This window comes from Pseudarthrobacter sp. ATCC 49987 (assembly GCF_009928425.1).
Lineage (GTDB): Bacteria > Actinomycetota > Actinomycetes > Actinomycetales > Micrococcaceae > Arthrobacter.
The window spans coordinates 620527-1081899 of record NZ_JAABNS010000001.1; the positions used below are offsets into that span (position 1 = coordinate 620527).

A 461373-nucleotide genomic window follows, 5' to 3' on the forward strand; every position below is an offset into this window, starting at 1 on the left:
GACGTGCTTGAGGAGTTCAGCGGCCGGGGGATTGGACAGGCCCTGCTGCGCCACGCGGAAGCGCTGGCAACCGCGGCCGGCCGCACCATCCTGCAGAGCTACACGGAGCATCCCGCCGGCTTCGACCCGGAGGACCGGGACGCCACCGTGAGACCGGCCACCGGAACGGGAGCGGTTCCCGTTGACGCGAGGGGGGTCCACTTTGCCCTGCGGGCCGGCTACCGCCTGGAACAGGTCTCGCGCTTCAGCGCCCTGGATGTTCCCGCCCATGCCGCATCGTGGGACGCGCTGGAACGGGAGGCGCTGGCCACAGCGGGGGAGGAGTACGAGCTTGTGTCCTGGACGGGCCGCTGCCCGGAGGAGTACGCCGGCCAGCTCGCCGTGTTGATGTCCCGGATGAGCACAGACGCACCGACCGGAAACCTGAGCTACGACCCGGAGGAGTGGGATGTGGCACGGGTCCGCCATGTCGAGGACACGTGGCGGCGGGCCGGACTGGAGTCCCTCGTGGCGGCCGCCCGGCACCGGGACAGCGGTGAACTGGCCGCATACTCGGTGCTGCAACTCACGCCGTCGAAACCGTGGCTGGCCGATCAGGACGACACCCTTGTCGCAGCCAGCCACCGCGGCCACAGACTGGGCATGCTCGTCAAGATCGGCAACCTTCGACGACTGCTGGCGGAGTATCCGGCCGTGGAACGCGTCATCACGTTTAACGCAGCAGAAAACGATCACATGCTCGCGATCAATAGTGCGCTGGGCTTCCGGGCCGCCGGCTGGGACGGGGAATGGCAGCGGAGCGTCGGCACCGGCGGCTGAACGGCGAAGAGGGCCCGCCGCACGTCGATGATGGAACCAGATGGAACCGTAGTGATGGAACGCTGGCGCAAACCGGCATATGCTGGCGGTGGTAACCCGGTTGTCGCCGGGTTTCCGGCACCCATGGATGGCAGAACAGCTGGGGATGATGCCCGTTATGGCAAACGACGTACGGATTGAACAGCTGTGGATCCCCGATTCCCTTGACGGGACGGACGCCGCCGACTTCATTGCCGCCGTCGAAGTGGGACGCAAGGTGCGAATGCAGACCTGGGGGAGCGACGATCTCGCCTACGCGCCGCAGGAAAAGCTGCTGGAAATGGCGGACCCGTACGAGCGCCAGGTCATTCTCGTGGCCAGGGTGGGCGGGGAAATCGCCGGAACCGTCGACATTGCGCTGCCTCTCGCGGACAACCTCGACCTGGCCGAATTCGCCCTCGACGTCCTGCCGGAGTTTCAGGGACGGGGAGTGGGCCGGCAGCTTCTCGAAGCGGCGGAACACTTCGCCCGCGACGAGGGCCGCCACACCATCCTGATCGACACGAACCACCCGAGTTCCTCACTGGGCGACAGCGAAGCCGGGCAGCTCGTGCCCGGCACGGGCCTCGGTTTCGTCCCGATGGACAGCCGGGAGGTCGAGTTCGCCCGCCGCAGCGGCTACACCCTGCAACACATCGAACAGTTCAGTGCCTGCACGCTGCCCCTCGACAGCAAGCTCGTGGAGGAGCTGGAAACCGAGGCCGAGGAAGCCAACGCAGGCCGCTACCGCCTGCACCACTGGACGGACCGGTGCCCGGACCAGTGGCTCGAGGCCGTCGCAGTGCTGGAAAACAGCGCGGGCGAAGACGGAGTGCCCGGAGCCGACGACACGGACATGGTGTTCGACGGCGGCATCCTCCGCGAGGCGGAAGACGTCGCCATCGCGCAGGGACGCCGGACAGTGGTCACCGCCGTCGAACATATCGGCAGCGGCGAGCTGGTGGGCCTGACCACCATCAGCGTCCTGGCGCTGCGGCCCGACGTCGTGTTCCAGGACGACACCATGGTCCTCAGCGAGCACCGCGGCAACAAGCTGGGCCTGCTGAGCAAGGTCGCGAACATGGAACGTCTCGCCGAGCAGTTCCCGGACGCGCGGGTCCTTTACACCTGGAATGCCCCGGAAAACCGGTACCTGCTGAAGGTCAACCAGCAGCTGGGGTTCACGACCGCAGGCGTGACGGGAATCTGGCAAAAGGAGCTCCCGGACTTCGGACCCAGCGTCAGCTGAACGGCACGTCAGGCGCCCGATTTGGAGCACACGGCCCGGCTCGCGTAAGCTGGGGGAACCAAAGACCGTCGGTTGTTGGAAATCCACTCTCCCAAGCAAGACTCACTTCTGCAGTCGCGCCGGGAGAGCCAGTGGATCTCCAGACGAAGGACCCTGAACATAGGGCGGCCGGCGCAGGTGAACGAAGCAAAGCTCCGCAGTCATGGACTGCGTCGAGACAAGCCCCGTGCATCTGCGCGGGGCGTTTTTTAGTTTCTAGCTCTTTTGAGCGGGGCCCGGGAAACACCGGCACTATCCCCGGAAGGAGGGTTATGGCAACGCCTAGCAAGGTTTCAGCAGTAGCTGAGATCACTAACGATTTCAAGGAATCGAACGCCGCTGTCCTGACCGAATACCGCGGGCTCACCGTTGCACAGCTCAAGCAGCTGCGTGTCTCTCTCGGCCAGGACACCAAGTTCTCGGTCGTCAAGAACACCCTGACCGCCATTGCAGCCAAGGAAGCTGGTGTCGAAGCATTCGACGGCCAGCTCGCCGGCCCCACTGCAATCGCGTTCATCAAGGGTGACGCAGTTGCCGCTGCCAAGAGCCTGACGGATTTTGCCAAGACCAACAAGCAGCTGGTTATCAAGACCGGTTACTTCGAGGGCAAGGCACTGAACGCCAGCGAAGTTGCTGCCCTGGCAGCACTCGAGTCCCGCGAGCTGCAGCTCGCCAAGGTTGCAGGCATCCTCAAGGCTCCTGCTGCCGCCGCTGTACGCATCATCGACGCGCTGCGCCTCAAGCTTGAAGAAGAGAACGGTGCACCGGCTGAAGCCGAAGCGCCCGCCGCTGACGAAGCCCCGGCCGACGCAACTGCCGAAGCCCCGGCCGACGCCGCCGCTGAAGCTTCGGCCGACGCCGCAGCTCCCGAAGAGAACTAACTCTCTAAACCAGACTCCGGTGCAAGGGCACGGCTCCGGCCGCCGAGCACCACTATAGGAAGGACGCCACACCATGGCGAAGCTCACCAACGAAGAGCTCATTGAAGCTTTCAAGGAACTGACCATCATCGAGCTCTCTGAGTTCGTAAAGCTCTTCGAAGAGACCTTCGAAGTTACGGCTGCTGCTGTTGCAGTTGCTGGCCCCGCTGCCGGCGGCGCCGCTGAAGAAGAAGAGCAGACCGCATTCGACGTCATCCTGGAGCACCCGGGCGACAAGAAGATTGCAGTCATCAAGGAAGTTCGCGCCATCACTTCCCTGGGTCTCAAGGAAGCCAAGGACGTTGTTGACAGCGCCCCGAAGGCCATCCTCGAAGGCGTCACCAAGGAAGCTGCCGAGAAGGCTGTTGCACAGCTCGAAGAAGCCGGCGCTCGCGTTACCCTCAAGTAACTCGCCGCTTCAGGAACTGTCCGGGAACCACGTGTTCCCGTTCCGCTCCGGGAAACCCCGTCCACTCCGGTGGGCGGGGTTTCCTGCGTTCCGGCCGGAAGCCAACGGAACGTGAATTCCCAAAAAAGATTGCTGACTCTCTGTTCTCCCGGGCAGGTGCGCCCCTAGACTTTGGCTTTGTGCCAACAGGCCGCCAACTTTGAGGAGCTCACACAATGACCGACCCCAACACTCCGCTCTCCCGCCGCGCCATGCTCACCGCGGCCCTTGTCGGGGGCGGCGCCGCCGCCGCGACCCTGGCCGGAGCCCCGGCCGCCCAGGCTGGGAGCGGTGCCCCGGGCTCCGGCCGGAAGCCGTTCACCCTGACGGTGCTTGGCACCACCGACCTGCACAACAACGTCTTCAACTGGGATTACTTCAAGAACACTCCCTACGCCGACACGGCAGGAAACAAGATCGGCATCGCCCAGGCGGCCACCCTGATCAAGGCGATGCGGGCCGAGCGGGGAGCGGCGAACACGCTCACCATCGACGCCGGCGACACCATTCAGGGGACACCGCTGGCCTACTACTTCGCCAAGATCAACCCCGTGTCCGCGACGGTCAAGCACCCCATGGCGCTGGCCATGAACGCGGTGGGCTACGACGCCGTCGGCCTCGGCAACCACGAGTTCAACTACGGCATCCCGCTGCTGCGCACCTGGGAAAGCCAGCTCGACTTCCCCCTGCTGGGCGCCAACGTCCACGACGCCGTCACCGGACGCCGCGCCTTCAGCCCGTACGTCCTCAAGCGGGTCAAGACGGACAACGGCTGGGTCACCGTGGGCCTGGTCGGCTTTGTCACCCCCGGCTGTGCCCTGTGGGACCGCGACAACGTCCAGGGCAAGCTGGACTTCAACGGCATCGTCGAGGAAGCCAAAGTCGTCATCCCGCAGCTGAAGGCCGCCGGCGCCGACATTGTCATTGTCACGAGCCACTCGGGCGCGACCCCGGGATCCTCCTACGGCGATGCCCTGCCGTTCCCGGAGAACGCCTCCACGCAGTTGGCCGAAGAGGTTCCCGGCATCGATGCCATCCTGGTCGGCCACGCCCACCTGGAGATCCCGGAACGCTTCGTCACCAACAAGGCCACCGGCAAGCCGGTCCTCCTGACCGAACCGCTCAAGTGGGGCATGCGGGTCTCCGTCATGGATCTGGAGCTGGCCAAGGACAAGGGCCAATGGACGGTGACCGCCGCACACTCGCACCTGCTGGACGCCAAGACGGTCGACGCCGATCCCGCCGTCGTGCGGGCCGTCCGGGCCGGGCACGAGGCCACCGTAAAGTACGTCAACGAGGTGATTGGCACGTCCACGGCCCCGCTCAACACGGCCACCGCCTGCTGGGAGGACTCGGCGGCCATCGACGCCATCAATTACGTCCAGGCCAGCACCATCAAGGCCGAACTGGCCAACGGCCCGGCTGCCGGCCTGCCGGTGCTCTCGATCGCTGCGGCCTTCTCCCGCTCGGTGGACGTCAAAGCCGGGCCGCTGACCATCAGGGACGTCGCCGGTCTCTACATCTTCGACAACACGCTGCTCTCCATCAAGGTCACTGGAGCCCAGGTCAAGGATTACCTGGAATGGTCCGCGCAGTACTTCAAGCCGGTCCTCAGCACCACAGCACGTGCCGCCGACGTTACCAACGCTGCCACAGCCATGGCCCCGGGCGGGACGCCGGACTACAACTACGACGTCGTGTACGGCCTTGACGCACCCTTGAACTACGAGATCGACCTCGCCAGGCCGGTGGGGCAGCGCATCACCGGCCTCAGCTACGGCACCGAGGCCCTCCGGATGGACCAGGAATTCGCCCTGGCCATCAACAACTACCGGCAGAGCGGCGGCGGCAACTTCCCCGCCGTGAAGACGGCACCGGTGCTCTCCAACAGCCAGCAGGAAATCCGGCAACGGATCATCGACTACGTCGTGGATCACGCCACCCTGGACGTGGCCGTGTTCAGCCAGGACAACTGGCGGCTCACCGTCAACGGAGAGGCTCTGACCGTCACGGCCTAACGGCAACGCAGTTCGTTGAAGTTAACCCGGCTGGGCTAGTTCGGTTCGGAGATGTCCGCGACCACGGCATCGAGGGCGGCGGTCAGGGCGTCGGCGTCCACGAAGGCGCTGTAGCCATGCTCGCCCGCCCCCAGGGAAACCCGGCGTCCGGTGATGCTCCGGTCCGCGTAGACCGGCCAGGCCACGGTACTGCCGAGCGGTGTGATGGTGCCGCGCTCGTATCCGGTGGCATCCAGGGCGACGTCCGCAGTCGGAAGTGACAGCTTGTTCACCCCGATCAGCGCGCGGAGCTTGGGCCAGGAAATCTGCCGGTCGCCCGGGATGAGCGCGAAGAGGAAACTGCCGTCCTTGTGCTTGACCACGAGGGACTTCACGATATCCCCGGGCTCGATTCCGAGGATCCGGGCCGCCTCCTCGAGGCTTTTCGCGGCAAGGCGCTCCACGAGCTGCACATCGAGGCCGCGGGCGGCGGCGTCCGCCAGGAACCGTTCCCGGCCGGCGGCGCCACCACCGGTGGCCGCCGCGCCGGGTCCAGGCACTGAGTCTTCCGACACTCCGTTGTCGGTCATGGCGCTCAGTCGCGGAACAGCAGGAGCGCTTCGCCCTGGCCGCCGCCGCCGCAGAGGGACACAGCAGCCTTGCCGCTACCGCGCCGCTTCAGCTCGTGCGCCGCATGCAGCGCAAGCCGGGCGCCGGAGGCGCCGATCGGGTGGCCCAGCGCGATTGCGCCGCCGTGGATGTTGCACTTCTCCAACGGGTAGCCGAGGTCCTTGAGTGACTGCACGGCGACGGAACCGAAGGCCTCGTTGATCTCGATGAAGTCCAGGTCGGCGGCGGACCAGCCGGCCTTGTGCAGTGCACTGTTGATCGCGTTGGAGGGCTGGGAGTGCAGCGAGTTGTCCGGGCCGGCCACCTGGCCGGGCTTGCCGACCACCGCAAGGTAGTCAAGGCCGTTATCCTCGGCGAACTTTCGCGAGGACAGCACGAGGGCGGAGGCGCCGTCGGACAGGGGAGAGGAGTTGCCCGCCGTGATGGTGCCGTCCGTGACGAATGCCGCCCGCAGGCCTGCCAGCGAGCCGACAGTCGTGTCGGGCCGGATGCCCTCATCCGCGGCCAGGATGACCGGGTCGCCCTTGCGCTGCTTGACGCTGATCGGGGCGATTTCGCCGTCGAACACGCCGTCCTTGGCGGCCCGGGCGGCGCGCTGGTGCGACGCTGCCGCCACCTCGTCCTGGGAGGCGCGGTCAATCCCCAGCGTGAGGTTCTTGGTCTCGGTGGACAAGCCCATGGACTGCCCGTCGAAGGCGTCGGTCAGGCCGTCATGGGCCGCGACGTCGAGGGCCTGGATGGAACCGTAGGTCCAGCCCTGCCGGGAACCCGGGAGGATGTGCGGCGCCCGGGTCATGGATTCCTGACCGCCGGCGACGACGACGGTGGCGTCGCCGCTGCGGATCATCCGGGCCGCATCGATCACGGCGGTCAGCCCGGAGAGGCAGACCTTGTTGATGGTCACCGTGGGGACGTTCCAGCCGATGCCGGCGCCGATGGCGCTCTGGCGCGCGGGGTTCTGGCCGGCTCCGGCCTGCAGCACCTGGCCCATGATCACCGAGTCCACCTGCTCGGCCTTCACGCCGCTGGCGGCCAGGGCCGCACGGATGGCGTGCGCGCCGAGTTCCACGGCTGTGAAGCTCGCGAGTTGCCCGTTGAGGCGTCCCTGGGGCGTGCGGGCGGCAGCGAGGATGACGACATCATTGTTGTCTGCAGAGTTGCTCATGGTTTTCTCTTCCGATCTTGAACGATGTACAGCAAGGCTATCGTGCCCCCAGTCACGGGGCCATTCGCCCGCCGGGGGAGCCGGACCGGCGCCGCGGCCCCGTGCTTGCAATCCCGCGCGAAGTGGGGTAGACAAGTAGGTTGCTTTGCCGTATCGTAGATATTTGCGTCTTCCCTGTTTACCTTCAGCCTTCATATAGCGGTGGGCTTAGCCTGGCAGCTGCGCCATCAATGTGCCGTCTACAACGTGCACCACCCATGGCCAGCGCGGGTCCCGGGTCATATAGCGGAACCGGACTGGTAGCACTGCGGAGTCACTCCGCAGGGTGCATAACGGGGGAGATCTGAAAACGCCTGAAGGTCTGTGGAAGGATCCCTCTTGGTCGCCTCGAGCACCTCTAATGTAAACAACGCTGCAACCGCTATCAATGCCGACAGCACCGACGGTGCAACCCGCCGGCTCTCATTCGCAAAGATTCACGAACCTCTTGACGTTCCGAATCTGCTTGCCCTGCAAACGGACAGCTTTGACTGGCTGGTCGGAAACGAACGCTGGCAGGCACGCGTAGCCAAGGCCGTCGAAGAAGGCGACCTCAGCGTCGCCACCTCCTCGGGTCTGTCTGACATCTTTGAAGAGATCTCCCCGATCGAGGATTTCCAGGGCACCATGTCCCTGAGCTTCTCGGAGCCGGAGTTCGCTGATCCGAAGTACACCATGGCTGAGTGCAAGGACCGGGACGCAACGTACTCGGCGCCGCTGTACGTCAAGGCCGAATTCATGAACAACAACACGGGCGAAATCAAGCAGCAGACCGTGTTCATGGGTGACTTCCCGCTGATGACCGAGAAGGGCACCTTCGTCGTCAACGGCACCGAACGTGTTGTTGTCTCGCAGCTGGTCCGCTCCCCGGGCGCCTACTTTGAGCGCACCGCCGACAAGACCAGCGACAAGGACATCTTCACCGCGAAGATCATCCCGTCCCGCGGCGCCTGGTTCGAACTCGAAATCGACAAGCGCGACCAGGTCGGCGTTCGCCTCGACCGCAAGCGCAAGCAGTCCGTCACGGTGCTGCTGAAGGCCCTCGGCTGGACCGAAGGCCAGATCCTCGAAGAGTTCGGCCAGTACGACTCTATGCGCGCAACGCTGGAGAAGGACGCCACCGAAACCCGCGAAGATGCCTTGCTGGACATCTACCGGAAGCTGCGACCGGGCGAGCCGCCCACGGTCGAGGCTGCCCAGTCCCTGCTGGACAACCTGTACTTCAACTCCAAGCGCTACGATCTGGCCAAGGTTGGCCGCTACAAGATCAACCGCAAGCTCGGCATCGACCGCTCCCTTGGCGACAAGGAAGCGTCTGTCCTGCACGTTGAAGACATTGTCGCCATGATCAAGTTCCTCGTTGCCCTGCACGCCGGTGAGAAGACCCTCACGGGCAAGCGCGACGGCCAGGACCACGAGCTGCGCGTTGAGATCGATGACATCGACCACTTCGGCAACCGCCGCATCCGCGCCGTCGGCGAGCTCATCGAGAACCAGGTCCGCACCGGCCTGTCCCGTATGGAGCGCGTTGTCCGCGAGCGTATGACGACCCAGGACGTCGAGGCCATCACGCCTCAGACCCTGATCAACATCCGCCCCGTCGTGGCAGCGATCAAGGAGTTCTTCGGAACGTCCCAGCTGTCCCAGTTCATGGACCAGAACAACCCCCTGTCGGGTCTGACCCACAAGCGCCGCCTGTCGGCCCTTGGCCCGGGTGGTCTGTCCCGTGACCGTGCAGGCATGGAAGTCCGGGACGTTCACCCGTCCCACTACGGACGTATGTGCCCCATTGAAACCCCTGAAGGCCCGAACATTGGCCTGATCGGTTCGCTGGCCTCCTACGGACGGATCAACCCGTTCGGGTTCATCGAGACGCCGTACCGCCTCGTGTCCGAGGGTGTTGTCTCCGATGAGGTCGAGTACCTCACGGCCGATGACGAGGCAGAGGTCCTGATCGCACAGGCCAACGCTCCGCTCGACGAGAACAAGAAGTTCGCCGAAGAGACGGTCCTCGTCCGTGCCCGTGGTGGTGGAGGCGAGCCCGTGCTGGTTCCCGCCGCCGAGGTCGAGTTCATGGACGTTTCCCCGCGCCAGATGGTGTCCGTGGCTACCGCCCTGATTCCGTTCCTTGAGCATGACGATGCTAACCGCGCACTCATGGGTGCCAACATGCAGCGCCAGGCCGTGCCGCTGGTCCGTTCCGAGGCACCGTTTGTCGGTACCGGCATGGAACGCGCCGCTGCAGTCGACGCCGGTGACGTCACCATCGCGAAGAAGGCCGGTGTGGTTACCGAGGTCTCCGCTGAGCTCGTGATCGTGCTCAACGACGACGGTACGGAAACCAACTACCGCATCAACAAGTTCGCCCGCTCCAACCAGGGCAACTGCTACAACAACCGCGTTCTGGTGAACGAAGGCCAGCGTCTGGAAGTCGGCGGCATCATCGCCGACGGCCCGGCAACGGACCAGGGCGAACTGGCCCTCGGTAAGAACCTGCTCGTGGCATTCATGTCATGGGAAGGCCACAACTTCGAGGATGCCATCATCCTGTCCCAGCGGATCGTGGCTGAGGACGTTCTTTCCTCCATCCACATCGAGGAGCACGAGATCGATGCCCGCGACACCAAGCTTGGTGCCGAGGAAATCACCCGTGACATCCCGAACGTGTCCGAGGAAGTCCTGGCCGGCCTGGACGAGCGTGGCATCATCCACATCGGTGCCGAGGTCGAAGCCGGCGACATCCTGGTCGGAAAGGTCACGCCCAAGGGCGAGACCGAGCTGACCCCGGAAGAGCGCCTGCTGCGCGCCATCTTCGGTGAGAAGTCCCGCGAAGTGCGCGACACCTCCCTGAAGGTTCCGCACGGCGAGTCCGGCACCGTTATCGGTGTCCGTGTCTTCGACCGCGACAACGACGACGAGCTGCCCCCGGGCGTCAACCAGCTGGTCCGCGTCTACGTCGCTGCCAAGCGCAAGATCACCGACGGCGACAAGCTCGCCGGCCGTCACGGCAACAAGGGCGTTATCTCCAAGATCCTCCCGATCGAGGACATGCCCTTCCTTGCCGACGGTACCCCCGTTGATATCGTCCTGAACCCGCTGGGTGTTCCGGGCCGTATGAACGTCGGCCAGGTGCTCGAAACGCACCTCGGCTGGGTTGCCAAGACCGGCTGGAAGATCGAGGGCGAGCCTGAGTGGCTCAAGCAGCTGCCGAACCTGCCGCGCGAGAGTGGCTCGACCACTGTTGCAACGCCGGTCTTCGACGGTGCTCGTGAAGAGGAAATCACCGGTCTCCTCGACTCCACCAACGTCACCCGCGACGGCGTCCGCCTGATCAACTCCTCAGGCAAGACCCGCTTGTTCGACGGCCGCTCCGGCGAGCCGTTCCCGGATCCGATCTCGGTCGGCTACATGTACATCCTGAAGCTCCACCACTTGGTGGACGACAAGATCCACGCGCGCTCCACCGGCCCGTACTCCATGATCACGCAGCAGCCGCTGGGTGGTAAGGCACAGTTCGGTGGCCAGCGCTTCGGTGAAATGGAAGTGTGGGCGCTCGAAGCTTACGGCGCCGCCTACACGCTCCAGGAGCTCCTCACGATCAAGTCGGATGATATCCACGGTCGTGTGAAGGTCTACGAAGCCATCGTCAAGGGCGAGAACATCCCGGAGCCGGGCGTTCCTGAGTCCTTCAAGGTCTTGATCAAGGAAATGCAGTCGCTGTGCCTGAACGTGGAAGTTCTTTCCACGGACGGAACCACAATTGAAATGCGTGACTCTGATGACGCAGTCTTCACGGCTGCGGAAGAACTGGGCATCGATCTGTCTCGTGCAGAGCCCAGTTCCGTAGAAGAGGTTTAGCAGGGGGTTTACCGGGAGAAGCCAAGCGGCCCCGCCGCCTGACTTTTCCCGGTAACCACCTCCCTCTTCCCGTAACCCAAGACTTCAGAATTTAGAGAACAAGAGAGAACAGGGACCATATGTCCAGCGAATCCTCCTTCGGCCTCATGCAGATCGGCCTCGCCACCGCGGAAGACATCCGTGGCTGGTCTTACGGCGAGGTTAAGAAGCCGGAAACCATCAACTACCGCACGCTCAAGCCTGAGAAGGACGGCCTCTTCTGCGAGAAGATCTTCGGCCCGTCCCGCGACTGGGAGTGCTACTGCGGTAAGTACAAGCGCGTGCGCTTCAAGGGCATCATCTGCGAGCGGTGTGGCGTTGAGGTCACCCGCGCAAAGGTGCGCCGTGAGCGCATGGGCCACATCGAGCTGGCCGCCCCGGTCACGCACATCTGGTACTTCAAGGGTGTTCCGTCCCGCCTGGGCTACCTCCTTGACCTGGCACCGAAGGACCTCGAAAAGGTCATCTACTTCGCCGCCTACATGATCACGAGCGTCGACGCCGACAGCCGCCACGAGGAACTGCCCAACCTGCAGGTTGAGCACGACATCGAGAAGAAGCAGCTGATCGACAACCGCGACTCCGACATCGCCACGATCGCCCGCGACCTCGAGAACGAGCTTGCCCGTCTCGAAGGCGAAGGCGCCAAGGCTGCCGACAAGAAGAAGGCCCGCGACTCCGCTGACCGCCAGATGGCCAACGTCCGCAAGCGCGCGGATGCTGAGATCGAGCGGCTCGAGCAGGTCTGGGACCGCTTCAAGAACCTCAAGGTCGCCGACCTCGAAGGTGACGAGGGCCTGTACCGCGAACTGCGTGACCGCTACGGCATGTATTTCGAAGGCTCCATGGGTGCCGAGGCCATCAAGAAGCGTCTTGAGAACTTCGACATGCAGGCCGAGTCGGACATGCTCCGCGACATCATCGCCAACGGCAAGGGCCAGCGCAAGACCCGCGCCCTGAAGCGGCTCAAGGTGGTCAACGCATTCCTGACGACCAACAACAGCCCGCTCGGCATGGTGCTGGACGCCGTCCCGGTGATCCCGCCGGAACTGCGCCCGATGGTCCAGCTGGACGGTGGCCGCTTTGCGACCTCCGACCTCAACGACCTCTACCGCCGCGTGATCAACCGCAACAACCGCCTCAAGCGCCTGCTTGATCTCGGTGCCCCGGAGATCATCGTCAACAACGAGAAGCGCATGCTTCAGGAAGCTGTTGACAGCCTCTTCGACAACGGCCGCCGCGGCCGTCCGGTCACCGGACCGGGCAACCGTCCGCTGAAGTCCCTGAGCGACATGCTCAAGGGCAAGCAGGGCCGTTTCCGCCAGAACCTCCTCGGCAAGCGCGTCGACTACTCCGGCCGTTCGGTCATCGTCGTCGGCCCGCAGCTGAAGCTGCACCAGTGTGGTCTGCCGAAGCAGATGGCCCTGGAACTCTTCAAGCCGTTCGTGATGAAGCGCCTGGTTGACCTCAACCACGCGCAGAACATCAAGTCGGCCAAGCGGATGGTTGAGCGTTACCGCCCGCAGGTCTGGGATGTCCTCGAAGAGATCATCACCGAGCACCCCGTGCTGCTGAACCGTGCACCCACCCTGCACCGTCTCGGCATCCAGGCGTTCGAACCGCAGCTTGTTGAAGGCAAGGCAATCCAGCTTCACCCGCTGGTTTGTGGCGCCTTCAACGCCGACTTCGACGGCGACCAGATGGCAGTCCACCTGCCGCTGAGCCCCGAAGCCCAGGCGGAAGCCCGCATCCTGATGCTGTCCTCGAACAACATCCTGAAGCCGTCTGACGGCCGCCCGGTGACCCTGCCGTCGCAGGATATGATCATCGGCCTCTACCACCTGACCACCAAGCGTGTCGGTTCAGCTGGCGAAGGCCGGATCTTCTCCTCGGTGTCGGAAGCCATCATGGCGTACGACCTCCACGAGCTGCACCTGAACTCCCAGGTCAAGATCCGGCTGGAGGGCTTCGTCCCTTACGCCGGCTGGGAAGCTCCGGAAGGCTACGAGCCCGGTCAGACCGTGCTCGTCCAGACCTCCCTGGGCCAGGTCCTCTTCAACGAGACCCTGCCCGCGGACTACCCGTGGGTTGAGAACGTTGCGGACAAGGGCGAACTGTCCACGATCGTCAACGATCTCGCCGAGCGCTACCCGAAGGTGATCACGGCGGCAACGCTGGACAACCTGAAGGATGCCGGTTTCTACTGGGCCACCCGGTCCGGCGTCACCGTCGCCATCTCCGACATCGAGGTGCCCAAGGACAAGCCGCGGATCCTCGCCGGCTACGAGACCATGGCCGCCAAGATCCAGGGACAGTACGACAAGGGCCTGATCGACGACGACGAGCGCCGCCAGGAACTGATCGAGATCTGGAACAAGGCTACGAACGAAATCGCCCAGGCGATGCGTGACAGCCTGTCCCCGATGAACACCATCAACCGCATGGTGTCCTCCGGTGCCCGTGGTAACTGGATGCAGGTCCGACAGATTGCGGGTATCCGTGGCCTGGTGGCCAACCCTAAGGGCGAGATCATCCCGCGTCCGATCAAGTCCTCCTACCGCGAGGGCCTTTCGGTGCTGGAATACTTCATCGCCACGCACGGTGCCCGTAAGGGTCTGGCTGACACCGCGCTGCGTACCGCCAACTCGGGTTACCTGACCCGCCGTCTGGTGGACGTGTCGCAGGATGTCATCGTCCGGGAAGAGGACTGCGGCACCGAGCGCGGTCTCATCACCGCCATCGCCGTGGCTGACGCCAACGGCGAACTGGTCCTCGACGAGAACGTCGAGAACAGCGCGTACGCCCGTACCCTGGCCGTGGATGTCGTTGACTCCAAGGGCAAGGTCCTGGCAGCAGGCGGCACCGACTGCGGCGACGTCGTCATTGCCGAACTGTTCGCAGCCGGCATCACCGAGGTCAAGGTCCGCTCCGTACTCACCTGTGAGTCCAGCGTCGGAACCTGCGCCCTGTGCTACGGCCGTTCGCTGGCCACGGGTAAGACCGTCGACATCGGTGAGGCAGTCGGCATCATCGCCGCACAGTCCATCGGTGAGCCGGGTACCCAGCTGACCATGCGTACGTTCCACACTGGTGGTGCTGTCTCCTCCAGTGGTGGCGACGACATCACCCAGGGTCTGCCCCGTATCCAGGAGCTCTTCGAAGCCCGTACTCCGAAGGGTGTCGCACCGATTGCTGAAGCAGCCGGCCGCATCACCATCGAAGAGTCCGAGCGCCAGATGCGCCTGGTCATCACCCCGGATGACGGATCCGAAGAGATCGCTTACCCGGTTCTGCGCCGTTCACGTCTTCTCATTGAAGACGGCGAGCACGTCAGCGTCGGCCAGAAGCTCATCAACGGCCCGGTCGACCCCAAGCAGGTTCTGCGCATCATGGGCCCCCGTGCCGCGCAGAAGTTCCTGGTGGACGAAGTCCAGGGTGTGTACCGCAGCCAGGGCATCGGTATCCACGACAAGCACGTCGAGGTTATCGTCCGCCAGATGCTGCGCCGCGTCACGGTCATCGAGTCCGGCGAATCGGACCTGCTGCCCGGCGAGCTCGCCGAGCGCAGCCGCTTCGAAGATGCCAACCGCCGTGTTGTGTCCGAGGGAAAGACGCCGGCTTCCGGCCGTCCCGAGCTCATGGGCATCACCAAGGCGTCCCTGGCGACCGAGTCCTGGCTGTCCGCAGCTTCCTTCCAGGAGACCACCCGCGTCCTGACGCAGGCGGCCATGGAAGGCAAGAGCGATCCGTTGCTCGGCCTCAAGGAAAACGTCATCATCGGTAAGCTCATCCCGGCCGGCACGGGCCTCCCGCGCTACACCGAGGTCACCGTGGAACCCACTGAAGAAGCAAAGGCCAATCTGTTTACGGGCCCCAGCGCGTTCAGTGACTTCTCCTATGATTCCCTGGGCGGCGACGGAGCTCCTGAGTTCCACGCCATCCCGCTGGATGACTACGACCTGGGCAACGACTTCCGCTAGCCGCTAACACAACGCGGGGTCACCTACAGTCCAATCCGAACCATGGATTGACTCGAAGTGACCCCGCGTTGCTGTTTAACAAGCTGGCTGTAACGGACGGGGTCCGCACCGCAAGGTGGGGGACCACCCTCCTTTAACCCGTCGATTGCTCCGTTGACGCCCTTTTGGGTCATCAAAACGGCGTTAACGGAGCAACCGATGGGGGTGAGGGCGCCGATTAAGGGCTGGGACCTGTCCGTGTTAGACTTGAGACTAATTGTTATTGTGGCAGTGGATGAGTGCGCCGGTTCTAGTTAGAACCAGGACGACGTTTCCGGTTTGCAGGGTTCTTGTGCAACGTATGCCACATTTTCGCATGCCTAGGGGCAATCCGGGACGAGAGTCCGCGGATGCCGGCGTGCGGTCCGACTATTAAGGCTTCGCCTCAGCTGCTCTGGAGAGAACTTCAAAGCTCGAACGGCGGGGCGCAGCGACAAGAGAGCGGCTGCCAACGGCCGCTCCGGATAAAACGGAGAACACGAGAGTGCCTACGATTAACCAGCTGGTCCGCAAGGGCCGCACGCCGAAGGTCAAGAAGACCAAGGCCCCCGCGCTTAACGGCAGCCCGATGCGCCGCGGTGTTTGCACCCGCGTGTACACGACGACCCCGAAGAAGCCGAACTCGGCTCTGCGTAAGGTTGCACGTGTCCGCCTCAACGGTGGCGTTGAAGTGACCGCGTACATCCCCGGTGTAGGCCACAACCTGCAGGAGCACTCCATTGTGCTCGTCCGTGGTGGTCGCGTTAAGGACCTTCCGGGTGTCCGTTACAAGATCGTCCGTGGTGCCCTCGATACCCAGGGTGTCAAGAACCGTAAGCAGGCTCGTAGCCGCTACGGCGCAAAGATGGAGAAGAAGTAATATGCCTCGCAAGGGTCCGGCCCCCAAGCGGCCGCTAGTTCTAGATCCCGTTTACGGCTCCCCGCTGGTCACCCAGCTGATTAACAAGGTGCTCGTTGACGGCAAGAAGTCCACCGCAGAGCGCATCGTTTACGGTGCACTCGAAGGTGCTCGTGCCAAGTCCGGCGGCGACCCCGTTGCAGCCCTCAAGAAGGCCATGGAGAACGTCAAGCCTTCCCTCGAGGTCCGCTCCCGCCGCGTCGGCGGCGCCACCTACCAGGTTCCGGTTGAGGTCAAGCCGGGCCGCTCCACCGCCCTCGCCCTGCGCTGGCTGGTTGGCTACTCCAAGGCCCGCCGCGAGAAGACCATGACCGAGCGCCTCCAGAACGAGATTCTGGATGCCTCCAACGGTCTCGGTGCCGCTGTGAAGCGTCGCGAAGACACCCACAAGATGGCCGAGTCCAACAAGGCCTTCGCACACTACCGCTGGTAATACTTCCCGGACGCCGCCGGCTCAACCGAGCCGGCGGCGGACGTGCAGTCCATCCGAAAGGGAGACACCGTGGCACAGGACGTGCTTACCGACCTTAGCAAGGTCCGCAATATCGGCATTATGGCCCACATCGATGCCGGAAAGACCACTACTACCGAGCGCATCCTGTTCTACACGGGTGTGAACCACAAGATCGGCGAAACGCACGACGGCGCTTCGACGACTGACTGGATGGAACAGGAAAAGGAACGCGGCATCACCATCACGTCTGCCGCCGTGACCTGCTTCTGGGAAAACAACCAGATCAACATCATCGACACCCCCGGTCACGTGGACTTCACGGTTGAGGTTGAGCGCTCCCTGCGCGTCCTCGACGGTGCAGTTGCCGTGTTCGATGGCAAGGAAGGCGTGGAGCCGCAGTCTGAGACTGTCTGGCGCCAGGCTGACAAGTACAACGTCCCGCGTATCTGCTTCGTCAACAAGATGGACAAGCTCGGCGCTGACTTCTACTTCACCGTCGACACCATCATCAGCCGCCTCGGTGCCAAGCCGCTCGTCATGCAGCTGCCGATCGGCGCCGAGAACGACTTCATCGGCGTCGTCGACCTGCTCTACATGCGCGCACTGGTCTGGCCCGGCGACTCCAAGGGTGACGTCACCATGGGTGCCAAGTACGAGATCCAGGAGATCCCGGCTGACCTGAAGGAAAAGGCCGAAGAGTACCGCGCAGCGCTCGTTGAGACCGTTGCAGAGTCCTCCGAAGAGCTCATGGAGAAGTACCTCGAAGGTGAAGAAATCACCGAAGACGAGCTCAAGGCCGGCATCCGCAAGATGACGATCAACTCCGAGCTCTACCCGGTCTTCTGCGGATCCGCATTCAAGAACCGCGGCGTCCAGCCGATGCTTGATGCTGTTGTCGATTACCTGCCGAACCCGCTCGACGTCCCCCCGATGATCGGTCACGATCCTCGCGACGAAGAGAAGGAACTGACGCGCAAGCCGTCCTCCGAGGAGCCTTTCTCGGCTCTGGCGTTCAAGATTGCCACGCACCCGTTCTTCGGACAGCTCACCTTCATCCGCGTGTACTCCGGTCACGTGGAAGCAGGCTCCCAGGTGGTCAACTCCACCAAGGGCAAGAAGGAGCGCATCGGCAAGCTGTTCCAGATGCACGCCAACAAGGAAATGCCGGTTGACGGCGCTACTGCGGGCCACATCTACGCAGCGATCGGCCTGAAGGACACCACCACGGGCGACACCCTGTGCGATCCGGCCAACCAGATCGTCCTGGAGTCCATGAGCTTCCCGGAGCCCGTGATCTCTGTTGCGATCGAGCCGAACACGAAGGGTGACCAGGAGAAGCTCTCCACGGCCATCCAGAAGCTCTCCGCTGAGGACCCGACCTTCCAGGTCTCCCTCAACGAGGACACCGGCCAGACCATCATCGCCGGCATGGGCGAGCTCCACCTGGACATCCTGGTGGACCGCATGCGCCGCGAATTCAAGGTCGAGGCAAACGTTGGCAAGCCGCAGGTTGCTTACCGCGAAACCATCAAGCGTGCTGTAGAGCGTCACGACTACACGCACAAGAAGCAGACCGGTGGTTCCGGCCAGTTCGCAAAGATCCAGATTGCGATCGAGCCGCTGGACACGTCCGAGGGCGAGCTGTACGAGTTCTCGAACAAGGTCACCGGTGGACGTATTCCGCGCGAATACATCCCCTCCGTAGACGCCGGTATCCAGGATGCGCTGAACGACGGCGTCCTCGCCGGATACCCGGTTGTCGGCATCAAGGCCACGCTGATTGACGGCGCGTACCATGATGTTGACTCCTCGGAAATGGCGTTCAAGATCGCCGGGCGTATGGCTTTCAAGGAAGCCGCACGCAAGGCGAACCCCATCCTGCTCGAACCGCTGATGGATGTCGAGGTCCGCACCCCTGAGGAATACATGGGTGAAGTTATCGGTGACCTCAACTCCCGCCGTGGCCAGATGCAGTCCATGGAAGATGCCCAGGGCGTCAAGGTCATCCGCGCGCACGTCCCGCTGTCCGGCATGTTCGGCTACATCGGCGACCTGCGCTCGAAGACCCAGGGCCGCGCTGTGTACTCCATGACGTTCCACAGCTACGCCGAGGTCCCGAAGGCATTTGCCGACGAGATCATCCAGAAGAACCGCGGCGAGTAGTCCCCAGGGCTCTCGCAGCAACAAACTCGGGTGCGTCTCCGCCAACGGAGATTCACCCGGTGCAGGTGGCCGGCTCCGGCCTGCCGGGCCGGCCACCAGCACCGACAGACTCGAGGGACTAGTATTAGTTCCTGAATCTGCAATTTCATCAATCCAAAGCCCCCCAAGTAGACTTATTGAAGTTTCGCCGCGACAAGCGCGGTCGAAGGGTAAGTCATTTGAAAACGTTCTAGGAGGAACCTGTGGCAAAGGCAAAGTTCGAGCGGACTAAGCCGCACGTCAACATCGGCACCATTGGTCACGTTGACCACGGTAAGACGACGCTGACGGCCGCGATTTCCAAGGTGCTGTACGACAAGTACCCGACTCTCAACGAGCAGCGCGACTTCGCGTCTATTGACTCTGCTCCCGAAGAGCGTCAGCGCGGCATTACCATCAACATCTCCCACGTTGAGTACCAGACCGAGAAGCGCCACTACGCACACGTAGACGCCCCGGGTCACGCTGACTACATCAAGAACATGATCACCGGTGCTGCACAGATGGACGGTGCAATCCTCGTGGTTGCCGCCACTGACGGCCCGATGGCTCAGACCCGCGAGCACGTTCTGCTGGCCCGCCAGGTTGGCGTTCCCTACCTGCTGGTCGCACTGAACAAGTCGGACATGGTCGATGACGAAGAGCTCCTCGACCTCGTCGAAATGGAAGTTCGCGAGCTGCTTTCGGCTCAGGGCTTCGATGGCGACAACGCTCCGGTTGTTCGCGTTTCCGGCCTGAAGGCACTCGAAGGCGACCCGGTTTGGGTCAAGTCCGTCGAGGACCTCATGGAAGCTGTCGACGAGTCCGTTCCGGACCCCGTACGTGACCGTGACAAGCCGTTCCTGATGCCGATCGAAGATGTCTTCACGATCACCGGCCGTGGCACCGTTGTTACGGGCCGCGCCGAGCGTGGAACCCTCGCCATCAACTCCGAGGTCGAGATCGTCGGCATCCGCCCGGTCCAGAAGACCACGGTTACCGGTATCGAGATGTTCCACAAGCAGCTCGACGAAGCATGGGCCGGCGAGAACTGTGGCCTCCTGCTCCGCGGTCTGAAGCGCGACGATGTCGAGCGTGGCCAGGTTGTCGTCAAGCCGGGTTCCATCACCCCGCACACCGACTTCGAGGCTAACGTCTACATCCTCTCCAAGGACGAAGGCGGACGTCACAACCCGTTCTACTCCAACTACCGCCCGCAGTTCTACTTCCGCACCACGGACGTAACCGGCGTTATCACCCTGCCGGAAGGCACGGAAATGGTTATGCCGGGCGACAACACTGAGATGACCGTTGCGCTCATCCAGCCCATCGCCATGGAAGAGGGCCTCGGCTTCGCTATCCGCGAAGGCGGCCGCACCGTTGGTTCGGGACGCGTTACCAAGATCCTCAAGTAATACTTGCTGATCTGAATTACCTGCTGACCGGACTGGCCGCCTCACGGCCACCGCGAAGCCAAGAACAGCCCCGCTGCACTCGCAGCGGGGCTGTTCTGTTTCTTGCCCCTGCTGGAGCCGGGTCCAAGGCCACTAACGGGCCAGGTGTGCGTGTCCCACGATGGTGTGATGAACGTTTCCGTGAACACGGCCCAGGGTGAGCTGCGCGGCAGCTTTGCCGGCGGGGTCCATGCCTTCCTCGGGGTTCCCTATGCGGCTCCGCCCTTTGGCGGGAACCGGCTCCGGCCGCCGCAGCCGGCCAGGCGGTGGTCAGGGGTGCGTGATGCCACGGAGTTCGGGCCGGAGCCTCCGCAGGTGGCGCCTCCCCGGGAATGTCACTGTCTTTGGTGAGTCCGCCGGCGCGATGAGCATCGGCATGCTCCTCTCGATGCCCCGCGCCGAGGGGCTGTTCAGGCGGGCGATCCTGCAGAGCGGAGCAGCCACCAGGTGACGCCGGCCAGCGACGCACTGCGCAGCTCCGGATACCTCGCCGGCAAGCTCGGGGTCCCCGCGACACGCGACGCCATCGCGGGCGCCGGGGTCCCGCGGCTCCTGGCCGCCCAGACGGAACTGAAGGACGAGCTTCTTTCCGACCCGGACCCGGACCGGTGGGGTGAGGCCGTGGTGGCGAGTGCGATGCCGTGGCAGCCCGTCATCGACGGCGACATTATCCCGGGACCGCCGATCGAGCGGATTGCGGGCGGCGCCGGGGGACAGGTGGACGTCATCGCCGGCACGAATATTGAGGACTGGCGCCTGTGGCTGGTTGCCAGCGGAGCGATCGCCCGGATCGCCGACGAGATCCTCACCGGGCCGGTCCGTGCCTACGGGTACCAGGCGCTGGCAGCCTATGGCCTGCCGGCCGAACGCGCGCTTTCGGCCTACCGGGAGCACTACCCGACGGCGGCCCCCGGGGAGCTGCTCGCGTCGGTCCAGAGTGACTGGTGGATGCGGGTCCCCGCGATCCGCCTGGCCGAAGCACCCACAGCCGCCGGCGCTGCGGCGGGCACCTACATGTACGAGTTCGCGTGGCCTCACCGGGCATGGGTGCCGTGCACGCCGTTGAGGTGCCCTTTGTCTTCGACACAGCGAGCCCCGACGCGCCACTCTTCGGTCCGCTGCTGGGCAACGACCCGCCGCAGGAACTCGCGCGCACCATACACGCCACCTGGGTGGCCTTCGGAACCACCGGGACCCCGGCTGGCCGAGATACGAGCCCGGGCGGAGGGCCACGATGCGGTTCGACACCACCTCCCGGGTCGTTGAAGATCCCCGGAAGTGGGAGCGGGCCCTATGGGAGGGCCTGCGCTGACCACCCGGCGGTGATACATTTCATCTAGTCATTGGATTTACTGGGGGGGCTGGGCGGATTCGGGCAGCCGGAGTCATGAAGGACCTATATGCCGAGTGCCGTCCAGACCCTGCTGGTTGTCCTTCTGTTGGCCGGTGCCGTTGTGCTGGGCAGCCGCTGGGGGAGGGCGCAGGAACGCCGGCGCGGCAATGAGGCCCGCAGCGGCGCCTTCGCGGCCGGCTTCCGGGCGGGGCACCTTCAAGGCTGGAGGGACAGCCAGTCCGCCCATGGGCAGCTGGTGGCGACCACCCCGGCCGCCCCGACAGCGCCTCAACCGGTGGCCCAACCGGTGGCCCAACCCGTCCCGCCGGCCGGGACCCAGCCGTTCCCGCCACCCCAACCCACGGGGCGCCCGGAGTTCTGGAGTGCTCCGAAGGAACAACTCCCGCCCCTGCCGGTCCAGTGGTCGGGTCCTCAACCGTCCGGTCCGCCACCGGCCGCGCGCCCGGCCGTTCGCCAGGAATCCGCCGCGGAACAGTCCGCCCGCAAGGAGAAACGGGACCGGCAGAACATCAACATCACCCTTTACGTCGCCAGCCTCCTGCTGGTCGCCGCCGGTGCCCTGTTCGTCGGCACCTCCCTGCCGGAAGTTCTCCGCTTCGCCGGAGTCGCCGCCATCACGGCACTGTTCTATGCCGGCGGGTTGTTCCTGCACGCCAAGGCCCCAAGGCTCCGGCCTGCCGCCATCGCCTTCGCAGGCACCGGCCTGGCCCTCATCCCGGTGGCTGGCCTGGCGCTGTACAACTTCACCCTGCACGATGGACCCACTGCCTGGCTGGTTACCTCCGCCATCGGCACTGTGGCCTATGTTGCCGCCGCGGTCCGGATGGACAGCAGGGTCCTCGCCTACTTGTCGCTGACGTTCGTGGTGTCGACAGCGTGGTCCGGGATTTCGGTTCTAGGCGGAGCCTTGGTCTGGTACTTCGTGGCGCTGATCGCCATCGCCATCGTGTTGACGCTGCTGGCACTGATCCGTCCGCGCTGGATGCCGGGCGTCTTCCTCAAGCCGCTCATGGACCTGCACCCCTTCGTGGTCCCGTCCGTGGCAGCGGCCGTGACCTTCGTGCCCCTGTTGCTTGGCAAAGGCGAGTACGCGCTGATCATGTTCCTGTGCGGCACCTACTTTGCGCTGGTGGCAGCCGTTCCGCAGGGCCGATTCCGGGTCGCGCAGTACTACGGCGCGCGGGTGAGCCTCACCGTCGCTGCCACGGCAGCGGCCTGGGACGCGAGCGACAGCGTGCCCTGGACAGTGCTGGCCGCCGTCGTGCTGGCAGCCCTCCAGGCCGTGCTCGTGGGCTCCGGGATGAAGGTCCTTCCTGCCACGTTGCTGGGATCCACCAGCCGCAGGCGTGTGGACGCCCTCACCGCCTTCGGGCTGCAACTGCTCCTGACGCTGGTGTGGAGTGCTTCGACGCTCCTCGATGCAGCCATCGACCCTCCGGTTGACGTTCCGGGCTGGGTGCCGCTCCTGCTGGCGTTGCTCACCGGCATGGCCCTCGCAGTGGGACTGGGTGGATTGGCGGAATGGGCCCCGCTGGCTGCTCTTGTCCTGTCCGCTGCCGCTATTGACAGCACCGGCCGATTGACCCAGGCCGGTCTCCTGCTGCTGGCGGCGCTGTTCTGGGCCGTGCGGGCGCTGCCCTCGGGCGAGGTGCTGCGCCGGCACTTCGTTCTCGCTGCCCGCGTCGCAGCGACGCTGGCCGTTCCCGCCGCTGTCGCGGCTGCGGCGGGGGACGCCCCTGACTTACTCGCCGTGCTCTCCGCTTTCCTTCTTGCCCTCGTGGCGCAGCAACTCGCCACGGCATTTCTCGTGGGGGTGGGCGTTCCCTCGCTGGCACCCGACGCCAGCCTGGCGGCCTTCACCCTCGCGGCACTCCCCACCCTCGCCGGCGTGGCCCTCGCGGACGACACGGCGGGGAGGATGCTCACCGGCACCGCCATCGTGCTGCAGCTGATCGTCACCCTGGCCATCGGCTGGGCCCTGTCGGGGGCGGCCTCGAACGGTTCTTCGTGGCGGCCCGGCGTCCATGAGCTGTTGCCGCTGGGCATGGCGGCTGCGCTGGCCGGCCTGGCATTCGCCGCGGTCTCGCTCCGGGCGGGCAATATCAGCCTGGCCCTGGCGGTGTTGTATCTGGTGTTGGCCGCGCTGCGACGCGCCGTGCTGCAACAGCGTTGGAGCTACTGGTGGATGGCCCGGGGGACCGGTACCGTCCTGGTGCTGACGGGTGTCGAGCAGCTCCGTCGGGACACCGGCCCGCTGCTGCTTGGCGGCGAGGAACTCTCCGTTGCGTCGTTTGCCGTGCTGGCGTTGGCACTGCAGCTGGCCTTCCCACTTCGTGCAGAGGCCAGGGGCCGGGCTCCGCGCGGGGTGCTCGCGGACGTCGCCGGCGTGCTCGTGCTGCAGGCCGGCGCCCTGGCCGTGCTCAGGACCTCAACCCTGAACGACGAAGGATCCGGGAGTTGGCAGCTGACTGCTGCCGTGGCCATGATTGCGTTCAGCGCAGCGGCTGCGGGATTCGTCCTGCGCGCCCGCCGGCCGTCGACGGCGGTTGCCCCGGCGGCGTTGCTGGTGCTGCTGCTGGCCCGGGCGGGCTCGGCGCTCGACGTCGAGTTGGTGCTGGGCATCTTCGCCGTCTTCAGCGCCGTGATGGTGGTGGCGGCCTCCTCGCGCACCGCCAAGGGCGGCTACTTCGCTTCGGCCCGGGTACTCACCCTGGGCTTGGCCCTCGTGCTCAGCTACGACACGACGGTCTCCGTCACCGCCGTCTCGGTGACCTTCGGGCTCGTTCTCGCGGCCCAGCACGTGATCCGCTGGCTCATGCGGCACCGCCTGGTGGAAGTCCCGTTCCAGCAGGCATCGGTCTGGATTACGCTCGCTGCCCAGACCGTGCTTCCCCTGGGCTACCTTGTGGCCGAACCGGACGACGGCGGCCGCTGGGTCGTCCTGTTGCACGTGGCGCTGCTGCTGGTCTCAGCGGCGGTGGCCAGCCGCGTCTTCGCGGCACGTGGGGCGGCCTACCTGACGGTCTATGCCGCCGTGTTCGGCACGGTGGCGCTGGGTCCGCTGGCACAGTTCGACGGCGGCCCGGCCTCCGGCGGCTTCCTGGACCGGCCCCTGCTCAGCCGGGACGGGGTCGTGCTGGTCCTGCTTGGGCTGTCGCTGGCCGCCACCGGCGCAGGTCTGCTGTTCCGGCGGAACGCAAGGGCCGACGTCGAACGGTGGCTCTGGCTGGCCGCCTCCGGGGCTTTTGTTGTGTCCGCCCTGCTGCTGGCACCGCCGGCAGCCGACGGGTTGACGGCGGCGTCGGTCCTGGTTCTTGCGGTGGTATTTTTTACGGCCTCGCACCTCGAGCGGTGGCCGGCGTTCTACGTGCCGGCTGTTGTTGCGGTGCTGGCCGGTGCCAGGCTGGGAGCCGTCGAATTGCTGGAAGACGTGCCGGGCGCCTGGGGCAGCTACCTGCCGTGGCTGGCCGGCTGCGCCCCGGCTGCGGCGGCGCTGTATGCCCTCCGGTGGCTGCGCCGTGTCCCGCTGGCCGCCGATCCGGTCCGGCGCTGGTCGCTGGCAGCTGCCGGGGTCGTGGGTGTTGGACTCGCCGCGGCGGCCGGACTGTGCCGGGACGCGACGTCCTGGGCCGGTGCCGCGCTCGTGGTGTGCACCGCCGCAGTGTGCTGCGCCGAAGTGCCGGTGAGAGCCCGCAGGCTGGGCGCGGAACTGGGACTTTTCGCCACGACGGCGGCCGTGCAGCGCGCGGTGCTCTTCACCGGACTCGAAGCCGGCTCCGACTGGCCCAATTGGTTCTGGACGCTGCAGTGGTACGTGGTTCTTGCCGCGGTGCTGGGCGCCCTGCGCCTGGCGTCCGGGAACCGCAGGGCGGTCCGGCTGCTGTGGTCCGGCGGTGCCGGGCTGTTGACCCTGTCCGGGCTGGGGATCATCTTGGGCGGTGATCCGGGCCAGCAGCTCTGGGTCCTGGCGCTGATGGCCGTCCTGCTGATGGCGGGGCTGGTGGTTGGCGAACGGCTGTTTGTCTGGTGGGGCGCGGCGGGGGTAGCCGGGTGCATCCTGTGGGCAATGCGCCAGTACACGTTCGCGCTGCTGGCCCTCATTGCCGCGGCCCTGATCGCGATCGCGGTCTGGCGGCTGACCCGCACTAGGCCTGCCGCAGCCGAGCCGGCGTCGCAACCTGAGCCGGCGGAGCGTGGTTGACGGGGCCTGGCGCGGTGACCCAGGACCTGAATGGCAAGTTGTCAGGCCGTGACCTGCGGGAGTGCGGCGAGAGGCTCGGGTATCGTGCACCCTATGGTCGAAGGACGAAGTGCCGAAGCAGTGAGGGACAGGCCGGCGGGCCCTGCCGTCGGGCGCCTGGCGCCCACAAAATATTGGCTCCTCGCCTGGCTGGCCTTCCTGCCAATTGCGTTGGCCCGTGCAGAGAACTTCAGTGAATCAGACACGTTCTGGCAAATACGCACCGGCATCCTAACCCTCGAGGCGGGGAAGATCCCTACAGTTGATCCCTTTTCCTGGACGGCTGCCGGCGAACCTTGGACCTTGAACTCGTGGGGGTTCAATGTCCTCCTTGCGGGGGTGTACAACTTTGGCGGCCTGCCCGGTGTGGCACTCATTTGCGCCGTGATTGTGCTGGCCATTTTCGGCCTCGTCCTGCTTCTGGCCAGGAATCTCGGGGCTTCAGCGGCCGTGGCAGGCTGGTTGCTGTTCCCCGCGTCCCTTGTGCTGATCATCTGGTTTTCAGCGCGCCCCCACCTGGTGGATTATCTGGCCGTGCTGGTCCTCATCACTATCCTCAGGCGGATGCTTGACGCGCCGTCGCTGCGGCAGCTGTGCGCCCTGGCCTTGCTCATCACCGTCTGGGTCAATGTGCACGCGGCGTCCCTGCTGGGGGTAGCAATCGTCGGGGGGACACTGGTGCTCGCCGGCCTGCAGAGAAATACGCGACGTCGAGTCGGATGGTTGTCGGGTGCCCTGGTGCTCGCGCTGCTGTGCAGCTTGGCAAACCCCTACGGCATCGGTATCTTCTCCCAAACAACGCAGGTGAAGGCGGCGTCAACAGTTATCACCGAGTGGCAGCCCTTGAATCTGGCGGACCCGCGGCAGCTGGTCCCGTTTGCCTTGGGGCTGGTCGCGCTCGTCATCGCGGCGCGTCGGCGCGAAATTGTGTTCTCCGCGGCCCTCGTGGTCTCCCTTGCAGGGTCCGTGGCTGCCATGCGGATCATCCCCATCCTCCTTTTGGTGTCCCTGCCGATTCTGATGTCAGCAGCCTCTCACCCTGTTGTATTGCGCTACTTTGAGAGCCGTCGCAGGATGCTGGCCCAATGCGGCAGCTTGGCTGTGGCCGCCGTGATCGTGCTGGTGGCAATCAACCTCCCAGGAGTCGGACGACCTGATCCGGCGATTTATCCAACCGAAGCGATCAGGGCCATTCCGGACGGCTGCACATTGTTCAACGATTATCTGGTGGGAGGCCTTGTCATCCTGCAGCGCCCCGACGTGCGTGTCTCGCTTGATTCCCGCAACGACCTGTACGGCGCGGATCGCGTCAACAACTTCATGCGATTCATCGAAAAGGGGGACGGCGATCTGTCCGAACGCCTGTCCGGAGCGGACTGCGTTTTGGTTCCACCCTCAAGCGGCCTGGCACGGAGCCTGCGAGCAGACCCCCACTGGAAACTGGAAACGGACGAATCCGCAGCAGCGCTGTTCGTCCGCGTGCCGGGGACGTGAGCGTGCCGGGACTGCCGTCCACAGTGCGCACGATCAGCGCCCAGCCGGCGGGCAATGGCTGGCGGCGACCCGGCGCTGATATCGTTGCTGCCAACGAAGGGAGCTCACAATGGGCTGGTTTATTTTCCTGTTGGTGGTAGTCGCCGTCGTCGCCGGTGTCTTTTGGGCCAAGAAGCACTTCCGCCACGAGATTGAGCGGGCCAAGCGGATCAACCGGGCCAACCGGCAGAAATAGCCGGCCACATGCGGCGGGTTGGCCCCTGCCGGGTCAGGCCCTGCGTGCCCGGCTGAGTGCCTGGTACCAGTAGTACGAATCCTTGGGCGTGCGCTCCTGGGTGTCGAAATCCACGTGGACCAGCCCGAAGCGCTGCGAGTAGCCGGCCGCCCATTCAAAGTTATCCATCAGGGTCCACACGTAATAGCCCAGCAACTCAACGTCCTCGGCGATGCCGCCGGGCGCCGTAGCGTCCAGGGCATGACCCAGGTGGGATGCGATGTAGCTGATCCGGTCCGCATCCGCGATGGGGCCGGACACATGGTCGGGCTCGGGGAAACTGGCGCCGCTTTCGGTGATGTACAGCGGGGGCAGCGCCCCGGCGTACCTGTCCTTCAGCTCCCGTAGCAGCGGACCCAGGTGGTCCGGTGCCACCGGCCAGCCGAAGCCGGTGGTCGCGTATTCCGGGAACGCCGCCAGGTGGAACGGCATCTTCAGCATGGCATCCACGTTGCCGACGGGGCTTTCGCCCTGGCCGCGCCCGGTCGCAACCTTTACGGGGTAGTAGTAGTTAAGGCCGTAGAAATCGAGGGGCTGGTGGATGGTGCGCAGGTCGGCATCGGAGATCTTCCCCAGCGAGCGGAACCAGGGCTTGGCGATCAGCGGCACTTTCGGGTACCGGCCCAGGAGGATCGGATCCGCGTAGACCCGGTTCAGCACGAGATCGAACATCTCGGCCAGTATCCGGTCCGTCACCGAGCGTGTCGCGGGCCGGACCGGGGAATGCAGGTTGGTGACGCCCACGGCGCCGGTGACTCCCTCCGCACGCAGCGCCTGCACGGCGAGGCCATGGCCCAGCAGCTGGTGGTGGACGGCGGGCAGCGCGTCGAAGAGCAGGTCATGGCCGGGGGCGTGGACCCCCAGGGCATAGCCGTTGAGCGTGACGGACACCGGTTCGTTAAGCGTCACCCACTGCGCGACGCGGTCGCCGAAGCGGTGGCCGGCGGCCGCACTGTACTCGGCGAACCGTTCCGCGGTCGCACGGTTCAACCAGCCGCCGCGGTGTTCCAGCGGCAGCGGGGTGTCCCAGTGGTACAGGGTTGCCATCGGTGAGATGCCGGCCTCGAGAAGCTGGTCGATCAGCCGGTCGTAGAAGTCGAGCCCCTCGGTGTTGAACGGTCCTGTGCCGTCAGGCTGAATGCGCGGCCAGGAGATGGAGAAGCGGTAGGAGTCGATGCCGAGCGCGCGCATCAGTTCGACATCTTCCGGGGACCGGTTGTAGTGGTCGCAGGCGACGGCGGGGGAGTGGCCGTCCTGGATACTCCCGGGTTTCTGGACAAAGGCGTCCCAGCCGGAGGGCCCGCGGCCGCCGGCCGCGAGGGAGCCCTCGATCTGGAAAGCAGCCGAGGCGACCCCCAACTGGAAATCCGGGCCCAAGCGCGCGGCGAGGGCCTGAACTGCCACGGAATCCTGCACAGTCATGCCCCCATCATCCCCACGGTGCCTGCCGAAGGCAATGAGCAGGAGTCCGCTCCCGCCGTCGCCCCTGCCCGCGCCCCGTGATCCGGCCGGTGACCGGCCCACCCCGGCCCGCGGTCGATTCGCTTCTGCCCGGTAATTCCGGCATACTAGATGAGTTGTTCAAGCGCTCCTTCGCGTCCCGATCCGGATAATGCCGGGTGTCAGGGTCCAGGTAGGAGACCAAACATAACCCACGCCCCATGGAACTGCGGACGAGTACGCGTGAAAAGCGCGACACGCCCGACCGCGGGGGTCGGTTACGCCGGCAGGTTGAGGAACCCGGATTCTTCCGGATTCAGCTTGTGCGGCGGGTGGTAGTTACGACTTCAATTGCCTCGGCAGCCACATGCAACACGCAAGTAAACAGGGTAGTACTAACTGAAAGAGAGTCAGGCGACATGGCGGGACAAAAAATCCGCATCCGGCTGAAGTCATACGACCACGAGGTCATTGACTCTTCAGCACGGAAGATCGTTGAGACGGTCACGCGCGCAGGCGCCACGGTAGTTGGCCCTGTGCCGCTGCCGACGGAGAAGAATATCTACTGCGTCATCCGCTCTCCGCACAAGTACAAAGACAGCCGCGAGCACTTTGAAATGCGCACGCACAAGCGTCTTATCGACATCATCGATCCCACGCCCAAGGCTGTTGATTCGCTCATGCGTCTCGACCTGCCGGCCGACGTGAACATCGAAATCAAGCTGTAGGGAGGTGCTGAGAGACTATGACCGCAACCCGTAACGTAAAGGGCCTGCTGGGCACGAAGCTCGGCATGACCCAGGTCTGGGACGAGAACAACAAGCTCATCCCCGTCACTGTGGTCCAGGCTGACTCAAACGTCATCACGCAGCTGCGCAATGCAGACACTGATGGCTATGTCGCCGTTCAGATCGGCTACGGCCAGATCGATCCCCGCAAGGTCACCAAGCCGCTGGCTGGTCACTTTGAAAAGGCAGGCGTCACGCCTCGCCGCCACGTCGTAGAACTGCGCACTGCAGATGCTGACTCTTACGAGCTGGGCCAGGAGCTCTCCGTTGAGCTCTTCGAAGCCGGCCAGAAGATCGACGTCGTTGGCACCACCAAGGGTAAGGGCTTCGCCGGTGTTATGAAGCGTCACGGCTTCCACGGCGTTGGAGCTTCCCACGGTGCCCACAAGAACCACCGTAAGCCCGGTTCAATCGGTGGCGCATCCACCCCGAGCCGCGTCTTCAAGGGCATGAAAATGGCCGGCCGCATGGGCGCCGTTCGTCACACCACGCTGAACCTCACGGTCCACGCGGTTGACGTCGAGAAGTCGCTGCTCCTGATCAAGGGCGCCGTCCCCGGCGCCCGCGGCCAGGTCGTACTCGTACGCACCGCCGTGAAGGGAGCCTAGTTCAATGACTAGCACTGTCAAGGTTGACCTGCCTGCAGAGATCTTCGACGTACAGACCAACGTGCCGCTGCTGCACCAGGTCGTCGTCGCCCAGCTCGCTGCTGCTCGCCAGGGTACCCACAAGACCAAGACCCGCGCCGAGGTTTCCGGTGCAGGTCGCAAGCCGTTCAAGCAGAAGGGCACCGGCCGCGCCCGTCAGGGTTCAATCCGTGCTCCTCACATGACCGGTGGTGGTGTTGTCCACGGCCCCACGCCGCGTGACTACAGCCAGCGCACCCCCAAGAAGATGATTGCTGCTGCACTGCGCGGCGCTCTCTCTGACCGCGCCCGTAACGGCCGCATCCACGTTGTCGCTGAACTGGTACCCGGCACCAAGCCGTCCTCCAGCGCCGCACTGGCAACACTGCGGGGTGTCTCCGAGCGCAAGAACCTGCTCGTCGTCATCGAGCGCGCCAACGATGTTGCTGCACTCTCCGTGCGCAACCTCACGGATGTTCACGTTCTGTACGCAGACCAGCTGAACACCTACGACGTTCTCGTTTCCGATGACGTTGTCTTCACCAAGGCTGCCTACGAAGCATTCGTTGCTTCCCGGGCAGTGGCAAAGAACGAGGAGGATGCCAAGTGAGTGCAGCCACCATCAAAGACCCGCGCGACGTCGTGCTTGCACCCGTCGTTTCGGAAAAGAGCTACGGCCTGATCGATGAGGGCAAGTACACCTTCCTGGTGGACCCCCGCTCGAACAAGACCGAGATCAAGCTGGCCGTGGAGAAAATCTTCTCCGTCAAGGTCGACTCGATCAACACCATCAACCGTGCCGGTAAGCGCAAGCGGACCAAATTCGGATGGGGTACCCGCAAGAACACCAAGCGTGCAATTGTGAGCCTCAAAGAAGGCACGATCGACATCTTCGGCGGTCCGCTCTCGTAGCGGAGACCACTTTAACGAGGAAATTAAATTATGGGAATCCGTAAATATAAGCCGACTACCCCGGGCCGTCGCGGCTCGAGCGTAGCGGACTTCACTGAAATCACGCGGTCGACGCCGGAAAAGTCGTTGGTTCGTCCCCTCCCGAAAAAGGGTGGCCGTAACAACACCGGTAAGATCACGACCCGTCACAAGGGTGGTGGCCACAAGCGCCAGTACCGTCTGATCGACTTCCGTCGCCACGACAAAGACGGCGTCAACGCCCGCGTTGCCGAAATCGAGTACGATCCGAACCGCACGGCTCGCATCGCGCTCCTCCACTACGTTGATGGCACCAAGCGTTACATCATCGCCCCGAACAAGCTGGCCCAGGGTGACACGGTGGAGGCAGGTGCCGACGCTGATATCAAGCCCGGCAACAACCTTCCGCTGCGCAACATCCCGGTCGGTACCGTAATCCACGCAGTTGAACTGCGTCCGGGTGGCGGCGCCAAGATGGGCCGTTCCGCCGGCGCATCGATCCAGCTCGTTGCTAAGGAAGGCCGTTTCGCCCAGCTGCGTCTGCCTTCCGGTGAAATCCGCAACGTTGACGTGCGCTGCCGCGCAACCGTCGGCGAGGTCGGCAACGCCGAGCAGTCGAACATCAACTGGGGTAAGGCCGGCCGTATGCGCTGGAAGGGCGTTCGCCCGACCGTCCGTGGCGTCGCCATGAACCCGGTCGATCACCCCCACGGTGGTGGCGAGGGTAAGACGTCCGGTGGACGTCACCCCGTCAACCCGAACGGTAAGCGCGAAGGCCGCACCCGCCGTCCCAACAAAGAGAGCGACAAGCTTATTGTTCGTCGCCGTCGTACTGGCAAGAACAAGCGATAGGAGCCTGGACACATGCCACGCAGCCTGAAAAAAGGTCCTTTCGTTGACCAGCACCTCTTTGTAAAGGTAGCCAGGGAAAACGAAAAGGGCACCAAGAACGTCATCAAGACCTGGTCCCGCCGTTCGATGATCGTCCCCGACATGCTCGGCCACACGATCGCCGTACACGACGGACGCAAGCACATCCCCGTGTTTGTCACTGAGTCGATGGTCGGGCACAAGCTCGGCGAATTCGCTCCCACGCGGACATTCCGCGGCCATGTCAAGGACGACCGTAAGGGCAAGCGCCGCTAGGCGCCTGCACTTACGTCAAAGACGAGAGAAGGAAAGCAATGGAAGCCAAGGCAATTGCGCGTCACATCCGCGTAACGCCTATGAAGGCCCGGCGCGTCGTCAACCTTGTTCGTGGTAAGCAAGCGAATGAGGCTCTGGCAATTCTGAAGTTTGCCCCGCAGGCAGCTTCAGAGCCGGTATTCAAGGTAGTTCAGTCGGCAATCTCCAACGCCCGGGTCCTCGCGGACCGCGACGGCGTGGCGTTTGACGAAGGTGACCTCATCATCAGCGAAGCGTTTGTTGATGAAGGCCCGACCATGAAGCGGTTCCAGCCGCGAGCCCAGGGTCGTGCATTTCAGATCAAGAAGCGCACGAGCCACATCACCGTGGTAGTCGCTACCCCGGAGAAAGAGGAGGCTCGCTAAGTGGGACAGAAAGTTAACCCGCACGGGTTCCGACTCGGCATCACCACCGATCACGTATCGCACTGGTTTGCTGACAGCACCAAGCCCGGCCAGCGGTACAAGGACTTCGTTCGCGAAGACATCCGGATCCGCCAGCTCATGTCCACGGGCATGGAGCGCGCCGGTATCGCCAAGGTTGAAATCGAGCGCACCCGCGACCGTGTCCGTGTGGATATCCACACGGCACGTCCGGGCATCGTCATCGGCCGCCGCGGCGCAGAAGCAGACCGCATCCGCGGCGAGCTCGAAAAGCTCACCGGTAAGCAGGTTCAGCTGAACATCCTCGAGGTCAAGAACCCCGAGATGGAAGCACAGCTTGTTGCCCAGGGCGTTGCTGAGCAGCTGACTTCCCGCGTGGCTTTCCGCCGTGCGATGAAGAAGGCCATGCAGTCCGCACAGCGTGCAGGTGCCAAGGGCATCCGTATCGCTTGCTCGGGTCGACTGGGCGGCGCAGAAATGTCCCGCTCGGAGTTCTACCGCGAAGGCCGTGTGCCCCTGCACACCCTCCGCGCGAACATCGACTACGGCTTCTACGAGGCCAAGACCACCTTCGGCCGCATCGGCGTGAAGGTCTGGATCTACAAGGGTGACGTCACCGCCAAGGAACTGGCTCAGCAGGCAGCTGCTGCACCGTCCCGCGGCCGTGGTCCCAGCGACCGCCCGGGCCGCCCGAGCGGCGCTGACCGTGGTGACCGCCGTCGTCGCAACGACCGCCCGGCCGAGGCTGCACCCGCTGCTGCCGAAGCTCCGGCTGTTGAAGCAGCTACCGCAGCCGCACCGGCAGTAGAAGGAGGACAGGCTTAAATGCTTATCCCACGTCGAGTCAAGCACCGTAAGCAGCACCACCCGGGTCGTTCCGGCGCTGCTACGGGCGGCACCAAGGTCTCCTTCGGTGAGTGGGGTATCCAGGCTCTGAGCCCGGCATACGTCACCAACCGTCAGATCGAGTCTGCCCGTATTGCGATGACCCGCCACATCAAGCGTGGCGGCAAGGTCTGGATCAACATCTATCCGGACCGTCCGCTGACGAAGAAGCCGGCCGAAACCCGCATGGGTTCCGGTAAGGGTTCTCCGGAATGGTGGGTCTCAAACGTCAAGCCGGGCCGGGTTCTCTTTGAGATCTCCGGTGTCGATGAAGAAACTGCCCGTGAGGCACTGCGCTTGGCGATCCACAAGCTCCCGTTGAAGGCACGCATTCTGCGTCGCGAAGGTGGTGAATAGAAATGTCAGTAGGATCCAAGGAACTTGCATCCGCACAGCTGGACGGTTTCGACAACGAGCGACTCGTTGAAGAACTCCGTAAGGCCAAGGAAGAGCTGTTCAACCTGCGTTTCCAGTCCGCCACCGGTCAGCTGGAGAACCACGGTCGTCTGCGCGCGGTAAAGAAGGACATCGCCCGCATCTACACCGTTCTCCGTGAGCGCGAGCTGGGCATTCGTGCCGAGGTTGCCGCACCGGTTGTGGAAGCCAAGGAAGAAAAGAAGTCCAAGAAGTCCGCAGCCAAGGCTGAGAAGGCTGAAAAGCCGGCCGAGGCTGAGACCGAGGAGGACGCCAAGTGAGTGAAAAGGACGAGAACGTGACGGAAACTGTTTCCGGCGCAGCTACGGCTGACGAGCGCGGTTACCGTAAGACGAAGCGCGGCTATGTGGTCTCGGACAAGATGGAAAAGACCATCGTTGTCCAGGTCGAGGACCGTGTGAAGCACGCCCTCTATGGCAAGGTCCTTCGCCGCAACACGAAGATCAAGGCTCACGACGAAGAGAACAGCGCCGGCATCGGCGACCTCGTTCTCCTCGCCGAGACCCGCCCGCTCTCCGCTACCAAGCGGTGGCGTCTGGTGGAGATCCTCGAGAAGGCCAAGTAACACCTGCACTACCGCCCAGGCGGTTGCAGTAGAGAAACCCCCGTTCCCTTCTGGGAGCGGGGGTTTCTCCGTTCCCTCCCTGCAGCCTTGCTGTGATATGGGGATAGGCGCGAAACGTGCTAAGATTTTGAGTTTGTATGGCGCCTTCTGTGCGCCGTCATTAAACCTCGTAAACAAGCGTGCCACGGCATAGTGCCCCCTCGTGCCCGACCCGTCGGGATCCACCTGGGAAGCAAATGTTTTTGGCACGGGAGTTTAGGCCTGGTCTGGCAAAATCCAGGCAGGTCAAGAGACACCCCGATCAACCGTTCCGCAAGGCTCATTCCGTAGGAAGATTTTCGGTCTGAGAACCCGCGCGACGCAAGGAGTAAATAGTGATTCAGCAGGAGTCGCGACTCAAGGTCGCCGACAACACGGGTGCTAAGGAAATCCTTACCATTCGCGTTCTCGGTGGATCTGGCCGTCGCTACGCAGGCATTGGCGACGTAATCGTCGCTACCGTCAAGGACGCAATTCCGGGCGGCAACGTAAAGAAGGGCGACGTCGTCAAGGCTGTCATCGTCCGTACCAAGAAGGAACGCCGCCGTGCGGATGGTTCCTATATCAAGTTTGACGAGAACGCAGCTGTGATCCTGAAGGCTGACGGTGACCCCCGCGGTACCCGCATCTTCGGACCGGTTGGTCGTGAACTTCGCGATAAGAAGTTCATGAAGATCGTTTCTCTGGCTCCGGAGGTGCTTTAGTCCATGGCTAAGATCAAAAAGGGCGACCTGGTTCAGGTCATCACTGGCGCCAAGGCTGAGCGCGGCGGCGACAAGGGCAAGCAGGGCAAGGTTCTGCGCGTCTTCCCCGAGACCAACCGCGTGTTGGTCGAAGGCATTAACCGCGTAACCAAGCACACCAAGGTCGGTCAGTCGCAGCGCGGCACCAAGACCGGTGGCATCGAAGTCGTCGAGGCTTCGATCCACATCTCCAACGTGGCTCTGGTTGACCCGTCCACCAAGAAGCCCACCCGCGTCGGTTTCCGCACCGAGACCGTTGAGCGCGATGGCGTGAAGCGCGACGTGCGTGTCCGCGTGGCCAAGAGCTCAGGGAAGGACATCTAATGACTGAGACTCTCGAGACTCCGGCAAGCAAGATCGTTCCTCGTCTGAAGACCAAGTACGCGGATTCCATCAAGAGCACGCTCGTTGAGGAATTCAAGTACGAGAACGTCAACCAGGTTCCCCGCCTGGTAAAGGTCGTTGTGAACATGGGTGTTGGAGATGCCGCCAAGGACTCCAAGCTGATCGACGGCGCTGTCCGCGATCTGACCCTGATCACCGGCCAGAAGCCGCAGGTAACCAAGGCCCGCAAGTCGATCGCACAGTTCAAGCTGCGCGAAGGCATGCCGATCGGTGCACACGCAACTCTGCGTGGGGACCGCATGTGGGAATTCCTGGACCGTCTGGTCACGCTGGCTCTGCCGCGTATCCGTGACTTCCGGGGCCTCAGCGGCAAGCAGTTCGACGGCAACGGCAACTACACCTTCGGTCTGACCGAGCAGGTTATGTTCCACGAGATCGACCAGGATTCCATCGACCGCGTTCGCGGCATGGACATCACCGTCGTGACCACTGCCAAGACCGACGACGAAGGCCGCGCGCTGCTCAAGGCGCTTGGCTTCCCGTTCAAGACCGAAGATTAATCTAGCTACGTAAAAGGTCCGTCCGCGCTGGTTCCGAATTTACTTTCGGTACGACCTGCACGGCGGAAACCGTTATGAGGAAGGGCAAGAGCCCACCATGACAATGACAGATCCCGTCGCAGACATGCTTACGCGTCTGCGCAACGCAAACTCGGCATACCACGAATCCGTGTCTATGCCGTACAGCAAGCTCAAGGCACGCGTTGCCGACATCCTGAAGGCCGAAGGTTACATCGCCTCCTGGAAAGAAGAAGACGCTGAGGTTGGCAAGAAGCTGACCCTCGAGCTCAAGTTCGGTCCGAACCGCGAGCGTTCAATCGCTGGCGTTCGTCGTATTTCCAAGCCGGGACTGCGCGTATACGCAAAGTCCACCAACCTGCCGCACGTGCTCGGTGGCCTGGGTGTCGCAATCCTGTCCACCTCTTCCGGCCTCTTGACTGACAAGCAGGCCGGCAAGAAGGGCGTGGGCGGCGAAGTCCTCGCTTACGTCTGGTAACGGGAAAGGAAGAGAATAATGTCACGTATTGGACGTCTCCCCATCACCGTTCCTGCCGGCGTTGAGGTCAAGGTTGACGGCTCTGTCGTCAGCGTCAAGGGTTCCAAAGGCGAGCTGAGCCACACTGTGCCCAGCCCGATCGAGGTTTCCCTGGAAGATGGCACCCTGACTGTCGCCCGCCCGAACGACGAGCGCGCCTCACGTTCGCTGCACGGCCTGACCCGCACCCTGATCGCCAACATGATCCAGGGTGTCACCGCAGGCTACGAGAAGAAGCTTGAAATCGTTGGTACTGGTTACCGCGTTCAGGCAAAGGGATCTGACCTGGAGTTCGCTCTGGGCTTCAGCCACCCGGTTAACATCACGGCACCGAACGGCATCACCTTTGCAGTAGAGACCCCGACCAAGCTCTCTGTTTCAGGTATCTCCAAGCAGCAGGTCGGCGAGGTTGCTGCCAACATTCGCAAGCTGCGGAAGCCGGACCCCTACAAGGGCAAGGGCATCCGTTACGCAGGCGAAGTCATCCGCCGCAAGGTCGGAAAGGCTGGTAAGTAACCATGGCGATCGCAATTAACAAGAAGCGTACGAACAAGAGCAAGTCTGCCCAGCGCAGCCGCCGCCAGCTTCGTATCCGCAAGCGCATCTCCGGAACGGCTGTACGTCCTCGTCTGGTCGTCAACCGTTCCGCACGCCACGTATTCGTCCAGGTTGTCGATGACAGCAAGGGCCTGACCGTAGCGAGCGCCTCCACTCTGGAAGCCGACCTTCGTGCATTCGACGGTGACAAGACTGCCAAGGCCAAGCGCGTTGGCGAGCTCGTCGCCGAGCGTGCCAAGGCTGCCGGTATCGAAGCTGTTGTCTTCGACCGCGGTGGTAACAAGTACCACGGCCGGATCGCCGCCGTCGCTGACGGCGCACGTGAAGGTGGGCTGGCACTGTGACCGAAAATAACGAAAAGGACATTCAGGTGACTGAAGCTGTAGCTGCTCCGGCAACTGAGACCGCTGCGCCTGCTACCACCGACGGCGCCCGTGGTGGCGCCCGTCGTGGCGAGCGTGGCGACCGCGGCCAGGGCCAGGGTCGTGGAGACCGTGGTGGCCGTGGTGGCCGCGACGGTGGCCGCGAAGCCGAAAAGAGCCAGTTCGTAGAGCGCGTCGTAACCATCAACCGTGTTTCCAAGGTCGTCAAGGGTGGTCGTCGCTTCAGCTTCACCGCCCTCGTCGTCGTCGGTGACGGCAACGGTATGGTCGGCGTCGGCTACGGCAAGGCCAAGGAAGTTCCCGCCGCCATCGCGAAGGGCGTGGAAGAAGCCAAGAAGTCCTTCTTCCGCGTTCCCCGCATCGGCAGCACCATCCCGCACCGTGTCCAGGGTGAGGCCGCCGCAGGCGTCGTCATGCTGCGTCCGGCTTCCGCGGGTACCGGTGTTATCGCCGGCGGTCCGGTCCGTGCAGTACTGGAGTGCGTGGGCATCCACGACATCCTCTCCAAGTCGCTCGGATCTTCCAACGCCATCAACATCGTTCACGCGACCGTTGACGCGCTGAAGCGCCTCGAAGAGCCGGCAGCAGTGGCAGCACGCCGCGGCCTCCCGCTCGACGAGATCGCCCCGCCGGCAATGGTGAAGGCGCTCCTGAACCAGAAGGCAGGTGTCTGAGTCATGGCTAAGAACGTGCTTGTCTCCGACGCACAGTTGGAGATCACTCAGATCAAGTCCGCCATTGGCGGCAAGCAGAACCAGCGCGACACCCTGCGGTCCCTCGGCCTGAAGCGGATCGGACACACCGTTGTCCGCACCGCCGACGCCGTGACCGTCGGAATGCTCAACACGGTTCCGCACCTGGTAAAGGTAGAGGAGGCGAAGTAATGGCAGAGAAGAACACCGCCGAAAAGGCACAGGTCGCCGCTGCTGAGAAGCAGAACGCACTGAAGGTTCACCACCTGCGTCCCGCCCCGGGTGCCAAAACCGCCAAGACCCGAGTTGGTCGTGGTGAAGGTTCCAAGGGTAAGACCGCAGGTCGCGGTACCAAGGGTACGAAGGCCCGCTACCAGATCAAGGCTGGCTTTGCCGGCGGCCAGCTGCCGCTGCACATGCGCCTGCCGAAGCTGCGCGGCTTCAAGAACCCGTTCCGGGTTGAGTACCAGGTTGTAAACCTGGACAAGCTCAACGAGCTGTTCCCGGAAGGTGGCGCAGTCACCGTGGAGAACCTGGTCGAAAAGGGTGCCGTTCGCAAGAACCAGCCCGTCAAGGTGCTGGGTACCGGCGACATCACCGTCAAGGTCGATGTCACCGTCCACGCATTCTCGGCCAGCGCCGCAGAAAAGATTGCAGCAGCAGGCGGAAGCACCACCGCCCTCTAAGGAGGCGGCGGGGCAGTTGCCCGTTGTGAAAACTCCCGGTACCCGGGGCCCAGGCCCCAGGTACCGGGAGTTTTTCTTTTTTCCCGGCCCTGCGATTGTTCGCAGGACGCGTCCACCCGTTAGACTCGGTTGTTGGGTTTATTTGACCTGTCTCACACCACTTTACTTATTACTCAGGAGGACGCTTGCTTAGCGCATTTGGCCGGGCCTTTCGCACGCCTGATCTGCGACGCAAGTTGTTGTTCACGCTGGGAATCATCACAATCTTCCGCTTGGGTGCCTTCATCCCCTCGCCTGGTGTGAGCTACCAGAATGTCCAGCAATGCTTGCAGAACGGTCAGACCTCGGGCGGTATCTACCAGCTCGTCAACCTGTTTAGCGGCGGTGCATTGCTGCAGGTGTCCGTCTTCGCCCTGGGCATCATGCCGTACATCACGGCCAGCATCATCGTCCAGCTGCTCCGGGTGGTCATTCCCCGGTTCCAGATGCTGTACGAGGAAGGCGCCTCCGGCCAGTCGAAGCTGACGCAGTACACGCGTTACCTCACGATCGCCCTGGGCCTGCTGAACGCCACGACGCTCGTGTCGCTCGCGCGTTCGGGCCAGCTGCTGCCGAACTGCCAGTTGCCGATCATCCCGGACACCAGCCTCGTCACCACGATCCTCATCATCATCACGCTGACGGCCGGCACCGGCCTCATTATGTGGATGGGTGAGCTCGTGACCGAAAAGGGTGTCGGCAACGGCATGTCGCTGCTGATCTTCACCTCGATCGTTTCCAGCTTCCCCGGCTCGCTCGGCGCCATCTGGACCTCCAAGGGCCCCGGGACGTTCTTCCTGGTCCTGGTGATCGGCCTGCTCACCGTAGCCGCCGTGGTCTTCGTGGAGCAGTCCCAGCGCCGCATCCCGGTGCAGTACGCGAAGCGCATGATTGGCCGCCGCACCGTGGGCGGCACCAGCACGTACATCCCGATCAAGGTGAACATGGCCGGCGTCGTGCCCGTCATCTTCGCTTCCTCGATGCTGTACCTGCCGGGCCTGATCTCGCAGTTCAACCAACCGAAGCCCGGCGAGCCGCTGGCCCCCTGGGTGGAGTGGATCAACAACAACCTGGTCCGCGGTGACCACCCGATCTACATGGCGCTCTACTTCGCCATGATTGTGTTCTTCACTTACTTCTATGTTGCGATCACTTTCAACCCTGAAGAAGTTTCTGACAACATGAAGAAGTACGGCGGCTTCATTCCGGGTATCCGTGCCGGCAAGCCGACCGCAGACTACCTGCAGTATGTGCTTTCCAGGATTACGCTCCCCGGTGCCATTTACCTGGCTTTTGTGGCACTTATCCCGCTGGTCGCCCTGGTCTTGATCAATGCCAACCAGAACTTCCCGTTCGGTGGCACGTCGATCCTGATCATGGTCGGCGTAGGTTTGGAGACCGTCAAGCAGATTGATGCGCAGCTACAGCAGCGTCACTACGAAGGGCTTTTGCGATGACGAGAATGTTGATTATCGGACCTCCCGGATCCGGCAAGGGAACGCAGGCGGAACGCATTTCGGAGCGCCTCGGCGTTATTGCGATCTCCACGGGAGATATCTTCCGCGCCAACGTCAAGGGTGAGACGCCGCTTGGCATCGAAGCCAAGAAGTACATGGACGCCGGCGACTTCGTCCCGGACAGCGTGACCAACAAGATGGTCCGCGACCGCCTCAGCGAGGACGACGTCGACAACGGCTTCCTCCTGGACGGCTACCCGCGCACCACCGCGCAGGTGGACTACCTCGACGGGATCCTGGCCGATGGCGACCGGAAGCTCGACGTCGTCCTGCAGCTCACGGCCGATGACGAGGAACTTGTCACCCGCCTGCTGGGCCGCGCCAAGGAAACCGGACGCACCGACGACAACGAGGCAGTCATCCGGCACCGCCTGGACCTGTACCACGGCCAGACGGAGGCTGTCGTCGCGAAGTATGCCGACCGCGGCATCCTGACCCGTGTCGATGGCATCGGCGGCATCGATGAGGTCACCGACCGCGTCATGCAGGCCATCAAAGAGGCCCAGTCGGCCTGATCGGCCCACAAACCTTGAGGCCCCTCCCGGACGACCGGGAGGGGCCTCAGCCATTTGGCCGTGCGCCCCAGGGCGGCACGGTCCCACTGAAAGGAAGTTGCGGATGGCATTCGGCCAGCCACGCATCGAATACAAGACCAGCGCCCAGATGCGCTCCATGCACGAGGCCGGACTCGTCCTCAGCCGGGCCCTCGACGCCGCCGTTGCGGCCGCCGCCCCTGGTAAGACAACGAAAGACCTCGACGCCGTGTTCGCCGCCGTGCTCAAAGACGCCGGAGCCACCTCCAATTTCCTCGGTTACCACGGTTTCCCGGCCACGATCTGCACCTCCGTCAACGAGGAGGTGGTGCACGGCATCCCCGGTGACCGCGTCCTCCAGGACGGGGATATCCTCTCGATCGACGGAGGCGCGATCCTTGATGGCTGGCACTCGGACTCCGCCCGCACCGTGATCGTGGGCACCGCCGACCCGGAGGACCAGAGGCTCTCCGACGTCACCGAGGCCGCGATGTGGCATGGGATTGCCGCACTGGCGACCGGCAAGTTCGTCGGCGACATCGGAGTCGCCGTCGACGACTATGTGTCCGCGGTGCCCGGCAAGGCTTTGGGCATCCTCGAGGACTACGTGGGCCACGGCATCGGCTCCGAGATGCATATGGCCCCGGATGTGCCGAACTACCGCACCAACCACCGCGGGCCGAAGATCCGCCCCGGGCTGTGCCTGGCCATTGAACCGATGCTGGTGCGTGGCAGCATCGAAACCGCCGTGCTGGAGGACGACTGGACGGTGGTGACCACCGACGGCAAGCGGTCCTGCCAGTGGGAGCATTCCGTGGCGGTCCACGAAAAGGGCATCTGGGTCCTCTCGGCACCCGACGGGGGAGCCGCCAAGCTGGCCCCGCTCGGCGTCGTGCCCGTCCCGATTCCCTGACCGGTCCGAAACCGAACCTTGGCTCGGCCATCCTGACCGAAGACGCCTGCGACGCGCTCCGGCGCTGACGACGCGCATCGTGGCCCGTGATACGAGGAATCCCTGACGACGCGCATCGTGGCCCGTGATACGAGGAATCCCTGGCGATGCTGGTAAACCAGCGTCGCCAGGGATTCGTCGTGTCGGCAGAGGTCCGGCGCCGCGTCAGCTCTTGAGCTTGGGCTTCACGTCCTTGGTGTAGATGCCTTCCAGCGTTGCCTTGAGCGCCGTCATGGTGGCCTTGACGTCCCCCTGCTGGGTGAGGATAGCGGCGGCGGACTTGGCCATCTCCTGGTCCGCGCCGGGCAGGAACACGCGCGCGTTGTCCTGGACCCGGGTCACGGCCAGCTGGTCCATCGCCGTCTTGATCTGCGGGGTGGCGGCCAGCACGGAGGTCATGTCAGCCGAGGTGCGGGTCGGCATGTAGCCGGTTGCCGCGGAGAACTGCGCCGTGTTTTCCGGTGCCGTCATGAACTTCAGGAAGGTGGCGGCTGCGAGCTGCACCTCCTTGCTGACACCGCTGGGGATTCCCAGGCCAGCGCCGCCGGTGGGGCAGACCGGGCTTTCGTTCTTCGGACCGCCCGGCAGGTAGCCGACGCCCACGTTGAACTTCGCGGACTTCAGGACCCCCAGCAGGGAACCCGTGGAGGAGATGGTGGACGAGGTGATGCCCGCGGCGAAGTCGTCGGCGGCTTCCTTGGACGAGACGCCGGCCCACTTGTCCTTGAAGATCGAGTCCTGGGCCCACTGCAGGGCGGCGACCGACTCGGCGGAATCACAATTGAAGGTCCAACCGTTGGACCAGCTGCCGCCCCAGCCCCACAGGTTGTTCTGCAGCGTCCAGCCTGCGTAGCCGGCCAGCGCCGGGTAGATGTAGGCGTACTGGGCGCCGGAGCTGGCCTTCAGCTTGGGTGCCCACTCGGCAAATTCCTGCCACGTCTTCGGAGCGCGGTCCGGCAGCCCGGCGGCCTTGAAGTGGTCCTTGTTGTAGTAGAACAGCGGGGTGGAGCGGCCGTAGGGGAGCGCCCACTGCTTGTCCTCGTACTGGTAATCGGCGATGAGGGACTTCTGGAAGTCATCCACCTTGATGTCCAGCTGCTTCACCAGGCTGTTCAGGGCGATGATGTTGCCGTTGGAGAAGTAGCGGAACCACCACACGTCGGAGAGCACCACAAGGCCCGGGAGGCCGGACTTCGCAGCCTGCGAGGTCTGGAACTTCTGCGCGATTTCCTCATAGTTCGCCCCGGCGGTGACCAGGTTGACCTTGATGTCCGGGAACTTGGCGTGGAACTTCTCGATGATGGCCTTCTCCACGTCCTGGGACTTGCCCGGGTGGTTGGACCAAAAGTCGATCGAGGCTGCGGGCTTGACGCCGGAGAAATCGATGTCGGCGGCAGCGGTCGCAGCCCCGGTGCTTGCAGTGGACGGGCCTCCGCAGGCAGCCAGCGCGGCGGCACCGGCTCCGGCGCCTGCCAGTCCCAGGAAATTCCGGCGGTCAAGATTCAAAGCCATGGTGGATCCTCTCGATGATGCTGACTGTGGTGACTGTGGTGACGGTGGTGACTGTGATTGAAGGGGAAAGTTCGAACGCAGCGTCACCCGGTGACGCTGCCCTGGGTCAGGCCGGCCACGATGTAGCGCTGCAGCGCGGCGAAGACCAGCAGGATGGGGACGATCACCAGGACGGCACCGGCCATCAGGATGCCCCAGCCGGAGCCGTTGCCCTCGGAGTTCTGCAGCAGGGTCAGGCCCACCGGCAGGGTCATCGTTTCGGGGCGGTCGGTGATGATGAGCGGCCAGATGTAGTCATTCCATTCGCTCACGACGACGACGAGCGCGACCGTGGCGATCGACGGGCCGGAGACTGGTGCCACGATCTGCCACAGGCGGCGCCAGTGGCCGGCGCCGTCGATCTCTGCCGATTCCAGGATGGAGGCGGGCAGCGTCATGAAGTGCTGGCGCAGCAGGAAGGTGCCAAACGCCGTGCCCAGGCCCGGGAGGATGATGCCCCACAGGGTGTTCTTGCCGCCCATCCCGGCAATCAGGATGTAGTTGGGCAGGATGGACACCTGCGGGGGGACCATCAGGGCCACGAGGATCAGCACGAAGATGACGTTCTTGTACGGGAACCGGACGAACACCAGCGCATAGGCGGTCAGGATGGCCAGGAGGACCTTGATGGTGGCGCCCACGCTGGTGACAATCAGGCTGTTCATGAAGAACTGGGCGAACGGCACCGTCGTCATGGCGATGTTGTAGTTCTCGAGATTTACGCCCTCCGGCAGGATCTTCAAGTCCATGGTGATGATTTCGCCGGGCTGCTTGAAGGAGCTCAGCACCATCCACAGCAGGGGCAGGAACACCACCAGGGTGGTGAGGATCAGCGGAAGGTAGCCGCCGGCAATGGTCTTCGTCAGGTTGGCCCGCGAGAACGGCCGGTGGCGGTGCAGCGGAATGTCGGGACCGGAATCCGGAGCGGAGGCGGGGCCGGCCTGGGCGGCGGGATCGGGGCTGACGGGGGAGAGCAGGCTCACGAGTAGTGCACCTTCCGTTCGACGAACCGCAGTTGAAGCACGGTGATGATGAGCAGGATGGCGAACAGAATCACCGAGATTGCGGCCGAGTAGCCGGCCCGGTTGAACGCACCGAAGGCCTGGAGATAGGCCTCGTAGATCAGCGTGCTGGTGCCGTTGCCCAGCGGGGTCATAATCCGGATCAGGTCGAAGGCCTGCAACGAGCTCAGCATGGTGGTGATGAGCAGGAAGAACGTGGTGGGGGAGAGCAGCGGCAGGGCCATGCTGACAAAGCGCCGGAAACCGTTGGCTCCGTCCAGTGACGCGGCCTCCATGACGTCCTGCGGGAGCGACTGCAACCCGGCCAGGTAGACGACGGCGCAGTAGCCGAGGTTTTTCCAGACGTAGACGATGATGACCATGACCAGGGACAGTTGCGGATCATTGATCCACTGGGGGCTCTGCTGGCCGAGGCCGCGCAGGAGCCAGGCGAGCACCCCGTAGCCGGGATCGAAAATGAACAGCCAGACGAGGCCGACGCCGACCCCGCTGAGCACGTACGGGGCGAAGACGGCTGAGCGCGCGAACGTCGTCCCGCGGATCCTGGAGTTCAGGGCAAGGGCCACCAGGAGGCCCAGGACCATGGAACCGCCGACCGTGATAACGGTGAAAACGGTGGTGGTGCCCAAGACCTTGGTGGCGTCCGAACTCGTGAAGAACGTGACGTAGTTGTCGAAGCCCACCACGGTGGCCGACGCCGAGCCGAGGGTCCAGTCCAGGGTGGAGTAGTAGATGTTGTTGAAGAGCGGGAGGTAGGTAAACACCGCAATCAGGAGGAGGTTAGGGAGGGCCAGGGCCAGGAAAACGAAGAAGTCCCGGCGGGTTCTGGCGGACCAGCGGGCGCGCGGCGCAGCGGCCGGCCTGGCCTCCACGACAGCGCGGGGGCGGTAGGTCAATTGTCGAGTCATTCAGGTCTCTAACGGGTCCGTGCCTGCCGGTGGCAGGCGGGTGGGCGGGGATACCTTGCTATCACTTCACCACATGGTTGGTGGCCAAAATCCCGCCCAAGGCCCCAGCAAAGCTTTGTTGTCCAAGGCTTCGTCGCCTGTTCACATCGTGTTGCATGGAGGATTACATAACGCTTGTTTGGGCCACAGCCACGCGGCCGCGATTCGTCCAGGCGATGGAGTGGCGCCTGTGGGCAGTCGCCGCCGCGGGGGCGCACAATAGAGCCATGACTGCGATTACGGATGTGCCGGGCGTGAGGGTGGGCCATGCCGGCAGGGTGGGTGAAGGCTGGCTGAGCGGGGTGACGGTGGTGCTGCCGCCGGCCGGGACGGTGGGCTCCGTCGATGTCCGGGGCGGCGGTCCCGGGACGCATGAAACCGATGCCTTGGACCCAACAACACTGACCCGTACCGTCGATGCGATCGTCCTCAGCGGGGGAAGCGCCTACGGCCTTGCCGCGGCCCACGGCGCCCAGCGCTGGTGCGAGGAGAACGGCAGGGGGTTCGCCGTGCCCGGCGGCCTGGTCCCGATCGTGCCGGCCGCGGCCATCTTTGACCTTGGCCGCGGCGGGGACTTCGCCGCGCGCCCGGACGCCGCCATGGGCTACGCGGCCACCGCGGACGCCGCCGCCCGGCAGGAAGGGCACGACGTCGAACGAGGCAACGTAGGAGCCGGCACCGGAGCCCTCATCGGCCGGGGCAAGTACAAAGGAGGCGTGGGCACAGCCTCCATCACCTTGGACAACGGCGTCGTGGTCGGAGTCCTGGCCGTAGTTAACGCGCTGGGACTGCCCTTTGAAACATCAGTGGCTAACGCCGCAAAGAGCGCGAATCCGGACGGGGCGGCGGATCCGGAACCCGGCAGCGTGCGTCTATGCGGGGGCCACGACGGCGGGGTTCCCTGGCCGAGCTTGCGAGGCGAGGGTGCCGGTGGGGAGGAACGAGCGAGCACGCAGAGGGTTTCGAATTTGCCGCCCCTCAACACGACACTCGTCGTCGTCGCAACCAACGCGATGCTGGACAAGGCCGAATGCAAGCGCACAGCCTCTGCCGCCCACGCCGGACTGGCCCGTGCACTGAATCCCAGCCACACCCTGGCCGACGGCGACACGGTCTTTTGCCTCGCCACCGGCGCGCTCGCACTGGACCGCAGCAGCGAGTCCGCGCGGCAGGTGAGCCTCATCACCCTGCAGAGCGCGGCAGCCGACGTCGTGCGCCTGGCCATCCTGGACGGGATTGCCCGCGCGGAAGCCGTGAGCACGCCGGCGGGCGATTTTGGTGCATACGGACGCTGAGTGCGCTACGATTGCTGGATTTAACATTCGGGCGGTAATGCCGTAATGTTGTCTGTTGGTTGTCTGCCCTGTTGTGCCCTTTTGTGGCCGGGAGGCATCAGCCAATCAATCAAAAACGTCCGCGGTCATTTCCGGTGCAAGCCGGAGGGCTGCGGCAAACAACAGTTAGCGGAGGGTATGGCCAAGAAGGACGGGGTCATTGAGATCGAGGGCGTTGTGACTGAGGCGCTGCCTAACGCGATGTTTCGCGTTGAGCTCACCAACAAGCACATCGTTCTGGCACACATCTCTGGAAAGATGCGCCAGCACTACATCAGGATTCTCCCTGAGGACCGGGTAGTGGTGGAGCTGAGCCCGTACGACCTGACACGTGGTCGTATCGTCTACCGCTACAAGTAAACACTGGCCGGCCAAAGCAACAGCTCAAAGCCGGTCCAGCTGACCAACTGCAACACGCAAAGGAACGCCATGAAGGTCAAGCCGAGCGTTAAGCAGATCTGCGAAAAGTGCAAAGTGATCCGCCGTAATGGCCGGGTCATGGTGATCTGCGAGAACCCGCGCCACAAGCAGCGCCAGGGCTAATTTCCCTCTTCGGGAAATCCTGGGTTGCTAACCCACGCAAGTAAATAAAAGGCAGCACAAGCTGATCTGGGACATATGGGCCCGTACAGCTAACCCCCGGTCGGAGGCTGGGGCCGCACGGTTTGTGCGGGTGTACTGCCTACGACCTCCGGTTTATTCAAGGAGCACTGCCTCTATGGCTCGTCTCGCTGGCGTAGACATTCCCCGCGAAAAGCGGTTGGAAATTGCGCTTACTTACATCTACGGCGTGGGCAAGACCCGTGCACACGAAACCCTGGCTGCCACCGGCATCAGCGCGGACGTTCGGGTCAAGGACCTGTCCGACGCCGAGCTCGTCCAGCTGCGTGATTACATTGAAGGCAACTACAAGGTTGAGGGTGACCTTCGCCGCGAAGTAGCAGCAGATATCCGCCGCAAGGTTGAAATCGGCAGCTACGAAGGTATTCGCCACCGTAAGGGCCTGCCAGTGCGCGGACAGCGTACAAAGACGAACGCGCGTACCCGCAAGGGCCCGAAGCGCACCGTCGCAGGCAAGAAGAAGACGCGCTAAACCGCTCGTCTTCCACCCGATAACTTTCTGTAGGAGAAAAAATGCCCCCGAAGACTCGTGGCGCGGTTCGCAAGCCGCGTAAGAAGGACAAGAAGAATATCGCGCTGGGCCAGGCGCACATCAAGAGCACCTTTAACAACACCATCGTTTCCATCACGGACCCGAACGGTGCTGTCATCTCCTGGGCTTCCTCCGGTGAGGTTGGCTTCAAGGGCTCACGTAAGTCCACCCCGTTCGCAGCCCAGATGGCCGCCGAAGCCGCCGCAAAGCGTGCGCAGGAGCACGGTATGCGCAAGGTTGACGTATTCGTCAAGGGCCCGGGTTCGGGACGCGAAACGGCTATCCGTTCACTGCAGGCTGCTGGCCTTGAGGTTGGATCCATCCAGGATGTAACCCCCAGCGCCCACAACGGCTGCCGTCCGCCGAAGCGCCGCCGCGTCTAAGGCTTTCCAACGCACCGGTGCTTGCCCGGACCTTCAATGGTCCGGGCAAGCCCGGCGGCGTTAAGTCTTCAGACCGATCTTTCCACCACCTGTGTTGCGTCATATAGCGGATGCTCGCCGAAAGGAAACCTAAGTGCTCATTGCACAGCGCCCCACCCTCTCCGAAGAGGTCGTCTCCGATAACCGCTCCCGTTTCATCATTGAACCGCTGGAGCCCGGTTTCGGTTACACCCTCGGAAACTCCCTCCGCCGTACCCTGCTCTCCTCCATCCCCGGTGCCTCTGTCACGAGCATCCGGATCGATGGCGTGCTGCACGAGTTCACCACGGTTCCGGGTGTCAAGGAAGATGTCACTGAGATCATCCTGAACATCAAGAACCTGTCGGTTTCCTCCGAGCACGACGAGCCGGTTGTTGCCTACCTGCGCAAGCAGGGCCCGGGAGTCGTCACCGCCGCGGACATCGCTCCGCCGGCCGGCGTCGAATTCCACAACCCGGATCTGCACATTGCCACGCTGAACTCGAAGGGCAAGTTCGAACTCGAACTGACCATCGAGCGCGGCCGCGGCTACGTTTCGGCAGCTCAGAACAAGTCTGGCGACTCCGAGATCGGCCGCATTCCGGTCGACTCGATCTACTCGCCGGTCCTGAAGGTTACTTTCCGCGTGGAAGCTACCCGTGTTGAGCAGCGCACTGACTTCGACAAGCTCATTGTCGACGTCGAGACCAAGCAGGCCATCGCCCCGCGCGATGCCGTTGCTTCGGCAGGTACCACCCTGGTGGAACTGTTCGGGCTGGCCCGCGAGCTGAACACCGCAGCTGAAGGTATCGAGATTGGCCCGTCGCCGACGGATGCTGCCCTGGCAGCAGACATGGCCCTGCCGATCGAGGATCTGGACCTCACCGTCCGTTCCTACAACTGCCTCAAGCGTGAGGGCATCCACACCGTGGGTGAACTCGTGGCCCGCTCCGAGGCCGACCTCATGGACATCCGTAACTTCGGTGCGAAGTCCATCGATGAGGTCAAGGCAAAGCTGGTTGAACTGGGCCTGTCCCTCAAGGACTCGCCTCCCGGTTTTGACCTCGCAGCACGCGCCGCAGCAATTGAAGAGGACGACGCCGCTTTCAGCGACGACGAGCTCTAACAAACAGATCTTGGCCTGCCGGCTGTCTGCACCATGGTGTGCGCAGCCCAACGGCTTCCATATGAGGAGAAACTATTATGCCTACCCCCGCTAAGGGTCCGCGCCTCGGAGGCGGAGCAAGTCACGAGCGTCTGATGCTCGCGAACCTGTCCGCAGCACTGTTCGAGCACAAGCGGATCACCACCACGGTGACCAAGGCCAAGCGACTGAAGCCCTACGCCGAGCGCCTGGTGACTTTCGCCAAGCGTGGCGACCTGGCTTCCCGCCGTCGTGTACTCGGCTTGATCAGCGACAAGGGCATCGTCCACGAGCTGTTCACCGACATTGCACAGGCAGTGGAGAACCGCAATGGCGGCTACACCCGCATCACCAAGATCGGCAACCGCAAGGGCGACAACGCTCCCATGGCTGTCATCGAACTGGTTCTCGAGCCGGTTTCCGCCAAGCAGGCAGTCGTAGCCGAGGCTACCCAGGCTGCCGCCAAGGCTGCCCCGGCAGCTGAGGAAGCCCCCGCCGAGGCCGAGGTTGTCGAGACCGAAGCCGCTGCGGCCGAAGAGGCCCCGGCCGCTGAAGCTGCCGGGACTGAAGCAGCAACCGAAGAGGCTCCGGCCGCTGAGGAAGCCGCCGCTGACTCCAAGAAGGACGCGAAGTAATTCGCTGATTTCTTCGCATAGACTTAAGTCTATGAACGACCAGGAACCCGCTGCCCCCGTTAGAGGGGGCGGCGGGTTTTTGCGTATCCGGCTTGATCTCGCGTACGACGGCGGACCCTTCAGCGGGTGGGCCGTCCAGCCCGGCAGGCGGACCGTCCAGGGCGCGCTCGAAGAGGCCATCGCGATGCTGATCCGCAGGCCCGTCCGGGTGACCGTCGCCGGGCGGACCGACGCCGGTGTGCACGCCCGCGGCCAGGTGGTCCACATGGACCTCAGCGAAACGGAGTGGCTGGGCCTCAACCGCGGCGTGGAACTGGATCCGGCCGTGGCGCTGCTCCGCCGCCTCCGCGGGTCCCTCAGCCGGGTGCTGGGGGAGCTGACCGGGTCCATCGAGGTCCATCAGGTCCGCATCGCTCCCGAAGGATTCGACGCACGGTTTTCCGCGCTGTGGCGCCGCTACAGCTACCGGATCGCAGACGGACCCGCCCTCTGGGACCCGCTGGGCCGTACCTCCACGCTGTGGCATCAGGAAGAGCAGGATGTCGGACTGCTCAACGAGGGCGCCTCGGAGCTGCTGGGGCTTCAGGATTTCCGGTCCTACTGCAAGCCGCGGGAAGGTGCCACCACCATCCGGGAACTGCAGCGCTTCGAGTTTGCCCGCGGTGCGGACGGGGTTCTGGTGGCCACCGTCCAGGCCGATGCGTTCTGCCACAACATGGTCCGGTCGCTGGTGGGCTCGGCACTGTATGTGGGGGCCGGCATCGAGAAGCCGGGCTGGCTGTACGAACGGCTGCTGGCCCGCCAGCGGGACGCCAAGTCCGTGCTGGCCGCCCCGCATCCGCTGGTGCTGGAGGAAGTGGCCTATCCCTCGGCCAGCGGGCTGCTGGCGAGGGCCGAGCTGACGCGCGCGTTGCGCCAGTAGGACGGCCCCGGGCCCGGACTAGAAGGCCGGCGGGGCGGCCTCGGCGGGAAGCTCGAGGGTGAAGGTGCTTCCGCGGCCGGGACGCGTGCTGCAGGAAATCGAGCCGCCGTGCCGCTCCACGATTGCCTTGGTGATGGACAGGCCCAGTCCGGCGCCGGGAATCGAGCCCTCCCGGACCGCGGGGCTGCGGAAGAACCGGGTGAAGACCCGCTTGGCGTCGGCGGCTGTCATCCCCATCCCGGCATCCTCCACACGAAGCAGCACGCGGTCGCCCTCGGTGCTGGCGGAGATGTGGACGCTGCCGCCGTCGGGGGAATACTTGATGGCGTTGGACACGAGGTTGTCCAGGGCCTGGCTGATCCGCAGCGGATCCACATGGGCCCAGAGCGGGTCAGGGAGGTCCATGGAGAGCGAGACCCGGGACGCCTGGGCGTGGGCCTGGGCCGAACCGAGACTGGCTTCGACCAGGCTGGCCAGATCGGTCCGGCGCGGGTGGACGTGCACCGTCGAATTGGCGGACATCAACAGGTCGGAGACGAGGGCCAGCAGGCGCTCGGCGTTGCGTTGTGCCACTTCGATCCGTCGCACGGTGGTGGTGGAGAGCGCCGCCGAATCACCAAGGGCCAGGTCCAGGTTGCCGATGATCGAGGTTAACGGCGTGCGGAATTCATGCGAAACGGTGGATAAGACATCGTCCTTGACGGCCAGGGCATCGACCAGGCCGGTAACCTCGTTGAACACGACGACAGCGCCGCGGAAGCCGCCGTCGTCGCCCGTCAGCGGACGCGCCCCCGTGGAAACTACCCGGCTGCCCGGGGCCTCGCCAAAGCGCACCAGGTAGTCCGCGAAGGACTCCCCGGACGAGGCCCGACGAATGGGGCGCCGTTCCAGGGGGAGGGGTGTCTCCTGGTCCTGCCCGGTCAGCAGCAGTTGTGACTCCTCCGCCCCCTGGGCGGAGCCAGCGGGCGCCGCGGACTCCTCCAGGGCGGACTGCCAGCTGTTGGTCAGCAGGCGGCGGCCTGCCGCGTCGACCGCAACGATGCCGACGTCGACAGTGTCCAGGATGGTGTTGAGAAGCCGTTCCCGTTCCCGGCTGTCCGCGAGCAGTGCCTGCAGTTCCGCTTCCTTGGCCTCGGTCCGCTGCTGCTCCTGGTGCACGCGCAGCCGGGTAAAGCGCAGGGCAACGGACACGGCAAGAGTCATGCCGGACAGGAGCAGGAGGGCGGCGACCCGGTCCGGGGCGGAGGCGGATCCCGTGGCCAGTAGCCAGGGCAGGCCTGCCAGGAGCGGCCCGAAGGAGCTGATGGACAGGCACGCCGCGGAGGACAACGCGGAGGTGGAGATCCAGGCCACCGGCAGGATGGACAGCACGCCAACGTCTGGCAGGCCGTCGACGCTGCCGCCTCGGCTGAGTCCGATCGCCAGCAGATCGAGGACCGGGATCACCAGCGGGGCGAGCGGTCCAAGCCGTTCCCACGGCACCAGGAAACAAGCCAGCACGAGCGCGGCGTGCAGGGCCAAAGCCGAAGCGAACCAAGGCTCGTCGAAGGGCCCGGACCAGCTGGCAGGGGAGGCCAGCACAACAGCGGCCATGGCGAAGGTCAGCGGCAGTTGAAACACCAACACCCTCGCCCGTGGTCCCAGGGCCCTGAAGTAGCCGTCCATCCTTCGGACCAGTCGCTGTTCACTCACTAAAGCCGCGCTCCTTCCGTGCTGCTCCAGTTTTACACCCGCTGTCACACAAACTTGACACAAAGCTTAGTAATGTGGCTTCTGTTACTGCGCCGGAACCGGTTTTTCCCGGCCATCGTGGGTATTCTGACAATGCCGGTGGGGGGCCGCGCGATAGGCACTGCCGGCGCGTCCGCGTCGGGGCAGGGAGCAGGACCGGATGTGAGGGGGGCCATGACTGACCTTGGAGTCGCTGTCGTCGTAGAGGATGACGAAGACGTTCGAAACCTGGTCGAAGCCGTGCTGAGCCAGGCGGGCTTCGAGGTCCATTCGGCCGCCCGCGGGCGCGAAGGGGTGGACGTTGTCCGGCGCCTGGAGGCCGACGTCGTCACCTTGGATGTGGGCCTGCCCGACATCGACGGCTTCGAAGTCCTCCGCCGGATCCGGCAATTCAGTGATGCCTACGTCGTGATGTTGACAGCCCGTACGGACGAACTGGACACCCTGACGGCGCTGCATACCGGGGCCGACGATTTTATGACGAAGCCGTTCCGCCCCCGCGAGCTCCGCGCCCGGGTGGCGGCCATGATGCGGCGGCCCCGCCAGGACGCGATCAGCGGGGCACCCGCTCCGGAAGGTGCTGCCGCGGCTGTCCCGGCCCCGCAGGACTCCGTGCTCCGCCACAATGGGCTGGCCCTTGACCCGGATGGCCGCACGGTAACGGTCGACGATGTGCCCGCAAGCCTGACCCGCAGCGAGTTCGACTTGTTGCATGCCCTGCTCAAGGGAGCCGGTGCGGTCCGGTCCAAAACAGACCTGGTCCGGGTGGTGCGGGGCGAGTACTACCGGGCTGACGCATACATCGGCGAATCCGACGAACGGGCTGTCGAAGTCCACATCGGAAACCTCCGGCGGAAGCTTCGCGAGGATCCGCTCCAGCCGCGCTGGCTCCAGACGATCCGCGGCGTGGGGTACCGGCTCGCTCCCCGCCGGGACTAGCTGTCCCAGAGGATGTAGCTGTACTGCAGTTCATCCACGGTGTCGCTGCCGCTCTCGGCAACATTCCCCAGGAGCGAGCTGGCCCGGTCCATGTCGCCGCCGCGGATGGCAGCCTCAAGTTCTCCGGCGAGCCTGGCGAGTTGTACTCCGCCCACCATGGCCGAGGACGTTTTCAGGCTCAGCACAGCCTCCAATGACTCCGCCTGGTCCCGGCGTCCCAGCGCCGAGGCAAGGCAGCGGTAGCGCTGCTCCCACATCCTGGCGTAGTCCCTGGCGAAACCTTTGGCGACGGACGGGCTGTCCAGCTGGGTACCGAGATCCTGGAGCGCCGCCGGGTCAACCAGGGGTGGAGTTGGAGGGTCCTGGGCGGGGAAAGTGCTCGCTGTGTCGTCGTCGGGCAGGGCTGCTGGAAAGGACATGTGCCTACGGTACTTTGTGTCGCTGCCATTGTTCCGCGCTCCCGGCATTCCTGCGGAAACCTTGCGGCATTCCGGGGGGCCGCCTGGGTGCGGCTGTCGCCGTCAATGCCCGCTGAAGGTGTTGATCGCGTTGATGACGGCAGGGCCCAGGATGGCAATGAAGAGCACCGGGAAGATAAAGAAGAGCAGCGGGAACAAGATGGTGACGGGCAGCTTCATGGCTTTTTCCTCGGCCCGCTGCCGGCGCTTGACCCGCATGACTTTCGCCTGGATCCGGAGCACCCGGCTGATCGCAATGCCGTACGTGTCCGCCTGGACCACCGCCTGGACGAAGCTGCGCAGCTCCGGGATGTTCGTCCGTTCGGAGAGCGCCAGGTACGACTCGCGGCGGCTCCGGCCCACCTGCATGTCCTGGAGCGTCCGGACGAGTTCCTCGGCGAGGGGGCCCTTGCCGTTCTCGCCGGCGCGTGCCATGGCTCCTTCGAAACCCAGGCCTGCTTCCACGGAGATCAGCATCTGGTCCAGGGTGTTGGCGAGCTCCAGCTGCATGATCTTCTGCCGTTCCTGTCCCTTGCTGTAGAGCAGGAGGTCCGGCATGAAGTAGCCCAGCAGTACTACAAAGACTCCCACCAGCTTGATGACCGGCGTCGGGCCGCTGGAACTGATGTAGTAGCCGAGCAGCGCCCCCAACAGTCCCAGCAGGGGTTTGGCCGCCAGGACCCGTCCGAGGGGCAGGGAAGCGGGACGTCCTGCGAGGGACAGCAGCTTGTCGAGTTTGCGGACATACCCGGCCGGTGTCAGCCGGTAGCCGATCCGCTCCAGCAGCTTGCTCTGAATCTGTTCCGGTTGCCCGGCGGTGTCCGTCCCGAGCGCCAGCATCGTCCGGACGGCCCGCTGGGACGAGCGGTCGACCGAGAGCAGTGACCACACCAGGTAGCCCAGCGGAACGGAGACCAGCAGCAGGGATATCAGCACTACGGAGTTCACGGGCGCCTCAGAACTTCAGGTCGATGATCTTGCGCATCCACAAGCCGCCGATCGTCATCAGGATGATGGACGCCGCGATCATGCCCCAGCCCAGCGGGTGGGTGAACATCACGTTCATGTAGCCGGGGTTGACCAGCATCAGCATGACAACAATCCCGATCGGCATGGCCATGAGGATGTAGGCGGAGAACTTGCCCTCCGCGGCGAGGGACTTGATGTGGCCCTTGATTTCACTGCGCTCGCGGATGGTTTCGTTGACCTGGTCCAGGACCTCGGCGAGGTTTCCGCCGACTTCCCGGTTGATCTGGATGGCCTGGGCGATCCAGACGAAGTCCTCGTTCCGCATCCGCTCGGCCGTGTCGTTGAGGGATGACTGCAGGTCACGTCCCAGGCTGGTTTCGGTGACCACCCGGCGCATCTCTTCCGCCGTCGGGCTCAGCGATTCGGTGGCCGCGGCGTCGATGGCACGCAGGATGCTGTGCCCGGCACGGAGGCCGCCGGCCAGCAGCTGGAGTGTGTCGCCGAGTTGTAAGTCAAACGAATTCCGGCGCTTGCCGGCCAGAAAGCCGAGCACGAGGTGACCCACCAGCGGGGATACCAGGACGAAGAGAACCGCGAGCAGCGGACCGGCCACGACCAGCCCGGCCACAGCTCCCACCAGCGCGCCGGCCAGCACGAGGATGAAAAAGTCGGCCTGGCTCATCCGGAGGCCGGCGTTCTCCAGCGCTTCCCGGTTGAAGAGCCGGACCTTGCGTTGCGAGAAGAAACCGTCGACCAGGTGCACTGCCGAACCGGCGAACCGGGTCAGTTGGGAGTCGGGTTGGTTCTGGACGGGTCTCCGCCGGTCCAGCGGCACGCTGGCGCTGCCTGTGGCCAGCAGCGCGTAGCCGAGCAGCAGCACCGCCGTGAAGAGCAGCCCGACTCCGAGGGGCAACAGCGTCATCCTCGGCTCACACCCTTCCGGCCGCGGTCAGCGGGGCGGCAAATACGCTGGGGGAGACGTAGATGCCCAGATCCTCGAAGCGGTCAATGAAGCGGGGGCGGATTCCGGTGGGGACCGGTTTGCCGAGGAAGCGGCCGTGGGCGTCGACGCCGGCCGAGTAGTCGAAGACGAACGCGTCCTGCAGCGTGACGATGTCCCCTTCCATGCCCTGGACCTCGGTGACGTGGGTGATCCGGCGGGTGCCGTCGCGGAGGCGGGAAATCTGGACGATCAGGTTGACGGCGGAGGCGATCTGTTCCCGGATCGCCCGCAGCGGCAAGTCCATGCCGGCCATCAGCACGAGGGTTTCGAGGCGTGCGACGGCGTCGCGCGGCGAGTTCGAGTGGACCGTGGAGAGGGAACCATCGTGGCCGGTGTTCATGGCCTGGAGCATGTCCAGCGATTCGCCGCCGCGGACCTCACCCACCACGATCCGGTCCGGGCGCATACGCAGCGAGTTGCGCAGCAGTTCACGGATGGTCACTTCGCCCTTGCCTTCGGTGTTGGGCGGACGGCTTTCGAGCCGGACCACGTGACGCTGCTGGATCTGGAGTTCCACGGCGTCCTCGATGGTGACGATCCGCTCGTCGTCGGGCAGGAAGGAGGAGAGCACATTAAGCAGCGTCGTCTTGCCGGTGCCGGTGCCGCCGGAGACGATGATGTTCAGCTTCGCCTTGACGCAGGCGTTGAGAAGTTCGGCCATTTCCGGGGTCAGGGTGCCGAACTCGATGAGGTTCCGGACCGTCAGCGGCACCTTGCTGAACTTTCTGATGGTCAGCGAGGAGCCGCCCACGGCAAGCGGGGGGATCACGGCGTTGACGCGGGAACCGTCCTCGAGGCGCGCGTCCACGAGCGGCGAGGACTCGTCGATGCGGCGGCCCACCTTGGAGACGATCCGCTCGATCACTTTGCGCAGGTGGTCTTCGGAGCTGAACCGGGATTCGGTCAGGGTCAGCTTGCCGTGCCGTTCGACATAAATCTGGTCCATGCAGTTGACCATGATTTCCGTGACGGCGGGGTCGTCCAGTAGCCGCTGCAGGGGGCCGTAACCGAGAACATCATCGGCTACGTCCTGGACGAGGCGGGAGCGTTCCTCGACAGAGAGGGGGACCTGCTCGGCGTCGATGATCCGGATCAGCTCCTCCCTCGCCGAGGTGCGGAGGTCGTCCTCCTTGACGGCGGAGTCGTTGAACCGGCTCCCCATCCGCTCGAAGAGGGCGGTCGCGGCGCGTTGCTTGAGGGCCGCGAAGACATCGACCGGCTGCTGGGCCTTCGACCGGTACGTCTCCGCCGGTTCGGCGAAAACCGGCGGAACCGCGACGGCGGCCTTCCGGAGTTCGACGGCGGCGGCACGTGCCGCCGCCGGCTCGGGCCGGGCCGCCGGCTGCGGCGGCGCGGGGTGCGCGGCAGGTGCGGGGGCCGGGGGCAGTGTGCCCTCGGCGGTGCGGAGCCGTTCGGAGAGCTTCATCTAAACCACCACCCGGCGGTGCAGCTTCTTTTGCGCCGTGGCCCGCCACGCAGGATCGAACCTCGCCACAAGTTGCTTGAGCCCTTTGACGGCAGGGTCCTTGCGGCCATCCTGCAGGACCGGAATGCCGCGGTTCGTGGAGAACGCCACGGCTTTGGAGCGGGGGATGCTGACATCCACGGGTGCACCGATGGTGGCCTCCACGTCCTGAACGCTAAGCCCGGACTTGGAATCGGCCATGTTCAGGACAACATGGCGGGTTTCCGGCAACAGGTCCAGCCGGCGCAGGATTCCGAGGCCCGAGCGGAGCCCCCGGATACTCGGAACGTCCATGGCCGTGACCCAGACGACGTCCGTGCACTGCTCCATGGCGGCCAGGCCTACCTCGGGCAGGCCGGGAGCGGTGTCCACCACGACGTACTGGAACTGTTCCGCGAGTTGCTCGAGGAGCCGGGAGACCTGTTGTGGGGTGATGTCGTCGGCTTCCTCCGGGCTCCGCGGTGCGCAGAGGGCATAGATGTTGCTGGGGTGGACGGTCAGGAACGCCTTGAGCACCAGGGAGTCGTGGCTGGCGGCGGTCGAGACCGCATCCATGACGGTGTGCTCCGGGTTCAGATAGAGTCCGGAAGCCACGTCCCCGAACTGCAGGTCCAGGTCGACAATAACGACGCCCATCGGGGCGACCTTGCCCAGGCCGATGGCGATGTTGGTGGCGATGGTGGTCTTGCCGACGCCGCCCTTGGGGGAGAAGACACCGATGACCAGGCCTTTGGGTCCCTCGGCCTGTTGGACGGTTGAGGTCCGGCTCCGGCTTGTGTAGGACTGGCAGGCCCGCTCCAGCAGCATGCGGATCTGGGCCGGATCCGCGTCCGGGCTGAGGATGTCCCGAATGCCGGCGCGCATGGCGAGCAGGATGAAAGCGGGGTCCGGCTCGCCGACAAGGATTACGCTGAGCTCCGGCAGCTGCACATCGAACACAGTGGCGAGTCGCAGGGCGTCCTCGACCGGCATGTCCGGCCCCAGGATAAGCACCTCGGGACGCTCCTGGTTGAGGTTTGCGAACAGCTCGCCGGGGTCCGACGGGTTGACGAACGCGAAGGTCTGCAGCCCGCCTTGGAGCCCGCCGGCCAGGGCTTGGCGGACGCGGGAGTCGAAGTCGGTGTTGGGGGTGATCAGGACAAAGCGGCTCATTTGTAAACCTCGCTCTTCTGCATGATTCCGGGGCCGCTCTCCTTGGCATTGAGCGGTTCCTTGCTCAACCACAGGGTGGCGAATTCGGAGGCGAAAACAATCTTTGCGGCATTGACGTCGTTGACGGCCACGGTCAAAAGCAACATGCCGGTGGGCAGCGAGGTGTCCTCCACCGGGCCGGCGGCCGGGCCGCTGGCCGAGGGCTGCGGGGTGGGGGCGGCCACCGGGGCCCGCTGCACTCCGGTCACCAGAACCTTGTGGATGGACAGCTGGGTGGTTTCCTTGTCCGGCTTGGCTTCAATGCCGCCGCTCTTCATGGAGATGAACACGCCGACGTAGTCTCCGGGGGTGACCTTGCCGCCGACGACGCGCTGGGGATCAACCTGGAAGGAGATCTCCTGCAGTCCCTCCGGCACTGCCACGCTGCCGCTGGACTTGAGTGCTTCCGGTGCGACCAGCCGTTCCGCAACGAGCTGCTCGCCGGGCAACAGCTCCACCGCGGTTACCTTCCCGGCCTGGCCGTCCAGGTTTTTCAGCGCTGACTTGGTGACAGCCTTGCCGGGCAGTTCCTCGCTCGCCACGAAGGCCGCCAGGGCTGCAACCGTGGTGCCTGCGGGCACGGCCTTCTTGACGACGAGGACGGAGACCGGGTCCAGCCCCTGAACCGCCCTGGAGTCGGCGCCCTGGGCATAGCTGACCACCAGCAGCGCCCCGAGTATCGCCAGGACAAGGGCGGCGACGCCGGCCAACAAGCGTGACTTCAAAGACTGCTCCTGAATGTAAAGGGTTCGGGTGTGCTGAAAACTATTGGGTGAGGCGGACTATGTCGGTCCCGGAGTCCTCGGTGGTCACTCCGTAGGTGTAACCGTCGGCCAGCGAGACATACTGGATAAAGCTGCCGATGATGCCGCGGCAGTTGTTGGTGCAGGCGACGGAACTGGGCACTGTGGGACTCGTGTGGTGAAAGGACTTCGGCAGCTCGTTATCAGTGCCGCTGAATTTCCATCCCTTGACGTTGAACGCAGCAAAGGACGTGAGCTGGTACTTGGCGTTGGCCCCTGTCCCTGTCACTCTGTTGAAGACCGGCAGAAGGGCAATGACGTCTTTGCCGGCGGTGATGTCCTTCGCCCACTTCTGCAGCACGCTGTCGCACACGGTGCCCGGGTAGCTGTTGCCGGAACTGCTGCTGGCGTCGCCCGCCTCAATGTCGATGAGGCCGCCGCACACGCCCGGGCTGCCCACCAGCCAACCGAAGCCGCCGGGAACGGGGGCTCCGGAGGGTCCGTACAGACAGTCGGGATTCGCGTTGTCGCCGTGGCTCTGCAGCTGCTGCAGGCTGCCGTCCACGTGATACCTCACCTGGCAGACAGAGAAAGCGAGCGGAAACGGCAAGGGCCCTGCCACCGGTTGGCCCCACCGTACAGTGGCCCGGGCTATGACCTCGGCATTATTGAACCCCAGTGCGCGGGCAAAAAAGAGCGAGACCCTGTTGGGTTCCTTTCCGGGTTCCTGGGCGCCCGCGGTGACGGTGACCGTGCCGGCGGTCTTGTCCAGGACGACGGCTTGGACGTTGCTCGCCCCGTCGCCGGCGTTGCCGTTCGCGAGGCGGACGGCGAGCGCGGATGTCGTTGAGCAGTCGACGTCGTTGACGTTGCGGGCGCATTTTTGCGCGATGGCAAGGGCTGCCGCGTCGGCCCCGTTGCGGAGCTGGGTCCGCTCGGCGTACAGCATTCCGACGTCGACTGCCAGGGCTGTGAAACCGAGCAGTGACACCATGAGAATGGCGATGAGGACGCTGACGGCACCGCGCTCGCGGTCCTCGGGCTTGGGGAGCCTGCTTAGCCGCCGCACAGCATCACCCCCCGGCCTTCCATGGGAAAAGGTCCTGCGATGCCTGTCATGGTGGACAGGTTGTAGGTGATCTTGAACGTCAGCTGGGCGCCCGGGGTACACGTCGCCGGGCTGATGGTGATGTTGGTGTCGCTGAGCGCGGGTTGCAGGGCAACGGCTGCGTTTATGGCCGCAGTCTTGGCGGCGGTTGGGTTGTTCCCGATCGTCATAACCCGGACCCCTTCACGCGCGGCGCTGGAAAGGGAGATCTGCACGTTGTAGGCCCGGCCGAACTCCATGATGCCGAGCAGCAGCATGACCAGCACCGGTGCCAGGAGGGCGAACTCCACCGCGACGGCGCCCCGTTCCTTTGTCTTGGACATGGGGCACCGCCTTCCTGGGTCGCTGGTGTCACGCCTGAACTAAACAGGGTTGGGAAGGCCTGAGCCCTACCCAACCCTGTCCAGTCGCAATGGGTTCCTACTTCGAGCAGGTACCGGGAGTCGTCACTGTGCCGACGGTGGTGGCTGCGCCCATGGTTCCGCCCTTCATCGAGCAGCTAACGGACTCAAAGGTGGAGTTCAGCTGGCCCCCGAGGAGGCCTACGGCGACGATGATCACGACGGCGATGAGGGAGACCATGATGCCGTATTCGACGGCGGTGGCGCCGCGCTGGTCGCGGCGAAGGCGGGTGGCGAGGTTGGAGAAAAAGGAACGCATGGGTGACTCCTGAGCGAGTTGGGCGGCTGGCCCTGCACCAGCACTGAGAGGAACTTAGCAAGCAGCGACACGCCGACGATTCGACCTTGATGCATCCTGTGCCAAGGCTTGCCAAACTGCATGTTCCCTGTACGTTCCCTGCGCAGATTCTGCGCTGGGATTGCGCCTCAGCGCAGACACAGGAGGACCCCCTTGGCTCTGGGGTCCAAGGGGGTCCGGTTTCTGGGGCGCAATTGCGCCGGTGCGGGAGCGTTTCAACCCGCATTGCCAGGAGGCGAGGTGGCTAGGGGAGGCCCAGTGCGGCCCTGACCCCGTCGCTGAGCCCGTTGAAGTAGATGTTCAGCGCGGTGCCGAAGGCGCCCACCCCGGCCACGATGACGATGGCGATGAACCCGACGAGGATGCTGTACTCGGTGGCCGTGGCGCCGTCTTCGTCTGATAGGAACCTGGCGACTACTTTGTCGAAGTGGCCTCGGACCCGTGCTGCGATGCTGGACATGCGGACTCCTAGGAGAATGCGGCGATGATATTCATAACAGCGGGACCCAACAAGATGATGAAGAGCGTGGGAAAAATGCAGAAAATCAAGGGGAAGAGAATCTTCACCGGGATCTTCATGGCGTGTTCCTCGGCGCGTTGCCGCCGCTTGGTGCGCATCTCCTGCGCCTGGCTCTTGAGGACCTTGGCAATGGCGATGCCGTAGGCGTCCGCTTGGACAATCGAGCGGATGAAGCTTCGGAGGTCCGCAACATCAACGCGATCAGCCATCGCCAAGTAGGCTTCCTTCCGCGAGCGTCCTACCTGGATGTCCTGCAGAGTACGGACAAACTCATCGGCCAGGGGGCCCGTGCCGTTCTTACCGGTGCGGCCCATTGCTGCTTCAAAACCCAGCCCGGCCTGAACCGAGATGAGCATCTGGTCCAAAGCATTTGGCAGTTCCTGCTGAATGGCGGCGCGCCTCTTCTGTGCATGGCTCCTGATGAGCAAGTCCGGGGCGAAATAGCCGAACGCAAGCGCGCCAACGAGGATGGCAAGCTTCACTGGAGACGGACCGGCAGCGAAATTGAGGATACCGACCACCCCTGCACCGAAGGCCAACAAGGGCTTGGTGACCAGTAGGCGCTCCAGCGGCCATTTCTTGGGCCGCCCGGCCCCAGCCAGCTGTTTGTCCAGCCACGCTTCGTAGCTGCCGGGTGTCAGGCGCAGAATGAAGCCCGTGTACCGCTGGGACAGCGAGGCTACTCCGTCGGACGCCTTGGCGCTCAGGCCGAGATTTACCTGGACGTTGCGGGCGCCGGCATGGTCGGTGCTGAACGCCAGCCAGACCAGGAGGCTGGCGGGAATAACGATGGCGAGCATGGCGCCGAGCGCTATGGGTGACATGTGCGGCCTCCTAGTACTTTGCCTTGATGAGCCGGCTCAACCAGAAACCGCCGGCGGTAAGCATTAAGGCGGACACTCCCAACATCAGGTATCCGGGAACCGTGCTTGTGAACGTCTTGGAATATTGCGGATTAACTATGATCAGGGCAACGAAGAGGACGATTGGCAGACCCATCAGTACTGCGGCCGACATGCGGCCCTCGGCGCTGAGGGCCTGGACTTGACGCCTGATCTGGTTCCGGTCGCGGATCGTCTCACCGACGTGGTCCAGGACCTCGGCAAGATCGCCGCCCACTTCACGGTGGATTTCGATGGCCTGGGTAATCCAGCCGAAGTCCTCGCTACCTGTTCTCTGCGCGACGTCGTTCATCGATTCCCCGAGTTCGCGGCCGATCCGGGTCTCATTGACGATCCGGCTCAACTCTTCGGACATCGGCGCGTCGCTCTCCTTGGCCGAAGCATCGATGGCACGTAGAAGGCTGTGGCCGGCGCGCATGCTCCCGGTCAGCATCTGCAAAGTGTCCGGCAGCTGTTCATCAAACTTGGCCCGCCGGCGTGAAGTGCGCAGGTGCAAGTAGGCGAGCATTCCTGCCGGGATAGCCACGAGCAACAAGACGGCAGGGAACGGCCCGCCCAGGAAGAAGCCAACGACGGCGCCGACGACGGCGCCCGCCCCCATCATGAGCAGAAAGTCGGCGGGCTGGATTTTGAGCCCGGCACTTTCAAGCTTGTCCCGATCGACCAGGGCGCCGTTGCGCTTCCGGAGCCCTTTGCTGATCACGCCTACGGCAACGTCGGTCAGTTTGGTAAGACCCGACGTTGTGTCGACGACGTCCGGCCGCCGCCTTGAGACCGGAATGACACTTCCGGATTTGAAGACGACGCCGAAGGCGAGGATGACCGCCGCATAGACCAGCAGGACCCCAACGAAAAACAGGCCCGATGGTGCCTCGGTGGCGCCCATTACTTTCCCCTCACAGGATGCGCGCCGAAGACGGTCGGCGAGATCTGAATCCCGAGTTCGATGAACCTGTCCGTGAACCGTGGACGGACACCAGTGGGGACGGGCTTGCCAAGGAAACGCCCCTGGGAGTCGACGCCGGCCGAATAGTCGAAGACGAAAGCATCCTGGAGCGTGACGATGTCGCCTTCCATGCCTTGGACTTCGGTGATATGTGTGACACGGCGGGTACCGTCGCGAAGACGGGATATGTGGACGATCAAGTTGACCGCCGAGGCGATCTGCTCTCGAATGGCCCGGAGCGGCAGATCCAGTCCGGCCATGAGGACCAGGGTCTCCAACCGGGCCACTGCATCCCGGGGGGAGTTGGCGTGGACTGTTGAGATTGAACCGTCATGGCCGGTGTTCATTGCCTGCAGCATGTCGAGTGACTCGCCGCCCCGGACCTCACCCACGACGATCCTGTCCGGCCTCATGCGCAGGGAGTTTCGGACCAGCTCCCGAATCGATACTTCACCCTGGCCCTCGATGTTTGCCGGCCGGCTCTCCAGCCTGACCACGTGGTCCTGTTGCAGCTGGAGTTCCACCGCATCTTCGATCGTGACAATCCGGTCCGTGGCCGGTATGAAGGAAGAGAGCACGTTGAGCATGGTGGTTTTGCCCGTGCCGGTGCCGCCGGAAACGATGATGTTCATCCGGGCCAGCACGCAGGCTTCGAGCAGCTCAGCCATTTCAGGGGAGAGGCTTCCAAACTGGATGAGCTTTTCCACCGTCAGGGCCTCGCGGCCGAATTTGCGAATCGTCAGCGACGCTCCGTTGACCGCCAGGGGCGGAATGATGGCATTGACGCGCGAGCCGTCAGCCAAACGCGCATCCACCAGGGGCGACGACTCGTCGATGCGCCGGCCCACTCGGGAAACTATGCGCTCGATGACCCGGCGGAGGGCATCCTCGCCGCTGAATTTCGCGTCCGTAAGGAACAGTTGCCCGTTTCGTTCCACATAGATCTGGTCCGCCCGGTTCACCATTATTTCCGTCACCGTGGGGTCTTCCAGGTACCGCTCCAGCGGACCGTGGCCTAAGACGTCATCGATGATTTCCTTTGTGAGCCGCTGGCGTTCCCCGGACGAAAGAGGCACCTGTTCCTCGTCAACCACGATTTTCAATTCGTCTTTGACGTATTTGTGGAGCTCGGCATCATCGAGGGAGGAATCAGTCAGCCGGGAACCGAGGCGCTCATACAGCGCTTGGCTGGCCCGTTCCTTGAGCCCGGCCAGGGCTTCGCTGGCTATGCCGGCAGTCGGGCGGTGCTCAACGACGGACGCCGTTGACTGTTCCGCGACGTGGGCTTCATGGATGAATCCCAGGGTGGCCGGTGCGGCGAAAGGAGCCGTCGGCACCACGGTGGTGGGCAAATCGTCGATGTCGGAATGGAGCCTCTCAAACCTCTTGGAGAGTGTCACTGTACAACCGCCCTTCGGTGGAGCTTCTTATGCGGCCGGGCTTCCCAGTTGGGTTTGAACCGGTCGACCAGTTGGCGAAGGCCTTTGAGCGCCGCATCCCGGCTGCCGTCCTGCAACAGGGGGATCCCTTTGTTGGTCGAGAACGGAAGTGTCCTGGAACGAGGCAGGACAATGTCGACGGGAGCGCCGATCGTGGCCTCAATATCCTGCAGCGTGAGTCCGGTTTTCTTGTCAGCCATGTTCAGGACGATGTGCCGGTTGGCGGGCATCAGCTCGAGCTCGGACAGGATCTGGAACCCGGTCCGGATTCCCCGGATGCTGGGAATATCCATTCCGCAGACCCATACCGCGTCTGTGGCTCGTTCGAGCACAGCCAGAACGTGCTCGCCCAGGCCCGGGGCGGTATCAACAACCACGTACTGGAATTCGGCCTTGAGCTGTGTCAGAAGATGAGAAATATGCTCCCCCGTGATTTTGTCCATTTCGATCGGGTTCTTTGGGGCACACAGCGCGTAGATGTTCGCCGGGTGCATCGTGAGGTAGGTCTTGAGCACCATCGCGTCCTGGGTTGCGGCGCCGGCAACGGCATCCGTAATAGTGAACTCAGGTTGCAGCAGGAGCCCGCTGGCGACGTCCCCGAACTGGAGGTCGAGGTCAACAATGACAACGCTCATCGGCGCAGCCTGGCCCAAACCGACGGCCAGGTTCGTGGCGAGGGTGGTCTTTCCGACCCCGCCCTTGGGCGACATCACCGCAATGATGCGGCCACCATCGGCCATGGGGCCTTCCCCCGCCGTCGGACCGAGCCCGCGCCGCCGTCCGGCAGCGGCCAACCCGGCCCGCTCCACCGCCGCGCGGATAGTGTCGGTGTCCGCGTCCGGGGACAGCAGATCCCGGACGCCGGATCGCATTGACTGCAACGTGGTGGCGGGGTCTTCCTCGGCTACCAGCAGGATACTGATCTCCGGAAATTGCAGATCAACTATGCTGGCGAACTTGAGCGCATCGACGATCGGCAGTTCCGGGCCCAGGATCAGGACCTCCGGCGGTTCTCCGCTCAGTTGGCTCAACACTTCGTCGGGCCCGGAGGGAAGATAGGCTGCCTGGAAATAGTGCAGCGTTCCCCGCATGGGGGCGGTCGCCAGCCGCACCCGGCGCTCGTACTCGGCATTCGGAGTGATCAGAATGAAACGGCTCATCGGAACAACCTCGTCTTGTCCAGGACTCCGGGGGAGTTTTCTATGGCGTCAGCCGGCTCACGGGAGAGATATATTTTTCCGAATTCCGCGGCATAGACCAGCTTTTCGGCGTCGGCCGCATTTCGGGCAAGGGTAACCAGGTACGTATCGCTGGAATTCTGTTTCTGGTTATCGGCGGTCAGGGCGCCCTGGCTTGTGCCCTGCTGGGCCTGCGCCTCTGTCTGGGCGGCAGCGCCGGAGCTGAACTGGACACCTGTGACCAGGACCTTGTGGAAGACCAGTTGCGTCGCGTTTCCGACCGTAGCCTGCCCGCCTGTGGTGGCTGACGTGTCGCTGCTCGCCGAGATGAAGATGCCCACTGTGTCGCCGGCCTCCACCCGGCCGCCGACAACGCGGTCGATGCCGAGCCGGAACGTGATTTCCTGGAGACCAGCGGGGACCTTTACCCGTGCCGGGCCCAGATAGGCGTTGGCTTCAACAAGCCGGCTGTTGAGCAGCTGCTCGCCAGGGACCAAGGCCACCGAAGTGACTTTGTTACCCAAGGACGCTAGGTCCGCCACTCCGTCCGCTGCCGCGGCGCCAACCGGGACTGACTTGGTGACGACGTAGTCACTGAGCTTGTCCGCGGGTGTCCCTGCGGCCACATCCTGTTTGACGACCAGGACGTTGGTTGTTTCGGTGTTTGCGAGGGCCCGTTTATCGGCGCCCTGGACGTAGTTGAAAAGAATGATGGTTCCTATGACGGCCACAACGAGTGCGGCGATGCCCCCCAGCAGGCGAGTTTTCAATTTTTTCCCCTTAGAACTGCGTTACTTGATGAGATGAGGAGGTAGGTCAACCCCGCCGCCGGTGTAGCCGCCGCCCCCGTACAACGTGGGGTCGGCCACCCATGAGACGAACCTGCCGCGGATGCCGCGGTCTGATCCGCCAAGACCCGTCAGGTCACCTCCGGTCATGCCTGGAAAGCTGTAGCCGACCAGCATGAATGCTGCATAACCCTTGATGTAGTACTTGGCGTTGGATCCTGTCCCCGACGCAGTGGAAAAGACCGGAAACAGCACCACCGTGTTCAGGTAGCTCTCGATGAGCGGCTTGCAGTCCGATGGCATGCTGAGGCCGGTTTTTGTCATCGCATATGGATCCGTGATGCCTGGCGTGGCCGGATCGTCGGCGAAGACCGTCGTGGCACACTCGCCTGGATTCGTCAGCAACCACTCAAAGCCACCGGGGATGACACCCCCCGAAGGGCTGTCACTGGTGCAGGTCTCGCTGCCATGCGTGAGGATCGTGTGCAGCGACCCGTCGACGTCAAACTGGCAGGGAGCGAACGTGAGCGGAAGGGCAGCAGGTCCAGACCCGGGCGATCCCCACGTTGCGGTTGCCTGTGCTCCGACCGTTACCGGGCCGGAGTTCAGTGCGTTCGCAAACATCTTTGTCAGGAAACCGGAGCCGCCGTTCTTGGTGGACGTCGTCACCGTAACCTGGCCGGCAACGCTGAGATCGACGCTGGCGGCGCTTTCGTTGTCATTGGAGTTGGCGTTGGCCAGCGGAACGGCGAGAGCGGACGTGCAGGGGCCGGTCTCGCAACTTCGTGCGACCGCGAGTGCTCCAGCGTCCGCACCGTTCTGCAGCTGGGCACGTTCGGCATAGATCTGTCCAACATCGACCGCTACCGCTCCGACCCCGATGAGGGCCATCATCATCAGGCCGACGATCACTCCCGCTGCCCCGCGTTCAGAGTCATGGGGATTCGCACTTCCGATTAGCCGCCGCATTGCATGGCTCCTTTGCCGGTGAGGATCAAAGAGGATCCGAAGAATCCGGTGAGTGACGTGCCCGTGTACTTGACGTTCACCACCGACGTCGGAGTCGGGGTTGTGGACGGGCAGGCCGCGGCCGAATAGTCGAAGGTCAGCAGCCCGGTATTGATCGACGGCGCGCCGGCTTTGCCGGCGGCGGTCGCCTTCACGGTGTCCTTCGTAATGGCCATGGTCCTGGCGGCTTCACGGGACGCCTGCGTCACTGAGACCTGGACGTTGTAGGCGTTGGCAAACTCGACCACGCCGATGATCAGGGCGATGAGCACGGGAGCGACTAGCGCGAATTCGACGGCCACTGCACCGCGCTCACGGTTGCTGGCTGGTTTTCTGCTGCGTTTCAACGGGTCCCCCTGGACAGTTGCAGCGTGAATTAAGTGTGGGTGTGCCGCGCATTCGCGCGGCACACCCGTTGGGCCTGAACTACCATCCGCCGACAGTGCCGGCGAGACCACTGAAGAACAGGTTGAGGTTGGTGCCGAACGCGGTCACGCCAATGACGATGACCAGTGCGATGAGACCGACAAGCAGCGAGTACTCGGTTGCCGTTGCACCCTTTTCGGCGGAGGCTCGATCAGTGGCCGAGACCAGAAAAGCCTGAACGGCGAGCATGAACTTCAACATGGCGGTGAGACCTTCCCGTATCGCGTTCCCGGTTACCAGGCGCCGACCTTGGCGGCGAGGCCGCTGAAGAAGAGGTTGAGGTTGGTGCCGAACGCGGTCACGCCGATGACGATGACCAGGGCGATGAGACCGACAAGCAGGGAGTACTCGGTTGCCGTGGCTCCCTTTTCAGATTCGAGCTTTTCCTTGACGCCGGCGACAAATGCGAGCATTGAGATCATGAGACCAGTCATTGTGAATTCCTTTTCCAGAGTTTTTGAATGTAAAACGGAATTCCAGCAAATCCCCTTTTGCTAACCCCCTGGAGCTCCGTTGGGTCAACAATTGCATGGCGATTAACGGCACAGCAATGCATCGGAATACTCGAATTTTCTGGGTGGAAATGGAGGCACCACCTGTGCCTGTTTGCCGGAGTACTCAGTTCGGGGCGGAGACCGCGGATCAACTACGTGGTTTGATACGCCCGCTTACTAATGAGGTCAGAGATACAGCAGTTACAGGAGTTACGGAATAAGCAGGATGATGGCGAGCCCTGCTGCCAGCATCGAGGGCCCGTAGGCCACCTCTTGTGGCTTGTTTTCGCGGTTTTTCAGCACCAGAACGATGGAGGCGAGACCGCCGGCAATGAACGCCAGGGCCCCGCCGTAGAAAAGCTGCGCCCAGCCTAGGTAGCCCAAGTACAGTCCAAGTGGTGCGGCGAGCTTCACGTCACCCATTCCGAGGCCGTTTCCGCTGGTCAAGGCCAAAATTAAGTAAAAAAAGAACAAGATTGCGGCCCCGGCGGCTCCGCGAAGCAGGTCTCCGGCAGCTCCCGAGGCCAGTGCAGCGAAGCCCAGTAGCGCGAGGCCGGCCCCAAACAGGGGCCCCACGAGCCGGTTTGGCAGCAATTGATGCACGATATCGATGCGCGCCAAAGGAATAGCGAAAATGCCAAGTAATACGTAAGCGGGAAGTTCGGCCGCACTGCCGAACCGCCAGGCCAGCAGAGCCGAGAGGACAAAGGTGACCGCCGCCGTCGTGATTCTCAGGCGTATGGTGGGTTCGCCGGCCAGTTGGGGGAGGGCCCGCCGGACAAGGGCGTCCGCCAGCAGTCCCAGGCACATTCCGGCCAGCCCGATCCCGGCAATAAACAGCGGCGATGCGGAGCCTGCGGCGGCGGTGTCGAACACTGTTCCTCCAGGGATGCGGCGGGCCGGCGGCGGGCTGGATGCATCCGGACACCCCATTTTGACCCAGACGCACGTCTTCCGCTATTCTTGGTAGTCGTTGTGCGTGTCCTTCTCGATGATGCGTGCCCGCTTGGGAATCCGGTTGCAGGATGACTACCCGACGTGCACATTCGAGACTTCAGGATGACTGGTTACATAGAGCCCTCACCTCTGTTCCGGTAACGCATAGATAGTAGGTGCACCTTTGTGTGACGCCTAAAACAAGAACGCCAGAACAAGAACGAGGCAAACACCGTGCGTACGTACACCCCGAAGCCCGGCGATATCAACCGCCAGTGGCACGTCATTGACGCCACCGACGTTGTCCTTGGTCGTCTTGCCAGCCAGACCGCAATCCTGCTGCGCGGCAAGCACAAGGCCACCTTTGCGTCCCACATGGACATGGGCGACTTCGTCATCATCATCAACGCTGAAAAGGTTGCCCTCACCGGCGCCAAGCTGGAGCAGAAGCGCGCATACCGCCACTCCGGTTACCCGGGCGGCCTGACCTCGGTCACCTACGCGGAGCTGCTGGAATCCAACCCGGTCCGCGCCGTGGAGAAGGCCATCAAGGGCATGCTCCCGAAGAACTCCCTCGCTGCACAGCAGCTGGGCAAGCTGAAGGTCTACAAGGGTGCCGAGCACCCCCACGCCGCCCAGCAGCCCAAGACTTACGAAATCACCCAGGTCGCCCAGTAGTCCTGGCCACCAACCAACTTTTAATCAAGGAGAATCGTGGCTCAGAACGAAGAACTGACCACCGAGGCCGTTGTGGCTGAGGAAAACCTGACCAGCTACACCTCGGAAAGCGGTCCTGCGGAAGCAGAAGCGCCCAAGAAGGAACGCCCGGCCCTCACGGTTGCCGGCGCAGCAGTTGGCCGTCGCAAGGAAGCCGTCGCACGCGTTCGTATCGTGCCCGGCACCGGCAAGTGGACCATCAACGGCCGCGAGCTGGCGAACTACTTCCCGAACAAACTGCACCAGCAGGACGTCAACGAGCCCTTCAAGATCCTTGATCTTGACGGCGCCTACGACGTCATTGCCCGCATCCACGGTGGCGGCATCTCCGGCCAGGCCGGTGCCCTGCGCCTCGGCATCGCCCGTTCACTGAACGAGATCGACACCGAGAACAACCGCGCCACCCTGAAGAAGGCCGGTTACCTGCGCCGTGACGCCCGCGTCATCGAGCGCAAGAAGGCCGGCCTCAAGAAGGCCCGTAAGGCTCAGCAGTACTCGAAGCGTTAATCCCGCTTGCCGAAAGCCCGTTCCGCCATTGTGGCGGGGCGGGCTTTCGCCGTTTCCGGAAGGCTGTAGCCGCCGAGAGTGCTGCCGCACAGGGGCCCCAGGCGCGCGGCAGGGCACATCAGGGCGCGAGCCGGTAGACAGTGCTGCCGTCCATGTTCTGGGGCGTGTAGTTCGCGCGCACCCAAGCCTGAATTGCCATAAGGTCGGAGCTGTTACCCGGGACCTCAAGCTGCGCAGGTTGTTCCACCAGGTAGCACACCCTGCCCGACGCCACCCATTGCTGGAACCGCTCAAGGCTGGGACTTGGATCGAGCGCGGCAAAACCGCCCAATGGCAGGATTGCCCGGCCGGTCTCCAACTGGAAGCGCGCCGCGGTCTGGCCCGGGTAAGTCGCAGCGGCCCACGTGCACGCCGGATCTGCCGCCATAAGGGTTTCGGCCACCGTGGAATTCGGAGCGTGGCCTATGCCCAGCCCCGTGACCCAAGCAGGGTTACCCGACTTGGCGTCCCGTAAGAACCGGCTCAGCGTGTTCTCGCTTCTGGTGACGCTTCCCGATAACGGATTCGACCCGGCCTGGGGCGTACCTGCCGTGACGATGGCAGTCGCGACAGGACCGATCAGAAGCCCGCCGATTGCGGCGGCTGCTGCAACCCGCTCCAAATGCGGCCACGGCGCAGGGGACGCCAATAGCGCGGCCGATAGCAGCACACCGACGAGGATTACTGTCCCGGGCTCCAGTGGCAGCGCGACTCCCAGCTGCCACATGGCATAGGAGCAAATCGCGCTGAGCACCAGCCCGACCACCACGAGGAGTCGCGCGGGCGCTGTCCTCCGCACCTCAAACATCATGAAGGCCCCGATGGCGCAGGTGAGTGCCAGCGGCGGGGCGAGCGAGGCCGTGTAGTACGAGTGGAAGCTGTTCCCCATGAAGCTGAGCGTTCCGTACGTGGTGATCAACCAAACGGCAGAGACGCCGGCCAAGACCGACTGGGGCCTGTTGAATCGGCGCCGGAAGAGCCGCCAGAAAATAGCCACAGCGCTGAGGATACCGGGAGCAAGTAACCAGCCAATTTCCTGGCCGTAGTTCATGTTTAGTAGCCGGAGGAAGCCCGCGTCGGAGCTGGCTTCCCGCAGGGCTGCGGGAAGCAGCGCCGCGCTGGGGTCATCTTCGTGCTGGAGCACACGATCAATTCCGTTGTAGCCCAGTGTTAGCTCGAGGACGCTGTTGGTCGTGGACCCGCCCACGAACGGACGCTGATCGGCCGGCGTTAGATCTACGGCCAGGGGCCAGGCCAATGAAACGCAGATGAGGATCGCTCCAGAACCGGCGATAGCTAATAGCCGTTTCTTCCAGGATGTCCGAACTGAGGCGAGAAAAACTACTACGAGGGCCGGGAGGACCAGGAATGCCTGAAGCTGTTTTGTCAGAAAGCCCAAACCCAGCAGAAGGGCGGCCAGGAAGAGCAGCCGCGGCCTCGCTTCCTCCGTGGCGCGGACGCCGGCATAAACCGCAGTCAGCATCAGGAAGATCATCAAGGGATCGGGATTGTTGTAACGTGCCAGCAGAACGGTGATGGGCGTTAAGGCGAAGATCGCGCCGGCCAGAAGAGCGCAATATGAGGGGAAGTATCTGCGCACCAACGCGTAGACGATGAAGGTGCTGCTGAGGGTCAGGATCGCCTGCGGGAGCAGGATTGACCAAGAGTTGAAGCCGAACAGCCAGACAGAGATCCCCATGACCCAGAGGCTCAGTGGTGGCTTATCCACCGAGATTGAATTTCCCCAGTCGGAGGACCCAAAAAAGAAGGCGGAGGGATTATGCTGGCCGGCCTGCACTGCAGCTGAATAGTAGGCATTCGCCCAGCCGTTCTGATCCAATTTCCACACGTAAAGCAAAGACGTGACTAACAGGAGCCCTATGAGTGCCGGACGTTCCCACGGCTGGTGGTCGGCTGGGCCCCGCCAGAAGGTTCTCAGTGAAAACCGGCAACGGGCCGAGAACGATGAGGTACTGGACACGGACCCACCGGATGATGGAGCGATTGCGTCAGTTTCGGAGGTCATAGAGTCGGACGCCGTCAATTGTTTGCTCCTTGAAGTTTTCCTTCACCCATTGCGAGATCTCTACAGTTTCCGGACTCAGTTCGTTGCGCTCCAACAGATCCTGCTGCCAGATGAAGTATCCGATTCGTCCGTCCGCCACCAGCTTTTTGAACTGGTCGGGGGTGGGTGAAGGATCAGTGCCGAGCCAGCCGCCCAGTGGTATCACCGGCCGCCCTGACTCCAGCTGGTAGAGGGCCGCATTCTGAGCGGAGTAGGTTGCGGCGGCCCAGTCGTGCTCACCCGCCGTTTGGCGCAGCATTTCCAGGACCAAAACGGCGGGTTTTGCCCCGAACGCGGTCTGGGTGGCCCAAGCAGGGGTGCCGGCCTTCACCCCGACGAGGTGCCTTGAGATGGCCCGCGGGTCGTTGGCAACGGGGCCGGACTGGGGATTTGTGCCCTTTTGCGGGACTGACACGGTGTAAACATCGGCCCCGATCGGCCCCACCAAGAGACCCACGGCAACGACAGCCAACGTCGCCCGCCTCCACTGCAGTGACCTGCTGAAGAGCCAGCCAACCACGGCGGCCACACCTGTGAGCACAACCAACGCCCTGAACCACATAGGCCACTCATCGCTGTAGTTGAGCACCCTCACCGCCATATACGTCGAGGCGCCGACAACGACAGCCCCAATGAGCCGGGTCACCCATCTGTCTCTCCGTTGCCACAGGACCGAAAGGCCAATGGGAACAACAAGTGCAATTGGGGCGGCGAGAGAAAACGTATAGTACGTGTGGATCATCGTTCCCATATAGCAGAGGAGAACGAGCGCCGTGGCAAACCAGACGACGGCGAGAGCGGCTACTTCCTGTTGCACAGCGTTGAAGTTCAGAGTCCGGCCCAGCACGACCAGGAGGATAGCGAGAGCTATGGCCGGGAATAACAGCCATGCGATTTCGGGCGCAAAGTTTCCATCGAACATCCGGGAGAACCCGCCGTTGTAAGGCGCCAACTCGTCATTGCCGGGACGGGGGCGGTCACCCGAGGCCGTTATCGGGATCTGGATGAACCGGGCAAGCCCGTTGTAATCGAGCGTCAATTCGAGGGCGCTGTTTGTCATCGACCCTCCGATGTAAGGCCGCTGTGAAGCCGGCGTGAATTCCACCGCTACCAGCCAAGTTGCTGATGTCACCAGCAACGCCCCCGCCGCGACGAACAGCTGCCTGACGCGCGACCCCAAGCGGCCGCGGCTGAACATGAGCACCGCAACGCACAGGGCCGGAACTATCACGAACGCCTGGACCTGCTTGGCCATAAAGGCCAATCCCAGCAGCAGTCCCGCGGCAGCAAAAGTCCTCAGCCTCCCGCTGTCCATGGCTTTCAGCGCGAGGTAGGCAGTGCCAACTGTCAATAGCCCCATCAGCGGTTCCGGATTGTTAAACCTGGACATCAGGAAGACCACCGGAGTGGCTGCGTAGATTGCACCGGCCAACAACGACGGGGCGGCACCGAAACCGCGGCGGACGATCTTGTAGATCAGATACGTAGTGGCGACCCCCATCAGCGCCTGAGGCACCAGGATGCTCCAACTGTTCAAACCAAACAGCCTGACGGACAGCGACATCACCCAAATGCTCAGCGGCGTCTTGTCGACGGTGATGAGATTGCCCCACTCAAAAGACCCGAAGAAGAATGCCGTCCAGTCCTTGGAACCTGCCTGCGCGGCCGCCGAATAGTAGGGATTGGCCCAGCCATTGCTGTCGAGCCCCCACAGAAAGAATATTGCAGTGGCTGCAAGGAGCGACGCCAGCCCCACCCGCTCCCACCGTGACGATCCTTGCTCCGGGTACTCGGTCGCTTGTTTCGCGGCCCCGGAGGCCGTGACCAGCGTCAACGGACTGGTTCCTGGGCCGGATTCAAGGGAAGGCCGTAAGACAGTTCGTCGCTGCGGCGGACACGGAACACCCAGGCCCGCAGCAGGACGAACCTGAGAAGCGTCGCGAGAACATTCGCCCCGGTCAGGACGAGGAGCTCGTGGCTCGGAGCAGCGTCGACATTGACAGCATGAAGAATGGTCAGTGCGGACGAGGTAATAGTCCATGCGAGCAGGAAGACCACAAGTCCCTGGAACTGTTGGGTGAAGAGCCTTGCCGGGCCACTAATGCCGAATGTGAACCTGCGGTTGGCTGCGGTATTACCAACGGCGGTCAGAAGCAGCGCCAGGAAGTTCGCCTGCTGTGCGCCAAAGGGTGCTTGCAGGACCAGGTAGAGCAAGGCAAAAGCTATGGTCGAAGCCGCTCCCACCAATCCGAAACGGAGTACTTGGCCGAAGAAACTAGGCCGGCCGGGCGGCACTATGGGCCGGCGGCCCAGTTCCGCGTAAATGGCCTGGACCGGAATCGTTCCCCGCACCAGCGATCCTGCAACGCGGACCAGGCCCCGCAGGTCATCCAACGCAGTTTGCTTGATGTCGACCCTGCTGTCCGGGTCGTCAACCCAGTCCACGGGAATTTCGTGAATCCGCAGGCCGGAGCGCTCCGCGATAATCAGCAGTTCAGTGTCGAAGAACCAGCCGTTGTCCTCGACATGCGGCAGCAGCTTCCGTGCTACGTCGGCGCGGATAGCTTTGAACCCGCATTGCGCGTCAGAGAACCTCACCTGCATGGTCCTTTTGAGGAGATAGTTGTAGGACCGGGAAATAAACTCACGCTTGGGGCCGCGGCTGACCCTGGAACTCTGGCCGAGCCTGGTCCCAATGGAGATATCCGAATGTCCGGACAACAGGGGAGCCACCAGTGGCGGCAACGCCGCGAGGTCGGTTGAGAGGTCCACATCCAAATAGGCAAGGACTTTGGCTGAGGAGGCCCCCCAGGCATCGCGCAGGGCGAAACCGCGGCCCTTAACGTCAAGCCTGCGATAGGCAACGTTAGGTAATTGCGCGGCCAGCCGCGTGGCAATAGCAGCGGTATTATCCGTGCTGGCATTGTCCGCGATGGTAATTTGCCACGTCGATGGCATTTCCTGCGATAAATACGTCGCGAGCTTTGTGATGCTGTTTTCGAGTACCAATTGTTCATTAAAGACCGGTACCACGATTTCGAGCGCCAAGCCCCCAGAGCTAGGTGTCATGCGTCGAAGCCTAAACGGCTACTGATTGCCTGGCGAGTGTTTTGGAAAAATAGAGTACACGGGAATGGAAAACCAAGTAGTCGGCGCCCCATTTGTACCGAAACGGCTCTTCACTGCCCACACAGGGTTCCCGCTGAAGCCTGGACATCGGTCCCTTGAAACCTCGTCGCGTCGGGCCGCGGCCCGCGCTCAGCCCCCGCATCGTCTAAACTTGACACGATGTCTAGATTATTTGGAACAGATGGTGTCCGGGGTTTGGCTAACGGCCTGCTGACGGCCGAGTTGGCGTTGCAGCTGGCCCAGGCCGCCGCCGTCGTGCTCGGCCATGGCCGCAATACCAGCGGAACACGGCCGCGCGCCGTAGTTGCGCGCGACCCACGCGCCAGCGGTGAGTTCATCGCGGCCGCCGTGGAAGCAGGGCTGTCCAGCTCCGGGATCGACGTTTATGACGCCGGGGTACTTCCGACCCCGGCCGCGGCCTATCTGGTGGCGGACCTGGACGCGGATTTTGGCGTGATGATTTCCGCCTCGCACAACCCCGCCCCGGACAACGGCATCAAGTTCTTCGCCCGCGGCGGCCAGAAACTCCCTGACGCCGTGGAAGACGCCATCGAGGAACAGCTCAGCAAAGAGCCTTTCCGCCCGATTGGGGGAGAGGTCGGCCGGATCCAGCGCTTCTCCGACGCTGAAGACCGCTACATCGTGCACCTGCTGGGCACGCTCCCGCACCGCCTGGACGGGCTAAAAGTGGTGCTGGACTGTGCCCATGGTGCGGCGAGCGGCTGTTCCCCCCAGGTCTTCAAGGATGCCGGCGCCGACGTAATTGTCATCGGTGCCGAACCGGATGGCCTCAACATCAACGACGGCGTCGGTTCCACCCACCTGGGGCCGCTCAAGCAAGCGGTCCTGGAACACGGCGCAGACCTGGGCATTGCCCACGACGGCGACGCCGACCGCTGCCTGGCAGTGGACCACGAAGGCGGCGAAGTCGACGGCGATGAGATCATGGCCATCCTCGCCGTGGCCCTGAAGGCTTCGGGCAAGCTCAAGGACGACGTCCTGGTGGCGACCGTGATGAGCAACCTCGGACTCAAGATCGCACTGCGCGAGGCCGGCATCACCCTGCTCGAAACCGGCGTGGGCGACCGCTACGTCCTGGAAGGGATGCGCGAAGGTGGCTTCAACCTCGGCGGCGAGCAGTCCGGCCACGTCATCTTTGCCGACCACGCCACCACAGGCGACGGCGTACTCACCGGCCTGCAGATTGCCGCCCAGGTCGCCCTCACGGGCCGCCCGCTGAAGGAACTGGCCGCGGTGATGACCAAACTTCCACAGGTCCTGATCAACGTCAGGGGCGTGGACCGCACCCGGGTCAAGGGCGACGACGCCGTGGCGGAGGCCGTGGCCCTCGCTGAGGCCGAGCTCGGCGACACCGGCCGCGTGCTCCTGCGCCCCTCCGGGACCGAACCGGTGGTGCGCGTCATGGTTGAAGCAGCGTCGCAGGAAACCGCCCAGGACGTCGCGGAACGCCTGGCGCAGGTGGTTCGGACCGAGCTGGCTTTGGAGCTCGTCGCGGACTGAACCGGGCCCACAACTGACATAACAATGGCGCGTCCCCTCGGACGCGCCATTGTTATGTGCCGGGGTTGTTACCGGGCGCGCTCTGTCCGGAGGGCGTCGCGGATTTCGGTGAGCAGGGCGATTTGCGGATCCTCGGCCGCTTCTTCCTTGACGTCCGCGTTGATGCCGAGGCGGCGGTTGCGCCGTTCGATCATGTGGTTCATGGGCACCACAACAACGAAGTAGATGGCAGCCGCGACCAGGAGGAAGTTGACGATCGCCGTCAGCAACACCCCAAACTTAATGTCGTTGCCGTTCAGGGTGACGACGGCGAAGCTGTCGAAATTGGGCGAACCGACCAGGCCTGCGATGAACGGCATGAGGACGCTCTGGACCAATGCCGTTACCACGGCGCCAAATGCGGCACCGATGACGACTGCGACGGCAAGGTCGACGACGTTGCCCTTGAGAATGAAGTTCTTGAATCCGGTTAGCATGCCCCCACGCTAGCCCAGCCGCGTGAACGCCCTGTGTCGCGGAGGTAAGTATTGCGGTCCGTGTCGTGCCGTTACAGGGCCGTCACAGGTAGGCCGGGGCCGCCTCGAGTCCGAAGTACTCCTCGAGGGTCGCGACGCCCCGGGTGTTCATGTCGGTTGCCGCCTCCACGCCCACGAAGCGAAGGTGCCAGGGCTCGTAGTAGTAGCCGGTGATCTCATGGAACATCCAGGGGTAGCGGACCACGAAGCCGAACAGGTGGGCATTGGCTTTCGCCCAAACCGCGGCCGGCTGGTTGGCGAACGCCGGAGTGAAGCTGTCCCGGCCGCTGCCGTCGCCGATGTCGAAGGACCAGCCCGTCTGGTGTTCCGAATAGCCTGGCCGCGCGGAGGCGGTGTCCGCCGCGGCTTGGCCCTCCGTGTTCACCCACCTGTTATAGGTCGCGATCTGGGTGGTGAAGGAACGGTAGCCGCTCGCGAGGGTCAGGACGACGCCGCCGCCCGCTGCCGCCGCGAACATCTCTTCCGCCGCTCCCGCCGTCGTGCTGTTGAGCAGTGCCGCTTCACCCGAGGTGGCCAAACGCACGCGGGGCTGGACGAGGTCGGCCGGGACGAAAGCGGCGGGGGCGAGCGGACGGTGCTTGTTCACCACCACCCAGGGGCTCGCCGGGTCGGTGAGGGAGTGGCGGGCCGCGGGAGCGGCAGTGGGAGGCGCCGGGGCCGGCGGGGCCGTCGCGGTGGGACTGCCCGGCATGGGCCCAGCGGACGGCGTGGCGGACGCCGTCGTGGTGTTGCCCGCCGACGTCAGTGACGTGGAGGCCGGGGCCGACGGCGTCAGCCCGGACCCCTCCGGGGTGCAGGCGCTCAGGGCTGCGAGTCCGGTTCCTGCCAGCAGCAGGCGGTTGAAGGCCCGCCTGCCGGGCGTGCCGGGGGTGGTCTCCGCCGCCACCGGCCGTTTCCCGGAACCGTCGTGGCACACGTGTGCTAGACCTTGCGCAGCAGCATACGACGAATGGAGTGGTCGGAGTCCTTGGTGAGGACCAGCTGCGCCCGCCCGCGGGTGGGCAGCACGTTCTCCTCAAGGTTCGGCTCGTTGATGCGCTTCCAGATCTCGCGGGCTGTCTGTTCCGCTTCGGCGTCCGAGAGCGTGGCGTAGCGGTGGAAGTAGGAGTCCGGCTGCGCGAACGCCGTGGTCCGAAGTTTGCGGAAGCGGTCCACGTACCACTCCTCAATGTAGGACGTTTTGGCATCAACATAGATGGAAAAATCGAAGAAGTCACTCAGGGCCAGGCCCTGCCGGCCGTCATGCCGCGGCCGGGCCGGCGCCAGGACGTTCAGCCCCTCGACGATCAGCACGTCGGGGCGGCGCACCACCACTTCCTTGCCGGGAACGATGTCATAGGTCACATGGGAGTACCAGGGCGCCCGGACCTCCTCCGCGCCGCCTTTGATTTCGCTCACAAAGCGCAGCAGGGCCCGGCGGTCATAGGACTCGGGGAATCCTTTGCGTTCGAGCAGTTGGCGCCGCTTGAGTTCCGCCAGCGGGTAGAGGAAACCGTCCGTGGTGATGAGCTCAACATTGGGGGTGCCGGGCCAGCGGCGGAGCATCTCGCGGAGCACACGGGCGATGGTCGACTTGCCCACAGCCACCGAGCCGGCGACGCCGATCACAAACGGGGTGCGCTGGGTCTGCTCGCCCAGGAAGGTGGTGGTGGCCGCATGAAGCTGGCCTGCCGCCTCGACATACAGGTGCAGCAGCCGTGACAAGGGGAGATAGACCTCGCGGACTTCCTTCATATCCAAGGGATCGCCGAGGCCGCGGAGACGAAGCACGTCCTCCTCGTTGAGGGGTTGCTCCATCTGGGCAGCGAGCCGGGACCAGGTCTGCCGGTCCAGCTCCACGAACGGGGAGACGCCGTCGCCGTTCGCTTCATTGCGTTGCAAAGTCACCCTAGAGATTCTGCCCTCCGCCGGGCCGAGAGCGAAATGCGCGGTCCTGTCTGGGCGCCAGGTGGGCCCCGTGCGGGCGGCGGGCGGCACGTTGTGGCCGTTCATCCTACGTCCGCTGTCCTGGAAACCCGCTAGGCTTGAGTCCATGTGTGGAATCGTTGGATATGTGGGCCACTCCGCTGGCCGGGTAAATACTGGACACAATGCCCTGGACGTTGTCCTTGAGGGACTGCGGCGCCTGGAATACCGGGGCTACGACTCTGCAGGCATCGCCGTCGTGGCGGACGGCACAATTTCGTCCCGCAAGAAGTCGGGCAAACTGAGCAACCTGATTGCCGAACTCGAGGCCAACCCGCTGCCGGAATCGCTGACCGGCATCGGTCACACGCGCTGGGCGACCCACGGCGGACCGACGGACCGGAACGCCCACCCACATCTCGCCGATGAGGGCAAGCTGGCTGTCATCCACAACGGAATCATCGAAAACTTCGCCGAGCTCAAGCTGGAGCTCGTGCGCAAGGGAGTGACATTCCTCTCCGAGACTGACACCGAAGTTGCCGCCGCGCTCCTGGGCGACATCTACCGGAACCAGCTCCAGGGCGACCCCTCGAAGGGCGGCCTCACCAAGGCCATGCAGCTTGCCTGCCAGCGCCTCGAAGGCGCCTTCACCCTCCTCGCCGTGCACGCGGACCAGCCCGACGTCGTCGTGGCGGCCCGCCGCAACTCCCCGCTCGTCGTCGGCCTCGGCGACGGCGAGAACTTCCTCGGCTCCGACGTCTCCGGCTTCATCGACTACACACGCCGCGCCGTTGAACTCGGCCAGGACCAGATCGTCACCATCACCGCCGACACCGTGGAAATCACCGACTTCTACGGCGCCCCGGCCGAAGGCAAGGAATACCACGTCAACTGGGATCCGGCCTCGGCGGAAAAGGGGGGCTTCCCGTCCTTCATGGAAAAGGAAATCCACGACCAGCCGGACGCCGTCCTGCAGACCCTGCTGGGCCGCTCGGACATCAACGGCAAGCTGACCCTCGACGAGCTCCGGGTTGACCCTGAACTGCTCAAGAACGTCGACAAGATCATCGTCCTGGCCTGCGGAACCTCCGCCTACGCCGGCCAGGTCGCCAAGTACGCGATCGAGCACTGGTGCCGGATCCCCACGGAAGTGGAGCTCTCCCACGAATTCCGCTACCGCGACCCGATCGTGGACGAGAACACCCTGATCGTCTCAATCTCCCAGTCCGGCGAGACCATGGACACCCTGATGGCCGTCCGCTACGCCAAGGAACAGGGCGCCAAGACGGTCTCGATCTGCAACACCAACGGCTCCACGATCCCGCGCGAATCCGACGCCGTGCTCTACACCCACGCCGGCCCGGAAATCGCCGTCGCCTCCACAAAGGCCTTCCTGGCGCAGATCACGGCCGCCTACCTCCTGGGCCTCTACCTGGCCCAGTTGCGCGGCAACAAGTTCCAGGGTGAGATCAAGGACATCCTCGCGGACCTCAACAAGATCCCGGCCAAGATCCAGCAGATCCTCGACAACGAGGCGCAGATCAAGGAGCTCGGCCAGTCCATGGCCGACGCCAAGTCAGTGCTGTTCCTGGGCCGCCACGTCGGCTTCCCGGTGGCGATGGAGGGCGCGCTCAAGCTCAAGGAGCTCGCCTACATCCACGCCGAGGGCTTTGCTGCCGGTGAACTCAAGCACGGCCCGATTGCGCTGATCGAGGAAGGCCAGCCCGTGTTCGTGGTGGTTCCCTCGCCCCGCGGCCGCGACTCACTGCACGCCAAGGTGGTCTCCAACATCCAGGAAGTCCGGGCACGCGGCGCCAAGACGATCGTGATTGCGGAGGAAGGCGACGAGGCCGTCAAGGCCTACGCCGAGCACGTCTTCTACATCCCGGAGACCCCGACGCTGCTGGCCCCGCTGCTCAGCACGGTCCCGCTGCAGATCTTTGCCCTTGCCCTGGCCTCCGCCAAGGGCTACGACGTCGACCAGCCTCGCAACCTGGCCAAGAGCGTGACCGTAGAATAACGCCATGATTGTTGGCATTGGCGTAGACGTCGTAGACATTGAACGGTTCGGCCGGCAGCTGGAGCGCACCCCCGGGCTGCGCGACCGGCTGTTCGTCCCCGCGGAGCGCGAACTGAACACCCGCTCCCTGGCTGCCCGGTTCGCCGCCAAGGAGGCAGTGGCCAAGGTCCTCGGCGCTCCGGCCGGCATGAACTGGCAGGACTGCTGGATCGGGCTGGACCAGAACGGGCCCACCGTCCAGGTCAAGGGCACGGTGCTGGCCGTCGCGGAGTCGAAGGGTGTCAAACGCTGGCATCTGTCGATGAGCCACGACGGCGGCATTGCCACGGCGACGGTCATCGCCGAAGGCTGAGCTGTACACGCCTGACAAGAGCCGGACTTCCCCAGCGACAGCACCGCGAATGGACTGAAACCATGATCAGCGCCTACACCGGAACCCAGGTACGAACAGCTGAAGAGCCGTTCCTCCTGGAGGACGGTGTGGGCGCTGTTCTTATGCAGCGGGCCGCGTACGGGCTGGCCAACGCCGTCGTCCGCGAAGTCCGGGCCCGCGGCGGCCGCCTCTACGGCGCCAGTGTCACGGTGCTCGCCGGCAAGGGCAACAACGGCGGGGACGGGCTGTTCGCGGCCGCCATGCTGGCCCGCCGCGGCATGAGGACGACGGCGGTACTCACCGCGGGGGAGGCCCACCCGGACGGACTCGCAGCCTTCCAAGCCGCCGGCGGCCGGGTGCTCCGCCTGACGCCGGAGAACGTCGCCGTTGCGGCGGCGGCAGCCGCCGGAGCCGGGGTCGTCATCGACGCGGTCCTCGGCACCGGCGCGCAGGGCGGACTCCGCGGCCCCGCCGCGGCGCTGATCGATGCCCTGACAGGGGCGCCAGGACACTCGCACTCCGGCCTCGTGGTGGCCTGCGACATCCCCAGCGGCGTGGACGCCGATACCGGCGTTGCCCACGCCCCCGTGCTCGGCGCGGACATCACCGTGACGTTCGGGGCGGCAAAAGCCGGTCTGCTGGCCGACCCGGGTGCGGACTTCGCCGGCCGCGTCCAGGTCATTCCGATCGGGATCGAGGCTGCCCTTGCGGAACCGGCCCTGCGCCGCTTCGAGGCCGAGGACCTGTCCGCGCTCCTGCCCCATCCCGCACGGCGCTCCCACAAGTACTCCCGCGGCGTCCTGGGCGTCGTGGCCGGCTCGCAGCAGTATCCCGGGGCCGCCGTGCTGGCGTGCCGCGGCGCGCTGGCCTCCGGGGTGGGCATGGTGCGTTACCTCGGCCCGCCGGACGTCGCCGACCTGGTCCGCCGGTCCTGCCCGGAGGTCGTGTGCGGCTCCGGCAGTGCCGCGGATACCCACGTCCAGGCCTGGCTCCTGGGGCCGGGCCTCGATGAGCAGGCCCACGAGCAGCTGGCGCGCGTCCGTGACGCCGCGGCCACCGGGCTTCCCGTCGTGGCCGATGCCGGGGCCCTGCCGGCCCTGCCCCTCGCTCTCGCCCCGCAGTTCGTGCTGACGCCGCACGCCGGAGAACTTGCCGCCCTGCTGGCCCGCTACGGCGCAGAACCCGGCCGACCCGAGGTGGAGGACGCGACCCTCGCGGCCGTCCGGCGTGCCGGTGAGCTGACCGGCGCCACCGTGCTGCTCAAGGGCGCCACGACTCTGGTGGCCGCGCCGTCGGGTACCGTCTTCAGCCAGGCCGAGGCGACTCCCTGGCTGGCGACGGCCGGCAGCGGCGATGTCCTGGCGGGTGTGCTCGGGTCCCTGCTGGCGCAGCTGGCCGGAAACTCCGGGGCGTTCGCCGCCTATGGCATCCCTGCCGCCGACCGCTGGGCCGCCATCGCGGCGCTGGCCGCCAGCGTCCACGGCCGGGCCGGAAGCCGCGCCTCGCGCGGCGGTCCGGTGACGGCGTCGGACGTGGCGAAATCCGTCCGGGAGGTCATGACAAAGGTGTAACAAAGGCGCGCGCCAGTGCGCCGAGTCAATTAGTAACCCTACTTACAAGTAGTCTGTCTAGAGAATTTTCGCGACGCACGAGGAGTACACATGGAAGTCTGGCCCGGAACGGCTTACCCGCTGGGAGCCACCTTTGACGGCACCGGCACCAATTTTGCCCTGTTCAGCGAACGCGCCGAGCGGGTGGAGCTGTGCATCCTTGCTGATGATTTGAGCGAGACGCGGATCGAGCTGACCGAGGTGGACGGCTACGTGTGGCACTGCTACCTGCCGCACATCCAGCCGGGACAGAAGTACGGCTACCGGGTCCACGGCCCGTACGAACCCGAGCACGGCAACCGCTTCAACCCCAACAAATTGCTGATGGACCCCTACGCCAAAGCCGTCCAGGGCCAGATCGACTGGGACCCGGCGCTCTTCACCTACGAATTCGGCGACCCCGACTCCCGCAACGACGCCGACTCGGCGCCGCACACCATGCACGGCGTGGTCATCAACCCGTTCTTCGAGTGGGACGGCGACCGCCAGCTGCGGATCCCCTACCACCAGTCGGTCATCTACGAGGCCCACGTCAAGGGCCTGACCGAGCTGCATCCGGAGGTCCCCGAAGAGCAGCGCGGCACCTATGCCGGCGTCTCGCACCCGGCGGTGATCGACCACCTGAAGAAGCTGGGCGTCACCGCGATCGAACTGATGCCCGTGCACCAGTTCGTCAACGACGGCACGCTCGAGGAGAAGGGCCTCACCAACTACTGGGGCTACAACACGATCGGCTTCTTCGCCCCGCAGAACACCTACAGCTCCTCCGGTGATGTCGGGCACCAGGTCCAGGAATTCAAGGCCATGGTCCGCGATCTGCACAAGGCCGGCATCGAGGTGATCCTGGACGTCGTCTACAACCACACCGCGGAAGGCAACCACCTCGGCCCCACACTGTCCTTCAAGGGCATCGACAACCAGGCCTACTACCGGCTGGTCGACGACGACCTGAAGCACTACATGGACTACACCGGCACCGGAAACTCCCTCAACGTCCGGCACCCGCACTCCCTCCAGCTGCTGATGGACTCCCTGCGCTACTGGGTGACGGAAATGCACGTCGACGGCTTCCGCTTCGACCTCGCCTCCACCCTGGCCCGCGAGTTCTACGACGTCGACAAGCTGTCCACCTTCTTCGAACTCATCCAGCAGGACCCGATTGTCTCCCAGGTCAAGCTGATCGCCGAGCCGTGGGACATCGGCCCGGGCGGCTACCAGGTGGGCAACTTCCCGCCGCAGTGGACTGAATGGAACGGCAAATACCGCGACACGGTCCGCGACTTCTGGCGCGGCGAGCCCTCGACCCTGGGCGAGTTCGCTTCCCGCCTGACCGGCTCGGCCGACCTCTACGAAAGCTCGGCCCGGCGCCCGGTGGCCTCGATCAACTTCGTCACGGCCCACGACGGCTTCACCATGCGCGACCTCGTGTCCTACAACGAGAAGCACAACGACGCCAACGGCGAAGGCAACAACGACGGCGAATCGCACAACCGCTCCTGGAACTGCGGCGAGGAAGGGGACACGGACAACGACCACGTCCTGACCCTCCGCGCCCGCCAGCAGCGCAACTTCATCGCGACCCTGCTGCTCTCACAGGGTGTCCCGATGCTCCTGCACGGCGACGAACTCGGCCGCACCCAGCAGGGCAACAACAACACCTACTGCCAGGACTCCGAACTGAGCTGGATCCACTGGGACGCGATGGACCAGCCGCTGGTGGAGTTCACCGCCGTCGTCAACAAGATCCGCCACGACCACCCGACCTTCCGGCGCAGCCGCTTCTTCGACGGCCGCCCCGTGCGCCGTGGCGAGGGCGAGAAGCTGCCGGACATCGTCTGGCTGAAGACGGACGGCACCGAAATGCTCCCGGAGGACTGGGACAGCGGCTTCGGCCGGACCATCGGTGTGTTCTACAACGGCCACGGCATCCAGGAGCAGGACTCCCGCGGGCGCCGGATCACGGACGACAGTTTCGTGCTGTGCTTCAACGCCCACGACGACGACGTGGACTTTGGGCTGCCGACCGAGGAGTACTCACGGTTCTGGGACGTGCTGGTGGACACCGCGGACCAGGCCGACACTGAGGAACCGCTCAAGGCCGGCTCTGTGGTGAAGCTGGCGGCGAAGTCGATGGTGGTGCTCCGGGCACACTCCGGCCCCGAGGTGGAAGTTGACTACTCCGCGGCCGCTTCGCTGGCTTCCATGGCCGAGCACGAGGAAGCCCACGAGGAGATGGCGGAGGCCCAGGAGGAGGCCGCCGCAACCAGCGCCGCGAAAGCTACCGCTAAATGAGGACCCCCGTTTCCACCTACCGGCTGCAGATCCGGCCCGGCTTCACCCTGCAGGATGCTGCCGGGACCGTGCCCTACCTGAAGTCGCTCGGCGTGGACTGGATCTACCTCTCGCCGATCCTGACCGCGGAAAAGGGCTCGGACCACGGCTATGACGTCACCGACCCCTCCGCGATCGACCCGGACCGCGGTGGCGCCGAGGGCCTCGCCGCCGCGTCACGGGCGGCGCGGGAGGCCGGCATGGGCGTGCTGGTCGACATCGTGCCCAACCACGTCGGCGTCGCCACCCCCGCGCAGAACCCGTGGTGGTGGTCCCTGCTCAAGGAGGGACAGGAGTCCCGCTACGCCGCGGCGTTCGACGTTGACTGGGACTTCGGCGGCGGCAGAGTCCGGATCCCCGTGCTGGGGGAGGACTCCGACGTCGACGCCCTGGAAATCACGGACGGGGAGCTGCGGTACTACGACCACCGCTTCCCGCTCGCCGAGGGCAGCTTCACCGCAGGTGACTCCACTGCCGATGACCCACGCGAGGTCCACGACCGGCAGCACTACGAGCTGATCGGCTGGCGCCGGGCAGACACCGACCTGAACTACCGCCGGTTCTTCGCCGTCAACAGCCTCGCCGGCATCCGGGTGGAGCTCCCCGAGGTCTTCGACGAGGCCCACGCCGAGATCGTCCGCTGGTTCGACGAGGGCCTGGTCGACGGGCTCCGGATCGACCACCCGGACGGACTGGCCGACCCGGAAGGTTACCTGCGCCGGCTCCGCGAGGTCACCGGAGGCAGCTACCTGCTGATCGAGAAGATCCTCGAACCGGGGGAGGAACTCCCGGCCGGCTTCGACTGCGACGGGACCACCGGTTACGACGCCCTCGCGGACGTGGACCGGCTCTTCGTCGACCCCGCCGGGCAGGCAACCCTCGACGCCCTCGACACCGAGCTGCGCGGCGGCCAGGCCGCGGACTACGAGGACATGATCCGGGGCACCAAGCGCCGGATCACGGACGGGATCCTGCACTCCGAGATGCTCCGGCTGGCCCGGCTGGTGCCGTCCGGCACGGGACTCAGCATCGGCCAGGCCGCGGACACCCTGTCGGAGATCATCGCCGCCTTCCCGGTCTACCGCAGCTACCTGCCCGAGGGCGCTGACGTCCTGAAGGAGGCGTGCGAACTCGCCGTCCGCCGTCGTCCTGAGCTGGCAGGCGCCGTCGGGCTGCTGCTGCCGTTGCTGCTCGACGCCGGTCCGGCGGACGGTGCCGAACTCGGCCGCCGCTTCCAGCAGACCTCCGGCATGGTCATGGCCAAGGGTGTGGAGGACACCGCCTTCTTCCGCTACACCCGGCTGGGCACCCTGACGGAGGTCGGGGCCGACCCGACCGAGTTCTCGGTCACGCCGGACGAGTTCCATCGCCGGATGACGCGCCGCCAGGCCGAAACCCCGCTGTCCATGACCACGCTGAGCACCCATGACACCAAACGCAGCGAGGACACCCGTGCCCGGATCTCCGTGCTCGCGGAGCTGGCCCCGGAATGGCGGGCCGCCCTGGCCCGGCTGCAGGAACTGGCGCCGCTGCCCGACGGACCGCTGGCCAACCTGCTGTGGCAGGCCATTGCCGGTGCCTGGCCCGCGGACCGTGAGCGGCTGCAGTCGTATGCGCAGAAGGCGGCCCGCGAGGCCGGCAACTCGACCGACTGGCTGGACCCGGACGCCGCCTTCGAGGAGAAGCTGGCCGCCGCCGTCGACGCGGCCTTTGACAACCCTGACGTCCGGGCGGAACTGGAATCCCTCGTGGAGCTCCTGGCACCGTACGGTGCCGTCAATTCGCTCGGCGCCAAGCTGGTGCAGCTGACCATGCCGGGAGTCCCCGACGTCTACCAGGGCACCGAGTTCTGGGACCGCTCGCTGACCGATCCGGACAACCGGCGGCCGTTTGACTACGGTGCGCGGTGCGCCGCCCTGGCCGCGCTCGACGCCGGCGAACGTCCGGCGTCGTACACCGACGAGTCGGTGAAACTCCTGGTCACCTCGCGGGCTTTGCGCCTGCGCCGCGACCGGCCCGAACTTTTCACCGGCTACACGCCGGTTGCGGCCACCGGGGCAGCGGCCGGGCACCTGATCGGCTTTGACCGCGGCAGCGCAGGGGCCGCCGGCGCCGTGACTCTCGCTACCCGGCTGCCCCGCGGACTGGAGCAGCAGGGCGGCTGGCGGGACACCGCCGTCGTCCTTGCCTCTGCGATGACGGATGAACTGACCGGTGCCACGTTTGGCCCCGGCGCCGTGGAGCTGGCCGCGATTCTGGCCAGCTACCCGGTGGCCCTGCTGGTTCCTGCCCAGCACTGATTGAACCACCGAACGCGAACGGAAAGCTGTGATCACTGTGCCTGCCGATGGAAATGACCGCTTTGACCTCTGGGCGCCGGAAGCGGGCACCGTGACGCTGCTGGCCGGCGGCCGGCAGTATCCGATGACCCGCCGGCCCGACGGCGGGGCTGGTGGTGGCGCAGGCGGTGGTGGCGCAGGCGGTGACGGCTGGTGGACCGCGCCGGGCGCCCCTGCCCCGGTCTCCGGGGACGTCGACTACGGCTACCTCCTCGACGGGGACACCACACCCCTTCCTGATCCGCGGTCCCGCCGGCAGCCAGCCGGCGTCCACGCCCTCTCGCGGACGTTCGATGCCGGGAGCCACCAGTGGGCCGACAGCCAGTGGAAGGGCCGCGGGCTGCAGGGCGCCGTGATCTACGAGCTGCACCTGGGCACCTTCACCCCCGAGGGGACCCTCGATGCGGCCATCGGGAAGCTGGACTACCTCGTGGAGCTCGGCATTGACTTCGTGGAGCTGCTGCCCGTGAACGGCTTCAACGGGACGCACAACTGGGGCTACGACGGCGTCCTCTGGTACGCCGTGCACGAAGGCTACGGCGGACCCGCCGCGTACCAGCGCTTCGTCGACGCCGCCCATGCCGCCGGGTTGGGCGTCATCCAGGACGTGGTCTACAACCACCTCGGCCCCAGCGGGAACTATCTTCCGCGGTTCGGGCCCTACCTGAAGTCGGGGGAGGGCAACACCTGGGGCGACTCGGTGAACCTCGACGGCCCCGGGTCCGACGTCGTGCGCCGCTACATCCTGGACAACGCCGCCATGTGGCTGCGGGACTACCATGTGGACGGGCTGCGGCTCGACGCCGTGCATGCCTTCAAGGACGAGCGGGCTGTCCACCTGCTTGAGGAATTCGGTGCGCTCGCGGATGAAGTCTCCGCCGAAACCGGACGTCCTGCGACGATGATCGCCGAGTCGGACCTCAACGATCCGCGGCTGCTCTACCCGCGCGGCGTCAACGGCTACGGCCTGGCCGGGCAGTGGAGCGACGACTTCCACCACGCGGTGCACGTCAATGTCAGCGGCGAGGCCACGGGCTATTATGCGGACTTCGAATCCCTTGAGGCGCTGGCCAAGGTCCTGGTTGACGGGTTCTTCCACGACGGCAGCTACTCCAGCTTCCGCGGCCGGCACCACGGCCGGCCCATCAACACCGGCGTCGTCCACCCGGCAGCGCTGGTGGTCTGCAGCCAGAACCACGACCAGATCGGCAACCGGGCCACCGGGGACCGGCTGTCCCAGACCCTGGGGTACGGGCAGCTGGCGCTTGCCGCCGTCGCAACCCTGACCTCGCCGTTCACCCCCATGCTGTTCATGGGCGAGGAATACGGCGCCACCACCCCGTGGCAATTCTTCACCTCGCACCCGGAGCCGGAACTCGGGAAGGCCACTGCGGAGGGCCGGATCCGGGAGTTCGAGCGGATGGGCTGGGACCCCGCCGTCGTGCCCGACCCGCAGGACCCGGAGACCTTCACGCGCTCCCGGCTCAACTGGGCCGAAGCGGCCGAGGGCGGCCACGCCCGCCTGCTGGAGCTGTACCGGCAGCTGATCGCGCTGCGGCGCTCGACGCCGGAACTCGCCGGACTCGGCTTCGAGGACACCGCCGTTGCCTTCAGCGAGGCGGACCGCTGGCTCCGCCTGCGCCGCGGCAGCGTGGAAGTGGCCATGAACTTCTCCGCCGGGCCGCGCCGGCTCGCCGTTACCGGAGCGTCGATGGCGCTGGCGACCGACGACGCCGTGCGGCTCACCGCCGGCCAGCTCGACCTGCCCGGCCACAGTGCCGCCATCATTTCGAAATAGGACAGGATAGTAGGACAGGATAGTACGTATGACTTATGTTGCAGCAGAAACCCGTTACGACTCCATGCCGTACCGCCGAGTGGGCCGCAGCGGGCTGAAGCTCCCCGCCATTTCGCTCGGCCTCTGGCACAACTTCGGGGACGACTTGCCTTTCGAAATCCAGCGCGCCATCCTGCGCCGGGCCTTCGACCTCGGCGTCAACCACTTTGACCTGGCCAACAACTACGGGCCGCTGGCCGGTTCGGCCGAGACCAACTTCGGCCGCCACCTCAAGGACGATTTCGCGCCCTACCGGGACGAGCTCATCATCTCCACCAAGGCCGGCTACAACATGTGGCCGGGACCGTTCGGCGAATGGGGTTCCCGCAAATACCTGCTCGCCAGCCTGGACCAGTCGCTGACCCGCATGGGCCTGGACTACGTGGACATCTTCTACAGCCACCGGCCCGACCCGGAAACGCCGGTGGAAGAGACCATGGGCGCCCTGGACCACGCCGTCCGCTCTGGCAAGGCCCTCTACGCGGGCATCTCCTCCTACACCCCGGAGCAGACCCTCGAGGCCGCCCGGATCCTCAAGGAGCTCGGCACCCCGTTGCTGATCCACCAGCCCAGCTACTCCATGCTGAACCGCTGGACCGAAAACGGCAGCCCCAACCTGTACGAGGCACTGGAACAGGTGGGTGCCGGCTCGATCGCGTTCTCGCCGCTGGCGCAGGGCATGCTGACCGACCGCTACCTGAACGGGATCCCGGCCGATTCACGCGCCGCCCAGGAGAAATCCCTGGCCGAAGACAGCATCACGGAGGACAAGCTGGACCGGGTGCGTGGCCTGCACCGGATTGCCGAAAGCCGCGGGCAGTCGCTCGCGCAGATGGCCATCGCCTGGATCCTGCGGGAGCAGGGCAAGGGCTCCGCAGTGACGTCGGCGCTGGTCGGGGCGTCCAGCGTCCGGCAGTTGGAGGACACCCTGTCCGCCATCAACAATCTCGGCTTCACGGCCGCGGAGCTGACGGCGATCGACGAGTTCGCCGTCGAGTCCGACATCAACCTGTGGGCCCAGAAGTAGCCGGCTCCGCCCGGAAGTAACACAACGGTGCGGCGGCCGGGAACAACCTAGGTCGCTGCACCGTTGACTAGAATGCTAAGGGCGCCGTACGGCGCCGTGCCCGCTGCCGCCGTCGTGCATCAGAGTACTTCCGCGCCGGGCACATGAAGTTGTCCCCAAAGGAGTTCCGTGTCTTCACATCCGATTCGTGTTGCAATCGTCGGCGTAGGTAACTGTGCCACTTCGCTGGTCCAGGGCGTCGAGTACTACCGGAATGCCGACCCCACAGCCACGATTCCGGGGCTGATGCACGTGGAGTTCGGCAAATACCACGTCAACGACGTCGAGTTCGTTGCCGCGTTCGACGTCGACGGCAAGAAGGTGGGCCTGGACCTGTCCGACGCCATCCTGGCCAGCGAAAACAACACCATCAAGATCGCCGACGTGCCGCCGACCGGTGTCACCGTCCAGCGCGGCCCGACCCTCGACGGTCTCGGCAAGTACTACCTCGAGACCATCGAGCAGTCCACGGAGGAGCCGGTCGACGTCGTCCAGGCACTCAAGGACGCCAAGGTCGACGTGATGGTCTGCTACCTGCCCGTCGGGTCGCAGGAAGCCGCCGAGTTCTACGCCCAGGCCGCGATCGACGCCGGCGTGGGCTTCGTCAACGCCCTGCCGGTCTTCATCGCCGGCACCAAGGCCTGGGCGGACAAGTTCACCGCCGCGGGTGTCCCGATCGTGGGCGATGACATCAAGAGCCAGATCGGTGCCACCATCACGCACCGCGTCATGGCCAAGCTGTTCGAGGACCGCGGCGTCACCCTGGACCGCACCTACCAGCTGAACGTCGGCGGCAACATGGACTTCAAGAACATGCTGGAGCGCGACCGCCTCGAATCCAAGAAGATCTCCAAGACGCAGGCCGTCACGTCCAACGTGGAAGCCGACCTCGCGCCGCGCGACGTCCACATCGGCCCGTCGGACTACGTCCAGTGGCTCGACGACCGCAAGTGGGCCTTCGTCCGCCTCGAGGGCCGCAACTTCGGCGATGCCCCGGTGTCGCTCGAATACAAGCTGGAGGTCTGGGACTCGCCCAACTCCGCCGGCGTGATCATCGACGCCATCCGCGCCGCCAAGATCGGCCTGGACCGCGGCATCGGCGGCCCGCTGCTCTCCGCGTCGAGCTACTTCATGAAGTCCCCGCCGGAGCAGTTCAACGACGACCTCGCCCGTGACAAGGTCGAGGCCTTCATCCGTGGGGACCTGGAGCGCTAACCCCTCCCGCCTCGCCCCGGTTGCCCTATCACTTACGGTCCCCAAATCCCTGGTTTGGCCGCCACAAGTGATAGGGCAACCGGCGTTTAACGGGTGCGGAGCGCGAGCCGGACCCGTCGGACGGCACCGCGGAAATCATCCGCCAGATCGTCGGCATTGAACTTGAAGTAGCGCCAGCCGGCCGCGTTGAACGATTCGTCGCGGCGGATGTCGCGGGACTGCTGTTCGCGTGTGCGGTGGTGGCCGCCGTCGTACTGTATGGCGACCCTTTGCCTCCGGTAGCCGAGGTCCGCCGCGGGGGAGTAGGGGTCGCCCGGCGCGATCCGGAGCTGCAGCTCGGGCTCCGGCAGCCCGGCGGCGGTCAGCGCCAGGCGCAGGAACGTTTCCGGGGCGGAGTCGGAGCCGGGCCGGATGAGCTCCAGTGCCTGGCGCGCTTTCACGATTCCTTTGAGTTTCGGGTGCCGTGTGAGCATCGCCCTGAGCTGGGGAAGTGTCGCCCACGGCTCCGTGCGGCCCTCCAGACCAACGCGGGGCCGCCGCACTAATTGGTCGCCAACCGCCACGAGATCCTCCAGCGGCAGGATGCGGGCAAGGTCCAGCCAGGTCCGGGCGGGCGTTGACATCCGGATTCCGTCCCAGACCATGAGCTCGTCGTCGAACACCAGGACGGTATGCCCGACCACACCCTCACGCCGGACCGGCGGCAGCGCCTTGGGCTTGCTGAGATGCAGTTCCCGGACCCCGCGATACCACGAGGGAAGCCACAGCCCCAGCAGCACAGCGGCCGTAAGGTGCGAAATCCACGCGCCCGGCGTCGCAGCTGACAGGGCGCGGGCCAGCCCGCGGAGTTCGAACTCCCAGCCGGTGGGCAGATAGAGCAAACGTCCGGCCGTTGTGAGATCGGAAGCACGGAGCCGGGCGTCGCCCAGGCTCGCAGCCCGCGCCTCATAGACGGTGAACGGGGCTGAGGCGAGGTGCGCAGGCAACGCTGCTGGTGGTCGCATGCGGACCATTCTTATCCGAACGCTGGATCCCCGCTCGCGTTATCCACAGGCGTCCGTTGCGCTATCACTTTTGGTCCCCATCCGCCGGAAATGGCAGCCAGAAGTGATAGGGCAACGGGTCTAGAAGAGGCCGACGGGGTTGCCGCCGGCGTCGACGTCCATGCGCATTGCGGCCGGGACCCTGGGCAGTCCCGGCATAGTCATGACCGCGCCGGTGAGGGCCACGATGAAGCCCGCACCGGTCTTGGGGATGAGGTCGCGGACGTGCACAGTGAAACCCTTCGGGGCGCCCAGCTTGGCCGCGTCGTCACTGAAGGAATACTGGGTCTTCGCCATGCATACCGGGAAGCCGGACCAGCCGTTCTTCTCGATCTCCGAGAGCCGCTTGAGGGCCGGGACGGAGAAATCCACCCCGTCGGCGCCGTAGATTTCCTGCACGATCGTCCGGATCTTGTCCTCCACCGACATCTCCAGCGGGTACAGGTGCCGGAAGGTGTGCGGCGCGTCAATGGCCGCGGCAACCTTGGCCGCGAGCTCGTCACCGCCGTCGCCGCCCCCGCCGCGGCCCCAGACGTCGGCCACGGCCGCCTGGACGCCCTCCGCGGCGCACCATTCCAGCAGCCAGTCCAGCTCCTCGCGGGTGTCTGTGGCGAACTTGTTGATCGCCACCACCGGGGTGATGCCGAACTTTTCCACGTTGCGGACATGACGCTGAAGATTGACGACGCCGGCAGCCAGCGCGTCCAGGTTGGGCTCCTTAAGCTGGTCCTTGGCGACGCCGCCGTGCATCTTCAGGGCTCGGACGGTCGCCACGATCACGACGGCGGACGGAGCCACATCGGCGACGCGTGACTTGATGTCCATGTATTTTTCCGCGCCCAGATCCGCGCCGAAACCGGCCTCGGTGACGACGATGTCCGCGAGGCTGCGGGCGGTCTGGGTGGCGATCAGGGAATTGCAGCCGTGGGCGATGTTGGCGAACGGTCCGCCGTGGACCAGGGCAGGGGTCCCGGCGATGGTCTGCACCAGGTTCGGTTTGATGGCGTCCTTGAGCAGCATGGTCAGGGCGCCCTGGACCCCCAGCTGGGCCACTGTGACCGGCTGCCGGTCGTAGGTGTAGCCAAACGTGATGCGGCCCAGCCGATCCCGGAGGTCGGCGAGGTCCGTGGCGAGGCAGAAGACCGCCATGATCTCCGAGGCGACGGTGATGTCGAAGCCGTCCTGCCGCGGGATGCCCTGCGTGGGACCGCCCAGGCCAATCACGACTTCGCGCAGGGAACGGTCGTTCATGTCCAGCACCCGCTTGAACGTCATCCGGCGCGGGTCGATATTCAGCTCGTTACCCTGGTAGATGTGGTTGTCCACGAGGGCCATGAGGGCGTTGTTCGCCGAGGTGACGGCGTGGAAATCGCCGGTGAAGTGCAGGTTGATCTCATCCATCGGCAGCACCTGGGAGTAGCCGCCGCCCGTGGCGCCGCCCTTCATGCCCAGGATTGGGCCGAGCGAGGGTTCGCGCAGCGCGATCATCACCTTGTGGCCGGCACGGGCCAAGGAGTCCGCCAGCCCCACCGTCGTGGTGGACTTGCCCTCGCCGGCGGGCGTGGGCGACATCGCGGAGACGAGCACCACCTTGCCCGGGGCGCGGACCGGGCCGCCGGCCGTCGAACCCGCGAGCTTGGCCGGATCGATCTTCGCCTTGAACCGGCCGTAGAGCTCGATGGCCTCGGCGCTGATACCGGCCGCGGCAGCTATCTCCTCGATCGGCTTCATCGTGGCCTTCTGCGCGATCTCCAGGTCACTCAGCGCTGCGGCACCGCCGGACGGTGCGGCGGTGGCAGCGGTTCCGGGAGTCGTGGTTTCAGACATCCTTGTCCTTTGGCTCGTGGCGTCGGTGGGTGTACCGGCCAGTGGTTTCAGGCCGCTTGTCAGCGGCCCGCGGTTCCGGTGGAGGGCGTGTGGCCCACCGGAATGGTCAGGTTTCCAAAATACTGGCTCAGCGCGGTGTGGTAGCTCTCCAGCGTGATCGCTGCCGTGCGTTGCCAGCCGAATTCCTGTGCGTGGAGTGACGCCGCGCGGCCCATGTCCTCGCGGGTCGCCGGGTCGTCGAACAGGGCTTCCAGGGCATCGGCCCAGTCCGCGGCCTTGTGGCCCTCGACGAGCAACCCGGTCCGGCCGTCGAAGATGGCCCGGGACAGACCGCCGACTTTGGTGGCCACCACCGGTGTCCCGCACGCCTGGGCTTCGAGCGCCACGAGACCAAAGGATTCGCTGTAGGAGGGCATCACCACGACGTCGGCGGACCGGTACCAGCCAGCCAGTTTCGGAGCGCTGACCGGCGGATGGTGGGTGACGACGTCGTCCATCCCGGCGGCGCTGATCAGCGACTTCAGATCGAAGTCCCGGGACCCGCTGACCGCCCCGACGATAGTCAGCTGAAGGTCGATGTCAGGGCGGCGTGCCCGCAGCAGGGCGGCGGCCTTGACCAGGACCTGCGGGCCTTTCAGTCGCTGGATCCGCCCCGCGAACAGCAGATGGAAGCGGCCCGGCGGCACTCCGTGGGCGGCCCGGGCCCGGCTGCGGAACGCCGGCGTGAAGATCTCCAGGTCAACGCCCGGCGGGGCCACATCGATGTTGTCGTTGTCCGCGTTGTAGTGCGAAACCAGTTCCGCCGCTTCGGTGCCCGTATTGGCGATCAGCCGGGTGGCGCCGTCGACAATGCGCTGCTCGCCGTCCTCGCGCCGGCGCGGTTCCGGCTGCTCACCGGCAACCAGCAGCAGGTTCTTCACTTTGGCCATGGTGTGCATGGTGTGGACGAGGGGAAGTCCCCACAGGCTGGCGAGCTCGAGCCCGGCCACCCCGGAAACCCAGTAGTGCGAATGGATCACGTCATAGCGGCCGTGCGGCTGGAGCTGCCGGATCCGGTCGATTTCAGCAACCATGCTGTGCAGCAGCTCGGGCAGTTCCTCCTTGGGCAGCTTCCGGGCCGGGCCGGCCAGGACGTTGTGGACGCAAACTCCGGGGGAGGGGTGTTCGACGGCGGCCTGCCCGGCGGACGTGGAACGGGTGAAGATCTCCACCTCGACGCCGGTATCGGCCAGGGCCGCGGCGAGGGCGCGGATATAGACGTTCATGCCCCCGGCGTCACCGGAACCGGGCTGCTCCATCGGCGAGGTGTGCAGCGAGAGGAAGGCGACGCGGCGGATCAGCGACATTCTGCTCCCTCCCTCCCGTGGACAGGTCCTGATGGCGCCCTGTTGGACACTGCCGGATCTGCGTTTCGATAAAACACTACTCCTGAAGTTCCCGCGGGTTCACAGGGCGGCGGGCGGCGCCGGTCACAGGGCCGGGCGTGCTGCTAACGTGACGGCTGTGAGCACAGAAGATCAGACAGCATCCACCGCCCCCGGCTGGGTCATCCGTCCGGCCGCCGGCACGGACTGGCCTGCGGTCTGGGAGATCCTTGAGCCCGTCATCAGGGCAGGGGAAACCTTCACCTGGGACCGGGACACCACCGAGCACCAGGCCCGCGAACGCTGGTTCAAGCAGGCCCCGGGCCAGACCTTCGTCGCGGCGGGGCGGGGTGAGCTCGCAGGGGTCATCCTGGGCACCGGCGAGCTGCACGCGAACCAGGGCGGCGGCGGAAGCCACGTCGCCAATGCCGGGTACATGGTCCATCCGGCGCACGGGGGCAAGGGGGTGGCCCGCGCGCTGTGCGCCTACTCGCTGGACGCGGCACGGGCCGCCGGGTTCCGCGCCATGCAGTTCAACGCCGTCGTGGAAGCAATGTCCGGGCCGTTGCGGCCTGGCGGTCCATGGGCTTCGAGGTGCTGGCCACCATCCCGGACGCGTTCCTGCACCCGCGCCTGGGCTATGTGGGCCTGCTCGTGATGTACCGCAGGCTGTAGGTCCGGGACCTACTGCCTCCCGCGCCAGAGCTCCTGCAGTTCCGGAAATGCGTCCTCGTACCCGGCCAGCAGTTTTCCCGCGAGGTCCCCGGAGCCGACCAGCGGGTGCCCGGCGAAGGCCGCCAGGGCCGCGTCCCGCCGCCCGGCCCCCGTTGACCCGGCATCCCGGCTGGTGGCCGTCACGACGAGCCGTTCGACGTCCTTGACCTGCCGCAGCAGCGCAAGTTGCGCCAGTGCCGGGCGTTCCTGCCGCAGGGGGGTAACTCCGTCGGGCGTCACCTGGCAGGGGACCTCGACGACGGCGTCCGCCGGCAGCCCCGGAATGGCCGGGTCGCCCGCGCCGGATTGGCCGGTGCTGTTGGGGGTGTTCAGGATCAGCTCCGCCGGGCCGCCGCCGGAGAGGGCGCGCATGACGGCGAGGGCGACCCGTTCGTAGCCGCCGCCGGCCAGATCCGTTTCATCCCGGCGCTCGCCGGCGGCCCGGGCTTCGGCGAGATAGCCCTCCTCGCGGGACCGGCGGGCGGCATCCCACAGGGGGTAGGCCTCCGGACCGGCGGCCGCGAGCTGGGGATAGAGCTCGGACTGCTGCCGGTCGATGGACTCGCCGCGTGTCGTGGCGGCGGACCGGATGCCGGCCAGGGCACGTTCGGTCTCGTAGTAGTAATAGAGGTATTCATTCGGCAGGCACCCCAGGTCAGCGAGGAAGGGCTGCGGAAACAGCCGGCCTTCCTCGAAGCCGGCCAGGGCGCCGGCGTCGGCCAGCAGCCCGGGCAGCCTGTCCCTGCCCCCGGACTCCAGCCGGTACAGCCAGCCGAGATGGTTCAGGCCGTAGTACCCGACGCCGTCGAGCGTTCCCTCGGGCAGCACGACGCCGGCGGCGAGTGCCGCCCGGTGCACCAGCCCGCTGGCCGAATCGCAGATGCCGACCACGTTGCGGCCGAGCACCGGAACCAGGGCCTCGGTGACCATGCCCGCCGGGTTCGTGAAGTTCAGCAGCCACGCATCGGGGCAGTAGCGGCGCATGTGGGCAGCGAGGTCCAGCATGCGGGGGATGGAGCGCAGCGCGTAGGAGATGCCGCTGGCCCCCGTGGTCTCCTGGCCCAGGAGGCCCAGGTCCAGGGCCACCCGTTCGTCCGCGATGCGGCCAGCTGTCCCGCCGGGGCGGATCGCGGCGAAGACGAGGTCCGTGCCGCGCAGCGCCTCGGCCAGGGATGTGGTGGCCCGGACGGCGGGAAGGGCGGCGGCGCGGGGCGCGTCCTGTTCTGCGAACGAGGCCAGCACCGCGTTAATGGCGGCGAGGCGGCCGGGGTCGACGTCGTACAGCACCAGCTCCCGGACCAGTCCGGCGAAGGGTCCCGCGCAGAGCGCCCGGTAGACCAGCGGTACCCGGAATCCGCCGCCCCCGGCAATCATCAGCCGCATGCCGACAGTCTATGCACACCGGCCCCGTCCGGGCCCGGCGCACGCCTTTCCAGCGGTTCCGGGACGGCGTAGGGTGCATACATGGACGCGATACCGACGCGGCGTTTCGATCCGCTTTCCGCCGTCCGTACCCCGGCGGGGGAGGGCTTCGATCTGCTGCTGACCGGGACCGTCTTCCAGGACATCATCTTCACCGGACTGCCGCACGCCCCTGTCGCCGGAACCGAGATCTGGAGCGACGGGATGGGCAGCTGCCCCGGAGGCGTGGCCAACCAGGCCATCGCTGCGGCCCGGCTGGGGCTGCGGACCGGGCTGGCGGCCGCATTCGGCGACGACGGCTATGGCGACTACAACTGGAAGATCCTGGCCGGACAGGAGCACGTGGACCTGTCCCTGTCCCGGCGGGTCGCCGGCTGGCACTCCCCGGTTACGGTGTCCCTCAGCGTGGAGCACGACCGGTCCATGGTGACGCACGGCCACCCGGCCCCGGTGAGCTCCAGTGAACTGGTCGGCTGTCCTCCGCCGGCGCTCGCGGCCGTTGCTGAGCTTGGTGAGGAGCTGGAGCCGTGGGCGCTCGACGCCTACAAGGCCGGGGTGCGGCTGTTCGGCGACGTCGGCTGGGATCCCACCGGCGCCTGGTCCTCCTCCCGGCTGGACAACCTCCAGTACTTCCACGCTTTTATGCCGAACCAGCACGAGGCGATGGCCTTCACTGGGCACGACAATCCGTGGGCGGCCCTCTACACTCTGGCAGACAAGGTGCCGGTCGCCGTCGTGACCCTCGGGCCGCAGGGGGCCATGGCCGTGGACTCCCTGACCGGCGAAGAGGAGTGGGTGCCGTCGTTGCCCGTGTCCGCGTACGATCCGACCGGCGCGGGGGACTGCTTCGGCGCTGCCTTCATCGTCGGCTGCCTGGCCGGCTGGCCGCTCGGTGACCGGCTGCGGTTCGCCAATCTCTGCGCAGCCCTGGCCGTTCAGGAGGTCGGCGGCTCGCTGGCCGCACCCGGTTGGGGCGACATCGCCGACTGGTGGCAGCGGGCCAACGCCCGGAAGGAACGGCAGAGCAGCCAGTGGCTTCGGCGGTACCGCTTCCTCGAGGACATCATCCGTGATGTTCCGCAGGAAGCGCAAAGGCGGGCGACGGCGACCATCGCGCACCTTTCAGACGCGTAGACGGAGTCCGTGCGCGGCGCCCCTCCCGCTGGACATGCCCTCCGCTCAGGTCCGGGAATGGACATGATGCCGTTGTGCCCAGTCGTGGGCGCGGGCACTGAGCATGTCCCTCGCTCGGGTGGCTCGGGTGGGCGGGGATGTGCATCACTCCTGGACCTGTTGGCCGCTGGACATGCCCTCCGCTCAGGTCAGGGATTGGACATAGTGCCGTTGTGCCCAGTCGTGGGCGCGGGCACTGAGCATGTCCCTCGCTCGGGCGGCTCGGGTGGGCGGGGAGTGCATCACTCCTGGACCTGTGGCCGCTGGACATGCCCTCCGCTCAGGTCAGGGATTGGACAGAATGCCGTTGTGCCCAGTCGTGGGCGCGGGCACTGAGCATGTCCCTCGGGGAGGGAGTGCCAGGCGGCCGCGGCGCCCGAATTAAGCCGCATGCCCAGCCGCCCCTAGAATCGTTAAGTGACTTACCCAGCAGCAACAGGTGACTTCCGGCCCGACCCGGCGGTTCAGCCGGCCTACGCCGAGGAACGATCAGCAGTTATCGACCTTGAAGCCATCCGGCACAACGTCCGACGCCTGGCGGCTGTGGCATCACCGGCGCAGGTCATGGCGGTGGTCAAGGCCGATGCCTACGGCCACGGCGCTGTTCCCGTGGCTCGCGCGGCCCTCGGCGCCGGCGCGAACTGGCTGGGGACCGCGCACATTTCCGAGGCGCTGGCCCTGCGCGCCGCCGGTATTGACGCCCCTCTGCTGGCCTGGCTGCACACCCCGGAGAGCAACTTCGCGGCTGCCGTGGCTGCCGGGATCGACATCGGTTGCTCGGGCTGGGAACTGGAACGCATCGTGGCGGCCGCCCGGGAGCAGGAACGGCCGGCCCGTGTGCACCTCAAAGTGGATACCGGGCTGGGCCGCAACGGGGCGACCCTGGCTGCCTGGGACGGCCTCGTCGGCGAAGCCATGGAATATCAGGACCAGGGCCTGCTGCGGGTGGTGGGCATCTTCTCCCACCTGGCCGTCGCCGACGAACCCGAGCGCCCGGAAACTGACGAACAGCTCGCAGCCTTCCGCGAAGCCCTGGCCATCGCCCGGGACGCCGGCGTGGATCCCGAGGTGCGGCACCTCGCCAACACCCCGGCCACACTGTCCCGCCCCGACACGCACTTTGACCTGGTCCGCGTCGGGCTCGGCCTCTACGGACTGTCGCCGTTCGACGGGCAGAGCTCGGGGGAGCTGGGCCTGCGCCCCGCCATGACCGTCCGCACGGTCGTTGCGCACTGCAAGGATGTGCCTGCCGGCCAGGGCGTCTCCTACGGGCTGAACTACCGCACCGGCGGTGTCAGCACGCTGGGGCTGATCCCGCTGGGCTACGCCGACGGCGTCCCGCGGATCGCCACCGGCGGACCGGTCCGGGTCGACGGCGTGAACTACCCCGTGGTGGGACGCATCGCGATGGACCAGATGGTCATCGACCTGGGTCCGCTCAGTGTGGCGGCCGGCGGGCGCAGCGTCCTCGGCGCCGAGGCGGTGCTGTTCGGCAACGGTGACGACGGCGGCCCCACCGCAGAGGACTGGGCCCGTGCGGCCGGGACCAACAACTATGAGATCGTCACGCGGATCAGTCCCAGGGTGCCGCGCCGCTACATCAATGAAGAACCCGCACGCGACGGGTCGCGGCCGTGAGCGCGCCAGCCTGGGAACGGACCCTGGACGTCCGGACCGCCGACGAAACCCACGCCCTTGCGGCCGTCCTCGGCGCCCAGCTCAGGGCCGGCGACCTGCTGGTCCTCACCGGCGAGCTCGGAGCGGGAAAGACCACCTTCACCCAGGGCCTCGGGGAGGGCCTGGGGGTCCGCGCCGGGATCATCTCGCCGACCTTCGTGCTGGTCCGCATCCACCCCAACCTGCCCGACGGCCCCCGGCCGGGCGGCCCGGACCTGGTGCACGTTGACGCCTACCGGCTGGGTTCGGCCTCGGAAATCGACGACATCGACCTGGAAAACACCATGGACAGCGCGGTGACGGTCGTGGAATGGGGCCGCGGCCGGGTGGAGCACCTGAGCGAGAGCCGGCTCGAGGTGGACCTGGTCCGCAGCCTGGGCGGCACCCCCGGCACCCCCGGCGCAGCTGCCGCAACCGGCGACGGCGATGGCGACGGCGATGGCGACGGCGCCGCTGCCGCCTCCGCCGCACCCGAAACCGCCACCCTCTCGCCGGGAACCCTCGATTTCGACACCGGGGACGACGACGAACCCCGCACGATCGTGATCCGCGGTTTCGGTCCCCGCTGGCTGGATCCCCCCGTCCTGCCCGCGAGGACCGCAACCACGCCCGCGCCCCTTACCCCGGAAGGGAACTGATGCTGATCCTTGCCATCGACACCTCGGCCGTGGCCAGCGCCGCGCTCGTTTCCGATGACACCCCGGAATCCGTCGTGGCGAGCTTTGCCACCGAGGACACCCGGAGCCACGCCGAAGTACTGGCGCCGGGAATCGCGGCGCTCCTGGCCGAGGCCGGCCTCACCGGCGCGGACGTCGACGCCGTCGTCACCGGGGTGGGGCCCGGCCCCTTCACCGGCCTGCGCTCGGGGATCGTCACGGCCCGCACCCTCTCGTTCGTCTGGGGCAAACCTCTCTACGGCCTCATGAGCCTGGACGCCATCGCCTTGGAGGTGGCGGAGTCCACGGACGCGGCGCCCGAGTTCATCGTCGCCACCGATGCCCGGCGCAAAGAGGTCTACTGGGCCCGGTATGCCCTCAGCACTGGCCAGCTGCCCCAGCTGCTGGACGGCCCGCACGTCGGCTTCGCCGCGGAACTTCCCGAGCTTCCGGTCTACGGCGCCGGCGCCGGCCTGTATGCCGACGTCGTCAAGGCCGTCCCGGAATTCAGCTCCCGCCAGCCGGAGGCCCTCTCGCTGGGCCAGTTCGCCCTCGCACGGCTCGCGGCAGGGGAACAGCTGCTCGATTCCACCCCGCTCTACCTGCGCGAGTCCGACGCCCAGGTCCCCGGCCCGCGGAAGCGGGCGCTGTGAACACGGGGTCCGCAGGACCGAACACAGGACAGAATGCAGGACCGGCGGGGCTTCCCGGCGGTGTGACACTCCGGGACATGACCGCTGCGGACATCCCCGCGGTGCATGAGCTGGAGTGCCGGCTGTTCCCGGTGGACGCCTGGCCCATGCAGATGTTCGTCGCCGAGCTGGCGCAGGCCGACACCCGGCGCTACCTCGTGGCCGAGCGTGCCGGTCAGATCGTCGGCTACGCCGGGCTGATGTGCATCGAGCCGATCGCGGATGTCCAGACCATCGCCGTCGTGCCGGAGCAGGAAGGCAAGGGGATAGGGTCGGCGCTCCTCACCGAACTCATCCGGGAAAGCCGGCAGCGGCGTGCCGAGGACGTGCTCCTGGAGGTCCGGGCCGACAACCCCCGCGCCCAGCAGCTCTACCGCCGCTACGGATTCGAACAGATCCACGTCCGGCCCCGCTACTACCGCGACGGCGTCGACGCGCTGATCATGCGGCTCCGGCTCGGCACCACCCACCCCCACACCGCGCCCAGGGAAGCAGACCACCCATGAACAGCACCCAGCACGCCCGGCCGCTGGTCCTGGGCATCGAATCCTCCTGCGACGAGACCGGCGTCGGGATTGTCCGCGGGACGCAGCTGCTGACAAATACTGTGTCCTCCTCCATGGACGAACACGTCCGCTTCGGCGGCGTCATTCCCGAGATCGCCTCCCGCGCCCACCTGGACGCCTTCGTCCCCACCCTCCGCGAGGCGCTGGCCGAGGCCGGGGTGACGCTGGAGGACATCGACGCGATCTCCGTCACGTCCGGTCCAGGGCTGGCGGGAGCACTGATGGTGGGTGTCTGCGCGGCCAAGGCGCTCGCCGTTGCCACCGGCAAACCGCTCTACGCCATCAACCACCTCGTGGCGCACGTGGGCGTCGGGTTGCTCCAGACGGACGACGGCGGCCCGGCCTTCGCCGGCACCCCGCGGGCGAACGCCCTGCCGGAAAACTTGGGCGCCCTGCTGGTCTCCGGCGGCCACACCGAAATCCTGCGGATCCGGAACATCACCGGAGACGTTGAGCTGCTCGGGTCCACCATCGACGATGCCGCCGGAGAGGCCTACGACAAGGTGGCGCGGCTCCTGGGCCTGGGCTATCCGGGCGGCCCGGCCATCGACAAGCTGGCACGCACCGGCAACGCCAAGGCGATCCGCTTCCCGCGCGGCCTGAGCCAGCCCAAATACATGGGGACCGCGGACGAACCCGGCCCGCACCGCTACGACTGGTCATTCAGCGGACTCAAGACCGCCGTCGCGCGCTGCGTGGAGCAATTCGAGGCCCGCGGCGAGACGGTGCCGGTGGCGGACATCGCCGCAGCCTTCCAGGAGGCTGTAGTGGACATCATTACGTCCAAAGCGGTGCTCGCCTGCCGGGAGAACGGCATCACCGAACTGCTGCTGGGCGGCGGCGTGGCAGCGAATTCACGGCTGCGCCAGCTCACAGAACAGCGCTGCAGCGCCGCCGGGATCCGGCTGACCGTCCCGCCGCTGGCCCTGTGCACGGACAACGGCGCCATGGTCGCTGCCCTCGGCGCCCAGCTCGTGATGGCCGGGATCGCGCCAAGCGGCATCGGCTTCGCACCGGATTCCTCGATGCCGGTCACTACCGTCTCGGCCTGAGGCGGTCCGCGTCGCTGGCCCAAGTAGCTGGCAGTTGCGGCCGTTTTGGGGGCTGAAAACGGCCTTTGCTGCCAGTCAGATGGGCGCGCCTCGCGGAAGCAGAGGCGTGTCCTAGGCTTCGGGGCCCTTGCGCATCTGCTGGACCAGATCCAGTACGACGGCGCGCAGGTCGCCGCCGTGCTCTGCCGCCACGCGCCGCTGCCGCTGGTACCCGGCGCCGCGCTCGATGATCTTCAGGACGTCAGCCAACTCTGCAACGCAGTCCAGTTTGACGGCGACGGGTCCAAGCCGCGCGACCGTCTCGCGGATGTGGTCCGTGACGAGCTGTTCGTTGCCCTCGGCGTCGAGGATGATGATGGCGTCCAGCCCGTAGCGGGCGGCACGCCACTTGTTCTCCTGCACATGCCAGGGCGGCATGGTGGGGATGGTGCCGCCGTTGTCCAGCGTCGTGGAGAACTCGTCGACGAGGCACTGGGTCAGGGCGGCGATGGCGCCGACTTCCTCGAGCGTGGCCAGACCGTCGCAGATGCGCATCTCGATGGTGCCGAAATGCGGGACGGGCCGGATGTCCCAGCGGATTTCGGAGAGTGAATCGATCACGCCGGTGGTGAACATGTCCTGGGCGTAGGACTCGAAGTCCTCCCAGGTGGCGAACTGGAACGGGAGGCCGGCGGTGGGCAGTTGCTGGAACATCAGGGCCCGCTGGGAGGCGTAACCGGTGTCCTCGCCGCCCCAGAACGGGCTGGAGGCGGAGAGCGCCTGGAAGTGCGGGAAATAGTCCACCAGGCCGTCCAGCACGGGAAGGACCTTGTCCCGGCTGTCCAGGCCGACATGCACGTGGACGCCGTAGATCACCATCTGGCGGCCCCACCACTGGGTGCGGTCAATGAGCTTGGCGTAACGCTCCTTGTCCGTCACTGGCTGCAGCTGCGGGGGGCTGAAGGGGTGGCTGCCGGCGCAGAAGATTTCGACGCCCATCGGATCGGTGACGTCACGGACGGCGGCGAGGGAGCTGCTCAGGTCCGCTTTCGCTTCCGCCACGGTGTTGCAGATCCCGGTGACCAGCTCCACCGTGTTCAACAGCAACTCCTGCTTGATGTGCGGGTGCTCGTCGTCCTCGTTCAGCTCGGGATGCCTCGCAGCGACACCGCGGAGGACCTCTTTGGCCACGGAGGCCAGTTCCCCGGTTTCCGCATCCACGAGGGCGAGTTCCCATTCCACACCAAGAGTTGATTGCCTGGATGAAGCGAAATCAATCTTCATGTGGTCCCTTCATTGTTTGGCTGTCCGTTTCCTGCCGGCGGCCAGCGTCATGGGCGGATTTGCCGGACAGTTGGCGGGGCAACGGTGGCTCAAGTCTAGTGCAGGAGCGGCATCGGCCCGGCGGAAGGATTGCTGCAAGAACGTGAAAGTGTTCACAAAAGTACCCGGGATCGCGGCGCTGCGCGGGGGCGCCCGCCGTCGCGGCCGGCCTGGCGTTTAATGGAGGGGTGCCCATCCTGAATAAAGACATGACCCTGTGCATCTCGCTCTCGGCCCGGCCGAGCAACAACGGGACGCGCTTCCATAACCACCTGTACGAACAACTTGGCCTGAACTGGATCTACAAGGCCTTCGCCCCCACGGACCTTGCCCAGGCTATCGCAGGCGTGCGTGGCCTGGGAATCCGCGGCTGCGCCGTGTCCATGCCCTACAAGGAAGACGTCATTGCGCTTGTGGATGTGATGGACCCGTCCGCGAAAGCCATCGACTCGGTCAACACAATCGTCAACGACGGCGGCACGCTCACCGCGTACAACACCGACTACACGGCGATCGAGCAGTTGCTGCAGCGCAACGCCGTGCCGACTGACTACTCGGTGCTGCTGAAGGGTGCCGGCGGTATGGCCAAGGCCACCGCCGCTGCCCTGCGCGATGCCGGGTTCCGGAACGTCACCGTGGTCGCTCGCAACGAGGAGGCGGGACGGGCGCTCGCCGGGCTCTACGGTTTCGCCTGGCGCGCCGACGTCGATTCATCCGGCGCGGTGGCGGCCGACATGCTCATCAACGTGACGCCTATTGGTATGGCAGGGGGTACGGCAGGCAGCCCCGACGCCGGCTCGCTGTCCTTCCCGCAGCAGGCCATCGACGCCGCAAAGGTGGTCTTCGACGTCGTCGCGTTGCCGGCCGAGACCCCACTCATCAAGGCCGCACGCGCGGCCGGCAAAGCCGTCATCACCGGCGCGGAGGTGGCGACCATCCAGGCGCTGGAGCAGTTTGTGCTCTACACGGGGATCCGGCCCACGGACGAGCAGGTCCGGGCAGCCGAGGAGTTTATGCGCGCCCAGTAGCGCACTGCGGCTCCGGGCCAGGGAAACCAGCCCTAGACCGGCGCCACCGAAATGGCCACCCGCTCGTCCCCGATCCGGGTGAGGACCAGGGTGGCCGTTTCTTTGCCGACGCCTTTCCCTCCGGTCTTCCCGCCCGTTTTCCCTCCGGTCTTCCCTCCCGGGAGGAGCTGTTTGCGCAGCTCCTCCGGGGTGACGGAAGTGCCGCGCTTCTTGATATCCAGCACGCCGATGCCCTGGTCCTTGACCCACGCCTTGAGGGCCTTGACGTTGTAGGGCATCACATCCAGGACCTTGTAGGCCCGGGCGAAGGGGGTGTCCCGCAGTTCCGGGGCGCAGATGTAGGCGATGTGCTCGTCCACGAGGTGCCCGCCCAGCTGCAGGGCGACGTCGGCCACGAGTCCGGCGCGGATGACGGCGCCGTCGGGCTCGTAGAGGTACCCCTCCACCGGGCCCACCGGGGCGGCCGGGCCGCCGTCGAAGTCCTCGGCGCTGGTGAGCTCCGCTGCGCCCGCGGGCCCGAGCAGGAGGGCCGCGCGCCGGATCCCGGGCCGCCGGACAGCGTTGAACCACAGCGCCACTTCGGTGACGTCCCCGCCCACCGACACCCACTGGGCTTCGCAATCCCCGGGCACTGAGTCGTGCGGCATGCCCGGGCCCATCTTGACGCCCACGGCGAGCCCGGCGCCGGCCAGGGACTCGACGAAGGACAGCGGCGGGGAAAAGTCCTCCGGGTCCCAGAGCCGCTTCGTGCCCGAGGTGGAGGTGGTGCGGCGCGCCGGGTCCAGCCAGACGCCGTCGATTCCGTCGAGGGAAACCGTCGTGGCATCGGAATGGACCACCGTGGCGTTCCGGAACGGGATCAGGTTCATCGTGGCGCAGGCCGCCGTCGTCTCGTCCCTTTCCACGGCCGTGACCGTGATGTCCAGCGAGGCGAGTGCCATGGCATCGGCGCCGAGGCCGCAGCCGAGATCCGCCACATGCTGCGCGCCGGCCTCCGCGAAACGCTGCGCGTGCCGGGCCGCCACGGTGAGCCGGGTGGCCTGTTCCAGGCCCGCCTGGGTGAAGATCATCTGCCGGGCGAACTCGCCGAACTTGGCCTCGGCCCTGGTCCGCAGCCGGGACTGGGTGAGTACGGCGGAGACGAGTTCGGGGGAGTGGCCGGCCTTCCGGAGGGAGGCGTTGAGGCGGAGCGCCTCCTCCTCCCGGTACGGGCCGAGCGACGCCAGCAACTCCCAGCCCTCGGGGTTCAGCAGCGGTGCGATCTGGTCCTGCGGTGCGTCAGCCATGGGATCAAGCCTAGTTCAGCGCGTCGTGGGGGCCTTGCGCCCGATAGGCTTGACGGCATGGACGACAGCGGCACAGCAGACAGCGGCACGGATGCAGGATACCCGGAAGGCGACGCCGCCCGGCCGGATGCCGACGGCGGCCGTCCCGCCCGCCACGGACTCGCCCGCTATGCCCGCCCGGCGCTGGTCGCGGGCATTGCCATCGCCGTCGTGTGCGCGGCGCTGCTGGTCATCATCTTCTTCCTGGACTCCTTCAACGCCACCGTGTATTCCGTCGGCGGCAAGGACGTCACCGATGCCACCGACGAGGCCAAGGCCATCCGCGAGAACTACGCTGCGGTCCGCGCCGGCGGCATTGCCTTCCTGGTCACCGGCGCTGCCCTTGCAGCGGCGGGCGGACTCGTGCTGTACCGGCACCGGAACGACCCCGGAGCCCGCGGCGAGGACAACGGCGAGGACGTGGACTTCGAGGACCTCGGCGGACAGTAGCCAGCCGCGGTGCAGCGTTCACCCATGACGAATTTCTGGCACTCGCCTTGACCGAGTGCTAACTCCTTACATAGAGTCGTCATTAGCACTCTCCCTAGGCGGGTGCTAACACCTGAAGCTTTATCAGCCAGGCTGCTGCCGGCACCGCGACGACGGTCTGTATGCCTTGGCCCCACAGCTTTAATGTCCACGAATTTGCTGACGAAAAGGAGAGGTCATTGTCGGTCTCTATTAAGCCTCTTGAGGATCGTATTGTTGTCCGCCCGCTCGAAGCCGAGCAGACCACGGCTTCCGGCCTGGTTATCCCGGACTCCGCGCAGGAAAAGCCGCAGGAAGGCGAAGTTGTTGCAGTAGGCCCCGGCCGCTTTGACGACAACGGCAACCGCGTTCCGATCGACGTCACCGTCGGCGACGTTGTTATCTACTCCAAGTACGGCGGAACTGAAGTCAAGACCGGCGGCACCGAGTACCTCGTGCTCTCCGCCCGCGACGTTCTGGCGATCGTCGTAAAGTAACTCTCTTGGACCCCGCGCCGCAGATCCTTTTCAGACGGGTCAGCTGCGCGGGGTTCTGTCTTTGAAAGGACAAAACCATGGCAAAGCAGCTTGCGTTTAACGACGCTGCCCGCCGGTCGCTTGAAGCCGGCATCGATAAGCTCGCCAACACGGTCAAGGTGACGCTTGGCCCCCGCGGCCGCAACGTCGTGCTGGACAAGAAGTGGGGCGCCCCCACGATCACCAACGATGGTGTCACCATCGCCCGCGAAGTCGAACTCGACGATCCCTACGAAAACCTTGGCGCGCAGCTTGCCAAGGAGGTCGCCACCAAGACCAACGATGTTGCCGGTGACGGCACCACCACGGCTACCGTCCTGGCTCAGGCGCTGGTCAAGGAAGGCCTCCGCAACGTGGCGGCAGGTGCAGCCCCGGGCGAAATCAAGCGCGGCATCGAGGTCTCTGTTGAGGCCGTCGCAGCCCGGCTGCTCGAAAACGCCCGTCCGGTCGCCGGCGACCAGGTCGCCAACGTCGCAGCCATCTCCGCGCAGAGCGACGAGATCGGCGAGCTTCTGGCCGAGGCCTTCGGCAAAGTCGGCAAGGATGGTGTGATCACCATTGAGGAATCCTCCACCACGCAGACCGAACTGGTCCTCACCGAGGGCATGCAGTTCGACAAGGGCTACCTGTCCCCGTACTTCGTCACCGACGCGGAACGCCAGGAAGCAGTGCTCGAAGACGCACTGATCCTGATCAACCAGGGCAAGATTTCCTCGGTCCAGGACTTCCTGCCGCTGCTGGAAAAGGCGCTGCAGAGCTCCAAGCCGCTCTTCATCATCGCCGAGGACGTCGAGGGCGAGGCACTGTCCACGCTCATCGTCAACCGCATCCGTGGCACCCTGAACGTTGTCGCCGTCAAGGCACCGGGCTTCGGCGACCGCCGCAAGGCCATGCTGCAGGACATCGCCACCCTCACGGGCGCACAGGTTGTCTCGCCGGAACTGGGCCTCAGCCTGGACACGGTCGGCCTTGAGGTGCTCGGTACCGCCCGGCGCATCACGGTCACCAAGGACAACACCACCATCGTTGACGGCGCCGGTTCGGCAGAGGACGTTGCAGCCCGGGTTTCCCAGCTGCGCGCCGAGCTGACCCGCACCGATTCCGACTGGGACAAGGAAAAGCTGCAGGAACGCCTGGCCAAGCTGGCCGGCGGCATCGGCGTGATCAAGGTCGGCGCAGCCACCGAGGTCGAGCTCAAGGAAAAGAAGCACCGCATCGAGGACGCCGTGTCCTCGACCCGCGCTGCCCTTGAAGAAGGCATCGTCGCCGGCGGTGGCGCCGCCCTCATCCACGCCCTCAAGGCGCTCGACGAGGACCCCGCCGTCAAGGCCCTCGAAGGTGACGCGGCTGCTGCTGTCGGCATCGTCCGCCGGGCACTGACCCAGCCGCTGCGCTGGATCGCCCAGAACGCAGGCTTCGACGGCTACGTCGTCGTCGCCAAGGTGGCCGAATCCGCCAACAACCAGGGCTTCAACGCCAAGACCGGCGAATACGAAGACCTGATCGCTGCCGGCGTCATCGACCCCGTAAAGGTGACGCGCGCGGCCCTCCGCAACGCGGCTTCCATCGCGGCGCTGGTGCTCACCACGGAAACCCTCGTGGTCGAAAAGCCTGTCGACGAAGACCAGCACGCAGGCCACCAGCACTAAGGTTCACGGCGGCGCCTACGCGGGTGCCGAAGCTACACCAGGACCAGCACAATAAAAGACCGGACCAGCACCAGCTGGTCCGGTCTTTTATTGTTCGCCCCCCGCTGGCCCCTTCGGCGTGGATCAGCCCCCGGACCGTGTGGCCTTCCGCCGCAGCCGCAGTGCGGCGCCCCGCGGAGGGCGCTTGGTGACGAGCCGGTAGAAGATCAGCACGGCAACCGCGGCGGCCACGATTCCCACGAGGTTCAGCCCCAGCTGAAGGGCCGAACCGGCCGCCTTCTGGTATTCGCCCAGGACCAGCGCCACAGCTACGAACCCCGCGGCCGGGACCGTCGTCACGGAGATGAACACCCCGATCAGCGCAGCAGACCGCCGGCTGATCACGGACAGCATCCCCGCGGTCCCGGCCAGCACGGCAACGATGAGCGAATAGGGGCCGGGGTGGTAAATGAAATCCACGGCGGATCCGCGGTCGAGCACGTCGGCCGGAAAGAGGCCCAGCGGCACGGAGAGCCACGCGGTGAGGGCAGCCGCCAGCATGGCCACCGGGAAACCGATGCCAAGCGCCAGCGCCGCGCTGCGTCCCAGCGGCCATTGCCGCCGCACAAGTGCCACCGCCAATGCCGCCAGGGGACCGAATTCCGGGCCTACCGCCATCGCCCCGACAATGGCGATGGTTGAATCCGTGACGATCCCGATGGCCGCCAGCTGGGTCGCAAGGATCAGGAACGCCAGATAGCTCCATGTGAGCCGCGAGTCTTCGCCTGTCTGCCGGGACACCTCGTCCCAGATCACGGTGTCCGCGCCTTCGCCGGGGGCGTCGGCAGTGGCCTTGTCCGCCCGGTCCGAGAGCACCAACTCGGGCGTGGTGACCGAGATCGACCCCAGCTCCTGGACATTCAGGGCGTGGAGTTTCTCCACGAGCCGCTCCACCGACTCCCGCGCCAGCAGGACGTGGAGGATGTCCCCGGGAGGAAGGACGGAAGCACCACGCTGGCGGGAAACTTCCGCGACGCCCAGCTCGCCCGTGCAGCAGTCCATGACGGCGGCGGACAGCTCGTCCGGGACACAAATGCGCAACTGTGCGATCACGACGGGGGCCTCCTCTGCTCGTTACAGGGTAGCCTCCGGGACGGCAGAAGACCCGCGGCCAAGCCTTTGTGTGGGGCGGTGATTGGCCAGAGAAATTACGGCTCGGTAACATTGACGTTTTGGAATCCGCCTGAAGGGGCTCTTTGTGTCGAACGAGCGAACCATAGCCAGCCCGCAGCCAGCGGACGCGGGTTCTCCAAGGCGCACAAAACAAGGCTACCGGCCCGAAGTCCAGGGCCTGCGCGCCCTCGCGGTCCTGATGGTGGTCACGTACCACGTGTGGCTCGGGCGGGTCTCGGGCGGGGTGGATATCTTCCTGCTGATTTCGGCGTTCCTGATGACCCTCAGCTTCGCCCGCAAGGTCGAGGGCGGGAAGCCCCTGCGTCTGGCAAACCACTGGCTCCACTTGCTCAAGCGGCTGCTGCCCGCCGTCGTCGTGGTCGTCCTGGGCGTCCTGGTGGGCACCCGGGTGATCCTCCCCGAGAACCGCTGGCCGGACGTGCTGGACCAGTCCTGGGCCTCCCTGCTGTACCGGCAGAACTGGCTCCTGGCGGACTCCGCCGTCGACTACTACGCACAGGACCATTCCGGCGCCAGCCCGCTGCAGCACTTCTGGTCGCTGTCCATCCAAGGCCAGGTGTTCCTGCTCTGGCCGCTCGTGTTTGCCGGCGCCGCCCTGCTGCTGCGCTTCCTGCGGCGCACCCCCTGGGGCAGCCGGGTGAGCTACGCCGCCCTCCTGGCCGCGGCGTTCGGCGCGATCTTCGTTGCGTCGCTCCTTTTTTCCATCGAACAGACGGCCACCAACCAGTCCTACGCCTACTTCGACACCCGCACCCGTCTCTGGGAGTTCGCGCTAGGCTCGCTGCTGGCCCTTGCGCTGCCGCACCTCAAGCCCGGCAAAATGCTGCGGGTAGTCCTCGGCTGGGCCGGCCTCGCCGCGATGCTCTCCTGCGGCCTCCTGCTCACCGTGGACCGCTCCTTCCCGGGCTTCATTGCGCTGTGGCCGACGCTGGCCGCGGCCGCCATCATCGTGGCCGGACAAAGCGGCAGCCGCTTCGGCGTGGACCGTTTCCTGAGCTGGAAGCCGCTGGTGGCCCTCGGGGACAACTCGTACGCCCTGTACCTCTGGCACTGGCCGCTGCTGGTGCTGGCGCTCGCCGGGACGGGCATCGCCGCGCCGAACCTCGTCCAGGGCCTGGCGATCGTGGCCGCCTCGATCGTGCTGGCCGTGCTGACCACAAGGTTCGTGGAGAAGCCGTTGCGCGAGTGGCACTGGCCGCAGCGCCGCGGCTGGCGCACCGCCGTCGTGATTGCAGCGTGCGGCGCGCTGCTGGCGGGTCCGGTGGCCGTGTGGCAGAGCAGGATCATGGCAGACGAGGCCGTCGCCGCGGCGCAGCCGAAGGAATTGACCCCAGGCGCGGCCGCCCTGGCGCCCGAGAATGCGGGCAAGCCGACGCCTGAGGCGAAGATCATCCCGGCTCCGGTCGCCATGAAGAACGAGTGGGCTGACATCGACGGCCTGTGCACGGAGGACAACGTCCCCAGCGACCCGCTGCTCGCCGGTTGCCTGCAGAACAGCCGCCCGGACACCGTCACCAAGCGCATTGTGGTGCTCGGTGATTCCCACGCCCAGCAGTACATGGCGGCGCTCGGCCCGATCGCCCGAAGCCACGGCTGGGAAGTCGTCGCGCTCCTGAAAGGCAACTGCCGTTTCGGCGGCGAGTCCGCGGACCGGGATGCGGAGTGCAACGCCTTCAACGCAGCCAGCGCCCAGTACGTCCTGGACCACAAACCCGACGCGGTCTTCACGGTCGCCTCGCTCACCCACAAAGACGCACCCTTCGAAACCGAGGTGCCCCGCTACCTGGAAGGCATCAAACCCTTCACCGACGCCGGCATGGACGTGGTGGGCATCCGCGACAACCCGCGTTTCAACATGAACATGCCCGAATGTGTCCAGAAGAACGGACCAGACGCCCCGAAGTGCAGGGTGCCGCTGCAGGAGTCCCTGGCCGATTCCTCGCCCCTGGACGCGTACCGGGGGAGGGTGCCGGGACTGCACCTGATGGACCTGAGCGACTTCATCTGCGCCGACGGAATCTGCCCGGCCGTCGTCGGGAATGTGTACGTCTACAAGGACGACAACCACCTGACCAAGACCTATGTCCAGAGCATGATCCCCATGTTCGAAGACCGGCTGCTGGCGGCCACCGGCTGGACGTGACGCGGCGGCGCCGCATGGCCGGTGCCGTTGCTCACATTACTGCCCCGGAATATGGGGATCGCCGCCGAGGTTCTAGTATTTATTCAACACTTCTGCACAGGCCATGCCCGTAATGACGGGCTGGTCATCTGTTGCAACCCCTACCCGTGAAACCCGTAACCAAGGTAAGAGGCGCACTCATGACCCAGCCCGAACACAATCCCTTCGGCTTCATCGGACTGACGTACGACGACGTCCTGCTGCTGCCCGGCCACACGGACGTCATCCCGTCCGAGGCAGACACTTCCTCCCGGATCTCCAAGCGCATCACCGTGAACACGCCGTTGCTCTCCGCCGCGATGGACACCGTGACCGAGTCGCGGATGGCGATCGCCATGGCCCGCCAGGGTGGCCTCGGCGTCGTGCACCGCAACCTCTCCATCGAAGACCAGGCCGACCAGGTGGACCGGGTCAAGCGCAGCGAATCCGGCATGATCACCAACCCGCTGACCATCGGACCGGAAGCGACGCTCGCCGAGCTGGATGAAATCTGCTCGCATTACCGCGTCTCCGGCCTGCCCGTCGTGGACGAGGGCATGAGGCTGCTGGGCATCGTCACGAACCGCGACACCCGTTTTGTGCCGGAAGCAGACTTCCCGATCCGCCTGGTCAGCGATGTTATGACCAAGATGCCCCTCGTCACGGGGCACGTCGGCATCAGCCGCGAGGAAGCCTCGCACAAGCTCGCGACCAACAAGATCGAAAAGCTCCCGCTCGTTGACGAGCAGGGCCGGCTCAAGGGCCTCATCACCACCAAGGACTTCACCAAGGCCGAGCAGTACCCGCTGGCGACCAAGGACGACGAAGGCCGGCTGCGCGTCGGCGCGGCCATCGGGTTCTTCGGTGACGGCTGGGAACGGGCCATGGCCCTGATCGATGCTGGTGTGGACGCGCTCTTCGTGGACACCGCCAACGGCCACTCCCAGGGTGTCCTGGACATGATCCGCCGGCTGAAGTCGGATCCGGTGGCGGCACACGTGGACATCATCGGCGGCCAGGCCGCCACGCGCGAAGGCGCCCAGTCGCTCATCGACGCCGGTGCTGACGGCATCAAGGTCGGCGTCGGCCCGGGCTCCATCTGCACCACCCGCGTGGTCGCCGGCGTCGGCGTCCCGCAGATCACGGCCATCTACGAATCCGCCAAGGCCGCTATTCCGGCCGGCGTCCCGCTGATCGCCGACGGCGGACTGCAGTACTCGGGCGACATCGGCAAGGCCCTGGTCGCCGGAGCGGACACCGTCATGCTCGGCTCCCTGCTGGCCGGTTGCGACGAGTCCCCGGGTGACCTGATCTTCGTCAACGGCAAGCAGTTCAAGCTCTACCGCGGCATGGGTTCGCTCGGGGCCATGCAGACCCGCGGCAAGAACACTTCCTACTCCAAGGACCGCTACTTCCAGGCCGACGTCTCCGGCGATGACAAGCTCATCCCGGAGGGCATCGAGGGCCGGGTAGCCTACCGCGGCCCGCTCGCCTCGGTGGCGTACCAGCTGGTCGGCGGCCTCCGCCAGACCATGTTCTACACGGGAGCCCCGACCGTTCCGGAGCTCAAGGCCCGCGGGAAGTTCGTCCGGATCACGGCGGCCGGGCTCAAGGAATCCCACCCGCATGACATCCAGATGACGGTGGAAGCCCCCAACTACGGGTCGCGCTAAACCTTCGCCGCCTGGTTCACCCAACTAACTGGCAGCAGGGGCCGTTTTGGCGGCTCATAACGGCCCCTGCTGCGAGCCAGTTGGGCGGCGGTGTGTCCTAGGCTGGAGCCATGTCCGAACTCCTGCCTGCACGTGAGCCCAAGCGCAAACTGGCGCTAAGGCCCTACGCCCGGGCCGTGGCGCAGGTGCTGCGCGTCAGCTTCCGGGCCTCTCCCGCCGCCGTCGTGATGAAGGTTGTGGGCTCGCTGATTTCGGCGTTGCTGCCGCTGGTCACCACCTACTTCGCCGCCCTGACCACCACGGCCCTCGCGGCTGCCTATGCGGGCGACGCCGCGGCGGGGCAGCAGGCGATTGTGTATGTCATCATCACCGCGGCCCTGGGACTGTTCTGGGGCGCCTTCAGCAGCGTGGACCGGTACATCCAGCAGCTGATGAGCTTCCGGGTCGGTGCGATCGTGGGTGACCTGATGTACGAGCGCTTCCTGGCCCTCGATTTCTGGCGCTACGACGATAAAGAGACGGTCGACCTGTACGACCGGGCCAAGCGTTTCTCCGATTCCTACGCCCGGGTCCTGGACCGGATCGCGGCCATCTTCACGCAGCTGGTCTCGGTGCTCCTCGCCATCGGGGCGCTGCTGCTGGTCAGCTGGTGGATCGCCGTGATCGTCCTCGTGGCGATCGTGCCCAGCGTCTACCTGCAGTTCAAGCTCTCCCGCGAGCAGATCGCACACTGGAACACCCAGGTGGATTCGCGCCGGCAGCGGCGGATGATCGAGATCAACCTGCTGCGCCCGCAGCACATCGCCGAGATGCGGCTCTACGGGATTGTCGGCTACCTCATGGGGCTGCGCTCCCGGCTGCGGGACGCTGACGAGAAGCGCCGGCTGGATTTCCAGAAGCGCTATATCCCCAAACAGCTGGCCGCCGATGCCCTGCAGTACGGCGCCGAGGTCGTCTCGCTGATCTGGGTGGTGGGGCAGATCATCGCCCGGGCGCAGCCGGTGGGGCAGTTCCTCTACGTCCAGCAAATCGTCAGCCGCGCACTGTCCACCGCCAACAGCCTGGTCTCCTCCCTCAGCTCCATCGACGAGGACCTCGCCAACCTCAAGGACTACGAGCTCTTCATGGCACTCCCGGTGCACTCCGACCACGCACCGCCGCTGTTGCAGGCACCCACGACCGTGGAACTGCGGGACATCCGCTTCACCTATACAGGCAGCGAGCTGGAAGTCATCAAGGGCATCTCGCTGACCATCCGCGAAGGCCAGCACATCGCCATCGTCGGGGAGAACGGCGCCGGCAAGTCCACCCTCATCCGGATCCTCGCCGGGCTCTACCGCCCGGACTCCGGTCAGGTGATGCTCGACGGCGTCGACCTCGCCGCCGTCGACGTCAAGTCCTGGCACCGCCATCTGGCGGTGCTCAGCCAGGAGTTCCTGAAATACGAGTTCGCCACCGCGGCGGAGAACATCTTCTTCGGCGACGTCGATGCACCGCGCGACGACGCCCGGATCCGCCGGGCCGCGGCCGACGCCGAGGCCCTGGAGTTCATCAACAAGCTGCCCAACGGACTGGACAACCACGTCAGCAACTGGATGGAGGATCCGCGCGGACGCAAGGGGAGCGGGCTGTCCGGCGGTCAGTGGCAACGGCTCGCGATGGCCCGGAACTTCTACCGGAACGCCGCGTTCATGGTCATGGACGAGCCGACGTCGGCCATTGACGCCCTCGCGGAGCACCGGATCTTCACCCGGCTTTTCGCCGACCGCAGCAGCACGATCATCGCCATCAGCCACAGGCTGGCCACGATCGAGAAGGCGGACATTGTCTACATGCTCGAGGACGGCCGGATCGTGGAGCAGGGCACCCACAAGGAACTCGTGGCCCTGCGCGGCCGCTACTTCCGGATGTTCGAATCCCAGCTTGCCGTGGACGAGGCCGAAGGGGTCTGACGGGGGAACGTCGGCCCGGGTTTAGCTTCGTTCCCGCCACCGGGCATACAGACTGGCGCTGTTCATCATGAGCCGCCGGGTGTGGGCCAGCCCAGCGGCCAGGCCCAACGGCCAGATCACCAGCATGCCCAGCACCGGAAGTGTTTCCGGCGAGCCGCCCTGGGGTGTGAAGAGCACCAGCGCGGCAACGCCCAACGCGCTGACGATCAGGACGCTCCGGATCATGACCGTAGTGTTTCGGATTCCCTGTTCCACCCGCGGGATATCCCATGCGGGCCTGGGGGGTTTGCGGCCGAACCGCGGCCAGGCCGTGAGGGCCCAGCCCAGGGCCGCGAGGACCGTTCCCAGGATTGCCAGGACAATCCCGGTTTCCGGGCTCTGGCCCAGCGCCAGGGCGAGCCCGGCATAAACGGCCCCGGAGACGGCCAGCCCCGCGGGGTACCACCAGGCGGAGAAGACCCAGGCCCGGCGCTGGGCGAAGCCGAACGCCGTAGCGTCCGGAACCACCCCGGTGGCCGGGCCGGTCATGCCCGTACGGGCACCGATGCCGGTTCCATGGAAATGTGGCTCCACCTTTTCCCCCAAGTTGATTCTCCGTGCAGGATCCCGAAGGACTCGATCCAACCTAGATCATCCCCGTCAGTTTCGCGATGGGGACTCGTCCCCATCGGCTTCCGCTTGAACCACGGTGGTCCGGACCCGCGCCAGGCTGGGCTGCGGGGGAACGCTGCTGAAGCCAAAGGTGACGGCGGGCCGGATCGCGGACAGTTCGCCGGCGTCCCCGCCATTCCAGCCCACGCTTGCCCGGCTGATGTTGTGCAGGTCAGTCACGCCGTAGTACTCCTGCCGTCCGCCCTTTGCGGTGCCCGCGGTGCGGGCTCCGGGGCTGAGCCGGGCCGCGAGCGGGCTGATGGCCCGGAGCCACTGCGGATGCACCGCCACCGGCCGGGGGACCAGCCGTACCATGCTGCCCAGGCGGGTCCTGGCGCCGACGGCGGCACGGATCCGGAGCGGGCCGGCGTCCACCCTGAGCTCGCGGGCACCGTAAGACGCCGCGACGTCCAGCACCCGGGTCTCGTCAAAGTTGTAGACCGCAGCAATGAATTCGCCGATTTCGGTGGTCGGGGCGAGCAGGATCCTGTGGCCGGAGGGCAGTTCCACCATGGCGTCAGCGAAGGATCCGAGGGGGGACTGCTGCCAGAGGCCCACCACAGCGCGCAAACCGGATTCCGTTCCGATGCCTGCAATATGACCGTCGAAGACCCAGCGTTTACCCATGGCGCCAGCGTACCGGCCGGGGCGCAGGTGCTGCGCGCCAGCATCCGGGCCTTGCCTGCCGTCCTCTACAGGGGGCCGTAACCCGCGTTGCCGTGGGGGGTCGCGCCACATGGCCAGATCGCTTACCACCGCTGTGCGGAGCCCCGGGTCCGTCTGGATCCTTCGCCGGAAGGACTGCCGGGCCCGTCCCAGGACTACGGACGGGATGAGGATAAAGGCCGCCAGCAGAGCCACAAGGAGTACATACGCGCCGCACACACCGCGACCAGGGTCGCAGTTCCCCGGGAAGCGATCCCGGGGAAAGCCGTGGCCAGAATACCGCCCGGAACGATGGCCAGCACGGACACCATCATGACGCCGCCGCGCGCCGACCCCGGGCCACGGGCGATGAGGAGCCTCTTGGTGTTCGGCAGTGTGCCACGTACCCGCTTCCAGGAGACCAGGCCCAGCACCGTCAACGCAACGCCCAGCAAGCCGAGGATCAAGATCCAGGCGGGGTTGCCTGACATGGCCGAGACGAAGCCACCGGTCAGGAGCAGGAGGGGCCCGGACCCGATGGCGCTGCTCCAGGCTGCAGCGAGGGTGCCCTGGGCATCAGCCAACTGCCGCAAACGGGAGGGTGCGTTGGGTGGACTGACCCGTGCAAGGTCCGAAGAAGTCCAGTAGTCAAGAGGATGCGCGGGCTGGCCTGCGGGGAAGGGAGTTGGAACGCTCATGTCGGGCTACAGCCCTGGCCCGTTGCGAAGGCTTTGTTCCAGGGCCTGGAAGCGCCCCGCGTCGGCGCCCTTGCATGCGGCGCCAGAGAGGCCAGGGGCCATGGGTGGTTCTCCTGGGAGTAGGGCAAGGGCGCTCGGCGAGGCCCGGTTTCCTCAGGTTATGGGATTCTGTGGGCGGCTGCCATGGGCACCGCTGCCCATGGACGCTCTCCCCGCTGCAGTCCCGGGCACATTCCGGCTCTACGGCCCTGCCGGGTCCGTGGCCGGTGCCGCGGCTGGGATAACCTAGAGCAGTGACTTACGAGATTGAGATTGGCCGTGGCAAGCGTGGGCGTCGTGCCTACTCCCTGGATGACATTGCGATCGTCCCCAACCGACGGACGCGTGACCCCAAGGACGTATCTGTTTCCTGGCAGATCGACGCGTACAAATTCGACATGCCCGTCATCGCGGCGCCGATGGATTCGGCCATGTCGCCGGAGACCGTCATCGCCCTGGGCCGCCTCGGCGGACTCGGCGTTCTCGACCTCGAAGGCCTTTGGACCCGCTATGAGGACCCGCAGGCCGTCCTGGACCAGATCGGCGCGCTCCAGGACGAGACCAACAGCCCCGCCGTCACCCGGCGCATGCAGGAGCTCTACCAGGCCCCGATCCAGCCGGAGCTGATCACCTCACGGCTCGCGGAAATCCGCGCCGCGGGCGTCACCGTTGCCGGCTCCCTCACCCCGCAGCGGACCCAGGAACACTACAAGACCGTTGTGGCCGCCGGCGTCGACATCTTCGTGATCCGCGGCACCACGGTCTCGGCCGAGCATGTCTCGAAGGACCACGAGCCCCTGAACCTCAAGCAGTTCATCTATGAACTCGACGTCCCCGTGATCGTCGGCGGCGCAGCCGGCTACACCCCGGCCCTGCACCTGATGCGCACCGGTGCCGCCGGCGTGCTGGTCGGCTTCGGCGGTGGCGCCACGAGCACCACCCGCCGCGCCCTCGGCATCCACTCGCCCATGGCCTCCGCCATCTCCGACGTCGCCGCTGCCCGCCGTGACTACATGGATGAGTCCGGCGGACGCTACGTCCATGTAATCGCCGACGGCGGCATGGGATCCTCCGGCGACATCGTCAAGGCCATCGCCATGGGCGCCGACGCCGTGATGCTCGGCAGCGCACTTGCCCGCGCCGAAGAAGCCCCGGGCAAGGGCTGGCATTGGGGCCAGGAAGCGCACCACCTTGAGCTTCCCCGCGGCGACAGGGTCAATGTCGGCACCGTTGGACCGCTCGAGGAGGTCCTCTTCGGACCGGGCCACCACACCAACGGAACGTCCAACCTGATCGGTGCGCTGCGCCGCTCGATGGCGACCACCGGCTACTCGGACCTGAAGGAATTCCAGCGCGTCGACGTCGTCGTGTCGCCCTACTCCGGCAACTGAGGGCCCCCTGCCCATCCGGGGAAGTTGGAAGTAGTGTGGTGCACTACGAGCTTTGATCCGGATGGAGGCGTGACATGAACAGTTTGCCGGGCGGTTCTCCCAAGACCGGCGGTGCCCTGGGGCCCGCGGAACGCGAAGCTTCACTCGCGGTACTGAGGGGCACCACGGACCCTGGGAAAGAACTCGACATCCTGATCGTCGGCGGAGGCATCGTCGGCACCGGCGCCGCCCTGGACGCCGTCACGCGCGGCCTGAGCGTCGGCATCGTCGAGGCCAACGACTGGGCTGCAGGCACATCTTCCCGCTCCTCAAAGCTGATCCACGGCGGCCTCCGCTACCTGGAGATGCTCGACTTCGCCCTGGTCAAAGAGGCGTTGCACGAACGCGGGCTGATCCTGTCCGCGCTCGCCCCGCACCTCGCCCGGCCCGTCCCTTTCCTGTACCCGTTGACCAAGCCCTTCCTGGAACGGCCGTACGTGGGCGCCGGCATCGCCTTGTACGACGCGATGTCCATCTCCACCGGCCAGCGCCGCGGCGTCCCGTTCCACAAACACCTGAGCCGCCGGGGGACCCTCCGGGCCGCGCCGAGCCTCAAGGACGATGCGTTCGTCGGTTCCATCCGGTACTACGACGGACAGGTCGACGACGCCAAGTATTGCGCCAACCTGGTCCGCACCGCCGCCTACTATGGCGCCCACGCGGTGAACCAAATGTCCGTAGTCGCCTTCCTCCGGGAAGGCGAACGCGTGGTCGGCGCCAAGGTGGTCAACCACGAGGACGGCTCCACGTTCAACATCAAGGCCAAGCAGGTCATCAATGCCACGGGCGTCTGGACCGACGAGACCCAGGCCATGGTGACCGACCGCGGCCAACTCAAGGTGCGTGCCTCCAAGGGCATCCACCTCGTGGTGCCGCGGGACCGCTTCCAGTCGACCGTGGGACTGATCCTGCGGACCGAAAAGTCCGTCCTTTTTGTCATCCCCTGGGGCCGGCACTGGATTATCGGCACCACGGATACCGACTGGCATCTGGACAAGGCGCACCCGGCCGCATCGAGCAAGGACATTGACTACATCCTTGAACACGTAAACAAGGTCCTGAAACGGCCGCTGACCCGTGAAGACGTCGAGGGCGTCTACGCCGGACTCCGGCCGCTGCTGGCCGGCGAAAACGACTCCACGGCCAAACTTTCCCGCGAACACGTCGTGGCGCATCCGGTGCCCGGGCTCGTTGTGGTGGCCGGCGGCAAATGGACCACCTACCGGGTCATGGCCAAGGACGCCGTCGACGAAGCAACCCGCAGCATGGACGAGCGCGTGCCGCCCAGCTGCACGGAATCCATTCCCCTGCTGGGCGCCAGCGGCTTCAAGGCCGCCTGGAACAAACGGAACCGGATGGCCGAGGAGACCGGCGTCCACGTGGCGCGGATCGAGCACCTGCTCAACCGCTACGGCTCCATGGCCCCCGAAGTGCTGGCTCTCATCACCGAGAACCCGGAACTGGGCGAGCCCCTGCCCGGCGCGGACGACTACCTTGCCGCCGAGGCCGTCTACGCCGCCACCCATGAGGGCGCCCGCCACGTGCAGGACGTGCTGACCCGCCGGACCCGGATTTCGATCGAGTCGTGGGACCGCGGTGTGTCCGCCGCGCCGGTAGTCGCTAAACTGATCGGAGATGTCCTGGGCTGGAGCGATGCGCAGCGCGAGGGCGAGATCAAGCACTACCTGGCCCGGGTCGACGCCGAACGGCTCAGCCAGGAGCAGCCGGACGACGAATCCGCTGACGCAGCACGCATGGGCGTCGAGGACATCGTTCCGCTGCGCTGACCGACAGCGTCCGCCTGCAGCCCCTCCCGGGACTGCAGGCGCACTGACGCCACTTCGAAGGGATATCTCTTGGCGGAACCACTGGACCGGTATGACGCCGAGCTCACCACTCCCGAGATGGTGATCCTCGAAATGGACGCCACCGACAAGCTCGACGCAACCGCCCAGTTGGCGGAACGCATGCACGCCGCCGGACGCATTTCCGATCTTTCCGGCTTCCTTAAGCACGTCAACGCCCGTGAACACCAGCTGGCCACGGGCCTGCCGGGCGGCATCGGCCTGCCCCATGCCCGCAGTGAGTTCGTCTCCCGGACCACCATCGCCGTCGGCATCACGAAATACGGCAAGGCGCTCGACTTCGGGGCCGCCGATGGGCCGGCCACGGTGGTGCTGCTGATCGCGACCCCGGCCAGCTCCTTCTCCGAGCATCTTGAAGTACTGGCCACCCTGGCCCGGTCATTGTCGAAGGAATCCTTCCGCGAATCGCTCCGGCGTGCCTACGACCCCGAAGTGATCGCGGAACTCATCAACTCCAGCCTGGTCTTTTTCGACCACTGAAACCACTCAGCCAGGCAGACCCGTTTCGTTGTTCTACACGCCGACGAAGTACGGTTAAGGGGTGTTGAAAACTGCCCTCAAACCCCGCTGGATCGCAGGACTGGTGTTCGCGATCGTCGTATCAGGGGTGTTTGTGCTGCTCAGCCAGTGGCAGTTCGGCCGCTCAACCCAGCCTGAGGTGACGGTCTCCACCACCACCGAGGAGCCCAAAGCCCTTACCACGTTGCTGCAGCCGGGCAACTTCTTCCCCGGTTCGGTCGCTGACCAGGTGGTCACCGCCACCGGCAGTTATGACCCGCAGAGGCAGGTCCTGGTCCCGGGGCGCCTGCACGACGGCGCCACGGGCTACTGGATCGTTTCCGCCCTGGCCGTGAAGGACGCCCCCGTCCTGACCGGAGCCGGCGCGACGCCGCAGACCTGGATCCCGGTTGCCCGGGGCTGGGTTGCCGACCCCGCGGACGCTTCGGCGCCGCCGTCGGGCACCATTGAATTGACCGGACGGCTGCTGCCGTCCGAAGCCCCGCTGCCGGGGACCGACGCCGGCCCCGGGCGGGCCAGCGCCGTTTCCGTCGCGGAACTCATCAACATCTGGGAAGTCAGCAGCTACCCCGGCTTTGTCGCCGCGAGCTCCGAGACCTCCGGCGGCAGCGATGTCAGTGCCTCCGCGGCCGGTGGGGCCGTCGTGCCGCTGAACATCGGGCCGCAGCCTCCTGCCGGGAAAGTCAACTGGCTCAACCTCTTCTACGCTGCCGAGTGGGTCGTGTTCGCCGGCTTCGCGCTGTTCATCTGGTGGCGCCTGGTCAAGGACGACTACCGCCGGGGGCTCGAGGATGCCCTCGACGAGGAACAGGAAGCCGCCGCGCTGCATCCGCCGGACCCGGACCCCACCGAACCTCAAGCCGCCGAACCCCCCGCCGAACCGAAAGTGCAATCATGATCGAGCCCCAGCCGGCCGTCCAGCCGCAGCAGTCCAGCGCACCGGGAAGCGGGCGCGGCAAGAAGCGCCGATTCGGCGGAACCGAGGCGCAGATCCGCTCGGCGTTGAAGTTCTACAAAGTCCTCGCGTACATGACCGGCGGCATGCTGCTCCTGCTCTGCGCGGAACTGATTGCCCGGTATGTCTTCGGCCAGTACCTCTTCGCGGGCGGCACCAACGCCGTCACCGGCCAGCCGTTCGGCTTCGGATTCGCCGACGCCGAGCCGCCTGGCGTCATCGGCGGCGTGAATCTGTCCGTCGCGGTCCTGATCGTGCACGGCTGGATGTACGTCGTGTACCTCATGTCCAACTTCCGCCTGTGGTCGCTGATGCGCTGGCCGTTCGCGAAAATGATCATCCTGGCCCTCGGCGGGGTTGTGCCGTTCCTCTCTTTCTTCGTCGAGAAGAAGTTCCACGCCGAGGTGGAGGCGGAACTGGCCGCCAACCCGCAGGCCACGCAGCGCTACTGAGTGCGGGGCACCGGGCCCGGTGTGAGTTCCCTTACCCGGCCACCCTTCCCGGGCCCGGACCGGCTTCTCAATGTGCGGGCGGACGGCGCCGCAAAGTAGGCTAGTACGGTGACTACTCCCACTGCATCCCAGACGTCCCACAAGCCCGTGCTGGTTGTTGACTACGGTGCCCAGTACGCGCAGCTGATCGCCCGCCGCGTCCGGGAAGCGAACGTGTATTCGGAAGTGGTTCCGCATACCTACAGCACCGAGCAGCTCCTGGCCAAGAACCCCGCCGCCATCATCCTCTCGGGCGGCCCCGCGAGCGTCTACGCCGACGGCGCCCCCAGCGTCGGCGCCGACCTGTTCGAAGCCGGTATCCCGGTCTTCGGCATCTGCTACGGCTTCCAGGCCATGGCCAACGCCCTCGGCGGCAAGGTGGCCCAGACCGGACTCCGCGAATACGGCGCCACCGAAACCACCACCATCGGCGAAGGCCGCTCCATCCTGGCCGGCATGCCGCAGCACCAGAGCACCTGGATGAGCCACGGCGACTCCGTGCACGAGGCCCCCGAAGGCTTCGAGGTCCTGGCGACGACGGCAGGCGCCGAGGTCGCAGCCTTCGCCAACGAGGAAAAGTGCCTCTACGGCGTGCAATGGCACCCCGAGGTGAAGCACTCGGCGTACGGCCAGCAGGTCCTGGAGAACTTCCTGTTCAAGGGCGCCAAGCTGGAACCGAACTGGACCGCAGGCAACATCCTCGAAGAGCAGGTCGACCGGATCCGCGAACAGGTTGGCGACGCCCGGGTCATCTGTGGCCTGTCCGGCGGCGTTGACTCCGCCGTGGCCGCCGCCCTGGTCCAGCGCGCCGTCGGCGACCAGCTGACCTGTGTGTTCGTTGACCACGGACTGCTGCGCGAAGGGGAAGCCGAACAGGTCGAACGCGACTTCGTGGCCGCGACCGGCGTCAAGCTTTACGTCGCCAACGAGCAGGAGCGCTTCCAGTCGGCCCTCGCCGGGGTCAGCGACCCGGAGACCAAACGCAAGATCATCGGCCGCGAGTTCATCCGCGCCTTCGAGGAAGCCGAGCAGGCAATCATCGCCGAGGCGGCCGCGCACGGCGAGAAGATCAAGTTCCTCGTGCAGGGCACCCTGTACCCCGACGTCGTCGAATCCGGCGGCGGCGAAGGTGCCGCGAACATCAAGAGCCACCACAACGTGGGCGGCCTGCCGGAAGACCTGCAGTTCGAACTCGTGGAACCGCTGCGCGCCCTGTTCAAGGATGAGGTCCGCGCCGTCGGTGCCCAGCTTGGCCTGCCGCAGGAAATCGTCGGACGCCAGCCGTTCCCTGGACCGGGCCTCGGCATCCGGATCGTCGGCGAAGTCACCAAGGAGCGGCTGGACCTGCTCCGCAAGGCAGACGCCATCGCGCGCGCCGAACTGACCGCCGCCGGCCTCGACAACGAGGTCTGGCAGATGCCGGTCGTACTGCTGGCCGATGTCCGCAGCGTCGGCGTCCAGGGCGATGGCCGCACCTACGGCCACCCGATCGTGTTGCGGCCCGTGTCCTCCGAGGACGCCATGACGGCGGACTGGTCGCGGCTGCCCTACGATCTGCTGGCCAGGATCTCCAACCGCATCACCAATGAGGTGGACGGCGTGAACCGCGTCGTGCTCGACGTGACCAGCAAGCCGCCGGGAACCATCGAGTGGGAATAGCCCGGTAGCGGGCTAACGGAATGGCCGGTCTCCGGAAGGAGGCCGGCCATTTCACGTCTGTCCGGGTCTGCCCGGCGGGGACGGGGCGGCCGCGTCTGGCGGGGCAAGGCTCACCGGCGAATTCGCGTTGAATTTGTGTCCCTCCAGTGTTGCGTCGTCTCACCGGCGCAGGATTCGGGCTACCCTCGAAAGCATGCCGGTATGGTCCAGGACGTCCCGCGCGAGCACGGAAACCGTGAGCAGAGTAAACGCGAGCACAGAAAAGAAGGCAGAAGTGTCAGTTGGTCAAGGCCACACCGAGGGCTCGGAGGAGCTCAGGAAATGGCTGTCGGGGCTCAAGCCCGTCACCGGAGCAGACACCATGCTGCGCTTCACCAAGACGCCCGAGGGCTCCATCGACCTGACCCATGCCCATCCCTCCGGACTGGCGCAGCTGATGGCCGGACGGCGCACCCGCCTCTCCACCCTGATCCGTGACCACCAGCAGTACGTCGTCGCCGCGCGGGCTTCCCGCAATCTGCGGTCCAAGATCTTCGAACTCGCCAACGACCGCGGCATCGACGCGGGATACTTCTCTGCGGGCACGGTCGTCTGGACGTCCGCCGTCGGAGGCATACCCCAGCGCGTCTCGGCCCCGGTCATGCTGACCGCCATCTCCCTCACGGTCCGCCCGGGGGAGGACGACTACGAGCTGCAGCTGACGGAACAGGCCAAGATCAACCCTGCCCTGATCAGGCACCTGAAGACCATCCACGGGATCGTGTTCGACGTCAACGCCGTAACCCGCATGGCATACAGCACCGCCCGGTTTGATCCGCAGCCCGTCCTTGACCGCCTCGGCACGCTCATCCAGCCCATCCACGGCGCCGAGGTCGAACACAACCTGCTGGTGTCCACCTTCGCCGACCTGTCCGGAAGCCTCGACGACCCATGGATCAACGACAACCACCCCATCGTCGTGGCGCTGGGCCGCGCGGCCGCCGGCGGGGCGGTGGAGGTTCCCGAGCTCAAGGCCGGTCGGTTCCCGAGCACCGACGAGCGGGATCCCGCCGATGAGCTGCTGCTGCTCGACGCCGACACCGACCAGCAGTACGTCGTCGACGCCGTCCGTGCCGGGGACTCGCTGGTGGTCAGCAGCCCGCCGGGCACCGGCCAGACCCAGACGGCCATCAACACGATCGGCGCCCTGGTCGATCAGGGCAAGACTGTCCTGGTGGTGGGGGACCGGCGTGCCAGCCTGGGCGAAATCTCCGCCCAGCTGGACACCCTGGGGCTGGACTCCACCCTGTTCCAGCTCGCCGGGAACGCCACTCCGCTGCAGCTCAAGGGCCAGCTGGTCCGCGCCATCGTGCGCAACGAGAAATCCCTCGAGCCCCAGCTGAGCAACCTCCACACCACCCTGATCGAGCACCGCCACGCCCTTCGGGACCATGTCGCCTCACTGCACAACGTCCGCCAGCGCTGGGGCTGCTCGCCGTACGAGGCCATGCAGTCGCTGGCCGAGCTGACCTCCATCCAGCCGGCACCCGCCACCACCGTCCGGCTCAAGCGCAGCGTGCTGGACAATATCCGGGACCGCGAGGAGCTTGCCGGCCGCCTTCACCGGGCGGCCGAACTGGGAAGCTTCAGCCGGGCCTCGACAACAAGCCCCTGGCACGGCGCCCGCCTCCTGACCCGCAAGGAAACCCAGGAAGCCCAGCAGGTGGCCCGATCCGTGGCCCGGAAGCTGCCGGAACTGCGCGACCTGATGAACGGCGTCGCCGAACACGCAGAGATCCGCCTGGGCCATTCGTTTGCCGAGTGGGGCGACCAGGTTGAACTGCTGGTCGCGGTCCGCGAAAGCCTCGACAAATTCACCCCGGACATCTTCGACCGTCCGGTCCACGACCTCATCTCCGCCACCGCAGCCTCCTCCTGGCGGCGCGAGCGGAACATCGAGATGCCGTCCATGCAGCGTTCGCGCCTGCGCCGGGTGGCTAAGGAATATGTCCGCCCGGGCGTCCACATCGCCGACCTGCACAGCTCCCTCGTCCTCGTCCAGGAGCAGCGGGCCGCATGGGCCGACTACGCCACGACGCAGCGGCATCCGGCGGTCCCGTCCGGCTTGGGGGAGATCATCGCCCTGTACCGCGAGCTGGAAGCGGAGCTGGCCGAGCTGGGCCAGGCCGTCAGGCACACCGCGGCGGGCGGCGAGTTGCACGGCACGCCCTACGAGGAGCTCATGGAGCGACTGGACCGGCTGGTTGCCGACACCGGAACACTCGAGACCCTGCCCGAGCGGACCCTCCTGGTCGAGAACATGCGCGAGCACGGCCTTGGCGAACTGCTCGCCGACCTTGCCGAGCGCGAGGTTCCCGCCGGATCGGTGGCTGCGGAGCTCGAGCTCGCCTGGTGGCAGTCGGCGCTGGAAGCCATGATCAGCGGGGACGATTACCTGGCCATGTCCGACGGCGACGCCCTGCGCCAGCTCGAAGCGGAATACCGTCTCGCGGACAACGCCCACATCGCCAGTGGCGCGGCCCGGCTGCGCTGGCAACTGGCCGAACGCTGGCGGGTGGCCATCGCGGAGCACCCGCGCCAGGCGGAACTGCTGCGCAGCCTGCTCAAGGACGGCCGGGTAACCCTGTCGGCGCTGACGGGCCAGGCCCCGGAACTGCTGCCCATGCTGGTGCCGGTATGGTCGGTCAGCCCCTATCTCCTGACGGCGGTTTTGCCGGTGGAGCAGAGGTTCGACGCCGTTGTTATCCTCGATGCCGAGGCGACGTCGCTGCAGGCTGTCCTGCCGGCCATCGCCCGCGCCAAACAGGTCATTGCCTTTGGCGACGACCGGATCGCCAGCCCGCGGACCTTCACCGTGGGTGTGGAGCGGCTTGCCGCCGGCGAGAGCTCCCATCAGGGAGTCGAGAGTGCCTACAAGTCATTGTCCGCCGTGTTGCCGGCCTGGAACCTGCGCACCATCTACCGTGCCGTTGACGAAGACCTCGTCCGGCAACTGAGCAAGGGCTTCTACGACGGCGGACTGCGCCGGCTGCCGGAGGGCCAGTCCGCCACCGGGCTGGACCGCGCCCTGACGGTGGAATACCTTCCGGACGGCACGGGTCTGCCCAGCGCGGACCAGGACGGTGTCGAGTCCGTCGTCGCCGAGGTTAACCGGGCGGTGGAGCTTGTCTTCGAACACGCCCGGCTGCGGCCGCGCACGTCGCTGGCCGTCGTCACCGGCAGCCTCCGGCACGCAGCCCGGATCGGGGAGTCCATCCGGCTGCAGCTGCCCAACCACCCGCTGCTGGCCAGTTTCTTCACCGCCGGGGACGAATCCTTCCGCGTGGTGGACCTGGAACGCGCCCAGGGCCTGGTCCGCGATCACGTGATCTTCTCGCCGGGCTACGGACGTACCCCGCACGGGCGTGCGCTCCACAGCCTCGGCCCGCTGTCGGCCGAAGGTGGCCGCGCCAGGTTCGCGCTCGCCATGACACGGGCACGCCGCTCGCTGCACGTGCTCAGCTGCTTCCGTCCCGAGGACCTCGACGTGACCCGGCTCAGTCACGGCGCGGTTGACTTCTACGAGCTGCTGGACCGGGAAATCGCGGGCAACTCCGATCTTGGCAGCCCGGCGTCGCGGGCCGCTGCCAGCGAACAGGCCCTGGGCGCGGACCCGCTCGTGGCGGACCTCGGCGACCGGCTGCGCGCCAGGGGTGCCCGGGTCTGGCACCAGTACGACGGCGCCCTGAACATGGTGGCCGCGGCCGACCCGTTGAGCACCCTCGGCCAGGACGACGCCGAGATTCCCCGGCCCGTGGCAATTGAATCCGACGGCACCGAACAGTACCGCCGGCTGACCGTCCGCGAACGCAGCAGGCTCCGCCCTCAGCTCCTGGAGCGACTCGGGTGGCGGTATATGCCACTATGGACCATAGAGGTCTTCACTGATCCTTCGGCCTGCGCCGACCGTATCGGCGGATACCTGGGCCTGGAAAAGCCGGCCGTGTCGCACCGGAAACAGGCGTCGCCGGGATTCTTCGACGACGACGTCGAGAACCTTGCCGTCAACGAAGCGCAGGCCTCCCAGGGGCGTGCCCCTTCCGAATGGCCGGACAATGCGCAACAGTTGAGAACAGATCAGGGCAGTAAGGAGGCCGGCGGCATGAATGCGGACGGCAAGACCCAGAACAACGGCAACGTCCAGGACGGCGACGTCCGGAACGGCAACGAAGCGCGGGACGGCAGCCGGGAGGACGCACCTCAGCAGTCACCACCGGCTACGGTCCCGGCCGGCGTACTGCCGAACAAGGCCGCGGAAGACGACCCGCGGCGCTGGGGCGACGAACCGGGCGGCTACGACCACGACTCCTGGCTCCAGGAACAGAAGCCACCGCACTGGGGCTAGGTCCTCCGGGCTTGGCGCCGCACCCGGGCCGACACAGGTCCGGCGCAGGCTTCGGGCGAAGCTCCGGCCGGGCGGAGCGGCTAGCCGGGAACGGCCGCGACAAGGACAAAGAACAGCTTTCCCTGCGTTGATGCACCGGCGAGACGTCGCGCCTGATCGGCATCGGCTGCCACCACCAGGAGGCCCTCGGTTTCCCCGGTTGCCAGCCATGGGCCGGACCCGCTGCCATGGCCGGAGGTCCACAGCACTGGAACGGCGGCGGCCAGGACCTGGGAAGCCGCGGGCTGGTCAAAGCTGTTGCCCGTTGTCATGACCACATTGACGAGCTGTCCGGGGGAGAGCAGCTGGATCGAGGCCGGATCCGCCATCCGGAGCGGCACTGCGGCGGATCCCGGAGGGCGCCCCGCCAGCAAGCCGGGCCCCAGGAGCTGGGAATCGGAGAGCAGTTGGCCCTTGCGGAGGGCGACAGCAAGCTGCTTGCCGAGCAGGGATTCGGAGCTGCCGTAGCTGCTTGCCGGAACCAGCGCACGGGGAACGCCCAGGACTACCAGGTCGTCCGCGCTGAGTGTTTCCCCGGCCGGGAGGTCCCTGGCAGCCGCGACGGCGGAGACACTGTAGACCGGGGCCGGAGTCAGTTGTTGCACGGTGAGGCCTGCAGCGATGCACAGCAGCAGTGCCACGGCCAGCCGCCGGTTGCGGCTCAGCCAACGGGCCAGCCGCCGGCGGGGAGGTTGCCGGGCGGGTCTCCGGCCCGCTGGGGAGCGGCTGACCCGGAGAACCCATGAGGGGCGCCACGCGTCACGCCGAAAGAGTCCAAAGGATTCGGCGGGAAGGATCCCTGCGGGCGGGACAGGGCGTGGATGCGTTGCCATAACCTGACCCTACGCATCGGCGTGCCAGCCGGGCCGGTTCAGTGTGGGCTATGTGGATAAAGCGGCCTGACAACGCTGCCGGACAGGCAGCGAACGGCTGTGGAGCCGCAGACCCCGCGGGCCGCTGCTAGCTTGCGGAAGCGGCGGCAGGCGCCGGCGTTGACGCCGGAGCCGGAGCGGGGGAAACAGTGCTGCCCTTGGCGTCGCGGGAGTCGGTCCGGTAGAAGCCGGAACCCTTGAAGACGACGCCGACGCTGTTGAACTTCTTGCGCAGGGTTCCCTGGCACTCCGGGCAGGACGTGAGGGAGTTGTCGGTGAACGACTGCACGATCTCGAAGGCGTGGCTGCAGTCCTTGCAGGCGTATGCATACGTGGGCACTGGAAATCCTCCTCTGGGACAAACGAGCAGGTCCCGTGCCGCCGGGGTCGGGATCCAGGCCGATAAGTCTATCGGCGAAGTCCGTCCCTTAGCAGTCGCAGGGCCTGAGTGCTAATTCTATCACCCCGGCCGCGCGCCCCCGGAAGCCTAACCCTGCAGCTGCACCAGGCCCGTCTGGGTCAGGGCGGCTGCCACTTTCCGGTCGAAGGACTCTGCCGGGATGCTGCCCGCGGGCAGCACCTCGCCGTCATACACGACGGCGGCTGTCGGCAGCGGCGGCATCAATGCGTCGTCGGACGCCGGCGTCCGGGACGGGAGGAGGGCGCTCAACGCCGCCAGGAACGTGTCGTAGTAGCCGCCGCCCTGGCCGATCCGGTTGCCGGTGAAGTCGACGGCGGTGGCCGGCAGGAAGATGCCGTCGGCATGCCGCATGACGGTGGTGTCGTGGCGTTCCCCGACGGGCTCCTGGATCGGCGCGTAACGGCTCCGCGCGGACCTGGAAGCCGGTGTCCAGTACACCCAGCTCAGCGCCAGTCCGGGCTCGCAGACGGGAAGAAGAAGCTGATGCCCTGCCGCATGGAGCGCTGTCAGCAGGGGAAGGGTCGGCGGCTCGGAACCCACGCCGAGGTAGGCGGCGAAGGTGCCGGAACTACCACCGGTCAGACGTGTTGCCCAGGCGAGACCGTGCCGGGCAATGCCCGCCCCGGCGGCCTCCAGCCCGGCCGGCGTCAGTGCCGCGCGCCGGGCCCGGTGGCCTGCCCGGATGTCTTCCTTCGATGCCATGATGCCTCGTTCCTCCGCGCGATCCGGCCCCGGGAAGCGGCGGCTCCTGCCGGCTCGAATGATTACAATGTTGGGTCCCTCCGTTAGATTAGTCGAGTGACTACACCCAACGCTCCCGTCCGCAAGGCCGTCATCCCCGCAGCCGGCCTCGGCACCAGGTTCCTGCCGGCCACCAAAGCCATGCCCAAGGAAATGCTGCCCGTTGTCGACAAGCCGGCCATTCAGTACGTTGTGGAAGAAGCGGTCAAGGTCGGGCTGACCGACATCCTGATGATCACGGGCCGCAACAAGCGCGCCCTGGAGGACCACTTCGACCGCGTCCCCACCCTGGAAGCCACGCTTGAGGCCAAGGGCGACACCGCCAAGCTTGAGTCCATCCAGGCCGCCAGCAACCTGGGCGATATCCATTACGTGCGCCAGGGCGATCCGATGGGCCTCGGCCACGCCGTCCTCCGTGCCAAGCAGCATGTGGGCTATGAGCCGTTTGCGGTCCTACTGGGCGATGACCTGATCGACGCCCGCGACGAACTTCTCAGCACCATGATCGAGGTCCAGGCGAAGACCGGCGGATCGGTCGTTGCCCTGATCGAGGTTGAGCCTTCCGAAATCAGTGCCTACGGTTGTGCCGACATCGACGCGATAGCGGGCAAAGAGTATGTCCGGATCAACCACCTGGTCGAGAAGCCTGACGTCAAAGATGCCCCGTCGAATCTCGCGATCATCGGCCGCTACATCCTCCACCCGGCGGTCTTCGAAGTGCTGGAGCACACCGAGCCGGGACGCGGCGGCGAAATCCAGCTCACCGACGCGCTGCAGGAACTCGCCTCCGGTGACGGCGAAGGCTACGGCGTCTACGGCGTGGTCTTCCGCGGCCGCCGCTACGATACCGGCGACAAGCTCAGCTACCTTAAGGCCTGTGTCCAGCTCGCCTGCGACAGTGACGACCTCGGTCCCGGCCTGCGGGAATGGCTGCCGGGCTTCGCCGCGAGCCTGGCTCCCAGCCTGATCAAGTAGCTCCGGTGGGGGGCAGCTTCCAGTGGCCGGTGACGCTTGAAAGCGGCGACCTTGTGTTGCGCCCGATCCGGTACCGGGACCGCAAGGAGTGGACCGAGGTCCGCTCCCGCAACAGCGAGTGGCTGGCCCCCTGGGAAGCGTCCAACCCCGTTCCCGGGGGCGGCCTTCCCGACTACCGCCAGATGGTGCGGTCCCTCAAGGCCCAGGCCGCCCAGGGGACCGCCCTGCCGTTTCTCATCACCGCATGGACCCCGGGCTTCCGGGAGCCGGTGATCGTCGGACAACTCACGGTGTCCTCGATTTTGTGGGGCTCTGCCATGATGGCGACGCTGGGTTACTGGGTGGACAAGGACCGGGCCGGCCAGGGCATCGCCCCCACCGCTGTGGCGTTGGTGACGGACTATTGCTTCCAGGCGCTTGGGCTGCACCGGATGGAAATCAACATCCGTCCCGAAAACGCGCCCAGCCTGCGGGTTGTCGAGAAGCTGGGCTTCCGCGACGAAGGCTACCGCCCGCGGTTCCTGCACATTAACGGCGAATGGGCGGACCACCGGAGCTTCGCACTGACCTCCGAGGAAGTGCCCGGGGGGCTCCTGGAACGCTGGCAACACGGCGGGCCTGCCTGATCGGCCAGCCCCCACCTGACCAGCCGTTACGTCCTAAATCCAGTCAATTGCGAGTTCCCCCGCGACACACCGGGGACAATGCGGCTCCGTACCTCGCATTGCTCATACGGTTTTGATGTGGACTTCCCTCTTAGCAGCTCTGTGATCCTTGTCATTGCTGTTGCGCTCTGGATTGTGTGGGTTGCCCCCTACATGCTCCGGAACGGACGCCACCAGCTGCAGCCTGCGGGCGAGCTCGTGGCGGACACCATCGATCTAGAAACAGCAGCCCCGCAAGCCGGGAACGTCATGCAGATGGCGTCCCAGCAGGAGAAACCCATGACCAGTATCCAGCGCACCGACTCCTTCCCGGGAACTCCCGGGCTCGACGGCGGCCCCAAGAGCGGCCCCTCCGGTCCGGCTTTCAGAATCCCCTACGGGCGCTTGGCCCTGGCGCTGGCCGGTCTGCTCTCGCTGCTCACCGGCGTTGTGTCCGCGGCCCTGCGGATCTTCGGCCTCGGTTCACCCTGGCTGCCGTTCGTTGCACTGTCCGGCGCCGTCGCCGCGGTCTTTATGCTCCGCTGGCTCGCCGTCCGGGACCGCCGCCGCAAGATGAACGCCGCGTTCCGCGCGGCCATGACTGCCCCGGCACGCCCGGCCCGGTCCGCCCCGGCGCGGACCCCGCTGCAGCAGCCGGCGGGGGAGCCCCGCGAACGGACCGAGAGTCCGCTGTTTGACGCCCAGGCCGACGCCGCAGAACGCAAACCGGCGCCCAAGCCCCTGACCGCCCAGGAACTCCGCCAGGCGGCCCTGGCGGAAGCCGCGGCCTCGGGCGACACGTCCGTCCGCCGTACCGCTGATCCCCAGGCCGCTGAAGGATCCAGTTGGGAACCGGTGGAGGTCCCCAAGCCCACCTATGTGGAGGCGCCAAAGGCCGAGCGGGCCGCCCCTGAGCCGCTCGATCTTCCGGAAGCCCCGAAGGCCGTGGGAAAGCCGTCGCTCAAGCAGGGCCTCCCGCAGGCGCCGGCCGCCAGCCCCGGCGCGGATGCCGAGCCGAAGCCCCTCGGCAAGGCGCAGAGTGCCCTGAGCAACCTGGACGATGTCCTGCAGCGACGCCGGGCCTGAGCTACATCGTTCAAGCCCCGGGCAGCCAGCACTGGCCGCCCGGGGCTTTGCTGTGCCCGGCGGATCAATAACCAGTGGGCCCAAGGCGGCCACGAACCGGACGCGGACCGGTAGCCTCAGGGCATGACACGAATTTGCGTTGCCGGGGGAACCGGCCAGGTGGGCCGTGAAGTGGTTCGACAGGCTCTCGCGGGCGGCCACGGGGTCGCAGTGCTCTGCAGGACTCCGCCTCCCCCCGGGGCAGCGGCCCGGACCGACGGCGCGGAGTACTTCCGTGCCGATGTCACCACCGGCGAGGGGCTGGCAGCGGCGCTGGCCGGCGCCGACGTCGTGATCGACTGCCTGGAGGGGCGCTCCGGGACGGCCCTGAAGAACTTCGCCGACGGCGGCGCCCGGCTGCTTGCCTCCGCCCAGGACGCCGGTGTGGCCAAGGCAGTCGTGCTTTCCATCGTCAATTGCGACCGCAGCAGCTTCCGTTACTACGCCTCGAAAGCAGCCAGAGAACTGGTCTACGAGCGGTCCGGACTGGAGACCGTCGCGCTCAGGGCGACGCAGTTCCACTCGCTCCTCGCGACGACCTTCGCTGCGGGTTCGAAACTGCGGATCATCCCGGTGGTCAAGGGCGCCCGGTTCCAGCCGATCGCCCCCGCCGACGTCGCGGGTGTGCTGCTCGAGGAGGCGCTGGCGCCGGCGCCGGGCCTCCGGCACAGCGTGAAGACCATCGGCGGCCCCGAAGTTCAGGGCATGGGGGAGCTCGCCCGGCAATGGAAGGCGGCCACCGGCTCCCGTGGACGCCTGGTGACCATCCCGCTGCCCGGAGCGATGGGCAAATACCTGCGAGCGGGGCTCAACCTGGTGCCGGAGGAACGCCACGCCGGTGAGACATTCAGCGGCTGGCTGGCAAAGGACGCCGATAGTTTGTAGCCTAGGGACACCGGCAACGCCGTTCCTTCGGGACCGGCGTTGCTTCGGGGCTATAGCTCAGTTGGTAGAGCGCTTCGTTCGCATCGAAGAGGTCAGGAGTTCGAATCTCCTTAGCTCCACAGTTTGCAGGGGTTTTTGAACCCTTGAGTGCGTGGAATAGACAACCGGTTGGCCGGTTCATCGGCCCGAGGGTGCCTGCTGGTTCTTGTGAATCTCGCGATGTATCGTTGACTATCGTTGTATATCGTTCGCGATTCACAGAGGAGTGCATGATGCGTAATTCATACCCGGCAGGTGGATTTCGCGGCAGCAACGTCGACGGCATGTGGCAGGCCGTTGAGGAGCTGCGCTCAAGGTTTGAGAAGCGCTCCGGCACCCGCGCGGGCCGGGGCGAGGTGCGGTCGGCAGTGCTGGCACTGCTCGCGGAGCGGCCCATGCACGGCTACCAGATCATCCGTGAAATCGAGGAGCGCAGCGGTGGCAGCTGGAAGCCCAGCGCCGGCTCTGTCTACCCCACGCTGCAGCTGCTGGCCGATGAAGGGTTCATCAGTGCCGAGGAATCCAACGGCCGCAAGATCTACTCGCTGACGGAAGCAGGCCGGGAAGATGTGGCGGGTGCTGACACGTCAGCGCCCTGGGAGTCACCGGGACCGGCGTCAGGCACCGGGTTCGGGGCGCTGCCCAAGGCCGGCGTCGAGCTCGCGCACGCCGCGTCCCAGGTGGGGCGCACCGGCACGCGGGAGCAGGTGCAGGAGGCCGTGACGGTGCTCGACGTCGCACGCCGCCGGCTATACGCGATCCTCGCCCGGGACTGACGGGGTGACGTCGGTCCGTCGGGACCGGGCAGATCCGGTACCCGGCGCCGGGGACACCCGTGCCCGTTACCGTCGCATCCTGCGCTTCGCCGCGTGGCATCTCGCGGTGACCTGGTGGTTTGAGCTGTTCCTCCCTCGCGTCGGGCTGGCCAGGATTGCCGAGCGCACCAGGGCGAAGAGGATGCGGCGCTTCGCGCAGCGCTTCCATGATCTCGCGGTGGAACTCGGCGGCCTCATGATCAAAGTCGGTCAGTTCCTGTCCTCCAGGCTCGACGTGCTTCCGCCCGAGATCACCAAGGAACTTGAGGGACTGCAGGACGAGGTGCCCCCGGTTTCGTTCTCCGCGATCCGAACCCTTGCCGAGGCGGAGCTGGGTGCGCCGCTGGATGAGTTGTTCGCCTCGGTCGAGGAGGCGCCCATCGCAGCAGCATCCCTCGGGCAGGCCCACCGGGCGAGGCTTCGACCGGGCGACGCCGCGGACACCGGGTTGGACAAAGTGGTGCTGAAGGTACAGCGGCCGGGCATCAACGCCATTGTCGACGTCGACCTGGCGGCCCTGCGCAAAGTGGGCGGCTGGCTCAGCCATGTGCGCCTTGTGTCCGATCGTGCCAACATGCCCGCCCTGGTCGAAGAGTTTGCGCAGACCAGTCTTGAGGAGATCGACTACCTTCATGAGGCGGCGAATTCGGGGCGGTTCGCTGCTGACTTCGCCGACGACGACCGGGTGGCTGTGCCCGATGTCGTCTGGGAGCGGAGCACCCGCCGCGTGCTCACCCTCGAAGATGTCACGGCGATTAAGATCACGGACTCGGAGGCGCTTCTCGCGGCGGGCATCGACCCGGCTCAGGTTGCCCCGGTTTTCGCGTCGGTCATGTTCGACCAGATGATCACGAACGGCTTTTTTCACGCCGATCCGCACCCGGGAAATATCTTCGTCACTCCGGTTACCGATTCATCCACAGAGCGCCCCTGGAAGCTGACGTTTATCGACTTCGGCATGATGGGCGAGATTCCGGCGAGCACGCGCAGCGGCCTGCGGAAGCTGCTCATCGCGGCCGCTTCGCGTGACGGTAAGGGGTTGATGACCGCGATCAGCGACGTGGGGGTGTTGGTGCCCACGGCCGACACGGTCGAGCTTGAACGGGCGATGACGCACCTCTTCGCCCGGTTTGGCGGGATGGGCTTCGCCGAGCTTCGCGAGGTGGACCCGCGGGAGTTCCGTGATTTTGCGGTTGAGTTTGGTGACGTGGTCCGCTCGCTGCCGTTCCAGTTGCCGGAGAACTTCCTGCTCCTCATCCGGGCGATGTCACTGACGTCGGGTGTGTGCAGCTCGCTGGACGCCCGGTTCAATCTGTGGGACTCGGTCGAACCCTACGCGGGACAGTTGCTGCGCGACGAGCGCGGCAACATCGCGCAGGACGTGGCCCAGCAGGCGCTCGATGCCGCCGGACTGGCCCTGGGTCTGCCGAAACGTCTGGATGGGCTTCTCACCCGGCTCGAGGACGGTTCGCTGTCGGTCACCAATCCGCGCCTCGAACGGCAGGTGGGCCGGCTTGACCGCACGGCGCAGCGATCGGCATCGGCACTGGTATTCGGCGCCCTGCTCATCGCAGGGTCTGTGGTCAGGGCGGACGACATGGTGCTCGGCAGCGTGCTGATGATCGCGTCGGTGGTTCCGCTGATGCAGGGGCTGTGGGCAGGGCGCAGCGGCCTCTGAGTGAGCAGGCGACTCCGTTTTCGCGCGTGTTCCGCCGCACCGGCCCGATCCTCAACATCCGGCGAATACGACGAAATGTGCGGCTGCTTCCCGCCCGACCTCCGATTCCTGTGCCATGGTGAGATCCAGCGTCCCGCCTTCGCATTGGCTGGCGGGCGAAACACCCCCCGATACGGAGGACTTGTGAAGACCACCCACCCCGCCGACACCGCCCAGGCCCGCGCGCGCCGCGGAACAAAGCTGGCCGTTGTGGCCGCTGCCGCCCTGGCCGGGTTGCTCGCCGTTTCCGGCTGCGCTGGACCGGCTTCGTTCGCCGCTGAACGCGCGGCGGACACCACGCCGGCCGCGACCGGCTGGCTGCACACGGACGGCGGGGCCATCAAGGATTCCAACAACAACCAGTACACGATCAAGGCCACGTCCTGGTTCGGACTCGAGACTCCGGACTGTGTCCCGCACGGGCTTTGGGGGACACTCACGATCGACGAGGCCCTGGCCAACATCAAGTCGATGGGCTTCAACACCGTGCGCCTGCCTTTCTCCAACGAGTGCCTGGCCGCGACGACCATCAAGGGCAGCGTGAACTACTGGGCGAACCGGGCCTACAACCTCGAGGGCAAGCGCCCGCTGGACGTCATGGACACGGTCATTGCCCGGGCCAAGGCCAACGGCCTGCAGATCATCCTGGATCGCCACCGCCCGAGTTCCGCCGACCAGTCGCCGCTCTGGTACACGTCCGCCGTCCCGGAGACGAAGTGGATCTCCGACTGGAAGATGCTTGCCGACCGGTACAAGGGCGACCCGACGGTCATCGGCGCCGACCTGCACAACGAGCCCGCGGGAGCGGCCACCTGGGGGCGCGGCACCGCAGCCACCGACTGGCAGGCAGCCGCCACGCGCGGCGGCAACGCCGTCCTGGCCTCCAACCCGAACCTGTTGATCATCGTCGAAGGCATCGAAAACCAGGGCGACGGGACCTCCACCTGGTGGGGCGGCGGCCTCGCCGACGTCGGCGCAAAACCCGTTGTCCTCAGCACCCCCGGCAGGGTCGTGTATTCGCCGCACGACTACCCGGCATCGCTCTACGGCCAGAAGTGGTTCAGCGACACGGCCTACCCGGCGAACCTCCCGTCCGTCTGGGACAAGAACTGGGGCTACATCCAGAAGCAGGGCATCGCCCCGATCCTGCTCGGCGAATTCGGCTCTGCCCTGGCCACCGAATCTGACAAGCAGTGGATGACGTCGATCGTCTCGTACCTCGGCACCAACAAGATGAGCTACGCGTACTGGGCGTTCAACCCCAACTCCGGCGTCACCGGCGGACTCGTGAAGACGGACTGGCGGACACCCGAAGCCGGGAAGCTCGCTGCGCTGGCACCCATCCTGACCGGCGTCCCGGTCGTCAACGTGCCGGTTCCGTCTCCGACCGCGTCGCCGACCACTACAGCCACGCCGACAGCGACGGCGGCACCCACCGCGGCACCCACGGCCACGGCCAGTCCTGCCCCCACGGCCACTCCGACTCCGACTCCGTCGCCGACGGCCACGGCCCCGGCCGGTGACCCGGCAATCAGCGCGACGTGGAAAGCCACCAGCGCGTGGACCGGCGGATACGTGGCCAGCATGGAAGCCACGGGCCTGCGCAAGGCGTCCACCTGGTCGGTCTCCTGGCCGGATCCCAATGTCACCAGGGTGGTCAATTCCTGGGGCGTGAAATGCACGATCGTCCCGAAGTATTCGGTTACCTGCACGGGCTCTGACTGGGCCGCGACCATCCTCCCCGGACAGAAGCGGACCGCTGGCGTGCAGCTCGACTCGCTGAAGGCCCCGGTCAACCCGGTCCTCACGCTCAAGTAGTCATCAAACACCCCGAGGGCCCGGTGCTGCCGGGCCCTCGGGGCTCGTGACGACCGGCGGATTACCCCGGCCGCGTAGCCCGATATCCTGTCCAGTGAGACGAGGAGAATCATGACCACCCTGAAAGAACGCCTGCACGCCGACGTCGTCGGCCACATGAAGGACCGCAACAAGGTCGCGCTCACTACGGTGCGCAACGTCCTGGGCGAAATCGAAACCCGCGAGAAGTCCGGCAAAACCCCGATCGTGCTGGACGACGCCCAAGTGACATCCCTGCTGCAGAAGGAAGCCGCGAAGCGGCGCGATACCGCCCGCATCTACACCGAGGCGGGGGAGCCCGAGCGGGCCGCAGCGGAAATCGCTGAAGCCGAAATCATCGAGGCGTACCTGCCGAAGGCACTCACCGCAGCCGAAGTGGAGGCGATCGTCGACGAGGTCATCGGTTCCCTCACCGCCGACGGAACCGAACTGACCATACGCCAGCTGGGCGCGGTGATGAAGCCGGTCACCGCCAAGGTCGCCGGACGCTTTGACGGCAAGGCCGTCAGTGAGATTGTGCGCAGCCGCATTCCGCAGTGACCGTGCGTGCCCGGGTCCTAAATTCGAGGCCCGGGCCCGGTGGCGGAGGGCTGCCGGCACCCGCCTGTATCCTGAGAAGGTACGTCGAATGGCGGTATCTGCCATTTCAAGCGCGTTTCGTGACCGGACGACCGTCCAAACCCTGGACCGAATCCCAGGGTGTCACGGAGTCCCGCCGCACACGTCAGTCTCCGATCCGCCCCTCGGACTCTGGGATTGGAACTCTTATCACTACCGCCGTGCCTGGCCGTCGCCAGGCAACCCCGACGCCGGCCCGCAAACCCCCGCAGGCAGCCGCGGTGGCTGACACGGCCGTCGTAGCGTGGACCGAAGCCGGCCACAGCAAGACGGCGCGATGGCGCTCGGCCAACGGAAGACCCGCGCCCGCGCGCATCGAAGTGGTCACCAATTCCCTGACAGCCGATGAGGCGAACCGGATGGCGTCACAGGGCATCGCGATGCTCTGGCAAGGTGACTTCCACAATGCACGGCAGATCCTCAACGCCCTGGACCGGCGGGTGGGCGCCGGCACAAAGAAGGCCCCTGGCACGCCGGCTGACGAGTTCTACCGCCACCGCCAGTCCCGCTCGCACCGGGCGCGCATCCTCGGCTTGCTGCTGATTCCGGTTGATCCAGGCCCGGTGGTGCCCCTGCGGCGGTCGCCGGACATCCAGGCGGCCGCCGCAGAAGCGTACGGCGAAATCAGCGAACCGTCGGTTGTCTCGCTCCATGAGCTCGTCGGGGCCATCGGCGCCCACGAGTGGCGGCGGAACGGCGTCCACGTCGAGGCCCTGCAGGGCCGCATCCATCCGCACTACGGCACGTTCTTCCCGACCCGCAGCGAGTACGTTGACCTGGTGGCCGCCGCACCGCTGCCATCCGACACGCTTGCGTTCGACGTCGGAACCGGCACCGGCGTCCTCGCTGCCGTTCTCGCCCGCCGGGGCGTCCAACGCGTCGTGGCGACAGACAACGAACCGCGCGCGATTGCCTGCGCCGGTGAGAATTTCCGCAATCTGGGGGTCCAGGACCGTGCGGAGGCTGTCCTGGCCGACATGTTCCCGCCCGGCCGTGCACCGCTCATTGTGTGCAACCCGCCGTGGATTCCGGCCACCCCGCATTCATCCCTGGACAATGCCGTCTACGATCCCGGCAGCCGGATGCTGTTCCGTTTCCTGGACGAACTCTCCGACCACCTGGAGCCCGGCGGTGAGGGGTGGCTGGTCCTCTCCGACCTGGCCGAGCACCTGGGACTGCGGTCCCGTGCCGAGCTCCTGGACGCCATCGGGGCGGCCGGGCTGAAGGTGATGGAACGGTTCGACACCAGGCCGACCCATCCCAAGGCATCCGACCGCAACGATCCTTTGTTCGAGGCCCGCTCGGCTGAAGTCACCTCGCTGTGGCGGCTCGCAGTCCGTTAGTGCCACGCTCCGCCACGCGCGCAGTTGCCGTTCCGAATCCTTCCCTGAAAGAGAAACACCCATGAGCCTGATCCGGCTGCAAGACGTCAGCGTGCGCTTCGACAACACCCAGATTCTCCGGGAGGCGTTCTTCCGCCTCGAGGCCGGCGACCGCGTGGGCCTGATCGGCAAGAACGGCTCCGGCAAGACAACCATCCTCAAACTGGTCCTCGACCAGGTGGCACCGGATACCGGCACGGTCACCCTGGAACTGGGCACCAAGGTGGGCTACTTCTCCCAGTTCTCGGAACTCAACGGGGACGCGACTATTCTCGAAGTGCTCGATGCCCTGTTTGCGGAGATCAAGGCCGTCGAGGCCGAACTCGCCGCCATCGACGCCTCCATCGCAGCCGGTCCCGCCGACGCCGAACTCGACCGTCTCATCAGCCGCCAGGCGGAGCTCTTCGAGGACATGGAACGGCTCGACGGCTGGGACTACCCCCGGCGCATCGACACCGTCCTCACCACCCTGGGCTTCGACGAGGCCCACCGCCGCTGCGCGATCGACGAGCTGTCCGGCGGCTGGCGCAACCGTGCGGCCCTGGCCAAGATCCTGCTCGAAGGCCCGGACGTGCTGCTGCTCGACGAGCCCACCAACTTCCTGGACGTCGCCGGCGTCGAATGGCTCGAAAGCTGGTTCCGGGACTTCAAGGGCGCCGCGATCATCGTCTCGCACGACCGGAAATTCCTCGATGCGGTCGTCACCCGGATCATCGAGGTGGAGAACTTCCACCTGCACGAATACCCGGGCAACTTCGGCGAATACGTGGTGCAGAAACAGTTCCGACTCAAGACCCTTGAACAGCAGTTTGTGCACGAATCCGAGCTCCTGGCCTTCGAAGCCGAAGGCATCGCCGACCGCCGCGAAGCGGCCAAGGCGGCCAGCCGCGGGCTGGGGAACCAGCTGGCCAAGATCAAGAAGTCCCGCACGCCGCGGCCCGTGGACCAGATCGTCACGGAGATCTACGGCGGCCTGCACGTCAAGGACGTCCTCTGCCGGGTGGAGGGGCTGGGGAAGTCCTACGGGGAAAAGCTGCTGTTCGACGATCTGAGCTTCGAGATCCGCCGGGGGAACCGGATTGTGGTCCTGGGCGCCAACGGCAGCGGCAAGTCCACGCTCCTGAAGGTGCTGACCGGCGAAGAGCAGGCCGACTCCGGGGAAGTGGCCTGGGCCAAGGGTCCCGGCTTTGTCTCCTACAACCAGATGCTCGAGGACCTCGACGACGCCGACACGGTGTCCCACGCAGTCAACGCGCTGCCGGACAGCCTGGCGTTCAGCGCCACGAAGAAGTCCGTCAACCGGTTCCTGGCGATGTTCCAGTTCTCCGAGGCGGACCTCAAGCAGAAGATCGGGAACCTTTCCGGCGGCCAGAAGGCGCGCGTCGCCATGGCGCAGTGCCTCCTCTCCGGCGCCTCGGTGCTGCTGCTGGACGAGCCGACCAACCACCTGGACATGTCCAGCACCCAGGTCATGGAACGCGCGCTGGTGCACTTCCCCGGAGCCGTCGTGGTGGTCAGCCACGACCGGTTCTTCAGCGAAAAAATCGCCAACCGCCATCTGGTGTTCGGCGCTGACGGCGCCGAACCCGGTGAAATCGACGTCCGCGTCGCTTAGGCGCTGACCAGCCCGGGCCGGCGACGGCGGGGTGCAGCGGAAGCCCTCCGGCAGATGCCGCTGCCCGGAGTCTGCCCGGGCCGCCCTTGCCGCGGGATAATGGCACTATGGCCGAACAGGATCAGGACCGCGACCCGTGGGATGAGTTCGACAGGCTCACACCGGCCGGACCGGACCGGGTGGAGGGCTACCCCGGGGGTGAACCAGTGGGCTTCGGCTTCCGCACGGGAGTCCGCAGCGCGAAGGTGGCCATCGGCTTCGCCGTTTATGCCCTGACCCTGGGAACCGTCCTGGTGGTGGTCGGCGCCGTCGTCTTCGTCGGCCAAAGCCAGTGGCTGTTGCTCGGGCTCATGGTACTGATCGAGGCGGTGTTCATCCTGGCCTTCAGCCGGCTGGTCGCGCAGGCACGGCGGCGCCGCTGACAGTCCCGACTCTGCCAGCTCCGACGCTGTCGGGCCCCGCTATTTCCGGTGCCGGGAGCTTAGCGCCAGATAGGCCCCCAAGGCGCCGACGCCGCCGATCCCGGCGGTGAAGAGCGTCTTGGACCAGTTCTTCCAGCGGTCCGGCTGGACGGACACCAGCTCCCCGACGGCATTGATCAGGGCGGCGGTGATGAGCCCGGCGACGATCCGGTTCCCGGTCTTCTCCGCCTTGTCCATGAGCCGGTCCAGCTCATCGGCCCGGAAATGGATGTCGATGCCGCCGCGCTCCAGGACCTCCACCACCCGGCGCAGGATGTCCGGCGCGTCCGTCCCGAAGCGCAGGGCTTCCCGGCCGAGCTTCTTGAGCCGCTCCGCGAGGGCCTCGGGGGACAACGAGCCGAGGATGATCTTCTGCGTGAAGGGGCCCAGCTGGGTGGTCAGCTCGAATCCGGGATCCAGCTGTTTGCCCAGGCCGTCCGCCATCACCAGCATCTTCAGCAGAAGCGCTGTTTCCCGGGGCAGACGCAGCCGGTAGTGGCGCAGCAGCGCCGCCAGTTCCGACAGGACCGCCACGATCGGAATCTCCGCCAGCGGCCGTCCGGCGTAGCGGTCCACGAGCCGGCCCACATCTGACTGCAGTCCGCCAAAGCCGCCGTTGGCCTGCGCCCCGCACATGCGGACCAGGGCCGTGGTCAGCCGGGCGGCATCCTGTTCCACGATGGCCAGTAGCATCCGGACCAGCTGATCGCGCGTGGCGTCGCTGATGTGCCCAACCATGCCGAAGTCAATGATGCCAAGACGCCCGTCTTCTTCCACGAAGAAATTCCCGGGATGCGGGTCGGCGTGGAAGAAGCCGTCCTCGAAGACCATCTTCAGCAGGATGCTGCAGGCCTGCCGGGCCAGCTCCCCGGCCTCGATGCCCGCCTCCCGCAGTGCGGCGGCGTCGTTGACCTTGATGCCGCGGATACGCTCCAGCGTGAGGACCCGCGATGTGGTGGTGTCCCAGAAGACCCGGGGGATGTGGACGCGGCCGTCGCCCGCGAAGTTTGCGGCGAAGTGCTCCGCGTTCCTGGCCTCCTGCAGGTAGTCCAGTTCCGCCCGCAGGGTCTGGGAGAACTCGTCCACGAGGGCCTCCAGATGGAGGCCGGCAGCCCTTGTGGAGGCACGCTCGGCCCGTTTGGCCAGCTCGGCCATGATCTCCAGATCCTCATTGATCTGGGCCACGACGCCGGGCCGGCGGACCTTGACCACGACGTCGATGAGTCGGCCGCCGCCGGCTGTGGCGCCGGACGCGCCGGAGCCCTCAGCCTCCGCGTCCAGCGCGATCCGGCCGCAGTGGACCTGGCCGATGGAACCCGTGGCGAGGGGAGTGTCATCCAGCGAATCGAGCAACCGGCCCGCCGCGGTGCCGAGCTCCTCGGCGATGACGGCGCGGACCTCGGCGGCAGCGATGGGAGGGGAGGCGTCCTGGAGTTTCGCGAGCTCCGTGGCGTACTCCGGCGGAAGCACATCCGTGCGCGTCGACACGATCTGGCCGAACTTGATGTAGACGGCGCCGAGGTCCTCCAGGGCGAGCCGGACGCGCACGGGCAGGCTCGCCCCCCGTGGCGGACGACGGGACAGCTCCGGCGTCCCCGTCGCGGGCCGCAGCCTGTCCAGCCCAAGGTTACCCAGCGCAAAGCCCAGTCCGTGCCTCGTCAGGGTCTCCACGATGTCCCGGAACCGGTCCCGCCGCGCGCTCATGACGCCAGACTACACGCGGGTCCGCCGGCCGGTCCCGCCGGCTACAGCCAGCCCTTCCTCTTGAAGATGCCGTACATCAGGGCGGCGGTGCCGGCCATCAGCCCGATTGCCATCGGGTAGCCGAACGTCCACTGCAGTTCGGGCATCCGGTCAAAGTTCATGCCGTAGACGCCTGCGACAAAGGACGGGGCGAAGAAGATGGCCGCCCAGGACGAGATCTTCTTGACCTGCTCGTTCTGCTCGGCGCTGGCCTCGTTCTGCCGGTTGGCCGTCAGCGTGCCGTCGAGGGTGAGGGCGTTCTGCAGGAGGTCCCGGAAGGAATCGGCACGGGAGATCAGCCGCTCCACATGGTCTTCGACGTCGCGGAGGCTGTGCTGGAGCTCGGACGTCACCTCATACTTTTCGAAGCCGCGCCGGAGCCGCTCCATCATGGCCGGGAGCGGATGGATGGCGCGCTGGAACTGGATGACCTCCCGGGCCAGCTCGTAGATCCGCCGGGAGACGGTGGAGTCGCCGCTGAACAGCTGGTCCTCGATCTCGTCGATGTCGTTCTCCAGCCCCGCAACGACCGGGACGTAGTCGTCCACCACCTGGTCCATGAGGGCGTAGAGCACAGCCTCCGGGCCGTGGCACAGCAGGTCGGGGCGCTTCTCCAGTTTCCGCCGCACCTGCGCCACCCCGCCGGTCTCCGCGTGCCGGACGGTGACGACGAAGTTCCTGCCGGTGAACACGTGGAGTTCGCCGAATTCCACGGTTTCTGATGCGTCCAGGTACCGCGCGGGCCGCAGCACGGTGAAGAGGTTGTCGTCATAGCGTTCCAGTTTGGGGCGCTGGTGGGCGGAAATCGCGTCTTCCACGGCGAGCCTGTGCAGCCCGAACTCCGCGGCGACCGCGGCCATTTCGGCTTCCGTCGGCCGGTAAAGGCCGACCCACGCCATCCCGCCGCTCCGGTTCAGGGTCTCAAAGGTCTGCTCGAGGCTCTGCGGCTCGGCGCTGCGGACGCCGTCAACGTAGACGGCGTTATCGATGATAGTCACGGGCCCATTATCCTGTCTTCGGCGCCCGCGGCTGCGCGGGGCCGGCCAGCGAGCCGCTTTGGGCCAGCCGGCTGATCAGCGGCTCGGTGCGGTACTGGATGTGGGTGTGCAGGGCGAGGACGGTCTCGGTCCGGATCACGCCCTTGATCCGGAGGATGGAGCGCAGGGCTGCCTGCAGGTTGTGCGTGTCGGTGGCCACCACCCGGCACCACACATCGCCGCGGCCGGAGATCTCGTGGACTTCCAGGACCTGGGCGATCAGGCGCAGGGCGCCCACCACGCCGTCGAGTTCCCGGTGGTTGACCTCGATCGTGACGAAGGCAACGACGTCGTAGCCCACCGCTTCCAGATCGATCTCACGGCCGCCGTCGTGCAGCAAGCCGGAACGCTGCATGCGCCGGACCCGGGACTGGGCCGTGTTGCGTGCAATGCCCAGCGTTTCGCTGAGCTCCCCGATCTGGACCCGGGGATCCCGGATCAGTTCCAGCAGGATTTTCAGGTCCGTGGGGTCAAGACTGTTCAAATCATCACTCCCGTTCATTCGCGCGGCGTTCGATTGACTGTTTTGATCAATTTTGGCATGAAAATAAGCTGCGAGGATCAGCAATGACGCATTCTTTAAGCACCAAATCATCACGGGCTGGCGGTTCCCCCATCACAGGGAACACGCGGCCCGCTTCCACGCAAGGGCACGGACATGACGGTCTTCAGCGAGCTTCGCATGCGTCCCGCCACAGCAGAACGCTGGGGATGGGACGCCTCCACCACGGCCCGGCTGGTGATGGCCGGCACCGTGATTTTCACGCTGCTGGTCGGCGCGAATCTCGCCACGCCGATTTACCCGCTGCTGCAGGCCAAACTCGGCATCACCGCCCTTGATGTCACGGTGGCCTTTTCCGCTTATGTCCTGGCGCTGGTGGCCACCCTGATCCTGGCCGGCCACTGGTCCGACCACATCGGCCGCCGGGCGGCCCTCGTGCTCGCGGTGCTCGTGGGCCTCGCCGGGGGTTCCGTGTTTGCCACGGCGGACAGCCTGTCCGCGCTGTGTGCGGGACGGGCCCTGCAGGGCGTTGCCGTGGCGCTCGCCACCGGCGCCAGTTCGGCGGCCCTGCGCGAGCTGCTGCCCAGCCGTCCCGAGTGGGCGTCAAGGTTCACACTGCTGGCGTCCGCCGGGGGTGTGGCGGCCGGCCCGGCGATCGGGGGAGTGCTTTCGCTGCTGCCCGGACCCACGTCCACGCCGTACTACCTGCATTCCCTGGTCCTGGCCGCGCTGCTGGTTCCCTTGCACCTGCTCAAGGCCCGGCCGGCCATCACCTCGGTCGCAGGCCAGCAGCCGCTGCGTGTGCTGGCGCCCCGCCGGCCATCGGTGTCCAGCGAGGCACGCGGTGCCTTTTGGCTGGCGTCCTCGGTGGGGTTCCTCAGCTTCACCGTCTTCGGCTTCTGCCTCTCCCTGGCACCCAGCTATTTCGCCCAGATCGTCCACGCCGATTCGCGGCCGCTGATCGGCCTGCTGGCGGGACTGACCCTCGGGTCCTCCGCGCTCAGCCAGCTTCTCGCCGTGCGGGGACGTTTCGTCGTGCCGGTCGGACTGGGCCTGCTGGCCGTGTCGGTGCTGCTGATCGCCGCGGCTGCTTCCTGGAGCAGCCCCTGGCTGCTGATCCTCGCAAGCATCACCGCCGGCATCGGACAGGGTGTGTCCTTCCGGACCGTCTTCAACGACGTCGCCGGAAAGGTCGAGGCCTCACGCCACGCCCAGATCATCAGCACCGTCTATGTCATCACCTACCTCGGCAGTGCCATTCCCGTGATCGGGCTGGGGCTCGCCGCCGGGGTCGTTGGCCTGCAGGCGGCGGTGGCCGGCTTCGTCGTGCTCTGCTCGATCGCGGCCGTCACCCTCGCGGCCATCACCCTTCGCGGGGCGTTGCGCCGCGCCTGAGCGCACGGCGGCCTACTGTGCCGGCCGGTGCAGCCCCTAATCCGGCAGCGGGCCGAGGTTTCCCTGGATGTGGTCGAACACGAGGGTGGTTTCGGTGTGGCCCACCACCGGGTCGGTGGCGAGGTTGTCCAGCACCCAGTCCCGCAGGTCCTCGGTGGTGGCGACGGCGATGTGCAGCAGGTAGTCCACCGAACCCGAAGTGTGGAAGGTGGAGAGCACGGCGGGCAGCTTCGGAACCCGGGCCGTGAAGCGGTCGATCTGCTCGCGGTCGTGGGCACGGAGCCGGACGGCGATGAGGGCCTGCACGGAGCGGCCGATCGCGGACAGGCTCAGCTTCGCCTCGAAGCCCTCGATGATCCCCCGCTCGGAGAGCGCCCTGGTGCGCATCAGGGCCGTGGACGGCGCGATGCCCACCAGCTCGGCCAGCTGCTTGTTGGAGATCCGTGCGTCGGCCACGAGGGCCGCGAGCAGGCGCTCGTCGATAGCGTCCAGCGGCTCGCCGGCACCCGCTCCCGGCCGAAGATTCTTCGCACTGCTACTCACGGGTCCTCCTTGGTGTGTTGTCTGTTCATCATAAACGGCGCATTCCGACACTTCCATTCGCGACCCCTGTAAAACTCCGAATTATTGCCAGATACTTGCGGAATTCAACGGTGAATATTCATAAGGAGCAAGGGTGCTTTCTCAAGACTCGCTGGCTGTCCACGCCGGCCGGAACGGCCTCACTGAACTGGGCGTGCACGCGGTACCGATCGATCTTTCCACCACAGCGCCGCTTCCTTCCGTGCACGACGGCGGCATGGCCTATGAACACATGGCCACAGGTGGCGTCCACGTGGATGGCCAGAGCACTGTCTACCAGCGGCTCTGGAATCCCACCGTTGCACGCTTCGAGGAGGGTGTCGCCGTCCTTGAGGACACCCCGGAGGCCGTGGCGTTCGCCACCGGCATGGCGGCGCTCACCGCGGTGCTGCTCGCCGTCGTCGCCACCGGAAAGAAGCACGTGGTCGCCGTCCGGCCGCTGTACGGCGGAAGCGACTACCTGCTGGCCTCGGGAGTGCTCGGCAACGACGTCACCTTCACAACGCCGGAGGGTGTCCACGCCGCGCTCCGGACCGACACCGGACTCGTGATCCTCGAAACGCCGGCCAACCCGAGCCTTGAGCTCGTCGACATCGCCCGCGTGGCCGCGGCGGCGGACGGCGTCCCGCTCCTGGTCGACAACACTTTCGCCAGCCCGATCCTCCAGCGGCCCTTCCGGCACGGCGCCGCCATGGTCCTGCACAGCGCCACGAAGTTCCTCGGCGGACACGGTGACGCCATGGGCGGCGTGGTGGCCGCAGCCCCCGAGTGGACCACGCGGCTGCGCCAGATCCGGGCCGTGACCGGCGGCATCCTGACACCCTGGCCGGCCTACCTGCTCCACCGCGGCCTCGCGACGCTCCCGGTCCGGGTGCGCGCCCAGCAGGCCAGCGCCCAGAAGGTCGCCCTCGCCCTGGCCGGGCACGGGCTCGTCCGGAGGGTCTTCTACCCGGGGCTGCCCGAGTGCGATCCGCAGCGGCTGATCGGGACCCAGATGGCCGGCCCCGGCTCTCTGCTTGCCTTTGAGCTGAGCAGTGCCGAGCACGCCGAACGGATCCCCGGTGCGGTGGCCATGATCACGCATGCGGTCTCGCTCGGCGGGATCGACACCCTGATCCAGCACCCTGCCGGGCTGACGCACCGGCCGGTCGCCGCCGAGGCCAAGCCGCATGCCAGCCTGCTGCGCGTGTCGGTGGGCCTGGAGGACGCGGCCGATGTCGTGGCGGACCTCGTGCAGGCCATCGAAGCTACCCGCTAGCGCCGGCCGGTGCCTTGGCCGCGGGCCAGCGCCTGACCCGCGGGCCGGCCGGATGCACGACGGCGGTAATCACCGCCGTCGTGCACGCCAGCCCGATCACACTCAGCGCCAGGGCCGTCCAGCCCAGCGATTGGAAGACCAGCCCGCCGGCCCAGCCGATGACGCTGGACCCGAGGTAGTAGGCGAGGTTGTAGAGCGAGGCCGCCTGTGCGCGGCCGGTTGTTGCGATCACCCCGGTCCAGCCTGCGCCGATGCTGTGCGCCGCGAAGAATCCGCCGGTGAACAGCAGCAGGCCTGCCAGGATGAGCGCCAGCAGCTGGGTGAGCGTCAGGGCCAGGCCCGCCACCATCAGCACCGTTCCGGCCAGCAGCACCGTGCGCCGGCCAAACCGTGCAGTCAGCCCGCCGGCCCAGCGGGAGGAGACCGTCCCGGAGAGGTAGGCCAGGAAGATCAGGCTGATGATGGTGGCCGGGAGGCTGAACGGTTCCCCGGAAAGCCGGAAGCCCAGGTAGTTGTAGACGGCCACAAAGCCGCCCATCAGCAGGAACGCCTGAAGGTAGAGGGCCAGCAGCCGCGGGTTCCGGCTGTGGCCCGCCAGCGTCCGGAACGCGCCGCGGAAACCGCTGGCCGCGGCCGCCGTGAAGCCCCGCGCCTGCGGCACCAGGACCAGGAACAGGACGGCGGCCGCGGCGGCCAGGACTGAGACGGCCAGGGCCGCAGCCCGCCACCCCCAGAGTTCGCCGGCAAAGCCGGCCACCAGCCGGCCGGCGAGTCCACCCAGGGTGGTCCCGGCGACGTAGGTGCCGGCCGCCAGTGCGGCGTGGGCCTTGTTGACCTCTTCATTGAGGTAAGCGATGGCGATGGCGGGGATGCCGCCCAGTGCCATGCCTTCGAGCATCCGCAGGCCCAGCAGCATCGGGAAGCTGGAGGCGAGCGGCACCAGCAGGCCCAGGACGGTCGCCGCCGAGATGCCCCACACCATGGCCCGGACGCGTCCGATGCGGTCGGCCAGGAAGGACCACGGAAGCACCGTCACGGCCAGCCCCACAGTGGCCAGCGAGATCGTGAGTGCCGCCTCGGCCGCCGTGACCTGCAGCTCCGCCGCTATCATCGGCAGCACCGCCTGGGTGGAATACAGCTGGGCGAAGGTGGCGACGCCGGCGAACGCCAGCCCGGCGAGAATTTTCTGGTAGGCCGCGGACCCCTTGGCATGCCCCTCCCACGCGGGAACCCCGGCGTCGACCGCAGGGGCGGCACCGGGGGCGGCGGAAGCGCCGGGTGTCCCGGGGGTGGCGGGGAGCTGGCGGAGCGGGTGGCGGGACATCCCTCCAGAGTAGGCTTCCGGAAGACATGCTTCCAATGCATGATTCTCATAGAATCAATAGCAAATACGGAACCATCTGGAGCGTGGGACATGGACGTGGAGCACAAACAGCTGGTCCAGCTGCTGCCGCTGTTGCCCCTGCTGGCCGAGCTCGGGCGCACCCAGCACATCACCGCGACCGCCGACGTGCTGGGTCTGCCCCAGTCGACGGTCAGCCGGGGCATCGCGCGGGCCAGCAGCATCATCGGGACGGACCTGCTGATCCGTGACGGCCGCGGCGTTCGGCTCACTCCCGCGGCCAAGGCGCTCCTCCCGCACATCGAGGCCGCGCTGGGCGGGTTCCAGGCCGGACTGGACCTGGTCCGGCACGAGTCGGAGGTGGTGCGCGGCCGGATCGCGGTGTCTTTCCAGCACACTTTCGGCGAGGCGATGCTGCCGCTGCTGATCAGTGCCTTCCGCAGCCGGCATCCCCAGCCGGCCTTTGACCTCAGCCAGGGTGCGCGGGACGGCTGCCTGGCTGAACTGGCTGCCGGGGACGCGGACCTGGCACTGACCGCCCCCCTCGCGGCGCCGAGCCGGCTGATCTCCTCGGCAGCCCTGTACCGGGAACCGCTGCGGCTCGTCGTCCACCACCGGCACCCGCTCGCCGGGCGCCGTCGTGCCCGCCTCGCGGAGATCCGGCAGGATCCGTTCGTGGCGATGGGCCCCGGCTACGGGATGCGCTCGCTGACCGACGCCCTCTTCCGGGAGGCGGGCTTCCGGCCCCGGATCGCCTTCGAGAGCCAGGACACCCACACGGCGAGGGGGCTCGTCTCGGCAGGTCTGGGCGTGAGCATCCTCCCGCCTGGCGGCCCCGGCCGCCACCTGCCGGCCCAGTCAGGGGACCTCGGGTGGGTGGAGATCGCGCTGGAGTCCGGCCTCGCGTTCCGGGAGATCGGCCTGGCCTGGCGGGAACGGCGTGGGGGAGCGGACGCCGAACCGGACCCGGTGCGGCTGTTCCGGGAGCTGGTGCTCAGCGACGGCCCGGCACTCCTGGCCGGTTTTGTCCGCGGGCGCTCGGGTACCTGAGCCGGCCGATGGTGCCGGTTCGCCGGAGGAGTGCGGACACACAGGGAGCTTCCAGCGGGTCCGCACCGTTCCATCGACTTCGGGGGAGCGGCAGGCAGGCGGTCAGCCCAGCAGCCGGGCCACGACGTCGGCCACGGGACCCGCCTGCGCCTGCCGCCAGCCAGTGCCCGCCCACAGGTTGAGCCGCTCGGCATCCCCGGCTGCGGCTGCTGCCGCCCGCAGCGGAGCCGTGAGGTGGTGCACGGCGGGATAGGCCTCCGGCGCGTCGGGGTGGTCCCGCACGAACTCATTGACCAGCGCCCGGGCCGGCCTCCCGGTGAAGGCCCTCGTCAGCTGGGTCTGGGTGAAATGCGCGCTGGCGAGGGCGTCCTTGTGCAGCTGCCGGGCGCCGCTCTCGTCCGTGCGGAGGAACGCAGTGCCCAGCTGGGCGGCCTGTGCCCCCGCGGCCAGGACCTCCTCCAGCCCCGCCCGGTCCATCACGCCGCCGGCAGCAAGCAGCGCGAGCCCGACGGCGGTCCGCACCTTGGCGACCAGCTCCGCCGTCGGCCCTGGCTGGCCGCCGTCGTGGCTGCCGTCGTGCCCGGTGTCGGACCCGGCGGGGCGCGGCTGGAAGGCCGCGCTGTGGCCGCCGGCGCTCCCGTGCTGCACCACCAGCGCATCCACGCCCTGTCCGGCAGCTTCCAGCGCCTCGGCAACCGTCGTCACGGTGGCGAGCACTGCGGAGCCCGCCCGCTGCAGCGCACGCACAACACCGGTACCGGGGAGCCCGAACGCAAAACTGACGAGTTCCACCGGATCGGCGATCAGCGCTTCGACCTTGCCCTGCCAGTGGTCGTCGTCGTCGAGCCGCAGCGGCGGAACCGTCACGCCGAACCGCAGGGCATCCACACGCAGCCGGCTGCGGTAGTCCTCGAGCTGCGCCCGCACCTCCGCGGACGGCGGCAGCTGGGCGGGGTCGGGAACAAAGACATTCATGCCGAACCGTGCCCCGGAGGCGCGGGCGCTGCGGATCTCCGCCTGCATGGCCTCCATGCTCTTGTATCCGGCGGCCAGGAAGCCCAGGCCGCCGGCGTCATGCACGGCTTTTACGAAGGCCGGAGTGGAGGTCCCGCCGGCCATCGGGGCGGCGATGATGCGGGTACCAAAGATGTCATGCGGCATTGCTCACTCCTGGAAAGGATTCAGTAGGCTGTTCCGGTGACTCATTCTGACATCCCTCCGTCGGCGGACCCCGGTTCCCCGGCCGCTCCCGCCACCGGCGCAGTGATCGGCCTCGACATCGGCGGGACCAAGACGCGCGGCGTCCGCTTCGAAGACGGCAAAGCCGTGGCCGACGAATCTGTGGGCAGCTCCAACGTCCAGAACGTCAGCCGTGAGGAGGCGGCCCGCAACCTCGCCGGGCTCTTTGCCCGGATCGGGGGTGGAGAGGTTTCCCAGGTCTACGCGGGCGCCGGCGGCATCGATACGGACGACGACGCGGCAGCCCTCGCCGCGCTGATCGCGCCGCATGTGCCGAGCGCCCGCATCACCGTAGTCCACGACTCGAGGCTCCTGCTGGCTGCTGGCGGCGCAAGCACCGGCGTCGCCGTCATCGGCGGAACGGGCTCGGCCGCCTGGGGCAGGAACAGCAGCGGCGAGGAGGCCCGCGCCGGCGGCTGGGGCTACCTGCTGGGCGACGAAGGCAGCGGGTACTGGCTGGGCCGCGAGGCAGTGCGCCACAGCCTGCGCCGGATGAACCAGGGGCTGGAACCGGACGAACTCACAACGGCACTGCTGGCCTCCTGCGGCGTGGATGACCCCAACAAGCTGATCGCGCTCTTCCATTCACCGCAGACCGGGCGCCGGTACTGGGCCGAACGGGCCCGGCTCGTGGTCGACGCTGCCGCCGCCGGGCACGCCGCCAGCCAGGAACTCGTGGACCAGGCCGGACGGGACCTGGCAGCCCTCGCAGAGCAGACGGTCCGGCAGCTCGGCATCGACGGCCCGGTGATCCTGGGCAGCGGACTGGGCATGAACGTCCCGCGCCTGCAGGAATCCTTCCGCACAGCCCTGGCCGCCGTGGGGATCACCGACGTCCGGGTCCTGGACCGGGATCCCGTCTTTGGTGTGCTCCAGCTCGTGGCCGAGCAGGGCTGATCAGGCCCGGCGGACTCCGACGCCGGCGGGCTACTACGCTGGAACAATGAGCCTGAACTTCGACACCCGCCCCGCCGCATACGCGGTCATCATCCGCGACGGCGCCATCCTCCTGGCGTACTGGAAGCAGGGCGGCAAGGAGGGCTGGACCCTGCCGGGCGGCGGCCTTGACCTGGCCGAGCACCCTGTCGACGGCTGCCGCCGGGAGATCTACGAGGAAACCGGATACCACGCGGAGGTCGGCGCCATGCTGGGGATCGACGTCGGGCACTGGCCCGCGGAGATCCGGATCGACGGCGGCGAACGGGACTTCCAGTCCCTCCGGCTCGTCTACGAGGCGACCATTACCGGCGGGGACCTGCGGCACGAAGTGGACGGCAGCACTACCCACGCGGCCTGGATCCCGCTGGCGGACGTCGCGGGGCTCAACAAGGTCTCGCTCGTCGACGCCGCGCTCCGGCTCCACCGCGAGCGGCCGCTGAACGGCAAACTATCCTGACCGTTTCCTAGCCAGGCCCCGGGGCATCCGGCTATCCTAAAAACCGGCAGAATCGCCGATCGCGGGAACAGGGAGGTGGAGACGATGACTGCAACAGTCCGGTGCGCGCTGCGCGCCACCATCAGCCACTCCACCATTCCCGCCCCGGCCTTCAGCACCCACTAGCCTTACTGCTGCCCGGTTCAAGAGAACCCGCAGCGCGGCACGTGCACCGGGGCCCATCAAAGGGTTTTCGTTGACTACTCCATCTGCACGTCCCGGCGCCTCGGGCGCCGCCCACCCCATCCCCACCGATCTTCCCGCCGGACCGGCAGGGTTCGGCTTCACGGCCGCCGTCGCCGAACACTTCGCGGCCCACCCCGTGCCAGGCGGCACCGGCGCGGGCCGGGTCATCCGCGTGGACCGGAACCTGGTCCTTGTCGCCACACACGACACGACCCTCCGTTTGCCCTATCCCGGCACCGGGGAACTGCCCGCCACCGGGGACTGGGTCTGGTTGGGATCCAATACCGCCAGGGAGCCTGCCATCGCGAAGATCCTGCCCCGGCACTCGGAACTGAGCCGCAAGCGCGCGTTCGAGGCCTCCTCGGAGGCGCAGGTGCTGGGCGCCAACATGGACATCGTCGGCGTCGTGGTGCCCGTGGACCGGCCGCTCACCCACAACCGGCTCGAACGCACCCTCGTCGCGGCCTGGGACTCCGGCGCCACCCCGCTCGTCATCATCACCAAAGCGGACCTTGCCGACGTCGCGGACGACGTCGTTGGCGAGGTCATGCTCCAGGCCGCCGGCGTCGCAGTGGTCACCACCTCCGCGGAACAGCGCGACGGCCTCGATGAACTGCTGGGCCACCTCCCGCCCGGCGGCACCCTCGTGCTGCTGGGGCCCTCGGGAGCCGGAAAATCCACACTCATCAACGCCCTCGCCGGTGCCGAAGTCCAGGAAACCGGGGCAGTCCGGTCCGGCGACGGCAAGGGCAAGCACACCACCACCGCCCGCGAACTGGTCCCCCTGCCGGGCGGTGCCGTGCTGATGGACACCCCGGGGGTGCGCGGTTTCGGGCTGTTCGACGCCGACGGCGGGATGACGGAGATGTTCGGCGATCTCGAGGAACTCTTCGGGCAATGCCGGTTCTCCGACTGCGCCCACGGCAGCGAGCCCGGCTGCGCCGTGCGGGCCGCCCTCGCGGACGGTTCCCTCGAGGACCGCCGCTGGGCGAGCTACCTGAAGCTCCAACGTGAACTCGCGGCCCTGGCACGGCGGCACGATTCTGCGGCCAGCCGCGCCTACGCCCGGGAGTGGCACCAGCAGGTTTCGGCTGCCGGCAAGAGCCAGCGGTCGGCGGAAAGGGACAGCCACGAGGCGGCCGAAAACCGGGGCGCGAAGCGCGGCCGGAAGGGCCGGGGCGGGCCCGACCGAATGGGCGCGCAGTGACCCCGCGATTGCCTGTGTAGCACCTCAATGGCGGTGGATGGGTGCTGCCGGAAAAACTTCTCCGGCGCGGCACCCATCCTTCGCCGCCTGTCCTACGAACCACTACGTCAGCCCCGGTGCCCTTGTTCAGGTCCCTGACTTTGCCAGCCGCGCTGGCTAGGCTGTGTTCTACCGTCTTTACAGCCAAAAATCAGCATGCATATGATCAGTTGGCTGGACCGCCCGATGTTGCCGCCAACAGAAAAGGTAAGCCCGGAAATGGCTGAAGCCATGATCGAGTTCCAGAACGTCACCAAGCAGTACCAGGGCGGCCAGGCCGCCGTCGACGGCCTGACCATGTCCATCGACCAAGGCGCCATCACGGTCTTCGTCGGGCCCTCGGGGTGCGGCAAGACCACCTCGCTGCGAATGATCAACCGCATGGTCGAGCCGACGTCAGGGACCATCACCGTTGGCGGCCAGGACGTCACCTCAGTGCCCGCGGCGAAGCTGCGCCGCTCCATGGGCTACGTGATGCAGTCCTCCGGGCTGATGCCGCACCGTTCCGTGCTGGACAACATCGCCACCGTGCCCCGGCTCAACGGCGTGTCCAAGGCCGAGGCGCGCAAGCGCGCACAGGAACTGCTCGACGTCGTCGGGCTGGCGTCCGCGCTCGGCAAGCGCTACCCCTCCCAGCTGTCCGGCGGACAGCAGCAGCGCGTCGGGGTGGCGCGGGCGCTCGCCGCCGACCCTCCCGTGCTGCTCATGGATGAACCCTTCAGCGCCGTGGACCCTGTGGTCCGCGACGAACTGCAGCAGGAACTCCTCAGGCTCCAGCGCGACCTCGCCAAGACCATCGTCTTCGTCACCCACGATATTGACGAGGCCACCATGCTGGGGGACAAGGTCGCTGTATTCGGCCTCGGCGGCAAACTGGCGCAATACGCCACTCCGGAGGAAATCCTCCGCGCCCCGGCCAACGACTTCGTGGCATCCTTCGTGGGCCGGGACCGCGGCTTCCGGCACTTGGGCTTCAGCCCGTCCGACGGCGTTACCGTGCACCCTGCCCGGACGGTCACCCCCGGAGAACTCGAGACCGGCGGCAACGCCTCCGGCGACTGGGAACTGGTGGTCGACGACAGCCTGCGTCCCCTCGGCTGGTCCGGTCCGGTCAAGGGTGCCGGCACGGTTCCCGGCGGATCCCTCTTCCGGAAGGGCGACACGCTCCGCCGCGCCCTCGACGCGGCGCTGTCATCGCCGTCCGGACTCGGCGTCGCGGTGGACGCGGACGGCCGGGTGGCCGGCGTCATCACCGCCGAAGAAGTCCTCGCCGTGATCGAATCCGACCGCCACGTCCGCCAGGGCGCGCTCTGATGGACTGGTTCCTGGCCAACAGCGCGCAGGTCTTCAGCCTCGCCGGCCAGCACCTCGTCCTGGCCATCCTGCCGATGGTGTTCGGAGTGCTGATTGCCGTCCCCCTGGCCCAGTTCGCCCGGCAGAACCGCGCGCTCCGGTCCGCGGTCCTGACCGGTTCCTCGCTGCTCTACACCATCCCGTCCCTGGCGCTTTTCATCATCCTGCCGACAGTCCTCGGAACCCGGATCCTGGATCCGGTCAACGTCGTCGTGGCCCTGACCATCTACGCCGTGGCCCTGCTCGTGCGCGCCACCCTGGACGCCTTTGACTCGGTGGACGAGGACCTCCGGCAGGCCGCCGTCGCCATGGGATTCAAACCCTTCGCCCGTTTCCTGCAGATCGACCTGCCGCTGTCCCTGCCGGTGCTGTTCGCCGGACTGCGGGTTGTCTCCGTCAGCAACATCTCGCTGGTCAGCGTCGCGGCCCTGCTCGGCATCGGCAACCTCGGAATGCTCTTCACCTCGGGCCTGCAGCGCGACTTCGTCACCGAGGTGGTGGTAGGCATCATCGCCATCCTCATCCTTGCCCTGCTGATGGACGCGGTCCTCGTCCTGCTCGAACGGCTGCTGACGCCCTGGACCCGCGCCGCGGCCGCCACGGGCGCCAGCGCCGATTCCGGCAGCGTTTCCGACGACGGACGCGGCAAGGCGGGCACCGCTGCCGCAGCGCTGCGGTTCGCGCGGCCCAAGACCGGAGGGGGGAACGCATGAGCAACGTCGTCACCGACACCTTCGCGTGGCTCGGCGATCCGGAGCACTGGTCCGGCAGCGCCGGAATCCCCGCGCGGCTGGCAGAGCACCTGCTCTACACCGGCCTGGTCATGCTGATCGCCACCGCCATTGCCGTGCCCATCGGCCTGTACGTCGGACACACCGGGCGCGGGCGGGTCGCCGCCGTGGCCGTCGCCGGCGCCCTCCGTGCCCTGCCGACCCTTGGCCTGCTGACGCTCTTCGTCCTGCTGGCCGGCATCGGCCTCATGCCGCCGATCTGGGCCCTCGTGATCCTGACGGTACCTCCGCTGCTCGCAGGCACTTACGCCGGCATCTCCAGCGTGGACCGCAACGTCGTCGACGCCGCGCGGGCCATGGGCATGACGGAGATCCAGGTGCTCTTCCGCGCCGAATTCCCCAACGCGCTGCCTGTCATGTACGGCGGGTTCCGGACCGGCGTGCTCCAGGCCATCGCCACCGTCTCGGTGGTGGCGTACATCAACCTGGGCGGCCTCGGCCGGTACCTTTTCGACGGCCTCGTGCTGTCCGACTTCCCCCAGATGCTGGGCGGATCCCTGCTCATCGCCGGGCTGGCCATCGCCGTCGACCTTGTCCTCGCCCTCATCCAGAGGCTCTTCCTGTCCCAGGGGGCCTCTTCACAGCCAAACCGGAGCCAGCAGGCTGCGGTTGATCTCACAGACCCCGTACCCGCGGGGACTGTTGTTCAAGGAGGTACGTCATGAAGGAAACCCGCCAACGAGCACTCGGCAGGCGCGCATTCGGCGGCCTGGCCGCCGGCGTCGGCCTGGCCATGGCATTGTCCGCCTGCGGAGGCTCGTCCAATCCGCTCTCGTCAGCCCCCGCGACGGGCGGGGCCGCGTCCGGTTCGGGCTCGGCCCTCGTGATCGGTTCCGCCGATTTCCCCGAGAGCCAGATCATCGCCGAGGTCTACGCCGGTGCGCTCAACGGCGCCGGCGTCACGGCGAGCACCAAGCCGAACATCGGTTCCCGCGAGGTCTACTTCAAGGCCGTCCAGGACGGATCGGTGGACGTCATCCCCGACTACAGCGGCAACCTGCTGCTGCACGTCAGCAAGGACGCCACAGAGGTCTCGGCCGCAGACATCTACAAGGCACTCCCGGGCAAGCTGCCCGAGGGACTGGCCGTGCTGGAGCCCTCCAAGGCCGAGGACAAGGACGCCATGGTGGTCACGAAAGCCACCGCGGAGAAGTACCAGCTGAAGTCGATCGAAGACCTCGCCAAGGTCTGCAGCGAAATTGTTGTGGGCGCCCCGGCGACCTTCGCCGAACGCGCCTACGGGCTGCCGGGCCTGGCGAAGAACTACAACTGCGTACCCAAGAAGCTGGAGCCGTTCAGCGACGGCGGCGGAGCCGTTACGCTCAAGGCCCTCCTCTCGGACCAGGTCCAGGTGGCCGACATCTACACCACCACCCCGTCCATCGCGGACAACGACCTGGTGGTGCTTGAGGACCCGAAGAACAACTTCATCGCCCAGCAGGTCCTGCCGCTGTACAACAAGGCCAAGATGACGGACAAGGCGAAGGAAGCCCTGAACGCCGTCTCCAAGACCCTCACCACCGAGGATCTGATCAACCTCAACCGGGCAGTCAGTGGCAGCCAGAAGCAGAACCCGAAGGACGCTGCGGCTGCCTGGCTCAAAGACAAGGGCATCGTCAAGTAAGCGTCGCATCCGGGCCTTTCTGACCAACGACGGCGGCTGCCGGCTCCTCCGGTCCACGGGGAGCCCGGCAGCCGCCGTCGTTCGTTTCCTGCCTGTGACGGCCGGACACCCCCTGTGAGTCAGATCTCAGCGGAAGTACATCCTCCATATGGCATATTTGATGGATGGCAGAATTCAAGCAGTCCACCAAGCTTCATAATGTCCTTTACGACATCCGTGGACCGATTCTTCAGGCCGCCCAGCAGATGGAGGCGGAGGGTCATCGCATCCTCAAACTGAACATCGGGAACCCGGCCCCCTTTGGGTTTGAAGCGCCGGACGCGATCCTGGTGGACATGATCCGCCACCTGCCGCATGCCCAGGGCTACAGCGATTCCCGAGGCATCTTCTCGGCCCGGACGGCCGTTTCGCAGTACTACCAGACCCGCGGGATCCAGAACATCCACGTCGATGACATCTATCTGGGCAATGGCGTCAGCGAACTCATCACGATGTCCCTGATGGCGCTGCTCGATGACGGCGACGAGGTCCTGATCCCCACCCCGGACTACCCGTTGTGGACCGCCTCCGTTGCCCTTGCCGGCGGCCGGCCCGTGCACTACCTGTGCGATGAGGACTCGGGCTGGCAGCCGGACCTGGCGGACCTCGAAGCCAAGATCACGCCGCGCACCAAGGGCATTGTGGTGATCAATCCGAACAACCCCACCGGCGCGGTGTACCCGGAAGACACCCTCAAGAAGATCGTCGCCCTGGCCGAGAAGCACGGCATCGTCCTCTTCGCCGACGAGATTTACGAGAAGATCCTCTACGAGGACGCGGTCCACGTGAACATGGCCAGCCTGACCGGCGACGACGTCCTGTGCCTGACGTTCAGCGGCCTGTCCAAGGCCTACCGCGTGTGCGGCTACCGGGCAGGGTGGATGGCCATTTCCGGGCCGAAGAAGGACGCCGCGGACTACCTCGAGGGCATCAACCTGCTCGCGAACATGCGCCTGTGCGCGAACGTCCCGGCGCAGCACGCGATCCAGACGGCGCTCGGCGGGTACCAGAGCATCAACGACCTGATCCTGCCGGGCGGGCGCCTGCTCGAGCAGCGGAACAAGGCCTACGACATGCTCAATGCCATTCCCGGTGTCAGCACCCAGCAGGCCCGGGGTGCGATGTACCTCTTCCCGAAGCTCGATCCCGAGGTCTACCGCATCCGCGACGACGAGAAGTTCGTCCTGGACCTGCTGCGCGAGCAGAAGATCCTCGTTTCCCACGGCAGGGCCTTCAACTGGGTCCGCCCGGACCACTTCCGGATGGTCACGCTGCCGCTGGTCAAGGACCTTGAAGAGGCCATCAACCGCATGGCGGACTTCCTGAGCCGGTACAAGGGGAACTAGCCTGAGCTCAGCAGCGCGGCACGGGCGGTTGTCCGGCGGTCCGAACGGAGGCTGCCCGAACCGGAAAGAGGCTTGCAATGGCAGACGTCGTGAGATTCAAGGAGCACCCCTCTGACACCCTGAAGGTGGGCAAGGGCTTTCACCTGTTGGCCGCGGACCCGGACTCCACTCCGGGCTACCCGGGGGACAAGAACGACGGCGAAGTGCTGCTCGCCGATCTGGATGACAACCTCGCCCTGCTCCAGGAACAGCTGTTCGCCGAATCGCGCTTCGGCGGCACCAAGCGCATCCTGCTGATCCTCCAGGCGATGGACACGGCCGGGAAAGGCGGGATCGTGACGCACGTCATGGGCGCCATGAATCCGCATGGCGTCCAGATGAAGTCGTTCAAGGCACCCACCCCGGAAGAGAAGTCCTACGACTTCCTGTGGCGGATCGAGAAGGAAGTGCCGGCCGCCGGCATGGTGGGCGTCTTTGACCGGTCACACTACGAGGACGTCCTGATCCACCGCGTCCACCGCTGGGCGGATCCGAAAGAACTCGAACGCCGCTACAACGCGATCAACGAATTCGAGGCCCGGCAGGCGGCCGCCGGCACCAAGATCGTCAAGGTCATGCTCCACATCAGCCGGGACGAGCAGAAGCAGCGGCTCCTCGCACGGCTGGATGAGCCCGCAAAGCTCTGGAAATACAGCAGCAATGACCTGAAGGAGCGCGCGTTCTGGAGCGACTACATGGACGCCTACCAGAAGGCATTCGAGAAGACGGGCACCGACGTCGCCCCGTGGCATGTGGTCCCGGCCAACAAGAAGTGGTATGCGCGGATCGCCGTCCAGCAGCTCCTGCTCGACGCGCTGGAAGGGCTCAAACTGGAGTGGCCGGTTCCGGACCTGGACGTCGCGATGGAACGGGAACTGGTCGAGCGCTCCTGACCGGCCGGCGCCGGACGGCTAGCCGTCCTGGGATGCCTGGTCGCGCGCCGCGGCCAGGCGTTTCCGGGCACCCTCGAGCCACAGTTCGCAGCGCTTGGCCAGCGCCTCGCCGCGTTCCCACAGCGCCAGCGACTCCTCAAGGCTCGCCCCGCCAGCTTCGAGCCTGCTGACGACGCCGACGAGCTGCTCGCGGGCGTCCTCGTAGCTCAGACCCTCGATGTCGGCGTTGGGCTTTGTTTCTGCTGCCATGGCGTGTTGCTCCTTGGTGTTTCCGGGTGTTCGGGTGGGATAGGCGGGCCGTGGGGGCCCGGCCGGGACTTGTTCTGCAGGCTCAGTCGTCCGCCGGTTCCTGGCCTCCGGTCGACTCCGCGGTGAACCGGCCTCCGGCCACACGGACGGCCAGCTGGGTGCCGGGCGGGGCCTGGTCGGGGTGGCGCACCACGTCCCGGCGGGTGCCTGGAGCCGAGCCGCCATCGGCCAGCTGCACCACGGCATACCCCCGGTCCAGGGTCTTTTGCGGCGAGAGTGCACGGACCTGGGCCTTGAGGTGGACCAATTGGTCGGCGGCCCGGACGACGGCGGTGGTGACAGCAGCCTGCGAGCGGCCCTTGAGCCGTTCGACGTCGTCGTGCCGGATGCTGACCATGACCTCGGGGGAGGCGAGCACGGGACGGGAGCGCAGCGAGGCCAGGCGGTCCGTTTCACGCTCCACGAGCCGTGTGACGTCCCGCCGGAGCTGGTCACGTGCCTGACGCACGCGCGCGAGCTCCTCGACAACGTCCGGGACGATCCGTTTGGCGGCGTCAGTCGGCGTGGAGGCGCGCAGATCCGCGACATCGTCAAGGATGGGCCGGTCCGCCTCGTGGCCGATCGCGCTCACCACCGGAGTGGAAGCGGCCGACACCGCCCGGATGAGTTCCTCATTGCTGAACGGCAGCAGATCCTCGAGGGCACCGCCGCCGCGGGCGATGACGATCACATCCACCTCCGGGTGCGCGTCCAGCTCGCGCAGCGCGGCAATGACCTGCGCGACGGCGGTGTTGCCCTGGACGGCCACCTCCCGGATTTCGAATTCGACGGCGGGCCAGCGCAGGGCCGCGTTGCGCAGCACATCCTTCTTGGCGTCCGAGTCGCGGCCGGTGATCAGGCCGATCCGGTGGGGGAGCAGGGGCAGCCGCTTCTTCCGGGCGTCGGAAAACAGCCCCTCCGCGGCCAGGGCATGGCGCAGCCGCTCGATCCGGGCGAGCAGGTCTCCCAGGCCCACCGGCCGAATGTCCTTCACGGACATGTTCAGCCGGCCCGTCTTGAGCCAGAATTCGGCCTTGAGCAGGGCCACAACCCGGGAGCCGCGTTCCAGCGGGATGTCCTGCCGGTCCAGCACATTGGTCCAGACGGAGGCGGGAAGGGAGATCTCGGCGTCGACGTCACGCAGCGTCAGGTAGGCGTTGGTCCCGCGCCGGTTCAGCTCGATGACCTGGCCTTCGACCCAGGCGGACGGTGCACGGTCGATGTGCATCTTGAGTTTCTGGGACAGCAGCTGCAGCGGCCAGGGGTTGTCCGGACTGGTGTCCGCCGCCGTGGCCGGAACCGTCGTGGCTGCCACAACGTCCTCAGACATGCCGGTACCCCGGAGCGGAGATGGCCTGGTGCATATGGTTGGTGTCCTTTGCCGGGGCGGTGCTGCCGGCAGGTGCCCACCCCTTGCGATTGCGCGTCAGGAGGGGCGACCGGCAGACAACTCGAACTTGTCGGTTTCAACTCTATCCATAGCTCTATCACCGGGGGCCGACTTTATTGTCCGGCTTCATCGATCGGCGGAGGCCCCCGTAGGATGGCACTACCCATCAACCTGCTAGGAATCCTTGTGCGCACTTTTGTCTCGGCCGTAGCGGTCCTCATCGGCCTCGTCCTGGCGGCAGCCGCTGTTCCGGCCATGTGGGTGGACCGGAACATCGTCCAGGAGGACGGTTTCGTGGCGTTCACCGCGCCGCTGGGCAAGGACCCGGTGTTCCAGCAGCGCCTGGCTGCGGCCGCCGTGGGAAGTCTCGGCGCGGAGCGGATCCCGGAAGCGCTCAGCGGACTGGTCACGCCGATCCTGGAGAGCGCGGCCCGGTCCCTGACGAGCATGCCCGGCTACCCCGATGCCTGGACCGAAACCCTGCGCAAAAGCCACCGGCTGAATTTCGCGGACCCCAAGACCCTGCCTGCCGGGGCCCAGGGTGTTTCCTCGGTGACCCTGGACCTGGCACCCCTCGTCGCCCTGGTGACGAAGCAGGTGGCGGAAGCCACTACCCTCCCGCTTCAAGCCCCGGACCAGCTGCTGATCACCATCGGACAGCCCGAGCACCGGCAGATCCTCGACCGGGTGTCCGCCTTCGCACCGATTGGCTACGCGCTGGCCATCGGCGCGCTCATCGCCTTCGCTTTGGCGTTCGTGGCCGCCCGGCGGCGCGGGACCGTCGTTGCCGGCATCGGACTCGGAACCCTCGTGCTCGCCGGCGTCTGGAAGCTTGCTGCCGACGCCGTCGGGGGTACGGTGACGCGGACGAGCAGCGGCAATGAAGTCGCGGAGATCTTCAAGAGCGAATTCGTGGCTGCCGCAAGCTCAAGTTTCGGGCAGTGGATCCTGGTGGCCGCCGTGGCCGGCGGCGTCCTGCTGGTGGTCGGACTTGTACTGCGCGCGGCCGGCGGCCGCGGCGCGCCTCAACCCCTGCCACAACAGCTGCCCAGTCAACACCGGTAGCATTGGGGCATGACCTCCACCGCTGTTTCCATTCCGATGCCAACCGTTCCGCGCCGGCGGCGCACGCCGGAAGAAGTGCTGGCGGCAGCCCCCGTGGCCGGCCCGAAACGGGTCCTGCTCGCGGCCCCGCGCGGCTACTGCGCCGGCGTCGACCGTGCGGTCATTGCGGTGGAAAAAGCCCTCGAGCACTACGGTCCGCCGGTCTACGTCCGCAAGCAGATTGTCCACAACGTGCATGTCGTCAGCTCCCTGGAGGAAAAGGGCGCCATCTTCGTTGACGAGACCGACGAGGTCCCCGAGGGTTCCCTGGTGATCTTCTCCGCCCACGGTGTCTCACCCGCCGTGGTCCAGTCCGCCGAGGACCGGGGGCTGCGGACCATCGACGCGACCTGCCCGCTCGTGACCAAGGTGCACAAAGAGGCCGTCCGCTTCGCGAAGGACGACTTCGACATCCTGCTCATCGGCCATGACGGCCATGAGGAAGTCGAAGGAACCGCTGGCGAGGCCCCCGAGCACATCCAGATCATTAACGGCCCGCACGAGGTCGACAAGGTTACGGTCCGGGATCCCGAAAAGGTCATCTGGTTGTCCCAGACCACGCTCAGCGTTGACGAAACCATGGAAACGGTCCGGCTGCTGAAGGAACGGTTCCCCACCCTCCAGGATCCGCCCAGCGACGACATCTGCTACGCGACCACCAACCGCCAGGTGGCCATCAAGAAGATCTCACCGCAGGCCGACCTGGTGATTGTGGTCGGATCGGCCAACTCATCAAACTCGGTCCGGCTCGTGGAAGTGGCCCTGGAGTACGGCGCGAAAGCCTCCTACCGCGTGGACTTCGCCAATGAGGTCGACGAATCCTGGTTCGAAGGCGTGGCCACGGTTGGTGTGACCTCGGGTGCGTCGGTCCCGGAAGTCCTGGTCAAGGACGTCCTGCGGCTGCTGGCCGACTACGGCTACGGCTCTGTCGAGGAAGTGGTCACCGCCGAGGAGGATCTGCTCTTCTCGCTGCCGAAGGAACTGCGCGCCACACTGAAGCGGGCCGGCGATGTGACCCGCGCCCTTGGGGGCCGCGGGACACGCGCCGCCCAGACCTCGTAGGCGCACTCCGCAGCGCGGTTCCTAGGCCGCCGACTCCTGGTCCTCTTCGCCCGGGCCGGTGCCGGCCCCGCCCGTCGCCAGCCCGTGCCCAGCCTCCGGCCCGTTCCCGGGCTGGAGTTCCGGGGCCGCCACGGAACGCGGCGTCACTTCCACGGCCGCAGGTGTGGCCAGTCCTGTCGCGTCCAGGGCATTGAGCTTCCGCGCGGTCGGCAGCACCCGCGCCTCCAGGGTGCCTACCATGGAGTTGTAGCGGTCCACGGACGTCTTGAGCGAGGCGCCGAGCTTGGTGACGTTCTCACCGAGCGTTCCCATCCGCTCATAGAGCTGGTGGGCGAGTTCGAAGAGCTCCCTTGCGCTGTCCGTCAGGACGTCCTGGCGCCAGGTGAAGGCGACGGACTTCAGGACCGCCAGCAGGGTGGAGGGCGAGGCCAGCACCACGTTCCTGGACAGGGCGTAGTCCAGCAGCGCCGGGTCCGCCGAGAGCGCGGCCGCCAGGATCGACTCGGCCGGCAGGAAGCAGACCACAAGCTCCGGGGAGTTGCCCGGAATGTCCCAGTACTTCTTGCCGCTCAGCGCGTCCACATGCGCCTTCAGGGCCTTGGCATGGGCCAGCAGGTGGGCCTGCTGCCCGCCCAGGACCTGCGCGTGCTGCTGCCCCGGGGCCGACGCCCCCAGCTCCTGCGCCGCCAGATATGACGCCAGCGGCACCTTGGCGTCGACCACCAGCTGCTTCTGGCCGGGCAGCTGCACGACGAGGTCGGGCCGGACACTGGCCTCCGCTGCGGCGCCGTGTTGCCCGCTGTGCACCTGCTCGTGGAAATCGACATGGCGCAGCATGCCGGCGGCCTCGACGACGCGGCGCAGCTGGACCTCACCCCACTGGCCGCGGGCGCTGTTGGAGCGCAGCGCGGACTCCAAGGCATGCGTCGAGCGCAGCAGTTGCTCGTCGGACAGCCGGGCCTCCTGCAGCTGCTGGGCCAGCTGGCCGTACTGTTCCAGCCGGTCGCGCTCCAGCAGCGCCACCTGCTGCTGCACCGCCGTGAGCTTCTCGGCAACCGGCGCCAGGGCCCGCAGCACGCTGCCGTCCTGGTTCCGGGATTCGCCGAGTTCCCGGTTCTGGGCGGCCAGCAGCCGCCGCTCGGCGTCGGCCGCGGCGAACTGCGCGCTGACCTCCGACAGGCGGCCCGAGACGGCGTCGAAGTCCTGTTCCACCGCGTGGGTGCGGCGCCGGACCAGCAGGTAGACCACGGCGGCGCCGGCAACCGCGCCGACGAGAAGCATAAGAAGGGAAAGTATCAGTGCAAAAGCGTCCATGCCTTCACTCTGGCATGCCCCTCCGACACTTTCCGGCCGACGCCCTGCCGGCGGCGCTCCCGGCCGGGCACGGGGATCCGGTCTGCAGCAGGTAGAATTAGTACTCGTGGCTCTTACTATTGGCATCGTCGGACTGCCCAACGTCGGCAAATCAACTCTTTTCAACGCACTGACCCGCAACCAGGTGCTCGCAGCGAACTACCCGTTCGCGACGATCGAGCCGAACGTCGGTGTGGTCAACCTGCCGGACCCGCGGCTTGCCAAGCTGGCCGCCGTCTTCGGGTCCCAGCGCCTGTTGCCTGCTCCCGTGTCCTTCGTCGACATCGCCGGGATCGTCAAGGGTGCGTCGGAAGGCGAAGGCCTGGGGAACAAGTTCCTCGCCAACATCCGCGAGGCCGAGGCCATCGCCCAGGTTGTCCGCGTGTTCGATGACCCCGACGTCATCCACGTCGACGGCAAGGTGGATCCCCGCTCCGACATGGAGACCATCAACACCGAACTGATCCTGGCCGACCTTCAGACCATCGAAAATGCCATTCCGCGGATCGAAAAAGAAGTCAAGATCAAGAAGCGGGACGCCGCCGAGCTCGCTGCCGTCAAGGCGGCCCAGGCCGTCCTCGAACGCGGCGACACCATCTTCGCCTCGGTCAAGAGCGACAAACTTGAGATGGAGCACCTCAAGGAGCTCAGCCTCCTGACCGCCAAGCCGTTCATCTACGTCTTCAACGCAGACGAAGGCATTCTGGGCAGCCCCGAGAAGCAGGAAGAACTGCGGGCCATGGTTGCCCCGGCGGACGCCATCTTCCTCGACGCCAAGCTCGAATCGGACCTCGTGGAGCTGGACGAGGAAGAAGCCCGCGAGATGCTGGAAATGAACGGCCAGGATGAGTCCGGACTCGACCAGCTGGCCCGCGTCGGCTTCCACACCCTGGGGCTGCAGACCTACCTGACGGCAGGACCCAAGGAAACGAGGGCCTGGACCATCCACCAGGGCGACACGGCCCCGCAGGCGGCCGGTGTGATCCACTCCGATTTCCAGCGCGGTTTCATCAAGGCCGAGGTGGTCTCTTTCGACGATCTCATCGAAGCCGGTTCCATGGCCGAGGCGAAGTCCCGCGGCAAGGTCCGGATCGAAGGCAAGGAATACGTCATGGTCGACGGCGACGTCGTTGAATTTAGATTCAATGTGTAGTCGAGTTCCGGCCTAGCGCGCAGTCCAGGCCGAGTGTCACCCCGAGCCATTCGTCAATGGCTCGAGGGCGAACCGCAGGAGTCTTCGCGTATGCAAAGCCGGACCAGATTATTGGACTGTGAATCTCTCAACTGGTGACGTCCTAGTCTTCGGTGGTGAGAACTGCAGATTCCGGCACGGTCTGCAACGGGCTTCAATTGGCCTGCAAGTCCGGCCCCGTGGCAATCGGTCAGAACCAATAGCTACTTAGCTGAGTTCACAGCGTGGACCCCAGGCCACTAGTTGGCAAAGAACGCTGCCACGGCTAAGACAGCGACGAGCACGGCGCCGGCAATCCGGCCGGGCGGCCAGACGGCCATGGAAAAGCTGTTCAACGAGCACTTGGCGCACTCGGCAAAGAATATGTGCTGCACTCCGGCACAGGACCGCCGTCCTGCCGGCAGAGATCGGGCAGGGACGAAGGGGCTGTCCTGCCATGGCCTTCGGCCGGCATACGCAGCCTCACTCGGGGCCATTGTCGGGGAGAGGGCGAATGGGCGAAGGCCAAGGCGGTTGCGACCGCCGCGGTGCTGTCCGTCCAGCGAGTCCCCGTCCATTAGGGGAGCAGAAATTGTTCTGTCATGCCGTCGTGGGTGCGGCCAACGCGGATCCTGCCGCGCCCTCGTTGGTCGCTACGTCGATTGCGTGCCCCCCGAAGTGCTCGGGCCGGATCCACGGGGGCGTTTGAACTTTTCGGCCAACTGGCGGGCCTTGCCCTTGGCTTCTTGCTCGACCCGGGTTGCCAGTTCGTGCAGCTTGCGCAGCGGGCCAATGCCGCCGGCTTTCCCGCTATAGGACTCTTCGGCCGTTTCGACAAGGGGCACGACCCGCTCCTCGCCTGCGATGTTGACGACGAACGCGGAGTCGTCCGGATTAAGCGCGATGCTCACCGGAACGGCGTCCCCGGTGTCAGGATCGATCGCTACAGCGTCGATCGCCAAGGCGACGTGGTCACCGTCCACGGCCTCGGTGATGGCAACCTCAGTAAGCGGCCCGGACACGACTGCCAGGACGAACTCCTCCTCGGCGGCTGACCGGCTCTTGTCATTGTTCATGATCGGCTCCTAGGTTTTTTCTGACGGACTAAACGCTACGCCCCGGCCATTGGGGACTGCTGAAGGTTTAGTTGACAGCTGGGGTTGATAATTTCTTACGCGGCTGAGGCCGCGTTTTTTATTGTCTCAAACTCGATTGGTGTCAGCCGTCCGAGGGCACGTTGACGGCGTTTGCGGTGGTAGCTGCGCTCGATCCAGGTCGTGATGGCCAGCCGGAGCTCGGCCCGGGTCTCCCATCGTTTCCGGTTCAGGACGTTCTTTTGCAGCAGGGAGAAGAACGATTCCATCGCTGCATTGTCACCGCATGCCCCTACCCGGCCCATCGATCCGTTCAGGCCGTAGGTGTTCAGGGCCAGGACGAACTTTCTGGATCTGAACTGGGACCCTCTGTCCGAGTGGACCACCGTGCCCGCCGGTTTCCTGAGGGCCACGGCGTGGTCCAGGGCGGCGACGGCCAGGGACGCTTTCATCCGCCCGTCCATCGAGTACCCGACGATCCGGTTTGAGTGAAGGTCCTTGATCGCGCACAGGTACAGCTTGCCCTCCCCGGTGTGGTGCTCGGTGATGTCCGTGAGCCATTTCCGGTTCGGTGCCGTGGCGCTGAAGTCCCGTTCGACGAGGTCATCGTGGACCGGCGGGCCGGCCTTGAGCCCTGACCGGCGCCGGCGGTGGATCACCGAGAGGATGCCGTTCTCCGAGCACAGCCGCCAGATCCGGCGTTCACTGGCCCCAGGGCCGGGACCGGCGTTGATCTCATCGGCGATGAACCGGTATCCGAAGGCAGGATCGTCCCGGTGGTGATCGATGGCGGCGTTGATCAGATGCGCTTCTTCCCAGTCCCGGGCCGGGACGGGATTGGCGGCCCACTGGTAGTAGGCCTGTCTGGAGAAATTCAGTACCCGGCAGGACACTGCCACGGGAACCCGGATCGGGGCGTCCCTGGCAGCCAGCTCGCGGACCAGCGGGTACATCATTTTTTTGGGTTGATGTCCCGGGACAAGTAGGCCACGGCACGGCGCATGACTTCGGCTTCCTGTTCCAGGAGCCGGATGCGTTTGTTGGCCTCCCGCAACTTCGCGGCGTCATCGGACACCGCCCCGGACTTCACGCCGTCTTCTCTGTCGGCGATCTTCATCCAGCGGTGCAGGGCAGCGGGCGAGACACCGAAGTCCTTGGCGATCTGGATGATGGGCGCTTCGCCCTTGCGGGCAACCGCGACGACATCGCGGCGGAATTCTTCGGGAAAGGCTTTGGGCATGATGAACATCCTTCCACCCGCAAGGATCAAATCCTCACAGGCAAAGTGTCAATCAAACCTTCAGCAGTCCCTTGGCTTGGCTACGGGCCGATCTTTCATCCCGCACCGGACGCGCCAGCCTCGCCGATCCGGAGCCCGCCGCGGACCGCACTCCGGCCCTGCTGGCCTCGGTCAGCGCCTGGGCGCAGCGGCAGAAAGTGTCTCCGGGACGCGTGTCCGGGCGGGTCTTCTCCGGGCAACGATCGAAGTGCCGACGCATCCGGGAGTCACTGCAGCTAGGGACCAGATAATAGGGAACGACCGGCAGGACCTCTACCGAGACCGACGCGACTCGAATCTTGATGAAGTCCTGGAGGCGTCGAACCAAGTGCTGGCAAGTCTGATTGAAGCCCTACCGGATGCACGGTCACAATTCGACGAACCTCGTGGGGGGCGAACAGAAGGCTAGCCACTCGAAGACCTACCGACGTTAATTCGTGACGGAACGTGGTGGAGTTCCGGTTCAACGTATGACGGCTTGGTAAATTCATCAAGTAATTAAGGATTAACTCGAGAAGCCCCGATTCCAGAATCGGGGCTTTTCCTGTGCCCGGGGACATTACCGCTGAGCATCCGGAACGTCAATACTCGGTGCGGAATTCTGCCGGTGGAAGCGTGTCAAATGTTGCAGCTCGGTAACGAACTTTACAGCTGGTCAACTTTCCGCGCGTGCGGCTGATTTTGGGGTTTACGCTTCATCCCATGTGAGACGGGCCACACTGCCGCTGGGGGAGTGTGGACGTCTGCCCGGTGCCTACGGGCCTCGGTCTCAACCACACCACAGAAACAAGGAGGCGGAATGCGCTTCGGTCGTATTTCCAAAGCAGTGGGCGTGGCAGCAGCAGCTGCCCTGGCCCTCAGCGCCTGCGCAGGCAACAGCGGCGGGACAACCCCGACCACTGCTGCGGCAGCAAGCAAATCAGGCGGATCTGCCACAGTCGTGGAGGTGAACGCCTTCAACACGTTCAACCCCAACACGGCTGACGGCAACACAGACATCAACTCCAAGATCAGCTACGCCACCCACTCGGGCTTCTTCTACATCGACAACAAGCTGAACGTTGTCCGCAACGAGAAGTTCGGCAAGATGGAGAAGAGCTCGGACGATCCGCTGACCGTCAAGTACACCATCAATGACGGAGTGAAGTGGTCAGACGGCACGCCCGTCACGACAGCTGACCTCCTGCTGCAGTGGGCCGCCTTCTCCGGGTACTACAACGACGCCGATTCGGAAGCCAAGACCGGAACGTCCTACTTCTCGTACGCCGGCGATCCCACCGGCATCGCCCTGACGGACTTCCCGGAGCTCAGCGCCGACGGCAAGTCCATGACGATCAAGTACTCCAAGCCCTTTGCCGACTGGGAAATCGCGCTCGGCGGCCCCGGCATCGACATCCCCGCCCACGTCCTGGCCAAGAAGGCAGGCCTGGCGGACGCCAAGGCGTTCGTCGACCTGCTCAAGAACACGCCGCGCGGCGACTCCAAGGCCCCCAAGGCCGCCAACGCGCAACTCCAGGCCATGGCCGAGCTGTGGAACACCGGGTTTGACTCCAAGACCCTGCCGGCGGACCCGAGCCTTTACCTCTCCAACGGCCCCTACATCGTCAAGGGCGTCAACCAGGACCAGTCCCTGACCATGGTCAAGAACAAGGACTACAACTGGGGTCCGGAGGCCAAGCTCGACGAAATCACCGTCCGCTACATTGGCGATTCCGCAGCCCAGGTCCAGGCCCTGAAGAACGGCGAGGCAGACATCATCGCCCCGCAGGCCTCCGCCGACACGGTGGAGCAGCTTAAGACGCTGGCAAGCCAGGGCGTCACGGTCGAGGTCGGCAACCAGCTCTCCTACGACCACATCGACCTGAACTACAGTGGTCCGTTTGCGGAGAAGAACGTCCGCGAGGCGTTCATGAAGTCGGTCCCGCGCAAGGACATCGTCGACAAGATCGTCAAGAAGCTCGATCCGAAGGCTGCACCGCTCGATTCCCAGCTGTTCGTGCCGGACCAGGCCCCCTACGCCGATTCCGTCAAGAACAACGGTTCCTCGGCCTACCAGGACGTGGACATTGAAGGCGCCAAGAAGCTCCTGAACGGTGCCACTCCCGAAGTCCGCATCATGTACAACAAGGACAACCCCAACCGCGTTGACGCCTACTCGCTGATCCGCGAATCCGCCACCAAGGCCGGCTTCAAGATCGTCGACGGCGGCCTCGGCAAGTCTGACTGGGGCAAGGCCCTTGGCGATGGCTCCTACGATGCCACCATCTTCGGCTGGATCAACTCGGGTGTTGGCGTCTCCGGCGTACCGCAGATCTTCAAGTCGGGCAACGATTCCAACTTCAACCTGTTCACCGATCCTGAAGCCGACAAGCTGATGGACGAACTGATTGTCACCACGGACAAGTCCAAGCAGGACGCCCTCCTCACCCAGATCGACAAGAAGATCTGGGCTTCCGCCTACGGCCTTCCGCTGTTCCAGGCAGTCGGTGTCGACGCGTACAGCGACCGCATCACCGGCGTGAAGTACATGCCGAACCAGACCGGTGTCTGGTGGAACTTCTGGGAGTGGGCTCAGAAGTAGCCGACGACCGCACGTAGCATTTGCCAGCAAAGGCGTCGGGACCAAGACACGATCGGTCCCGACGCCTTTCTGGCGACACCCCCTGACGATGCATTGGCCCCCGCCGCACTATCTGCGGGAACAGGCCAGACTCCGCGACCGGTCCGGGCAATCCCTGGGCCCGAATACCGAGGTTCGATTCCAATGGTGACCTACATAGTCCGGCGGCTGATTACCGCCGCACTCATCCTTCTCGGCGCGTCTTTCCTGGTGTATCTCCTGACAGCGGCGTCGGGGGATCCGCTTGAGGAATTCCGCGCCAGCAGCGCGCCGAACAAACAGCAGCTGATCGACGCGCGGACCGAACTCCTGCAGCTGGACACTCCCGCCCCGCTGCGGTACTTCAAATGGCTCGGCGGTGCGGCGCAATGCCTCATCCCCTTCGCGAACTCCTGCGATCTCGGCAAGAACATCGCGGGCCAGCCCATCACTGATGCCCTGGGGCACGCGCTGATCCAGACCCTGACACTCGTCACCGGCGCCACCATCCTGGCCATCCTGATTGGCATCACGCTGGGCATCGTCACAGCCCTGCGCCAGTACAGCACCCTGGATTACGGCGTGACGTTCATGGCGTTCCTGTTCTTTTCCCTTCCGATCTTCTGGGTCGCCGTCCTGCTCAAGGAATTCGGCGCGATCGGCTTCAATGACTTCCTCCGGAATCCCGATGTGCCGATGGCCAGCGCGCTGGCAATCGGCGCCCTGGCCGGAGTGATCACGGCGGTAGCCGCAGGCGGCGCAATGGGGCGCCGGCTGCTCACCGGCGGCGTGGCCTTCCTGTTCGTGAGTGCCGTGCTGATGTACTTCTCCGCCACCGAGTGGTTCAAGAACCCCGGGCTTGGCCCCGTTGTCATCGCCATCGCGGGCGTCGGCATCGCGTTCGCCGTCACGCTGCTCTCGGCCGGCCTGAAAAACCGCAAGGCGCTGCAGTCCGCCCTGATCGCCGTCGGCGTTGGACTGGTTGTCTACTTCGTGATCCAGCCTCTGCTGGACGAGGCCACGTTCCTGATGATCGTGCTGCTCGCCGTGGCGGCGGTGCTGGTCGGCATGGGGATCGGATTCCTGATGGGTGGCTACGACCGCGGCCAGTCGATGCGCGCGGCCGCATTGACCTCGTTCCTGGTGGGATTCCTGATCCTGCTGGACCGCTACATGCAGGCGTGGCCCAGCTACTTCAACAACAGCCGGGTCCGCGGACGCCCCATCGCCACCATCGGCGCCAGCACCCCGAACATCGAAGGTGACTTCTGGATCCTCAGCCTGGACTCCTTCACCCACCTGATCCTCCCCACCCTGGCGCTGATCCTGATTTCGCTGGCCGGCTACACACGCTTCACCCGCGCATCGATGCTGGAAATCATGAACATGGACTACATCCGGACCGCCCGGGCCAAGGGGCTTTCGGAGCGGACCGTCGTCATGCGCCACGCCTTCCGGAACGCGCTGATCCCGATCGCCACCATTGTGGCGTTCGACATCGGCGGCCTGATCGGCGGCGCCGTCATCACCGAGTCGGTCTTCTCCGTCCGGGGGATGGGGTTCCTCTTCCTCGACGGCATCCAGCACATCGACCCCAACCCCGTCATGGGCGTCTTCATCTGCGTGGCCATCACGGCCATGGTTTTCAACCTCATTGCGGACCTTGCGTACTCCGCACTTGATCCACGGGTAAGGGTAAAAGCATGAGCCAGCCAAGTCAGCAGGATGAAATCATGGCCGAAGACGCCGGTGTGGGCCGCGCGGACGCCGCCGGAATCGAACCCATCCTCGAGGCCAAGGGCCTCAGCCAGGGCCAGATTGTCCGCAAGCGGTTCCTCGGCCACTCCGGCGCGATCATCGGGCTCGTGGTCTTCGCCATCATCTTCATCGTGGCCTTCACCTCCGTTGGGTATGCGGGCATCCCCGGCTGGTGGAAGTACAGCCACGAAGACGTGTCTCCGCTGGTCAACGACGGCGCGCCCACCGCGTCCTTCTTCCCGCCGGCATGGGGGGAGCACCCGTTCGGCCAGGACCGGATCGGCCGCGACCTCTTCGCCATGACCATGCGCGGGGCCCAGCAGTCGATCACCATCATGATCGTGATCGGCCTCATCGCCGGCCTGATCGGCGTCATCGTCGGCGCGCTGTCCGGCTATTTCCGCGGCTGGACCGAGGCGATCCTGATGCGCCTCACGGACGTCATCATCATCATTCCGGCCCTGCTGCTTGCGGCCGTGATGGCACAGCTGGCCGGACGGCGGGATGAAGGAAGCTGGTTTGCCTCCTTCGCCAGCAACAACGGCGTCCTTGCGATCGGGATCTTCCTTGGCCTGATCAGCTGGGTGGGGCTGGCACGCCTGATGCGCGGTGAGTTCCTGTCCCTGCGCGAACGTGAGTTCGTCGATGCGGCAAGGATCTCCGGGGCCAGCAACGGACGCATCATTTTCAAACACATCCTGCCCAACGCCATCGGCGTGCTGATCGTTAACGTCACCCTGACCATGTCGGCGGCCATCCTCACCGAGACAGCCCTGAGTTACCTTGGCGTCGGCGTCAAGGCGCCGGACACCTCGCTGGGGCTGCTCATCTCGCAGAACCAGGCCGCCTTCGCGACCCGGCCGTGGCTCTTTTGGTTCCCGGGCCTGTTCATCGTGCTGATCTGCCTGAGCATCAACTTCATCGGCGACGGCCTGCGGGATGCGTTCGATCCGCGGCAGAAAAAGTTCAATGCCAAGAAGGCTGCGGAAACCGAAGCGGATCCGGCTCCGGTCACTGCCTTCAACGAACTCAAGGACACGTAGATGACGGTCCGGTTCCGTGCCGCCCGGCCGGGCCGCCGCCTACTGGACGGCGACGGCCCAGTAGCTGGCCGCCAGAAGCAGTATGTCAACGGTTATTGCCGCCCAGCGGTACGTCACGGTCGCCCGGGTGGAGGCGGCGTCGCCGGCCGAAAGCCGGCCGTTCTCCACCAGCTCATCCCAGCGCTCCCGCACGAGACGGGCGGCCTGGCCGGAGTCCGTGGATTTGAGATCTCCGGGCCGCACGGACCGGCCGGGACCGTAGGTTGTTGCCGGAAGTCCCTGGAGGTCTTCCGGACGGGCATTGCGGCCGCCCCAGATCCCGGGCGCCGGTGCGGCCCAGGACGTGTAGCTCTTCTCGGCGGTGACCAGCGTCAGCGCGAAACGCGTATCGACATGCACCAGGGCCGCCCAGGGAACGGCGATGGACCGGAACGGATTTTCCAGGCTGATCCCGACGTCATGCACCACGACGGCGGGCATCCAGAACAGCTGCCAGCCGAGGAACGCGACCAGCACCAGCGGGGCGATGCCGGTCAGGGCCCCGGGACCTGCGGAGACCGCGGTCACCACGATGCCGAAAGCCGCCACCGCCCAGGACAGCCACGCGAACCACTTGTTCGTGCGGGCTTTGAAGATTTCATCGGTACCGGCATGTGGCGCAGAGCTCATGCCCCCAATAATTCAGTATTCCGAGCCACAGCACTAATTCCCGGTGAACCGGCGGCTCGGGTGGAAGGAAGGCCTCATCATGACTGACTTCATCGCCGTCGACCCGGCCGTCACCCCGGCACCAGGCCAGGGGGCACCCGTACTGGAAGTCCGCGATCTCAGCGTCGACTTCGGCGTGGACAAGAAATGGGTCCCGGCCGCCATCGGGTTGAACTACGAGGTCCGTGCCGGCGAGGTGCTCGCCATCGTGGGGGAGTCCGGCTCGGGCAAGAGCGCCAGCTCGATGGCGTTGCTGGGCCTGCTGCCCAGCAACAGCCGTGTGACTGGAAGTGTCAAGCTCGCCGGACAGGAGCTGCTGGGGACGAACGAGGCCAACATCCGTGCCGTCCGGGGCAAGGACGTCGCTGTGATCTTCCAGGAGCCCATGACTGCCCTGAACCCGGTCTACACCGTCGGCGCCCAGATCGTGGAGACCGTCCGCCTGCACAGCGAAGTCTCGCCCGACGAAGCCCGGCTGCGCGCCCTGCGCATGCTCGAGCTCGTGGAGCTGCCGGATCCGGAGAAGGCGTTCCGGTCCTACCCCCACCAGCTTTCCGGCGGCCAGCGCCAGCGCGCGATGATCGCCCAGTCGCTCTCCTGCGATCCGAAGCTGCTGATCGCCGACGAGCCCACCACCGCCCTGGACGTAACGGTCCAGGCGGAAATCCTGGACCTGATGCGCAACCTGCGGAACAAGCTGGACAGCGCCATCGTCCTGATCACCCACGACATGGGAGTTGTCGCCGACCTGGCCGACCGGATCGCCGTGATGCGCCGGGGCGTGATCGTGGAAACCGGCACGGCCGCGGAAATCTTCCACAACCCCCAGCACGAATACACGAAGGCCCTGCTGGCTGCCGTTCCGCACCTCGGACAGGGCGGCGCGGACTCGGCCGCGGAAGTCGATGTCACCGCCGCCCTCGCCGCCGCCACCAACGCCGAACTCTCCTCCATCCCGGAAGACCAGCTCCTCCGGCGCGAGCGTGAAAATGCAGCGGCGCTGGCCGCCGCGGAGGCCGCCAAGCCCCAAGGGCAGCCGGTCCTGGAGCTGACGGACGTCGCCATCGAGTACCCCAAGCAGGGGCGGGTGCCCGCCTTCCGCGCCGTGGAGGGCGCCAACCTGGTCATCTATCCGGGGCAGGTTGTCGGCCTGGTGGGGGAGTCCGGTTCGGGCAAGACCACAATCGGCCGCGCCGCCGTCGGGCTGCTGCCGGTCGCGGCCGGGACCATGAAGGTCGTTGGACAGGACATTTCCGCCGCCAAGAGGAACGGCCGGCAGCTGCACGAGATGCGCCGCCACGTCGGCATGGTGTTCCAGGACCCGTCGTCGTCGCTGAACCCGCGGCTTCCGATCGGCGAGAGCATCGGCGAGCCGATGTTCCTCGCCGGGGTGGCCAAAGGCGGCGAGCTGCAGAAACGCATCGAGGCGCTGCTGGACCAGGTGGAGCTGCCGCGGAATTACCGCAACCGCTACCCGCACGAGCTCTCCGGCGGTCAGAAGCAGCGTGTGGGCATCGCGCGGGCGCTCTCGCTGAAGCCGAAACTGATGGTCGCCGATGAGCCCACCTCGGCCCTGGACGTGTCCGTGCAGGCCAAGGTGCTTGATCTGTTCCAGAACCTGCAGAAGGAGCTCGGGTTCGCCTGCCTCTTCGTCACCCACGACCTCGCCGTGGTTGACGTGCTGGCGGACCGGATCTGCGTGATGCAGCGCGGACGCATCGTCGAGCAGGGCACCCGGGACCAGATCCTGCGGAACCCGCAGGAACCGTACACCCAGCGGCTTCTGGCCGCGGTGCCGCTTCCGGATCCGGAAAAGCAGCGGGAACGCCGCGAGTTGCGTGCCCAGTTGCTCGCAGCGGGACAGAGTTAACCCGAGTTAACTGGGTCCGCCGGCCGCCGAATATTACCAGCCGGTAGTGTGTGACTTGAAATACATTGCGCTTGACGCTAACGGTCACGCTCTTGTCGGGTCACGGTTTGGCAACAGAGTTCCACCATCTGGACAGTCTCGGGTTAGGCTACTCGTATATGTAGGCCACGTCACAGGGGATACCCCTGTGCCTGCCTGCGGGGAAGCATAAGTCTTTCCCTCACGAACTCCCACAACTCATAGGAGGCGGAATGCGTTTTTCGCGCACTTCCAAAGCACTGGGCATGGTGGCCATCGCCGCTCTCGCCCTGACCGGATGCGGCGCCGGAGGCGGCACCGCAAACGGTGCCAGCCAGGCTGCCGGCGACCCCAACAAGGTCATCACCGCGTACAGCAACGAACCGCAGAACCCCCTGATGCCCGCCAACACCGGCGAAGTCTACGGCGGCCGCGTCGTTGAGCTCCTCTTCGAGGGCCTGACCAGCTACGATCCCAGTGGCAAGTCGGTAAACGCCCTGGCCGAGTCCATCGAATCCCCGGACGGCCAGAACTACACCATCAAGGTCAAAAAGGGCACCAAGTTCACCAATGGCGAGGAAGTCACCGCCAAGAGCTTCGTTGACGCTTGGAACTTTGCCGCGCTGAGCACCAACGCGCAGGGCAACAGCAGCTTCTTTGAGTCCGTCGAAGGCTACGACGCCGTCAGCGCCACCTCGAAGCAGGCGGGAGCGGATGGCAAGGAAACCGAGGTTCCCGCCCCGACTGCGCAGACCCTCTCCGGACTGGTCCTGAAGGACGATTCCACTATTGAGGTCAAGCTGACGCAGCCGGAGGCCGACTGGCCGCTGCGCCTCGGCTACTCGGCATTCATGCCGCTGCCCGCCGACGCCATCAAGGACCCGAAGAAGTTCGGCGAGAACCCGATCGGCAACGGCCCGTACAAGATGGAGAAGGAAGGCGCCTGGCAGCACGACAGCCAGATCGCCCTCGTCAAGAACCCTGACTACAAGGGGGCCCGCGAAGCCAAGAACGGCGGCGTGACCTTCAAGTTCTACACCGATCCGGCCCCGGCCTACACGGACATCCAGGCCAACAACCTGGACGTGACGGATGTTCTCCCCACCAACGCGCTGAAGACCTACACCACGGACTTCCCGGAGAACAACCTGAACAAGCCGTACGCCGGCAACTCCACCCTGAACATCCCGGGCTACCTGCCCGAGTTCCAGGGCGAAGCAGGCAAGCTGCGCCGCCAGGCCCTCTCCATGGCGATCAACCGCGAGGAGATCACCAAGGTCATCTTCTCCGGCACCCGCATCCCGGCCAAGGACTTCACGTCCCCGGCCGTTGACGGCTACAACGACAACGTCGCCGGTTCCGAGGTCCTGAAGTTCGATGCAGCAAAGGCGAAGGACCTCTGGACCAAGGCTGACGCCATCAGCCCGTGGCCGGCAGACAAGACCCTGCAGCTCGCGTACAACACCGACGGTGGCAACAAGGAATGGATCGACGCCGTTGCCAACAACTTCAAGAACAACCTGGGAATCAAGGCCGAAGGCCAGCCGTTCGCCAAGTTCGCTGAAATCCTGAAGCTGCGCGTCGCCAAGGAACTGCCGGGCCTGACCCGCGCCGGCTGGCAGGCCGACTACCCGTCGCTGTACAACTTCCTGGGCCCGCTCCTGAAGACCGGTGCCAGCGCCAACTACGAGGCCTACTCGAACCCCGAGTTCGACAAGCTTCTCACCGAAGGCCTGGGCGCCAAGTCCACGGACGACGCCAACAAGAAGTTCACCCAGGCACAGGAGGTCCTGTTCAAGGACCTCCCCAACCTGCCGCTGTGGTACTCCGCACGCCAGGCTGTCTGGAGCCAGAATGTCAGCAACGTTGACTCCGGCTGGAACGGCGTTCTGCAGTACTGGGCCATCACGGCCAAGTAGTTCCTGAGTTCTGCGGAACTCATTCACACATCACTAAAGCTTGGGGGTCCGGCCTTGCCGGACCCCCATATGCTTGAAACCGGCAGGAAGCTGTCCCCATGATTCCCCTTCGTTCCACCATCACACCGGAGGCGCTGCTGTGATCCAGTTCATCCTCCGGCGCCTGCTGCAGGTCATCCCGGTATTCCTCGGAACCACCCTGCTCGTCTACTTCATGGTCTTTGCCCTTCCGGGCGACCCCATCCGCGCGCTCTTCGGCGACCGCCCGCCGAGCGAGGCGGTCATCGCGCAGCTGCGCCAGCAGTACAACCTGGACCAGCCGTTCTGGGTCCAGTACGGGCTGTTCCTCAAGAACCTCTTCACGTTCAACCTCGGCGTCGACTTCACCGGCCAGCCGATCGCCGCCACCCTGGCCCGCGTCTTCCCGGTCACGGCCATGCTCGCCATCGAAGCCCTCATCATCCAGGGCGTGTTCGGCATCGCCTTCGGCCTCGTCGCCGGCCTGCGCAAGGGCGGCTTCTTCGACAGCACGGTCCTGGTGCTCTCGCTCGTCGTGATCGCCATCCCGACCTTCGTGCTCGGCTTCGCGCTGCAGCTGCTGATCGGTGTCCAGCTGGGGTGGGCCAAACCCACGGTCGGCTCGAATGTCACCTGGGGAAGCCTGATCCTCCCCGCGGTGGTCCTGGGTATGGTGTCCTTCGCCTACGTCCTGCGACTGACACGTGCGTCCGTCATCGAGAACATGAACGCCGACTACGTCCGCACCGCCACCGCCAAGGGCCTCGCCCGCCGCCAGGTGGTGACGACCCACGTCCTGCGCAACTCGCTGATCCCCGTGATCACGTACCTCGGCGCTAGCCTGGGCGGCCTGATGGGCGGCGCGATCGTGACCGAAGCCATCTTCAATGTCCCCGGCGTTGGCCAGAAGCTGTACCAGGCCATTCTCCGAAGCGAAGGCCCCACCGTGGTCGCCATTGTGAGCGTCCTGGTGCTGGTCTTCGTACTCGCCAACCTGTTGGTCGATCTGCTGTACGCCTGGCTTGACCCGAGGATCCGCTATGAAAACTAATCGAAAATTCGAGCACTTTGTTGCCCCGGTCGAGGAAACCCCTCTGCTGGCAACGGATGCCGTCAAAGTCGACGACGCCCCGCTGAGCCTCTGGGCAGACGCCTGGCGCAAGCTCCGCCGTCGGCCGCTCTTCATCATCTCCGCGGTCATGATCGCGCTGATCATCGTGGTGGCGGTGTTCCCCGGGCTCTTCACCCAGGTGGCCCCGGACAACGGCTGCGAGCTGGCGAACTCCAACGGAGCACCCGCTGAAGGCCACCCGCTGGGGTTCACCTTCCAGGGCTGCGACATCTACTCGCGCATCATCCACGGCACCCAGGCATCGCTCATGGTGGGTGTGTTCTCCGTGATCTCCGTGCTGATCATCGGCGTCACCCTCGGCGCCCTGGCCGGCTTCTTCGGCGGCTGGGTTGACACGGTCATCGCCCGGCTCGGCGACATCTTCTTCGCCCTGCCGATCGTCCTCGGCGCCCTGGTCCTCACCCAGCTTCCGCTCATGCGGGAAAACCGCGGTGTCTGGACGGTGGTCCTCGTGCTCGTGGTCCTCGGCTGGCCGCAGATGGCCCGCATTACCCGCGGCGCCGTCATCGAGGTCCGCAACGCCGACTTCGTGACGGCTGCCCGGTCGCTCGGTGTCTCCAGGATCGGATCCCTGGTCAGCCATGTGCTCCCGAACGCCCTGGCGCCCATCATTGTGCTCGCGACCATGGAACTCGGCGTCTTCATCGTCGCCGAAGCCACACTCTCGTTCCTCGGAATCGGCATGCCCGGCTCCGTGATGTCCTGGGGTAACGACATCTCCGCCGCGCAGTCCTCCATCCGCACCAACCCGGCTGTCCTGCTCTACCCGGCAACAGCCCTGTCCATCACCGTGCTGAGCTTCATCATGCTGGGCGACGCCCTCCGTGATGCGCTCGACCCGAAGAGCCGTCAGCGATGAAGGAGGCAACCATGACAACTTCCGACGTCACGATTCATGAGGCCGGAACCACGGCCGACCGGCCGCTGCTGGAAATCCGCGATCTCGCGATCTCGTTCAAGACCGGCAGCGGCGAGGTCCAGGCCGTGCGCAACGCACACCTGACCATCATGCCCGGCGAGACCGTCGCCATTGTGGGCGAGTCCGGATCCGGCAAGTCAACGACGGCGCTGGCCGCCATTGGCCTGCTGCCCGGCAACGGCCGCATCGCCGGCGGGCAGATCCTGCTCGACGGCGAGGACATCTCGCACGCATCCGAGAAGCGCATGATCGAACTGCGCGGCAACACGATCGGCATGGTCCCGCAGGACCCGATGTCCAACCTGAACCCGGTCTGGAAGATCGGCGACCAGGTCAAGGAGACGCTGAAGGCCAACGGCCGCCCCAGCGGGCCCGACGACGTCGCGAAGGTCCTGGCGCAGGCCGGCCTGCCCGACGCCGCCCGTCGGGCGAAGCAGTACCCGCACGAGTTCTCCGGCGGCATGCGCCAGCGCGCGCTGATCGCCATCGGCCTGTCCTGCCAGCCGCGCCTGCTCATCGCCGATGAGCCGACGTCGGCCCTGGACGTCACCGTGCAGCGCCAGATCCTGGACCACCTCGAAAAGATGACCTCGGAGCTGGGCACGTCCGTGCTGCTCATCACCCACGACCTCGGCCTCGCAGCGGAGCGGGCCGACAAGGTCGTGGTCATGTACCGCGGCAACGTCGTCGAGGCGGGTCCGTCCCTGGAGCTGCTGCAGAACCCGCAGCACCCCTACACCCAGCGGCTGGTGGCCTCGGCGCCGTCGCTGGCGTCACGGCGCATCCAGGTGGCCAAGGAGCTCGGCGTCACGACGAACGAGCTGCTGGCCCCCGCGGAGGCTGCAGTGGCTGCCCCGACGCAGACGGACGACGTGCTGCAGATCCAGAACCTGAGCAAGGTCTTCAAGCTGCGCTCCGGGTTCGGCAAGTCGGCCGACTTCACCGCCGTCGACGACGTCTCCTTCAGCGTCAAGCGCGGAACGACGACGGCGATCGTGGGCGAGTCGGGATCCGGCAAGTCCACCGTCGCGCAGATGGTGCTGAACCTGCTGGAGCCGACCTCCGGAAAGATCGTCTTCGACGGCGTGGACACCTCCGCGCTGAACACCAAGGAGATCTTCGCGTTCCGCCGCCGGGTGCAGCCCATCTTCCAGGACCCCTATGGTTCCCTGGACCCGATGTACAACATCTACCGGACCATCGAGGAGCCGCTCCGCGTCCACAAGATCGGGGACAAGGCCAGCCGCGAAAAGAAGGTCCGCGAGCTGCTGGACCAGGTGTCACTGCCGCAGTCCACCATGCAGCGGTACCCGAACGAGCTCTCGGGCGGACAGCGCCAGCGCGTCGCGATCGCCCGTGCCCTGGCCCTGGATCCCGAAGTGATCATCTGCGACGAGGCCGTGTCCGCCCTGGACGTCCTGGTGCAGGCGCAGGTGCTGAACCTGCTCGCCGAACTGCAGTCCCGGCTGGGCCTGACCTACCTGTTCATCACCCACGACCTCGCGGTGGTGCGGCAGATCGCCGACCACGTGTGCGTGATGGAGAAGGGCAAGCTGGTGGAAACCGGCTCGACCGACGACGTTTTCGACGCGCCGCAACGGGACTACACCAAGGCGCTGCTCAACGCCATCCCGGGTGCGCGCCTGATGCTGCCGCCGGAAGTTGCCTGAGCTTGGCTGACGTGAGCTGAACGCGCAGGAGCCGGTGTCCGCCCTCGGGGGACACCGGCTCCTGTCGCTTAAGAAACGTCCGCCGCTTTCAGCGGTCTGCCGGCGCCGCCGGTTCGGACTCTGCTGTCCGGGACTCCGCTGTCCGCAGGCCGAGCCCGTCGAGCCGCTGCGCCAGCAGAATGGCCAGCGCGGCGTGGCCCCCGGGGGCCATGTGGACGCCGTCGGCCATGGAGTCGGTGAGGTTGTAGCGCGTCAGCCAGTCTCCAACGCTGACAAAGGGAACCGACTGCCGGGCCGCCACCGCGCCCAGCAGCGTGTCGACCTCGGTGCGGCGGCCCCCGCCATCCGCAGCCCCGCGGGCGAGTGTTCCGACCATGGCCAGCCGCGCATCGGGGTAGCGCTGCCGGATGCTGGCGATCAGCCGCTCCGCATTGGCTGAAATCTGCTCATCGGTCGCGCCGCGGGAGGCGTCGTTGCCGCCGCCCTCAATCACGACGAGGGGCGGCGATCCGGAGGGGAGCAGCCAGTCGCCGCGCTGCAGGGCGTCTATATAGTTGCCGGTCGTGCCGTTGGAGGAGACAAAGCCGGTGCCGCCGCGGCCGCAGAAGTGCACCTGGTAGCCCAGGCTCGCCAGCGCCGTCCGGGGCCAGGAAGACGCGGGCTCGGACTGGGAATCGCCGATCAGAACGGCCGTCCTGGCGATGTCCGCCACCACCACCTCGTTGCGGCCATTGGCAGGATTTCGGTAGACCGTGCCCGCCGGCATGCTGCCCGGGGCGGTGGACGGGGGAAGCTTCCCGGTGACGTTGGAGCCGGCAGCCATCGGCGCGCCGGGTGCAGGAACGGCCTGGCCGTAGATGCCGGCTGTCGGGTCGGCGGTACGGGCGGGGGGAGTCTGTCCGCAGCCGCCAACAAGGATGCCAATGGCGATCATCGGAGCGACCAAGCGGGACAGAGCCGGGGCGTTGCGCATTAATGTCTCCGAGCTGGCGTTGCTGTCCCAGCAATGATGGGGCATGGAAGCCGGAAAATCCAGTGACTTTACTCACACCCGCGGCGCCATTCTCCCGTCCTGACTGCCCCGCCTGACCTGCGGGAATGACGGATTTTAGGCCAATAAATGCACAAGCGTTTAGAATGGATGAAGGTGCCCTGTGCCAAAGGGGCGTATCCGTCGTGCGTTCCGGTTGGAAATGTCGCGATACAACAGCTGACTTCACCACTGAATCGAGCAATAACGCATGTCTGAAACCACCACCAACACCGCGGTAGCCACTGCATCGCGCAGTGACCTGCGCAACGTCGCGATCGTGGCCCACGTTGACCACGGCAAGACCACTCTGGTCGACGCCATGCTCAAGCAGACCAACTCCTTTGCCGCGCACAACCACCTTGAGGACCGGGTCATGGACTCCGGTGACCTCGAGCGCGAAAAGGGCATCACCATCCTGGCCAAGAACACCACCGTGGCCTACAACGGACCGTCCTCCAAGGGCGAGACCATCACCATCAACGTCATTGACACCCCCGGCCACGCCGACTTCGGTGGCGAGGTCGAGCGCGGCCTGTCGATGGTCGACGGCGTCGTCCTCCTCGTTGACGCCTCTGAGGGCCCGCTGCCCCAGACCCGCTTCGTCCTCCGTAAGGCCCTCGCCGCCCACCTGCCGGTGATCCTCCTGGTCAACAAGACCGACCGTCCTGACGCCCGGATCGAAGAAGTTGTCCACGAGTCCATGGACCTGCTCCTGGGCCTGGCCTCCGACCTCGCCGACGAAGTTCCGGACCTGGACCTGGACAAGATCCTCAACGTCCCGGTCGTCTACGCCGCCGCCAAGGTCGGCCGCGCGTCCCTCGACCAGCCCGCCGACGGTTCGGCTCCCGACAACGAGGACCTCGAGCCGCTCTTCAAGGCCATCATCGAGCACATCCCCGCGCCGACCTACAACCCCAACGGTGTCCTCCAGGCGCACGTCACCAACCTGGATGCCTCGCCGTTCCTCGGCCGCCTCGCACTGCTGCGTATCTACAACGGCACCCTGCGCAAGGGCCAGACCGTTGCGTGGGCACGCGCCAACGGCGAACTGAAGAACGTCAAGATCACCGAACTGCTGGCCACCAAGGCACTGGACCGCGTCCCGACCGAGTCCGCAGGCCCCGGCGAGATCGTCGCCGTCGCCGGTATTGAGGAAATCACCATCGGTGAGACCCTGACCGACGTCGACAACCCGCAGCCGCTGCCGCTGATCACCGTCGACGATCCGGCCATCTCCATGACCATCGGTATCAACACCTCGCCGCTGGCCGGCCGGGTCAAGGGTGCCAAGGTCACGGCCCGCCAGGTCAAGGACCGCCTCGACAAGGAACTGATCGGTAACGTCTCCATCAAGGTGCTCCCGACCGAGCGCCCGGATGCGTGGGAAGTCCAGGGACGTGGCGAGCTCGCGCTGGCCATCCTGGTCGAGCAGATGCGCCGTGAAGGCTTCGAGCTGACCGTCGGCAAGCCGCAGGTTGTCACCAAGCTCGTCGACGGCAAGGTCCACGAGCCGATGGAGCACATGACCATCGACGTGCCGGAAGAGTACCTCGGCGCCGTTACGCAGCTCATGGCCGCCCGCAAGGGCCGCATGACCAACATGGCCAACCACGGCACCGGCTGGTGCCGCATGGAGTTCATCGTCCCGGCCCGTGGCCTGATCGGGTTCCGCACCAAGTTCCTCACGGACACCCGCGGCGCCGGCATCGCAGCTTCCATCTCCGAGGGCTACGAGCCGTGGGCCGGCCCCATCGAATACCGCACCAACGGTTCGATGATCGCCGACCGCGCCGGTGTTGTGACGCCGTTCGCCATGATCAACCTGCAGGAACGCGGTTCCTTCTTCGTCCGGCCCACCTCCGAGGTCTACGAGGGCCAGATCGTCGGCGAGAACTCCCGCGCCGATGACATGGACGTCAACATCACCAAGGAAAAGAAGCTCACCAACATGCGTGCCGCTTCCTCCGACACCTTCGAGAACCTGACGCCCCCGCGCGACCTGACCCTCGAAGAGTCGCTCGAATTCGCCCGCGAAGACGAGTGCGTCGAGGTCACCCCGGAATCCATCCGCATCCGGAAGCTCATCCTGGACGTCAACCAGCGCGCCAAGTCCAACCGGGCCCGCGCGAAGGTCTAGTTCCAGCGTTCTGCGCTGAAACAACGGATCATTTGTGAACAAGAGAGCTGCCGGTATGGCAGGCGGTATAGCCGCCGCCGTGCCGGCAGCTCTTTTTGTTGCCCTCGCGGGTACCGCCCTGCACGGGCAGGACAGCCTGGTCGCCGGAGTCGGGGTGCCGTGGGGTGCCGCCGCCGCCCTGGTGCTGCTGGGCGCCGTCGAACTGTGGCTCGGCGCCACGTTCCGTTCCGTGCTTCCGACGGCGGCCTGCGGCGTCGTCTGCTATGCGCTGGCCGGCTGGTGGTCCACCCTGGAGAACGGCAGGCGCCTGATCATCGGTGACCTGGCCGGCAATCTCTGGATCTACGGCATCGCGGTGGTCACCATCGGCATGCTGGCCTGGTGCCGGCGCTACCGGCCGGCCCAGGCCTAGGCGCAGGTTCTTCGCGCTCCCCGCCCCGCGGGACATGCCCATTCTTCGTCCCCGCCCTCCGCAGGGGACATGCTCATTCTTCGAGGCCGCGGGTGGGCATAGCGGCACTATGTCCCTCCGCTGCCCACTCCGGGGGACATGCGCAGTTCCTGATCTCGGGACCTGCCCGGTCCTGACCGCGGAATATGTCCCCGGCCGGCCCGCAACGAGGGGCATGCCCTTTTGCACATAGCGGTACACGGCCCTGTTTGGACTGCGTCTTCCGGAGCCACGATGTCCACATGGTCAAAATCACCGACGTTCTTTCAAACTACGACGGCGTCGCGCGCGCCAAACACCTCGCTGCCGCCGGCGTATCGGACTTCCAGCTGAAGTCGGCCCTGGCCTCGGGCGCTGTCTCCCGGGTGGCCCGCGGCGTCTACGCTGTCGCCGACGCCGACGCCGGGCTCATCGCCATCCGGTCGCTGCCGGCGGAGCCCGCGTGTGCCACAGCGGCCCACTTCCAGGGTCTCTGGGTTCTTGAGCCGCCTGCACAACCTCACATTGCGGTCACCCACAGCCGTACCTACCGAGGATTCGTCTGCCACCGATCCGCTGCGCCGCCCACCCTGCTGGACACAGTCGTACAGAGCCTGCGATGCCTGCCGGATCTGGATGGCCTGGTGATTGCCGAGTCCGCCGTCGCTCTCAAAGGCCTGCCGCTCCCCTTGCTGCGGCAGCGGCTGGCTGGCCGCAATGATGCGAGGGAACGCAGGCTGGTGGCCAGGATCGTTCCGCAATCGCAGTCAATCATCGAGTGCATGGCCCGGTACTGGTTGCGGAGGGCCGGCTTCCACGTGGAGTCCCAGGTCAACATCCCCGGAATGGGCCACATTGATCTCATGGTCGACGGCAGGCTCGGCATTGAGACGGACGGGGCGGGCTTCCATATGGACCGGACAAGCTTCGAGGAGGACAGGCGCCGGTGGAACGTGACAACCAGGCGCGGCATCCCGGTCCTTGTCGTCAGCTATTCGTTACTTCTGAACCGGCCCGATGAGTTCATTGTCATGGTCCGAGAGGCCCTCAGGAGGCTCTCCCTTGCCGCCTAGGACTGGACATGTCCTTTCGGAACCAGCGTTCCTTCTCCCGGGCATGTGCGGCTTTCGCCGCCCCCCGCTGGACATGCCCAGTGTTCGCCGGCGGGGGCGTCAGGGACATGTCCAACGCAGGCGGCCGGGCTGGGGAGAGCATGTCCACTTTTCGCCGACGGGACCGCTGGGCATGTCCACCAGTCACGGCCGGGATTGGACATAGAGGCTATATGTCCATTGGTCACGGCTAGGGGAGGGCATGTCCCGTGGGCGCGGCTAGGGGAGGGCGTGTCCAGTGGGACCGCGGCGGGGCGGGGGCGGCGGGACCTGCTTGGCGGCGACCACCAGCGGCAGCGGGATCACGACGTCGGAACGGCGGGTGCGGATGGTGCAGGTGTCCGCGGTGCGCGCCACAAGCTCACCCAGGGCGTCCGTGAGGCCGCCCTCAATCCGGTATCTGACCACCACCCGGGTTCCAGGCGCGGCGGCAGCCAGGAACTCTTGGGGCGAAGGCTTCGATGAACTCACCAGTTCATCCTAGGTCCGGGAGACCCAACAGTTCCGCCCCGTGTGACGCCCGGCTAGGTTCGCGGGAATAGGCTGGGAGATAATAGGCTCAGAAGTCAGCAGCCCGGCGCTCAGGCCGGGAGCAGTTATCCGGCCTTCGCCGGAACCAACGTGGAGAGGCCAGGGACGTGACGTACGTAATCGCGCAGCCGTGTGTAGATGTCAAAGACAAGGCATGTATTGAAGAGTGCCCCGTCGACTGCATCTACGAGGGTGAGCGTTCCCTGTACATCCACCCCGACGAGTGTGTGGACTGCGGTGCCTGCGAGCCGGTCTGCCCCGTCGAAGCCATCTACTACGAGGACGACACCCCGGAGGAATGGGCCGACTACTACAAGGCCAACGTGGAGTTCTTCGATGTTCTGGGGTCACCGGGCGGGGCAGCCAAGGTCGGCAATACGCACACGGACCACCCGATGATCGCCGCCCTGCCGCCGCAGAACCAAGAGAGCTAAGGCGGGGCGTCGGTGACATCTGCGCTGCGCAGCTTCGGCCTCAGCCTGCCCGACTACCCGTGGGAAGCCATGGCGCCGTACATCGCCAGGGCAGCCGAACACCCCGGGGGAGTCGCCAACCTGTCCATCGGGACCCCGGTGGATGACACCCCCGACGTGGTCCAGGAAGCCCTGCGCGCGGCGGCGAACGCCCCCGGCTACCCCACGGTCCACGGCACGGCCGGGCTCCGGGAAGCCATCGCGGCCTGGTTTGAACGACGCCGCGGGGTTCCCGGGCTGGATCCGCGGGACATTATGCCCACCGTGGGCTCCAAGGAACTGGTGGCTTGGCTTCCCTTCCTGCTCGGGCTCAAGCCGGGCGACGTCGTCGTCCGCCCCACGGTCGCCTACCCGACCTACGACATCGGCGCCACGTTCGCCGGTGCCGAGCACATCGCCGCGGATGACCTGGATGAGCTTGATGCCGCCACGCGTGCCAGGGTGCGCCTCGTGTGGGTCAATTCCCCGGCGAACCCCACCGGCAGCGTCCGCGACGCCGAATCGCTCCGCCGGATCGTGCGGCAGGCCCGCGGGCTCGGCGCCGCCGTGGCCTCGGACGAGTGCTATGCCGAGCTCGGCTGGGGTGAATGGGACGTCCAGCGCGGCGGGGCGCCGGTGCCCAGCATCCTGGACCCGCAGGTCGCAGAGGGGTCCCATGAGGGCCTCCTGGCCGTGTACTCACTGAGCAAACAGTCCAACCTGGCCGGCTACCGCGCCGCCTTCGTGGCCGGCGACCCCGCCATCATGGCGAACCTGGTCAACAGCCGCAAGCACGCGGGCATGATTGTTCCGTACCCGGTCCAGGAAGCCATGCGCGTCGCGCTCGGCGACGATGCCCACGTGCAGGCGCAGAAGGACCTCTACCGCGGCCGCCGGGAACGGATTGTGCCGGCACTGGAGCGCTTCGGGCTGACCATCCACGAATCCCACGCCGGGCTTTACCTGTGGGCGACTGCGGGCGAGGGCACCTGGGAGACGGTCGGCCGGCTCGCGGACCGCGGGATCGTCGTCGGCCCCGGCGTGTTTTACGGTGACGCCGGCAGCGGATTCATCCGCGTGGCGCTGACGGCAAGCGATGAGCGGATCGACGCTGCAGCCTCCCGTCTGGCCAAGGGGCCGTAACAATGCTGTGACACGTGCCACAACCGGCGTGTTTTAGGCGGCTACGGATGGCCTTGGATTAGTGCCACCCGGAATCTGCCGGTAGTTTTTAACTGACTATCAATGGTGGCTTTCCACAAGAAGGCAGCGCAGCCGTTGGAATTTGTAGCTAAAACAGGTTCCGTGGGCGGCTTCACCAGAAGTTGGACCAGCTTTCTACAGAGGCCCCGATGCCTCAGAGGAGACTCCATGACTGAGACCACCAGCGCAACCCTGCGCCATGCCGGCGGCGAGCTCGAACTCCCGCGCATCAAGGTTGTAGAAGGAAACGAAGGCTACGACGTTTCCAAGCTGCTGAAGCAGACCGGTGCCGTTGCCTTTGACCCCGGATTCATGAACACCGCAGCAACCACCTCCGCCATCACCTACATCGACGGCGACGCCGGTGTCCTGCGGTACCGTGGCTACCCGATCGAGCAGCTCGCGCAGCACTCGAGCTTCCTGGAAGTTTCTTTCCTGCTGATCTACGGCAACCTGCCGACCGCCACTGAGCTGGAAGCCTTCGACCAGCGGATCCGCCACCACACCCTGCTGCACGAAGAGCTGAAGGGCTTCTTCAGCGGCTTCCCGCGCGACGCCCACCCGATGCCGGTGCTGTCCTCGGCCGTGTCCGCGCTGTCCACGTTCTACCAGGACTCGCTGGATCCCTTCAACGCCGAGCAGGTGGAGGTCTCCACCTACCGCCTGCTGGCCAAGATGCCGGTCATCGCCGCGTACGCCTTGAAGAAGAGCATCGGCCAGCCCATGCTCTACCCGGACAACTCGCACAACCTCGTGGAGAACTTCCTCCGCCTGAGCTTCGGCCTGCCGGCCGAGCAGTACGAGGTGGACCCGGTCGTCGCCAAGGCGCTGGACCTGCTCCTCATCCTGCACGCCGACCACGAGCAGAACTGCTCGACCTCCACGGTCCGGCTGGTCGGATCCTCCAACGCGAACCTCTTCGCCTCCGTGTCCGCCGGCATCAACGCCCTCTTCGGCCCCGCCCACGGCGGCGCCAACGAGGCCGTGCTGAAGATGCTGCGCCAGATCCAGGCCGACGGCACCAGGCCCGAGGACTACATGGAGAAGGTCAAGAACAAGGAAGACGGCGTCCGGCTCATGGGCTTCGGGCACCGCGTCTACAAGAACTACGACCCGCGCGCCAAGATCGTCAAGGCCACGGCCCACGAGATTCTCACCAAGCTCGGCGGCAACGACGAGCTCCTGGAGATCGCCCTGCGCCTCGAAGAGAAGGCCCTGAACGATGACTACTTCATCCAGCGCAAGCTCTACCCGAACGTGGACTTCTACACCGGCCTGATTTACAAGGCCATGGGTTTCCCGGAGAAGATGTTCACCGTACTCTTCGCTATCGGCCGGCTTCCGGGCTGGATCGCGCAGTGGCGTGAAATGATCAGCGACCCCAACACCAAGATCGGCCGTCCGCGCCAGCTCTACATCGGCGAGCCGGAGCGCAACTACCCCTCGGTGTAATGCACTCAGGAAGTACGACGCCGGCCGCTCACCCCACAAGGTGAGCGGCCGGCGTCGTTTTTCTCTCTCCAGAGGATTTTTCTCTCCGCAGGATGCGGCCCATGGGGGCGGTGGCGGCCATCGGCCGAGGTGGGAGGCCGATTGCCGGTGTGCCCCGGCGTCGTGCGGGCACATCCGTGCTAAAAAAGACTAATGCCCAAATTTGTCGACGCCGCAATCCGGCGCCAGGAAGTGGTCGAAGCGGTCTTCCGGATCGTCGCAGCCGATGGACTTGAACGGGCGTCGCTGCGCGAAGTCGCAGAGGAAGCGGAACTGGCTGTCGGATCCGTCCGGCACTACTTCGCCAGCAGCGACGAACTCCTGGCCCATTCGTTCGGGGTGGTTGTGGACCGGGTCGTGGGCAGGCTGGCGTCCGCCGACGAGCGCCTCGCCGGGACCCGGCCGGGGACCCCGGAACACCACCAGGGCGTGTTAACCCTGCTGGGCGAGTTCCTGCCGCTGGACGAGGAACGCGCTGTCGACGCCTGTGTCTGGATGGCGTTCAAGAACGCGGCGAGGACCAAGCCGTTCCTCGCCCCGGAAGCCGACCGGAGCCACCGGGCCGTGGCCGCGATCGTAGGCCGGCTCGTCATGGAACTGGCGGGCCAGGCTGACACCGGCAACACAGGCGCGGCCATGGACCAGCAGCGACTGGTCACCGAGGCGGAGCGGCTGCTGGCCACCCTGGACGGTCTCACCATGCACGCCCTGCTGCAGCCCGAATGGATGACTGCCCAGATGTGCAGCGACGTGCTGGAGTCCCATCTCACCGGAATGGGCAGCTACGCCGGCAGCCATTAACGCGCAATTACTTGAGGAATACACTGGAGACGTACGTCTTGCCAAGGAGGCAATTGGATGCACCACACAGGCGGGCCGGGCTGGCGGATCACCATGGACACTTCGGGTCCCATGCTCATTGCACTGTACGTTCGTGACGCCGCCGGCCTGGACAGCGCGGGGCATCCGGCCCTGTCCCACGCGGCCCCGAAGATCCGGCCGGCGGACCATTCGCACCTCATTGCGGAGGTGGGCGGTCTCAGCGCGCTCAGGACGGAGTGGGAAGCCTGGTGGGAGCAGCTCCTGAAGGCGCATCCCGAGATGTCGCCGGAACTGGGGCCGCCCGGCTTCCGTGACTTCGGCAATTCCCCCGCCCTCCGGCGGGTGCTGCAGGCGCATTTCGGTGCTGCGCTGACCTGGGCCCGGGAACGCCGCGGCGAGTACCTGGCGCTGGAGGCTGAGCGCGAAGCCGCCGGCGGGGTGCAACTGCTGCAGGACATGGTGGACGACCGGCTGCTCGAGGTGGGCCGCGCTGCCAATGATTTCACCCTGACCATCATCGAACTGCCCCTCGCCGAGCCGCGGGCCTGGTACCTGGAGCCCGACAAGATCATCATGAGCTCGGATCTGCTGTCCCAGCCGGAACTGTTCCGCAGCTACGTGCAGCCCGTCGTGGACCTGCTGGTCTGAGTCCGGCCGGCCCCGGGCGGGAGCCGGCGGTAGGGGTCCGCTTACTGCGCCGGGGCCTCGGCGACGGTGACCCTGACCTGTCCCGCCGGTGCCCCGGAGGGCTGCCAGCCGTTGCGGTCCTGCCGTGTCCAGCTGCGCCCGTCGACCTGGACTTCCGTGACGGAGAGGGCCTTGGCGTTGGCTACCGCCCACTGGGCGACGGCCCACGCCCGGGTGCCCTCGGCTTCCAGCACGAGGCTGCGTCCCTCCGTGGAGGCAGGAATGCTGCCAAAGTCGGCGGTCAGCCGCTCCTGCACGGCGGCCGTATCGCCCGCGGCGTCGGGGTCGCGCAGCGTGCAGTCGAGGCCCGCGGCGGTGTGGCCCGTCAGTGAGGAGGCGAACGCACGGGCCATCCCCTCGTGCTCGGCGTAGGCGTCCGGGTAGGCCGAGCGCTGGACCCGCTGCGCGGCGACCGTGATATCCAGCGCCTGGTAGTCCGGGATCTTCACGAGGGCATCATAGAAGGCGTTGCTCGCGTGGTACGGGTCCATGACCTGTTCCGCGGTGCCCCAGCCCTGCGAGGGGCGCTGCTGGAAGAGGCCGCGGGAGTCCGGGCCGGCCTGGTCCCCGTGGCCAATATTCCGGATCTTGGACTCCTGCATGGCGGTGGCCAGCGCGATGCTGGCGGCCCGGGCCGGGAGCCCCCGCCGGACGGCGACGGCGGAAATGAGTCCGGCATTGGCGGCCTGGTCCGTGGCAAGTTCGGCGCTGCCGCCGCCCACCGCCGTGCAGCGTTCGGTAATGAGGACTTCCGACCGCTGCACGAACGCCACCGCCGTGTAGACCCCGCCCGCGACCATGGCCAGGGTCAGCAGCAGCACAAGACGACGGCGCAAGCTGCCTCTGCGTGCCACGAAACTACTCCCTCAGGCCCGTGCGGGGCCGGTACATTCTGCTGACGGTTGGCTTTCCGCACTCCACCTTAGTTGGCGTGCAGGGCCTCGTTGAGTTCCACGGTCTGCCCCTTGCGGGGGAGGACTTCAACTTCACCGGTGGAGGAGTTGCGGCGGAAGAGCAGGTTGGGGACGCCGGAGAGCTCAACGGCCTTGACGATCTGGCTGGTGTCCTCGCCGTCGGCGTCCCTGGCCCCGACCACGCGGACTCGGGTTCCGGCCGTGACGTAGAGGCCGGCCTCGACGACGGAGTCGTCGCCGATGCTGATGCCCACTCCGGAGTTGGCGCCGAGCAGCACACGTTCGCCCAGGGAGATCTTTTCCTTGCCGCCGCCGGACAGCGTGCCCATGATCGAGGCGCCGCCGCCGACGTCGGACCCGTCACCGGTGACTACACCGGCCGAGATGCGGCCTTCCACCATGGACGTGCCCAGGGTGCCGGCGTTGAAGTTGACGAAGCCCTCGTGCATGACCGTGGTGCCCTCGGCCAGGTGCGCGCCGAGGCGGACGCGGTCGGCGTCGGCAATGCGTACGCCGGAGGGGATGACGTAGTCGACCATGCGGGGGAACTTGTCCACGCCGTAGACGGTGACTGCGCCGCGTTTGCGCAGCCGGGCACGGGTCAGTTCGAAGCCCTCGACGGCGGCGGGTCCGAAGTTGGTCCACACCACGTTGGGCAGCTTCCCGAAGATACCGTCCAGGTTAATGGTGTTCGGCTGGACCAGGCGGTGGGAGAGCAGGTGCAGGCGCAGGTAGGCGTCGGCGGTGTCGGCGGGCGCCTCGTCGAGGTGGATCTGGGCGAACACGACTTTCTGTTCGGTGCCGCGGTCGGCGTCGGCCCCGGTCGCGGCGATGTCGAGCAGCGACTGGTCCGCGTTGGCCACATCGCGGAGGCTTTCCGTCGCTGTTCCGAGGGCCGGTGCCGGGAACCAGACGTCCAGCACGGTGGCTTCACCGTTGCCGGTGGCGATCGTGGCTACGCCATAACCATAGGCGGAGCGGGCGTCTGCGGGCGCAGCGGAAGAAGCGGTTTCAGTCATGCCCCAAGTCTATAGACGGCGCCCGCCCTCCCCGAAACCCGTGACAGCCCAAGTAACCCGCACCTGTCGGATGGGAGGGGCGCGGGGAGGCCAGCGGATAAAGTGGGACGGTGACTGCCCCGGACTTGAATACGCACCCGAACGCCCGCCCCCCTGCCCGCCTGGACCTGCACCAGGACGTGGCACTGCTGACCGCCCGGCTTATCGACATTTACAGTGTCTCCGGGGAGGAGGGGGAGCTGACCGACGCCGTAGAGCATGCCCTCCGCTCCATCCCGCAGCTGGAACTGGTCCGCGACGGCGATTCCATCATCGCCCGCACCAACCTGGGCCGCGCCGAGCGGGTCATCCTGGCCGGGCACCTGGACACGGTGCCCCTGCCGACCACGGATGGCTCCCTCGGGACCGTCCCGTCGTACTGGCCGTCGGGTGCACCCGGCGAGGGGGTCCTCTACGGCCGCGGCGCCACCGACATGAAGGGCGGCGTCGCGGTTCAGCTGGCGCTGGCTGCAGGACTGTTCGACGGCGGCGCGGAGCCGGACAAGGACGTCACGTTTGTCTTCTACGACCATGAGGAAGTCGAGGCCGTCAAGAGCGGGCTCGGCCGGCTGGTCCGGAACCACGGCCACCTGCTGGGCGGGGACTTCGCGATCCTGCTGGAACCCACGGACGGGACCGTGGAGGGCGGGTGCAACGGCACGATCCGCTTCGAAGCGACAACCCGTGGCGAAACCGCTCATTCCGCCCGGGCCTGGATGGGCAGCAACGCGATCCACGCCGCTGCCCCGATCCTGGCCCGGCTGGCCGCCTACGAGCCCCGGACCGTCAACGTGGATGGCCTGGACTACCGGGAGAGCCTCAACGCCGTGAAGGTCAACGGCGGGACGGCCGGCAATGTCATTCCGGACCGGTGCGTCGTGGAAATCAACTACCGGTTCGCCCCGGACAAATCCCCGGACGAGGCAGAGCAGCATGTCCAGGAGCTGCTGGAGGGATTCGACGTCGTCCGCACGGACGCCGCCGCCGGCGCCCGGCCGGGACTCAACCACCCCGCCGCCGCGTCCTTTGTCGCCGCCGTCGGCGGCACGCCAAAGCCGAAATACGGCTGGACCGACGTCGCGCGCTTCAGCGAGCTCGGTATCCCGGCGGTGAACTTCGGGCCCGGCGACGCGCTGCTGGCGCACAAGGACAACGAACACGTCGAGGCGGATGCGATCCGCGAATGCCTGCGGGCACTGCGGAGCTGGCTCACGGCGTAAGGCCAGGGACCTGCACGGGAAGACGCGCACGAACAGGCACGGGAACAAGCGGCAACACACAAACGGTCCGGAACCCCGCGCGGGGTTCCGGACCGTTCGTGTGCGGGCAGCGCGCCCCTGGAGCAGGCCGCCGGGCCGGGGGACTACTTGGCCGGGATCCCGGCGACGGGCACGTGCGCCACGCCGCCGGCGGCCTTCTTGGAGCCGCGCTTCTCGATCCAGATCGCGAGGCGGGAGACGGAGAAGTTGATGGCGATGTAGATGGCAGCCGCCACGAAGAACACCGGGAACAGGTAAGCCGGGCCCAGGAAGTCGGCCATGATCTGCACTTTGCGCAGCAGTTCCTCGTAGGACACGATGTAGCCCAGCGAGGTGTCCTTCAGCAACACCACGAGCTGCGCCACGAGGGACGGCAGCATGCGCCGGATGGCCTGGGGCAGTTCGATGCTGCGCCGCGAAGCGAAGCTGGTGAGGCCGATTGCGAGACCGGCCTCACGCTGGCCTTTTGGCAGGGACTGGATACCGGCGCGGATGATCTCGGCGAAAATCGCCGAGTTGTACAGCACCAGGCCCGCCACGACGGCGGTGAACGAGCCCGTCGCGAAGACCAGCAGGACAAAGAACATCATCAGGACTACCGGCATGCCGCGCAGGAATTCCAGCACGATCCGGGTGGGGATCCGGATCCAGGCAACATCGGAGATCCGCATCAGGCAGAGCACCAGGCCCAGCGGGAAGGCGATGACGGCAGCGACTGCCGCCGCGGAGAGGGTGGCGAGGATACCGTTGCCGATCAGCACCCAGACGTCGGGGATCTGGAACACGGCCCAGCGTTGCGCCTCGAAGATGCCCTGCTGGGCCAGGACGGTGATGGCCCACCAGAGCAGGCCGGCAATTGCGACACCACCGACGATGGAGCCAATCAGGGACACGCGGCGGGCCTTGGGGCCGGGGACGTCGTACAGGACCGAGCTCATCGGGAGATCGCCACCTTTCGTTCAACCAGAGTGGCCACATAGCCAAGCGGGACGGTTATCAGCAGGTAGAAGAAGGCGACGCCGACGAGGACCCACAGCACGGCGTCGCCGTTGGCGTTCGCGAGCTGGCGGCCGTAGCCGAAGAGTTCCAGCACGTAGAACGCGCCGGCGACCGAGGAGTTCTTGACCAGGGCGATGAGGATGTTGATCATGGGCGGGATCACCGTGCGCAGGGCCTGCGGCAGGATGATCAGGCTGAGGACCTGGCTGAACTTCATGCCGATGCTGCGCGCGGCCTCGGCCTGGCCGACCGGGACGCTGTTGACACCGGAGCGGACCGCTTCGGCGATGAAGGCCGAGGTGTAGGCGCTCAGGGCGATGATGGCGGCGACTTCAAACTGCTGGAACGTCACCCCAAGCCGGGGCAGGACCACGGCAGCGAAGAAGAAGGCAATGGTCAGCGGAGTGTTCCGGACAATCTCCACGTACGTCATGCTGAAGCCGCGCAGGGCGGCGATGGGCGAGACCCGGGCTGCCGCGAGCAGGGTGCCAAAAATCAGTGCGATGATCCCCGAGACCACGGACAGGAAAAGGGTTCTGAGAAAACCGTCCACATACGCGGGAAGGTTTTCAATGATGACGTCCATAGGTTCCTTAGGCTGCCTTGAGGGGGATAGGGCGGGAGGCGGGAGCGGCGGTTGCCGGGTCCGCGGCGGGCGCGTGCCCCGGCAACCGCCACACCTGGCTAGTAGCGGTTGATCGCGGGAAGTTCGGGTGCGGTCTTGATGACCGTGCCGGCGGTGGCTTCCCAGGCCTTCTTGTAGGAACCGTCCTTGGCGAAGGCCTCCAGCTGGTCGTTGATCCACATGCGGAAGGCGGTGTCGTTCTTCTTCAGGCCGATGCCGTAGGGCTCCTTGGTGAACGTCTGGTCGGAGGCCAGCTTGAAGGCTTCCGGCTCCTTGGCGACGAAGCCGGCAAGAATGACGTTGTCGGTGGTGATCGCTTCAACCTGCTTGTTGCGCAGCGGCTCCAGGCAGGCGGAGTAGGTGGCGGCCGGAACCAGGACTGCTCCGTACTTCTCCACGATCGTGGCGGCAGGCGTGGAACCGGTCACGGAGCAGACGTTCTTGCCCTTGACGTCTTCGGGCTTGGTGATGGACGTGTTGTCCTTGTTCACCATGAGTGCCTGGCCTGCTTCGTAGTACGGGCCGGCGAAGTCGACTTCGGTCTTGCGCTTGTCGTTAATCGTGTAGGTGGCGACGATGATGTCGACGTCGCCGTTCTTGATGAACTGCTCACGGTTTGCGGAAACCGTTTCTTTCCACTCGATCTTGTCGGCGGGGATGCCCAGCTTGCCGGCAATCAGTTTGCCCATTTCGACGTCGAAGCCGACCGGCTTCCCGTCGAGGCCCTTCTGGCCGAACAGCGGCTGGTCGAACTTGGTGCCGATGACGATCTTGCCGGCGGATGAAAGCTTGGCCATGGTCGTATCGGCAGCGAAGCTCGGCTTCTCGGCCACGGGCGGGTTGGACGTGGTGCTGGTGCTGCCGCCGCAGGCGCTCAGGCTCAGGGCCAGGGCTGCGGAGGCGGCTACCAGAAGGGATTTCCTTCGGGTCAAAAATTCCATGGTGACATACCTTTCATTGGTCGGCCGCCTTGCGGCGGCCGGGGTGCGAACTCGTCAGGGATCAGTGGGTCAGCAGCTTGGAAAGGAAGTCCTTGGCGCGGCTGCTCTTGGGGTTGGTGAAGAACTCTTCGGGGGTGGCGTCCTCCACGATCTGGCCGTCGGCCATAAAGACGACGCGGTCGGCGGCCTTGCGGGCGAAGCCCATTTCGTGGGTGACCACGATCATGGTCATGCCCTCCTTGGCCAGCTGGATCATGACGTCGAGGACTTCGTTGATCATTTCCGGGTCCAGGGCGGAGGTGGGCTCATCGAAGAGCATGACCTTGGGCTTCATGGCCAGGGCCCGTGCGATCGCGACGCGCTGCTGCTGGCCACCGGAGAGTTGGGCGGGAAGCTTGGGGGCCTGGTGTCCGACCCCGACGCGCTCCAGCAGGGCCATGGCATCTTTGTCGGCTTCGGTCTTGGAGATGCCCTTGACCTTGATGGGCCCGAGCGTGACGTTCTCAAGAATCGTCTTGTGGGCGAACAGGTTGAACGACTGGAAGACCATGCCGACGTCGGCCCGCAGCTTGGCGAGTTCCTTGCCCTCTTCCGGCAGTTCCTTGCCGTCGATCTTGATGGCGCCGTCGTCGATCGTCTCGAGGCGGTTGATGGCACGGCACAGCGTTGACTTGCCGGAACCCGACGGTCCGATGACAACAACGACCTCGCCCTTGCGGACATTCAAGTTGATGTCCTTCAGGACGTGCAACTGGCCGTAATGCTTGTTGACGGCATTCAGGGAGACGAGGGCATCGCCGGGCACTTGAGTAGTCATAAGAAGAATCTAGCGAACATCCGCCCCTTATGACCGCAATCACTCCGACTTCCTACAGATCGTGATTCAAGAGATACCTGCAGGTCAGGCTGGTTGAGGCAACCTCCGGTAACCTGCGGGGCGGCCCGGGGTATCTGCCGCGGGCACCACCGCGTCCGTGGCGCCGGACGGGTGCAGGCGGGCATCCGCGCTAACCTGTGGGCATGAGTACCGATCCGCAGCACCACGGAGAGCCGGCCGCAGCCGGACAGACATCCGGACAGGCCGCCGCTAAGACAGCCGCTAAGACAGCCGCCGAATCCCGCGATACACCGCCGCCGCCGGCGGGGATCCGGCACAAAGGTCCGCTGGAGTTGCGGCGCAAGGCCGCCAAAGTCACGATGTCGGACCGCACCCTCCTGGACACGAAGGGACCCGGCCAGTTCGTCCACACCGACCCGTGGCGCGTCCTGAGGATCCAGAGTGAGTTCGTGGAAGGGTTCGGCGCGCTGGCCGACCTCGGCCCGGCGGTCAGCGTTTTCGGCTCGGCCCGGACGCTGCCCGGCAGCCTGAACTACGAGCTCGCCGTCGAGGTGGGGCGCCAACTGGCCGAAGCCGGGCTGGCAGTGATCACCGGCGGCGGGCCCGGCTCGATGGAGGCAGCCAACAAGGGCGCCGTGCAGGGCAACGGGGTATCCGTGGGACTCGGCATCGAGTTGCCCTTCGAACAGGGGATGAACCAGTGGGTGGACCTGGGCATCAACTTCAGGTATTTCTTCGCCCGCAAGACCATGTTCGTGAAGTACGCCCAGGGGTTCATCGTCCTGCCGGGCGGCCTCGGAACCCTGGACGAACTGTTCGAAGCGATGGTCCTCGTCCAGACCCGGAAGGTGACCTCCTTCCCGATTGTCCTGATCGGGACAGCGTTCTGGAGCCCGATGATCGAATGGATCCAGACCACCCTGGTGTCCGAGGGAATGATGTCGGAGGAAGACCTGGACCTGCTGCAGGTAGTGGACGATCCGGCGCTCGCGGTGGAACTCGTGGTGGAAGGCGCCGCCCGGCACCGGAACCCCAACGGCAGCGGGGCCGGGAACGGGTCCGGCACCTCAAGCACGGGCGGGACGCGCGGCTGACAGGCCACACGTCGGACCCGCCCCCGTCTGGCACGATGGGGGAGTGAGTTTCTTCCTGGTCTTCCTTGCGATCGCGCTGGCCGGCGCCGCTTTCCTCCTCGGCACCGGCAGGGCGTCGAAAATCTTCCACGGCCGACGCGGGGCGGACGACGACGGCGGCCTGCGGGCCCTTGACGACGGCTTCGACCAGCCGGTCGCCAACCTCCCGCCCGTACTGCTGCCGGCCGAGGTGGAACCGTCCGACGTCGACCGCCTCCGTTTCGCTGTGGGCCTGCGGGGGTACCGGATGGACCAGGTGGACCAGGTGCTGGACGAATTGCGGGAACAGCTCGCCGCCAAGGACGGAAAGATCGCGGACCTTGCGGCCGAACTGGAGCGCCTCCGGCAGGAACCGGAGCAGGCTCCGTGAGCAGTGAACCGCCCAAGGCCCCGGCGCCGGAACAGGGGTACAGCCGCGCCGGCACGGAGTTCGGCGCCGGGAGCCGCGGGCCGCTGGGCCCGGGCGGTGCGGCCCGGAGCGGCGTCGCCGCGGCCGTCGCCCTGACGGCGCGCTGGCCATGGTGGGTCCAGGTGGGCGGACTCTACCTCGCCGCCCGGCTCGTCAGCGCTTGCATCTTCATGGCCGCCGCCCTCCATCAGGGCGTCAACCCCTGGTTTCCCGCCAAACCGGACTACTGGTCCTTCGTCAACATCTGGGATGCCCGGTGGTACGGCGAGGCCCTCCAGAACGGCTACCCGGCCGTCCTCCCGACCGACGGCGCCGGAAACGTCCAGGAGAATGCCTGGGCCTTCTACGCACTCTTTCCCATGCTGGGCCGGGTGGTCGCCGGGCTGGCGGGAGTGTCTCCGGCGTCCGCGCTGACAATGATCGCCATGGTGAGCGGTCTGGGCGCGGCCCTGGTCATCTACAAACTCTTCCGGCTCAGGGCATCACACCGCACCGCGGCGCTCTGGGGAACGGTGTTCGTGTCCACCTTTCCGGTCTCGGCGGTGCTCCAGGTCCCCTACGCCGAGTCGCTGAACCTGCTCTTGCTGGCCACGGCCCTGCTGCTGGTGATGGAACGCCGTTACCTGTGGGCCATGCCCGCCGTCGTGCTGATGTGCCTGTCCCGGCCCACCGGCGTGCCGTTCGCAGCAATGATCGGCCTGCTGTTCCTCCACCGGGTATGGCAGCACTACTCGGCGGCGGAAGCCGGGCGGTCCCGGGACGCGCCGCACAGCGTGCCGCAGCTGTGGTCGCTCGCCGGCCTGACGGCGGTCAGCGGCATCGGCGCCCTCCTGTGGCCCGCGATCGCCTGGGCCGTCACCGGCGACATCCAGGCCTACACCAAGACTGAAACTGTCTGGCGCGGCCATGACCTGGTGCCGTTCAAACCCTGGTTCGACACCGGCATCCTGCTCTTCGGCCCGGTCCTGGGGGTGCTGGCGCCTTTCGTTTTCGTTGCGCTGTTCGCCGCGGCCATGATGTGCCGCCCCGTGCGGGCACTGGGCACGGAACTGCGGCTGTGGTGTGCCTGCTACATGGGCTACCTGCTGATTTTCCTGCACCCCCAGACGAGCACGTTCCGGATGCTGCTGCCGCTCTTCCCGCTGGCCCTCAGCGCGGCCCTCGTCTCCCGGTCCCGCGCCTACCGCGGCAGCGTGGTCATCATGTTCCTGCTGCTGCAGATTGTCTGGATAGTGTGGCTCTGGGCCTGGGCCCCGCTGCCCGGCGGAGGGGACTATCCGCCGTGACGTGCGACACCTTTAGCGGCTGCCGGCGCCGCGCGGTGCGGCGCGTCGGAAAGTCCAACGATTAGCTACAGCCGCGTTGTTACGCGATAATAGTTGGTAAGCAAGGACAAGAAGCAAACTGAGTACATGGCCCTGATGGCACCCATCACGGCCGCCGGGCAGCTTGATTGACTAAGCGGACGCAGCCCGGCCGGGCTGGTATGTCACTGGACTAATGGAGGGGATATTCCTTATGGCGGCTATGAAACCACGCACCGGCGACGGCCCGATGGAAGTTACCAAAGAAGGACGAAGCTTGATCATGCGTGTGCCGCTCGAGGGCGGCGGACGGCTCGTGGTCGAACTCAACTCCGCCGAAGCTGCCAACTTGAAGGAATGCCTCGTCGGCGTTACCGAATAGCTTCACTGATTTTTTTACAGCGGGCGGGGTCCGCAGCCGGGTGGCTGCGGACCCCGCCCGCCGTCGTGTGAACGGCGGAATTGCCCGCCACCGGATGGCGGCTACCTGTCGCCTGCTATTTCTTGACTGCTATTTCTTGACTGCTACTTCTTGACGGCGACCAGCAGGCCGTCGCCGGTGGGCAGCATGGCCGACGCGAGGCGGTCGTCTTCCCGGATGGACTTGCCCACCTGGCGGAGGACCACGGTGGTGGCCTCACGCGCGGCCGGGTTGGCGACGCGGTCCTTGTCCAGCGCATCGTTGACGATCAGCAGGCCGCCGGACTTGAGCAGCCGGATGGCCTGTTCCACATAGCCGGGGTAGTTCGGCTTGTCCGCGTCGATGAAGACAAGGTCGTAGGCGCTGTCCGTCAGCCGGGGGAGGACGTCGCGGGCCCGGCCGGAAATGGTCCGCGTCCGGTTGGCCGGGCTCCCGGCCTCCTGGAACGCCTCCCGGGCGGCTTTGAGGTGCTCGACGTCGACGTCGATAGTGGTCAGCACCGCGTGCGGACCCAGTCCGCGCAGGATGCAGACGCCGGAGACGCCCGCGCCGGTGCCGATTTCGACCGCCGTCTGGGCCTTTGACGCGGCGGCCAGGACAGTCAGGACCGCCCCGACGCCGGGGCCGACCGGGGTGACGCCCAGCTCGAAGGACCGTTCGCGCGCGTGCAGCATGACCTCATCCTCGGCAGGCAGATCTTCTGCGTAGGACCAGCTCGTGGACTTATCGGCGCTCATGGAATTCGCTTTCTGGGCGGCAGGGGATTGTTCACTCCAGCGTACTGTGTCAGGTGGGACCCGGCAGGGAGGCGCCCCCGCTGTGGCGGTCACAGTGCTTACCCGCAGCCGCTGGTCCGGCCCGTGACGCGACGGTGCCGGCCGCTGCTTTCAGCCGTGGGCGGAAGGGGCGCCGGCGTCAGGAAATTCCCAGTTTGTTTTGAAATGATGGTTATCCGCTCATCCGCGTGGTGATCGGCGCCGAATCAAGGATGCAGGAGCTTGCAGCCGCAAGCACCGTCCACGGCGTAAGCACCATCCACGAGGGGAGCGGACAATGTCGGTAGTGGCAGCTGTCCCTGCAACTGAAGAGTCCCGGCCCGCGGCGGAAGCCGAATGGGTCCGGCCCACCTGGGAGGAAGTGGTGACCAACCACTCCGCGAAGGTGTACCGCCTCGCGTACCGCCTTACCGGCAACAAGTACGACGCCGAGGACCTCACCCAGGAAGTCTTTGTGCGTGTCTTCCGCTCGCTGGAGAACTTCAAGCCGGGCACCCTGGACGGATGGCTGCACCGGATCACCACGAACCTCTTCCTGGACCAGGCGCGGCGCAAGAGCCGGATCCGCTTCGACGCACTGGCCGATGACGCCGAATCCCGCTTGCCCGGACGCGAGCCGGGGCCGGAACAGAGCTTCGAGTTCAACAACCTTGACATCGATGTGCAGGCCGCCTTGGAGGAACTTCCCCCCGATTTCCGCGCCGCCGTCGTCCTCTGCGACCTTGAAGGGCTGTCCTACGACGAGGTCGCCGTCGCCCTGGGCATCAAGCTCGGGACTGTCCGCTCCAGGATCCACCGCGGCCGGACCATGCTGCGGGACAAACTCGCACACCGTGACCCCCGTCCGCCGCAGTCCGCCAAGGCGTCGCTGAAGCCGCGGCTGAAGATGCCGCGTATCGCCGGTCTCCTCTGAACCAGGCGATGCGTCTGCTGCAACGACTGCTCCGCGGCCCCCACCAGCGGCGTAACCGGCACCTGGATTCGTGTGCGGAATGCCAACTCCAGCAACGCCGGGAGCGCCAGTACCTGGAGCGGCTTCGAGGCGCTGAAGTGCCTGTGGCCAGCAATGACCTGACCGCACGCCTGCTGGCACGCACCGAGGAACTTGCGCGCACGGAACAGCCGGCCACCCCCCAGCCGGCGGCGGCCCGCGGATTCGGTCCGGCGCTGCGGGCAACCATTGTCGTGGCCGGCGGCGCGGCAGCCGCCGTGGCCCTCCTCGGCGGATCGGCCTACCTGATGGGCGGTGACCCCGCCCCGACGGCCGGCGAAGCGCCGGCTTCAGCACTTCTGCAGCGGGACCTCTCGGCCGCCGGGGCTGACCCCGGGGCGGACGCCGTCGAGGCCGGGGCGGGGGCGCCCGCCGGCTGGAGCCTCACCGGCGAACCGGACTTCACCCCGGCGGGAACACTTACCCGGGCGCAGCTCACGGCGCTGCGCTCCGAGGGATGGGCCTGCCCCGAGCTCCGTGAACTCGGCTACCACCTGGTCTGGGCCAGGAGTCGGGTGATGAACGGCGACGACATCCTGGAACTGCGTCTCACCGACGGGCGGCATTTTACCACCATCCTCGAACAGCACGGTGTCCCTGGTCAGCACAGCGGCGCGCCGGGGCAGCCAGGCGTCCCGGGAGGCGGTCCGCTGGCCGGCCCGCCGCTTAATCTCCTTACCGGCCGCCCGGCGGCGTCGGACGGCTTCACCCCCGCAACGGTGCCGGCGGGGAACGCCGCACCGGGCGCCGCGCCGGAGGCCGGGGCCGGCCCCGGGATCCTGTGGGTCAATCACGCCGCGCCCTTCGCTGCCATCTATCAGGCGGGCGAAACCACCTTGACCTACGTGTCGGACCAGCCGGCGGAACAGGCCGACGACGGCGTGGCCGCCCTGGTCCGGTCCCGCACCGCGGCGGCACCGGGGACGGCCGCTGAGCTGGGAACCGCACCGGAGGGGCCCGCCGAGGGCCCAGGGGCGGTCACCGGGGACGGGGCGGGCTCCGGGTCCGGTTTCACCGTCCGGATGGAGCGCGGCCTGGGCAGGATCGTGGAGCTGCTGGCCCCGTGACCGGCCGATGCCGGCCCGAGGTGAGAGCCCGCGCCCATGGGATGCTCCGCAACGGGCGCGAAATCTCACCTCGGCGGTGGCACAGGCCCGGGTGCCCGCGTCGTGTGTCCCGTGTGTCCCGGCCGAATCGTCCCAGCTCCGATTGAGAGGGTAATCTTCCTACAGTGCTTGGAATCAACGGACCAGAGTTCATACTCCTGCTGATCATCGGCCTTCTGGTGATTGGTCCCAGTAGGCTGCCCGAATACACCCAGAAACTTGCCAACATCGTCAAGGAAGTCCGCCGGATGGCGTCGGGGGCCCGGGAACAGATTAAGGAAGAAGTCGGCATCGACATCGATGACGTCGACTGGAAGAAGTACGACCCCCGGCAGTACGATCCGCGCCGGATCATCAAGGAAGCACTGCTGGACGATGACACCAAACCTGTCAGCGCCGGCGCCCCGGCTGCGGTAGCCACCGTGGCGGCTGCTACGGCGGCCGCGGAACGGCGGCCTGCCCGGGCGGTCGAACGCCTCCCGGCCGGCGAGCCTGCGCCCTTCGACTCAGAAGCTACCTAACGGGGCTGCAGGCCCAGGGATTTTCCGCTGAGCCCGCGCGGGACGGCGGTGAGCCTCCCGGCGATCTCCAGCAGCGCTGCGGCCGCCGGGGTGTCGGGACGGCCCAGCACCAGGGGGACCCCGGCGTCGCCGCCCTCCCGGAGCAGGATGTCGAGGGGGATCTGCCCCAGCAGCGGAATGTCGGTGCCCACCGTGGCGGACAACCGTTCGGCCAGCATAGCGCCGCCGCCGCTGCCGAACAGCTCCATCCGGCCGCCGTCGGGCATTTCCAGGTAGGACATGTTCTCCACGACGCCTGCGACGCCCTGGCCGGTCTGGACCGCGATGGCACCCGCCCGCTCAGCCACATCCGCGGCAGCCGCCTGCGGCGTGGTCACGACGAGGATCTGGGCTTTCGGCAGCAGCTGGGCCACGGAGATGGCGATGTCGCCGGTACCGGGCGGAAGGTCAAGGAACAGCGCGTCGAGATCGCCGAAGTAGACATCGGTGAGGAACTGCTCCAGGGCGCGGTGCAGCATGGGCCCGCGCCAGGCGACCGGCTGGTTGCCGGTGACGAACATGCCGATCGAGATGACTTTGACCCCGTAGGCCACTGGCGGCAGGATCATGTCATCCACCCGGGTGGGGGACTGGGTGATACCCATCAGCGCCGGGACGGAGAAGCCGTAGACGTCGGCGTCCACAATCCCCACGCGCAGTCCCTGGGCGGCCAGCGCGCAGGCGAGGTTCACCGTCACGGAGGACTTGCCGACGCCGCCCTTGCCGCTCGCGACGGCGTACACCTTGGTCAGCGAGCCGGGGTCGTTGAACGGGATCCCGCGCTGACCGCCGGCGCCGCGGAGCTGTTCCTTGAGGGCGTCGCGCTGCTCCTGCGTCATAACCTTCAGCTCGACCTCGACGCCGGTCACGCCTGGCACCGCGGACAGGGCAGCCTCGCAGTCGGCGGTGATGGTTCCGCGCAGCGGGCAGCCTGCGATGGTCAGGAGCACGGCGATCCGCACCCGTCCGCCGTCGGAGACCTCCACCGCGTCCACCATCCCCAGCTCGGTGATGGGGCGGCGGAGCTCGGGATCGATCACGGTGGCGAGCGCGGCCTGCACTGCCCCCTCCAGCGGGGAGCCCGGCAAGTCGCCCTGGGTGGTGCTGTCGTGGCTGGGGTTCATGCGGTGACTGCTCAGTTCTCGGGGGAGGCGGGGAGCGCAGGGGTGCCGGCGTTGTCCGTTTCGGCGCCCTGCAGCGTGTCCGGTGCGGCCTTCTTGGCGGGTTTAGGGGTGCTGTCGGACTTGACCCGGGGGATTTGCTGGGTCCGGGGGTTGCGCTGCTTGTCGCGGCGTTCCTTCAGCTTTTCCTTGACCTTCTCCCGCGGCGACTCGTGGACCCCGGCGGAGGGATCGTGGGTGCGCAGTTCCTCCTGCGCCTCCAGCATGTCCTCGAGCAGGCTGCGCAATTCGGCCCGGACGTAGTCGCGGGTGGCGACTTCCCGCAGCGCGATCCGCAGCGAGGCGAGCTCCCGCGTCAGGTATTCGGTGTCCGAGAGGTTGCGTTCGGCGCGCTGGCGGTCCTGCTGGAGGGAGACGCGGTCACGGTCGTCCTGCCGGTTCTGGGCGAGGAGCAGCAGCGGCGCGGCGTAGGAGGCCTGCAGCGAGAGCATCAGGGTCAGCAGGGTGAAGCCGAGGGCCAGGGAATCGAACTGCCAGGCCTCCGGTGCCCAGGTGTTCCAGGCCAGCCAGATGACGACGAAAACCGTCATGTAGACGAGGAACTGCGGCGTGCCCATAAAGCGGGCAAAGCCTTCCGTGGTCTGGCCGAAGGCATCCGGGTTGGGCGAGAACTTCGGCAGGATCCGCTGGCGGCCGCTCAGGGGTGTGTCGAGGCCTCCTTTGTCCGGGTTGCTGCCCGGCCGGACATGGGGGTTGCGTGGTGCGCTGTTATCAGCCAATGCGGCCTCCAAGCTTCCTTATCGGGACATCGTCCTCGTGGGCGCGCCAGTCATCGGGCAGCAGATGATCCAGCACATCGTCAACAGTCACCGCCCCCACAAGCCGACCGTCGCTGTTGACGACGGGGAGCGAGTTGAGGTTGTAGGTGGCCAGCGTCCGGGCCACCTCGCTGATGTGGGCCTGGTCCGACACCGGCTCCAGGGTTTTGTCCACCAGGTTTCCCAGCGGTTCGGGCGGCGGGTAGCGCAGGAGCTGCTGGATGTGGACGACGCCGAGGAACCGGCCCGTGGGCGTCTCCAGCGGCGGCCGGGCAATGAAGATCGACGAGGCCAGGGCGGGGGACAGCTCTTCGCGGCGGACATGGGCGAGGGCCTCGGCGACCGTGGCTTCCGGGGGAAGGATAACCGGGACCGGGGTCATCAGGCCGCCGGCGGTGTCCTCGTCGTATTCGAGCAGCCGGCGGACGTCTTCGGCGCCTTCGGGTTCCATCAGCTGGAGCAGTTCTTCGGCCTGGGCGCTGGGGAGTTCTGCGAGGAGGTCGGCGGCGTCGTCCGGGTCCATTTCCTCCAGAACGTCCGCGGCACGGTTCACGTCGAGGGCGGAGAGGATCTCCACCTGGTCGCCTTCGGGCATCTCCTGCAGGACGTCGGCCAGCCGCTCGTCCTGGAGCTCGCTGGCGACCTCGAAGCGGCGCTTGTCGGACATTTCCTGCAGGGCCTCGGCGAAGTCTGCCGGCTTGAGGTCCTCGTGGGTTGCGACGAACTGGGTGGCGGCCTGGGGTTCGGTGCGGGCGCCCTGCTGCGCGTCTGCCCAGTCGATGATCATGGTCTCGTTGCGGCGCAGCCTGCTCAGCGGGGAGAGGGAATGGCCGCGGCGGACAAAGAGCTTGCTGACAAACCAGTCGCCGGAGCGGTGCCTGTCCATCGCGATGTCCTCGATGGTGGCGTCCCCGCTGCCGTCGGCGAGTGTCACGCGCCGGTCGAACATCTCGGCGACCACGAGGGTTTCGGCGCCGCGCTGTTCGAAGCGGCGCAGGTTCACCAGCCCGGTACAGATGATCTGGGTCTGGTCGATCGATGTGATCCGGGTCATCGGCACGAAAACCCGTTTCTTCCCGGGGACCTCGACGACGATGCCCACCACGTGCGGGGCGCCCCGTGTGCCGCGGGAGAGCACGACGACGTCGCGCAGCCTGCCGAGACGGTCGCCCAGTGGGTCAAAGACGTCGAGTCCGAGGAGGCGCGCAACAAACACCCGCGATAGATTTGTGCTCACCACTACAGGCTACCGAGTCCGCTCTCTTTTAGCTGAATTTACAGCCGGTGCCCAGCCGGATAGGTAAGAATGGTCGTATGTCAAACATTTTTGGTGCTCCCAGGGCTGGCGCCCCCAACGGCCCGGACGAGGCCCGCAGTGTCCCCAAGGGCGACACCGTTGGTTCCTACAACTCCTACCTGGATGCCCAGAAGGCGGTGGACTACCTCGCGGACCAGCAGTTTCCGGTGCAGATGGTCTCGATCGTCGGCAACGACCTGAAGATGGTCGAGCGGGTCACCGGCAGGCTGACCTACCCCCGGGTGGCCCTGTCGGGCGCTCTGAGTGGCATGTGGTTCGGCCTGTTCGTCGGCATCATGCTCTCGTTCTTCTCCACGACCGACGGCGCCTTCTCGATCATGACGTCGGTGCTCATGGGCGCGGCGTTCTTTATGCTGTTCGGCATCGTCACCTATGCCATGCAGCGCGGCAAGCGCGACTTCACCTCCACCAGCCAGGTGGTGGCGACCAACTATGACGTCGTCGTTTCCTTTGAGGCGGCGAACGAAGCGAGGCGGCTGCTGCACCAGCTTCCGATGACACAGCATGACGCCACCGCGTCCGCCGGAACGGCCGGCTTCACCCAGCGCGACTACCAGCACCAGCCGTACCAGCCCGGCCAGCCGGGCCAGGAGGGCCACGCGCCGCAGCGTCCCGCAGGCTGGAGCGACCCGTACGGCCAGAGGAACCCCGAGGCCGGGCAGCAGCCCGGCGGACAGCCCGCCGAAGCGCAGCAGCCCGGCCACCAGCAGCCCGGCCACCAGCCGGCCGCAGGCCAGCACGCAGAGCCCGCCCAGCAGGCAGACCACCGGGGGCCCGCTGAGGGTGAGCCGGCGCCGGAAGAGCCCACGAAGCCTGCCGGGTTCGCCTATCCGGACCTGCCGGACGGCCGCCCACAGTACGGGGTCCGCGTCACCGATGCGCCCAAGCAGGAACCCGGCCAGGACGGACCGCAGCACTAGCAACGCAGAAGGCCTCCGCCCGGAAATGATCCGGGCGGAGGCCTTTTTCGTGTCCGCGTCGCCGTGCCAGCTTCTTCTTGCAGTCGCGCGTCAGCCGGCCGGTGGGGACCTACGCCGTCTGGCCTTCCGCTTCCTGGTAGATGCCCGCCATCCAGGACTCGACGTCGTCGGCCTTGCGGGGCAGGGCCGCGCTGAGGTTGACCGGACCGTCGGCGGTCATGAGGATGTCGTCCTCGATGCGGACGCCGATTCCGCGGTACTCCGCCGGAATGGCGAGGTCCTCGTCTTTGAAGTACAGCCCGGGTTCGATCGTGAAGACCATGCCCGGGGTGAGGACACCATCGAGGTACAGTTCGCGCTTGGCCTGGGCGCAGTCGTGCACGTCGAGGCCGAGGTGGTGGCTGGTGCCGTGCGGCATCCAGCGGCGGTGCTGCTGGCCCTCCGCGCTGATGGCTTCCTCGACGGAGACCGGCAGCAGGCCCCAGTCGGCCAGCCGTTCCGCCAGTACGGTGGTTGCGGCCGTGTGGATGTCGCGGAATTTGGTGCCGGGCTGCGCGGCGGCGAAACCGGCGTCGGCGGCGTCCAGCACGGCCTCGTAGACCTTGCGCTGGATGTCGGAAAACGTGCCGTTGGCCGGCAGGGTGCGCGTGATGTCCGCGGTGTAGAGCGAATCCGCCTCGACCCCGGCGTCGAGGAGCAGCAGTTCCCCGGCGGTGACCTTTCCGGTGTTCCGGGTCCAGTGCAGCACGGTGGCGTTGTTGCCGGAGGCCGCGATGGTGTCGTAGCCGAGCTCGTTGCCTTCCTCCCTGGCCCGGGCGAAGAACGCGCCTTCGACGACGCGCTCGCCGCGCTGGTGGGTCAGTGCCCGCGGCAGTGACTTGACCACCTCGGTGAAGCCCTGCACGGTGGCGGCGACGGCGGTCTTCATCTGCTCGACTTCCCACTCGTCCTTGAGCAGGCGAAGTTCGGAGAGGGCCTCCGTGAGCTTCTCGTCGAGGGCATCGAGGATCCCGAGGTCCAGGTTGTCCGGGTCCTTGGCGGTGTTGTAGCGGGCGGTGTCCACAAGGGCGTCGATGTTCTCGTCCACCTTGCGCACCAGCCGGATGGAGATCCCGCCGATTTCGGGGGCGCCCACGTTCTTGGTGATGCCGAGTTCGAGCTCGCTGATGTCTGCGGTGTCCAGGCCGAGGCGGGCCTTGAACTCAGCCAGGGTGGGGCGGGCGCCGATCCAGAATTCGCCGGAGCGGGAGTCGGCGTAGAACTGCTCGGTGTCGCGGCCGGCCAGCGGACGGAAGTACAGCGTCGCGTGGTGGTGGCCGCCGTCGTCGCCCTTGCCTGCCTCTACGGGTTCCAGGATGAGCACGGCGTCGGGCTCGTGGTCCAGGCCCAGGCCGGTGAGGTGCGCGAAGCCGGAGTGGGGGCGGAAGCGGTAATCGCAGTCGTTCGAGCGGACCTTCAGCGGGCCGGCGGGGATGACCAGGCGTTCGCCTTTGAACTGCTCGGAAATGGCGCGGCGGCGGGCGGCTGCGTGGCCGGCGACGGCGTCGCGTTCCGGGAGCTGCTCGGGGGCCGGGGCCCAGTTGCTGGCCATAAACGCCTTGAAGGCGTCGGAGCTGGGCCGCTGGGAGCGGTTGTTGACGCGCTCGTCGAGGGGCTGGGAAGCGGAGACTTGGGTGTTATCTGCATCTTTCACCGTCCCATAGTCTCACCAGCGGAGCGGCTTAGGCCAACAGGCCGGCGGCGGCTGTCCGGGGCGCCGCGGCAGCGATCTACTAGGCTGGTGGAGTGAGGATTGACCTGCATGCCCACTCGAATGTTTCCGACGGCACCCAAGCGCCCGCTGCGGTGATGGCCTCGGCCGCGGAGGCGGGGCTCGACGTCGTCGCCCTGACCGACCATGACTCCACGGACGGCTGGGCCGAGGCCGGCGCGGCGGCCCGGGAACACGGTGTTGCGCTGGTTCCCGGCATGGAGATTTCCTGCCGGACGACGGAGGGCATCAGCGTCCACCTCCTCTGCTACCTGCACGACCCGGCGCACGCCGGCCTGCTGGAGGAAATCACCAAGGCGAAGGACGCCCGTTTCACCCGGGCCGAGCGGATGGTCAGCCTGCTCGCCGAGGACTACCCGCTGAGCTGGGACGATGTCATCCACCATGTCGCGCCGGGCGCCACCCTGGGCCGCCCCCACATCGCCGACGCCCTCGTCGCCGCGGGTGTGGTCGCGGACCGCACCGAGGCCTTCGAATCAATCCTGACCTCGCATTCACGCTACTTTGTGCAGCACTACGCGCCGGACCCGGCGTACGCCGTCGAACTGGTCCGTGACGCAGGCGGGGTCCCGGTGTTCGCCCACCCGGTGGCATCCGCCCGCGGCCGGATCGTGGGGGAGCGCGTCTACCGGGAAATGATCGACGCCGGGCTGGCCGGGCTGGAAATCTACCACCGGGACAACCCCGAGGAGGGCAGGGCGTTCCTGCGCAAACTCGCGGACCGGCACGGGCTGCTGGTCACCGGGTCCTCCGACTACCACGGGGCCGGGAAACCGAACCGCCTGGGCGAGAACCTCACGGCACCGGAGGTCTTTGCCCGGATCGAGGAACTGGGAACCGGAACGTCCGTGGTGCGCTGACCCCCTTCGACCCAACTGACTGGCAGCAGGGGCCGTTTTGAGCGCTCAGAACGGCCCCTGCTGCGAGTTAGTTGGGAATGTGTGTCAGATGCCCGGGAAAACGCTAAAACTGGCGTGCGGGGCGAGCCGTTTGGCCATGACGTCGATGGCCGGCTCGTTCTGGTCCACGCAGACGAACTTCCGGTCAAGCTTCGCGGCGACGGCGCCCAGGGTCCCCGAACCCGCGAAGAAGTCCAGGCACCAGTCGCCGGGGCGGCTGGACGCGGCCACCACACGACGGATGAGCCCCTCGGGCTTCTGCGTCGGGTAGCCGGTCTTCTCCTTGCCCGTGGGTGAGACGATCGTGTGCCACCAGACGTCGGTGGGCAGCTTGCCAAGCTCGCGTTTGGCCGGCGTCACGAGTCCCGGCGCCATGTACGGTTCCCGGTCCACTTCGGCGCTGTCGAAGTGGTACTTCGTCGGGTTCTTGACGTACACGAGGATGTTGTCGTGTTTGGTGGGCCAGCGGTACTTGGCGCGGGCGCCATAGTCATACGCCCAGATGATCTCGTTCAGGAAGCACTCGCGGCCGAAGATGGCGTCGAGCATGACCTTCGCGTAATGCACCTCACGGTAGTCCAGGTGCAGGTACAGGGTGCCGTCATCGGCAAGCAGCCGCCATGCCTCGACGAGCCGCGGCTCCAGGAAGGTCCAGTAGTCGCTGAACGCGTCGTCGTACTTGTGCAGCGCGCCCTTGATCGTGTCATAGGAGCGTCCTTTGAACCCGACCCGGTCGCCCTCACCGCCGGCATTGAGCACCATCCTGGTTTCCTGGCGCTTCTGGACCCGGCCGGTGTTGAACGGCGGGTCCACGTAAATGAGTGTGAAGGCGCCGTCCGGCAGCGTCGGGAGGTACGCCGCGTTGTCCGCGTGTACCACCAGGTTGCTGCCGTCCGGCGCCCAGACGGTGTCAGTCATGAGGGGGTTTAGGCCTCGGTGTTGCTGGCCGGGGCCCCGGCCTGTGCCTCGCCTGCCACCACTTCGCCGTTGCGGCGGCGGGTGCGGGTGCGGCGGCGTGCGCGGGTGGCGCGGTCGACCTCGGTGGGCGCGCTGGCGGCGGCCTTGGCCGGAGCCTCGGCCGCGGGGCCGGTGGTAGTTTCAGCCTCGGCGGGACGACGACGGCGCTCACCCGAGCGTGCGCTGTCTTTGCCGCCGGTGCCGGCTCCGCCGCTGCGGCGGGAATCGTGGCTGCCGTCGCGGCCGCCGGTGCCGCGGCCCCCGGTGCTGCCACTGTCCCGGCCACCGCTGCGGGCATTGTCGCGGCCGCCTGTGCTGCCGCCGTCCCGTCCGCTGGGGCGGGTGTTCTTCTTGCCGGTCTCGCCCAGGTCCTCAAGGACCTCGGCGTCGACGCCGGCCAGCACACGCTTGTCGCGGGGCAGCCGGCCCTTGGTGCCTTCGGGGATGTCGAGTTCCTCGAAGAGGTGCGGGGAGGAGGAGTAGGTTTCCACGGGCTCGGGGACGCTCAGGCCCAGGGCCTTGTTGATCAGGCCCCAGCGGGGCATGTCGTCCCAGTCGACGAAGGTCACGGCCGTGCCCTTGTTGCCGGCGCGGCCCGTGCGGCCCACCCGGTGCAGGTAGATCTTCTCGTCTTCAACGCACTGGTAGTTGATGACGTGCGTGACGTCGTCAACGTCGATGCCGCGGGCGGCGACGTCGGTGGCGACGAGGACATCCACCTTGTTGTTGCGGAAGGCGCGGAGCGCCTGCTCGCGGGCGCCCTGGCCAAGGTCGCCGTGGATGGCGGCGGCGGCGAAGCCGCGGTCCACGAGTTCCTCGGCCACCTTGGCGGCGGTGCGCTTGGTCTTGGTGAAGATGATGGTGCGGCCGCGGCCGCGGGCCTGCAGGATGCGGGCGACAACCTCGATCTTGTCCATGCTGTGGGCACGGTAGATCAGCTGGCGGATGTCGCGCTTGGTCAGGCCCTCGTCGTCCGGGTCGGCGGCGCGGATGTGGGTCGGCTTGGTCATGTAGCGGCGGGCCATGGCCACGACCGGGCCGGGCATGGTGGCCGAGAACAGCAGCGTCTGGCGGACGGCGGGGGTGCCCGCGATGAGGGTTTCGACGTCCGGGAGGAAGCCGAGGTCCAGCATTTCGTCGGCCTCGTCAAGGATGACCATCTTGACGTTCTTCAGGACGAGGTGCTTCTGCTTGTAGAGGTCGATGAGGCGGCCGGGGGTGCCGACAACAATCTCGACGCCCTTCTGCAGCGACTCAACCTGCGGCTCGTAAGCGCGGCCGCCGTAGATCGTGGTGATGCGGGCGTTGCGCTTGCGGGCGGCGTTCTGCAGGTCGCCGGCAACCTGGACGGCGAGTTCGCGCGTCGGTACGATCACGAGGGCCTGCGGGGCGCCCGGGGCCGGGAGCTGGTCATAGCCCGCGTCGTCCGGTCCGACGACGCGCTGGAGCGCCGGGATGCCGAAGCCGAGGGTTTTGCCGGTGCCGGTCTTGGCCTGGCCGATGATGTCGTGGCCGCTGAGGGCGACCGGCAGGGTCATGGCCTGGATCGGGAAGGGGTGCGTGATACCGGCGTCGGCCAGCGACTCCACGATGTCGGCGCGGACGTTGAAGTCGGCGAAGGTCTTCTCGGCGATCTCGTGCGGCTTCTCGTCCGAGATGATGGTCTCTTCCGGCTCGATCGTTTCCGTTCCGGATTCGTCGGTCAGAAGCTGGTGCGTGTGCAATTCACTCACTAGGGGAGTTTCCTTATTCATTTTGGGCTGCGCTGCTTGCTCAACGGGGCCGGCCGGGTGGCCGTTCCGGAGCACGCTCAGGCGCGCAGGCAATTCCAGTGGAAGCCGATCGCGGGCTATCAAATGCTGGCACTGGGGACCAGCGGGTCTGTCTCAAGATCGCGTAGGGGCGGGCTTGTTGAATTCGAAAATCATGGAAATCAACGACCGGGCATCCATATCTACCCTTCCAGTCTAGCTGTACGCGGCCCGGAACCTCGACGGACCGCGCTGAGTCCGAAAAGATGCGCGCGGAACCACTGCGGCGTGCTCAGCCCACCAGCTCCAGCCGGACCTCGCGGGTGGTGATGTTGGCGGACACAATCCGGACCCGGACCTGGCTGCCGGGTTCCAGTTCGCCGGGGCACCGGGCAGTCACCGCAGGCTCGGCGATCTGCACGATCCCGGAGGGAACGCTTCCGTTGCCCGGTTTGGTGCCGGCGGCTCCGTTCCCGTTCGTTCCGTTGCCGGTCTTGCCATTCGCACTTTTCCCGTTGCCGGTCTTCCCATTGCGGGCCGGCTTGGAACCGGAGATCACGACGGCGTCGAACTCCTGGCCGACGTGGTTGACCAGCAGCGCCGCCTCGACGGTGTCGAGCGAGAGCCGCTCCAGCCTGGCGGCCAGCTGGTCGGAGCCCGCCATGATCGAGGGCAGGGACGGCAGGGCCTCGCGGGCCCAGGCAGGGACAGCCGTGCCGTTGCTGAGGGCCTCGCAGATGACCAGGACAAAACGGTCGACCAGGCGGCGCAGCGGGGCGGTGGAGTGGGCGTAGGCGGCACCGATGGCTGCCTGGATGGCGGCCCCGGGCACAGTTCCGTCGAAGGGCGTGTAGCCTGCGCCGCGGAACAGCATGCCGGCCGAATGCACGATCGCCAGCTGCTGCGGGTCCATGGGATCAAGGGTGCGCAGGTATTCGCCGTAACTCATTTCGCCGTCCCAGGGCTTGCCCAGGGCTCGGGTCTGGCGGTGGAAATGCGACAGCGAGGCTTCATCCGGCGCCGGCATGGTGCGCAGGATGCCGACCTTGCCCTCCAGCATGATCCCCGCGGCGGCCATCCCGGTCATCAGCGAAATCTGGGCGTTCCAGTCCTCCACGGGCAGCGGCGGGGCAGCGACAATCCGGTAGCCGCCGTCGGGCAGCTGCTCGATTTCCTGTTCCGGCATATTCAGGCTCGCGCCGCCGCGGAGCCGTTCCAGCTCCACCCGCTTCATCCCGACTTCCCTGAGCAGCTGCAGCACAGGAGCGGCCGTGCCGGCGTCGAGCTCGGCCTGCACCCCCTGGTAACTGAGCTTCGCCCGGCTCCGGACGGTGGCGCGGCGGACCAGCACCGCGGACACCTCGGCGGCGTCGTCGAGCTCGAATTCCCACACAAACGCGGCACACCGCTGCCCGGCCAGGAGGCTTCCGGCTTCTTCGCTGATGACTTCCGGATGCAGCGGAATCCGGCCGTCCGGGGTGTAGTAGGTCTGGCCGCGGCGGCGGGTTTCGGCGTCGAGCGCCCCGCCGGGGACGACAAAGGACGGGACGTCGGCGATCGCGTAAAAGACCTTATAGCCCGCGCCGGCACGGTCGATGAAGAGGGCCTGGTCCAGGTCGGTGGAGGACGCGGGATCGATGGTCACAAACTCAATGTGGGTGAAATCAAGCTCCGGCAGCTCGTGCCCGGCGACGGCCTCCTTGGCCTCCCGCAGGGCGTCCTCGGGGAACGGGCCCGGCAGTTCCAGCGTGGTGCGCAGCGCGTTGAGGGCCTGGGCAAGTTGGTTCTTCTGCTGGTGGATATTCGGGGTCAAGCGATGATGGGACACGAAAATCAGATTAGCTTCAATTGCGCCATTAGTCTTGGATCATGAGCACATCCCCGGCCGATCCCGCCCGTTACAACACCTTCCTGAGGGATCTGCTCGGCGTGATGGCTTACGGTGAGCTTTCCGCCTTCGAACGGCTCTCCTCCGATGCCCGGTATTCACCCACCCTGCACGACCGTGCGGTGCTGGCCCGGATCGCCGTGACCGAGTTCCAGCACTACGAACTCGTGAGCGCCAAACTCGACGCCATGGGCCTTGACCCGGAAGCTGCCATGGTTCCGTTTCAGCCGTCCGTGGACCACTTCCACGAACGCACGCGTCCGGCGGACTGGTACGAATCCCTCATGAAGGCGTATGTGATCGACACCGTCTCCGCCGATTTCTACCGCGCCATTTCCCGCTACGTCGACGCCTCGACCCGTGCCCTGGTGGAGCAGATCCAGGCCGACGGGGAGGCCACCGCCGTGCTGCGGGACCGGCTCAGGACGGCCCTGGCCGACGACCCGCGGCTGGCATCGCGGCTGGCGCTGTGGGCGAGGCGGCTGCTCGGCGAGGCCCTGACCCAGGCCCGGCGCGTGAGTTTCGAACATGCCTTCGTGGGCGGACTGATCGGCGCGGACGAGGAGCAGTCGAAGGAACTTGTCCGCGAGCTGATGCGGGAACTGGCGGCGAACCACTCACGCCGGATGACGCAGCTCGGCCTGGCCGGCTGAGCGGTCGGTCCGACTCAGCTGTCCGCGGCGTCGAGTGCGGCGAGCAGGGCCCGGGCGGCGTCCGCGGGATCGTCGGCCTCGGTGATGGCGCGGACCACCACGATCCTGTGTGCGCCCGCCGCCACCACCTGCTCCACATTTCCAAGGTCGATGCCGCCGATCGCGAACCAGGGCACCACGCCCGCGACCTTGCCCGCGACCTTGCCCGCGACCTTGCCCGCGACCTTGCCCCCGGCGCTATGTGCCGCCCGGCGGATCGCGTCCGCCGCGTAACGCACCAGTTCGAGTCCGACGGCGGCTCGCCCCGGCTTCGTGGGGGTGGCCCACACCGGCCCGACACAGAAGTAGTCCAGGCCGTTGCGGCCGGGGGCGGCGGCAATGGCTGCGTCCACCTGCTCCGGGCTGTGGGTGGACAAACCGATCACGGTGTCCTTGCCGAGGAAGTCCCGGGCCGCCCCGAGGGGGATGTCCTTTTGCCCGATGTGGAACACCGGAGCCCCGGACAGCGAGGCGAGGTCCGCCCGGTCGTTGACGGCCCACAGCCGGCCGTGGCGGTGGGCTGCCTGATGCAGGACCTCCAGCAGTTCCAGCTCCTCGGCAGCCTCCAGCGTCTTGTCGCGCAGCTGGATGATGTCCACGCCGCCGGCAAATGCAGCGTCCACGAAGTCCGCAAAGTCGCCGCGGTCCCGGCGGGCGTCGGTGCAAAGGTAAAGGCGGGCGGTGGTGTGGACGGCATCCTGGCTCATGCTTCCAGCCTAGTTCCTCTAAACTGGGCCAATACCGCGGGAGCCTGCCGCGCCCGTCCACGCCCCTGGCGTCCGGCACCGGCAGGCTGAGAGGGCGTCAGAGCCGACCGCTTGACCTGATCCGGTTAGTACCGGCGTAGGGAAGGAACCTTTTATGGGCAGCAGACTCGTCCCAGCCACGGCCTCAGTCACCGATGCGGCGGCCGCGGCCGCCGCGGATAACACCAAAACCCCCAAATGTTACGACGTTGCTGTGATTGGCGGCGGCGTTGTCGGCCACGGGATCGCCTGGGCGGCGCGGCGCTCGGGCCGTTCGGTGGCCCTGATTGACGACGCCCCCGGGAGCGGCGCCAGCTGGGCCGCCGCGGGCATGCTTGCCCCGGTGAGTGAACTCCACTACCAGGAGGAAGCCCTCCTGGAACTCATGCTTGAATCCTCCCGGCTCTGGCCGGCCTTCGCCGCCGGACTGGACGGTGCGGCCGCGGAAGACCCGCGAGACGGCGGCTCCGGGACGGGATACCTCACGACGCCGACCCTCGCCGTGGGTGCCGACGCCGCCGACCGCCGGGCGCTCGCGGACCTGCGCACCGTCCAGCAGGCTGCCGGCCTCGCCGTCGAACCGCTGATCGTCCGTGCGGCGCGCATCCGTGAACCCCTGCTGAGCCCGGGCATCTCCTGCGCCTTCGACATTCCCGCCGACCACCAGGTGGACCCCCGCCGTCTGCTCGCCCGGATCGGGGAACTGCTGGCCGCGGACGGCCGCTGCGACACCATCGCCCGGCGCGCTGCCGGGCTGCTCTGGGAGGACGGGCGGGTGGCTGGCGCCAGCCTCGCCGGCGGCGGTTCTGTCCGGGCCACGGAAACCATTGTGGCCAACGGCCTCGGCGCCGCCGCGCTTGAGGGACTGCCGGCGGGGCTCCGGCTGCCGCTGCGGCCGGTCCACGGTGACATCCTCCGGCTCCGGGTGCCGGAGAAACTGCGCCCGCTGCTCACCTCCACGGTGCGCGGACTGGTGCGCGGGGTGCCCGTCTACATCGTCCCCCGGCAGGACGGCACGGTGGTGATCGGTGCCACCCAGCGGGAGGACGCCCTCGGTGAAGACCTCCGGGACGCTGCCCCGCCGGCCGCCCCGACAGCCGGCACGCCGGCCGGTGCCGCTGTGTCCGCCGGCGGCGTCTACCAGCTGCTGCGCGATGCGCAGCAGCTGGTCCCCGCCGTCGCCGAACTGGAATTGCTCGAGGCCACCGCCCGGGCCCGGCCGGGGACCCCGGACAACGCGCCGCTGCTGGGCCGGGTGGCGGAACCGGGAAGTTCGGCAGGCATCGCGGGCCTGATCATCGCCACCGGCTTCTTCCGGCACGGAATCCTGCTCACGCCCGCCGCCGCAGAGATCTGCCGCGGACTGCTGGACGGCGTCGCGGATCCCCGCTGGGCCCACTTCCGGCCCGACAGATTCAGCACCGGCACACAGTCCGCCGGACCTGCTGCCGACGGTCCGCACACCACATTCCCCCGGAACACCAACACCCGGAACACCAACCCTGAGCACAACAAGGAAACGGTATGAACATCACCCTGAACGGAACCGGGCACTGGCTCCCCGACGGCGCCTCGGTCAGCACCCTCGTCAGCCAGGTCACCGGGCGGACCCTGGCCCCCAACGGCCAGTCTGAGGACGGCGGCAAACTCGGCGTCGCCGTGGCCCGCAACGCCGAGGTGGTCCCGCGCAGCCAATGGCACGGCACCGCGCTCGCCGACGGCGACGACATCGAGCTGGTAACGGCGGTACAGGGAGGATGAGCAGCATGGAGGACACCACACTGGCAGCGGCGCCCGGAGCCTCAGTGCCCGGAGCGTCAGCGGCCGCCGCGGATCCGTTCACGGTGGACGGCGTGCAGCTGGGGTCGCGGCTCATCATGGGCACGGGCGGGGCCCCGAGCCTGGACGGACTGGGGGCTGCACTGCTGGCCTCGGGCACCGAACTGACCACCGTCGCGATGCGGCGCTATTCGCCGGCGGAGTCCGGGTCGCTGTTTCAGCTGCTGCTGGAGCACAACATCCGGGTGCTGCCCAACACGGCGGGCTGTTTCACCGCCAGGGACGCCGTGCTGACGGCCGAACTGGCCCGCGAAGCCCTCGAAACGGACTGGGTCAAGCTCGAGGTCATCGCGGACGAGCACACCCTGCTGCCGGACGCTGTGGAACTGGTCGACGCCACCGAACAGCTGGTGGGCCGCGGGTTCAAGGTGTTCGCGTACACCAACGACGACCCGGTGCTGGCGCTGCGGCTGGAAAACCTCGGCGCCGCTGCTGTCATGCCCCTGGGCGCGCCGATCGGCACCGGCCTGGGCATCCTGAATCCGCACAACATCGAACTGATCGTCTCGCGGGCTTCCGTGCCCGTGGTCCTGGACGCCGGGATCGGCACGGCCTCCGACGCGGCCCTGGCCATGGAACTTGGCTGCGACGCCGTGCTGCTGGCCACGGCCGTGACCCGGGCCCAGAACCCGGTGCTGATGGGGGAGGCCTTCAGGCACGCGGTGATCGCCGGTAGGCTGGCAAAAAGGGCCGGCAGGATCCCGCGCCGGGAGCACGCGCTGGCGTCCTCGGCCATGGAGGGCCGGGCCGAATTCCTTTAGGCAAAGGAGCCTGCCATGGCAGCCGCAGATGATGTCCTCACCGAGGCCCAAATTGACGAGGCCCTGGCGGAACTGCCCGGCTGGAGATGCCGGTCCGGTGGACTCGTCACGGTCTGCAAAGCCCCGACAGCCGCCGCAGCGCTGGAACTGATCGCCGCCGTCGGACGCCTGGCGGAAGAGCAGAACCACCACCCGGACCTGGACTGGCGCTACCGGAGGGTCTTCCTGCGGTACAGCTCGCACGACGCCGGGGACAGGGTCACGCGGCGGGACGTCGCGGCCGCTGCAGCCGCCGGTGCGGCAGCCGCCGGGATCGGCGCCACCGCGGAACCTCCGCCTCAGTAGGTCCGAGTCCGGTCACGTGCCGGAGGAAGCGGCGGCGGCGGCGGGGGCCTAAATGACCGGGGCGTTAACGAACCGTGACCACGCACCCGGCTGGGTGGTGGTCACGGATGCAGCGCCCGCCGGGGGAAGCTGTCAGTAGCGCAGGATGGTGGTCAGCCGTGCTGTGTCGCGGCTGGTGCGGTTCCTGCCCAGGTACAGGACGGCCGCGACGGCGGCGGCCGCGCCGAGGACGATGGGCAGCACCCACGGAATCCAGGTCAGTCCGGGCTGGTAGCCCAGCCCTGCGGCGATGAAGATGATCCAGCTCAACATCCCGACCGTGAGCGACACCCCTGCCGGCACCGCGATGCCATATTTGGCGTGCCGCTTGTCATTGGCCCACACCACAAAGCCCGCGGCCACGGTTGCCAGGGCAACAACAATCAGGGAAAGCATGTTCGGACTCCTTGCGGATCTGGGGGACCGGTCAGCAGCGCTGCCGCCAGGGACAGCTGCGGACGGTGATTAGAGCGCGCCGAAACCGACGCGGCGTACTTCCTCGGCGCCGATTTCGACATAGCCCAGGACGTTGGCGGGAATGATGATCTGGCGGCCTTTTTCGTCCGTTAGCCGCAGCTCCGTGCCCTTCGCGATGGCCTCGCCGACCACCTTGGCCACGGCGTCGGCCTCCTGGGACGATTCCAGGACAATTTCGCGGCCGATGTTCTGAATGCCGATCTTTACTTCCACTGCAAGGCCTCCCAGCCAATCAAAGTTCTTTGGGTGTTATCTCTATTTGTAGTCTAGGTTTCCTTGGGGAAGCGGGAGATTCCGCGCCAAGCTAAACGGTAGATCAGATCGCTCGCCACATCGAGGTCAAGATTGCCGTCGGTTTCGAGCCAGTACCGGGCGCTGACCTGCGCCATTCCGGCGAGACCGCGGCCCAGCAACTGGGACTCCAGCTCGGGCAGCTTGGTGTCCTCTGCGATGACACGGGCGACGGCATCGGCGAAGGTCTTGTTGAACGCTTCCAGCCGGGCGCTGACGTCGGCGTCATTGACGAGGTCGGACTCGAAGACGAGGCGGTGGGCCTGGTCGTCGCTGGCGATGAAGCGGAAGTAGGCCCGCATGACAGCCTGGACTCGCTCATCGTTGTCCGTCGTTGAGTTGAGGGCCCCCAGCAGCAGCCCGATCAGTTTGCTCAGCTGGCTGTCCAGCAGGGCCAGGTACAGCTCGCGTTTGGACGGGAAGTGCTGGTACAGCACGGGCTTGCTGACGTGTGCGGTCTCGGCGATTTCGTCCATCGCGGCGCCGTGGTAGCCGTTGGCAACGAAGACTTCCTGGGCGGCCGCCAGCAGCTGCGCCCGGCGTTCATCGCGGGGAAGCCGCGCCGATCGTTGTCCGCTTCGTGCCGGGACGTCCGGTGACTTTCCGGCATGACCCCGCTCAACCGGTGCCTGATGAACCACTGTCGGCCTTCTTTCGCTTGCTGTTACGTCCACTTTACGTGCCGGTAATATGACCTGACGGCATCTTCGGGCATAGATTGAAGTATGGCTTCCAAGTTCACTCCCAATGCAGCGTCCGCAGGCACGGAAAAGGTATCCGGAACGCCAGGTCCGCTGGTGGAACCGGCCGACGGCCTGAGCCCGGACGAGGTGGAACGCTACTCCCGGCACCTGATCATTCCGGAAATCGGCGCAATCGGTCAGCGCCGCCTGAAGAACGCCAGGGTCCTCGTGATCGGCGCCGGCGGCCTGGGCTCGCCCGCGCTGCTCTATCTGGCCGCCGCGGGCGTCGGCACCCTGGGAATCGTCGACGACGACACCGTGGACCTGAGCAACCTTCAGCGCCAGGTGATCCACGGCGTGGCGGATGTGGGCCGGCCCAAGATCGAGTCCGCCCGCGACGCCATTGCCGCCCTGAATCCGCTCGTGGAGGTCCGGCTGCACAATGTCCGGCTTGACGCCTCCAACGCCCTGGAACTCTTTGCCGGCTACGACCTCGTCCTCGACGGCGCCGACAACTTCGCCACCCGCTACCTCGTTAATGACGCCGCGGCGATCCTCGGCAAGCCCTACATCTGGGGTTCGATCTTCCGCTTCGACGGGCAGGTCAGCGTCTTCTGGGAGCAGTTCGGCCCCACGTACCGGGACCTGTATCCCGAGGCGCCGCCCGCGGGTTCCGTGCCGTCCTGCGGCGAGGGCGGCGTGTTCGGCATGCTCTGCGCCGCCGTCGGTTCGCTCATGGTGACGGAGGCCGTCAAGCTCATCACCGGCGTCGGGCGTTCCCTCTTGGGCCGGGTGGCGCTCTTCGACGCACTGGGCGGGTCTTGGCGCGAAATCAAGGTCTCCCGTGATCCCGAGGCGGAGCGGATCACAGAACTGACCGACTACGAGGCTTTTTGCGGCATCACCCCCGCCTCCGACGCGGGCACCGAACATACCGTGACCGCCACGCAGCTGGCGACCATGCTGGCCTCCCGGACGGCCGGGCTCAAGGATTTCCAGCTGGTGGATGTGCGGGAGACAGGGGAATACGAGATCGTCCGGATCGACGGGGCGGTGCTGATCCCGCAGGGCCGGATCCTGGCCGGCGAGGCCTGGCAGGAGCTGCCGCAGGACATGGACATCGTGTTCCACTGCAAGGCCGGGACCCGGTCCGCGGCCGTTCTCGCCGCTGCCCGGGCCGCCGGCTATGAGCGCGTCAGCCACCTCGACGGCGGAATCCTGGCCTGGGTGCGCGACGTAGAGCCCGGAAAACCGGTCTACTGACCGTCGTAGCGTGAAATGAACCCGTCTGGAAGGCCAGTGACATGAGCGTCACCCCGCAGCACAAAATCGGCTCCGGTTTCGGGCGGGACTCAACGGCGGCTGAGGTCGTTGCCGGGATCGACCTGCACGGGAAGACCGCCATCGTCACCGGCGGCTACTCCGGACTGGGCCTGGAAACCGTCCGGGCCCTGGCGTCAGCGGGCGCCGCGGTGGTGGTGCCGGCCCGGCGGCCGGAACATGCCCGCGAGGTACTGGCGGAGGCCGGCGTCCCCTCCGGGACAGGCGCCGGAGAAGTCAGCGTCGCCGCGCTTGACCTGGCCGACCAGTCCAGTGTCAAGGAGTTTGCGGCCGGCTTCCTGGCTTCCGATTTCCTTGGCGGGAGCGGCAGCCTGGACATCCTCATCAACAACGCCGCGATCATGGCCAGCCCCGAACGCCGTGTGGGTCCGGGCTGGGAGTCGCAGTTCGCCACCAACCACCTGGGTCACTTTGCCCTCACCAACCTGCTCTGGCCCTCGCTGGCTGCCGGTTCCGGGGCCCGGGTCGTGTCGCTGTCCTCCACCGGGCACAAGCTCTCGCCGATCCGCTTCGAGGACATCAACTTCGAGACCGGCTATGACAAATGGCGGGCGTACGGGCAGGCCAAGACGGCCAACTCGTTGTTCGCCGTGCAGCTTGACGCGCTCGGCAGGGACTCCGGGGTGCGCGCCTTCGCGGTGCATCCGGGAGGGATCATGACGGAACTGCAGCGCCACCTGCCCAGGGAAGAAATGATCGCCGCCGGCTGGATGGATGAGGCCGGCAACGTCGACGCGCGGTTCAAGACCCCCGCCCAGGGTGCGGCGACTTCCGTGTGGGCGGTGACGTCTCCGGCGCTCACGGGAATGGGCGGCGTCTACTGCGAGGACTGCGACGTCGCTGAGCCCACCGTAGTGGGCTCGCCGGAGGCGCGGATCCGGGGCGTTGACGCCCACGCGGTGGACCGCGCTGATGCCGCCAGGCTGTGGACGCTGTCCGCTGAGCTGACGGGAATCAACGCCTTCGCCGGCTAGCGCCCGTGCACTAATGACGTGGCTGGATGACCGAGTTGAGCGGCATGCCTCGAGTCGTTCAGGTCTGTGGCGGGCCATGGGTGTCCTGCCGTGAAGAGGTGCCAGTCCGGGAAGGGGTCGGGCGGCAGTTTCTCGTCGGGATCAGGGCCGGGATCCGGTGGCGGGCCCAGGTCAAGGAGTGTGTCTGCGTCGGTGGCCGTATCCAGGGCAGGGGTGTCTTGTGGCCAGTGGGGTGGTTCCCAGTCCTGCTGTTCGCTGGGGTAGTGCCTTCCGGATGGTGAGGTCCAGCCGGGCGGTGCGTCTTTGCTGGCTCCGGCCGGTGTCCAGGCTGAGTTGTGTTTCAGGCCGTGGTGTTTGCGGCAGGGCTGGCCGAGGTTGGAGATCCCGGTGGTGCCTCCGTCGGCCCAGGCCAGGAGGTGGTCGGCGTCGTTGTCCAGGGACGTGTTGTTGCAGCCCGGGAAGGGGCACTTCCCGTCGCGGAGCCGCAGCCACTGCCGCACTGCCTTCGGCACCCGGTAGCTGGACCGGCCGATTTCCAGCGGCGCCCCGTCCCGCGGGTCCACCAGGACCCGGTAGAAGGAGCCGGCGCCTTCGGCGATGAGGCGGCGGGCCATCGAGGGCGGGATCGGCCCGTACCCGTCCAGGACCGCCGGTTCCTCACCCGCGCCGAGCAGGGACAGGACGGGGACGGTGATCAGGACCTGCGCCCGCGGCGACGGCACACCCCCGCCTGCCACTTCGCCGTCGGCGAGTCCGCTGCTGAGCAGCCAGGTCGCGGCGATGTCGGCGCGGAGCTGGGTGAGGGTCCGCACCTCGTCCGGGCCCTGGAGGGCCCGGCCGGCGTCGGTGGTCCGGTCCCAGATCCCCGCGGCGGTATCGGCCGGCAGGTACGCGGAGAACCAGGCCATCCCGTCGGAGTCCGGGCGGTACTCGACCCGCCGGTCCGCAGCGCTCTTGGTGTGGCGTGTCTCGATGCTGTCCCGGTGGTGGCGTTCGCGCCAGGTGCGGGCCTTGGCCCGGAACCGGGACGCCACGAGCTCCCCGGCCGGGCAGCCACGGGCCGGGTCCGGTGCGGCCGGGTCCAGGAAGTGCGCTTCCAGCCCGGCCGCCCCGGCCGGGTCCAGGCTGCTGGTTTCGTCGACGATGATCCGGGCGTGCGCCCAGGAAATCCTCCCGGCCGCCAGCGCGGCCAGGGTCAGCGGCAACGCCGTCGTGAGGGCCTGGCAGTCGGACAGGAAGGCCCCTGCGGCCCGTTCGCCCACGGTCAGGACACACGCGACCTCAGCCGTCACCGCCATCTCCTGGCACTTGGCGTCGTGCGGTGCCATCGCCGGTGCCGCCATGGCATCGGTGGCCCGCAGATAGGTCGCGCCCAGCCGCACCTTCAACGCCGCGGCCCGCGCCTCCCACCGGGCGACCTCGGCAAGGCCGTCCAGGCAATCATCGGCAAGATCCCGCAACGGATCGTCCGCCAACGGACCAGCATCCCGGCCGTCGCCGGCCCCGGACGGACCACCGCCGTCAGCGCCGGCCCCGGTGACGGAATCCAGCGCCGCAGTCAACACCGCGACGCCCGCCAGGGCCTCCCTGCCATCCGCACTCCAGTCCGTGCTTTCCATACACCCAAACTAGCGCGCACCTCCGACACTTTTCACGATCCCGGCAGGGCAGCGGGACACCCCTTGCATGACGGTGGGACACCGGCGAGAATCGAAGAACGCCGGGGGCATAAGGTGCCGCAGCATTCCTTGCCGAGGGGCACAACGCGAACCTCGGCAACTTCTGTGATGCAGACGGGCCACCCTGGGGAGTCAACGACCACACCGCGTTCACCGACGACGGGCAGGGGATCGTCGTCCAGCTTGTATTGGACGACCAGAGAAATCGCTCCCGTCGTCCGTCCGTCAAGGATCGCGCCCACGAGTGCGCCTCGCAGGGTGCCCGGAAACCCGTACTCTTCGACCAGTAGACCAGCAATTTCGTCCGGAGATGCCTGGGTCAGTTCCCGGCCGCCGGGCCCTTCAGGACGCTTCCGTCCGGCGGAATGCGCGGCTTAAGCGGTGTCCCGCACGCCGTCCGGCGCCGGACGTTCCTGGTGTCCAACCGGGCATTCGGCGCCGGCCGGAGTCGCGGGCTGTTCGACCGTGATGCCGTACAGCGCCTCGAGGGCGGCGACGTAGTCTTCCTGCTGGCCGTTGGCGGCGAGCTCACGCGCCCGGACCGTGGGGACGTGGAGCAGCTGCTTGACCATCCGGCGGAGCGCGAATTCGACTTCCTCGGCCGCGGCGGTGCAGCCGTGGCGGGCCCGGACCTTTTCCATTTCCGCGTCCAGCACGTTCATGGTGTGCCGGCGCAACGCGACGATGGCCGAGTCCACCGAGCGGGCCTCGCGTTCCTGCTCGAAGGCGCTGGCCGCACCGGCCACAATGCTGCTGGCCTGGGCCAGCGATTCGGCCTGTTCCTGCGGAGCCGCCAGCCGGACGGATTCCAGCGTGAGCAGCTCGACGCCGTCGAGTCCTCCAACGGCGGGATCAAAATCGTGGGTGAGGGCCAGGTCGATGGCGATCAGGGGCTGGGGCGAGGCCGCCCGGACCCTGGCCAGTTCCGCGGCCTCGACGCGGGTGTCAGCGCCGCTGCAGCCGATCATGACGTCGGCGGCGGCGACGGCCACCGGGAGGCTGTCGCCGTCCAGTGCGGTTCCGCCGCGGGTGGCGACAAAGCCGACGGCGCGGCCGGACGAGGAGTAGACGGATACATCCGTGCAGCCGCGCTCACGCAGCAGCGACATGGTGGCGCCGGCGTAGGCGCCGGTGCCGAACACCACGACCTTCTTGGCGGACCAGTCGGGGACCTCGGAGAGCTCGGTGGCGAGGTCCAGGGCGACGGAGACCACGGAGAGGCCGCGGGCGCCCAGGGCTGTCTGGGCTCCGACGTCCTTGGCGGTCTTCGACGCCGCCTGGAACAGCCGGACGAGGCCGGAACTGGCCGTGCCTTCGTGCTGGGCGGTGATGAGCGCCCGGCGCACCTGTCCGGCGATTTCGCGTTCGCCCACGACGGCGGAGTCCAGTCCGGAGCTGACCGAGAAGAGATGCTGCGTGACGTCCGCGCCGGTGCGGGTGCTGAAGGAACGCGCAACGAGCTGTTCATTGAGTCCGGTGGAGCCGCTGAGCTGGGCGATGAGGGCCGCGCGGGCGTTCTCGACATCGTCCGGGCGGGGCGCCTCACCGTAAATTTCGAAGCGGTTGCAGGTGGCAAGGACAATGGCACCCGCCACGGCCGGCGACCCGGCGAGGGCGGATGTGGCGAGCTCTGAAGCACCGGTGCTCAGTTGAGCAACGGTCTCGAGGTCGATGTCGGCGTGGGTCGCCACCAGAGAAAAAAGAACCACAGCAGGTCAATCATAGCTTTTTCGTCCCCGTGTAGAACAACTAGCCGGGGGTGTGACCGCACACGCCGGGCTGTGATTCCCGCCACCGTGCGGCCGCCGCCCGGGTCGGTGCCAGTGTCGTTGACAACCTGTCGTTATCTTTTGGGGCTGATTTTCGGCACAATCGAAGGCATGACTCCTCGCGCTGCGGCAACTCCTGAAATCTCCGGCCTCGACGCCGGGCACCCGCTGATGGACGGCCGCACCGCGGATTCCCCGCTGATTACCGCCTACCGCGGCGGCAAGCCCTCCCGCCGTCCGGTCTGGTTCATGCGCCAGGCCGGCCGCTCGCTGCCCGAGTACCTCAAGGTGCGCGAGGGGGTTGCCATGCTGGATTCCTGCCTGCGCCCCGAGCTGGCCTCCGAAATCACGCTGCAGCCGGTCCGCCGCCACGATGTCGACGCCGCCATTTTCTTCTCCGACATCGTCATCCCGCTCAAGCTGGCGGGAGTCGGCGTGGACATAGTCCCCGGCGTCGGTCCCGTGCTGGACAAGCCGGTCCGGACCGCGGCCGATGTTGCCGCCCTGCCCCAGCTGACCTGGGAGGCCCTTGAGCCCATCCGCGAAGCCGTCCGGCTCACCGTCGCCCAGCTGGGGAAGACCCCGCTTATCGGCTTTGCCGGTGCGCCGTTCACGCTCGCGGCATACATGGTTGAAGGGAAGCCGTCCCGCGACCACCTCGGCCCGCGCACCATGATGCACGCCGACCCGGAGACCTGGACCACCCTGGCTAAGTGGGCCGCTGATGCCTCCGGCATGTTCCTCCGCGCCCAGCTGGAAGCCGGCGCCTCCGCCGGACAGCTCTTCGACTCCTGGGCCGGCTCACTCGGCCTGGCGGACTACAAACGCTTCGTCGCCCCGGCCTCCGCGCGCGCCCTGGACCACGTCCGGGACCTCGGTGCTCCGCTGATCCACTTCGGCACCGGCACCTCGGAACTGCTCGTCGCCATGCGCGACGTCGGTGTCGACGTCGTCGGTGTCGACTACCGCCTGCCGCTCGACGAAGCCAACCGCAGGCTGGGCGGCACGGTCCCGCTGCAGGGCAACATCGACCCGGCGCTGCTGTCCGCGCCGTGGGAAGTGCTCGAAGCCCACGTCCGTGAAGTCATCGCGGCCGGTGCCTCGGCCCCCGGCCACGTGCTGAACCTGGGCCACGGCGTCCCGCCGGACACCGATCCGGCCGTGCTGACGCGCGTTGTCGAACTGATCCACTCGATTTCCCCGGAGTAGGCACATGCAGGCAGCCGGCAGCAGCGCTGCGGGGACCGCTGTGAAGCCCGCAGCGCAGACCGCCGTGGTGGTGGGCGGCGGAATTTCCGGCCTGCTCGCCGCCCGCGAGCTGGCCCGGGCCGGCGTCCGCACCACTGTCCTGGAGGCCTCCAGCGCGTGGGGCGGCTGCGTCGGCAGCCATGTGGTGGCCGGCCTGACCCTGGACAGCGGCGCCGAGTCCTTCGCCACCCGTTCTTCCGCGGTGGCGGACCTCGCCGCCGAACTGGACCTCACCGGGCAGATCGTTGCACCGGAGCCGGGAGGCGCCTGGGTCCAGTTGCCCGACGGACCGCGTGAACTTCCCCGCACCGGAGTCCTTGGTATCCCCGCCAACCCCTGGGACCCGGAAGTCCGCCGCTCTCTCGGCCTCCCCGGCTCGCTCCGGGCCTCGCTCGACAAGCTCCTGCCTGCCACCCTCGGGACCACGGCCGACGCCACGAGCGTCTCAGCCCTGGTCCGTGCGCGAATGGGGCGGCGCGTGCTCGAACGGCTGGTGGCACCTGTCGTCGGCGGGGTGCACTCCGCAGACCCGGACGTCCTCGACATCGACATGGTGGCACCGGGCCTGCGCGCCGGGATCCGGGAGCACGGCTCCCTCGCCGCCGCCGTCGCGGCTCAACGCCGCGGGGGAGGGGCCACCGCGGCACTGTCGCCCGGCGCCCCGCCGCCCGGGCTGCAGAAGGCCGGGTCCGCCGTCGCGGGACTGCGCGGCGGGATGCACACCCTCATCACCGCCCTGCTGGCCGAGCTGCGCCGCGAAGGCGTGACGCTGCTCCGCGGCACCAAGGCCGACACCGTGGAGCGCACAGCCGGCGGCTGGCGGGTCTCCTCCGTCGGCACCGCCCACGACGCCGGGTTGCTGGTGGTCGCCGTGGAAGGCCCGGCCGCCGTCGGACTCCTCGCCGGCGCCCTGCCAGAACTCACCGCCCGCCGCCCCGAGGCAGGACCCGACGTCAGCCTGGTCACCCTCGTGGTGGACCTGCCCCAGCTCGACGCCGCACCGCGCGGCACCGGCGTCCTGGTCGCGCCGCAAAGCCCGGGAATCCAGGCCAAGGCACTCACCCACGCCACCGCCAAATGGGAGTGGCTTGCAGACAAAGCCGGCCCCGGCACCCACGTTGTCCGATTGTCCTACGGGCGGGGCGACGCCCGGCACGGAGCCAGGGACCGGCCCGAGCCCCGCTCCGATGCGGAGCTGTTCGAGGCTGCCCTCAAGGACTCCACCGCGCTGCTTTCCGTCCCGATCACCGCCAGGGATGTGGTGGCTTGGGACGTCGTGCGCTGGGGCGGGGCACTGCCGTTCGCTTCGCTGGGGCATAAACGCCGGGTCGCGGAAGTGCGCAGCATCTGCGCGGCGGACGGCACACTGGCCGTGGTCGGCGGCTGGCTGTCCGGCAACGGCCTCGCGGCGATCGTGGCCGACACGCCGAAACAGGTCCGGCAGCTGCTCTCCTGAGCTGCGCCGGAGCCCCTGTCGTCCGGGCGCCAAAACCGCTGCCGGATACCCGGAAGCGAGGGGAACAGCAAATTTTCCAGGGCGTCCTCCGGCGGCTAGTGTCGATGACCATGGTTACTCACAGGTCCCACGTCCAAAAAACGCAGGCCGGTCACCATGGGGGACTTCGGCGCGGCACGGCAGCTGCAGCGCTCGGAGTGGTACTGGCTCTCTCATCAGGCGCGCCTGCCTCACAAGCAGCCACAGGCGTCGCCGCCTCTGGTTCAGTTTCTGCCGCAGTTCCCACAGCGACAGACTTGCTGTCCCTTGACCTCGGCGGCCTGGTTGACGGCCTGCTCGCACCCGCAAAGCAGGCCACGCCGAGTCCTTCGCCGTCGAGTCCCTCCCCGCAGCCCACCTCCACCTGGGAGCCGGACGATCCGGAGCCGAGCAGCTCCCCGAAGCAATCTCCCACGCAGCCCGGCACTCCCCAGCCCGTGGTACCTCCGGTCACCGCGGTTCCGGCGCCCACCGCTCCGGGAACGACCCCGCCGGCAGCGCCCGCGGTTCCGGTTCCCGGCCAGCCGGCTGCCGAGCCGGCCCCGGCCGGCGCAACGCAGACCGGCGACACCCAGACCGGCGAAGCCCCGGCTGCGAATACCGAGGCAGCGACCACGGCGTCCGCGGCACCGTCTAACCCGGCCACGGCCTCCCCGACAGCAACCGGTGGCCCCGCAACGGCGTCGGCCAAGCCCCGTTCCGGGAGCACCTCGATGGAAGCAACGTCGGTGCGGGAGCCCCTCGGACCGTCGCCGCTGCTCGGCCTGGGCATCGGCCTCGTTGTACTGTCTGTTGCCGCCGGCGTCGTGGTCCTGCGCATGCGCCGCGTCGGATAGTACCCGCGGTCCTGCCGTACACGGCGGCCCCTGCCCCAGCCAAATGTGAAATGAAGCACTTCTACGCACTGTAGAAGTGCTTCATTTCGACTTAGCTGAGGGGAAGGGGCAGACTGGTATCCATGAGCCACACTTCTGCCGAAACTGTCACTAAAACTGAATCAGCAAGCGAGGAATCAGCCGAGCAGTTCTTCACGCTCTGGACGGTTTTCAAGCGCTCCGCCGATGTCCTCCGCAGCGGCGATGCTGCTGAGGAGTACGAGGCCCTGATCGGGCGGCTGGCCGCAGCAGGTGTCGTGCACCGCGGCAGCTACGACGTCTCGGCGATGCGCGCCGACGCGGACATCATGGTCTGGCTGCACGGCCCCCAGCCGGAAGCCCTCCAGCGTGCCGTCCGCGACATCCGCCGCAGCAAACTGTTCGCGGGCACCGAGATTGCCTGGTCCGCCATGGCCGTGCACCGGGAAGCCGAGTTCGCCAAGAACCATACCCCCGCCTTCTCCCGCGGGGTGGAACCGGCAGAGTGGCTCTGTGTCTACCCCTTCGTGCGCTCCTACGAGTGGTACCTGCTTCCCGACGCCGAACGCGGCGCCATGCTCCGGGACCACGGCATGCTGGGCCGCGACTTCCCCCAGGTCATCTCCAACACGGTTTCCTCCTTCGCCCTGGGCGACTGGGAATGGATCCTCGCCCTGGAGGCCCCCGAGCTGGTGGACCTGGTGGACCTGATGCGCCACCTGCGCGCCACCGAAGCCCGCCACCACGTCCGCGAAGAAATCCCGTTCTACACCGGCCGCCGGGTGAGCGCATCCGAGATCGCCGAGGTCCTTTCATGAGCCCGCTGGATCCCCAGAACACTGCCACAGGCGAAACAGTCCTGAACGAGGTCACCGAAGCGGGCCGGATGGCCCCCAAGGACTACGACGCCGTGCTCCTCGCCTCCTTCGGCGGCCCCGAAGGCCAGGACGACGTCCTTCCGTTCCTGCGCAACGTCACCCGCGGCCGCGGTATCCCGGACGAGCGGCTCGAAGAGGTCTCGCACCACTACCGCGCCAACGGCGGCATCAGCCCGATCAACCAGCAGAACCGCGATCTCAAGGCCGGCATCGAAGCCGAACTCGCCGCCCGCGGGATCGAACTGCCGGTGTTCTGGGGCAACCGGAACTGGGCCCCGTACATCCCGAAGACCCTTCAGGACATCTACGACGCCGGGCACCGCAAGGTCCTCATGGTCACCACCAGCGCCTACTCCTGCTACTCCAGCTGCCGCCAGTACCGCGAGGACATCGGCGTCGCGCTGACCGACACCGGACTCGACGGGAAGCTCGAAGTGGACAAGGTCCGCCAGTACTTCGACCACCCCGGCTTCGTCGAGCCCTTCATCGAGGGCACCGCCAAGGGCCTCGCCGACGTCCGCGCCCAGCTGGCCGCGGACGGCACCCCCGACGCGCCGGTCCACATCCTGTTCGCCACCCACTCCATCCCCACCCGCGACGCCGAGGCCGCCGGCCGCTCCGACGCCGAACCGCGCCACTTCGAGGAAGACTCCGCCTACGTCGCGCAGCACCTGGCCTCCGGCACCGAGGTCATCCGCCGGGTGGAGGCCGAGACCGGCGACACCGCACCCTGGTCCCTCGTCTACCAGTCCCGCTCCGGGGCACCGCACGTGCCCTGGCTGGAACCCGACATCAACGACGCCATCGAAGAACTCGCCGGCCAGGGCGTCAAGGGCATCGTGATCGTCCCGCTCGGCTTCGTCAGCGACCACATGGAAGTGGTCTGGGACCTCGACACCGAGGCCCTGCAAACCTGCGCCACACTGGGCCTCGCCGCCACGCGGGTCCCCACGCCCGGGACGCACCGCAAGTTCGTGGGCGGCATTGTGGACCTGATCTGCGAGCGGACCGCCGCCAACAACATCGCCGACCGGCCGCACCTGACCGAGCTCGGGCCCTGGTTCGACATCTGCCGCCCGGGCTGCTGCGCCAACTTCCGCGGCGAAAAGCCCACCATTGCGGGCGCGGACACCACCATCGGCACCGGCCACGACCCCTACCCGGCGGCCGCCGGCACAACCGCTCCGGCGGGGGACCAGGACACGCCGTGACCGTGCGGATCGGAACACGCGCGAGCAAGCTCGCGCTCACGCAGACCCAGCAGACAGCGGACCAGCTGACCGCCGTCGGCGGCTTCCCGGTCGAACTGGTCCACATCCGGACCGACGGCGACGTCCTCACCGGATCGCTGTCCCAGATGGGCGGAACCGGCGTCTTCGTCGCTGCCCTGCGCGATGCCCTGCTGCAGGACAAATGCGATGTCGCGGTGCACTCGCTCAAGGACCTGCCCACCGGCGCAGCCCTCGGGCTGTCGCTTGCGGCCACGCCGAAACGCGTCGACGTCCGCGACGTGCTGTGCGCCCGCGACGGGCTCAAGCTCGCCGACCTGCCCGCCGGCGCCACTGTGGGCACGGGTTCCCCGCGGCGCGCAGCCCAGCTGCGGGCCGCCCGCCCGGACCTGGACATCCGCGACATCCGCGGCAACGTCGACACCCGGCTCGGCCGCGTTCCCGGACTGCCGGGCAACAGCACCGACGCCGTCGTCGACGGCAAGAGCTGCGACCTCGACGCCGTTGTGCTCGCCGCCGCCGGACTGCACCGGATCGGCAGGCTCGACGCCGTCAGCGAGTACCTCGAAACCGAGGTCATGCTGCCTGCCGCCGGGCAGGGTTCCCTCGCGATCGAGTGCCGCTCCGCCGATGCGCCGCGCAAGGCTGGATCCACCGAAGGCTCGCAGGGTGTGCTGGCGCAGGCCCTCGCCGCCCTCGACGACCCGGACACCCGGCTTGCCGTCACGGCCGAGCGGGCGCTCCTGGCCCGCCTGGAAGCCGGCTGCGCCGCGCCGGTGGGCGCCTACGCCTACCGCAAAGGCAGCCTGCTGCACCTTGAAGCCGTGGTCTGCGCCGTCGACGGAACTGCCACTGTCCGGGACAGGAAGGCCACCGACGGACTCACGGAGGTCGGCGCAACCCTGCTGGGGATCGAGCTCGCCGAAGTCCTGCTGGCCCGCGGGGCCGCTGACATCGCGGACCTGGCCGCATCCTGATCCGCAGAATTCTCCAGTTCATGGGACGGCACAGTGCCAGAAACCTCGACGCCCGCACCCCCGGTGCCCGCGACGTCCGGGTCACCGGCGAACAGGACGGCCAGGGCGGGCAGGGCGGCATGAGGGCGCCCGACGGCGCCCGGATCCTTGTCGCCCGCAGTCCTGACCGCGCGGCGGACCTTGTCAGCGCCCTGCGCGCCGTCGGCGCAGAGCCCCTGTTGCTGCCGCTGATTGACTTTGAGGTCGCCAGCGACCAGCACTCCCTGGATGTCGCGTTTGATGCCCTGGGCGCCGGTGCCTACAACTGGCTCGTGATCAGCAGTGTGACCACGGTCCAGGCGCTCGAGGCCAAAGCCGGCGAACGGGGAACCACCCTCAGCCGCTGGCTCCCGGGCAGCCTGCTGGTGGCCACGGTCGGGCCCGCCACACGCCGCTTCCTCGAATCCCGGGATGTCGCCGTCGATCTGGCGCCCAGGGGGCAGCAGTCCGGTGCGGGACTCCTCGACATCTGGCCCGAGCACCAGGGCAGCGTGCTCCTGCCGCAGGCCGACATCGCCGACCCCCGGCTCTGCCGCGGACTTCAGGCACGGGGCGCCTGCGTCCAGGCCGTGACCGCGTACCGCACCGTGGACTACCCGGCCGACCCGGGCCGGAGCCTTGCCGCTTGCCAGCCGGCAGCGCAGCCTGTCCCCGGGGCAGACCGGGACAGCGGAGCCGCCGTCCTGACCCTGGACCAGGCGAAAGCCGAAATCCGTGCCGGCCGGCTCGACGCCGTTGTTGCCGCTTCCCCCAGCGCTGCCCGGCGCATCCACGCGGACCTCGCCCCGCTGGGCGTCTGCCGCTTCGTCGCCATCGGACGGTCGACTGCCGCCGAGGCCGAGTCGCTCGGCCTCACGGTCGCCGCCGTTGCCGGGGAACCCACCGCCTCCGGCCTGGTTGCCGCCGTCGTCCGGTCCCTGGCAAGCCAGCCGTCCCCACCCCACCAGCCAGTCGCAGAGCCCACAGCAAAGGACACCATATGAGCTTCCCGACCCACCGTCCCCGCCGGCTGCGCACCACCCCGGCCATGCGCCGGCTGACGGCCGAGCACCGGCTCTCGGCCTCGGAGCTGATCCTGCCCGCCTTCATCCGTGAAGGCCTGGCCGAGCCGAACCCCATCGCCTCGATGCCCGGTGTGCAGCAGCACACCACTGACACCCTGAAGCGTGCCGCCAGCGAGGCAGTGGAACTCGGCGTCGGCGGCATTATGCTCTTTGGAATCCCCGCCGTCCGCGACGCCACCGGCACCGCCTCGCTGGACCCCGAGGGCGTGCTGAACAAGGCCATCCGGGACGTGAAGGCCGAGGTCGGCGACGAGTTGGTCATCATGAGCGACGTCTGCCTGGACGAATTCACCGACCACGGGCACTGCGGCGTCCTCGACGCCAACGGCTACGTGGACAACGACGCCACGCTGGAGATCTACGGCCGGATGGCCGTGGCCCAGGCCGAGGCCGGCGCCCACGTCCTTGGCCCGTCCGGGATGATGGACGGACAGATCGCCGTGATCCGGCAGGCCCTCGAGGACGCCGGCCACGCCAACACCGCCGTCGTCGCCTACGCCGCGAAATACGCCTCAGCGTTCTACGGGCCGTTCCGCGAAGCCGTCGATTCCCAGCTCACCGGCGACCGCCGCACCTACCAGATGGACGCCGCCAACCGCCGCGAAGCGATCCTCGAAGTGGAACTGGACCTCGAAGAAGGCGCCGACATGGTGATGGTCAAACCGGCCATGAGCTACCTCGACATCCTCGCCGACGTCGCCGCAATGAGCCCGGTGCCGGTCGCCGCCTACCAGATTTCCGGCGAGTACTCCATGATCGAGGCCGCCGCCGCCAACGGCTGGATCGACCGCCGGGCGGCCATCACCGAATCCGTGCTGGGCATCAAACGGGCCGGGGCCAACATGGTCCTGACCTACTGGGCCAGCGAACTCGCCGGCTGGCTGAAGGAGTCCTGATGAACACCGTGACAGCGACGGACCCCGCCTCCGCGTCGAACCCCACGGCCCCCGTGGGCCCGGGGCGCATCCTGCTCGGGCTGAACAGCTTCGGCGACGTCGGGGTCTTCCCTGACGGGCACCCCGTCCCACATGCCCAGGTGCTGCGGCAGCTGCTGGAACAGGCCGAACTCGCGGACGAGGTGGGGCTCCACGCCTTCGGCGTGGGGGAGCACCACCGCCGCGACTTCGCCGTCTCCGCCCCCGAGGTCTTCCTCGCCGCGGCGGCCGCCCGGACCAAACACATCCGGCTCGGCTCCGCTGTCACCGTGCTGAGCTCCGATGACCCCATCCGCGTCTTCCAGCGCTTCTCCACCGTGGACGCCATCTCGAACGGCCGGGCCGAGGTCATGCTGGGACGCGGCTCCTTTGTGGAGTCCTTCCCGCTCTTCGGCCTCGACCTGGCCGACTACGAGGTCCTGTTTGAGGAGAAGCTCGAGCTCTTCGACAAGGTCCGCGCCCAGGAGCCCATCCACTGGGAGGGCCGCACCCGCCCGGCCATCAACGGGCTCAGCGCGTACCCGCCGCTGGAACACCACCTGCTGCCCGCCTGGATCGGAGTCGGCGGAACCCCCGAATCGGTGCTGCGCTGCGCCGAATACGGCTACCCGATCATCTTCGCCATCATCGGCGGACAGCCCCGGTCCTTCGCCCCGCTGGCCAACCTCTACCGCGAGGCGATGGCCAAGTACGGCCACCCGATGCAGCAGATGGCCACGCATTCACCCGGCCACATTGCCGCCACCGACGAGGACGCGCGGGAGGAATTCTTCCCGCACTGGCTCGCCCAGCGCAACCTGATCGGCTCCGAGCGCGGCTGGGGTCCGGGCAACCGCGCCGAGTTTGACGCCATGTGCACCCCCGAGGGCGCCCTCTACGTGGGCTCCCCGGACACCGTCGCCGCGAAGATCGCCCTGCTGAAAAAGAACCTCGGCGTGGACCGCTTCGACCTCAAATACAGCAACGGGACCCTGCCGCACAAGGCGATGATGCGCTCGATCGAGCTGTTCGGCACCGAGGTGGCCCCACGGGTGGCTGCTTTGCTGGCCGGGGCTTCACCGCAGAACTGACCTGAAAGAATAGGAACCATGACTTCCAGCCACCCTCGCAACGAGGAACTCTTCGACCGCGCCCGCCAGCTGATGCCGGGCGGCGTCAACTCGCCGGTCCGCGCGTTCGGCTCCGTCGGCGGGACCCCGCGTTTTATGGTCTCCGCCAAGGGACCGTACCTGACTGACGCCGACGGCGCGGAGTACGTGGACCTGGTCTGCTCCTGGGGCCCGGCACTGCTGGGCCACGCGCACCCGGCCGTCCTCGCCGCCGTGCACGCCGCCGTTGACCGCGGGCTGTCCTTCGGCGCCTCGACACCGGATGAGGCCAACCTCGCGGCGATCGTCCAGGAGCGCGTCCCCGCCGCCGAACGGGTCCGGATGGTCTCCACCGGCACCGAGGCGACCATGACCGCCGTCCGGCTGGCCCGCGGCTTCACCGGCCGGAACCTCATCATCAAGTTTGCAGGCTGCTACCACGGCCACCTCGACGGGCTGCTCGCCGCCGCCGGCTCCGGACTGGCCACCCTGGCGCTGCCGGGCTCCGCCGGCGTCACGGCCGCCACCGCCGCCGAGACCCTCGTACTGCCCTACAACGACCTCGCCGCCGTCGAGGCCGCCTTCGCCAAGCACGGCGGGAACATCGCCGCCGTCATCACCGAGGCGGCCCCCGCCAACATGGGTGTCGTCACCCCGGGCGAGGGCTTCAACGCCGGCCTGTCCCGGATCACCCGCGAACACGGTGCCCTGCTGATCCTCGACGAGGTCCTCACGGGCTTCCGGACCGGCTACTCGGGCTACTGGGGACTCACCGGCGGCGCGGCCGGCGCCGCCCAGCCCTGGACTCCGGACCTGCTGACGTTTGGCAAGGTCATCGGCGGCGGAATGCCGACGGCGGCCCTCGCCGGCCGCGCGGACGTCATGGACTACCTCGCGCCCCTGGGCCCGGTTTACCAGGCCGGCACGCTGTCCGGCAACCCGGTGGCGATGGCCGCCGGCGTCGCGACCCTGACCCACGCCACCGAAGAGGTCTACTCCTTCGTGGACGCCCGCTCACTGGAGCTCTCCGCGGCACTGTCCGCGGCGCTGGAGTCCGCAGGGGTGGACCACTCGATCCAGCGGGCCGGGAACCTGTTCTCGGTGGCGTTCGGCACCTCCGCCCGCGGCGTGCACAACTACGACGACGCCCAGGGCCAGGAAGTGTTCCGCTATGCGCCGTTCTTCCACTCCATGCTGGACTCCGGGGTCTACCTGCCGCCGTCGGTCTTCGAGGCCTGGTTCCTGTCCGCCGCGCATGATGACGCCGCGATGAACCGGATCTTCGACGCCCTGCCCGCCGCTGCGAAGGCCGCGGCTGCCGCGAAGGCCTGACACCTAAGGCAGCAACAACGCGGCGGCCGTTCCGGCGTCGATAGTTAAAACACTTTGGGCACCCGCCGCGGCGGGTGCCCAAAGTTTTTAAGCTGCAGGTCTAGAGGACGTCCGAAAGGAAGCCCTGCAGGCGTCCCGTGCGCGGATCCGTGAAGATCTGTTCCGGCGGACCGGACTCCACGACGACGCCGGCGTCCATGAACGTGACGGTGTCCGAGACGTTGCGGGAGAACCCCATCTCGTGCGTCACCACCACCATGGTCATGCCGCCCTTGGCGAGGTCGGCCATCAGCGCCAGCACACCCTTGACGAGCTCCGGGTCGAGGGCCGAGGTGGCCTCGTCAAAGAACATGACTTCCGGCTTCATGGCCAGCGCCCGTGCGATCGCCACGCGCTGCTGCTGTCCGCCGGACAGGTTGGCCGGACGGGCGTCCGCCTTGTGCTTGAGCCCGACGAGGTCGAGCTGCTCCAGGGCTTCGGCCCGTGCCTGCTCGGCCGGGAGTTTCCGCAGCTTGCGCAACGCGAGGGAAACGTTCTCCACCACGGTCTTGTGCGGGAACAGGTTGAACTGCTGGAACACCATGCCGATGCGCTGGCGCAGTTCATCCGGGTTGTCCTCGAGGACTGACCGGCCGTCCAGCAGGATGTCGCCCTGGTCCGGCTCGATCAGCCGGTTCATGACCCGCAGCAGCGTGGACTTGCCGGAGCCGGAGGGGCCGATCACCGACGCGGTGGCGCCCTTCTCAACGTGGAGGTCGATGCCGCGGAGCACGTGATTGGCTCCGAAGGACAGGTGCAGGTTCTTGCCGGTCAGCGAGCCGGAGGCGAAGTCGCTCATGGCTGGGCTCCCTTCCCGATCAGGGCTGCGGCGTCGTCCGGCTGCTTCTTCTCCGGACGACCGGTGCGCAGTCGGTTGTCGATGTAGTTGACCAGGTGCGTGAGGGGGACCGTCAGCACGAGGTACATTGCAGCGGCAGCGATCAGCGGCGAGAGGTTTCCCGTGTTGGCTGCAGCGTCGTTGCCGATGCGGAAGATCTCCCGCTGGCTGGCGAGAAGGCCCAGCAGATAGATCAGGGACGAGTCCTTGATCAGCGAGATGAACTGGTTCACCAGGGCCGGGAGCACCCGGCGGATACCCTGTGGGATCACCACAAGGCGCATGGAGGAGTTGTAGCTGAACCCCAGCGCCCTGGACGCCTCAAGCTGTCCCTTTTCCACGCTCTGGATGCCTGACCGGAAGATCTCACCGATGTACGCCGACGCCATGAGCGTCAGCGCCAGGATGCCGAGCGGGAACGGGTTCGTGGAACCGGTCAGTTGCCGGATAACGGGCCCGAGCCCGATCCCGATCAGCAGGATGACGACGATCGCGGGCACGCCGCGGAAAATGTCCGTGTAGATCCTGGACAGCAACCGGAGCGCGGTGCTGCGGGACGTGCCCATAACGGCCAGGATCATGCCCAGGATGCACCCGAGCACGCCCGAGGAAACCGCAAGGATCAGCGTATTGGGCAGGCCGACCGTGAGCATGTTCGGGATGACAGCTGCCATCGCCTCCCAGTCAAAGAAGGTCTTTGCGAGTTGATCGAGTGCATCCATGGACTAGGATTTCGGGACGGTGACAGCCTTGGAACCGGGGGACCACTTGGCCGGGGTTTCGCGGTCCGGGTACCACTCCTTGGTCAGCTTGGACCAGGTCCCGTCGGCAATCACGGCGTCGAGGCCGGAGTTCAGCGCGTCGATGAGCGGCTGGTTTTCCTTGTTGACGGCGTAGGCGGTGAAGTTCTGGGTGTTCACGACGGACTCGGCGATGACCGTGCCGTCGCCTTCCTTGACCTGGCCGGTGGCCTGCTGGGACGGAGCGACCCAGGCGTCGACCTGCCCATTCTTCAGGTTCGCGTAGGCCGTGTTGTAGTCCTCAAAGCGGACGGGCTCGATCTGCAGCGTGTTGGTGACGTAGTCGTCCTGCACGGTGCCCTGGACGACCGCGATGCGGGTGTCCTTGGTCAGGTCCTTGAAACCCTTGATCTTGTCGTCCTTCTTGGCGACAACCGCCATGTAGCCGAAGTCGTAGCCGTTGGTGAATCCCACCGTCTTGCGGCGGGCGTCCGTGGTGGAGATCGAGGAAGAGCCCAGGTCGAACTGCTTGTTCTGGACCTGGGAGAGCAGGGAAGCGAAGCCGGTCGCCTTGAACTCGACCTTGAGGCCAAGCTTTTCCGCGATGGCGCGCAGGAGCTCATTGTCGTAGCCGGTGAACTTGCCCGACGGGTCGATGAAAATGTTCGGCGGGGCGTCCGAGAGGGTTCCGACGGTGATGGTTCCCTCGCTCAGGAGGCCGAGCTTGGACTTGTCGATCTTGTCCAGGGGGGTGACGTCCTTGGTCGTGTACTTGTCCAGCGACGTCTGGTCGCTGCCGGCCAGGGCATCGGTCGGTGACGCGGACGATTGCGCTGATCCGCCGCCGCAGGCCGCCAGGGAGACGGCAACGGCGATCGCCACAGGAACAGTAGTCAGCCACTTCATGGCTTTGGATTTCATCACGCAATCACTTTCGTCGGAAGTTAGTGGGTCGCGGGGGGAGGAACATCGTGCCCCGGCTCAGGGCTTGGGCGCCCCAGGGGGCAGGCAAGCCGCAAAATATAATTGTGTCACTTGACCCGGCGGCCGATTCAAATCGAATTAGTGCTCGGTCCGGATTGCTGGCGCCGAATTTGTTTCACGCGCGCAGCGCACAGCCCCGGTATCTGAGCAATGCAGGCCGGGTGCAACGGAACGAATGGCTGGGGCAGGTGTGGCCGCTGGGCAGCCCTTGCGGTGTGAGTTCCGTCGCAATCGCTGGAATTGCGGGTGCCGGAGGGCTAGTTATCGGCGTCGCGCTACCTAAGGTTTCGTTTTAAGAAGTCCTGGCGGCCTAGAAGTCGCCGCGGCTGGCGTCCTCGGGCGGCAGCACCGGCCAGTCGCCCTCAATCACGGCGGCAGGCTTGGTCTTGCGCAGGTAGGTCTGGAAATCCGAGGCCTGGGCGGAGGCCCACTCGATCTGGAGCTGGTGCAGGTGGCTCGCCGGCATCCGAAGCTTGGGGAACTTCCCTGCCATGGCGTCGAGCATGCGCAGGGTGGCGAGGGCATCGGCTGCCGAGGTGTGGGCGTTGTCCAGGTTGACCCCGTATTCCTCGCAAAGGGCGGTGAGGGTGCGCTTGCCCTTTCGGTACCGGTCCACCTGCTTGTTCATGATGTACGGATCCAGCACGGGGAAACGGCTCAGTTGCGGTACGCCGTAGCGGGCCGATTCGGCGGCGAGCACTGTGAAGTCGTAGCTGGCGTTGAAGGCGATGACCGGGACCCCGGTGTCGAAGAGCTCCTGGAGCACTGCGGCGACCTCCCGCGTCACTTCCGCGGCAGGGCGGCCCTCGCTGCGGGCCCGCTCAGTGGTGACGCCATGGATGTCGCTGGCCTCGGTGGGGATCTCGACCCCCGGATCGGCGAGCCATTCGTGCTCCTTGATAACTCCGCCGTCCGAGTCCACCACGGTGATGGACGCCGTGACAATCCGCGCGGCGCGTGAGTTCCGCCCGGTGGTTTCAAGGTCGAAGGCTGCGCGGGGGAGGGTGTTCCAGGTGCTCATGCTTCAACGCTACCTGCTGCCGCCGACAGAACTGCGCCACCCCCGGCCGCTAGGCTTGTGTCATGAGGATGGAGTACGTGGAGGCGGTGCTGGACGTGGTGGCACTGATCCCGGCCGGCTCCGCAGTGGCCTACGGCGACATCGCCGAGCTCCTCGGTTCCGGCGGCGCCCGGCAGATCGGTTCCGTCATGAGCCACCACGGCAGCGCGGTGCCCTGGTGGCGGGTCCTGAAGGCCAGCGGTGACGCACCTCCGGGACATGAACGTGAGGCCCTCACCCGGTACCTCCTGGAAGGCACTCCGTTGCTGGGAAATTACGCCGGGTACCTTCACAGCGGCGGGGGGCGCTGGCGCGTGGACCTGACGGCGGCCCGCTGGGCACCGAGCGACGGTGAGTTCGACCGGATCGACGCGGTGGCAGAGCGGCTGGAACGCACCTTGCGCAAACTGTCGGTCCCTGATGATGAAATGACTGTGTGAGCCTCCCCAGCAAGAACCCCGAGTCCCGCCAGCCCACATCAACACTTCGCCTGCTCCCGCCCCGGACGCTGCACAACGCGGTCCCCGTGCTGACGGCGGACCAGCTCGCCGCCGTCGACGTCCCGCACGGTTCCGGTCCGGTCCTTATCCCCGGAGCCCCGGGGACCGGCAAGTCGACCGTGCTCGTCGAAGCCGCCGTCCGGCGCGCGCAGCGGGACGGACTCGATCCGGAACGGATGCTCATCCTCGCCCCCGGACGGCTCGCCGCCGATTCGCTCCGGGACCGCTTCACCGCGCGGCTGGACCGCAGTTTGAGTACGACGCCGGCCCGCACCTGGGCGTCGTACGCCTTCGACCTGATCCGGCGTGCCAAGGCGGAGGGGATCCTGCCGCTGCCGCGCCCGCCGAAACTGCTGTCCGGCCCGGAACAGGACCTCATCATCAAGGAACTGCTCGAAGGCCACTCGCAGCCCGGACTCGAGCTGCCCTGGCCGGAGGACCTGGGCGCTGCCCTGCAGACCCGCGGCTTCCGGCAGGAAGTCCGCCAGCTCTTTGACCGGATCATCGAATCCGGGCGGACCGCCGGGGACCTTGTGGTCCTCGCCCGGCGCTGCCACCGCCCGGACTGGGTTGCCGCGGCCGCACTGTATGCGGAGTACCGCGACGTGCTGGACCTGCGCATGCCGGAATCCTTCGACCCGGCCGGCATCATCACCGCAGCCCGGCAGATTTTCCAGGACGAGCCGGATTTCCTTGCCGCCGAACGCGACAGGCTCCAGCTGATCCTCGTGGACGACATGCAGGAAGCCAATCCGGCCGTATTCGAACTGCTCGCGGACATCGCGGCGGGCAAGGAGGCGTTTATCACCTCATCGCCGGACACCGTGGTGCAGGGCTTCCGCGGCGCCCGCCCGGACCTCGTGGCCGAGCTTCCCCGGTTGCTGGCCCCCGCCGGAGGCACCGTCCTGGAGCGGCCGCTCCGGACCGCGCACCGCCATGCCCCCGCTCTCGCGGACGCCTGGCTCTCCGTCGCCGGACGGATCTCCAGCCGCGCCGGCGGGCAGGCCGCGCGCCGCCTCGAACAGCCCCAGCCCCACCCCCACGCTCAGGATCCGGCCCGGACTCCTGCCCCGGAATCGTCCGACGGAGCCGTCGAAGCGCACCTTCTGCCCTCGCCGGTGCACGAGCTGCGCTACGTGGCGCAGCGGATCCTCGAAGCCCAGCTCAATGACGGCCGCGAACTCGGTGACATCGCCGTGATCGTGCGCAACGGCGGCCAGCTGAGCCAGCTGCAGCGCTACCTCGCCGGCCAGGGCATTCCGGTCCGGATCCCGGTGGCTGAATCCGCGGTCCGGGACGAGGTCGCCGTCCGGCCCCTGCTGGATGCCTATGCGGTGGCCCTGGATCCGGCTGCGCTGGGCCCCGAGGCAGCGGTGGCACTGCTGACCTCGCGGATCGGCGGATCCACCGCGATCGAGCTGCGGCGCCTGCGCCAGTCCCTGCGCCGGGAGGAGCTCCTGGGCGGCGGGGGCCGCACCAGCGACGTGCTCCTCGTGGAGGCCCTGCTGGAACCGGGCGGGCTGGCGACCCTCGGCATCGAAGGACAGTCCGCACGCCGGATTGCCCGGATGATCCGGGCCGGCCGGGACGCAGCCCAGGCGCCCGGCGGCAACGCCGAAACGGTGCTGTGGGCGCTCTGGAACTCCACCGGCCTGGCCTCGCGCTGGACCGACGCGGCGCTGGCCGGGGGATCGGCCGGGGCCCGGGCGGACCGGGACCTCGATGCCATGATGGCCCTCTTCCACACCGCCGAGCGCTTCGTGGACCAGCTGCCCGGTTCGGGGCCCGAGCAGTTCCTCGAGTACCTGCTCAGCCAGGAACTCCCGATGGACACCCTCGCCGCACGGGCCCAGCTGGAGGACGCCGTCGAACTCATGACGCCGGCCAGCGCAGCCGGCCGCGAATGGCCCGTGGTCATCGTCCCCGGCCTGCAGGAAGGCGTGTGGCCCAACACGAGGCTCCGCGGCGAACTGCTCGGCAGCACGCTGTTCGCGGACGCCGTCGAACACGGCGTGGAATATGCCCTGCAGCTGGATCCCCTGAGCAGGCTGCGCGAGATCCGCTATGACGAGCTCCGCAGCTTCTCCACCGCGGTGTCCCGGGCGAAAGAGATGCTGATCTGCACCGCCGTGTCCTCCGAGGACGAACAGCCGTCGTCGTTCCTGGATTACGTGGCGCCGCTGGGCCCGGACCAGGACCGGCGCGGCTTCACACCGGTGGAGCGCCCGCTCACCCTGCGCGCGCTCGTCGCCGAACTGCGCCAGTACGCCCAGCTCGACGCCGGAATCCCCGAAGCGATGGAAGCCAGCGCCGTCCTTGGCGCACTGGCTGCGGCGGAGCCCCGCGTGCCCGGCGCGCACCCCGCGAGCTGGTGGGGCCTTGCCCCGCTGTCCACGGACGAACCCGTCGTTCCGCCGGGCGGCACCGTTTATGTCTCGCCGTCGAAGGTGGAGACCGTGCAGAAATCGCCGCTGGACTGGTTCGTCCAGGCCGCCGGCGGGGAGGCCGCCACCGACTTTGCGCGCAGCCTGGGCACCCTCGTCCATGCCATCGCGCAGGACCTGCCCGATGCCTCCGGCAGCGAATACGTGGCGGAACTTGTCCGGCGCTGGCCCGCGCTCGGAATGAAGGACAACTGGGAGGGCAAGCTCGACTTCCAGCGCGCCGAAACCATGGTCCGCAAGCTCGCCCAGTACGTGCTGGTGATGCGCAGCGAAGGCCGGTCCCTGGCCGGCGTGGAGGTGGACTTCGAAGTCAAACTCCCGGACGTTGTGGCACCCGCCGGAGGCGCTGGCGAACCCTGGCCGGCCCGGCCGGCCGTGCTGCGCGGCCAGGTCGACCGGCTCGAGATCGACGCCGAGGGCCGGCTGGTCGTTGTGGACCTCAAGACCGGCAAGCGGCAGCCCGGCAAAGCCGACCTCGAGCGGCATCCGCAACTGGGCGCCTACCAGGCGGCAGTCCTGGCCGGAGGCTTCGCCGGTCCCGACGACGGCCCGCCGCCGCTGCCGGGCGGGGCCGTCCTGGCCCAGCTCGGCACCACCACCAAGAGCCCGGGCATCCAGGCCCAGCCGCCGCTGGATCCCGCCGGGAACTGGGCACTGGACATGGTCGGCGATGCCGCCCTGGTCATGTCCGGAAACACCTTTGAGGCCCGGCACGATCCTTCAAAGGGCGGCCACGGCGGCCACGGCTGCCGCCTTCCCGAAGTCTGCCCGCTGTGCCTGCGGGGAAAGCAGGTTACCGAATGAGCACCGAAACAACCCATCCCGTCGTCCTTCCCGCCGCGCGGTTTACCCCCGAGGAGCTCTCCGCCATGCTCGGGGAGAAGAACAGCCCCACCGCCGAACAGTCGCACATCATTTCCTCGCCACTGTCACCCCGGCTCGTCATTGCCGGTGCCGGCTCGGGCAAGACCGCCACCATGGCCGACCGCGTGGTCTGGCTGGTCGCCAACGGCTGGGTCCGGCCGGAGGAAGTCCTCGGTGTGACCTTCACCCGCAAGGCCGCCGGGGAGCTGGCCACCCGCATCCGCGCCAAGCTGTCCGCGCTGCAGCGCATCGCCGCGGCCGACACCCAGAACCAGGTGTTCCCCGCCGGGCTGCTCAGCGCCGACGCGCTCGAACCCAAGGTCTCCACCTACCACTCCTACGCCAGCGGCATCGTGTCCGACTACGGTCTCCGGCTCGGCGTCGAACGCGACGTCGTGCTGCTCGGCGGCGCCCAGTCCTTCCAGCTCGCCAGCGAGGTCGTGGAAGCCTTCGACGGCGACTACGAACACTTCCGGTCCGCCAAATCCACCCTGGTCAAGGCCGTAATCCAGCTCGCCGGCGAGTGCGCTGAGCATCTCCAGGACCCGGCCGGGGTCCGCCGCTGGCTGCTGGACCGGGTGGCCGAGTTCGAGGCGCTGCCCTACCTGGCCACCGCCAAAAAGAATCCCAGCCAGGCCGTGGGCGAACTCAGCGGCCTGCTGCGCACACGGGCCAGCGTCGCCGAGATGGTGGGACGCTACACGGACGCCAAGCGCGCCCGCGGTGCCCTCGACTTCGGCGATCTCGTGGCCCTCGCCGCCCGCGTCGCCAACGAGATCCCGGTCGCCGCGGAAACCGAACGCCAGCGCTACAAAGTGGTGCTGCTCGATGAATTCCAGGACACGTCACATGCCCAGCTGGTCCTCTTCTCCCGGCTGTTCGGCGACGGCCACGCGGTCACGGCGGTAGGGGATCCCAACCAGTCCATCTATGGCTTCCGCGGCGCCTCCGCCGGCCAGCTTTTCCACTTCGTCCGCGAATTTCCGGTGCGGCTCGGGACCGGCGACGTCGCTCCCGACGCCGACGCCGACGCCGAGAGCACTGCGCGCTTCGCCGTCGCGCCGACGTCGTACCTCACCACAGCGTGGCGCAACGGCCGGAACATCCTCTCTGCCGCCAACGTCATTTCGGCGCCGCTCAGCAAGGCCGCGGCGCACACCGGCCCGGCCGGTGAGCGGGACACTGCCGGCGGCGTCGAGGTTCCGCCGCTGCAGCCCAGCCCGGCCGCGGTCCAGGGCCGCGTGGTGATGGGCCGCTTTGGCACCGATGAGGACGAGGCCGCGGCGATCGCAGGCGACGTGTTGAAGTTCCGGGTGACCGACTTTTCCGGGTCGCCAGCGGAGCCTGAGCCGCCCGCCATGGCGGTGCTGTGCCGACGGCGTGCCCAGATGGAATGTATCCGCCGCGAATTCGAGGTGCGCGGAATCCCGTATGAGATTGTCGGCCTCGGCGGTCTGCTGGACACCCCCGAGATCGTCGACCTGGTTGCGACCCTCCGGGTGCTGGCCGATCCGGGCCGGTCCGATTCGCTGATGCGCCTGCTGGCCGGGGCGCGCTGGCGGATCGGGCCCGCGGACCTGATGGCGCTGCGGGATTGGTCCAGCTTCCTCGCCCGGCGCCGCGGCCGCCCCGGCAGCACAGACGACGACGCCGCTGACGCCGGAGATGACGACGTGCCCGCGGCGGTGATCGAGGGCGACCTCACGGACGCCGCCAGCCTCGTCGAAGCCCTCGACTGGCTGCCGCGCGAGGGCTGGACTTCCGCGCACGGCCGCCAGCTCAGCGCTGAAGCCCTGGAGCGGCTCCACCGGCTCTCGGCGGAACTCCGGCAACTGCGCGGCTATATGGGCGATGACCTCACCACCCTGCTCGGCGAGGTGGAGCGGGCGATGCTCCTGGATATCGAAGTCGCGGCCCGGCCCGGGATCAGCATTCATCAGGCCCGCCGCAACCTGGATGCCTTCCAGGACGCTGCTGCCGGGTTCCTGCACACTTCCCAGCGGGTCGACGTGCTCGCTTTCCTGGCTTGGCTGGAGGCCGCGGCCGCCGAGGAGAACGGCCTGGATGCGGCTGCGCCGGAAGTGAACCATGAAGCAGTCCAGCTCCTGACCGTGCATGCCTCCAAGGGCCTGGAATGGGATGTGGTGTTCGTGCCCGGGCTCAACGCCGGGGCTTTCCCGAGCAGCCGGGATTCGCGCTGGAGCAGCGGCAGCGCCGCACTGCCCTGGCCGCTGCGCGGGGACCGCGCGGACCTGCCGCAATGGGACCTCGAACACCCGGACCAAAAAGGGTGGCTCGACGCCGAGAAGGAGTTCAAGTCCGCCGTGCAGGTCCACGGCGAGGCGGAGGAGCGGAGGCTCGCGTATGTGGCCTACACCCGGGCCAAACACGTGCTCTGGGTTTCCAGCGCCGCCTGGGTGGGCTCGCGCGCCGGGCTCGCGGACATGTCGCCCTTCCTGGCCGGACTCGAGGTGCTGGTTGCCGACGGCGCTGCCGGGATCCACCCGCTGTCCGTCAGCGAGGAATCACTGCCGGAGGAGAGCCCGCTGACCTCGGAATTGGAGGTCGCGGGGTGGCCGTATGATCCCCTGGAAGGGCCGGTCGATCCCCGCACGGGAGCGCGGCTGCGGCTGGTGCCCGGCCGGCGGGCGGCCATGCAGTCTGCCGCGGAACGGGTGTTGCAGTCCCTGGACACGGACGTGGTGCTGGAGGCCGCAGGGCCGGCCGCCGCCGATGCCGCAACTGGTGCCGGCGCGGCCGGGCCGGCAAGGCGCATGCCTTTGCGCGGCCCGGCCGGCGGTTGGGCGAACGAGGCAGCAACCTTGCTGGAACGCCGCTCGCGCCGGACCACGGTGCAGGATGTGCACCTGCCGGGCCATATTTCCGCGTCCACGCTGGTGGATCTCGAGGATGACGCCGGCTCCGTCGTCGCCCGGCTGCGGCGTCCGGTCCCGCGGGAACCGGGGATGTCCGCCCGCAAGGGCACCGCCTTCCATGCCTGGGTGGAGGAGTACTTCGGTGCCGCCGGCATGCTGGACCTGGGGGAGGCGGCAGGCTCGGACGACCACATCGACGCGGCCTACGGTCTGGACAGCATGGTGGAAACGTTCCGCCAGTCCGAGTGGGCCAACCGCGCCCCGGCCCACGTTGAAGTTCCGGTGGAGACGCGGATCGGTGACGTCGTGGTCCGCGGCCGGATCGACGCCGTCTTCCGTGATGCCGACGGCGGCTGGGACCTGGTGGACTGGAAGACCGGCCGCCGGCCGTCCGCTGCCCAGCTGAAGACCAAAGCCGTCCAGCTGGCTGTGTACCGGCTGGCCTGGGCCCGGCTCAAGGACGTCCCGCTGGACCAGGTCCGGGCGGCGTTTTACTACGTGGCTGACAACCAGGTGGTGCGGCCGCACGATCTGGGCTCAGCGGAACGGCTCGAACAGATCGTCGCCGCGGCCCTGGGGACCGGCTAGGGGGACTTCGCCTCGACCACCGTGAGCGCGGTCGTCGAGGTGTCTTCTGCCGGGCCGGTCCCGGCCGCCTGGACGACGGCGATCGACTGGGTTGAGGTCTCGGCCGCTGCGCCTTCCTCGGCGGCCGGTTCGTCGGCAGCCCGTTCGCCGTCGGGGATCGCAGTCACGGAGACGCTGGAGACTCTGCTGTTCGCAGGCCCACCGCCCGCGGCGGCACTGTCCCCACCCTGTGAACCGTCAGCGGTCCCCAGGGGGATCGGCGACACGTGGACGGCGGGCATCGCGGTGCTGGAGGGAACCGCTGCAGGCCCGGAGGCCGCGTCGGTGGCCAACAGGGTCACCTTGCTCACGGCCGGCAGAGGCACATCCTCCGGACCCGTGGCCTGCGGAGCCTGGCCAGTTGTAGCGTCCGGAGCCGGCTGGGGGAGCGGCTCAACGCTGATCGGCTGGCCGCCGTGTTCCGCGACGTCTTCGGCGAGTGCGGTGAGCATGGACTCGGCCTCGCCGATCATGTCCGTGTTCCCGGCGGCGATGCCCTTGACGAGGTACTGCGCCAGGGCGAATTCGGCGGAGAGCGCCGCACGCCGCAGCAGGTGCGCGTCGGGCACGTCGCGCCGCGACGAGGTGTAGTGCGCCAGCACGGCGTCCACGAAGTCCTGGTCGTTGGACGCGACCAGCCAGGCCATATCGTCAGCCGGGTCGCCGATCCGCAGATCAGTCCAGCCGGTCACGGCGGTCACACGGTCGCCGTCGACCAGCAGGTTGTCCTCGTGGAGGTCCCCGTGGACCACGCACGGATTGAAGCGCCACAGGGAGACGTCCTCAAGGGCGTGTTCCCAGCGGCGGAGCAGCAGCGGCGGAATCTTGCCGGTGGTCGCGGCCTGGTCCAGTTCGTTGAGGCGGCGCTGGCGGAACTCATTGGGGGTGTAGCTCGGCAGGTCGGCGTTGCTGACCAGCGAGTGGGGCAAGTCGTGGATGGCGGCGAGGGCCGCGCCGATTTCGCGGGCCACGGCAGGTGCTGCGGCGCCGAGTTCCTCGACCGACCGGGTCGAGCCGGCCAGGTGGGAGTAGACGAACGTACTCAGCGGACCCTGCCGTACGGTCCCGGCCACGGTGGGCATCAGGAAGGGAAGCTCGGCGCGGATGCCGGGGACGAAGGCGCGCAGCACCAGGAATTCCGTTTCCAGCCGGGCGCTGGCCTCGGCGTGGCGCGGCGAGCGGACGCGCCAGCGCTTGCCTTCGGAGTCCAGCAGGAGAGCCGAATCGAAGTCAGCCGGATCGTCGGGCGCAGAGCTGACGGCGGTTGGGGTCAGCCCGGGGACCGCCGCGGTTGCCACAGCTGCCAGTTCGATTGGTTTTCTTCTCACTGTTCCACGGTAGATTGAGCGGCGCCCAAGACGGCGATGCACCACGGCGAGTCTGAAAGATCGGGAATAATTTGCGGCAATGCGATGCCCTGCCGGGCTGTGCCGTAACGCCGGCCGCGGGGGCGGGTGTGGATGCCCACACACGCCGGGGAAAAATGTGAATTGTCAGCGGGAGTCAGTACGGTAGGAACATGAGTCTTGCGGAGTCACCGGCACCCAAAAACCCAACACCCAAGAATCAAGCACCCAGGAATCAAGCACCCAGGAATCAAGCACCGGAGAGCCAGCCCCGCGAGGGCACGTCAGTCTCCCCGCACCCAGGCCCGGCTGCGAACCTGCTCAAGGACACTGTCCTCCCGGTGCGTCCGGCGCTGGTTGACCGTGGCTCCGCCGCGCGGCTGAAGCCCGGAATGCTTGAGGAGCTCCGGACCGCCGGGGGCGCACGGGCCATGGTCCTCTCCGGCCGGCAGGCCCTCGTCAACAGCAACAGCCTGGTGCTGCTGGATGCGGCCGAACTTGCCCGGCACCTGCAGGACACTCCCTATGCCCCGGAACAGCTGATCTACCTGGGCTCAGCCCTGCCGGGTTCGGACCTCGAGGCGGGCACCCATCTGGTCCTCTTTGTCCTGCCGCAGCAGTTCGAGGTCCAGGCCGAGGAATTCGAAGCCCACATTGCCGGCATCCCCGAGGGTGCGGAGTGGGCGGGTTTCCGCGACGTGGCCGCCACCCTGGACCCCACGGACACCGCCATCTTCATCGAGGCCAGCGCCATCGCCAACTGGCACGCCACCCACACCCACTGCCCGCGCTGCGGCGCCGCCACCGCGCCGGAGGCGGGAGGCTGGGTCCGCCGTTGCCCTGCGGACGGCTCGGAACACTACCCGCGCACCGACCCCGCCATCATCGTTACCGTCGTAGGTCCCGACGGCCGGCTGCTGCTCGGCGGCGGCGGACCCCTTGACGCCCGGAACTATTCCACCCTTGCCGGCTTCGTCGAACCGGGGGAATCGCTGGAACAAGCAGTGGTCCGCGAGATCGGCGAGGAAGTCGGCGTGCGGGTGAACGCCTGCCAGTACCTGGGGTCCCAGCCCTGGCCCTTCCCGGCCTCGCTGATGCTTGGTTTCACGGCCACAACCGCCGACACCGAAGCCACGCCCGACGGCGTCGAGGTCACCCGGGCGCGCTGGTTCAGCCGGAGCGAGCTGCAGGAGGCGGTACTCAGCGGCGAAATCGTCATCTCCAGCAGGCTGTCCATCGCCCGCGCCCTCATCGAGCACTGGTACGGCGGGGTCATCCAGGACCGTCCGGACAGCGCATGAGGCGCCCGTGACACCACGCGGCAGCACCCCCGCGCCGCGGATCCCACCCCGCGGCACCTCCACCGGACACCCTCGAACGACTGAGCAGCAACAGTGAACACAGATCTCTTCCAGTCCAGCGGCTCCCCGGCCGGCCAGTCCGGCGACGGGGTGCCGGACACTGAACCCCCGGCGCCGGACAACCGCTCCCTCGAGGAGCGCATCCTCGGCGGCCTCGACGCCGAACAGCGCGAGGTTGCCAGCACCCTGCAGGGTCCCATGTGCGTCCTCGCCGGTGCCGGAACCGGCAAGACCCGCGCCATCACGCACCGCATCGCTTACGGGGTGCACTCGGGCGTCTACAGCCCGCAGCGGCTCCTGGCCGTCACGTTTACCTCGCGGGCAGCGGCTGAAATGCGCAGCCGCCTCCGCGACCTCGGCGTCGGCAACGTCCAGGCCCGCACGTTCCACGCGGCCGCGCTGCGCCAGCTCCAGTTCTTCTGGCCCCAGGCCGTTGGCGGCGTCCTGCCCAACCTGCTGGACCACAAGGCCCAGATGATTGCCGAAGCGGCCCGGCGGCTGCGCCTCAGCACCGACCGCGCCTCGATCCGCGATCTGGCCTCCGAGATCGAGTGGGCCAAGGTGTCCATGCTGACCCCCGCCAACTACCTGGAAAAAGCCCAGGGCCGCGGCACCCCGGGCGGCTTTGACCTGACCGCCGTCGCCCGTGTCTTCCAGTCCTACGAGGACGTCAAGACGGACCGGAACGTGATCGACTTCGAGGATGTCCTGCTGATCACAGTGGGCATCCTGCAGGAGGACCCGAAGGTCGCCGCCACCGTCCGCGAGCAGTACCGCCACTTTGTCGTCGACGAGTACCAGGACGTTTCGCCGCTCCAGCAGCGGTTGCTGGAACTCTGGCTCGGCGGCCGCGACGAACTCTGCGTCGTCGGCGACGCCAGCCAGACCATCTACTCCTTCACGGGCGCCTCGCCCAAGCACCTGCTCGGCTTCAAGGCCCAGTACCCCGAGGCCACCGTGGTCAAGCTGATCCGCGACTACCGCTCCACCCCGCAGGTGGTGAGGCTGGCCAATGAACTGCTGGCCGGCCGGCGCAGCGGGGGGCCCGTCGCCGACGCCGCCTGGGCCACGCCGCTGCAGCTCGTGGCGCAGCGCCCGGCCGGGCCGGTGCCGCAATTCACCGAATGCTCCGACGACGAGGCAGAGGCCGCAACCGTGGCCGTCAAGGTGCGCGAGCTCCTCGACGCCGGCACACCGGCCAGCCAGGTCGCGGTGCTGTTCCGCACCAACGGTCAGTCCGAGGCCTACGAGCAGGCCCTGGCCTCCGCGGGGATCGGCTACCAGCTGCGCGGCGGGGAACGGTTTTTTGCCCGCAAGGAAGTCCGCGATGCCATCCTGCAGCTGCGGGCAGCCACGCGGGCCGTCGCCGAAACCGCCAGCCCTGAGCCGCTCGGCCAGCTGGTCCGCGACATTGTCGCCTCGCTGGGCTACACGGACGCAGCCCCGCACAGCGGCGGCGCGCTCCGGGAGCGCTGGGAATCGCTCGCTGCGCTCGTCGCACTGGCCGACGAACTTGTGATCAGCCGCGGCGTACAGTTCACCCTCTCGGACTTCGTGAACGAACTCCAGGAGCGCTCCCTCGCCCAGCACGCTCCGACCGTCCAGGGCGTCACCCTCGCCTCGCTGCACGCCGCCAAGGGCCTCGAATGGGACGCAGTATTCCTGGTCGGGCTCAGCGAGGGGCTCATGCCGATCTCCTTCGCCGACAGCCCGGAACCCGTGGACGAGGAACGCCGCCTGCTGTACGTGGGGATCACCCGGGCCAGGGAACACCTGTTCCTGTCCTGGTCCACCGCACGGACCCCCGGAGGGCGCGCCAACCGGAAGCCCTCACGCTTCCTGGACGGCCTGCGACCCGACTCGGTGGCCAGCTCATCGGTACGCGGCAAGGGAGCGGCGCCGCGCCGCAAGGCTGCCGTGCCGGCCACGTGCCGGGTCTGCGGGACCATGCTCTCGTCCGGCGCCGAACGAAAGGTGGGCCGCTGCAACCAGTGCCCGCCCAGCTACGAGGAGCAGACTTTCGACGCGCTCCGGCAGTGGCGCAAGGAAATAGCGCTCGAAGCCGACGTCCCCGCCTTTGTGGTGTTCACGGACGCCACACTCACCGCCATTGCCGAAGCCCGTCCAGACTCCCTCGAACAGCTCGCCACCCTCCCCGGGGTGGGCCCGTCCAAACTGGAGAAGTACGGCGAAGCAGTGCTGGCAGTGCTGGTCGAAAGCACCACGCTCTGATGGCCGGCGCCAGCACGCGGGCAGGCAGCCCGGCAGCACCCGCCGGCACACCGCTGACCACTGCCGACGGCGCCCCGGTGGAAGTACGCCGCTCCGCCCGGCGCCGCCGCACCGTGGCCGCCTTCTGGGAAAACGGCACCGCCGTGGTCGCCATCCCGGCCTCCTTCAGCCGCGCCCAGGAACGCGAGTGGGTACACCGGATGCTCGAAAAACTGCGGCTCCAGGGGGAGCGCGGGACCCGCGGCGCCGGACGGCGCCGCCCGCGCAGCGACGCCGCCCTGGCGGCGCACGCCGCCGGGCTCTCCGCAAAGTACCTTGGCGGCCGGGCCGTACCGTCCTCGGTCCGCTGGGTGGGCAACCAGAACTCCCGCTGGGGCTCAGCGACGCCGTCGGACGGGACCATCCGGCTGTCGGACAAGCTTCAACCCATGCCGCAATGGGTCATCGATTATGTGCTGCTGCACGAGCTGGCGCACCTGCTGGTCGCCGGCCACAACGCCGCGTTCTGGCGGCTGCTCGAGGCCTACCCGGAAACCGGCCGGGCCAAGGCCTTCCTCGAAGGCGTCTCCTTCGCCACCTCCCGCGGACTCATGCCCGCCGGCGACGGTGATGACATCGATGACATCGATGAAACCGGTTCTGCCGCCTTCTCCGACTAGCGCGGCAGCCACTGTTTATCTAGGACTTGGGGTTGTCGCCCTCTCCGGGGGCGTCGTCAGTTCCGGGCTCGCCGGGCTGTTCGGCCCCACCGGTCTCGGCGGAGCCGTCGCCGGCTGCCCCGGCATCCTCCGGTTCGTCGAATCCGCCGCTCAGCAGCTTCTGCAGGGCATCGTCCACTTCGGAGTCGCTGGCTTCAGCCAGCTTCCGGCGCTCGCTGAAGCCTTTCGGATCTTCCAGGTCCTCGGCGGTGGGCAACAGGTCCGGGTGCTGCCAGATCGCGTCGCGGCCCTCGATTCCGCGTTCGTCCTTGAGCGAGGCCCACAACGCTGCGGCCTCCCGGAGCCGGCGCGGCCGCAGCTCCAGTCCCACGAGGGAGGAAAACGCGTGTTCAGCCGGTCCTCCGGTGGCGCGGCGGCGGCGCACCGTCTCGCGCAGCGCCGCGGCCGAGGGCAGCAGCTTCTCGGTGGCGGCCCAGCTCAGTTCATCCACCCAGCCCTCCACGAGGGCGAGGGCGGTCTCAAGCTTCTCAAGTGCCTGGTCCTGGGCGGGGGTGCGCTGCGGCATAAAGACGCCCTGGGACAAAGCCTCCTGGATGCCCTCCGGGTTGCCCGGATCCAGCTCGCGGGCGAGTTCCTCGATCTTCGAGGTGTCGATGTGGATGCCGCGGGCATACGCTTCGATCGCGCCGAGGAGGTGTCCACGCAACCAGGGGACCTGGACGAACAGCCGGGCGTGGGCAGCTTCGCGGACGGCCAGGAACAGCCGGATGTCGTTCTCCGGCAGGCTGAGGCCTTCGCCGAATTTGGCCACGTTCGAGGGCAGCAGCGCCATTTCGAGGTCCGCCAGCGGCACGCCGATGTCGGTGGAGCTGACGACCTCGGCCGAGAGCGCCCCGATGGCCTGGCCCAGCTGCATGCCGAAGATCGCCCCGCCCATGTTCTGCAGCATGGAGGACGCGCCGCCCATCATGGACTTCATTTCCTCCGGCATCTGCTCCGTCATGGCGGTGGACAGTGCGTTGGCGATGCTGTTGGCGACCGGCTCGGTCAGCTGTTTCCAGGTGCCGAGCGTTTCCTCGACCCACTCGGCCCGGGACCAGGCCCGGCCGATCAGGCCGGTGGCCGGCAGCCCGGTGACCTGGTCAAGCCACAGTTCGGCGAGCCGCAGCGCCTCATCGACCTCGCGGGACTGCTGCGCCGTGACGGACGGGTCGGAGCCGCTTGCGGCCACGCGCCGGGCGTTTTCATGGGCCAGCTGCCAGTTGACGGGGCCCTCCGAGGATGCACTCATCATGGCCTGGACCTGGGAGAACATCTGGGCGAGGAGGTTGGGGTCGTCCGGAAGGCCCGCGGCCTTCGCCAGTTCCGCGGGGTCGATGTTCCCCATGCCTTGGCCGCCCATCAGGTTCTTCAGCATTTCTGCCAGGGGATCCTTGGGTTCCTCATCGCCATTGGACGGATTAAGTGGGTTGGAGGTCATGATCCCGCCGATCGTCGGTGTGGCTGCTTCTCACGTTCACGGTACCCCGCAGCCAGCGGGCTGTCTGCTGAAACCCGGCCACGTTCGCTGTCGGCAAAGAGCCCAGCCGGCAGCCGAGCGCGTAGTGTTGGAAACTGGAATATTGGCAGGCGGAAGCCGCGGCGCAGGCTGCGGACGCGGTGCGCTGATCAGGGGTCCGCAGGGTCCCCCGGGCGCCGGCACGGAGAGGTCCTTCATTGACGATTACGCAGGGTGACCAGCCCGCCAGCGGGCCGGCGGCCGGGCAGCCCCGGGGCCGACGTTCCCTCCTCCCCGGATCCGGGTCGGGCCGGAAGCGGGACAAGCGCTCCTCAGCCATGCTCGTCTCAGGCCTGCTGGCACTGGCGCTCGGGGTCACCGCCGTGAGCCTGCCCGTCCCGTACGTCGTGGAATCACCCGGTCCGACGTTCAACACCCTGGGCAAGGACAACGGCACACCTGTCATCAGCGTGACCGGCCATGAGACGTTTCCCGCGAACGGCAACCTGGACTTGACCACCGTCTACGTCGACGGCGGCCCCAACGGGCCGGTGACTGTCGTCGAGGCGTTTTCCGCCTGGCTCAACGGCGCCAAAGCCGTCTACCCGGAGGAACTCATCTTCCCCACCGGTGTCACGAAGGAACAGTCCCAGCAGGAAAGCGCCGTCGCGATGACCACCTCGCAGGAGAACGCCGTCGCCGCAGCCCTGAAGGAACTGGGCATCGCGTTCGAACAGAAGATGCAGGTCGCGGCAATCCCGGAGGGCTCGGCGTCCGCGGGCAAACTCCAGGAAGACGACGTGATCGTGTCCGTCAACGGCAAGCCGGCGACGGCCCTGAGCGTCGTCCAGACCGAGCTGGCGGCCGGCAACGGCGCGCCGGTGGATGTCGTCGTCGACCGTGACGGCAGCAACCTGACGGCCAGCATCACTCCCTCCAAGACCTCCGCAGGCCGGTTCATCCTCGGGGTCATGCTGCAGTACAAGTTCAAGTTCCCCTTCGACGTCAAGATTTCGCTGGACAAGGTCGGCGGCCCCAGCGCCGGGATGATGTTCGCCCTCGGTATCGTGGACACCGTCACCCCCGGCGACCTGACCGGCGGGAAACACGTCGCAGGCACCGGAACCATCACCCCCGACGGCGCAGTCGGCCCGATTGGCGGGATCAGCCAGAAGATGCACGGCGCCCGGTCCGGCGGCGCCACCCTGTTCCTCGCCCCGGCCGCCAATTGCGACGACGTCGCCGGGCATATTCCTGACGGACTGCAAGTGGTCAGGGTCGAGACCCTGGCCGACGCGCGGAAGGCGGTCGAACTGGCGGCGTCAGGAGCCGACACATCCGGGCTCCCGGTTTGCACCAGCAACTAGACTGGCCCCGGAACTAAGATCCGCCGCCACTCGTGGCACTTGATGACGGCGTCGCCGCCCTGTTGGGGCGGTGCCGGCGGTGGCTACAATTCAGCAACTCCACGTTCCTGGATCGAAGCGCCGCACTGATAACTAAAAACCAGTAACTGACGACCAGCTATGAGGTACCGAGTTTGTCCCGTCCCGCCAGCACTGTCCCGCCCGGACGACCCCCGCAACGACGAGGCGCACTGACGCCGACGTTGATTGTTGTGGCCTTGATCGTCGTGGGCTTCATCTTCTTCGCCAATGTCTGGACGGACGTCCTCTGGTATCAGCAGTTGGGCTTCTTCGAAGTCTTCCTGACCGAGAACCTGGCGCGTATCGCGATCTTCCTGGCCGGCTTCGCACTGATGTTCTCCGCCGTCTTCTTCGCCATCCGGATCGCCTACCACGCACGCCCCGTGTACGCGCCGGACTCGGAAATCCGGGACAACCTGAACCGCTACCAGGTCCAGCTTGAACCGATCCGCCGCGTCGTTATGATCGGCCTGCCCATCCTCTTCGGACTGTTTGCCGGAAGCGCCGCGGCCAGCCAGTGGCAGAAGGTGCTCCTGTTCCTGAACCAGGAACCCTTCGGCCAGAACGATCCGCAGTTCGGGCTCGACATCAGCTTCTACCTGATGACCCTGCCGTTCCTGGGCTTCGTCACCGGATTCCTGATCAGCGTCACCATCGTCGCCGGCATTGCCGGCATCCTGACCCACTACCTCTACGGCAGTATCCGGATCATGGAGCGCGGCATCTTCACGAGCCGTGCGGCGCAGATCCATCTCGCCGTCTCCGGTGCAGCTTTCCTGCTGCTGCTCGGCGTCAACTTCTGGCTGGACCGCTACAGCTCCGTACAGAACAGTGGCGGCCGCTGGGCCGGTGCGCTGTACACGGACGTCAACGCCGTCATCCCCACCAAATCCATCCTGGCCGTGGCCGCGGCCCTCGTCGCAGTGCTGTTCATCGTCGCTGCCGTGATCGGCAAGTGGCGGCTGCCCGTGATTGGTACTGCCATGCTCGTTATCACCTCGATCCTGGCCGGCGGCGTCTACCCCTGGGTGATCCAGCAGTTCCAGGTCCGCCCCTCGGAACAGACGCTCGAGAAGCAGTACATCGAGCGCAACATCAGCCTTACCCGCTCGGCCTATGGCCTGGACAAGATCCAGGAGACCCGGTACAACGCCACCACCAACGCCACCACGGGCGCGCTGGCCCCCGACGCGCAGACCACCGCCAACATCCGGCTGTTGGACCCCAACCTGATCTCGGACGCGTTCTCCCAGCTCGAGCAGTACCGGCCGTACTACCAGTTCCCCAAGGCGCTGAACGTGGACCGATACGAGATCGACGGCAAGATCCAGGACACCGTCATTGCGGTCCGCGAACTCAACCCGGACGGGCTGAGCGCCAACCAGCAGTCGTGGCTGAACCGCCACGTCGTCTACACCCACGGCTACGGCGTCGTCGCCGCGAAGGGCAACAAGTTTACCGTCGACGGCAAGCCCGATTTCCTGCAGTCCGGCATCCCGTCCACCGGCGTGCTCGGCGATGACTCGACCTACCAGCCGCGGGTCTACTTCGGCGAGAACTCGCCCGACTACTCAGTGGTCGGCGCCCCCGAGGGCTCCCAGCACCGCGAGCAGGACCGGCCCGCCGCCAAGGAAGGCGACGGCGAAACGCAGTACACCTTCACTGGCGACGGCGGCCCGAACGTGGGCAGCTTCTTCAACAAGGTCCTCTACGCGATCAAGTTCCAGTCCTCGGACCTGCTGCTTTCCGATGGCGTCAACCCCGAGTCCCAGATCCTTTACGACCGCAATCCCCGGGAACGCGTCGAAAAGGTTGCCCCGTACCTGACCGTGGACGGCAATGCCTACCCCGCGGTCGTCGACGGCCGGGTGAAGTGGATCGTGGACGGCTACACCACCAGCCAGTACTACCCGTACTCCCAGCAGGAACAGCTCTCCGCGGCCACCGCGGACTCCCAGACCACGTCCGGGCGGACAGCCTCCCTGCCGAACACCTCGGTCAACTACATCCGCAACTCGGTCAAGGCCACCGTGGATGCCTACGACGGAAAAGTGACGCTCTATGCCTGGGATGACCAGGACCCGGTTCTGAAAGCGTGGCAGAACATCTTCCCGTCATCGCTGAAGCCGTTCTCGGAAATGTCCGGTGCGCTCATGAGCCACGTCCGCTACCCGGAGGACCTCTTCAAGGTCCAGCGGGAACTCCTGGGCCGGTATCACGTCACCCAGGCGGACAACTTCTACACCAACAACGACGCCTGGAGCGTCCCGAACGATCCGACCGTCCAGGACGACGTCAAGCAGCCGCCGTACTACATGTCCCTGAAGATGCCCGACCAGGACAAACCGGCCTTCCAGCTGACATCGTCCTTCATCCCGCAGGTAGTCAACGGAAACGCCCGCAACGTGCTCTACGGCTTCCTGGCCGCGGACTCCGACGCCGGCAAGGAGAAGGGTGTGAAGGCCGAGAGCTACGGCCAGCTCAGGCTCCTGCAGATTCCGCCGGAAACCAACGTTCCGGGCCCCGGCCAGGCGCAGAACAAGTTCAACTCGGACCCCACGGTGTCGCAGGCGCTGAACCTGCTGCGCCAGGGTGCGTCGGCGGTCCTGAACGGCAACCTGCTGACACTGCCGGTGGGTGGCGGAATGGCGTACGTGCAGCCCGTCTACCTGCGCTCCACGGGCGAAACCTCGTACCCCACACTGCAGCGCGTTCTGGTGGCGTTTGGTGACAAGATCGGTTTCGCACCGACCCTGGATGAGGCGCTGAACCAGTTGTTCGGCGGTGAATCGGGAGCCAGTGCCGGCGACTCAGCCAACAACGGCCAGACACCCGCGACGCCGACGCCGGGCGGCACCACGCCCGCGCCGGGCAGCACGGACGCCAAGGCAGAGCTGAAAGCTGCCCTGGACGAGGCGAACGCCGCCATCAGGGCCGGCCAGGACGCCCTCGCCAAGGGTGACTTTGCCGCCTACGGCGAGCAGCAGAAGAAGCTCTCCGCGGCACTGCAGCGGGCCATCGACGCCGAGGCCAAGATCGCGGCGACGCCGGTTCCCGCACCGACGGCGACTCCGACGCCGGGGGCCACCAGTCCGGCGGCCACCCCTGCGCCGACGCCGAGCAGCTGACCCACGGCCACCTGATGCACGGCTGACGGAAGCACGGCCTGAAGGCCGGGTTCGCGCTCCTCTGGAGCGGGAACCCGGCCTTTTCCGTACCCTCCAGCACACGGGGCGCGACGTGCCGCGGCGCCCGGAGACGCACATCACGCCACCTCGATTTGGCCTCAAGTTCACCGGCAGGTAGAGTTGATCTTGCGACGCGGGGTGGAGCAGTTCGGTAGCTCGCTGGGCTCATAACCCAGAGGTCACAGGTTCAAATCCTGTCCCCGCAACTGAAGAGAAGGTCCGGGACACTGGGAACAGTGTCCCGGACCTTCTGCTTTAAGGGGTTAGCGGCCAAAATGGGGTTAGCGGCCAAAATGTGGGGTTAGCGGCCAAAATGTGTGTATGGCTTGGGCGTGTCACCGGTTTCTTCCGCCCCATCCTTGCTGGATTCCGTTGCCGTCTTCGAAGCTGAAGGCTGTGTCGTAGAGGGCCGGTTGGATGGGCTCCTCCACCTCCTTTGACTCCTTCTTTTGGGGTTGCCAGTGGTGTGGTTTCACGAGGTCCCAAGGGTCCTGGGGTGATTCAGTGTGCTGGTAGAGGTACCAGTCGACGGCGCGTGTGGCGTGGTCTTCGCTGAGGCCGCGGTGGTTCCGCAGAAGGTCTTTGAGGCCTGCGTTGATTCCTCCCTCCAGCGGGCTGGTCGTCCGGGCGATCTGCTGGCCTTCGGTAGCGCTGGTAAGCCAGGTGAAGAGGTGCCCTGCCTTGATGGCAGCGGCCAGGCTTCCCCGTGCCCGGCGCAGGCCCAGATGTGTGTACCACCAGGTCTGTGCCGGTCCGATGTGTGAGGGCCTGGCGCCGGTTTTCTTCGCGTAGGTCCGGTGCTTGAGGAAGCTCTCCCAGCGGGCCTCCCAGGAAGCGAACGCACCGGACCAGGCGGCGGCCTGGTCAAGGTCCGTGACGTGGGTGAGTGCCTTGGCCAGGGCTAGTAGTTCCTTACCGGCATCGAGCTTCGGACGCATCGTCAGATGCGTGCGGATGTTCTGCCGGATATGGAACAGGCACCGTTGAACGTTCGTTTCCGGCCAGTGTTCCCTCAAGGCGCTCTCCAGGCCCTTGTGGCCGTCCACGACGGCCACCGCCGGGGCCGGGATCTGCCGCAGAAGCGCAGCCCACGAGGCGTGCTTTTCCCGGTCACACCACTGCCACGCGATGACGTGCTCGCCGGTGTAAGCGACCAGGACGCACCAGCCGTTGAAGTAGGTGCCATCGAGCATGATCACCGGGTGTATTTCCCCGGTCCGCGCGGCCGCCGGGGCGACATTCCAGCACCAGGCACTCCGGCGCCTGAAGGTCCTCTCCGAGCCGGCGTGGGCGCCTTGCCGCTGCTTCCCCGTGATCCAGGAAATGAAGGCCGTGAACTCTGCCCTCTTCGTGACATCAACCCGGGATTGAGTACTCGAAGCACCACACGACCTACACCGCCATCTCGTCCGCCCGGCACTGGTCGAACCGTTCTTCACAAGCTTCTGAGCACATACACCACACCGGGGCTGATTTGATCGAACCGTCACTCCACATGCTTTCAAAGCATGTGGACACCCCTACAACCCGCGCGAACACTGGCAACCAAGCCAATCTCATACACACATTTTGGCCGCTAACCCAAAATGTGTGTATGGCTTGGGCGTGTCACCGGTTTCTTCCGCCCCATCCTTGCTGGATTCCGTTGCCGTCTTCGAAGCTGAAGGCTGTGTCGTAGAGGGCCGGTTGGATGGGCTCCTCCACCTCCTTTGACTCCTTCTTTTGGGGTTGCCAGTGGTGTGGTTTCACGAGGTCCCAAGGGTCCTGGGGTGATTCAGTGTGCTGGTAGAGGTACCAGTCGACGGCGCGTGTGGCGTGGTCTTCGCTGAGGCCGCGGTGGTTCCGCAGAAGGTCTTTGAGGCCTGCGTTGATTCCTCCCTCCAGCGGGCTGGTCGTCCGGGCGATCTGCTGGCCTTCGGTAGCGCTGGTAAGCCAGGTGAAGAGGTGCCCTGCCTTGATGGCAGCGGCCAGGCTTCCCCGTGCCCGGCGCAGGCCCAGATGTGTGTACCACCAGGTCTGTGCCGGTCCGATGTGTGAGGGCCTGGCGCCGGTTTTCTTCGCGTAGGTCCGGTGCTTGAGGAAGCTCTCCCAGCGGGCCTCCCAGGAAGCGAACTCACCGGACCAGGCGGCGGCCTGGTCAAGGTCCGTGACGTGGGTGAGTGCCTTGGCCAGGGCTAGTAGTTCCTTACCGGCATCGAGCTTCGGACGCATCGTCAGATGCGTGCGGATGTTCTGCCGGATATGGAACAGGCACCGTTGAACGTTCGTTTCCGGCCAGTGTTCCCTCAAGGCGCTCTCCAGGCCCTTGTGGCCATCCACGACGGCCACCGCCGGGGCCGGGATCTGCCGCAGAAGCGCAGCCCACGAGGCGTGCTTTTCCCGGTCACACCACTGCCACGCGATGACGTGCTCGCCGGTGTAAGCGACCAGGACGCACCAGCCGTTGAAGTAGGTGCCATCGAGCATGATCACCGGGTGTATTTCCCCGGTCCGCGCGGCCGCCGGGGCGACATTCCAGCACCAGGCACTCCGGCGCCTGAAGGTCCTCTCCGAGCCGGCGTGGGCGCCTTGCCGCTGCTTCCCCGTGATCCAGGAAATGAAGGCCGTGAACTCTGCCCTCTTCGTGACATCAACCCGGGATTGAGTACTCGAAGCACCACACGACCTACACCGCCATCTCGTCCGCCCGGCACTGGTCGAACCGTTCTTCACAAGCTTCTGAGCACATACACCACACCGGGGCTGATTTGATCGAACCGTCACTCCACATGCTTTCAAAGCATGTGCACACCCCTACAACCCGCGCGAACACTGGCAACCAAGCCAATCTCATACACACATTTTGGCCGCTAACCCGCTTTAAGCCAGCTGCTTGAAACCAGCCGGAGGGTGGTTCGGGCGGCCCCAAAAGTAGGGTAATGTTGATCAAGCAACGCGGGGTGGAGCAGTTCGGTAGCTCGCTGGGCTCATAACCCAGAGGTCACAGGTTCAAATCCTGTCCCCGCAACTGAAGAAGAAAAAGAAAGGCCCGGATCTGTTGATCCGGGCCTTTCTTGTTGCCCCAATGCCGTTGCCCCGTGCCCTTGGCCTCAGGCCCTGACGTCGGCCCAAGGGCCCGGTTGACCGGGACCCGGGGCAGTGCCGGCCTCAGGCGTCCTTGAGCCGCTGGTAGGTCTCCAGCGCCCGGGCACGGGACTCGGGCAGGCCGACGACCGGTTCCGGGTAACCCGTGGCCGAACCGACGGCCTTCCACGGCTCGTGGATCGACTTGTCGTCCAGTCCGGAGAGTTCCGGGAGATATTCGCGCAGGTAGCGGGCACCGGCGTCGAACTTCTTGCTCTGGGTGACCGGGTTGAAGATCCGGAAGTATGGCGAGGCGTCGGCCCCGGATCCGGCCACCCACTGCCAGTTCGCCGGATTGCTGGCGGCGTCGGCGTCCACCAGGGTGTCCCAGAACCAGGCCTCGCCGAGCCTCCAGTCGGCCAGCAGGTTCTTGACCAGGAAACTCGCGGACGCCATCCGGACGCGGTTGTGCATCCAGCCGGTCTGCCAGAGCTGGCGCATCCCGGCGTCGACCAGGGGATAGCCGGTGTTGCCCTGCTGCCAGGCCGCGAGCTCGGCGGCGGAGGGCGTCTGCCAGTCGAAACGGTCAAACTCCGGCCGGTAGTTCCGGGTGGCCAGTTCCGGGTTCTCGTAGAGCAGCTGCCAGCAGAACTCCCGCCAGCCGAGTTCGGAACGGAAGATCCCGACGTCGGCCGGCGCTGCATGGCCAAAGCGTTCCCGCAGTCTGTGCCAGACCCGGAAGGGGCTGATTTCGCCGAACCGCAGATGCGCGGAGAGCCGGCTGGTGCCCTCGACCCCGGGGACGTTCCGGCCGGTGCCGTATTCCTCCACCGGACCGTCCAGGAAGTCCTCCAGCCGTTCCTGGGCCCCGGCTTCCCCTGGCTGCCAGGTGCCGGCGAGCCCGGCGCTCCAGTCCGGACTGCGGGGGAGCAGCCCCCAGCTGTCGAGCCCGTCGCTGTCCGGAAGCTTCCCCTCCGCGCCCACTGCCGGGGCCGGGAGGCGCTCCGGAGCGTCCAGGGGCAGCCGGGGCTCGGGAGCGTCCAGGCAGGCGCGCCAGAAGGGCGTGAAGACCTTGTAGGGCCCGCCCGCCCCGGTCCGCACGGTCCACGGTTCAAACATCAGGTTTGCCTGGAAGCTGGCCGCCTTGAGGCCCTGCTCCGCGGCCCATGCCTTGACTCCGGCGTCCACCTCGCGTTCCGGGCCGCCGTAGCGGCGGTTCCAGAGCAGCGTCGAGGCGCCGGTTTCCCGGGCCAGGTCCCGGATGGTGTCCGCGGCGGGACCGCGGCGCAGCAGGAGCCGGGAGCCTGTGGCCTCAAGACCGGCGGCAAGATCTGCCAGGGAATGGTGCAGCCACCATTTCGTAGCGCCGCCGAGGGGCCGCACACCGGCGGAGGACTCATCGAGGACATACACCACGGTCAGCGGCTGTCCCAGCGAGGCGGCTTCGCTCAGGGCCGGGTTGTCGTCCAGCCGGAGGTCATCGCGGAGCCAGACAAGGGTCGAAGAAGGGGTTCCCGAAGACATGGATCAACGGTACACGCGAGCTGCGCCGCGTCCTCACAGCGGTCGTGCGGCCCTCAGTCCCGCACAGTCCCGCACAGTCCCGCACAGCAAGGGCCCAGCACTGCAAAGGCCGGGCCCGCCGACCGTCCGCAGACGATCCGGGCCCGGCCTCTGCCGAACGGGTGTCAAAGCTGCCGGCGGAAACCGGCGGGGTGCTTACAGCTTGTCGAAGTCAGCTTCGTCGACGGTGGAACCCGCGGGGCGGCCTTCGCCAGCGCCGATCGCGGCGGGGGAGCCGCCGGACTTCAGCGCGGCGAGCCGGGCCTCGATCTCGGTCTGCTCGCCCAGGTCCTCCAGCGAGTTGAACTGGGCGTCGAGGCTCGACGCGGCGAGTTCCTGCTGGCCGCGGACCTTGGCTTCTTCACGACGGATCTTCTCTTCGAAGCGGCCCACCTCGGACGTGGGATCCATGAAGTCGATGCTCTTCAGGGCGTCGTGCACCTGGGTCTGTGCCGCGGCGGTCTTGGAGCGTGCCACCAGTTCGTTGCGCTTGCTGGTGAGCTCGTTGAGCTTGCCCTTCATCTGGTCCAGGCCATGCTTGAGCTTGTCAACAACCTCGGTCTGGGATGCGATGCTCGGCTCGGCGGACTTTGCCTCGTTTTCCGCGGACATCTGGCGCTGCAGCGCCACCTTGGCGAGGTTGTCGAACTTCTCGGCGTCGACGGTGTCGCCCTTGGCACGGTACTCATCAGCCTTGCGGGACGCGGCCAGGGCCTTCTTGCCCCAGTCCTGGGCGTTCTTGATGTCCTCGTTGTAGTCGTCCTGGAGCATCCGCAGGTTGCCGATGGTCTGGGCGACGGCGGACTCGGCCTCGGCGATGTTGTTGGTGTAGTCCCGGACCATCTGGTCCAGCATCTTCTGCGGGTCCTCGGCCTGGTCCAGCAGGGAATTGATGTTGGCCTTCGCCAGCTGCGCCATGCGGCCGAAAATGGACTGCTTCATGGTGTTACCTTTCGTCCTGCTCAGTGGTTCCCACTGAATTTCGGTGAACTGTGAAATGTACCGCTTCTATCCGCCGGCCGGGAGTATTCCCGCCGGCGCCTAGTCTGAGTGGGCTGCGCTACCGCCGGGCCCGTGGCCGGCTAGAAGTCGCCGCCGCCGCCGAAATCGCCGCCCCAGCCGCCGCCCGCATCACCGCCGCCGCCGCCCCAACCTCCGCCGGAATCGCCGCCGCCGCCCCAGCCGCCGCCTCCACCGCCACCGTGCAGGATGGAGTTGATCAGAATGCCGCCCAGGATGGCGCCGCCCAGGCCGCCACCGCCTCCGCCGCCGAACATTCCGCCCCGGCCGTATCCCTGGTTGGCGTACCCGCCGAAGTGGTCGACGTCGGACTGGGCCAGTTGCGCGGCCTGCGCCGCCAGTGCGTGCGCCTGCTGGGCGTACTGCAGGGCCGTGACGGGGTCCGTGCGGGAAATGGACAGCGCGTAGTCCAGGTTCCGCTGCGCCTCAGCCAATCGCGTCCGGGCCTCGGTACCCACGCCGCCGCGGCGGGCCGTGATGTAGTCCGAGGTTGCGCTGATCTGCGCCTGCGCGGACATGATGCTCTGCTGCAGCGACGCCTCCGCACGGCGGGCCTGCTCCTGCTGGTCACGGATGCCGGAAAGCGACGCATCCAGTGACTGGTGCGCCGTCTCGACCCGCTCCAGGGTAGCGATCGGATCGATTTTGCCGCCCTGGATTTCGGCCTTGACCTGCGCCAGCGCGGCTTCCACCGCGGCCACCGGTCCGGCAAGTTCGGGGTGGGCCCCGGACTGGATCATTGCCCTGGCCTGCGCCAGGTCCTGGGAGGTGTCAACGACGGCGGACTCCAGGCCGCTGCGTGCCTCATCGAGGTTTCCGGCAACCTTCGTGATGGCGCCAATCAGCACGTTGGTCTGGTGCAGGCTTTCTTCCGCGGCCCGCACGGCGACGGCGGCCAGGCTCCCCTCACCGGCGCTGAGCTTTTCCCGGGCCGTGACGGAGGCGTTCTGCACGAAGGCAAGCCGTTCCTTGGCCTGGTTGATGTTGTCGCCGACCTGCACGAGGGCACTCTCGGCGTATTTGGCGCGCAGTTCAGCGAGCGACTGCTCGGCGCTGGCGATTTTGGCTTCCGCCTCGCTCGCCCCGGCGCTGACCGCGGCCAGCGCCTGCGGGGCATTTTTCTCCAGCTCGCGCAGCGAATCGAAGTCGGCTTTTTGTTCCTGGAGGGAGGCAAGGGCTGCCTCGGAGCGGCGGATGATCTCACCGAGCCAGCTCCGCTGCTGCTCTTCGGTATCGGGAATGTGGTCATCGAGCTGCTGCTGCAGCTTGAAGGACTCGGACATGTGGCCCTTGGCGTCCTGCAAAGCCTTCGTGAAATTCCCGACGGCGGCGTCGCCATACTGGGCCTGGGCGAAGCCAAGCTCCTGTTCGCTGGACTTGATGGCGTCGTCGGCCTCGATCAGGAGCGAGCCGCTCTTGCGGCGCAATTCCTCGACGGTGAGCCCAGCCAGCGGATCCAGTTCGCCCTGCGGGCCAGTGCCCGCGCTGGCTCCCGCGGCAGCTTTCTTCCGCCGGTTGCGGAGGTACAGGTACGCGCCCGCGCCGCCCGCCGCGACAACACCCACGCCAACCAGCACGGCGTTTCCGGCCCCGCCCTCGGACGGAACGTTACCTTTGCCTCCGCCAGCGGCATCGCCGATGGCCGCGGCGCTATCGATCGCGGCCTGTGCGTAATCCCCGTTGCGCAGGTTCGGGTCAACCGCGCTTGAGACGATGGTGTCGCGCTGGGCGTTCGTGATCTTGCTGTTGGAGGGCTTGCTCAACTGGTACTGGCGGGTGTCCGTGGCAACGGTCAGCATCATGGCATTGGCGCCAAGGCTTGCTTTTTCCGCCACCGCGGTGGCCCAGGCCACACGGTCGGTGGGGTTCTCGAACTTCTTCACGTAGACGACGTGGTACGTCATCGCGTGGTCAGTGCCGAGCTTCTTGATGGCCTGTTCGACTTCACCCCTCCTGTCACCCAGGACGCCGGCGGAGTCAACAACCTTCGTCACGGGGTCGAGCGTCACCGGATCTTCGGCGAGGGCCGGAGCGGCAGGAAACGCCAGCAGTCCGGCGACGCCAAGAACGGCGAGGAGACGTTTATAGGTAGACCGCATGTGCAACCCTTCAGCACTTCTGCGACCAGTTCGGGCCGAACCGGTCGTCACAGAATGCAGCAGCGCCCCCACGCAGATGTAAAGCCGCAGGTCGCTGTGGCAATTCCATTTGATTCTATGGTGCACCAATAAGGCCGTCCACCGAGGGGAATATGCCACCAGCGAAAAGCGCTGAACCGTTGAGAGCAGGCTCTGCCAGGCCCGGCAGGCTGCCCATTCCGGGCGTTCAGCAACCTCCCAGCAAACGTGCGCTCTAGTATCAGTGAGATCGTCCATAGTTAATTGCAGACGAGGATGAAAGGAAGTCTTATGACTGAGAACCCAGCGCAGGGCGCGTCACCAGAGAACCGGGAGCCGGCCACGCCGAACGAGGGCACTTCAGGGCACCCGCAGGCTGCCCCCGCGCCGGACTCAGCGAACGAGTTCCCAACCCTGAGGCTGGACCGGGCCGCGGATAACTCCCCGCAGCCGGTCTACCCGCAGCACCAGCCGTCCTACAGCCGCCCCCCGGCGCCGGAGACTCAGCAGTTCGGCGCACCCCAGGCGCCTGTCCCGCACGGCCACACGCCGGGCCAGCCCAACCCGCAGCACAACCCCGGATTCGGCCAGACAACCGGCAACTCCGCCTACGGCCAGCCCCAGCAAGCGCACAACCCGGCTCCCTACGGCCAGCCGCAACATGGCGGCTATGGCGGCAACCAGCCTGGTTCGCCCTATGCGTCCAACCCCGCCCACGCCCCGAAACGCAAGGCGGCGTTCGGAGTCCCCACTCTCGTGGCCAGCATCCTGGCCGCCGGCCTCGTCGGCGGCGGTGTGGTCGCAGGAACAACGCAGCTGCTGGGAGGCCGGGACCTCGCGTCCGGGGGATCCAGCAGCAGCAGCCAGGCCGGCCCTGTCATCGTGAACAACAGGGAAGACGTGAACGCCATCACCGCGGCCGCAGTGAAGGCCACGCCAAGCGTCGTGACCATCAAGGCAACGAGCGGCAGTGAGGGCGGCACCGGCTCCGGTATCATTCTGGACGCTGAAGGCCATGTCCTCACCAACACGCACGTTGTCACCCTCGACGGCACGGCGGCCAACGCCGCGATCGAAGTCCGCCTGAGTGACGGCAAGGTCTACAGTGCCAAGATCGTCGGCACGGACCCGCTGTCCGACCTCGCCGTCGTGCAGATCCAGAACGCCTCCGGGCTGGTTCCGGCAGTCCTGGGCGACTCCGGAAAGCTGAACGTCGGCGATACCGCCGTCGCGATCGGCTCGCCCCTCGGCCTCACGGGCACCGTGACTGACGGCATCGTGTCGACGCTGAACCGCACCATCAGCGTTGCCTCCTCGGCGGCGCCGAAGGAAGGCGCGGACAACTCCCAGGGCGGCGGCCAGGGCTTCCAGTTTGCCCCGCCGGACGGCGGACAGGGACAGAGCACCGCCAACCAGGGAAGCATCGCGATCAACGTGATCCAGACAGATGCCGCCATTAACCCGGGCAACTCCGGCGGCGCCCTGGTCAACACCAAGGGCGAGATCATCGGCGTGAATGTTGCCATCGCCTCGGCCGGCGGCGACTCCTCGAGCAGCGGCAACATCGGCGTTGGCTTCAGCATCCCGATCAACCACGCCAAGCGCGTCGCGCAGGAGATCATCAGCAGTGGCAAGGCCACGCACGGCCAGTTCGGCGTCAGCGTTAAGCAGAAGACCGCGAGTTCCTCGGCATCCGGTTTCTCCGTCGGGGCAGAGGTCGCCACAGTTGAGGCCGGTTCCGCTGCAGACAAGGCCGGCATCAAGGTCGGTGACGTCGTCACCAGGTTCCAGGACCTCACCATCAGCGATCCGAACCAGCTGACTGCCGCCGTGCGCGAGCAGCCCGCCGGGGCCTCGGTCAAGGTCACCGTCCTCCGCGGCGGCAAGGAACAGCAGCTCGACGTCACCCTCGGGGCGGCCGCCGAGCAGTAAGAGCGGCACAGCAGTAAGAGCAGCAGATAGGGTTCCACCGGCGAAGGCCGGGCAGCACCGCCCAGGTGCCGCCCGGCCTTCGCCGTCCACAGGGAAGCCTGACATGCACGCCGGGGCCCTGACACAGGCCTTAACCCGGCCGCGCCCGCGACCGCCGATATGGTTAGCTAGGAGCAACCCGGCACCCCGGGCGTTCCGTGGCCACGACCCCGCCCGGCTGGCTGTCCACCCGCATGGAAGGCTGCTGTAAACACAGTGGAAGAGACATTGAAGATCATCGTGCTGGTCAAGCACGTCCCTGACGCACAGTTCGACCGGCACCTCACCGGCGAGGGCAACACAACAGACCGCTCCGAGAGCATCCTGTCCGAACTGGATGAGTACGCCCTCGAGGCCGCACTCCAGCTGATCGAGGCCCGCGGCGGGGAAGCGGCGGGCAACAAGGTCATCGCCCTGAGCATGGGTCCTGCCGGCGCCGTCAACGCGGTGAAGAAGTCCCTGCAGATTGGTGCCAGCGAAGGCGTCCACCTCAGCGACGACGCCCTGGCCGGTTCCGACGCCGCCGCCACCTCGCTGGCACTGGCCGCAGCCATCCGCCACCTCGGCGCGGACACCCCGGCGGACCTCATCCTCACCGGCATGGCCTCCACCGACGGCGAGACCTCCCTGGTCCCGGCCCAGCTCGCGGAACGCCTGGACCTGCCGCAGGTCACCTTCGCGTCCTCCCTGGAACTCGACGGCGCCACGCTCACCGCCCGCCGCGACGGCGATGCCCACGCCGACACCGTCGAGGCAACACTGCCTGCCCTCGTCTCGGTCACGGACCAGATCAATGACCCCCGGTACCCGAATTTCAAGGGCATCATGGCCGCCAAAAAGAAGACCATCACGACGCTGAGCCTTGCCGACATCGGCGTCGACCCGGCGCACGTCGGACGGTCCGGCTCCTGGACCGCCGTCGAATCCGCCGAGGCACGCCCGGCGCGCACCGCCGGCACCATCATCACCGACGAGGGCGACGCCGGCATCAAGCTGGTTGAGTTCCTGGCCGCCCAGAAGCTGCTCTAAGGGGATTCCCAGACATGGCAAAAGTACTCGTATTCATTGACAACCCCGGCCAGGCCCTGAAGAAGGCCAGCCTGGAGCTGCTCACCATTGCCCGGTCCCTGGGGGAGCCGGCGGTCGCCCTCAACGGCGATCTCCACGACGACGTCGCAGCAACCCTGGGTGCCTATGGCGCCCAAACGCTGTACCGTCCGTCCGCGGCGGACCTCGACGACTACCTCGTGGGCCCCAAGGCCTCCTACCTGGCCGCCGCGGTGCAGACCGCCGATGCCACCGTCGTCCTGACCGAGAACTCGGCGGAAGCCAAGGAAATCGCTGCGAGGCTCGGCATCAAGCTCGGTGCCGGCGTCATCACCGACGTCGTCGCCGTGGACCCGGACGGAACCGCGCACAAGTCCGTGCTGGCCGGTTCCTACATCACCACGGCGAAGGCCACGACGCCGGTCGCTGTCCTGACCGTCAAGGCCAACAGCATCACGCCCGAGCCCGCCGTCACCGGCACGGCGCCAGCCACCGTCACCGTCGAGGTGCCGGAAACCGCCACCGCGGCGTCGGCCAGGATCACGGCCCGCAACGAGAAAGCCGCCAGCGGCCGTCCGGACCTCGCCGAGGCGCGGATCGTTGTGGCCGGCGGCCGCGGCGTCGACGGCAACTTCGGCCCGGTTGAAGACCTGGCCGATGCCCTCGGAGCGGCCATCGGCGCTTCCCGTGCCGCAACGGATGCGGGCTGGATCGGCCATGACGCGCAGATCGGCCAGACCGGCAAAACCGTTTCACCCCAGCTGTACATCTCCGCCGGCATCTCCGGGGCCATCCAGCAGAAGGCCGGCATGCAGACCGCCACAGTGATCGTGGCCGTGAACAAGGACTCGGAATCGCCGATCTTCGAGATCGCCGACTTCGGCATCGTGGGAGACCTTTTCCAGGTCCTCCCGCAGGCCACCGAGGAAATCAAGAAGCGGCGGGGCTGACGTCGTGAGCACCCCCGCCGTGCAGGCGCACAGCCCGTTTGATCCGGACCAGCACCGGATCGAACGGGTGCTGTGTTTCGCTGCGCACCCGGACGACATCGACTTCGGCGCCGCCGGCACGATCGCCGCCTGGACCGCCGCGGGGGCGCAGGTCAGCTATTGCATCATGACCGACGGCGACGCGGGCGGCTTCGATCCCGGCCAAAGGGACGAGATCGTCCGGCTGCGTAACGAGGAACAACGCCGGGCCGCCGCGCTGGTCGGCGTCACCGACATCCACTACCTCCACGAGCGGGACGGCTACCTTGAACCCTCGCACGGGGTCATCCGCGAGGTGGTGCGGCTGATCCGGCAGCTCCGGCCCGACGTCGTGCTCTCCATGCACCCGGAACGGAACTGGAACCGGATCCAGAAGAGCCATCCGGACCATCTGGCGGTGGGGGAGGCCGTGACCCGGGCGGTCTATCCGGCGCTGGAGAACCCGTTCGCGTATCCGGAGCTGGCCGAGGCGGGGCTGGAGGCCTACAAGCTGCCGTGGCTGTGGCTCTTCGCCGGGCCGGAGGAACGCGAGAACCACGTCGTCGACGTCACGGACCACATCGAGGGCAAACTCGCCGCGATCCATGTCCACGTCAGCCAGCACCCGGACATCGAGGCCATGGACCGCACCGTCCGGGGGCTCATGCTCCGGACAGCCGAACGCGGCGGTCTCCCGGCAGGCCGCAGCGCCGAGGCATTCCACGTCGTCACAGTCAACGGACCCGGGACCATCGCCGGGTTTTAGTGTTGCTCCCTGCGGTCCTCTCCCATATGCTGGCCTCTGTTTAAATCATATTTAATTGAGGAAGGCAGGCTTTAATGGCGAAGACTGCGCAGCACCCCGTACTGGTCATCATGGGCGTCTCGGGATCAGGAAAGTCAACCGTCGCAGGCCTGCTGGCCGGCCGGCTGGGTTGGGATTTCGCCGAAGGCGATGATCTGCACCCGGCGTCCAATGTGGCGAAGATGCATGCCGGCCAGCCGCTGACCGACGAGGACCGCTGGCCGTGGCTGGAAAGTATCGCGGGGTGGATCCGGCGGCACACCGAGTCCGGGACGCCCGGCGTCGTCACCTGCTCGGCGCTCAAGAAGCGATACCGGGATGTCCTGCGGGGGGAGGGCGTCGTGTTCGTCTTCCTCGACGGCAGCAAGGACCGGATCTCCGACCGGCTGGCGTCCCGGCACGGGCACTTCATGCCCCCGGCACTGCTGGAGTCCCAGTTCGAGGCGCTCGAAGCCCCCACCGAGGACGAAAATTTCATCACCCTGAGCGTCAGCCTGGCGCCTCTGGAGGAGGCGCAGGAAATCATCGACCGGCTCCATCTCGGCTCGAGCAGCGCCAGCCGGCCGTAGCCGGCCCCGTTCTTACCCCGCCATACCAGCTAGGAACACCTTGTGAATTCCCTCTTAACCACGCAGCTTCCGGCTGCCGTCGAAGCCTGGACCGGACTCGACACCCGCCTTATGGCGGTCACCGCCATCGGCATCGCACTCATCGTGGTGCTGATCACCAAGTTCAAGCTCCACCCCTTCCTCGCGCTCATTCTCGGCTCTGCCTTCGTGGGCCTTGCCGCCGGCGTGGACCCGGCCCTGGTCATCAAGAACTTCGAGGACGGAGTAGGCGGCGTCCTGAAGGAAGTCGGCCTGCTGATCGCCCTTGGAGCCATGCTCGGCAAGCTGCTGGCGGACTCCGGCGGAGCGAACCGGGTGGTGGACACCCTGCTGGCGAAGGCCACGGGGAACAAACTGGTGTGGTCGATCACGCTCGTCGCGGTCATCATCGGCCTCCCGATGTTCTTCGAAATCGGCCTCGTCCTGCTGCTGCCGGTCATCGTCCTGGTCACCCAGCGCTCCAAAATGCCGCTAATGCGCATCGCCATCCCGGCGCTGGCCGGCCTCTCCGTGCTGCACGGCCTCGTGCCTCCGCACCCGGGCCCGCTGATCGCGATCAGCGCCGTCAAGGCCGAACTCGGCACCACCCTGGCGCTGGGCCTCCTGGTCGCCGTCCCCACGGTCATCATCTGCGGCCCGCTGTTCTCCCGGCTGGCCGCCAAATGGGTGCCCGTCGGGGCCCCCGCCGTCGCGGGCGGCATCGACACGCAGCACGGTGCGGACATGGAAGGTGTCAAACGCCAGCCGAGCTTCCTCGTGACCCTGCTGACCATCATCTTCCCGGTGGTGCTGATGCTCCTCAAAGCCATCGTGGACATCATCTGGTCCGACGCCGCGACCGCCCCGTGGATCCGTTCCTTCTTCGATTTCGTCGGCCAGCCCCTGGTCGCCATGACCCTCGCCGTGCTGCTCGCGATCTTCACTTTCGGCTATGCCGTGGGGTTCACGGGCAACAAGATCACCGCCAAGATCGGCGCAAGCCTGGGCCCGATCGCCGGAATCATGCTGATCGTGGGCGCCGGCGGCGGCTTCAAGCAGACCCTGATCGGCGCCGGCGTCGGCGATTCCGTCAAGAAATGGGCCGAGGGCACCAACATGTCCGTCCTGGTGCTGGGCTTCATCGTGGCTGTCGCGCTGCGCCTGGCCACCGGCTCGGCCACCGTGGCGACGGTAACGGCCGCCGGAATCGTCGCGCCGCTGGCGAGCTCGCTCACCCCGACGCACGCTGCGCTGCTGGCCCTCGCAATCGGCGCCGGTTCGCTGTTCCTCTCGCACGTGAACGACGCCGGATTCTGGCTGGTCAAGGAGCTGTTCGGGCTTACCGTCGGCCAGACCTTCAAGACCTGGTCCGTCATGGAGACGCTGATCTCCGTGGTCAGCTTCGGCTTGATCATGCTGCTGTCGCTCATCATCTAGCCGGCCCGGCCGAGGACGCCACTTCGGTCCCTTAAACCACAAACCGCGCAGGCCCTGACCCTTCAGAAGGAGTCAAGGCCTGCGCGGCTTTTGTTGGTGTGCCCGAGGCTAGGCGCCCAGCGGGGCGGCGGCCACGGTCGGCATGGTCGGCGACGCCGAGCCGCCGGCCGGTTCCACCGTGATGCCGAGTGCGGCGGCGGTGCTGATGCCCTTGACGACGGCCGGCTTGGACAGCGCTTCCGCGTCCATCAGGCCCTGGGACACCGGGGCCGAGCCGTCCTTGGGGATCAGCCACATCTGGTAGACCTTGCCTGCCGGCGGTGCCGGGACGTCGTTCATCTTGACGACGATCGCGTCCTTCGAGCTCGAGACCGACACGGTGGCCGTTCCGCCGCCGATGACGTCAACTGTCGCCTGGCGCACATCGCCGGCCTGCAGCACCTGGTTCAGTGGATCGTTCTGGTTCGCCACATAGGCGCCGACGCCGACGCCGCCCAAAGCGATCACGGCTGCGGCAGCGACGCCGACAATCCAGTTGCGCATTCCCTGCGGCCGGCGCCGTTCGTCACGGCGCCTGCGGGCGGCGCCGAGTTCATCGGTGACCGCGAGCTCGGAGGGCTCCCGGACAGGCCGGGCCACGACCGGCGGGACCGCCGTCGGCCCGCGGTGCAGCTGCCCGTCCGGCGCCGCGGCGGAGTCCTGGGCGGGCAGCGACGCCATGATCCGGTCCAGCAGGCCGGCCGGCGGTTCTTCCTCCGCGGCAAAGCTGGTGGCGAGTGTCTCCCGGGCCTGGCGGAGGCGTTCGTCAAAGACGGCGCGTTCGGAGGGCGGAGCCGAGGCGAGGTAAGCCTCGATGGCGGCGCGCTCGGCGTCGTCCACGGCGTTCAGGGCGTACACCTCGGCGAGGTCAGCCGCCCGCCCCGAGGCAAGGTCGGTGGCGATATCGGCTGCAAAGCCGCCAGGGACGCGGCCGTCGTTCTGTGCATTAATGTCGGTCATCTCAACTCACCCCCAGACAGGTCTTCAGTCGGATTAGTCCGTCGCGGATGCGGGACTTGATGGTGGGCACCGCAGCATTGAGCTTCTCTGCGACTTCCCGGTAGGTGAGGCCGCCGTAGTAGGCCAGCCGCACGGACTCCTGTTGTGTATCGGTCAGCGTCCCCAGGCAACGGACCACGGCCTCGGCCTCAAGCCGGCTGCCGACCTCGTCCGAGACGGAATCGTGATCGATGTCCTGGCGGCTGGCGCCGTATTTCGCTTCCCGGTCGGTGGAGGACTGGGACGACCTGACCTTGTCCACGGCCCGGCGGTGCGAGATGGTCATGAGCCAAGCGAGCGGGCTGCCGGCCTCGGGGTTGAACTTGGAGGCGTTCTGCCAGACCTGGAGGAAGACCTCCTGGGTGGTGTCCTCGCTGAGTTCAACATCGATCAGTACCCGCCGGGCCATGCCGAAGACTCGCCGGGAGGTGAGTTCGTAGAACTCGGCGAAGGCTGCCTGGTCACCGCGGGCAACCTGCTCCAGCAGTGCGGCGAGCCGGCGGTTTACGTCGGCTGGTGTGCCAGGGGGAGCGGCAGCCTCGGGGTTCGGGGCGTTGGGAGTTTCCATCACCTTCAAGCATAAGGTGCCCGCCGCCGATCGCGGGTCAGGATGGGTTCCGGCCGGGACGTGGCCGCCGGCAACACACCGGGCGGGATGCCTGTCCACCTGCACAGTAGTTCTCACCTGCCGTTCCTCGCTCCTTTCCCCGCTCCGTTGGCCCGCTGGTTGAACGGGGCTTCAGAAGTGATTCGGGACTGCCGGCCAGCCGGATGGGCGGCACGCCGGATTAGTTGCGGCCGGCTACAGCCTGGCGCCGGCGAATCCGTTCTGGCGCCAGGCCTCATAGACCGCGATCGAGGCTGCGTTCGCAAGGTTCAGCGAGCGAAGCGCAGGCAGCATCGGCAACCTGACGCGTGAGGTGACATGGGGGTCGTGCTTGAGTTCCTCGGGCAGGCCCACGGATTCGCGGCCGAAGAGCAGCACGTCCCCGGGCCGGTAACTGATGTCCGTGTAGGACACCTCGCCATCGGAGGTGAAGGCGAAGACGCGCTCCGGTGCGAGGGCGGCCCAGGCGGCGTCGATGTCCTGGTGGACGGTCACGACGGCGAGGTCGTGGTAGTCGAGGCCGGCCCGGCGCAGCTTCGCGTCGGAGAAATCGAAGCCCAGGGGCTCCACCAGGTGGAGCTCGGCTCCCGTGATGGCGGCCAGGCGGATGGCGTTGCCCGTATTGCCGGGGATTTCAGGGGCGTGGAAGAGGATGCGGAACACGGTCCCATCCTAGCGAGCCTGCTAGTGCATCCCGCGCAGCAGCCGGGCCAGCACCGGGACGATGACGGTGTTGGGGGCCGGGCCGGAACCCAGGAACTGCTTGAGTCCGCGTGCCAGGCCGGCGGCATTGACCACCTGCACGGTCTCGTGAGCCCCGGAACGGCGGTGCCGGTCGATCACGGGTTCGTGCAGGTTGCCGTCGGTGCTGTGGACCACGGTCCAGCCGGTGACGTTCAGTTCCGGGAAGATGTCCTGCATGCGGCGCACCACGTGGGCCAGCTGGGGCGGTGCGATTGACCGGCCGCCGTGGGTGAGGGCGCTGCCGTTCCAGGCATAGGCGCCGGCCGGCAGCAGCATCGAGCCGATGATCGCCATGCGGTAGCCGGAGAGCACCACGTGGTCGATGTGGGTGTTGTCCGCCGGAGACTGCAGCCCGTTGATCAGCCGTGCGGCCGGGATGGCGGGGAGGATCTGCCTGCTGATGAGCTGTACGGTCCGCATTTCCCGCTGGATCCGGGCCTCCGCCCCGAAGATGCCCCGTTTGCGGGGCAGCCCGTGGACCTGCTGGCGGGCCAGGCTTTCCGGGATCAGCGGTACCTCGCCGGTCCCGGCATACTGCTCGAAGGGCGGGACGAAGACCGGGGCGTCGGATGCCGTGTTCCGGGGCGTGTTGGGGCGCCGGACGTTGGCCGAGGCACGGCTCCCGGCCGCCGGGGCATCAAAGTGTGCCCCCTCGTCAGGGGGAGGTTCCGCGAAGGCGCCACGGCCGCTGCCGTAGGAGCGGTCGTACTCGGCCCGGCTCTTGGCGTCGATCAGTGTTTCGTAGGCGAGTGTGACGCGCCGGAATGCGGCGGGGTCGCCGCCGTGGTCCGGGTGCGCGGTGCGGGCGGCCCGGCGGTAGGCCACCTTGATTTCCTTATCCGTCGCCGTCACGGGGATCCGGAGCACCTGGTAATGCGAGCTGTTGCCCTGCGTCAAGCAAGAATCCTTTGCGTCGATGGTGCCAGCCCATCCTGGACGTCCGGCCTGGCCAGTTTAACCGGCAAGGGGAAGAACGAGCGCAAGGGCACGGAAGGTTCCCGGCGGCTGGCATAATTCAGCGCATGATCATCGCCGTCGCCGTCAACCCGCGGGCATCCTTTGGCCGCGGGCGGCGTGCCGGCAACGAGGCGGCCGAATGCTTCCGGGCGGCCGGGGCCGAAGTCCTGGTCCTTTGCGAGGACAGTTATGACGCGCTTGCACGGGCCGTGGACAAGGCGCTGGCCTCAGGGGTGGACGCCCTCGTCGTCGTGGGAGGCGACGGAATGGTCCACCTCGGCGTCAATGCGCTCGCCGGATCGGGTATGCCCTTGGGTGCGGTCCCGCTGGGGATCGTCCCGACCGGCACCGGAAACGACATGGCGCGGACGCTCGGTATACCGGCGCAAAACATCCCCGGGGCCTGTGCTGCGGCTCTGGCGGCCCTGGCGTCCGGCGGGCGGCTGATCGACGCCGGGCGGGCCTCGTCCGGGGACTCGTCCCGCTGGTTTGCCGGGGTGTTGTCCGCCGGGTTCGACGCGGCCGTCAACGAGCGGGCCAACGCCTGGCGGTGGCCCCGTGGAAAGGCCCGGTACCACCTCGCGATGCTCAGCGAACTCGCCTCGTTCCGGCCGATCAAGTACACCGTGACGGCCGACGGCGAGCGCTGGCAGCAAGGAGCGATGCTGATGTCCGTTGCCAACGGCCAGTCGATCGGCGGCGGCATGAAGATCACGCCTGACGCCGTGCCCGACGACGGCTACCTGGACCTCTTTATCGTCAGCCCGCTGTCCCGGACCGGCCTGCTGAAGGTCTTTCCGAAGGTCTTTTCCGGCGGCCACCTGGGACATCCGGCCGTGCACATCCGGCGGGTGCGCACGGTCGAGCTGTCGGCGGACAAGGTGGTGGCGTACGCGGACGGGGAGCGGATAGGTCCGTTGCCGCTCACCATCGAGGTGGTTCCCGGGGCGGTGCGCGTCCTGGCCTAGCCCGAGGGGGCGTCGACGCCTTCGCCGCGGGAGTTTAAGATCCGAGAGTCTAGACTCGTGCGGGGGCCCGGGCAGGAAGCGGAACGGGCACAGCGACAGTGGGGCGGGGCATGGGAATCAAGCGCGACACCGGGACCGCGGCAACGGCGGGCAGGAGCATCGGTACCCGTTGCGTCCTCCGGGGCCGCCGGGGGAGCCGCGCGTTCCTGGTGCTCGCCGTCACGGCCGTGCTGGCCGGCTGCAGCGTTGGCGTTCCGGACCCCTCCGCGCCCAGGGCGGCACCTGCGACTGCGACCCTCGCCACCCCCACCATCACCCCCGGCCACGACGCCGCTGCTGTTGCGGCGAAGGACATGCCCTTCGCCGCCGGCGACACCCTGGCGGCCGGCGTGCCCGTCCAGCTATCCGACGGGCTGCGGGACGTGCCGCGATGGAAGCCCGGCAGGGAAAACGTGGCCGGTGCCAGTGCGTTCGTCAAGGAGGACGGCTGTGTGGTCTCGGCCAAGGTGCGGACCAACCAGTCAGCCCTCGCCGTATCCGGGGACGACAAGGCGTCCACTGAAGCGCTCTTCCGCTACCTGGACGCCAGTATTCTTCCAGGCTACCTGAAACCGGAGACCCTGCGCTGGGGCGGAGAACCCGGGAAGCCCGCTCCGCGCGTCGACGTCCTTGTGTATACGGGCGGTGACCGGGCCGGTACCCGGGCCACGGCAATCTACGCCCGCCTTTTCAGCAAGTCGGGCTCCTCCGCGTACCTGTCCGCCTCCTGCCCCGATGCCGCGACGCTGGCCGCCGCGCGGATCGAGGCCGAAGCATGGATCGCCGTCGTTCCTCCGTCCGGCTGAGACGTCCGTCCGGCTGGGACGTCAGTCCGGCTGGGACCGCCGGGACGACAGGCCGGATCCGGCCGGCCCGGATCGCCGGGGGAACCGCTCAGGCCCGCCTGGTTGGCGAGATCCGGTTCAGGGCCAGCGCCCCGACCAGCAGGCCAAAATCGCGCAGGGCCACGTCAAAAAAGCTGCCCAGGACGAGGAGGTTGAGGATGATGCCGAAAAGCCAGGCCGCCACGAGCAGCGAGCCGAACCGGGGCTTCAGCGCCACCGTCAGGCCCGCGACGATCTCCACGACGCCGACCACATACATGATGGTCTGCGCCGGCAGCGGGACGACATTCGTGACCGCGGGCGCCAGGTACATGGTCCAGTCGGTGAGCAGGTTGGTGAACTTGTCCAGGCCGAAGATTACCGGCGCGACGGTGAACACCGTCCGCAGGAGCAGGAATGCCTGCCGCACGGGAGCCGGGGCCAGTTGTCCGGCCGGGGTGCTGATGGCTGGTGAAGATTTCATGATGTCTCCTTCTAAAAGTAGATAGCTTGATTTTAGAATGGTGGCAGGTAGTTAAGCAATGAACCTTGTTTTTAGAGTTAGGCTGAATCCATGATCCGAACACCCTGGAACCGCAGGATTGCGGCCGTCGCCTCCCTGGGGGATGCGAACCGCCGGAGGCTGTTCGACTTCGTCGCCTCGGCCGGGTGCGCCGTCAGCCGCGACGCCGCCGCGGGTGCACTCGGCCTGCCGAGGAGCACGGCGTCCTTCCAGCTGGACCGGCTGGTGCAGGACGGGCTGCTGGCTGTGGAGTTCCGAAAGCTTGGCGGCAGGGGAGGGCCCGGCTCGGGCCGTCCGGCCAAGCTGTATCTGGCAGCTGTCCGGGAGGTCGCCGCCTCAGTGCCGGACCGGAACTATGATCTGGCCGCCGAGCTGTTGGTCTCGGCCATTGAGGATTCAACGTCCGACGGCGGAACCGCGCGCGAAGCCCTTTTGCGCGCCGCCTACGCGCGGGGGCAGTCCGCCGCCGGGGCCCAGGGCGGGACAGCGGGGCAGGCGAATGCCGGGACAACTGCCGGGGAAGCCACTTTCGCCGGGTTCCTCGCCGAGGAGGGCTACCGTCCCGAAGCCGACGGCGAGGGCGGACTGGTGCTGCTCAACTGTCCGTTCCACCGGATCGCCGAAGGCCACGCCGACGTCGTCTGCGCCATGAACGGGGCCTTCCTGGCCGGAGCCGCGAAAGGCATCGGCATCGATCCAGGCCGGGTCCAGGCTCTCGCCATCGAAGACCTCCGCGCGCAGGGGGCCGCGCAGCCGGCGCAGTGCTGCGCCCGGATCAAGCCCCAGGAACCCGGCTCTTAGGCGGTCCGGCCCGACGTGGCGGGCGCCGGGCGCTTGGCCTGCCCGGACCTCCCGGTCAACAGCACACCGACGATCACCAGCAGTCCGCCCACGATCTGGACGAGGGTGAGGGGAGTCCCCAGCACCACCGTGATGAGGGCCGTGAAGACCACAATCAGGTTGAGGTAGTTCCCGGCGGTTCCCGGCGGGGTCGTTTTCAGGGCAATGTTCCAGAACAGGTAAGCGCCCAGGGACGGGAAGACCACGATATACGCCAGCGCCCAGGCTTCGGTTTCCGTTTCCGGAAGCCGCACGTTCATAGCGGCAGCGAAGGGTGCGAGCGTCACGGCCGCAATGGCCACCTGAACCGCGGTGGCCGCGATGGCGGGGACAGCCAGTCTGCGGGCGATGATCGTGTAGAGCCCCCAGACCACAATCGCGCCGATCATCATGAGTTCGCCGGTGTTAATCGACAGGCTGAACACGCGCTGCAGCTCGCCCCGGGTCAGTACCAGCAGCACGCCGAGCAGGCCGAGGCAGATGCCGAGCCAGCCCAGGCGTGTGGTCCGCTCGCCGAGCAGGAGGATCGCCAGGGCCACGATCAGTGCCGGGTTGGCCGCCGTGATCAGGGCAGCGTTCACGGCTGAAGTGTGGCCGAGCGCGCCGTACAGCAGGAGCGTGTAGCCGCTCATGCCAAGCACGCTCAACAGCAGGAGCACCGGCCAGCGGCGCAGGACCGCGCGCCAGTCCGGCTTTTCGACGAAGTGGGCCAGGAGCAGCAGCGGCACAACGGCCAGGGTCCAGCGCCAGAATGTCAGGTCCATCGGGGTCATTGAGGCGACGGCGGCCTTGCCGACAATGAAATTCCCCGACCAGAAGAGGGTGGCCAGGACCAGGTACAGGGGCGCTTTCACCGCTCGAATGTACACCAGTGCCGCCGCGGGCCCGCAGGTAGAATTGCCCTGTGCCCGTTTACCTTGATCATGCCGCCACCACCACCCTTGCCCCGAAGGCCCTGGCGGCGCTGACCCGCGAACTGGCCCGGACCGGCAACCCGTCCTCGCTGCACGGATCGGGCCGCCGCGCCCGGCGCGCCGTCGAGGACGCCCGCGAGGGGCTGGCGGCCGCGGCCGGCGCGCACCCCTCGGAAGTCATCTTCACCTCGGGCGGCACCGAAGCCGACAACCTCGCCGTCAAGGGCCTCTACTGGGCCCGGCACGCCGAAAACCCGGCCCGCACCCGGATCCTGTGCTCCGCCGTCGAACACCACGCCGTGCTGGACACCGTCGAATGGCTCGAACGGCACGAGGGCGCCGGGGTGAGCTGGCTGCCTGTGGATGCGGACGGCGTGGTCGACCTGGCCGTTCTGGAGGCAGAGCTCGCCCGGGACCCGGCGTCAATCGCCCTGGTCACGGTCATGTGGGCGAACAACGAAGTCGGCAGCATCCAGCCCATTGCGGAAATCGTCGGGCTGGCGCACCGGGCCGGCGTTCCGGTCCACTCCGATGCCGTCCAGGCGTTCGGCTCCGTGCCGGTGGATTTCCGGGTCAGCGGGCTCGACGCCATGTCGATCTCCGGGCACAAGATCGGCGGCCCGGTCGGCGTCGGGGCGCTGATGCTGGGCCGCGCCGTGAAGCTGACCCCGGTCCAGCACGGCGGGGGACAGGAGCGGGACGTCCGCTCCGGAACGCTCGACACCGCCTCCATTGCTGCCTTCGCAGCGGCAGCCGAATCCGTCACCGCCAATCTCCCGGGTGAAGCGGCGCGCCTCGCGGCGCTCCGGGACCGGCTGATCGACGGCGTCCTGGCAGCAGTGCCCGACGCCGTGCTCCGCGGGGCTACCGGTGCCGGACGGCTCCCGGGCAATGCGCACTTCACCTTCCCCGGCTGCGAAGGCGATTCGCTGCTTTTCCTGCTGGATCTGGCCGGGGTGGAATCCTCCACCGGTTCGGCCTGCACCGCGGGCGTGCCCCGGCCGTCCCATGTGCTGCTGGCGATGGGACTGGACGAGGATACGGCCCGGGGCGCCCAGCGGTTCAGCCTGGGGCACACTTCCACAGAAGCCGACGTCGATGCGCTGCTGGCTGCCCTGCCCGGCGCGTACGCCCGCGCGCGCCAGGCCGGCATGGCCGGGCACGAGTCCAGCATCCAGACCGCCGGGACGCTCGCCCGCCACTCCGCCGGCGGCACCCACTAGGCACTTGCCAGGGCCGGCAAGGGCGCCGGCCGGGCTACGCGGCTGGCAGAAGCCGGTCCAGCGGGATGTCCGGATCGGCGAGTTTCTGGGGGCTCACTGCGGTTCGCTCCGAGATGAGCTGTTTGATGAACTTTTGCGGCCTGCCCGAGCGCGGCCAGTTCACACTCATGCCCGCGACCACCCGGCCGTCGCGCTGCCAGAAAGCCAGGAACTCCTTGCCCTCGAGCGAGCCGCGGATGGTGGGCGCCCCCGCGGCCAGCGCCGGGAAGCCGGAGTACTCCATGCTGACGTCGAACTGGTCGGTGTAGAAGTAGGGGACTGCGTCCATCACGGCATCCTGGCCGAGCATCGACTTGGCCGCGACCTTACCGCCGTTGAGGGCGTTGGCCCAGTGCTCGCTGCGGTGGTGCTCGCCGGTGAAGGGATGCAGGGCATTGGCGGCGTCCCCGGCCGCGAAGACTCCGGGTGCGGAGGTGCGCAGCGAGGCGTCCGTCAGGATGCCGTTCTGCAGTGCGATGCCCGCAGCCCCGGCCAGCGATACCTCGGGGACCACCCCCACGGCGATGATCACGAGGTCCGCGGGCAGGACCTCGCCGGCGTCCGTGACCACACCGGTGACCCGGCCCGACTGCCCGTTGATGCCCGCGGCCGAGGCCGGGAGCCGGAACCCGACGCCGTTCGCCTCATGCAGCGACCGGAAGAAGCCGCCCAGCTCGCGCCCGATCGCCGCGACCAGCGGCACCTGCTCCAGCCCGAGCAGGGTGACGGAGTTTCCGTAGGCGGCCGCCGCCGCGGCCAGCTCCATCCCGATCCAGCCCGAGCCGATCATCACGACGTTCCGGCCGCCCCCGGCCAGGCCGGCACGCAGGCGGCGGCAGTCGTCCACCGTGCGGAATGTGCTGACTCCCTCCAAGTCGCTGCCGGGCAGAGGCAGGCGCCGGGGACGCGCGCCCGTGGCCAGCAGCAGCGCGGCATAGTCCAGCGTCCGCCCGTCCCCGAAGGTCACCGTTCGGGAGGCCGGATCAATCCCCGTCGCGGGGGCGCCCAGCCGGAGTTCGACCCCGTTGTCCGCGTACCAGCCAGCCGGGACGACGGGCAGGGCGTCGTCGCCGGCTTTGGCAAGCAGGTATTCCTTGGACAGGGGCGGGCGTACGTAGGGATGGTGCCGCTCCTCGGCCAGCAGGATCACCGGCCCGCCATACCCTTCCGCGCGGAGGGTCCTGGCTGCGGTGGCGCCGGCGAGGCCGCCGCCCACGATCACGATGATTCCGGGGACCATGATGCGCTCGATTCCTGCGGCCGCCGGCATGACCGGAGGCGAAGGTCAGGGGGACAAATCTAAAACCGTCAGTTCTGACGTTAGAAGTGCGGGACCTGGCGGTCAAGGCCTTTTTGGGCGGGGATTCGTCCGTGGCGATAGACTGGTGCGGCAGGCATTGTGATATTTCCGCGTCCGGTCAGTGCCGGCAACACACCCCCAACCCCAACGAAAGTCAGTATGCGAGTTCTTGCAGCCATGAGCGGCGGCGTCGATTCCGCCGTTGCCGCAGCCCGCGCCGTCGAGGCGGGGCACGACGTCGTCGGCGTCCACCTCGCGCTGTCCCGGATGCCGGGAACCCTGCGCACCGGCAGCCGCGGCTGCTGCACCATCGAGGACTCCCGCGACGCCTGGCGTGCCTGCGACGTGCTCGGAATCCCGTATTACGTCTGGGACTTCTCGGAGCGCTTCAAGGAGGACGTGGTCCAGGACTTCATCGACGAATACGCCGCGGGCCGCACTCCGAACCCCTGCATGCGCTGCAACGAACGGATCAAGTTCGCCGCGCTGCTGGAGAAGGCGATCGCGCTGGGATTCGACGCCGTCTGCACCGGCCACTACGCCAAGGTGATCACCGACGCCGGGGGCAACCCCGAGCTCCACCGCGCCGCGGACTGGGCCAAGGACCAAAGCTACGTCCTCGGCGTGCTCACGCACGAGCAGCTCAAGCACTCCATGTTCCCGCTTGCGGACACGCCGTCCAAGGCCGAGGTCCGCGCCGAAGCCGAACGCCGCGGGCTCTCCGTGGCCAACAAGCCCGACAGCCATGACATCTGCTTCATCCCGGACGGCGACACCGCGGGGTGGCTGGCCGAGAAGATCGAGATGAGCACCGGCGACATCGTGGACGAGTCCGGCGCCAAGGTCGGCGAGCACCCCGGGGCCAACGCGTTCACGGTCGGCCAGCGCCGGGGACTGAAACTGGGCACCCCGGCCGCTGACGGCAAGCCGCGCTTCGTGCTGGAAATCCGGCCCAAGGAGAACAAGGTGGTCGTGGGGCCCGAAGCGCTCCTGGCCATTGACGAGATCCGCGGCATCAAGGTCTCCTGGGCCGGGCTGCCGATCGCCGAAGTGAACACCGGCGAGGACTTCGACTGCTACGCCCAGGTCCGCGCCCACGGCGACCCCGTGCCCGCCACTGCGCGCATGGAGCGCCCCGGCACAGGGGACGGCGCCGCCGTCGGCCACGGGAACCTCGTGGTGACCTTGACGGAGCCGCTGCGCGGCGTGGCCCCCGGCCAGACCGTGGTGCTCTACCAGGGCAGCCGCGTACTGGGTCAGGCCACGATCGACGCGGCCCGTTCGCTGCAGCGGGCGGCCCTCTAGCGGGCAGGGATTCCTGCGGCCGTCCGATCGCCGCCGTAAGAAGCCGCACACCGCTGGTGTGCGGTTTTTTCGTTGGTTCGCCAATGCCGGGCCTGCGCCCCTGCGGTGCGTGGGGCGCCCCGGGCCCTGCCGAATTTCTGGCCGCCTTCCTGAAGATAATGATGAGTTCTGCCGGTTCGTGTAAATTTTGTGTCTCATCTCACAAGATGTAACGATTCACCTGTTGGTCTTCTGGTTGAATCAAGGCATCAGGACAGTGTTCTGCCCCCGAGTCATGACCAACATCAGTTCCGGGCAGCGCACTAGTACTCATCGAACAGAAAGTTCACAGATGGCAATGAACAAAAAGGCCCTGCAGAGCGCCATCGCGCTCGCCGGGGTATCCGCCTTCGCACTGACCGCCTGCACCGGCCCCTCCGGCGGCGGAACGGCGTCCGGCAGCGCGGCCGGCGGAGGCACCATTACGTACGGCACCACCGACAAGGTCGTCACCCTCGACCCGGCCGGCTCCTACGACGCCGGTTCCTTCATGGTGATGAACCAGATCTACCCGTTCCTGCTCAACTCGAAGCCGGGCACTGCGGACTCCACTCCCGACATTGCCGAGTCTGCTTCCTTCACGAGCCCCACGGAGTACACCGTCAAGCTCAAGCCCGGCCTGAAGTTCGCCAACGGCCACGCCCTGACGTCATCCGACGTGAAGTTCTCGATCGACCGCGTTGTCAAGATCGCCGACGACAATGGTCCCGCCTCGCTGCTCGGCAACCTCGCGTCGGTCGCCGTCAAGGACGACTCCACCGTGGTCTTCACGCTCAAGGCCGGCAACGACCAGGTCTTCCCGGGCGTCCTCGCTGCCAACGCGGGCCCGATCATCGACGAAGAGGTCTTCCCGGCCGACAAGCTGATGACCGACGACGAAATCGTCAAGGGCAAGCCGTTTGCCGGTCCCTACACGATCGAGAGCTACAAGAAGAACGAGCTCGTTGGACTCAAGGTCAACCCCGACTACCAGGGCCTGCTCGGCAAGCCGGCCAACGGCGGCGCCACGATCAAGTACTACGCCGATTCCAACAACCTCAAGCTGGACGTCCAGCAGGGCAACATCGACGTCGCCGGGCGCAGCCTGACGGCCACGGACGCCGCGGACCTCGAAAAGGATTCCAAGGTCAAGGTCTACAAGGGCCCGGGTGGCGAGCTTCGCTACATCGTGTTCAACTTTGACACCATGCCGTTCGGCGCCAAGGCCGCCGACGCCGATCCCGCGAAGGCTCTTGCCGTCCGGCAGGCGATGGCAAACGTCGTCGACCGCGACGCGATCGCCAGCCAGGTCTACAAGGGCACGTACCTGCCGGCCTACTCCGTCGTTCCGGACGGCTTCGTCGGCGCCATCCAGCCGCTCAAGGAAATGTACGGCGACGGCAGCGGCAAGCCCAGCCTCGAGAAGGCCAAGAAGGCATTCGCCGACGCCGGCGTCACCGCCCCGGTCACCATCAAGCTCCAGTACAACCCGGACCACTACGGCAAGTCCTCAGGCGACGAGTACGCCATGATCAAGGAGCAGCTGGAGAAGTCGGGCTTGTTCAAGGTTGAACTGCAGTCCACCGAGTGGGTCACCTACTCCAAGGACCGCACGGCCGACGCCTACCCGGTCTACCAGCTCGGCTGGTTCCCGGACTACTCCGACGCCGACAACTACCTCACGCCTTTCTTCGTCCCGGGCAACTTCCTGAAGAACCACTACGAGAACCCCGCCGTCACGGACCTGATCAGCAAGCAGCTGACCACCGTCGACAAGGCAGAGCGCTCAAAGGTGCTCGGCGAGGCCCAGACGGCCGTCGCCAAGGACCTGTCCACACTGCCGCTGTTGCAGGGCGCCCAGCTTATGGTCGCCGGCAAGGACGTCAAGGGTGTCGACAAGACCCTGGATGCTTCCTTCAAGACCCGCCTTGGTGTCATTTCCAAGTAGGTCCAACCCCCATCCGGTTCTGACCAGCCAACGAGGCGGGGCGCCCCACACGGCGTCCCGCCTTGGTGCTGATACTGGACAACCGATTCCGGAGCTCACGAGGCTCCCGGAACACACATTTAGGTACCAATGACAACACTTATCGAGGCGCCGCCGACCGACGGCGAAGGCCTTCTGCCGATAAAGAAGAAGACGTCCGGTGGGGGACTGGGCCGATACATCCTGATCAGGTTTTTCCTGATCTTCCCGACTATCCTCATCCTGGTCACCATGGTGTTCTTCCTGATGCGCACCACGGGGGACCCCATTACCGCTGCCTTGGGCGGCCGGCTTCCACCGGAACAGCTCCAGGAGCGGATCACAGCCGCCGGCTACGACCGGCCCATCTTCGTGCAGTACTTCGAGTACCTGGCCCAGCTCATCACCGGCAACTTCGGCACCACGCTGTCGGACAACCGCCCGGTCTCGGAAATGCTCGCCACCTATGGCGCGGCCACCCTGGAACTGACCATCAACGCCCTCCTGGTCGCCCTTGCCGTGGGGATTCCGCTGGGACTGGTCGCCGCGCACCGGCGCGACAAGGGCCCCGACGCCGGGCTGCGCGTGTTCGCGATCCTCTGTTACGCCACGCCGGTCTTCTTCTCCGGGCTTCTCTTCAAGCTGACATTCTCCGTCTGGCTGGGCTGGCTCCCGGTCGCCGGACGCGCGACGCCTGCCAACGAGCTCGCCCTGACCTCGCTCGCGTCCCCGACGGGCATCTACTGGCTCGACGCCGTCCGCAGCGGCAATATGGCCGCGCTGGCTGACGTTATGGCGCACGCCGTCCTGCCCGCCCTCGCCCTCGGCCTGCTGACCGCCGGCATCTTCCTGCGCCTGGTCCGGACCAACGTGATCGGAACCCTCGGCAAGGACTACGTCGAGGCCGGCCGCTCCCGCGGTGTGAGCGAATACCGCCTGGTCACCAAGCACGCCTACAAGCCGGCCCTCATCCCCATCATCACCGTGATGGGGCTGCAGATCGCCGTGCTGCTGGGCGGCGCCGTACTGACCGAGACCACGTTCGAATGGAAGGGCCTGGGCTTCCAGCTCGCGACCTACCTGACGGCCCGCGACTTCGTGGCCGTCCAGGGCATCGTGGTCCTCCTCGCAGTGATCGTGGCTGTGACCAACTTCTTCGTGGACATTGTCGCCGCGCTGATCGACCCCCGCGTGAGGTACTGATATGAGCACCACTGCCGTTACTGAACCCGTCAAGGATCCCCGTGGACCGTGGTTCCGGCGCCTGCCGGTCATCTCGCACTTCAACAAGAGCGTCGGCCTGCAGCGCGGAATGCTCGTGGCGGGTCTTGTCCTCACTGCGGTCTTCCTGCTGACAGCGATTTTCGCTCCCCTGATCGCGCCCTTCGGCTTCTCCCAGATTTCCGACGCCGACGGCGGCTTCCCGGCGCAGGAAGCGCCCGGCGGCAAGCACCTCATGGGAACCACCGTGGGCGGCTACGACGTCTTCTCCCGCGTTGTCTGGGGGGCGCAGACTGCCGTCCTGGTCATCATCGTGGCTGTGATCATGTCGATCTTCATCGGCGTGATCCTGGGCCTGGTCAGCGGCTACATCGGCGGCTGGCTGGACCGGGCCCTCGTGGTGATCGCCGACGCCATCTACGCCTTCCCGCCACTGCTCGTGGCCATCGTGATGGCGATCGCCATCAGCGGCGGCAGGTCCAGCCTCTGGGGCGGCATCCTCGCGGCGGCGATCTCCATCACCGTCGTCTTCATCCCGCAGTACTTCCGTGTCATCCGGGCCGAGACCATCCGGCTCAAGGCGGAACCGTTCGTGGAATCAGCCAAGGTAGTGGGCGCCTCCAATATCCGCATCATGCGCCTGCACGTCTTCAAGAACGCCACCCGCACGCTGCCGCTGATCTTCACCCTCAACGCCTCCGAGGCCATCCTGACCCTGGCCGGACTGGGCTTCCTGGGCTTCGGCATTGAGCCGACCTCTGCTGCCGAGTGGGGCTTCGACCTCAACAAGGCCCTGGCGGATACCACGTCCGGAATCTGGTGGACAGGCGTTTACCCCGGCCTCGCGATAGTGCTCACCGTCCTTGGACTGACGCTGGTCGGCGAGAGCATCAACGACCTCAACGACCCCCGCCTGCGGGGCCGCAAGAAGGCTGCCTCCGGCAAGGGCGGCCCGGATTCCACCACCGGTGCCAAGGCTGCACTCGACGCAGAAGTGAGAATTTCATGACCACCAACATCGACACACACGGCACGGGCGCCGGCCCGGTCCTCGCCATCGACCACCTCAAGGTCACGTTCGCCACCGATGCCGGAGACGTGTACGCCGTCAAGGACGTCAGCCTCGAGGTAAACCCCGGTGAGGTCGTGGCGATCGTGGGCGAGTCGGGCTCCGGCAAGACCGTCACTGCCAAGACCATCCTGGGCCTGCTGCCCGAGACCGCCATCAGCTCAGGTGCGGTGCTGATCAACGGCAACAATGTGATCAGCGTCAGCCCGGCGAAGCTGCGGGAGATCCGCGGCCGGGACGTCGCCATGGTCTTCCAGGAACCGTCCACCGCGCTTAACCCTGTCTTCACGGTGGGCTGGCAGATTGCCGAAGGAATCCGCTCGCATGCCCGCCACGGGGGAGCAGGACGGGTCAGTGCCAAGGAAGCCAAGACCCGCGCCATTGAGGCACTCCGCAAGGTGGGCATCCCGGACCCTGAAACACGGGTCAACTACTACCCGCACCAGTTCTCCGGCGGGCAGAAGCAGCGTGTGGTCATCGCCGCAGCCCTGGCCCTGAACCCGGGCCTCATCGTGGCGGACGAGCCGACCACCGCGCTGGACGTTACGGTGCAGGCGGAAATCCTCGAACTCCTGCGGGACCTTCGGGACCAGTATGGAACCTCGATCGTGCTGATCACGCACAACATGGGTGTGGTGGCCGACCTCGCCGACCGCGTCGTCGTGATGTACCAGGGCGACGTCGTCGAGGAGGCGCCCTCGCGGGTGCTCTTCGCCGAGCCGAAGCAGGACTACACCAAAAAGCTCCTGGCCGCCGTCCCGCACCTGGGCAGGAACTCCGCCTCCGAAGGCATGACCCAACGGGCGCACCAGGGCGGCAAGGTGCTCGTCGAGGCCAAGAACCTGACCATCGAGTATCCCGGGCGGCTGGGAAGCCCCGCTTTCAAAGCCGTGGACGGGGTCAACTTCACCCTGTCCGAGGGCGAGGTCTTCGGCCTCGTGGGGGAGTCCGGTTCCGGAAAAACGACGATCGGGCGGGCCATCGCCGGCCTGAACCGGACCACCGGCGGCAGCCTGAAGGTGCTGGGCTACGAAATGCTCAACCTGAAGGAGCGCACGTTCAAGCCGCTGCGCAAGGAGATCGGGTTTGTGTTCCAGGACCCGGCGGCGTCCTTCAACCCCCAGCTGACGATCGGGGACTGCATTGCCGAACCCCTGATCATCCACACCAAACCGACCCCGACCCAGGCCCGGCAACGGACCCGGGAGCTGCTCGAAGCCGTGCAGCTGCCGGCCGCCTACGCCGACCGGTTCCCGCATGAGCTCTCCGGCGGACAGCGGCAGCGTGCTTCGCTGGCGCGGGCGCTCATCCTGAACCCGAAGCTGCTCATCGCCGATGAGCCGACGTCCGCCCTGGACGTGTCGGTCCAGGCCGTGGTGCTGGAACTGTTCAAGGACATCCAGGCCGAATTCGGCTTTGCCGCCCTGTTCATCAGCCACGACCTCGCCGTGGTGGACATCCTGTCCCACTGGGTGGGCGTGCTCTACAAGGGCAAAATGGTGGAGCAGGGGCTCGGGAACCAAGTGATGGGTAATCCGCAGCATGCGTACACCAAGAAGTTGATTGCCTCCCTGCCGGTTCCGGATCCGGACGAGCAGGCCAAGCGCCGGGAGGAATTCCGCGCCGTGCTTCACGGCTAAGCCGTTCCGGCAGCTGCACCAAGGTACATGCCCGCCGTTCCCAGCGAGCGGTGGGCATGTCCCTTGACGCACGCACGTGCTGCGCGCACGGAAAACGCACGGAAATGCCCGCGGTTCACCAAGGGCGCCCGGCGCTTAACAGCAGAAGTGATTGGCGCCGGTGCCCCTAGACTGGGTCAATGACCGAGCAGAACCAGACTCATCCCGATGCCGATTCCTATGACCCCGGGGCCAGCTCACTGGCCGGTCAGGTGGATCCCGCGGTGATGGCGGAGCTGTTGTCGATCCGCTCCAGCATCGACAACATCGATGCCACCCTCGTCTACCTCCTCGCCGAGCGGTTCAAGGCCACCCAGAAGGTCGGATTCCTGAAGGCCACCCACAAGCTTCCCGCCGGCGACCCCGGCCGGGAGACGGCGCAGATCGCGCGGCTGCGGCGGCTCGCGGCCGAAGCCCACCTGGACCCGGCGTTCGCCGAAAAGTTCCTCAACTTCATCATCGGTGAGGTCATCCGGCACCACGAAGCCATTGCCGAAGACCACGAGGCCGCAACCCAGGCGGCGAATGCCGACGCCGCCGCTTCCAGGGTCCGCGGTTCCGCGGACCCTGCCGTCTCAGCAGACGCTTAGCATGGCCGTCCCGACACGTTCGCAGCCGGACGAGGTCACCGCCACCGCCTTGGGTACCTGGCCCGGCGAAGACCCGGTCGAAGCCGCACGCATCATCCGCGGTGAACTCGGCAGCCCGCACCTCCCGTTCCTGGCCGAGCTTCCGGACCGGGGCGTCGGTTCCGACGCGCTCGGCCGGACAGCCTCCCTGCTGGTGGACCTTTCCGTGGACGTCCAGCCCCACGGCTGGCGGATCGTGGACCGGCCCGGCAAGGACCTCAAGCGGGCGCGCTCGGCGCTCTCCACCGACATCAACATCCTGGCCGACGTGATCGGCGCCGAGGACACCCCGGCCACGGACCTCAAGGTCCAGCTGCGCGGCCCGCTGAGCCTCGCCGCCGGACTGCACCTGCACAACGGGGAGCGTGCGCTGATCGACTACGGCGCCCGGCGGGACCTCGCGGCGTCCCTGGCCGCGGGGGCCGGCAGCTACCTGAGCCGGGTGGCCGCCGCGGCCCCCGGCGCCCGCATCGTGGTCCAGATCGACGAGCCGGAGATCGCATCCGTGCTGGCCGGCACCATCCCCACCTCAAGCGGCTACCGGACCCTGCGCTCGGTCCCCGGCCAGGAAGCCACCGACTCCTGGCAGCTCGTCATCGACGCGCTGCGGGAGGCCGGCGCCGTCGAGGTCGTTGTCTGCGTCCCGGAAGTCGAGGCGCCCTTCGACCGGATCCTGGCGGCGGGGGCCGACGGGATCGCCGTGCCGCTGCGCGCCCTCACATCCCGCCAGTGGGAACAGCTCGCCGGCGCAGTGGAGTCGGGGAAAAGGCTGTGGGCCGGAGCGCTCGATGTCTCCAGCCCCGCCGCCGCGCTGCCCCGCGTCGCCGACGTCGTGGAAACCGTCTGGCGGCCGTGGCGCCAGCTGGGCCTGACTGCCGCCACCCTCGGCGGGTTGCGCGTCACGCCCTCGGACGGGCTGGCCAGGCATTCGCCGTCGTCCGCGACGGCGGTGTTGACCCGGCTGACACAGGTGGCCGACGGCCTCAACCAGCTCGCACTCGGCTAGCGCCGGCCGTCGCCGCCGTCAGCTGCGTCGTTCCCAGCGGTCCGGCCGGGCGTGGTCCGGCAGGTAGCCCGGCGCCGCCACCCCGCCGGGGTACGGTTCCAGCCGATAGTCGAAGTGCCCGGCATAGACCAGGATCAGCCCGAGCTGCGGCTGGATCACCTTGACCTGGATCCGGTGCCTGCCGGCCGTGCCCTCCCCGGGCGCCCACCACTGTTCCGCGTAGGCTTTGGCATCGAGCGCGGCAGGGAGGGGAATCCGCAGCGGGCCGAGGAACAGCCGTGATGCCTCCGACACGCCGCGCAGCCGGCCCCCGGCGGTGACGCTGAGGTTGAGGTCCGTGACGAGCCGCCGGTACCGCCCGACGTAATCCAGCAGGCCGTGCCGGCTGCCGGAGTCATCGAAGCTTGTGGTGTCGTGGAACAGCCGGGTGGTGCCCGGGAAAAAGATTTCGCGCCGTGCGGTGAGGCTGGAGCGTCCGAACGGGTCCAGGTGGGCGTGGTTCTCGATCCGGAACCGGATGCCCTCACCGTATTCCGGGAAAAACGCCTGCTCGCCGCCGGCGAGGCGCAGCAGGGGACGGAGCCAGCTCTGCCGGCAGCCGACCACGTCAAACACGCCCTCGCCGACGCCGAAGTGCCCGGAGCCGGGACTGAGGGAGAAGTACTCCTGCAGCTCCGGCTGCAGCCGGGCGAAGTCAGCGCCGAGGGCCAGCTGGTAGATCGGGGTGCTCACGGAATCCTCCTGGGGTGCCTGGCTGGGTGATGTGTACCTGTCCACAGCATGCGGGATGGACGGGGGTTTGTCACAGCCGGCCGGATGCCCGGTGGCGGCATCGGTGGGCCGCCCGGTTACCGGCGGCGCCATGCCCGGGCGCCGCGGAATACGACAAAGCCATTGCAATAAGGGAATATATACATATGAAGGCACGCATTCTGGTAGTGGACGATGACGAGGCGCTGGCCGAGATGATCGGTATTGTGCTGCGCAATGACGGGTTCGAGCCCGTCTTCTGCGCTGACGGCGGGCAGGCGCTCGAAGTCTTCCGCTCCGCCAAACCGGACCTCGTGCTGCTGGACCTGATGCTCCCGGGCATCGACGGCATTGAAGTCTGCCGCCAGATCCGTGCCGAGTCCGATGTCCCGATCGTGATGCTCACTGCCAAGGCGGACACCTCCGACGTGGTCCGCGGCCTCGAGTCCGGGGCCGATGACTATGTGCCGAAGCCCTTCAAGCCGGCCGAACTGGTCGCCAGGGTCCGGGCCCGGCTGCGGCCCGGCGACCAGAAGGCGCCCGAGACGCTGCGGATTGCCGACGTCACGATCGACGTGGCCGGACACCTGGTCAGCCGAGGGACCGAGCGGATCTCGCTGACACCGCTGGAGTTCGACCTGCTGGTCGCCCTGGCACGCAAGCCCTGGCAGGTCTTCACCCGGGAACTCCTCCTGGAGCAGGTCTGGGGATACCGGCACGCCGCCGACACCCGCCTGGTGAACGTCCACGTCCAGCGGCTCAGGTCAAAGATCGAACGTGACCCGGAAGCCCCCGAAGTTGTATTGACGGTCCGTGGTGTCGGCTACAAAGCAGGTTCCTGAGCCACCGGACGGCCACCCCGGAACAGGTCCGGTGAGCGCCCCGCCGGAGCGGGTCGCCCCGGAGAACGTTGCCCGTACCTCCGTTGATGTCCACGAACCGGCCCCGACGACCACAACTTCCGGCGCCCCGGCCGCCGGCGCCCCTGACACCAACGCGCCTGCGGACCTCGCCCCGGCCGCCGGCTGGAAAGCCGTGAGTTTCCGCACCAGGCTCTGGGTGAAGCGTGCCCGGATCGTGGGGGTGCGGGTGGCCCGGCTGGTCAGCATTGGCGCGTCCCGCCTGCTTCCGGGCATCCGCTACCTCCTGCGTTCACTGCACCGCAAGTGGCGGCGATCGCTGCAGTTCAGGACCGTGCTGACAACCCTTATGCTCGCGATCGCGTCTTTCGCGGTGGTTGGCGCGTACCTGTCCAACCAGATCGCCAACAACCTCTTCCAGGAACGGCTGGTCCAGGCCGAGTCGGAGACGCGCTACAACGTCAAGCAGGTGCAGGACACGTTCGACGGCGCCCAGGTCACCGACCAGTCCAGCGTCATCACGCTCGTTTATGACATCCTGAACGCCGTCGAGGGCCGCGGCTCCGTGATCCAGCGGCGCTATGTCTTTGAGGCGATGCCGGAACAAACCAAACCCCGCAACCGCTGGGTCGAATCGCGGGCATCGGACCAGCTCACCATCAGCGTCATTCCCACCGAGCTGCGCACGGCCGTGCAGAATTCCGGCAAGGAGCAGTTCTGGGCGTCCACGGAGTTCCCGGTGGGCACCGAAGACCGGCCCGGGATCGCCGTCGGCAACAAGGTCACCTTCAACGGCACGGTCTACGAGCTGTACCTCATCTATGACCTCAACACCGCCCAAAAGACCCTCGACGAGATCCAGAGCGTCTTGCTGGCCGGCGGCGCGGTGCTGGCGCTGCTGATTGGCGCCGTGGCCTGGTACGTGACCCGGAATGTGGTCAGCCCGGTCAGCCACGCCGCGCTCGTCTCCGAGAAACTCGCGGCAGGGCAGCTGCAGGAACGCATGGTGGTCAAGGGCGAGGACGAGGTGGCCCGGCTTGGGGCTTCGTTCAACCACATGGCGGCGAGCCTCCAGGAGCAGATCACCCAGCTCGCGACCCTGTCCCAGATGCAGCAGCGCTTCGTCTCCGATGTCTCCCACGAACTGCGGACCCCGCTCACCACCGTGCGGATGGCCGCCGAAGTTCTGTACGACGCGCGCGATGACTTCGACCCCATCAACAAGCGGTCCGCGGAACTGCTCTACCACCAGGTGGAGCGCTTCCAGTCCCTCCTGGCCGACCTCCTGGAAATCTCCCGCTTCGACGCGGGCGTGGCAACGCTCGACGCCGAACCGGGCGACATCGTGCAGCTCGTGTCGCATGTGATGGAAGGCGTGGCCCCGGTGGCCGCCGAGTACGGCTCCGAGGTCACCCTCAACGCGCCCGCGGGCAGCATCATCGTGGACATGGATGACCGCCGGATCGACCGGATCCTGCGCAACCTCGTGCTGAATGCCCTGGAACACGGCGAGGGCCGCCCGGTGAACATTTCCGTGGCCGCCAACGACAACGCCGTGGCGGTCGCCGTCCGGGACCACGGCATCGGTTTGGCCCCGGCGGAAGCGGCACGCGTGTTCGACCGGTTCTGGCGCGCCGATCCGGCGCGTGCACGCACCACGGGAGGCAGCGGCCTCGGGCTGTCCATCGCGGCGGAGGACGCGAAACTCCACAACGGCTGGCTCCAGGCGTGGGGACGGAAGGGCATCGGCGCCAACTTCCGCCTCACCCTCGCTCTGCGCCAGGGCGAGGCCATTACGAAGTCCCCACTCCAGCTGGAACCGGTCGACGTCGGTTTTCACGGCGACGGCGGCGAACGCACCATGCTGCTCCTGGACCCCGCGCCAGTAACGCGCGCCGACGGCGGGACCCACGACGCCGGCACCGCCGACGCCGGCAATACCGATACCCGGGGAACAAGTACCGCAGGCACCGGAACGAAGGAGGGGGCATGAGCCGCACCCCACGGAAGGCCACCCGCACGGCGGCGCTTCTGGCCGTGCTGCTGTTCCTGCTGACATCGTGCGCCCAGATCCCGCGGTCGGGCCCAGTGGGAAAAAGTACGGACGAGAGCGCAGGGAATCCCAATAACGCTCCTGTGTTCTTCCCGTCCGCGCCGCGTCAGGGGGCCGGGCCGGACGCCGTGATCGAGGACTTCTACCTCGCCGGCAGCGGCTACGAGGACGACTACGCCGTGGCACGCCAGTACCTGACCCAGGCGTCGTCCGTGACCTGGAAGCCGGACCAGCGGGTGCTCGTCTTTCGCTCCGCGCGCGTGGTGCCGACCGGCGTCGAAAACGTCTTCAACTACGAACTGGACGTGTCCTACTCCGTTGACGTGGATGGGGTTGCTACCCAGCTGCCGGAGGGAACCAAGGAGAATATCCCCGCCACGCTGACCAAGGTGGACGGTGAATGGCGGATTGCGGAACTCCCGGACGGCACAGCGATCCCGGAGGAGACCTTCAAGGTCATCTACGGCGCCTATCCGATCTATTTCTATGACCCGACGTTCGCCTATGCGGTGCCCGACGTCCGGTGGTTTATCAAGAAGAAGACCGTCAAGGCCATGACCAGCGCCCTCCTCGGCGGTCCGGCCCCGTATCTCAAGGGAGCCGTGGTCAGCGCTTTCCCCTCGGGCATCAAGCTGGCCCGCGAGTCGGTCCCGGTGGTCTCCGGCGCCGCCCAGGTGGACCTCACGGCAAAGGACCTCGTGGAGGCCTCCAACGAGGACAGGCTGCGGATGCAGACCCAGCTCGCCCTTACCTTCCGCAGCCAGCCCGACGTCATCAACGTCGAACTCCGGGCCAACCAGGACCTGGTGCGCGTACAGGACAATGGCTCCGTCCTTCCGCCGATCCGGGACAAAAACGTCCCCGCCCACCAGATCGCCGTGAGCAACAACGATCTGGTCCGGTATGAGAACAACAGGATCTCGCCGCTTCCCGACATCCAGCCTGTCTCCGCCCTGGCACCCCGGGCCCCGGCGGAATCTCCGGTCTCGCAGTCCGCTGCCTTCCTCAACGCCGGCCGCGGAACGCTGTACTCCATCGTGCCTGGCCAGCCCGCCAGGGCGCTGACCACCCGCGCCACCCTGACCCGTCCGTCCTTCGACCGGTACGACTGGGTCTGGACGGCGGGACCGGGGGCCAACGGTGCCGCGGAAATGATCGCCTACCGGCCGGTCAACGTGGCAGAAGGCTCCGGTGTTCCCACGGTCGCACTGGCGCCGGCCTGGCTCGCCGGGCGGTCCGTCAAGGAGTTCCGGGTCTCACGCGAGGGCACCCGGGCCCTCATCCTCACGGAGCAGAACGGCAAAACCAAGGTCCAGGTAGCGGGCATTGTCCGGGCAGCGGACGGCACGCCCAAGGAACTGACTGTGCCGATGACCCTGTTGGCAACGAACGATCCGGACCAGGGCGTGTGGGTGGACGACACCACGGTCGCAGTGATGAAGGGCTCCGCAAGCGAATCCGTCACCCCCGAGCTTTTGTCCCTCACGTCGTCCCAGCCGCAACAACTCGCGCCGTGGCCGGGACTTACCGCACTCAGTGCCGGCAACGGGTCTGAGGAGATCTACGCGCAGTCCGCGGAAGGGATCTTCCAGCGGCTCGGCAACGGATGGTCCCCGCAACTCAAGGGGCCGATCGATCCGGCCTATCCCGGCTAGGGACTCCAACAGGCGCGGCGGGTATTGTTCCGGCAGCGCAGCGCAGCCCAGCCCGGGCCGTGCCTGTCCCGACCGTGTGGCGCGATTTTCCACATAGCGTCGCCAGGGGCTGCCGCCAGGCGCCGCGGGGGCGGAACCTTGTGGGGTGGCGACATCCAGGCAAGCCAGTGGCAGTGGCAGTGGCAGTGACAGTGACAGGGACAGGGACAGGGACCGGGACCGGGACCGGGACGGCAGTGCCGTAACCCGCGCGGTCCGGCGACCGCCGCGCGCAGCCGACCCTGATCTGGGTCCACCGGCCATTCCTGCTCCGAGACACCGCGGCGGCTACCGCCGGCCGCTGGCGCGGCTGGCAGACGGGGCCGCGGCTGCCGCGGCCGAAGTGCTGGCACTCGTGGCGCCGGTGGACTGCGTCTGTTGTGGGGCTGAAGACCTGGCGCTCTGTGGCGGCTGCGGACGGCAGGTCCGGCTGTTGATGCGGCAACCGTTCCGGGCGGAAGCACAGGCCCCGGCCCTGATGGACGTCGACGGCTCCGTGCTCCTTCCTGTCGTGGCTGCCGGCGCCTACCGCGCGGAGCTGGCGCAGACGGTGCTGTCGTTCAAGCGCTACGGCCAGGGACAACTCGCGGAGGTGTTGTCCCGTGGCCTGGCCCGGGCCATCCGGGCTGCTGCAGGGGAGGTACCGGGACTGCTGCTGGTCCCCGTGCCCACCAGCAGCAGTGCCTACCGGAAGCGGGGCTTCAGCCCGGTCCACGTGCTGCTCGGCAGAATGGGACGGACCCCGGGGGCCGGAGTACACTCGCGCTTCACCACCGTCCATGCCCTCCGGAAGACGGTGCTGCGGGCCCCGGCGACCGGGAAGCCAGCGTCACGGACGGCCCCCGGGGCCGGTTGCCGCCTCCCCGGACTGCCGGGACTTCCGGGACTGCCGCGAGGGCGCGGCGGACAAAAGGGGCTGGGGCGCGGGGACCGGGCACAGCGGGTGCGGGGATCCATGCGGGTCCGGCGCGGCCCGTTCGCTCCCAAGGTCAAGGGACAGCAGTGCATCATCGTTGACGACGTGCTCACCACCGGGGCTACGTTGGCCGAGGCTGCCCGGGCGTTGCGCGCGGCCGGCGCGCTGGTGAGTGGCGCCGTCGTCCTCGCCGCGACACGCCCGCCGGTCACGCTCGACTTCGGTGACGCCGGCCGCGCGTTGGCGGGGACGGCGCCCGTCCAGGAAAAAAATAAACCAAAAAAGGATGAATAAGAGGGGGCTATGAACTAACGTCGAAGATGGGTACCAAGAATAGATGTACCTGTCGATAGCGGCTCGGAAAGGGGCTCGACTGTCAGTCAGATCAGCCCCGGGAAGTGCCGCCGTCGTGTCACCGAAGTCATTTGGAGGGCACCATGGAGTTCATGATCAGCGGACGTAATTTGACGGTCTCCGACCGGTTCCGCGAGTACGCCGACGAGAAGATCTCGAAGATCGCGTCACTGGGCGACAAGGTCCAGAGGGTGGACGCGAAGGTAACCAAGGAGACCAAGGCCCGCCAGACCGACGAGATGCTCACGGTAGAGCTGACCGTCCTCGGCCGGGGCCCCGTGATTCGTGCCGAAGCCAGCGCCGCAGACAAATTCGCCGCGTTCGATCTCGCCTACAACAAGCTTCTTGAACGCCTGCGCCGCGCGAAGGACCGCAAGAAGGTCCACCATGGCCGGCACACCCCGAAATCCGTCACCGAGGCCACGGCAACCCTCGAGCCCGCGAGCACCAGCGAGCCCATTTACGAAGAGGCCAACCACTGGCTGGAGCCCAAGGCAGCTCCCGCCGAGAAGTCGCCGTACGAGGTCGAGAATGACATCCCGGCCGGAGACTCGCCCGTGCTCATCCGCCGGAAGGTCTTTCCCGCCGCGTCCCTCACGCTCGACGACGCTGTCGACAATATGGAGCTCGTGGGTCACGACTTCTACCTCTTCGTGGACAAGGAGACCAAGGCGCCGTCCGTTGTGTACCGCCGCGACGGTTGGACCTACGGGGTTATTTCCCTTGACCAGACGTGCCAGCCGGGCGAGGCCCCGCTGGAAGAGAAAGTCCTCGCCTACCGCTCCGAGGATGAGCCCGCCAGCGCATAAGCTGGTGCAGACCATCCAACGAAGGGACTGATGTGCAGGAAGTGCTGAGCCTCAAGCAGGCCCGGCGGATCGCACTGGCAGCCCAGGGATTGGACAAAGTACGGCCCGCCGGACCCGTGACTGCACGGGCGGTGGGCCGTACTTTTGCCCGGCTCCAACTGGTCCAGATCGACTCCGTCAACGTGCTGGCGCGGAGCCACTACCTGCCCTTCTTCTCCCGGCTGGGCAACTACGACCGCTCCATCCTCCAGCGCATGGCGGGTACCCACCCGCGCCGCATGATGGAGTACTGGGCCCACGAGGCCAGCTTCATCCGCCCCGACCATTTCCAGGACCTGGTCCTGTGGCAAAGCCGGAAATGGGTGGGGGCGCACTCCATGGACCCCGAGCTCAGGAACGGTGTCGCGTCCCGGGTGCTCGAGGCACTGGCCGCCGGCCGGCCAATGACCGCCGCCGAACTCACCGCGCACCTTGGCTATGTGGAGGACCGGCAGCAGGACAACTGGGGCTGGAACTGGAACGCCGTGAAACGGGTGCTGGAGCACCTCTTCGAAGCGGGCCTCATTTCGGCCGCGTCCCGCACGGAGTCCTTTGAACGGCGCTACACCCTCACCGCCAAGGTCCTGTCCGGGCGGCCGGAGGAAAATCCGGAAGTCCCGGACGCCGGGGCGGACCAGGAGGCCGCGCTGGTACGCCTCATCGATGCCGCCGCCCGGGCCCACGGCATCGGCACGCTGCGCTGCTTTGCGGACTACTTCCGGACACCCATGCGTCCGTCCGCCATCGCAGTGGACCACCTCCTCGAAGCGGGACGGCTGCTGCCCGTCACTGTGACCGGCTGGAACAAGCCCGTCTACCGGCACGTCGAGGCGAAACTGCCCCGCACGGCCACCGGTCGCGCGCTGCTGAGCCCCTTCGACTCGCTGGTCTTTGAGCGGCAGCGCCTTGAGGCCTTGTTCGGTTTCCACTACCGCATCGAGATCTACACCCCGGAGCCGAAGCGCCGCTACGGCTACTACGTGCTGCCCTTTCTGCTGCGCGACGGGATCGTGGCCCGAGTCGACCTCAAAGCCGACCGGGCCAACGGCCTCCTGCTGGCGAGGGCTGCCCACGCGGAACCCGGCGCCCCCGCCGACACCGCCGTCGAACTCGCTGCCGAACTGCAGCTCATGGCAGAGTGGTTGGAACTGGACCGGGTTGTGGTTTCCCAGAAAGGGGACCTGGCACCGGCGCTCGCAGACGCCGTGTCCGGGGAGGAAGCGGTGTATCCGCTGAGAGGGAACAGGCGTAACCGGCCCTGCGTCTCTCCCGTAGACTAAACACGCCAGAATTCGGCAGCTTGAGACTGGGAGCAACTTCACGTGGCATCACTTATCGAAAAACTTCTCCGCACGGGTGACAAAAAAACCCTGAGGCAACTGCGGAACTATGCCGATTCCATCAATGCCCTGGAAAGCTCCTTCCAGACCTTCAGCGACGCAGAATTGCGCGAAGAGACGGACCGGCTCCGCGCGCGCCACGTCGACGGCGAAAAGCTCGATGACCTCCTGCCCGAGGCGTTCGCCGCCGTTCGCGAAGCCTCGTCCCGCACCCTCGGGATGCGCCACTTCGACGTCCAGCTGATGGGCGGCGCCGCCCTGCACCTGGGCAACATCGCCGAAATGAAGACTGGTGAAGGCAAAACCCTCGTGGCCACCGCTCCGGCCTACCTGAACGCCCTCGCCGGCAACGGCGTGCACGTCATCACCGTCAACGACTACCTTGCCGAATACCAGTCGGACCTCATGGGCCGTGTCTACCGCTTCCTGGGCCTGACCAGCGGCTGCATCCTGTCCAACCAGGACCCGGCCGTGCGCCGCGAACAGTACGCCGCCGATATCACCTACGGCACCAACAACGAATTTGGCTTCGACTACCTGCGCGACAACATGGCGTGGGACAAGTCCGAGCTCGTCCAGCGCGGCCACCACTTCGCCATCGTCGATGAGGTGGACTCCATCCTCATCGACGAGGCACGGACCCCGCTCATCATTTCCGGCCCCGCCCAGGGCGACACCAACCGCTGGTACAGCGAGTTCGCCAAGGTCGTCACCCGGCTCAAGTCCGAGGAGGACTACGAAGTCGACGAGAAGAAGCGCACCGTCGGTGTGCTCGAGGCCGGCATCGAGAAGGTCGAGGACTACCTCGGCATCCACAACCTCTACGAGTCCGCGAACACCCCGCTGATCGGATTCCTGAACAACGCCATCAAGGCCAAGGAACTGTTCAAGCGGGACAAGGACTACGTCATCCTCGACGGCGAAGTCCTGATCGTGGACGAGCACACCGGCCGCATCCTCGCCGGCCGGCGCTACAACGAAGGCATGCACCAGGCCATCGAGGCCAAAGAAGGCGTCGAGATCAAGGCCGAGAACCAGACCCTCGCCACGGTGACGCTGCAGAACTACTTCCGCATGTACGGCAAGCTCGCGGGCATGACCGGCACCGCCGAAACGGAAGCCGCAGAGTTCATGAGCACGTACAAGCTCGGCGTCGTCGCGATCCCCACCAACCGGGACATGACGCGCATCGACCAGGCGGACCTCGTCTACAAGAACGAGGCCGTCAAGTTCGACGCCGTCGTCAAGGATATTGCCGAACGGCACGAAAAGGGCCAGCCGGTCCTGGTCGGCACCACGAGCGTCGAGAAGAGCGAATACCTCTCCCGGCTCCTGGCCAAGGAGGGCGTCCGCCACGAGGTCCTGAACGCCAAGAACCACGCCCGTGAGGCCGCGATCGTGGCCCAGGCAGGCCGCAAGGGCGCCGTCACGGTGGCGACCAACATGGCCGGCCGCGGTACCGACATCATGCTCGGCGGCAACGCCGAGTTCACCGCTGTCGCCGAACTGGCCAAGCGCGGGCTGGATCCGGAAGAGAACTCTGAAGAATACGAGGCCGCCTGGCCGGCCGCCTTCGAGGCCGCCAAGCAGTCCGTCAAGGACGAGCACGAGGAAGTCCTCAACCTCGGCGGCCTCTACGTGCTGGGCACCGAACGGCACGAATCACGCCGGATCGACAACCAGCTCCGCGGCCGCTCCGGCCGCCAGGGCGACCCGGGCGAGTCCCGGTTCTACCTGTCGCTGACCGATGACCTGATGCGCCTGTTCAACTCCGGCGCGGCGGAACGTCTGATGAACAGCTCGGTGCCGGACGACGTCGCCCTCGAATCCAAGCTCGTCTCGCGCGCCATCGCCTCCGCCCAGGGCCAGGTGGAGGGCCGCAACGCCGAACAGCGCAAGAACGTCCTGAAGTACGACGACGTTCTGAACCGCCAGCGCGAGGCCATCTACGGCGACCGCCGCCGCATCCTCGAAGGCGACGACCTCCACGAAAAGGTCCAGTTCTTCCTGGAAGACACGATCACCGCGTTCATCGAGCAGGCCACCGCAGAGGGCACCGGCGACGACTGGGACTTCAACCTGCTGTGGTCCAACCTCAAGACCCTCTACCCGGTGAGCGTCACCCCGCGCGACCTCATCGACGAGGCCGGCGGCAAGTCGCGGATCACGGTCGACTTCCTCAAGGAAGAGATCCTCTCCGACGCCCGCCTGGTCTACCAGGCCCGCGAAGAAGCCATCGGGCACGAGAGCATGCGCGAACTCGAGCGCCGCGTTGTGCTTTCGGTGATCGGCCGCAAATGGCAGGAACACCTCTATGAGATGGACTACCTGAAGGAAGGCATCGGGCTGCGCGCGATGGCCCAGCGCGATCCCCTGGTGGAATACCAGCGCGAGGGCTTCATCATGTTCCAGGCCATGATGGAGGCCATCCGGGAGGAAAGCGTCGGCTTCCTGTTCAACCTTGAGGTCGAGGTGACGCCCGCCGAGGACGTCGTCGTCGCGGACGCCGCGGGCCAGCACACCGAGCACCACGAACCGCAGATCCATGCTGCCGGGCTGGAGGCCCCCGAAAAGCCGGCGCAGCTGCAGTACACGGCCCCCGGCGAGGACGGTTCGGCCCAGACCCGTGTGGAGGCCAAGGCCTCCGGCCGTTCCGGCAACCCGGCCAAGGCCGGGCAGGATGCCCCGCGCCGCGCCAACAAAAAGAAGAAGCGCTAGCCGATCGGCTGCTGCCGACACGGGCAGCCTGGCCTAACGGCGCAGTAATGACAGAGGACCGGAACATGAGTTCCGGTCCTCTGCCATTACTGCTGCCTCCTCCTTCCGTCGCTTCCCTCAGCCAGCCCCCAGCCCGTTTGAGTGATCTTCCGCGTTGGTTGTCAGCCGATTTCCAGCACAGTGACCCGCCAGGCGAGCCTGCTTCGCTCCAGCCGCAGGGCGACCGCCCGCACCCGCAATTCCTCGACCACGACGGCGCTGGCCTCGTAGATGTCAGCGGATACCCGGCAGGCCCGGACGGAGCGGACAGAGGCGTTGCGGTGCAGTCGTCCCGCCGTCGGTGACGCCCCGCACGGCACACGCCGGGTCAGGGCGGCCCGGTGTTGGAGGGCCGCGAGGCAGCGCTCGTCGAGCCGCCGGGCAAGTTGTTGTGCCGGCCGGGTGCCGGCCAGCACTTCGATGGCGGCCTGAACCGTGCTGCGGGAAATCGCACACACCTCCCGTTCCTCATCGGCCCTGCGCGGCAGCGGCGCTGCCGGAACGCGGGGACTGGCCGGCGGCGCGGCCGGTGCCGCACCGCACGGAACCAGGTGCAGAGGCGGGGGGATCGATGGGACGGCGTCCGCGGTGGCGCGGGGGCTGGTCATGGCGGTCATGGTGCTTCCTTTGCTGTTGGGGTGTGCGGTTGAACGTCTGCCGTTTCGTCACGTCGTGCTGGTGTTCTTGATTCGGATTCAGGGCCCGGGTGGCAGCTTGAGCACCTGGCCCGGCCGCAGAAGGTGTGGGTTGCCGCCGATGATGTCCCTGTTGGCCTGGTAGAGCCGCGGCCAGTCGAGGGCGATGTCGACGTCGGAGGCGAACGGCCCCAGACGGGCTGCCGAGAGGCTCCACAGCGAGTCCCCGGGGCGTACTGTCACCTCGCTTGCCTGCTCCGCGGGTTGCTGGTGCCGCAACGGGCGCCCCGCCAGCGGACCGGGTTCGACGACCGGGCTCAGCGGCCGCCACTGGGGATTCGCGACGGCCGGGGCTTCCGCTGGGGTTCCGGGTTGTGGCGTAGGCCCTGGTGCCGCTGTGTCGGGCGCCGCCGGAGTCGCAGCCGCGGCCGGGACCGCCGTCGGCGTCCATGCCGCGGATGCTGCGGATGCTGTGGATGCCGCGGGCGCGCCGGGGACAGGCGGTGCGGTGGAGGCTGCGGCCAGCGGTGCGGTGAGGAGTTCGAGTCCGACTGCCGCGAGGGCGAGCCGGCGCATAAAGGCCGGGGCGAACTTTCCGGCTGCCGAGGCTGCGCGGACGTTCCCGCTGCGCTCCAGGAAGGCCGCCGCGGCAGCAATGGCCAGGGACATGGCCCACCAGGCGATCACAATCAGGCCGGCCGTGTTCGCTGCGATACCGAGCTGGTCTTCGAACCCGGGGGACTGGTGACGTGCCGGGGAGGACCGCCAGCGCTGGACGAGGCTGCCTCCCGTTCCGGCGAGGAAGAGCCCCAGCAGCAAGACGACGGCGGCCATGGCCGCGTCGGCGGTAAGCACGCGCCGTTGCCTGGATCGCGGAAACTCTGCTGCCCTCATGGTGGTCCGCCTTTCATCGGAATATCGCCTGTTTGATGCTATTTGATATTGTTTGATGTATTTAGATCAATCTTGAACCCTGTTGGTAATTTTTGTCTACAGTTATTTCTCGAGGGTGCGGTTGACCCTTGAGCAGGCCGCGCCTACGCTTTCGCCATGCGCTGGGATGCCCTCTTTGACGACCTGGAGACACAAATGGCTGCCAGCGAGCGGCTGGATCTCGACGCGGAAGTGACGGAGCGGACGCGGGCGGAGGCGGCAGCGGTGGAGCTCGCGGACCGGGTGCGGGGTTCGCTGGGGCTGCTGATTGTGGTCCAGCTGGCGTCGGGATCCACGGTCGAGGGAACCTTGAGCCACGCCGGAAGCCAGGCGCTGGTGCTGGACGAACCACTGCACCAGGTGCTGGTTCCCTATGCCGCGGCGGTGCGCTACCGCGGGCTTTCGCGGCTGGCCGTACCCGAGTCGTCCAGGGTCCGGCAAAGACTTGGCCTGGCCAGCGCCCTGCGCGGGCTGGCACGGGACCGCGCCGCCCTGGCTGTCCTGCTGACCGGTGGCTCAGCGGGGGAAACGGTACTCCACGGGGTGATTGACAGGGTGGGGCGAGACCACCTTGACCTGGCGGTCACCGGAGACGGCGAGGACCGGCGGACGGCCAACGTCCGCCAGGTGGCGACCATACCCTTTGGCGCGCTGGCCGGGATCAGGTCGGCCCGGACGCCAGGTTACGCAGTGCAGGATTAGTAGGCCGAGGTGCCATGCCGCGCACGGCAGGCCCCACTCAGCGGGTCTTGGACTTGGCTTCTGCGATCATCCGGCTTGCTTCGGCGTACCGCTCCTCGATGTACTGCTCGAGCATCTTCTCCTCAACACGCCACTGGCCGCGGCCGCCCACCTGGATCGCCTTGAGCTCACCACTGCGCACGAGCGCGTAGGCAGCCGGGGCGTTGATTTGGAGCTGCTCTGCAACGTCGGCAAGGGTCAGGAATCGGGGCATGCTTTCATTTTGCCACCGATGACTCCATCTGAGGGCGTTATCCACAGTTTGCACTTCTTTGGTCCTGCATCTTCCCGTCAGGGCACGAAGGCGTAACAATGATGATGCCCGGCCAGTGCCAGGCGGCGACGACGGGGGGGAGCATGCGCATGAGTGTGGGCACGGTAACCGGCGGGGCGCGGCTGAAGAAACCATCCTGGAAAGACCCCAGGCTACTCATTGGCATCCTGCTCGTCCTTGCCTCCGTCGTGGGCGTCATCTCCCTGGTCGGAGCGGCCGACCAAACCGCCGAGGCCTACACCGCGCGGGAATCGATCGCCGTGGGTGAAAAGCTGACCATGGACAAACTGAACCTCGTCAAGGTCCGTCTGGGCGACGTCGAGCAGTACTACCTGACTCCCGCGACCGGTGTGCCTGACGGGCTCGTTGCCGTCCAGAGAATCGGCAAGGACCAGTTGGTGCCGCGCGGCAGTTTCGGCCAGCCCGATGGCCTGGACCGGAAGCCCGTGGCAGTCACCGTTGATGAGGCCCTGCCGGCGCAGGCAGCGGCCGGCTCCCGGGTGGATGTATGGGTGGCACTGCCCGATAGCCGGAACGGATTCAGTCAGCCCACCCTGCTGCTGCCGGGCGCAGAAATCGCCCAGGTCACTCCGGGCAGCACAGCGCTGGGGTCTGCCCGGTCCACGGTCGTGATGGTGCTGGTGACGGACGCGCAGATGCCGAACCTGCTGGGCGCGCAGGCCAATAAGTCAAAGATTTCAGTGGTCTGGAACCCGGGGGGTGCTGGCTCGTGAGCATCCCGGTAGTCACCGTCGGGGACTCGCGCGAGGACCTGGTCGGCCGGCTGGAGCGCCTTCACGGCCCGGTGTCGGTCGTCCGGCGGTGCCACGAACTGGCGGAACTGCTGGCGGCGTGCCAAGGCGGCCTGGCCCGTGCCGCGGTCGTAGCCCAGGGCAGCGAGGAGCTGACGGCGTCGCTGGTCGACCGGCTGTCCGCCGTCGGCGTCGCCGTCGTGGCCCTGACCGACAGACCGGAGGAGAAGGACCGGCTGCGGGGGATCGGCGTGGCCACCGAACTCACCGGGGTCGACGCCGCCACCCTTGCCGGCCGCATCACGGGGGCAGTCGCACAACTGGCCGGCGCGGACCCGCGGCTCCGGCCGGAGGGAAACCCCGGCTTTGCCGACGCCGGCCCGGCATCCGGCCCCTCCGGCGGCACTCCCGCGGAGGTGCCCGATCGGGCCGGTGCGGGGCAGATCATTGCGGTTTGGGGGCCCGCGGGTTCGCCGGGCCGGACTATGCTCGCCGCCAACATGGCGGCCGAGCTCGCCGCCGAGGGAAAGTCCGTGCTGTTGGTGGACGCCGACAGCTACGGCGCCAGCGTCGCAGCAATGCTTGGACTGCTGGACGAGGCCGCCGGGATCGCGCAGGCCTGCCGCCTGGCGGACCAGGGCCTCCTCGACCCGGAGGCGCTGCTCAGGATCGCTGCCCCGGTGGTGACAAAGGCCGGTACTTTCCATGTGCTGACCGGAATCACCCGGGCGGACCGCTGGACGGAACTGCGTGCGGCAGCACTGTCCCTGGTGCTGGCCAGGGCCAGGCAGGTGGCTGAAGTCATCGTGATCGATACGGGGTTCTGCCTCGAGTCCGACGAAGAACTGAGTTTTGACACGATGGCTCCGCGCCGGAACGCCGCGACGCTGCGGAGCCTTGAACTGGCGGACACAGTGTTCGCGGTGGGGGCGGCTGACTCGATCGGTGTCCCGAGGCTGGTCCGTGGCCTGGCTGAACTTGACGCGGCTGTTCCCCATGTGACCCCGCGCGTGGTGCTGAACAAGGTCCGTCAGTCCGCCGTGGGACGGTCCCCGGAGCGGCAACTACGCGACGCGTGGGAGCGGTATGGCCCCACAGCACCGCTCTTGGCGTTCCTCCCGGCTGATCCGGTGTCGAGTGACGCGGCGCTGCTCTCGGGATCGCTCCTGCTCGAGGCTGCGCCTGATTCCGCTCTTCGGAAGGGCATTGCCGCACTGGTTTGTGCACCCGTCCAGCGAAACAGCCGATCCTCTGTATTTTCTTCCACAGCGAGGCGTCGGGTAAAGGGCTAGGCTCGCTTTGAGGGCCGCAACGAAGCGGCCATGAACTTTTTTGATGGAGGCGTTTGTCGATGTCGTCTGGGTCCAGCGTGGAGGATCAACCCGTTTCGATCGGTGCCGGAGAAGGCTACCTGAGGGACTACTACGAGCACCTCGCCGAAGAAGACGCCCGGGCGTATCCCGAGGAGTTGCTCGCTGCACGCGCAGCGATGCACCGCCACACGGCGGCGACCCGGTTCCCGGGCAGCGCCAGCATTACCATCTCCGACGAAGCCGACCGCAGTGTCGTCTACATCATCACCGACGACATGCCCTTCCTCGTTGACTCGGTCAACGCGGAACTGGTCCGGCAGAATGCCCCCATCCACCTGGTGATGCACCCGCTGTTCGTCGTGACCCGCAACCGTGAGAGCGGTGACCTCGTCAAGGTCTCGCGGGTTCCCTCGCACCTGGGCATCTCCAGTGGCGACACTGCGGCCATGCCCAACCTGTCGCACCTGATCGCCCAGGGTGACAACGCCTCCCACATGGAATCGTGGATCGCCGTCGAAATCGACCCTGTCGACGACGCGAAGCGCGCGGCGCTGACCGAGGGAATCGGGCGGGTGCTCGCCGATGTCCGGGCCGCCGTCGAGGACTGGCCAAAGATGCGGAACAGGGCTCTCCAGATCGCCGAGGGCCTGGACAAGCTGGCCGATGCCGCGCAGATCGCCGAACTCCGCCAGGCCCAGGAGCTGCTGCGCTGGCTCGATGACGGGAACTTCACGTTCCTCGGATACCGCGAATACGACCTCAAAAACGAATCCGGCGAGGACGTCCTGGAACCCCGCGAAGAAAGCGGCCTCGGGCTGCTGCGCGGCGGCGCCGACACCCCGCACCAGATCCAGCACCTCACCGAGACCGGCCGGAAGAAAGCACGCGAAAAGCGCGCCCTCGTCATCACCAAGGCCAACTCGCGCTCCACCGTCCACCGCTCCGCCTACCTGGACTACATCGGGGTCAAGAGCTTCGACGCGGCCGGCAACGTCAACGGCGAACGCCGCTTCATCGGACTCTTCGCCACCACGGCCTACGCCGGATCCGTGCGGGACATCCCGGTGGTCCGCGAGAAGGTTGCCGCGGTGCTCAACGATGCCGGCTTCCCGCCGGACTCGCACTCGGGCAAGGACCTCCTGGGCATCCTCGAAACCTACCCCCGCGACGAGCTCTTCCAGATCGAAATCCCCGATCTGGCCGCCATCGCCACGGGCATCCAGCGGCTTCAGGAACGGCGCCGGACCCGGCTGTTCCTCCGCCCGGACATTTACGGCCGCTTTATGTCCGCCCTCGTGTACCTTCCGCGTGACCGGTACACCACCAACGTGCGCCTGCGCATCGAGCAGGAACTCCGCGAAACCTTCGACGCCGTGTCCATCGACTACGAGGCGCGGATGACCGAATCCGCACTGGCGCGGCTCTTCTTCCGGATCAGGCTCCCGAAGAACGCCGATGTCAGCAACGTCAACAGCGACGACCTCGAAAAGCGGCTGGTCCGGGCGGCCCGCTCATGGAGTGAAGGCATCGCCGAAGTCCTGCACGCCCGCGCCGACGGAGCCGGCGGCCTCAAGGACGACGGCGCCAAGGAGCTTGCCTCGGTCTGGGCCGAGGCCTTCCCGGCGAGCTACCGCGTGGACTACGAGGTGGAAGATGCCCTGGAGGACATCGCCCGCTTCGAAAAGTACGGCGCCCTGGCCGAACGCGCCGGGGAAGCCGTCAAGGAACAGCCTGGCGTCCATGTCTACCTCCCCGACGGCGCCGGAGCAACGCTGGAAGAGGACGCCCGCGTCAAGCTCTACATGCTCGAGCCCAAAAGCCTGAGCCAGATCCTGCCGTACTTCCACAATCTGGGCCTGGAGGTCCTGGACGAGCGCCCGTTCGAGATCGAAACAGCGGACCACCGCGACTTCTTCCTTTACGACCTGGGCCTGAAGTACCCCGCCGGGGTGGACCCCCTCAAAACGGGGCAACTGCTCGCCGACTCCTTCGGCGCCGCGGTCTCCGGTGCCGTGGAATCCGACAGCTTCGACCGGCTGGTGCTGCGCGAGGGCATGCACTGGCGCCAGGTCGTCGTGCTGCGCGCCTACGCCAAGTACATGCGGCAAATGGGCAACACCAACTCCTACGGATTCCTGGCAGACACCCTGCTGGCCAACCCCGATGTCAACCGCGGGCTCAGTGCCCTGTTCGAAGCCCGCTTCGATCCGGCACTGGGCGAGGACGCGCGCCGCATCAGGCAGGACGAGGTCCTCGCCGGACTGGACGCAGCGATCGAACAGGTCGCAACCCTCGACGCCGACCGAGTGCTGCGGACCTTCAAGAACCTGATCCAGGCGACTCTGCGGACCAACTACTACCAGAACAAGGCGCACCTGAGTTTCAAGCTGAACCCGTCGGCGATTGAGGGCCTGCCGTTCCCGACTCCCATGTTCGAGATCTGGGTCTATTCGCCCCGGGTCGAGGGTGTGCACCTGCGTTTCGGCAAGGTGGCCCGCGGCGGGCTCCGCTGGTCGGACCGCCGCGAGGATTTCCGCACCGAAATCCTTGGCCTGGTCAAGGCCCAGACGGTCAAGAACGCCGTGATCGTGCCCACCGGCGCCAAGGGCGGGTTCTACGCCAAGCAGCTCCCGGACCCGGCCTCGGACCGCACCGCGTGGATGGCGGAGGGCATCGAAAGCTACAAGACGTTCATCCGCGGCCTCCTGGACGTGACCGACAACCTCGTGACGACGCCGGAGGGCGAGCAGCTGGTGCCGCCGGCCGCTGTCGTCCGGCACGACGACGACGACTCCTACCTCGTGGTCGCGGCCGACAAGGGAACGGCGTCGTTCTCCGACATCGCCAACGGCCTTGCCGCGGAATACGGATTCTGGCTCGGCGACGCTTTCGCCTCCGGCGGCTCGGTCGGCTACGACCACAAGGCCATGGGCATCACGGCCCGCGGTGCCTGGGAATCCGTCAAGAGGCACTTCAGCGAGCTTGACCTGGACACCCAGTCCGAGCCGTTCACCGTTGTCGGTGTCGGCGACATGTCAGGCGACGTGTTCGGCAACGGAATGCTGCTGTCGAAGCACATCCGGCTGCTCGCGGCGTTTGACCACCGGCACATCTTCCTCGATCCCACCCCGGACGAAGCGGTCTCCTTCGCCGAGCGCCGGCGGCTCTTCGAGCTGCCCCGTTCCTCCTGGGACGACTACAACAAGGCACTGATCAGCGAAGGCGGCGGTGTATTTGCCCGCCAGTCGAAGTCCATACCGGTCTCGGACCAGGTCAGGTCCGCGCTGGGACTGCCCGACGGGACCACGAAGCTCAGCCCGCCCGAACTGCTGCGCGCGATCCTGCTGGCCCCGGCCGACCTGCTCTACAACGGCGGAATCGGCACCTACGTCAAGGCCAGTACGGAAACCCATTCCGAGGTCGGCGACAAGGCCAACGACTCCATCCGAGTCGACGGCCGCGACCTGCGCGTGAAGGTGGTCGGCGAGGGCGGCAACCTGGGCATGACACAGCGTGGCCGCATCGAAGCTGCCCTCCAGGGCGTCATCCTGAACACTGATGCGATCGACAACTCCGCCGGGGTGGACTGCTCCGACCACGAGGTCAACATCAAGATCTTCGTGGACCGGATGGTGGCCGCGGGGAAGCTCGATCCCGCGGAGCGATCGGAGTTCCTGGCCTCGATGACCGACGAAGTCGGCCGGCTGGTGCTGGAGGACAACATCGACCAGAACATCCTGCTGCTCAATGACCGGATGCGGGTCTCCGAATGGAGCCCCAGCTACGAACGCCTCATGGACTGGCTGGAGAAGTCCGCCGACCTCAAGCGCGACCTGGAAGCGCTGCCGACGACGGCGACGCTGCGGGAGAGGCTGGAGCAGGGCCAGGGTTTGACCTCGCCCGAGCTCTCCGTACTGGCGGCCTACGCCAAAATCGAACTCGCCTCGGCACTCCGGGACAGCGACTTGTCCGAGGACCCGTGGTTCCGGGCGACCCTGCGGAACTACTTCCCGCAGCAGTTGCGGGACAGGTTCGATGCTGACCTCGACACCCATCCGCTGCGCCGCGAAATCATCGCGACGGTGGTGGCGAACGACATGATCAACATGGGCGGCATCACCTTCGCGTTCCGTGCCATGGAGGAAACCTCGGCCTCCGAGGCCGCCGTCGCAAAGGCCTTCGTGGCCCTCCGTGAAGTCTACGAACTGGACATCATGGTCGGGGAACTCAACGAGCTCCCCGCGTCCTTCCCGACGGAGCACTGGAGCACTGTCCACCTGGATATCCGCCGGCTTCTGGACCGGGCCGTGCGGTGGGTCCTGAGCCAAAGCAACGCCTCCCGGCCCATTGCCGAGACCGTTGCCGAGTTCAAGCCGCTGATGGATCCGATGCGGGCACGCCTGCTGGACTACCTGCGCGGCGACGACCGTGCCCGGGTGGCCGAATGGCTTGAGAAGGCGCGCGGCTGGGACCTGCCCGAGGATCTGGCGCACCGTTGGGCAGAACTGTTCGAAAGCTTCGTGCTGCTCGACATCGCCAAGATTGTCCACGTCAGCCCCGAACCCGTCGAGAACATCGCCCACGTGTACTACGTGGTGTTCAACCGGTTCCACGCCGACTCCCTGCTCGAACGCATCACCAAGCTGCCCAGGAAAGACCGCTGGCAGGCCCTGGCCAGGGCGGCCCTCCGTGACGATCTCTACTCGACAGTTTCGGACATGACGACGGCGGTGCTGGAGACAACGCCTCCGGAGATGCCGGCCGAGGAGCGGCTGGCGGCCTGGGAAAGCCAGAATGTTGAGCAGCTGGACCGGGCGAAGAGCATGTTTGAAGAGGTGAACGCCCTCGAGGCCGATGACATGGCCTCGCTGTCGGTAGCATTGAGGCTCTTGAGGTCAATCGTTCGACGCTAGGCAGCTGCCGCTCCCCGCGTCGCAAAATGGAGGTGCTGTGGCAATCTTTACGGACCCTATCAGGGAGCATGCTGATTTCGGGCCGGGGGATGCCGAGTGGCTGCACCTCCTCGTCGGCGACTGGCAGATGGTCGCGGACTTGGCGTTCGCCGACCTGGCGCTGTGGTTTCCGCACCCTGAATTCGGCTACGTGGCGCTTGCCCACGTCCGCCCCTCCACCACGCATACGGTGTTCCACGCCGACTTCGTGGGGGAGGGGATCAGGTCGGACCTGTTGCCGCTCGTCAACAAGGCGTGGGAGAGCCGAACGATCGAGCGCTCCAACGAGACCAACTGGAGTAGCGACATGGCCCTCCGGGTCGAAGCCGTGCCGATGGTCCGGAACGGCCGGACGCTGGCCATCGTCACGACCCACATGGACCTCTCCAGCTCCCGCATGCCGTCGCGGCTGGAGCTGACCTACCGGCAGTGCGCCTACGACCTGCTGCGGATGGGGACGCTGGGGCTGTGGCCGGACTTCGCCTCGCCCACCGGTTCCCGCCGCGGCGCGCCCCGCGTCGGTGACGGCCTGATCAGGCTCGACGCCGAGGGCATCGTCCAGTACGCGAGCCCCAACGGCGTCTCGGCCTTCCGGCGGCTCGGCGACGGCGAGTCGCTCGAGGGCCGGAGCCTGGCCGAATTAACCGCGGGCCTGCTCAAGGACCGCCGCCTGGTGGACGAGACCCTGCCGCTCGTTGTCACGGGACGCATGCCATGGCGCAGTGAAATCGAGTCCCGCGGGGTCAGCCTGTCCCTGCGTGCCATTCCCCTGCGGGATGAACAGCAGCGCTTTGGTGCCCTGGTGCTCTGCCGCGACGTCAGCGAGTTGCGGCGCCGGGAGCTGGAACTCGTCACGAAGGACGCCACGATCCGGGAGATCCACCACCGGGTGAAGAACAACCTGCAGACCGTTGCCGCGCTGCTTCGGATGCAGTCACGGCGCATGGTCAGCGACGAGGCTAAACAGGGACTCGAGCAGGCCATGCGGCGGGTGGCCACGATCGCCCTCGTGCATGAGACGCTGTCGCAGGGCCTGACCCAGAGCGTCGACTTCGATGAGCTCATCGGCCGCCAGTTCCGGCTCTCGGCCGAGGTTGCGTCCCCGTCGCAGCAGGTCAAGACCGCGCGCTCCGGACTCTTCGGCGAACTGCCGAGCGACTTCGCCACCCCGCTGGCCCTGGTGATCAACGAGCTGGTGACGAACGCCGTCGAACATGGCCTGGAGGGCCGCACCGGAACTGTCTGGCTGATCGCGGACCGCTCCGAAAGCGAGGACGGGGAGGAGCTGCTCACGGTGACGGTGGCGGATGACGGGGTCGGCATTCCCGCTAAACCCTATGTGGAGGGACTCGGCCTGCAGATTGTGCGCACCCTGGTGACGAGCGAGTTGGGCGGCAGTATTCAGTGGAAGGCCAGGGAGGGCGGCGGAACGGCTGTCCAGATTGTCTTGAGCCTGGCCAAACCGTAGTTGGCCAGCCGGCCCGTGCCTGTTGCGGCGGTTAACCGGCAGTGGCCGCAGACTGAGGTCTGCGGCCATTGCTGTCCTGCCGGTGAAAGCGGGCCGCCGGTTTCGCCGGCGTCAGGATCCTTGTGTCAGGAGGCGCGGCGGGCGCGGGCTGCGCGGCGCTTCAGGGCGCGGCGCTCGTCTTCGCTCATGCCGCCCCACACGCCGGCGTCCTGCCCGGACTCAAGGGCCCACTGAAGGCAGGTGTCGACGACAGGGCATCGACGGCAAACACTTTTGGCTTCCTCGATCTGCAGGAGGGCAGGACCGGTGTTTCCTACGGGGAAGAAAAGCTCCGGGTCCTTGTCAAGGCACGCTGCGCGGTTACGCCAATCCATGCTGATCAGTCACTCCATTCCTGGGAACTCGTTAAATGCCTTTGTGAAATTATTCACTAGAGGCTTCATAAGAAAGGGGCCCTCTGGGGCCCCCTCGGTCATCTGGATTAAGCGTGTCATGTTAACGCTGTGTAAACAAGGGGTACTTGGCTGCAAAATACCTTGGAATCGTGAGCGATGCATCACATTGGCTGGCGGCGGCCTCACATCTAGACGACTGTGTCCGGTACTGTGCCAGTGTGTCAAGAGCCTCTGAAAACCCCTCCGAACCTCCCCGCGACGGCGATACCGCTGGGTCCCCCGCATGCGGGGCCGGCGCTGGCGCACCCGCCCGGCCCGCGGGAATCATGGTGATTGCGGTCATCGTTGCACTGGAAGCGACGGCGCTGCTGGTGGCAGCCATCTGGTACGGAAGCCAGCTGCTGACCGGGGCCCCCGTGCTCTCGTTCTGGGGCGCGGTGTTCACGCTGGGGCTCCTCCTGGCCTTCTCCGCCTGGCTCTTTGCAGTGTCGACCTTCCTGTTCCGCGGCTACCGGTGGCCGCGTGCCGGCGCGCTGGTGGCGCAGCTCTTCACACTCACTATCGGCTTCCCCACGATGTCGGGCGGATACCCCGTGGCGGGCCTGGCCATGCTGGTGCCCGCGGTTCTCGCCATCATTTTGCTGTTCGACAGGCGTGTCATCGCCTTCGCCTCACGCGCTGGCGGGGCGCCGCCCGCCCTTTAGGCTGCACTCTCGCCGGAGCCTCACGGACTGAGGCTGCCCTCTGCGGCAGGATCGAACGCCAGCTGCACCGTCCGTGCCCGCCCGTCCGAAATCAGCACTGCGCGGCCCGGGGGAGGGCTCTGCTCGAGTTCGAACCTGACCCCGAACAGGTCTCCGTCCATCAGCGTCCTCGGGGCGATCAGGACCCCCCGCCCCTGACCAACCGCAATCTGCGTCAGCGGTACCCGCTGCCGAACAGCCGGGTTGAAGCCGGCAGTCAGGACCACGCGCCATCCGAGGCTGTTTAGCAGGAGCAGCCGGCTGTTCGTTTTGGGCGACTGCAGATCGAGGTCGTCCATCAGGAGAATCGCCTTGGGGTCCAGTGTTCCGGTGAGGGCGGCATCGTGGGTCCCTGACCAGTAACTCTCCGGATCGGTCGCCGCCAGGGGCCGGAGACAGCTGGCGGCCGGATTGAGGCCAGGCAGGGCCGACAGCAGCGAGCTCTTCCCTGAAGCATGGCCACCGAGGACGGCAAGAACGGCGCCGGGAGGCAAATGGAGGCCTGCCGGGAGGAGTTCGTCGCCCCCGACCCCGAGGCACAGATGCCCGGGCAGGGGAGGAGACTTCGAAGCCGGCGGTGTGCCGGCAGGGTCTATGGCGGCGCCGCCGCTGCCTCCAAGGCCTGGCCCCGCCCGGGAGCGGACTTCGGCGACCGTCACCCTTTGAGGCAGGGGTTCGATGCGGAACGGCCGGGTCCGCGCGGCCGGGAGGGCCTCGCCCCGGATGGGCTCGTCCAGGATGGCCGGGGGAACAGGATCGAAGAGCTGTCCCACGTGCCCGGACAGCGAAGGCGCGATGGAGATTGGCCCAAAAGCGACAACCCGGCCGACAGCCGCCTTGGTGGCAGGCAGCCGGGGCCAGGCGAGCCGCCCCTCTTCCGTTGAGCCGGCGGGCAGGAAGATCCGGTTCGGAATGGCCGCGAAGAACCGTGACGTCACGAGCTCGCGTTCACCCGCCACAAGTACCGTGATCCCTGCCCTTGCGCCGTCGCGAACGATGTCCAGGACCAGATCTTCGGCCCAAGCCAGCGGGCCGGATCTGAACGCCGATACCCAGGACCCCCAGCCGCACAGGGCGAGGACGAGGGCAGGCGGGTCTGCCGTACCGATGGCGCTCAGACGCCGGGCCATTTCTTCCGAGACGCGCTCCAGCACCCGCGCGGCCCGGCGGAGTTCGTGCAGCCCGGCAACTGCCCCGACCCTGGAGGCGCTGATTAGTGCACTGAATGCACCGGCAGCGTCCAGGATGTATACGTGCGATTCGTCATCGCAGGTCACGAGCTGATCCACGATGAGCCGCAGGACGGCATCTGCACCTCCGTTGAGCCCCGGGATAAGACCCAGGTGGCCGTCTGTGCCCGGATGCCAGCCGAACTCGGCGACGCGTTGCTCCCCGGGAAGGTCCAGCAGCCCCAGCCTGATCCGGTTGCGGCGGCCGTCCGCGGGAAACGGCACGCTCCCGGGGAGGGGCTCTGCGACGGGGCGGCCCGGTTTCCCCCGGCCGGTCGCCTCCCACACGGCCGCCACTGCTTCCGTCAGCCGTGTCAACGCCGCCTGCGACGGTGGCGGGGTGGTGCCGTCCGCCTGGTCAGGGAACGGACCCGCCGGCGCGCCGTTGAGGAATTCCATCGCCTCCATCACAGTTGGGCTGCCAGGCATCTCTTGCAGGGGCGGCGTGACCGTGGCCGTCTGGAACTCCTCCGGCGCTTCGTTCCCGCGGACCAGGTAGGCGCGGCCCGGACGCGTAATCGGGATCGCTGCCGCCAGCCGGGAATTGATGATGTCGATGGATTCCAGCTCGGACTGGACCCTCAACGCGATGCAGCTGGTCACGTTCGCACGGATGTCCGCGGAAACGGCGCCCTGGGGGCGCTGGGTTGCCATGATGAGGTGTATCCCCAGTGAGCGGCCGATGGCAGCAACCCGCATGAGCTCGGCAAGCGCTTCCGGTGCCTCATCAACCAGCATCCGGAATTCGTCGATGATGATCACCAGATGGGGCAGTGGCTGCCCCACTGGACCAAGTGACTCGTAGCCCGGGAGATCCGCGGCCCCGTACGCGGCGAGGAGTTCCTCCCGGCGGCGGACTTCGGCCCGCAGGGAGACCAGGGTGCGGGCCATTTCATCAAGGTCGAGATCCGTGAGGAGGCCGACGCAATGTGTGAGGCCAGCCAGCGGGCGCAGGCCCGAGCCGCCCTTGAAATCGATGAACAGCAGGTTGACGCGCTCGGGTGGATGGGCCGCCGCCAACCCCGCGGTCAGAGTCCGCAGCAATTCCGATTTTCCGGAGCCGGTGGTGCCCGCCACTAGGAAATGGGGACCGTCCGTCGTGAGATCCAACCGCAGCGGGCCGGAACGTCCGATGCCGATCGTGACTGGAAGGCCCGGCGCGATCGCGGATGCGGTCCAGCGCAAGGTGATGTCCGCCGCCGAGACCGGGATCAGTGCGCCCAGGGAGCAGGCAGCGGGGAGCCCCGCCGGGGGAGTTGCCTCGGGGGCTCGTGCCCCCAGGCGGCGGCAGTTGCGGTCGAAGACGCCGGCGGGAACAAGATCGGGAATGAACTCCAGCGGGGAGTCGGCCGATGAAAGCCGGCCGGTGCGTTCATTGAGCACGATGGCAGTACCGGCTGCCGGAGCCGCCGCCGGATCACCGGAACAATCGAGCACCTGCCAGCCGCCGCTGAGCGCTGCGGCGCATAGTCCGGCGGTTCCCCGGGCCGTGACGATGATCAGCACCCCGCGCTCAGACCCCGGGCCCGGACCGGCGGCAAGGGTTTCCAGAGTGAAACTTTCCTGCGCGGAGAGCACCGCAGCCGGCAGGAAGCGCGCGGCAAGCAGCGGCGGGGTGGGCCCGTGAATGAGGACCCTGGTCTGCCGGGCCGCGGGGTAGCCGGCAAGCTGCAAAACGATGGACCTGACCATTCCGGCGACAGCTGGTTCCGGCCCGCGAAGAGTCGTCACCGATGTTCCGGGATCAAGGGTTACAGGCATGAGTCCAAGCAGCGGAGGCAGCAAACCGAAATCCGGCGGTTCCAGCCTGATATTCGCCCTTTGTTGTGCCTGTCCCAGCCGCAACCACACCGGACCCGTGGGCGTGGCAGACACCTTCGGAGAGCCGGGTTCCGCGAAAGATCCTGTCAGGGACAGTACGCCGGCGGATGGCGCGGCCCGCCGTCGTCGGTCCTGGTCCGCACGCACGGCCGCGGCGACAGCCGCCCTCAGCTCGCGGCGCTGCCTTCGGCCCGCAACGACAGGCACCAACACCGAAACCGCGGACACGGCGGTGAAGGCCAGGAAGATCCACATGCCCGTCAGGACGGCCAGGCCCACACCGATGGCCAGGGGCAGAACCGCAGCGAGCAGGAGGGCCGCCTTGTTGCTGTGCGCCGTGGGATTGCTGACCACTAGCGGTTCCGTGACATCGGACCCGGCATCGCCGGTGATTCCGGGAGTACCGCCGAAAGCAAGTGACATGGACGAGCCGCCGCAGTGAATCATGGAATCCGTGGAGATTGTCGCCGTCACTACTTTCCTTCCGTCGACGCGGATCCCGTTGGCACTCCCAAGATCGAGGAGGGTGACGGCGGCATCAGTAACGTCGAGCAGCGCATGTTCCCGGGACAGCTCGGCATCCGGGATGACAACCTCGGTGCCGCTGCGTCCGATCCGGAACCGCCCACGCCGCAGCGGAAAGATCAAACCGGCACCCGGCCCGCTGTGCACGGCAAGTACCAGCGGTGCTGCGTCGTGGACAGTGGACGGCACGGCGCCATCCACCAGCACGGCGCCATTAACGAGGGGGCGTTCGCCGACTTTCAACGCAGCCACCGGGACCCGGGCCACCGTCAGCTCCCCGGTCCCGTAGCGCGAGGAGACGGCCGCCTGAAGTTCCACGCCGGGGCACCCGGCGGGTACTTCGACGGCCAGCTCCAGAGGTCCGGAGGTGAGTGCGGACCCCGGAGCCGGAACCAGGGTGCAGTGCAGCATCATTAAGGAAGAATCCTTTCCCGCGGCGTTGTTTGAGTCCCACGCTAGGCGTGGATGCGATGGCGGGGTGCAGGGGATTAGGGCTATGTGGAAAGCGGCACTGTCCTCGGAGGATGAACCAACGAGGGGCCGCCGGCGGGCCCGGGCCCTGGCCGCGATTCGCCGGTTCACACCCCGCCTCGGGTAGGCTAAAGCAGCAGCCAATGCGCAAAATTGCGCTGCCCGCATTCGAATCAGGAGAGTTTGTGACCGCTGACCTCGTCATCGTAGGGTCGGGCTTCTTCGGCCTGACCATCGCAGAACGGGCCGCTACAGAGCTGGGCTTGAAGGTCGTTGTCATCGACCGCCGGGAGCACATCGGCGGCAATGCCTACAGCGAAAAGGAAGAGCAGACCGGCATCGAGGTGCACCGTTACGGTGCACACCTTTTCCACACCTCGAACGAGCGCGTTTGGGAGTACGTCAACCGTTTCACGACATTCACCAACTACGTTCACAAGGTGTACGGCGTTCACAAGGGTGAGGTCTACTCCCTGCCGATCAACCTGTCCACCATCAACCAGTTCTTCCGCGCCAACCTGACCCCGGGCCAGGCCCGGGAACTGATCAAGGAACAGGCCGGGGAACTTGCCGGGACCGATCCGCAGAACTTGAACGACAAGGGCATCCAGCTCATTGGCCGTCCGCTGTACGAGGCCTTCATCAAGCACTACACCGGCAAGCAGTGGCAGACGGACCCCAAGGACCTGCCCGCGGGCATCATTTCCCGCCTCCCGGTGCGCTACAACTACGACAACCGCTACTTCAACGACAAGTACGAGGGCCTGCCGACAAACGGCTACACCGCGTGGATCGAGAAGATGGCGGAGCACCCGAACATCGAGGTCCGGCTCAACACGGACTTCTTCGACGAATCGCACGAATACAGCAAAGGCAAGGTTGTCGGTAGCATCCCGGTCATCTACACCGGGCCGGTAGACCGGTACTTCGATTTCGCCGAGGGCGACCTTTCCTGGCGCACTATCGACTTCGAGAAGGAAGTCCTCGACGTCGGCGACTTCCAGGGAACGTCGGTAGTCAACTACAACGACGCCGATGTGCCCTACACCCGCATTATCGAGCCGCGCCATTTCCACCCGGAGCGCGACTACCAGACGGAAAAGACCGTCATCATGCGCGAGTTCTCCCGCGCAGCGGAGAAGGGCGACGAGCCCTACTATCCGATCAACACTGCTACGGACCGCGAACGCCTGCTCAAGTACCGCGATCTGGCGGCCGCTGAGAAGGATGTTTTGTTCGGGGGACGGCTCGGCACGTACAAGTACCTGGACATGCACATGGCCATCGGGTCCGCGCTGACCATGTTTGACAACCAGATCCGCCCGCATTTTGAGGGCGGCGCCAAGATTGAAAGTGGAGGGGTCGACGCATGAGCGCCGCGGACGAAACGAACGATTGGACGCGGATCCAGCGGGTCATCCTGCCCTCCGCCGATCAGACGGACACCATCCCGCTGTACGTGGATGCGGGTCCCGCCAGCGGCATCCGGCTGCGGGAGAACGATGAATTGGCGCGCTCCCCGAAGCTCCCCGAAGACAAACTGCAGATGTTCAGTTCGGGAAGCCGCCAGGCGCACTTCGAGGACTTGCTCTCGCGGGAGTCCATGCGTGTGCGGTCCGGTGAGCAGATCTCCTTCGGCACCTATTTCAATGCGTTCCCTGCAAGTTACTGGCGACGGTGGACCTCGGTCCGTGACATCCGGCTCGTGGTCCGGACCACCGGCACAGGTGCCGTGACGGTTTACAAGTCCAACGCCCGTGGCTCCGTTCAGCGGGTCGATGGCCACCACGTGGACGGCGACTCCACCTCGGTTTTCGAACTCTCCCTCAAGCCGTTCGGCGACGGCGGCTGGTACTGGTTCGATCTTGCGGCGAGCTCCACGGACCTCGTGCTGGAGTCCGGACAGTGGGAAACCCCGGACCATGTGAACCACCGAGGCCAGGTGACACTGGAAATCACCACAATGAACAAACCCGATTTCTGCCTCAACAACGCCCGGATTCTCTCTGACAACCTCGACGTCCTCAACGATGTCAAAGAGATCCTGATCGTGGACCAAGGGACGCAGAAGGTTGAGGACCAGGTCGGTTTCACTGAGGTCCAGGAAGCACTCGGCGGTAAACTCCGGGTCATCAACCAGGCCAACCTGGGCGGTTCCGGCGGCTTTGCCCGCGGCATGTACGAAGCGGTAGAGAATGGCAGCGACTATGTGCTTCTGCTCGACGACGATATCGTCGTCGAGCCCGAAAGCATCGTTCGTCTCCTGACATTCGCCGACTACTGCCGGAAGCCCACTATCGTCGGCGGCCACATGTTCGACCTTTACAGCCGCAGCGTCCTGCACACCTTTGGCGAGGTCGTCGACCCCTACCGAATCGTGCCGGCTCAGCCACATGCCGACATGGAACTCCGCCACGATTTCAGCGTCGCCAACCTCCGGCAGACCGCTTGGCTGCACCGCCGAGTGGACGTTGATTACAACGGCTGGTGGATGTGTCTGATCCCAACGCAGGTGATCAAGGAGATCGGGCTTTCCCTACCGTTGTTCATCAAATGGGACGACGCCGAATATGGTCTGCGTGCCCGGGAGGCGGGTTTCGCGACGGTATCGTTGCCGGGTGCTGCCGTGTGGCACGTATCTTGGGCCGACAAAGATGACATGGTCGGCTGGCAGTCATACTTCCATGAGCGCAACAGGCTGATTACAACGCTTATTCATAGCCCTTACCCCAAGGGTGGCCGTGTCTTGAGGGAGTCGGTTCAGGCCGATGTAAAGCATCTTGTCTCCATGCAGTACTTCACTGAGCACGGCCGGATCGAGGCTTTGAAGGACATCTTCAAGGGACCCGATGATCTTCACCAGGTTCTGGCCACCCGCCTACCGGAAATCAACGCACTGAAGTCCGAGTACCCGGACGCCCAGCTCAAGGACGACGTCGACGACTTCCCTGCGCCGAAATTGGGTCGCGGACCCATGGGGGGCGCCCCCATCGGCATGCCGCGCAAGAAAGACCTGGTTCCCTGGGGAATCAAGACAGTTTCGCGTCAGCTGGTCAAGACTCCTGCGCCGGAAAGCGCCGAGCGTCCGCAGGGATTTTTGGCCCACCGCGACAACCGGTGGTTCCGGCTTGCGCACTACGACAGCGTCATAGTGTCCAATGCAGAGGGAACGGGGGCCTCCTGGTATCGGCGGGACCCCAAGAAGCTGAAGTTGATGCTGACTGAAGCAACACGCCTGCATCTCCGGCTTTACCGCGAGTGGGACAAGCTGGCTGAACAGTACCGCGCCGCCGTTCCCGGGATTACCTCAATGGCAGCCTGGAAAAGGACGTTCGACGCCGACGCCAAGGACCGCAACTAGATGGCCGGACAAGTCGACCAACTAGTAAAACCCGGAAGCGGCCGCGGACTGCTCGACGTCTACGGTGACCGGTTCCTGCTGAAGCTGCTGGTACGCAAGGAAATCAAAATCCGTTATCGCGGATCAGTGCTCGGGCTGATGTGGTCCTATGTGAAACCACTGATGCAGTTCCTGATCTACTTCATCGCGCTGGGCATATTCCTGAATCTTGAGCACGGGACGCCCAACTATGCGATCTACCTCTTTTCGGGCATCGTGCTGGTCAACTTTTTTACGGAGTCATTGTCCAATGCCACCCGATCAATCGTTGACAACCGAGACCTCATCCGAAAGATCTACTTGCCGCGGGAGCTATTCCCGGTGGCAACGGTATGGGTCTCGGCGGCGCACTTCCTGCCACAACTGCTCGTCCTGATCGCTGCCTGCCTGTTTGTGGGCTGGACCCCGTCGATCCTGCAGATAGCCGCTGCGGTCCTGATTTTCGTTATGGTCGCAGTGCTGGCTACGGGCCTCGGTCTGATGTTCGGCGCCGTCAACGTCTACTTCCGCGACTCCGAGAACATTGTGGACATGATCGTTATGGTCGTCACGTGGGCTTCTCCGGTGCTCTACGTATGGACCATGGTCGAGCGTGTCATGGGACAGTGGTTCTGGGTCTACATGCTGAACCCGATGACCACCGCCGTCGGAGTTTTTCACTGGACTTTTTGGGAACCGACACTGAAGGCCGACCAGGTGGTCAGCGATCCAATGCCCCCGGACCTGCTGAGCTTCTGGCTTCCAGTTTCCATGCTCACCTCCGTCGCCATCCTGTTCCTTGGCCAGTTGATGTTCCGCCGGCTTTCCGTCCACTTCGCACAGGAGCTCTAAGATGACGAAGCGCGGCCACGTTGCCATCAGCTGTATCGGCGTCCGCAAGCAGTTCGTTCTGCGCCACACCCGGTCCCTCAAGGAGGCTCTGGTCTGGCTGGTCAAGGGACGTAAGGGGGACCTGTCGAAAAGATTCCTCGCGCTCGACAACGTATCGCTCGAGGTCAAACAGGGCGAAACTGTCGCACTCATGGGGCTCAACGGTTCCGGAAAGTCGACACTACTGAAGCTGATCTCTGGAGTCCTGCAACCTGACGGCGGCACGGTGCGGACCCGGGGGCGCGTGGCCGGCCTGATTGAAGTCGGCGCAGGCTTCCACCATGACCTCAGCGGCCGGGACAACGTCTATCTCAACGGCGCCATCCTTGGCATGTCAGAGAAGCAGATCGATGAGATGTTCGATTCCATCGTCGAGTTCTCCGAGATCGGAGAATTCATTGACACGGAAGTGAAGTTCTACTCCTCGGGAATGTACCTGCGCCTGGCGTTTTCAATTGCGGTACACACAGACCCTGAGGTCTTCCTGATTGATGAAATTCTTGCTGTGGGCGACGAGCCGTTCCAGCGCAAGTGCATCGCCAAGATCAAGGAACTTTCGGAAATGGGGAAGACCCTGTTTGTGGTGAGCCATGACCTGGATCTGGTCGCCACCGTGTGTGAACGGGGCGTCCTGCTCGAACACGGCAAGGTGGTCATGGACGCTGAAGTGCACGAGGTCGTAGACGAGCTCCGGCGAAGGTCTTCGGTGGGTTAGCCCTTCCGCGTGGGAAAACGGCGGTCGATGCCTATTCGGGGAGATTGGCGCCCGAGACCGCAATCGTGCCGTTAGAAACTGATCTGAGCCGCCAGAGCCTCAAGAACCTCTCGTCCCTTCGCCTTATCCCACTGGGAAGACGACGAGGGCAGCGCAACGAGCACGCGCGTGGACCGAACTCCCGCCACCACCGTAAGAACGTACTCAGAGGTTCCGGACAACCGGTTCACTGCAAACCTAGCCCGTTCCCCCAGGCCAGGGACATCCTCCGGTTCTGTCATTAGTTTGAAGGGGTCGTCGGCTGCCAGGGACTCGCGGGACGGGTAGGTTGTCACTTCGGTGATAAGGGCGTTTGTTGTCAGGCCGCTTGCATCCAACGCGTAGATGCAGGAATCCTTCTTGACTCCGGCCGTGTCCTGCACCGCGGAAGGCTGTGCACCCTGGAGGTCGGACGCCAGGGTGCCAAGCGCCTTCCTGATGGCCTCCGGGCTGAGGACCTGGCAGGCGGTCGCTGACGGTGCCGGCAGCACGGTTCGCCCGTCGTGCGCGATGCTTGGCGTCGGAGTCCCGGTTGTCCGGCCTCCCTGAGGAGATTCCGTTGCGGATCCGTGGCCGGTACAGCCTGCCAGGGCGAGCGCGATAGCGAGCGACGTGCAGGCAACTCCCGCCCGGACCGCACTGTGCGTTTTGCTAGCGGAAAACATCGGCAACGACACCCATCACGATGTGGTCGCCGGGGACGGCGCTGTTCATGAAACGCACCACATCAGGTTCGTTCATAGCGATGCACCCCCAACTCGGATACCGGTTTGCATGCAGGAAGATTGCGAATCCGGCATTCATGACAATGCTCGAATCCGGCTCGCGGTTGTAGTTGATGACGACACCCTGCCGGTAGTCGTGGGCAGGTCGAGTGGCATAATACCACATGTTCTCGTCCGGGAAAATGTCCGCGCTGGACTCGAAGTACCTGTTGTAATTGGCGTTGAGCCGGCCGCCCCACCGAGAGTAGGGGTTCAGGGTCAGGTAGTTGAGTGCAGTGCCCGGGTTGCCGAGCCCGAAAGCATCCGTCACTGTGAAAGAACCCGTTGGGGAGAACTTGTTGATGGTGGGTCCCGAGGCGACCCCGGGCCTCGCAAAGCCGGATTCTCCGGCCTGGGCCCAAGTTGACCATTCATAGGCGTAATGGCCTCCGGATTTCGCACATGTGACAGATGTGACTGGCGACGTGGAGTACTGCTCTGCGATGGCGAACGTGACACGCTGCGCGCCGCCGGTTCCGTAGTTAACTGACCCTCGGTTTATGGCCTCGCAATAGCCACTGGGCGAGATGTAAAGTTTCGGTCCTGAAATTGGTGTCCAGCTTAGGGAGCCATTCTCGAACCACTGTTGGCAACCGCCGCTCCAGCACTTCTCGGTCTCAGTGGGGTACCCCAATGAACCGCTGGGTCCTCCGCGACTCGTCCAAGTGGCGCCTACGGCACCCCAGACGGTGTTTGACCCCGTGGTTGGGGACCAAAAGAGTTGGCCGCCTTGGAAGTTCTGCATACAACCGCCTGCCCGCAATCCGCAGATTTCGGATCCAACGGGGTACCTTAGTCCTCCATTCTGCGCGCCCTGGTTGATGTATGCGGCGCGGTTGGCACCCCAGAGTGGACTGGAACCGGTGGCAGGCGACCATAGCAGTTGACCACCCTGGAAAATCTGGGAGCAACCGCCGTCGCGAAGGCCGCAAATCTCGGCTCCTGTCGGATAGTGCAGGCCCCCCGATGCGGCGTTGTGGTTCTTGTAAGCCACAAGGTTGGCACCCCAAACGGGATTGGACCCGGTGGCCGGGGACCAGTAGAGCTGGGCCCCTTGGAAGGCCTGGGAGCAGCCACCATCCGCGAGCCCGCAGATCTCTGGACCTGTGGGGTAGCGGAGTCCACCGTTCTGTGCCCCATAGTTCATATACGCGACGCGGTTTGCGCCCCATACCGGGTTCGACCCTGTGGCCGGCGACCAAAACAGTTCCCCGCCCTGGAACAGTTGAGAGCAACCGCCATCGCGATACCCGCAAATCTCGGCTCTCAGAGGATAGCGGAGACCGCCCCCCTGTGCACCAAAATTCTTGTAGGCGACCAGGTTGGCGCCCCATACTGGCTGGGCGCCGGATATTGCCGACCAGTACACGTTGCCATTCTGGAATGTTCTGTGGCACCCGTCGTCAGCCAGTCCACAGATAATGTCGGCGGTGGCCGCGCCGAGCGCGCCGGAGGCTCCGCCAAGGCCCGACCACACGGCGGTAATTGCCGCCGCGGCCCCCGGCGGCGGCGTCACTGCGGTGGCGGCCGCGCCCTCAACCGCTGGCTGTGTTGGCAGAGTCCCTGTGGTTGGAGAATTGCCCGGGGTTACCGCCGGCCGCGGTGACACTGCGAGAGAGCTGTCAGGCGCTGACGGTTTTGGTGTGGCAGTCTCCGGCCCTGTGGCCGGGGGAGTTGTCGCCGGCGGCGTGGGTTCTGGGGTTGCAGTTGGCGACACCGGAATTTCCATGGTTATTGCCCGATGCATCGGCAATTGGCTCGCCTGTGAAGCACCCGCCGACCCGAGTATAAGGCCGACAATCGTCAAACCGACGAAGACGCTCCCGGTGACTGGTCGCAATAAGCTCAAAGAATCCCCCAAAATCTAATGGCCCGACTGCTCGAATAGTCCGTGCAGTTTTCTCGAACGCCACGTGTCTACAGCAAACTTCTCAAAGTGTACCTGCCGATCAGGTACATGCAGGGCGGTGGGAGGGATACCGTAAAGAAAGTCGCGCCTAGCGGCATCCGACTATTTCATAGAGCCGCGCGTTGCCGCGTTTCTCCACGAGCCGGAAGGAAGGCCGGCTTTCGAGGTTAGAAATTCCCGTATATGGATGGGATCCCCCGTGTACTTCCAATTTGCCGAAGTCGAGAACCCAGTAGCTTTTCAGCGTACGAACCGCATCGCAGACCGTTGGGTCCGAATCCAGCTGATTCAATCTTCGTTCGATCAGCCTGACAGTCTCAGATGGTTCGCCCAGCATGTGCGGTTCCAATGTTTTTCTGTCGCTCAGCGCGTAAACCAGGGATGCGCCGGTCCATGGATTGCCGATGACGATTTCGTCGGAGGGCACGTGCTCGTCGACTGCAGCCAGCAGTGCTCTCTCGTCCTTTGAGAGCAATTTGGAGTCATCGGTCAACCGATAAGAGTTGGCGCCGTTGCTGACTTCCGGTTCGACCGTCTGAAATTGTGTTATGCCTGCGAAAGAAACCCAGACTAAGGCCACACTTCCCGCGTAGGCGAAGCGCCGCCATGAGCTAGGAAGCGCGCGCAAGATTGCGGTGCCATAGGCTTTGTACCGGCTTACCGCAAGCCCGGCGATCCATACGGCGCCTAGGGCCACCACGGGCACTGTAACAACCGGCAAGAGCGCCGCGATCCGGTTGCTGTCGTTGTACCACCCTCCGGTAAGGAAGGAGCGGAAGCGTCCGAACCACATGCCGCTGACCACAACGTACAGGGCGACGGCGGCCGTGAACGACATCAGGAGGGGCCAAAGCCGCCTCGCTGAAGCAGCAACACACACCCCTGTCACCGTGAGGACGGCGAGAACGACGGGCATGGGGCGGCCCATTCCGGAAGCCGTCACAGCCTCCCCGAAGGCTTGCGATAAGGATTGGATAGGCGGCCAGAAAGCGGCCTCCGCTTCGGGCCTCAGTGCCTTCCAGAAAATATAGGCACCAAGAACGAAGCAAAGCATCACTGCAAACGGAAGAACACGGGACAATGGTTTCGCGGTCTTTGGTACAAGTGCGGCGTTCCACGTGATGAGGCGCTTCAAGACCCAAGGCGTCCCGAATGCCAGCAATGCCAGGAGGGCGGAGGGGTGTGCAAGTGCTATCCCCGGGACGGTCATTGCCAATACAAGAGCAGAAGAGCCAATTCCATGCCTTTCGGCGTTGCCCGTATCCAGTACTGAGACGACCAGACTTAAGGCAAACGGCAGGACAGCAGTGGCAAGCATCAGGGGATACAACACGCCAAAGTCCAGCAGCAAATAGGGAAACTGGCTGAAGCCGGCCGCCGCAATTGCCGCAACCCATGTGGCCACGGGGTTTGCCCCCAGAATGCGTCGGGTGAGGTACACGCATCCGGCAGGCCAAATGAGCGCTCCAATGAGCACATTGCAGACATTGACAACGCCGGGAATCGGGAGCGCTGTCAGCTGAACTGTGAGCGAAACGAACGCATGCCATGCGGCCGGATAAATGCCCGGGTGCCCGGTACTATCTACGAGGTTACCGATCGTCAGGGACGAGGCAGAGCCCGTGTCAAGAATGAATCTGATGGCATTGAGGTGGAAAACATTGTCGAATGTTTGCGAAATGTTGTCGGGCGATTCGAAGATCGAAATAATTCGAAAACCCACTATTGAGCCGCTGACGATCAGCGACGCCGGGACCAGCCACGCGCGTCCCGTAGAAGAAGTCAGGGCCGGAGTTCCGCGGGGTGGCCAAATCCATCGCCGCAGGGCAAGCCCAACAAGGCAGGCAAGTACTGATAAGCCGGTGACTGCCAGGATTGACCAGGGAATCCCTGCTGCCGCCGCAAGCACTGCCGATGCACCAATCAGCGAAACGCTCAACGGCCCGGCTCCCGCCCAGAGCATCAAGCCGCGGGCACCAAAGGCATATCCCGCGCCGAGCCCTGGCAGGAGCAGGATGCAGGCCCCCGTCAGGAACGCGGGCACGTAGTCGAACCAACTCATGCTGCTGCCGTCCTCTGCCCAGATTCCACTTTCAGCTCCAGCACGCGGTTATCCTATACAAAGAGGCAGTTCCAACGGCGGTGACCAGGCTGAAACCCTTGGCATGGTCGATATTGAAAAGGCCATCGTATTGGGCATCCTTTGGATAGCCGTGTTGGAACGGCTGTTGAGTTGACTGCAGGACATAGTGAATGTTTAGCGACCGAACGGCGTCACAGACCTCGGGACGCTTGGAAACCCACCGCAGCGAGCGGGCCACGAGGTCCTTCGCCGGAGTCATGGCCGTGAAAATCTGGTTGAACGTCATGTTTGTGCCTGAATAGAGGTAGGCCAGTCCGCTCCCGTTCCACGGGTCGCCGACTACGAATTCGCTCGGGCCTACGAAGTCGCCCAGCTTCTTGTACAGCTCCAGTTCGTCGGAGGACATCATGGCGGAGGTCGGCGTAATGGCGAAGTTTCTCTTCGCCGAATCAATGGCCGGCTGCGTTGAGACGGCGAAGGACACTCCCAGGACCACCACCGTTAGCAACGCGATGATCAAATTGGCGGCGCGTTTTCGCGGAGTTCGTTTGAGGTCGGGGATGCGGCGGTTGATCGTCTCGGCGAGTGCAGTCGCTCCGGCGACAGACATCGGAAGTGCTACCAGTACAAAGCCCGCAGCCAGGCGGTTGTAGTCGTCATACCAGACACCGGTGAGGAAGGACCGCAGCTCCGACGGCGGGAAGCCCGCGACTGCGACAAATAGCAGGCCGAAGAGCAGGTACGAGGCAACGAACCACCGCTGGGTGTTCTTTCGCCACACAGCAACGGCGCCGATGATGACCAGCGGTGCCACGGCAAAGGATGGAAGGTTCCAGGAATGCGTCACCCACAATGCTTCGCCGATCGCCTGCTGTGGGTTCTGGTAGGGCGGATTGAACTGTATCGCGGACAAAGGCTGGGGGCGTAGGGTCAGCCAGGCCAAGAGTATGACGGTCACCGACAGAGGGGAGGCGACCTGCCTCCAACCCAGGCCGCGGAGGCCGCCTTGCAAGGGGAACAGTCGCGACTGCTTCAGCCAAGAGCCGATGATCATGGGAAGAACGAGGCCAAGGACCAGCAGAACGCCGCTGGGGTGGCTGAAGAACATGCCGGGGACGGCGATGAGGAGTAGAGCCGCGACCATTCCTGGGTGGAAGCAGTCCCCGCTTCTCGTCCTCCGGAGGAGAATCACTACCAGGCCGGCTACCGGCAGTACCAGCGCGGTGGACAGCAAGTTCGGATACAGGACGCCCCAGTCCAGCAGGCGGAACGGAAAGGTTCCGAAGCAGGTGATCAGGAGACCCGTTCCGAGGATATAACGCCGGCCGTTTCCGAAGAGCTGGCGGACAAAGAAGACTGCGCCCAAGGGCCAAACCAAGGCACCGATGATCAGGTTCAAAGCAATGACGGATTCCGGAATTGAAGCACCGGAGGCCGTCGCGATCAGTGCAGCGAAGGAATGCCATGCTGCGGGGTAGGCAGACGGAGGGCCGCCGTTGAGCCCCAGCGATGCGGAGAAGATTGACCCATCGCCGCTGTCCACCATGTATCTGACAGAGTTCAGGTGAAACACACCATCGGTGGTCTGTGAAATCCAATCCGGTGAGCCGAAGACGTAGATAAGCTCGGCCCCCAGGATAATTGCGGCGACGCCAACTGCGATTGCGATCGTTCCCAAGGGGTTGGGCGCCGTCGCCGGGGGCGCCGCAACGGGCCACCGGCGCTCCACCAGTCGTCGGAGGACGAACGCCGCCGAGCACGCCACACCGACGAACGCGGCGAATCCCAGGAGATTCCAAGGGAGTTTTACTACCCAAAGAAAGGTGGAGGCAACGACAACGAGCGACGTGGAAACGACCGGCGCGAGACCGATGGCTGCGGCTGCGCGGCCACCGGCCGCACGGACCATCAGGAATCCCGGGCCGAGGACCAAGGTAGCTGCCAGCAAAGCCGGAAGTATGATCAGCGGCCAGGTCGTTTGCATCGGTTTTTCATCGCTTACTGTTTGCTCTAGGGCATAGATGAAGGGGCTTTTGTCGGCCCTCTACGCCGGGTTACCGAAGTCTGGGTTCCGCTACAATTTCTTTCCGCGTTCCAGCAGTGACATGAGGTAGCCGCCGTATCCGCTCTTCATCAGGGGCTGGGCGCGCAGGCTAAGGTCGTCGTCCGAGAGGAAGCCTTGACGCCAGGCGATCTCTTCGGGGGCGCCGATCTTCAGTCCCTGGCGGTTTTCGACGGTTCTTACGAAGTTCGACGCGTCGTTCAGATCGCTAAACGTTCCGGTGTCCAACCATGCCGTACCCCGCGGGAGGACTTCCACATGAAGTTTTCCTTCGTCAAGGTAGTGGCGGTTCACATCCGTTATCTCCAGCTCGCCCCTCGGCGAAGGCTTCAGGGATTTGGCTATTTCTACGACATCGTTGTCGTAGAAGTAAAGTCCAGGGACCGCGTAGTTACTCTTGGGCTTGGCGGGTTTCTCCTCGAGTGAGACAGCCCGTCCTTCTTCATTGAACTCCACCACGCCGTAGGCCTTCGGGTCCGCCACCCAGTAGCCGAATATTGCGCCACCGTCTAGGCCGCTGAAACGCTGGAGCTTGCTGCCCAGGCCTGCCCCGTAGAAGATGTTGTCTCCCAGTACGAGACAGACATCGTCGGAGCCGATGTGATCTGCGCCAAGAATGAAGGCCTGGGCCAGCCCATCCGGTGACGGCTGTTCGACGTAGCTAAGGCTCACCCCGAAGCGGCTGCCGTCGCCAAGAAGCCTCTTAAAAGGGACTGCATCCTGAGGCGTCGTCACGATGAGAATATCGCGGATTCCCGCCAGGATCAGGGTCGACAGGGGGTAGTAGATCATCGGCTTGTCGAATACCGGTACCAACTGCTTGCTGATGCCCAAGGTAATAGGGTGCAGGCGCGAGCCTGTTCCGCCCGCCAGAATGATTCCACGCATGCCTGCCATCTTCCCCTGAGCCGGTCGCTTTGACCAAACCGGTAGTCTGGTCATATGCAGAAATTCCTTGTGACCGGCGGCGCCGGGTTCATCGGTTCCAACTTCGTTCACTACGTCGTGTCACACACTGACCACCATGTGACCGTTCTGGACAAGCTCACCTACGCCGGAAATTTGGACTCCCTCAACGGCCTTCCGGAGGGCCGCTTCCGGTTCGTGAAGGGCGACATCTGCGACGCCGCCCTGGTCGACGGACTCGTGGCGGAAGCCGACGTCGTGGTCCATTACGCCGCGGAGTCGCACAATGACAATTCCCTGCAGGATCCCCGCCCGTTCCTGGATACCAACATCATCGGCACGTACACGCTGATCGAGGCGGCCCGGAAGCACGGCAAGCGCTTCCACCACATCTCCACGGACGAGGTCTACGGCGACCTGGAGCTCGATGATCCGGAACGGTTCACCGAGAACACCCCGTACAACCCCTCCAGCCCGTATTCCTCCACCAAGGCGGGTTCGGATTTGCTGGTGCGGGCGTGGGTGCGCTCGTTCGGGCTGCAGGCGACCATCAGCAACTGCTCGAACAACTACGGCCCGTACCAGCACGTGGAGAAATTCATTCCGCGCCAGATCACCAACGTGATCGACGGGATCCGTCCCAAGCTCTACGGCAAGGGTGAGAACGTCCGGGACTGGATCCACGCCAACGACCACTCCTCCGCGGTCCTGGCGATCATCGCCAAGGGCCGGATCGGGGAGACGTACCTGATCGGCGCCGACGGCGAGCAGAGCAACAAGGACGTCGTCGAGCTGATCCTCAAGCACATGGGCCAGGCACCTGACGCCTACGACCACGTCGTGGACCGGCCCGGCCATGACCTGCGCTACGCGATCGACTCCACGAAGCTCCGCACCGAGCTCGGCTGGGAACCGCGCTTCTCCAATTTCGACGCCGGCATCGAGGACACCATCGCCTGGTACCGGGACAACGAGGACTGGTGGCGTCCGCAGAAGGCCGCCACGGAAGCCAAGTACACGGAACAGGGCCAGTAGATTATGCCGATCGAGTTCTCGAAGAAGCTCACCGCGCACGACACCCCGATTCCCGGCGTCGTCCTCTACGACCTTCCGGTCCACGGCGACAACCGGGGCTGGTTCAAGGAGAACTGGCAGCGGGACAAGATGGTGGCCCTCGGGCTGCCGGACTTCCGGCCGGTGCAGAACAACATCTCGTTCAACGAAAAGGCCGGCACCACCCGCGGCATCCACGCCGAGCCGTGGGACAAGTTCATTTCCGTCGCCACCGGCCGGATTTTCGGGGCGTGGGTTGACCTGCGCGAAGGCCCCACGTTCGGTGCCGTGTTCACCGCCGAACTCGACGCCAGCCAGGCCATCTTCATCCCCCGCGGGGTGGGCAACGGCTTCCAGACCCTCGAGGACTCCACCGCCTACACGTACCTGGTCAACGACCACTGGTCCGCCGACGCCCAGGGCCAGTACACCTTCCTGAACCTCGCCGACGAGACCGTGTCCATCGCCTGGCCGGTCCCGCTGGAGGAGGCCGAACTCTCGGACAAGGACAAGAACCACCCCCGGCTCGCGGACGTTACCCCGATGCCGCCGAAGAAGACCCTTGTCGTCGGGGCCGACGGCCAGCTCGGCAAGGCGCTGCGGAAACTCTACGACGGCGACCCTTCCGTCGAGTTCGCCGGCCGGGCAGAGTTCGACCTCAGCGACGAGGATGCGTTTACCGCCCGGAACTGGAAGAACTACGCCACGATCATCAACGCGGCCGCCTACACCGCGGTCGACGCCGCGGAGACCCCCGAGGGCCGCAGGGCTGCCTGGGCGGTCAACGTCACCGCTGTCGCCCGCCTGGCCCGGGCCGCCGTCGACCACGACCTGGTCCTCGTTCACGTCTCGTCGGACTACGTCTTCGACGGCACCCGCGAGGTCCACGCCGAGGATGAACCGTTCTCCCCGCTGGGCGTCTACGGCCAGACGAAAGCGGCGGCCGACGCCGTCGTCAGCGTCGTGCCGCGCCACTACATCGTGCGGACCAGCTGGGTGATCGGGGAGGGCACCAACTTCGTCCGCACCATGGCCTCGCTGGCCGAACGCGGCATCGAACCGTCCGTCGTCAACGACCAGATCGGCCGGCTCAGCTTCACCGAAGACATCGCCGCCGGCATCCGGCACCTGCTCCAAACGGGCGCCGAATACGGCACCTACAACCTCAGCAACGACGGCGAACCACAGTCCTGGGCCGATGTGGCCGCGGACGTCTACGAACTCTCCGGCAAGTCACGGGACGCCGTCACCGGAGTCAGCACTGAAGAGTACTTCAAAGGCAAGTCTCCGGCGCCCCGACCGTTGAACAGCGCACTCGGGCTCTCCAAGATTTCCGCCTCGGGCTTCCGGCCGAGTGACGGTCAGGTGGCGCTGGCAGCTTACTTCGAAGCTTCGGAGGTCTCCCGCCGTGGGTAGTTCCAATCTGTTGACGATTGCCACGTACGGCCGATCGGGGAGCAGTGCACGCGTGCGAATCCATGACTGGCTTGAATATCTCGGTGTTTCCGCAGAGCACTTGAGCTACACGGGACAGGGCAACAACAGCATCTCCACGTTGCTGAACAACCTGGACAAGGTTTTCGAGGCTGAGGTGTCACTGGCCCGACTGGCGTCGAAAGGTTTCGACGGGACAGTTCTGATGAGCCGGGAAGCTTCGCCGCTAAGTAACGGCAGGCTGGAAGCAAAGATCCTCCGAGGCGCCGACCGGTCGATCTATGATTTCGACGACGCGATTTTCCATAGCGCGGCACCGTTCCCGTATAGTCTCTGGCCCAAGGACAAGCTGTGGCTGCGGTCGGTTCAGTCTGCCTCGCACATCATCGCCGGAAACGAGTACCTGGCCGAGGAAGCTTCGAAGCACGCGGAAAACGTGACTCTCATTCCCAGTTGCGTGGATCTGGCCGCGTACGCCCGCAAGACTTCGTTCGATCTGCGCCCTGTCCCCACCCTGGTCTGGCTTGGATCCCCAGCCACCGAACCATACCTGGCGGGCATTGCCGACGCGCTCCTGCGCGTCAACGCCGAGACTCCGATCCGGCTGACCGTTATTAGCGCCGGCCAGCGCAGCCTGGGCGCTCTCGATGAAATCGTGGACCGCGTGGACTGGCGCGAGGACAACTTTGGTCAGCTCCTCAAGGAAGCCGATCTCGGAATCATGCCATTGCCGAATGACGAATTCGCTCGCGGAAAGTGCGCTTACAAGCTCCTCCAGTACGGCGCTGCCGGTCTCCCCGTCATGGGCAGCCCGGTGGGGGCCAACGAGCAAGTACTGAAGAAAATGGAAGGGTTTGCCGCAGCCGGAACTGCAGCCTGGGTCGCGGGCCTGAGTGATTTCCTGGCATCAACGGCGTCCGAGCGCCGGGCGAGGGGCGAGGCTGGCTACAACGAGATTGCGCAAGGGTTCAGCTTCGGGGCCTGGGCGGATACGTGGAAAAGAGTTGTCGGGGTCAGTGCGGCCGCGCAGTAAGAGTCGCCAGTCCTGACCTTCCTCAGTGGACCGGAGCCTCGGACCGCTGGACTTGGTTCTGATATTGGACAAGGAGCAACCAGCCGGCGGACGAGACCGCGCTTGCCGCGACGAAGCCCCAGATGGCACCGGAAAGTCCGCCCAGGAGCAGGCCAAGCATCGGACCGGCAATCGCGCCGACAGTTTGGACGACACGTCCGGCGAATAGTTCACGGCGGGGCAGGTGGTTCCGGGAAGCGATGTAGTAGAAGTGGCCCAGGAAATTCATGGCCACGAAGATTGCGCAGGCAACCGCGAACTCGCTAAGGGAACCAAGCGTCGTAGAAGCCAGCCCGGTTTGAGGGACGATGGCGGCCAACACCACGTAACATCCGGCCGCCATCATTCCCGCGACTCCCATGACGGCGAAGAGGTACCGGCGTCCCGCCAGCACGGGAAGTGTGAGTTGGGCCAGCGTCGGCCGCAGTGGATCGAGGACCAGCTGGACCGGCGTGGCAACACTGGAGATTCCCCGGTAAATGCCGAAGTTCTTAGCACCAAGCAAGGGTGCCAGGACTGCAGGTACCGCATTCGCACCAAGATCCATCAGGAGTGAATCACCCAGCAGCGTGTGGACGACCGTCTTGCGGGCTCGATACCAGGTCACCAGACCGGAACCGGGTGCTGCCTTGGCCGGAAGGAAGAAGAGTGCGCCGGCCAGGCTGGAGGTGGCCCATGCCAATGTGACCGTGAAGAGGTCATCACCAATGGGAAAAATGCGGAAGACGATGACCGTCGCAGCAAAGACAGCGATCGTTGATGCGTCCGAGCCTACCGGCAACCTGCGATGGCCCATCGCCGAGTAGTAGAACCGCCCGCCAAGCCGATAGAGATTGAGCGCCACTGACACAACCAGGAGCAGGGCGATACTCACATCATGGAACACTGCAACTGTCGCTGCACCGGCCGCGACACCTGCAAGCAATGACAGCTGCATCACGGGCGGCCAATAGCTCCTCCAGGCGGACGGCAAACCTGCAACCCCTCTGGTCCTGGCCCAGGAATCGCAAATGATCGACAGCTGAAGGGACCAGCCGAAGGCAAACACCAGATATCCGAAGGAGAATGTGCCATATCCTTCCGGTGGCAGGATGACGAGAGCGGATATTGGAACCAAAGCAGCGGCTAGGGCGCCGACCATCGAGACCAGGAGAAGCTGAATGCGGGTCATCGGACCAGCGACGACAGTAACGCTGCGTATTCGCGGCTCCGTGCTGACCAGTCGAAGCTTTCCACAAGTTCTGCTGAGGCCGGGGTCCAGCCGACATCCAGGAACGAGCGCGTGGCCGCCACCCAGGCTTCTGGCTTGTCCTCAGCGACGATCTTGACGTTCGCCCCGATCTCCGCAAGGTACTCGGCTGCGTTGACTGGGGTGCTCACCACCGCACCCTCGGCCGCGATTGCCTCGAGCAACGTTGTCTGGAAGCCCTCGGACAGGGTGGTGGGGTTAAGGAGGATCCCCGCGTGCAAATAGCCCGCGATCGTGGCAGAGTCCAGAAATCCATGGACGGTGATTCGTCCTGACGCAGGGGAGCCCTCCACCCGGCGGCGCAGCCTACCCATATCAGGCCCGTCGCCGATGAGGTGCAGGTGAACATCCCGGCCTTCGCCGTGAAGGCATTCGGCGGTTTCGATCGCCCGCTCCCAACCCTTGCCCGGGACGATCCTGCCGAGGAAGACGAGATGTCCGCTGTGGCCGGACAATGACGATCCGGCGAACCGCTCCGTGTTGATGGCGTTCAGGAACAACGTACTGTCCTTGCCGCCCAGCTTCCTGACGAAAGCCTGCACGGAAGCGGAAATTGCCAGCACCGCGCTGGAACTCCGGAGCACATAGCGTCCGAGGGTGTAGTCGACGGCGCGGCTTGCCAAACCGACGAAAGGGGAGACGCCCGACACAAAGTCAGAGCCGTGCTCCGTGTGGACCACCGGGACCTTCAATGCGCGGGCCACGCGTATCCCGACGTAGGACATCGGAAAGAACCTTGTGTGGGTCGAGACGTGGGTGACGCCTTCGGCGCGCAACAACTTCACAAGCTTCCGTTTGGTGCCCGGATAGGGCCACGACATCACACCAGCGAGGGTGGGGCTTGCCGGCAGCCTGAGGACCGTGACCTGGTTGACTTCGGTCCCCACATGATCAGGGTCCAAGGTGACGACCGTTGTCCTGATGCCGAGGTCACTTACTGACTTCGCAAGTGCAGCGACGTGCTGTTCAAGGCCGCCGACTTTTGGTGGGTAGTTATTGACGATGAAGGCGACGTGCGACTTGTCCTCGCCGGGCGAGCGGTCGTAGGGCATGGATCCTCCTCATCCGGCCGGCAAGCCAGATTGGTTGAACTGTGATCGAACACCGGGCGTCGTTGAACGCAGGGAGCGCTGAAGGCGGCGGCCGGGCTAGTTCTGCGAGGTGTTGGCGGCGGACCGCTCTACGGCCAGGTCTTCGCCTGACTGTGCGGACTTCAGTTCGTCGACCATGACCCGGATGATGGCTACTTCCTCTGCCAGCGCCCGAGCCTCGTCTTCTACCGTCGAGAGTTCCCAGGCCAGGTGCAGGGTGATCCCGACCAGCAGCAGGAGGGCAACCGCAAATATGAGATTCGACGGGACCTGCACCCCTAGGAGCTGGCTGGCCCAGAGCAGGATCTGGGGGAAACCCGAGAGGACCATGGTCACCAAGGACAGGAACAGCCAAAGGATTGCGTACTTTTCACGCAGATGCCCGCGGCGCAAGAGCATGATGACCAGGGACAGAGTCAGCAACGCGATGACGAAAGTGACGATATTACCAAACACGTTCTTAGCCTTCCAGCTTCGTCAGCACGGAGCGTTTCCGCGTCAGAGCCAGAAGGAGTGCGAGCCCGGAGCGGGCCAGGTATATCCCCGATTTGAAGGGATTATGGCTGGGCACTCCGCCCTGGCGGACACGCATTTCAACCGGAACCTGTGTGACCCGGCACCCGGACCGAATGGCCACGACCAAGGAGTCAACAGTGTCCCCGAGGTATTCGGCAGGGTAGTGGTCAAGGTACTGACGTATGGCCCGCTGATTGGCTGCCCGGAATCCGGACGTGACGTCGGTAAGACGTACCTTGGCAAGTCTTGAGATGACGAAGGCGAGAAACTGCATAGCCCATTTTCTGGGGCCGGTCACCTTGTAGGACCCACGCTCGGCGAACCGTGCGCCAATACAAATGTCCGCTGCATCGAGTCCGTCCAACACCTTGGCAATATCGCGGGGATCGTGTTGGCCATCCGAATCGACTTGGATCGCCGCGCGGTACCCCAGGCGGTCGGCATACCTGAAACCGGCGCGCATCGCGCCGCCCACGCCAAGATTGAAAGGCAGCGACAGCACGCGCGCGCCAGCCTGCATTGCAACCGCTCGGGTCGAGTCCGTGGATCCGTCGTCGACGACCAGGAGGTCGCAATCCGGCGCGAACTTCATGACTTCTCGGATGGTGTCCGGGACAGCTATCTCTTCATTCCAGGCAGGCATGATGATAAGGGCCCGTGCGTTAGTAATTGACATCGTCCTCATCATATCAATGTTGGAGCCGATGAATTTTCGGGTGTGCTTGATCAACTTGACGCCGGCAGATTCAGCCGAGGAGTGTGCCCCCCGTAAAGCGCTGGGTGCAGAAGGTTGAGCAGACGGCATCGGCTATTGCGTATCCGTAGATTCCGCCTTGGCCGCCGGCTGTCCAGTAGGCGGTGCGGATGGTGCCGGTTACGGTGCGTGTTCCGTTTTGGGGTGTGATGTAGATGGTGCCGCCCTGGAAGTCTTGTTGGCAGCCGCCTCCAACGAGGCCACAGCGTTGGTCTGTTGTGGCGTAGCCCAGGGCGCTTCCTTGGCCGCCGGTGGTCCAGTAGGCGGTGCGGATGGTGCCGGTTACGGTGCGTGTTCCGTTTTGGGGTGTGATGTAGATGGTGCCGCCCTGGAAGTCTTGTTGGCAGCCGCCTCCAACGAGGCCACAGCGTTGGTCTGTTGTGGCGTAGCCCAGGGCGCTTCCTTGGCCGCCGGTGGTCCAGTAGGCGGTGCGGATGGTGCCGGTTACGGTGCGTGTTCCGTTTTGGGGTGTGATGTAGATGGTGCCGCCCTGGAAGTCTTGTTGGCAGCCGCCTCCAACGAGGCCACAGCGTTGGTCTGTTGTGGCGTAGCCCAGGGCGCTTCCTTGGCCGCCGGTGGTCCAGTAGGCGGTGCGGATGGTGCCGGTTACGGTGCGTGTTCCGTTTTGGGGTGTGATGTAGATGGTGCCGCCCTGGAAGTCTTGTTGGCAGCCGCCCCCAACGAGGCCACAGGTGAAGTTCGACACCGGGAGTCCGAGTGTGCCGGCCGTCGCACCATCCGCTGTCCACCGCTCGGCAATGCCGCCTGACACCGCGATATTGGCGCCGGAACTAGTAGTGACAATGAACCCGGTTTCGAACCTCTGCAGGCAGGAACCTTGGCTGAGTCCGCATGTCCTGTCCCCAACGGGATAGCCCAAGGCGCCGTCGTGTCCCCCGAAAGACCAGTAGGCTCCGCGCGTCACGGCAGGTACGGAGTGCGTTCCGGTTCTCGCCGCGGAGTAGAAGCTTCCGCCCTCAAAGTCCTGGAGGCAGCCGGAGTCCCGCAACCCGCATACTTGGTCCGACGCTGGATATCCGAAAACCCCGGTTTCATTGCTGGCGGCCGCCCAGGCTTCCCGGATAGTGCCGACAACTGCATGCTCTCCTGTAGCTGGGGATGTGTATATGTTCGCATTCTTGAACTGCTGGACACAGCCCGATCGGACTAATCCACAAATCTGTGTGACCGCCGGATATCCAAGTACGCCGCCCTGACCGAGCAAGGACCAATACTTTGCCCTGATCGGATTGACTACGGCGACCGTTGGCCCGGACGGAACTATGTAATAAGACCCTTTCTGAAAGTCTTGGACACAGCCGCCCCCTACCATTCCACAGACCTGCGGAGATATCGGGTAGCCGAGAGGCCCGAGTTCGGCGCCCGTAGCGTTCCATTGCGTTCGGATAGGGTCGGCCACGACTCGGATCTGCCCGTCGAAAGTCCGGTATATGGAACCGATCCCGTGGTGCCGCACACACGCATCTTGGCTCAGCCCACAATGGATGGCTGTGGTCGGGGCATCCAGGCCATAGTAAGTCGCAACATCATTGAATTGCTGCAATAGTCCCTGCGGATAGCGGCCAAGTGCAAAAGCCCTCAAGTCTGCGTCGCTGCCGTTCCAGACGTTGGAGTCTCCATCGAATGGCCCTGTGCTGCTGTATTGCCAGATGCTGTATGTATCCCAGCTGGCGGGAATCGGTCCCGCGTCGTTGGTAGGAGAGCCTGGATAGGCCGCGACCCAAAGGGGATAGTCTCCAAAGCCGGGGGCGTCCGCAGTGCATTGCTTCCACCAGGAAGTGTTCGTGTAGATCACCGGGAGCCGGCCAGTTTGCTGCAGCATCGTGGTACCGAAGTCTCGTACCCAGTCGGTCAGCTGGCTCGGGGACATCCCGTAGCAGGTGTTCCCGAAATAGAAACCTTCGATGGTGCGGCCGGCGTAGGGATTGAACTCGAAGTCGAGCACCGGGGGGAGTGTCGATCCGTCGGGGCTCCAACCGCCGCCATTTTGCACGAAGTATCGCGCCTGATCTGCGCCAGATGACCAGTTCGGAATGGCGAAGTGGTAGGCCCCCCGGATCATTCCGACCCCGCGCGAGCCTGCATATTGGGACCCGAAAGAAGCGTTCGTGAAGTAGTTGCCTTCAGTGGCTTTGACGTAGGCGAACCTGGAGCCCTTGTTCCACTGTTGCTGCCAATCAACGAGGGGCTGGTGTCCGCTGACGTCAAGGCCCTGGACCCCGAACGTCGGGGTCCACGTTCCCTCTGTTGACAGGGACTCCTGGACTGCCGAGCCGCTCTTCGCGCCACCGGAGGATATCGTGACGCGAGTGGAACGCTGGCCCATTTCGGCGCCTCCGCTGCCGACTGCCAAGGCCATCGCTGCCGAGCGGGCACGTTCCGCGTCTGTCGTGGAACCCTCGGTCTTCACCAGAGGTGTCGGGGTCTGCTGAGTCACGCTTGGAGCGGGCGCCGACGACGGGACTGTGGTCGTGGAAGTTATCGCCGGGGCCGGCGTTGTAGGATTCGTCGTCGGTGCCGGCGTCGCTGAGGACGTTGGCGAGGGCTCTACGGCGGCGGATGGCGATGCTAATCCAGGGCCGGCCAGCAGCGAGAGAAGCAGCACAAGCGTCCCAGTGCGGCCGAGGTAGGGGCTGGGGGAAAGTTGGGTCCGCTGCATTCTCTGCTCCGAAACGATGATGCGCTTCGCGAGCGCTGACTTGACGCGCTCACCATAGCACCGCAGTAATGTTGTAACCAGTGTTACTGGTGATGCGGATGTGACCAAGGGGACCCACGATCCCCATTCCGGATTCGTTGTGGGTGTCTCAGCGGTGTGCCGGCGCCATCAGAGGCGGGAGTCGCATCAGTCGCGGTCGCGGCGTTTTCACAGTACCGCGGTACCTCCTAAGCTGGAGGGTATGAAGGTATTGGTCACCGGCGGGGCCGGGTACATCGGATCGCACACAACACTCTGTCTACTTGAGGAGGGACATGATGTCGTCGTGCTGGACAACTTGATGAACTCAGACCGGGAGTCGCTGCGCCGCGTGGAGAAGCTCACGGGCCGGCCGGTGAGATTTCTTGAGGTCGATCTTCTGGACGCCGCCGCCGTCGACAGTGTCTTCGACGGGGGAGGCTTCGACGCTGTCATCCACTTTGCGGGGCTGAAGGCGGTGGGTGAATCCGTGGCGAAGCCGCTGATGTACTATCAGAATAATGTTGTGGGGACGTTGAATTTGCTTCACAGCATGGACGCGGCAGGCGTCCGGACGCTTGTTTTCAGTTCCTCCGCCACCGTATACGGGACCTCGGAGAGTGTCCCGCTTGTCGAGAAGTCCCCGCTGGATGCCACTAACCCATACGGTCGGACAAAGGAACAGATCGAGGACATCCTCTCCGATCTGGGTGCCGCCGATCCCCGGTGGAGCATTGCATTGCTTCGCTACTTCAACCCGGTCGGGGCGCATGAATCGGGCTTGATCGGTGAAGACCCTCAGGGTGTTCCCAATAATCTCCTGCCGTTTGTGGCCCAGGTCGCCGTTGGACGGCGCGAGAAGGTCATGGTTTTCGGCAACGACTATCCGACGGCGGACGGTACCGGGGTGCGCGACTACATCCATGTAATGGACCTTGCCTCCGGCCACCTTGCCGCGCTGGAATATCTGAAAGGCAAGGCCGGAGTGTTCCGCTGGAATCTCGGAACCGGTCGAGGCTCCTCGGTGCTTGAAGTGATCGAGGAATTCGGCCGCGCAGCAGGCCATGCTGTGCCATATGAGTTTGCGCCAAGGCGGCCTGGCGATGCGGCCGTAAGTTACGCTGACCCCTCGGCGGCCCTGGCCGACTTGGGTTGGTCTGCCCGCCGGGATTTAGCCCAAATGTGCGAAGACCACTGGCGCTGGCAGAGCAGCAACCCTGATGGCTACTCCGTGGCGGGCTGATTCGCCGCTTCAATTGCCGCGCGGATTTCGTTTTGCAGAGCCACCCCCGGCCGTAGGAATCGGCCGCGGACGCCAGCACCGCGCCGTCCATGTCCCCATTGGTAGACTTGTCACGGTCCAAGGGAGTCCGTGAAGCGGCGCGCTCGGTGAACGCTCCCTGACCGGTCTAACCCCGATCCTAGGTATCTGATGACTTCTCCCGCTGCGACCCCCCGCAGGCATAGACTGCGATCCCTCGACGGGTGTAGGGGAATAGCTGCTCTGATTGTGCTGATCCATCATTCTGCGCTGACAGTCCCGGAGTTCGCCAATCTCTATCTGGGGAACCTAGTCCTGCCGAAAGAGGGGAGTCTGCTCTGGTGGCTGAATGGCACACCCTTGAAGGTTTTCACAGCTGGCGGCGAGGCAGTTCTTCTCTTCTTCGTTCTGAGCGGACTGGTGGTTTCCCTCCCTGTTCTCCGGGCCAGGCAGTTCGACTGGGTTGCCTACTTCTTCACGCGAACCATCCGGCTTTGGGTTCCAGTCGCGGCCTCATTGGTGCTGGCCGCAATCTGCCTCTCGATAGCCGTACCAGACGCAAATGTCGCAGTAAGCAAGTGGGTCACGCTCTCCAACGTGCCAGTCCCCGAGTGGCAGGAAGTCGTCCGGGGGTTCGACGCGGTGCGCGGGCCGACCCGGATTAACAACCCGCTATGGTCGCTCCAGTGGGAGTTTCTATTCTCTCTCTTGCTGCCAGTCTTCGTGGGCATCGCAGTTGTGTTGAGACGCTGGGCGGCAGCGACCATCACCCTCTGCACAGGTTTCGCTGCCATTGGATACCTCCACCAGATTGAGTACCTGGTTTACTTTTCCGCGTTTCTGGCAGGTGCGCTGATCGCGTTTACTGTGATTGATCGACCACGGAAAGCCGCCAAGGCCGGCACGTCTTTCCGTGGCCAACTAGTTTGGTTTGCCGTCTTCGTCGCCGGGATCCTGCTCATGTGCGCGTATTGGATGTTGTTCGTGGGATCCGTGTCGGACCACCCGACATTGGCGTTCGCCAAGTCACTGAGCATTCCCGGAGCGGTGCTTATCGTGCTTTCAGCCGTGTTCTCGCGGCCCGTTTGCCGGCTTCTCGAACTCCCCCCGGTACAGTGGCTCGGCAGGATCTCCTTCAGCCTCTACCTCGTCCATGTGCCGATTCTGGTCCTTTTCAGTCGAATGCTGGGCTCGGATCACTGGATGCGGGCTCTGCTCTTTGCCGTACCGACAACCTTTGTCGTTGCCTGGCTGTTTTCCCGGATCATCGAAGTGCCCTCTCACCGCCTTGCCAAATGGACGGGAAGTCTTATGAGCGGGAAGGTGTCCGAGGTCATCACCCGTCCTCCGGCACGCAAGAGTGAACCGCTGGAATCCGGCCTTGAGCCCGTAATCAATGACGCACGGCATCCCTTGGGACAGTCGGGCGATTGACTCGTACGGAGCAGAAAATCGTTCGTGGCGAGTGAACCCTAACTCATCAAAAAATCGTCCCGATGATCGCAGTGTTTTGCACAAGCAGTGACTGCACCCTTGCCCTGCCAGGCGGCCTCCCCTAGCTTTAACCCAATTGCACCGCCCAGGGGACAGGGCGGCAGTCATATTGGGGGCCACCGTGGAGGCTGTACGCATTGTCGAGGACGAAGTCCGCGAGTTAATTCGCCGGCGCGGCCTCGACCCCCTGCTGCAGGCCGGTGAAGTCCGGCGCCTCGTCGAGGCAGCGGTCATGGATTACGACGAGCGCGCCTTGCTGGCGCCCCTCCCGCCGATCGGCCCGTTGGAAACCGCCCGGAGGTTCGTCTTCGACGCCGTCGCCGGGTTCGGCGCCCTCCAGCCCCTGCTCGACGACCCCGCCATCGAGGAAATTTGGCTCAACGCGCCCAACGAAATCTATGTGGCACGCAACGGCGAATCCGAGCTGACCTCGGTCTCGCTCACGGACCAGCAGGTCCGGGACCTCGTGGAACGGATGCTCAAAAGTTCCGGGCGCCGCCTGGATATGTCTTCCCCCTTCGTGGACGCCGCGCTGCCTGACGGGTCCCGCCTGCACGTCGTGATTCCGGACGTGACGCGGCGCCACTGGGCCATCAACATCCGCAAATTCGTGGTGAAGGCCAGCCGGCTGGAACACCTCGTGGAACTTGGCACGCTGACGCCCCAGGCAGCCCGGTTCCTCGGCGCGGCTGTGGCCAGCGGGCTGAACATCCTGGTCTCCGGTGCAACCCAGGCCGGCAAAACCACCATGCTTAACTGCCTGGCGGCGAGCATTGGAACCCGCGAACGCGTCATCACCGTCGAGGAGATCTTCGAGCTGCAGTTTCCCCTGCGGGACGTCGTCGGGCTGCAGTGCCGGCAGCCAAACCTGGAGGGCGAAGGCGAAATTCCCATGCGCAGGCTGGTCAAGGAGGCTCTGCGCATGCGCCCCGACCGGTTGGTGGTGGGCGAAGTCCGGGAAGCCGAGAGCCTGGACATGCTCATCGCCTTGAATTCTGGCCTTCCAGGGATGTGCACGGTCCACGCAAACTCGGCCCGCGACGCAGTCACGAAGATCTGCACGCTGCCGTTGCTAGCTGGCGAGAACATCTCGAGTGCCTTCGTGGTGCCGACAGTCGCATCCTGTATCGACCTCGTGGTCCACTGCGCCCGGCACGCGAGCGGACGGCGCGAAGTGACGGAGATCCTGTCGTTGGGCCGGCGCGTGGAAAACGGCATCATCGAATCCTCCATGGTCTTCGCCCTCGCCGACGGCCGGCTGCAGCCCAGGGCCAACTCGATGCCGGCAGCCGAGAAGTTTGCCCGGGCTGGGTACGACGTCGCGGCACTGCTGGAGCCACGCTGATGGCGGCGCTGCTCGGCATGCTTGCCGGGGCCGGACTCCTGCTGATCTGGTGGTCCGCCTGGGAACAGCCCACGGCGGCCCGCCCCAGGGAGCGAAGCAGCCGGCTGGAGGATTTGCTGCGATCAGCAGGAATTGAGAAGGTCAGCGGCGCCGGCCTGCTGGCGACCTGCCTCGGCATCGGAGCGGTCACGATGCTCGTTTTCTTCGCCGTGACCAGGTCATGGCCGATCTCTGGCTGCTTTGGCCTGTTTGGCGGCTGGCTGCCCATGGCCGTCGTCAAGTGGCGCGCACGGAAGCGGAGCGCTGTCCTGCGCCAGTTATGGCCCGACGTCGTCGACCACCTCCGGTCGGCGATCCGCGCCGGGCTGTCGCTCCCGGAAGCCGTCATCCAGCTGGGCGACAAGGGTCCCGAAGAGCTCCGACACGTGTTCCGGGACTTCGGCTCGGACTACCGCTCCGGCGGGCAGTTCGATCCCTCCTTGACGCGGCTGAAGGACCGGCTGGCGGACCCCGTGGCGGACCGGATCGTCGAGGCACTCCGACTGACGAGGGAGGTGGGCGGGTCGGATCTGGGCCGGCTGCTGGGCACGCTGGCGGAGTTCCTGCGCGAGAGCGCCCGCACCCGGAGCGAGCTGGAGGCCCGGCAGTCCTGGACCGTCAACGCCGCGCGCCTCGCTGTGGCCGCCCCCTGGCTGGTCCTGGTCCTGCTGGCAAGCCGGCCCGAAGCGGTGGCTGCCTACAACACTCCCCTCGGGGCTGCCGTCCTGCTGGGGGGACTGGTGGTCTCTCTGGTCTCCTATGCCATCATGCTGCGCATTGGCGCGCTCCCGGCAGATGAGCGGGTCCTTCGATGACCGGGCTGACGGCGGCTGCCGTTGTCTGCGGAGTCGTACTAGGCAGCGGAGTCTGGTTGCTGCTGGTCAGGCTGCCGTTCATGCGGCCGACCACGTTCGTCGAACGCATCCGCCCGCAGCTGAAGTCCCACAACCTGGAATCCCGGCTCCTGCGAACCGTGCCGGGCAACATCACCCCGTTCGGGCCCCTGGAACGAATCCTGCGTCCTGTCATCGGCGACGCCGTCACCTGGCTGGGCAGGCTGAATCCCGGGTCCTTGGCCTTGAACCGCCGCCTGGCCAGGGCCGGGAGCGCCAAGACGCCCGCCGACTTCCGGGCCGAACAGCTCCTCTGGGGCGCGGGCGGCTTCGTTGCGGCGGTCGGGGCAGTCGTGCTCTTCGGCGCGGCCGGACGGTTCAGCCCCCTGCTCGCCGTCGTCCTGGTGATTGGCAGCGCCGCCGGCGGATTTCTGTTGCGGGACTATCTGCTGGGCGCCCGGATCAGGAAGCGCGAAGCGCGCATGATGGCGGAATTCCCCAGCATCGCCGAACTCATGGCGCTCGCCGTCAGTGCGGGAGAAAGTGCCACAGGCGCGCTGGACCGGGTGTGCCGCAGCGCCCGGGGAGAGCTGTCCAAGGACTTCACCCGTGTCCTGGCGGAGACCCGGGCGGGGAAACCACTCGTGGAAGCACTCCAGGAGTTTTCCGCACGGACCGAGCTTGGCCCGTTGCTCCGCTTCGTGGACGGGCTGATCGTCGCCGTCGAACGCGGGACACCGCTCGCTGAGGTGCTGAGGGCGCAGGCCCAGGACGTCCGTGATACGGCAAAGCGCGAGCTGATGGAGTCGGCAGGCAAGAAGGAAATCGGAATGATGGTGCCGGTCGTCTTCGGCGTCCTGCCGCTGACGGTCGTGTTCGCCGTCTTTCCCGGCCTGGCCGCCATCAGCATGGGTTTGTAGCAGCAAAGGAACCAGCAAGGAAGCACCAGGACAACAACCGCACCGCCGACCAAAGGGGAGACCGTGAAACAGATCCTAAACCGCATGGCACTGTTGCTCTGCACCATCAGCCTGGTGCCCGGGCTGGCCAGACATCCCGGGGCACACGGGTCCACGGGGCGGCTGCCTGAGCGGGGCGGCGATCACGGCGACCATCGCGAGCGGGGCGACGTGCCCGGTTGGGTGATGATCACCCTGATGTCGGCCGTCCTGGTCGCCGCACTCCTTGCGCTCGCCGGGCCGGCACTGGAAGGGCTGTTCAACCAGGCCATGGACAAGGTCGGGCAGTAACCCGTGCGCCTGCCCGGCACCGGCCGGGGCCGAAGTGACGAACGGGGTTCGGCGGTGGTGGACTTCGTCCTCGTGGGTGGACTGCTGACGCTGTTCTTCCTCGCGATCGTCCAGCTCACCCTTGTCCTCCACGTCCGGAACACGCTGATCGACGCCGCCGCTTCAGGCGCGAGATACGGCACCCTCGCGGACCGCGGCCCCGCGGACGCCCGGGAGCGGACCGCCCAGCTGATCGGGGTCGCGCTGAACCAGGACTTTGCCACCGACGTGACCACAAGCGAAGCCACCTACCAGGGCATCCGGACCCTCGAAGTCACGGTCCGCGCGCCCCTGCCCGTAATCGGGCTGATCGGTCCCCGCGCAGTGCTGGAGGTGAAGGGGCATGCCGCCATCCAGCCCTAGCAGCGGCGACGTTGCCGAACGGGGAAGCGCCGTCGTCGAATTCACGTTTCTGTCACTGCTGCTGATGGTGCCGCTGGTCTACTTCATCATCACCATGGGCCAGCTCCAGGGCGGCTCCTTCGCGGTCGTCGGAGCCGCGGACCAGGCCGCCAAGGTCTTCGTCGCCCAGCCCGACGCCGGGGCCGGCCGGGCCGCCGCCGAGCAGGCCGTACTGCTGGCGCTCGCCGACCACGGGCACCCGGCGGCGGACGCCCACATTGAAACGACGTGTGAACCGGCGGACTGCATGGCAGCTGGCTCGGCCGTGACGGTCACCGTCCATCTCACGGTGCCGCTGCCGTTCGTCCCGTTCAGCGAGGTGCTGGACCTGAACGCCGGGCAGCTCAGCGCCTCCGCCACCCAGCTGGTGGGCCGCTTCCGATGAGCCATGACGGGACGGAGCAACCACACGGCGGCCAACCCCGCGACGCCGGGCAGCTGATGGTGCTGATTATCGGCTACGTGCTTCTGGCGCTGCTGCTCACCACCGTGGTCATCGCCGCCTCCAGCGTCTACATCGAGCACAAGAAGCTCCTGTCGATGGCCGACGGCGCCTCGGTGGCCGCTGCAGACAGCTTCACGCTGGGACAGCTCGAAACCGGTGGCGGCACCCCCACGGCAGTCCTGACCGGTGCCCGCGTGCGCAGCGCCGCCGTCGAGTTCCTGGACCGCAGCAGCGCCTTTGCCCGTTTCAGTGGACTCGCCGTCGGGCCGGGCACGGGCAGCCCGGACGGCTCGACCGCCGTCGTCGTGCTCAGCGCCGCTGTCCACCCGCCGGTGGTCAACTTCCTGGTCCCGGACGGCATCAGGATCGAGGCCAGTTCGACGGCGCGTTCCCGGCTCACGCGCTAGGCCCGATATCACGTCCCGCAGCAATGTCCCGCGACCCAGTCCGGGCGGCCCGCACGGATAGCGTAGGCTTAAAAAACCATGGCAAACATTGATTTTCCCGCAGAAATCCGCGCCCTCCGCGCCACCTACGCCTCGATCGAGAACGTTTCGAATGTCGACGCGCTGAAGGAGGACATCGCCGAACTCAGCGAACGGGCCGGCGAACCCAATCTGTGGGACGATCCCGCGGCCGCCCAGGTGATCACATCGAGGCTCTCGCACCGCCAGTCCGAACTGGCACGCCTCGACTCGCTCGTCTCCCGGATCGACGACCTCGAGGTCCTCGTGGAGCTGGGCCAGGACGAGGACGACGCCGCCTCGATGGGCGAAGCCGCCACGGAACTGGAATCGATCCGCAAGGCGCTCAAGGATCTCGAAGTCGTGACGCTGCTGTCCGGCGAGTTCGACGAGCGCGAAGCTGTCGTCACGATCCGCGCCGGCGCCGGGGGAGTGGACGCCGCGGACTTCGCGGAAATGCTGCTCCGGATGTACCTGCGCTGGGCCGAACGCCACGGCTACCCGACCACCATCATGGACACCTCCTACGCCGAAGAAGCCGGACTCAAGTCCGCCACCTTCGAGGTCAAGGCACCCTACGCCTACGGCACGCTCAGTGTGGAGGCCGGCACCCACCGCCTGGTCCGGATCAGCCCCTTCGACAACCAGGGCCGCCGCCAGACCTCGTTCGCCGCCGTCGAAGTCATCCCGCTGATCGAGCAGACCGACTCCATTGACATCCCGGACAACGAGATCCGCGTCGACGTCTTCCGTTCCTCCGGCCCGGGCGGCCAGTCGGTCAACACCACCGACTCCGCCGTGCGCCTGACGCACATCCCCACCGGCACCGTCGTGTCGATGCAGAACGAGAAGTCCCAGCTGCAGAACCGCGCGGCGGCGCTGCGCGTGCTGCAGTCCCGGCTCCTGCTGCTGAAGAAGGAGCAGGAGGACGCGGAGAAAAAGGCGTTCGCCGGCGACGTAAAGGCCTCCTGGGGCGACCAGATGCGCTCCTACGTCCTGAACCCGTACCAGATGGTCAAGGACCTCCGCACCGAGCACGAGGTCGGGAACACCTCGGCCGTGTTCGACGGCGAGATCGACGACTTCATCGACGCCGGCATCCGCTGGCGGACCGACAACCGCAACGCGGACAAGTAGCGGCACGCTAGCATCACCTTCTGCCTCTCGCGTCACACCTGTCCCTCCCGTCTAATCCTGCGACACGCCCCTGCACGCGGTCCGATCCGCCGGAGCCCGTGCGTATAGTCGAGAAGCCGGAGCTCTACTTCCCCCACTAGAAAGCCCGCGCACCGGCAGCAGAACTGGGCCGTACCCGTCCACGTCCTGCAGGGTATTAGGTCCATGATCCGTTTCGAAAATGTCACCAAGGTCTATGACCAGAAGGCGCGCCCCGCGCTGGATTCGATCAACCTTGAGATCGACCGCGGCGAATTCGCCTTCCTCGTCGGGGCCTCCGGTTCCGGCAAATCGACCTTCCTGCGCCTTGTCCTCAAGGAGGACCGCGCCTCGTCCGGCGCCGTCTACGTGGCCGGCCAGAACGTCGCAAACATCTCCAGCTGGCGCGTGCCCCGGCTCCGCCGCGGGATCGGCGTCGTGTTCCAGGACTTCCGCCTGCTGCCGCAGAAGACCGTCTTCGCCAACGTCGCCTTCGCGATGCAGGTCATCGGCAAGAGCCGCAGCGTCATCCGCGACACCGTTCCCGAGGTCCTCAAGACCGTCGGCCTCGAAGGCAAGGAAAACCGCCTTCCGCACGAGCTCTCCGGCGGCGAGCAGCAGCGCGTGGCGATCGCCCGCGCCGTCGTCAACCGCCCGGGAATCCTGCTGGCCGATGAGCCCACCGGCAACCTGGACCCGACGACCTCCATGGGGATTATGGGCGTGCTGGACAAGATTAACCAGAACGGCACCACCGTGGTGATGGCCACCCACGACGACGACATCGTCAACGAGATGCGCAAACGCGTTGTCGAACTCCGCAACGGCGTCATCATCCGTGACGAGGCCAAGGCCCTCTACACCTCCATGATTCCGGTCGTCGGGCAATCGCGCCGCTTGCGGGATGCCAGCGGACGCGACGAACCGCAAGCCGCGGTAACCACCCGCAGCGAAGCCCGCGCCGAAGCGCGTGCCGCAGGGGAGGGGCAGCTGTGAGGCTCCAATTCGTCCTCGCCGAGATCGGCAGCGGCCTGCGCCGCAACCTCTCCATGGTGGTCTCCGTCATTCTGGTGACGTTCGTGTCTCTGACCTTCGTCGGCGCCGCGGGCATGCTGCAGCTGCAGATCAACCAGATGAAGGGCTACTGGTACGACAAGGTCCAGGTCGCCATCTTCCTCTGCAGTGACGGTTCGACGGCGGCCGGCTGCGCCAGCGGCCCCGCCACCCCGGAGCAGCAGGACAACCTTGCCAAGCTGCTGGAATCGCCGGCGGTGGCCCAGTACGTCAACGACTTCCAGTTCGAGTCCAAGGACGACGCCTACAAGCACTTCAAGGAACAGTTCTCCAACTCCCCGATTGTCGACTCGGTCACGCCGGACCAGCTCCCCGCCTCCTTCCGGATCAACATGAAGGACCCGGAGAAATACCAGATCATCAGCGAGACCTTCTCCTCGCAGGCCGGGGTCGAAACCGTGATCGACCAGCGCCAGCTCCTGGAGCGGCTCTTCTCGGTCATGAACGCCGCGTCCCTCGTGGCTGTGAGTGTCGCCGGCGTGATGATTGTCTGTGCCATCCTGCTGATCGCCACCACGATCCGGCTGTCGGCCTTCAGCCGGCGCCGGGAGACGGGGATCATGCGCCTGGTCGGGGCGTCGAAGATCGTGATCCAGCTGCCGTTCATCCTCGAGGGCGTGATTGCCGCCGTGATTGGCGCAGCCCTGGCCTCGGGAACGCTGTGGGCTGTGGCGCATTTCTTCCTCGGCGGTTACCTGTCCAAGCAGTATCCGGACACCGCCTTCATCTCCGCAGGTCAGACGCTGATCCTGGCGCCGGCTCTGATCGGACTCGGCGTCCTGCTGGCAGGCGTATCATCACTCCTGACCCTTCGTCGATACTTGAGGGTCTAGCGTGCGCAACGAAAAAGGGAACCCCATGACACCGATGCACCGAATCGCCCCCCGGCCGGGTTCCGCCCGGCTCGCCGTGGGCGGACGCCGCACCCGCATCGTCAGCGCCGCACTGGCACTCGTCCTGGCGGCCACCATGGGCGCCTCGACGCCGGTGGCATTCGCCGACACCCTCGAAGACCAGCAGGCCGCCCTCCGTGAGGAAGCGGCCCGGGTCCAGCACTCCCTCGAGTTCGTCGACGCCCGGATCGCCCAGGCTGCCGGGGACCTCGTCCTGTACCAGGGCCAGCTCCCCGGTGCCCAGCAGGCCCTGCTCGAAGCCCAAGGCCGCGTGGCCAGCGCCGTCAAGGAAGCCGAGGCCCTCGCCGCCCGCGTGGACCTGGCGCAGCAGAACAAGGCCAAGATCACCCAGCAGCTCGAGACGGACAAACAGAAGATCGCCGACACGAAGAAGCTGATCGGGCAGATCGCCACCCAGGCCTACAAGTCCGGGGGGGTCCCCTCCAACCTTTCACTGTTCTTCGGCTCCAACAACACCGGCAGCCTCACGGACACGATCGACCTGGCCGACCAGGCCATGCGCAGCCAGAACTCCGCCATGGACAAGCTCACCCAGCAGAACGCCACCAACGTCAACTCCCAGGCGCGGCTCGAAGCGGTGGAAGCCGAAATCAAGGACCTCAAGGCCAAGGCCGACGCCGCGCTGGCCCGCGAACAGGCAGCCCGCGACGAGGCCGAGGCCAAAAAGGCCCAAGTGGACAAGCTCATCGCCGACACCACCCGGCTCGACGCCGAACTCCAGGCCGCCAAGCCGGGAATCCAGACCCAGCTCGCCCAGGTCAAGGCCCAGCAGGACGCCGTCGCCGCGGACATCGCCGAACGCGACCGGAAGCTGCGCGAGGCCTACGAAGCCGAACAGCGCCGGATCGCCGAGGCCGCCGCGGCCGCCGCCCTCGCCCAGGGCCAGGCCAAGCCACCGTATGTCCCCGCCCCGCCCGGCTCGCCGTCGGCGTTTGGGCTGCAGCATCCCCTGAACGGCGTCCCGATCACCTCCGGCTTCGGCTGGCGTGCGACCCCGCCGGGCACCATCGACTTCTACGGCCAGGGCGGCTACATGCACACCGGCATCGACTTCGGCGCCGCCTGCGGCACGCCGGTCTTTGCCGCGGCGGCCGGCACCGTGTTCTCGGCCGGGTGGGCCAACGACGGCGGCGGCAACAACGTGAAGATCTCCCACGGCGTCATCCAGGGCAACTCGCTGACCACGATTTATTACCACAACACCAGCGTTGTGGTCTCGCCGGGCCAGCAGGTGAGCCGCGGCCAGCTGATCGCCTACTCCGGAACCACCGGAAACTCCACAGGCTGCCACTCGCACTTCGAGACCTGGCTTAACGGCCGGGCCGTCGACCCGATGAACCTGCTCTGATCCGCCCGGAGCGGAAGCCACACGGCCGGGCTGCGGCCCTGCCGTAAACTGGAAGAAGCCTGCGCCGCTCCGGCATAGGGCCCACCCCTCGATTCAAGGAGTTCTACCGTGCCGAAAGAAAGTGGCCGTAAGGTAGTGGCCACCAACCGCAAGGCCCGGCACGACTACCACATCCTCGACACCTACGAGGCCGGGATCGCACTCATGGGAACGGAAGTGAAGTCCCTCCGCGAGGGCCACGCCTCCATGGTCGACGGTTTCTGCACCTTCTACAACGACGAGCTGTGGATGGAGGGCATCCACATCCCCGAGTACCACCAGGGGAGCTGGACCAACCACGCCGCGCGCCGCCGTCGGAAGCTGCTGCTGCACCGCGACGAACTCACCAAGATCTCGCACAAGATCCGCGAGTCCGGTTTCACGATCGTCCCCCTCCAGCTGTACTTCCTGGACGGCCGGGCGAAGGTGGAGATCGGCGTCGCCCGCGGCAAGAAGGAATACGATAAGCGCCAGGCCCTGCGCGAGCAGCAGGACAAGCGTGAGGCCCTGCGCGTGATGCGCGAGCGGAACCGGCGCTAGGGAGAACTGCACTGAACCCGCGGGAATGAATCTGCCCGGACGTGCGTTATGCTTGGTACTCCGGGAAGGAACGGAGCAGAATCCGCTACAGCGGTTCAGCAAGAGTCCTGAACGGTTTGATAAAAAAATACGGGGATGATCGGTTTCGACGATGTTAGTCGCGACAGGTGAAGCGGGCCGAGGATGCAGAATTATCTCGTAAACGCTGTCTGCAAACCAATAAGTGCCGAATCAAAACGCACTGACTTCGCTCTCGCTGCCTAAGCAGTAAGACAGTCCGTCAGCCCGAGGTTGCTATTGCCCCGGATCCTGGCGTCATTTAGATAGCCACTGCTGTTTACCCCCGTCATCGGGGTGAACGGGACTCTTAGATGACTGGGCCCGGATCAGCCAGCTGTTTGTAGCATGGCTGGGGCCGAGAAAATCCACCGCAAACTGCGCCCGGAGAAGCCCTGACAACACGACATCGGACGGGGGTTCAATTCCCCCCATCTCCACCATCGGGGCACCGGAAACGGTGCTCCACCCCGTAAAGTTCCACACAAAAGGCCGGAAGCGTCAGCTTCCGGCCTTTTGCTTTGCCCTTTGTTGGAAGACGCGGCAGCCCGGCTGGCGGGCGTGCTCAACGCTTCTTGATGTGGGCGACCGGGTCCGCGTGCGTTTCCGCGACGTTCTTGGACTTCTTCTCGGCCCGTTTTTCCTTGATGGTTTTCACCGGTTTCTTGGCCATGCTCCGGTGCGGCGATTTGTCAGGCATGTGGGCGCTCCCTAACGGCAGGGGGCCGGGATGGCCCCCGTGTTATTAAGTTACGCCTCGGGCACCGCAACGTCCACGATGCCAACGAAGCGGCTGCCCACACCCTCATATTCGCTGCGGACCAGGCCGGCACCGACGTCGGGGATCTCCACCGAAGAATGGTGCGCGCAGCACACGTAGGTGAACTCCGGCCACCACTTCTTCGGCCGGGCCGCCTCGGAGAATCCGCAGACGGCACACGTCAGCTGGACCCAGACCGGGCGTTTACCGGTCCGGTTGGCCTTGGACTGAACCAGCCACTGCGGCGGGTTGTCCAGGAGTTCGCCGAGCTCAGCATCGCTCAACCGGGACGGGATGCCGTGACGGTGTGCCATTTCCAGCGGAATGTCGAGGACCTGGGCTGCTTCACGGCGGGTAATCATCCTTCAACGATACGGGATGGGAGGGTCCTCCTACCGCCGCCGGAGCGCAGGCATGACGCTCGTCACAGGCCGGTGAGGGCCAGGCCGAGCGCCGCAGCGGCCAGGCCCGTGACCAGGTTGGCGGCAATATTGACGGCGGCTGCGCGGTAGCGCGTCTCGCTGACCAGGCGCACCGTGGCGGTGGTCCAGGAACTGAAGGTGGTGAGGCCGCCGGCGAGCCCGGCCGAGAGGCCGGACTGCCATTCGGGCCCCAGCCCCAGCTGCCCGGTAATCCCCAGGGCGGCGCCGATGATGAAGGAGCCGGCCACGTTGACGGCGAGGGTTGCCCAGGGCCAGTGGGGATGGGGTCCCGGGTGGTGCGCAAACCAGGAGTCGACGGCGAAGCGCAGCAAGGCGCCCGCGACGCCAAGGACTCCCACGAGCACGGCGGTGGTCATGACGCCCCGCCGGTCAGGTCGGCCAGGGCCTTGCCGGTCTTCCACCCGGCGGCCGCGGCGGCGAGTCCCAGCACGAGCGAGAGCGCCAGGTAGGCCAGCCAGCTGGCATGGAAGCCGGCCCGGAACTGCTGGTCGATGGCGAACACCACGGCCGAAAACGTGGTGAAGGAACCCAGCAGCCCGGGACCGAGCCCGGCCCGCAGCCAGAAGGCGGTCTTTGGCCGGGCGATCCAGACCGTGGTCAGGGCCGCCAAAACAAAACTTCCGACGACGTTGATCACCAGGGTGGTCCAGGGAATGGTGCCCGCTGCCTCCGGGAAAGCCAGGCCGGCCCCATAGCGCAGTTCCGTTCCGATCAGGCCGCCGACGGCGACGGCAGCCCACGCGCGCCAGCCCGGCATCCCGGGACGCGGCGCAGCGACAGCTGGTGATAACGCCTTCGCCGCGCGCTTCATGCGGCGGCTCCGGTCAGCAGGGCCAGCACTCAGGACCGCTTGAGGCTGCAGCCGGGATGGACGGTGTCGCTGTGGACCCAGAGGGCGGAGGCGACTTCCTCGGCGAGGTCGACTTCCTGGCGGGTGGCGCCGGAGCCGATGCGGACCACCAGGGCACCGCCGAACGGTTTGCGGCCCAGAACCTCGACGTCGGCGTCGAGATCGATGTCCTCCGCGGAAAGGTAGCGCAGGAGCTCGGGGTTTTCGTCGCTGATCCGGGTGATCCGGCCGATGTGCCCGTCGTCGAGCTCGCTCATCCGGTGGGCCGGCGGCATCAGCACGGAGCCGTCCGCGGCAGGGATCGGATCGCCGTGCGGGTCCCGCACCGGGTTCCCAAGCTTGGCGGCCATCCGTTCGATGAAGGTGTCAGAGACCGCGTGTTCCAGGAGCTCGGCTTCGTCGTGGACCTCGTCCCAGCGGTAGCCGAGCTCCCGGACCAGGAACGTTTCAATGAGCCGGTGCCGCCGGACCATGGACAACGCCAGCCGGACACCGTCGGCCGTGAGCGTGATGGCGCTGTAGGGCTGGTGGTCCACCAGGCCCTGGTCCTTGAGCTTGCGGACCATTTCGGAGACCGAGGAGTTGGCCACGCCGAGGCGCTGGGCCAGCTGCGTGGAGGTGATGGGCTTGTCCTGCCACTCCGTGAAGGAGTAGATGACCTTGACGTAGTCCTCGATCGAGGAGGAGGGCAGACTGGTCTTCACAGCCTCCAGCCTACCGTCAGGCGGCGCCGGAGAACGTCAGCCACAGCAGGACGAGATTGAGCGCCACGACCAGGATCACGCTGATGACGGCGGCAATCCGCAGGGCCATCCCATCGGCGAAGCGGCCCATCAGGGCCTTGTTGCTGGTCAGGACAACCAGCGGGACAAGCACGAAGGGGATACCGAAGCTCAGGACAACCTGGCTGAGTACCAGGCCCCAGGTGGGATCGAAGCCGATGCTCAACAGCACAACGGCCGGGATCAGGGTGACCACGCGGCGCGTCATCAGCGGGATCCGGATTTTGAGCAGCCCCTGCATGATGGATCCGCCGGCATAGCAGCCCACGGACGTCGAGGCCAGGCCGGAGGCGAGCAGGCCGACGGCGAAGATGACACCGATGACCGGACCCAGATTGGTGGTGATCGCGGCATGGGCGCCTTCGATGGTGTCCGTTCCCTCCTCACCGCCCAGGGTCGATGCGGCCAGCAGCAGCATCCCGATGTTCACGATGCCGGCGACGGCCAGGGCCGCGACGACGTCCCAGCGGGTTGCCCTGACGAGGCGGGCGAGGGCCTGCGGGGGGACATGGAGGTGCGGGTTCGGACGGTGCCGGTCCCTGGACAGGGCCGAGTGGACGTAGATGGCGTGCGGCATCACGGTGGCGCCGAGCATGCTGGCGGCCAGCAGCACGGTGTCCGGACCCTGGAAGCCTGGGATCAGTCCGGCGGCGACGCCCGCGGGGTCGGGCGGACTGATGAAGAGGCCGGCCAGGAACCCGATCGTGATGATGCCCAGCAGGAACATGATGATGAATTCGAAGGGCCGCTGCTTGTTCCGGGCCTGCACGGCGAGCAGGGCCATGGAGACGCCGCCGACGATCACTGCGCCGAGGGGAAGGGGCAGCCCGAAGAGCAGGTAGAGCGCAATCGCGCCGCCCACCACCTCGGCAAGGTCGGTGGCAGCGGCCACGATCTCGGCCTGGACCCAGAACGCGCGCCGCCAGAACGGCTTGAGCCGCTCGCCGAGAATCTCGGGCAGGCTCTTCCCGGTGACGATCCCGAGTTTGGCTGACTGGTATTGCACCAGCACAGCCATGATGTTGGCCGCCACGAGGACCCAGACCAGGAGGTAGCCGTACTGGGCGCCGGCCGTGAGGTTGGCCGCAACGTTGCCGGGGTCCACGTAGGCGATCGCGGCGACGAAGGCCGGGCCCAGCAGGCCGATGATGGCGCGGCGGCCCGCTTTCGGCCGGAGGGGCGCTGCCGGCACCGCAGATTCGGGTCCTGTTACTTCCAGCACGGTGGGCTCCCCTGGTAGGTGCGTCGACGGCGACGCGGCCGGTAGCGGCGGTTCGCGCCGGCACCGGAGTTTGCGGGTGCCTACAAATAATTATTAGGCATACCGAAACCATAAGCCAGCGCGCCTGTCCGGGGCAATCCCGGAGGTCACGGAGTGCGGCCCGTCGGGGTCAGGCCCGGACGGCCCGCCAGCTTTGGGTCAGGTAGGGGAGCGCGATGACGTCGTCCGGGCGGTGGCCCAGATGCTCGTGCAGATACCAGTCGAGGTTGCCCAGCACCTTGGCGCGGGTCGTCTCACTGGCCGCCAGGTAGTAGCTGCGGGACTTCGTCAGCTCCATGATGTCCGCGGTGCGGACCGGATCTTCCCAGCGCGTGAGGTGGCTTTCCAGCCCCGTGAATTCCGGGCCCAGCGGCGGTGTGAAGTGTGGTTTGTGCACATCCCCGGCATGCATGATGCGCGAGAGCCGGTGCACCCAGGGAACGGATGTGTCCAGCTGGTTCCAGATCAGCCCCAGCATCCCGTGCGGGCGGAGGATCCTGGCGATCTCCGTGCTGGCAGGCAGCGGATCGCACCAGTGCCAGGCCTGGGCGACGGTCACGACGTCGAACGCTTCGCCGGGGAGCCCCGTGTGCTCGGCGGTACCCACGACGGCGGCGACGCCCGGAAGCGTCCGGCGCAGCTGCCCGAGCATGTCGGCGGACGGGTCCACCGCCACCGTGTGCAGGCCGCGCCCGACCAGCAGGGCCGTGAACTTCCCGGTTCCGGCGCCGAGGTCCGCGGCCTCCCGGGCACCGGCCGGGATCAGCCAGCCGGCCGAATCCCCGGGGTACCCGGGGCGGACGCGGTCGTAGTGCTCCCCGCCGTCCTGGAAGCTCTGGCCCAGCTCCTGGCGCCGCTCCTGATCCAGCTTGGGGCCGCCGCCCAACGTGGGGCCGCCGGGCAGCTTGGGTCCGCCGGGCAGCTTGGGTCCGCCGCTTGCCACGTGCGATCTCCTTCGGCAGGTCCGGATGGGTACCTTTCGAATTTACCGCACGCGGCAGGGCCGTGTTTTCACAGGGCTGGCGGATCCGCGCTGTCAGTCCCGGGTACAGGGGGCCGCGCCGGCGGTTCCGGGCGTGTTGGGGGCCCAGTGCGGGTAGCTGCGGGTGTCGTTGGAGGGCACCCAGCGGCCGGCGTCGACGACGTAGTCCCAGCCGAGGCCGTTCCGGCGCAGCTCCTGGATTGCTGCCAGCAGACGCTCGGCGTCCGCCAGCCGGGAGCCCAGGCCGAAGCTTGCCCGCAGCGAACCCGAGGGCAGGCCGAGCCGCCGGAGCAGGGGGTGCGCGCAGAAGCGGCCGTCGCGCAGCCCGATGCCGTGCTCGGCCGACAGGTACGCCGCCACCAGGCCCGCGTCGTAGCCTTCCACCGAGAAGTTGACGACGCCGATGGTGCCGGTGCCCGGGACGGCTCCGGATCCCGCGTCGAAGGAAACGTCGAAGGAAGCACTGTCCGGGAAGATCTGGTGGACGCTCACGCCGTCGATCCGGGCAAGGCCCTCGACGAGGAAGGACCGGATGGCGTTTTCGTGCGCGTGCCACTGCTCCACATCCAGGTCGGCGATGACCTGGGTGGCCCGGGCCAGCGTGGCGGCGCCGAGGACGTTGGGGGAGCCGCCTTCATGCCGGGCCGGACCGGTGGTCCAGCTGACAGCGTCGATCCGGGCGTCCTGCACGGCTCCGCCGCCGGCCAGGTGCGGGGTGCCGGCGTCGAGCCAGTCGGGACGGCCGATCAGCACCCCGGCGCCGAACGGCGCGTAAAGCTTGTGCCCGGAGAAGGCGAGGTAGTCGACGTCGTCCGCGGCGATGTCGATCCGCCGGTGCGGCGCCAACTGGGCGGCGTCGACGACGATCCGGGCGCCGTAGTCGTGGGCAAGGGCGGCGAGGGCCCGGATCGGCAGGATCTCGCCGGTGACGTTGGAGGCGCCGGTGACGGCGAGGAGGCTGACGCCGCCGTGGGCGAGTTCCCCACGGAGCAGTTCCAGGGTGGCGGCGAGGGTCGGCGCGGCGATGACGCTGCGGTGGGGCACCCGCTGCCACGGCAGCAGGTTGGCGTGGTGCTCGATGTCGAGGTAGAGCACCTCGCCGGTGTGCACGCCGTCGACGGCGGGCAGGCAGCCTGCCAGCAGGTTCAGGGAGTCGGTGGTGTTCCGGGTGAAGATCACCGAATCGTCCGGCCGGCCGCCGACGAAGTCGCGGACAATGGTCCGGGCATTCTCGTAGACCGAGGTGCTGATCTGGGAGGCGTACCCGGCACCGCGGTGGACGCTGGCGTAGAACGGCAGGATCTCGTTGAGGTAGGCCGAGACCACGGACAGGGCAGGGGCCGAGGCGCCATAATCCAGATTGGCGTAGCGGACGTGCCCGCCCTGGATGAGGGGGGCCTGGATCTCCGCGCCGGTCACCGCGGCCAGCGGCCGGCGGGTGGCGGCGAACCGCGCCTGGGGACGGGCCCGGCCGGCGCCGGACTGGAGTTCAGGGGTGGCAGGAATCGTGGCAGTCGTCATGGGACCTCGCTCGAAAAGGACCCCACATACCGGGGATCCGCGCTTGCCGGGTCCGTTCCGGACCGGCCAGGTCGTCACCCGGGGCACCCCACCGCGAATGGAGGGTTGCCGGCCAGCAAACCGGGGTTTCGCGCTGGCACTCGTGACCTGTGTCGAGCCTAGGCCATGCCTGCTGCCGCGGAAAAGGCAGGGCAGGAATGTGAAGTGTTTTGTTACGGGACGCGTCCGGACCTGCAGGACGACGCCGGAATTCCCTACAGCAGGTCGTCGAGCCCCGGGTTGAGGCGCTTGAGGACCTCCGAGTGCAGGATGGAGTTGGTGGCGAGGGCGTTGCCGCCGAACGGGCCGTCTTCTCCTTCGAGGGAGGTAAAGCGCCCGCCCGCCTCCGTGACGATCGGGACCAGCGCGGCCATGTCGTAGAGGTTCAGTTCGGGCTCGCAGGCGATGTCGACGGCGCCTTCGGCCACAAGGCAGTAGGACCAGAAGTCGCCGTAGGCGCGGGTGCGCCAGACTTCCTCGGTGAGGCCGAGGAACTCATCGAGGTTGCCGCGCTGCTTCCAGCCGCCCAGGCTGGAGTAGGACAGCGAGGCGTCCGAGAGTTTGGAGACGTTGGAGACTTTCAGCCGGGTGGCGGCCGCCAGCGACCGGCCCATGTACGCACCGGCGCCCTTGGCGGCCCACCAGCGTTTGCCCAGTGCCGGGGCGCTCACGACGCCGACGACCGGCTCGCCCTCGTCAACAAGGGCGATCAGCGTGGCCCAGACGGGGACGCCGCGGACGAAGTTCTTGGTCCCGTCAATCGGGTCGATGATCCAGCGGCGGGAGCCGTGGCCGGAGCTGCCGAACTCCTCGCCGAGCACGGCATCGCGCGGCCGGGACCGGGACAGCTGGCCGCGGATGGCTTCCTCGGCCGACTTGTCGGCGTCGGTCACCGGGGTCAGGTCCGGCTTCGTCTCAATCCGAAGATCGAGCGCCTTGAAGCGGCTCATGGTCTGGGAATCTACGGAATCTGCCAGTACATGGGCAAGGCGCAGGTCATCGTTGTAGCTCGAAGCGGGTTGACTCATGGTTCCAAACTACCGCCAAAGCGGGCGGGGGAGCGGTAGGCTGCGCCGCAGCCCGCTAGGAGACGGTGCCCAGTTCCTTGACGTCCTGGGCTTCCATGCGGGGATCTGTTCCGAGCAGGCGGCGGAGTGAGGCGAGCCGGGCCGGGCCGGATTCGCCCGCATGGCCGGCGGCCACCCAGGCGTCCACGCCGCAGTTGACGGCGCTGGAATCGTGTTTGCAGCCCCGCTCGCAGTCGTCGGTGCCAGGCTCAAGATCGGGGAAGGACCGCAGGATGCGGTCCGGGTCCACATGGGCCAGGCCGAAGGAGCGGATGCCCGGGGTGTCGATGATCCAGCTGCCTGCCGGCGCATCGTTGACCTTGAGGGCCAGCGCGGAGGAGGAGGTGTGGCGGCCGCGCCCGGTCACGGCGTTGACGCCGCCGGTGGCGCGCTCGGCGCCGGTGAGGGCGTTGACCATGGTGGACTTGCCGACGCCGGAGTGGCCCAGCATGACGGTGACCTTCCCATCGAGATGGGCGCGAAGCTGGGAGACGGCGTCCTTGTCCAGCCGGGCGGAGAGCCCGTCGTCCGAGCGGGCATCGATGCCGGACGCGGCGGAGTCCGCCGTTTTGGAGATGATGACCGGGAAGTCGAGGTGCTGGTAGTTGGCGAGGAGTTCCGCGGGGTCCTTGACGTCGGCCTTGGTGACGAGCAGCAGCGGCTCGATGCCGGCGTCGTACGCGGCCACGAGGGCACGGTCGATGAACCCGGTCCGGGGCTCAGGATTGGCGGCCGCCACCACGATCACCAGCGTGTCGGCATTGGCGACGACGGCACGCTCGATCGGGTCGGTGTCGTCGGCGCTGCGCCGCAGCAGTGTTTTGCGGTCCTGGATCTTGACCAGACGTGCGAGGGTGTCCGGTTCGCCGCTGACGTCCCCGACAAGGGAGACGAAATCGCCGGCGACGACCGGGTTCCGGCGCAGTTCCCGGGCGCGGGCGGCGATGATCTTGCGTTCCCCGGGGGTGCCTTCGGCGACGACGGCGGTGTAGCGTCCGCGGTCAACGGTGATGATCCGCCCGGTGACGGCGTCCTCGTAGGCGGGCCGGTCCTTGGTGCGGGGCCGGGTGCCTTTCTTGTTGGGGCGGATCCGGACGTCGGATTCGTCCCAGGAGTCAGTGCTGCGTGCCACCGGAGGCGGCCTTCTCTGCGGGGGTTCGCTGCGCCAGCATGGCTTCCCAGAGCTGCGGGAAGTCGGGCATGGTCTTGGCCGTGGTCGCAATGTCCTCGACCTCGATGCCGGGGATGGCGAGGCCCAGGATGGCGCCGGCTGTGGCCATGCGGTGGTCCGCGTAGCTGTGGACGACACCCCCGTGCAGCGGTGCGGGCCGGATGATGAGGCCGTCGGAGGTCTCCTCGGCGTCGCCGCCCAGGCGGTTGATCTCGGCCACGAGGGCGGCGAGCCGGTCCGTTTCGTGCCCGCGGAGGTGGGCGATGCCGCTCAGCCGCGAAGGCCCGGTGGCCAGGGCGCAGAGGGCGGCGACCGTGGGGGCGAGCTCGCTGGTCTCGTCGAAGTCCGCGCCCTTGATGTCCGGGCCGCCCGTAACGGTCAGGGTGCCGTCCGTGAGTGTGACGGTGGCCCCCATCGTCGTGAGGATGCTGCGCCACAGATCGCCGACCTGGGTGGTCCCGGGCGGCCAGTTGGGAATGCGGACGGTGCCGCGGGTGGCCAGGGCCGCTGCGAGGAAGGGGCCGGCGTTGGAGAGGTCCTGTTCGATCCGGAGGTCAAAGGCGCGGATGGGCCCGGGGGAGATCACCCAGTGGTTCGGGCGGGAATCGTCCACGGCCACGCCCACGCCGCGGAGGACGGCGACGGTCATGTTGATGTGGTCCAGGCTCGGCACGGGCTTTCCCGCCTGCTCCCCGCTTTGATGTTCGAGGCTTTGATGTTCGAGGCTTTGATGTTCGAGGTGCAGTCCCTCGGTGAAGCGGGCGCCGGCCAGGAGCAGCGCGGACACAAACTGCGACGACGCACTGGCATCAATGACGAGGTGGCCGCCCCGCACGGTGCCGGAGCCGTCGACGGTAAACGGCAATGACGACGCCGGTCCGCCGTCAGGCGCTCTGACGGCCACGCCCAGTCCGGTGAGTGCGTCGATGATGGGGCCCATCGGGCGCTTGCGCGCGTGCGGGTCGCCGTCGAACAGTGTCACTCCGCGGCGCAGGGCCGCGACGGGCGGGACAAACCGCATGACGGTTCCGGCCAGGCCGCAGTCGATCGCCGTGTCCGTGCCGGCGGCGTCCAGGCTGATCGGGACGATTTCCAGGTCGGGACCGAAGTCGCCGTCGCCCGGAACCTCCGTGATGGTGGCCCCGAGTTGCCGCAGGGCCTCGATCATGAGGGCGGAGTCGCGGGAATGCAGGGGAGCCCGCAACCGTGAGGGCCCGTCCGCGAGGGCAGCCAGCACGAGGTACCGGTTGGTCAGGGACTTTGATCCCGGGACGGTGACCGTCGCGTCGACCGGCCGTTCGGCGAATGGCGCCCGCCACAGCGGGGCACTGTCGGCCGGAACGGAGGGGGCAGCTGCGGTGGGGGTGGTGCCTGCCATTGCTGCTTTAGGCTCCGACGGTGTGGTCGACGGCCTTGCGGACGGCCTTGTCGGCCTTCTTCAGCTGCTTCCCGGTGGTCTTCTTGACGTCAGCGGCGAGGTGGCCGGCGTTCTTTTTTGCGTCCGCGGCGAGGTGTTCGGCGCGCCAGGCCAGGCTGGGGCGGCCGTTCGTGTCGACGGCGGCCAGCAGGACGCCGCCGGTCAGTGAGACGTTCTTGAGTAGTTGCTTGCGGCGGGCGTCGCGGCCTTCCTTGGACGTGATGTCCGCGCTGCGCCATTCAACGTAGCTGTTGAGCACGGAGATGACGGCAAGGATGGTGGCGGCGAGGCGGGCCGGCTTGCCAATCGCGAAGAGGACGCCGGCGCCGACCTGGGTACCGCCGATGACGCGGGCCAGGACCTTTTCGTTGGTCTGGAACGGCAGGGATTCAGCCGCGCGACGCAGCAGGGGGGACAGCTGCGTGGCAGTGTCATCCGCGTTCTTGAGCTTGTCCATGCCTGCAAGGACGAAACTGGAGGCGAGCATGGGCCGGGCGAGAAAGCGGACAAAGGACATGAATTTCCTCCTGGATGGACGAACCGCGGAATCAATGCGGGAGAACCGGTTCTAGTCTTGCACCTTTGTGGAATATTTGCCCGCCGGGCGGGGTTGTGAATGTCGTGTTCGAGCTGCTTATTTGCGGCTGGAAGGTGGCGGGACGACGAGCCGGGAGGCGGAGATTTGGTACTGGTGAAGGACGCGCAACTGGCGGACTATCCCGCGGAGTTGTGGGCCATGGGACTGCGCGAAGGAACCGTGCCGGCAGTTTCGGGCCCGCGCCGCGCGATGACAGTAGACTTGAGGGCAATGAGCACCATGGATCCGGCCGTTGCGGCCATGCACGAGGTCGCCGGAAACGGCGCCACGCCCGCTAAGTCACCTGCTGCCGGCCCCGCCGGCGCACCCGCTGGCCCTGCCCCGAAGTCAGGTGCGGCCCCGAAGCCCGACGCCGTTCAGGAGGCTGCCGCACGGGAGACAATCGTGGACGGGCAGGCGCTGGACGTGGCGACTGAAACCACGGAAGAGCGGCGGGTGCGGTTCGAACGCGACGCCATGCAGTACGTGGACCAGCTGTACTCCGCGGCCATGAGGATGGCCCGGAATCCCGCTGATGCCGAGGACCTGGTGCAGGAGGCGTACACGAAGGCGTTTTCCGCGTTCCACCAGTACAAGCCCGGCACCAACCTGAAGGCCTGGCTGTACCGCATCCTGACGAATACCTATATCAACCTTTACCGCAAGCGGCAGCGCGAGCCTTTGCAGTCGAACTCGGACACCATCGAGGACTGGCAACTGGCGCGTGCCGAATCGCACACCTCCTCGGGACTCCGGTCGGCGGAGGCCGAGGCGCTGGACCACCTGCCGGACTCGGACGTGAAGCGCGCACTGCAGTCCATTCCGGAGGAATTCCGGCTGGCAGTCTACTTCGCCGACGTCGAGGGATTCGCGTACAAGGAAATTTCAGACATCATGAACACCCCGATCGGGACCGTCATGTCCCGTCTGCACCGGGGCCGGAAGATGCTGCGGGACATGCTCGCCGACTACGCCGCCGAGCGCGGATTCAAGGCCGCAGATGCCACCGCTGCAGCCGGAAGCAACAAACAGGAGAACAGGAAATGAGCGACTGCCAGGGACTGGGCGACTGCGACGACGCCCGGATGCAACGTATTTACGAGTACCTTGATGGTGCCCTCACCCACGAGGACATCGCCGAGATCAAGGACCACCTGGACGGGTGCCCGGAATGCTTCGAGCAGTATGACCTCGAATGTGTCATCCGCGTTATGGTGAAGCGTTCCTGCACCGAGGCAGCCCCGGAAAACCTCAAGAATTCGATCCTGGACCGGATCCACTCCAGCAACCCGGTCGAAGCCTGACGCAGCGGTGCCACCCTGCCCGCAAAAGCAGTCCCGCCCATAGAGGCAGCCCCGCCAAAAACGAATGACCCCGGAAACCGTGAGGTTCCGGGGTCATTCGCCTAAAGCTGTCATTCCAAGCTTTGCTTAGGCGTTGGGGCGCTTGCCGTGGTTCGCGCCGCCACGCTTACGGTCACGACGTTTACGTGCACGCTTGCTCATAGCTGGCCTCCTTAATTTTTGGTACTCAAAAGAGCTGCCCTCAAGTCTCCCACATCAGGGCACCCGCCGCGAACCCGCGGGGCTTGAGGTGCTGCAGGGGTGGATCAGTCCAGCGAATTCCGGATGGAGATCCGTGCCTGGTCCAGCACCGTCTTGACCGTCTCCAGCGTCACGGGAGTGATGGGGTGCCTGCCGCCGTGCCGCCGCAGCTCCACGCGGATGTCGTCGCGGAAGGCCTGCACCAGCATCTCCGCCTCCCGCAGCCGGTTGTCGCCCTCCTGGGAGTAGCGCTGGCCTGCCAGCGAGGCGACCGTTGAGCCGGCCGCACGCGCCGAGGAGCGCGCTGCCTCGGCCGTTGCGGCCAGGTCCGCCCGGAGGCCCCGCATGTTGGCCTTGATGTCCTGCCGCAGGTTGTCGGCGAGGCGCCGGACGGACGCGGAGATGTCATTTTCCACGCCGGCCAGTTCGTCCCGCCGGCTGTTCAGCTCCACGAGCCCGCCCGGGGTGATGCTGTAGTAGGTCCGTCGTCCCTCGGTGTGGGTGGCCACGAGCCCTTCCTCCTCGAGCTTGCCGAGCCGCGGATAGATGGTTCCGGCGCTGGGGGAGTAGGTGCCGCCGAAGCGTTCGCTCAGCGCCTTGATGAGTTCATAGCCGTGCTTCGGACCCGACTCCAGCAGCGCGAGCAGATAGAGCCGCAGCGCCCCGTGGGCGAAGACCGGAGGCATCAGAGCCCCGTTTCGGTGTCCGCACTGGGCGGGCGGTGGAAGATCGATGTCTTGCCCGAGACGGAGTTGGTGCGGACCAGCATGAGCTGGCTATCGGGTCCGGCGATGGTCTGCACGGATCCGCCGGGCTGAACGTACTTCGTGTCGCCAATGACGACGGCGCCGCTGGCGGACTTCGCGATGATGTCCACACCGACGTCGTGCGGCAGGCGGATGGTCACGTTGCCCGACACTGAATTGGCGCCGAAGTCCTGGGTGAAGCCGTGCAGGTCGAAGCTCAGGTCCCCGCTCACTGTGTTGGCGCGGATGTGGCTGAAATCGCCGGAGGCGGTGACCTCGCCTGAGACGCTCCTGGCCGTCAGCACGCCGTGGTGGTTGCGGGCAATCACCTCGCCGCTGACGGTGTTGACGGAGAGCTCTCCGGAGGTGCCGTCAGCCAGGACCGAACCTGAGACGGTGTTGAGACGGGTGTGCCCGCTGATTCCAGACACCATGCCGTCGCCGCTGACGGTGCCAGCCTCGACCTCCACGCCGGCGGGGAGGGCGATGCTGATGACCACCGAGTTGTTGCTCGTGTTGATGACCGTGTCCATCAGGTTCTTGAACCAGCCCTGCGGCCCGTGCAACTGGTGCCGGACCTCGAGGCGTCCGTTGACCAGGCTGATCGCCAGCGGGTCGCCGTGGACCTCGGACACTTCGATCCGGGCGACAGCCTCCTCATGGGCGACGATGTCGAAGCGTCCCCGGACGATGCCGAGTTTAAGCGAGGTGACGCCGTCGACGTCGATGGTCTGCGGACCGGTGACGGTCCAGTTATTCTCTGACATGGCTCCTCCAGGAGGGCGATACTTCGTGCGAATGGTTGCGATATATCGTGACTATGAAGTCACGATATATCGCCGAATTTACACGGTCAAGATATATCGCGAAAATCCCGGGCGGACGGAGGTGCGGCCTGCCTACTCCGGGGCGTCCATCCCCAGCCACTGGAACCAGCCGCGGTGCAGCACGAGCCACGCCATCAGTCCGTAGCCGGCCTGGCCGGGGGTGCCGCCGTTGGCTGCCAGGTCCTGGCGCCACTGCTCGTGGTTCAGCAGCGGCGAGAAGGTGTCGACGTAGAGATGTTTACGCCGGGTGGTGACGTCGGCGAAGGCCGTATTCAGCTCGCCGAGCCGGCGGTTCTGGGTCGGGTCGAGGGTGGGCGGCGGGCCCACGACGAACACCTCGATCTTGTTCTGCGACGCGGAGTCGAGGATGTTGGCGAGGTTGAGCCGGCTGCGGGCCGTGGAGAGTCCAAACTCGATATCCCGGCCGGAGAGGCCGATCACCAGGCGGTTCTCGGCGTGGTCATTGAATCGCCGGCCGGCTTCCTCGAGCCAGCGGGCCGCCAGACCCTCCGTGCCTTCCTCCGGGCAGGGGAGGGAATAGCACTCCAGGGACAGCCCGTCCTGCGGCGTGCGCGCCAGGACCCGGCCCAGCCAGCCCAGCGCGCGGGGATCACCCAGGCCGGCCAGCATTTCATCGCCCACGGCTGCGATCCGCAGCTTTCGATCTTCCACGACTACCTCTTCACTTCAGGGTGTCCATTAAACCGTTCCCCGGGACCGTCAACGACGGAGGGGAACAAAGCCGGTTAAACAACGCTGCCCGGCCGGAGTTGCGTGTTTACATCTCCGGCCGGGCAGCGTTGACCTTACTTACGTGCGAATGCCTGCTTGAGCAGCGCGTCCTGCTCGGCCGCGTGGCGCTTCATCGATCCTGCCGCGGTGGAAGCCGAGGCGGGACGGGAAACGAGGCGGACCCGGCGGTCCAGTGCGTCCGGAAGGTTGAGGCCGATGAACGGCCACGGGCCCTGGTTGGTGGGTTCGTCCTGTGCCCAGACAACCTCGGCGTTCGGGTACTTGGCAAGCTCAGCGGCAATCTCTTCGGCCGGCAGCGGGTAAAGCTGCTCGACCCGGACGATCGCCGTGGTCTTGTCTCCGGTCTTCTGCCGGGTGGACAGCAGATCGTAGTACAGGCGGCCTGACACCAGCAGGACACGCTCGACGGCGTCGCCCTGCAGTTGCTCGTGCTCGGGGATGACGGGCCGGAAGGTGCCGGTGGTGAAGTCCTCCACGGCAGACGCTGCGGCCTTGAGGCGGAGCAGCTGCTTCGGAGTGAAGATGATCAGCGGCTTGCGCGGCCGGCTGTACGCCTGCCGGCGCAGCAGGTGGAAGTGCGACGCCGACGTCGTGGGGTTGGCCACGATCATGTTCTCTTCGGCGCACATCTGCAGGAAGCGCTCGATCCGGGCGGAGGAGTGGTCCGGTCCCTGGCCTTCGTAGCCGTGCGGCAGCATGAGCACGAGCGAGGAGCGCTGGCCCCACTTCTGCTCGGCCGAGGAGATGAACTCGTCGATGATGGTCTGCGCGCCGTTGACGAAGTCACCGAACTGCGCCTCCCAGAGCACCAGGGCATCCGGGCGTTCCACCGAGTAGCCGTATTCGAAGCCCATGGCCGCGTATTCGGACAGCAGGGAGTCGTAGATCCACAGCTTGGCCTGGTCCTCGGAGAGGTGCGCCAGGGGCAGCCACTCGTCGCCGTTGGCGCGGTCGTGGAAGACGGCGTGACGCTGCACGAAAGTGCCGCGGCGCGAGTCCTGGCCGGCAAGCCGGACGGGAACGCCTTCCATGATGAGCGAGCCGAACGCGGCAAGCTCGCCGAAGCCCCAGTCGATGCCGCCTTCGCGGGACATCACTTCACGCTTCTCCAGCAGCTGCTTGAGCTTGGCGTGGACCGTGAAGCCCTCGGGGATGTCGGTGTGGGCCTTGCCGATGCGTGCCAGTGTCCCGGCGGAAATCGCCGTCGACGCCGGGGCGCTGACGCCCAGGTCGGTCTGCTGGGCGAGCGGGCGCTCCAGGTCCGAGACCGCGGCGGAATCCGCCGTGATGATGGGGATCGGTGAGGTCTGCGCGGCATGGGTTTCGGCGAAGACGCGCTCCAGCCGTTCCTGGTAGTCGCGCAGCAGTTGCTCTGCTTCTTCCTCGGTGATGTCACCTCGGCCGATCAGGGATTCGGTGTACAGCTTGCGGACCGAACGCTTGGCCTCGATCAGGTTGTACATCAGGGGCTGCGTCATCGAGGGGTCATCGCCCTCGTTGTGGCCGCGGCGGCGGTAGCAGACCATGTCGATGACAACGTCCTTGTGGAACCGCTGGCGGAAGTCGTAGGCGAGCTGCCCGATGCGCACCACAGCCTCCGGATCGTCGCCGTTCACGTGGAACACCGGCGCCTGGATCATCTTGGCGACGTCGGTGGAGTAGGTGGAGGAACGCGAGGACGACGGCGCGGTGGTGAAACCGACCTGGTTGTTGACCACGATGTGGATGGTGCCGCCGGTACGGTAGCCGCGCAGCTGGGAGAGGTTGAGCGTTTCCGCGACAACACCCTGGCCTGCGAAGGCCGCGTCGCCGTGAACCATGATCGGCAGCACGGGGAACGCCTCGCCCTGGTCCAGGCGGTCCTGCTTGGCGCGGACGATCCCTTCGAGGACGGGGTCTACGGCTTCGAGGTGGGACGGGTTGGCGGCGAGGTAGACCTTGGTCTCCTTGCCGTTGTCCGAGGAAAAAGTGCCCTCGGTGCCCAGATGGTACTTCACGTCGCCGGAGCCCTGCACGGAGCGGGGATCCTGGGTGCCCTCGAATTCGCGGAAGACCTGGGCATAGGTCTTGCCGGCGATGTTGGTCAGCACGTTGAGCCGGCCGCGGTGGGCCATGCCGATCGCCACTTCGTCGAGTTCATCGTCGGCGGCGTTGGAGATGATGGCGTCCAGCAGCGGAATCAGGGACTCGCCGCCTTCCAGCGAGAAGCGCTTCTGGCCAACGAACTTGGTCTGCAGGAACGTCTCGAAGGCCTCGGCGGCGTTGAGCTTGGAGACGATGCGCAGCTGCTCGTCGCGGCTGGGCTTGGAGTACGGGTGCTCGATCTGGTCCTGGAACCACTTGCGTTCGGCCGGGTCCTGGATGTGCATGTACTCGATGCCGGCGGTGCGGCAGTAGGCGTCGCGGAGGACGCCGAGGATGTCGCGGAAGGCGAGCATGGGCTTGCCGCCGAAGCCGCCGGTGGGCCATTCGCGGTCCAGGTCCCACAGCGTCAGGCCGTAGGTCAGGACGTCGAGGTCCGGGTGCTTGCGCTGGACGTACTCGAGCGGGTCCGTGTCCGCCATGAGGTGGCCGCGGACGCGGTAGGCGTGGATGAGCTGCTGGATCCGGGCGACCTTGTTGATTTCGTCGGCCGGGTCCACCTGCAGGTCCGGGCTCCAGCGCACGGGCTCGTACGGGATGCGCAGGGACTCGAAGATCTCGTCGTAGAAGTTCTGCGCGCCGAGCAGGAGCTGGTGCACGAGCTTCAGGAACTCGCCACTGCCGGCACCCTGGATGACGCGGTGGTCATACGTGGACGTCAGCGTGAGGACCTTGCTGATGGCGCTCTGCGCGATGATCTTCGCGCTGGCGCCCTGGAACTCCGCCGGGTAGTCCAGTGCGCCGACGCCGATGATGGCGGCCTGGCCCTTGGACAGGCGCGGCACCGAGTGCACGGTTCCGATGCCGCCCGGGTTGGTGAGCGAGACCGTGGTGCCGGAGTGGTCGTCCGCGGTCAGCTTGCCGGCACGGGCACGCTTGATCAGGTCCTCGTAGGTGTGCCAGAACTCGGAGAAGTTGAGGGTCTCCGCCTTCTTGATGTTCGGCACCATGAGCAGGCGGGTGCCGTCGGGCTTGGGCATGTCGATGGCGATGCCGAAGTTCACGTGCGCCGGCTGGACCGCGACAGGCTTGCCGTCGATCTCGTCGTAGTACACGTTCATCGAGGGGAACTGGGCCAGGGCGCGGATGACGGCGTAGCCGATCAGGTGCGTGAAGGAAACCTTGCCGCCGCGGGCGCGGGCGAGGTTGGAGTTGATGACCACACGGTTGTCGATCAGGAGCTTCGCAGGGATCGCCCGCACGCTGGTGGCGGTCGGCACCTCCAGGCTGGTGATCATGTTGGTGGCGATGGCCTTGGCCGGGCCGCGGAGGACGGAGACGACGTCTTCCTCGGGGGCCGTGGGCGCCTTGATGTTCTTGGGCAGCTGGGCCGGAATCGGCGTGGTGCCGGGACCGGCTTCCGAGGTCTTGGAGCCGTCGCGGGCAACGGTGGCCGGGGCTTTCTTCGCGGCAGCGGGAGCTGCGGCCGGTGCGGGCGCGGCGGCCGGAGCGGGCGGCTGCGCTGCCGCCGCGGCAACCGGAGCTACAACAGGAAGTTCGCGGGTGGCGGGGCGGGCAACTGCCGCTGCGCCTGAGGCTCCGTTGGTGGAGGAACTGTCTCCGGCGTCGAAGGATTCGAACAAGGGCCACCACTTGGCGTCCACCGCGTTCTTGTCCTGCTGATAACGCTCGTACAGTTCGTCAACGAGCCACTCGTTTCCGCCAAATTCCTCTGGTAGACGGTGGCTAGGCTGCTCTGGCACTTGAATTACGCCTCTTCCATGAGTTTGATTCCCACTGGTTTCACGGTGCCTCAGCACGACGATTGAACCAGTCTCCGCGTCCAGTGAACCCAGACCCATGCCAGTCTAGTGACGATTCTTGCCAAACCGCCAATAAGGGTGACTCAAATCATCAAGTCGCCTCAACGCGCCGGAGCCGCACGCGATCCGGCCCTCCGGAGGCCTTTCGGGCAGCAGCGGGAGCGGCCGTCCGTGGCCCCTGGAGAGCCTCGCTAGAATCACTCGGAGAACCCGTTGAGCACCGGAATGCCTATTTAAGGAGCAGCCGTGCGTTTCCTGACCGAGCCCACAACCGACCTGACCTATTCGGACCTCTTCCTCGTACCGTCCCGTTCCGACGTCACCTCCCGGCTGGATGTGGACCTGGCGGCCGACGACGGTACGGGCTCCGCGATTCCCCTGGTCGCGGCCAACATGACGGCGGTGACCGGCAAGCGCATGGCTGAGACGATGGCGCGGCGCGGCGGACTGGCGGTGCTGCCGCAGGACGTCCCGCTCGACGTGATCCGCGACGTGACGGCCTGGATCAAGTCCCGACACCCCGTCCTGGAAACACCGGTCACGCTCTCGCCAGCCAGCACCGTCATTGACGCCCTGCACCTGATGGGCAAGCGTCCGCACGGGGCCGTTATGGTCGTGGACGACGCTGGCGCCGTCGCCGGCATCGTCCGGAGTGCGGACTGCGAAGGCCAGGACCGGTTCGCCTCCCTCGCGTCGGTGATGCGCGTCCAGCCGCTGGTCCTGGAGGCGGAACTGCTGGAGGACACGCGCGCCAGCGGCACAGGATCGGGCACCGGCCTGCGCCGTGCCTTTGAGGCGATGGACGCTGCCGGGACCGACTTCACGCCCGTGCAGCGGGACGGAGTCCTGGCCGGGGTCCTCACCCGGAAAGGCGCCCTGCGCTCGACCCTGTACCGGCCCTCGCTGGACGGTGCTGGCAGGCTCAAAGTGGCGGCCGCCGTCGGGATCAACGGGGACGTCGCCGGGCGTGCCGCGGAACTCCTCGCCGCCGGCGTCAACGTGCTGGTCCTCGACACCGCGCACGGCCACCAGCAGAAGATGTTTGATGCCCTGGCCGCCGTGAAAGGCCTCAACCCCGGCGTGCCCGTGGTGGCCGGCAATGTGGTCACGGCGGAGGCGACCCGCGAACTCATCCAGGCCGGCGCGGACATCGTCAAGGTCGGGGTGGGCCCCGGTGCCATGTGCACCACGCGCATGATGACGGCCGTGGGCCGGCCGCAGTTCTCCGCGGTGCTGGAGTGCTCGGCCGCGGCGCGGGCTGCCGGCGGACGGGTCTGGGCCGACGGCGGCGTCCGCTACCCGCGCGACGTGGCGCTTGCCCTGGCGGCCGGAGCAAGCCAGGTCATGATCGGTTCCTGGTTCGCCGGCACGCACGAGAGCCCCGGGGACCTGCAGCAGGACGCCGGCGGGCGACACTTCAAGGAGAGCTTCGGCATGGCCTCCGCCCGTGCCGTGCAGAACCGCAACCAGCGCGAGGGTGCCTTCGAAAAGGACCGCAAGGCCCTCTTCGAGGAAGGCATCTCCACGTCCCGGATGTTCATTGATCCGGCGCGCCCGGGCGTCGAGGATCTGCTGGACATGATCACCGCCGGGCTGCGCAGCTCGATGAGCTACGCCGGCGCCGCCGATCTTGCCTCGTTCCGGGAACGCGCCGTGGCCGGCATCCAGTCCGCGGCCGGCTACGAGGAAGGCCGCCCGGTCCCGCAGAGCTGGTAGCCGCTGCTCCTGTAGACTGAAACTCTTATGGACAGTAAATCTAGGTGCCGGCCTGGGGGCTGTCAGCGGGGGATGGAAATCCTTCCCGCGCAGTCCACCCGAAGAGCCGGCAAACCCCGTTCACGCGCCCATCATTCTCCGGCGGCACGCCAGCCAGGTGCCTATCAAAATACAGGAGCCTTCCAGGAAACAGGGTCGGCCTCGTCTGACCATCCTCCGCCGGGCCGCCGCCGCGCCGCCCCGGAAGCAGGCCGCTAAATGGAGTGGCTACTTCTCGGAGCAGGCCTGCTGCTCATCCTGGGAACCGGCTTCTTCGTAGCCGTTGAATTCTCCCTCGTGGCCCTCGACCAGGCCTCGGTCCAGCGGGCCGTGGACAGCGGCGATACCGCCGCTGCGCCCCTGCTCAAATGCCTCAAGTCCCTGTCCACCCAGCTCTCCAGCTGCCAGCTGGGCATCACCATCACCACCCTGCTGACCGGCTACGTCATGGAGCCCTCGGTCGGCAAACTGCTCGAAGGGCCGCTGGCCGCACTGGGATTGCCGGCAGCCGCGGTTTCCTCCGTGTCTCTGGTCCTGGCGATGGCCCTCGCGACGCTCCTGTCCATGCTGATCGGCGAGCTGGTCCCGAAGAACATGGCGATTGCGCTGTCCTTCCAGGTCGGCAAGGCCCTCGCCCGTCCGCAGCTGATCTTCACGGCGATCTTCAAACCCGCCATCGTGGTCCTTAACGGCTTCTCCAACAAGGTGCTCAATATCTTCGGGCTGGAAGCCAAGGAAGAGATTTCGGGCGCGCGGACCCCGGCCGAGCTCGCCTCCCTCGTGCGCCGCTCGGCGGCGATGGGGACCCTCGACGCCGGCACCGCCAACTTCATCGCCCGGACGCTCAAGTTCTCGGGACGGACAGCGGCGGACGTGATGACGCCCCGCATCCGGGTCGAGACCATCGACGGCGACCAGCCGGTATCCGACATTGTCGAGGCCGCACGCCGCACCGGCTATTCGCGGTTCCCCGTCATCGGGGAGTCCTCGGACGACATCCGCGGCGTGGTGCACATCAAGAAGGCCATCGCCGTCCCCTCGGGCCGGCGGGCCAAGCTGGAGGCCGGCGCCATCATGACCGATGTGCTCCGGGTTCCGGAAACCATTCACCTGGACGCCCTGCTGGCGGAACTGCGCGAAGGCAACCTGCAGCTCGCCGTCGTCCTGGACGAATACGGCGGAACCGCAGGCATCGCCACCCTGGAGGATCTTGTCGAGGAAATCGTCGGAGAAGTGGCCGATGAACATGACAAGGTCCGGCCCGGGCTGCTGCAAAGCGCCTCGGGCGACTGGTACTTCCCGGGCCTGCTGCGGCCCGATGAACTCTCCGAACAGATCCCGGGCCTGACCGTGCCCGATGAGTCTGCCTACGAAACGGTGGGAGGTTACGTCATGAGCAAGCTGGGCCGGATTGCCTCCGTGGGGGATACCGTCGACGTCGTTGGCGGCACCCTTGCCGTCACCCGCATGGACGGACGCAGGATCGACCGGATCTGCTTCAAGCCCGTCCGCACGCAGCATGACGAGCACTCCAACGGCCAGGTCGGTGCCGCATGAGCGACTGGGCAGGAATCCTCTGGCTTGTGGTCCTGCTGCTCGGCAACGCCTTCTTCGTGGGTGCCGAGTTTGCGGTCATGTCGGCCCGCCGGAGCCAGATCGAGCCGCTCGCCGAGGCGGGATCCAAGCGGGCGCAGACCACTCTGCTCGCCATGGAAAACGTCTCGTTGATGCTGGCCTGCGCGCAGCTCGGCATCACCGTGTGTTCGCTGCTGATCCTGCAGGTGGCGGAGCCGGCAATCCACCACCTGATGGCCGTGCCGCTGGAGGCCGTGGGCATCCCGGTGGAGATCGCCGACATCGCGGCGTTCGCCGTCGCCCTGCTGGTGGTCACCTTCCTGCACGTCACCATCGGTGAGATGGTCCCGAAGAACATTTCGGTGTCCGTGGCGGACAAGGCAGCCCTCTTGCTGGCTCCGCCGCTGATGTTCGTCGCCCGGCTGGTCAAGCCGGTGATCGTGGCGCTCAACTGGGCCGCGAACCACATCCTGAAACTGATGCGGATCGAGCCGAAGGACGAGGTCACGTCGTCCTTCACCCTTGAGGAAGTCCAGTCGATCGTGCAGGAATCCACCCGCCACGGGCTGGTGGACGACGACGCCGGACTCATCACCGGAGCCCTGGAGTTCTCCGAACACACGGCCTCCGATGTGATGGTCCCGCTCGACAAACTGGTGATGCTGAAAGCGAACACCACTCCGGTGGAGTTCGAGAAGGCCGTGAGCCGCACCGGGTTCTCCCGCTTTCCAATGCTCGACGACGACGGGATGCTTTCCGGCTATCTGCACATCAAGGACGTGCTCTCCATCCCGGACGCCGCGTACCACCAGCCCATCGCGGAAAGTCACATCCGCTCCCTGGCGAACCTGGCCATGGGCGACGAAATTGAGAAGGCCATGTCCGTCATGCAGCGCACCGGCTCGCACCTGGCCCGCGTGATCGGCCAGGACGGCCTCACCCAGGGCGTTTTGTTCCTTGAGGACGTCATCGAACAGCTCGTCGGGGAGATCCGGGACGCCACGCAGGCGACCGGCTACCGGAGGCTCGGCCAGGACCAGCAGTAACACTGCCAGCCGCAACGTCGGGGTGTAGCCCTAAATAGGAATCATTCCCATTTAGGGCTACACTCGAACTGTTGCTATTGCTGCTGATTCTCAATAACAGATCCGAGGTCCCCCGTGCGTCGTCCTGCTGCCCGTGCCGTCGTTGCCGCCTTTGCCGGCGCCACCCTGCTGCTGACGGCCTGCTCGCCGACACCGGGGAACCCGGCCCCGGGTGCCGGCGACGGAATTGTCGACGTCGTTGCCTCCACGAGCGTTTACGGCGACATCGTAGGCACCATCGGCGGAGACAAAGTGCGGGTCACCTCCGTCATCACGCGTACCAGCCAGGACCCGCACAGCTACGAGGCCACGACGCAGGACAAGCTGGCGGTTTCCAAAGCCGAGCTGGTGGTGGAGAACGGCGGCGGCTATGACGACTTCATCCACAAGCTCGCGGACGACACGGGACTCGACCACGGCAGCGTCCTGAATGCCGTGGAGCTCTCCGGGCTGGCCCCGGAAGAGCCTGCCGGCGCGTCCGCTGCCGCCGACGGGCACGGCCACGGCCCCGCCGGCTTCAACGAGCACGTCTGGTACAGCCTCCCCGCCATGGCCCGGATGGCTGACGCCGTCGCGGCCAAGCTGGGCGAGCTTGAGCCGTCCTCCGCCGCGACTTTCCGCAGTAATGCCGCGGCGTTCAAGGACTCGCTCGGCGGCCTTGAGGCGAAGCTGGCCGGAATCAAGGCATCCGCCGGGGCGGCGCCCGTCGCCGTGACGGAACCGGTACCGCTCTACCTGCTCGAAGCCGCCGGCCTGGCAAACCAGACCCCGGGCGAATACACCGCCGCAATCGAGGAAGACGCGGATGTGCCGCCCGCCGTGCTCAAGGCCACCACCGACCTCATGCGTGCGGGCAGCATCAGGCTCCTGGCCTACAACCAGCAGACCGAAGGCCCGCAAACGGTGGCCGTGCGGGACGCCGCGGCAGCCGCCGGGGTCCCCGTGGTGAATTTCAGCGAGACCCTGCCGGAGGGCAGGACCTACCTGCAGTGGATGACCGGGAATGTCGACAACATCGCCAAGGCCCTGGCCTAGGATTAGCAGACAGCCCCCCGCTGTACGGCCACTCAGGCAGCCCGGCAGACATCCCGGCCGGACAGCCCAGGTAAAGAACGCGAGCCGACGGCTTGCGCAGAATTCGAGGAATCCAAGTTGACACCCGTAGTGAGCCTCCGTGGAGCCTCCCTGACGTTCGGCAAACGGACGTTGTGGGAGGGCCTGGACCTGGACATCAACCCGGGTGAGTTTTTCGCAGTCCTCGGTCCCAACGGCAGTGGCAAGACGACGTTCCTCAAAGTCCTGCTCGGCCTGCAGGAGCTGAGCTCCGGCTCGGCCACGCTCGCGGGGAAGCCTGTGGCGCGGGGCAGCCGGGGGATCGGCTATGTCCCGCAGCAAAAGTCCTTCGACCCCGATACTCCGCTGCGCGCCCGCGACCTCGTCGGGCTCGGCGTCGACGGCCACCGCTGGGGCCTCCGGATCGGCGCGGCGAAAGTGAACCGCAAAATCGATGAGCTGCTGGACCTCGTGGGGGCCGCAGATTACGCCAAGGTTCCCGTGGGCCAGCTTTCCGGGGGCGAGCAGCAGCGGCTGCGCGTGGCGCAGGCGCTTGCCGCCGATCCCAAAGTGTTGCTCTGCGACGAACCCCTCCTGTCCCTGGACCTCCAGCACCAGCAGGCCGTCAGCGCGCTGATCAACAAGCAGTGCCGCGACCAGGACAGCGCCGTGGTGTTTGTGACGCACGAGATCAACCCGATCATGGACTACGTGGACCGCGTGCTGTACCTGGCTGGCGGACGGTTCCGGGTGGGTCCGCCGGAGGAAGTCATGACCACCGAGGTCCTGTCCGATCTCTACGACAGCCACGTCGAAGTGATCCACGCGAACGGACGGCTGATCGTCGTCGGACTGCCGGACGCCACGACCCACCACCACGAGGACGCCCACGCGGTGGCGGGGGAGGTGGGCTAGATGGACCTGGACAACCTGCTCAACTCAATCTTCAACTTCGAGAACTACGGCGAACTGCTGGTGCTGGTCCAGAATTCCCTCTGGGCGGGCGCTGTACTGGGCCTGCTCGGCGGCCTGATGGGAACCTTCGTGATGAAGCGGGACCTGGCGTTCGCCGTCCACGGGATCTCGGAACTCTCCTTTGCCGGCGCGGCCTTTGCCCTGCTGATCGGGACGGACATCGTCGTGGGATCTCTGGTGGGATCCGTCGTGGCGGCCCTTCTGCTGGGTCTGCTGGGCGTCCGTGCCAGGGACAAGAACTCCATCATCGGCGTCATCATGCCGTTTGGACTGGGCCTGGGCATCCTGTTCCTCTCCCTCTATGAGGGGCGCGCCGCCAACAAATTCGGCCTGCTCACCGGGCAGATCGTCTCGGTCGGCACCGTCCAGCTCCAGGTGCTGGCGGTCGCCGCCGTCGTTGTGATGCTCGCCCTGGTGGCGATCTGGCGTCCGCTGACTTTCGCCAGCGTGGATCCCGATGTCGCCTCGGCCCGCGGCGTGCCCGTCCGGGCACTCGCCCTGGTGTTCATGCTGCTGCTCGGCGTCAGCGTAGCCCTCTCCATCCAGATTGTTGGCGCCCTGCTGGTGCTGGCACTCCTGATCACTCCCGCAGCAGCGGCCATGCGGGTGACGTCCTCGCCCCGGCTCGTGGTGATTCTCAGTGTGGCATTCGCCATGACGGCCACGGTCGGAGGCATCCTGCTGGCCCTCGGCGGCCGGATTCCGATCAGCCCCTATGTCACCACGCTGTCTTTCCTGATCTATGTCGTGTGCCGGATAGTCGGCGGGGTCCGGGCCAAGCGTGGACTCAACGGACGGGTGCTGCGGAGTACTGCGGTGCCGGCCGCCTGAGCCTGGGCGCGTTCGGCGCGCACTAAGTTATGCATCAGTGCAAGTATGCACTTGTGCAATCATTGCAGTTATGCAATTATTTAGGCCATGACTAATGTTGCCGCGCTTCCTTTGCGTGAGCGCAAAAAAGCTGAGACCTGGGCCGCCCTCCATGAGGCGGCTGCCTCGCTTGCCCTGCGGCACGGCGTTGACGAGACCACGGTGGAAGCCGTCGCCTCCAGCGCCGGCGTCTCCGCGCGGACGTTCTTCAACTATTTCCAGGTGAAGGAAGACGCCATTCTGGGGCTGCGCGAACCTGTCCTGGAGGCGTCACAACTGTCCCGGATCTCCACCGCGGCGGACGATCTGGTGGGGCAGATCTCGCGCCTCCTGGTAACCGTTGCCTGGACGGCGATCGGGGGCACCGACCGCGCGCGGCGCCGCCAGCTCATCGCCCGGTATCCCAATCTGGGCCGCCGCCATATGGACTACATGGTCAAAGCCGAGGGCCTCGTCTGCCAGGGGATCGCCGGTGTGCTGGCCCAGGACCCCGCGTGGGCGGCAGGCGCCGAAGGCTTCGGTCCGGAGGAAGTCGCGCGCATGCTCGTCATGATCGCCGGGGTCCCCATCCGATTTGATCTCACGTCAGCTAATTTCGACCCGGTCGAGGGGATTTCCGCGGAGACCCTCGGACCGTCGTTGGCCCTTCTCCACCATTTGCTAAGGAAAATTTCATGACCAAGCACGCTGTCCCCGCCGCGGGACCCGCCGGAGGAGAGCAGCACATCGTGCTGCTCTTCGTGGGCCTTATGCTCTCGATGCTCCTCGCAGCACTGAACCAGACGGTGCTCAGCACGGCACTGCCCACGATCGTCGGCGAGCTCCACGGCGTCAGCGACATGCTCTGGGTCATCACCGCCTTTATTCTCGCCTCCACCATCACCATGCCCATCTACGGCAAGCTCGGCGACCTCATGGGACGCAAGGCCCTGCTGATGGCCGCCATTATCCTGTTCATGATCGGGTCCGTCATCGGCGGCCTGGCCAACGACATGGGTGTGCTCATCATTGCCCGCGTTGTCCAGGGCCTCGGTGGCGGCGGTCTGATGATCCTTTCGCAGGCAGTCATCGCTGACGTCGTACCGGCCCGCGAACGCGGCAAGTACATGGGCATGATGGGCGGCGTCTTCGCCATTGCCTCCGTCGCCGGTCCGCTGCTGGGCGGCTGGTTCACCGAAGGACCCGGGTGGCGCTGGGTGTTCTGGATCAACATCCCCCTGGGCCTGCTCGCGCTGGCCGGGGCTGTGTTCTTCCTGAAGCTGCCCAAGCACAGCGGCAAACCGCGCCTGGACCTCGGCGGCATGGTGTTGCTCGCCATCGCGACCACCTGCCTCGTGCTCTTCGCGACCTGGGGCGGCGGCAAGTACGAATGGAGCGATCCGATCATCCTCGGACTGATCGCCGGCACGGTGCTCAGCGCGGTTGCCTTCGTTCTGGTGGAGCGCCGGACGGCCGAGCCGATCATTCCGCTGCACCTGTTCAAGGACCGCAACTTCAACCTTTCCACTGTCTCCGGCCTGCTGATCGGCGTGGCCATGTTCGGCGCCATCGGCTACCTGCCCACGTATCTCCAGATGGCATTCAGCGTCAACGCCACCGAATCCGGGCTGCTGATGATTCCGATGATGGGCGCCCTGCTGGTTGCCTCGGTGGTCTCCGGCCAGCTCGTCAGCCGGACCGGCCGCTACAAGTGGATGCCGATCGCGGGCGGCGTGCTGGTTGCCATCGCCCTCGTGCTGCTCTCCACGCTCAAGCCCGAAGCTCCGCTCTGGGAAATCTGCGCCTACCTGGCCGTGATGGGCCTCGGGCTGGGGCTGAGCATGCAGATCATGGTGCTCATCGTGCAGAACTCGTTCCCGCTGCGCGAAGTCGGCACCGCCACGGCGTCGAACAACTTCTTCCGGCAGATCGGGGCCACCCTGGGCTCCGCCGTGGTGGGAAGCCTCTTTGCGAGCCGGCTGGCCGAGCTGCTCACCCAGCGCCTGCCGGCCGCGGCAACCGGCGGCGGCGCACCGGGAGGATCGAACTCACTGACTCCGGCAGTGGTCAGCCACCTGCCGGCGCCCATCAAGGAGGCCATCATCTCCTCCTACAACGACGCGCTGACGCCCATCTTCATCTGGATGGTTCCGCTGGCGCTGGTCGCGGCCGTGCTGATGTGCTTCGTCAAGCAGAAGCCGCTGGCCACGGCCATTGAGCACGATGTGCTCTCCGAATCCATTTCGGAAGGCAACATCCTGATCACGGCCGACGACGCCGACGATGAGGCCTTGGCCCCGGCTTCCGGGTCGAGAAACTAGCCGGCGAATATCCCACGCCACCGCGGGCCGGGCTGCAGCTACTGCAACCCGGCCCGCGGTGTATTTTTGGCTAGTGGCGGGCAGCCCGGGCGGTGCAGGCCGGGCAGAGGCCGAAGATCTCGACGGTGTGTTCCACTGCGGTGAAGCCGTGCTCGGTGGCCGTCCGGGCGGCCCAGGCCTCGACTGCAGGTGCCTCGACTTCGACGGCCTTGCCGCAGTTGCGGCACAGCAGATGGTGATGATGGCCGGTGACGGCGCAGCGCCGGTACACGGCCTCACCGTCGGCGTTCCGGAGGACGTCCACCAGGCCCTCATCCGCGAGGGACTGCAGGATCCGGTATGAGGTGGCGAGGGACACGGAGGTGCCGCGGTCCTGCAGGATGCGGTGCAGTTCCTGCGTGCTGACGAAGTCCGTCAGTTCGTCAAGGACGGCGCTGACCGCGAGGCGCTGCTTGGTGACACGCTGCTCCTTGGCCGCGGCAGGGGCCGGCACGGTTGCCCGGCCGCCGTCGGCGGTGGCGCCGTGGGACATCGTCGAACTCGCTTCGCTGGTGGTCTTTGATACGGGTGGTGGCAAGGTCCCAGATTACCAGCCGGCACGTGGACACCGCCGGGGCAGGACCTTAGGCTGGCCGGATGTTGCTGACTAAGTTCACCCATGCCTGTGTCCGGCTCGAGAAGGATGGCAAAGTGCTGGTCTTCGACCCGGGAAACTTCTCGGAGACGGACCAGGCCCTCGCCGGCGCCGATGCCGTGCTGGTCACCCACGAACATGCCGACCACATCGACGTCGAGGCCGTCGCGGCCGCGCTGCTCGGCGGCGCTTCCCTGCAGCTTTTCGCGCCGGCGGGAGTCGCAGCACAACTGCGGGAGAAGGCGCCCGGCGCCGGGACGAGGATCCACGCGGTGGCCCCCGGCGAGGTCTTCGAGACGGCCGGCTTCTCCATCCGGACTTTCGGCGGGCAGCACGCGCTGATCCATCCGCAGATTCCCGTGGTGGCCAATATCGGCTACTTCGTGGATTCCAACGTCTACCACCCGGGCGATTCCTTTATAGTGCCCGACGGCGTGGAGGTCCGGACGCTGCTGGTCCCGATCCACGCACCCTGGAACAAAGTGGGGGAGGTGGTCGACTTCGTGATCGGCGTGCGTGCACCGATTGCCTTCCCGATCCACGACGCCCTGCTCAATGACGCCGGGCGGGGACTGGTGGAAGGGCATGTGACCCGGTTCGGAGCCAGATACGGTACTGACTACCGGCACCTTTCGACCGGGGACACCGTGGAAGTCTAGGCAGCTACTGCGGCCAGGCCCCGCTGGCGAAGAATCCCCGGATGGCCGCTTCATGCGGTTCGGGGTCCAGATCCTGGGACCGCAGCCACTCCGGGCTGTAGTAGTTCCCGGCGTAGCGGTCGCCGCCGTCGCACATCAGCGACACAACACTGCCGCGGCGGCCCTCGGCGATCATCTCCGCGATGAGTTGCCAGACGCCCCACAGGTTGGTGCCGGTGGACGGGCCTGCGTGCAGGCCGGCATGGGAGAGCAGATGACGCATCGCGGCCACCGAGGCCGCGTCCGGGACCTGGATCATGTGGTCGATGACGGCCGGGACGAAGCTGGGTTCCAGACGCGCCCGGCCGATTCCCTCGATCCGTGACGGCTGGCCCACACCGGCCACACCGGCCACACCGGCGTCGGGGGCTGCATTGTTCGGGGTGCCGCCGTCGGGAGTTCCGCGGCTTTCCAGCCAGCCGGGGTAGAACGCGGAGTTCTCCGGATCCACGACGGCCAGCTGTGTGTGGTGCTGGTGGTAGCGGAGGTAGCGGCCGATGGTGGCGCTGGTGCCGCCGGTGCCGGCGCCCACCACGATCCAGCGCGGGACCGGGTGCTCCTCCAGGGCGAGCTGGTCGAAGATCGACTCGGCAATGTTGTTGTTGCCGCGCCAGTCTGTGGCCCGTTCGGCGTAGGTGAACTGGTCCATGTAGTGGCCGTTGGTGCGCTGTGCGAGTTCCGCGGCGGCCTCGTAGACCTCCGAAGCGTGGTCCACCAGCAGGCAGGAGCCGCCGAACTGCTCGATCAGGGCGATTTTCTCGCGGCTGGTGGTGCGGGCCATCACCGCAATGAACGGCAGCCCGAGCAACCGGGCGAAATAGGCTTCCGATACGGCCGTGCTGCCGCTGGAGGCCTCAACAATGGTGGTGCCTTCAGAGATCCAGCCGTTGACCAGCCCGAACAGGAACAGCGAGCGAGCCAGGCGGTGCTTGAGGCTTCCCGTCCGGTGCGTTGACTCGTCCTTGAGGTACAACTGGACGCCCCAATGCTCCGGCAGCGGGACGGAGTACAAATGGGTGTCCGCGGACCGGTTGTTCTCTGCATTGATTCTGCGGAGGGCCTCGTCGGCCCATGCCCGGTCCTGCTGTCGCGCGTTGATCACCGCACCAGCCTACCGGCGGCGGCCGATTCCCATGGATAGAGTTGGCGGATGCAGACCCTCATGGACGTCGCCACACTGAAGGACCTGGTCGGAGCAGGAAGCACCGGCCGGCGGACCGCGGTGCTGGATGTGCGCTGGGCGCTCGGCGACCCGCACGGCCGGGAGCACTACCTCGCGGGGCACCTCCCGGGCGCCGTCTTTGTGGACCTCGCCACTGACCTGGCCGGACCCGCCGACCCGCGCCGCGGCCGGCACCCGCTCCCGGCCCTGGAACAGTTCCAAGCGTCTGTGCGAACCTGGGGAGTCCGCAGCGGCGACGTCGTGGTGGCCTACGACGACAGCGGCAACCTGGCCGCCGCCCGGCTTTGGTGGATGCTGCGGAATGCCGGGTTTCCCGACGTTTACCTGCTCGACGGCGGACTGGCCGCCTGGCGGGACGCCGGCTTCGACGTCGAAAGCGGCGAACCGGAGCCGGAGCCCGGGGACGTTGAGCTGACCGGCGGCGCCATGCCCATCATCGACGCCGGGCAGGCGGCTTCCTGGGGCCACCAGGGACTGCTGCTGGACGCCAGGGCAGGGGAGCGCTACCGCGGCGAGTTCGAACCAGTGGATCCGCGTGCCGGCCATATCCCGGGAGCCGTGAGTGCCCCCGCCACTGCCAACCTCGGGGTCGACGGCAGGTTCCTGTCCCCGGCCACGTTACGGGAGCGCTTCACGAGCCTGGGGGTGCGCGCCGACGTCCCCACCGCCGTCTATTGCGGCTCCGGTGTCACCGCGGCCCACGAAATTGCAGCCCTCGAAATCGCCGGATTCCCGGCGGCACTCTACCCGGGGTCGTTCTCTGAATGGTCCACCAACGCCGTGAACCCGGTAGTGACCGGGGATGCGCCGTACGCAGACGGCAGTTCCGCTCAGTAGTACGGGTCGTTCGTTCAGGCCGCGAACCGGTCTTTTGCCCGGGCACGTAGGAGCGTCTGGGCTCTGCGGCGGCGCTCTCTGCGATGGTTGCGGCTCTTCGCCGCAGCCAAATCCAGCTCCGTTGGGGCGATAGCTCTTCCGTCACTTGTTCCCGGCAGCGGCGGGGCGGTGGATTGGTAGGTGTGGCCGGTGGGGGTGGTGATGTCGAAGGTGTGTCTGGGTCCGGGGCGTGGTCGGGAGGACCAGCCGGGGATTTCTTTGGTGTGGTTGCAGGCTTCGCAGAGTCCGGCGCCGTTGCAGTGGCTGGTGGTGCCGCCGTTGTGCCAGGGGATGATGTGGTCGAAGTGTCTGATGGGGGCGTCGCAGTAAGGGGTGCGGCAGGTGTCGTCGCGGAGGGTGAGGAAGCGGCGGAGTCCGGGCGGGAAGAGCCGGGCGCGGGAGTCCAGGGCGGTGAGTTCGCCGGTGCCGGGGGCGGTGTAGAGCCGGCGGAGCCAGGTGGTGAAGGCCCGTTCTTCCCCGGATCCACCGGTGTCTGTGAGCATCCCGCGGGCCCAGCCTGCGGGGACGATGCCGTAGCCGGGGAGGCGGGCGGGTTCGCTGTCGCCCTGGAAGAGGGTGCGGTCGGTCATGACGAGCTGGATTTCGATGCCGCTGATCCCGCCGGGGGTGCCGGTGGTGCGTTCGACGAGGGTGTCGGCCATGAGCTGCCCGCGCGTGCGGGGGTCCCCGGAGTTGCGGAGGGTGTCGGCGTGCCGGGTGAGCGCGGCATGGACGGCGACCCCGGCGGCGACCGGGAGCAGGGCGGTGAGGTAGCACATGGTGTCGGGGGCCGGGCGGAGGCTGACGTGGCGTTCGGTCGCGGCGTGGCTGGCGCGCTGGGTGACCGAACGGGTATCCCGCCGGTAGGCCGCGGTGCGGGCCGCGGCGATGATCTTCCGGTCTCCGGCGCCGTCGAAGGTTCCGGTGTCGGGCGCGAGTTCGGCGTCGACGGCGGCCCGGTCCTCCGCGGTCAGGCACGCGGTTTCCTTCACGAGGAGGGTGGCGCGCCATTCGGTGAGCTGCCCGGTCTCCAGGGCCGCCAAAGTGTGGGGCATTTCGCTGACAAGCGCCTTCGCCAAACCCAGGAGCCGGCTGCCGCGGGCGGGGGATTCGCGCCGGGCCAGGGCGATCTGCGCGCCGACCCCTGCGCCGAGTTCCGCCGTCGGCATCCCGGCGTCGGCCTGGTCACGGCGCTGGGACAGGTCGAACGCGACGGCGTGTCGGGCCTGGCGGGCGGCCAGGGCGGACTTGAGGTCCTCCAGCTCGCGCGTTTCCTCGAGGAGCGCAGCGGGGCTGTCCGGGGCCGGGAGGCCGGCCAGCATGCGGGCTACGTCCGTGACCGTCACGCTTTCCGCCACTTTTGGCGCTATGCCGGGCTCCTGCACGTTGTCCATGAATCAAGTGTCTCTGCGTGCTATGACATTTATGGCCCGCCGGAGGCGTCCCAGCGCATCGGATGCCATGGGGGAGCTTCCCGTTCCGGGAGTGACTCCCGGAACGCTGCCCAGGACAATAGCCAGCTGAAGGCGCGTCCGCAAGGTGCCCAACGCGGAATTCAGCCCCTCCAACCGCCGGTACTGTTCGATGACCCCCGCGGGATCCTCGGCCTGATGCACGTCCTGGAGTATGCGGCTGACGGTCCTGAGCAAGTCCAGGAGTTCGTCGTTACCGCTCTCCGCAACAGACAGGGCCTCGTCGGGCCCCTGATTGCCGTCCATGGAAAAACACTATCGGGCACCTGCGACAGTAATGAGGCCCGTCTTACAGTCGTGCGAAATGGGGCCACCCGGCACGTCCCGGGCTCCGGGGTTGTGGGCTCTTACCGTGACGCACCCTTGACAACGGTGCCATTTAGTTAACTACTTAACTATATGGATTACTGCGAGCCGCGTGACATCGTCGAAAGCGCAGCCTTCAAGCTGCACCGCGCCACTGCGCTGGTCGACCGGGTTGCAGACCGCTATCTTCAGGAACATCACGGAATCCGCTATTCAGGCTTTCTGGTACTGCTCACCGTCGGCGCACTGGGCCAGCAGACTCAACGACAAATTGCGGACGCGCTTGACGTGTCACGGGCGTCAATCACCCAGCGGCTCGCACGGCTCCTTGAGGACGACCTGGTCACGTCGGGACCGCACCCGGACGACGCCCGCGCGAACACAATCTCGTTGTCCCAGAAGGGGGCGGCCCTGCTGGAACGCGCCTGGCACGGTCTTGAATCCCATCAGGATGGAGTCGATGCGGGCGTAGACGAAGAAGCCTTGGTTCAACAGCTCGACCGGATCATCGAAAACGCCCTGCGCGTGCTCAATCCGGACGAGCAGGCCCGCCCAAACCGTGATCAGCCCGTACCTGATGCGGGGTGATGTCGTGATGCCGCTGGATCAGCTTGCCGCGCTTGTCGCCTGTGCCGTTCTGGCCGGTCTGGGGATCCTTCAGGGCGCTCTCATCGTCGGGGCGCCGCTCGGGAGAATGGCGTGGGGCGGACAACACGAGGTCCTCCCCGCCAGGCTCAGGATCGGCAGCGGCGTGTCCATTGCCCTCTACGTCCACGTTGCCTATGCGGCACTGGCCAGGGCCGCCGTCGCGCCGCCGGTGGTCAACGACACCGTCACCGCGGTACTTGTTTGGGCGCTGACGACGTACTTCGGGCTGGGCGTGGTGATGAACGGGATCTCCCGCAGCCGACCGGAACGCCTCATCATGACCCCTGTCGCGTTGGTCCTCGCAGCCTTATATTTTGTCCTTGCGCTCAGCTGATGGGTTATCGCGCCCCAAGTGGCATGGCGGACGGTCCCGGGGGTAGCGTCGAACCATGACTCCCGGACGCCCCGTACCGCCGCCCCTTGCCCAGCCGCTTCCCGACCTGACCACGGACACCACGGACACCACGACGCCGGGGCCGCGCCTCGCCGCCGCCTATGGCGCGACTGCCAGCGACAGCGGCCTCGTTCCCCTGACCGTCGCACGCCGCGCGCCGAAGGAGGACGACGTCGAAATCGCCATCGAATTCTGCGGACTCTGCCACTCGGACGTCCATGCCACCCGGGACGAATGGGGAACCCGGAACTACCCGCTGGTCCCCGGCCACGAAATCGTGGGCCGGGTGAGCCGCGTCGGGTCCGCCGTCGACGATTTCAGCCCGGGAGAGCTGGTCGGCGTCGGCTGCCTGGTCGATTCCTGCCGTGAATGCGACAGCTGCCTCGACGGCCTCGAGCAGTACTGCGAAAACGGCATGACGGGCACCTACGGCTCGAAGGACCACCGCAACGGGGACGCCATCACGCAGGGCGGCTATGCCACCTCGATCGTCGTGGACCGCCGCTACGTGCTGCACGTCCCGGAGAGCCTCGACCCGGCCGCTGCCGCCCCGTTGCTGTGCGCCGGGATCACAACCTACTCGCCGCTGCGCCACTTCGACGTCGAGGAGGGGGACGTCGTCGGCGTCGTCGGTCTGGGCGGCCTCGGCCACATGGCAGTGAAACTGGCCAAGGCCATGGGCGCCGAAGTGAAGGTCTTCACTACGTCGGAGTCCAAGGTCGCCGCCGCCCGCGAACTCGGCGCGGACGAGGTCATCCTGTCCCGAGACGAGGCCGCAATGGACGCCGCCAACCGCAGCATCGACGTCATCATCGACACCGTCGCCGCGCCCCACGACCTCAACCCGTACTTCCGTACCCTGCGCGTGAACGGGGCACTCTTCCAGCTCGGGCTGCCCTCGGAGGACATGCCGCCCGTGAATCCCGGTGCCCTGATCCGGCGCCGGATCGCGTACGCCGGCTCGCTGATCGGCGGCATTGCCGAGACGCAGGAAATGCTGGACTTCTGCGCCGGGCACGGGGTCACCTCCGACGTTGAGGTAGTCCGTGCCGACCAGCTCAACGAGGCCTACGGCCGCATGGTTGCCGGCGACGTGAAGTACCGTTTTGTCCTGGACACCAGCACTCTCGGAACACCCTCGGAAAGGGCAGACGCATGAGCACTCTCTTCACCAGGATCATCAACGGCGAGATCCCCGGCCGCTTCGTCTGGCGCGAGGACGACGTCGTGGCGTTCCTGACGGTGGGCCCGCTCGCCGACGGCCACACCCTCGTGGTGCCGACCGAGGAAGTGGACCGCTGGACTGACGCGCCTCCCGAAGTACTCGCCCGCGTGATGCAGGTGGCCCAGAAGATCGGCGCCGTCCAGGTCGAGGTGTTCGACGCGGCACGCGCCGGACTCATTGTGGCCGGCTACGAGATCAACCACCTGCACGTCCACGTGTGGCCATCCAACACGATGGCGGACTTCGACTTCGGCTCGGTGGACCAGAACCCCGATCCCGCCCGGCTGGACGCCAACGCCGAGAAGCTCCGCGAGGGGCTCCGGAAAGCCGGCCACGCGGCCCACGTTCCGGCCACCTGAGGTAACACCGCCCATACGCTGGCGCTCGCCCGGCTCCCCGCACGGGGCGTCAGGCCGGCGCCAGCGCCTTGTTAAGGACCGCGCGGATCCGCTTCTCGGAGACCGAATAGGCGGTCCCCAGCTCGACGGCGAAGAGGCTGACCCGGAGCTCCTCAATCATCCAGCGGACCTGGGTTAACTCCGCTCCTGCCCGCCGGCCCGGGAGCAGGGCCGACACGGCGTCGTCGTAATCGTCCTCCAGTGCCTGGACCGCCGCCATGTTCTGGGCGTCCCGCTGGACGTTGGTAGGAAGTTTCTCCAGGCGCTTCTCGATCGCCGCGAGGTAGCGCGGCAGCTGGCTGAGCTGGCTGTAGCCCGTGCGTGCCACAAAACCGGGGAAGACAAGCTGCTCCAGCTGGCTCTTGATGTCGTTGAGGGCGCTGATCAGAGCCAGGCTGGTGGTGCCCTTGAGCGCCTTCTCGATCCGGCGGGTGCTGGCCAGGATGCGCTCCACGATGGCGGTGACCGTGAAGACCGTGTCGATGAGGTCCGCGCGGACCTTCTCATACAGTGCGTTGAAGGTCGCCTCGTCCCACGGCAGCTCGGCAGGGGTGAGCTTGTCGATGGCGGCGAGGGAGCAGTCCGCAATCAGTGCCGTGACGGAGCCGTGCGGGTTCTGGCTGAACGTCAGCTTCTCGGTGTTGTTCAGGTGCTCCAGGACGTAGCGGTCCGGCGGCGGCACCTTCAGGGCCAGCAGGCGGATGACGCCGCCGCGCATGGCCTGTTCCTGTTCGGAGCTGGTCTGGAAGAGCCGCAGTGCCACGGACTTTCCCTCGTCCACGAGAGCGGGGTAGCCGGTGACGGTATGCCCCTTGACCGTGCCCTGGACCTGGCGCTGGACTGTTCCAAAGGTCCAGGAGGTCAGCCCTGTCTTTTCGGCGAAACCGGTCGAGGCTGCGGAAACACTTGACGCCGCGGTTCCTGCGGCCGCGCCGGCCGCCTGGGCGGCCTTGCCGTTCGCCGTGCCGTTCGCTTTGCCGTTGGCCCGGCCATTCGACGACGGCGCCGTGGTCGCGGGCGTGGCGCCCAGTGACTCGGCAATTGCCCGGCGGGTGGCCGGTGCCAGCCGGTCCTGCAGCACGCCGAGGTCCTTGCCTTCGTCCAGCACTTTCCCCCGGGAATCCACGACGCGGAAGCTGACCCGCAGGTGCGGCGGAACGGCATCCCAGTTCCAGGAATGCGGCGGGATGACCTGGCCGCGGATCCGGCGCAGGACCAGTTCGAGCGAGGCCTCCAGCTCGTCGGCCGCCGGATCAAAGTCCGCCTCGAGGGCTGCGACGGCCTGCCGGGCGACGTCCGGTGCCGGCACGAAGTTCTTGCGCACCTGCTTGGGCAGCGACTTGATGAGGGCGGTGACCAGCTCCACGCGCTGGCCCGGAATGAGCCAGCGGAACGCCGCGTCGTCGAGCTGGTTCAGGAACAGCACGGGCACCTCGGCGGTGACGCCGTCGGACGGGTTGGGCGGCGACCCGGGGGCGACAGGGTGGAACTCGTAGCTCAGCGGCAGCTCAAAGCCCTTGTGCAGCAGGGTCTTCGGGTAGGCCGAGTCATCCAGGGCGTCGGCGTGTTCACTGATCAGCAGCGCCTGGTCGAAATCGAGCAAAGCCGGATCCTGCTGCCGTGCGTCCTTCCACCACTTGTCAAAGTGACGCTCGGACACAACCTCCTTGCCGATCCGGGCGTCATAGAACTCGAAGAGGGTCTCGTCGTCCACCAGGATGTCGCGGCGACGCATCCGCGCCTCCAGCTCCTCGACCTCGTGGAGGAGAGCCCGGTTGCGGTGGAAGAACTTGTGGTGGGTCTGCCAGTCACCCTCGACCAGGGCATGCCGGATGAACAGCTCCCGGCAGAGCTCCGGGTCCACCTTGCCGTAATTGATCCGGCGGCTCGGGATGATGGGCACGCCGTACAGCGTGACCTTTTCATGGGCCATCACCGAGCCCATCTTCTTGGACCAGTGGGGTTCGCTGTAGCTGCGCTTGACGAGGTCCGGCGCCACCTGCTCCACCCAGAGGGGATCGAACTTCGCGGACACCCGCGCCCACAGCCTGCTCGTCTCCACAAGCTCAGCGGCCATGACGAAAGTCGGGGACTTCTTGAACAGGGCCGAGCCCGGGAAGATCGCGAAGCGGCTGCCGCGGGCGCCCGCATACTCGCGCTTGCGCTCATCGAGGATGCCAACATGGCTCAGCAGGCCCGAGAGCAGGCTGATGTGGATGCCCTCATGGTTGCCCACCGGATCGGCCAGGCGCTTGTTGTCCAGGCTGATGCCGAGCGGCCGGGCGAGCTGGCGCAGCTGGGCGAAGAGGTCCTGCCACTCCCGGACGCGCAGGTAGTTGATGAACTCGGCACGGCAAAGCCGGCGGAAGGCGGTGGAGGACAGCTCCTGCTGCTTCTCCTGGAGATAGTTCCAGAGATTCAGGAACCCGGTGAAGTCCGAGTTCTCATCCCGGAAACGCGCGTGTTTCTCCGCGGCGAGCTGCTGCTTGTCGGTCGGACGCTCGCGCGGGTCCTGGATGGTCAGCGCGGCGGCCAGGATCATGACCTCGCGGACGCAGCCGCGCTTTCCGGACTCGACGATCATCCGGCCGAGCCTCGGGTCCACGGGCAGCTGGGCAAGCTGCTGCCCGACGGCGGTCAGCCCGCCGCCGTTCCTGCCGGTCGCACCGCCGTTTCGTCCGCTAGCGGGCGGGCGGCCGGGGCGGCCGTCGCCGTCGCCCGTCTCTTCCTGCGGGCGCGCGGCGCTCAGGGCGCCGAGCTCGCGGAGGAGGGTGACGCCGTCGTTGATGGCGCGGGAGTCCGGCGGCTCCACAAAGGGGAAGTTTTCGACATCCTTCGGACCGCGGGCGACGCCCATCGCGGTCATCTGCAGGATGACTGCGGCGAGGTTGGTGCGCAGGATTTCGGGATCGGTGAACGGCGGCCGGGACTCGAAGTCCTCCTCCGAGTACAGCCGGATGGCGATGCCGTCGGAGACACGGCCGCAGCGGCCGGAGCGCTGGTTGGCGGAGGCCTGGGACACCCGCTCGATCGGCAGGCGCTGGACCTTGGTCCGGTGCGAGTAGCGGGAGATGCGGGCGGTGCCGGTGTCGATGACGTACTTGATGCCGGGGACCGTCAGGGAGGTCTCGGCGACGTTGGTGGCGAGCACAATCCTGCGCTTGCCGCCGGGGTGGAAGACCTTGTGCTGTTCCTGCAGGCTCAGCCGGGCGAAGAGGGGGAGCACCTCGGTGCCGGCCAGCTTGCGGTTGGACTGGATCCTGCCGTTGAGGGCCTCGGCGGCGTCACGGATCTCGCGCTCGCCGGAGAAGAAGATCAGGATGTCGCCGGGCGCCTCCTGTGCGAGTTCGTCGACGGCGTCGCAGACGGCGTCCAGCGGATCGCGGTCCTCTTCCAGCTCGTCGTCGGAGGCGTCGACGGCGTCGTCACCTGCGGCGCCGGGGCCGCCGGCCGGCTGGGACAGCGGCCGGTAGCGGATCTCGACCGGATAGGTGCGCCCGGAGACCTCGATGATCTGCGACGGCTCCTCCTCGCTGCCGAAGTGCTTGGCGAACCGCTGCGGATCGATGGTGGCCGAGGTGATGATGATCTTCAGGTCCGGCCGCTGCGGCAGGATCCGTTTGAGGTAGCCGAGAATGAAGTCGATGTTGAGGCTGCGCTCGTGTGCCTCGTCGATGATGATCGCGTTGTACTTGCGCAGCAGCTTGTCGCGCCGGATCTCGGCCAGCAGGATGCCGTCGGTCATGAGCTTGACCTTGGTGTTGCGGCCGACCTCGCCGGTGAAGCGGACCTGGAAGCCGACTTCCTGGCCGATCTCGACGCCGAGCTCCTCCGCGATGCGCTCGGCGACCGTGCGGGCGGCCAGCCGGCGCGGCTGCGTGTGGCCGATGAGTCCGTTCTCGCCGAGGCCCAGTTCCAGGCACATCTTGGGAATCTGGGTCGTCTTACCGGATCCGGTCTCGCCGGCGATGATGGTCACCTGGTTGGCCGCGATGGCGGCCATCAGGTCCTCGCGGCGCTCGGAGACCGGCAGCTCGGCGGGGTAGGAGATATGCAGTGTCATGGCTGCACCCAGTCTACTGGGAAGTGTTCCTGCGGCGGTTCCGGGACAAGTAAGTGCCCGGTCCCTTTGCGGGGCCGGGCAGTGGGCGGTGGTTCGGGGTGCTGCGTGACCGCTGCCAGGGTTTAGAAGATCCGGAAGGTGTAGTTGGTGCTGGGCAGGTCCAGTGCCGTCCAATAGTCTTCCGAGCGGACCGGCGGGTTGTGGCCAAGACCGTCCTTGCGGAGGGCTGCGATGGTGGCGGCGAGGCCGACGACGATGAGGACAATGAGGGCGATTCCGAGGAGTTCCATACCTCCATGGTTCTCCGGTGCCAGGACCAAAAGAAGTGGCAGAAATGCCCAAAAAGCTATAATTTCTGCCACTGTTTCTGTCAGAATGGATGCATGATCAAATCAGTGGCAATGATTGTGGTCCCCAACTTCTCAATCTTCGAGTTCGGGACCGCGTTTGAGGTCTTTGGCGTGGACCGGTCGGACCGGGGGACCGGCGTGCCCGCCTTCGACTTCCGGGTCTGCGCCCCGGCGCCGGGGGATGTCCCGATGAAGTCCGGGCTGTCCATGCATGTGGGGCTCGGGCTTGACGCCGCAGCGGATGCGGACCTGGTCATCATGACTCCCTACGGCCGGGACGAGGATGTTCCCGAATCCGTCCTCGAGGCACTGCGCGCCGCGCACGCCCGCGGGGCGTGGGTCATGTCCATCTGCTCCGGAGCCTTCGCGCTGGCCCGGGCCGGGCTGCTGGACGGCCGCCGCTGCACCACCCACTGGCATTACTCCCAGGAGCTCGTCAGCCGGTACCCCGCTGCCCTGGTGGATGAAAACGTCCTCTACGTCGAGGACAGCCGGATCATCACGAGCGCCGGGACGGCCGCCGGCATCGACGCGTGCCTGCACCTGGTCCGGGTGGAGTTCGGCGCCACCGTTGCGGCAGCCATCGCCCGTGACATGGTGGTTCCGCCGCACCGCGACGGCGGCCAGGCCCAGTTCATCGACCGGCCGATCCCGGCCTGCGGCTCAGAGCCGATGGAAGAACTGCTGCAGTGGATGGTGCGGCATCTGGGGGAGGACCATTCGGTCAATGAACTCGCCGCGCGCATCCACATGTCGCCCCGGACGTTTGCCAGGCGCTTCCGCTCCGAGACGGGGGCGACCCCGGCGGCCTGGCTCAACTCCCAGCGGGTGCTGCGGGCACAGGAGCTGCTCGAGACCACGGACCTGAACATCGACGAAATCGCGCGCGAATCCGGGTTTGGCCACTCGGTGCTGCTGCGGCACCACTTCGCCAAGGTGCTGGACACGAGCCCGCAGTCCTACCGCCGGACGTTCCGCGGACACCTGGCCGCCGCGGTGTAGGGGACCTGGCCTGAGGCTAGCCAGGGTCCGACGCCGCCGCGTCCTCGGCCGTGTCCTCGGCCGCGGCGCGGGCGCATTCGACGAGGTCCCGCCACGGACCCGTCAGCTCACGCTCCGGCAGGACCGCCCGGCGTTGATCAGCCCGGATGCTGTACATGAACCGGTCTGGCTGGCCGGTTGTCCCGCTGACCCCGGCGACGGCGTCCCACGGGCACGCTTCGATGAGCGGTTGCCACCGGTCGGTGTCCTCAGGCGGCTCGGGCCTGACGGTCCACGTCCGCTTCATGCCGGCCACGCCGCCGCTGCGCTGGACAGTTATCTTCATCGGACTCGGATCTTGATCGGACTCGGATCTGCTGGAACGTGGCCTAACGCCTCGCTCCCGGGAACTTTACCTTCACAGTTTCCCACGCCGACCGCACGGCGTCATGCTCTGTGGATTCTGCCCCGAAGAGCTCGGCGGCAGCGGCGGCGGTGGCCTTGGCGAACGCGCCGAACGTGGCGCTCGGGGCCAGGGTGCCGCCCGTTAGTGTCTCGTACCAGATCCGTCCCGGGGCTTCCCAGGCATTTCCTCCGAGGGTGGTGGCAACCAGGCAGAATGCCCGGTTGGGGATCCCGGAGTTGATGTGAACGCCGCCGTTGTCAGCGCTCGTGTGCACATAGCCGTCCATGGAGGCCGGCTGCGGGTCCTTGCCGAGCACGTCGTCGTCGTACGCCGTGCCCGGAGCCTTCATGGACCGCAGGGCGGCCCCCTGGACCCTGTCGGTGAACAGGCCTTCGCCGATCAGCCAGCTCGCCTCCGATGTCGACTGCTTCCGGACAAACTGTTCAACGAGGGCCCCGAAGACGTCGGACATTGATTCGTTCAACGCGCCGGCCTGGTTGCGGTACACCAGCCCGGCCGAGTACTGGGTGACGCCGTGGGCGAGCTCGTGGCCAATCACGCTCAGTGATTTCGTAAACCGCTGGAAGACCTGGCCGTCGCCGTCGCCGAAGACCATTTGCTGGCCATCCCAGAACGCGTTGTCGTACAGGCGGCCGTAGTGCACCGTGGCATCGAGGTGGAGGCCGTTGCCGTCAATCGAGTTCCGGCCGAAGGCCTCGGCGTAAAGGCGGTGGGTGTGTCCCAGCCCGTCATAGGCCTCATCGGCGGCGGGGTCGCCGGTGGGCGGTTCCCCCTCCTTACGGACCACGCTGCCGGGGAGCTGCTCGGCGAACTTGGCGTCGTAGACCGTCCGTTCCGGCGGGGACGGATTGAGCTCCCGCATGCCCGGATGGCTGCCGGGCCCGGGAACCGCGCGGGATGCCTGGAAACTCGGGACGTGCAGCAGGGCTTCCTTCGCCGCACGCGCGGTTGCCGAGAACTCCGGTTCGCGCTGGGCTGCCAGGCGGCGGAGCAGGTACGGAGGGATGATGGAGCAGTACATGTGAGACCCCTTTGTGCTTCGGCGGGATCCCGTGGTGGTGCGGCGGCCGGCACCCAGTCCAACCACCCAATCCAGCCACCCCGCCGGAACCCCGCTGCCGATGCAGACAGCCTACGAGCGGGCACCGACAATTGGCAGGGTGCCGGGCCTCCTTCTTCGGGCGGCGTGCATCCCCGACCCGGCCGCCGGGGGACTGATGCCTACCCGGCCACACGGGGAAGCCGCGGGTTCAGGACGAATTCCTGCACCATCGTCCAAAGGTTCGTAGTGGTCCAGTAGATGAGGACTCCGATCGGGAAGATGATGCCACCCGCGCCGAAGACGATCGGCAAGGCGTAGAGCAGTGTTTTCTGTTGCCACATGAACGGGCCCGCTGTGGCCTCCTCGGCCACGTTCCTGGCCATGATGTGTTTCTGGGTAATGAACTGCGCCGACGTCATGGTGAAGATCATCACGATCGAGAGGAGCCACACCGCGACCACGTTGCCGCTCACGGGGGTGCCGTGAAGCAGGGAGGCGGACAGCGGGGCGCCGAAGATGCTGGACACCTGGAATTGCGCCACCTGCTCTGCGCTCATCGCTCCAATGCCCTGGCCTTTGGCCGCCGCCGTTCCAATCCCTGACAACACGGTGAAGAGCGCGAAGAAGAACGGAACCTGGATCAGCAGGGGAAGGCACGCGGAGAACGGGTTGGTGCCGTGCTTCCTGTATAGGGCCATCTGTTCCTGCGCCATCGCCTGCCGGGACAGCGGGTCGGTCTTGCCGTTGTACTCTTCCTGCAGCTTCTTCAGATCCGGCTGCAGCTGCCGCATGCGGCGCTGTGCCTTGATCTGCTGCAGGGAGACGGGAATCAAGGCGGCGCGGATGACCAACACCAGGCCTATGATGGACAGCGTCCAGGTCCTGCCGCCGGCCGGCGGCAGGCCGATGGTGCTCAGGGCGTCGTGGAGTCCCACCATGATGGCCGAAACCAGCCACTGGAACGGAAACAGCAGCGCTGCACCGAAGTCCATCCGCTGCCCCCATTCGTAGGGCCGCCGCGCGGCCTGTGAACTTGCACCCTGTCAGCCAACACGAAAGAACCCCCAGAATCCAGTGGATCCTAGGGGTTCTTGTCTGTGTGCCCTCGATTGGAATCGAACCAACGACCTTCTGCTCCGGAGGCAGACGCTCTATCCCCTGAGCTACGAGGGCAGTCAGGGTTCCTGCCGTTACCGGCGGGACGTCCTAGAGCTTAGCAGGAAGGGGGGCTCCAAGGGAAAATCGACGCGCTCAGTACCCGGAGAAGGAGTCCACATGGATCCGGCGCGCCCCGGCCCGGCGGGCAGCGGCGCGGAGGGAACGGACACTCGCCGGGGAGCCCGACACATAGACTTCCCGGTCCGCGACGTCGGGAACGAGGTCCTTCAGCGAGGTGCCATCGATCCGGACGGAGCCCGCATCCTGCATGAACGCCGGCGGCGCGGAGCCGTCGGCAAGCCGGGCGATGACCCGGGCCCCGGTGCGTTCGAGCTCCCCGGCGTAGGCGAGTTCGGCGGCATTCCTGGCGAGGTACAGCAGGACGACGTCCCGCTCCCCGGCAGCGCCGCCGGACAGCTGGGCCAGATACGGGGTAATGCCGATCCCGGCCGCAATGAGCAGCACCGGCACGCCCGGAGTCCGCGGCAGGACAAAATCGCCGCCCACGGTGGTGGCCGTCAGCTCGTCGCCGGGGACCAGGGCAAGGAGCGACTGTTTTGCCGTGGACAGCGGCCCGGCCGTGCCCACGCCGATCCTGAGTTCCGGGGAGTCCGGCGGGCTGGTCAGGCTGAACACCCGCCGCCGGCCTTTGTGGTCGGCCTTCGCGTGCGGCAGGTTCAGCTCGAGGTACTGTCCCGGGATGAAGTTCACCGGGCGTTCGGGCTGGAAGCTGAACTCCGTCGTCGTCGGAGTCAACGGACGGGAGCCCCGGAAGCGAAGCAGGACGCGGCCGCGCTGGCCCGCAGTGAAGGCGAGCGCGTTTCCCACCAGCAGCGCCAGTTCGGGGGAATTGGCCACGAAGCCCAGGTTGTAAGGGACGGCGAACAGCAGTCCGACGACGGCGGCCAGCGTCAGCTGCTGCCACCGGCGCGGCGGCAGGGTGAGCGGCTCGGTGAGCATAAAGCCGACGAAGAACAGCACCGGGCGCTGGGCCAGGGTCTGCCACAGCGCCTCGCCCGGCCCCATCCCGGTGCGCAGCAGTTCCACGGCCACAATGGACACCGCCACCACCGTGAACACGGACGCCATCAGCAGCTTCCGCACCCGGTAGAGCACCAGCAGGACCCCGGGCAGGACCAGCCAGAGCATTGCCGGGGTGGCGGCCCACCAGGTGGCGATGTTGAGTCCGGTCAGCCCGGTGAGGAACGCCCCGGCCGCCGCCGGATTGAAGAGGTGGCGGCCTCGCCAGGCAAGCGCGTATTTCGACGCCGACGCGAGCACGCAGGCGAGGGCAACGCCGGCCAGGTCCAGGTACTGCAGCCCCGCCGGGAACTGCGTCGGCCAGAAGAGGAAATAAAGCAGCAGGCCCGTGATCAGGGACGATTCAGAGTGCGGACGGACGTGGAACACCGCGGCGAGCGCCCGGCTGGAGGCGTAGGTCAGGCCCAGGCAGAGCACCAGATGGGCGATCATCTCGGGGAGTCCGAACGTCAGCCAGCCGAGCACCTCCAGCAGCAGGCTGAAGCCGGCCAGCACCGCCAGGACCCAGAGGACCAGCCGGTACATCGTGAACCGTCCCAGCGCCGTGTCCAGCCGCGAACTGAGGGGAGAGGAGATTGTGGCGGTCATGAAAACAGCACCCCTTCAAAATCGGCCGAGTACTCCGCGTGGCCGTCCGAGTGGACAGTCAGCCAGGAAACGTCGAATTCCGCCTGCAAACGGGGCCCCTCGACGAAAAACAGGGCAGTCGCCAGGGCGTCGGCCACCATGGCGCTCGCCGCCATCGCCCAGCTGGCGACGACGGTGCGCACCGGTGCCCCGGTGGTGCCATCCAACACGTGGTGCAGCCCGTCGCCCCAGGCGCGCCGGTTGGCGGCGGACGCGCAGAGGGCGCCGGTACCCAGTTTGACGATTCCAATGGCCCGGTCCGGATCATAGGGATGCTCCAGGCCGACGTCGACCGGCGCGGAGCCGGTATTGAGCAAATCGCCGCCCGCGTCGATAAAGTGCTCTCCGACGCCCGCACCACACAACTCGGCGGATAACAGGTCCGCCAGCTGCCCCTTGCCGGCCGCCCCGACGTCGATCACCACAGGGGCGCGCGTGGTCAGCACCGTGCCCTGCCAGTCGAGCACCTCGTCCCAAGGCGGCGCGGGCAACGGCGGGCCGGCCGGACGCAGCGAGTAGTGGGCGTCGTAGCCCAGCTGTTCCAGGCTGCCGCCGATCAGCGGGGTCATGACCCCGCCGCTGAGGCGGTACAGGGTTTCGTAGAGCGGCCCCAGGGCAGCTGCCTCGGACGGGAGGACGTAGCGGCCCGGCCGCCGTGCCGCGCCGGCGATCAGGGAGTCGGGCCGGAACCGGGACCAGGCGGCGTCGTAGTCCGCCACGGCATCGAGCAGCCGGCGCCGGAGCACGCCGGGGAGCGGGGACGGTGTGGAGACCTCCCAGCGGGTACCGATCCCGTCGAAGCTGAAGTCCGTCCAGCCCGGATGCGCCACGTTTCCTCCTGCCGGCTACTGGCTGGTTGCTACTGGCTGTCCATCACTGGCTGTTCACGACTGGGCCTCGGACTTGATCTTGTCGACAGCCTGATTGAAGCCGCCGCTGGTCAGCGAGGATCCGGCCACTTTGGAGACCTTGATCTCGTCGAGCCTCTTGCCGACGATCTGGGACTTGATGCCGCCGGCGAATTCGCCCTGGAACTTCCTGGTGTTGGGGTTGGACGGGTGCTGGGTGATCTGGACATCGGACACTGCGCCACCGGCAAGTGTCAGGGTCACGCCCACCGTCTCAGTGCCGTTCGGCGAGACATAGTTGCCGTCCGCGCTGAAGGTGCCGTCTTTGTAGGCGGCGGTGCCCGCGGCAGCTGAGGGTGCCGCCCCGGTTGCCTGGGCGCCGGCGGCCTGTCCGGGCGCGCAACCGGCCGCGGATCCGGCCAGGGAGAGTCCGGCGATGCCGGTGACGACGCTTTTTCGGAAAGTGGTGTTCATGCGGCGGCTCGTTTTCTGTAGCGGCGGTCGGAGGAAGGAGCGACTGGCGGCTGTGACCCGCGGGCGGGGCCCGGAGCAGCCACTCCAATGACGACGTTGAAATCAGCGTAGTGGTTCATCCTGTGACCCGGCTGTCATGACGGACGCCAAATTCCGCCACACTGCGGGCCCCCGGTAGGCTGGAACTGTGACCCCTGAAGAACTCTCCCTCGCCATATCCGCCTGCCTGAAGGACGCCGTCGCCGCCGGTGAAATCGGGCTTTCCGCATCCGATGTCCCGGATGAGGTGCGTGTTGAGCGGCCGAAGAACCGGGACCACGGCGACTGGGCCACCAACATTGCCCTCCAGCTGGCCAAGACCGCGGGCACCAATCCGCGCGAGTTTGCCTCCGTCCTGCGTGCCCGGCTGAAGTCCATCGACGGGGTGTCCGCCGTCGACATCGCCGGACCGGGGTTCCTGAACATCACCGTTGACGCCGCCGCCGCGGGCGCCCTGGCCAAAGCCATCGTCGAGGCGGGCCCGGACTATGGCACCAACACGGCGCTCGCAGGCCACACGGTCAATATGGAATTCGTCTCGGCCAACCCCACCGGCCCGCTGCACATCGGCCACACCCGCTGGGCCGCCCTGGGCGACGCGATCGCCCGCGTCCTCCGGGCTTCAGGTGCCGACGTCACGGCCGAGTACTACATCAATGACGCCGGCTCGCAGATGAACGTTTTCGCCAACTCCGTGCTCTCCCGGCTGCACGGCCGCGGGGTGCCCGAGGGCGGTTACCCCGGCGAGTACATCGCGGATCTCGGCCACGAGGTGCTGACCCAGCACCCGGACATCCGCGAGCTGACCGATGCCGCCGCGCTGCCGGTGATCCGTGGCGCGGCGTACAAGGCACAGCTGCACGACATCAAACGCACCCTGGCAGAGTTCGGCGTCGCATTCGATGTCTACTTCTCCGAGCAGGAACTCCACGACGCCGGCGCGATCGAGGACGCCGTCGCGCGGCTCCGGGAACAGGGCCACGTGTACGACGACGGGGGCGCGGTCTGGCTGCGCACCACCGACTTCGGTGACGACAAGGACCGCGTGATGATCCGGGCGAACGGCGAGCCGACGTACTTCGCCGCCGACGCCGCCTACTACCTGTCCAAGAAGGACCGCGGCTACACCGAGAAGATCTACCTGCTCGGCGCCGACCACCACGGCTACATCAACCGGCTCAAGGCCATTGCCGCCGCCGCCGGGGATGATCCCGAGGTCAACATCGAGGTCCTGATCGGCCAGCTGGTCTCCGTCAACGGCGCCAAGCTGTCCAAGCGCGCCGGCAACATCATCGAGCTCAAGGATCTCATCTCCTGGCTGGGCAAGGACGCGGTCCGCTACTCGCTGGCGCGCTTCCCGGCCGATTCGCCGCTGACCCTGGACCCGGAACTGCTGAAGAAGCACAGCAACGAGAACCCGGTGTTCTACGTCCAGTACGCGCACGCCCGTTCCCGCGGCACGGCCCGCAACGCTGTTGCCGCCGGTGTGGAGCGCCGCGTGGACGGGAAAGACTGCTTCGAGGCATCCCTGCTGGAGCATGCGACCGAGAACGAACTGCTCTCCCACCTCGGCAGCTACCCATCGATTGTGGCCCGGGCGGCTGAACTGCGCGAGCCGCACCGGGTGGCCCGCCACCTCGAGGTCATCGCCGGCGCCTACCACCGGTGGTATGACGCCTGCCGTGTGGCGCCGCAGGGCGACGAACCGATCACCGATCTCAACCGCACCCGGCTGTGGCTCAACGACGCCACAAGCCAGGTGCTGGCCAACGGACTGGAACTGCTGGGCGTCTCGGCGCCGGAACGGATGTAACCGCCATGACCACGAACCCGTCCACCACTGCCGGTGCGCCCTCCCCGCTGGCGCCGGAATGGCTTGCCGTGCCCGCTGACCTCAACGCCCTGCACGAACCGATGTGGGCCGGCGGTGTCGCCCGGAACGACGCCGGCGAACTCACCATCGACGGGCTGGCAGTCAGCGAACTCCAGCGCCAGTACGGCACGCCCCTGTTTGTGCTGAGCGAGAACGACTTCCGCGCCAGGGCCCGGGCCTTCTCCGATGCCTTCAATGACGCCTTCGCTGACATCTGCGGGGGAGTGGATGTCTACTACGCCGGCAAATCCTTCCTGTGCACCGCAGTGGTCCGCTGGGTGGAGGAAGAGGGACTGCGGCTGGACACGGCCTCCGGCGGGGAACTCGCCGTCGCGGCCCGCGCCGGCATTCCCGGCGCCGACGTCGCGCTCCACGGCAACAACAAGTCCGACGCCGAGATCCACCGCGCCCTGGACATGAAACTCGGCCGGATCGTGGTGGACAGCATTGCCGAGCTCGAACGCGTCGCCAGGATCGCCGAAAACCGCGGCGAAACCGCCAAGGTCATGCTGCGGCTGACCCCGGGCGTGCACGCCCACACCCATGAATTCATCGCCACCGCCCACGAGGACCAGAAGTTCGGCCTCTCCATGGCCGGGGACTCCACCGAGCAGGCCGGGCTGTCAGCGGCCGAGGAGGCCGTGGCCGCGGCGTCTGCCTACCCCGGCATTGAACTGCTGGGCCTGCACTGCCACATCGGTTCGCAGATCTTCGAGCCGGACGGCTTCGCCCTTGCCGCGGAGAAGCTGCTGGACTTCCTCGCCGCGATGCAGGCCAAGTACTCGATTGTGCTCCCCGAACTGGACCTCGGCGGTGGCTACGGCATCGCCTACACGCCCGTGGACACCCCGCGGCCGGCCGCTGAAATCGCCCAGGCGATGGCCGCCGTCGTCCGCACCAAATGCGCGGAGCTGGGCATTTCCGCCCCGCGGATTTCGATCGAACCGGGCCGGGCGATCGTCGGCAGCACCACCTTCACGCTCTACGAGGTGGGCACGTTGAAGACGGTCCGGGTCGATGCCCCGGGCGCCGGCGAAGCAGGCGGAGCCGGCAAAATCGTTACGTACCCGCGCCGGTATGTGTCAGTGGACGGCGGGATGAGCGATAACCCCCGTCCGGTGCTGTACGACGCGGATTACTCGGCAATTCTGGCCTCACGGGCGTCGGCCGCGGCCCCGCAGCTGTCCCGAGTAGTGGGCAAACATTGCGAGAGCGGCGACATAGTTGTTAGAGATGTATATCTGCCCGAGGACGTGGCAGCCGGTGATCTGCTCGCTGTACCGGGGACCGGCGCCTACTGCTGGGCCCTGTCAAGCAACTACAACTATCTGGCCCGGCCGGGCGTTGTCGCTGTGCGCGATGGATCTGCCCGGCTGATTGTCCGCGGGGAAACCGAAGAAGATCTGCTCAACCGCGACATGGGAGTCTGAATGACCGAATTGCGAACCCTGAAAGTAGCCCTGCTGGGCTGTGGCAACGTCGGGGCCCAGGTTGCGCGGATTCTCCTTGACGACGCCGACATGCTGGCATCGCGTGCCGGCGCCCGCCTGGAGCTGGTCGGCATCGCCGTGCGCAACCTCGGCGCCCCCCGGGAGGTTGAACTGCCGCGCGCGCTGTTCACCACCGACGCCGAGACACTGGTCAAGGACGCGGACCTGGTGATCGAGCTGATGGGCGGCATCGAACCCGCCCGGACCCTGATCCTGACCGCCATCCGCAACGGCGCCTGCGTGGTCACCGGCAACAAGGCGCTCGTCGCCAAAGACGGCCCGACCCTGCACGAGGAAGCGGACAAGGCCGGCGTCCAGCTGTCCTACGAGGCCGCCGTCGCCGGCGCGATCCCGATCCTGCGGCCCATCCGGGACAGTCTCTCCGGGGACCGGATCACCCGGGTGCTCGGCATCGTCAACGGCACCACCAACTTCATCCTGGACCAGATGGATTCCACCGGGGCGCAGTTCGCCGACGCCCTGGCCGAGGCCCAGCGCCTTGGCTACGCGGAAGCCGACCCCACCGCCGACGTCGAGGGTTACGACGCCGCGTCCAAGGCCGCGATCCTTGCCTCCCTGTCCTTCCACACCCGTTTCTCCCTGGACGATGTCTACTGCGAAGGCATCAGCGCCGTCACTGCAGCGGACATCGCCGCAGCGAAGGACGCAGGCTTCGTCATCAAGCTGCTGGCAATCGCCGAGAAGCTGGGGGCCACAGGCACGGAAACAGGCGCCGGCACCGGAGTCTCTGTCCGCGTGCACCCGACCTTGCTGCCGCGCGAACACCCGCTGGCTGCCGTGCGCGGCGCGTTCAACGCCGTCTTCATCGAGGCGGAAAACGCCGGCGAGCTGATGTTCTATGGCCAGGGCGCCGGCGGCAAACCGACCGCGTCCGCCGTCATGGGCGACCTCATCTCCGCTGCCCGCAGCATCGTCCTGGGCGGCCCGGGCCGCGCTGAGACCACGACAGGGCAGGTGTCCGCACTTCCCATCAGTGCCGCGGTTACCAGCTACTACATCGGCCTCGACGTCGCGGACCAGCCCGGCGTCCTGGCCCGGATCGCCCAGCTCTTCGCCGAGCACGGCGTCTCCATTGAAATCATGCGGCAGACCATCCACCGCGATGCTGATTCCAACGTCGAATCGGCGGAACTCCGGATTGTCACCCACCGCGCAAGCGAGGCTGCACTGGCAGCCACCGTCGAGGCCGTCAAGGGCCTGGACGTCATCAATTCCGTTACATCCGTACTCCGGGTAGAAGGAGTCTAAGTGGCTCACCAATGGCGCGGCGTCATCCGCGAATACGCTGAACGTCTGCCCGTCACCGAGGCAACGAAGGTCATCACCCTGGGGGAGGGCGGCACCCCGCTCGTTTACGCGCAGCAGCTGTCAGCGCTCACCGGCAGTGATGTCTACCTCAAGGTCGAAGGCATGAACCCGACCGGTTCCTTCAAGGACCGCGGCATGACCATGGCCATGACGGCCGCAGTCGCCGCCGGCGCCAAGGCCGTAGTGTGCGCCTCCACGGGCAACACCTCCGCCTCCGCCGCCGCCTATGCCACTGCAGCCGGCCTGAAATGCGTGGTGCTGGTGCCCGAAGGAAAGATCTCGATGGGCAAGCTGAGCCAGGCGATCGCGCACGGCGCCACCCTGCTGCAGGTCGACGGCAACTTCGACGACTGCCTCGACATCGCCCGCAAGCTGGGGGAGTCCTACCCGGTGTTCCTGGTCAACTCCGTCAACCCGGCCCGGATCGAGGGCCAGAAGACCGGAGCGTTCGAAGTGGTCGACTGGCTCGGCGACGCCCCGGACTTCCATGTGCTCCCGGTTGGCAACGCGGGCAACATCACCGCGTACTGGAAGGGCTACAAGGAATACTGCGCGCCCTTCGAGTCCGCCACTGCCGGCACACTGCCCGCAGTGTCCACCAGGACCCCGGTCATGTGGGGCTTCCAGGCCGCCGGTGCGGCACCGTTCGTCGCGGGCCACCCCATCACGGAGCCCGACACGATCGCGACCGCCATCCGGATCGGCAACCCCGCATCGTGGGACTCCGCCATCGCAGCCCGCCACGAGTCCGGCGGCGTGATCGAAGCCGTCACTGATGAGGAAATCCTGTCCGCCCACCGCTGGCTGTCCGCCCGTGAAGGCGTCTTCGTCGAACCGGGTTCGGCCGCCGGCGTGGCAGGCCTGATCAAGAAGCATGCGGCCGGCGAAGTTCCGGCCGGCAAGACGATCGTCATCACGGTCACCGGCCATGGCCTCAAGGATCCGCAGTGGGCACTCCGCACCGAGGACGGCAGCGAAGTGCAGCCCGTCAAGGTCTCCAATGACGTGGTGACCGTGGCCACGGCCCTGGGACTGGAAGAAAAGTAACCGTGGAAACCACCCTCACCGTCCCGGCCGAGTCCGCCGCCGACACGCCGGCGGTTCCGGCCGGTCAGCTCGTGACGGTCCGTGTGCCGGCGACGAGCGCGAACCTTGGCCCCGGCTACGACAGCCTTGGCCTGGCGCTGACGCTGTTCGACACCCTGACGGTGGAAACCCTGGACAGCGGCGAGCTGGAATTCGAACTCAGCGGGGAGGGTGCGGAATCCCTTCCCCGCGATGCCAGCCACCTGGTGGTCAAGGCCATCACGGAGGCACTGCACCGCCTGGGCTTCCGGCACGACGGCCTGAGGATCACGGCAGACAATGTCAATCCGCACGGCCGCGGGCTCGGCTCCTCGGCCTGCGCCGTCGTGGCCGCGGTGACCGCCGCCAATGCCCTGGTCCCCGTAGCGTCGCGCCGGGGCAAGGACTGGGTCCTGCAGCTCACAAGCGAGATGGAAGGCCACCCGGACAACGTCGCACCGGCTATTTTCGGCGGACTGGCCTTGTCATGGCAGGACAGTGACCAGTACAGCAGCACGTGCGCGACTGTCGCCTCCACGGTCATTCCCGTGGTCGCCGTGCCGGACTTTGAACTGTCCACCGAAGCCGCGCGTGCGCTGCTGCCCGCCTCGGTGGGCCACCACGCCGCGGCCATGAACTCGGGACGTGCGGCCCTGCTGATCCTTGCGCTCACGCAGAAGCCGGAACTCCTGCTCGCCGGCACCGAGGACTACCTGCACCAGAGCTACCGCGCGGATGCCATGCGGCCCAGCGCCGACCTGATCTCGGCCCTGCGACGGGCAGGCTTCGCCGCCGTCGTCTCAGGGGCCGGCCCCACCGTGCTTGTCCTGGCCAACGGAGAGGCCCAGGCGGAAGCCGCCGCGGAGTTCATCGGCGCCTTCACGTCCGGCAACACGCCGGACGTGGGCTGGCGTGTGATGAAGCTGGCTGTGGACGTTGAAGGTGCTAAAGTGGAAGTGCACCGGCGGTAACCACGCAGGCGGTATTTCATTTACCGTTCAAAAGACCGCGATGTTGGCCTAGTTGCCTCTCTCTCATCTTTCACTGCGCAATATTTTCCGGTGCCACCTGCTTTCGGTCTGACGCAGGAATTCGCAGAAAAAAATCTCTGCACCCCTGAAAAGTCAGCCCGCCGTTCCTTGTTTGTCCGGAACGCGCCAGGCGTTGCATTATCCGGCCGTGCCGGCCAATATCCATCCGGCAAGGCCGAAATCCCGGCTGCATCTCTGAACTGCAGCCCAGATCAAATCATCGCGTCCAGCTCCTAGCCTGGACGCCGTCGAGGGGGAAGGATCCTTCGTGACCGAAACCACTGAGCTGTCTTCAGCTGTGGAAACATCATCTTCTGCTGCCGGATCGTCAACGGCAGCACCCGCCAAGAGCAGTGGCCTTGCCGGCCTCAAGCTCGCCCAGCTCCAGGCTCTTGCCAGCCAGCTGGGGATTTCCGGCGGTTCCCGGATGCGAAAGGGCGATCTTGTCTCTGCCATTTCCGCCCACCGCGCCGGTACTCCCGTGAGCAAGGCTCCGGCCCGCGCCGCTGAAAAGGCGACCGACAACGGTAGCGTCGCCCAGTCGGCCGCTCCGGCTGTGGCACCGGCTGCAGCGCCTGCTGCCGCCACCGAGTCCGAGGCTCCGGCCCAGGAAAACCCGCGTGCCCGTGGACGTGGCCGCAGCCGCCGCGCGGGCAGCGACGGTGTCATCACGACCCCCGCCGCCGAGGCGCCGGCCGCAGCCGCTCCGGCAGTAGAGGCCCCGGCAGCTTCCGCCGAGTCCGGCACTGCCCAGTCCACTCCCGCCGAGGCAGTTTCTGCCGCTTCGGCTGAAGGCGGCGAACGCACCCGCCAGCCCCGCACCCGCAACCGCCGCCGCGGTGAAGCAGCCGAACAGGCCACAGGTCAAGCCACAGGTCAAGGCACTGCCCAGGGCGCAGCCCAGGCTGCACCCGCCGTCGAGGCCCCGGCCGAGCAGCGCCAGCCCGAACAGCGCACTGAACAGCGTTCGGAGCAGCGCGGCGATCAGCGCCAGACCGAGCAGGGCAGCGAAGACGGCCAGCGCCGTGAGAACACCCGCACCCGTGGCGGCCGCGACGAGGTCGCGGGAAGCCGCGACACCCGCGACAACAACCGCGACGCTGACGACAGCGACGGCGGCAGCCGCCGGAACCGCCGTAACCGGCGCGACCGCAATGACCGTCCGGACCGCTCCGGCGGTCAGGACAGCCGCGACAACGCGCGCAACGACCGTTTCCGCGACCGTAACGACCGTCGTCGTGGACGCGTCCAGGGACCGGACGTCGACGACGTCGAGGTCACCGAGGACGACGTCCTGTTGCCCGTCGCCGGCATCCTGGACGTGCTGGAGAACTACGCGTTTATCCGCACCTCCGGTTACCTGCCGGGCCCGAACGACGTGTACGTGTCCCTCGCCCAGGTCAAGAAGTACAACCTGCGCAAGGGCGACGCCGTCGTCGGTGCCATCCGTGCACCGCGTGAAGGCGAGGCCCAGCAGGGAAATCAGCAGCAGCAGACCGCCCGCCAGAAGTTCAACGCCCTGGTCCGCGTCACCTCGGTCAACGGCAAGACCCCCGAGGAACTCAAGGACCGCGTCGAATTCGCGAAGCTCGTCCCGCTGTACCCCTCCGAGCGCCTGCGCCTCGAGACGGACCCCAAGAAGATCGGCCCCCGCGTCATCGACCTGGTTGCCCCGATCGGCAAGGGCCAGCGCGGCCTGATCGTTTCGCCGCCGAAGGCCGGCAAGACGCTCATCCTGCAGTCCATCGCCAACGCCATCACCACCAACAATCCTGAGGTCCACCTCATGATGGTGCTTGTTGACGAACGCCCCGAAGAAGTCACGGACATGCAGCGCACCGTCAAGGGCGAGGTCATTGCCTCCACCTTCGACCGTCCCGCCGACGACCACACCACCGTGGCCGAACTCTCCATCGAGCGTGCCAAGCGCCTCGTGGAAATGGGCATGGACGTTGTGGTCCTCCTTGACTCGATGACCCGCCTGGGCCGTGCCTACAACCTGGCAGCACCGGCTTCCGGCCGTATCCTCTCCGGTGGCGTCGACTCAGCTGCGCTGTACCCGCCGAAGCGCTTCTTCGGTGCAGCCCGCAACATCGAAAACGGTGGCTCGCTCACCATCCTGGCCACCGCTCTCGTCGAGACCGGCTCCAAGATGGACGAGGTCATCTTCGAAGAGTTCAAGGGCACCGGCAACATGGAACTGCGCCTGTCCCGCCAACTCGCGGACAAGCGCATCTTCCCGGCCGTGGACGTCAACGCGTCCGGTACCCGCCGTGAGGAAAACCTGCTGTCCCCCGAGGAAGTCAAGATCATGTGGAAGCTGCGCCGTGTCCTTTCCGGGCTCGAAACGCAGCAGAGCCTTGAGCTGCTGACCAACAAGATCCGGGAGACCCAGAGCAACGTCGAGTTCCTCATGCAGGTGCAGAAGACGACGCTTGGTGCGAAGTCCGATAACGACAAGTAGCTGCTCCAACCGCTAGATTCTGGCGGTCCCGCGCGCTAACGCCGCACGGATTTTCCGCCCCCGCCCCTCCGCCGGCCCGAAGCCACTCCCGGGGCGGAAAATCCGTGCGGCTTCGTCGTTAAGTCGCCAGCCGCGGTCCAGTTTTGATGTCGTAACTAGACTTGGTTCCAAGTCGAAAGAGGTTTGTGAAAATGTTTGAGTCCGTACAGGGCCTGTTGGATGAGCATGATGCCATCCAGGCGCAGCTTGGGGATCCTGCTGTTTATGCTGACCAGAAGCTCGCCCGGAAGCTGGGGCGGCGGTCTGCCCAGCTGAACGGCATTGTCGAGGCTTACCATGCCTGGCACGGCATCCAGGATGACCTTGCCGCGGCCAAGGAAATGGCGGACGAGGACCCGGAATTTGCTGCGGAGGTGCCTGTGCTGGAGGCTGCGCTGGAGACGGCTGCGGCCAAGCTTCGCCGGCTCCTGATCCCGCGGGACCCGGACGACGCCCGCAACGTGATCCTCGAGGTCAAGGGCGGTGAGGGCGGCGACGAGGCTGCCCTGTTCGCGGCCGACCTGCTGCGGATGTACACCCGGTACGCGGAATCCCGGGGCTGGAAGACCGAGATGATTTCCGCCAATGAGTCGGACCTGGGCGGCTACAAGGACGTCCAGGTTGCCATCAAGGGCAACTCGAACGATCCGGCCGAGGGCGTGTACGCGCGGCTCAAGTTCGAGGGCGGCGTGCACCGTGTGCAGCGCGTTCCCGTGACGGAATCCCAGGGCCGCATCCACACCTCGGCTGCCGGCGTGCTGGTGCTTCCGGAAGTGGACGAGCCCGAAGAACTCGAAATCAGCCAGAACGATCTCAAGATCGACGTCTACCGTTCCTCCGGCCCCGGCGGCCAGTCCGTGAACACCACCGACTCCGCCGTCCGGATCACCCACCTTCCCACCGGCATCGTGGTGGCCATGCAGAACGAGAAGTCGCAGCTGCAGAACCGTGAGGCGGGCATGCGCGTCCTGCGCGCCCGCATCCTGGCGCACCAGCAGGAACAGATCGACGCCGAGAACTCCGCCCAGCGCAAGTCGCAGATCCGCACCATGGACCGCTCGGAGCGCATCCGGACCTACAACTACCCGGAAAACCGGATCGCGGACCACCGCACCGGCTACAAGGCCTACAACCTGGACCAGGTCATGAACGGCGACCTGGAGCCGGTCATCCAGTCGGCCATCGAGATGGACGAACAGGCCCGCCTCGACGCTATCGGCGACTAGTCCGGACCGCGCTTTGATGACAGAACGAACCGGGCTGAGCCTCGCGGACGCGGTCCGCGAGGCAACTGCCGTCCTGGCCGCCGCGGGGGTCCCGAGCCCGAGGGCCGACGCCGAACTCCTCGCGGAGCACCTGCTCGGCGTCGGGCTCGGCCGGCTCCGCGCCCTGATGCTGGGGGACACCCCAGCACCGGACGGCTACGGGGAACTCATCGCCGAGCGGGCCCAGCGCATTCCGCTGCAGCACATCACCGGTGTCGCGCACTTCCGTTACCTGGAACTGGCGGTCGGGCCGGGGGTCTTCATTCCCCGCCCGGAAACCGAATCCGTGGTGCAGCTGGTGATTGACTGGCTTGGCGACCGGAAGCGCCTGCAGGGCCTGGCGCGCCCCAAAGTCGTGGACCTTGGCACCGGTTCCGGCGCCATCGCCGGCTCGATCGCGCACGAGGTCCCCGGTGCGGAAGTCCATGCGGTGGAGTACAGCGAATTCGCCCATGCCTGGGCGGCGAAAAACTTGGCTTCTCTTGGCGTCCACCTCATCCGCGGCGATCTCCGCGACGCGCTGCCCGAACACAACGGCACCTTCGACGTCGTCGTCTCCAACCCGCCCTACATTCCGGCCGAAGCTGTCCCCAACGAACCCGAAGTGGCCCTGCACGATCCTCCCGAGGCGCTGTACGGCGGGGGAGCGGACGGCATGGAGCTGCCGACGGCGGCAGCGGCCTCCGCCGCCAGGCTGCTGGTCCCCGGCGGCTACTTCGTGATGGAACACGCCGAAGTCCAGGCCGGCTGGATCGCATCGATGCTGGAGCGCTCCGGGCTCTGGACCGGGGTGGCCACCCATCGTGACCTTAACGGCAGGGACCGGGCCACCAGCACCGTCCTCGCCGACCCGGCTGCCTGATGGTAACCGGGCAACACTCTCTGTGATGAAAGAATAGGCCAGTGACGACTAGCTACGATTGCACGGCAGCCGGGCAACGCGCTGCAGGACTTGAACACGCCCAGCGGGCCATCCGGGAGCACAAGTGTGTGGTCTTCCCGACGGACACCGTCTACGGGATCGCCGCCGATGCGTTCTCCCCCCTCGCCGTGACCTTGTTGCTGGCCTCGAAGGGCCGCAGCCGCAAGATGCCGCCGCCCGTGCTCATCCCCAGGCTCAATGCCCTGGAGGGACTGGCCACGGATGTTCCGGCCGAGGCCAGGCGCCTGGCCGAGGCATTCTGGCCCGGCGGACTCACCCTTATCCTGCACGCCCAGCCGTCCTTGGACTGGGATCTCGGCGACACCAAGGGCACCGTCGCCCTGCGGATCCCGGCCGACGACGTCGCCCAGGACCTGCTGACGCTGACCGGGCCGCTGGCCGTGTCCTCGGCGAACCGCACGGGGCAGGCGGCCGCGCAGACCGCCGCCGAGGCCGAAGCCCAGCTTGCCGAGTCCGTGGAGGTCTACCTCGAAGGCGGGCTCCGCCCGTCCGAGGGCGCCGAAGCGCTGCCGTCCACCATCGTTGATGCCACCGCCGTGCCGCTGCGGGTGGTCCGCCAGGGCGCCATCAGCCTGGAGCGGCTCCGTGAGGTCGTCCCGGATGTGCTCGGCGTCGGCGAGGAACCGGCCGCCGTCGAAACCCCGCGAACCCCTGAACAAACTGCCAACACCCCAACAGGCACCAGCCCTGAGAGCAGCGCAGCCGCCCCCGATGATTCCCCGAGGAACTGACATGCAGCCCAAAGTCGCCGTCGCGGCAGTAACCTTTGACCGCCATGAGGAACTCACCCTCCTCCTCAAGGGACTGGCCGGACAGACTGCCCCGATCCATTCGATCGCACTCGTGGACTCGGGTACCGTCCCGGCGACCGCGGTGGTCAACGCCGGCGGGGACAACATCAACTACCTGCGCTCGGAGGCGAACCTCGGCGGCGCCGGGGGATTCGCCTACGCGATCCTGGCTGCGATGGCCAGCGGCGCGGAGTGGATCTGGATGATGGACGACGACGGCCACCCCGAGGACGCGAGCTGCCTCGCCGAGCTGCTCAAGACCGCCGAGGAGCACCAGCTGGACATCGTCAGCCCGCTGGTTGCCGCCACGGCCGACCCCAACCGGCTCTCGTTCAACTTCCGGATCAACGGACTGTTGACCAATGACCGCTCCCGGCTGGCGCCGATGGGCTACCTTCCGGACATGGTGCACTTCTTCAACGGCGCACTGATCCGCACGGAGGTCTTCTACAAGATCGGCATCCCCGACGTGAAGTTCTTCATCCGCGGCGATGAAGTCGACTTCCTGTCGCGGGTCAAGAAGGCCGGCCTCAAGTACGGCACCCTGGCCACGGTCGCGGTCCGGCACCCCGCCACCTGGACCGAAATGAAGCCGCTCTTCGGCGGCTTCATCACCCCCGTCATTCCCGAGGGCGACTTCAAGCGGTACTGCTACTTCCGCAACCGCGGCTACCTCACCCGCAAGTACCGGAACCTGCGCTGGTTCGGCGCGGACATTGTCGGCTTCCCGTACTACTTCCTGAAGACCGGCGACCTCAAGGGCCTCGCGCACTGGTTCCGTGCCTACTCCACGGGCTTCCGCGGAAAGGGCTTCGGCTCGCCCGCCCAACTGATGTCCGCCAACAGCTAGGCCGGCGTGAAGAACCTGTTTGCCGTCGTCGTCACCTACAACCGTGCCGATTTCCTGCAGAACCTGCTCGAATCCTTCAGCCGCCTGACCACTAGGCCGGACCGGATCGTCGTGGTGGACAACGCCAGCAGCGACCACACCGCCGAGGTTGTCTCCCGCGCCATGGCCGCGGGCGGGCTGCCGATCCAGTACGAACGGCTGTCCGCTAATATCGGCGGCGCCGGTGGCTTCTCCCGCGGCGTCGAGCTTGCCCTCGGTGCCGGCGCCGAGTGGCTGTGGCTTATGGACGACGACGTCGAGGTCCTCCCGGGGGCGGTCGAGGCGCTGGACAGGTTCACGCCCGACTACTCGTGCATGATCGGCCGCCGTTACGACGCCGCCGGCAAGCCGTTCTTCTGGCAGCACCATTTTGTCGAGGCACTCGGCGTTTTCCTGCCTGTTGCTGGCGATGTCTTCCGCACGTCCGACGTTTTTCACACCAACGTGGGAAATTTCGAGGGGATGCTGATCAAGGCATCGCTGGCCCGGGACATCGGGTTGCCGGACCCCCGGTTCTTCATCACCTGGGATGACCTCATCTACGGGTGGCTGGCGGCGCAGCAGACACCGGTGGTCTACGTGAACGCCTTTGTCATCAAGAAAGTCCGGGCCCAGCGCCAGGTGGACCTCGGCGTGCGCCACCTCAACGATTCCTCCGACCTGAGCCGCCGCTACGTGATGCGGAACCGCGGCCATGTGGCGCAGTACCTGCGTGCCCATGGCAAGTTTAACCGGCTCGGATTCGGTGCCGGGACCGCGCTGACATATTTGAAGGAAATCGTGCGCCTGGTGCTGGTTGAACGCAGCATCAAAGGGGCCGGTGCCTTGTGGCAGGGATGGCGCGAATCGCGCGGAATCCTCGCCGACCGCAGCTGGGAACCGATGCCGCCGGTGCCCGCTGCGGCGGCCCCGGAACAGGGCTGAACCAGTTAGGAATCCGGGTGAACCAGCCCCCCGGGACCCGTAAGGACCCCGGTTTCCCGCGCGGTAGCGATTAGTATCGAGGGAGACCCGGGTACTGTCCGGCCGTTGTACGGCTGGCAATTTTTGAAACAGGCGCATGGCCGCCGTGGTAGTGGAAGTCGGTTGCAATCTCTGTTGACTACGAAATCTGAAGCGCACGAACCTGGCGCACTGGACGAGAAGAAGCCTCCGCTCTGGATCTGGATCCAGCTCATTCTCGACTCGATGTCGTGGGTCGTGGCGATCGTCCTGGCCCTGCTGCTGCGCTACGAAATGGGTATCCGGGAAGAGCAGCTTGTCAGTGCCATGGTCATCATGGCCATTGCCATCGTGGTGCAGGCCGTGGCCGGCTATGGCCTGGGACTGTACCGCGGCAGGTATCCCTTCGGCAGCTTCCAGGAGGCCAAGGCCCTCGTCATCGTCACCGTGATTGCGGCCGCCTCCATCACAGTGAGCCTGCTGGTGCTCTATGAGGCCATCGGGATCGGCCGCAGCGTCGGACTCATCGCCTTCCCGTTCGCCTGCCTCTTTATGGGAGCTGCCCGGTACGCCAAAAGGCTCTATGTCGAGGGCAAGAACCGTCCCGGCGACGGCGCCCAGAACACCCTGATCTACGGCGCAGGCTTCCTCGGCAACTCCCTGCTGACGCGCATGCTGCAGGACGCAGACTCGCCGTATTTCCCGGTCGGGCTGATCGACGACGATCCGACCAAGAAGCACCTGCGGCTCACCGGGGTCCAGGTCCTTGGCCGGGGCGACGACCTGCCGGCCATCATCCGGCGTACCCGCGCCACGGTGCTGGTGCTGGCCTTCGCCAACGTCGAGGCTTCCGTGGTCCGGCGGATTTCCGACGCCGTCGTCGGAATGAATGTCAGGGTGCTGGTCCTGCCCCCGTTGCGGGACATGCTCGGCGGCGGCGCGCCCCAGGGCTTCTCCGATTTCCGCGATGTGGCGGTCGAGGACCTGATCGGACGGCGCCCGGTCGACATCAAGGTTGATGAGATTGCCGGCTACATCAAGGGCAAGCGCGTCCTGGTCACAGGGGCCGGCGGCTCCATCGGTTCCGAGCTGTGCCGGCAGATCACTGAGTTCTCGCCCGCCGAGCTGATCATGCTGGACCACGACGAAACCGGCCTTCAGCACACCCAGATCTCCATCACCGGCCGGGGGCTACTCGCGGGGCGCGACACCGTGCTGGCTAATATCCGGGACGCCGCAGCTCTCCAGGAGATCTTCGCGGACCGCTGCCCTGAAGTGGTGTTCCACGCTGCAGCCCTCAAACACGCGCCGCTGCTGCAGCAGTATCCGATCGAGGCCTGGAAGACCAACGTCCTGGGCACCCTCAACGTTTTGCGCGCGGCGGAGCGCACGGGCGTGTCACACTTCGTGAACATCTCCACGGACAAGGCGGCCAACCCGACGACGGCCCTGGGACATTCCAAACGCGTCGCGGAAAAGCTGACGGCCTGGATGGCCCGCCACACCGGCCGGAAATTCGTCTCCGTCCGGTTCGGCAACGTGATGGGCAGCCGCGGGTCGATGCTGCCGCTCTTCACGGAACAGATCCGGGTTGGCGGTCCGGTCACGGTCACCGACCCCGAGGTCACGCGGTTCTTCATGACGATCCCGGAGGCGTGCCAGCTGGTCATCCAGGCCGGCGCGATCGGCCGCGGCGGCGAAGTCATGATCCTGGACATGGGGGAGCCGGTCAAGATCCTTGACGTCGCCCAGCGTATGATCGCGATGTCCGGCAAGAAGGTCGAGATCGTCTACACCGGGCTGCGGCCCGGCGAGAAGCTACACGAGGAGCTCGTCGGAACCGGTGAGCTCGACGAACGGCCTCTCCACCCCAAGATTTCGCACACGCGGGCCCACGAACAGGACCCGGCCGGGCTGAACCTCGATGTCTGGCTGGCCCGCTGCGAGGCCGAACAGGGGATCGATATCGCGTCCATCCCCGACGACGAAGCCGATGAACCGGGCGAGAGCATCAGGGCCGCGTCATGATGCCCGTCCTCCTCACTGCCGGCGTCACCCTGCTCGCGAGCGTCCTGCTTCCGTTTGCCGTCAAGCCGTGGCTGGTGAAGATGGGTGTGGTCGATGTTCCGTCGGCCAGGTCCTCCCACGGCCGGACCACCATTCGCGGCATGGGGGTGGCTGTGTCGGTTGCCACCGCCGTCGGATACGTGGCCGCCGTCCTCCTGGGGGCGGTGACGGTGGACCGGTCAGTCTTCGCCGTGGTCCTTGCGGTCATCGTCGCGAGCGCGGCCGTCGGCTGGATCGAAGATCTCCGGGGTCTGTCCATCCGTGGCCGCGCCGCCGCGCAGCTGGGGATCGGTGCCGCCGGTTCCGCGGCGCTGATTGTCCTCACCGGCCAGTCCTTCTGGTGGCTGCCGCTTGCCGCGCTGGCGATTGCGGCCTACATCAACATTGCCAACTTCATGGACGGCGTCAACGGTATTTCCAGTTTCCACGGAGTCCTCGCGGGTGCCGCCTACGGGGTCGCCGGAGTGCTGGCCGACCAGCCGTGGCTCACTGCGGGAGGTGCCGTGCTGGCCATGGCCTTTCTGGGCTTCCTGCCGTGGAACCTGTCCAGGGGTTCCGTTTTCCTGGGCGACGTCGGCAGCTACCTGCTCGGCGCCTCGGTGGCGGCCCTTGCGGTGGCAGGGTTCCTGAGCGGTGTCTATGTTGAATACGTCCTCTCGCCGATCCTGGTCTACGTTGCCGACACCGGCTATACACTGCTGCGCAGGATCAACGCGGGCGAACGGTGGTACGCGTCCCACCGCGAGCACGTCTACCAGCGGCTGACCGACGTCGGCTTCTCGCACCTGCAGTCGGCCGGAACCGTCGCAGCGTGCACGGCAGCCGTGATCGTTCTTGGATTCATCGCCGCCACGGCAGCCCTGCCCACTGTGGTGCTCTGCGTCGCCGGAAGCCTCGGCGTGCTGGCGCTCTACCTGGCGTCCCCGGACCTGATCCGGCACTTCCGACGGCGTCACAAAGTCACCCGGGCGCCCGTATCCTAAGGCTGCACGCCGGCACCAGGCGCGCAACCGGCCGGCGCCGTGTTCTATCTCGTGTAGAATTCAGGTGCGGGTTGACGCCGCGACTTCTGACCAGCACCCGCACCCACGACGATTGGGATCCCATGACCTCCAACGCCGATCCCGGACCCCTGTCCGGCAACGGACCCGTTGGTGTCTCCGGTCCCACAAAGTCCCTGTGGCTGCGCTTACTGGGGATATGTTCGGCCGTCAGCGGCGGCGCGCTGCTGCTGGTAGCCCTGGTGGCTCTGCTCATTTCCGGTATGGCCGCTGCTCTCTCCTGGATCTTCGGCGGCGCCCTTGTTGTGGCCTTCTTCGCCATCAGCCTGATGATCGGCCACTTCGCCGGACGTAACAACCCGTCGGGCGCCATCGGTCTCTTCGCCGCAACCTACTTCATCAAGGTGGTCGGATTTGCCGTGGTGCTTTTCGCCATCGGTACCCCTGACTGGCTTTCCCGGGGCTGGTTCCTGGCAGGCGCCGTCGTGACTGTGGTCCTCTGGCAGGCAGCCGAGATCTACGGTTTCAGCACCGCGCGGCTGCAGATCTACAACGACCCCGACACCCCGGAAGGCGGCACCGATGTTTAGCCGCAAAGAGCGCCACACGGACAAGCCCGTTACCCCTAAAAGAACCGCCGGTGCCCCCGGTGTTTCGGACAACGGACGCGACGGCGGATACAACGCCGGGATCGCCGTCTTCAGCTACATTGTTGGCGGAATCATGGTCTGGAGTTTGATAGGGTGGGGTCTGGATAATCTGTGGGGAACCCGCTGGATTGTGCTCGCAGGCGCCCTGCTTGGAGCCGCGGGAGGGTTCTATCTTTCTCATATGCACGGCCTCACCAGTTCGCGTAATTCGGCTGGCGGGGACACTGCTGCACGTGGCTCGTCCAAGGACGAGGATCAGTAATGCCAAATAATTTCACACGGGGAGTTTCTGACAGCAACGTCGACTTTCCCCGACCAACGCCCAATGATGGACACTGCAGAGAGGAAACGCGTTGATCGCGCTTGCGCTCCCGGCCCAAGATTCAGGACCTTTTACGCCTCCTGGAATTGAAGAAATGCACCTGCCGGCAATCCTGCCGTGGGGGGCGGCCGAAGGATTCTCCAAGCAGATGCTGCTGGTTATCCTTTCGGTCGTTATTATCGCCACATTCTTTCTGATGGCTGCCCGCAAGGGTCAGCTCGTCCCCGGCAGGCTGCAGTTTGCAGGTGAAGCCGCATACGGCTTCGTCCGCAACGGCATCGCCAAGGACATCATCGGCGGCAAAGACTTCATGAAGTACGTCCCGCTGCTGTTTAGCTTGTTCTTCTTCATCCTGGTGAACAACATCTACGGCGCCATTCCGGTGATCCAGCTCCCCACCTTCTCGCATGTCGGCGGCGCCTACGTGATGGCCGCGATCGTGTACGTCACCTGGATCGTCATCGGCGTCAAGAAGAACGGCCTGAAGTACTTCAAGCTGGCCACCGTGCCCACCGGAGTCCCGGGCTACATTCTTCCGATTGTGATTCCGATCGAGATCATTTCCAACTTCCTGGTCCGCCCGGTCACGCACAGCCTCCGTCTGTTCGCGACCATGCTGGCCGGCCACCTGATCGTGATGATCGCCGGTTCCGGCATTGAGTACCTGGTCACGCAGGAGAACCTCCTGCTCAAGGGCACCTCGATCCTTGTCCTTGGCGGCGCCATTGCCATGTACATGCTGGAAGCGCTGATCATGGTCCTGCAGGCCTATGTGTTTACCCTGCTGACCGCCATCTACATCGAAGGCGCACTGCACGCGGACAGCCACTAGGCACCCACAAACTTCCCCTCGTGGGATGAAGCAACCCAAACAACCTGCCGCACAGACGGCATCTTGAAAGGAAGAAATATGAACGGCAATCTCAACCTCGTAGGTTACGGTCTGTCTGCAATCGGCGGTGGTATCGGTGTTGGTCTCGTCTTCGCCGCTTACATCAACGGCGTCGCACGCCAGCCGGAAGCACAGCGTGTGCTCCAGCCGATCGCATTCCTCGGCCTCGCGCTGACTGAAGCTCTCGCCATCCTCGGCCTGGTCTTCGCGTTCGTTCTCTAGTCGTTCTTAGAACTCAGCGAACATCCAGAACCGAGTAGAAAAGGACGGGTGAATTATGAATCAGCTGATCATCTCAGCCGCCGTTGAAGGCCAGTCGCCTTTGGTTCCCAATCCCTGGGAAATGGGCGTCGTCTTCGCCGGCTTTGCTGTCCTCATGTACATCGTGGTCAAGTACGTTGTCCCGATGTTCGAGAAGACCTTCGCAGAGCGTGCCGAGGCCATTGAGGGCGGCATTGCCAAAGCCGAAAAGGCCCAGGCAGAGGCTTCCGCTGCACTCGAAGAATACAAGCAGCAGCTCACTGATGCCCGTGCCGAGGCCAACCGCATCCGCGAGGAAGCACGTGCCGAAGGCGCCCAGATCCTTGCGGACCTGAAGGAGAAGGCAGCTGCAGAGTCTGCCCGCATCACGGCGCAGGCTCACGCGGCCATCCAGTCCGAGCGCCAGGCGGCCGTTGTGTCGCTCCGCGCGGAGGTTGGCACGCTGGCCACTACGCTGGCAGGCCGCATCGTTGGCGAGTCCCTCGAGGACGACGCGCGCTCGGCCCGTGTGGTTGACCGCTTCCTGGCAGATCTGGAGAACCAGAACGCAGGTGCAGCTAAGTAATGGCAGGTGTATCGAGCGAATCGCTCACCGCGGCCTTGGTGGCGCTGGAAGCCAAGCTTCCTTTCGCCTCGCTGCAGTTGGCTAAGGAACTCTTCGGAATCCTGGGAACGGTGGACAGCTCGGCTGGCTTGCGCCGCGCCCTGACTGACCCGTCCCGCAGCGGTGACGAGAAGTCGGCGCTTATCAAGCAGCTCTTCGGCGGGAAAGTCTCCGCGGACGCTGTGGAAATCGCGAGCGGACTGGCCAGCTCGCGCTGGGCGTCCGCCCGGGATATCGGCGATGCACTCGAGACTCTTGCCGCTTCGGTGGTAATTGCCGTTGCTGAGAACAAGTCTGCCGTCTCTGCCTCAGGTATCAGCGGGCTGGAAGCGCTGGAGAACGATCTGTTCTCCTTCAACCAGGCTGTCGATTCCAACCACGAGGTACAGCGTGCTGTGTCCGAGCCGCAGGCGAGCCAGGCCGCAAAGGTTGTCCTCGCCGAAAAGCTGGTACCCAGTGCCAGCGAGGAAGCGAAGGTCCTTATCGGACAGGCAGTTTCGCAGCCCCGCGGCCTCAAGGTGACCAAGCTCGTCCGTCGTTTCGCGGAGCTTGCAGCCAAGCGCCAGCAGCGCTGGATTGCAACGGTCAGCGTCACCCGTCCGCTGACGGAGACGCAGACCAGCCGCCTGCAGACGGGGCTGAACGCCCTCTACGGACGTGAGCTCAAGATCAACATGAACGTTGACCCGGAACTGATCGGTGGCGTCCGGGTCCAGGTCGGTGACGAAGTGGTAGACGCTTCGGTCCTCGCCCGCCTGGGCCAGCTTCACCGCCAGCTTGCCTAACCAGCCGGACCAGCACAACTAAACGAAACGAAACCCCGGTCATCGTGAGCAACGATGATCACGAAAACAGGAGAGCAGGGACTGCAGATGGCCGAATTGACCATCAACGCCGACGACGTCCGTATTGCGTTGAACGAGTTCGCGGCGTCCTACGAACCCGGAAACGCAGAGCGCGTAGAGGTCGGCCGTGTAACAACCGCAGGTGACGGCATCGCCCGTGTTGAGGGCCTTCCCTCGGTCATGGCGAACGAGCTGCTTCGCTTCGAAGACGGCACGCTGGGCCTCGCCCAGAACCTCGACGTCCGCGAAATCGGCGTCATCATCCTCGGTGACTTCACCGGAATCGAAGAAGGCCAGGAAGTTCACCGCACCGGACAGGTTCTGTCCGTACCGGTGGGCGACGCCTTCCTCGGCCGCGTTGTCGACCCGCTGGGCGAGCCCATTGATGACCTCGGCGAGATCAAAGCCGAGACCACCCGTGCACTGGAACTCCAGGCGCCCGGCGTGACCCAGCGCAAGTCGGTCCACGAACCGATGCAGACCGGCCTCAAGGCTATCGACGCCATGATCCCGATCGGCCGCGGCCAGCGTCAGCTGATCATTGGTGACCGCCAGACCGGCAAGTCGGCAATCGCGATCGACACGATCATCAACCAGAAGGCCAACTGGGCTTCCGGCGATGTCAACAAGCAGGTGCGCTGCATCTATGTGGCCATCGGCCAGAAGGCTTCGACGATCGCGGCTGTCCGCCAGACCCTTGAGGACAACGGCGCACTGGAATACACGACCATCGTGGCTTCCCCCGCGTCCGACCCCGCAGGCTTCAAGTACCTGGCACCGTACGCCGGTTCGGCGATCGGCCAGCACTGGATGTACGGCGGCAAGCACGTCCTCATCGTGTTTGACGACCTCTCCAAGCAGGCCGAGGCCTACCGTGCAGTGTCACTGCTGCCCCGCCGCCCGCCGGGACGCGAAGCCTACCCGGGCGACGTCTTCTACTTGCACTCCCGCCTGCTGGAGCGTTGTGCCAAGCTCTCCGACGAGCTCGGTGCAGGTTCGATGACCGGCCTGCCGCTCATCGAGACCAAGGCAAACGACGTCTCCGCCTACATCCCGACCAACGTGATCTCCATTACCGATGGACAGATCTTCCTGCAGTCGGATCTCTTCAACGCCAACCAGCGTCCGGCTGTCGATGTGGGTGTCTCCGTTTCCCGCGTTGGTGGCGCCGCCCAGGTCAAGTCCATGAAGAAGGTCTCCGGTACCTTGAAGCTGGAACTGGCCCAGTACCGCGACATGCAGGCGTTCGCAATGTTCGCGTCGGACCTCGACGCCGCATCGCGCCAGCAGCTGACCCGTGGTGCGCGCCTGATGGAACTGCTCAAGCAGGGCCAGTACTCACCCTTCCCGGTTGAGAACCAGGTCGTCTCCATCTGGGCCGGCACCAACGGGTACCTCGACGACGTTCCGGTTGAGGACATCAACCGCTTCGAGACCGAGTTCCTGGACCACCTCAAGCACAAGTCCTCCATCCTGACGACGCTGGCCCAGACCAACGTCATGAGCGATGACACTGCAGAAGCACTGAAGACCGCGATCGTGGACTTCAAGAAGGGCTTCTTCGGCGAGGGAGACAACCTCCTGGTTGGTGCGGGGCACGAAGAACACGCCCCCATCGACGAGGCACAGGTCGACCAGGAAAAAATCGTCAAGCAGAAGCGCTAGTTTCGCTGGCAGGGACTGCCGGAACCCCACCGGGTTCCGGCAGTCCCGGCCATCGGGATCTTAGGAAAGGATAAGTATGGGAGCCCAGATCCGGGTCTACCGCCAGAAGATCAGCTCGACGACGTCGATGCGCAAGATCTTCAAGGCGATGGAACTGATCGCTACCTCGCGCATCGGCAAGGCCCGAGCACGCGTAGCAGCTTCACTGCCTTACGCAAACGCCATCACGCGTGCCGTTTCTGCTGTCGCAAGCCAGAGCGAAATCGACCACCCGCTGACCACCGAGCCGGAGCAGATCCGCCGGGCCGCCGTCCTGGTTATCACCTCGGACCGTGGCCTTGCAGGTTCGTACTCCGCGAGCGTGCTCAAGCAGGCGGAAGGCCTCAACGAGCTGCTCGTCGAGGAGGGCAAGGAAGTCAAGATGTACCTGGTCGGCCGCAAGGCGCAGGCATACTTCGACTTCCGGAACCGTCCTTACGGGCGTGTCTGGACCGGCGGCACGGATGCGCCGGAGTTTGCCACGGCACAGGAAATCGGCGAGGCCTTGCTGGCTGACTTTGCGACGGACTACGCAGAGGGAGGCGTCGACGAAATCCACGTCGTCTACACCCGCTTCAAGTCCATGGTCACGCAGGAGCCGACGGTTGTCCGTCTTCTCCCGCTTGAGGTTGTCGAAGAGCAGGCTGCGTCCGAATCGGACCTCCTGCCGCTCTACGAATTCGAGCCGGAAACGGAGCAGGTTCTCGACGCTCTGCTGCCGCGCTACATCGAATCACGTATCTTCGCCGCGATGCTGCAGGCAGCAGCTTCGGAGCTTGCTGCCCGCCAGCGGGCAATGAAGTCCGCCGGCGACAATGCCACGGATCTCATCAAGAAGTTCACGCGTCTGCGCAACACTGCCCGCCAGGCTGAAATTACGCAGGAGCTTTCCGAAATCGTGGCCGGTGCCGACGCGTTGAACGCGTCCTAGCCTCCCGAGCTTGGATCCAGCTGTACCTGCACCAAAGTAAACTTAACCCCAACGCCATCTACTGAGTGAAGTGAGAGAGATGACTGCCACTGCTACCGAACACGTAGCCGCGACGACCGGTGCTACCGGCCGTATTGCACGTGTTATTGGCCCGGTTGTCGACGTCGAATTCCCGGCTGACGCAATCCCCTCGATTTACAACGCACTCACCACCGAGATTACTCTCAACGGTGAGACCAAGACGATCACGTTCGAGGTTGCCCTGCACCTCGGCGACAACGTCATTCGCGCCATCTCCCTGCAGGCGACCGACGGACTTGTCCGCGGTACCGCTGTGGTGGACTCGGGTGCCCCCATCTCCGTTCCTGTCGGCGACGTCGTCAAGGGACACATCTTCAACGTCCTCGGACAGCCGCTGGACGTGGCTGAGTCGGAACTCGAGATCACCGAGCGCTGGCCCATCCACCGCAAGGCTCCCGCTTTCGCGACGCTTGAGGGTTCCACCGAGATGATGGAAACCGGCATCAAGGTCATCGACCTTCTCACCCCGTACATCAAGGGTGGCAAGATCGGCCTGTTCGGTGGTGCCGGCGTCGGCAAGACCGTGCTGATCCAGGAAATGATCACCCGTGTTGCCCGCAACTTCGGTGGCACCTCGGTGTTCGCCGGTGTCGGCGAGCGTACCCGTGAAGGCAACGACCTCTGGGTTGAAATGGAAGAGGCCGGCGTCCTCAAGGACACCGCCCTTGTCTTCGGCCAGATGGATGAGCCGCCGGGAACGCGGTTGAGGGTCGCCCTGTCTGCGCTCACAATGGCGGAGTACTTCCGCGATGTGCAGAACCAGGACGTGCTGCTCTTCATCGACAACATCTTCCGCTTCACCCAGGCAGGCTCCGAGGTTTCCACCCTCCTCGGCCGCATGCCGTCGGCCGTGGGCTACCAGCCCAACCTGGCTGACGAGATGGGCCTCCTCCAGGAGCGCATCACGTCCACCAAGGGCCACTCGATCACCTCGATGCAGGCCATCTACGTTCCCGCAGATGACTACACCGACCCGGCCCCGGCCACGACCTTCGCACACCTCGACGCGACCACGGAACTTTCCCGTGAAATCGCTTCCCGTGGTCTGTACCCGGCCGTTGACCCGCTGACGTCGACGTCCCGCATCCTGGATCCGCAGTACATCGGTCAGGCCCACTACAACACGGCCGTCCGCGTCAAGCAGATCCTGCAGAAGAACAAGGAACTCCAGGACATCATCGCCATCCTTGGCGTTGACGAGCTCTCTGAAGAGGACAAGATCGTCGTGTCGCGTGCACGCCGTATCCAGCAGTTCCTCTCGCAGAACACCTACACCGCCAAGCAGTTCACGGGCGTTGAAGGCTCAACGGTCTCCATCAAGGACACCATTGAAGGCTTCACCGCGATCTGCGACGGCGAGCTGGACCACATTGCAGAGCAGGCGTTCTTCAACGTCGGCGGCCTGGATGACGTCGAGCGCCAGTGGGCCAAGATCCAGGAACAGACCAAGTAATATGGCTGAGCTTGAGGTTGAGATTGTCGCAGCGGACCACTTCGTGTGGTCCGGAGCGGCCACGATGGTCAAGGCCCGCACCAGCGATGGTGAAATCGGAATCCTGCCCGGCCACTCGCCCCTGCTGGCGATTCTGGCCGAAGGTGAGCTGGCCATCCAGCCGGTCTCCGGGGACCGTATTGCAGTAGTTGTCGACGGCGGGTTCTTCTCCGTCGACAACAACCGGGTCGTCATTGTTGCTGACAACGCCCAAATGGGCGACGCGGCTACTGCGGGGATCCGCTAGCACGACCTTGATGAACGATACAGTTTTTCCGTTCATCGTCCTGGCAACGGTCTTTGCGTTGCTGGTATTTGCACTGTGCCTTTCCGGGGTGCGCCGCTTCAATCTGCGGCGCGCCCTGGGCACGGTGGACGCCTCCATTTGCACGGCTGGAAACAGCTGGCAGATGGGGGTTTGTCGTTATCAGGACAACGACCTCGAGTGGTTCCGCCTTGCCTCGCTGAGCATGCGGCCGAAGCACACCTTCCGCCGCAGTTCGCTTGAGCTGATCGGCCGGCACAAGCCCACTGAATCCGAGCTCGTCAAAGTCCAGCCCGAAGCCGTTATCGTCGAGCTCCGGTACGAGGGGCAGGACGTCCTGCTCGCAATGAGGTTCGACGCCTATACCGGACTTTCCTCCTGGCTTGAGGCCGGGCCGGTCATCGGCGTCGGCACCTGGCGCTAGCCCCGGTGGACTTCGTCGAAGACCTCCGGCTTGTCGATGGGCCGGTGCTCTGGTTTTCCTGGGCTGCCGGCGCTGCCGGCGTGGCCTACTTCCTCTGGCAGGGAGGATGGCACCGCGCCCGCCGCACCACCGCCCCACGCTGGCTGGCCCTCCTGCTTCCCTTCGCCGCCTGCGTCCTGGGTGCCGCCGCGCTGCTTGCCGGTGCCCACTGGCTGATGATCTATGTCTTCTCGGTCTTCCCCGGTGAACTTCCGGCCGAGGTCCTGGCCTGGTCCCTGCCCGCGGTCACGGCGCTGCTGCTGTGGATCGTGCTCCTGTGGAGGGCCTGGCGGCCCGCCGGCCCCCGCACGCCTGGATCCCTGCCCGCCGGGCAGGAGGGCGGCCGGCACCCCGTGCGCACGACGGCGGCGTCCACGGCCGCCCTGCTCGGCGTCCTCCTGCTCTCCGCCGTCCAGATCAACGGCTACTTTGGCCTCAACCACACGGTGAGCGACCTGACCGGAACCGCCGTGGCGCGGATCAAGCCGCTGGAAGACGGGCTGAAGCGGGTCCCTGGGGCCGCAGCAGGCCTCCGCCTGTCCGAGTGGAACCCGCCCGCGGAAATGCCCGACGGCGGTGTGCTGCGGCGCGCCGGAATCCCCGGCACCGCCTCGGGCTTCCAGAGCCGCGAGGCCTACATCTATCTGCCGCCGGCGTACCGGGCCACGCCCCGGCCGGCCCTGCCGGTCCTGGTCCTTCTCGCCGGCCAGCCCGGCGCCCCCGCGGACTGGCTCACCGGGGGTGCACTGCGCAGCCGGATGGACCGGTACGCGGCAGCGCACCACGGCGTGGCTCCGGTGGTGGTCGTTGTGGACCCCAACGGTTCCGCCGCGGGCAACACCCTCTGCATGGACAGCAGGATCGCCCGGGCCGACACATTCCTGGCCGTGGACGTGCCGGCCTGGATCAACCAGACACTGGACGTGGACCCCGACCCCAGGCAGTGGGCGGCCGGCGGATTCTCCTTCGGCGCTACCTGTGCGATGCAGATGGTGACCCGTCATCCGGACGTCTACAGCTCTGCCCTTGCCTTCTCGAGCGAGAAGGAGCCCGCCCTCGCCAAGGAGCGGGACAAGACCATTGCAGCCTCCTTTGGCGGTGACACCGAAGCCTTTGACCGCCAGACTCCGCTGCGGCTCATGCGGGACCACCGCTTTGACGGGCGCGCCATCTACTTTGGTGCCGGCGAGCGGGACCCCGAATTCATCGGCTACATGGACCTTCTGTCCGGGGCCGCGCGCGCCGCCGGGTTCACTGTGGAGACCCGCCGGATACCGGGCGCCGGGCACTCCTGGGAGACCGGGTCCAAAGGGCTTCCCGGCGGCCTCGACTTCCTGGCGTCCCGCTGGGGGATCACCCAGTGAGCCAGGCGGAAACGGCACAGCGACGGGGGTCCGGCGTCGCATCCCTCCTGGGCCTCGGCCGCCAGGGCCTGCGGCAGTCGCTGGGCCACCTGCGGGCCATACCCTTCACCCTCACCGTCCTCGCAGCCTTCCTCATCACCGGCGCGGCCACCGGAAGCTTCCTCGCCGGGCCGCCTGAAGCGCTGCTGGATGTGGCCTCCGTCAGTGCCCCGGGGCTGCGGGCCGGCCACTGGTGGTCGATGTTCAGCTCGATGTTCTTCGCCACCAACCTGCTGGCGTACGCCTCAGCCGTACTGATGATCCTGTTGCTGCTGGGCCTCGCCGAGCGGCAGCTGGGTACCAGACGCACGGCGGTGTTCTATTTCGCCGGCCAGTTCGCCGCAGTAACGCTGTTCCTGCTGCTGACGCAACTCGCCCGGTATGCCGACGACGGATGGCTCGGCCGGATGGTGGATGCCCGGCTTATGGGTCCGTACGCGGCCGTCCTGGCCGTCTCACTGGCGTCCAGCGCGCTGCTGCCCACGCTGTGGCAACGGCGGCTGCGGACCGCCGTGGTCTCCATTTCCCTCATGCTTGTGCTGTACGTGGGGCATGCGGAGACCGTCGTCGGGTTCTCCGGTGCACTGGCGGGACTGGCGGCGGGCTGGTGGATCCAGGGCGACAAGGGAACCCTGCACCGCCACCGCTCCACCGGACGCGAAACCCGCAACCTGCTCGCCCTCACCGTGGCGATCTTCGCAGTGGGACCGATCCTGACTGCCACCGTCCGGACTCCCACCGGGCCGCTGGCGCTGCTGCGCGACGTCGTCCTGAATCCCTTGCCCACGCTGAACCAGCTGGAACAATACTGCGGCGGCACCATCGACGTCACCTGCCTCGAGGCCGGCCGGCCCGGCTTTGCGGGGCCGCTGGGCCTCGCACTGGCGGTGGTACCTGTAGTACTGCTGCTCATCTGCGCTGACGGCATGCGCCACGGCCGCCGGCTGGCCCTGCGGATCGCGATCATCCTCCAGCTCGGCGTGACGGCCATGGCGGCCGTCTATCTGTCCCTGTTCGCACGGATTCCGCAGTACACGGGCCGGCCGCGCACCGGTGTGATGGGGTCGGGATTTGTCCACGTGCTGCCCCTCGTGGTTGTTCCGCTCGTGCTCGTCGTCCTGCTCGCGGCAAACCGCCGCCAGTTCCGCGTCGAAACGAGTCCCCGGGCACGCGGGGCCCTCGCGGTGGTTGTCGGCGGCACCTGGCTCGTGCTGGCTTCCTGCTACACCGGAGTCTGGCTGGCCGCCGGCGGCATGGACCGCGACGGCGGCCTGCTGGGCCTGGCCGCCGAACTCTCCCGCCAGTACCTGCCGCTTCCCATCCCCGGAATCTACAGCCGCATCTTCCAGGGCCGCGACCCCGTGGAAGCCTTCCTCTTCGCCACCTCCGGGATTGTCTTCTGGGCGGTCGCGCTGGCCGCCGTCTGGCTCGTCCTGCAGCGCCGGCTGCACCGCACCGACGCCGGGGCGGGGGACCGCGACGTCGCCCGCAGCCTGATCCGCCAGGGCGGGGACTCCCTGTCCTGGATGGCGCTGTGGGAGCCCAACAGGTACTGGTTCGCGCCGGAGGGCCGCGGGGGAGTGGCCTACCAGCAGCACGGCAATGTCGCGCTGACGATGGCCGGCCCCTTCGGCCCCGCGGCTTTCCACGAGGAGACCGCAGCGGGCTTCATCCGTTACTGCGCCGAGCATGCCCTCATTCCCGGCTTCTATTCCTGCACGGACGAGCTGTGGCCGCTGCTGAAGGACCGAGGTTTCCGGCGGGTGGCGGTGGCACAGGAAACCCGGTTGGCCGTGCGCTCTCTCGAGTTCAAGGGCAAGGACTGGCAGAACGTCCGTACCGCCCTGAACCGGGCCGCGAAATCAGGGGTGCACGCGGTGTGGGGCCCTACGGCGACTTCGCGCCGGCCGTACGGGCCCAGCTGAGCGAGGTCTCGGAGGAGTGGGCCGCCCAGAAGTCCATTCCGGAGATGGGCTTCACCCTCGGGGGCATCGATGAGCTTGATGACGAGGAGGTGCTTTGTTGCCTCGCCGTGGACGCCGAGGGGAAGGTCCAGGGCGTTACCAGCTGGCTGCCTGTCTACACGGACGGGCGCCTGGTGAGCTGGACGCTGGACTTCATGCGCAGGCGCGGGGACGCCTTCCCCGGCGTCATGGAATTCCTGATCGCTTCCGCGGTGCAGGAGCTCCGCAGCTCGGTGGAGGTCATCTCCCTGTCCGGATCGCCGCTGGCGAAGGACACGGCGACGGTGGCGGAGGTGGCCGGCGACGAGGCCGGATCCGAGTCGCTGGCAAGGATCCTCGACGTCGTCGGGAAAGCGCTCGAGCCCGTGTATGGCTTCCGTTCGCTGGCAACCTTCAAATCCCGCTTCAAGCCGGACTACCGGACTCTCTACCTCTATTACCAGGATCCCCTGCAGCTGCCCGCCATGGGCCGGGCGCTGAGCCAGGCCTACCTGCCCGGCTTGTCCGTGCGGCAAAGTGCGCGGCTGCTCAGGAGCCTCGTGCGCTAATGCCGGGCGGCCCGGCCACCAGGCCTACCGGCCAACAATTCAAAAAAATGATCCCCGGCTCGAAAGCCGGGGATCATTTCTGCGCGGAGACTGCCGCAGGCAGTTCCGCTGCGGGGGACTAGACCAGCGTCACGCCGGTAGCCTGGGGGCCCTTGGCGCCCTGGCCGATTTCGAACTGAACGCGAGCGTTCTCGTCGAGGGTCTTGAAGCCACCGGTCTGGATCTCCGAGTAGTGAACGAAGACATCGCCATCGGAGTCATCCGGGGTGATGAAGCCGAAGCCCTTTTCAGCGTTGAACCACTTGACGGTTCCCTGTGCCATGTATATCTCCTCATTATGGATATTGGTTAAGTCCGGCACACTTCGTGCCGGACTTGGTCACTCCGCGAGAAGAACCTTGGCTGTGGGACCGGAATTACCGGGCTTGGGCGGCAGGCGCTTCACGCTCGCAACATGTCTTGCGAGCATGAAAAAACACCTACACAAAGACTCGTATAAGAATTTCATGCCAGTTGCGTCAGGTCAACGGGCCCGGCGCACAATTCCATAAATTTTGTACAAAGAATCGATGAACGCGGGCAGGGGCGCATTCCCGGCAGCCCGCGGAGGCTCAACGGCGGGAGCGGGGCGGCTTAGAAGAGCCGGGATTCGACGTCGTCGACGCCCCGCATGGCGTCGTAGTCGAGGGTGACGCAGTCGATGCCGCGGTCTTTGGCCAGGACCCTGGCCTGGGGCTTGATCAGCTGGGCGGCGAAGATCCCCCGGACCGGAGCCAGGAGCGGGTCGCGGTTGAGCAGCTCGAGGTAGCGGGTTAGCTGCTCCACGCCGTCGATGTCACCGCGGCGCTTGAGCTCGATGGCCACGGTGCCGCCCTTGGCGTCCCTGGCCAGGATGTCCACCGGACCGATGGCCGTGAAGTACTCCCGGCGGATGAGGGAAAACCCGGCGCCCAGGAGGTCGATCTGGTCGGCCAGCAGCCGCTGCAGGTCCGCCTCCACACCGTCCTTGATCAGTCCGGGATCCTGGCCGAGCTCGTGGGAGGTATCGTGCAGTTGCTCATGGATGTTGATGATCAGCCGGTCATCGGTCTTGGCGGACTGGACGGTCCACTGCTCGACCACGCCGATTTCGACATCGACCTCGTCCGGGGTCGAAACCCGCAGGGACGCCGGAGGGCTCATCCAGTTCAACGGCTTGTAGGATCCGCCGTCCGAATGGACCAAAACGGAACCGTCGGCCTTGACCAGCAGGAGCCGGGTGGCGAGCGGGAGATGGGCTTTGAGCCGGCCGACATAATCAACGGAGCAACGGGCTATGACTAAACGCACCCGGTCAACACTACCGCCTGCTGGGACAGGAGACACCCGGACTGGGGCAGAATGGAACCATGCCGCGTTCCAACCGCCCCCGCCGAGCCACCTCAGGACGGGCAGCCTCAGGCAAGGCAGCCAAGCCGGGAGCAAAGGGCGGTGCCGTGCCCGAACTGGACCTGGAGCGCGCGCGCTCCGGCTATGCGCGACGGGAGAGCGCGCCGGACGGAGAGTGGACCGTCCGGCCCGTCACCGCCAGCCGCGCGGAGAAAACCTACATCTGTCCGGGCTGCTCGACCGCGGTGCTGCCTGGCGTGGCGCACCTCGTGGTGTGGTCCGAGGACCACCTTTTCGGCGCGGCCGCCGGGCTGGCTGAGCGGCGGCACTGGCACAGCAACTGCTGGACCTCGCGCAGCTACCGGTATCGCTGACTGCTCCGCGGGCTGCTTTCGCTAAGCTGGACGCATGAGTTTTGACCCGGCGTCGTACGTCTTCAGCCAGCCTTCCGCCCCGACCCCGATCCGCGCCTCCACCGTTCTCCCGGCGCGCCGGGAGAACGTGGAGCTCCGCACGAGTGACGGACACCGGCTGGTCGGCGAGCTGGCGCTTCCGGAGTCCGGCGGGATCAAGGCGACCCTGATCACCCTCCATCCCCTGCCGACCCACGGCGGGTTCATGGACTCGCACGTCTACCGGAAAGCCTCCTACCGGCTGCCCGCGCTGGCCGGAATCGCGGTGCTCCGGTTCAACACCAGGGGCACCGGCTCGCCGCGCGGAACCAGCGAGGGAGCCTTCGAGGAGGGAATCGGCGAACGCCTGGACGTCGAGGCGGCCGTGAAGTTCGCCGTGGACCGGGGCCTGCCGAACCGCTGGCTCGTGGGCTGGTCCTTCGGCACCGAGCTCGCGCTGATGTACGGCGCGTCGGAACCGGTGGCTTCCGAGGTGGAGGGCGCGATCCTGCTCTCGCCGCCGCTGCACCGGGCCACCGGGGTGCACCTCAAGGAATGGGCGGCGTCAGGCAAGCCGCTCAAGGTCCTGGTTCCCGAACTTGACGATTACCTCCAGCCGGCCGAGGCCGCGGAGCGCTTTGCGGTGGTGCCCCAGGCCCGCGTTGTGGGCGTGGACGGAGCCAAGCACCTGTGGGTGGGGGAGAAGTACGCCGGCCGGGTGCTCAACGAGATTGTCGGGGAGGTCCTGCCCGGCGGCCTGCCGGGCGGATCCGGCGCAGAGCGTTCTGAACTGCCCCAGGAGTGGGCCGGTCCGGTGGCCACGGCACACGCCTGAGGGCGCGCCAGTTCCTGTTTAGTGCTTGTCCTGGCGGACGATGAAGATCTCCTTGACCAGGAGCATGATGGCCGCGGCGGTGGGGATGGCGATCAGTGCGCCGAGGACGCCGAGCAGGCTGCCGCCGGCGATCACCGAGATGACCGCGACGGCGCCGGGCACGGCGACGGCCTTCTGCATGATGCGCGGGGAGATGAAGTAGGCCTCGAACTGCAGGTAGGCGAAGTAGCAGATGGCGTAGACCACTGCCGTCTGCCAGCCCGCCGTGAGGGCAATCAGCGTGACGATGACCCCGGCAATCAGGCCGCCGACCAGGGGAATGAAGGCCAGCAGGGCCACGACGAACGCCAGCAGCACGGCGAACGGGACGCCCACGATCGACATCACAATGAACGCAAAGGTGGCGTTCACCAGGGCGACGACGGCCTGGCCGATCACGTAGTTGCCCACCGAGCCGGTAATTTCCTCGGACAGGGCCTCGACCCTGGCCCGGCGGGACCGCGGAGCAAGCCGGTAGCCCCACTTCTTCATGGCCGGCAGTGCGGCCAGGAAGTAGAGGCTCAGCACCAGCACGATGAGCGCGCCGAACAAGCCGTTCGCCACAGTGGAGCCGAACCCGACGACGCCGCCGAAGATCCCGCCCATCGCCTCCGGGTTGTTGACGAACTTCTCCAGCTCCTGGGTGATGCGTTCGCGCACCCCGTACTGGTTGTCAATGCTGCGGAAGAAATCTGAGTTGATGAAGTCCGCGACCCAGCGGGGTGCCTCCTCGACGATCTGGGTGACCTGCTGGACGATTGTCGGGATCAGCGTGGCGAAGAATGCGGCAATGGCCAGGCCCAGGGTGGCAACGGCGATCACAATTCCCGCGGCGCGGGGGACCCTTTTCGCCTCAAGCCAGCGCACCACCGGGTCCAGGCCCAGGGCGATGAAGAGCGCCGCCACGATCCAGAGCAGAAGTTGCGTCGTGTTGGAGCCGATCCAGTACACGAGCAGTGCCACGCCGACGCCGACGGTCCCCATGAATCCCACGTAGAGGGGGTGCTGGGAGGACATCCGCGGGCCGGGATTGCCGAAGCGGGTGCCCTCCTCGGTCCCGGGCGCCGTCCTGTCCTCTACCTGCTCCGGGGGCATCTCGAAGCGGAGCCGCGGCTGGGCCCCCGGGAGGGGCTGGCGCAGGCGGTGCGCCATCGAGTTCAGCACTCCGGCAAGGGCTACGCGGCGCGGGGAAGCGTGCTCTTGCGGACTTCCCACCGTGCTGCCGGATTCCTGCTTTTCTTCCGGTCCTGAGGGGGACGAGTCCGTGTGTCCAGTCACTGCGTTGAAAGCCCTTTATCCTCTGTATTACCCCGGCGGAGTCGCGGTGGCGGCCCCCATGTGATGATCACGCCAAACACTATCAGCAGGCGTGTTTTAGCTCGCCCAGGCGGCTGCCGCGGGTGCCGACGGAGCCGTTGACAAACCGTCCGATCTGACTCCGTGGTAACAAAACGGTTACTATTGAAGCTAAGTGTCCGCTGATGATAGGTAATATTTTGCGTTTCAAGACTGCAGTTGCATTAGTGCTGCTGGGCCTCCTGACACTGCTGGCCGGCATCGGCCAGAGGACATTCTGGGCTCCGGCCGAGACCGTGACCGCCACCGCACCTGCCGGCACTGCCGCGCCGCTGACCGTTTTTGACGCGAAGCTCCGCACGCTGCACAACGGCACGGTGACGATCAACGTCAAGGGCGAAGGCAGCTTCATGCTGGCCGCCGGCCGACCGGACGACGTCGAGGCCTGGGTCGGCAATACCGCGCACAACACCGTCTCCGGTGTCTCCGGGGACGGCAAGGCCCTGCAGTTGACGCATGCTGACGGGGAAGCCACCGCGCCCTCGCCGGCCGGCTCGGACCTGTGGGTAAGTACGGAGAACGCCAGCGGCGAGCTGAAGTACAACTGGACCCCGCCGGCGGACGGCGACTGGTCTCTGCTGCTTGCGACGGACGGCACCAAGCCCGCCCCGAGCTCGATCACCATGACCTTCCCGAACGACACGTCCACTCCGTGGGCCATTCCCTTGATGGTTCTCGGCGGCCTGATGATCCTGGCCGGCGCCGCGCTTCTGGTGCTCAAGCCCAAAGCGGCCACCCGCGGCGGTTCGGGCAGCGGCGGTTCCGGCAGTGGCGGAAGCATGTTCGCCCGCCGTGCGCAGGCCAAGGCCGCGGCACGCAGCGAAGCCCGGAAATCCACCGAATCCACGGAAGCGGTTCCTGTGGTTGGTTCGCCCACGGTTGACCCGAAGGGCACAGATTCGAAGGCTGCTGACCCCAAGGCCGCTGACCCGAAGGGCATCCCCGGGCAGCTCACCGCCACGCCGGCGACCGTGACGCAGCGGCTCCGGCGCTCCGGCGTGGTCGTGGCCGTGCTGACCGCCACGGCCGTCGCCGGCAGCGGCGTCGCGGCCCAGGCCAGCCAGACGCCGGCCCCGTCGCCGGGCACATCCTCTGCCGCCGCGGCGCAGGCTCCGGATTCTCCGGTCCTGGTGGACGCCCAGTTCCGCCGCATCCTCGAGCAGGTTGCCAGCGCGGTCGACGCCGGCGACGCCGCCAAGGACGCCAGCAAGCTGGAGCCGCGCGTGGCAGGGCCCGAGCTCGAGGTCCGCACGCAGAACTACAAGATCCGTTCCCAGGTCGGCTCGTACGAGGCCCGGATGCCTGTCCGTGCCACCAAACTCCTCACCACGGTGGTCACCAACAAGCGCAGCTGGCCGCGCACCGTCATGGCCGTCACCCAGGGCGAGGGGAACGTCGTTCCGCAGCTGCTCACCCTGACCCAGGCCTCCCCGCGGGAGAATTACAAGCTGGTCCTCACCACGCCGCTCCAGCCGGGAACCACCTTCCCGGGGATCGCGCGGGGCGGCACCGAGACGCTGGCACCCGCTGACAAGTCGGGGCTGCTCTACAGCGGCGAGGAGGCGCTGGGCGGGCTGGGCGACCGGCTGAACTCCGCCGATTCCGCGTTCAAGGACAAGCTCGCCGAGGGCGCATCCTCCCCGTACATTGCGGACACGCTGGCCTACCAGGCCGATGTGGTGAACTCCGGCGTCAACGGCACCTTCTCCTTCACCCACAAGCTGGTCCCGGAAAGCGTTGTGGTGTTCCGGACCGCCGACGGCGGGGCGCTGGCACTGGGCCGCCTGAACTTCGGCTTCGATGGCGCTCCGAAGGCGTCCGGCGACAAGCTGACGATCGGCGATGACGCAGCCGCCCTCGCCGGCGGCAAGGAGACCAGCACCGGCATGGTGCTGAACTTCGCCGAGTCCGTGGCCGTCTACATCCCGCCGGCAGGGTCCCAGGACCCGATGAAACTCGTGGCCGCCACCCGCGGCCTCGTGGGAGCCAGCTTCAAATAGGCCCGGCCGCACGGAGTACCGACAGAGACGGGGCAGAGAATCAGTACCGACAGGAGAGACCTGGCCGCAAGGCCGGGTCTTTTCCGTCGCACGGCCCCTTCAAGTGGCACCGGCCCGGGCTGATGTGGCTAGAGTGGAACCATGACTTCGCCAGCTTCCCGCCCGGTCCCGCCAGCTGCCGCCAACCCGCTCAACCTGCGGGGCGCCGTCGATCTGTCCTCCTTGAAACAGCGTCCCGCGCCGCCTGCCGCCGCCGGCGCACCCGTTGTGCCCGGGGCGCCTGCCGCGGGCAACGGCGATGCAGAGCGGGCCGGCCGTCCGCTTCGCGTGGACATCACCGAAGCCAATTTCCAGGAACTCGTGGAACTGTCGGCCCAGGTCCCGGTCGTCGTTGCGCTCTGGGCGGCCTATTCGCCCGGCTCCGCCGAACTGGTGGACGTGCTCGAGCGGATCGTTGACAGTTATGCGGGCCAACTGGTTCTCGGTGCCGCGGACGTTGAAGTGTTCCCACAGCTGGCCCAGGCGTTCCAGGTCCAGGCCGTGCCCACCGCGGTGGCGCTCGTCAAGGGCCAGCCGGTGCCCCTCTTCCAGGGCGGTGCCGAGGAACCGCAGGTCCGCAGCCTGCTGGACGAACTTCTCAAGGTCGCCGCCGCCAATGGCGTGACCGGTCGGATCGGCGCGGGCGGACCCGGCGCCGCCGAGCCCGAGGCCCCGCCGCTGCCGCCCCTGCACCAGAAGGCGTATGACGCGATCGAGGCCGGAGACTACGCCGCCGCCGCGGACGCCTACCGACAGGCCCTCCTGGAGATGCCCGCTGACGCCGAAGCCAAGGCCGGGCTCGCGCAGGTGGAACTGATGGACCGGCTCCAGCCGCTCTCCGCCGCGGACACCGAAGCGCTGCGCCAGAAAGCCGCCACCGAGCCGGACAACCTTGCGGCCCAGCTCGGCGTGGCCGACGTGGACGTCGCCGGCGGACACGTCGAGGACGGTCTCGGACGGATCGTCGCGTTCATCGGCAGGAACTTCGGCCCGGAGCGGGAAACGGCACGGGTCAGGCTGCTGGAACTGTTCGACGTCGTGGGCACCGGCGATGACCGCGTCGCAAAAGCGCGGCAGAACCTCGCGCGGGTGCTCTTCTGATGGGGTCCGCCCTCTTCACGCCGCTGGAACTGCGCTCCCTGCACCTGCGGCACCGCGGCTGGGTGTCGCCCATGTGCCAGTACAGCTGCGAACCGGAAACCGGGGAAGGCGTCCCCAACGACTGGCACCTGATGCATCTGGGCTCCTTCGCCACCGGCGGGGCGGCCCTGATCCTCACCGAGGCGGCCGCCGTGAACGCCGCCGGACGGATCAGCCCCCGCGACGCCGGACTCTACAACGACGACCAGGCGGCAGCGTGGGAACGGATCGCCTCCTTCGTGCACCGGCACGGCACCGCCGACACCAAGATCGGCACCCAGCTCGCGCACGCCGGCCGGAAGGCATCCTCCTACTGGCCGTTCTCCGGCAAGAAGGGCACCGTGGCTGCCCGCGACGGCGGCTGGCCCACCGTTGGTCCCGGCACCGGAGCCTTTGACGGCTACGAGGCCCCCTCGGCAATGACGGAGCAGGAGATCGACGGCGTGATCGCCGATTTCGCCGATGCTGCTGTCCGGGCCGTCGGAGCCGGCTTCGACACGATCGAGATCCATGGCGCCCACGGCTACCTCCTGCACCAGTTCCAGAGCCCGCTGGTCAACGACCGCACCGACGGCTGGGGCGGCGACGAGGCCGGGCGGAACCGGCTGACCCTCGCCGTGGTCGACGCCGTGCGAAACGTCATTCCAGACTCCATGCCGCTGCTGCTCCGGATCTCCGCCTCTGACTGGGCCGAAGGCGGCATCGACGTCGAAGCGTCGGTTCGGATGGCCAGGGCAGCCTCGGAACGCGGCGTGGACCTCGTGGACGTTTCCAGCGGCGGCGCCGTCGACTACCAGCAGATCCCGGTGGGACCGGGCTACCAGACCGGCTTTGCCGCTCGGATCCGCCGGGAAACCGGGGTCAGGACCGGCACCGTGGGACTGCTGACCTCCGCCGGCCAGGCCGAGCACGCTGTTGCGACCGGCCAGGCTGACGGTGTCTTCATCGCCCGTGCCGCCCTGCGCGATCCGCACTGGTGGCTGCGGGCAGCGTTCGAACTTGGCGAGGATCTGGCGTGGCCGCCGCAGTACGAACGGGCCATTCCACGCCACTCCTTCTGACGGGAGGTTCCCTGCCTGCGGAGGTTACGCCTTGCGGACGATCCCTTCCGCGCACCGGGGCGGTTAGTCTAACGACATGACTTTTCAGCAACCGCACCCGCATGCCCCTGAAAGCCAGCCGGGGGCGCCTGTTCCCGCGCTGTCGCTGCGCGGTCTCGCCAAGCGCTTCGGCGACAAGATCGCCGTCGACGGTATCAGCCTGGACGTCCCGGCCGGTTCCTTCTACGGGATCGTCGGACCCAATGGCGCCGGCAAGACCACCACCCTCTCGATGGCCACCGGACTGCTGCGGCCCGAGTTCGGCACCGCGCTGGTGCACGGAGTGGATGTCTGGAAGCACCCGCTGGAGGCCAAGAAGCTGATGGGCATCCTCCCGGACGGTGTCCGGCTCTTTGACCGGCTGACCGGCGAGCAGCTGGTCAGCTACGCCGGGCTGCTGCGCGGTATGGAGAAGGACGTCGTGGCCGAACGCGTCAGGGAACTGCTCGCCGCCCTGGACCTGACCCCCGACGCCGGAACGCTCGTGGTGGACTACTCCGCCGGCATGACCAAGAAGATAGCCCTCGCTTCCGCGCTGATCCACGCACCCCGCCTGCTGGTCCTCGATGAGCCGTTTGAGTCCGTGGACCCCGTCTCCGCTGCCAACATCCGCGACATCCTGGACCGGTACGTGGCGTCCGGCGGCACCGTCATTGTCTCCAGCCACGTGATGGACCTGGTCCAGCGGATGTGCGACCACGTCGCCGTAGTCGCCGCCGGTCGTGTCCTCGCGGCCGGGACGGTGGACGCGGTCCGCGCGGGCGAGTCCCTCGAAGACCGCTTCGTCCAGCTGGTCGGCGGCCGCAACCACACGGAGGGGCTGGAATGGTTGCGCACCTTCTAAGGCTCAAGCTGACCCTGCTGCGCAACAGCGTCCGGCGCAGCCCCTGGCAGCTGGTGGGCCTTGGCATCGGCACCCTCTATGCGCTCGGACTCGTGGCGCTTGGCATCACGGGACTGCTGCTCCTCCGCGGGGCGGACGCCGGCCTGGCACAAACCGTTGTGGTGCTGGGCGGTGCCGCGGCGCTGCTGGGGTGGGCCGTCATCCCGGTCGCAGCCTCAGCCGCCGACATGACCCTCGACCCGACACGGTTCACCACCTTCGCCGTGCCGATGCCGCAGCTGTTGGCCGGGCTGGCCCTCGGCGGGCTGATCGGCATCCCGGGCACGGCGACCGCGCTGGTGGCCCTTGGCACGGTCGGGACGTGGTCCCGGAGCGTCCCCGGCGTGGCAGGTGCCCTCATCGGCGCGGTCCTCGGTGTGCTGAGCTGCATCGTGCTGTCAAAAGTGGTCACCACCGCCACGGCGGGCCTGGCGAGTTCCCGCCGTTTCAAGGATGCCAGCGCGGTAGTCTTCCTGATTCCGCTCGTGCTGATGGGCCCGATCGTGGCCAGTGTCGCTGAGGGGATTGCGGGCTCCGGGAACTTCCTGACCGGACTTGCCGGAACGCTGTCGTGGACCCCGGCCGGGGCAGCGTGGTCCCTCGGCGGCGAACTGGCTGCGGGGAGCTACGGCGCCGCCGCGCTCAAGTTCCTGATCGCGCTTGCCACGCTCGCCGGGCTCGCGCTGTGCTGGAAGCTCCTGCTGCAGCGTGCGCTCGTGACGCCGCCGTACGCCGGCACCTCCAAAAAACGCGCCGGAGGACTCGGCTTCTTCGCGCTGTTTCCGGCAACCCCCACCGGTGCGGTGGCTGCGCGGTCACTGAGCTACTGGCTCCGGGACCCGCGGTATGCCGGCGCCCTCGTCGTCGTCCCGCTGCTTCCGGTGCTGATGCTGTTCCAGGCCACCCAGACGGGCTCCTACGGAGTGCTCCTCTTTGTCGGCCCGCTGACCGCGTTCCTGCTCGCCTGGTCGATCTCAACCGATGTCTCCTATGACAACACCGCCTTCGCACTTCACCTCTCGACGGGAGTGCGGGGGGTCCACGACCGGCTCGGCCGTGCCGTGGCGTGCATGGTCTTCGCCCTGCCGCTGGTGCTGGCACTCAGCGTACTGCCGTTCCTGTTCGGAGCGGACTGGACGCTCCTGCCCGGCGTGCTCGGACTCTCACTCGGTGTCCTGTTCAGCGGGATGGGGCTCTCCTCCGTGGTGTCGGCGCGCTACACCGTCGCGGTGCCGCTCCCCGGAGACAGCCCGTTCAAGAAGCCGCCGGGCAATGTCGCGCAGACGATGGCGGTGCAGTTCGGTGGCATGGGGGTGCTCCTCCTGCTTATGCTCCCCGAAGCGGCCCTTATGGTGGCACAATCCGTCACCGGCTCGTCCATCTTCGGCTGGATCAACCTGCTCCTGGGCCCGGTCCTGGGGCTGGCTCTGTTCGCCGCAGGGGTCCGGCTGGGTGGGAAATGGCTCGACGCCCGGGGTCCGGAACTGTTGGCACAGCTGGCCGTCAACCGCTGACGCGGGCGCCGCGGCCGGGACTGCGATACCCTGCGACTAGGCACAACCGACAGCGGGTGCGGCAAAATCAAGGCACCCGCACAGGCAACCGCAAAGGCAGGCCATGGAAGTCGTCATTCTGTCCGGCAGCAAGCCGATCGCGGCCCTCGCGGCGGACGCGATCGAGGCGCTGCTCCGGCGCAAGCCCGACGCCGTGCTGGGCCTGGCAACCGGTTCCTCACCGCTGCCCGTCTACGACGAACTCGCCCTGCGGCACGAACGGGACGGCCTGGACTTCAGCCAGGTGCACGCCTTCGCCCTCGACGAGTACGTGGGGCTGACGCCCGGCCATCCGCAGTCCTACCGTGAGGTGATCAGGCGTGAATTCACCGAGCGGGTGAACATCGCCCCTTCGAATGTCCACGGCCCTGACGGCGCGGCGGCGGACATCCCCGCCGCCTGCCGGGCCTTCGAGGACGCCATGCGGGCGGCCGGGGGAGTGGACCTGCAGCTGCTCGGCGTCGGCACGGACGGCCATATTGCGTTCAACGAGCCAGGTTCATCCCTGGCGTCGCGGACCCGGATCAAAACCCTGATCGAGCAGACACGCCGGGACAATGCGCGGTTCTTCGGGAGCCTGTCCCAGGTTCCACACCACGTCGTCACCCAGGGACTCGGCACCATCCTGGAGGCCCGTCATGTGATTCTCATTGCCACCGGCGCGCAGAAGGCCCAGGCGGTCCGCGACCTCGTGGAAGGGCCTGTCGCAGCCATCTGTGCGGCGTCCGTCCTGCAGCTGCATCCGCACGCCACGATCCTGGTCGACGAGGCGGCGGCGTCGTCACTGCGGCTTGCCGACTACTACCGCCACAGCTATGAGAACAAGCCGTCGTGGCAGGGCCTGTAGCGGCCCGTTCCCGCCGTCCCGGCCCCATGCCGCCGCCGTCCCGTCCCCGTCCCGTCGCAGTAGTGGCTGATCCAGCGGCTAAGATGGGTCTCATGAACAGCATGACCGATCCTCTCGAAAACGACCCGATGCGCGAGCTCTCCGGAGCCGGGACATCGACGGCCACGATCGAGCGCGAGGAACTGCGCCAGGAAGTGGAACCCGGTGACCGGGAACGCTTCTCGCACTATGTGCGCAAGGAAAAGATCATGGAATCCGCGCTCTCCGGCGAACCCGTCATCGCGCTGTGCGGCAAGGTCTGGACACCGGGCCGCGATCCGAAGAAGTTCCCCGTCTGCCCCGAATGCAAAGAGGTCTACGAAGGCCTCCGTCCTGGCGGCGACGGCGGCAAGGGTTCCGGCGACAAGTAGCGCGGCTACGCACTGCGGGGGCGCAGCAAGTGCGCGTGTCCCGCGCCCCGGCGCGCCGCCGTGCGCCGGGGCGCCCTGTCCTCCCGGGGAATGATGCCCGGTCCATGCAGACCGGTGATTGCTTACGGTTCATCCGAAAAGATTGGTGTTTTTGTGCTTAATTGGGTTTCTCCGGCAGCGGCAGCAGTGCGCGGAATGGAGGGCACCTAAGTGACAGAGACACTCTTTGGCGGACCCGTGCTGCCACCCGCGTATCCCGAGCGGGCGGCCTGGGGCACCGCGCCGAAGCTCCGTGCCTGGCAGCAAGAGGCCCTCGACAGCTACTTCGCCACCCATCCCAAGGACTTCCTTGCGGTGGCAACGCCCGGGGCCGGCAAGACCACCTTCGCACTGCGGGTGGCGTCGATGCTGATCGAGGCCAACGTCGTCAACCGCGTCACCATCGTGGCGCCCACAGACCACCTGAAACGGCAGTGGGCCGACGCCGCCGCCAGGGTGGGCATCGCCATCGACCCGAACTTCAAGAACGCCGACGGCCAGCACGGCCGCGGGTTCATCGGCGTCGCGGTCACCTACGCCCAGGTGGCGAGCAAGCCGATGCTGCACCGGGCCAAGACCGAGGCCGCACGCACGCTGGTGATCCTCGACGAGATCCACCACGGCGGGGAGGCGCTGTCCTGGGGCGACGGGCTCCGCGAAGCCTTCGAGCCTGCGGCACGCCGGCTCTCCCTTACGGGTACGCCGTTCCGTTCGGACACCTCGCCGATTCCCTTCGTGGAGTACGCCGAGGACCGCGACGGCATCCGGCGTTCCAAAGCGGACTATACCTACGGCTACGGCAAGGCGCTGAGGGACCATGTGGTCCGGCCGGTGATGTTCATGGCCTATTCCGGCCAGATGCGCTGGCGCACGAGCGCTGGCGAGGAGATGGCGGCCTCCCTCGGCGAATCGGCAGTCACCAAGGACGTCACCTCCCAGGCCTGGCGGACCGCGTTGAACCCCGCGGGGGAATGGATCCCGGCGGTCCTGGCCGGTGCGGACAAGCGCCTCAGCGAGGTGCGCCGGACCGTTCCCGACGCCGGCGGGCTGGTCATCGCGACCGACCATGAGGACGCGCGCGCCTATGCCGGGCAGCTGAAGAGGATCACGGGCGAGTCGCCCACGGTCATTCTCTCCGACGACACCAAGGCCTCCAGCAAGATCGAGGAGTTCACCGCCAGCGAGAAACGCTGGATGGTGGCGGTGCGGATGGTCTCCGAAGGCGTGGACGTCCCGCGGCTTTCGGTCGGCGTGTACGCCACCTCGACTGCCACGCCCCTGTTCTTCGCCCAGGCCGTCGGGCGCTTCGTGCGCGCCCGGAAACGCGGCGAGACGGCGTCGGTCTTCCTGCCCTCCGTGCCGCAGCTGATGGCGCTGGCGAACTCCATGGAGGCCGAGCGGGACCACGCCCTGGACCGCCCGGAGAAGGGGGACGGCGACGGCCTCTTCAACCCCGAAGACTCGCTGATGGATGAGGCGAACCGCGAGGAAAAAGCCTCTGATTCGCTGACGAAGGGCAAGTTTGAGGCCCTCGATTCGCAGGCCTCGTTTGACCGCGTGCTGTTCGACGGCGGCGAGTTCGGCACAGGCGGCGAGGTGGGCTCGGAGGACGAGCTCGACTTCCTCGGGATTCCCGGCCTGCTCGACGCCGACCAGGTCGGTACGCTGCTGCGCCAGCGCCAGCACGAGCAGCTTAGCCGCAAGAACGCGCGCGCCCCGCAGGGTGCGGCCGCTGCGGTACCTACTTCTGCCGCACCGGCTCTGCCGGACCACCGCATGCTGATGGACCTGCGCACCGAACTGGCCAAGAATGTCGCGGCCTGGTCCGCGCGCACGGGCACGCCGCACGGCGTCATCCATACCAAGCTCAGGACGGTCTGCGGCGGTCCGGCTGTGGCCCAGGCCAACGAGGAGCAGCTGCAGACCCGGTTGCGGAAACTCCAGGACTGGTTCATCGGCCGCAAATAGCACGGGCCTGAAAACGCGCGCACAAAAAAGGACCGGGGTCACCCGGTCCCTTTTTTGCAGCTGTTTGCAGCTTTTCTCAGCTTTTTGAGGCTTTTTGCAGCCGCCGGCTGGCTGTTACTGGGCGCCGCCGGTGCAGAGCTGGCTGAGGGTCTGGCCTGCCGAGGTGTACGCACCCTGCATTTCCTGGAGCTTTGCGGAGTCCGGGGTTTCCTTGGCCGACTCGTCCAGGAATTCGAGGATGGAGTTCAGGGGAGCCTTCATTTCCGCGGACGCGGTGGCCTCGATGGGACGGAGCCTGTTGGCGAGGCGAATCATCCCTGCCTTGTCCGCGTTGGAGGTCGGTCCCGCGCCGACGGTCTGGACCCGCGCGCAGGATTCCTGGGTGGTGTCTTGCGGGGCCGAGCAGCCGGCGGCGCCGAGCAGGGCCCCGGCAGCGATCAGGACGGTGAGGGTCTTCTTCATGATGTACTCCGGGGTTCTTACGGTTCAGACGATAGTGGCAAGGATTTCGAGTCTACTTCGAGGGCGCGGTTTTCCCGTCAGCGGGCAGGGACCACGCAGCCGGCTCAGGCGATGTCGACCCCGCCGAGTTCCATCTCGGCGATGGCGTCGTTAAGATCCTCGGCAACCCCCACGGTCAGATCCCGCAGCACCGTCACGGAGTACCCAGCCTGGACCCCGTCCAGGGCGGTCGCCTTCACGCAGTGGTCGGTGGCGATTCCGACCACCACGACGTCCTCGACGTCATGGCTCTGCAGCCAGTCGTCAAGCCCGATCGCGTCCTCGCCCGTGGCGAAGTCACCGCCGTCGAGGTCTTCGACAGTACCGTCGGCGCTGCCGCTTCTGCCGCTGCTGCCGGGAGCACTTCCGGACACGGGCATGGCTCCGGGCTTGCGGTCACCGGTGGGCACGGCGTCGTCCGGTGCCAGCAGCCCCTCAAAGCCCGAGTAGGCGGCGGTGAACTGGCCCTTGCGGAAGTAGGCCTGGATGTATTCCGTGTCGAGGTCCGGATGGAGTTCGGCCCCGCGGGTTCCGGCCACGCAGTGCCTGGGCCAGCTGTCGACGTAGTCCGGGGCGTCCGAGAAATGCGCGCCTGGATCGACATGCCAGTCCTGGGTCGCCACGACGTGGTCAAACTGTCCGTGGTGGGCGTCAACGTACTCGCTGATCGCGCCGGCAAGTTCCGCCCCGCCTTTGACGGCCAGGGAGCCCCCTTCGCAGAAATCGTTCTGGACGTCGACGATGATCAGGGCGCGGGACATCAGTTCTCCTCGTAGATGGTGGGGATGGCCGCTTCGCCGCGCTGCAGCCGGTTGACGACGGCGGGAAGTTCCTTCATGGTGTCCGCGTGGCGCTGGCGTGCACGGAGCACACCCTCCGCGCCGGTCCAGCCGGGCAGGAGCTCGCCGTTTTTGATGAACTGCTGCAGCAGGGGACGGTCATTGCCGTCGTCGTCCGGGCGGTGGCCGACCCCGATGATCTCCTGGGTGGCCGTGCCGCGCTCGTTGAGCCTGCGCAGGGCGTACTTGCGGCCTCCCTTGCTGGTCTTGTTCTTGGCGGCCTTTGCGACAGGGACGAAGTCTCCGGCGTCGTCCGTGCGGCTGACCAGCTTGTAGACCATGCTGGCCGTCGGGGCGCCGGAACCGGTCACGAGGGATGTGCCGACACCGTAGGAGTCCACCGGGGCGGACTGCAGGGCGGCGATGGCGAACTCGTCCAGGTCGGAGGTGACGATGATGCGGGTGCGCTCGTTGCCCAGACCGTCCAGGAGCTGACGCACCCATTGCGCCTGCGCCACGAGGTCGCCGGAGTCCAGCCGCACCGCACCGAGTTTGTCGCCGGCCAGTTCGACGGCGGTGCGCACCGCTGACTCGACGTCGTAGGTGTCCACAAGCAGTGCGGTGCCGGCGCCCATCGAGGCGATCTGCGCCTCGAAGGCCTCGCGCTCGGTGTCATGCAGGAGGGTGAAGGAATGCGCGGCGGTGCCCACGGTCTTGAGCCCGTAGCGCAGGCCTGCCTCCAGGTTCGAGGTGCTGTCGAAACCGGCGATGATGGCGGCGCGGGAAGCGGAGACGGCGGATTCCTCCTGGGTGCGGCGCGAGCCCATCTCCACGCAGGGGCGGCTGCCGGCCGCGGTGATCATTCGGGAGGCCGCTGAGGCGATCGCGCTGTCATGGTTGAGGATCGAGAGGATGTAGGTCTCGAGGATGCAGGCCTCGGCGAAGGTGGATTCGACGATGAGGATCGGGGAGTTGGGGAAGTAGGCTTCACCCTCGGCGTAGCCCCAGACATCACCGGAGAAGGAGAACCCGGCCAGGTAGTCCAGGGTCTCCTCGTTGACCACCTTGGTGCGGCGGAGGAAGTCGATCTCGGCGTCGCCGAAGCGGAAGTCGGCAATGCCTTCCAGCAACCGGCCGGTGCCGCCGACAATGCCGTAGCGGCGCCCGTCCGGCAGGCGCCGCGCGAAGGCCTCGAACACTGACTTGCGGTGGGCGGCGCCGGAATGCAGCGCGGCCTGCAGCATGGTCAGCTCGTAATGGTCGGTGTACAGGGACGTGCGGGGACGGTCCCAGCCAGCTGATGAACTCACAAATTCACTCTAGTGCGCATCCCCATAGAATGGACAGATGACCCTCAGCGTTGCGCTCGGCCCTGACACCCAGGAGAGCACCCAGACCGGAACAGTGACGTCGACCGATGTCCTGACCGCCCCTGACATCCCCTGGAACCTCGTGATCTGGAACGATCCCGTGAACCTGATGAGCTATGTGAGCTACGTGTTCCGCAGCTACTTCGGCTATTCCGAGGCCAAAGCGAACAAGCTCATGCTCGAAGTCCACAAGAAGGGCCGCTCCATCGTGGCGCACGGCAGCAAGGAGCAGGTGGAGCAGCACGCGGTCGCGATGCACGGCTACGGTCTCTGGGCCACCGTGGAAAAGGCCACCGGCGGTTCCGGCGGCGCCGGATCAGGCGGAGGATCAGGCAAGGGCAAAGGAAAACGTGGCTAAGGCATTCAAATACGGCGTCAAGGGCATCACCGGCTACCTGGAACCGGCCGAACGGGAACTGCTGCGCAGCCTTTTCGACGACGTCGTGTCCATGCTGGAGCCGGAGGAACGCGCCAACCAGGACCCCCTGGCCGCGCTCGTCGGACTCGACACCGAGGCCCGCGAGCCCTCGGACCGCGCCCTGCGCCGGCTGCTCCCGAACGTTTCGAAGTCCGATGACGCCGCCTCTCTGGAGTTCCGCCGTTACACCGAGCGGTCGCTGCGCGAGAGCAAGATCGGTGCGTTGAAGGCCGCGTCCCTGGGGCTGGACAAGGACGAACTGGTCCTGAGCCCCGCCGACGCACGGCACTGGTCCACGGCGCTCAACGATGTCCGGCTGGTGCTGGCCGAACGCCTCGACATCCGGGACGACGAGGACGCCGGGCACGTGCACCTTATGCAGGACTGGTCCCAGGCCGAGGACGTCGAAAGCTACCTGGCACTGGTCTACAACTTCACCACCTGGCTGCAGGAATCGCTGGTCCAGGCGATGCTGCAGTCGCTGGAGACGTAGAGCGGGAGCGTCAGACCTCCCTGCCCCTACTACCTCCAATTTATCGCGCGCCGGGGGGCTTGCGGCAAGACCCCTCTCATGCCGCAAACTGGCCCGGACGTGCCCGGACGGGGTGCCCGGAGAAGGATCGATGAGGCGGTGCGGTAAATGGTTGATGTGATCGTTGCCGGAGGCGGTCCCACTGGGATGATGCTGGCCGGCGAGCTCGCGCTGGCGGGGGTGGATGTGGCGATTGTGGAGCGCCGCCGGACGCCGGAGCTGGTCGGCTCGCGTGCGGGCGGGTTCCACCCGCGGGCGATCGAGATCCTCGACCAGCGCGGGATTGCCAACCGGTTCCTCGCCGAAGGCAAGCCCGTTCAGGCGGCGTTTTTCGGGACAACGATGCTGGACGTGAGCGACTTTCCGACCCGGCACCCCTACACGCTTGCACTGTGGCAGAACCATATTGAGCGGATCCTGGCCGGCTGGATCGAGGAGCTGGGTGTGCCGGTCCATCGGGGGCTCGCGGTGGCAGGCCTCGGCCAGGACGACGGCGGAGTCGACGTGCATCTGGCCGGCGGCGGACCGCTGCGCGCCCTCTATCTGGTGGGCGCCGACGGTGGGCGAAGTGCCGTCCGCAAGGCAGCCGGCATCGGGTTCCCCGGCTGGGACGCGACCAGGAGCAGCCTGATCGCCGAAGTGGAGGTGACAGAGGAGCCGCCGGCGGGTGCCCGCATCGATGAGGTGGGGATCCACGGGTTGCACCTGATGGAGGACGGGCGAACGACGCGGGTGGTCGTGACCGAGAAGCGACTCGGGCCGGCTGCCGAGCCCACACTAGCTGACCTCAGCAAGGCGCTGACCGACGTCTATGACACCGACTTCGGGGTCCGCGCCCCGACCTGGATCTCGCGGTTCACCGACGCCACGCGGCAGGCCGCGGAGTACCGCAGCGGCCGTGTGCTGCTGGCGGGGGACGCCGCGCACATTCATTCTCCTTCGGGCGGGCAGGGGATTGGCCTCGGCATCCAGGACGCCGTGAACCTCGGCTGGAAGCTCGCCCAGGTGGTCAAGGGGACTGCGCCGGCCAGCCTCTTGGACACTTATCATGCCGAAAGGCACCCTGCCGCGGCGCGGGCGCTGCAATACACGATGGCTCAGTCGGTCACGCAGAGGGCCGACCCGCGCATCGGCGAGTTGGCCGACACGGTGGCCGGCCTGCTGACGATCGACGAGGCCAGGAAGCGGCTGGGCGGCCTCATTTCCGGCTTGGACGTCCGCTACGACCTCGGTGAGGGGCACCCGCTGCTCGGGCGCCGCATGCCCGATCTCGACGTCGTCGCCGCCGGCGGCCTGCACCGGGTGTTCACCCTGCTGCACGATGCGCGTCCGGTGCTGCTCAACCTCGGCGCGCCGGGCAGCGTCGACCCGGGTCCGTGGGCGGATCGGGTGCAGTTGCTGGACGCCAGGTACGACGGCGCGTGGGAGCTCCCGGTGATCGGTTCGGTCAGCGCTCCCGGGGCCGTGTTGATCCGGCCCGACGGGCATGTGGCGTGGACGGGAGCCGGGACCCCCTCGGGGCTGGAAGACGCGCTGGCCCGCTGGTTCGGGCCAGCGGGGCAGTAGAACCGCAGCGGTGCAGCTGCCGGGAGGCGACATGAATCTCAGGGCCAGCTGGCAGGGAATGCCTGGCGGCGTGTGACAAATTAGACATGAGTCGGACGACACAATGTGATGGCCGCGCCCTTGGCTAAGCCCTATCCTCGAATAATCATGACTTCAGCATCGAGCATGGATCCGGCAGCGCGAGCTGCTGCGGACTCCCCAGCCAGCAACAGCGTCACCAGCCAGGCCGCCAGCCTGATGGGATCGCGGCCCATTGGTGTCTTTGATTCGGGCGTCGGGGGACTCACCGTGGCCAGGTCCATCATCGACCAGCTGCCCAACGAATCCATCCTCTACGTCGGCGACACCGCCAACGGCCCCTACGGTCCGCTCCCCATCGCCGAGGTCCGTGCCAACGCCCTGGGCGTGATGGACGAGCTGGTGGATTCCGGGGTGAAGCTGCTGACCATCGCCTGCAACTCGGCATCCGCTGCCGTGCTCCGCGACGCCCGCGAACGCTACACCGCCCGCTACGGGATCCCCGTCATCGAAGTGATCCAGCCGGCCGTCCGCCGCGCCGTCGCC

414 protein-coding genes, 4 tRNA genes, 1 other RNA gene, 1 pseudogene and 2 riboswitches (2 of these 422 cut by a window edge) are annotated in these 461373 nt (G+C 66.6%); of the genes and pseudogenes, 270 read left to right on the forward strand and 150 right to left on the reverse strand.

Annotated features, from left to right (window positions below; translation table 11 throughout):
• The 5 genes from GXK59_RS02975 to GXK59_RS02995 all read left to right on the forward strand — a co-directional run.
• Positions 1 to 819, forward strand: the 3' portion of a protein-coding gene (locus GXK59_RS02975; RefSeq protein ID WP_160664277.1) for a GNAT family N-acetyltransferase. 288 nt of this gene lie to the left of the window's left edge; the window shows 819 of its 1107 coding nt (coding positions 289-1107); its start codon lies off the left edge, out of view; the stop codon is at positions 817 to 819.
• 157 nt (positions 820 to 976) lie between these two features.
• Complete coding sequence (locus tag GXK59_RS02980; protein ID WP_160664279.1) at positions 977 to 2086, forward strand: GNAT family N-acetyltransferase; 1110 nt, start codon at positions 977 to 979, stop codon at positions 2084 to 2086.
• 311 nt (positions 2087 to 2397) lie between these two features.
• Entirely contained in the window at positions 2398 to 3006 is a 609-nt protein-coding gene (rplJ, locus tag GXK59_RS02985; protein ID WP_160664281.1) for a 50S ribosomal protein L10, read from the forward strand.
• 73 nt (positions 3007 to 3079) lie between these two features.
• On the forward strand, positions 3080 to 3454 hold the full coding sequence (gene rplL, locus GXK59_RS02990) for a 50S ribosomal protein L7/L12 (RefSeq protein ID WP_024365995.1): 375 nt from the start codon (positions 3080 to 3082) through the stop codon (positions 3452 to 3454).
• Positions 3455 to 3669: 215 nt separating this feature from the next.
• Positions 3670 to 5511, forward strand: coding sequence for a bifunctional metallophosphatase/5'-nucleotidase (locus GXK59_RS02995; RefSeq protein ID WP_160664283.1), 1842 nt, complete (start codon positions 3670 to 3672; stop codon positions 5509 to 5511).
• Between the two features lie 35 nt (positions 5512 to 5546).
• Here GXK59_RS02995 and GXK59_RS03000 read toward each other — a convergent pair whose 3' ends face one another.
• Entirely contained in the window at positions 5547 to 6080 is a 534-nt protein-coding gene (locus GXK59_RS03000; protein ID WP_160664286.1) for an aminoacyl-tRNA deacylase, read from the reverse strand.
• A 5-nt stretch (positions 6081 to 6085) separates the two neighbouring features.
• Entirely contained in the window at positions 6086 to 7285 is a 1200-nt protein-coding gene (locus GXK59_RS03005) for an acetyl-CoA C-acetyltransferase (protein ID WP_160664288.1), read from the reverse strand.
• Positions 7286 to 7663: 378 nt separating this feature from the next.
• Between GXK59_RS03005 and rpoB the strand changes: the two genes are divergently transcribed.
• From rpoB to GXK59_RS20845, 12 genes are all read left to right on the forward strand, one after another.
• Positions 7664 to 11182, forward strand: coding sequence for a DNA-directed RNA polymerase subunit beta (gene rpoB / locus GXK59_RS03010; protein WP_160664290.1), 3519 nt, complete (start codon positions 7664 to 7666; stop codon positions 11180 to 11182).
• Positions 11183 to 11301: 119 nt separating this feature from the next.
• Positions 11302 to 15201, forward strand: coding sequence for a DNA-directed RNA polymerase subunit beta' (locus tag GXK59_RS03015; RefSeq protein ID WP_160664292.1), 3900 nt, complete (start codon positions 11302 to 11304; stop codon positions 15199 to 15201).
• Between the two features lie 523 nt (positions 15202 to 15724).
• On the forward strand, positions 15725 to 16099 hold the full coding sequence (gene rpsL / locus GXK59_RS03020; RefSeq protein ID WP_011692814.1) for a 30S ribosomal protein S12: 375 nt from the start codon (positions 15725 to 15727) through the stop codon (positions 16097 to 16099).
• 1 nt (position 16100) lies between these two features.
• Entirely contained in the window at positions 16101 to 16571 is a 471-nt protein-coding gene (rpsG, locus tag GXK59_RS03025) for a 30S ribosomal protein S7 (protein ID WP_011692813.1), read from the forward strand.
• Between the two features lie 69 nt (positions 16572 to 16640).
• Complete coding sequence (gene fusA, locus GXK59_RS03030) at positions 16641 to 18755, forward strand: elongation factor G (protein WP_160664294.1); 2115 nt, start codon at positions 16641 to 16643, stop codon at positions 18753 to 18755.
• A gap of 242 nt (positions 18756 to 18997) precedes the next feature.
• On the forward strand, positions 18998 to 20188 hold the full coding sequence (gene tuf / locus GXK59_RS03035; RefSeq protein WP_024366002.1) for an elongation factor Tu: 1191 nt from the start codon (positions 18998 to 19000) through the stop codon (positions 20186 to 20188).
• A gap of 168 nt (positions 20189 to 20356) precedes the next feature.
• Positions 20357 to 20578: a carboxylesterase family protein gene (locus tag GXK59_RS20585; protein WP_237393767.1), complete on the forward strand. Its 222-nt coding sequence runs from the start codon at positions 20357 to 20359 to the stop codon at positions 20576 to 20578.
• Between the two features lie 25 nt (positions 20579 to 20603).
• Complete coding sequence (locus GXK59_RS20840; RefSeq protein WP_272927728.1) at positions 20604 to 20678, forward strand: hypothetical protein; 75 nt, start codon at positions 20604 to 20606, stop codon at positions 20676 to 20678.
• Complete coding sequence (locus tag GXK59_RS03045; protein ID WP_160664296.1) at positions 20675 to 21493, forward strand: carboxylesterase family protein; 819 nt, start codon at positions 20675 to 20677, stop codon at positions 21491 to 21493. The genes GXK59_RS20840 and GXK59_RS03045 overlap by 4 nt, the downstream gene beginning before the upstream one ends.
• 134 nt (positions 21494 to 21627) lie before the next feature.
• Positions 21628 to 25782 (forward strand): hypothetical protein, encoded by a 4155-nt coding sequence (locus tag GXK59_RS03050; protein WP_237393768.1) that lies wholly within the window; start codon positions 21628 to 21630, stop codon positions 25780 to 25782.
• Between the two features lie 93 nt (positions 25783 to 25875).
• Positions 25876 to 27315 (forward strand): hypothetical protein, encoded by a 1440-nt coding sequence (locus tag GXK59_RS03055; RefSeq protein WP_160664298.1) that lies wholly within the window; start codon positions 25876 to 25878, stop codon positions 27313 to 27315.
• A gap of 109 nt (positions 27316 to 27424) precedes the next feature.
• On the forward strand, positions 27425 to 27550 hold the full coding sequence (locus tag GXK59_RS20845; RefSeq protein WP_272927702.1) for a hypothetical protein: 126 nt from the start codon (positions 27425 to 27427) through the stop codon (positions 27548 to 27550).
• A 33-nt stretch (positions 27551 to 27583) separates the two neighbouring features.
• Here GXK59_RS20845 and GXK59_RS03060 read toward each other — a convergent pair whose 3' ends face one another.
• Positions 27584 to 29011, reverse strand: coding sequence for a GH1 family beta-glucosidase (locus tag GXK59_RS03060; RefSeq protein ID WP_160664300.1), 1428 nt, complete (start codon positions 29009 to 29011; stop codon positions 27584 to 27586).
• Between the two features lie 437 nt (positions 29012 to 29448).
• Between GXK59_RS03060 and rpsJ the strand changes: the two genes are divergently transcribed.
• The 23 genes from rpsJ to map all read left to right on the forward strand — a co-directional run bounded on the left by rpsJ (position 29449) and on the right by map (position 42369).
• On the forward strand, positions 29449 to 29757 hold the full coding sequence (rpsJ, locus tag GXK59_RS03065) for a 30S ribosomal protein S10 (RefSeq protein ID WP_024366135.1): 309 nt from the start codon (positions 29449 to 29451) through the stop codon (positions 29755 to 29757).
• Between the two features lie 17 nt (positions 29758 to 29774).
• Entirely contained in the window at positions 29775 to 30425 is a 651-nt protein-coding gene (gene rplC / locus GXK59_RS03070) for a 50S ribosomal protein L3 (protein WP_024366134.1), read from the forward strand.
• 4 nt (positions 30426 to 30429) lie between these two features.
• Positions 30430 to 31053 carry a 50S ribosomal protein L4 gene (rplD, locus tag GXK59_RS03075; protein ID WP_160664302.1) on the forward strand — a complete coding sequence of 208 codons (624 nt, stop codon included), beginning with the start codon at positions 30430 to 30432 and terminating at the stop codon, positions 31051 to 31053.
• Positions 31050 to 31355 (forward strand): 50S ribosomal protein L23, encoded by a 306-nt coding sequence (gene rplW / locus GXK59_RS03080; protein ID WP_024366132.1) that lies wholly within the window; start codon positions 31050 to 31052, stop codon positions 31353 to 31355. Before rplD ends, rplW begins: the two co-directional genes overlap by 4 nt.
• 30 nt (positions 31356 to 31385) lie before the next feature.
• Complete coding sequence (rplB, locus tag GXK59_RS03085; RefSeq protein WP_024366131.1) at positions 31386 to 32225, forward strand: 50S ribosomal protein L2; 840 nt, start codon at positions 31386 to 31388, stop codon at positions 32223 to 32225.
• A 12-nt stretch (positions 32226 to 32237) separates the two neighbouring features.
• Entirely contained in the window at positions 32238 to 32519 is a 282-nt protein-coding gene (gene rpsS / locus GXK59_RS03090; protein ID WP_018773666.1) for a 30S ribosomal protein S19, read from the forward strand.
• Positions 32520 to 32557: 38 nt separating this feature from the next.
• The gene (rplV, locus tag GXK59_RS03095; protein ID WP_003803798.1) at positions 32558 to 32923 is read left to right on the forward strand and encodes a 50S ribosomal protein L22; all 366 of its coding nucleotides are present in this window, start codon (positions 32558 to 32560) and stop codon (positions 32921 to 32923) included.
• Entirely contained in the window at positions 32924 to 33766 is an 843-nt protein-coding gene (rpsC, locus tag GXK59_RS03100; RefSeq protein WP_024366130.1) for a 30S ribosomal protein S3, read from the forward strand.
• Complete coding sequence (gene rplP, locus GXK59_RS03105) at positions 33767 to 34183, forward strand: 50S ribosomal protein L16 (protein ID WP_024366129.1); 417 nt, start codon at positions 33767 to 33769, stop codon at positions 34181 to 34183.
• A 2-nt stretch (positions 34184 to 34185) separates the two neighbouring features.
• Entirely contained in the window at positions 34186 to 34521 is a 336-nt protein-coding gene (rpmC, locus tag GXK59_RS20850) for a 50S ribosomal protein L29 (RefSeq protein ID WP_024366128.1), read from the forward strand.
• On the forward strand, positions 34518 to 34826 hold the full coding sequence (gene rpsQ / locus GXK59_RS03115) for a 30S ribosomal protein S17 (protein ID WP_035739337.1): 309 nt from the start codon (positions 34518 to 34520) through the stop codon (positions 34824 to 34826). Before rpmC ends, rpsQ begins: the two co-directional genes overlap by 4 nt.
• A gap of 374 nt (positions 34827 to 35200) precedes the next feature.
• Positions 35201 to 35569, forward strand: coding sequence for a 50S ribosomal protein L14 (rplN, locus tag GXK59_RS03120; RefSeq protein WP_024366126.1), 369 nt, complete (start codon positions 35201 to 35203; stop codon positions 35567 to 35569).
• Positions 35570 to 35572: 3 nt separating this feature from the next.
• Positions 35573 to 35932: a 50S ribosomal protein L24 gene (gene rplX / locus GXK59_RS03125; RefSeq protein ID WP_136321880.1), complete on the forward strand. Its 360-nt coding sequence runs from the start codon at positions 35573 to 35575 to the stop codon at positions 35930 to 35932.
• The gene (gene rplE / locus GXK59_RS03130; protein WP_024366124.1) at positions 35932 to 36513 is read left to right on the forward strand and encodes a 50S ribosomal protein L5; all 582 of its coding nucleotides are present in this window, start codon (positions 35932 to 35934) and stop codon (positions 36511 to 36513) included. The genes rplX and rplE overlap by 1 nt, the downstream gene beginning before the upstream one ends.
• Before the next feature lie 97 nt (positions 36514 to 36610).
• Positions 36611 to 37009 carry a 30S ribosomal protein S8 gene (gene rpsH / locus GXK59_RS03135; protein ID WP_024366123.1) on the forward strand — a complete coding sequence of 133 codons (399 nt, stop codon included), beginning with the start codon at positions 36611 to 36613 and terminating at the stop codon, positions 37007 to 37009.
• 18 nt (positions 37010 to 37027) lie between these two features.
• The gene (gene rplF / locus GXK59_RS03140; protein WP_024366122.1) at positions 37028 to 37564 is read left to right on the forward strand and encodes a 50S ribosomal protein L6; all 537 of its coding nucleotides are present in this window, start codon (positions 37028 to 37030) and stop codon (positions 37562 to 37564) included.
• 2 nt (positions 37565 to 37566) lie between these two features.
• Positions 37567 to 37950, forward strand: a complete 384-nt coding sequence (gene rplR, locus GXK59_RS03145; RefSeq protein ID WP_024366121.1) for a 50S ribosomal protein L18 — start codon at positions 37567 to 37569, stop codon at positions 37948 to 37950.
• Between the two features lie 26 nt (positions 37951 to 37976).
• The gene (gene rpsE / locus GXK59_RS03150; protein WP_029704662.1) at positions 37977 to 38663 is read left to right on the forward strand and encodes a 30S ribosomal protein S5; all 687 of its coding nucleotides are present in this window, start codon (positions 37977 to 37979) and stop codon (positions 38661 to 38663) included.
• A gap of 3 nt (positions 38664 to 38666) precedes the next feature.
• Positions 38667 to 38873, forward strand: coding sequence for a 50S ribosomal protein L30 (gene rpmD / locus GXK59_RS03155; RefSeq protein ID WP_160664304.1), 207 nt, complete (start codon positions 38667 to 38669; stop codon positions 38871 to 38873).
• Positions 38873 to 39367, forward strand: coding sequence for a 50S ribosomal protein L15 (rplO, locus tag GXK59_RS03160; protein WP_160664306.1), 495 nt, complete (start codon positions 38873 to 38875; stop codon positions 39365 to 39367). Before rpmD ends, rplO begins: the two co-directional genes overlap by 1 nt.
• 185 nt (positions 39368 to 39552) lie before the next feature.
• Positions 39553 to 40863 carry a preprotein translocase subunit SecY gene (gene secY, locus GXK59_RS03165; RefSeq protein ID WP_160664308.1) on the forward strand — a complete coding sequence of 437 codons (1311 nt, stop codon included), beginning with the start codon at positions 39553 to 39555 and terminating at the stop codon, positions 40861 to 40863.
• 5 nt (positions 40864 to 40868) lie between these two features.
• Entirely contained in the window at positions 40869 to 41438 is a 570-nt protein-coding gene (locus GXK59_RS03170; RefSeq protein ID WP_202129049.1) for an adenylate kinase, read from the forward strand.
• Between the two features lie 103 nt (positions 41439 to 41541).
• Positions 41542 to 42369, forward strand: coding sequence for a type I methionyl aminopeptidase (gene map / locus GXK59_RS03175; RefSeq protein ID WP_160664312.1), 828 nt, complete (start codon positions 41542 to 41544; stop codon positions 42367 to 42369).
• Between the two features lie 204 nt (positions 42370 to 42573).
• Here map and GXK59_RS03180 read toward each other — a convergent pair whose 3' ends face one another.
• The 3 genes from GXK59_RS03180 to GXK59_RS03190 form a co-directional block, all read right to left on the reverse strand.
• Positions 42574 to 43920: an ABC transporter substrate-binding protein gene (locus GXK59_RS03180; protein ID WP_160664314.1), complete on the reverse strand. Its 1347-nt coding sequence runs from the start codon at positions 43918 to 43920 to the stop codon at positions 42574 to 42576.
• 83 nt (positions 43921 to 44003) lie between these two features.
• Positions 44004 to 44942: a carbohydrate ABC transporter permease gene (locus GXK59_RS03185; RefSeq protein WP_160664316.1), complete on the reverse strand. Its 939-nt coding sequence runs from the start codon at positions 44940 to 44942 to the stop codon at positions 44004 to 44006.
• Positions 44939 to 45889 carry a carbohydrate ABC transporter permease gene (locus tag GXK59_RS03190; RefSeq protein ID WP_202129050.1) on the reverse strand — a complete coding sequence of 317 codons (951 nt, stop codon included), beginning with the start codon at positions 45887 to 45889 and terminating at the stop codon, positions 44939 to 44941. The genes GXK59_RS03185 and GXK59_RS03190 overlap by 4 nt, the downstream gene beginning before the upstream one ends.
• A 266-nt stretch (positions 45890 to 46155) precedes the next feature.
• On the opposite strand from GXK59_RS03190, the gene GXK59_RS03195 reads away from it, so the two are divergent.
• The 8 genes from GXK59_RS03195 to GXK59_RS03230 all read left to right on the forward strand — a co-directional run bounded on the left by GXK59_RS03195 (position 46156) and on the right by GXK59_RS03230 (position 51517).
• Positions 46156 to 47223 (forward strand): P1 family peptidase, encoded by a 1068-nt coding sequence (locus GXK59_RS03195; RefSeq protein ID WP_160664318.1) that lies wholly within the window; start codon positions 46156 to 46158, stop codon positions 47221 to 47223.
• A gap of 177 nt (positions 47224 to 47400) precedes the next feature.
• On the forward strand, positions 47401 to 47622 hold the full coding sequence (gene infA / locus GXK59_RS03200) for a translation initiation factor IF-1 (protein WP_009358723.1): 222 nt from the start codon (positions 47401 to 47403) through the stop codon (positions 47620 to 47622).
• Positions 47623 to 47691: 69 nt separating this feature from the next.
• Positions 47692 to 47805, forward strand: a complete 114-nt coding sequence (rpmJ, locus tag GXK59_RS03205) for a 50S ribosomal protein L36 (RefSeq protein WP_009358722.1) — start codon at positions 47692 to 47694, stop codon at positions 47803 to 47805.
• Positions 47806 to 47980: 175 nt separating this feature from the next.
• Positions 47981 to 48355 carry a 30S ribosomal protein S13 gene (gene rpsM / locus GXK59_RS03210; RefSeq protein WP_024366110.1) on the forward strand — a complete coding sequence of 125 codons (375 nt, stop codon included), beginning with the start codon at positions 47981 to 47983 and terminating at the stop codon, positions 48353 to 48355.
• Positions 48356 to 48396: 41 nt separating this feature from the next.
• A complete protein-coding gene (gene rpsK / locus GXK59_RS03215; protein WP_018773682.1) occupies positions 48397 to 48798 on the forward strand; it encodes a 30S ribosomal protein S11 in 402 nt (133 codons plus the stop codon).
• A 133-nt stretch (positions 48799 to 48931) separates the two neighbouring features.
• The gene (locus GXK59_RS03220) at positions 48932 to 49942 is read left to right on the forward strand and encodes a DNA-directed RNA polymerase subunit alpha (protein WP_024366109.1); all 1011 of its coding nucleotides are present in this window, start codon (positions 48932 to 48934) and stop codon (positions 49940 to 49942) included.
• Between the two features lie 77 nt (positions 49943 to 50019).
• Positions 50020 to 50595 carry a 50S ribosomal protein L17 gene (rplQ, locus tag GXK59_RS03225; protein WP_160664320.1) on the forward strand — a complete coding sequence of 192 codons (576 nt, stop codon included), beginning with the start codon at positions 50020 to 50022 and terminating at the stop codon, positions 50593 to 50595.
• A gap of 31 nt (positions 50596 to 50626) precedes the next feature.
• Complete coding sequence (locus GXK59_RS03230; RefSeq protein WP_160664322.1) at positions 50627 to 51517, forward strand: tRNA pseudouridine synthase A; 891 nt, start codon at positions 50627 to 50629, stop codon at positions 51515 to 51517.
• 18 nt (positions 51518 to 51535) lie between these two features.
• Here GXK59_RS03230 and GXK59_RS03235 read toward each other — a convergent pair whose 3' ends face one another.
• Positions 51536 to 53209 carry a sensor histidine kinase gene (locus GXK59_RS03235; RefSeq protein WP_337248055.1) on the reverse strand — a complete coding sequence of 558 codons (1674 nt, stop codon included), beginning with the start codon at positions 53207 to 53209 and terminating at the stop codon, positions 51536 to 51538.
• 213 nt (positions 53210 to 53422) lie between these two features.
• Between GXK59_RS03235 and GXK59_RS03240 the strand changes: the two genes are divergently transcribed.
• Complete coding sequence (locus tag GXK59_RS03240; RefSeq protein WP_160664324.1) at positions 53423 to 54187, forward strand: response regulator transcription factor; 765 nt, start codon at positions 53423 to 53425, stop codon at positions 54185 to 54187.
• On the opposite strand, the gene GXK59_RS03245 is transcribed toward GXK59_RS03240, so the two are convergent.
• The 20 genes from GXK59_RS03245 to GXK59_RS03340 all read right to left on the reverse strand — a co-directional run bounded on the left by GXK59_RS03245 (position 54184) and on the right by GXK59_RS03340 (position 70400).
• Positions 54184 to 54606 (reverse strand): Hpt domain-containing protein, encoded by a 423-nt coding sequence (locus GXK59_RS03245; RefSeq protein ID WP_160664326.1) that lies wholly within the window; start codon positions 54604 to 54606, stop codon positions 54184 to 54186. The two genes, GXK59_RS03240 and GXK59_RS03245, sit on opposite strands and share 4 nt — an antisense overlap.
• Positions 54607 to 54708: 102 nt before the next feature.
• Positions 54709 to 55593: a type II secretion system F family protein gene (locus tag GXK59_RS03250; RefSeq protein ID WP_160664328.1), complete on the reverse strand. Its 885-nt coding sequence runs from the start codon at positions 55591 to 55593 to the stop codon at positions 54709 to 54711.
• Positions 55594 to 55600: 7 nt separating this feature from the next.
• Positions 55601 to 56536, reverse strand: coding sequence for a type II secretion system F family protein (locus GXK59_RS03255; RefSeq protein WP_160664329.1), 936 nt, complete (start codon positions 56534 to 56536; stop codon positions 55601 to 55603).
• 7 nt (positions 56537 to 56543) lie between these two features.
• Positions 56544 to 58043, reverse strand: coding sequence for a CpaF family protein (locus GXK59_RS03260; RefSeq protein ID WP_160664331.1), 1500 nt, complete (start codon positions 58041 to 58043; stop codon positions 56544 to 56546).
• Positions 58044 to 59234: an AAA family ATPase gene (locus GXK59_RS03265; protein WP_160664333.1), complete on the reverse strand. Its 1191-nt coding sequence runs from the start codon at positions 59232 to 59234 to the stop codon at positions 58044 to 58046.
• Complete coding sequence (cpaB, locus tag GXK59_RS03270; RefSeq protein ID WP_160664335.1) at positions 59231 to 59998, reverse strand: Flp pilus assembly protein CpaB; 768 nt, start codon at positions 59996 to 59998, stop codon at positions 59231 to 59233. The genes GXK59_RS03265 and cpaB (GXK59_RS03270) overlap by 4 nt, the downstream gene beginning before the upstream one ends.
• Before the next feature lie 40 nt (positions 59999 to 60038).
• Positions 60039 to 61085, reverse strand: a complete 1047-nt coding sequence (locus tag GXK59_RS03275) for a Tad domain-containing protein (protein ID WP_160664337.1) — start codon at positions 61083 to 61085, stop codon at positions 60039 to 60041.
• Positions 61073 to 61447: a TadE family protein gene (locus GXK59_RS03280; protein WP_160664339.1), complete on the reverse strand. Its 375-nt coding sequence runs from the start codon at positions 61445 to 61447 to the stop codon at positions 61073 to 61075. The genes GXK59_RS03275 and GXK59_RS03280 overlap by 13 nt, the downstream gene beginning before the upstream one ends.
• 97 nt (positions 61448 to 61544) lie before the next feature.
• A complete protein-coding gene (locus GXK59_RS03285; protein WP_160664341.1) occupies positions 61545 to 61784 on the reverse strand; it encodes a Flp family type IVb pilin in 240 nt (79 codons plus the stop codon).
• Between the two features lie 283 nt (positions 61785 to 62067).
• A complete protein-coding gene (locus tag GXK59_RS03290; RefSeq protein ID WP_160664343.1) occupies positions 62068 to 62283 on the reverse strand; it encodes a Flp family type IVb pilin in 216 nt (71 codons plus the stop codon).
• Positions 62284 to 62291: 8 nt separating this feature from the next.
• On the reverse strand, positions 62292 to 63167 hold the full coding sequence (locus GXK59_RS03295; RefSeq protein WP_160664345.1) for a type II secretion system F family protein: 876 nt from the start codon (positions 63165 to 63167) through the stop codon (positions 62292 to 62294).
• A 10-nt stretch (positions 63168 to 63177) separates the two neighbouring features.
• On the reverse strand, positions 63178 to 64131 hold the full coding sequence (locus GXK59_RS03300; RefSeq protein WP_160664347.1) for a type II secretion system F family protein: 954 nt from the start codon (positions 64129 to 64131) through the stop codon (positions 63178 to 63180).
• Positions 64131 to 65528, reverse strand: coding sequence for a CpaF family protein (locus tag GXK59_RS03305; protein ID WP_443094302.1), 1398 nt, complete (start codon positions 65526 to 65528; stop codon positions 64131 to 64133). Before GXK59_RS03305 ends, GXK59_RS03300 begins: the two co-directional genes overlap by 1 nt.
• 59 nt (positions 65529 to 65587) lie before the next feature.
• Positions 65588 to 66790: an AAA family ATPase gene (locus GXK59_RS03310; RefSeq protein WP_160664349.1), complete on the reverse strand. Its 1203-nt coding sequence runs from the start codon at positions 66788 to 66790 to the stop codon at positions 65588 to 65590.
• Positions 66787 to 67578 (reverse strand): Flp pilus assembly protein CpaB, encoded by a 792-nt coding sequence (cpaB, locus tag GXK59_RS03315; RefSeq protein WP_160664351.1) that lies wholly within the window; start codon positions 67576 to 67578, stop codon positions 66787 to 66789. Before cpaB (GXK59_RS03315) ends, GXK59_RS03310 begins: the two co-directional genes overlap by 4 nt.
• A gap of 21 nt (positions 67579 to 67599) precedes the next feature.
• Entirely contained in the window at positions 67600 to 68508 is a 909-nt protein-coding gene (locus GXK59_RS03320; RefSeq protein WP_237393769.1) for a pilus assembly protein TadG-related protein, read from the reverse strand.
• A 44-nt stretch (positions 68509 to 68552) separates the two neighbouring features.
• Positions 68553 to 68951: a TadE/TadG family type IV pilus assembly protein gene (locus GXK59_RS03325; RefSeq protein WP_160664355.1), complete on the reverse strand. Its 399-nt coding sequence runs from the start codon at positions 68949 to 68951 to the stop codon at positions 68553 to 68555.
• Positions 68952 to 69030: 79 nt separating this feature from the next.
• Complete coding sequence (locus GXK59_RS03330; protein WP_160664357.1) at positions 69031 to 69231, reverse strand: Flp family type IVb pilin; 201 nt, start codon at positions 69229 to 69231, stop codon at positions 69031 to 69033.
• A 32-nt stretch (positions 69232 to 69263) separates the two neighbouring features.
• On the reverse strand, positions 69264 to 69464 hold the full coding sequence (locus GXK59_RS03335; RefSeq protein ID WP_160664359.1) for a Flp family type IVb pilin: 201 nt from the start codon (positions 69462 to 69464) through the stop codon (positions 69264 to 69266).
• Between the two features lie 270 nt (positions 69465 to 69734).
• On the reverse strand, positions 69735 to 70400 hold the full coding sequence (locus GXK59_RS03340; RefSeq protein ID WP_237393770.1) for a prepilin peptidase: 666 nt from the start codon (positions 70398 to 70400) through the stop codon (positions 69735 to 69737).
• Between the two features lie 294 nt (positions 70401 to 70694).
• Here GXK59_RS03340 and rplM point away from each other — a divergent pair, with 294 nt between their 5' ends.
• Both rplM and rpsI read left to right on the forward strand, forming a co-directional pair.
• Positions 70695 to 71138: a 50S ribosomal protein L13 gene (rplM, locus tag GXK59_RS03345; RefSeq protein WP_024367145.1), complete on the forward strand. Its 444-nt coding sequence runs from the start codon at positions 70695 to 70697 to the stop codon at positions 71136 to 71138.
• A 36-nt stretch (positions 71139 to 71174) separates the two neighbouring features.
• Positions 71175 to 71684: a 30S ribosomal protein S9 gene (gene rpsI, locus GXK59_RS03350; RefSeq protein ID WP_024367144.1), complete on the forward strand. Its 510-nt coding sequence runs from the start codon at positions 71175 to 71177 to the stop codon at positions 71682 to 71684.
• Positions 71685 to 71802: 118 nt separating this feature from the next.
• On the opposite strand, the gene GXK59_RS03355 is transcribed toward rpsI, so the two are convergent.
• The 3 genes from GXK59_RS03355 to GXK59_RS03365 form a co-directional block, all read right to left on the reverse strand.
• Positions 71803 to 73563 carry an ArnT family glycosyltransferase gene (locus GXK59_RS03355; protein WP_160664363.1) on the reverse strand — a complete coding sequence of 587 codons (1761 nt, stop codon included), beginning with the start codon at positions 73561 to 73563 and terminating at the stop codon, positions 71803 to 71805.
• A 169-nt stretch (positions 73564 to 73732) separates the two neighbouring features.
• Positions 73733 to 75622: an ArnT family glycosyltransferase gene (locus GXK59_RS03360; protein ID WP_237393771.1), complete on the reverse strand. Its 1890-nt coding sequence runs from the start codon at positions 75620 to 75622 to the stop codon at positions 73733 to 73735.
• Complete coding sequence (locus GXK59_RS03365; protein WP_160664365.1) at positions 75619 to 76857, reverse strand: bifunctional glycosyltransferase family 2/GtrA family protein; 1239 nt, start codon at positions 76855 to 76857, stop codon at positions 75619 to 75621. The genes GXK59_RS03360 and GXK59_RS03365 overlap by 4 nt, the downstream gene beginning before the upstream one ends.
• Positions 76858 to 77076: 219 nt before the next feature.
• Here GXK59_RS03365 and glmM point away from each other — a divergent pair, with 219 nt between their 5' ends.
• Positions 77077 to 78438: a phosphoglucosamine mutase gene (gene glmM, locus GXK59_RS03370; RefSeq protein WP_160664367.1), complete on the forward strand. Its 1362-nt coding sequence runs from the start codon at positions 77077 to 77079 to the stop codon at positions 78436 to 78438.
• Between the two features lie 68 nt (positions 78439 to 78506).
• On the opposite strand, the gene mscL is transcribed toward glmM, so the two are convergent.
• The 3 genes from mscL to coaA form a co-directional block, all read right to left on the reverse strand.
• Positions 78507 to 78914, reverse strand: a complete 408-nt coding sequence (mscL, locus tag GXK59_RS03375; protein WP_024365835.1) for a large conductance mechanosensitive channel protein MscL — start codon at positions 78912 to 78914, stop codon at positions 78507 to 78509.
• Between the two features lie 82 nt (positions 78915 to 78996).
• Positions 78997 to 79860, reverse strand: coding sequence for a M15 family metallopeptidase (locus tag GXK59_RS03380; RefSeq protein WP_237393772.1), 864 nt, complete (start codon positions 79858 to 79860; stop codon positions 78997 to 78999).
• 35 nt (positions 79861 to 79895) lie between these two features.
• Complete coding sequence (gene coaA, locus GXK59_RS03385) at positions 79896 to 81008, reverse strand: type I pantothenate kinase (RefSeq protein WP_443094255.1); 1113 nt, start codon at positions 81006 to 81008, stop codon at positions 79896 to 79898.
• On the opposite strand from coaA, the gene glmS reads away from it, so the two are divergent.
• The 8 genes from glmS (at position 81007) to GXK59_RS03425 (ending at position 93670) form a co-directional block, all read left to right on the forward strand.
• Positions 81007 to 82899 carry a glutamine--fructose-6-phosphate transaminase (isomerizing) gene (glmS, locus tag GXK59_RS03390; protein ID WP_160664373.1) on the forward strand — a complete coding sequence of 631 codons (1893 nt, stop codon included), beginning with the start codon at positions 81007 to 81009 and terminating at the stop codon, positions 82897 to 82899. The two genes, coaA and glmS, sit on opposite strands and share 2 nt — an antisense overlap.
• Positions 82900 to 82903: 4 nt before the next feature.
• Positions 82904 to 83251 (forward strand): holo-ACP synthase, encoded by a 348-nt coding sequence (locus GXK59_RS03395; protein ID WP_024366340.1) that lies wholly within the window; start codon positions 82904 to 82906, stop codon positions 83249 to 83251.
• Positions 83252 to 83313: 62 nt separating this feature from the next.
• Complete coding sequence (locus tag GXK59_RS03400) at positions 83314 to 84843, forward strand: NAD(P)H-hydrate epimerase (RefSeq protein ID WP_160664375.1); 1530 nt, start codon at positions 83314 to 83316, stop codon at positions 84841 to 84843.
• A 90-nt stretch (positions 84844 to 84933) separates the two neighbouring features.
• Positions 84934 to 87174 (forward strand): glycogen debranching protein GlgX, encoded by a 2241-nt coding sequence (gene glgX / locus GXK59_RS03405; RefSeq protein ID WP_160664378.1) that lies wholly within the window; start codon positions 84934 to 84936, stop codon positions 87172 to 87174.
• Positions 87171 to 89513 carry a malto-oligosyltrehalose synthase gene (treY, locus tag GXK59_RS03410; protein ID WP_160664380.1) on the forward strand — a complete coding sequence of 781 codons (2343 nt, stop codon included), beginning with the start codon at positions 87171 to 87173 and terminating at the stop codon, positions 89511 to 89513. Before glgX ends, treY begins: the two co-directional genes overlap by 4 nt.
• Before the next feature lie 31 nt (positions 89514 to 89544).
• Positions 89545 to 91350 (forward strand): malto-oligosyltrehalose trehalohydrolase, encoded by a 1806-nt coding sequence (gene treZ / locus GXK59_RS03415; protein ID WP_160668961.1) that lies wholly within the window; start codon positions 89545 to 89547, stop codon positions 91348 to 91350.
• Positions 91351 to 91378: 28 nt separating this feature from the next.
• Positions 91379 to 92416, forward strand: a complete 1038-nt coding sequence (mgrA, locus tag GXK59_RS03420; protein WP_160664382.1) for an L-glyceraldehyde 3-phosphate reductase — start codon at positions 91379 to 91381, stop codon at positions 92414 to 92416.
• A gap of 168 nt (positions 92417 to 92584) precedes the next feature.
• Positions 92585 to 93670, forward strand: a complete 1086-nt coding sequence (locus tag GXK59_RS03425; protein ID WP_160664384.1) for an inositol-3-phosphate synthase — start codon at positions 92585 to 92587, stop codon at positions 93668 to 93670.
• 86 nt (positions 93671 to 93756) lie between these two features.
• Here GXK59_RS03425 and GXK59_RS03430 read toward each other — a convergent pair whose 3' ends face one another.
• The 3 genes from GXK59_RS03430 to mshA all read right to left on the reverse strand — a co-directional run bounded on the left by GXK59_RS03430 (position 93757) and on the right by mshA (position 97886).
• Complete coding sequence (locus GXK59_RS03430; RefSeq protein ID WP_160664386.1) at positions 93757 to 94674, reverse strand: DUF559 domain-containing protein; 918 nt, start codon at positions 94672 to 94674, stop codon at positions 93757 to 93759.
• 120 nt (positions 94675 to 94794) lie between these two features.
• Entirely contained in the window at positions 94795 to 96540 is a 1746-nt protein-coding gene (locus GXK59_RS03435) for a formate--tetrahydrofolate ligase (RefSeq protein ID WP_160664388.1), read from the reverse strand.
• Between the two features lie 59 nt (positions 96541 to 96599).
• Positions 96600 to 97886 carry a D-inositol-3-phosphate glycosyltransferase gene (mshA, locus tag GXK59_RS03440; protein ID WP_160664390.1) on the reverse strand — a complete coding sequence of 429 codons (1287 nt, stop codon included), beginning with the start codon at positions 97884 to 97886 and terminating at the stop codon, positions 96600 to 96602.
• A gap of 157 nt (positions 97887 to 98043) precedes the next feature.
• Here mshA and GXK59_RS03445 point away from each other — a divergent pair, with 157 nt between their 5' ends.
• On the forward strand, positions 98044 to 98562 hold the full coding sequence (locus GXK59_RS03445) for a GNAT family N-acetyltransferase (RefSeq protein ID WP_337248056.1): 519 nt from the start codon (positions 98044 to 98046) through the stop codon (positions 98560 to 98562).
• Positions 98563 to 98588: 26 nt separating this feature from the next.
• Here GXK59_RS03445 and GXK59_RS03450 read toward each other — a convergent pair whose 3' ends face one another.
• Complete coding sequence (locus tag GXK59_RS03450; RefSeq protein WP_160664392.1) at positions 98589 to 100001, reverse strand: family 4 glycosyl hydrolase; 1413 nt, start codon at positions 99999 to 100001, stop codon at positions 98589 to 98591.
• An 81-nt stretch (positions 100002 to 100082) separates the two neighbouring features.
• Here GXK59_RS03450 and GXK59_RS03455 point away from each other — a divergent pair, with 81 nt between their 5' ends.
• The 6 genes from GXK59_RS03455 (at position 100083) to tsaD (ending at position 105856) form a co-directional block, all read left to right on the forward strand.
• On the forward strand, positions 100083 to 101174 hold the full coding sequence (locus GXK59_RS03455) for a PfkB family carbohydrate kinase (RefSeq protein ID WP_160664394.1): 1092 nt from the start codon (positions 100083 to 100085) through the stop codon (positions 101172 to 101174).
• A 456-nt stretch (positions 101175 to 101630) separates the two neighbouring features.
• Complete coding sequence (gene alr, locus GXK59_RS03460; protein WP_160664396.1) at positions 101631 to 102851, forward strand: alanine racemase; 1221 nt, start codon at positions 101631 to 101633, stop codon at positions 102849 to 102851.
• The gene (gene tsaE / locus GXK59_RS03465; RefSeq protein ID WP_160664398.1) at positions 102848 to 103528 is read left to right on the forward strand and encodes a tRNA (adenosine(37)-N6)-threonylcarbamoyltransferase complex ATPase subunit type 1 TsaE; all 681 of its coding nucleotides are present in this window, start codon (positions 102848 to 102850) and stop codon (positions 103526 to 103528) included. Before alr ends, tsaE begins: the two co-directional genes overlap by 4 nt.
• Entirely contained in the window at positions 103528 to 104199 is a 672-nt protein-coding gene (gene tsaB / locus GXK59_RS03470) for a tRNA (adenosine(37)-N6)-threonylcarbamoyltransferase complex dimerization subunit type 1 TsaB (protein WP_160664400.1), read from the forward strand. Before tsaE ends, tsaB begins: the two co-directional genes overlap by 1 nt.
• Before the next feature lie 77 nt (positions 104200 to 104276).
• Positions 104277 to 104744, forward strand: coding sequence for a ribosomal protein S18-alanine N-acetyltransferase (gene rimI, locus GXK59_RS03475; protein ID WP_160664402.1), 468 nt, complete (start codon positions 104277 to 104279; stop codon positions 104742 to 104744).
• The gene (gene tsaD, locus GXK59_RS03480; protein WP_160664404.1) at positions 104741 to 105856 is read left to right on the forward strand and encodes a tRNA (adenosine(37)-N6)-threonylcarbamoyltransferase complex transferase subunit TsaD; all 1116 of its coding nucleotides are present in this window, start codon (positions 104741 to 104743) and stop codon (positions 105854 to 105856) included. The genes rimI and tsaD overlap by 4 nt, the downstream gene beginning before the upstream one ends.
• A gap of 111 nt (positions 105857 to 105967) precedes the next feature.
• Here the strand turns inward: tsaD and GXK59_RS03485 are convergent, their stop codons facing one another.
• Positions 105968 to 107119 (reverse strand): glutamate--cysteine ligase, encoded by a 1152-nt coding sequence (locus GXK59_RS03485; RefSeq protein ID WP_160664406.1) that lies wholly within the window; start codon positions 107117 to 107119, stop codon positions 105968 to 105970.
• 227 nt (positions 107120 to 107346) lie between these two features.
• Between GXK59_RS03485 and GXK59_RS03490 the strand changes: the two genes are divergently transcribed.
• Positions 107347 to 108186 (forward strand): shikimate 5-dehydrogenase, encoded by an 840-nt coding sequence (locus GXK59_RS03490; RefSeq protein WP_272927703.1) that lies wholly within the window; start codon positions 107347 to 107349, stop codon positions 108184 to 108186.
• A 32-nt stretch (positions 108187 to 108218) separates the two neighbouring features.
• Here the strand turns inward: GXK59_RS03490 and GXK59_RS03495 are convergent, their stop codons facing one another.
• On the reverse strand, positions 108219 to 109472 hold the full coding sequence (locus GXK59_RS03495; RefSeq protein WP_160664408.1) for a class I SAM-dependent methyltransferase: 1254 nt from the start codon (positions 109470 to 109472) through the stop codon (positions 108219 to 108221).
• Positions 109473 to 109529: 57 nt separating this feature from the next.
• Here GXK59_RS03495 and GXK59_RS03500 point away from each other — a divergent pair, with 57 nt between their 5' ends.
• The 3 genes from GXK59_RS03500 to groL all read left to right on the forward strand — a co-directional run bounded on the left by GXK59_RS03500 (position 109530) and on the right by groL (position 112164).
• Positions 109530 to 109961 carry a hypothetical protein gene (locus tag GXK59_RS03500; RefSeq protein WP_202129051.1) on the forward strand — a complete coding sequence of 144 codons (432 nt, stop codon included), beginning with the start codon at positions 109530 to 109532 and terminating at the stop codon, positions 109959 to 109961.
• A gap of 218 nt (positions 109962 to 110179) precedes the next feature.
• Entirely contained in the window at positions 110180 to 110476 is a 297-nt protein-coding gene (groES, locus tag GXK59_RS03505; RefSeq protein ID WP_024367421.1) for a co-chaperone GroES, read from the forward strand.
• A 77-nt stretch (positions 110477 to 110553) separates the two neighbouring features.
• Positions 110554 to 112164, forward strand: coding sequence for a chaperonin GroEL (gene groL / locus GXK59_RS03510; RefSeq protein ID WP_160664410.1), 1611 nt, complete (start codon positions 110554 to 110556; stop codon positions 112162 to 112164).
• 123 nt (positions 112165 to 112287) lie between these two features.
• Here the strand turns inward: groL and GXK59_RS03515 are convergent, their stop codons facing one another.
• Positions 112288 to 113256, reverse strand: coding sequence for a DUF389 domain-containing protein (locus GXK59_RS03515; RefSeq protein WP_160664412.1), 969 nt, complete (start codon positions 113254 to 113256; stop codon positions 112288 to 112290).
• A 163-nt stretch (positions 113257 to 113419) separates the two neighbouring features.
• Here GXK59_RS03515 and GXK59_RS03520 point away from each other — a divergent pair, with 163 nt between their 5' ends.
• The 3 genes from GXK59_RS03520 to GXK59_RS03530 all read left to right on the forward strand — a co-directional run bounded on the left by GXK59_RS03520 (position 113420) and on the right by GXK59_RS03530 (position 119123).
• On the forward strand, positions 113420 to 115480 hold the full coding sequence (locus GXK59_RS03520) for an acyltransferase family protein (protein ID WP_160668964.1): 2061 nt from the start codon (positions 113420 to 113422) through the stop codon (positions 115478 to 115480).
• Between the two features lie 179 nt (positions 115481 to 115659).
• Positions 115660 to 117171 carry an IMP dehydrogenase gene (guaB, locus tag GXK59_RS03525; protein WP_160664414.1) on the forward strand — a complete coding sequence of 504 codons (1512 nt, stop codon included), beginning with the start codon at positions 115660 to 115662 and terminating at the stop codon, positions 117169 to 117171.
• A gap of 110 nt (positions 117172 to 117281) precedes the next feature.
• Positions 117282 to 119123 carry an ABC transporter ATP-binding protein gene (locus GXK59_RS03530; protein ID WP_160664416.1) on the forward strand — a complete coding sequence of 614 codons (1842 nt, stop codon included), beginning with the start codon at positions 117282 to 117284 and terminating at the stop codon, positions 119121 to 119123.
• Between the two features lie 21 nt (positions 119124 to 119144).
• On the opposite strand, the gene GXK59_RS03535 is transcribed toward GXK59_RS03530, so the two are convergent.
• The 3 genes from GXK59_RS03535 to GXK59_RS20600 all read right to left on the reverse strand — a co-directional run bounded on the left by GXK59_RS03535 (position 119145) and on the right by GXK59_RS20600 (position 121003).
• Positions 119145 to 119696 (reverse strand): hypothetical protein, encoded by a 552-nt coding sequence (locus GXK59_RS03535; protein ID WP_160664418.1) that lies wholly within the window; start codon positions 119694 to 119696, stop codon positions 119145 to 119147.
• A gap of 66 nt (positions 119697 to 119762) precedes the next feature.
• On the reverse strand, positions 119763 to 120401 hold the full coding sequence (locus GXK59_RS03540; protein WP_160664420.1) for a hypothetical protein: 639 nt from the start codon (positions 120399 to 120401) through the stop codon (positions 119763 to 119765).
• A gap of 194 nt (positions 120402 to 120595) precedes the next feature.
• On the reverse strand, positions 120596 to 121003 hold the full coding sequence (locus GXK59_RS20600; RefSeq protein WP_237393773.1) for a hypothetical protein: 408 nt from the start codon (positions 121001 to 121003) through the stop codon (positions 120596 to 120598).
• Positions 121004 to 121410: 407 nt separating this feature from the next.
• Here GXK59_RS20600 and GXK59_RS03550 point away from each other — a divergent pair, with 407 nt between their 5' ends.
• The 7 genes from GXK59_RS03550 (at position 121411) to GXK59_RS03580 (ending at position 132459) form a co-directional block, all read left to right on the forward strand.
• Positions 121411 to 122547: a GuaB3 family IMP dehydrogenase-related protein gene (locus GXK59_RS03550; RefSeq protein WP_160664422.1), complete on the forward strand. Its 1137-nt coding sequence runs from the start codon at positions 121411 to 121413 to the stop codon at positions 122545 to 122547.
• A gap of 74 nt (positions 122548 to 122621) precedes the next feature.
• A complete protein-coding gene (locus GXK59_RS03555; protein ID WP_160664424.1) occupies positions 122622 to 124373 on the forward strand; it encodes a glycerol-3-phosphate dehydrogenase/oxidase in 1752 nt (583 codons plus the stop codon).
• A gap of 69 nt (positions 124374 to 124442) precedes the next feature.
• Positions 124443 to 124931, forward strand: coding sequence for a PTS sugar transporter subunit IIA (locus tag GXK59_RS03560; protein ID WP_160664426.1), 489 nt, complete (start codon positions 124443 to 124445; stop codon positions 124929 to 124931).
• 61 nt (positions 124932 to 124992) lie between these two features.
• Positions 124993 to 125868, forward strand: coding sequence for an SURF1 family protein (locus tag GXK59_RS03565; RefSeq protein ID WP_160664428.1), 876 nt, complete (start codon positions 124993 to 124995; stop codon positions 125866 to 125868).
• Positions 125865 to 126377 (forward strand): DUF3817 domain-containing protein, encoded by a 513-nt coding sequence (locus GXK59_RS03570; protein WP_160664429.1) that lies wholly within the window; start codon positions 125865 to 125867, stop codon positions 126375 to 126377. The genes GXK59_RS03565 and GXK59_RS03570 overlap by 4 nt, the downstream gene beginning before the upstream one ends.
• Positions 126378 to 126485: 108 nt before the next feature.
• On the forward strand, positions 126486 to 128075 hold the full coding sequence (gene guaA, locus GXK59_RS03575; protein ID WP_160664431.1) for a glutamine-hydrolyzing GMP synthase: 1590 nt from the start codon (positions 126486 to 126488) through the stop codon (positions 128073 to 128075).
• 274 nt (positions 128076 to 128349) lie between these two features.
• Entirely contained in the window at positions 128350 to 132459 is a 4110-nt protein-coding gene (locus GXK59_RS03580) for an AAA family ATPase (protein WP_202129052.1), read from the forward strand.
• Between the two features lie 80 nt (positions 132460 to 132539).
• Here the strand turns inward: GXK59_RS03580 and GXK59_RS03585 are convergent, their stop codons facing one another.
• The 3 genes from GXK59_RS03585 to GXK59_RS03595 all read right to left on the reverse strand — a co-directional run bounded on the left by GXK59_RS03585 (position 132540) and on the right by GXK59_RS03595 (position 134493).
• Positions 132540 to 133331, reverse strand: coding sequence for an RcpC/CpaB family pilus assembly protein (locus tag GXK59_RS03585; protein WP_160664435.1), 792 nt, complete (start codon positions 133329 to 133331; stop codon positions 132540 to 132542).
• Between the two features lie 127 nt (positions 133332 to 133458).
• The gene (locus tag GXK59_RS03590; RefSeq protein WP_160664437.1) at positions 133459 to 133710 is read right to left on the reverse strand and encodes an FmdB family zinc ribbon protein; all 252 of its coding nucleotides are present in this window, start codon (positions 133708 to 133710) and stop codon (positions 133459 to 133461) included.
• Between the two features lie 147 nt (positions 133711 to 133857).
• Positions 133858 to 134493, reverse strand: coding sequence for a 5-formyltetrahydrofolate cyclo-ligase (locus tag GXK59_RS03595; RefSeq protein ID WP_160664439.1), 636 nt, complete (start codon positions 134491 to 134493; stop codon positions 133858 to 133860).
• A gap of 96 nt (positions 134494 to 134589) precedes the next feature.
• Here GXK59_RS03595 and galU point away from each other — a divergent pair, with 96 nt between their 5' ends.
• From galU to GXK59_RS03655, 12 genes are all read left to right on the forward strand, one after another.
• The gene (gene galU, locus GXK59_RS03600) at positions 134590 to 135507 is read left to right on the forward strand and encodes a UTP--glucose-1-phosphate uridylyltransferase GalU (RefSeq protein WP_160664441.1); all 918 of its coding nucleotides are present in this window, start codon (positions 134590 to 134592) and stop codon (positions 135505 to 135507) included.
• 5 nt (positions 135508 to 135512) lie between these two features.
• Entirely contained in the window at positions 135513 to 136133 is a 621-nt protein-coding gene (locus GXK59_RS03605; protein ID WP_160664443.1) for a GNAT family N-acetyltransferase, read from the forward strand.
• 117 nt (positions 136134 to 136250) lie between these two features.
• Complete coding sequence (locus tag GXK59_RS03610; RefSeq protein ID WP_237393774.1) at positions 136251 to 137237, forward strand: hypothetical protein; 987 nt, start codon at positions 136251 to 136253, stop codon at positions 137235 to 137237.
• Positions 137238 to 137360: 123 nt separating this feature from the next.
• Positions 137361 to 138161, forward strand: coding sequence for an SDR family oxidoreductase (locus GXK59_RS03615; RefSeq protein WP_160664445.1), 801 nt, complete (start codon positions 137361 to 137363; stop codon positions 138159 to 138161).
• 46 nt (positions 138162 to 138207) lie between these two features.
• Positions 138208 to 138280, forward strand: a tRNA-Ala gene (locus GXK59_RS03620).
• Between the two features lie 153 nt (positions 138281 to 138433).
• Positions 138434 to 138976 carry a PadR family transcriptional regulator gene (locus GXK59_RS03625; RefSeq protein WP_160668966.1) on the forward strand — a complete coding sequence of 181 codons (543 nt, stop codon included), beginning with the start codon at positions 138434 to 138436 and terminating at the stop codon, positions 138974 to 138976.
• A 4-nt stretch (positions 138977 to 138980) separates the two neighbouring features.
• Positions 138981 to 140693, forward strand: coding sequence for an ABC1 kinase family protein (locus GXK59_RS03630; protein ID WP_160664447.1), 1713 nt, complete (start codon positions 138981 to 138983; stop codon positions 140691 to 140693).
• 183 nt (positions 140694 to 140876) lie between these two features.
• Positions 140877 to 142550: a cellulase family glycosylhydrolase gene (locus tag GXK59_RS03635; protein ID WP_237393775.1), complete on the forward strand. Its 1674-nt coding sequence runs from the start codon at positions 140877 to 140879 to the stop codon at positions 142548 to 142550.
• A gap of 111 nt (positions 142551 to 142661) precedes the next feature.
• On the forward strand, positions 142662 to 143129 hold the full coding sequence (locus GXK59_RS03640; protein WP_160664451.1) for a GatB/YqeY domain-containing protein: 468 nt from the start codon (positions 142662 to 142664) through the stop codon (positions 143127 to 143129).
• Between the two features lie 299 nt (positions 143130 to 143428).
• Positions 143429 to 144550, forward strand: a complete 1122-nt coding sequence (locus GXK59_RS03645) for a N5-glutamine methyltransferase family protein (RefSeq protein ID WP_160668967.1) — start codon at positions 143429 to 143431, stop codon at positions 144548 to 144550.
• 61 nt (positions 144551 to 144611) lie between these two features.
• Positions 144612 to 146204, forward strand: coding sequence for an ABC-F family ATP-binding cassette domain-containing protein (locus GXK59_RS03650; RefSeq protein WP_160664453.1), 1593 nt, complete (start codon positions 144612 to 144614; stop codon positions 146202 to 146204).
• Between the two features lie 107 nt (positions 146205 to 146311).
• Entirely contained in the window at positions 146312 to 146626 is a 315-nt protein-coding gene (locus GXK59_RS03655) for a hypothetical protein (RefSeq protein WP_160664455.1), read from the forward strand.
• Between the two features lie 39 nt (positions 146627 to 146665).
• On the opposite strand, the gene GXK59_RS03660 is transcribed toward GXK59_RS03655, so the two are convergent.
• Genes GXK59_RS03660 through GXK59_RS03670 form a run of 3 tightly spaced genes read right to left on the reverse strand, consistent with a single transcriptional unit; the run spans position 146666 to position 149947 of the window.
• Positions 146666 to 148369, reverse strand: a complete 1704-nt coding sequence (locus GXK59_RS03660; protein WP_160664457.1) for an ABC1 kinase family protein — start codon at positions 148367 to 148369, stop codon at positions 146666 to 146668.
• Between the two features lie 41 nt (positions 148370 to 148410).
• Entirely contained in the window at positions 148411 to 149406 is a 996-nt protein-coding gene (corA, locus tag GXK59_RS03665; RefSeq protein WP_160664459.1) for a magnesium/cobalt transporter CorA, read from the reverse strand.
• Between the two features lie 7 nt (positions 149407 to 149413).
• A complete protein-coding gene (locus GXK59_RS03670) occupies positions 149414 to 149947 on the reverse strand; it encodes an Lrp/AsnC family transcriptional regulator (RefSeq protein ID WP_160664461.1) in 534 nt (177 codons plus the stop codon).
• A gap of 156 nt (positions 149948 to 150103) precedes the next feature.
• Here GXK59_RS03670 and GXK59_RS03675 point away from each other — a divergent pair, with 156 nt between their 5' ends.
• Positions 150104 to 151342: an MFS transporter gene (locus GXK59_RS03675; protein WP_160664463.1), complete on the forward strand. Its 1239-nt coding sequence runs from the start codon at positions 150104 to 150106 to the stop codon at positions 151340 to 151342.
• Positions 151343 to 151378: 36 nt separating this feature from the next.
• On the opposite strand, the gene GXK59_RS03680 is transcribed toward GXK59_RS03675, so the two are convergent.
• Complete coding sequence (locus GXK59_RS03680) at positions 151379 to 151885, reverse strand: Lrp/AsnC family transcriptional regulator (RefSeq protein WP_024368405.1); 507 nt, start codon at positions 151883 to 151885, stop codon at positions 151379 to 151381.
• Positions 151886 to 152018: 133 nt separating this feature from the next.
• Between GXK59_RS03680 and GXK59_RS03685 the strand changes: the two genes are divergently transcribed.
• Entirely contained in the window at positions 152019 to 153182 is a 1164-nt protein-coding gene (locus tag GXK59_RS03685) for a trans-sulfuration enzyme family protein (RefSeq protein ID WP_237393776.1), read from the forward strand.
• On the opposite strand, the gene GXK59_RS03690 is transcribed toward GXK59_RS03685, so the two are convergent.
• Entirely contained in the window at positions 153172 to 154506 is a 1335-nt protein-coding gene (locus GXK59_RS03690; RefSeq protein WP_160664465.1) for an MFS transporter, read from the reverse strand. The two genes, GXK59_RS03685 and GXK59_RS03690, sit on opposite strands and share 11 nt — an antisense overlap.
• A 90-nt stretch (positions 154507 to 154596) precedes the next feature.
• Here GXK59_RS03690 and GXK59_RS03695 point away from each other — a divergent pair, with 90 nt between their 5' ends.
• Entirely contained in the window at positions 154597 to 155574 is a 978-nt protein-coding gene (locus tag GXK59_RS03695; protein WP_160664467.1) for a LysR family transcriptional regulator, read from the forward strand.
• A gap of 102 nt (positions 155575 to 155676) precedes the next feature.
• On the opposite strand, the gene GXK59_RS03700 is transcribed toward GXK59_RS03695, so the two are convergent.
• Positions 155677 to 156735, reverse strand: a complete 1059-nt coding sequence (locus tag GXK59_RS03700; protein WP_160664469.1) for a nitronate monooxygenase — start codon at positions 156733 to 156735, stop codon at positions 155677 to 155679.
• Between the two features lie 36 nt (positions 156736 to 156771).
• On the opposite strand from GXK59_RS03700, the gene GXK59_RS03705 reads away from it, so the two are divergent.
• The 9 genes from GXK59_RS03705 (at position 156772) to GXK59_RS03745 (ending at position 165765) form a co-directional block, all read left to right on the forward strand.
• On the forward strand, positions 156772 to 157710 hold the full coding sequence (locus GXK59_RS03705; RefSeq protein ID WP_443094256.1) for an N-acetylglucosamine kinase: 939 nt from the start codon (positions 156772 to 156774) through the stop codon (positions 157708 to 157710).
• Between the two features lie 46 nt (positions 157711 to 157756).
• A complete protein-coding gene (locus GXK59_RS03710) occupies positions 157757 to 158209 on the forward strand; it encodes an NUDIX hydrolase (protein WP_160664471.1) in 453 nt (150 codons plus the stop codon).
• Positions 158210 to 158492: 283 nt separating this feature from the next.
• A complete protein-coding gene (gene rsgA / locus GXK59_RS03715; RefSeq protein WP_160668970.1) occupies positions 158493 to 159641 on the forward strand; it encodes a ribosome small subunit-dependent GTPase A in 1149 nt (382 codons plus the stop codon).
• Positions 159642 to 159899: 258 nt separating this feature from the next.
• Complete coding sequence (locus GXK59_RS03720) at positions 159900 to 160994, forward strand: ABC transporter ATP-binding protein (RefSeq protein ID WP_160664473.1); 1095 nt, start codon at positions 159900 to 159902, stop codon at positions 160992 to 160994.
• A complete protein-coding gene (locus GXK59_RS03725; RefSeq protein WP_160664475.1) occupies positions 160994 to 161746 on the forward strand; it encodes an ABC transporter permease in 753 nt (250 codons plus the stop codon). Before GXK59_RS03720 ends, GXK59_RS03725 begins: the two co-directional genes overlap by 1 nt.
• On the forward strand, positions 161743 to 162489 hold the full coding sequence (locus tag GXK59_RS03730; RefSeq protein WP_160664477.1) for an ABC transporter permease: 747 nt from the start codon (positions 161743 to 161745) through the stop codon (positions 162487 to 162489). Before GXK59_RS03725 ends, GXK59_RS03730 begins: the two co-directional genes overlap by 4 nt.
• Positions 162486 to 163448 carry an ABC transporter substrate-binding protein gene (locus GXK59_RS03735; protein WP_160664479.1) on the forward strand — a complete coding sequence of 321 codons (963 nt, stop codon included), beginning with the start codon at positions 162486 to 162488 and terminating at the stop codon, positions 163446 to 163448. The genes GXK59_RS03730 and GXK59_RS03735 overlap by 4 nt, the downstream gene beginning before the upstream one ends.
• A gap of 164 nt (positions 163449 to 163612) precedes the next feature.
• Positions 163613 to 164833, forward strand: a complete 1221-nt coding sequence (locus GXK59_RS03740; protein ID WP_024368418.1) for a pyridoxal phosphate-dependent aminotransferase — start codon at positions 163613 to 163615, stop codon at positions 164831 to 164833.
• A 77-nt stretch (positions 164834 to 164910) separates the two neighbouring features.
• Positions 164911 to 165765 carry a PPK2 family polyphosphate kinase gene (locus GXK59_RS03745; protein ID WP_160664481.1) on the forward strand — a complete coding sequence of 285 codons (855 nt, stop codon included), beginning with the start codon at positions 164911 to 164913 and terminating at the stop codon, positions 165763 to 165765.
• Between the two features lie 18 nt (positions 165766 to 165783).
• Here GXK59_RS03745 and GXK59_RS03750 read toward each other — a convergent pair whose 3' ends face one another.
• The gene (locus GXK59_RS03750; protein ID WP_160664483.1) at positions 165784 to 166014 is read right to left on the reverse strand and encodes an exodeoxyribonuclease VII small subunit; all 231 of its coding nucleotides are present in this window, start codon (positions 166012 to 166014) and stop codon (positions 165784 to 165786) included.
• A gap of 82 nt (positions 166015 to 166096) precedes the next feature.
• Complete coding sequence (gene xseA, locus GXK59_RS03755) at positions 166097 to 167383, reverse strand: exodeoxyribonuclease VII large subunit (protein WP_160664485.1); 1287 nt, start codon at positions 167381 to 167383, stop codon at positions 166097 to 166099.
• A 246-nt stretch (positions 167384 to 167629) separates the two neighbouring features.
• On the opposite strand from xseA, the gene GXK59_RS03760 reads away from it, so the two are divergent.
• Positions 167630 to 168508: a hypothetical protein gene (locus tag GXK59_RS03760; protein ID WP_160664487.1), complete on the forward strand. Its 879-nt coding sequence runs from the start codon at positions 167630 to 167632 to the stop codon at positions 168506 to 168508.
• A gap of 9 nt (positions 168509 to 168517) precedes the next feature.
• Positions 168518 to 169609, forward strand: coding sequence for a 4-hydroxy-3-methylbut-2-enyl diphosphate reductase (locus GXK59_RS03765; RefSeq protein WP_160664489.1), 1092 nt, complete (start codon positions 168518 to 168520; stop codon positions 169607 to 169609).
• A 21-nt stretch (positions 169610 to 169630) separates the two neighbouring features.
• Here GXK59_RS03765 and GXK59_RS03770 read toward each other — a convergent pair whose 3' ends face one another.
• On the reverse strand, positions 169631 to 170923 hold the full coding sequence (locus GXK59_RS03770; protein WP_160664491.1) for a DNA recombination protein RmuC: 1293 nt from the start codon (positions 170921 to 170923) through the stop codon (positions 169631 to 169633).
• Positions 170924 to 171029: 106 nt separating this feature from the next.
• Here GXK59_RS03770 and ychF point away from each other — a divergent pair, with 106 nt between their 5' ends.
• On the forward strand, positions 171030 to 172115 hold the full coding sequence (ychF, locus tag GXK59_RS03775; protein WP_160664493.1) for a redox-regulated ATPase YchF: 1086 nt from the start codon (positions 171030 to 171032) through the stop codon (positions 172113 to 172115).
• A gap of 671 nt (positions 172116 to 172786) precedes the next feature.
• On the opposite strand, the gene GXK59_RS03780 is transcribed toward ychF, so the two are convergent.
• Positions 172787 to 173209: a hypothetical protein gene (locus GXK59_RS03780; protein ID WP_160664495.1), complete on the reverse strand. Its 423-nt coding sequence runs from the start codon at positions 173207 to 173209 to the stop codon at positions 172787 to 172789.
• Between the two features lie 95 nt (positions 173210 to 173304).
• Positions 173305 to 174467 (reverse strand): IS3 family transposase gene (locus GXK59_RS03785; protein ID WP_160664497.1). Its coding sequence is split into 2 segments (ribosomal slippage): positions 173305 to 174186 and positions 174189 to 174467, totalling 1161 coding nucleotides; the frame shifts between segments, so codons are not numbered across the junction.
• Positions 174468 to 175305: 838 nt separating this feature from the next.
• On the opposite strand from GXK59_RS03785, the gene GXK59_RS03790 reads away from it, so the two are divergent.
• The 3 genes from GXK59_RS03790 to GXK59_RS03800 all read left to right on the forward strand — a co-directional run bounded on the left by GXK59_RS03790 (position 175306) and on the right by GXK59_RS03800 (position 179906).
• Positions 175306 to 177087, forward strand: coding sequence for an ABC transporter family substrate-binding protein (locus tag GXK59_RS03790; RefSeq protein WP_160664499.1), 1782 nt, complete (start codon positions 175306 to 175308; stop codon positions 177085 to 177087).
• A gap of 183 nt (positions 177088 to 177270) precedes the next feature.
• Positions 177271 to 178812: an ABC transporter permease gene (locus tag GXK59_RS03795; RefSeq protein ID WP_160664501.1), complete on the forward strand. Its 1542-nt coding sequence runs from the start codon at positions 177271 to 177273 to the stop codon at positions 178810 to 178812.
• On the forward strand, positions 178809 to 179906 hold the full coding sequence (locus GXK59_RS03800; RefSeq protein ID WP_443094257.1) for an ABC transporter permease: 1098 nt from the start codon (positions 178809 to 178811) through the stop codon (positions 179904 to 179906). The genes GXK59_RS03795 and GXK59_RS03800 overlap by 4 nt, the downstream gene beginning before the upstream one ends.
• 39 nt (positions 179907 to 179945) lie before the next feature.
• Here the strand turns inward: GXK59_RS03800 and GXK59_RS03805 are convergent, their stop codons facing one another.
• Entirely contained in the window at positions 179946 to 180575 is a 630-nt protein-coding gene (locus GXK59_RS03805) for a PH domain-containing protein (RefSeq protein WP_160664503.1), read from the reverse strand.
• A gap of 79 nt (positions 180576 to 180654) precedes the next feature.
• On the opposite strand from GXK59_RS03805, the gene GXK59_RS03810 reads away from it, so the two are divergent.
• From GXK59_RS03810 to GXK59_RS03830, 5 genes are all read left to right on the forward strand, one after another.
• The gene (locus tag GXK59_RS03810) at positions 180655 to 182484 is read left to right on the forward strand and encodes an ABC transporter ATP-binding protein (RefSeq protein WP_160664505.1); all 1830 of its coding nucleotides are present in this window, start codon (positions 180655 to 180657) and stop codon (positions 182482 to 182484) included.
• Positions 182485 to 182735: 251 nt separating this feature from the next.
• The gene (locus tag GXK59_RS03815) at positions 182736 to 184421 is read left to right on the forward strand and encodes a peptide ABC transporter substrate-binding protein (protein ID WP_160664507.1); all 1686 of its coding nucleotides are present in this window, start codon (positions 182736 to 182738) and stop codon (positions 184419 to 184421) included.
• Positions 184422 to 184560: 139 nt separating this feature from the next.
• On the forward strand, positions 184561 to 185490 hold the full coding sequence (locus tag GXK59_RS03820) for an ABC transporter permease (protein ID WP_160664509.1): 930 nt from the start codon (positions 184561 to 184563) through the stop codon (positions 185488 to 185490).
• Positions 185480 to 186430 (forward strand): ABC transporter permease, encoded by a 951-nt coding sequence (locus tag GXK59_RS03825; RefSeq protein WP_160664511.1) that lies wholly within the window; start codon positions 185480 to 185482, stop codon positions 186428 to 186430. The genes GXK59_RS03820 and GXK59_RS03825 overlap by 11 nt, the downstream gene beginning before the upstream one ends.
• A gap of 11 nt (positions 186431 to 186441) precedes the next feature.
• Positions 186442 to 188160: an ABC transporter ATP-binding protein gene (locus tag GXK59_RS03830; RefSeq protein WP_160664513.1), complete on the forward strand. Its 1719-nt coding sequence runs from the start codon at positions 186442 to 186444 to the stop codon at positions 188158 to 188160.
• 88 nt (positions 188161 to 188248) lie between these two features.
• On the opposite strand, the gene GXK59_RS03835 is transcribed toward GXK59_RS03830, so the two are convergent.
• Positions 188249 to 189133 carry an SGNH/GDSL hydrolase family protein gene (locus GXK59_RS03835; protein WP_160664515.1) on the reverse strand — a complete coding sequence of 295 codons (885 nt, stop codon included), beginning with the start codon at positions 189131 to 189133 and terminating at the stop codon, positions 188249 to 188251.
• A 268-nt stretch (positions 189134 to 189401) separates the two neighbouring features.
• On the opposite strand from GXK59_RS03835, the gene typA reads away from it, so the two are divergent.
• From typA to GXK59_RS03850, 3 genes are all read left to right on the forward strand, one after another.
• Positions 189402 to 191330 (forward strand): translational GTPase TypA, encoded by a 1929-nt coding sequence (gene typA / locus GXK59_RS03840; RefSeq protein WP_160664517.1) that lies wholly within the window; start codon positions 189402 to 189404, stop codon positions 191328 to 191330.
• Between the two features lie 55 nt (positions 191331 to 191385).
• Complete coding sequence (locus GXK59_RS03845; RefSeq protein ID WP_160664519.1) at positions 191386 to 191742, forward strand: hypothetical protein; 357 nt, start codon at positions 191386 to 191388, stop codon at positions 191740 to 191742.
• A gap of 281 nt (positions 191743 to 192023) precedes the next feature.
• Entirely contained in the window at positions 192024 to 192833 is an 810-nt protein-coding gene (locus GXK59_RS03850; protein ID WP_160664521.1) for a type IV toxin-antitoxin system AbiEi family antitoxin domain-containing protein, read from the forward strand.
• A gap of 258 nt (positions 192834 to 193091) precedes the next feature.
• On the opposite strand, the gene GXK59_RS03855 is transcribed toward GXK59_RS03850, so the two are convergent.
• Positions 193092 to 193343, reverse strand: a complete 252-nt coding sequence (locus GXK59_RS03855) for a putative acetyltransferase (RefSeq protein WP_237393777.1) — start codon at positions 193341 to 193343, stop codon at positions 193092 to 193094.
• A 167-nt stretch (positions 193344 to 193510) separates the two neighbouring features.
• On the opposite strand from GXK59_RS03855, the gene fdxA reads away from it, so the two are divergent.
• From fdxA to GXK59_RS03880, 5 genes are all read left to right on the forward strand, one after another.
• Positions 193511 to 193837 (forward strand): ferredoxin, encoded by a 327-nt coding sequence (gene fdxA, locus GXK59_RS03860; RefSeq protein ID WP_056425597.1) that lies wholly within the window; start codon positions 193511 to 193513, stop codon positions 193835 to 193837.
• A 12-nt stretch (positions 193838 to 193849) separates the two neighbouring features.
• A complete protein-coding gene (dapC, locus tag GXK59_RS03865) occupies positions 193850 to 194998 on the forward strand; it encodes a succinyldiaminopimelate transaminase (RefSeq protein ID WP_160664523.1) in 1149 nt (382 codons plus the stop codon).
• A 228-nt stretch (positions 194999 to 195226) separates the two neighbouring features.
• Positions 195227 to 196510: a citrate synthase gene (locus GXK59_RS03870; protein ID WP_160664525.1), complete on the forward strand. Its 1284-nt coding sequence runs from the start codon at positions 195227 to 195229 to the stop codon at positions 196508 to 196510.
• A gap of 192 nt (positions 196511 to 196702) precedes the next feature.
• Positions 196703 to 197350 carry a TetR/AcrR family transcriptional regulator gene (locus tag GXK59_RS03875; RefSeq protein WP_160664527.1) on the forward strand — a complete coding sequence of 216 codons (648 nt, stop codon included), beginning with the start codon at positions 196703 to 196705 and terminating at the stop codon, positions 197348 to 197350.
• A gap of 57 nt (positions 197351 to 197407) precedes the next feature.
• Positions 197408 to 198019, forward strand: coding sequence for a hypothetical protein (locus tag GXK59_RS03880; RefSeq protein ID WP_160664529.1), 612 nt, complete (start codon positions 197408 to 197410; stop codon positions 198017 to 198019).
• Positions 198020 to 198060: 41 nt separating this feature from the next.
• Here the strand turns inward: GXK59_RS03880 and GXK59_RS03885 are convergent, their stop codons facing one another.
• Positions 198061 to 198912, reverse strand: a complete 852-nt coding sequence (locus tag GXK59_RS03885) for a hypothetical protein (RefSeq protein ID WP_443094258.1) — start codon at positions 198910 to 198912, stop codon at positions 198061 to 198063.
• Between the two features lie 68 nt (positions 198913 to 198980).
• On the reverse strand, positions 198981 to 199991 hold the full coding sequence (dapD, locus tag GXK59_RS03890; RefSeq protein WP_160664531.1) for a 2,3,4,5-tetrahydropyridine-2,6-dicarboxylate N-succinyltransferase: 1011 nt from the start codon (positions 199989 to 199991) through the stop codon (positions 198981 to 198983).
• Positions 199992 to 200101: 110 nt separating this feature from the next.
• Between dapD and dapE the strand changes: the two genes are divergently transcribed.
• Entirely contained in the window at positions 200102 to 201250 is a 1149-nt protein-coding gene (gene dapE / locus GXK59_RS03895; RefSeq protein ID WP_237393778.1) for a succinyl-diaminopimelate desuccinylase, read from the forward strand.
• A gap of 143 nt (positions 201251 to 201393) precedes the next feature.
• Here the strand turns inward: dapE and GXK59_RS03900 are convergent, their stop codons facing one another.
• The 4 genes from GXK59_RS03900 to GXK59_RS03915 all read right to left on the reverse strand — a co-directional run bounded on the left by GXK59_RS03900 (position 201394) and on the right by GXK59_RS03915 (position 204671).
• Positions 201394 to 202227: an amino acid ABC transporter permease gene (locus GXK59_RS03900; RefSeq protein WP_160664533.1), complete on the reverse strand. Its 834-nt coding sequence runs from the start codon at positions 202225 to 202227 to the stop codon at positions 201394 to 201396.
• Entirely contained in the window at positions 202224 to 202874 is a 651-nt protein-coding gene (locus tag GXK59_RS03905) for an amino acid ABC transporter permease (RefSeq protein WP_160664535.1), read from the reverse strand. Before GXK59_RS03905 ends, GXK59_RS03900 begins: the two co-directional genes overlap by 4 nt.
• 98 nt (positions 202875 to 202972) lie before the next feature.
• Positions 202973 to 203854: a glutamate ABC transporter substrate-binding protein gene (locus tag GXK59_RS03910; protein ID WP_160664537.1), complete on the reverse strand. Its 882-nt coding sequence runs from the start codon at positions 203852 to 203854 to the stop codon at positions 202973 to 202975.
• 61 nt (positions 203855 to 203915) lie between these two features.
• Complete coding sequence (locus tag GXK59_RS03915) at positions 203916 to 204671, reverse strand: amino acid ABC transporter ATP-binding protein (RefSeq protein WP_160664539.1); 756 nt, start codon at positions 204669 to 204671, stop codon at positions 203916 to 203918.
• A gap of 380 nt (positions 204672 to 205051) precedes the next feature.
• On the opposite strand from GXK59_RS03915, the gene GXK59_RS03920 reads away from it, so the two are divergent.
• The 4 genes from GXK59_RS03920 (at position 205052) to GXK59_RS03935 (ending at position 207920) form a co-directional block, all read left to right on the forward strand.
• A complete protein-coding gene (locus GXK59_RS03920; RefSeq protein WP_443094303.1) occupies positions 205052 to 205786 on the forward strand; it encodes a TIGR00730 family Rossman fold protein in 735 nt (244 codons plus the stop codon).
• A gap of 43 nt (positions 205787 to 205829) precedes the next feature.
• Positions 205830 to 206195, forward strand: a complete 366-nt coding sequence (locus tag GXK59_RS03925) for a DivIVA domain-containing protein (RefSeq protein WP_160664541.1) — start codon at positions 205830 to 205832, stop codon at positions 206193 to 206195.
• An 83-nt stretch (positions 206196 to 206278) separates the two neighbouring features.
• On the forward strand, positions 206279 to 207520 hold the full coding sequence (locus GXK59_RS03930; RefSeq protein ID WP_160668976.1) for a hypothetical protein: 1242 nt from the start codon (positions 206279 to 206281) through the stop codon (positions 207518 to 207520).
• A gap of 232 nt (positions 207521 to 207752) precedes the next feature.
• The gene (locus GXK59_RS03935) at positions 207753 to 207920 is read left to right on the forward strand and encodes a DUF3117 domain-containing protein (RefSeq protein WP_160664543.1); all 168 of its coding nucleotides are present in this window, start codon (positions 207753 to 207755) and stop codon (positions 207918 to 207920) included.
• A 143-nt stretch (positions 207921 to 208063) separates the two neighbouring features.
• Here the strand turns inward: GXK59_RS03935 and GXK59_RS03940 are convergent, their stop codons facing one another.
• Positions 208064 to 208696, reverse strand: a complete 633-nt coding sequence (locus GXK59_RS03940; RefSeq protein ID WP_024365481.1) for an O-methyltransferase — start codon at positions 208694 to 208696, stop codon at positions 208064 to 208066.
• Positions 208697 to 209012: 316 nt separating this feature from the next.
• Between GXK59_RS03940 and sigE the strand changes: the two genes are divergently transcribed.
• The 3 genes from sigE (at position 209013) to GXK59_RS03955 (ending at position 211353) form a co-directional block, all read left to right on the forward strand.
• Positions 209013 to 209648, forward strand: coding sequence for an RNA polymerase sigma factor SigE (gene sigE / locus GXK59_RS03945; RefSeq protein WP_160664545.1), 636 nt, complete (start codon positions 209013 to 209015; stop codon positions 209646 to 209648).
• A gap of 143 nt (positions 209649 to 209791) precedes the next feature.
• Positions 209792 to 210793, forward strand: coding sequence for a hypothetical protein (locus GXK59_RS03950; RefSeq protein WP_160664547.1), 1002 nt, complete (start codon positions 209792 to 209794; stop codon positions 210791 to 210793).
• A gap of 164 nt (positions 210794 to 210957) precedes the next feature.
• Positions 210958 to 211353: a twin-arginine translocase TatA/TatE family subunit gene (locus tag GXK59_RS03955; RefSeq protein ID WP_160664549.1), complete on the forward strand. Its 396-nt coding sequence runs from the start codon at positions 210958 to 210960 to the stop codon at positions 211351 to 211353.
• Here the strand turns inward: GXK59_RS03955 and GXK59_RS03960 are convergent.
• The 3 genes from GXK59_RS03960 to GXK59_RS03970 are packed head-to-tail and all read right to left on the reverse strand — an operon-like array spanning position 211350 to position 214568.
• The gene (locus tag GXK59_RS03960; RefSeq protein WP_160664551.1) at positions 211350 to 212516 is read right to left on the reverse strand and encodes an Mrp/NBP35 family ATP-binding protein; all 1167 of its coding nucleotides are present in this window, start codon (positions 212514 to 212516) and stop codon (positions 211350 to 211352) included. The two genes, GXK59_RS03955 and GXK59_RS03960, sit on opposite strands and share 4 nt — an antisense overlap.
• A gap of 11 nt (positions 212517 to 212527) precedes the next feature.
• Positions 212528 to 213304: a DUF1003 domain-containing protein gene (locus GXK59_RS03965; protein WP_237393780.1), complete on the reverse strand. Its 777-nt coding sequence runs from the start codon at positions 213302 to 213304 to the stop codon at positions 212528 to 212530.
• Entirely contained in the window at positions 213285 to 214568 is a 1284-nt protein-coding gene (locus GXK59_RS03970) for a magnesium transporter MgtE N-terminal domain-containing protein (protein ID WP_024365844.1), read from the reverse strand. Before GXK59_RS03970 ends, GXK59_RS03965 begins: the two co-directional genes overlap by 20 nt.
• A 77-nt stretch (positions 214569 to 214645) precedes the next feature.
• Here GXK59_RS03970 and GXK59_RS03975 point away from each other — a divergent pair, with 77 nt between their 5' ends.
• A complete protein-coding gene (locus GXK59_RS03975; RefSeq protein ID WP_160664553.1) occupies positions 214646 to 215569 on the forward strand; it encodes a general stress protein in 924 nt (307 codons plus the stop codon).
• A gap of 109 nt (positions 215570 to 215678) precedes the next feature.
• On the opposite strand, the gene GXK59_RS03980 is transcribed toward GXK59_RS03975, so the two are convergent.
• A complete protein-coding gene (locus GXK59_RS03980; RefSeq protein WP_160664555.1) occupies positions 215679 to 217262 on the reverse strand; it encodes an aminopeptidase P family protein in 1584 nt (527 codons plus the stop codon).
• Between the two features lie 92 nt (positions 217263 to 217354).
• Between GXK59_RS03980 and GXK59_RS03985 the strand changes: the two genes are divergently transcribed.
• Positions 217355 to 218200 (forward strand): PHP domain-containing protein, encoded by an 846-nt coding sequence (locus GXK59_RS03985; protein WP_160664557.1) that lies wholly within the window; start codon positions 217355 to 217357, stop codon positions 218198 to 218200.
• Between the two features lie 84 nt (positions 218201 to 218284).
• On the opposite strand, the gene GXK59_RS03990 is transcribed toward GXK59_RS03985, so the two are convergent.
• From GXK59_RS03990 to GXK59_RS04000, 3 genes are all read right to left on the reverse strand, one after another.
• Positions 218285 to 219157, reverse strand: coding sequence for a DNA-methyltransferase (locus GXK59_RS03990; protein WP_160664559.1), 873 nt, complete (start codon positions 219155 to 219157; stop codon positions 218285 to 218287).
• An 8-nt stretch (positions 219158 to 219165) separates the two neighbouring features.
• Complete coding sequence (locus GXK59_RS03995; RefSeq protein WP_160664561.1) at positions 219166 to 220929, reverse strand: DEAD/DEAH box helicase; 1764 nt, start codon at positions 220927 to 220929, stop codon at positions 219166 to 219168.
• Positions 220930 to 221239: 310 nt separating this feature from the next.
• Positions 221240 to 222775, reverse strand: coding sequence for an RNB domain-containing ribonuclease (locus tag GXK59_RS04000; RefSeq protein ID WP_160664563.1), 1536 nt, complete (start codon positions 222773 to 222775; stop codon positions 221240 to 221242).
• Between the two features lie 41 nt (positions 222776 to 222816).
• On the opposite strand from GXK59_RS04000, the gene GXK59_RS04005 reads away from it, so the two are divergent.
• Entirely contained in the window at positions 222817 to 223488 is a 672-nt protein-coding gene (locus GXK59_RS04005; RefSeq protein WP_160664565.1) for a ferritin-like fold-containing protein, read from the forward strand.
• A 14-nt stretch (positions 223489 to 223502) separates the two neighbouring features.
• Here the strand turns inward: GXK59_RS04005 and GXK59_RS04010 are convergent, their stop codons facing one another.
• A complete protein-coding gene (locus GXK59_RS04010; protein WP_160664567.1) occupies positions 223503 to 224234 on the reverse strand; it encodes a thiamine phosphate synthase in 732 nt (243 codons plus the stop codon).
• Between the two features lie 26 nt (positions 224235 to 224260).
• Positions 224261 to 224395: riboswitch (TPP riboswitch) on the forward strand.
• Between GXK59_RS04010 and GXK59_RS04015 the strand changes: the two genes are divergently transcribed.
• The 4 genes from GXK59_RS04015 to GXK59_RS04030 all read left to right on the forward strand — a co-directional run bounded on the left by GXK59_RS04015 (position 224389) and on the right by GXK59_RS04030 (position 227218).
• The gene (locus GXK59_RS04015) at positions 224389 to 225801 is read left to right on the forward strand and encodes an FAD-dependent oxidoreductase (RefSeq protein ID WP_160664569.1); all 1413 of its coding nucleotides are present in this window, start codon (positions 224389 to 224391) and stop codon (positions 225799 to 225801) included. Its footprint overlaps the riboswitch before it by 7 nt.
• Positions 225798 to 226034, forward strand: a complete 237-nt coding sequence (thiS, locus tag GXK59_RS04020) for a sulfur carrier protein ThiS (RefSeq protein WP_160664571.1) — start codon at positions 225798 to 225800, stop codon at positions 226032 to 226034. The genes GXK59_RS04015 and thiS overlap by 4 nt, the downstream gene beginning before the upstream one ends.
• 5 nt (positions 226035 to 226039) lie before the next feature.
• Positions 226040 to 226873: a thiazole synthase gene (locus tag GXK59_RS04025; RefSeq protein WP_272927704.1), complete on the forward strand. Its 834-nt coding sequence runs from the start codon at positions 226040 to 226042 to the stop codon at positions 226871 to 226873.
• A gap of 15 nt (positions 226874 to 226888) precedes the next feature.
• The gene (locus tag GXK59_RS04030) at positions 226889 to 227218 is read left to right on the forward strand and encodes a 4a-hydroxytetrahydrobiopterin dehydratase (RefSeq protein ID WP_160664573.1); all 330 of its coding nucleotides are present in this window, start codon (positions 226889 to 226891) and stop codon (positions 227216 to 227218) included.
• A 132-nt stretch (positions 227219 to 227350) separates the two neighbouring features.
• Here the strand turns inward: GXK59_RS04030 and GXK59_RS04035 are convergent, their stop codons facing one another.
• From GXK59_RS04035 to GXK59_RS04045, 3 genes are all read right to left on the reverse strand, one after another.
• Complete coding sequence (locus GXK59_RS04035; protein ID WP_160664575.1) at positions 227351 to 227653, reverse strand: hypothetical protein; 303 nt, start codon at positions 227651 to 227653, stop codon at positions 227351 to 227353.
• A 69-nt stretch (positions 227654 to 227722) separates the two neighbouring features.
• The gene (locus GXK59_RS04040) at positions 227723 to 227947 is read right to left on the reverse strand and encodes a DUF3107 domain-containing protein (protein ID WP_024367741.1); all 225 of its coding nucleotides are present in this window, start codon (positions 227945 to 227947) and stop codon (positions 227723 to 227725) included.
• Positions 227948 to 228000: 53 nt separating this feature from the next.
• The gene (locus GXK59_RS04045) at positions 228001 to 228666 is read right to left on the reverse strand and encodes a TetR/AcrR family transcriptional regulator (protein ID WP_024367742.1); all 666 of its coding nucleotides are present in this window, start codon (positions 228664 to 228666) and stop codon (positions 228001 to 228003) included.
• Between the two features lie 84 nt (positions 228667 to 228750).
• On the opposite strand from GXK59_RS04045, the gene moeB reads away from it, so the two are divergent.
• Both moeB and GXK59_RS04055 read left to right on the forward strand, forming a co-directional pair.
• The gene (moeB, locus tag GXK59_RS04050; protein WP_160664577.1) at positions 228751 to 229971 is read left to right on the forward strand and encodes a molybdopterin-synthase adenylyltransferase MoeB; all 1221 of its coding nucleotides are present in this window, start codon (positions 228751 to 228753) and stop codon (positions 229969 to 229971) included.
• A gap of 41 nt (positions 229972 to 230012) precedes the next feature.
• Positions 230013 to 231023 carry an SDR family NAD(P)-dependent oxidoreductase gene (locus GXK59_RS04055; protein ID WP_160664579.1) on the forward strand — a complete coding sequence of 337 codons (1011 nt, stop codon included), beginning with the start codon at positions 230013 to 230015 and terminating at the stop codon, positions 231021 to 231023.
• Here the strand turns inward: GXK59_RS04055 and GXK59_RS04060 are convergent.
• Positions 231020 to 232642, reverse strand: a complete 1623-nt coding sequence (locus GXK59_RS04060; RefSeq protein WP_160664581.1) for an HNH endonuclease signature motif containing protein — start codon at positions 232640 to 232642, stop codon at positions 231020 to 231022. The genes GXK59_RS04055 and GXK59_RS04060 overlap by 4 nt on opposite strands.
• 434 nt (positions 232643 to 233076) lie before the next feature.
• The gene (locus GXK59_RS04065; RefSeq protein WP_160664583.1) at positions 233077 to 234411 is read right to left on the reverse strand and encodes a glutamyl-tRNA reductase; all 1335 of its coding nucleotides are present in this window, start codon (positions 234409 to 234411) and stop codon (positions 233077 to 233079) included.
• Between the two features lie 171 nt (positions 234412 to 234582).
• Here GXK59_RS04065 and hemE point away from each other — a divergent pair, with 171 nt between their 5' ends.
• The 10 genes from hemE to hemL all read left to right on the forward strand — a co-directional run bounded on the left by hemE (position 234583) and on the right by hemL (position 245610).
• Positions 234583 to 235680 (forward strand): uroporphyrinogen decarboxylase, encoded by a 1098-nt coding sequence (gene hemE / locus GXK59_RS04070; RefSeq protein WP_160664585.1) that lies wholly within the window; start codon positions 234583 to 234585, stop codon positions 235678 to 235680.
• 4 nt (positions 235681 to 235684) lie between these two features.
• Complete coding sequence (gene hemG, locus GXK59_RS04075) at positions 235685 to 237175, forward strand: protoporphyrinogen oxidase (RefSeq protein WP_160664587.1); 1491 nt, start codon at positions 235685 to 235687, stop codon at positions 237173 to 237175.
• Between the two features lie 296 nt (positions 237176 to 237471).
• Positions 237472 to 238050, forward strand: a complete 579-nt coding sequence (locus tag GXK59_RS04080) for a hypothetical protein (RefSeq protein WP_160664589.1) — start codon at positions 237472 to 237474, stop codon at positions 238048 to 238050.
• Positions 238051 to 238172: 122 nt separating this feature from the next.
• Entirely contained in the window at positions 238173 to 238886 is a 714-nt protein-coding gene (hemQ, locus tag GXK59_RS04085) for a hydrogen peroxide-dependent heme synthase (protein WP_160664591.1), read from the forward strand.
• Entirely contained in the window at positions 238883 to 240157 is a 1275-nt protein-coding gene (locus GXK59_RS04090) for a ferrochelatase (RefSeq protein ID WP_160664593.1), read from the forward strand. The genes hemQ and GXK59_RS04090 overlap by 4 nt, the downstream gene beginning before the upstream one ends.
• Positions 240154 to 241152 carry a hydroxymethylbilane synthase gene (gene hemC, locus GXK59_RS04095; RefSeq protein WP_160664595.1) on the forward strand — a complete coding sequence of 333 codons (999 nt, stop codon included), beginning with the start codon at positions 240154 to 240156 and terminating at the stop codon, positions 241150 to 241152. Before GXK59_RS04090 ends, hemC begins: the two co-directional genes overlap by 4 nt.
• A gap of 20 nt (positions 241153 to 241172) precedes the next feature.
• Positions 241173 to 242174: a uroporphyrinogen-III synthase gene (locus GXK59_RS04100; protein ID WP_443094259.1), complete on the forward strand. Its 1002-nt coding sequence runs from the start codon at positions 241173 to 241175 to the stop codon at positions 242172 to 242174.
• Positions 242171 to 243151: a porphobilinogen synthase gene (gene hemB / locus GXK59_RS04105; protein ID WP_160664597.1), complete on the forward strand. Its 981-nt coding sequence runs from the start codon at positions 242171 to 242173 to the stop codon at positions 243149 to 243151. Before GXK59_RS04100 ends, hemB begins: the two co-directional genes overlap by 4 nt.
• The gene (locus GXK59_RS04110) at positions 243151 to 244260 is read left to right on the forward strand and encodes an LLM class flavin-dependent oxidoreductase (RefSeq protein ID WP_160664599.1); all 1110 of its coding nucleotides are present in this window, start codon (positions 243151 to 243153) and stop codon (positions 244258 to 244260) included. Before hemB ends, GXK59_RS04110 begins: the two co-directional genes overlap by 1 nt.
• An 18-nt stretch (positions 244261 to 244278) precedes the next feature.
• A complete protein-coding gene (hemL, locus tag GXK59_RS04115) occupies positions 244279 to 245610 on the forward strand; it encodes a glutamate-1-semialdehyde 2,1-aminomutase (RefSeq protein WP_160664601.1) in 1332 nt (443 codons plus the stop codon).
• Positions 245611 to 245710: 100 nt separating this feature from the next.
• On the opposite strand, the gene GXK59_RS04120 is transcribed toward hemL, so the two are convergent.
• The 4 genes from GXK59_RS04120 to GXK59_RS04135 form a co-directional block, all read right to left on the reverse strand.
• On the reverse strand, positions 245711 to 246448 hold the full coding sequence (locus tag GXK59_RS04120) for an amino acid ABC transporter ATP-binding protein (protein WP_160664603.1): 738 nt from the start codon (positions 246446 to 246448) through the stop codon (positions 245711 to 245713).
• A complete protein-coding gene (locus GXK59_RS04125) occupies positions 246445 to 247209 on the reverse strand; it encodes an amino acid ABC transporter permease (RefSeq protein WP_024366481.1) in 765 nt (254 codons plus the stop codon). The genes GXK59_RS04120 and GXK59_RS04125 overlap by 4 nt, the downstream gene beginning before the upstream one ends.
• 3 nt (positions 247210 to 247212) lie before the next feature.
• Entirely contained in the window at positions 247213 to 248148 is a 936-nt protein-coding gene (locus tag GXK59_RS04130) for an ABC transporter substrate-binding protein (RefSeq protein ID WP_160668979.1), read from the reverse strand.
• A 373-nt stretch (positions 248149 to 248521) separates the two neighbouring features.
• Positions 248522 to 249232, reverse strand: a complete 711-nt coding sequence (locus tag GXK59_RS04135; RefSeq protein WP_160664605.1) for a 3'-5' exonuclease — start codon at positions 249230 to 249232, stop codon at positions 248522 to 248524.
• A gap of 62 nt (positions 249233 to 249294) precedes the next feature.
• Here GXK59_RS04135 and GXK59_RS04140 point away from each other — a divergent pair, with 62 nt between their 5' ends.
• Genes GXK59_RS04140 through GXK59_RS04150 form a run of 3 tightly spaced genes read left to right on the forward strand, consistent with a single transcriptional unit; the run spans position 249295 to position 256543 of the window.
• Positions 249295 to 249711 carry an MGMT family protein gene (locus tag GXK59_RS04140; RefSeq protein WP_160664607.1) on the forward strand — a complete coding sequence of 139 codons (417 nt, stop codon included), beginning with the start codon at positions 249295 to 249297 and terminating at the stop codon, positions 249709 to 249711.
• Complete coding sequence (locus GXK59_RS04145; protein WP_160664609.1) at positions 249708 to 253019, forward strand: ATP-dependent helicase; 3312 nt, start codon at positions 249708 to 249710, stop codon at positions 253017 to 253019. Before GXK59_RS04140 ends, GXK59_RS04145 begins: the two co-directional genes overlap by 4 nt.
• Entirely contained in the window at positions 253016 to 256543 is a 3528-nt protein-coding gene (locus GXK59_RS04150) for an ATP-dependent helicase (protein ID WP_160664611.1), read from the forward strand. Before GXK59_RS04145 ends, GXK59_RS04150 begins: the two co-directional genes overlap by 4 nt.
• On the opposite strand, the gene GXK59_RS04155 is transcribed toward GXK59_RS04150, so the two are convergent.
• Positions 256540 to 257910, reverse strand: a complete 1371-nt coding sequence (locus tag GXK59_RS04155; RefSeq protein WP_160664613.1) for a macrolide 2'-phosphotransferase — start codon at positions 257908 to 257910, stop codon at positions 256540 to 256542. The genes GXK59_RS04150 and GXK59_RS04155 overlap by 4 nt on opposite strands.
• A 191-nt stretch (positions 257911 to 258101) precedes the next feature.
• Here GXK59_RS04155 and nudC point away from each other — a divergent pair, with 191 nt between their 5' ends.
• The 3 genes from nudC to GXK59_RS04170 all read left to right on the forward strand — a co-directional run bounded on the left by nudC (position 258102) and on the right by GXK59_RS04170 (position 262180).
• Positions 258102 to 259229 carry an NAD(+) diphosphatase gene (gene nudC, locus GXK59_RS04160; protein WP_160664615.1) on the forward strand — a complete coding sequence of 376 codons (1128 nt, stop codon included), beginning with the start codon at positions 258102 to 258104 and terminating at the stop codon, positions 259227 to 259229.
• A 150-nt stretch (positions 259230 to 259379) separates the two neighbouring features.
• Positions 259380 to 261521 carry an ATP-dependent DNA helicase UvrD2 gene (locus GXK59_RS04165; RefSeq protein ID WP_160668980.1) on the forward strand — a complete coding sequence of 714 codons (2142 nt, stop codon included), beginning with the start codon at positions 259380 to 259382 and terminating at the stop codon, positions 261519 to 261521.
• Positions 261521 to 262180 (forward strand): M48 metallopeptidase family protein, encoded by a 660-nt coding sequence (locus GXK59_RS04170; protein ID WP_160664617.1) that lies wholly within the window; start codon positions 261521 to 261523, stop codon positions 262178 to 262180. The genes GXK59_RS04165 and GXK59_RS04170 overlap by 1 nt, the downstream gene beginning before the upstream one ends.
• A gap of 19 nt (positions 262181 to 262199) precedes the next feature.
• Here GXK59_RS04170 and GXK59_RS04175 read toward each other — a convergent pair whose 3' ends face one another.
• On the reverse strand, positions 262200 to 263660 hold the full coding sequence (locus GXK59_RS04175; RefSeq protein ID WP_160664619.1) for a zinc-dependent metalloprotease: 1461 nt from the start codon (positions 263658 to 263660) through the stop codon (positions 262200 to 262202).
• 236 nt (positions 263661 to 263896) lie between these two features.
• Here GXK59_RS04175 and GXK59_RS04180 point away from each other — a divergent pair, with 236 nt between their 5' ends.
• From GXK59_RS04180 to GXK59_RS04190, 3 genes are all read left to right on the forward strand, one after another.
• Positions 263897 to 265045, forward strand: coding sequence for a YlbL family protein (locus GXK59_RS04180; RefSeq protein ID WP_237393781.1), 1149 nt, complete (start codon positions 263897 to 263899; stop codon positions 265043 to 265045).
• A 173-nt stretch (positions 265046 to 265218) separates the two neighbouring features.
• Positions 265219 to 268233, forward strand: a complete 3015-nt coding sequence (locus tag GXK59_RS04185; RefSeq protein ID WP_160664621.1) for a UPF0182 family protein — start codon at positions 265219 to 265221, stop codon at positions 268231 to 268233.
• A 192-nt stretch (positions 268234 to 268425) separates the two neighbouring features.
• A tRNA-Met gene (locus GXK59_RS04190) sits at positions 268426 to 268499 on the forward strand.
• 129 nt (positions 268500 to 268628) lie between these two features.
• Here the strand turns inward: GXK59_RS04190 and GXK59_RS04195 are convergent.
• Complete coding sequence (locus tag GXK59_RS04195; protein ID WP_160664191.1) at positions 268629 to 269783, reverse strand: IS1249 family transposase; 1155 nt, start codon at positions 269781 to 269783, stop codon at positions 268629 to 268631.
• Between the two features lie 118 nt (positions 269784 to 269901).
• Positions 269902 to 271056, reverse strand: a complete 1155-nt coding sequence (locus GXK59_RS04200; RefSeq protein WP_160664623.1) for an IS1249 family transposase — start codon at positions 271054 to 271056, stop codon at positions 269902 to 269904.
• Between the two features lie 170 nt (positions 271057 to 271226).
• On the opposite strand from GXK59_RS04200, the gene GXK59_RS04205 reads away from it, so the two are divergent.
• Positions 271227 to 271300, forward strand: a tRNA-Met gene (locus GXK59_RS04205).
• A gap of 140 nt (positions 271301 to 271440) precedes the next feature.
• On the opposite strand, the gene GXK59_RS04210 is transcribed toward GXK59_RS04205, so the two are convergent.
• From GXK59_RS04210 to GXK59_RS04220, 3 genes are all read right to left on the reverse strand, one after another.
• The gene (locus tag GXK59_RS04210) at positions 271441 to 272880 is read right to left on the reverse strand and encodes a cryptochrome/photolyase family protein (RefSeq protein WP_160664625.1); all 1440 of its coding nucleotides are present in this window, start codon (positions 272878 to 272880) and stop codon (positions 271441 to 271443) included.
• Between the two features lie 195 nt (positions 272881 to 273075).
• Complete coding sequence (locus GXK59_RS04215; protein ID WP_160664627.1) at positions 273076 to 273861, reverse strand: PspA/IM30 family protein; 786 nt, start codon at positions 273859 to 273861, stop codon at positions 273076 to 273078.
• A gap of 140 nt (positions 273862 to 274001) precedes the next feature.
• Positions 274002 to 276038, reverse strand: coding sequence for a TPM domain-containing protein (locus tag GXK59_RS04220; RefSeq protein ID WP_202129054.1), 2037 nt, complete (start codon positions 276036 to 276038; stop codon positions 274002 to 274004).
• Between the two features lie 309 nt (positions 276039 to 276347).
• Here GXK59_RS04220 and GXK59_RS04225 point away from each other — a divergent pair, with 309 nt between their 5' ends.
• From GXK59_RS04225 to GXK59_RS04250, 6 genes are all read left to right on the forward strand, one after another.
• A complete protein-coding gene (locus GXK59_RS04225) occupies positions 276348 to 277988 on the forward strand; it encodes a S1C family serine protease (protein ID WP_160664631.1) in 1641 nt (546 codons plus the stop codon).
• A 267-nt stretch (positions 277989 to 278255) separates the two neighbouring features.
• Complete coding sequence (locus GXK59_RS04230) at positions 278256 to 279056, forward strand: electron transfer flavoprotein subunit beta/FixA family protein (protein WP_160668982.1); 801 nt, start codon at positions 278256 to 278258, stop codon at positions 279054 to 279056.
• A 14-nt stretch (positions 279057 to 279070) separates the two neighbouring features.
• Complete coding sequence (locus GXK59_RS04235) at positions 279071 to 280024, forward strand: electron transfer flavoprotein subunit alpha/FixB family protein (protein WP_160664633.1); 954 nt, start codon at positions 279071 to 279073, stop codon at positions 280022 to 280024.
• 4 nt (positions 280025 to 280028) lie between these two features.
• Positions 280029 to 280808: a PIG-L deacetylase family protein gene (locus GXK59_RS04240; protein ID WP_160664635.1), complete on the forward strand. Its 780-nt coding sequence runs from the start codon at positions 280029 to 280031 to the stop codon at positions 280806 to 280808.
• Positions 280809 to 280882: 74 nt separating this feature from the next.
• Complete coding sequence (locus GXK59_RS04245; RefSeq protein ID WP_160664637.1) at positions 280883 to 281416, forward strand: gluconokinase; 534 nt, start codon at positions 280883 to 280885, stop codon at positions 281414 to 281416.
• 111 nt (positions 281417 to 281527) lie between these two features.
• Positions 281528 to 282871: a GntT/GntP/DsdX family permease gene (locus GXK59_RS04250; RefSeq protein WP_160668983.1), complete on the forward strand. Its 1344-nt coding sequence runs from the start codon at positions 281528 to 281530 to the stop codon at positions 282869 to 282871.
• 108 nt (positions 282872 to 282979) lie between these two features.
• On the opposite strand, the gene GXK59_RS04255 is transcribed toward GXK59_RS04250, so the two are convergent.
• From GXK59_RS04255 to GXK59_RS04270, 4 genes are all read right to left on the reverse strand, one after another.
• Positions 282980 to 283870 carry an anti-sigma factor gene (locus GXK59_RS04255; protein ID WP_160664639.1) on the reverse strand — a complete coding sequence of 297 codons (891 nt, stop codon included), beginning with the start codon at positions 283868 to 283870 and terminating at the stop codon, positions 282980 to 282982.
• 1 nt (position 283871) lies between these two features.
• Positions 283872 to 284477, reverse strand: coding sequence for an ECF RNA polymerase sigma factor SigK (gene sigK, locus GXK59_RS04260; protein WP_160664641.1), 606 nt, complete (start codon positions 284475 to 284477; stop codon positions 283872 to 283874).
• A gap of 234 nt (positions 284478 to 284711) precedes the next feature.
• Entirely contained in the window at positions 284712 to 285179 is a 468-nt protein-coding gene (locus GXK59_RS04265) for a tRNA (cytidine(34)-2'-O)-methyltransferase (protein ID WP_160664643.1), read from the reverse strand.
• 21 nt (positions 285180 to 285200) lie between these two features.
• Entirely contained in the window at positions 285201 to 286157 is a 957-nt protein-coding gene (locus GXK59_RS04270) for a J domain-containing protein (RefSeq protein ID WP_160664645.1), read from the reverse strand.
• Between the two features lie 125 nt (positions 286158 to 286282).
• On the opposite strand from GXK59_RS04270, the gene GXK59_RS04275 reads away from it, so the two are divergent.
• Entirely contained in the window at positions 286283 to 287185 is a 903-nt protein-coding gene (locus GXK59_RS04275) for a diacylglycerol/lipid kinase family protein (RefSeq protein ID WP_160664647.1), read from the forward strand.
• A gap of 110 nt (positions 287186 to 287295) precedes the next feature.
• A complete protein-coding gene (locus tag GXK59_RS04280) occupies positions 287296 to 288030 on the forward strand; it encodes a hypothetical protein (RefSeq protein WP_237393782.1) in 735 nt (244 codons plus the stop codon).
• 88 nt (positions 288031 to 288118) lie between these two features.
• Here the strand turns inward: GXK59_RS04280 and GXK59_RS04285 are convergent, their stop codons facing one another.
• Positions 288119 to 288532, reverse strand: a complete 414-nt coding sequence (locus tag GXK59_RS04285) for a hypothetical protein (RefSeq protein ID WP_160664649.1) — start codon at positions 288530 to 288532, stop codon at positions 288119 to 288121.
• A gap of 90 nt (positions 288533 to 288622) precedes the next feature.
• Between GXK59_RS04285 and GXK59_RS04290 the strand changes: the two genes are divergently transcribed.
• The gene (locus GXK59_RS04290) at positions 288623 to 289372 is read left to right on the forward strand and encodes a helix-turn-helix transcriptional regulator (RefSeq protein ID WP_160664651.1); all 750 of its coding nucleotides are present in this window, start codon (positions 288623 to 288625) and stop codon (positions 289370 to 289372) included.
• On the opposite strand, the gene GXK59_RS04295 is transcribed toward GXK59_RS04290, so the two are convergent.
• Entirely contained in the window at positions 289369 to 290265 is an 897-nt protein-coding gene (locus GXK59_RS04295; protein ID WP_160664653.1) for a DMT family transporter, read from the reverse strand. The two genes, GXK59_RS04290 and GXK59_RS04295, sit on opposite strands and share 4 nt — an antisense overlap.
• Before the next feature lie 50 nt (positions 290266 to 290315).
• Between GXK59_RS04295 and GXK59_RS04300 the strand changes: the two genes are divergently transcribed.
• Entirely contained in the window at positions 290316 to 291548 is a 1233-nt protein-coding gene (locus tag GXK59_RS04300; protein ID WP_160664655.1) for a cysteine desulfurase family protein, read from the forward strand.
• 34 nt (positions 291549 to 291582) lie between these two features.
• Here GXK59_RS04300 and GXK59_RS04305 read toward each other — a convergent pair whose 3' ends face one another.
• Entirely contained in the window at positions 291583 to 292857 is a 1275-nt protein-coding gene (locus tag GXK59_RS04305) for an NAD(P)/FAD-dependent oxidoreductase (protein ID WP_237393783.1), read from the reverse strand.
• Between the two features lie 189 nt (positions 292858 to 293046).
• Here GXK59_RS04305 and mnmA point away from each other — a divergent pair, with 189 nt between their 5' ends.
• The 7 genes from mnmA to GXK59_RS04340 all read left to right on the forward strand — a co-directional run bounded on the left by mnmA (position 293047) and on the right by GXK59_RS04340 (position 301780).
• Positions 293047 to 294192, forward strand: a complete 1146-nt coding sequence (gene mnmA / locus GXK59_RS04310) for a tRNA 2-thiouridine(34) synthase MnmA (protein WP_160664657.1) — start codon at positions 293047 to 293049, stop codon at positions 294190 to 294192.
• 331 nt (positions 294193 to 294523) lie between these two features.
• A complete protein-coding gene (locus GXK59_RS04315; protein WP_160664659.1) occupies positions 294524 to 296158 on the forward strand; it encodes an ABC transporter substrate-binding protein in 1635 nt (544 codons plus the stop codon).
• 129 nt (positions 296159 to 296287) lie between these two features.
• Positions 296288 to 297379 carry an ABC transporter permease gene (locus GXK59_RS04320; RefSeq protein ID WP_160664661.1) on the forward strand — a complete coding sequence of 364 codons (1092 nt, stop codon included), beginning with the start codon at positions 296288 to 296290 and terminating at the stop codon, positions 297377 to 297379.
• A 1-nt stretch (position 297380) separates the two neighbouring features.
• Positions 297381 to 298406 carry an ABC transporter permease gene (locus GXK59_RS04325; RefSeq protein WP_160664663.1) on the forward strand — a complete coding sequence of 342 codons (1026 nt, stop codon included), beginning with the start codon at positions 297381 to 297383 and terminating at the stop codon, positions 298404 to 298406.
• On the forward strand, positions 298403 to 300106 hold the full coding sequence (locus GXK59_RS04330; protein WP_160664665.1) for an ABC transporter ATP-binding protein: 1704 nt from the start codon (positions 298403 to 298405) through the stop codon (positions 300104 to 300106). Before GXK59_RS04325 ends, GXK59_RS04330 begins: the two co-directional genes overlap by 4 nt.
• A gap of 179 nt (positions 300107 to 300285) precedes the next feature.
• A complete protein-coding gene (locus tag GXK59_RS04335; protein ID WP_237393784.1) occupies positions 300286 to 300735 on the forward strand; it encodes a chorismate mutase in 450 nt (149 codons plus the stop codon).
• A 1-nt stretch (position 300736) separates the two neighbouring features.
• On the forward strand, positions 300737 to 301780 hold the full coding sequence (locus GXK59_RS04340; protein WP_160664667.1) for a hypothetical protein: 1044 nt from the start codon (positions 300737 to 300739) through the stop codon (positions 301778 to 301780).
• Between the two features lie 18 nt (positions 301781 to 301798).
• Here the strand turns inward: GXK59_RS04340 and GXK59_RS04345 are convergent, their stop codons facing one another.
• Positions 301799 to 302512, reverse strand: a complete 714-nt coding sequence (locus GXK59_RS04345; RefSeq protein ID WP_160664669.1) for a DUF4166 domain-containing protein — start codon at positions 302510 to 302512, stop codon at positions 301799 to 301801.
• 185 nt (positions 302513 to 302697) lie between these two features.
• Here GXK59_RS04345 and mtrA point away from each other — a divergent pair, with 185 nt between their 5' ends.
• The 7 genes from mtrA to secA all read left to right on the forward strand — a co-directional run bounded on the left by mtrA (position 302698) and on the right by secA (position 313313).
• Positions 302698 to 303372: an MtrAB system response regulator MtrA gene (mtrA, locus tag GXK59_RS04350; protein ID WP_024365603.1), complete on the forward strand. Its 675-nt coding sequence runs from the start codon at positions 302698 to 302700 to the stop codon at positions 303370 to 303372.
• A gap of 235 nt (positions 303373 to 303607) precedes the next feature.
• Entirely contained in the window at positions 303608 to 305383 is a 1776-nt protein-coding gene (gene mtrB, locus GXK59_RS04355; protein WP_237393969.1) for an MtrAB system histidine kinase MtrB, read from the forward strand.
• A complete protein-coding gene (locus GXK59_RS04360; RefSeq protein WP_160664673.1) occupies positions 305380 to 307098 on the forward strand; it encodes an LpqB family beta-propeller domain-containing protein in 1719 nt (572 codons plus the stop codon). Before mtrB ends, GXK59_RS04360 begins: the two co-directional genes overlap by 4 nt.
• Before the next feature lie 475 nt (positions 307099 to 307573).
• The gene (locus GXK59_RS04365) at positions 307574 to 308347 is read left to right on the forward strand and encodes a ComF family protein (RefSeq protein ID WP_337248076.1); all 774 of its coding nucleotides are present in this window, start codon (positions 307574 to 307576) and stop codon (positions 308345 to 308347) included.
• Positions 308348 to 308490: 143 nt separating this feature from the next.
• Positions 308491 to 309216 (forward strand): ribosome hibernation-promoting factor, HPF/YfiA family, encoded by a 726-nt coding sequence (hpf, locus tag GXK59_RS04370; RefSeq protein WP_160664675.1) that lies wholly within the window; start codon positions 308491 to 308493, stop codon positions 309214 to 309216.
• Positions 309217 to 309248: 32 nt separating this feature from the next.
• A complete protein-coding gene (locus tag GXK59_RS04375) occupies positions 309249 to 310535 on the forward strand; it encodes a winged helix-turn-helix domain-containing protein (RefSeq protein WP_160664677.1) in 1287 nt (428 codons plus the stop codon).
• 42 nt (positions 310536 to 310577) lie between these two features.
• A complete protein-coding gene (gene secA / locus GXK59_RS04380) occupies positions 310578 to 313313 on the forward strand; it encodes a preprotein translocase subunit SecA (protein WP_160664679.1) in 2736 nt (911 codons plus the stop codon).
• Between the two features lie 161 nt (positions 313314 to 313474).
• Here secA and GXK59_RS04385 read toward each other — a convergent pair whose 3' ends face one another.
• Positions 313475 to 313969, reverse strand: a complete 495-nt coding sequence (locus GXK59_RS04385) for an Rv3235 family protein (RefSeq protein ID WP_160664681.1) — start codon at positions 313967 to 313969, stop codon at positions 313475 to 313477.
• A 78-nt stretch (positions 313970 to 314047) separates the two neighbouring features.
• A complete protein-coding gene (locus GXK59_RS04390) occupies positions 314048 to 314842 on the reverse strand; it encodes a LysM peptidoglycan-binding domain-containing protein (protein WP_160664682.1) in 795 nt (264 codons plus the stop codon).
• Between the two features lie 195 nt (positions 314843 to 315037).
• On the opposite strand from GXK59_RS04390, the gene GXK59_RS04395 reads away from it, so the two are divergent.
• Positions 315038 to 315622 carry a hypothetical protein gene (locus tag GXK59_RS04395; protein WP_160664684.1) on the forward strand — a complete coding sequence of 195 codons (585 nt, stop codon included), beginning with the start codon at positions 315038 to 315040 and terminating at the stop codon, positions 315620 to 315622.
• Positions 315623 to 315659: 37 nt separating this feature from the next.
• Here the strand turns inward: GXK59_RS04395 and GXK59_RS04400 are convergent, their stop codons facing one another.
• Entirely contained in the window at positions 315660 to 315875 is a 216-nt protein-coding gene (locus GXK59_RS04400) for a helix-turn-helix domain-containing protein (RefSeq protein WP_024367836.1), read from the reverse strand.
• A gap of 149 nt (positions 315876 to 316024) precedes the next feature.
• Between GXK59_RS04400 and GXK59_RS04405 the strand changes: the two genes are divergently transcribed.
• From GXK59_RS04405 to GXK59_RS04420, 4 genes are read left to right on the forward strand one after another with little or no spacing between them, the layout of a single operon-like run.
• Positions 316025 to 316669, forward strand: coding sequence for a hypothetical protein (locus tag GXK59_RS04405; protein ID WP_160664686.1), 645 nt, complete (start codon positions 316025 to 316027; stop codon positions 316667 to 316669).
• Entirely contained in the window at positions 316666 to 317979 is a 1314-nt protein-coding gene (locus GXK59_RS04410) for an AAA family ATPase (protein ID WP_160664688.1), read from the forward strand. The genes GXK59_RS04405 and GXK59_RS04410 overlap by 4 nt, the downstream gene beginning before the upstream one ends.
• A gap of 59 nt (positions 317980 to 318038) precedes the next feature.
• Entirely contained in the window at positions 318039 to 322913 is a 4875-nt protein-coding gene (locus GXK59_RS04415) for an NAD-glutamate dehydrogenase (RefSeq protein ID WP_160664690.1), read from the forward strand.
• Positions 322914 to 322950: 37 nt separating this feature from the next.
• On the forward strand, positions 322951 to 324420 hold the full coding sequence (locus GXK59_RS04420) for a sensor histidine kinase (RefSeq protein ID WP_160664692.1): 1470 nt from the start codon (positions 322951 to 322953) through the stop codon (positions 324418 to 324420).
• Between the two features lie 125 nt (positions 324421 to 324545).
• Here the strand turns inward: GXK59_RS04420 and GXK59_RS04425 are convergent, their stop codons facing one another.
• Positions 324546 to 324794: a WhiB family transcriptional regulator gene (locus tag GXK59_RS04425; RefSeq protein ID WP_003804966.1), complete on the reverse strand. Its 249-nt coding sequence runs from the start codon at positions 324792 to 324794 to the stop codon at positions 324546 to 324548.
• A 239-nt stretch (positions 324795 to 325033) separates the two neighbouring features.
• Between GXK59_RS04425 and GXK59_RS04430 the strand changes: the two genes are divergently transcribed.
• Complete coding sequence (locus GXK59_RS04430) at positions 325034 to 325519, forward strand: hypothetical protein (protein WP_443094260.1); 486 nt, start codon at positions 325034 to 325036, stop codon at positions 325517 to 325519.
• 20 nt (positions 325520 to 325539) lie between these two features.
• On the opposite strand, the gene GXK59_RS04435 is transcribed toward GXK59_RS04430, so the two are convergent.
• Positions 325540 to 329547, reverse strand: a complete 4008-nt coding sequence (locus GXK59_RS04435; RefSeq protein WP_160664694.1) for an FtsK/SpoIIIE domain-containing protein — start codon at positions 329545 to 329547, stop codon at positions 325540 to 325542.
• 242 nt (positions 329548 to 329789) lie between these two features.
• Between GXK59_RS04435 and glf the strand changes: the two genes are divergently transcribed.
• The 4 genes from glf to GXK59_RS04455 are packed head-to-tail and all read left to right on the forward strand — an operon-like array spanning position 329790 to position 334589.
• Positions 329790 to 330977, forward strand: coding sequence for a UDP-galactopyranose mutase (glf, locus tag GXK59_RS04440; protein ID WP_160668989.1), 1188 nt, complete (start codon positions 329790 to 329792; stop codon positions 330975 to 330977).
• The gene (locus tag GXK59_RS04445; RefSeq protein ID WP_160664696.1) at positions 330974 to 332965 is read left to right on the forward strand and encodes a glycosyltransferase; all 1992 of its coding nucleotides are present in this window, start codon (positions 330974 to 330976) and stop codon (positions 332963 to 332965) included. Before glf ends, GXK59_RS04445 begins: the two co-directional genes overlap by 4 nt.
• Positions 332966 to 333835, forward strand: a complete 870-nt coding sequence (locus GXK59_RS04450; RefSeq protein WP_160664698.1) for an ABC transporter permease — start codon at positions 332966 to 332968, stop codon at positions 333833 to 333835.
• A 1-nt stretch (position 333836) separates the two neighbouring features.
• Positions 333837 to 334589 carry an ABC transporter ATP-binding protein gene (locus GXK59_RS04455; protein WP_160664700.1) on the forward strand — a complete coding sequence of 251 codons (753 nt, stop codon included), beginning with the start codon at positions 333837 to 333839 and terminating at the stop codon, positions 334587 to 334589.
• A gap of 71 nt (positions 334590 to 334660) precedes the next feature.
• On the opposite strand, the gene GXK59_RS04460 is transcribed toward GXK59_RS04455, so the two are convergent.
• From GXK59_RS04460 to rfbA, 5 genes are all read right to left on the reverse strand, one after another.
• Positions 334661 to 335011, reverse strand: coding sequence for a hypothetical protein (locus GXK59_RS04460; protein WP_160664702.1), 351 nt, complete (start codon positions 335009 to 335011; stop codon positions 334661 to 334663).
• 268 nt (positions 335012 to 335279) lie between these two features.
• Positions 335280 to 337139, reverse strand: coding sequence for a L,D-transpeptidase family protein (locus GXK59_RS20930; protein WP_337248077.1), 1860 nt, complete (start codon positions 337137 to 337139; stop codon positions 335280 to 335282).
• 250 nt (positions 337140 to 337389) lie between these two features.
• On the reverse strand, positions 337390 to 339363 hold the full coding sequence (locus GXK59_RS04470; RefSeq protein WP_160664706.1) for a DUF6541 family protein: 1974 nt from the start codon (positions 339361 to 339363) through the stop codon (positions 337390 to 337392).
• A gap of 31 nt (positions 339364 to 339394) precedes the next feature.
• Positions 339395 to 341368, reverse strand: a complete 1974-nt coding sequence (locus GXK59_RS04475) for a DUF6541 family protein (RefSeq protein ID WP_160664708.1) — start codon at positions 341366 to 341368, stop codon at positions 339395 to 339397.
• Between the two features lie 90 nt (positions 341369 to 341458).
• Positions 341459 to 342334: a glucose-1-phosphate thymidylyltransferase RfbA gene (gene rfbA / locus GXK59_RS04480; RefSeq protein WP_160664710.1), complete on the reverse strand. Its 876-nt coding sequence runs from the start codon at positions 342332 to 342334 to the stop codon at positions 341459 to 341461.
• 54 nt (positions 342335 to 342388) lie between these two features.
• Between rfbA and rfbB the strand changes: the two genes are divergently transcribed.
• The 3 genes from rfbB to GXK59_RS04495 are packed head-to-tail and all read left to right on the forward strand — an operon-like array spanning position 342389 to position 345872.
• Entirely contained in the window at positions 342389 to 343387 is a 999-nt protein-coding gene (gene rfbB, locus GXK59_RS04485) for a dTDP-glucose 4,6-dehydratase (protein WP_160664712.1), read from the forward strand.
• A gap of 3 nt (positions 343388 to 343390) precedes the next feature.
• Positions 343391 to 344821: a sugar nucleotide-binding protein gene (locus GXK59_RS04490; protein ID WP_160664714.1), complete on the forward strand. Its 1431-nt coding sequence runs from the start codon at positions 343391 to 343393 to the stop codon at positions 344819 to 344821.
• 52 nt (positions 344822 to 344873) lie between these two features.
• The gene (locus tag GXK59_RS04495) at positions 344874 to 345872 is read left to right on the forward strand and encodes a glycosyltransferase (protein ID WP_160664715.1); all 999 of its coding nucleotides are present in this window, start codon (positions 344874 to 344876) and stop codon (positions 345870 to 345872) included.
• A 22-nt stretch (positions 345873 to 345894) separates the two neighbouring features.
• On the opposite strand, the gene GXK59_RS04500 is transcribed toward GXK59_RS04495, so the two are convergent.
• The 5 genes from GXK59_RS04500 to GXK59_RS20855 form a co-directional block, all read right to left on the reverse strand.
• The gene (locus tag GXK59_RS04500; RefSeq protein ID WP_160664717.1) at positions 345895 to 346851 is read right to left on the reverse strand and encodes a hypothetical protein; all 957 of its coding nucleotides are present in this window, start codon (positions 346849 to 346851) and stop codon (positions 345895 to 345897) included.
• Between the two features lie 227 nt (positions 346852 to 347078).
• Positions 347079 to 348212 carry a glycosyltransferase family 4 protein gene (locus tag GXK59_RS04505; protein WP_160664718.1) on the reverse strand — a complete coding sequence of 378 codons (1134 nt, stop codon included), beginning with the start codon at positions 348210 to 348212 and terminating at the stop codon, positions 347079 to 347081.
• A gap of 96 nt (positions 348213 to 348308) precedes the next feature.
• Positions 348309 to 348707, reverse strand: a complete 399-nt coding sequence (locus GXK59_RS04510) for a DUF2304 domain-containing protein (protein ID WP_237393786.1) — start codon at positions 348705 to 348707, stop codon at positions 348309 to 348311.
• Between the two features lie 4 nt (positions 348708 to 348711).
• Positions 348712 to 349452: a glycosyltransferase family 2 protein gene (locus GXK59_RS04515; protein ID WP_443094304.1), complete on the reverse strand. Its 741-nt coding sequence runs from the start codon at positions 349450 to 349452 to the stop codon at positions 348712 to 348714.
• Positions 349453 to 349513: 61 nt separating this feature from the next.
• Positions 349514 to 352201 carry a GH25 family lysozyme gene (locus GXK59_RS20855; protein ID WP_160664720.1) on the reverse strand — a complete coding sequence of 896 codons (2688 nt, stop codon included), beginning with the start codon at positions 352199 to 352201 and terminating at the stop codon, positions 349514 to 349516.
• A 241-nt stretch (positions 352202 to 352442) separates the two neighbouring features.
• On the opposite strand from GXK59_RS20855, the gene galE reads away from it, so the two are divergent.
• From galE to ssrA, 15 genes are all read left to right on the forward strand, one after another.
• A complete protein-coding gene (galE, locus tag GXK59_RS04525) occupies positions 352443 to 353462 on the forward strand; it encodes a UDP-glucose 4-epimerase GalE (RefSeq protein WP_160664721.1) in 1020 nt (339 codons plus the stop codon).
• A 189-nt stretch (positions 353463 to 353651) separates the two neighbouring features.
• Positions 353652 to 354914, forward strand: coding sequence for an acyltransferase family protein (locus GXK59_RS04530; protein ID WP_160664723.1), 1263 nt, complete (start codon positions 353652 to 353654; stop codon positions 354912 to 354914).
• A gap of 181 nt (positions 354915 to 355095) precedes the next feature.
• Positions 355096 to 356319 (forward strand): CpaF family protein, encoded by a 1224-nt coding sequence (locus tag GXK59_RS04535; protein WP_160664725.1) that lies wholly within the window; start codon positions 355096 to 355098, stop codon positions 356317 to 356319.
• Positions 356319 to 357173 carry a type II secretion system F family protein gene (locus GXK59_RS04540; RefSeq protein WP_160664727.1) on the forward strand — a complete coding sequence of 285 codons (855 nt, stop codon included), beginning with the start codon at positions 356319 to 356321 and terminating at the stop codon, positions 357171 to 357173. The genes GXK59_RS04535 and GXK59_RS04540 overlap by 1 nt, the downstream gene beginning before the upstream one ends.
• Entirely contained in the window at positions 357170 to 358111 is a 942-nt protein-coding gene (locus tag GXK59_RS04545) for a type II secretion system F family protein (RefSeq protein ID WP_160664729.1), read from the forward strand. Before GXK59_RS04540 ends, GXK59_RS04545 begins: the two co-directional genes overlap by 4 nt.
• 63 nt (positions 358112 to 358174) lie before the next feature.
• Positions 358175 to 358441, forward strand: a complete 267-nt coding sequence (locus GXK59_RS04550) for a hypothetical protein (protein WP_160664731.1) — start codon at positions 358175 to 358177, stop codon at positions 358439 to 358441.
• A 3-nt stretch (positions 358442 to 358444) separates the two neighbouring features.
• A complete protein-coding gene (locus tag GXK59_RS04555) occupies positions 358445 to 358843 on the forward strand; it encodes a TadE/TadG family type IV pilus assembly protein (RefSeq protein ID WP_160664732.1) in 399 nt (132 codons plus the stop codon).
• Positions 358824 to 359267, forward strand: coding sequence for a hypothetical protein (locus GXK59_RS04560; RefSeq protein ID WP_160664734.1), 444 nt, complete (start codon positions 358824 to 358826; stop codon positions 359265 to 359267). Before GXK59_RS04555 ends, GXK59_RS04560 begins: the two co-directional genes overlap by 20 nt.
• Complete coding sequence (locus GXK59_RS04565) at positions 359264 to 359734, forward strand: pilus assembly protein TadG-related protein (RefSeq protein ID WP_237393787.1); 471 nt, start codon at positions 359264 to 359266, stop codon at positions 359732 to 359734. The genes GXK59_RS04560 and GXK59_RS04565 overlap by 4 nt, the downstream gene beginning before the upstream one ends.
• Before the next feature lie 78 nt (positions 359735 to 359812).
• Positions 359813 to 360928, forward strand: a complete 1116-nt coding sequence (gene prfB, locus GXK59_RS04570; protein ID WP_024367801.1) for a peptide chain release factor 2 — start codon at positions 359813 to 359815, stop codon at positions 360926 to 360928.
• Positions 360929 to 361132: 204 nt separating this feature from the next.
• Complete coding sequence (gene ftsE, locus GXK59_RS04575) at positions 361133 to 361942, forward strand: cell division ATP-binding protein FtsE (RefSeq protein ID WP_160664736.1); 810 nt, start codon at positions 361133 to 361135, stop codon at positions 361940 to 361942.
• The gene (ftsX, locus tag GXK59_RS04580) at positions 361939 to 362853 is read left to right on the forward strand and encodes a permease-like cell division protein FtsX (RefSeq protein WP_160664738.1); all 915 of its coding nucleotides are present in this window, start codon (positions 361939 to 361941) and stop codon (positions 362851 to 362853) included. The genes ftsE and ftsX overlap by 4 nt, the downstream gene beginning before the upstream one ends.
• A 25-nt stretch (positions 362854 to 362878) precedes the next feature.
• On the forward strand, positions 362879 to 364282 hold the full coding sequence (locus GXK59_RS04585) for a M23 family metallopeptidase (protein WP_160664739.1): 1404 nt from the start codon (positions 362879 to 362881) through the stop codon (positions 364280 to 364282).
• A 108-nt stretch (positions 364283 to 364390) separates the two neighbouring features.
• A complete protein-coding gene (smpB, locus tag GXK59_RS04590; protein ID WP_160664741.1) occupies positions 364391 to 364861 on the forward strand; it encodes an SsrA-binding protein SmpB in 471 nt (156 codons plus the stop codon).
• Positions 364862 to 364992: 131 nt separating this feature from the next.
• Positions 364993 to 365361, forward strand: a transfer-messenger RNA (tmRNA) gene (gene ssrA, locus GXK59_RS04595).
• A 122-nt stretch (positions 365362 to 365483) separates the two neighbouring features.
• Here ssrA and GXK59_RS20860 read toward each other — a convergent pair.
• The 12 genes from GXK59_RS20860 to GXK59_RS04650 form a co-directional block, all read right to left on the reverse strand.
• Entirely contained in the window at positions 365484 to 365618 is a 135-nt protein-coding gene (locus GXK59_RS20860; RefSeq protein WP_272927706.1) for a hypothetical protein, read from the reverse strand.
• 50 nt (positions 365619 to 365668) lie between these two features.
• Positions 365669 to 366040 carry a hypothetical protein gene (locus GXK59_RS04600; RefSeq protein WP_160664743.1) on the reverse strand — a complete coding sequence of 124 codons (372 nt, stop codon included), beginning with the start codon at positions 366038 to 366040 and terminating at the stop codon, positions 365669 to 365671.
• 62 nt (positions 366041 to 366102) lie between these two features.
• On the reverse strand, positions 366103 to 366477 hold the full coding sequence (locus tag GXK59_RS04605) for a fluoride efflux transporter FluC (protein ID WP_160664745.1): 375 nt from the start codon (positions 366475 to 366477) through the stop codon (positions 366103 to 366105).
• Entirely contained in the window at positions 366474 to 366878 is a 405-nt protein-coding gene (locus tag GXK59_RS04610; RefSeq protein WP_160664747.1) for a fluoride efflux transporter FluC, read from the reverse strand. The genes GXK59_RS04605 and GXK59_RS04610 overlap by 4 nt, the downstream gene beginning before the upstream one ends.
• Positions 366879 to 366961: 83 nt before the next feature.
• Positions 366962 to 367675 (reverse strand): metal-dependent transcriptional regulator, encoded by a 714-nt coding sequence (locus GXK59_RS04615; RefSeq protein WP_160664749.1) that lies wholly within the window; start codon positions 367673 to 367675, stop codon positions 366962 to 366964.
• Positions 367676 to 367691: 16 nt separating this feature from the next.
• A complete protein-coding gene (locus GXK59_RS04620) occupies positions 367692 to 368975 on the reverse strand; it encodes an Nramp family divalent metal transporter (protein WP_443094261.1) in 1284 nt (427 codons plus the stop codon).
• Positions 368976 to 369144: 169 nt separating this feature from the next.
• Entirely contained in the window at positions 369145 to 369900 is a 756-nt protein-coding gene (locus tag GXK59_RS04625) for a class I SAM-dependent methyltransferase (RefSeq protein WP_237393972.1), read from the reverse strand.
• A gap of 150 nt (positions 369901 to 370050) precedes the next feature.
• A complete protein-coding gene (locus tag GXK59_RS04630; RefSeq protein WP_160664753.1) occupies positions 370051 to 371517 on the reverse strand; it encodes an aminotransferase class V-fold PLP-dependent enzyme in 1467 nt (488 codons plus the stop codon).
• Between the two features lie 34 nt (positions 371518 to 371551).
• Positions 371552 to 371665: riboswitch (SAM riboswitch) on the reverse strand.
• A gap of 106 nt (positions 371666 to 371771) precedes the next feature.
• Positions 371772 to 372584, reverse strand: a complete 813-nt coding sequence (gene hisN / locus GXK59_RS04635) for a histidinol-phosphatase (protein WP_160664754.1) — start codon at positions 372582 to 372584, stop codon at positions 371772 to 371774.
• A 55-nt stretch (positions 372585 to 372639) separates the two neighbouring features.
• Entirely contained in the window at positions 372640 to 373755 is a 1116-nt protein-coding gene (rsgA, locus tag GXK59_RS04640) for a ribosome small subunit-dependent GTPase A (RefSeq protein ID WP_160664756.1), read from the reverse strand.
• The gene (gene aroA, locus GXK59_RS04645; protein WP_160664758.1) at positions 373739 to 375172 is read right to left on the reverse strand and encodes a 3-phosphoshikimate 1-carboxyvinyltransferase; all 1434 of its coding nucleotides are present in this window, start codon (positions 375170 to 375172) and stop codon (positions 373739 to 373741) included. The genes rsgA (GXK59_RS04640) and aroA overlap by 17 nt, the downstream gene beginning before the upstream one ends.
• Before the next feature lie 7 nt (positions 375173 to 375179).
• Positions 375180 to 375728 carry a DoxX family protein gene (locus GXK59_RS04650; RefSeq protein ID WP_160664760.1) on the reverse strand — a complete coding sequence of 183 codons (549 nt, stop codon included), beginning with the start codon at positions 375726 to 375728 and terminating at the stop codon, positions 375180 to 375182.
• Between the two features lie 219 nt (positions 375729 to 375947).
• Between GXK59_RS04650 and GXK59_RS04655 the strand changes: the two genes are divergently transcribed.
• Both GXK59_RS04655 and rsrA read left to right on the forward strand, forming a co-directional pair.
• The gene (locus tag GXK59_RS04655) at positions 375948 to 376835 is read left to right on the forward strand and encodes a sigma-70 family RNA polymerase sigma factor (protein WP_443094305.1); all 888 of its coding nucleotides are present in this window, start codon (positions 375948 to 375950) and stop codon (positions 376833 to 376835) included.
• Positions 376832 to 377092, forward strand: coding sequence for a mycothiol system anti-sigma-R factor (gene rsrA / locus GXK59_RS04660; protein ID WP_024368019.1), 261 nt, complete (start codon positions 376832 to 376834; stop codon positions 377090 to 377092). Before GXK59_RS04655 ends, rsrA begins: the two co-directional genes overlap by 4 nt.
• 126 nt (positions 377093 to 377218) lie before the next feature.
• On the opposite strand, the gene GXK59_RS20980 is transcribed toward rsrA, so the two are convergent.
• The 5 genes from GXK59_RS20980 to GXK59_RS04685 all read right to left on the reverse strand — a co-directional run bounded on the left by GXK59_RS20980 (position 377219) and on the right by GXK59_RS04685 (position 383503).
• Positions 377219 to 377293: a 50S ribosomal protein bL37 gene (locus GXK59_RS20980; RefSeq protein ID WP_104061284.1), complete on the reverse strand. Its 75-nt coding sequence runs from the start codon at positions 377291 to 377293 to the stop codon at positions 377219 to 377221.
• 104 nt (positions 377294 to 377397) lie between these two features.
• A complete protein-coding gene (locus GXK59_RS04670) occupies positions 377398 to 378018 on the reverse strand; it encodes a PadR family transcriptional regulator (RefSeq protein WP_160664764.1) in 621 nt (206 codons plus the stop codon).
• A complete protein-coding gene (locus GXK59_RS04675; protein WP_160664766.1) occupies positions 378018 to 378845 on the reverse strand; it encodes a DUF4097 family beta strand repeat-containing protein in 828 nt (275 codons plus the stop codon). Before GXK59_RS04675 ends, GXK59_RS04670 begins: the two co-directional genes overlap by 1 nt.
• A 132-nt stretch (positions 378846 to 378977) precedes the next feature.
• On the reverse strand, positions 378978 to 379577 hold the full coding sequence (locus GXK59_RS04680) for a GDSL-type esterase/lipase family protein (protein WP_160664768.1): 600 nt from the start codon (positions 379575 to 379577) through the stop codon (positions 378978 to 378980).
• Between the two features lie 134 nt (positions 379578 to 379711).
• Positions 379712 to 383503 carry a multifunctional oxoglutarate decarboxylase/oxoglutarate dehydrogenase thiamine pyrophosphate-binding subunit/dihydrolipoyllysine-residue succinyltransferase subunit gene (locus GXK59_RS04685; RefSeq protein ID WP_160664770.1) on the reverse strand — a complete coding sequence of 1264 codons (3792 nt, stop codon included), beginning with the start codon at positions 383501 to 383503 and terminating at the stop codon, positions 379712 to 379714.
• Positions 383504 to 383809: 306 nt separating this feature from the next.
• Between GXK59_RS04685 and GXK59_RS04690 the strand changes: the two genes are divergently transcribed.
• From GXK59_RS04690 to GXK59_RS04725, 8 genes are all read left to right on the forward strand, one after another.
• Complete coding sequence (locus tag GXK59_RS04690) at positions 383810 to 385279, forward strand: GuaB1 family IMP dehydrogenase-related protein (RefSeq protein WP_160664772.1); 1470 nt, start codon at positions 383810 to 383812, stop codon at positions 385277 to 385279.
• 258 nt (positions 385280 to 385537) lie between these two features.
• Positions 385538 to 386875 (forward strand): hemolysin family protein, encoded by a 1338-nt coding sequence (locus tag GXK59_RS04695; RefSeq protein ID WP_160664774.1) that lies wholly within the window; start codon positions 385538 to 385540, stop codon positions 386873 to 386875.
• A complete protein-coding gene (locus GXK59_RS04700; protein ID WP_160664776.1) occupies positions 386872 to 387939 on the forward strand; it encodes a hemolysin family protein in 1068 nt (355 codons plus the stop codon). The genes GXK59_RS04695 and GXK59_RS04700 overlap by 4 nt, the downstream gene beginning before the upstream one ends.
• A 114-nt stretch (positions 387940 to 388053) precedes the next feature.
• A complete protein-coding gene (locus GXK59_RS04705) occupies positions 388054 to 389013 on the forward strand; it encodes a metal ABC transporter solute-binding protein, Zn/Mn family (protein WP_160664778.1) in 960 nt (319 codons plus the stop codon).
• A 129-nt stretch (positions 389014 to 389142) separates the two neighbouring features.
• Positions 389143 to 389946 carry a metal ABC transporter ATP-binding protein gene (locus GXK59_RS04710; protein WP_160664780.1) on the forward strand — a complete coding sequence of 268 codons (804 nt, stop codon included), beginning with the start codon at positions 389143 to 389145 and terminating at the stop codon, positions 389944 to 389946.
• On the forward strand, positions 389947 to 390837 hold the full coding sequence (locus GXK59_RS04715) for a metal ABC transporter permease (RefSeq protein WP_160664782.1): 891 nt from the start codon (positions 389947 to 389949) through the stop codon (positions 390835 to 390837).
• An 87-nt stretch (positions 390838 to 390924) separates the two neighbouring features.
• A complete protein-coding gene (locus GXK59_RS04720) occupies positions 390925 to 391554 on the forward strand; it encodes a TetR/AcrR family transcriptional regulator (RefSeq protein ID WP_160664784.1) in 630 nt (209 codons plus the stop codon).
• Positions 391551 to 393176 carry an MDR family MFS transporter gene (locus GXK59_RS04725; protein WP_160664786.1) on the forward strand — a complete coding sequence of 542 codons (1626 nt, stop codon included), beginning with the start codon at positions 391551 to 391553 and terminating at the stop codon, positions 393174 to 393176. Before GXK59_RS04720 ends, GXK59_RS04725 begins: the two co-directional genes overlap by 4 nt.
• A gap of 70 nt (positions 393177 to 393246) precedes the next feature.
• Here GXK59_RS04725 and GXK59_RS04730 read toward each other — a convergent pair whose 3' ends face one another.
• A complete protein-coding gene (locus GXK59_RS04730) occupies positions 393247 to 393708 on the reverse strand; it encodes a Fur family transcriptional regulator (RefSeq protein WP_160668994.1) in 462 nt (153 codons plus the stop codon).
• Between the two features lie 104 nt (positions 393709 to 393812).
• On the opposite strand from GXK59_RS04730, the gene GXK59_RS04735 reads away from it, so the two are divergent.
• Positions 393813 to 394469 (forward strand): MBL fold metallo-hydrolase, encoded by a 657-nt coding sequence (locus GXK59_RS04735; RefSeq protein WP_160664788.1) that lies wholly within the window; start codon positions 393813 to 393815, stop codon positions 394467 to 394469.
• A gap of 4 nt (positions 394470 to 394473) precedes the next feature.
• Here GXK59_RS04735 and GXK59_RS04740 read toward each other — a convergent pair whose 3' ends face one another.
• Positions 394474 to 395610 carry a PLP-dependent cysteine synthase family protein gene (locus GXK59_RS04740; protein WP_160664790.1) on the reverse strand — a complete coding sequence of 379 codons (1137 nt, stop codon included), beginning with the start codon at positions 395608 to 395610 and terminating at the stop codon, positions 394474 to 394476.
• 48 nt (positions 395611 to 395658) lie between these two features.
• Between GXK59_RS04740 and GXK59_RS04745 the strand changes: the two genes are divergently transcribed.
• On the forward strand, positions 395659 to 396528 hold the full coding sequence (locus GXK59_RS04745; protein WP_160664792.1) for a sulfurtransferase: 870 nt from the start codon (positions 395659 to 395661) through the stop codon (positions 396526 to 396528).
• Positions 396529 to 396542: 14 nt separating this feature from the next.
• Here the strand turns inward: GXK59_RS04745 and GXK59_RS04750 are convergent, their stop codons facing one another.
• Both GXK59_RS04750 and GXK59_RS04755 read right to left on the reverse strand, forming a co-directional pair.
• The gene (locus tag GXK59_RS04750; protein WP_160664794.1) at positions 396543 to 397961 is read right to left on the reverse strand and encodes an HNH endonuclease; all 1419 of its coding nucleotides are present in this window, start codon (positions 397959 to 397961) and stop codon (positions 396543 to 396545) included.
• A gap of 3 nt (positions 397962 to 397964) precedes the next feature.
• Entirely contained in the window at positions 397965 to 398285 is a 321-nt protein-coding gene (locus GXK59_RS04755) for a hypothetical protein (RefSeq protein WP_160664796.1), read from the reverse strand.
• 153 nt (positions 398286 to 398438) lie between these two features.
• Between GXK59_RS04755 and GXK59_RS04760 the strand changes: the two genes are divergently transcribed.
• From GXK59_RS04760 to GXK59_RS04775, 4 genes are read left to right on the forward strand one after another with little or no spacing between them, the layout of a single operon-like run.
• Complete coding sequence (locus GXK59_RS04760; RefSeq protein WP_160664798.1) at positions 398439 to 398933, forward strand: MarR family winged helix-turn-helix transcriptional regulator; 495 nt, start codon at positions 398439 to 398441, stop codon at positions 398931 to 398933.
• 7 nt (positions 398934 to 398940) lie between these two features.
• The gene (locus tag GXK59_RS04765) at positions 398941 to 399327 is read left to right on the forward strand and encodes a hypothetical protein (protein WP_237393974.1); all 387 of its coding nucleotides are present in this window, start codon (positions 398941 to 398943) and stop codon (positions 399325 to 399327) included.
• 55 nt (positions 399328 to 399382) lie between these two features.
• Positions 399383 to 400546 carry an NAD(P)-dependent alcohol dehydrogenase gene (locus GXK59_RS04770; protein ID WP_160664800.1) on the forward strand — a complete coding sequence of 388 codons (1164 nt, stop codon included), beginning with the start codon at positions 399383 to 399385 and terminating at the stop codon, positions 400544 to 400546.
• A complete protein-coding gene (locus GXK59_RS04775; protein WP_160664802.1) occupies positions 400543 to 400971 on the forward strand; it encodes an HIT family protein in 429 nt (142 codons plus the stop codon). The genes GXK59_RS04770 and GXK59_RS04775 overlap by 4 nt, the downstream gene beginning before the upstream one ends.
• A 49-nt stretch (positions 400972 to 401020) precedes the next feature.
• On the opposite strand, the gene hrpA is transcribed toward GXK59_RS04775, so the two are convergent.
• Together hrpA and GXK59_RS20405 are read right to left on the reverse strand one after the other, a co-directional pair.
• Positions 401021 to 405073, reverse strand: a complete 4053-nt coding sequence (gene hrpA / locus GXK59_RS04780; RefSeq protein ID WP_160664804.1) for an ATP-dependent RNA helicase HrpA — start codon at positions 405071 to 405073, stop codon at positions 401021 to 401023.
• A 122-nt stretch (positions 405074 to 405195) separates the two neighbouring features.
• A complete protein-coding gene (locus tag GXK59_RS20405; protein ID WP_202129057.1) occupies positions 405196 to 405363 on the reverse strand; it encodes a hypothetical protein in 168 nt (55 codons plus the stop codon).
• 93 nt (positions 405364 to 405456) lie between these two features.
• On the opposite strand from GXK59_RS20405, the gene GXK59_RS04785 reads away from it, so the two are divergent.
• Positions 405457 to 406425, forward strand: a complete 969-nt coding sequence (locus tag GXK59_RS04785; RefSeq protein ID WP_160664806.1) for a GlxA family transcriptional regulator — start codon at positions 405457 to 405459, stop codon at positions 406423 to 406425.
• A 16-nt stretch (positions 406426 to 406441) separates the two neighbouring features.
• Here GXK59_RS04785 and GXK59_RS04790 read toward each other — a convergent pair whose 3' ends face one another.
• From GXK59_RS04790 to GXK59_RS04820, 7 genes are all read right to left on the reverse strand, one after another.
• Complete coding sequence (locus GXK59_RS04790; RefSeq protein ID WP_160664808.1) at positions 406442 to 406750, reverse strand: protealysin inhibitor emfourin; 309 nt, start codon at positions 406748 to 406750, stop codon at positions 406442 to 406444.
• 43 nt (positions 406751 to 406793) lie between these two features.
• The gene (locus GXK59_RS04795; RefSeq protein WP_160664810.1) at positions 406794 to 407852 is read right to left on the reverse strand and encodes a M4 family metallopeptidase; all 1059 of its coding nucleotides are present in this window, start codon (positions 407850 to 407852) and stop codon (positions 406794 to 406796) included.
• A 200-nt stretch (positions 407853 to 408052) separates the two neighbouring features.
• On the reverse strand, positions 408053 to 408865 hold the full coding sequence (yidC, locus tag GXK59_RS04800) for a membrane protein insertase YidC (RefSeq protein WP_160664812.1): 813 nt from the start codon (positions 408863 to 408865) through the stop codon (positions 408053 to 408055).
• A 108-nt stretch (positions 408866 to 408973) separates the two neighbouring features.
• Positions 408974 to 409046 (reverse strand) — tRNA-Arg (locus GXK59_RS04805).
• A gap of 78 nt (positions 409047 to 409124) precedes the next feature.
• The gene (locus GXK59_RS04810; protein ID WP_160664814.1) at positions 409125 to 410660 is read right to left on the reverse strand and encodes an FAD-dependent oxidoreductase; all 1536 of its coding nucleotides are present in this window, start codon (positions 410658 to 410660) and stop codon (positions 409125 to 409127) included.
• Positions 410657 to 411529 carry an FAD:protein FMN transferase gene (locus tag GXK59_RS04815; RefSeq protein WP_160664816.1) on the reverse strand — a complete coding sequence of 291 codons (873 nt, stop codon included), beginning with the start codon at positions 411527 to 411529 and terminating at the stop codon, positions 410657 to 410659. Before GXK59_RS04815 ends, GXK59_RS04810 begins: the two co-directional genes overlap by 4 nt.
• A gap of 54 nt (positions 411530 to 411583) precedes the next feature.
• Positions 411584 to 412021 (reverse strand): FMN-binding protein, encoded by a 438-nt coding sequence (locus GXK59_RS04820; RefSeq protein ID WP_160664818.1) that lies wholly within the window; start codon positions 412019 to 412021, stop codon positions 411584 to 411586.
• Between the two features lie 187 nt (positions 412022 to 412208).
• On the opposite strand from GXK59_RS04820, the gene argS reads away from it, so the two are divergent.
• From argS to GXK59_RS04950, 26 genes and pseudogenes are all read left to right on the forward strand, one after another.
• Positions 412209 to 413873 (forward strand): arginine--tRNA ligase, encoded by a 1665-nt coding sequence (argS, locus tag GXK59_RS04825; RefSeq protein ID WP_160664820.1) that lies wholly within the window; start codon positions 412209 to 412211, stop codon positions 413871 to 413873.
• 5 nt (positions 413874 to 413878) lie between these two features.
• Complete coding sequence (lysA, locus tag GXK59_RS04830) at positions 413879 to 415363, forward strand: diaminopimelate decarboxylase (protein WP_160664822.1); 1485 nt, start codon at positions 413879 to 413881, stop codon at positions 415361 to 415363.
• Entirely contained in the window at positions 415364 to 416692 is a 1329-nt protein-coding gene (locus GXK59_RS04835) for a homoserine dehydrogenase (protein WP_160664824.1), read from the forward strand.
• Positions 416693 to 417799: a threonine synthase gene (gene thrC, locus GXK59_RS04840; RefSeq protein WP_160664826.1), complete on the forward strand. Its 1107-nt coding sequence runs from the start codon at positions 416693 to 416695 to the stop codon at positions 417797 to 417799. It abuts the gene before it with no gap.
• Positions 417800 to 417801: 2 nt separating this feature from the next.
• Entirely contained in the window at positions 417802 to 418788 is a 987-nt protein-coding gene (gene thrB, locus GXK59_RS04845; protein ID WP_160664828.1) for a homoserine kinase, read from the forward strand.
• A 328-nt stretch (positions 418789 to 419116) separates the two neighbouring features.
• Positions 419117 to 421312, forward strand: coding sequence for a transcription termination factor Rho (gene rho, locus GXK59_RS04850; RefSeq protein WP_160664830.1), 2196 nt, complete (start codon positions 419117 to 419119; stop codon positions 421310 to 421312).
• Between the two features lie 191 nt (positions 421313 to 421503).
• Positions 421504 to 422577, forward strand: a complete 1074-nt coding sequence (gene prfA / locus GXK59_RS04855; protein WP_160664832.1) for a peptide chain release factor 1 — start codon at positions 421504 to 421506, stop codon at positions 422575 to 422577.
• 16 nt (positions 422578 to 422593) lie between these two features.
• A complete protein-coding gene (prmC, locus tag GXK59_RS04860; protein WP_160664834.1) occupies positions 422594 to 423478 on the forward strand; it encodes a peptide chain release factor N(5)-glutamine methyltransferase in 885 nt (294 codons plus the stop codon).
• A 41-nt stretch (positions 423479 to 423519) separates the two neighbouring features.
• Positions 423520 to 424290: an L-threonylcarbamoyladenylate synthase gene (locus GXK59_RS04865; RefSeq protein WP_237393788.1), complete on the forward strand. Its 771-nt coding sequence runs from the start codon at positions 423520 to 423522 to the stop codon at positions 424288 to 424290.
• A 1-nt stretch (position 424291) separates the two neighbouring features.
• Positions 424292 to 425200 (forward strand): glycosyltransferase, encoded by a 909-nt coding sequence (locus GXK59_RS04870; RefSeq protein ID WP_160664836.1) that lies wholly within the window; start codon positions 424292 to 424294, stop codon positions 425198 to 425200.
• Between the two features lie 6 nt (positions 425201 to 425206).
• The gene (locus tag GXK59_RS04875; RefSeq protein ID WP_160664838.1) at positions 425207 to 426163 is read left to right on the forward strand and encodes a glycosyltransferase; all 957 of its coding nucleotides are present in this window, start codon (positions 425207 to 425209) and stop codon (positions 426161 to 426163) included.
• A 174-nt stretch (positions 426164 to 426337) separates the two neighbouring features.
• The gene (locus GXK59_RS04880; protein ID WP_160664840.1) at positions 426338 to 428209 is read left to right on the forward strand and encodes a nucleoside-diphosphate sugar epimerase/dehydratase; all 1872 of its coding nucleotides are present in this window, start codon (positions 426338 to 426340) and stop codon (positions 428207 to 428209) included.
• The gene (locus GXK59_RS04885; RefSeq protein WP_160664842.1) at positions 428206 to 429231 is read left to right on the forward strand and encodes an MraY family glycosyltransferase; all 1026 of its coding nucleotides are present in this window, start codon (positions 428206 to 428208) and stop codon (positions 429229 to 429231) included. Before GXK59_RS04880 ends, GXK59_RS04885 begins: the two co-directional genes overlap by 4 nt.
• 122 nt (positions 429232 to 429353) lie before the next feature.
• Positions 429354 to 429839, forward strand: coding sequence for a hypothetical protein (locus tag GXK59_RS04890; protein ID WP_160668996.1), 486 nt, complete (start codon positions 429354 to 429356; stop codon positions 429837 to 429839).
• Positions 429832 to 430161, forward strand: a complete 330-nt coding sequence (locus GXK59_RS04895; protein ID WP_160664844.1) for a hypothetical protein — start codon at positions 429832 to 429834, stop codon at positions 430159 to 430161. Before GXK59_RS04890 ends, GXK59_RS04895 begins: the two co-directional genes overlap by 8 nt.
• Positions 430162 to 430252: 91 nt before the next feature.
• Positions 430253 to 431053, forward strand: a complete 801-nt coding sequence (gene atpB / locus GXK59_RS04900) for a F0F1 ATP synthase subunit A (RefSeq protein ID WP_160664846.1) — start codon at positions 430253 to 430255, stop codon at positions 431051 to 431053.
• 78 nt (positions 431054 to 431131) lie between these two features.
• The gene (gene atpE, locus GXK59_RS04905) at positions 431132 to 431335 is read left to right on the forward strand and encodes an ATP synthase F0 subunit C (RefSeq protein WP_160664848.1); all 204 of its coding nucleotides are present in this window, start codon (positions 431132 to 431134) and stop codon (positions 431333 to 431335) included.
• Between the two features lie 55 nt (positions 431336 to 431390).
• Complete coding sequence (locus GXK59_RS04910; RefSeq protein WP_160664850.1) at positions 431391 to 431939, forward strand: F0F1 ATP synthase subunit B; 549 nt, start codon at positions 431391 to 431393, stop codon at positions 431937 to 431939.
• The gene (locus tag GXK59_RS04915) at positions 431939 to 432763 is read left to right on the forward strand and encodes a F0F1 ATP synthase subunit delta (RefSeq protein WP_160664851.1); all 825 of its coding nucleotides are present in this window, start codon (positions 431939 to 431941) and stop codon (positions 432761 to 432763) included. The genes GXK59_RS04910 and GXK59_RS04915 overlap by 1 nt, the downstream gene beginning before the upstream one ends.
• 87 nt (positions 432764 to 432850) lie before the next feature.
• On the forward strand, positions 432851 to 434488 hold the full coding sequence (gene atpA / locus GXK59_RS04920; protein WP_160668997.1) for a F0F1 ATP synthase subunit alpha: 1638 nt from the start codon (positions 432851 to 432853) through the stop codon (positions 434486 to 434488).
• A gap of 76 nt (positions 434489 to 434564) precedes the next feature.
• Positions 434565 to 435458 (forward strand): F0F1 ATP synthase subunit gamma, encoded by an 894-nt coding sequence (locus tag GXK59_RS04925; RefSeq protein ID WP_160664853.1) that lies wholly within the window; start codon positions 434565 to 434567, stop codon positions 435456 to 435458.
• A 79-nt stretch (positions 435459 to 435537) separates the two neighbouring features.
• Positions 435538 to 436992 (forward strand): F0F1 ATP synthase subunit beta, encoded by a 1455-nt coding sequence (gene atpD, locus GXK59_RS04930; RefSeq protein WP_160664855.1) that lies wholly within the window; start codon positions 435538 to 435540, stop codon positions 436990 to 436992.
• A 1-nt stretch (position 436993) separates the two neighbouring features.
• A complete protein-coding gene (locus GXK59_RS04935) occupies positions 436994 to 437278 on the forward strand; it encodes a F0F1 ATP synthase subunit epsilon (protein ID WP_024366377.1) in 285 nt (94 codons plus the stop codon).
• A 10-nt stretch (positions 437279 to 437288) separates the two neighbouring features.
• The gene (locus GXK59_RS04940) at positions 437289 to 437720 is read left to right on the forward strand and encodes a DUF2550 domain-containing protein (protein ID WP_160664857.1); all 432 of its coding nucleotides are present in this window, start codon (positions 437289 to 437291) and stop codon (positions 437718 to 437720) included.
• A gap of 5 nt (positions 437721 to 437725) precedes the next feature.
• Positions 437726 to 439123 carry an alpha/beta hydrolase gene (locus tag GXK59_RS04945; RefSeq protein ID WP_160664859.1) on the forward strand — a complete coding sequence of 466 codons (1398 nt, stop codon included), beginning with the start codon at positions 437726 to 437728 and terminating at the stop codon, positions 439121 to 439123.
• A gap of 47 nt (positions 439124 to 439170) precedes the next feature.
• Positions 439171 to 441674, forward strand: a pseudogene (locus tag GXK59_RS04950) (bifunctional lysylphosphatidylglycerol flippase/synthetase MprF).
• A 118-nt stretch (positions 441675 to 441792) separates the two neighbouring features.
• On the opposite strand, the gene GXK59_RS04955 reads toward GXK59_RS04950, so the two are convergent.
• Together GXK59_RS04955 and nucS are read right to left on the reverse strand one after the other, a co-directional pair.
• Positions 441793 to 441996, reverse strand: coding sequence for a cold-shock protein (locus GXK59_RS04955; RefSeq protein ID WP_024365900.1), 204 nt, complete (start codon positions 441994 to 441996; stop codon positions 441793 to 441795).
• Between the two features lie 311 nt (positions 441997 to 442307).
• A complete protein-coding gene (gene nucS / locus GXK59_RS04960; protein WP_160664861.1) occupies positions 442308 to 443003 on the reverse strand; it encodes an endonuclease NucS in 696 nt (231 codons plus the stop codon).
• 59 nt (positions 443004 to 443062) lie between these two features.
• Here nucS and GXK59_RS04965 point away from each other — a divergent pair, with 59 nt between their 5' ends.
• Both GXK59_RS04965 and GXK59_RS04970 read left to right on the forward strand, forming a co-directional pair.
• Positions 443063 to 443416, forward strand: a complete 354-nt coding sequence (locus tag GXK59_RS04965) for an ATP/GTP-binding protein (protein WP_160664863.1) — start codon at positions 443063 to 443065, stop codon at positions 443414 to 443416.
• Positions 443417 to 443450: 34 nt separating this feature from the next.
• Positions 443451 to 444269, forward strand: coding sequence for an alpha/beta hydrolase (locus GXK59_RS04970; protein WP_160664865.1), 819 nt, complete (start codon positions 443451 to 443453; stop codon positions 444267 to 444269).
• A gap of 18 nt (positions 444270 to 444287) precedes the next feature.
• On the opposite strand, the gene GXK59_RS04975 is transcribed toward GXK59_RS04970, so the two are convergent.
• Positions 444288 to 445460 (reverse strand): AI-2E family transporter, encoded by a 1173-nt coding sequence (locus tag GXK59_RS04975; protein WP_160668998.1) that lies wholly within the window; start codon positions 445458 to 445460, stop codon positions 444288 to 444290.
• 329 nt (positions 445461 to 445789) lie between these two features.
• Here GXK59_RS04975 and GXK59_RS04980 point away from each other — a divergent pair, with 329 nt between their 5' ends.
• The 8 genes from GXK59_RS04980 to GXK59_RS05015 all read left to right on the forward strand — a co-directional run bounded on the left by GXK59_RS04980 (position 445790) and on the right by GXK59_RS05015 (position 455643).
• Entirely contained in the window at positions 445790 to 447664 is a 1875-nt protein-coding gene (locus GXK59_RS04980) for a hypothetical protein (protein WP_202129058.1), read from the forward strand.
• Positions 447665 to 447805: 141 nt separating this feature from the next.
• Complete coding sequence (locus GXK59_RS04985; RefSeq protein ID WP_160664867.1) at positions 447806 to 448804, forward strand: tetratricopeptide repeat protein; 999 nt, start codon at positions 447806 to 447808, stop codon at positions 448802 to 448804.
• Positions 448804 to 449904, forward strand: a complete 1101-nt coding sequence (locus GXK59_RS04990; RefSeq protein WP_160664869.1) for an NADH:flavin oxidoreductase/NADH oxidase — start codon at positions 448804 to 448806, stop codon at positions 449902 to 449904. The genes GXK59_RS04985 and GXK59_RS04990 overlap by 1 nt, the downstream gene beginning before the upstream one ends.
• A gap of 76 nt (positions 449905 to 449980) precedes the next feature.
• On the forward strand, positions 449981 to 450787 hold the full coding sequence (locus GXK59_RS04995; RefSeq protein ID WP_160664871.1) for an ABC transporter ATP-binding protein: 807 nt from the start codon (positions 449981 to 449983) through the stop codon (positions 450785 to 450787).
• Positions 450769 to 452340 (forward strand): transporter, encoded by a 1572-nt coding sequence (locus GXK59_RS05000; RefSeq protein ID WP_160664873.1) that lies wholly within the window; start codon positions 450769 to 450771, stop codon positions 452338 to 452340. The genes GXK59_RS04995 and GXK59_RS05000 overlap by 19 nt, the downstream gene beginning before the upstream one ends.
• Positions 452341 to 452443: 103 nt before the next feature.
• On the forward strand, positions 452444 to 453226 hold the full coding sequence (gene nagB, locus GXK59_RS05005; RefSeq protein WP_160664875.1) for a glucosamine-6-phosphate deaminase: 783 nt from the start codon (positions 452444 to 452446) through the stop codon (positions 453224 to 453226).
• Between the two features lie 101 nt (positions 453227 to 453327).
• A complete protein-coding gene (locus GXK59_RS05010; protein WP_443094306.1) occupies positions 453328 to 453636 on the forward strand; it encodes a DUF3039 domain-containing protein in 309 nt (102 codons plus the stop codon).
• 210 nt (positions 453637 to 453846) lie between these two features.
• Positions 453847 to 455643, forward strand: a complete 1797-nt coding sequence (locus GXK59_RS05015) for a DEAD/DEAH box helicase (protein ID WP_160664877.1) — start codon at positions 453847 to 453849, stop codon at positions 455641 to 455643.
• 114 nt (positions 455644 to 455757) lie between these two features.
• Here the strand turns inward: GXK59_RS05015 and GXK59_RS05020 are convergent, their stop codons facing one another.
• The 3 genes from GXK59_RS05020 to GXK59_RS05030 form a co-directional block, all read right to left on the reverse strand.
• Positions 455758 to 456105 (reverse strand): hypothetical protein, encoded by a 348-nt coding sequence (locus GXK59_RS05020; protein ID WP_160664879.1) that lies wholly within the window; start codon positions 456103 to 456105, stop codon positions 455758 to 455760.
• Between the two features lie 104 nt (positions 456106 to 456209).
• The gene (locus GXK59_RS05025) at positions 456210 to 456905 is read right to left on the reverse strand and encodes an isochorismatase family protein (RefSeq protein ID WP_160664881.1); all 696 of its coding nucleotides are present in this window, start codon (positions 456903 to 456905) and stop codon (positions 456210 to 456212) included.
• Positions 456905 to 458233, reverse strand: coding sequence for a nicotinate phosphoribosyltransferase (locus GXK59_RS05030; protein ID WP_237393789.1), 1329 nt, complete (start codon positions 458231 to 458233; stop codon positions 456905 to 456907). Before GXK59_RS05030 ends, GXK59_RS05025 begins: the two co-directional genes overlap by 1 nt.
• 37 nt (positions 458234 to 458270) lie before the next feature.
• On the opposite strand from GXK59_RS05030, the gene clpS reads away from it, so the two are divergent.
• The 4 genes from clpS to murI all read left to right on the forward strand — a co-directional run.
• Positions 458271 to 458651: an ATP-dependent Clp protease adapter ClpS gene (gene clpS / locus GXK59_RS05035; protein WP_160664883.1), complete on the forward strand. Its 381-nt coding sequence runs from the start codon at positions 458271 to 458273 to the stop codon at positions 458649 to 458651.
• Positions 458644 to 459204, forward strand: a complete 561-nt coding sequence (locus tag GXK59_RS05040; protein WP_160664885.1) for a DUF2017 domain-containing protein — start codon at positions 458644 to 458646, stop codon at positions 459202 to 459204. The genes clpS and GXK59_RS05040 overlap by 8 nt, the downstream gene beginning before the upstream one ends.
• A gap of 147 nt (positions 459205 to 459351) precedes the next feature.
• Complete coding sequence (locus GXK59_RS05045; protein ID WP_160664887.1) at positions 459352 to 460809, forward strand: FAD-dependent monooxygenase; 1458 nt, start codon at positions 459352 to 459354, stop codon at positions 460807 to 460809.
• A gap of 165 nt (positions 460810 to 460974) precedes the next feature.
• Positions 460975 to 461373, forward strand: partial view of a glutamate racemase gene (murI, locus tag GXK59_RS05050; protein WP_443094307.1) — the beginning only. The gene runs 612 nt beyond the window's last position; 399 of the gene's 1011 nt are visible here — the first part of the coding sequence; its start codon is at positions 460975 to 460977; its stop codon lies off the right edge, out of view.

Excerpts from the sequence above, each read along its gene's own strand:
- GXK59_RS02980 (WP_160664279.1), top strand. The coding sequence starts at position 977 with ATGGCAAACGACGTACGGATTGAACAGCTGTGGATCCCCGATTCCCTT.
- rplJ (WP_160664281.1), top strand. The coding sequence starts at position 2,398 with ATGGCAACGCCTAGCAAGGTTTCAGCAGTAGCTGAGATCACTAACGAT.
- rplL (WP_024365995.1), top strand. The coding sequence starts at position 3,080 with ATGGCGAAGCTCACCAACGAAGAGCTCATTGAAGCTTTCAAGGAACTG.
- GXK59_RS02995 (WP_160664283.1), top strand. The coding sequence starts at position 3,670 with ATGACCGACCCCAACACTCCGCTCTCCCGCCGCGCCATGCTCACCGCG.
- GXK59_RS03000 (WP_160664286.1), bottom strand. The coding sequence starts at position 6,080 with ATGACCGACAACGGAGTGTCGGAAGACTCAGTGCCTGGACCCGGCGCG.
- GXK59_RS03005 (WP_160664288.1), bottom strand. The coding sequence starts at position 7,285 with ATGAGCAACTCTGCAGACAACAATGATGTCGTCATCCTCGCTGCCGCC.
- GXK59_RS03015 (WP_160664292.1), top strand. The coding sequence starts at position 11,302 with ATGTCCAGCGAATCCTCCTTCGGCCTCATGCAGATCGGCCTCGCCACC.
- rpsG (WP_011692813.1), top strand. The coding sequence starts at position 16,101 with ATGCCTCGCAAGGGTCCGGCCCCCAAGCGGCCGCTAGTTCTAGATCCC.
- GXK59_RS20585 (WP_237393767.1), top strand. The coding sequence starts at position 20,357 with ATGAACGTTTCCGTGAACACGGCCCAGGGTGAGCTGCGCGGCAGCTTT.
- GXK59_RS03050 (WP_237393768.1), top strand. The coding sequence starts at position 21,628 with ATGCCGAGTGCCGTCCAGACCCTGCTGGTTGTCCTTCTGTTGGCCGGT.
- GXK59_RS03055 (WP_160664298.1), top strand. The coding sequence starts at position 25,876 with ATGGTCGAAGGACGAAGTGCCGAAGCAGTGAGGGACAGGCCGGCGGGC.
- GXK59_RS20845 (WP_272927702.1), top strand. The coding sequence starts at position 27,425 with ATGGGCTGGTTTATTTTCCTGTTGGTGGTAGTCGCCGTCGTCGCCGGT.
- GXK59_RS03060 (WP_160664300.1), bottom strand. The coding sequence starts at position 29,011 with ATGACTGTGCAGGATTCCGTGGCAGTTCAGGCCCTCGCCGCGCGCTTG.
- rpsJ (WP_024366135.1), top strand. The coding sequence starts at position 29,449 with ATGGCGGGACAAAAAATCCGCATCCGGCTGAAGTCATACGACCACGAG.
- rplC (WP_024366134.1), top strand. The coding sequence starts at position 29,775 with ATGACCGCAACCCGTAACGTAAAGGGCCTGCTGGGCACGAAGCTCGGC.
- rplD (WP_160664302.1), top strand. The coding sequence starts at position 30,430 with ATGACTAGCACTGTCAAGGTTGACCTGCCTGCAGAGATCTTCGACGTA.
- rplB (WP_024366131.1), top strand. The coding sequence starts at position 31,386 with ATGGGAATCCGTAAATATAAGCCGACTACCCCGGGCCGTCGCGGCTCG.
- rpsS (WP_018773666.1), top strand. The coding sequence starts at position 32,238 with ATGCCACGCAGCCTGAAAAAAGGTCCTTTCGTTGACCAGCACCTCTTT.
- rplV (WP_003803798.1), top strand. The coding sequence starts at position 32,558 with ATGGAAGCCAAGGCAATTGCGCGTCACATCCGCGTAACGCCTATGAAG.
- rplP (WP_024366129.1), top strand. The coding sequence starts at position 33,767 with ATGCTTATCCCACGTCGAGTCAAGCACCGTAAGCAGCACCACCCGGGT.
- rpmC (WP_024366128.1), top strand. The coding sequence starts at position 34,186 with ATGTCAGTAGGATCCAAGGAACTTGCATCCGCACAGCTGGACGGTTTC.
- rplX (WP_136321880.1), top strand. The coding sequence starts at position 35,573 with ATGGCTAAGATCAAAAAGGGCGACCTGGTTCAGGTCATCACTGGCGCC.
- rplE (WP_024366124.1), top strand. The coding sequence starts at position 35,932 with ATGACTGAGACTCTCGAGACTCCGGCAAGCAAGATCGTTCCTCGTCTG.
- rpsH (WP_024366123.1), top strand. The coding sequence starts at position 36,611 with ATGACAATGACAGATCCCGTCGCAGACATGCTTACGCGTCTGCGCAAC.
- rplF (WP_024366122.1), top strand. The coding sequence starts at position 37,028 with ATGTCACGTATTGGACGTCTCCCCATCACCGTTCCTGCCGGCGTTGAG.
- rplR (WP_024366121.1), top strand. The coding sequence starts at position 37,567 with ATGGCGATCGCAATTAACAAGAAGCGTACGAACAAGAGCAAGTCTGCC.
- rpmD (WP_160664304.1), top strand. The coding sequence starts at position 38,667 with ATGGCTAAGAACGTGCTTGTCTCCGACGCACAGTTGGAGATCACTCAG.
- rplO (WP_160664306.1), top strand. The coding sequence starts at position 38,873 with ATGGCAGAGAAGAACACCGCCGAAAAGGCACAGGTCGCCGCTGCTGAG.
- GXK59_RS03170 (WP_202129049.1), top strand. The coding sequence starts at position 40,869 with ATGTTGATTATCGGACCTCCCGGATCCGGCAAGGGAACGCAGGCGGAA.
- map (WP_160664312.1), top strand. The coding sequence starts at position 41,542 with ATGGCATTCGGCCAGCCACGCATCGAATACAAGACCAGCGCCCAGATG.
- GXK59_RS03180 (WP_160664314.1), bottom strand. The coding sequence starts at position 43,920 with ATGGCTTTGAATCTTGACCGCCGGAATTTCCTGGGACTGGCAGGCGCC.
- GXK59_RS03190 (WP_202129050.1), bottom strand. The coding sequence starts at position 45,889 with ATGACTCGACAATTGACCTACCGCCCCCGCGCTGTCGTGGAGGCCAGG.
- GXK59_RS03195 (WP_160664318.1), top strand. The coding sequence starts at position 46,156 with ATGACTGCGATTACGGATGTGCCGGGCGTGAGGGTGGGCCATGCCGGC.
- infA (WP_009358723.1), top strand. The coding sequence starts at position 47,401 with ATGGCCAAGAAGGACGGGGTCATTGAGATCGAGGGCGTTGTGACTGAG.
- rpmJ (WP_009358722.1), top strand. The coding sequence starts at position 47,692 with ATGAAGGTCAAGCCGAGCGTTAAGCAGATCTGCGAAAAGTGCAAAGTG.
- rpsM (WP_024366110.1), top strand. The coding sequence starts at position 47,981 with ATGGCTCGTCTCGCTGGCGTAGACATTCCCCGCGAAAAGCGGTTGGAA.
- rpsK (WP_018773682.1), top strand. The coding sequence starts at position 48,397 with ATGCCCCCGAAGACTCGTGGCGCGGTTCGCAAGCCGCGTAAGAAGGAC.
- rplQ (WP_160664320.1), top strand. The coding sequence starts at position 50,020 with ATGCCTACCCCCGCTAAGGGTCCGCGCCTCGGAGGCGGAGCAAGTCAC.
- GXK59_RS03230 (WP_160664322.1), top strand. The coding sequence starts at position 50,627 with ATGAACGACCAGGAACCCGCTGCCCCCGTTAGAGGGGGCGGCGGGTTT.
- GXK59_RS03240 (WP_160664324.1), top strand. The coding sequence starts at position 53,423 with ATGACTGACCTTGGAGTCGCTGTCGTCGTAGAGGATGACGAAGACGTT.
- GXK59_RS03245 (WP_160664326.1), bottom strand. The coding sequence starts at position 54,606 with ATGTCCTTTCCAGCAGCCCTGCCCGACGACGACACAGCGAGCACTTTC.
- GXK59_RS03255 (WP_160664329.1), bottom strand. The coding sequence starts at position 56,536 with ATGACGCTGTTGCCCCTCGGAGTCGGGCTGCTCTTCACGGCGGTGCTG.
- GXK59_RS03260 (WP_160664331.1), bottom strand. The coding sequence starts at position 58,043 with ATGAAGCTCTCCGAACGGCTCCGCACCGCCGAGGGCACACTGCCCCCG.
- GXK59_RS03265 (WP_160664333.1), bottom strand. The coding sequence starts at position 59,234 with ATGAGCCGCTTTGTCCTGATCACCCCCAACACCGACTTCGACTCCCGC.
- GXK59_RS03280 (WP_160664339.1), bottom strand. The coding sequence starts at position 61,447 with ATGTCCAAGACAAAGGAACGGGGCGCCGTCGCGGTGGAGTTCGCCCTC.
- GXK59_RS03285 (WP_160664341.1), bottom strand. The coding sequence starts at position 61,784 with ATGCGTTCCTTTTTCTCCAACCTCGCCACCCGCCTTCGCCGCGACCAG.
- GXK59_RS03290 (WP_160664343.1), bottom strand. The coding sequence starts at position 62,283 with ATGTCCAGCATCGCAGCACGGGTCCGAGGCCACTTCGACAAAGTAGTC.
- GXK59_RS03295 (WP_160664345.1), bottom strand. The coding sequence starts at position 63,167 with ATGTCACCCATAGCGCTCGGCGCCATGCTCGCCATCGTTATTCCCGCC.
- GXK59_RS03300 (WP_160664347.1), bottom strand. The coding sequence starts at position 64,131 with ATGGGCGCCACCGAGGCACCATCGGGCCTGTTTTTCGTTGGGGTCCTG.
- GXK59_RS03310 (WP_160664349.1), bottom strand. The coding sequence starts at position 66,790 with ATGAGCCGTTTCATTCTGATCACTCCGAATGCCGAGTACGAGCGCCGG.
- GXK59_RS03330 (WP_160664357.1), bottom strand. The coding sequence starts at position 69,231 with ATGTTGAAGTTCATGCTCGCCGTTCAGGCTTTTCTGGTCTCGGCCACT.
- GXK59_RS03335 (WP_160664359.1), bottom strand. The coding sequence starts at position 69,464 with ATGACTGGTCTCATGATCTCAATGCTCGCATTTGTCGCCGGCGTCAAG.
- GXK59_RS03365 (WP_160664365.1), bottom strand. The coding sequence starts at position 76,857 with ATGACACCTAGCTCTGGGGGCTTGGCGCTCGAAATCGTGGTACCGGTC.
- glmM (WP_160664367.1), top strand. The coding sequence starts at position 77,077 with ATGTCTAGATTATTTGGAACAGATGGTGTCCGGGGTTTGGCTAACGGC.
- mscL (WP_024365835.1), bottom strand. The coding sequence starts at position 78,914 with ATGCTAACCGGATTCAAGAACTTCATTCTCAAGGGCAACGTCGTCGAC.
- glmS (WP_160664373.1), top strand. The coding sequence starts at position 81,007 with ATGTGTGGAATCGTTGGATATGTGGGCCACTCCGCTGGCCGGGTAAAT.
- coaA (WP_443094255.1), bottom strand. The coding sequence starts at position 81,008 with ATGGACTCAAGCCTAGCGGGTTTCCAGGACAGCGGACGTAGGATGAAC.
- GXK59_RS03395 (WP_024366340.1), top strand. The coding sequence starts at position 82,904 with ATGATTGTTGGCATTGGCGTAGACGTCGTAGACATTGAACGGTTCGGC.
- GXK59_RS03400 (WP_160664375.1), top strand. The coding sequence starts at position 83,314 with ATGATCAGCGCCTACACCGGAACCCAGGTACGAACAGCTGAAGAGCCG.
- glgX (WP_160664378.1), top strand. The coding sequence starts at position 84,934 with ATGGAAGTCTGGCCCGGAACGGCTTACCCGCTGGGAGCCACCTTTGAC.
- treY (WP_160664380.1), top strand. The coding sequence starts at position 87,171 with ATGAGGACCCCCGTTTCCACCTACCGGCTGCAGATCCGGCCCGGCTTC.
- mgrA (WP_160664382.1), top strand. The coding sequence starts at position 91,379 with ATGACTTATGTTGCAGCAGAAACCCGTTACGACTCCATGCCGTACCGC.
- GXK59_RS03430 (WP_160664386.1), bottom strand. The coding sequence starts at position 94,674 with ATGCGACCACCAGCAGCGTTGCCTGCGCACCTCGCCTCAGCCCCGTTC.
- GXK59_RS03435 (WP_160664388.1), bottom strand. The coding sequence starts at position 96,540 with ATGTCTGAAACCACGACTCCCGGAACCGCTGCCACCGCCGCACCGTCC.
- mshA (WP_160664390.1), bottom strand. The coding sequence starts at position 97,886 with ATGTCGCTGATCCGCCGCGTCGCCTTCCTCTCGCTGCACACCTCGCCG.
- GXK59_RS03450 (WP_160664392.1), bottom strand. The coding sequence starts at position 100,001 with ATGCGGCTGATGATTGCCGGGGGCGGCGGATTCCGGGTACCGCTGGTC.
- GXK59_RS03455 (WP_160664394.1), top strand. The coding sequence starts at position 100,083 with ATGGACGCGATACCGACGCGGCGTTTCGATCCGCTTTCCGCCGTCCGT.
- tsaB (WP_160664400.1), top strand. The coding sequence starts at position 103,528 with ATGCTGATCCTTGCCATCGACACCTCGGCCGTGGCCAGCGCCGCGCTC.
- rimI (WP_160664402.1), top strand. The coding sequence starts at position 104,277 with ATGACCGCTGCGGACATCCCCGCGGTGCATGAGCTGGAGTGCCGGCTG.
- tsaD (WP_160664404.1), top strand. The coding sequence starts at position 104,741 with ATGAACAGCACCCAGCACGCCCGGCCGCTGGTCCTGGGCATCGAATCC.
- GXK59_RS03485 (WP_160664406.1), bottom strand. The coding sequence starts at position 107,119 with ATGAAGATTGATTTCGCTTCATCCAGGCAATCAACTCTTGGTGTGGAA.
- GXK59_RS03495 (WP_160664408.1), bottom strand. The coding sequence starts at position 109,472 with ATGGCTGACGCACCGCAGGACCAGATCGCACCGCTGCTGAACCCCGAG.
- GXK59_RS03500 (WP_202129051.1), top strand. The coding sequence starts at position 109,530 with ATGGACGACAGCGGCACAGCAGACAGCGGCACGGATGCAGGATACCCG.
- groL (WP_160664410.1), top strand. The coding sequence starts at position 110,554 with ATGGCAAAGCAGCTTGCGTTTAACGACGCTGCCCGCCGGTCGCTTGAA.
- guaB (WP_160664414.1), top strand. The coding sequence starts at position 115,660 with ATGACCCAGCCCGAACACAATCCCTTCGGCTTCATCGGACTGACGTAC.
- GXK59_RS03530 (WP_160664416.1), top strand. The coding sequence starts at position 117,282 with ATGTCCGAACTCCTGCCTGCACGTGAGCCCAAGCGCAAACTGGCGCTA.
- GXK59_RS03540 (WP_160664420.1), bottom strand. The coding sequence starts at position 120,401 with ATGGGTAAACGCTGGGTCTTCGACGGTCATATTGCAGGCATCGGAACG.
- GXK59_RS03555 (WP_160664424.1), top strand. The coding sequence starts at position 122,622 with ATGAACAGTTTGCCGGGCGGTTCTCCCAAGACCGGCGGTGCCCTGGGG.
- GXK59_RS03570 (WP_160664429.1), top strand. The coding sequence starts at position 125,865 with ATGATCGAGCCCCAGCCGGCCGTCCAGCCGCAGCAGTCCAGCGCACCG.
- GXK59_RS03585 (WP_160664435.1), bottom strand. The coding sequence starts at position 133,331 with ATGGCAACGCATCCACGCCCTGTCCCGCCCGCAGGGATCCTTCCCGCC.
- GXK59_RS03595 (WP_160664439.1), bottom strand. The coding sequence starts at position 134,493 with ATGGCATCGAAGGAAGACATCCGGGCAGGCCACCGGGCCCGGCGCGCG.
- GXK59_RS03615 (WP_160664445.1), top strand. The coding sequence starts at position 137,361 with ATGACACGAATTTGCGTTGCCGGGGGAACCGGCCAGGTGGGCCGTGAA.
- GXK59_RS03625 (WP_160668966.1), top strand. The coding sequence starts at position 138,434 with ATGCGTAATTCATACCCGGCAGGTGGATTTCGCGGCAGCAACGTCGAC.
- GXK59_RS03640 (WP_160664451.1), top strand. The coding sequence starts at position 142,662 with ATGACCACCCTGAAAGAACGCCTGCACGCCGACGTCGTCGGCCACATG.
- GXK59_RS03650 (WP_160664453.1), top strand. The coding sequence starts at position 144,612 with ATGAGCCTGATCCGGCTGCAAGACGTCAGCGTGCGCTTCGACAACACC.
- GXK59_RS03655 (WP_160664455.1), top strand. The coding sequence starts at position 146,312 with ATGGCCGAACAGGATCAGGACCGCGACCCGTGGGATGAGTTCGACAGG.
- GXK59_RS03660 (WP_160664457.1), bottom strand. The coding sequence starts at position 148,369 with ATGAGCGCGCGGCGGGACCGGTTCCGGGACATCGTGGAGACCCTGACG.
- GXK59_RS03670 (WP_160664461.1), bottom strand. The coding sequence starts at position 149,947 with ATGAACGGGAGTGATGATTTGAACAGTCTTGACCCCACGGACCTGAAA.
- GXK59_RS03675 (WP_160664463.1), top strand. The coding sequence starts at position 150,104 with ATGACGGTCTTCAGCGAGCTTCGCATGCGTCCCGCCACAGCAGAACGC.
- GXK59_RS03690 (WP_160664465.1), bottom strand. The coding sequence starts at position 154,506 with ATGTCCCGCCACCCGCTCCGCCAGCTCCCCGCCACCCCCGGGACACCC.
- GXK59_RS03695 (WP_160664467.1), top strand. The coding sequence starts at position 154,597 with ATGGACGTGGAGCACAAACAGCTGGTCCAGCTGCTGCCGCTGTTGCCC.
- GXK59_RS03700 (WP_160664469.1), bottom strand. The coding sequence starts at position 156,735 with ATGCCGCATGACATCTTTGGTACCCGCATCATCGCCGCCCCGATGGCC.
- GXK59_RS03710 (WP_160664471.1), top strand. The coding sequence starts at position 157,757 with ATGAGCCTGAACTTCGACACCCGCCCCGCCGCATACGCGGTCATCATC.
- GXK59_RS03720 (WP_160664473.1), top strand. The coding sequence starts at position 159,900 with ATGGCTGAAGCCATGATCGAGTTCCAGAACGTCACCAAGCAGTACCAG.
- GXK59_RS03725 (WP_160664475.1), top strand. The coding sequence starts at position 160,994 with ATGGACTGGTTCCTGGCCAACAGCGCGCAGGTCTTCAGCCTCGCCGGC.
- GXK59_RS03730 (WP_160664477.1), top strand. The coding sequence starts at position 161,743 with ATGAGCAACGTCGTCACCGACACCTTCGCGTGGCTCGGCGATCCGGAG.
- GXK59_RS03735 (WP_160664479.1), top strand. The coding sequence starts at position 162,486 with ATGAAGGAAACCCGCCAACGAGCACTCGGCAGGCGCGCATTCGGCGGC.
- GXK59_RS03740 (WP_024368418.1), top strand. The coding sequence starts at position 163,613 with ATGGCAGAATTCAAGCAGTCCACCAAGCTTCATAATGTCCTTTACGAC.
- GXK59_RS03745 (WP_160664481.1), top strand. The coding sequence starts at position 164,911 with ATGGCAGACGTCGTGAGATTCAAGGAGCACCCCTCTGACACCCTGAAG.
- GXK59_RS03750 (WP_160664483.1), bottom strand. The coding sequence starts at position 166,014 with ATGGCAGCAGAAACAAAGCCCAACGCCGACATCGAGGGTCTGAGCTAC.
- xseA (WP_160664485.1), bottom strand. The coding sequence starts at position 167,383 with ATGTCTGAGGACGTTGTGGCAGCCACGACGGTTCCGGCCACGGCGGCG.
- GXK59_RS03765 (WP_160664489.1), top strand. The coding sequence starts at position 168,518 with ATGACCTCCACCGCTGTTTCCATTCCGATGCCAACCGTTCCGCGCCGG.
- GXK59_RS03770 (WP_160664491.1), bottom strand. The coding sequence starts at position 170,923 with ATGGACGCTTTTGCACTGATACTTTCCCTTCTTATGCTTCTCGTCGGC.
- GXK59_RS03780 (WP_160664495.1), bottom strand. The coding sequence starts at position 173,209 with ATGAACAATGACAAGAGCCGGTCAGCCGCCGAGGAGGAGTTCGTCCTG.
- GXK59_RS03790 (WP_160664499.1), top strand. The coding sequence starts at position 175,306 with ATGCGCTTCGGTCGTATTTCCAAAGCAGTGGGCGTGGCAGCAGCAGCT.
- GXK59_RS03795 (WP_160664501.1), top strand. The coding sequence starts at position 177,271 with ATGGTGACCTACATAGTCCGGCGGCTGATTACCGCCGCACTCATCCTT.
- GXK59_RS03800 (WP_443094257.1), top strand. The coding sequence starts at position 178,809 with ATGAGCCAGCCAAGTCAGCAGGATGAAATCATGGCCGAAGACGCCGGT.
- GXK59_RS03805 (WP_160664503.1), bottom strand. The coding sequence starts at position 180,575 with ATGAGCTCTGCGCCACATGCCGGTACCGATGAAATCTTCAAAGCCCGC.
- GXK59_RS03810 (WP_160664505.1), top strand. The coding sequence starts at position 180,655 with ATGACTGACTTCATCGCCGTCGACCCGGCCGTCACCCCGGCACCAGGC.
- GXK59_RS03815 (WP_160664507.1), top strand. The coding sequence starts at position 182,736 with ATGCGTTTTTCGCGCACTTCCAAAGCACTGGGCATGGTGGCCATCGCC.
- GXK59_RS03825 (WP_160664511.1), top strand. The coding sequence starts at position 185,480 with ATGAAAACTAATCGAAAATTCGAGCACTTTGTTGCCCCGGTCGAGGAA.
- GXK59_RS03830 (WP_160664513.1), top strand. The coding sequence starts at position 186,442 with ATGACAACTTCCGACGTCACGATTCATGAGGCCGGAACCACGGCCGAC.
- GXK59_RS03835 (WP_160664515.1), bottom strand. The coding sequence starts at position 189,133 with ATGCGCAACGCCCCGGCTCTGTCCCGCTTGGTCGCTCCGATGATCGCC.
- typA (WP_160664517.1), top strand. The coding sequence starts at position 189,402 with ATGTCTGAAACCACCACCAACACCGCGGTAGCCACTGCATCGCGCAGT.
- GXK59_RS03845 (WP_160664519.1), top strand. The coding sequence starts at position 191,386 with ATGGCAGGCGGTATAGCCGCCGCCGTGCCGGCAGCTCTTTTTGTTGCC.
- GXK59_RS03850 (WP_160664521.1), top strand. The coding sequence starts at position 192,024 with ATGGTCAAAATCACCGACGTTCTTTCAAACTACGACGGCGTCGCGCGC.
- GXK59_RS03870 (WP_160664525.1), top strand. The coding sequence starts at position 195,227 with ATGACTGAGACCACCAGCGCAACCCTGCGCCATGCCGGCGGCGAGCTC.
- GXK59_RS03875 (WP_160664527.1), top strand. The coding sequence starts at position 196,703 with ATGCCCAAATTTGTCGACGCCGCAATCCGGCGCCAGGAAGTGGTCGAA.
- GXK59_RS03880 (WP_160664529.1), top strand. The coding sequence starts at position 197,408 with ATGCACCACACAGGCGGGCCGGGCTGGCGGATCACCATGGACACTTCG.
- dapD (WP_160664531.1), bottom strand. The coding sequence starts at position 199,991 with ATGACTGAAACCGCTTCTTCCGCTGCGCCCGCAGACGCCCGCTCCGCC.
- GXK59_RS03900 (WP_160664533.1), bottom strand. The coding sequence starts at position 202,227 with ATGAGCTCGGTCCTGTACGACGTCCCCGGCCCCAAGGCCCGCCGCGTG.
- GXK59_RS03905 (WP_160664535.1), bottom strand. The coding sequence starts at position 202,874 with ATGGACGTCATCATTGAAAACCTTCCCGCGTATGTGGACGGTTTTCTC.
- GXK59_RS03910 (WP_160664537.1), bottom strand. The coding sequence starts at position 203,854 with ATGGAATTTTTGACCCGAAGGAAATCCCTTCTGGTAGCCGCCTCCGCA.
- GXK59_RS03915 (WP_160664539.1), bottom strand. The coding sequence starts at position 204,671 with ATGACTACTCAAGTGCCCGGCGATGCCCTCGTCTCCCTGAATGCCGTC.
- GXK59_RS03920 (WP_443094303.1), top strand. The coding sequence starts at position 205,052 with ATGTCGGACCGCACCCTCCTGGACACGAAGGGACCCGGCCAGTTCGTC.
- GXK59_RS03935 (WP_160664543.1), top strand. The coding sequence starts at position 207,753 with ATGGCGGCTATGAAACCACGCACCGGCGACGGCCCGATGGAAGTTACC.
- GXK59_RS03940 (WP_024365481.1), bottom strand. The coding sequence starts at position 208,696 with ATGAGCGCCGATAAGTCCACGAGCTGGTCCTACGCAGAAGATCTGCCT.
- sigE (WP_160664545.1), top strand. The coding sequence starts at position 209,013 with ATGTCGGTAGTGGCAGCTGTCCCTGCAACTGAAGAGTCCCGGCCCGCG.
- GXK59_RS03960 (WP_160664551.1), bottom strand. The coding sequence starts at position 212,516 with ATGAACCCCAGCCACGACAGCACCACCCAGGGCGACTTGCCGGGCTCC.
- GXK59_RS03975 (WP_160664553.1), top strand. The coding sequence starts at position 214,646 with ATGTCAAACATTTTTGGTGCTCCCAGGGCTGGCGCCCCCAACGGCCCG.
- GXK59_RS03990 (WP_160664559.1), bottom strand. The coding sequence starts at position 219,157 with ATGACTGACACCGTCTGGGCGCCGGACGGCAGCAACCTGGTGGTACAC.
- GXK59_RS04005 (WP_160664565.1), top strand. The coding sequence starts at position 222,817 with ATGAGCACATCCCCGGCCGATCCCGCCCGTTACAACACCTTCCTGAGG.
- GXK59_RS04010 (WP_160664567.1), bottom strand. The coding sequence starts at position 224,234 with ATGAGCCAGGATGCCGTCCACACCACCGCCCGCCTTTACCTTTGCACC.
- GXK59_RS04015 (WP_160664569.1), top strand. The coding sequence starts at position 224,389 with ATGGGCAGCAGACTCGTCCCAGCCACGGCCTCAGTCACCGATGCGGCG.
- thiS (WP_160664571.1), top strand. The coding sequence starts at position 225,798 with ATGAACATCACCCTGAACGGAACCGGGCACTGGCTCCCCGACGGCGCC.
- GXK59_RS04025 (WP_272927704.1), top strand. The coding sequence starts at position 226,040 with ATGGAGGACACCACACTGGCAGCGGCGCCCGGAGCCTCAGTGCCCGGA.
- GXK59_RS04030 (WP_160664573.1), top strand. The coding sequence starts at position 226,889 with ATGGCAGCCGCAGATGATGTCCTCACCGAGGCCCAAATTGACGAGGCC.
- GXK59_RS04035 (WP_160664575.1), bottom strand. The coding sequence starts at position 227,653 with ATGCTTTCCCTGATTGTTGTTGCCCTGGCAACCGTGGCCGCGGGCTTT.
- moeB (WP_160664577.1), top strand. The coding sequence starts at position 228,751 with ATGGCTTCCAAGTTCACTCCCAATGCAGCGTCCGCAGGCACGGAAAAG.
- GXK59_RS04055 (WP_160664579.1), top strand. The coding sequence starts at position 230,013 with ATGAGCGTCACCCCGCAGCACAAAATCGGCTCCGGTTTCGGGCGGGAC.
- GXK59_RS04060 (WP_160664581.1), bottom strand. The coding sequence starts at position 232,642 with ATGGAAAGCACGGACTGGAGTGCGGATGGCAGGGAGGCCCTGGCGGGC.
- hemE (WP_160664585.1), top strand. The coding sequence starts at position 234,583 with ATGACTCCTCGCGCTGCGGCAACTCCTGAAATCTCCGGCCTCGACGCC.
- hemG (WP_160664587.1), top strand. The coding sequence starts at position 235,685 with ATGCAGGCAGCCGGCAGCAGCGCTGCGGGGACCGCTGTGAAGCCCGCA.
- hemQ (WP_160664591.1), top strand. The coding sequence starts at position 238,173 with ATGAGCCACACTTCTGCCGAAACTGTCACTAAAACTGAATCAGCAAGC.
- GXK59_RS04090 (WP_160664593.1), top strand. The coding sequence starts at position 238,883 with ATGAGCCCGCTGGATCCCCAGAACACTGCCACAGGCGAAACAGTCCTG.
- GXK59_RS04100 (WP_443094259.1), top strand. The coding sequence starts at position 241,173 with ATGGGACGGCACAGTGCCAGAAACCTCGACGCCCGCACCCCCGGTGCC.
- hemB (WP_160664597.1), top strand. The coding sequence starts at position 242,171 with ATGAGCTTCCCGACCCACCGTCCCCGCCGGCTGCGCACCACCCCGGCC.
- GXK59_RS04110 (WP_160664599.1), top strand. The coding sequence starts at position 243,151 with ATGAACACCGTGACAGCGACGGACCCCGCCTCCGCGTCGAACCCCACG.
- hemL (WP_160664601.1), top strand. The coding sequence starts at position 244,279 with ATGACTTCCAGCCACCCTCGCAACGAGGAACTCTTCGACCGCGCCCGC.
- GXK59_RS04120 (WP_160664603.1), bottom strand. The coding sequence starts at position 246,448 with ATGAGCGACTTCGCCTCCGGCTCGCTGACCGGCAAGAACCTGCACCTG.
- GXK59_RS04125 (WP_024366481.1), bottom strand. The coding sequence starts at position 247,209 with ATGGATGCACTCGATCAACTCGCAAAGACCTTCTTTGACTGGGAGGCG.
- GXK59_RS04130 (WP_160668979.1), bottom strand. The coding sequence starts at position 248,148 with ATGAAATCCAAAGCCATGAAGTGGCTGACTACTGTTCCTGTGGCGATC.
- GXK59_RS04135 (WP_160664605.1), bottom strand. The coding sequence starts at position 249,232 with ATGAGCACCTGGAACACCCTCCCCCGCGCAGCCTTCGACCTTGAAACC.
- GXK59_RS04140 (WP_160664607.1), top strand. The coding sequence starts at position 249,295 with ATGAGGATGGAGTACGTGGAGGCGGTGCTGGACGTGGTGGCACTGATC.
- GXK59_RS04150 (WP_160664611.1), top strand. The coding sequence starts at position 253,016 with ATGAGCACCGAAACAACCCATCCCGTCGTCCTTCCCGCCGCGCGGTTT.
- nudC (WP_160664615.1), top strand. The coding sequence starts at position 258,102 with ATGAGTCTTGCGGAGTCACCGGCACCCAAAAACCCAACACCCAAGAAT.
- GXK59_RS04170 (WP_160664617.1), top strand. The coding sequence starts at position 261,521 with ATGGCCGGCGCCAGCACGCGGGCAGGCAGCCCGGCAGCACCCGCCGGC.
- GXK59_RS04175 (WP_160664619.1), bottom strand. The coding sequence starts at position 263,660 with ATGACCTCCAACCCACTTAATCCGTCCAATGGCGATGAGGAACCCAAG.
- GXK59_RS04210 (WP_160664625.1), bottom strand. The coding sequence starts at position 272,880 with ATGTCTTCGGGAACCCCTTCTTCGACCCTTGTCTGGCTCCGCGATGAC.
- GXK59_RS04215 (WP_160664627.1), bottom strand. The coding sequence starts at position 273,861 with ATGAAGCAGTCCATTTTCGGCCGCATGGCGCAGCTGGCGAAGGCCAAC.
- GXK59_RS04220 (WP_202129054.1), bottom strand. The coding sequence starts at position 276,038 with ATGCGGTCTACCTATAAACGTCTCCTCGCCGTTCTTGGCGTCGCCGGA.
- GXK59_RS04225 (WP_160664631.1), top strand. The coding sequence starts at position 276,348 with ATGACTGAGAACCCAGCGCAGGGCGCGTCACCAGAGAACCGGGAGCCG.
- GXK59_RS04235 (WP_160664633.1), top strand. The coding sequence starts at position 279,071 with ATGGCAAAAGTACTCGTATTCATTGACAACCCCGGCCAGGCCCTGAAG.
- GXK59_RS04245 (WP_160664637.1), top strand. The coding sequence starts at position 280,883 with ATGGCGAAGACTGCGCAGCACCCCGTACTGGTCATCATGGGCGTCTCG.
- GXK59_RS04250 (WP_160668983.1), top strand. The coding sequence starts at position 281,528 with ATGGCGGTCACCGCCATCGGCATCGCACTCATCGTGGTGCTGATCACC.
- GXK59_RS04255 (WP_160664639.1), bottom strand. The coding sequence starts at position 283,870 with ATGACCGACATTAATGCACAGAACGACGGCCGCGTCCCTGGCGGCTTT.
- sigK (WP_160664641.1), bottom strand. The coding sequence starts at position 284,477 with ATGGAAACTCCCAACGCCCCGAACCCCGAGGCTGCCGCTCCCCCTGGC.
- GXK59_RS04275 (WP_160664647.1), top strand. The coding sequence starts at position 286,283 with ATGATCATCGCCGTCGCCGTCAACCCGCGGGCATCCTTTGGCCGCGGG.
- GXK59_RS04280 (WP_237393782.1), top strand. The coding sequence starts at position 287,296 with ATGGGAATCAAGCGCGACACCGGGACCGCGGCAACGGCGGGCAGGAGC.
- GXK59_RS04285 (WP_160664649.1), bottom strand. The coding sequence starts at position 288,532 with ATGAAATCTTCACCAGCCATCAGCACCCCGGCCGGACAACTGGCCCCG.
- GXK59_RS04290 (WP_160664651.1), top strand. The coding sequence starts at position 288,623 with ATGATCCGAACACCCTGGAACCGCAGGATTGCGGCCGTCGCCTCCCTG.
- GXK59_RS04305 (WP_237393783.1), bottom strand. The coding sequence starts at position 292,857 with ATGCCGGCGGCCGCAGGAATCGAGCGCATCATGGTCCCCGGAATCATC.
- mnmA (WP_160664657.1), top strand. The coding sequence starts at position 293,047 with ATGCGAGTTCTTGCAGCCATGAGCGGCGGCGTCGATTCCGCCGTTGCC.
- GXK59_RS04315 (WP_160664659.1), top strand. The coding sequence starts at position 294,524 with ATGGCAATGAACAAAAAGGCCCTGCAGAGCGCCATCGCGCTCGCCGGG.
- GXK59_RS04320 (WP_160664661.1), top strand. The coding sequence starts at position 296,288 with ATGACAACACTTATCGAGGCGCCGCCGACCGACGGCGAAGGCCTTCTG.
- GXK59_RS04325 (WP_160664663.1), top strand. The coding sequence starts at position 297,381 with ATGAGCACCACTGCCGTTACTGAACCCGTCAAGGATCCCCGTGGACCG.
- GXK59_RS04330 (WP_160664665.1), top strand. The coding sequence starts at position 298,403 with ATGACCACCAACATCGACACACACGGCACGGGCGCCGGCCCGGTCCTC.
- GXK59_RS04335 (WP_237393784.1), top strand. The coding sequence starts at position 300,286 with ATGACCGAGCAGAACCAGACTCATCCCGATGCCGATTCCTATGACCCC.
- GXK59_RS04340 (WP_160664667.1), top strand. The coding sequence starts at position 300,737 with ATGGCCGTCCCGACACGTTCGCAGCCGGACGAGGTCACCGCCACCGCC.
- mtrA (WP_024365603.1), top strand. The coding sequence starts at position 302,698 with ATGAAGGCACGCATTCTGGTAGTGGACGATGACGAGGCGCTGGCCGAG.
- GXK59_RS04360 (WP_160664673.1), top strand. The coding sequence starts at position 305,380 with ATGAGCCGCACCCCACGGAAGGCCACCCGCACGGCGGCGCTTCTGGCC.
- GXK59_RS04365 (WP_337248076.1), top strand. The coding sequence starts at position 307,574 with ATGCGGCAACCGTTCCGGGCGGAAGCACAGGCCCCGGCCCTGATGGAC.
- hpf (WP_160664675.1), top strand. The coding sequence starts at position 308,491 with ATGGAGTTCATGATCAGCGGACGTAATTTGACGGTCTCCGACCGGTTC.
- GXK59_RS04385 (WP_160664681.1), bottom strand. The coding sequence starts at position 313,969 with ATGACCGCCATGACCAGCCCCCGCGCCACCGCGGACGCCGTCCCATCG.
- GXK59_RS04395 (WP_160664684.1), top strand. The coding sequence starts at position 315,038 with ATGCGCTGGGATGCCCTCTTTGACGACCTGGAGACACAAATGGCTGCC.
- GXK59_RS04400 (WP_024367836.1), bottom strand. The coding sequence starts at position 315,875 with ATGCCCCGATTCCTGACCCTTGCCGACGTTGCAGAGCAGCTCCAAATC.
- GXK59_RS04405 (WP_160664686.1), top strand. The coding sequence starts at position 316,025 with ATGAGTGTGGGCACGGTAACCGGCGGGGCGCGGCTGAAGAAACCATCC.
- GXK59_RS04415 (WP_160664690.1), top strand. The coding sequence starts at position 318,039 with ATGTCGTCTGGGTCCAGCGTGGAGGATCAACCCGTTTCGATCGGTGCC.
- GXK59_RS04425 (WP_003804966.1), bottom strand. The coding sequence starts at position 324,794 with ATGGATTGGCGTAACCGCGCAGCGTGCCTTGACAAGGACCCGGAGCTT.
- GXK59_RS04435 (WP_160664694.1), bottom strand. The coding sequence starts at position 329,547 with ATGATGCTGCACTGCACCCTGGTTCCGGCTCCGGGGTCCGCACTCACC.
- GXK59_RS04445 (WP_160664696.1), top strand. The coding sequence starts at position 330,974 with ATGAGCGCCGCGGACGAAACGAACGATTGGACGCGGATCCAGCGGGTC.
- GXK59_RS04450 (WP_160664698.1), top strand. The coding sequence starts at position 332,966 with ATGGCCGGACAAGTCGACCAACTAGTAAAACCCGGAAGCGGCCGCGGA.
- GXK59_RS04455 (WP_160664700.1), top strand. The coding sequence starts at position 333,837 with ATGACGAAGCGCGGCCACGTTGCCATCAGCTGTATCGGCGTCCGCAAG.
- GXK59_RS20930 (WP_337248077.1), bottom strand. The coding sequence starts at position 337,139 with ATGCATCGGGCAATAACCATGGAAATTCCGGTGTCGCCAACTGCAACC.
- GXK59_RS04470 (WP_160664706.1), bottom strand. The coding sequence starts at position 339,363 with ATGAGTTGGTTCGACTACGTGCCCGCGTTCCTGACGGGGGCCTGCATC.
- GXK59_RS04475 (WP_160664708.1), bottom strand. The coding sequence starts at position 341,368 with ATGCAAACGACCTGGCCGCTGATCATACTTCCGGCTTTGCTGGCAGCT.
- rfbA (WP_160664710.1), bottom strand. The coding sequence starts at position 342,334 with ATGCGTGGAATCATTCTGGCGGGCGGAACAGGCTCGCGCCTGCACCCT.
- rfbB (WP_160664712.1), top strand. The coding sequence starts at position 342,389 with ATGCAGAAATTCCTTGTGACCGGCGGCGCCGGGTTCATCGGTTCCAAC.
- GXK59_RS04490 (WP_160664714.1), top strand. The coding sequence starts at position 343,391 with ATGCCGATCGAGTTCTCGAAGAAGCTCACCGCGCACGACACCCCGATT.
- GXK59_RS04505 (WP_160664718.1), bottom strand. The coding sequence starts at position 348,212 with ATGCCCTACGACCGCTCGCCCGGCGAGGACAAGTCGCACGTCGCCTTC.
- GXK59_RS04515 (WP_443094304.1), bottom strand. The coding sequence starts at position 349,452 with ATGAGGACGATGTCAATTACTAACGCACGGGCCCTTATCATCATGCCT.
- GXK59_RS20855 (WP_160664720.1), bottom strand. The coding sequence starts at position 352,201 with ATGCAGCGGACCCAACTTTCCCCCAGCCCCTACCTCGGCCGCACTGGG.
- galE (WP_160664721.1), top strand. The coding sequence starts at position 352,443 with ATGAAGGTATTGGTCACCGGCGGGGCCGGGTACATCGGATCGCACACA.
- GXK59_RS04530 (WP_160664723.1), top strand. The coding sequence starts at position 353,652 with ATGACTTCTCCCGCTGCGACCCCCCGCAGGCATAGACTGCGATCCCTC.
- GXK59_RS04540 (WP_160664727.1), top strand. The coding sequence starts at position 356,319 with ATGGCGGCGCTGCTCGGCATGCTTGCCGGGGCCGGACTCCTGCTGATC.
- GXK59_RS04545 (WP_160664729.1), top strand. The coding sequence starts at position 357,170 with ATGACCGGGCTGACGGCGGCTGCCGTTGTCTGCGGAGTCGTACTAGGC.
- GXK59_RS04560 (WP_160664734.1), top strand. The coding sequence starts at position 358,824 with ATGCCGCCATCCAGCCCTAGCAGCGGCGACGTTGCCGAACGGGGAAGC.
- GXK59_RS04565 (WP_237393787.1), top strand. The coding sequence starts at position 359,264 with ATGAGCCATGACGGGACGGAGCAACCACACGGCGGCCAACCCCGCGAC.
- prfB (WP_024367801.1), top strand. The coding sequence starts at position 359,813 with ATGGCAAACATTGATTTTCCCGCAGAAATCCGCGCCCTCCGCGCCACC.
- ftsE (WP_160664736.1), top strand. The coding sequence starts at position 361,133 with ATGATCCGTTTCGAAAATGTCACCAAGGTCTATGACCAGAAGGCGCGC.
- GXK59_RS04585 (WP_160664739.1), top strand. The coding sequence starts at position 362,879 with ATGACACCGATGCACCGAATCGCCCCCCGGCCGGGTTCCGCCCGGCTC.
- GXK59_RS20860 (WP_272927706.1), bottom strand. The coding sequence starts at position 365,618 with ATGCCTGACAAATCGCCGCACCGGAGCATGGCCAAGAAACCGGTGAAA.
- GXK59_RS04600 (WP_160664743.1), bottom strand. The coding sequence starts at position 366,040 with ATGATTACCCGCCGTGAAGCAGCCCAGGTCCTCGACATTCCGCTGGAA.
- GXK59_RS04605 (WP_160664745.1), bottom strand. The coding sequence starts at position 366,477 with ATGACCACCGCCGTGCTCGTGGGAGTCCTTGGCGTCGCGGGCGCCTTG.
- GXK59_RS04610 (WP_160664747.1), bottom strand. The coding sequence starts at position 366,878 with ATGCCGGGCTGGCGCGCGTGGGCTGCCGTCGCCGTCGGCGGCCTGATC.
- GXK59_RS04630 (WP_160664753.1), bottom strand. The coding sequence starts at position 371,517 with ATGACGACTGCCACGATTCCTGCCACCCCTGAACTCCAGTCCGGCGCC.
- hisN (WP_160664754.1), bottom strand. The coding sequence starts at position 372,584 with ATGAGTCAACCCGCTTCGAGCTACAACGATGACCTGCGCCTTGCCCAT.
- aroA (WP_160664758.1), bottom strand. The coding sequence starts at position 375,172 with ATGGCAGGCACCACCCCCACCGCAGCTGCCCCCTCCGTTCCGGCCGAC.
- GXK59_RS04650 (WP_160664760.1), bottom strand. The coding sequence starts at position 375,728 with ATGTCCTTTGTCCGCTTTCTCGCCCGGCCCATGCTCGCCTCCAGTTTC.
- GXK59_RS04655 (WP_443094305.1), top strand. The coding sequence starts at position 375,948 with ATGGGACTGCGCGAAGGAACCGTGCCGGCAGTTTCGGGCCCGCGCCGC.
- rsrA (WP_024368019.1), top strand. The coding sequence starts at position 376,832 with ATGAGCGACTGCCAGGGACTGGGCGACTGCGACGACGCCCGGATGCAA.
- GXK59_RS04670 (WP_160664764.1), bottom strand. The coding sequence starts at position 378,018 with ATGCCTCCGGTCTTCGCCCACGGGGCGCTGCGGCTCTATCTGCTCGCG.
- GXK59_RS04675 (WP_160664766.1), bottom strand. The coding sequence starts at position 378,845 with ATGTCAGAGAATAACTGGACCGTCACCGGTCCGCAGACCATCGACGTC.
- GXK59_RS04695 (WP_160664774.1), top strand. The coding sequence starts at position 385,538 with ATGGAGTGGCTACTTCTCGGAGCAGGCCTGCTGCTCATCCTGGGAACC.
- GXK59_RS04700 (WP_160664776.1), top strand. The coding sequence starts at position 386,872 with ATGAGCGACTGGGCAGGAATCCTCTGGCTTGTGGTCCTGCTGCTCGGC.
- GXK59_RS04715 (WP_160664782.1), top strand. The coding sequence starts at position 389,947 with ATGGACCTGGACAACCTGCTCAACTCAATCTTCAACTTCGAGAACTAC.
- GXK59_RS04720 (WP_160664784.1), top strand. The coding sequence starts at position 390,925 with ATGACTAATGTTGCCGCGCTTCCTTTGCGTGAGCGCAAAAAAGCTGAG.
- GXK59_RS04725 (WP_160664786.1), top strand. The coding sequence starts at position 391,551 with ATGACCAAGCACGCTGTCCCCGCCGCGGGACCCGCCGGAGGAGAGCAG.
- GXK59_RS04730 (WP_160668994.1), bottom strand. The coding sequence starts at position 393,708 with ATGTCCCACGGCGCCACCGCCGACGGCGGCCGGGCAACCGTGCCGGCC.
- GXK59_RS04735 (WP_160664788.1), top strand. The coding sequence starts at position 393,813 with ATGTTGCTGACTAAGTTCACCCATGCCTGTGTCCGGCTCGAGAAGGAT.
- GXK59_RS04745 (WP_160664792.1), top strand. The coding sequence starts at position 395,659 with ATGCAGACCCTCATGGACGTCGCCACACTGAAGGACCTGGTCGGAGCA.
- GXK59_RS04750 (WP_160664794.1), bottom strand. The coding sequence starts at position 397,961 with ATGGACAACGTGCAGGAGCCCGGCATAGCGCCAAAAGTGGCGGAAAGC.
- GXK59_RS04755 (WP_160664796.1), bottom strand. The coding sequence starts at position 398,285 with ATGGACGGCAATCAGGGGCCCGACGAGGCCCTGTCTGTTGCGGAGAGC.
- GXK59_RS04760 (WP_160664798.1), top strand. The coding sequence starts at position 398,439 with ATGGATTACTGCGAGCCGCGTGACATCGTCGAAAGCGCAGCCTTCAAG.
- GXK59_RS04765 (WP_237393974.1), top strand. The coding sequence starts at position 398,941 with ATGCCGCTGGATCAGCTTGCCGCGCTTGTCGCCTGTGCCGTTCTGGCC.
- GXK59_RS04770 (WP_160664800.1), top strand. The coding sequence starts at position 399,383 with ATGACTCCCGGACGCCCCGTACCGCCGCCCCTTGCCCAGCCGCTTCCC.
- GXK59_RS04775 (WP_160664802.1), top strand. The coding sequence starts at position 400,543 with ATGAGCACTCTCTTCACCAGGATCATCAACGGCGAGATCCCCGGCCGC.
- hrpA (WP_160664804.1), bottom strand. The coding sequence starts at position 405,073 with ATGACACTGCATATCTCCTACCCCGCCGAGCTGCCGGTCTCCGAGCGC.
- GXK59_RS20405 (WP_202129057.1), bottom strand. The coding sequence starts at position 405,363 with ATGGAACTCCTCGGAATCGCCCTCATTGTCCTCATCGTCGTCGGCCTC.
- GXK59_RS04785 (WP_160664806.1), top strand. The coding sequence starts at position 405,457 with ATGATCAAATCAGTGGCAATGATTGTGGTCCCCAACTTCTCAATCTTC.
- GXK59_RS04790 (WP_160664808.1), bottom strand. The coding sequence starts at position 406,750 with ATGAAGATAACTGTCCAGCGCAGCGGCGGCGTGGCCGGCATGAAGCGG.
- GXK59_RS04795 (WP_160664810.1), bottom strand. The coding sequence starts at position 407,852 with ATGTACTGCTCCATCATCCCTCCGTACCTGCTCCGCCGCCTGGCAGCC.
- yidC (WP_160664812.1), bottom strand. The coding sequence starts at position 408,865 with ATGGACTTCGGTGCAGCGCTGCTGTTTCCGTTCCAGTGGCTGGTTTCG.
- GXK59_RS04810 (WP_160664814.1), bottom strand. The coding sequence starts at position 410,660 with ATGACCGCCACAATCTCCTCTCCCCTCAGTTCGCGGCTGGACACGGCG.
- GXK59_RS04820 (WP_160664818.1), bottom strand. The coding sequence starts at position 412,021 with ATGAACACCACTTTCCGAAAAAGCGTCGTCACCGGCATCGCCGGACTC.
- lysA (WP_160664822.1), top strand. The coding sequence starts at position 413,879 with ATGACCACGAACCCGTCCACCACTGCCGGTGCGCCCTCCCCGCTGGCG.
- GXK59_RS04835 (WP_160664824.1), top strand. The coding sequence starts at position 415,364 with ATGACCGAATTGCGAACCCTGAAAGTAGCCCTGCTGGGCTGTGGCAAC.
- prfA (WP_160664832.1), top strand. The coding sequence starts at position 421,504 with ATGTTTGAGTCCGTACAGGGCCTGTTGGATGAGCATGATGCCATCCAG.
- prmC (WP_160664834.1), top strand. The coding sequence starts at position 422,594 with ATGACAGAACGAACCGGGCTGAGCCTCGCGGACGCGGTCCGCGAGGCA.
- GXK59_RS04870 (WP_160664836.1), top strand. The coding sequence starts at position 424,292 with ATGCAGCCCAAAGTCGCCGTCGCGGCAGTAACCTTTGACCGCCATGAG.
- GXK59_RS04885 (WP_160664842.1), top strand. The coding sequence starts at position 428,206 with ATGATGCCCGTCCTCCTCACTGCCGGCGTCACCCTGCTCGCGAGCGTC.
- GXK59_RS04890 (WP_160668996.1), top strand. The coding sequence starts at position 429,354 with ATGACCTCCAACGCCGATCCCGGACCCCTGTCCGGCAACGGACCCGTT.
- GXK59_RS04895 (WP_160664844.1), top strand. The coding sequence starts at position 429,832 with ATGTTTAGCCGCAAAGAGCGCCACACGGACAAGCCCGTTACCCCTAAA.
- atpE (WP_160664848.1), top strand. The coding sequence starts at position 431,132 with ATGAACGGCAATCTCAACCTCGTAGGTTACGGTCTGTCTGCAATCGGC.
- GXK59_RS04910 (WP_160664850.1), top strand. The coding sequence starts at position 431,391 with ATGAATCAGCTGATCATCTCAGCCGCCGTTGAAGGCCAGTCGCCTTTG.
- GXK59_RS04915 (WP_160664851.1), top strand. The coding sequence starts at position 431,939 with ATGGCAGGTGTATCGAGCGAATCGCTCACCGCGGCCTTGGTGGCGCTG.
- atpA (WP_160668997.1), top strand. The coding sequence starts at position 432,851 with ATGGCCGAATTGACCATCAACGCCGACGACGTCCGTATTGCGTTGAAC.
- GXK59_RS04925 (WP_160664853.1), top strand. The coding sequence starts at position 434,565 with ATGGGAGCCCAGATCCGGGTCTACCGCCAGAAGATCAGCTCGACGACG.
- atpD (WP_160664855.1), top strand. The coding sequence starts at position 435,538 with ATGACTGCCACTGCTACCGAACACGTAGCCGCGACGACCGGTGCTACC.
- GXK59_RS04935 (WP_024366377.1), top strand. The coding sequence starts at position 436,994 with ATGGCTGAGCTTGAGGTTGAGATTGTCGCAGCGGACCACTTCGTGTGG.
- GXK59_RS04940 (WP_160664857.1), top strand. The coding sequence starts at position 437,289 with ATGAACGATACAGTTTTTCCGTTCATCGTCCTGGCAACGGTCTTTGCG.
- GXK59_RS04955 (WP_024365900.1), bottom strand. The coding sequence starts at position 441,996 with ATGGCACAGGGAACCGTCAAGTGGTTCAACGCTGAAAAGGGCTTCGGC.
- GXK59_RS04965 (WP_160664863.1), top strand. The coding sequence starts at position 443,063 with ATGCCGCGTTCCAACCGCCCCCGCCGAGCCACCTCAGGACGGGCAGCC.
- GXK59_RS04970 (WP_160664865.1), top strand. The coding sequence starts at position 443,451 with ATGAGTTTTGACCCGGCGTCGTACGTCTTCAGCCAGCCTTCCGCCCCG.
- GXK59_RS04975 (WP_160668998.1), bottom strand. The coding sequence starts at position 445,460 with ATGGCGCACCGCCTGCGCCAGCCCCTCCCGGGGGCCCAGCCGCGGCTC.
- GXK59_RS04980 (WP_202129058.1), top strand. The coding sequence starts at position 445,790 with ATGATAGGTAATATTTTGCGTTTCAAGACTGCAGTTGCATTAGTGCTG.
- GXK59_RS04985 (WP_160664867.1), top strand. The coding sequence starts at position 447,806 with ATGACTTCGCCAGCTTCCCGCCCGGTCCCGCCAGCTGCCGCCAACCCG.
- GXK59_RS04990 (WP_160664869.1), top strand. The coding sequence starts at position 448,804 with ATGGGGTCCGCCCTCTTCACGCCGCTGGAACTGCGCTCCCTGCACCTG.
- GXK59_RS04995 (WP_160664871.1), top strand. The coding sequence starts at position 449,981 with ATGACTTTTCAGCAACCGCACCCGCATGCCCCTGAAAGCCAGCCGGGG.
- GXK59_RS05000 (WP_160664873.1), top strand. The coding sequence starts at position 450,769 with ATGGTTGCGCACCTTCTAAGGCTCAAGCTGACCCTGCTGCGCAACAGC.
- nagB (WP_160664875.1), top strand. The coding sequence starts at position 452,444 with ATGGAAGTCGTCATTCTGTCCGGCAGCAAGCCGATCGCGGCCCTCGCG.
- GXK59_RS05010 (WP_443094306.1), top strand. The coding sequence starts at position 453,328 with ATGACCGATCCTCTCGAAAACGACCCGATGCGCGAGCTCTCCGGAGCC.
- GXK59_RS05020 (WP_160664879.1), bottom strand. The coding sequence starts at position 456,105 with ATGAAGAAGACCCTCACCGTCCTGATCGCTGCCGGGGCCCTGCTCGGC.
- GXK59_RS05025 (WP_160664881.1), bottom strand. The coding sequence starts at position 456,905 with ATGTCCCGCGCCCTGATCATCGTCGACGTCCAGAACGATTTCTGCGAA.
- clpS (WP_160664883.1), top strand. The coding sequence starts at position 458,271 with ATGACCCTCAGCGTTGCGCTCGGCCCTGACACCCAGGAGAGCACCCAG.
- GXK59_RS05045 (WP_160664887.1), top strand. The coding sequence starts at position 459,352 with ATGGTTGATGTGATCGTTGCCGGAGGCGGTCCCACTGGGATGATGCTG.